Origin of the sequence: Leclercia adecarboxylata (assembly GCF_035787115.1) — a bacterium.
Taxonomy (GTDB): domain Bacteria; phylum Pseudomonadota; class Gammaproteobacteria; order Enterobacterales; family Enterobacteriaceae; genus Enterobacter; species Enterobacter adecarboxylatus_E.
The window spans coordinates 1-461373 of sequence record NZ_JALKTL010000003.1 but is presented as its reverse complement, the minus strand read 5'-3'; the positions used below and the strand labels follow the sequence as shown (position 1 = coordinate 461373).

General features: G+C 55.4%; 415 protein-coding genes, 8 tRNA genes, 1 rRNA gene, 5 pseudogenes and 1 other annotated feature (1 of these 430 only partly in view). Of the genes and pseudogenes, 215 read left to right on the top strand and 214 right to left on the bottom strand.

Annotated elements, in window-relative coordinates; all coding sequences use genetic code 11:
* The 3 genes from nhaA to dnaK form a co-directional block, all read right to left on the bottom strand.
* On the bottom strand, nt 1-141 hold the beginning of the coding sequence (gene nhaA, locus MXM41_RS13040) for a Na+/H+ antiporter NhaA (protein ID WP_325932403.1). It extends 1035 nt beyond the left edge of the window; 141 of the gene's 1176 nt are visible here — the first part of the coding sequence; the start codon lies at nt 139-141; its stop codon lies beyond the left edge, outside the window.
* 171 nt (nt 142-312) lie between these two features.
* Nucleotides 313-1446 (bottom strand): molecular chaperone DnaJ, encoded by a 1134-nt coding sequence (gene dnaJ, locus MXM41_RS13035; RefSeq protein ID WP_250587726.1) that lies wholly within the window; start codon nt 1444-1446, stop codon nt 313-315.
* An 86-nt stretch (nt 1447-1532) separates the two neighbouring features.
* Complete coding sequence (gene dnaK, locus MXM41_RS13030) at nt 1533-3452, bottom strand: molecular chaperone DnaK (protein ID WP_325932400.1); 1920 nt, start codon at nt 3450-3452, stop codon at nt 1533-1535.
* 296 nt (nt 3453-3748) lie between these two features.
* On the opposite strand from dnaK, the gene satP reads away from it, so the two are divergent.
* The 4 genes from satP (at nt 3749) to MXM41_RS13010 (ending at nt 7566) form a co-directional block, all read left to right on the top strand.
* Nucleotides 3749-4318 carry an acetate uptake transporter gene (gene satP / locus MXM41_RS13025; protein ID WP_325932399.1) on the top strand — a complete coding sequence of 190 codons (570 nt, stop codon included), beginning with the start codon at nt 3749-3751 and terminating at the stop codon, nt 4316-4318.
* 251 nt (nt 4319-4569) lie between these two features.
* Complete coding sequence (locus MXM41_RS13020; RefSeq protein ID WP_325932398.1) at nt 4570-5643, top strand: iron ABC transporter permease; 1074 nt, start codon at nt 4570-4572, stop codon at nt 5641-5643.
* Nucleotides 5640-6416 carry an ABC transporter ATP-binding protein gene (locus MXM41_RS13015; protein WP_325932397.1) on the top strand — a complete coding sequence of 259 codons (777 nt, stop codon included), beginning with the start codon at nt 5640-5642 and terminating at the stop codon, nt 6414-6416. Before MXM41_RS13020 ends, MXM41_RS13015 begins: the two co-directional genes overlap by 4 nt.
* Before the next feature lie 13 nt (nt 6417-6429).
* Nucleotides 6430-7566 (top strand): ABC transporter substrate-binding protein, encoded by a 1137-nt coding sequence (locus MXM41_RS13010; RefSeq protein ID WP_325932396.1) that lies wholly within the window; start codon nt 6430-6432, stop codon nt 7564-7566.
* A 29-nt stretch (nt 7567-7595) separates the two neighbouring features.
* Here the strand turns inward: MXM41_RS13010 and MXM41_RS13005 are convergent, their stop codons facing one another.
* The 3 genes from MXM41_RS13005 to tal form a co-directional block, all read right to left on the bottom strand.
* On the bottom strand, nt 7596-8885 hold the full coding sequence (locus tag MXM41_RS13005; RefSeq protein ID WP_325932395.1) for an MFS transporter: 1290 nt from the start codon (nt 8883-8885) through the stop codon (nt 7596-7598).
* A gap of 123 nt (nt 8886-9008) precedes the next feature.
* Nucleotides 9009-9596, bottom strand: a complete 588-nt coding sequence (gene mog, locus MXM41_RS13000) for a molybdopterin adenylyltransferase (RefSeq protein WP_325932394.1) — start codon at nt 9594-9596, stop codon at nt 9009-9011.
* Between the two features lie 110 nt (nt 9597-9706).
* Complete coding sequence (gene tal / locus MXM41_RS12995; RefSeq protein ID WP_325932393.1) at nt 9707-10660, bottom strand: transaldolase; 954 nt, start codon at nt 10658-10660, stop codon at nt 9707-9709.
* Between the two features lie 261 nt (nt 10661-10921).
* Between tal and MXM41_RS12990 the strand changes: the two genes are divergently transcribed.
* Complete coding sequence (locus MXM41_RS12990) at nt 10922-12352, top strand: sodium:alanine symporter family protein (RefSeq protein WP_325932392.1); 1431 nt, start codon at nt 10922-10924, stop codon at nt 12350-12352.
* Nucleotides 12353-12418: 66 nt separating this feature from the next.
* The gene (yaaA, locus tag MXM41_RS12985; protein WP_325932391.1) at nt 12419-13192 is read left to right on the top strand and encodes a peroxide stress protein YaaA; all 774 of its coding nucleotides are present in this window, start codon (nt 12419-12421) and stop codon (nt 13190-13192) included.
* Nucleotides 13193-13222: 30 nt separating this feature from the next.
* Here the strand turns inward: yaaA and MXM41_RS12980 are convergent, their stop codons facing one another.
* The 7 genes from MXM41_RS12980 to yjjY form a co-directional block, all read right to left on the bottom strand.
* Nucleotides 13223-13510 carry a DUF2502 domain-containing protein gene (locus MXM41_RS12980; protein WP_325932389.1) on the bottom strand — a complete coding sequence of 96 codons (288 nt, stop codon included), beginning with the start codon at nt 13508-13510 and terminating at the stop codon, nt 13223-13225.
* A 199-nt stretch (nt 13511-13709) separates the two neighbouring features.
* Nucleotides 13710-14996, bottom strand: a complete 1287-nt coding sequence (gene thrC, locus MXM41_RS12975; RefSeq protein WP_325932387.1) for a threonine synthase — start codon at nt 14994-14996, stop codon at nt 13710-13712.
* A 3-nt stretch (nt 14997-14999) separates the two neighbouring features.
* Nucleotides 15000-15929 carry a homoserine kinase gene (gene thrB / locus MXM41_RS12970; RefSeq protein ID WP_325932385.1) on the bottom strand — a complete coding sequence of 310 codons (930 nt, stop codon included), beginning with the start codon at nt 15927-15929 and terminating at the stop codon, nt 15000-15002.
* Nucleotide 15930: 1 nt separating this feature from the next.
* Nucleotides 15931-18393 carry a bifunctional aspartate kinase/homoserine dehydrogenase I gene (thrA, locus tag MXM41_RS12965; RefSeq protein ID WP_325932383.1) on the bottom strand — a complete coding sequence of 821 codons (2463 nt, stop codon included), beginning with the start codon at nt 18391-18393 and terminating at the stop codon, nt 15931-15933.
* A 25-nt stretch (nt 18394-18418) separates the two neighbouring features.
* Nucleotides 18419-18535, bottom strand: a sequence feature (Thr leader region).
* Nucleotides 18474-18542: a thr operon leader peptide gene (thrL, locus tag MXM41_RS12960; protein WP_103181027.1), complete on the bottom strand. Its 69-nt coding sequence runs from the start codon at nt 18540-18542 to the stop codon at nt 18474-18476. Its footprint overlaps the feature before it by 62 nt.
* A 212-nt stretch (nt 18543-18754) precedes the next feature.
* Nucleotides 18755-19441, bottom strand: a complete 687-nt coding sequence (locus tag MXM41_RS12955; RefSeq protein ID WP_325932381.1) for a tRNA/rRNA methyltransferase — start codon at nt 19439-19441, stop codon at nt 18755-18757.
* A gap of 399 nt (nt 19442-19840) precedes the next feature.
* Nucleotides 19841-19981, bottom strand: a complete 141-nt coding sequence (yjjY, locus tag MXM41_RS12950; RefSeq protein ID WP_001541509.1) for a protein YjjY — start codon at nt 19979-19981, stop codon at nt 19841-19843.
* Between the two features lie 95 nt (nt 19982-20076).
* Between yjjY and arcA the strand changes: the two genes are divergently transcribed.
* Nucleotides 20077-20793 carry a two-component system response regulator ArcA gene (gene arcA, locus MXM41_RS12945; protein WP_032616427.1) on the top strand — a complete coding sequence of 239 codons (717 nt, stop codon included), beginning with the start codon at nt 20077-20079 and terminating at the stop codon, nt 20791-20793.
* Between the two features lie 164 nt (nt 20794-20957).
* Here arcA and creA read toward each other — a convergent pair whose 3' ends face one another.
* Nucleotides 20958-21428 carry a protein CreA gene (gene creA / locus MXM41_RS12940; RefSeq protein ID WP_325932379.1) on the bottom strand — a complete coding sequence of 157 codons (471 nt, stop codon included), beginning with the start codon at nt 21426-21428 and terminating at the stop codon, nt 20958-20960.
* Between the two features lie 212 nt (nt 21429-21640).
* Between creA and robA the strand changes: the two genes are divergently transcribed.
* Entirely contained in the window at nt 21641-22510 is an 870-nt protein-coding gene (gene robA, locus MXM41_RS12935; protein ID WP_325932376.1) for an MDR efflux pump AcrAB transcriptional activator RobA, read from the top strand.
* Here robA and gpmB read toward each other — a convergent pair.
* Nucleotides 22507-23154, bottom strand: coding sequence for a 2,3-diphosphoglycerate-dependent phosphoglycerate mutase GpmB (gene gpmB, locus MXM41_RS12930; protein ID WP_325932375.1), 648 nt, complete (start codon nt 23152-23154; stop codon nt 22507-22509). The genes robA and gpmB overlap by 4 nt on opposite strands.
* A 49-nt stretch (nt 23155-23203) precedes the next feature.
* Here gpmB and yjjX point away from each other — a divergent pair, with 49 nt between their 5' ends.
* Nucleotides 23204-23719, top strand: coding sequence for an inosine/xanthosine triphosphatase (gene yjjX, locus MXM41_RS12925; RefSeq protein ID WP_325932374.1), 516 nt, complete (start codon nt 23204-23206; stop codon nt 23717-23719).
* Nucleotides 23720-23806: 87 nt separating this feature from the next.
* Here the strand turns inward: yjjX and trpR are convergent, their stop codons facing one another.
* On the bottom strand, nt 23807-24133 hold the full coding sequence (trpR, locus tag MXM41_RS12920; RefSeq protein ID WP_325932373.1) for a trp operon repressor: 327 nt from the start codon (nt 24131-24133) through the stop codon (nt 23807-23809).
* Between the two features lie 56 nt (nt 24134-24189).
* Nucleotides 24190-26127, bottom strand: coding sequence for a murein transglycosylase (sltY, locus tag MXM41_RS12915; protein WP_325932372.1), 1938 nt, complete (start codon nt 26125-26127; stop codon nt 24190-24192).
* A gap of 220 nt (nt 26128-26347) precedes the next feature.
* On the opposite strand from sltY, the gene ettA reads away from it, so the two are divergent.
* Nucleotides 26348-28015, top strand: coding sequence for an energy-dependent translational throttle protein EttA (gene ettA / locus MXM41_RS12910; RefSeq protein WP_325932371.1), 1668 nt, complete (start codon nt 26348-26350; stop codon nt 28013-28015).
* 154 nt (nt 28016-28169) lie between these two features.
* On the opposite strand, the gene nadR is transcribed toward ettA, so the two are convergent.
* From nadR to serB, 3 genes are all read right to left on the bottom strand, one after another.
* Nucleotides 28170-29402, bottom strand: a complete 1233-nt coding sequence (gene nadR, locus MXM41_RS12905; RefSeq protein ID WP_325932370.1) for a multifunctional transcriptional regulator/nicotinamide-nucleotide adenylyltransferase/ribosylnicotinamide kinase NadR — start codon at nt 29400-29402, stop codon at nt 28170-28172.
* Nucleotides 29403-29437: 35 nt separating this feature from the next.
* On the bottom strand, nt 29438-30823 hold the full coding sequence (gene radA / locus MXM41_RS12900) for a DNA repair protein RadA (protein ID WP_325932369.1): 1386 nt from the start codon (nt 30821-30823) through the stop codon (nt 29438-29440).
* Nucleotides 30824-30896: 73 nt separating this feature from the next.
* Complete coding sequence (gene serB / locus MXM41_RS12895) at nt 30897-31865, bottom strand: phosphoserine phosphatase (protein ID WP_325932368.1); 969 nt, start codon at nt 31863-31865, stop codon at nt 30897-30899.
* A 121-nt stretch (nt 31866-31986) separates the two neighbouring features.
* Between serB and MXM41_RS12890 the strand changes: the two genes are divergently transcribed.
* Complete coding sequence (locus tag MXM41_RS12890; RefSeq protein WP_325932367.1) at nt 31987-32634, top strand: YtjB family periplasmic protein; 648 nt, start codon at nt 31987-31989, stop codon at nt 32632-32634.
* A 35-nt stretch (nt 32635-32669) separates the two neighbouring features.
* Nucleotides 32670-33686, top strand: coding sequence for a lipoate--protein ligase LplA (gene lplA, locus MXM41_RS12885; RefSeq protein WP_325932366.1), 1017 nt, complete (start codon nt 32670-32672; stop codon nt 33684-33686).
* A gap of 59 nt (nt 33687-33745) precedes the next feature.
* Here the strand turns inward: lplA and deoD are convergent, their stop codons facing one another.
* The 4 genes from deoD to deoC all read right to left on the bottom strand — a co-directional run bounded on the left by deoD (nt 33746) and on the right by deoC (nt 38023).
* Nucleotides 33746-34465 (bottom strand): purine-nucleoside phosphorylase, encoded by a 720-nt coding sequence (deoD, locus tag MXM41_RS12880; protein ID WP_325932365.1) that lies wholly within the window; start codon nt 34463-34465, stop codon nt 33746-33748.
* Nucleotides 34466-34590: 125 nt separating this feature from the next.
* Nucleotides 34591-35814 (bottom strand): phosphopentomutase, encoded by a 1224-nt coding sequence (gene deoB, locus MXM41_RS12875; RefSeq protein WP_325932363.1) that lies wholly within the window; start codon nt 35812-35814, stop codon nt 34591-34593.
* Between the two features lie 51 nt (nt 35815-35865).
* Entirely contained in the window at nt 35866-37188 is a 1323-nt protein-coding gene (deoA, locus tag MXM41_RS12870; protein ID WP_325932361.1) for a thymidine phosphorylase, read from the bottom strand.
* 55 nt (nt 37189-37243) lie between these two features.
* Nucleotides 37244-38023: a deoxyribose-phosphate aldolase gene (deoC, locus tag MXM41_RS12865; protein ID WP_325932359.1), complete on the bottom strand. Its 780-nt coding sequence runs from the start codon at nt 38021-38023 to the stop codon at nt 37244-37246.
* A gap of 260 nt (nt 38024-38283) precedes the next feature.
* Between deoC and MXM41_RS12860 the strand changes: the two genes are divergently transcribed.
* Nucleotides 38284-39834, top strand: coding sequence for a YjjI family glycine radical enzyme (locus MXM41_RS12860; protein WP_325932357.1), 1551 nt, complete (start codon nt 38284-38286; stop codon nt 39832-39834).
* On the top strand, nt 39806-40666 hold the full coding sequence (locus MXM41_RS12855) for a YjjW family glycine radical enzyme activase (RefSeq protein WP_325932355.1): 861 nt from the start codon (nt 39806-39808) through the stop codon (nt 40664-40666). Before MXM41_RS12860 ends, MXM41_RS12855 begins: the two co-directional genes overlap by 29 nt.
* On the opposite strand, the gene MXM41_RS12850 is transcribed toward MXM41_RS12855, so the two are convergent.
* The 8 genes from MXM41_RS12850 to MXM41_RS12815 all read right to left on the bottom strand — a co-directional run bounded on the left by MXM41_RS12850 (nt 40661) and on the right by MXM41_RS12815 (nt 47073).
* Nucleotides 40661-41443: a metal-dependent hydrolase gene (locus MXM41_RS12850; RefSeq protein WP_325932353.1), complete on the bottom strand. Its 783-nt coding sequence runs from the start codon at nt 41441-41443 to the stop codon at nt 40661-40663. The two genes, MXM41_RS12855 and MXM41_RS12850, sit on opposite strands and share 6 nt — an antisense overlap.
* A complete protein-coding gene (locus MXM41_RS12845; RefSeq protein ID WP_325932351.1) occupies nt 41440-42510 on the bottom strand; it encodes a patatin family protein in 1071 nt (356 codons plus the stop codon). Before MXM41_RS12845 ends, MXM41_RS12850 begins: the two co-directional genes overlap by 4 nt.
* Nucleotides 42511-42648: 138 nt before the next feature.
* Nucleotides 42649-42810: a DUF1328 domain-containing protein gene (locus MXM41_RS12840; RefSeq protein WP_002887716.1), complete on the bottom strand. Its 162-nt coding sequence runs from the start codon at nt 42808-42810 to the stop codon at nt 42649-42651.
* 126 nt (nt 42811-42936) lie between these two features.
* Nucleotides 42937-43554 (bottom strand): molecular chaperone OsmY, encoded by a 618-nt coding sequence (gene osmY, locus MXM41_RS12835; protein ID WP_325932349.1) that lies wholly within the window; start codon nt 43552-43554, stop codon nt 42937-42939.
* Between the two features lie 317 nt (nt 43555-43871).
* Entirely contained in the window at nt 43872-45461 is a 1590-nt protein-coding gene (prfC, locus tag MXM41_RS12830; RefSeq protein WP_325932348.1) for a peptide chain release factor 3, read from the bottom strand.
* Nucleotides 45462-45551: 90 nt separating this feature from the next.
* Complete coding sequence (yjjG, locus tag MXM41_RS12825; RefSeq protein ID WP_325932346.1) at nt 45552-46229, bottom strand: pyrimidine 5'-nucleotidase; 678 nt, start codon at nt 46227-46229, stop codon at nt 45552-45554.
* Nucleotides 46230-46247: 18 nt separating this feature from the next.
* Nucleotides 46248-46691 (bottom strand): ribosomal protein S18-alanine N-acetyltransferase, encoded by a 444-nt coding sequence (gene rimI, locus MXM41_RS12820; protein WP_325932345.1) that lies wholly within the window; start codon nt 46689-46691, stop codon nt 46248-46250.
* A complete protein-coding gene (locus tag MXM41_RS12815; RefSeq protein WP_325932344.1) occupies nt 46660-47073 on the bottom strand; it encodes a DNA polymerase III subunit psi in 414 nt (137 codons plus the stop codon). Before MXM41_RS12815 ends, rimI begins: the two co-directional genes overlap by 32 nt.
* A gap of 102 nt (nt 47074-47175) precedes the next feature.
* On the opposite strand from MXM41_RS12815, the gene rsmC reads away from it, so the two are divergent.
* The 4 genes from rsmC (at nt 47176) to MXM41_RS12795 (ending at nt 48664) form a co-directional block, all read left to right on the top strand.
* Nucleotides 47176-48204 (top strand): 16S rRNA (guanine(1207)-N(2))-methyltransferase RsmC, encoded by a 1029-nt coding sequence (gene rsmC / locus MXM41_RS12810; protein ID WP_325932343.1) that lies wholly within the window; start codon nt 47176-47178, stop codon nt 48202-48204.
* 141 nt (nt 48205-48345) lie between these two features.
* Nucleotides 48346-48431: transfer RNA gene (locus tag MXM41_RS12805), tRNA-Leu, on the top strand.
* 29 nt (nt 48432-48460) lie between these two features.
* Nucleotides 48461-48547, top strand: a tRNA-Leu gene (locus MXM41_RS12800).
* 31 nt (nt 48548-48578) lie between these two features.
* A tRNA-Leu gene (locus tag MXM41_RS12795) sits at nt 48579-48664 on the top strand.
* Between the two features lie 39 nt (nt 48665-48703).
* Here MXM41_RS12795 and MXM41_RS12790 read toward each other — a convergent pair.
* Nucleotides 48704-48934: a DUF1435 domain-containing protein gene (locus MXM41_RS12790; protein ID WP_325932342.1), complete on the bottom strand. Its 231-nt coding sequence runs from the start codon at nt 48932-48934 to the stop codon at nt 48704-48706.
* 156 nt (nt 48935-49090) lie between these two features.
* Between MXM41_RS12790 and fhuF the strand changes: the two genes are divergently transcribed.
* Nucleotides 49091-49879, top strand: coding sequence for a siderophore-iron reductase FhuF (gene fhuF / locus MXM41_RS12785; RefSeq protein ID WP_325932340.1), 789 nt, complete (start codon nt 49091-49093; stop codon nt 49877-49879).
* Nucleotides 49880-49991: 112 nt separating this feature from the next.
* Here fhuF and MXM41_RS12780 read toward each other — a convergent pair whose 3' ends face one another.
* Nucleotides 49992-51335 carry a PTS sugar transporter subunit IIC gene (locus MXM41_RS12780; protein ID WP_325932339.1) on the bottom strand — a complete coding sequence of 448 codons (1344 nt, stop codon included), beginning with the start codon at nt 51333-51335 and terminating at the stop codon, nt 49992-49994.
* Nucleotides 51336-51663: 328 nt separating this feature from the next.
* Between MXM41_RS12780 and MXM41_RS12775 the strand changes: the two genes are divergently transcribed.
* The gene (locus MXM41_RS12775) at nt 51664-52122 is read left to right on the top strand and encodes a YbaK/EbsC family protein (RefSeq protein WP_325932338.1); all 459 of its coding nucleotides are present in this window, start codon (nt 51664-51666) and stop codon (nt 52120-52122) included.
* Nucleotides 52123-52164: 42 nt separating this feature from the next.
* Here MXM41_RS12775 and bglJ read toward each other — a convergent pair whose 3' ends face one another.
* Both bglJ and MXM41_RS12765 read right to left on the bottom strand, forming a co-directional pair.
* Nucleotides 52165-52800 carry a DNA-binding transcriptional activator BglJ gene (bglJ, locus tag MXM41_RS12770; protein WP_325932573.1) on the bottom strand — a complete coding sequence of 212 codons (636 nt, stop codon included), beginning with the start codon at nt 52798-52800 and terminating at the stop codon, nt 52165-52167.
* Entirely contained in the window at nt 52800-53531 is a 732-nt protein-coding gene (locus tag MXM41_RS12765; protein ID WP_325932572.1) for a response regulator transcription factor, read from the bottom strand. The genes bglJ and MXM41_RS12765 overlap by 1 nt, the downstream gene beginning before the upstream one ends.
* A gap of 445 nt (nt 53532-53976) precedes the next feature.
* Between MXM41_RS12765 and MXM41_RS12760 the strand changes: the two genes are divergently transcribed.
* The 8 genes from MXM41_RS12760 (at nt 53977) to opgB (ending at nt 60852) form a co-directional block, all read left to right on the top strand.
* Nucleotides 53977-54753, top strand: coding sequence for a threonine/serine exporter ThrE family protein (locus MXM41_RS12760; RefSeq protein WP_325932337.1), 777 nt, complete (start codon nt 53977-53979; stop codon nt 54751-54753).
* Complete coding sequence (locus tag MXM41_RS12755; RefSeq protein WP_325932336.1) at nt 54744-55217, top strand: threonine/serine exporter; 474 nt, start codon at nt 54744-54746, stop codon at nt 55215-55217. Before MXM41_RS12760 ends, MXM41_RS12755 begins: the two co-directional genes overlap by 10 nt.
* Before the next feature lie 66 nt (nt 55218-55283).
* The gene (locus MXM41_RS12750; protein ID WP_325932334.1) at nt 55284-55925 is read left to right on the top strand and encodes a TetR family transcriptional regulator; all 642 of its coding nucleotides are present in this window, start codon (nt 55284-55286) and stop codon (nt 55923-55925) included.
* A gap of 30 nt (nt 55926-55955) precedes the next feature.
* Entirely contained in the window at nt 55956-56384 is a 429-nt protein-coding gene (locus tag MXM41_RS12745; protein ID WP_223074360.1) for an organic hydroperoxide resistance protein, read from the top strand.
* Between the two features lie 105 nt (nt 56385-56489).
* Complete coding sequence (dnaT, locus tag MXM41_RS12740) at nt 56490-57035, top strand: primosomal protein DnaT (RefSeq protein WP_325932332.1); 546 nt, start codon at nt 56490-56492, stop codon at nt 57033-57035.
* Nucleotides 57032-57769, top strand: a complete 738-nt coding sequence (gene dnaC / locus MXM41_RS12735; RefSeq protein ID WP_325932331.1) for a DNA replication protein DnaC — start codon at nt 57032-57034, stop codon at nt 57767-57769. Before dnaT ends, dnaC begins: the two co-directional genes overlap by 4 nt.
* An 83-nt stretch (nt 57770-57852) precedes the next feature.
* Nucleotides 57853-58344 carry a DUF2501 domain-containing protein gene (locus MXM41_RS12730; RefSeq protein ID WP_325932330.1) on the top strand — a complete coding sequence of 164 codons (492 nt, stop codon included), beginning with the start codon at nt 57853-57855 and terminating at the stop codon, nt 58342-58344.
* A 216-nt stretch (nt 58345-58560) separates the two neighbouring features.
* Entirely contained in the window at nt 58561-60852 is a 2292-nt protein-coding gene (gene opgB / locus MXM41_RS12725) for a phosphatidylglycerol--membrane-oligosaccharide glycerophosphotransferase (protein ID WP_325932329.1), read from the top strand.
* Nucleotides 60853-60931: 79 nt separating this feature from the next.
* On the opposite strand, the gene MXM41_RS12720 is transcribed toward opgB, so the two are convergent.
* A complete protein-coding gene (locus tag MXM41_RS12720) occupies nt 60932-61954 on the bottom strand; it encodes a zinc-binding alcohol dehydrogenase family protein (RefSeq protein ID WP_325932328.1) in 1023 nt (340 codons plus the stop codon).
* A gap of 148 nt (nt 61955-62102) precedes the next feature.
* Here MXM41_RS12720 and MXM41_RS12715 point away from each other — a divergent pair, with 148 nt between their 5' ends.
* Nucleotides 62103-63017 (top strand): GntR family transcriptional regulator, encoded by a 915-nt coding sequence (locus MXM41_RS12715; protein WP_325932327.1) that lies wholly within the window; start codon nt 62103-62105, stop codon nt 63015-63017.
* A gap of 215 nt (nt 63018-63232) precedes the next feature.
* Nucleotides 63233-64594: an MFS transporter gene (locus MXM41_RS12710; RefSeq protein WP_325932326.1), complete on the top strand. Its 1362-nt coding sequence runs from the start codon at nt 63233-63235 to the stop codon at nt 64592-64594.
* 71 nt (nt 64595-64665) lie between these two features.
* Here MXM41_RS12710 and tsr read toward each other — a convergent pair whose 3' ends face one another.
* Together tsr and hpaR are read right to left on the bottom strand one after the other, a co-directional pair.
* Complete coding sequence (tsr, locus tag MXM41_RS12705) at nt 64666-66330, bottom strand: methyl-accepting chemotaxis protein (RefSeq protein WP_325932325.1); 1665 nt, start codon at nt 66328-66330, stop codon at nt 64666-64668.
* Between the two features lie 85 nt (nt 66331-66415).
* Entirely contained in the window at nt 66416-66856 is a 441-nt protein-coding gene (hpaR, locus tag MXM41_RS12700) for a homoprotocatechuate degradation operon regulator HpaR (protein WP_325932324.1), read from the bottom strand.
* A gap of 272 nt (nt 66857-67128) precedes the next feature.
* Here hpaR and hpaG point away from each other — a divergent pair, with 272 nt between their 5' ends.
* The 8 genes from hpaG to hpaA all read left to right on the top strand — a co-directional run bounded on the left by hpaG (nt 67129) and on the right by hpaA (nt 75144).
* Complete coding sequence (gene hpaG, locus MXM41_RS12695; protein ID WP_325932323.1) at nt 67129-68403, top strand: 4-hydroxyphenylacetate degradation bifunctional isomerase/decarboxylase; 1275 nt, start codon at nt 67129-67131, stop codon at nt 68401-68403.
* Nucleotides 68403-69869, top strand: coding sequence for a 5-carboxymethyl-2-hydroxymuconate semialdehyde dehydrogenase (gene hpaE, locus MXM41_RS12690; RefSeq protein ID WP_325932322.1), 1467 nt, complete (start codon nt 68403-68405; stop codon nt 69867-69869). Before hpaG ends, hpaE begins: the two co-directional genes overlap by 1 nt.
* Nucleotide 69870: 1 nt before the next feature.
* On the top strand, nt 69871-70722 hold the full coding sequence (hpaD, locus tag MXM41_RS12685) for a 3,4-dihydroxyphenylacetate 2,3-dioxygenase (RefSeq protein WP_325932321.1): 852 nt from the start codon (nt 69871-69873) through the stop codon (nt 70720-70722).
* Between the two features lie 9 nt (nt 70723-70731).
* Entirely contained in the window at nt 70732-71112 is a 381-nt protein-coding gene (locus MXM41_RS12680) for a 5-carboxymethyl-2-hydroxymuconate Delta-isomerase (protein ID WP_325932320.1), read from the top strand.
* A gap of 150 nt (nt 71113-71262) precedes the next feature.
* The gene (gene hpaH / locus MXM41_RS12675; protein ID WP_325932319.1) at nt 71263-72066 is read left to right on the top strand and encodes a 2-oxo-hept-4-ene-1,7-dioate hydratase; all 804 of its coding nucleotides are present in this window, start codon (nt 71263-71265) and stop codon (nt 72064-72066) included.
* A 10-nt stretch (nt 72067-72076) separates the two neighbouring features.
* Entirely contained in the window at nt 72077-72874 is a 798-nt protein-coding gene (hpaI, locus tag MXM41_RS12670) for a 4-hydroxy-2-oxoheptanedioate aldolase (protein ID WP_325932318.1), read from the top strand.
* 17 nt (nt 72875-72891) lie between these two features.
* Nucleotides 72892-74244, top strand: a complete 1353-nt coding sequence (gene hpaX, locus MXM41_RS12665) for a 4-hydroxyphenylacetate permease (RefSeq protein ID WP_325932317.1) — start codon at nt 72892-72894, stop codon at nt 74242-74244.
* Nucleotides 74245-74253: 9 nt separating this feature from the next.
* Entirely contained in the window at nt 74254-75144 is an 891-nt protein-coding gene (hpaA, locus tag MXM41_RS12660; RefSeq protein WP_325932316.1) for a 4-hydroxyphenylacetate catabolism regulatory protein HpaA, read from the top strand.
* Between the two features lie 106 nt (nt 75145-75250).
* On the opposite strand, the gene MXM41_RS12655 is transcribed toward hpaA, so the two are convergent.
* A complete protein-coding gene (locus MXM41_RS12655) occupies nt 75251-75706 on the bottom strand; it encodes a hypothetical protein (protein WP_325932315.1) in 456 nt (151 codons plus the stop codon).
* Nucleotides 75707-76611: 905 nt separating this feature from the next.
* On the opposite strand from MXM41_RS12655, the gene hpaB reads away from it, so the two are divergent.
* The 24 genes from hpaB to yjiA all read left to right on the top strand — a co-directional run bounded on the left by hpaB (nt 76612) and on the right by yjiA (nt 106961).
* Nucleotides 76612-78174 carry a 4-hydroxyphenylacetate 3-monooxygenase, oxygenase component gene (gene hpaB, locus MXM41_RS12650; RefSeq protein WP_325932314.1) on the top strand — a complete coding sequence of 521 codons (1563 nt, stop codon included), beginning with the start codon at nt 76612-76614 and terminating at the stop codon, nt 78172-78174.
* Nucleotides 78175-78191: 17 nt separating this feature from the next.
* Nucleotides 78192-78704 carry a 4-hydroxyphenylacetate 3-monooxygenase reductase subunit gene (locus MXM41_RS12645; RefSeq protein WP_325932313.1) on the top strand — a complete coding sequence of 171 codons (513 nt, stop codon included), beginning with the start codon at nt 78192-78194 and terminating at the stop codon, nt 78702-78704.
* Between the two features lie 585 nt (nt 78705-79289).
* Nucleotides 79290-79568, top strand: coding sequence for a hypothetical protein (locus tag MXM41_RS12640; protein WP_325932312.1), 279 nt, complete (start codon nt 79290-79292; stop codon nt 79566-79568).
* Nucleotides 79569-79585: 17 nt separating this feature from the next.
* The gene (locus MXM41_RS12635; protein WP_325932311.1) at nt 79586-81349 is read left to right on the top strand and encodes a polysaccharide biosynthesis/export family protein; all 1764 of its coding nucleotides are present in this window, start codon (nt 79586-79588) and stop codon (nt 81347-81349) included.
* A gap of 111 nt (nt 81350-81460) precedes the next feature.
* Nucleotides 81461-82204, top strand: a complete 744-nt coding sequence (locus tag MXM41_RS12630) for an ABC transporter permease (RefSeq protein ID WP_325932310.1) — start codon at nt 81461-81463, stop codon at nt 82202-82204.
* An 11-nt stretch (nt 82205-82215) separates the two neighbouring features.
* Nucleotides 82216-82866 carry an ABC transporter ATP-binding protein gene (locus MXM41_RS12625; RefSeq protein ID WP_325932309.1) on the top strand — a complete coding sequence of 217 codons (651 nt, stop codon included), beginning with the start codon at nt 82216-82218 and terminating at the stop codon, nt 82864-82866.
* 15 nt (nt 82867-82881) lie between these two features.
* Entirely contained in the window at nt 82882-84084 is a 1203-nt protein-coding gene (locus MXM41_RS12620; protein ID WP_325932308.1) for a sugar transporter, read from the top strand.
* A 140-nt stretch (nt 84085-84224) separates the two neighbouring features.
* Nucleotides 84225-85217 (top strand): CgeB family protein, encoded by a 993-nt coding sequence (locus tag MXM41_RS12615; protein WP_325932307.1) that lies wholly within the window; start codon nt 84225-84227, stop codon nt 85215-85217.
* A gap of 50 nt (nt 85218-85267) precedes the next feature.
* On the top strand, nt 85268-86443 hold the full coding sequence (gene wecB, locus MXM41_RS12610) for a non-hydrolyzing UDP-N-acetylglucosamine 2-epimerase (protein WP_325932305.1): 1176 nt from the start codon (nt 85268-85270) through the stop codon (nt 86441-86443).
* Nucleotides 86444-86512: 69 nt separating this feature from the next.
* Nucleotides 86513-87763: a UDP-N-acetyl-D-mannosamine dehydrogenase gene (wecC, locus tag MXM41_RS12605; protein ID WP_325932304.1), complete on the top strand. Its 1251-nt coding sequence runs from the start codon at nt 86513-86515 to the stop codon at nt 87761-87763.
* A 227-nt stretch (nt 87764-87990) separates the two neighbouring features.
* Nucleotides 87991-90015, top strand: a complete 2025-nt coding sequence (locus tag MXM41_RS12600; protein ID WP_325932303.1) for a CgeB family protein — start codon at nt 87991-87993, stop codon at nt 90013-90015.
* The gene (locus MXM41_RS12595) at nt 90012-92162 is read left to right on the top strand and encodes a glycosyltransferase (protein ID WP_325932302.1); all 2151 of its coding nucleotides are present in this window, start codon (nt 90012-90014) and stop codon (nt 92160-92162) included. The genes MXM41_RS12600 and MXM41_RS12595 overlap by 4 nt, the downstream gene beginning before the upstream one ends.
* Nucleotides 92163-92316: 154 nt before the next feature.
* Nucleotides 92317-93531 (top strand): hypothetical protein, encoded by a 1215-nt coding sequence (locus tag MXM41_RS12590; RefSeq protein WP_325932300.1) that lies wholly within the window; start codon nt 92317-92319, stop codon nt 93529-93531.
* A gap of 313 nt (nt 93532-93844) precedes the next feature.
* Nucleotides 93845-94900, top strand: a complete 1056-nt coding sequence (locus MXM41_RS12585; protein ID WP_325932299.1) for a galactosyltransferase-related protein — start codon at nt 93845-93847, stop codon at nt 94898-94900.
* A 202-nt stretch (nt 94901-95102) separates the two neighbouring features.
* The gene (gene rfbB / locus MXM41_RS12580) at nt 95103-96188 is read left to right on the top strand and encodes a dTDP-glucose 4,6-dehydratase (RefSeq protein ID WP_325932297.1); all 1086 of its coding nucleotides are present in this window, start codon (nt 95103-95105) and stop codon (nt 96186-96188) included.
* Nucleotides 96188-97075, top strand: coding sequence for a dTDP-4-dehydrorhamnose reductase (gene rfbD / locus MXM41_RS12575; RefSeq protein ID WP_325932295.1), 888 nt, complete (start codon nt 96188-96190; stop codon nt 97073-97075). The genes rfbB and rfbD overlap by 1 nt, the downstream gene beginning before the upstream one ends.
* Nucleotides 97076-97182: 107 nt before the next feature.
* The gene (gene rfbA / locus MXM41_RS12570) at nt 97183-98055 is read left to right on the top strand and encodes a glucose-1-phosphate thymidylyltransferase RfbA (protein ID WP_325932293.1); all 873 of its coding nucleotides are present in this window, start codon (nt 97183-97185) and stop codon (nt 98053-98055) included.
* Nucleotides 98056-98107: 52 nt separating this feature from the next.
* On the top strand, nt 98108-98656 hold the full coding sequence (gene rfbC / locus MXM41_RS12565; protein ID WP_325932292.1) for a dTDP-4-dehydrorhamnose 3,5-epimerase: 549 nt from the start codon (nt 98108-98110) through the stop codon (nt 98654-98656).
* A gap of 50 nt (nt 98657-98706) precedes the next feature.
* Nucleotides 98707-100710, top strand: coding sequence for a capsular polysaccharide biosynthesis protein (locus tag MXM41_RS12560; RefSeq protein ID WP_325932291.1), 2004 nt, complete (start codon nt 98707-98709; stop codon nt 100708-100710).
* Nucleotides 100711-100798: 88 nt separating this feature from the next.
* Nucleotides 100799-102043 (top strand): capsular biosynthesis protein, encoded by a 1245-nt coding sequence (locus MXM41_RS12555; protein WP_325932289.1) that lies wholly within the window; start codon nt 100799-100801, stop codon nt 102041-102043.
* A 204-nt stretch (nt 102044-102247) separates the two neighbouring features.
* Entirely contained in the window at nt 102248-103135 is an 888-nt protein-coding gene (locus MXM41_RS12550) for a helix-turn-helix transcriptional regulator (RefSeq protein ID WP_325932287.1), read from the top strand.
* 217 nt (nt 103136-103352) lie between these two features.
* Nucleotides 103353-105506 carry a carbon starvation CstA family protein gene (locus MXM41_RS12545; RefSeq protein WP_325932286.1) on the top strand — a complete coding sequence of 718 codons (2154 nt, stop codon included), beginning with the start codon at nt 103353-103355 and terminating at the stop codon, nt 105504-105506.
* Between the two features lie 287 nt (nt 105507-105793).
* A complete protein-coding gene (locus MXM41_RS12540) occupies nt 105794-105997 on the top strand; it encodes a YbdD/YjiX family protein (RefSeq protein WP_032616354.1) in 204 nt (67 codons plus the stop codon).
* A 10-nt stretch (nt 105998-106007) separates the two neighbouring features.
* The gene (yjiA, locus tag MXM41_RS12535; protein ID WP_325932285.1) at nt 106008-106961 is read left to right on the top strand and encodes a GTPase; all 954 of its coding nucleotides are present in this window, start codon (nt 106008-106010) and stop codon (nt 106959-106961) included.
* Nucleotides 106962-107247: 286 nt separating this feature from the next.
* On the opposite strand, the gene MXM41_RS12530 is transcribed toward yjiA, so the two are convergent.
* The 5 genes from MXM41_RS12530 to MXM41_RS12510 form a co-directional block, all read right to left on the bottom strand.
* A complete protein-coding gene (locus tag MXM41_RS12530; RefSeq protein ID WP_325932283.1) occupies nt 107248-108618 on the bottom strand; it encodes an NAD-dependent succinate-semialdehyde dehydrogenase in 1371 nt (456 codons plus the stop codon).
* A 126-nt stretch (nt 108619-108744) separates the two neighbouring features.
* A complete protein-coding gene (locus tag MXM41_RS12525) occupies nt 108745-109224 on the bottom strand; it encodes an Hcp family type VI secretion system effector (RefSeq protein ID WP_325932281.1) in 480 nt (159 codons plus the stop codon).
* 37 nt (nt 109225-109261) lie between these two features.
* Nucleotides 109262-110161: a hypothetical protein gene (locus MXM41_RS12520; RefSeq protein ID WP_325932280.1), complete on the bottom strand. Its 900-nt coding sequence runs from the start codon at nt 110159-110161 to the stop codon at nt 109262-109264.
* A 262-nt stretch (nt 110162-110423) separates the two neighbouring features.
* Nucleotides 110424-110726: a BrnA antitoxin family protein gene (locus MXM41_RS12515; protein ID WP_325932279.1), complete on the bottom strand. Its 303-nt coding sequence runs from the start codon at nt 110724-110726 to the stop codon at nt 110424-110426.
* Nucleotides 110713-111000, bottom strand: coding sequence for a BrnT family toxin (locus tag MXM41_RS12510; RefSeq protein ID WP_325932277.1), 288 nt, complete (start codon nt 110998-111000; stop codon nt 110713-110715). The genes MXM41_RS12515 and MXM41_RS12510 overlap by 14 nt, the downstream gene beginning before the upstream one ends.
* A 203-nt stretch (nt 111001-111203) precedes the next feature.
* Here MXM41_RS12510 and MXM41_RS12505 point away from each other — a divergent pair, with 203 nt between their 5' ends.
* From MXM41_RS12505 to MXM41_RS12470, 8 genes and pseudogenes are all read left to right on the top strand, one after another.
* Nucleotides 111204-111947, top strand: coding sequence for an AraC family transcriptional regulator (locus MXM41_RS12505; RefSeq protein WP_325932275.1), 744 nt, complete (start codon nt 111204-111206; stop codon nt 111945-111947).
* 47 nt (nt 111948-111994) lie between these two features.
* Entirely contained in the window at nt 111995-112639 is a 645-nt protein-coding gene (locus MXM41_RS12500) for a LysE family translocator (RefSeq protein ID WP_325932274.1), read from the top strand.
* Nucleotides 112640-112681: 42 nt separating this feature from the next.
* A pseudogene (locus MXM41_RS12495) lies at nt 112682-113223 on the top strand (restriction endonuclease); the annotation flags it as partial.
* A 233-nt stretch (nt 113224-113456) separates the two neighbouring features.
* Entirely contained in the window at nt 113457-116978 is a 3522-nt protein-coding gene (gene hsdR / locus MXM41_RS12490) for a type I restriction-modification system endonuclease (protein ID WP_325932273.1), read from the top strand.
* A 64-nt stretch (nt 116979-117042) separates the two neighbouring features.
* On the top strand, nt 117043-118662 hold the full coding sequence (locus MXM41_RS12485) for an N-6 DNA methylase (RefSeq protein WP_325932272.1): 1620 nt from the start codon (nt 117043-117045) through the stop codon (nt 118660-118662).
* Nucleotides 118659-119990 (top strand): restriction endonuclease subunit S, encoded by a 1332-nt coding sequence (locus tag MXM41_RS12480; RefSeq protein ID WP_325932271.1) that lies wholly within the window; start codon nt 118659-118661, stop codon nt 119988-119990. The genes MXM41_RS12485 and MXM41_RS12480 overlap by 4 nt, the downstream gene beginning before the upstream one ends.
* A gap of 237 nt (nt 119991-120227) precedes the next feature.
* Nucleotides 120228-120563 (top strand): SymE family type I addiction module toxin, encoded by a 336-nt coding sequence (locus MXM41_RS12475; protein ID WP_325932270.1) that lies wholly within the window; start codon nt 120228-120230, stop codon nt 120561-120563.
* Between the two features lie 335 nt (nt 120564-120898).
* Complete coding sequence (locus tag MXM41_RS12470) at nt 120899-122179, top strand: DUF445 domain-containing protein (RefSeq protein ID WP_325932269.1); 1281 nt, start codon at nt 120899-120901, stop codon at nt 122177-122179.
* Between the two features lie 5 nt (nt 122180-122184).
* On the opposite strand, the gene MXM41_RS12465 is transcribed toward MXM41_RS12470, so the two are convergent.
* From MXM41_RS12465 to MXM41_RS12430, 8 genes are all read right to left on the bottom strand, one after another.
* Nucleotides 122185-123252: a DUF2955 domain-containing protein gene (locus tag MXM41_RS12465; protein ID WP_325932268.1), complete on the bottom strand. Its 1068-nt coding sequence runs from the start codon at nt 123250-123252 to the stop codon at nt 122185-122187.
* A 2-nt stretch (nt 123253-123254) separates the two neighbouring features.
* Nucleotides 123255-124322: an HlyD family secretion protein gene (locus tag MXM41_RS12460; protein WP_325932571.1), complete on the bottom strand. Its 1068-nt coding sequence runs from the start codon at nt 124320-124322 to the stop codon at nt 123255-123257.
* Nucleotides 124322-124789, bottom strand: coding sequence for a MarR family winged helix-turn-helix transcriptional regulator (locus tag MXM41_RS12455; RefSeq protein WP_325932266.1), 468 nt, complete (start codon nt 124787-124789; stop codon nt 124322-124324). Before MXM41_RS12455 ends, MXM41_RS12460 begins: the two co-directional genes overlap by 1 nt.
* Nucleotides 124790-124885: 96 nt before the next feature.
* Nucleotides 124886-125275 (bottom strand): hypothetical protein, encoded by a 390-nt coding sequence (locus MXM41_RS12450; RefSeq protein ID WP_325932264.1) that lies wholly within the window; start codon nt 125273-125275, stop codon nt 124886-124888.
* Between the two features lie 403 nt (nt 125276-125678).
* Entirely contained in the window at nt 125679-126374 is a 696-nt protein-coding gene (locus tag MXM41_RS12445; protein WP_325932262.1) for a winged helix-turn-helix domain-containing protein, read from the bottom strand.
* Entirely contained in the window at nt 126349-126744 is a 396-nt protein-coding gene (locus MXM41_RS12440) for an amino acid-binding protein (protein ID WP_325932260.1), read from the bottom strand. The genes MXM41_RS12445 and MXM41_RS12440 overlap by 26 nt, the downstream gene beginning before the upstream one ends.
* A complete protein-coding gene (locus MXM41_RS12435; RefSeq protein ID WP_325932259.1) occupies nt 126737-127060 on the bottom strand; it encodes an antibiotic biosynthesis monooxygenase in 324 nt (107 codons plus the stop codon). Before MXM41_RS12435 ends, MXM41_RS12440 begins: the two co-directional genes overlap by 8 nt.
* 172 nt (nt 127061-127232) lie before the next feature.
* On the bottom strand, nt 127233-128648 hold the full coding sequence (locus tag MXM41_RS12430) for an aldehyde dehydrogenase family protein (RefSeq protein WP_325932258.1): 1416 nt from the start codon (nt 128646-128648) through the stop codon (nt 127233-127235).
* Between the two features lie 100 nt (nt 128649-128748).
* On the opposite strand from MXM41_RS12430, the gene MXM41_RS12425 reads away from it, so the two are divergent.
* A complete protein-coding gene (locus MXM41_RS12425) occupies nt 128749-129651 on the top strand; it encodes a LysR family transcriptional regulator (protein WP_325932257.1) in 903 nt (300 codons plus the stop codon).
* Here MXM41_RS12425 and MXM41_RS12420 read toward each other — a convergent pair.
* Nucleotides 129638-130117, bottom strand: coding sequence for a carboxymuconolactone decarboxylase family protein (locus MXM41_RS12420; protein ID WP_325932255.1), 480 nt, complete (start codon nt 130115-130117; stop codon nt 129638-129640). The genes MXM41_RS12425 and MXM41_RS12420 overlap by 14 nt on opposite strands.
* 101 nt (nt 130118-130218) lie before the next feature.
* On the opposite strand from MXM41_RS12420, the gene MXM41_RS12415 reads away from it, so the two are divergent.
* On the top strand, nt 130219-131610 hold the full coding sequence (locus MXM41_RS12415) for a PLP-dependent aminotransferase family protein (protein ID WP_325932254.1): 1392 nt from the start codon (nt 130219-130221) through the stop codon (nt 131608-131610).
* A gap of 39 nt (nt 131611-131649) precedes the next feature.
* Here MXM41_RS12415 and MXM41_RS12410 read toward each other — a convergent pair whose 3' ends face one another.
* Complete coding sequence (locus MXM41_RS12410) at nt 131650-131826, bottom strand: DUF1127 domain-containing protein (protein ID WP_325932253.1); 177 nt, start codon at nt 131824-131826, stop codon at nt 131650-131652.
* Nucleotides 131827-132001: 175 nt separating this feature from the next.
* Between MXM41_RS12410 and MXM41_RS12405 the strand changes: the two genes are divergently transcribed.
* Nucleotides 132002-133417, top strand: a complete 1416-nt coding sequence (locus tag MXM41_RS12405; RefSeq protein WP_325932251.1) for a PLP-dependent aminotransferase family protein — start codon at nt 132002-132004, stop codon at nt 133415-133417.
* Between the two features lie 398 nt (nt 133418-133815).
* Here the strand turns inward: MXM41_RS12405 and foxA are convergent, their stop codons facing one another.
* The 3 genes from foxA to MXM41_RS12390 all read right to left on the bottom strand — a co-directional run bounded on the left by foxA (nt 133816) and on the right by MXM41_RS12390 (nt 137396).
* Nucleotides 133816-135924 carry a ferrioxamine B receptor FoxA gene (foxA, locus tag MXM41_RS12400; RefSeq protein WP_325932250.1) on the bottom strand — a complete coding sequence of 703 codons (2109 nt, stop codon included), beginning with the start codon at nt 135922-135924 and terminating at the stop codon, nt 133816-133818.
* Nucleotides 135925-136044: 120 nt separating this feature from the next.
* A complete protein-coding gene (locus MXM41_RS12395; protein ID WP_325932249.1) occupies nt 136045-137025 on the bottom strand; it encodes an AraC family transcriptional regulator in 981 nt (326 codons plus the stop codon).
* A gap of 137 nt (nt 137026-137162) precedes the next feature.
* The gene (locus tag MXM41_RS12390) at nt 137163-137396 is read right to left on the bottom strand and encodes a DUF2171 domain-containing protein (protein WP_039030547.1); all 234 of its coding nucleotides are present in this window, start codon (nt 137394-137396) and stop codon (nt 137163-137165) included.
* Nucleotides 137397-137607: 211 nt separating this feature from the next.
* Between MXM41_RS12390 and MXM41_RS12385 the strand changes: the two genes are divergently transcribed.
* Nucleotides 137608-137793: a DUF2767 family protein gene (locus tag MXM41_RS12385; RefSeq protein WP_039030548.1), complete on the top strand. Its 186-nt coding sequence runs from the start codon at nt 137608-137610 to the stop codon at nt 137791-137793.
* 41 nt (nt 137794-137834) lie between these two features.
* Here MXM41_RS12385 and MXM41_RS12380 read toward each other — a convergent pair whose 3' ends face one another.
* On the bottom strand, nt 137835-138956 hold the full coding sequence (locus MXM41_RS12380) for a cupin domain-containing protein (RefSeq protein ID WP_325932247.1): 1122 nt from the start codon (nt 138954-138956) through the stop codon (nt 137835-137837).
* Nucleotides 138957-139163: 207 nt separating this feature from the next.
* Here MXM41_RS12380 and MXM41_RS12375 point away from each other — a divergent pair, with 207 nt between their 5' ends.
* Nucleotides 139164-139460 carry an SH3 domain-containing protein gene (locus MXM41_RS12375; RefSeq protein WP_325932246.1) on the top strand — a complete coding sequence of 99 codons (297 nt, stop codon included), beginning with the start codon at nt 139164-139166 and terminating at the stop codon, nt 139458-139460.
* Here the strand turns inward: MXM41_RS12375 and MXM41_RS12370 are convergent.
* Nucleotides 139457-140227, bottom strand: coding sequence for a DeoR/GlpR family DNA-binding transcription regulator (locus tag MXM41_RS12370; RefSeq protein ID WP_325932245.1), 771 nt, complete (start codon nt 140225-140227; stop codon nt 139457-139459). The genes MXM41_RS12375 and MXM41_RS12370 overlap by 4 nt on opposite strands.
* Before the next feature lie 97 nt (nt 140228-140324).
* On the opposite strand from MXM41_RS12370, the gene MXM41_RS12365 reads away from it, so the two are divergent.
* From MXM41_RS12365 to MXM41_RS12350, 4 genes are all read left to right on the top strand, one after another.
* Nucleotides 140325-140495 carry a hypothetical protein gene (locus MXM41_RS12365; protein WP_325932244.1) on the top strand — a complete coding sequence of 57 codons (171 nt, stop codon included), beginning with the start codon at nt 140325-140327 and terminating at the stop codon, nt 140493-140495.
* Nucleotides 140492-141649, top strand: a complete 1158-nt coding sequence (locus MXM41_RS12360) for an MFS transporter (RefSeq protein WP_325932243.1) — start codon at nt 140492-140494, stop codon at nt 141647-141649. Before MXM41_RS12365 ends, MXM41_RS12360 begins: the two co-directional genes overlap by 4 nt.
* Before the next feature lies 1 nt (nt 141650).
* Nucleotides 141651-142037 (top strand): VOC family protein, encoded by a 387-nt coding sequence (locus tag MXM41_RS12355; protein WP_325932241.1) that lies wholly within the window; start codon nt 141651-141653, stop codon nt 142035-142037.
* A 724-nt stretch (nt 142038-142761) separates the two neighbouring features.
* Nucleotides 142762-143379, top strand: coding sequence for a response regulator transcription factor (locus MXM41_RS12350; protein WP_325932240.1), 618 nt, complete (start codon nt 142762-142764; stop codon nt 143377-143379).
* Here MXM41_RS12350 and MXM41_RS12345 read toward each other — a convergent pair.
* The 5 genes from MXM41_RS12345 to MXM41_RS12325 are packed head-to-tail and all read right to left on the bottom strand — an operon-like array spanning nt 143371 to nt 150643.
* Nucleotides 143371-148974: a trifunctional serine/threonine-protein kinase/ATP-binding protein/sensor histidine kinase gene (locus MXM41_RS12345; RefSeq protein ID WP_325932238.1), complete on the bottom strand. Its 5604-nt coding sequence runs from the start codon at nt 148972-148974 to the stop codon at nt 143371-143373. The genes MXM41_RS12350 and MXM41_RS12345 overlap by 9 nt on opposite strands.
* Nucleotides 148975-149031: 57 nt before the next feature.
* Nucleotides 149032-149400 carry a response regulator gene (locus MXM41_RS12340; RefSeq protein WP_325932236.1) on the bottom strand — a complete coding sequence of 123 codons (369 nt, stop codon included), beginning with the start codon at nt 149398-149400 and terminating at the stop codon, nt 149032-149034.
* A gap of 26 nt (nt 149401-149426) precedes the next feature.
* A complete protein-coding gene (locus MXM41_RS12335) occupies nt 149427-149684 on the bottom strand; it encodes a DUF1427 family protein (RefSeq protein WP_325932235.1) in 258 nt (85 codons plus the stop codon).
* On the bottom strand, nt 149681-149890 hold the full coding sequence (locus MXM41_RS12330; RefSeq protein ID WP_325932234.1) for a DUF1427 family protein: 210 nt from the start codon (nt 149888-149890) through the stop codon (nt 149681-149683). Before MXM41_RS12330 ends, MXM41_RS12335 begins: the two co-directional genes overlap by 4 nt.
* 60 nt (nt 149891-149950) lie before the next feature.
* On the bottom strand, nt 149951-150643 hold the full coding sequence (locus MXM41_RS12325) for a hydrolase (protein ID WP_103823317.1): 693 nt from the start codon (nt 150641-150643) through the stop codon (nt 149951-149953).
* A 238-nt stretch (nt 150644-150881) separates the two neighbouring features.
* Between MXM41_RS12325 and MXM41_RS12320 the strand changes: the two genes are divergently transcribed.
* From MXM41_RS12320 to MXM41_RS12305, 4 genes are read left to right on the top strand one after another with little or no spacing between them, the layout of a single operon-like run.
* Nucleotides 150882-152753 carry an amidohydrolase gene (locus MXM41_RS12320; RefSeq protein WP_325932233.1) on the top strand — a complete coding sequence of 624 codons (1872 nt, stop codon included), beginning with the start codon at nt 150882-150884 and terminating at the stop codon, nt 152751-152753.
* Between the two features lie 5 nt (nt 152754-152758).
* On the top strand, nt 152759-153169 hold the full coding sequence (locus MXM41_RS12315; protein WP_325932570.1) for a DoxX family protein: 411 nt from the start codon (nt 152759-152761) through the stop codon (nt 153167-153169).
* Complete coding sequence (locus MXM41_RS12310) at nt 153166-154776, top strand: MFS transporter (RefSeq protein WP_325932232.1); 1611 nt, start codon at nt 153166-153168, stop codon at nt 154774-154776. The genes MXM41_RS12315 and MXM41_RS12310 overlap by 4 nt, the downstream gene beginning before the upstream one ends.
* 30 nt (nt 154777-154806) lie before the next feature.
* A complete protein-coding gene (locus tag MXM41_RS12305; RefSeq protein ID WP_325932231.1) occupies nt 154807-155628 on the top strand; it encodes an alpha/beta hydrolase in 822 nt (273 codons plus the stop codon).
* A gap of 85 nt (nt 155629-155713) precedes the next feature.
* On the opposite strand, the gene MXM41_RS12300 is transcribed toward MXM41_RS12305, so the two are convergent.
* From MXM41_RS12300 to MXM41_RS12290, 3 genes are read right to left on the bottom strand one after another with little or no spacing between them, the layout of a single operon-like run.
* The gene (locus MXM41_RS12300) at nt 155714-156139 is read right to left on the bottom strand and encodes a FosA8 family fosfomycin resistance glutathione transferase (RefSeq protein ID WP_325932229.1); all 426 of its coding nucleotides are present in this window, start codon (nt 156137-156139) and stop codon (nt 155714-155716) included.
* Nucleotides 156140-156144: 5 nt separating this feature from the next.
* A complete protein-coding gene (locus tag MXM41_RS12295; protein WP_325932228.1) occupies nt 156145-156573 on the bottom strand; it encodes a hypothetical protein in 429 nt (142 codons plus the stop codon).
* Nucleotides 156570-157268 carry a hypothetical protein gene (locus MXM41_RS12290; protein WP_325932227.1) on the bottom strand — a complete coding sequence of 233 codons (699 nt, stop codon included), beginning with the start codon at nt 157266-157268 and terminating at the stop codon, nt 156570-156572. Before MXM41_RS12290 ends, MXM41_RS12295 begins: the two co-directional genes overlap by 4 nt.
* Before the next feature lie 493 nt (nt 157269-157761).
* Here MXM41_RS12290 and MXM41_RS22840 point away from each other — a divergent pair.
* The 7 genes and pseudogenes from MXM41_RS22840 to symE form a co-directional block, all read left to right on the top strand.
* Nucleotides 157762-157851 (top strand): annotated as a pseudogene (locus MXM41_RS22840) (hypothetical protein); the annotation flags it as partial.
* 23 nt (nt 157852-157874) lie between these two features.
* On the top strand, nt 157875-159323 hold the full coding sequence (gene gabD / locus MXM41_RS12285) for an NADP-dependent succinate-semialdehyde dehydrogenase (RefSeq protein ID WP_325932225.1): 1449 nt from the start codon (nt 157875-157877) through the stop codon (nt 159321-159323).
* 17 nt (nt 159324-159340) lie between these two features.
* A complete protein-coding gene (gabT, locus tag MXM41_RS12280) occupies nt 159341-160624 on the top strand; it encodes a 4-aminobutyrate--2-oxoglutarate transaminase (RefSeq protein ID WP_325932224.1) in 1284 nt (427 codons plus the stop codon).
* 45 nt (nt 160625-160669) lie between these two features.
* A complete protein-coding gene (gene csiR, locus MXM41_RS12275) occupies nt 160670-161353 on the top strand; it encodes a DNA-binding transcriptional regulator CsiR (protein ID WP_325932223.1) in 684 nt (227 codons plus the stop codon).
* A gap of 298 nt (nt 161354-161651) precedes the next feature.
* The gene (locus MXM41_RS12270; RefSeq protein ID WP_325932222.1) at nt 161652-162791 is read left to right on the top strand and encodes a PAAR domain-containing protein; all 1140 of its coding nucleotides are present in this window, start codon (nt 161652-161654) and stop codon (nt 162789-162791) included.
* Nucleotides 162775-163050 carry a hypothetical protein gene (locus tag MXM41_RS12265; protein WP_325932221.1) on the top strand — a complete coding sequence of 92 codons (276 nt, stop codon included), beginning with the start codon at nt 162775-162777 and terminating at the stop codon, nt 163048-163050. Before MXM41_RS12270 ends, MXM41_RS12265 begins: the two co-directional genes overlap by 17 nt.
* A gap of 310 nt (nt 163051-163360) precedes the next feature.
* The gene (gene symE / locus MXM41_RS12260) at nt 163361-163696 is read left to right on the top strand and encodes an endoribonuclease SymE (RefSeq protein ID WP_325932220.1); all 336 of its coding nucleotides are present in this window, start codon (nt 163361-163363) and stop codon (nt 163694-163696) included.
* A 240-nt stretch (nt 163697-163936) separates the two neighbouring features.
* Here symE and MXM41_RS12255 read toward each other — a convergent pair whose 3' ends face one another.
* Nucleotides 163937-164572, bottom strand: a complete 636-nt coding sequence (locus tag MXM41_RS12255) for a hypothetical protein (RefSeq protein WP_325932219.1) — start codon at nt 164570-164572, stop codon at nt 163937-163939.
* Between the two features lie 30 nt (nt 164573-164602).
* Complete coding sequence (locus tag MXM41_RS12250) at nt 164603-165463, bottom strand: hypothetical protein (protein WP_325932218.1); 861 nt, start codon at nt 165461-165463, stop codon at nt 164603-164605.
* A 495-nt stretch (nt 165464-165958) separates the two neighbouring features.
* Here MXM41_RS12250 and MXM41_RS12245 point away from each other — a divergent pair, with 495 nt between their 5' ends.
* The 11 genes from MXM41_RS12245 to dpdD all read left to right on the top strand — a co-directional run bounded on the left by MXM41_RS12245 (nt 165959) and on the right by dpdD (nt 186241).
* Nucleotides 165959-166972: an HNH endonuclease gene (locus MXM41_RS12245; protein WP_325932216.1), complete on the top strand. Its 1014-nt coding sequence runs from the start codon at nt 165959-165961 to the stop codon at nt 166970-166972.
* Nucleotides 166972-167550, top strand: a complete 579-nt coding sequence (locus tag MXM41_RS12240) for a class I SAM-dependent methyltransferase (protein WP_325932214.1) — start codon at nt 166972-166974, stop codon at nt 167548-167550. Before MXM41_RS12245 ends, MXM41_RS12240 begins: the two co-directional genes overlap by 1 nt.
* Nucleotides 167551-167800: 250 nt before the next feature.
* Complete coding sequence (queD, locus tag MXM41_RS12235) at nt 167801-168163, top strand: 6-carboxytetrahydropterin synthase QueD (RefSeq protein ID WP_325932212.1); 363 nt, start codon at nt 167801-167803, stop codon at nt 168161-168163.
* A gap of 456 nt (nt 168164-168619) precedes the next feature.
* Nucleotides 168620-171730: a protein DpdE gene (gene dpdE, locus MXM41_RS12230; RefSeq protein WP_325932210.1), complete on the top strand. Its 3111-nt coding sequence runs from the start codon at nt 168620-168622 to the stop codon at nt 171728-171730.
* Nucleotides 171730-174210, top strand: coding sequence for a protein DpdF (gene dpdF / locus MXM41_RS12225; protein ID WP_325932208.1), 2481 nt, complete (start codon nt 171730-171732; stop codon nt 174208-174210). The genes dpdE and dpdF overlap by 1 nt, the downstream gene beginning before the upstream one ends.
* On the top strand, nt 174194-175066 hold the full coding sequence (dpdG, locus tag MXM41_RS12220) for a protein DpdG (protein ID WP_325932207.1): 873 nt from the start codon (nt 174194-174196) through the stop codon (nt 175064-175066). The genes dpdF and dpdG overlap by 17 nt, the downstream gene beginning before the upstream one ends.
* Complete coding sequence (gene dpdH / locus MXM41_RS12215) at nt 175063-178257, top strand: protein DpdH (RefSeq protein WP_325932205.1); 3195 nt, start codon at nt 175063-175065, stop codon at nt 178255-178257. Before dpdG ends, dpdH begins: the two co-directional genes overlap by 4 nt.
* Nucleotides 178254-179081 (top strand): hypothetical protein, encoded by an 828-nt coding sequence (locus MXM41_RS12210; RefSeq protein ID WP_325932203.1) that lies wholly within the window; start codon nt 178254-178256, stop codon nt 179079-179081. The genes dpdH and MXM41_RS12210 overlap by 4 nt, the downstream gene beginning before the upstream one ends.
* A gap of 4 nt (nt 179082-179085) precedes the next feature.
* Nucleotides 179086-183516: a protein DpdJ gene (dpdJ, locus tag MXM41_RS12205; protein ID WP_325932201.1), complete on the top strand. Its 4431-nt coding sequence runs from the start codon at nt 179086-179088 to the stop codon at nt 183514-183516.
* A 12-nt stretch (nt 183517-183528) separates the two neighbouring features.
* Nucleotides 183529-184059, top strand: coding sequence for a phospholipase D-like domain-containing protein DpdK (gene dpdK / locus MXM41_RS12200; RefSeq protein WP_325932199.1), 531 nt, complete (start codon nt 183529-183531; stop codon nt 184057-184059).
* A complete protein-coding gene (gene dpdD / locus MXM41_RS12195) occupies nt 184052-186241 on the top strand; it encodes a protein DpdD (protein ID WP_325932197.1) in 2190 nt (729 codons plus the stop codon). Before dpdK ends, dpdD begins: the two co-directional genes overlap by 8 nt.
* A gap of 24 nt (nt 186242-186265) precedes the next feature.
* Here the strand turns inward: dpdD and dbpB are convergent, their stop codons facing one another.
* From dbpB to rraB, 7 genes are all read right to left on the bottom strand, one after another.
* On the bottom strand, nt 186266-187393 hold the full coding sequence (gene dbpB / locus MXM41_RS12190) for a DGQHR domain-containing protein DpdB (RefSeq protein ID WP_325932196.1): 1128 nt from the start codon (nt 187391-187393) through the stop codon (nt 186266-186268).
* Nucleotides 187390-188640 (bottom strand): tRNA-guanine transglycosylase DpdA, encoded by a 1251-nt coding sequence (gene dpdA, locus MXM41_RS12185; protein ID WP_325932569.1) that lies wholly within the window; start codon nt 188638-188640, stop codon nt 187390-187392. The genes dbpB and dpdA overlap by 4 nt, the downstream gene beginning before the upstream one ends.
* Nucleotides 188641-188713: 73 nt before the next feature.
* Nucleotides 188714-189670 (bottom strand): hypothetical protein, encoded by a 957-nt coding sequence (locus tag MXM41_RS12180; RefSeq protein ID WP_325932195.1) that lies wholly within the window; start codon nt 189668-189670, stop codon nt 188714-188716.
* Nucleotides 189671-190391: 721 nt separating this feature from the next.
* Nucleotides 190392-190476, bottom strand: a tRNA-Leu gene (locus tag MXM41_RS12175).
* 104 nt (nt 190477-190580) lie between these two features.
* Nucleotides 190581-191312 (bottom strand): topoisomerase II, encoded by a 732-nt coding sequence (locus MXM41_RS12170; RefSeq protein ID WP_325932194.1) that lies wholly within the window; start codon nt 191310-191312, stop codon nt 190581-190583.
* Nucleotides 191313-191345: 33 nt separating this feature from the next.
* Nucleotides 191346-192104, bottom strand: coding sequence for a tRNA isopentenyl-2-thiomethyl-A-37 hydroxylase MiaE (gene miaE, locus MXM41_RS12165; protein WP_325932192.1), 759 nt, complete (start codon nt 192102-192104; stop codon nt 191346-191348).
* Between the two features lie 45 nt (nt 192105-192149).
* A complete protein-coding gene (gene rraB / locus MXM41_RS12160) occupies nt 192150-192572 on the bottom strand; it encodes a ribonuclease E inhibitor RraB (RefSeq protein WP_103178050.1) in 423 nt (140 codons plus the stop codon).
* Here rraB and MXM41_RS22835 point away from each other — a divergent pair.
* Both MXM41_RS22835 and argF read left to right on the top strand, forming a co-directional pair.
* Nucleotides 192462-192725 (top strand): annotated as a pseudogene (locus tag MXM41_RS22835) (hypothetical protein); the annotation flags it as partial. The gene rraB and the pseudogene MXM41_RS22835 overlap by 111 nt on opposite strands.
* 11 nt (nt 192726-192736) lie before the next feature.
* Complete coding sequence (argF, locus tag MXM41_RS12155; protein WP_325932190.1) at nt 192737-193741, top strand: ornithine carbamoyltransferase; 1005 nt, start codon at nt 192737-192739, stop codon at nt 193739-193741.
* Nucleotides 193742-193856: 115 nt separating this feature from the next.
* On the opposite strand, the gene MXM41_RS12150 is transcribed toward argF, so the two are convergent.
* Nucleotides 193857-194216 carry a hypothetical protein gene (locus tag MXM41_RS12150; RefSeq protein ID WP_325932188.1) on the bottom strand — a complete coding sequence of 120 codons (360 nt, stop codon included), beginning with the start codon at nt 194214-194216 and terminating at the stop codon, nt 193857-193859.
* Between the two features lie 242 nt (nt 194217-194458).
* Between MXM41_RS12150 and MXM41_RS12145 the strand changes: the two genes are divergently transcribed.
* Nucleotides 194459-195217 carry an IclR family transcriptional regulator gene (locus tag MXM41_RS12145; RefSeq protein WP_325932187.1) on the top strand — a complete coding sequence of 253 codons (759 nt, stop codon included), beginning with the start codon at nt 194459-194461 and terminating at the stop codon, nt 195215-195217.
* A gap of 18 nt (nt 195218-195235) precedes the next feature.
* Here the strand turns inward: MXM41_RS12145 and MXM41_RS12140 are convergent, their stop codons facing one another.
* The 3 genes from MXM41_RS12140 to MXM41_RS12130 all read right to left on the bottom strand — a co-directional run bounded on the left by MXM41_RS12140 (nt 195236) and on the right by MXM41_RS12130 (nt 198962).
* Nucleotides 195236-197203, bottom strand: coding sequence for a YjhG/YagF family D-xylonate dehydratase (locus MXM41_RS12140; protein ID WP_325932186.1), 1968 nt, complete (start codon nt 197201-197203; stop codon nt 195236-195238).
* Between the two features lie 15 nt (nt 197204-197218).
* On the bottom strand, nt 197219-198127 hold the full coding sequence (locus MXM41_RS12135) for a dihydrodipicolinate synthase family protein (RefSeq protein ID WP_325932185.1): 909 nt from the start codon (nt 198125-198127) through the stop codon (nt 197219-197221).
* 382 nt (nt 198128-198509) lie between these two features.
* The gene (locus MXM41_RS12130; protein WP_325932184.1) at nt 198510-198962 is read right to left on the bottom strand and encodes a YhcH/YjgK/YiaL family protein; all 453 of its coding nucleotides are present in this window, start codon (nt 198960-198962) and stop codon (nt 198510-198512) included.
* A gap of 176 nt (nt 198963-199138) precedes the next feature.
* On the opposite strand from MXM41_RS12130, the gene MXM41_RS12125 reads away from it, so the two are divergent.
* From MXM41_RS12125 to gbpA, 5 genes are all read left to right on the top strand, one after another.
* A complete protein-coding gene (locus tag MXM41_RS12125) occupies nt 199139-199270 on the top strand; it encodes a pyrBI operon leader peptide (protein WP_418936784.1) in 132 nt (43 codons plus the stop codon).
* Between the two features lie 34 nt (nt 199271-199304).
* Nucleotides 199305-200237, top strand: coding sequence for an aspartate carbamoyltransferase (pyrB, locus tag MXM41_RS12120; protein WP_325932181.1), 933 nt, complete (start codon nt 199305-199307; stop codon nt 200235-200237).
* 12 nt (nt 200238-200249) lie between these two features.
* On the top strand, nt 200250-200711 hold the full coding sequence (gene pyrI / locus MXM41_RS12115; protein ID WP_039030593.1) for an aspartate carbamoyltransferase regulatory subunit: 462 nt from the start codon (nt 200250-200252) through the stop codon (nt 200709-200711).
* A 72-nt stretch (nt 200712-200783) separates the two neighbouring features.
* A complete protein-coding gene (gene ridA / locus MXM41_RS12110; protein ID WP_325932180.1) occupies nt 200784-201170 on the top strand; it encodes a 2-iminobutanoate/2-iminopropanoate deaminase in 387 nt (128 codons plus the stop codon).
* A gap of 183 nt (nt 201171-201353) precedes the next feature.
* The gene (gene gbpA, locus MXM41_RS12105) at nt 201354-202817 is read left to right on the top strand and encodes an N-acetylglucosamine-binding protein GbpA (RefSeq protein WP_325932178.1); all 1464 of its coding nucleotides are present in this window, start codon (nt 201354-201356) and stop codon (nt 202815-202817) included.
* A 146-nt stretch (nt 202818-202963) separates the two neighbouring features.
* On the opposite strand, the gene MXM41_RS12100 is transcribed toward gbpA, so the two are convergent.
* On the bottom strand, nt 202964-205348 hold the full coding sequence (locus MXM41_RS12100) for a beta-N-acetylhexosaminidase (protein WP_325932176.1): 2385 nt from the start codon (nt 205346-205348) through the stop codon (nt 202964-202966).
* Between the two features lie 439 nt (nt 205349-205787).
* Nucleotides 205788-208490 (bottom strand): magnesium-translocating P-type ATPase, encoded by a 2703-nt coding sequence (mgtA, locus tag MXM41_RS12095; RefSeq protein WP_325932174.1) that lies wholly within the window; start codon nt 208488-208490, stop codon nt 205788-205790.
* A gap of 392 nt (nt 208491-208882) precedes the next feature.
* Between mgtA and treR the strand changes: the two genes are divergently transcribed.
* The 5 genes from treR (at nt 208883) to nrdG (ending at nt 216207) form a co-directional block, all read left to right on the top strand.
* Entirely contained in the window at nt 208883-209830 is a 948-nt protein-coding gene (gene treR, locus MXM41_RS12090) for a trehalose operon repressor TreR (RefSeq protein WP_325932171.1), read from the top strand.
* A 129-nt stretch (nt 209831-209959) separates the two neighbouring features.
* Nucleotides 209960-211378, top strand: a complete 1419-nt coding sequence (treB, locus tag MXM41_RS12085) for a PTS trehalose transporter subunit IIBC (RefSeq protein WP_325932169.1) — start codon at nt 209960-209962, stop codon at nt 211376-211378.
* Nucleotides 211379-211426: 48 nt separating this feature from the next.
* Nucleotides 211427-213082 (top strand): alpha,alpha-phosphotrehalase, encoded by a 1656-nt coding sequence (treC, locus tag MXM41_RS12080; protein WP_325932167.1) that lies wholly within the window; start codon nt 211427-211429, stop codon nt 213080-213082.
* Between the two features lie 370 nt (nt 213083-213452).
* Nucleotides 213453-215591 (top strand): anaerobic ribonucleoside-triphosphate reductase, encoded by a 2139-nt coding sequence (gene nrdD / locus MXM41_RS12075; protein ID WP_325932166.1) that lies wholly within the window; start codon nt 213453-213455, stop codon nt 215589-215591.
* Between the two features lie 151 nt (nt 215592-215742).
* A complete protein-coding gene (nrdG, locus tag MXM41_RS12070; RefSeq protein ID WP_325932164.1) occupies nt 215743-216207 on the top strand; it encodes an anaerobic ribonucleoside-triphosphate reductase-activating protein in 465 nt (154 codons plus the stop codon).
* A 2-nt stretch (nt 216208-216209) separates the two neighbouring features.
* Here nrdG and MXM41_RS12065 read toward each other — a convergent pair whose 3' ends face one another.
* The 11 genes and pseudogenes from MXM41_RS12065 to MXM41_RS12015 all read right to left on the bottom strand — a co-directional run bounded on the left by MXM41_RS12065 (nt 216210) and on the right by MXM41_RS12015 (nt 225110).
* Nucleotides 216210-218120, bottom strand: coding sequence for a BglG family transcription antiterminator (locus tag MXM41_RS12065; RefSeq protein ID WP_325932163.1), 1911 nt, complete (start codon nt 218118-218120; stop codon nt 216210-216212).
* A gap of 19 nt (nt 218121-218139) precedes the next feature.
* Nucleotides 218140-219276, bottom strand: a complete 1137-nt coding sequence (locus MXM41_RS12060; protein ID WP_325932161.1) for a lactonase family protein — start codon at nt 219274-219276, stop codon at nt 218140-218142.
* A gap of 124 nt (nt 219277-219400) precedes the next feature.
* Nucleotides 219401-219487 (bottom strand): annotated as a pseudogene (locus tag MXM41_RS12055) (2-dehydro-3-deoxyphosphooctonate aldolase); the annotation flags it as partial.
* 140 nt (nt 219488-219627) lie between these two features.
* A complete protein-coding gene (gene dagF, locus MXM41_RS12050) occupies nt 219628-220368 on the bottom strand; it encodes a 2-dehydro-3-deoxy-phosphogluconate aldolase (RefSeq protein WP_325932160.1) in 741 nt (246 codons plus the stop codon).
* On the bottom strand, nt 220365-221483 hold the full coding sequence (locus MXM41_RS12045) for a DgaE family pyridoxal phosphate-dependent ammonia lyase (RefSeq protein ID WP_325932159.1): 1119 nt from the start codon (nt 221481-221483) through the stop codon (nt 220365-220367). Before MXM41_RS12045 ends, dagF begins: the two co-directional genes overlap by 4 nt.
* Nucleotides 221467-222600, bottom strand: a complete 1134-nt coding sequence (locus tag MXM41_RS12040; RefSeq protein ID WP_325932158.1) for an amidohydrolase/deacetylase family metallohydrolase — start codon at nt 222598-222600, stop codon at nt 221467-221469. The genes MXM41_RS12045 and MXM41_RS12040 overlap by 17 nt, the downstream gene beginning before the upstream one ends.
* Nucleotides 222601-222642: 42 nt before the next feature.
* Nucleotides 222643-223284, bottom strand: coding sequence for a DUF4310 family protein (locus MXM41_RS12035; protein ID WP_325932157.1), 642 nt, complete (start codon nt 223282-223284; stop codon nt 222643-222645).
* 13 nt (nt 223285-223297) lie between these two features.
* Nucleotides 223298-224074, bottom strand: coding sequence for a DUF4311 domain-containing protein (locus MXM41_RS12030; protein WP_325932156.1), 777 nt, complete (start codon nt 224072-224074; stop codon nt 223298-223300).
* Between the two features lie 22 nt (nt 224075-224096).
* Entirely contained in the window at nt 224097-224396 is a 300-nt protein-coding gene (locus MXM41_RS12025; RefSeq protein WP_325932155.1) for a DUF4312 family protein, read from the bottom strand.
* A 2-nt stretch (nt 224397-224398) separates the two neighbouring features.
* Complete coding sequence (locus tag MXM41_RS12020) at nt 224399-224761, bottom strand: SFCGS family glycine-rich protein (protein ID WP_032616243.1); 363 nt, start codon at nt 224759-224761, stop codon at nt 224399-224401.
* 10 nt (nt 224762-224771) lie between these two features.
* Complete coding sequence (locus tag MXM41_RS12015; RefSeq protein ID WP_325932154.1) at nt 224772-225110, bottom strand: glycine dehydrogenase; 339 nt, start codon at nt 225108-225110, stop codon at nt 224772-224774.
* A 182-nt stretch (nt 225111-225292) separates the two neighbouring features.
* Between MXM41_RS12015 and MXM41_RS12010 the strand changes: the two genes are divergently transcribed.
* Nucleotides 225293-225688 carry a Hok/Gef family protein gene (locus MXM41_RS12010; protein ID WP_325932152.1) on the top strand — a complete coding sequence of 132 codons (396 nt, stop codon included), beginning with the start codon at nt 225293-225295 and terminating at the stop codon, nt 225686-225688.
* A 73-nt stretch (nt 225689-225761) separates the two neighbouring features.
* Here MXM41_RS12010 and cybC read toward each other — a convergent pair whose 3' ends face one another.
* Nucleotides 225762-226145: a cytochrome b562 gene (gene cybC, locus MXM41_RS12005; RefSeq protein ID WP_325932151.1), complete on the bottom strand. Its 384-nt coding sequence runs from the start codon at nt 226143-226145 to the stop codon at nt 225762-225764.
* Between the two features lie 225 nt (nt 226146-226370).
* The gene (gene pmbA / locus MXM41_RS12000) at nt 226371-227723 is read right to left on the bottom strand and encodes a metalloprotease PmbA (RefSeq protein ID WP_325932150.1); all 1353 of its coding nucleotides are present in this window, start codon (nt 227721-227723) and stop codon (nt 226371-226373) included.
* A 95-nt stretch (nt 227724-227818) separates the two neighbouring features.
* On the opposite strand from pmbA, the gene yjgA reads away from it, so the two are divergent.
* Nucleotides 227819-228370: a ribosome biogenesis factor YjgA gene (gene yjgA, locus MXM41_RS11995; protein WP_103178015.1), complete on the top strand. Its 552-nt coding sequence runs from the start codon at nt 227819-227821 to the stop codon at nt 228368-228370.
* A 95-nt stretch (nt 228371-228465) separates the two neighbouring features.
* Here the strand turns inward: yjgA and mpl are convergent, their stop codons facing one another.
* Nucleotides 228466-229839, bottom strand: a complete 1374-nt coding sequence (gene mpl / locus MXM41_RS11990) for a UDP-N-acetylmuramate:L-alanyl-gamma-D-glutamyl-meso-diaminopimelate ligase (protein ID WP_325932149.1) — start codon at nt 229837-229839, stop codon at nt 228466-228468.
* Nucleotides 229840-230018: 179 nt separating this feature from the next.
* On the opposite strand from mpl, the gene fbp reads away from it, so the two are divergent.
* The gene (fbp, locus tag MXM41_RS11985) at nt 230019-231017 is read left to right on the top strand and encodes a class 1 fructose-bisphosphatase (protein WP_325932148.1); all 999 of its coding nucleotides are present in this window, start codon (nt 230019-230021) and stop codon (nt 231015-231017) included.
* 220 nt (nt 231018-231237) lie between these two features.
* Entirely contained in the window at nt 231238-231591 is a 354-nt protein-coding gene (locus tag MXM41_RS11980) for a LysR family transcriptional regulator (protein WP_325932147.1), read from the top strand.
* Here MXM41_RS11980 and MXM41_RS11975 read toward each other — a convergent pair.
* From MXM41_RS11975 to ytfQ, 5 genes are all read right to left on the bottom strand, one after another.
* Nucleotides 231566-233134 carry a methyl-accepting chemotaxis protein gene (locus tag MXM41_RS11975; RefSeq protein WP_325932146.1) on the bottom strand — a complete coding sequence of 523 codons (1569 nt, stop codon included), beginning with the start codon at nt 233132-233134 and terminating at the stop codon, nt 231566-231568. The genes MXM41_RS11980 and MXM41_RS11975 overlap by 26 nt on opposite strands.
* A 93-nt stretch (nt 233135-233227) precedes the next feature.
* Entirely contained in the window at nt 233228-234229 is a 1002-nt protein-coding gene (gene yjfF / locus MXM41_RS11970; protein WP_325932145.1) for a galactofuranose ABC transporter, permease protein YjfF, read from the bottom strand.
* A complete protein-coding gene (gene ytfT, locus MXM41_RS11965) occupies nt 234216-235241 on the bottom strand; it encodes a galactofuranose ABC transporter, ATP-binding protein YtfT (protein WP_325932144.1) in 1026 nt (341 codons plus the stop codon). The genes yjfF and ytfT overlap by 14 nt, the downstream gene beginning before the upstream one ends.
* Nucleotides 235242-235251: 10 nt before the next feature.
* Nucleotides 235252-236754 carry a galactofuranose ABC transporter, ATP-binding protein YtfR gene (gene ytfR, locus MXM41_RS11960; RefSeq protein ID WP_325932143.1) on the bottom strand — a complete coding sequence of 501 codons (1503 nt, stop codon included), beginning with the start codon at nt 236752-236754 and terminating at the stop codon, nt 235252-235254.
* Between the two features lie 134 nt (nt 236755-236888).
* Nucleotides 236889-237845: a galactofuranose ABC transporter substrate-binding protein YtfQ gene (ytfQ, locus tag MXM41_RS11955; RefSeq protein WP_032616231.1), complete on the bottom strand. Its 957-nt coding sequence runs from the start codon at nt 237843-237845 to the stop codon at nt 236889-236891.
* A 308-nt stretch (nt 237846-238153) separates the two neighbouring features.
* On the opposite strand from ytfQ, the gene ppa reads away from it, so the two are divergent.
* Together ppa and MXM41_RS11945 are read left to right on the top strand one after the other, a co-directional pair.
* A complete protein-coding gene (gene ppa, locus MXM41_RS11950; protein WP_103178006.1) occupies nt 238154-238681 on the top strand; it encodes an inorganic diphosphatase in 528 nt (175 codons plus the stop codon).
* 219 nt (nt 238682-238900) lie between these two features.
* Entirely contained in the window at nt 238901-240484 is a 1584-nt protein-coding gene (locus tag MXM41_RS11945; protein WP_325932142.1) for a methyl-accepting chemotaxis protein, read from the top strand.
* Between the two features lie 35 nt (nt 240485-240519).
* Here the strand turns inward: MXM41_RS11945 and MXM41_RS11940 are convergent, their stop codons facing one another.
* From MXM41_RS11940 to tamA, 3 genes are read right to left on the bottom strand one after another with little or no spacing between them, the layout of a single operon-like run.
* Entirely contained in the window at nt 240520-240864 is a 345-nt protein-coding gene (locus MXM41_RS11940; RefSeq protein ID WP_325932141.1) for a gamma-glutamylcyclotransferase, read from the bottom strand.
* 2 nt (nt 240865-240866) lie between these two features.
* The gene (gene tamB, locus MXM41_RS11935) at nt 240867-244643 is read right to left on the bottom strand and encodes an autotransporter assembly complex protein TamB (protein ID WP_325932139.1); all 3777 of its coding nucleotides are present in this window, start codon (nt 244641-244643) and stop codon (nt 240867-240869) included.
* Nucleotides 244640-246373, bottom strand: coding sequence for an autotransporter assembly complex protein TamA (gene tamA / locus MXM41_RS11930; protein ID WP_325932137.1), 1734 nt, complete (start codon nt 246371-246373; stop codon nt 244640-244642). Before tamA ends, tamB begins: the two co-directional genes overlap by 4 nt.
* Before the next feature lie 223 nt (nt 246374-246596).
* Between tamA and msrA the strand changes: the two genes are divergently transcribed.
* Together msrA and MXM41_RS11920 are read left to right on the top strand one after the other, a co-directional pair.
* Nucleotides 246597-247238, top strand: coding sequence for a peptide-methionine (S)-S-oxide reductase MsrA (gene msrA, locus MXM41_RS11925; RefSeq protein WP_325932136.1), 642 nt, complete (start codon nt 246597-246599; stop codon nt 247236-247238).
* A 188-nt stretch (nt 247239-247426) separates the two neighbouring features.
* On the top strand, nt 247427-248764 hold the full coding sequence (locus tag MXM41_RS11920; RefSeq protein ID WP_325932135.1) for a hemolysin family protein: 1338 nt from the start codon (nt 247427-247429) through the stop codon (nt 248762-248764).
* Nucleotides 248765-248822: 58 nt separating this feature from the next.
* Here MXM41_RS11920 and MXM41_RS11915 read toward each other — a convergent pair whose 3' ends face one another.
* Nucleotides 248823-249029 (bottom strand): DUF1107 domain-containing protein, encoded by a 207-nt coding sequence (locus MXM41_RS11915; protein WP_003856054.1) that lies wholly within the window; start codon nt 249027-249029, stop codon nt 248823-248825.
* 323 nt (nt 249030-249352) lie between these two features.
* On the opposite strand from MXM41_RS11915, the gene MXM41_RS11910 reads away from it, so the two are divergent.
* Nucleotides 249353-249910 (top strand): YtfJ family protein, encoded by a 558-nt coding sequence (locus tag MXM41_RS11910; protein ID WP_325932134.1) that lies wholly within the window; start codon nt 249353-249355, stop codon nt 249908-249910.
* Here the strand turns inward: MXM41_RS11910 and cysQ are convergent.
* Entirely contained in the window at nt 249904-250644 is a 741-nt protein-coding gene (cysQ, locus tag MXM41_RS11905; RefSeq protein ID WP_325932133.1) for a 3'(2'),5'-bisphosphate nucleotidase CysQ, read from the bottom strand. The two genes, MXM41_RS11910 and cysQ, sit on opposite strands and share 7 nt — an antisense overlap.
* 191 nt (nt 250645-250835) lie before the next feature.
* Here cysQ and MXM41_RS11900 point away from each other — a divergent pair, with 191 nt between their 5' ends.
* Entirely contained in the window at nt 250836-252779 is a 1944-nt protein-coding gene (locus MXM41_RS11900) for a bifunctional 2',3'-cyclic-nucleotide 2'-phosphodiesterase/3'-nucleotidase (RefSeq protein ID WP_325932131.1), read from the top strand.
* 63 nt (nt 252780-252842) lie between these two features.
* Here MXM41_RS11900 and MXM41_RS11895 read toward each other — a convergent pair whose 3' ends face one another.
* Nucleotides 252843-253223: a helix-turn-helix domain-containing protein gene (locus MXM41_RS11895; protein WP_325932130.1), complete on the bottom strand. Its 381-nt coding sequence runs from the start codon at nt 253221-253223 to the stop codon at nt 252843-252845.
* Between the two features lie 89 nt (nt 253224-253312).
* On the opposite strand from MXM41_RS11895, the gene MXM41_RS11890 reads away from it, so the two are divergent.
* The 3 genes from MXM41_RS11890 to MXM41_RS11880 all read left to right on the top strand — a co-directional run bounded on the left by MXM41_RS11890 (nt 253313) and on the right by MXM41_RS11880 (nt 256108).
* Nucleotides 253313-254161 (top strand): SDR family oxidoreductase, encoded by an 849-nt coding sequence (locus MXM41_RS11890; RefSeq protein WP_325932128.1) that lies wholly within the window; start codon nt 253313-253315, stop codon nt 254159-254161.
* A gap of 81 nt (nt 254162-254242) precedes the next feature.
* A complete protein-coding gene (locus MXM41_RS11885) occupies nt 254243-255067 on the top strand; it encodes an AraC family transcriptional regulator (protein WP_325932127.1) in 825 nt (274 codons plus the stop codon).
* 75 nt (nt 255068-255142) lie between these two features.
* Nucleotides 255143-256108 (top strand): DMT family transporter, encoded by a 966-nt coding sequence (locus MXM41_RS11880; protein WP_325932568.1) that lies wholly within the window; start codon nt 255143-255145, stop codon nt 256106-256108.
* 151 nt (nt 256109-256259) lie between these two features.
* Here the strand turns inward: MXM41_RS11880 and MXM41_RS11875 are convergent, their stop codons facing one another.
* The gene (locus MXM41_RS11875) at nt 256260-257909 is read right to left on the bottom strand and encodes a methyl-accepting chemotaxis protein (protein ID WP_325932126.1); all 1650 of its coding nucleotides are present in this window, start codon (nt 257907-257909) and stop codon (nt 256260-256262) included.
* A gap of 243 nt (nt 257910-258152) precedes the next feature.
* Between MXM41_RS11875 and ytfE the strand changes: the two genes are divergently transcribed.
* A complete protein-coding gene (gene ytfE / locus MXM41_RS11870; RefSeq protein WP_325932124.1) occupies nt 258153-258815 on the top strand; it encodes an iron-sulfur cluster repair protein YtfE in 663 nt (220 codons plus the stop codon).
* A gap of 96 nt (nt 258816-258911) precedes the next feature.
* On the opposite strand, the gene cycA is transcribed toward ytfE, so the two are convergent.
* Together cycA and fklB are read right to left on the bottom strand one after the other, a co-directional pair.
* On the bottom strand, nt 258912-260321 hold the full coding sequence (cycA, locus tag MXM41_RS11865; protein ID WP_325932123.1) for a D-serine/D-alanine/glycine transporter: 1410 nt from the start codon (nt 260319-260321) through the stop codon (nt 258912-258914).
* 311 nt (nt 260322-260632) lie between these two features.
* On the bottom strand, nt 260633-261253 hold the full coding sequence (gene fklB, locus MXM41_RS11860; RefSeq protein ID WP_325932122.1) for an FKBP-type peptidyl-prolyl cis-trans isomerase: 621 nt from the start codon (nt 261251-261253) through the stop codon (nt 260633-260635).
* A 231-nt stretch (nt 261254-261484) separates the two neighbouring features.
* Here fklB and MXM41_RS11855 point away from each other — a divergent pair, with 231 nt between their 5' ends.
* Entirely contained in the window at nt 261485-262123 is a 639-nt protein-coding gene (locus MXM41_RS11855; RefSeq protein ID WP_325932120.1) for an OapA family protein, read from the top strand.
* Nucleotides 262124-262146: 23 nt separating this feature from the next.
* Here MXM41_RS11855 and MXM41_RS11850 read toward each other — a convergent pair whose 3' ends face one another.
* The 5 genes from MXM41_RS11850 to rpsF form a co-directional block, all read right to left on the bottom strand.
* Nucleotides 262147-263088, bottom strand: a complete 942-nt coding sequence (locus MXM41_RS11850) for a DMT family transporter (protein ID WP_325932119.1) — start codon at nt 263086-263088, stop codon at nt 262147-262149.
* 153 nt (nt 263089-263241) lie between these two features.
* Nucleotides 263242-263691: a 50S ribosomal protein L9 gene (rplI, locus tag MXM41_RS11845; RefSeq protein WP_103177988.1), complete on the bottom strand. Its 450-nt coding sequence runs from the start codon at nt 263689-263691 to the stop codon at nt 263242-263244.
* Nucleotides 263692-263732: 41 nt separating this feature from the next.
* Nucleotides 263733-263960: a 30S ribosomal protein S18 gene (gene rpsR / locus MXM41_RS11840; protein ID WP_000135199.1), complete on the bottom strand. Its 228-nt coding sequence runs from the start codon at nt 263958-263960 to the stop codon at nt 263733-263735.
* Between the two features lie 4 nt (nt 263961-263964).
* Nucleotides 263965-264279: a primosomal replication protein N gene (gene priB, locus MXM41_RS11835; protein ID WP_039028462.1), complete on the bottom strand. Its 315-nt coding sequence runs from the start codon at nt 264277-264279 to the stop codon at nt 263965-263967.
* Nucleotides 264280-264285: 6 nt separating this feature from the next.
* Nucleotides 264286-264681, bottom strand: a complete 396-nt coding sequence (gene rpsF / locus MXM41_RS11830; protein WP_011915632.1) for a 30S ribosomal protein S6 — start codon at nt 264679-264681, stop codon at nt 264286-264288.
* A 344-nt stretch (nt 264682-265025) separates the two neighbouring features.
* On the opposite strand from rpsF, the gene yjfY reads away from it, so the two are divergent.
* Entirely contained in the window at nt 265026-265301 is a 276-nt protein-coding gene (gene yjfY, locus MXM41_RS11825) for a DUF1471 family protein YjfY (protein ID WP_325932118.1), read from the top strand.
* A gap of 92 nt (nt 265302-265393) precedes the next feature.
* Here the strand turns inward: yjfY and MXM41_RS11820 are convergent, their stop codons facing one another.
* From MXM41_RS11820 to ulaA, 6 genes are read right to left on the bottom strand one after another with little or no spacing between them, the layout of a single operon-like run.
* Nucleotides 265394-266080: an L-ribulose-5-phosphate 4-epimerase gene (locus tag MXM41_RS11820; protein ID WP_325932117.1), complete on the bottom strand. Its 687-nt coding sequence runs from the start codon at nt 266078-266080 to the stop codon at nt 265394-265396.
* Nucleotides 266067-266933, bottom strand: coding sequence for an L-ribulose-5-phosphate 3-epimerase (locus MXM41_RS11815; protein ID WP_325932116.1), 867 nt, complete (start codon nt 266931-266933; stop codon nt 266067-266069). Before MXM41_RS11815 ends, MXM41_RS11820 begins: the two co-directional genes overlap by 14 nt.
* A gap of 9 nt (nt 266934-266942) precedes the next feature.
* Entirely contained in the window at nt 266943-267593 is a 651-nt protein-coding gene (locus tag MXM41_RS11810) for a 3-keto-L-gulonate-6-phosphate decarboxylase UlaD (RefSeq protein ID WP_325932114.1), read from the bottom strand.
* A 13-nt stretch (nt 267594-267606) separates the two neighbouring features.
* The gene (gene ulaC / locus MXM41_RS11805) at nt 267607-268074 is read right to left on the bottom strand and encodes a PTS ascorbate transporter subunit IIA (RefSeq protein WP_325932112.1); all 468 of its coding nucleotides are present in this window, start codon (nt 268072-268074) and stop codon (nt 267607-267609) included.
* Between the two features lie 10 nt (nt 268075-268084).
* Entirely contained in the window at nt 268085-268390 is a 306-nt protein-coding gene (ulaB, locus tag MXM41_RS11800; protein WP_103177980.1) for a PTS ascorbate transporter subunit IIB, read from the bottom strand.
* 12 nt (nt 268391-268402) lie between these two features.
* Nucleotides 268403-269803, bottom strand: a complete 1401-nt coding sequence (gene ulaA / locus MXM41_RS11795) for a PTS ascorbate transporter subunit IIC (protein WP_325932111.1) — start codon at nt 269801-269803, stop codon at nt 268403-268405.
* 354 nt (nt 269804-270157) lie between these two features.
* Between ulaA and ulaG the strand changes: the two genes are divergently transcribed.
* Together ulaG and ulaR are read left to right on the top strand one after the other, a co-directional pair.
* On the top strand, nt 270158-271222 hold the full coding sequence (ulaG, locus tag MXM41_RS11790) for an L-ascorbate 6-phosphate lactonase (RefSeq protein ID WP_325932110.1): 1065 nt from the start codon (nt 270158-270160) through the stop codon (nt 271220-271222).
* Nucleotides 271223-271330: 108 nt separating this feature from the next.
* Nucleotides 271331-272086: an HTH-type transcriptional regulator UlaR gene (gene ulaR / locus MXM41_RS11785; RefSeq protein ID WP_325932109.1), complete on the top strand. Its 756-nt coding sequence runs from the start codon at nt 271331-271333 to the stop codon at nt 272084-272086.
* Here the strand turns inward: ulaR and yjfP are convergent.
* Nucleotides 272083-272814 (bottom strand): esterase, encoded by a 732-nt coding sequence (yjfP, locus tag MXM41_RS11780; protein ID WP_325932108.1) that lies wholly within the window; start codon nt 272812-272814, stop codon nt 272083-272085. The genes ulaR and yjfP overlap by 4 nt on opposite strands.
* A 138-nt stretch (nt 272815-272952) precedes the next feature.
* Between yjfP and bsmA the strand changes: the two genes are divergently transcribed.
* From bsmA to MXM41_RS11765, 3 genes are all read left to right on the top strand, one after another.
* A complete protein-coding gene (bsmA, locus tag MXM41_RS11775; protein WP_325932567.1) occupies nt 272953-273282 on the top strand; it encodes a biofilm peroxide resistance protein BsmA in 330 nt (109 codons plus the stop codon).
* A gap of 136 nt (nt 273283-273418) precedes the next feature.
* Entirely contained in the window at nt 273419-273706 is a 288-nt protein-coding gene (gene yjfN, locus MXM41_RS11770; RefSeq protein WP_325932107.1) for a DUF1471 family protease activator YjfN, read from the top strand.
* Between the two features lie 172 nt (nt 273707-273878).
* Nucleotides 273879-275804 carry a methyl-accepting chemotaxis protein gene (locus MXM41_RS11765; RefSeq protein WP_325932105.1) on the top strand — a complete coding sequence of 642 codons (1926 nt, stop codon included), beginning with the start codon at nt 273879-273881 and terminating at the stop codon, nt 275802-275804.
* Between the two features lie 3 nt (nt 275805-275807).
* Here the strand turns inward: MXM41_RS11765 and MXM41_RS11760 are convergent, their stop codons facing one another.
* A complete protein-coding gene (locus MXM41_RS11760; RefSeq protein WP_325932103.1) occupies nt 275808-277430 on the bottom strand; it encodes an isovaleryl-CoA dehydrogenase in 1623 nt (540 codons plus the stop codon).
* Between the two features lie 181 nt (nt 277431-277611).
* Here MXM41_RS11760 and MXM41_RS11755 point away from each other — a divergent pair, with 181 nt between their 5' ends.
* Nucleotides 277612-278901 carry an MFS transporter gene (locus MXM41_RS11755; protein WP_325932102.1) on the top strand — a complete coding sequence of 430 codons (1290 nt, stop codon included), beginning with the start codon at nt 277612-277614 and terminating at the stop codon, nt 278899-278901.
* Nucleotides 278902-279013: 112 nt separating this feature from the next.
* Here the strand turns inward: MXM41_RS11755 and rlmB are convergent, their stop codons facing one another.
* From rlmB to MXM41_RS11735, 4 genes are all read right to left on the bottom strand, one after another.
* The gene (gene rlmB, locus MXM41_RS11750; RefSeq protein WP_325932101.1) at nt 279014-279748 is read right to left on the bottom strand and encodes a 23S rRNA (guanosine(2251)-2'-O)-methyltransferase RlmB; all 735 of its coding nucleotides are present in this window, start codon (nt 279746-279748) and stop codon (nt 279014-279016) included.
* Between the two features lie 64 nt (nt 279749-279812).
* Complete coding sequence (gene rnr / locus MXM41_RS11745) at nt 279813-282254, bottom strand: ribonuclease R (RefSeq protein ID WP_325932100.1); 2442 nt, start codon at nt 282252-282254, stop codon at nt 279813-279815.
* A 38-nt stretch (nt 282255-282292) separates the two neighbouring features.
* A complete protein-coding gene (gene nsrR / locus MXM41_RS11740) occupies nt 282293-282718 on the bottom strand; it encodes a nitric oxide-sensing transcriptional repressor NsrR (RefSeq protein WP_010427492.1) in 426 nt (141 codons plus the stop codon).
* Between the two features lie 202 nt (nt 282719-282920).
* On the bottom strand, nt 282921-284219 hold the full coding sequence (locus MXM41_RS11735; protein WP_039028486.1) for an adenylosuccinate synthase: 1299 nt from the start codon (nt 284217-284219) through the stop codon (nt 282921-282923).
* Between the two features lie 373 nt (nt 284220-284592).
* On the opposite strand from MXM41_RS11735, the gene MXM41_RS11730 reads away from it, so the two are divergent.
* Nucleotides 284593-284883: a hypothetical protein gene (locus MXM41_RS11730; RefSeq protein ID WP_325932099.1), complete on the top strand. Its 291-nt coding sequence runs from the start codon at nt 284593-284595 to the stop codon at nt 284881-284883.
* Between the two features lie 53 nt (nt 284884-284936).
* On the opposite strand, the gene hflC is transcribed toward MXM41_RS11730, so the two are convergent.
* The 9 genes from hflC to nnr form a co-directional block, all read right to left on the bottom strand.
* Complete coding sequence (gene hflC, locus MXM41_RS11725; RefSeq protein ID WP_325932098.1) at nt 284937-285938, bottom strand: protease modulator HflC; 1002 nt, start codon at nt 285936-285938, stop codon at nt 284937-284939.
* A 2-nt stretch (nt 285939-285940) separates the two neighbouring features.
* The gene (gene hflK, locus MXM41_RS11720; protein WP_325932097.1) at nt 285941-287194 is read right to left on the bottom strand and encodes an FtsH protease activity modulator HflK; all 1254 of its coding nucleotides are present in this window, start codon (nt 287192-287194) and stop codon (nt 285941-285943) included.
* 116 nt (nt 287195-287310) lie between these two features.
* Entirely contained in the window at nt 287311-288591 is a 1281-nt protein-coding gene (gene hflX / locus MXM41_RS11715; RefSeq protein WP_325932095.1) for a ribosome rescue GTPase HflX, read from the bottom strand.
* 77 nt (nt 288592-288668) lie between these two features.
* Nucleotides 288669-288977 carry an RNA chaperone Hfq gene (hfq, locus tag MXM41_RS11710; RefSeq protein WP_032616179.1) on the bottom strand — a complete coding sequence of 103 codons (309 nt, stop codon included), beginning with the start codon at nt 288975-288977 and terminating at the stop codon, nt 288669-288671.
* 85 nt (nt 288978-289062) lie between these two features.
* Complete coding sequence (gene miaA, locus MXM41_RS11705) at nt 289063-290013, bottom strand: tRNA (adenosine(37)-N6)-dimethylallyltransferase MiaA (RefSeq protein ID WP_325932093.1); 951 nt, start codon at nt 290011-290013, stop codon at nt 289063-289065.
* Entirely contained in the window at nt 290006-291853 is a 1848-nt protein-coding gene (mutL, locus tag MXM41_RS11700) for a DNA mismatch repair endonuclease MutL (protein WP_325932092.1), read from the bottom strand. Before mutL ends, miaA begins: the two co-directional genes overlap by 8 nt.
* Nucleotides 291854-291862: 9 nt before the next feature.
* Nucleotides 291863-293194 (bottom strand): N-acetylmuramoyl-L-alanine amidase AmiB, encoded by a 1332-nt coding sequence (amiB, locus tag MXM41_RS11695; RefSeq protein ID WP_325932091.1) that lies wholly within the window; start codon nt 293192-293194, stop codon nt 291863-291865.
* A 16-nt stretch (nt 293195-293210) separates the two neighbouring features.
* Nucleotides 293211-293672, bottom strand: coding sequence for a tRNA (adenosine(37)-N6)-threonylcarbamoyltransferase complex ATPase subunit type 1 TsaE (tsaE, locus tag MXM41_RS11690; protein WP_325932090.1), 462 nt, complete (start codon nt 293670-293672; stop codon nt 293211-293213).
* Nucleotides 293665-295191 carry a bifunctional ADP-dependent NAD(P)H-hydrate dehydratase/NAD(P)H-hydrate epimerase gene (gene nnr, locus MXM41_RS11685; RefSeq protein WP_325932088.1) on the bottom strand — a complete coding sequence of 509 codons (1527 nt, stop codon included), beginning with the start codon at nt 295189-295191 and terminating at the stop codon, nt 293665-293667. The genes tsaE and nnr overlap by 8 nt, the downstream gene beginning before the upstream one ends.
* Here nnr and queG point away from each other — a divergent pair.
* Nucleotides 295190-296329, top strand: coding sequence for a tRNA epoxyqueuosine(34) reductase QueG (queG, locus tag MXM41_RS11680; RefSeq protein ID WP_325932087.1), 1140 nt, complete (start codon nt 295190-295192; stop codon nt 296327-296329). The genes nnr and queG overlap by 2 nt on opposite strands.
* A 269-nt stretch (nt 296330-296598) precedes the next feature.
* Here queG and MXM41_RS11675 read toward each other — a convergent pair.
* The 4 genes from MXM41_RS11675 to orn form a co-directional block, all read right to left on the bottom strand.
* A tRNA-Gly gene (locus tag MXM41_RS11675) sits at nt 296599-296674 on the bottom strand.
* Nucleotides 296675-296706: 32 nt separating this feature from the next.
* Nucleotides 296707-296782: transfer RNA gene (locus tag MXM41_RS11670), tRNA-Gly, on the bottom strand.
* Between the two features lie 32 nt (nt 296783-296814).
* Nucleotides 296815-296890: transfer RNA gene (locus tag MXM41_RS11665), tRNA-Gly, on the bottom strand.
* 189 nt (nt 296891-297079) lie between these two features.
* Nucleotides 297080-297625 carry an oligoribonuclease gene (gene orn, locus MXM41_RS11660; protein ID WP_325932086.1) on the bottom strand — a complete coding sequence of 182 codons (546 nt, stop codon included), beginning with the start codon at nt 297623-297625 and terminating at the stop codon, nt 297080-297082.
* A gap of 107 nt (nt 297626-297732) precedes the next feature.
* Here orn and rsgA point away from each other — a divergent pair, with 107 nt between their 5' ends.
* From rsgA to mscM, 3 genes are all read left to right on the top strand, one after another.
* Nucleotides 297733-298785 carry a small ribosomal subunit biogenesis GTPase RsgA gene (rsgA, locus tag MXM41_RS11655; protein WP_325932085.1) on the top strand — a complete coding sequence of 351 codons (1053 nt, stop codon included), beginning with the start codon at nt 297733-297735 and terminating at the stop codon, nt 298783-298785.
* Nucleotides 298786-298883: 98 nt separating this feature from the next.
* On the top strand, nt 298884-299852 hold the full coding sequence (gene asd / locus MXM41_RS11650) for an archaetidylserine decarboxylase (protein WP_325932084.1): 969 nt from the start codon (nt 298884-298886) through the stop codon (nt 299850-299852).
* A 16-nt stretch (nt 299853-299868) separates the two neighbouring features.
* Nucleotides 299869-303192, top strand: coding sequence for a miniconductance mechanosensitive channel MscM (gene mscM, locus MXM41_RS11645; protein WP_325932082.1), 3324 nt, complete (start codon nt 299869-299871; stop codon nt 303190-303192).
* A 190-nt stretch (nt 303193-303382) separates the two neighbouring features.
* Here the strand turns inward: mscM and epmA are convergent, their stop codons facing one another.
* Nucleotides 303383-304360: an elongation factor P--(R)-beta-lysine ligase gene (epmA, locus tag MXM41_RS11640; protein ID WP_325932081.1), complete on the bottom strand. Its 978-nt coding sequence runs from the start codon at nt 304358-304360 to the stop codon at nt 303383-303385.
* A 308-nt stretch (nt 304361-304668) separates the two neighbouring features.
* Between epmA and frdA the strand changes: the two genes are divergently transcribed.
* From frdA to blc, 5 genes are all read left to right on the top strand, one after another.
* Complete coding sequence (gene frdA, locus MXM41_RS11635; protein WP_325932080.1) at nt 304669-306459, top strand: fumarate reductase (quinol) flavoprotein subunit; 1791 nt, start codon at nt 304669-304671, stop codon at nt 306457-306459.
* A complete protein-coding gene (locus MXM41_RS11630) occupies nt 306452-307186 on the top strand; it encodes a succinate dehydrogenase/fumarate reductase iron-sulfur subunit (protein WP_325932079.1) in 735 nt (244 codons plus the stop codon). The genes frdA and MXM41_RS11630 overlap by 8 nt, the downstream gene beginning before the upstream one ends.
* Before the next feature lie 10 nt (nt 307187-307196).
* Nucleotides 307197-307592 (top strand): fumarate reductase subunit FrdC, encoded by a 396-nt coding sequence (frdC, locus tag MXM41_RS11625; protein ID WP_106994030.1) that lies wholly within the window; start codon nt 307197-307199, stop codon nt 307590-307592.
* Between the two features lie 10 nt (nt 307593-307602).
* On the top strand, nt 307603-307962 hold the full coding sequence (gene frdD, locus MXM41_RS11620) for a fumarate reductase subunit FrdD (RefSeq protein WP_325932077.1): 360 nt from the start codon (nt 307603-307605) through the stop codon (nt 307960-307962).
* Between the two features lie 87 nt (nt 307963-308049).
* A complete protein-coding gene (blc, locus tag MXM41_RS11615; protein WP_325932076.1) occupies nt 308050-308580 on the top strand; it encodes an outer membrane lipoprotein Blc in 531 nt (176 codons plus the stop codon).
* On the opposite strand, the gene sugE is transcribed toward blc, so the two are convergent.
* Nucleotides 308577-308894 (bottom strand): quaternary ammonium compound efflux SMR transporter SugE, encoded by a 318-nt coding sequence (gene sugE, locus MXM41_RS11610; protein ID WP_006178944.1) that lies wholly within the window; start codon nt 308892-308894, stop codon nt 308577-308579. The two genes, blc and sugE, sit on opposite strands and share 4 nt — an antisense overlap.
* Nucleotides 308895-309154: 260 nt before the next feature.
* On the opposite strand from sugE, the gene MXM41_RS11605 reads away from it, so the two are divergent.
* Nucleotides 309155-309742: a LuxR C-terminal-related transcriptional regulator gene (locus tag MXM41_RS11605; protein ID WP_325932075.1), complete on the top strand. Its 588-nt coding sequence runs from the start codon at nt 309155-309157 to the stop codon at nt 309740-309742.
* 63 nt (nt 309743-309805) lie between these two features.
* On the opposite strand, the gene ecnB is transcribed toward MXM41_RS11605, so the two are convergent.
* The 3 genes from ecnB to efp form a co-directional block, all read right to left on the bottom strand.
* Nucleotides 309806-309952, bottom strand: a complete 147-nt coding sequence (ecnB, locus tag MXM41_RS11600) for a lipoprotein toxin entericidin B (protein WP_250587252.1) — start codon at nt 309950-309952, stop codon at nt 309806-309808.
* Between the two features lie 106 nt (nt 309953-310058).
* On the bottom strand, nt 310059-310160 hold the full coding sequence (locus tag MXM41_RS11595; RefSeq protein ID WP_418936787.1) for an entericidin A/B family lipoprotein: 102 nt from the start codon (nt 310158-310160) through the stop codon (nt 310059-310061).
* Nucleotides 310161-310254: 94 nt separating this feature from the next.
* The gene (efp, locus tag MXM41_RS11590; RefSeq protein ID WP_010427766.1) at nt 310255-310821 is read right to left on the bottom strand and encodes an elongation factor P; all 567 of its coding nucleotides are present in this window, start codon (nt 310819-310821) and stop codon (nt 310255-310257) included.
* Between the two features lie 40 nt (nt 310822-310861).
* On the opposite strand from efp, the gene epmB reads away from it, so the two are divergent.
* The gene (epmB, locus tag MXM41_RS11585) at nt 310862-311890 is read left to right on the top strand and encodes an EF-P beta-lysylation protein EpmB (protein ID WP_325932071.1); all 1029 of its coding nucleotides are present in this window, start codon (nt 310862-310864) and stop codon (nt 311888-311890) included.
* Between the two features lie 55 nt (nt 311891-311945).
* Here the strand turns inward: epmB and MXM41_RS11580 are convergent, their stop codons facing one another.
* Complete coding sequence (locus MXM41_RS11580) at nt 311946-312509, bottom strand: winged helix-turn-helix domain-containing protein (protein ID WP_325932070.1); 564 nt, start codon at nt 312507-312509, stop codon at nt 311946-311948.
* 799 nt (nt 312510-313308) lie between these two features.
* On the opposite strand from MXM41_RS11580, the gene MXM41_RS11575 reads away from it, so the two are divergent.
* From MXM41_RS11575 to yjeJ, 12 genes are all read left to right on the top strand, one after another.
* A complete protein-coding gene (locus MXM41_RS11575) occupies nt 313309-313869 on the top strand; it encodes a fimbrial protein (protein WP_325932069.1) in 561 nt (186 codons plus the stop codon).
* Nucleotides 313870-313926: 57 nt separating this feature from the next.
* Nucleotides 313927-314619 carry a molecular chaperone gene (locus MXM41_RS11570; RefSeq protein ID WP_325932068.1) on the top strand — a complete coding sequence of 231 codons (693 nt, stop codon included), beginning with the start codon at nt 313927-313929 and terminating at the stop codon, nt 314617-314619.
* 34 nt (nt 314620-314653) lie between these two features.
* The gene (locus MXM41_RS11565) at nt 314654-317200 is read left to right on the top strand and encodes a fimbria/pilus outer membrane usher protein (protein WP_418936786.1); all 2547 of its coding nucleotides are present in this window, start codon (nt 314654-314656) and stop codon (nt 317198-317200) included.
* A 26-nt stretch (nt 317201-317226) separates the two neighbouring features.
* Complete coding sequence (locus MXM41_RS11560) at nt 317227-318252, top strand: fimbrial protein (protein ID WP_325932067.1); 1026 nt, start codon at nt 317227-317229, stop codon at nt 318250-318252.
* 192 nt (nt 318253-318444) lie between these two features.
* On the top strand, nt 318445-318678 hold the full coding sequence (locus MXM41_RS11555) for a hypothetical protein (RefSeq protein WP_325932066.1): 234 nt from the start codon (nt 318445-318447) through the stop codon (nt 318676-318678).
* A gap of 193 nt (nt 318679-318871) precedes the next feature.
* The gene (locus MXM41_RS11550) at nt 318872-319198 is read left to right on the top strand and encodes a hypothetical protein (protein ID WP_325932065.1); all 327 of its coding nucleotides are present in this window, start codon (nt 318872-318874) and stop codon (nt 319196-319198) included.
* A 36-nt stretch (nt 319199-319234) separates the two neighbouring features.
* The gene (locus MXM41_RS11545) at nt 319235-319561 is read left to right on the top strand and encodes a hypothetical protein (protein ID WP_325932064.1); all 327 of its coding nucleotides are present in this window, start codon (nt 319235-319237) and stop codon (nt 319559-319561) included.
* A gap of 27 nt (nt 319562-319588) precedes the next feature.
* Complete coding sequence (locus MXM41_RS11540) at nt 319589-319915, top strand: hypothetical protein (protein WP_325932063.1); 327 nt, start codon at nt 319589-319591, stop codon at nt 319913-319915.
* 41 nt (nt 319916-319956) lie between these two features.
* Entirely contained in the window at nt 319957-320280 is a 324-nt protein-coding gene (locus MXM41_RS11535; protein WP_325932062.1) for a hypothetical protein, read from the top strand.
* Between the two features lie 214 nt (nt 320281-320494).
* On the top strand, nt 320495-321784 hold the full coding sequence (locus MXM41_RS11530; protein WP_325932061.1) for an HlyD family secretion protein: 1290 nt from the start codon (nt 320495-320497) through the stop codon (nt 321782-321784).
* Nucleotides 321781-323913, top strand: a complete 2133-nt coding sequence (locus tag MXM41_RS11525; protein WP_325932060.1) for a peptidase domain-containing ABC transporter — start codon at nt 321781-321783, stop codon at nt 323911-323913. Before MXM41_RS11530 ends, MXM41_RS11525 begins: the two co-directional genes overlap by 4 nt.
* Nucleotides 323914-323931: 18 nt before the next feature.
* Entirely contained in the window at nt 323932-324786 is an 855-nt protein-coding gene (gene yjeJ / locus MXM41_RS11520; RefSeq protein WP_325932059.1) for a YjeJ family protein, read from the top strand.
* A gap of 201 nt (nt 324787-324987) precedes the next feature.
* Here yjeJ and MXM41_RS11515 read toward each other — a convergent pair whose 3' ends face one another.
* The 3 genes from MXM41_RS11515 to MXM41_RS11505 all read right to left on the bottom strand — a co-directional run bounded on the left by MXM41_RS11515 (nt 324988) and on the right by MXM41_RS11505 (nt 327461).
* The gene (locus MXM41_RS11515) at nt 324988-325341 is read right to left on the bottom strand and encodes a DUF4156 domain-containing protein (protein WP_325932058.1); all 354 of its coding nucleotides are present in this window, start codon (nt 325339-325341) and stop codon (nt 324988-324990) included.
* Nucleotides 325342-325476: 135 nt separating this feature from the next.
* Nucleotides 325477-327123, bottom strand: a complete 1647-nt coding sequence (gene groL / locus MXM41_RS11510; protein WP_325932057.1) for a chaperonin GroEL — start codon at nt 327121-327123, stop codon at nt 325477-325479.
* A gap of 44 nt (nt 327124-327167) precedes the next feature.
* Nucleotides 327168-327461, bottom strand: a complete 294-nt coding sequence (locus MXM41_RS11505; protein WP_032616151.1) for a co-chaperone GroES — start codon at nt 327459-327461, stop codon at nt 327168-327170.
* A gap of 176 nt (nt 327462-327637) precedes the next feature.
* On the opposite strand from MXM41_RS11505, the gene yjeH reads away from it, so the two are divergent.
* A complete protein-coding gene (yjeH, locus tag MXM41_RS11500) occupies nt 327638-328876 on the top strand; it encodes an L-methionine/branched-chain amino acid transporter (protein ID WP_325932056.1) in 1239 nt (412 codons plus the stop codon).
* A gap of 72 nt (nt 328877-328948) precedes the next feature.
* On the opposite strand, the gene MXM41_RS11495 is transcribed toward yjeH, so the two are convergent.
* Nucleotides 328949-329419, bottom strand: a complete 471-nt coding sequence (locus tag MXM41_RS11495) for an FxsA family protein (protein WP_325932563.1) — start codon at nt 329417-329419, stop codon at nt 328949-328951.
* A gap of 335 nt (nt 329420-329754) precedes the next feature.
* Between MXM41_RS11495 and aspA the strand changes: the two genes are divergently transcribed.
* The 5 genes from aspA to MXM41_RS11470 all read left to right on the top strand — a co-directional run bounded on the left by aspA (nt 329755) and on the right by MXM41_RS11470 (nt 335346).
* Nucleotides 329755-331191 carry an aspartate ammonia-lyase gene (aspA, locus tag MXM41_RS11490; protein WP_325932055.1) on the top strand — a complete coding sequence of 479 codons (1437 nt, stop codon included), beginning with the start codon at nt 329755-329757 and terminating at the stop codon, nt 331189-331191.
* Between the two features lie 114 nt (nt 331192-331305).
* Complete coding sequence (locus MXM41_RS11485) at nt 331306-332607, top strand: anaerobic C4-dicarboxylate transporter (RefSeq protein ID WP_325932054.1); 1302 nt, start codon at nt 331306-331308, stop codon at nt 332605-332607.
* Nucleotides 332608-332720: 113 nt separating this feature from the next.
* Nucleotides 332721-333044 carry a divalent cation tolerance protein CutA gene (cutA, locus tag MXM41_RS11480; RefSeq protein ID WP_325932053.1) on the top strand — a complete coding sequence of 108 codons (324 nt, stop codon included), beginning with the start codon at nt 332721-332723 and terminating at the stop codon, nt 333042-333044.
* The gene (locus MXM41_RS11475) at nt 333020-334723 is read left to right on the top strand and encodes a protein-disulfide reductase DsbD (protein ID WP_325932052.1); all 1704 of its coding nucleotides are present in this window, start codon (nt 333020-333022) and stop codon (nt 334721-334723) included. Before cutA ends, MXM41_RS11475 begins: the two co-directional genes overlap by 25 nt.
* Nucleotides 334724-334770: 47 nt before the next feature.
* The gene (locus tag MXM41_RS11470) at nt 334771-335346 is read left to right on the top strand and encodes a transcriptional regulator (RefSeq protein WP_325932051.1); all 576 of its coding nucleotides are present in this window, start codon (nt 334771-334773) and stop codon (nt 335344-335346) included.
* Here the strand turns inward: MXM41_RS11470 and MXM41_RS11465 are convergent.
* Both MXM41_RS11465 and MXM41_RS11460 read right to left on the bottom strand, forming a co-directional pair.
* Nucleotides 335343-335933, bottom strand: a complete 591-nt coding sequence (locus tag MXM41_RS11465; RefSeq protein WP_325932050.1) for a LysE family translocator — start codon at nt 335931-335933, stop codon at nt 335343-335345. The two genes, MXM41_RS11470 and MXM41_RS11465, sit on opposite strands and share 4 nt — an antisense overlap.
* Nucleotides 335934-335969: 36 nt before the next feature.
* On the bottom strand, nt 335970-336839 hold the full coding sequence (locus tag MXM41_RS11460) for an AraC family ligand binding domain-containing protein (RefSeq protein ID WP_418936783.1): 870 nt from the start codon (nt 336837-336839) through the stop codon (nt 335970-335972).
* 143 nt (nt 336840-336982) lie between these two features.
* Here MXM41_RS11460 and MXM41_RS11455 point away from each other — a divergent pair.
* Nucleotides 336983-337058, top strand: a tRNA-Phe gene (locus tag MXM41_RS11455).
* 89 nt (nt 337059-337147) lie between these two features.
* Here the strand turns inward: MXM41_RS11455 and MXM41_RS11450 are convergent.
* Nucleotides 337148-338572, bottom strand: coding sequence for a DUF4832 domain-containing protein (locus MXM41_RS11450; protein ID WP_325932048.1), 1425 nt, complete (start codon nt 338570-338572; stop codon nt 337148-337150).
* A 229-nt stretch (nt 338573-338801) separates the two neighbouring features.
* Here MXM41_RS11450 and MXM41_RS11445 point away from each other — a divergent pair, with 229 nt between their 5' ends.
* Nucleotides 338802-339728 carry a hypothetical protein gene (locus MXM41_RS11445; RefSeq protein ID WP_418936782.1) on the top strand — a complete coding sequence of 309 codons (927 nt, stop codon included), beginning with the start codon at nt 338802-338804 and terminating at the stop codon, nt 339726-339728.
* A gap of 120 nt (nt 339729-339848) precedes the next feature.
* Entirely contained in the window at nt 339849-340865 is a 1017-nt protein-coding gene (galE, locus tag MXM41_RS11440; protein WP_325932045.1) for a UDP-glucose 4-epimerase GalE, read from the top strand.
* Nucleotides 340866-340905: 40 nt separating this feature from the next.
* Here the strand turns inward: galE and MXM41_RS11435 are convergent, their stop codons facing one another.
* The 11 genes from MXM41_RS11435 to proP all read right to left on the bottom strand — a co-directional run bounded on the left by MXM41_RS11435 (nt 340906) and on the right by proP (nt 354432).
* Nucleotides 340906-341313, bottom strand: a complete 408-nt coding sequence (locus MXM41_RS11435; protein ID WP_325932044.1) for a hypothetical protein — start codon at nt 341311-341313, stop codon at nt 340906-340908.
* Nucleotides 341314-341315: 2 nt separating this feature from the next.
* Complete coding sequence (locus MXM41_RS11430; RefSeq protein WP_325932043.1) at nt 341316-342428, bottom strand: glycosyltransferase family 4 protein; 1113 nt, start codon at nt 342426-342428, stop codon at nt 341316-341318.
* Nucleotide 342429: 1 nt separating this feature from the next.
* The gene (locus MXM41_RS11425) at nt 342430-343641 is read right to left on the bottom strand and encodes a glycosyltransferase family 4 protein (protein ID WP_325932042.1); all 1212 of its coding nucleotides are present in this window, start codon (nt 343639-343641) and stop codon (nt 342430-342432) included.
* Nucleotides 343641-344636: a glycosyltransferase gene (locus tag MXM41_RS11420; RefSeq protein WP_325932041.1), complete on the bottom strand. Its 996-nt coding sequence runs from the start codon at nt 344634-344636 to the stop codon at nt 343641-343643. Before MXM41_RS11420 ends, MXM41_RS11425 begins: the two co-directional genes overlap by 1 nt.
* Entirely contained in the window at nt 344637-346013 is a 1377-nt protein-coding gene (locus MXM41_RS11415) for a capsular biosynthesis protein (RefSeq protein ID WP_325932040.1), read from the bottom strand.
* Nucleotides 346010-347221: a lipopolysaccharide biosynthesis protein gene (locus MXM41_RS11410; protein ID WP_325932038.1), complete on the bottom strand. Its 1212-nt coding sequence runs from the start codon at nt 347219-347221 to the stop codon at nt 346010-346012. The genes MXM41_RS11415 and MXM41_RS11410 overlap by 4 nt, the downstream gene beginning before the upstream one ends.
* Nucleotides 347218-349341: a polysaccharide biosynthesis tyrosine autokinase gene (locus tag MXM41_RS11405; RefSeq protein ID WP_325932037.1), complete on the bottom strand. Its 2124-nt coding sequence runs from the start codon at nt 349339-349341 to the stop codon at nt 347218-347220. The genes MXM41_RS11410 and MXM41_RS11405 overlap by 4 nt, the downstream gene beginning before the upstream one ends.
* Before the next feature lie 2 nt (nt 349342-349343).
* Nucleotides 349344-349901: a polysaccharide biosynthesis/export family protein gene (locus MXM41_RS11400; RefSeq protein ID WP_325932035.1), complete on the bottom strand. Its 558-nt coding sequence runs from the start codon at nt 349899-349901 to the stop codon at nt 349344-349346.
* 1 nt (nt 349902) lies between these two features.
* Complete coding sequence (locus MXM41_RS11395) at nt 349903-351189, bottom strand: outer membrane beta-barrel protein (RefSeq protein ID WP_325932033.1); 1287 nt, start codon at nt 351187-351189, stop codon at nt 349903-349905.
* The gene (locus MXM41_RS11390) at nt 351179-352594 is read right to left on the bottom strand and encodes an undecaprenyl-phosphate glucose phosphotransferase (RefSeq protein WP_325932031.1); all 1416 of its coding nucleotides are present in this window, start codon (nt 352592-352594) and stop codon (nt 351179-351181) included. Before MXM41_RS11390 ends, MXM41_RS11395 begins: the two co-directional genes overlap by 11 nt.
* 335 nt (nt 352595-352929) lie before the next feature.
* Nucleotides 352930-354432 carry a glycine betaine/L-proline transporter ProP gene (proP, locus tag MXM41_RS11385; protein ID WP_325932030.1) on the bottom strand — a complete coding sequence of 501 codons (1503 nt, stop codon included), beginning with the start codon at nt 354430-354432 and terminating at the stop codon, nt 352930-352932.
* Between the two features lie 656 nt (nt 354433-355088).
* On the opposite strand from proP, the gene kdgT reads away from it, so the two are divergent.
* The gene (kdgT, locus tag MXM41_RS11380) at nt 355089-356084 is read left to right on the top strand and encodes a 2-keto-3-deoxygluconate transporter (RefSeq protein WP_325932029.1); all 996 of its coding nucleotides are present in this window, start codon (nt 355089-355091) and stop codon (nt 356082-356084) included.
* Nucleotides 356085-356521: 437 nt separating this feature from the next.
* On the opposite strand, the gene MXM41_RS11375 is transcribed toward kdgT, so the two are convergent.
* From MXM41_RS11375 to MXM41_RS11365, 3 genes are all read right to left on the bottom strand, one after another.
* On the bottom strand, nt 356522-357400 hold the full coding sequence (locus MXM41_RS11375; RefSeq protein WP_325932028.1) for a diguanylate cyclase regulator RdcB family protein: 879 nt from the start codon (nt 357398-357400) through the stop codon (nt 356522-356524).
* Entirely contained in the window at nt 357397-359754 is a 2358-nt protein-coding gene (gene crfC / locus MXM41_RS11370) for a clamp-binding protein CrfC (protein WP_325932027.1), read from the bottom strand. Before crfC ends, MXM41_RS11375 begins: the two co-directional genes overlap by 4 nt.
* Nucleotides 359755-359960: 206 nt before the next feature.
* Nucleotides 359961-360140: a hypothetical protein gene (locus MXM41_RS11365; RefSeq protein ID WP_325932026.1), complete on the bottom strand. Its 180-nt coding sequence runs from the start codon at nt 360138-360140 to the stop codon at nt 359961-359963.
* A gap of 207 nt (nt 360141-360347) precedes the next feature.
* Between MXM41_RS11365 and MXM41_RS11360 the strand changes: the two genes are divergently transcribed.
* From MXM41_RS11360 to phnP, 16 genes are all read left to right on the top strand, one after another.
* A complete protein-coding gene (locus MXM41_RS11360) occupies nt 360348-360683 on the top strand; it encodes a zinc ribbon domain-containing protein YjdM (RefSeq protein ID WP_325932025.1) in 336 nt (111 codons plus the stop codon).
* Nucleotides 360684-360793: 110 nt separating this feature from the next.
* On the top strand, nt 360794-361225 hold the full coding sequence (gene yjdN / locus MXM41_RS11355; RefSeq protein WP_325932023.1) for a VOC family metalloprotein YjdN: 432 nt from the start codon (nt 360794-360796) through the stop codon (nt 361223-361225).
* Nucleotides 361226-361360: 135 nt separating this feature from the next.
* Nucleotides 361361-362149 carry a phosphonate ABC transporter ATP-binding protein gene (phnC, locus tag MXM41_RS11350; RefSeq protein WP_325932022.1) on the top strand — a complete coding sequence of 263 codons (789 nt, stop codon included), beginning with the start codon at nt 361361-361363 and terminating at the stop codon, nt 362147-362149.
* Nucleotides 362150-362173: 24 nt separating this feature from the next.
* Nucleotides 362174-363190 (top strand): phosphonate ABC transporter substrate-binding protein, encoded by a 1017-nt coding sequence (gene phnD / locus MXM41_RS11345; protein WP_325932021.1) that lies wholly within the window; start codon nt 362174-362176, stop codon nt 363188-363190.
* 111 nt (nt 363191-363301) lie between these two features.
* Nucleotides 363302-364081 (top strand): phosphonate ABC transporter, permease protein PhnE, encoded by a 780-nt coding sequence (phnE, locus tag MXM41_RS11340; protein WP_325932019.1) that lies wholly within the window; start codon nt 363302-363304, stop codon nt 364079-364081.
* A 20-nt stretch (nt 364082-364101) separates the two neighbouring features.
* The gene (gene phnF, locus MXM41_RS11335) at nt 364102-364827 is read left to right on the top strand and encodes a phosphonate metabolism transcriptional regulator PhnF (protein WP_325932018.1); all 726 of its coding nucleotides are present in this window, start codon (nt 364102-364104) and stop codon (nt 364825-364827) included.
* Nucleotides 364828-365280, top strand: coding sequence for a phosphonate C-P lyase system protein PhnG (gene phnG / locus MXM41_RS11330; RefSeq protein ID WP_325932017.1), 453 nt, complete (start codon nt 364828-364830; stop codon nt 365278-365280).
* A complete protein-coding gene (gene phnH, locus MXM41_RS11325; protein ID WP_325932016.1) occupies nt 365277-365861 on the top strand; it encodes a phosphonate C-P lyase system protein PhnH in 585 nt (194 codons plus the stop codon). Before phnG ends, phnH begins: the two co-directional genes overlap by 4 nt.
* The gene (locus tag MXM41_RS11320) at nt 365861-366925 is read left to right on the top strand and encodes a carbon-phosphorus lyase complex subunit PhnI (RefSeq protein WP_325932015.1); all 1065 of its coding nucleotides are present in this window, start codon (nt 365861-365863) and stop codon (nt 366923-366925) included. The genes phnH and MXM41_RS11320 overlap by 1 nt, the downstream gene beginning before the upstream one ends.
* Nucleotides 366918-367763, top strand: a complete 846-nt coding sequence (gene phnJ / locus MXM41_RS11315) for an alpha-D-ribose 1-methylphosphonate 5-phosphate C-P-lyase PhnJ (protein WP_325932014.1) — start codon at nt 366918-366920, stop codon at nt 367761-367763. The genes MXM41_RS11320 and phnJ overlap by 8 nt, the downstream gene beginning before the upstream one ends.
* Nucleotides 367760-368515 (top strand): phosphonate C-P lyase system protein PhnK, encoded by a 756-nt coding sequence (gene phnK, locus MXM41_RS11310; RefSeq protein WP_325932013.1) that lies wholly within the window; start codon nt 367760-367762, stop codon nt 368513-368515. The genes phnJ and phnK overlap by 4 nt, the downstream gene beginning before the upstream one ends.
* 105 nt (nt 368516-368620) lie before the next feature.
* On the top strand, nt 368621-369301 hold the full coding sequence (gene phnL, locus MXM41_RS11305) for a phosphonate C-P lyase system protein PhnL (RefSeq protein ID WP_325932562.1): 681 nt from the start codon (nt 368621-368623) through the stop codon (nt 369299-369301).
* Nucleotides 369298-370434 carry an alpha-D-ribose 1-methylphosphonate 5-triphosphate diphosphatase gene (phnM, locus tag MXM41_RS11300; RefSeq protein WP_325932012.1) on the top strand — a complete coding sequence of 379 codons (1137 nt, stop codon included), beginning with the start codon at nt 369298-369300 and terminating at the stop codon, nt 370432-370434. Before phnL ends, phnM begins: the two co-directional genes overlap by 4 nt.
* On the top strand, nt 370431-370988 hold the full coding sequence (gene phnN / locus MXM41_RS11295) for a ribose 1,5-bisphosphokinase (protein ID WP_325932561.1): 558 nt from the start codon (nt 370431-370433) through the stop codon (nt 370986-370988). Before phnM ends, phnN begins: the two co-directional genes overlap by 4 nt.
* Nucleotides 370975-371409 carry an aminoalkylphosphonate N-acetyltransferase gene (gene phnO / locus MXM41_RS11290; RefSeq protein WP_114316128.1) on the top strand — a complete coding sequence of 145 codons (435 nt, stop codon included), beginning with the start codon at nt 370975-370977 and terminating at the stop codon, nt 371407-371409. Before phnN ends, phnO begins: the two co-directional genes overlap by 14 nt.
* Before the next feature lie 9 nt (nt 371410-371418).
* Entirely contained in the window at nt 371419-372177 is a 759-nt protein-coding gene (phnP, locus tag MXM41_RS11285; protein WP_325932010.1) for a phosphonate metabolism protein PhnP, read from the top strand.
* 143 nt (nt 372178-372320) lie between these two features.
* Here the strand turns inward: phnP and yjdP are convergent, their stop codons facing one another.
* Together yjdP and MXM41_RS11275 are read right to left on the bottom strand one after the other, a co-directional pair.
* On the bottom strand, nt 372321-372644 hold the full coding sequence (yjdP, locus tag MXM41_RS11280) for a DDRRRQL repeat protein YjdP (RefSeq protein WP_325932009.1): 324 nt from the start codon (nt 372642-372644) through the stop codon (nt 372321-372323).
* 69 nt (nt 372645-372713) lie between these two features.
* The gene (locus tag MXM41_RS11275; RefSeq protein ID WP_325932008.1) at nt 372714-374996 is read right to left on the bottom strand and encodes an ATP-binding protein; all 2283 of its coding nucleotides are present in this window, start codon (nt 374994-374996) and stop codon (nt 372714-372716) included.
* A gap of 237 nt (nt 374997-375233) precedes the next feature.
* Here MXM41_RS11275 and MXM41_RS11270 point away from each other — a divergent pair, with 237 nt between their 5' ends.
* The 6 genes from MXM41_RS11270 to MXM41_RS11245 all read left to right on the top strand — a co-directional run bounded on the left by MXM41_RS11270 (nt 375234) and on the right by MXM41_RS11245 (nt 381456).
* The gene (locus tag MXM41_RS11270; protein WP_325932007.1) at nt 375234-376754 is read left to right on the top strand and encodes a sugar ABC transporter ATP-binding protein; all 1521 of its coding nucleotides are present in this window, start codon (nt 375234-375236) and stop codon (nt 376752-376754) included.
* The gene (locus MXM41_RS11265) at nt 376751-377746 is read left to right on the top strand and encodes an ABC transporter permease subunit (protein ID WP_325932006.1); all 996 of its coding nucleotides are present in this window, start codon (nt 376751-376753) and stop codon (nt 377744-377746) included. The genes MXM41_RS11270 and MXM41_RS11265 overlap by 4 nt, the downstream gene beginning before the upstream one ends.
* Before the next feature lie 29 nt (nt 377747-377775).
* The gene (locus MXM41_RS11260; protein WP_325932005.1) at nt 377776-378717 is read left to right on the top strand and encodes an ABC transporter substrate-binding protein; all 942 of its coding nucleotides are present in this window, start codon (nt 377776-377778) and stop codon (nt 378715-378717) included.
* 129 nt (nt 378718-378846) lie between these two features.
* Complete coding sequence (locus MXM41_RS11255; protein ID WP_325932004.1) at nt 378847-379533, top strand: D-lyxose/D-mannose family sugar isomerase; 687 nt, start codon at nt 378847-378849, stop codon at nt 379531-379533.
* 10 nt (nt 379534-379543) lie between these two features.
* Complete coding sequence (locus tag MXM41_RS11250) at nt 379544-380404, top strand: ketose 1,6-bisphosphate aldolase (RefSeq protein WP_325932003.1); 861 nt, start codon at nt 379544-379546, stop codon at nt 380402-380404.
* Nucleotides 380404-381456, top strand: a complete 1053-nt coding sequence (locus tag MXM41_RS11245) for a carbohydrate kinase family protein (RefSeq protein WP_325932002.1) — start codon at nt 380404-380406, stop codon at nt 381454-381456. Before MXM41_RS11250 ends, MXM41_RS11245 begins: the two co-directional genes overlap by 1 nt.
* Here the strand turns inward: MXM41_RS11245 and MXM41_RS11240 are convergent.
* Nucleotides 381411-382145: a response regulator transcription factor gene (locus MXM41_RS11240; protein WP_325932001.1), complete on the bottom strand. Its 735-nt coding sequence runs from the start codon at nt 382143-382145 to the stop codon at nt 381411-381413. The two genes, MXM41_RS11245 and MXM41_RS11240, sit on opposite strands and share 46 nt — an antisense overlap.
* Before the next feature lie 265 nt (nt 382146-382410).
* Here MXM41_RS11240 and fdhF point away from each other — a divergent pair, with 265 nt between their 5' ends.
* From fdhF to MXM41_RS11225, 3 genes are all read left to right on the top strand, one after another.
* Nucleotides 382411-384558, top strand: a complete 2148-nt coding sequence (gene fdhF, locus MXM41_RS11235; RefSeq protein WP_325932000.1) for a formate dehydrogenase subunit alpha — start codon at nt 382411-382413, stop codon at nt 384556-384558.
* A gap of 322 nt (nt 384559-384880) precedes the next feature.
* Nucleotides 384881-385033 (top strand): Hok/Gef family protein, encoded by a 153-nt coding sequence (locus MXM41_RS11230; RefSeq protein WP_325931999.1) that lies wholly within the window; start codon nt 384881-384883, stop codon nt 385031-385033.
* 117 nt (nt 385034-385150) lie between these two features.
* The gene (locus MXM41_RS11225; protein ID WP_325931998.1) at nt 385151-385825 is read left to right on the top strand and encodes a tetratricopeptide repeat protein; all 675 of its coding nucleotides are present in this window, start codon (nt 385151-385153) and stop codon (nt 385823-385825) included.
* A gap of 40 nt (nt 385826-385865) precedes the next feature.
* Here the strand turns inward: MXM41_RS11225 and gltP are convergent, their stop codons facing one another.
* Nucleotides 385866-387179: a glutamate/aspartate:proton symporter GltP gene (gltP, locus tag MXM41_RS11220; protein WP_325931997.1), complete on the bottom strand. Its 1314-nt coding sequence runs from the start codon at nt 387177-387179 to the stop codon at nt 385866-385868.
* A gap of 420 nt (nt 387180-387599) precedes the next feature.
* Here gltP and acs point away from each other — a divergent pair, with 420 nt between their 5' ends.
* The 3 genes from acs (at nt 387600) to actP (ending at nt 391653) form a co-directional block, all read left to right on the top strand.
* Complete coding sequence (gene acs, locus MXM41_RS11215; protein ID WP_325931996.1) at nt 387600-389558, top strand: acetate--CoA ligase; 1959 nt, start codon at nt 387600-387602, stop codon at nt 389556-389558.
* A gap of 134 nt (nt 389559-389692) precedes the next feature.
* On the top strand, nt 389693-390007 hold the full coding sequence (locus tag MXM41_RS11210) for a DUF485 domain-containing protein (protein ID WP_325931994.1): 315 nt from the start codon (nt 389693-389695) through the stop codon (nt 390005-390007).
* The gene (actP, locus tag MXM41_RS11205) at nt 390004-391653 is read left to right on the top strand and encodes a cation/acetate symporter ActP (protein WP_325931992.1); all 1650 of its coding nucleotides are present in this window, start codon (nt 390004-390006) and stop codon (nt 391651-391653) included. Before MXM41_RS11210 ends, actP begins: the two co-directional genes overlap by 4 nt.
* Before the next feature lie 210 nt (nt 391654-391863).
* Here the strand turns inward: actP and MXM41_RS11200 are convergent, their stop codons facing one another.
* Nucleotides 391864-393441, bottom strand: coding sequence for a hypothetical protein (locus MXM41_RS11200; RefSeq protein ID WP_325931991.1), 1578 nt, complete (start codon nt 393439-393441; stop codon nt 391864-391866).
* A gap of 46 nt (nt 393442-393487) precedes the next feature.
* Here MXM41_RS11200 and MXM41_RS11195 point away from each other — a divergent pair, with 46 nt between their 5' ends.
* Together MXM41_RS11195 and MXM41_RS11190 are read left to right on the top strand one after the other, a co-directional pair.
* Entirely contained in the window at nt 393488-394783 is a 1296-nt protein-coding gene (locus tag MXM41_RS11195; RefSeq protein WP_325931990.1) for a Gfo/Idh/MocA family oxidoreductase, read from the top strand.
* Nucleotides 394784-394889: 106 nt separating this feature from the next.
* The gene (locus MXM41_RS11190; protein ID WP_325931989.1) at nt 394890-396167 is read left to right on the top strand and encodes an ABC transporter substrate-binding protein; all 1278 of its coding nucleotides are present in this window, start codon (nt 394890-394892) and stop codon (nt 396165-396167) included.
* A gap of 52 nt (nt 396168-396219) precedes the next feature.
* On the opposite strand, the gene MXM41_RS11185 is transcribed toward MXM41_RS11190, so the two are convergent.
* On the bottom strand, nt 396220-396909 hold the full coding sequence (locus MXM41_RS11185; protein ID WP_325931988.1) for an LrgB family protein: 690 nt from the start codon (nt 396907-396909) through the stop codon (nt 396220-396222).
* Nucleotides 396902-397312 (bottom strand): CidA/LrgA family protein, encoded by a 411-nt coding sequence (locus MXM41_RS11180; RefSeq protein WP_325931987.1) that lies wholly within the window; start codon nt 397310-397312, stop codon nt 396902-396904. The genes MXM41_RS11185 and MXM41_RS11180 overlap by 8 nt, the downstream gene beginning before the upstream one ends.
* Nucleotides 397313-397413: 101 nt before the next feature.
* Between MXM41_RS11180 and MXM41_RS11175 the strand changes: the two genes are divergently transcribed.
* A complete protein-coding gene (locus MXM41_RS11175; RefSeq protein WP_325931986.1) occupies nt 397414-398301 on the top strand; it encodes a LysR family transcriptional regulator in 888 nt (295 codons plus the stop codon).
* Between the two features lie 570 nt (nt 398302-398871).
* On the opposite strand, the gene MXM41_RS11170 is transcribed toward MXM41_RS11175, so the two are convergent.
* From MXM41_RS11170 to soxR, 4 genes are all read right to left on the bottom strand, one after another.
* Entirely contained in the window at nt 398872-400518 is a 1647-nt protein-coding gene (locus MXM41_RS11170; RefSeq protein ID WP_325931984.1) for a Na+/H+ antiporter, read from the bottom strand.
* A gap of 151 nt (nt 400519-400669) precedes the next feature.
* Nucleotides 400670-402019, bottom strand: a complete 1350-nt coding sequence (gene ghxP / locus MXM41_RS11165; protein ID WP_325931982.1) for a guanine/hypoxanthine transporter GhxP — start codon at nt 402017-402019, stop codon at nt 400670-400672.
* A gap of 297 nt (nt 402020-402316) precedes the next feature.
* Nucleotides 402317-402988: a glutathione S-transferase gene (locus MXM41_RS11160; protein WP_325931981.1), complete on the bottom strand. Its 672-nt coding sequence runs from the start codon at nt 402986-402988 to the stop codon at nt 402317-402319.
* A 275-nt stretch (nt 402989-403263) separates the two neighbouring features.
* On the bottom strand, nt 403264-403722 hold the full coding sequence (soxR, locus tag MXM41_RS11155) for a redox-sensitive transcriptional activator SoxR (RefSeq protein WP_039031952.1): 459 nt from the start codon (nt 403720-403722) through the stop codon (nt 403264-403266).
* A 98-nt stretch (nt 403723-403820) separates the two neighbouring features.
* Here soxR and soxS point away from each other — a divergent pair, with 98 nt between their 5' ends.
* Nucleotides 403821-404147, top strand: coding sequence for a superoxide response transcriptional regulator SoxS (soxS, locus tag MXM41_RS11150; RefSeq protein ID WP_039031951.1), 327 nt, complete (start codon nt 403821-403823; stop codon nt 404145-404147).
* Here soxS and MXM41_RS11145 read toward each other — a convergent pair.
* Nucleotides 404144-405730: an EAL domain-containing protein gene (locus tag MXM41_RS11145; protein WP_325931979.1), complete on the bottom strand. Its 1587-nt coding sequence runs from the start codon at nt 405728-405730 to the stop codon at nt 404144-404146. The two genes, soxS and MXM41_RS11145, sit on opposite strands and share 4 nt — an antisense overlap.
* 338 nt (nt 405731-406068) lie before the next feature.
* Entirely contained in the window at nt 406069-407472 is a 1404-nt protein-coding gene (locus MXM41_RS11140; protein ID WP_325931978.1) for a sensor domain-containing diguanylate cyclase, read from the bottom strand.
* A 546-nt stretch (nt 407473-408018) separates the two neighbouring features.
* Between MXM41_RS11140 and MXM41_RS11135 the strand changes: the two genes are divergently transcribed.
* A complete protein-coding gene (locus MXM41_RS11135) occupies nt 408019-408300 on the top strand; it encodes a YjcB family protein (RefSeq protein WP_325931977.1) in 282 nt (93 codons plus the stop codon).
* An 81-nt stretch (nt 408301-408381) separates the two neighbouring features.
* Here the strand turns inward: MXM41_RS11135 and ssb1 are convergent, their stop codons facing one another.
* The gene (ssb1, locus tag MXM41_RS11130; RefSeq protein ID WP_103177858.1) at nt 408382-408909 is read right to left on the bottom strand and encodes a single-stranded DNA-binding protein SSB1; all 528 of its coding nucleotides are present in this window, start codon (nt 408907-408909) and stop codon (nt 408382-408384) included.
* Between the two features lie 249 nt (nt 408910-409158).
* On the opposite strand from ssb1, the gene uvrA reads away from it, so the two are divergent.
* Nucleotides 409159-411984 (top strand): excinuclease ABC subunit UvrA, encoded by a 2826-nt coding sequence (gene uvrA / locus MXM41_RS11125; RefSeq protein WP_325931976.1) that lies wholly within the window; start codon nt 409159-409161, stop codon nt 411982-411984.
* Here uvrA and MXM41_RS11120 read toward each other — a convergent pair whose 3' ends face one another.
* The 5 genes from MXM41_RS11120 to dnaB all read right to left on the bottom strand — a co-directional run bounded on the left by MXM41_RS11120 (nt 411985) and on the right by dnaB (nt 417294).
* A complete protein-coding gene (locus MXM41_RS11120) occupies nt 411985-412338 on the bottom strand; it encodes an MmcQ/YjbR family DNA-binding protein (protein ID WP_103825401.1) in 354 nt (117 codons plus the stop codon). It abuts the gene before it with no gap.
* A gap of 2 nt (nt 412339-412340) precedes the next feature.
* Nucleotides 412341-412757 carry a secondary thiamine-phosphate synthase enzyme YjbQ gene (locus MXM41_RS11115; protein ID WP_325931975.1) on the bottom strand — a complete coding sequence of 139 codons (417 nt, stop codon included), beginning with the start codon at nt 412755-412757 and terminating at the stop codon, nt 412341-412343.
* Nucleotides 412758-412929: 172 nt separating this feature from the next.
* Nucleotides 412930-414123, bottom strand: coding sequence for an aromatic amino acid transaminase (gene tyrB / locus MXM41_RS11110; protein ID WP_325931973.1), 1194 nt, complete (start codon nt 414121-414123; stop codon nt 412930-412932).
* Between the two features lie 532 nt (nt 414124-414655).
* Nucleotides 414656-415735: an alanine racemase gene (gene alr / locus MXM41_RS11105; RefSeq protein WP_325931972.1), complete on the bottom strand. Its 1080-nt coding sequence runs from the start codon at nt 415733-415735 to the stop codon at nt 414656-414658.
* A 146-nt stretch (nt 415736-415881) separates the two neighbouring features.
* Nucleotides 415882-417294 (bottom strand): replicative DNA helicase, encoded by a 1413-nt coding sequence (dnaB, locus tag MXM41_RS11100; RefSeq protein ID WP_325931970.1) that lies wholly within the window; start codon nt 417292-417294, stop codon nt 415882-415884.
* Nucleotides 417295-417365: 71 nt separating this feature from the next.
* Between dnaB and MXM41_RS11095 the strand changes: the two genes are divergently transcribed.
* A complete protein-coding gene (locus MXM41_RS11095; protein WP_325931968.1) occupies nt 417366-418349 on the top strand; it encodes a quinone oxidoreductase in 984 nt (327 codons plus the stop codon).
* Nucleotides 418350-418527: 178 nt separating this feature from the next.
* On the opposite strand, the gene pspG is transcribed toward MXM41_RS11095, so the two are convergent.
* The 4 genes from pspG to MXM41_RS11075 form a co-directional block, all read right to left on the bottom strand.
* A complete protein-coding gene (gene pspG, locus MXM41_RS11090; RefSeq protein WP_325931966.1) occupies nt 418528-418770 on the bottom strand; it encodes an envelope stress response protein PspG in 243 nt (80 codons plus the stop codon).
* A 143-nt stretch (nt 418771-418913) separates the two neighbouring features.
* A complete protein-coding gene (gene dusA, locus MXM41_RS11085) occupies nt 418914-419909 on the bottom strand; it encodes a tRNA dihydrouridine(20/20a) synthase DusA (protein ID WP_325931965.1) in 996 nt (331 codons plus the stop codon).
* An 81-nt stretch (nt 419910-419990) separates the two neighbouring features.
* On the bottom strand, nt 419991-421301 hold the full coding sequence (locus MXM41_RS11080) for a conjugal transfer protein TraF (RefSeq protein WP_325931964.1): 1311 nt from the start codon (nt 421299-421301) through the stop codon (nt 419991-419993).
* 164 nt (nt 421302-421465) lie between these two features.
* A complete protein-coding gene (locus tag MXM41_RS11075; RefSeq protein WP_325931963.1) occupies nt 421466-421954 on the bottom strand; it encodes a cupin domain-containing protein in 489 nt (162 codons plus the stop codon).
* A 114-nt stretch (nt 421955-422068) separates the two neighbouring features.
* Here MXM41_RS11075 and zur point away from each other — a divergent pair, with 114 nt between their 5' ends.
* Nucleotides 422069-422584 (top strand): zinc uptake transcriptional repressor Zur, encoded by a 516-nt coding sequence (zur, locus tag MXM41_RS11070; RefSeq protein WP_325931962.1) that lies wholly within the window; start codon nt 422069-422071, stop codon nt 422582-422584.
* 68 nt (nt 422585-422652) lie between these two features.
* Here zur and MXM41_RS11065 read toward each other — a convergent pair whose 3' ends face one another.
* From MXM41_RS11065 to MXM41_RS11050, 4 genes are all read right to left on the bottom strand, one after another.
* The gene (locus MXM41_RS11065) at nt 422653-422862 is read right to left on the bottom strand and encodes a CsbD family protein (RefSeq protein WP_103177846.1); all 210 of its coding nucleotides are present in this window, start codon (nt 422860-422862) and stop codon (nt 422653-422655) included.
* Between the two features lie 141 nt (nt 422863-423003).
* Entirely contained in the window at nt 423004-424323 is a 1320-nt protein-coding gene (gene dinF / locus MXM41_RS11060; protein WP_325931961.1) for an MATE family efflux transporter DinF, read from the bottom strand.
* A gap of 63 nt (nt 424324-424386) precedes the next feature.
* Entirely contained in the window at nt 424387-424995 is a 609-nt protein-coding gene (gene lexA, locus MXM41_RS11055; RefSeq protein ID WP_032615967.1) for a transcriptional repressor LexA, read from the bottom strand.
* Nucleotides 424996-425104: 109 nt separating this feature from the next.
* On the bottom strand, nt 425105-425473 hold the full coding sequence (locus tag MXM41_RS11050) for a diacylglycerol kinase (RefSeq protein WP_142487845.1): 369 nt from the start codon (nt 425471-425473) through the stop codon (nt 425105-425107).
* A gap of 155 nt (nt 425474-425628) precedes the next feature.
* Between MXM41_RS11050 and plsB the strand changes: the two genes are divergently transcribed.
* Complete coding sequence (gene plsB, locus MXM41_RS11045) at nt 425629-428049, top strand: glycerol-3-phosphate 1-O-acyltransferase PlsB (RefSeq protein ID WP_325931954.1); 2421 nt, start codon at nt 425629-425631, stop codon at nt 428047-428049.
* Between the two features lie 115 nt (nt 428050-428164).
* Here plsB and ubiA read toward each other — a convergent pair whose 3' ends face one another.
* The 5 genes from ubiA to malK form a co-directional block, all read right to left on the bottom strand.
* Nucleotides 428165-429034, bottom strand: coding sequence for a 4-hydroxybenzoate octaprenyltransferase (gene ubiA, locus MXM41_RS11040; RefSeq protein WP_325931951.1), 870 nt, complete (start codon nt 429032-429034; stop codon nt 428165-428167).
* Between the two features lie 12 nt (nt 429035-429046).
* Nucleotides 429047-429544: a chorismate lyase gene (gene ubiC / locus MXM41_RS11035; protein WP_325931950.1), complete on the bottom strand. Its 498-nt coding sequence runs from the start codon at nt 429542-429544 to the stop codon at nt 429047-429049.
* Nucleotides 429545-429725: 181 nt separating this feature from the next.
* Nucleotides 429726-430691: a maltose operon protein MalM gene (gene malM / locus MXM41_RS11030; RefSeq protein ID WP_325931949.1), complete on the bottom strand. Its 966-nt coding sequence runs from the start codon at nt 430689-430691 to the stop codon at nt 429726-429728.
* Between the two features lie 113 nt (nt 430692-430804).
* Nucleotides 430805-432118, bottom strand: a complete 1314-nt coding sequence (locus MXM41_RS11025) for a maltoporin (protein WP_325932556.1) — start codon at nt 432116-432118, stop codon at nt 430805-430807.
* 71 nt (nt 432119-432189) lie between these two features.
* Nucleotides 432190-433299 (bottom strand): maltose/maltodextrin ABC transporter ATP-binding protein MalK, encoded by a 1110-nt coding sequence (malK, locus tag MXM41_RS11020; RefSeq protein WP_325931948.1) that lies wholly within the window; start codon nt 433297-433299, stop codon nt 432190-432192.
* Nucleotides 433300-433668: 369 nt separating this feature from the next.
* On the opposite strand from malK, the gene malE reads away from it, so the two are divergent.
* The 3 genes from malE (at nt 433669) to malG (ending at nt 437431) form a co-directional block, all read left to right on the top strand.
* Nucleotides 433669-434859, top strand: a complete 1191-nt coding sequence (gene malE / locus MXM41_RS11015) for a maltose/maltodextrin ABC transporter substrate-binding protein MalE (RefSeq protein WP_039031925.1) — start codon at nt 433669-433671, stop codon at nt 434857-434859.
* A 122-nt stretch (nt 434860-434981) separates the two neighbouring features.
* A complete protein-coding gene (gene malF / locus MXM41_RS11010; RefSeq protein WP_325931947.1) occupies nt 434982-436526 on the top strand; it encodes a maltose ABC transporter permease MalF in 1545 nt (514 codons plus the stop codon).
* Between the two features lie 14 nt (nt 436527-436540).
* Nucleotides 436541-437431, top strand: a complete 891-nt coding sequence (gene malG / locus MXM41_RS11005; RefSeq protein WP_039031923.1) for a maltose ABC transporter permease MalG — start codon at nt 436541-436543, stop codon at nt 437429-437431.
* A gap of 93 nt (nt 437432-437524) precedes the next feature.
* On the opposite strand, the gene psiE is transcribed toward malG, so the two are convergent.
* On the bottom strand, nt 437525-437935 hold the full coding sequence (gene psiE / locus MXM41_RS11000; RefSeq protein ID WP_325931946.1) for a phosphate-starvation-inducible protein PsiE: 411 nt from the start codon (nt 437933-437935) through the stop codon (nt 437525-437527).
* Nucleotides 437936-438109: 174 nt separating this feature from the next.
* On the bottom strand, nt 438110-439759 hold the full coding sequence (pgi, locus tag MXM41_RS10995) for a glucose-6-phosphate isomerase (protein ID WP_325931945.1): 1650 nt from the start codon (nt 439757-439759) through the stop codon (nt 438110-438112).
* A 304-nt stretch (nt 439760-440063) separates the two neighbouring features.
* Between pgi and lysC the strand changes: the two genes are divergently transcribed.
* Nucleotides 440064-441413 (top strand): lysine-sensitive aspartokinase 3, encoded by a 1350-nt coding sequence (lysC, locus tag MXM41_RS10990; RefSeq protein ID WP_325931944.1) that lies wholly within the window; start codon nt 440064-440066, stop codon nt 441411-441413.
* Nucleotides 441414-441446: 33 nt separating this feature from the next.
* Here lysC and MXM41_RS10985 read toward each other — a convergent pair whose 3' ends face one another.
* Entirely contained in the window at nt 441447-442235 is a 789-nt protein-coding gene (locus tag MXM41_RS10985) for a nucleotidyltransferase domain-containing protein (protein WP_325931943.1), read from the bottom strand.
* Between the two features lie 3 nt (nt 442236-442238).
* Nucleotides 442239-443465 carry an RtcB family protein gene (locus MXM41_RS10980; RefSeq protein ID WP_325931941.1) on the bottom strand — a complete coding sequence of 409 codons (1227 nt, stop codon included), beginning with the start codon at nt 443463-443465 and terminating at the stop codon, nt 442239-442241.
* Nucleotides 443466-443684: 219 nt separating this feature from the next.
* Here MXM41_RS10980 and rtcR point away from each other — a divergent pair, with 219 nt between their 5' ends.
* The 3 genes from rtcR to MXM41_RS10965 all read left to right on the top strand — a co-directional run bounded on the left by rtcR (nt 443685) and on the right by MXM41_RS10965 (nt 446650).
* The gene (rtcR, locus tag MXM41_RS10975; RefSeq protein WP_325931940.1) at nt 443685-445259 is read left to right on the top strand and encodes an RNA repair transcriptional activator RtcR; all 1575 of its coding nucleotides are present in this window, start codon (nt 443685-443687) and stop codon (nt 445257-445259) included.
* Nucleotides 445260-445369: 110 nt separating this feature from the next.
* Nucleotides 445370-446314: a ketopantoate/pantoate/pantothenate transporter PanS gene (gene panS / locus MXM41_RS10970; protein WP_325931938.1), complete on the top strand. Its 945-nt coding sequence runs from the start codon at nt 445370-445372 to the stop codon at nt 446312-446314.
* 63 nt (nt 446315-446377) lie between these two features.
* Nucleotides 446378-446650 (top strand): DUF3811 domain-containing protein, encoded by a 273-nt coding sequence (locus tag MXM41_RS10965; RefSeq protein WP_103177828.1) that lies wholly within the window; start codon nt 446378-446380, stop codon nt 446648-446650.
* Here the strand turns inward: MXM41_RS10965 and rluF are convergent, their stop codons facing one another.
* The 5 genes and pseudogenes from rluF to metH form a co-directional block, all read right to left on the bottom strand.
* Nucleotides 446651-447526: a 23S rRNA pseudouridine(2604) synthase RluF gene (rluF, locus tag MXM41_RS10960; RefSeq protein ID WP_325931935.1), complete on the bottom strand. Its 876-nt coding sequence runs from the start codon at nt 447524-447526 to the stop codon at nt 446651-446653.
* Between the two features lie 53 nt (nt 447527-447579).
* A pseudogene (locus MXM41_RS10955) lies at nt 447580-447896 on the bottom strand (CcdB family protein).
* A complete protein-coding gene (locus tag MXM41_RS10950; protein ID WP_325931934.1) occupies nt 447896-448189 on the bottom strand; it encodes a type II toxin-antitoxin system CcdA family antitoxin in 294 nt (97 codons plus the stop codon). Before MXM41_RS10950 ends, MXM41_RS10955 begins: the two are co-directional and overlap by 1 nt.
* A 95-nt stretch (nt 448190-448284) precedes the next feature.
* Entirely contained in the window at nt 448285-449916 is a 1632-nt protein-coding gene (locus MXM41_RS10945) for a Na/Pi cotransporter family protein (RefSeq protein WP_325931933.1), read from the bottom strand.
* Nucleotides 449917-450236: 320 nt separating this feature from the next.
* Entirely contained in the window at nt 450237-453920 is a 3684-nt protein-coding gene (metH, locus tag MXM41_RS10940; RefSeq protein WP_325931932.1) for a methionine synthase, read from the bottom strand.
* Nucleotides 453921-454114: 194 nt separating this feature from the next.
* Between metH and iclR the strand changes: the two genes are divergently transcribed.
* On the top strand, nt 454115-454939 hold the full coding sequence (iclR, locus tag MXM41_RS10935; RefSeq protein WP_325931931.1) for a glyoxylate bypass operon transcriptional repressor IclR: 825 nt from the start codon (nt 454115-454117) through the stop codon (nt 454937-454939).
* A 112-nt stretch (nt 454940-455051) separates the two neighbouring features.
* Here the strand turns inward: iclR and aceK are convergent, their stop codons facing one another.
* From aceK to rrf, 5 genes are all read right to left on the bottom strand, one after another.
* Nucleotides 455052-456779 (bottom strand): bifunctional isocitrate dehydrogenase kinase/phosphatase, encoded by a 1728-nt coding sequence (gene aceK, locus MXM41_RS10930; protein ID WP_325931930.1) that lies wholly within the window; start codon nt 456777-456779, stop codon nt 455052-455054.
* A 133-nt stretch (nt 456780-456912) separates the two neighbouring features.
* Complete coding sequence (aceA, locus tag MXM41_RS10925) at nt 456913-458217, bottom strand: isocitrate lyase (RefSeq protein ID WP_325931929.1); 1305 nt, start codon at nt 458215-458217, stop codon at nt 456913-456915.
* 32 nt (nt 458218-458249) lie between these two features.
* Nucleotides 458250-459851 carry a malate synthase A gene (gene aceB / locus MXM41_RS10920; protein WP_325931928.1) on the bottom strand — a complete coding sequence of 534 codons (1602 nt, stop codon included), beginning with the start codon at nt 459849-459851 and terminating at the stop codon, nt 458250-458252.
* A gap of 270 nt (nt 459852-460121) precedes the next feature.
* Nucleotides 460122-461051, bottom strand: coding sequence for a homoserine O-acetyltransferase MetA (metA, locus tag MXM41_RS10915; RefSeq protein WP_325931927.1), 930 nt, complete (start codon nt 461049-461051; stop codon nt 460122-460124).
* Between the two features lie 201 nt (nt 461052-461252).
* Nucleotides 461253-461368: ribosomal RNA gene (gene rrf, locus MXM41_RS10910) — 5S ribosomal RNA — on the bottom strand.
* Nucleotides 461369-461373 lie beyond the last annotated feature (5 nt).

Genomic DNA, 461373 nt, shown 5'->3' with positions numbered 1-461373 from the left:
CTCAACGGGGGTCTCCAGAAACGTATGATACAGGCCGCGGGTCGGGCCCAGGTTTGCCAGCAGCATAGCGATGGCTGCGGCCAGCATAAGAATGATGCCGCCAGAGGCTTCATTATGGAAAAAACGATGTAGAAGTTTCACTATTACTCTCTCTTTTTACGACAATCCTTCGTTAAAACCATCTTACTCGCGGATATTCATCGGTAAAAGCAGGTTAATATTGAGTGTACACTCAGTTTTTCCGAACCTAGTTTTCCAGCTATAAAAAAGCCCGGAAAATTTCCGGGCTTTGAGATTAGCTTCAGATAAGAGTTAGCGCGTCAAATCATCGAAGAATTTCTTCACGCCATCAAAGAAGCTTTTGGAACGCGGGCTGTTGTTCTCACCCGTCGGACCACCAAAGCTCTCCTGCAACTCTCTCAACAGCTGCTTCTGCTTTTCATTCAGGCCAACCGGGGTTTCCACCACCACGCGGCAAAGCAGGTCGCCCTGGGCACCGCCACGCACGGATTTAACGCCTTTACCACGCATACGGAACAGCTTACCGGTCTGGGTTTCGCCAGGTACTTTCAGGTTTACGCGACCGTCAAGGGTTGGTACTTCGATCTCGCCGCCCATCGCCGCCATAGCAAAGTTGATTGGCACTTCGCAGTACAGGTTGTTACCTTCGCGTTCGAAAATGGCGTGCTGCTTCACCTGAACCTGAACGTACAGATCGCCTGCCGGTGCGCCATGCTCGCCTGCTTCACCTTCGCCAGACAGACGAATACGGTCGCCGGTATCCACGCCCGCCGGGATTTTAACGGACAGGGTTTTGGTCTTCTCGACGCGACCATGACCGTGACACTTATTGCACGGATCCTTAATCAGCGTACCGCGGCCCTGACAGTGTGGACAGCTCTGCTGCACCGCGAAGAAGCCCTGGCGCATCTGCACCTGACCAGAACCGTGACAGGTTGGACAGGTCTGCGGTTTAGTACCCACTTTCGCACCGCTGCCGTGGCAGACGTCGCACTCTTCCAGCGTTGGAATGCGGATCTCTTTCGTCACGCCACGGACCGCCTCTTCCAGGGTCAGCTCCATGTTGTAACGCAGATCTGCGCCACGGGCCGCACGCTGACGGCCGCGGCCACCGCCGAAGATATCGCCGAACACGTCACCAAAGATATCGCTGAAGTCCGCGCCGCCGCCACCGAATCCGCCGCCGCCCATACCGCCCTGTTCAAATGCAGCATGGCCGTACTGATCGTAGGCTGCACGTTTCTGCGCATCGGTCAGGACTTCGTAGGCTTCTTTGATCTCTTTAAATTTGGCTTCGGCCTCTTTGTCACCCTGGTTGCGGTCCGGGTGATATTTCATGGCCAGGCGCTTATACGCCTTTTTGATTTCACGCTCTTCCGCTGTTTTGGAAACGCCTAAAATCTCGTAATAGTCTTGCTTTGCCATCTTGTTTTATCTGCCCCTAACATGCGTGCACGGGCGGAGAGGAAACCTCTTCGCCCGTGCCAGTGTATTACCCGTTCAAAGGGCGATTATTTTTTGTCTTTCACTTCTTCAAACTCTGCGTCGACAACATCGTCATCTTTCGCGTTGTTCGCAGAAGCGTCAGCGCCCGCGCCAGCCTGCTGCTGTGCGTGCTGCTGCTGCGCGATTTCCATCAGCTTCTGGGAAACCTGCGCCAGTTCCTGCATCTTCGCTTCGATGTCGGCTTTGTCTTCGCCTTTCAGGGACGCTTCCAGCGCGCTCAGTGCAGACTCGATAGCCGTTTTGTCGTCAGCTGGCAGTTTATCGCCCGCTTCTTCAACCTGCTTACGGGTGCTGTGCAGCAGATGGTCACCCTGGTTGCGGGTCTGAACCAGCTCTTCGAACTTACGGTCAGACTCGGCGTTCGCTTCAGCTTCGCGAACCATTTTCTGGATCTCTTCTTCGTTCAGACCAGAAGAGGCCTTGATGGTGATCTTCTGCTCTTTACCGCTGTTTTTGTCCTTCGCGGAAACGTGCAGGATACCGTCAGCATCGATGTCGAAGGTAACTTCGATCTGAGGCATGCCGCGCGGTGCCGGGCTGATACCATCGAGGTTAAACTGGCCCAGATCCTTGTTATCTGCGGCACGTTTACGCTCACCCTGCAGCACATGGATGGTTACCGCAGACTGGTTGTCTTCAGCGGTAGAGAACACCTGGCTGTGCTTGGTCGGGATGGTGGTATTTTTGGCGATCAGCGCCGTCATCACACCGCCCATGGTTTCGATACCCAGAGACAGCGGGGTAACGTCCAGCAGCAGTACGTCTTTGACATCACCGGTCAGTACGCCGCCCTGAACAGCAGCACCGATAGCAACGGCTTCGTCCGGGTTAACGTCTTTACGCGGCTCTTTACCAAAGAATTCAGCGACTTTCTTCTGAACCATTGGCATACGGGTCTGACCACCCACCAGGATAACATCCTGAATTTCGGATACAGACAGACCAGCATCCTGCAGAGCAACCTTCAGCGGCTCGATGGAACGGTTAACCAGATCTTCGACCAGGCTTTCCAGTTTCGCGCGAGTCACTTTGATGTTCATGTGTTTTGGACCGGTGGCGTCTGCAGTGATGTACGGCAGGTTCACATCGGTCTGCTGCGCAGAAGAGAGCTCAATTTTCGCTTTTTCTGCGGCTTCTTTCAGGCGCTGCATTGCCAGCGGATCGTTACGCAGGTCAATGCCCTGATCTTTCTTAAATTCGTCAACGAGATAGTTGATCATACGGCTATCGAAGTCTTCACCACCCAGGTGGGTATCACCGTTGGTTGCCAGAACTTCGAAGGTCTTTTCACCGTCAACTTCGTCGATTTCGATAATAGAGATATCGAAAGTACCGCCACCAAGGTCGTATACCGCGATAGTGCGGTTACCCACTTCTTTATCCAGACCGTAAGCCAGCGCTGCTGCGGTAGGTTCGTTGATGATACGTTTGACTTCCAGACCCGCGATACGGCCGGCGTCTTTAGTTGCCTGACGCTGAGCATCGTTGAAGTATGCTGGTACGGTGATAACTGCTTCCGTTACCGCTTCACCCAGGTAATCTTCAGCCGTTTTCTTCATTTTTTTCAGCACTTCAGCAGAAATCTGCGGCGGTGCCATTTTCTGACCTTTTACATCAATCCATGCATCGCCGTTTTCAGCGCCGATGATTTTGTACGGCATGATGGCTTCATCACGCTGAACTTCTTCATCCTGGAAGCGACGGCCAATCAGGCGCTTGATCGCAAACAGTGTGTTTTGCGGGTTTGTCACTGCCTGACGTTTAGCCGGCTGACCAACCAGAGTTTCACCATCCTGGGTATAGGCAATGATAGAAGGCGTGGTGCGATCGCCCTCGGCATTCTCCAGCACACGTGCAGTAGTGCCGTCCATAATCGCTACACAAGAGTTGGTAGTACCCAAGTCGATACCAATAATTTTACCCATCTAAACGTCTCCACTATAAATTCGGTCAACATGTGGTTGTGTACCTGTAATAAGGGCAGAAGGTGCTTTTTCAACTGCCCAGATTTGATTTTTTTCAGGTCCACACACTGCGGTTGACTACAAGATGGGGTCGCAACGGCATCCATCAAGGGGGACGCATAAAAAAATTTTTAATTTCACCCTGATTAGATCATAGACGGCATCGATGGCGCCCATTATGATGCCGCGCCCCGCCAGGGAGAATTGGCGTGGGATCCACTATTTCACCATATTAATGATGATTTTTTTGAGGACTTATGGGCAACACTAAGTTGGCTAATCCGGCTCCGCTGGGCCTGATGGGTTTTGGCATGACCACTATTCTGCTGAACCTGCACAACCTCGGGATGTTCCCGATGGATGGCATTATCCTGGCGATGGGCATTTTTTACGGCGGTATCGCACAGATCTTCGCGGGCCTGCTGGAATATAAGAAAGGCAACACCTTTGGTTTAACCGCGTTCACCTCTTACGGTTCATTCTGGCTGACCCTGGTCGCCATTCTGCTGATGCCGAAAATGGGTCTGACCGAGGCGGCAAATCCACAGTTCCTGGGCGTTTATCTGGGCCTGTGGGGGGTCTTCACGCTGTTCATGTTCTTCGGCACGCTGGTAGGTAACCGCGCGCTGCAGTTCGTGTTCCTGAGCCTGACCGTGCTGTTCGCCCTGCTGTCAGTGGGCCATCTGGTGGATAATGGCGAAGCCATTATCCACGTGGCGGGCTGGATTGGCCTGGTTTGCGGCGCCAGCGCCATCTATCTGGCAATGGGCGAAGTCCTGAACGAGCAGTTCGGTCGCACCGTTCTGCCGATTGGTGAAAAACACTGATCCCCTTCGTGCCCGCCCTGCGGGCACGAACTCCCCTCTCCGGTTGCGCTTTTCCTTTTTAAATCTGAATGTTTTTTGGCCGCATCAAAAACAATAAGTAAACAGAACGGCAATAATCATCTCATTTCATTGATAAGCATTATCATTGAGAATAGTGTGACCCGGCATCCCGGATAATGGATATCAGGCAGCCGCCAGAATGGAACGCGCAGGGGATAAAACGATTCTGTTGTGTTGCATAGGGTTATCTGATGAACTCCAGCCTTGCCGCCCGCGAGCAAACTGGCGAAGCCATTATCGCGTCGCATTACCGTAAAGTCCTTGTCAGGCGTTTTGCCCTGGCAGGCGTGCTGCTCTTCTTTATTATTTGTTCTCTGATCCTCGATTTCACACTCGGGCCTTCGGGCATCTCCGTTTCTACGCTCTGGCACACCCTGCTCAATGCCGCTTCAGTAGATGCCGGTACCCGCGTCATCGTCTGGGAGCTGCGGCTGCCGTTCGCGCTGATGGCTGTCGCCGTCGGCATGGCGCTGGGGCTTGCCGGGGCAGAGATGCAAACCATCCTGAATAACCCGCTCGCCAGTCCGTTTACGCTTGGCGTATCGTCTGCCGCCTCCTTCGGTGCCGCCCTGGCGATCGTGCTCGGTCTGGGCATTCCCGGCATTGCCGATAAGTGGTTTATTCCGGCAAACGCCTTTGTCTTTGCGCTGCTGGCCTGCTTTATTCTGGATGGCATCAGCCGCTGGACCCGCGTCGCCACCTCCGGCGTGGTGTTGTTCGGGATCGCGCTGGTCTTCACCTTTAACGCGCTGATCTCCATTCTGCAGTTCGTTGCCAGCGAAGATACCCTGCAGGGGCTGGTCTTCTGGACGATGGGCAGCCTGGCAAGAGCCTCCTGGGATAAACTGGCGCTTCTGGCCGTGGCGCTGTTGATTATCGTGCCGCTGTCGCTGAAAAACGCCTGGAAGCTGACGGCGCTGCGTCTGGGAGAAGATCGTGCCGTCAGCTTCGGCATTAATGTGAAAAAGCTTCGCCTGGCGACCCTGTTACGCATCAGCATTATTTCGGCGCTGACCGTCGCCTTTGTCGGGCCAGTGGGTTTTATTGGCCTGGTGGCGCCGCACATATCCCGCATGATGTTTGGTGAAGATCACCGGTTTTATCTGCCCGGCAGCATGCTGATTGGCGCCCTGGTGCTCTCGCTGGCTTCCGTATTTTCCAAGAACATCGTTCCCGGCGTCATTATTCCCGTTGGGATTGTCACCTCACTGGTTGGCGTGCCGTTCTTCCTCAGCATCATTATTCGTAACCGGGGGAACGTATGACCGACGGCCTTCTCGTCCGGGAGCTGCACACCGGCTATCGCAAGAAAAAGGTAATCAGCGGGCTAACCACCCCGCTGCTTCCTCGCGGAGAGATCACCGCCCTGCTGGGGCCGAACGGTTCCGGTAAATCGACCCTGCTGCGCGCTCTGGCCGATCTGAACCCTGCCCTGGGTGAGTTACGCCTTAATGGCGAGGACCTGATGACCCTGCCCCCGGCAAAGCGGGCGCAAAAGGTGGTTTATCTCCCGCAGTCCCTGCCCCAGGGCGTGCATCTGCATGCGCTTGAATCGGTGATTGTCGCCCGTCGTGCCAGCGGCAGCGTACAGACGCAAAACGTCGAGCAGGAAGCTTACGCCATTCTTGAAAAACTGGGCGTCGCCCATCTGGCGATGAGTTTTCTTGACCAGCTCTCCGGCGGGCAAAAGCAGCTGATTGGCCTCGCTCAGTCCCTTATCCGACAGCCCGACCTGCTGCTGCTTGACGAGCCCCTGAGCGCCCTCGACCTTAACTACCAGTTCCATGTGATGGATATCGTCGCCCGCGAAACGCGACAGCGTAATATCGTCACCCTTGTGGTGATCCATGACATCAACATTGCCCTGCGCCACGCAGACTATGCCCTGATGCTGAAAGGCGGCGAATTGATCGCCAGCGGTCTGCCGGGAGAGGTCGTCACTCCCGCCAGTCTGGCGACGGTATATGGCGTGAAGGGTCGGGTTGAATACTGTTCTCATGGACTGCCGCATGTGGTGGTCGACGGGTTAACACCATAAAAAACGGGGAAACATGACGCTAAAAAAATTTATCGCCGCCGCCGGGGGCCTGGCACTGTTTATTACGCCGCTCATCGTCCAGGCGCAGACCTGGCCGGTGACGGTCAAGGATAGGGATAACCGTACGGTCACGGTGGAACATGAACCGCAGCGCATCATTTTGCAGGACGGACGCGACATCTTCGCGCTGGCGTTGCTGGAGCGCGATGCCCCATTCTCCAGAGTGGTGGCATGGAACAATTTGCCGAAAAAGCAGGATACCGAAACCTGGAACGTGCTGAAGGGCAAATGGCCGGAAGCGGAAAAGATCCTCGACATGAAGTTTTCCGACCAGGGCAATGTGGATCTCGAAACGGTGATCTCCCGCCAGCCGGACCTGATGATCGCCCAGCTACGCGCTAAGCCCTCGCTGGTTCAATCCGGCGTCCTCACCAGGCTTGAAGCACTGCACATTCCTGTCGTCTTTGTTGATTACGAACTGCACCCTGTAGAGAACACGCTGCCGAGCATTGCCCTGCTGGGTCAGGTGCTGGGGCAGACCGACCGCGCGCAGGCCTACATCGATTTCTATCAACATCGTCTGGATAAGATCCACCAGCGTCTGGCGACCGTCAGCAAAAAACCGCTGGTTTTTATCGAACCTATTGCCGGCGTCGGCGGGCTGGATAATGGCTGCTGCTTTACCCATGCGCGTAACGGTTGGGGCGGGCTGGTAGAAGCCGCGGGTGGCATCAATATCGGATCACAGCTGCTGCCTGGAGCGAGCGGGAATGTCTCGGTGGAAAAAATTATCTCCCTGAACCCGGATTACTACCTGATGACAGGTTCTAAACGTCCGGGCAAAGGCACGGCGATTATTCCGTTTGGCTATAACGTTTCGGCTGAGGATGTCAGCGCAGCGTTCAATGCGCTTACGGCGCGTCAGGGCGTTGCCAGCATTCCGGCAGTTGCAGAGAATCACACCGGAGCGCTCTATCACCATTTTTATAACAATCCGTACAACATCGTCGCCATCGAGACGTTAAGCAAGATTTTCTATCCGGCGCTGTTTAATGACGTGGATCCGCAGGCGGATTACCACGCCATCATCACGGAATTCACCCACATCCCGGATGACAACATCATCCTGAGCTACACCCCTTCGTACTAAAAAATGCCGGGCAGAGCCCGGCATTTTCGTTAACCTGCGAGGACCGGTACTTCCACCGGTTTCTGGCGCAGCCAGATCCCCAGAGCCAGCCCCATCAGCGAGAGCGCCAGCACATACCAGGCCGGCGCCATCGGCGATACTCCCATCAGCAGGGTCACGGCAACCGGCGTCAGCCCGCCGAAAATGGCGTACGAGACGTTATAGGAGAATGAAATACCGGTGAAGCGGACTTCCGGCGGGAAGGCCCGGACCATGACGTATGGCACGGCCCCGACGACACCCACGCACAGCCCTACCACGCCATACAGCAAAAATAGCTGTTCGGGATGGCTGCCCGCAAGGTGGTAAAACGCCCAGCTCGCACCGGCCAGCAGCAGGCTGCCGATAATAAAGGTCAGACTGGACCCAAAACGGTCCACCGCCACACCGGCAATCAGGCAGCCAAAGCACAGCATGATGGTAGCGATACTGTTGGCCTGTAGCGTCACCGCCGGGGCAAAGCCGTACTGTTTTTGCAGCCAGACCGGCGACATCAAAATCACCACCACGATGCCCGCCGACAGCAGCCAGGTGAGCAGCATCGACACCACGACCGCCTTTTTATGCCGCACCACCACCGCTTTAACCGGCAGCTCCTGCGCCAGCGCTTTACGCTGCTGCATCTCCAGGAAGACCGGCGTCTCCTGCAGCCAGCGACGCAGATACATGGCGACCAGACCAAAAGCGCCGCCCAGCAGGAAAGGAATACGCCAGCCCCAGTCGTGGACCGCCTGCTGGGTCATGCTGGTATTCACCAGCGTCGCCACCACGGAACCCAGCAGAATGCCGACGGTCAGCCCTGCGGTCAGCGTCCCACAGGCAATGCCGATCCGCCGGGCCGGAACATGTTCCGCCACAAATACCCAGGCGCCCGGCACTTCACCACCGATCGCCGCCCCCTGCAGGATCCGCATCAGCAGCAGTAAGACCGGGGCAATAATGCCCATTGAGGCATAGGTGGGCAGCAGACCAATCGCCAGGGTGGGTACCGCCATCAGCAGGATGCTAAGGGTGAACATCTTCTTGCGCCCCACCAGATCGCCGAAGTGGGCCATCACGATGCCACCCAGCGGGCGCGCCAGATAGCCGGCCGCGAAGATGCCAAAGGTCTGGACCTGACGCAACCATTCGGGAATGTCTGCCGGGAAGAACAGTTCCCCCACGACAGCGGCAAAAAAGACGAAAATGATGAAGTCATAAAACTCCAGCGCGCCGCCAAGTGCGGCAAGCGTGAGGGTTTTATAATCCTGACGATTAAGGGGCCGGTTGTAATGTGACATAGCGAACCATTATGGGCTGAATTGTTGAGTTATATTTACAGCAATCGTAAAGAAAAAATTACTATACCGTAAATCATTTTGCACGCTACAGCCGTTACAGCTTATGTCACATTATTGTTAATTTCAGGAGATTATTTCACGCCTGGCGCTTTTCGGGCGAAAAGCTGCTACGACCTGCGGGTCGGTTTCGACGTAAGGCCCTTCCAGAAGCTGTACACAATACGGTACGCTGGCAAAAATCCCCGCCACCACAACATTGCCGTCAGCCTCTTTTACACCTTCCAGCGTCTCTTTAATCGACTTTGGCTGGCCAGGTAAATTGAGGATCAGCGCCTGTTTGCGGATCACCCCGACCTGACGTGACAGGATGGCCGTCGGCACAAAGTGTAGACTGATCTGGCGCATCTGTTCGCCAAAACCCGGCATTTCACGATCGGCGATCGCAAGGGTCGCATCCGGGGTCACGTCGCGTCGTGCCGGACCGGTCCCCCCCGTGGTCAACACCAGATGACAGCTCATTTCATCGACCAGTTCACAGAGCGTTTGCTCAATGATGGCCTGCTCATCGGGGATCAGGCGGGTTTGCACTTCAAACGGCGTAGTCAGGGCAGAAGCCAGCCAGGCTTCCAGCGCGGGGATGCCTTTATCTTCATAGACACCGCTGGAGGCGCGGTCTGAGACGGAAACTAAGCCAATGCGTAAGGTATTCATATCCATTCCATTCAAACAATACAGATTAAAGGAATGATACACGCAGCGGGGAGATTCAGACAGGGTACGAGAGAGGTAGCGTGACCGGAAGCCCGGTCACGCTGGCATGATTACAGCAGTTCGCCGATCATTTTTTCCAGTTTTTCCTGGTCGATGGCAAACTTACGGATTCCGTCCGCCAGTTTGTCTACCGCCATTGGATCCTGGTTGTGCTGCCACAGGAACTCAGATTCAGTGATGCGCTCTGGACGGGCTTTCACTTCGCCGCTAAAGCTCAGCTTACGCTCGATTGCGCCTTCGCTTTCTGCCAGCTCTTTCAGCAGCGCAGGGGCGATGGTCAGACGGTCACAGCCAGCCAGTTCCAGGATCTCGCCCACGTTACGGAAGCTTGCGCCCATCACCACGGTTTCATAGCCGTGCTGTTTGTAGTACTCGTAGATCTCGGTAACGGAAACTACGCCCGGATCTTCAGCTGACGCGTACTCTTTCTTATCGGTGTTGGCTTTGTACCAGTCCAGAATACGGCCCACGAATGGAGAGATAAGGTACACGCCCGCTTCTGCACATGCACGCGCCTGCGCGAAGGAGAACAGCAGAGTCAGGTTACAGTTGATACCTTCTTTTTCCAGCTGTTCTGCAGCGCGGATGCCCTGCCAGGTGGAAGCCAGTTTGATCAGGATGCGGTCGTTGCTGATACCCGCATCGTTGTACAGTTTGATCAGGCGTTTGGCTTTAGCGATGGACGCTTCAGTGTCGTAGGAGAGACGCGCATCCACTTCGGTAGAGATACGACCCGGGACCAGTTTCAGAATTTCCAGACCGATGTTAACCGCCAGTTTGTCGGTGGCATCCACAACCTGCTGTGCGCGATCGCTGCTCTGGCTTTTCGCCCAGGCAACGGCGTCATCAATCAGTTTGCGGTATTCAGGGATCTGTGCAGCGTTAAGGATCAGAGAAGGGTTCGTTGTGGCATCCTGCGGCTGGTACAACTTCATTGCCGCGATATCTCCGGTGTCAGCGACAACAGTCGTGAACTGACGAAGGGAGGTTAATTTATCCGTCATGATAGTGTTTCTCTTTAACTTGCCCTGGATAATTCGCGTTACCAGCAGGATGCCAGAAACGGAAAAATGACAGGTTTACTTGTTAGGGGGATGTAACCGGTCTGCATTGATGATAACACGACGGAATGTCAGCGCAACCGCAGACAATGCGCTTAAGGATACTGTGATAAACTCAGCAAATTCACAGATTGCTCATTCTCTGTTTGCTCAATCATTCTAAGCGATTACCTATGCACTTTGGCATCAACATGAGGGACGTTAATGCCTGATTATCTGTCGTTTTTTAATGAAGTCCTGTGGGGCTCAATGATGATTTACCTGCTTTTTGCGGCAGGTCTCTGGTTCACCGTTCGCAGCGGGTTTATTCAGTTTCGCTCCCTTCCTCAACTACGCATTAATCTGAAAAATAGCCTTACTCCCCAGCCGGGAGGTTTAACCTCGTTCCAGGCACTCTGCACCAGCCTGGCGGCCCGGGTCGGCAGCGGTAATTTAGCCGGGGTCGCGCTGGCGATCTCCGCTGGCGGTCCTGGTGCCATCTTCTGGATGTGGATGACCGCCATCATCGGCATGGCAACATCTTTTGCAGAATGTTCGCTGGCTCAACTGTATAAAGAAGCGGATAAGCAGGGGCAGTTTCGCGGTGGCCCTGCTTGGTATATGGCCCGTGGCCTCGGCATGCGCTGGATGGGCGTGCTGTTTTCGATCTTTTTACTTGTCGCCTACGGTCTTATTTTCAACACTGTCCAGGCGCATTCGGTGGCCCACGCGCTACGTTTCGCCTTCGACTGTCCGGAAGTGTTTACCGGCGGCATGCTGGCCGCGTTCACCCTTCTGGTAATTGTCACCGGCATCAAAGGCGTAGCTCGTCTGATGCAGTGGATGGTGCCAGTGATGGCGCTGCTGTGGGTGACGGCCAGCCTGATCATCTGCGCCTGGCATGTCGAACAGATACCGGCGGTCTTCAATCTGATCTTCAAAAGCGCATTTGGCTGGCGCGAAGCGGCCGCCGGGGCGCTGGGCTACACCCTGAGCCAGGCCCTGACGGCAGGTTTCCAGCGCGGCATGTTTTCCAACGAAGCGGGTATGGGCTCAAGCCCTAACGCCGCTGCGGCCGCTGCCTCGTGGCCCCCTCACCCCGCCTCCCAGGGGTTCGTACAGATGATCGGCGTGTGCGCCGATACCCTCGTCATCTGCACTGCCAGTGCCATGATCGTACTGCTGGCAGGCCCGGTAGATCTTCCGGCAGATACCGCGGGCATACAGCTGCTGCAACAGGCGCTGATAAACCTGACGGGAGGCTGGGGAGCGGGATTCGTGGGGCTTATCATCATCCTGTTCGCCTTTAGCTCAATCGTGGTGAATTACGTCTATGCCGAAAACAACCTGATCTTTTTACATCCTGATGCCCGGCGCTCGCGTTGGTTATTACGGGGTGGCGTAACCCTGATGGTGCTGCTCGGATCGCTGTTAAGTCTGCCGACGGTCTGGCAGCTGGCAGATATCATTATGGCGCTAATGGCGATCACTAACCTGACGGCCATCCTGCTGCTCTCTCCGGTGGTGAGCCTGATTGCCCGGGACTATCTGCGTCAGCGCAAACTGGGGGTTCAGCCTGTTTTCGATGTCTCGCGTTATCCTGAGATTGAAGAGCAGCTCGCCCCCGGCGCCTGGGATGATTTGCCACGTCAATAACAGCCATCGATCACTCCAGGCGGTTTTTTTGCTAAAGTCGCACTCATTCTTCTGCAAGGACTGGATATGCTGATTCTGATTTCACCTGCTAAAACGCTCGACTACCAAAGCCCACTTGCCACCGAGCGCTATACCCAGCCGGAACTGCTGGATCACTCGCAACAGCTGATCCGCGAGGCGCGTAAGCTTTCGGCCCCGCAAATTGCAACGTTGATGAGCATCAGCGACAAGCTGGCGGATCTGAATGCCACCCGTTTTCACGACTGGCAGCCGGATTTCACGCCATCAAACGCGCGTCAGGCGATTCTGGCCTTTAAAGGTGATGTCTACACCGGCCTGCAGGCAGAAACCCTTAGCGAAACGGATTTCGATTTCGCCCAGCAGCATTTGCGCATGCTCTCCGGCCTGTACGGCGTGCTGCGCCCGCTGGATCTGATGCAGCCTTACCGCCTGGAGATGGGGACCCGCCTGGAAAATGCGAAAGGGAAAGATCTCTACCAGTTCTGGGGCGAGACCATCACCCACACCCTGAACGATGCGCTGGCGGCCCAGGGTGACAACATCCTGATTAACCTCGCCTCGGATGAGTACTACAAAGCGGTTAAGCCGAAAAAACTGAATGCGGAGATCGTCAAGCCGGTCTTCCTGGACGAGAAAAACGGCAAATTTAAAGTGATCAGCTTCTACGCCAAAAAAGCGCGCGGATTGATGAGCCGCTACATCATTGAAAACCGTCTGACGAAGCCGGAGCAACTGACCGCCTTTAATAGCGAAGGGTATTTCTTTGACGAGGAAACGTCAGGGAAAGGCGAGCTGGTGTTTAAGCGCCACGAGCAGTAACGTAAAACCCCGCCGGGCGGCGGGGAGATCTTAGTGATGCTTATGGTCAGGTCCCGGACGGTGGTCATCATGACGATCGTGATGATGATTATCATGACGATCGCCATGCGGATGCCAGCGATTGTCCCGCCACTCATAATGCGATTTCCACCAGTCATGATCGCGCCAGTGGCCGCCATCCCAGTAGTGCCCCTGGTTATCCCGATCGCCAATCTGTAATTTGACCGCCGGTACCAGCGTGATTTCAGAGGCCTGAACCGCCATTGGAGCCACCAGCATCAGAGAAAGCGCGATAAGCACAGGTTTCAGTTTAGACATAGGTTACTCCTTAATGATCCTGCCCGATCTGGGCCGATGTAAGGAGATTACGTGAGGGGCGTGGAGGATGTTATTCTCTGCAATCCTATTCTGTAAGTGACCGCATTTATTGGGAATTTCTGCTTTTTCCCTGCTATTTCTCTCCTTAATTTCTCCATAAAAAACCGGGTGAGGCGAAGCCGTCACCCGGTCAAAATGCTTATCCGCGTGTCATCATCAACTGACGCAGCGCAGCAAAATCAGCCGGCAGGCTGTGCGACAGTAGCGGCAGATCGGCACGCTCCGCCAGCTCTTTCGGCAGCGGCAGAGAGTCACCCAGGATCTCGTCCACGCTCTCTTTGAACTTCGCCGGATGCGCCGTGCCGAGGAACAGGCCATACTCGCCCGGGTTCAGCTGATCGCGCAGGGCGCGATACGCCACCGCGGCATGCGGCTCAGAGGTGTAGCCCACCTGCTTCAGCTCGCGCATGGTCTCTCTGGTGGTTTCGTCAGTCACCGCAGCGTAGCCCAGCTCATTCAGACGCCAGATTTTACGGCGGAACAGCTCCTCCACACGCGGCCAGTTATTAGGCTGTGACACATCCATCGCGTTAGACAGAGTGGCCTGGGTGGCGTTTGGCGTCCACTTGCCCTCTTTCAGGAAGCGCGGAACGGTGTCGTTGGCGTTGGTGGCCGCGATAAAGCGCTTCACCGGCAGGCCGAGAGACTTCGCCAGCAGGCCTGCGGTCAGGTCGCCAAAGTTGCCGCTCGGCACCGAGATCACCAGTTGATTACGCGCTTCCTGCGGCAGCTGGGCCACCGCTTCGAAGTAGTAGCAAATCTGTGCCAGCAGGCGGCTGATGTTAATGGAGTTGGCGGAGTTCAGACCCAGCGCCAGCTTCAGCTCTTCATCATCAAAGGCCTGCTTGACCAGCGACTGGCAGGCATCGAAATCCCCGTCGATGGCGACGGTTTCAATGTTGCCGCCAAGAGTACAGAACAGTTTTTCCTGCAGCGGGCTGATTTTACCCTGCGGATAGAGGATCACCACGCGGACGTTTTTCAGGCCGTAGAAGGCATGCGCGACCGCCGCGCCGGTATCGCCGGAGGTGGCCGTCAGGATGGTAACCGGCTTATCGCCGCTGATGTGCGTCAGCATCTGCGCCATAAAGCGACCGCCGAAATCTTTAAAGGCCAGTGTCGGACCATGGAACAGCTCAAGACAACCGACGTCCGGTTCCACCTGGCTTACCGGTGCGGGGAAGGCAAAAGCAGCGCGTACGCGCTCTTCCAGCAGCTCCTGCGGGATCTCGTCGCCGATAAACGCCGAGAGAATTTTGGTGCTGCGGGTGACGAAATCCTGCTTCAGCATGTCGTCGATTTCGGTCAGACCGAATTCCGGCAGATCGTGCGGGAAGAACAGCCCCTGGTTTTTGCCCAGCCCCTGCGTCACTGCCTGTGCAAAGTTTACCTGCTCGTTGTGATCTTTAAGATTGTAGAGTTTCATCGTTTATCCCAGTACTCGTGCGCCCGCCGTATCCAGACGGCAAATATGAACAAAGCCTTCCTGATTTTGCAGGTAATTTTTACCCAGCCAGCCCGCCACCCGCTCAGCCGTGTCCGGTTTGTCGCACAGCGCAAACAGGGTCGGCCCGGAGCCAGAAATGCCGCAGGCCAGCGCGCCAATCTCCAGCGCCGCGCTGCGTGCTTCATTAAAGCCAGGCAGCAGTTTGGTGCGGTATGGCTCGGCAATAACGTCTTTCATCAGTTTCGCCGCCAGCCCAGGCTGACGGGTATAGCAGGCATGAATAAAGCCCGCCAGATGGCGACCGTGCGCGATGCAGTCCTGACGGCGATACTGCGCCGGCAAAATGGCGCGCGCTTCCGCAGTTGACACCTTAATGCCCGGATACGCCAGCACCCACAGCCACTCGTCAAAGCCCGGCACCTGCTGGCTGATGATGCCGTTCTCTTCGATCATCAGCTGCATGCCGCCCAGGAAACAGGGGGCGACGTTATCATAATGGATGCTGCCGGAGATGCGTCCTTCCAGCTCGCCCATCAGGGCCAGCAGACGGGTGTTATTCAGGGGTTTGCCGCAATGTTCGTTCATCGCCACCAGCGCGGCAACCACCGAACAGGCGCTGGAACCCAACCCGGAGCCAATCGGCATGCTTTTTTCCAGCGTCATGGCGACCGGGACGTTTTTACCGATCTCCTGACAAAAACGCTCCCAGCACTGATAGACAATATTCTCGCGCGGCTCGTCCGGCAGCTTGCTGGCGAAACGCCCGACGTTGTTCAGACTGAAGCTGTCCGCAGCCTCTACCGTAACCGTATCACCCAGCAATGCGCCATCCACCGGCGTCACCGCTGCACCCAGCACATCAAACCCGACGCTCATATTGGCGCTGGAAGCCGGGGCATAAACTTTGACCATGTTAAACTCCTAACTTCCATGACAGGGTACGCAGCAGATCGGCAAACACACCCGCCGCCGTCACATCGTTCCCCGCGCCATAGCCGCGAAGGACCAACGGCAGTGGCTGATAATAGTGGCTGTAAAACGCGAGGGCGTTTTCGCCGTTTTTCACTTTGAACAGCGGATCGTTACCGTCTACCGCCGCGACTTTTACCCGGCAGACGCCGTCTTCTTCAATGTTGCCAACATAGCGCAATACCTTGCCTTCATCACGGGCTTTTGCTACGCGAGATGCGAATGCGTCATCCAGCTGCGGCAGATTAGCCATAAAGGTCGCGACATCGCCTGCGTCGTCAAAACTTTCCGGCAGAACCGGCTCGATCACGATATCCGACAGCTCCAGCTCGCGCCCCGTTTCACGGGCGAGGATCAGCAGCTTGCGCGCCACGTCCATGCCGGAGAGATCGTCACGCGGATCGGGCTCGGTGTAGCCCAGCTCACGCGCCACTTTGGTCGCCTCCGACAGGCTCATCCCTTCGTCCAGCTTGCCGAAGATAAAGGAGAGCGAGCCGGACAGGATGCCGGAGAAACGCTGCAGTTCATCACCGGCATTAAGCAGGTTTTGCAGGTTTTCGATAACCGGCAGCCCGGCGCCGACGTTAGTGTCGTAGAGGAACTTACGGCGTGATTTCGCCGCCGCATGGCGCATCTGATGGTAGTAATCCATCGACGAGGTGTTGGCCTTTTTATTTGGCGTTACCACGTGGAAACCTTCGCGTAGGAAGTCGGCATACTGATCCGCCACCGCCTGGTGGGAAGTACAGTCGACAATCACCGGGTTGAGCAGATGGTACTCTTTCACCAGACGGATCAGGCGGCCAAGATTAAACGGCTCTTTCGCTTCCGCTAGCTCTGCCTGCCAGTTTTCCAGATTCAGTCCGTGGACGTTAGTCAGCAGCGCTTTTGAGTTAGCGATACCGCAGACGCGCAGATCGATATGCTTTTTCTTGAGCCACTCCTGCTGACGCTTCAGCTGTTCCAGTAACGCCCCACCCACGCCGCCGACGCCAATCAGGAATACTTCAATCACCTGGTCGGTATTGAACAGCATCTGGTGGGTGACGCGCACGCCGGTGGTAGCATCGTCGTTATTCACCACCACCGAGATAGAACGCTCCGATGAGCCCTGGGCAATGGCGACAATATTGATGTTCGCCCGCGCCAGTGCTGCAAAGAACTTCGCAGAGATGCCGCGCAGGGTGCGCATGCCATCACCGACCACAGAGATGATCGCCAGATGCTCCTGAATAGACATCGGTTCCAGCAGCTCTTCTTTAAGCTCCAGATAAAACTCCTCTTCCAGCGCGCGACGGGCGCGCAGGCAGTCTGTCTGCGGGACGCAGAAGCTGATGCTGTATTCAGAAGAGGACTGTGTAATTAACACCACCGAGATGCCGTTGCGCGACATGGCGGCAAACACGCGCGCTGCCATGCCAACCATGCCCTTCATGCCCGGCCCGGAGACGCTGAACATCGCCATATTATTGAGGTTGGAGATGCCTTTAACGGGCAGACCATCTTCATTACTGTTAGCGCCAATCAGCGTACCTGGCGCCTGCGGGTTACCGGTGTTTTTAATCAGACAGGGGATCTGAAACTGGGCGATGGGAGCAATGGTGCGAGGGTGAAGGACTTTGGCGCCGAAGTAGGAGAGCTCCATCGCTTCCTGATAAGACATGGACTTTAGCAGGCGGGCATCGGGCACCTGTCGCGGGTCGCAGGTATACACGCCGTCAACGTCAGTCCAGATCTCACAGCAGTCGGCCCGCAGGCAGGCGGCCAGCACGGCGGCTGAATAGTCAGACCCGTTACGGCCCAGCACCACCAGCTCCCCTTTTTCATTCCCGGCGGTGAAGCCCGCCATCAGGATCATATGGTCGGCAGGAATTTTGCCTGCCGCAATGCGACGGGTAGATTCGGCGATATCTACGGTGGATTCGAGGTAATGGCCAACAGCGAGCAGTTTTTCCACGGGATCGATCACCGTGACGTTATGGCCACGCGCTTCAAGCAGGCCCGCCATGATGGCGATAGAGAGTTTCTCGCCGCGGCAGATCAGCGCCGCGTTAATGCTGTCCGGGCACTGCCCCAACAGGCTGATACCATGCAGAACGTGTTTGATCTGAGCGAACTCTTGCTCAACGAAGGCTTTAAGCTGGGCGTGAGGAAAACCAGGCTGCGCATCCGCCAGGCCCTGCAGCAGGCTGGCAAAGATCTGTTCAGCGTCGCTGATGTTCACCAGTGCATCCTGGCCCCCGATAGTTTTCTCAATCATCGCCACCAGGTGATTGGTAATTTTAGCCGGGGCAGAGAGTACTGTCGCCACCTGCCCCTGCCTGGCATTACTCTCCAGGATATCGGCAACACGCAGAAATCGCTCTGCATTTGCCACTGATGTACCGCCGAACTTCAACACTCGCATGGTTGTTACCTCGTAATCTTTGGCCGAAAAAAAAGCCCGCACTGTTCAGGTGCGGGCTTTTTCTTTCTTTCCTGTACGCGTCAGCCCGCACCGTTACCTGTGGTAATGATGATGGTGGTGGTAATGGTGGTGATGCTGATGCGTTTCATGGATGTTGTGTACTCTGTCATTATTATCTGTCTGTGCTGTCTGACTCTATTGGTTAAAGCATACGTGCCGGTAAGTCAATGAATTTCTATTTTGATCACATTTTCCGGTGCTTTCACGTATCGCTGCCTGAGTTTTTATTTACGTCCAGATCAGATCGTCCGCAACGTACTTTTTGGAACATTAAACCATAACAAAAAAATATGACAGCGTTTTACTCTGCCAGTTTTTTTTCGATATCGTGCAGTAATCTGTGCAACATTGCCGTGTCTCGCTGTTCCAGAAGGCCTAACCGCTGTTGTAGCCACTCCGCCATTTTTTGATCGTCGGCGACATTCAGCGACGTCAAAAGACGTTCGGTGCGCGCGCGCAGAGCGGAAAGCTGGTTTTCATCCACCTCAGTTGGGGGTAAAACAGGCTGTTGCATCAAGGATGCTAATTGATAGCAGTATACCATCACGGCCTGTCCTAAATTCAGCGACGGATAATCTGCCACCATTGGCACGCCGGTCAGCACGTCCGCGAGCGCCAGCTCATCGTTCGTCAGGCCGGAATCTTCGCGGCCAAATACCAGCGCCATTTTGGGTAGCCACTGGCTTTTTTCTGTCAATAACGGCACCAGTTCAGCAGGCGTGGCGTAGTAATGAAACTTTGATCGGCTGCGTGCAGTGGTGGCAACGGTAAACGAGATATCGTGCAGTGCGTCGGCAAGCGTTTCATAAGCCTTTGAATTATCAAGGATATCTCCCGAGCCATGGGCAACACGACGCGCCGCAGGATCCTTGTGCGCCTCACTGGCGACAATACGTAAATCGGTAAACCCCATGGTCTTCATTGCCCGTGCGGCGGCACCAATATTTTCTGCTCTTGCTGGGGATACCAGTACGATAGACAAATGCATTTATGCTCTCTTTTTAGGCAGTTAGCCGATAAAAATGTGATGGGCATCATCATATTACGCATCACGAATTTACAAATTTGCAACAGAAATCACCGAAATAGCGTTTCACTACAAATTAAAAACACTAAACTATTTCATGATTGAACTTTACGCGGTAATGTTAAAGAATAACGCTTATCCTTATGTTTAATAATGATAATTGTTTCTCAGGATCAATGTTGACATTGGATTCACCTTGTTTATTAATTAACGGTCGCAACTAGTTGGTTTATTGAAAATTTGTGACAAAGGCTAGCAATCCGCTACGATGATTTCATCAAACTGTTAACGTGCTACAATTGAACTTGATATATGTCAACGAAGCGTAGTTTTATTGGGTGTCCGGTGTCACTTAGCCTGTTATGTTGCTGTTAAAATGGTTAGGATGACAGCCGTTTTTGACACTGTCGGGTCCAGAGGGAAAGTACCCACGACCAAGCTAATGATGTTGTTGACGTTGATGGAAAGTGCATCAAGAACGCAATTACGTACTTTAGTCACGTTACGCCGGTCATGTTAATTTGTGGCATGTATCAGGCAGGTCAGGGACTTTTGTACTTCCTGTTTCGATTTAGTTGGCAATTTAGGTAGCAAACATGCAGACCCCGCACATTCTTATCGTTGAAGACGAGTTGGTAACACGCAACACGTTAAAGAGCATTTTCGAAGCAGAAGGCTACGATGTCTTTGAAGCGACCGATGGCGCAGAGATGCATCAAATCCTTTCTGAAAATGATATCAACCTGGTTATCATGGACATTAACCTGCCGGGTAAAAACGGCCTTCTGCTGGCGCGCGAGCTGCGTGAGCAGGCGAACGTTGCGTTAATGTTCCTGACTGGTCGCGACAACGAAGTTGATAAAATTCTTGGCCTGGAAATCGGTGCGGATGACTATATTACCAAACCGTTTAACCCACGCGAGTTAACCATTCGTGCACGCAATCTGCTGTCCCGCACCATGAACCTGGGCACGGTCAGCGAAGAGCGTCGTAGCGTAGACAGCTACAAATTCAACGGCTGGGAACTTGATATTAATAGCCGTTCTCTGGTGAGCCCACAGGGCGATCAGTACAAACTGCCGCGCAGTGAATTCCGCGCCATGCTGCACTTCTGCGAAAATCCGGGCAAGATTCAGTCCCGTGCAGAACTGCTGAAAAAAATGACCGGCCGTGAGCTGAAGCCGCACGACCGTACCGTTGACGTCACCATCCGCCGTATTCGTAAACATTTTGAATCTACGCCGGATACCCCAGAAATCATCGCCACCATTCACGGCGAAGGCTATCGTTTCTGCGGTGACCTGCAGGAGTAATCCCGCAACCCGGCCATAAAAAAACGGCGCTTCCGCGCCGTTTTTTTATTTCCATAGTCGCAGCGAATCGTTATTCGATAACGCGGGCGACAGGGGAAGCGAGTACCCGTCAAGTGGCGTAAGCACAGAGCCAGTGCCAGCTTTCTGCATGCTGTATCTCTGAATTAATGCCACGGCATAATCGGCACCGCGCTCAGGGCGTTTTTCGGTGAACCTTCGACGACTTTATCCGAGTAGGCCAGGTAAGCCAGGGCGTTACGTTTCGCATCATAGAAACGCACCACCTGCAATTTTTTGAACACCAGCGAGGTGCGTTTCTGGAACACCACTTCGCCCTGCGCTTTACCGTTTTTGATCTTCTCGCTCAGCTCAACCGGCCCCACCTGCTGACAGGAAATCGCCGCATCGGAGGTGTCTTCCGCCAGCCCAAGGCCCCCTTTTATCCCACCTGTTTTCGCCCGGCTGATATAGCAGGTCACGTTCTTCACATCGGGATCGTCAAAGGCTTCAACAACAATTTTGTGGTCCGGCCCGAAAACCTTGAACACGGTATCGACAGAGCCAATCTCCTCTGCCTGCACGGTATGCCCCTTCAACAGGAGCAGCGTAGCAACGATCAATGTCTTGTATTTCATATTGTTACCATATTTAAAAATTGAATAGCGTAATTATTCAACAATCATCTAAAAAAAGTAGCAAGATCACAGGATTAGAATATATCTCCGCATTAAGCAGGATAAAGCGCATTTAAGCGCAAAAAAAACACTGAATGCTAAAACATCAAAAAATGCTATTATCCGCTAACCTGTTAGCAGGGTACCTGCTGTTTTAAGGATGAGGATAGTATATGGATCAGGCTGGAATTATTCGCGATCTTCTTACCTGGCTGGAAGGCCATCTGGATCAACCTTTGTCACTCGATAACGTAGCGGCAAAAGCGGGATATTCTAAGTGGCATTTACAGCGGATGTTTAAGGATGTCACTGGTCATGCCATCGGCGCCTATATCCGCGCGCGTCGACTGTCCAAATCCGCCGTGGCGCTTCGCCTGACTGCACGTCCGATTCTGGATATTGCTTTACAATACCGTTTTGATTCACAGCAGACCTTTACCCGCGCGTTCAAAAAACAGTTCTCGTTGACCCCTGCGCTCTATCGCCGCTCGCCGGACTGGAGTTCGTTCGGGATGCGCCCGCCGTTGCGTCTGGGCGAATTCACCCTGCCGAAGCATGAGTTCATTACCCTGCCAGAGACCCACCTGGTCGGCACAACGCAAAGTTACTCTTGCTCGCTGGAGCAAATCTCCGAATTCCGTCATCAAATGCGCGTCCAGTTCTGGCGCGATTTCCTCAGCCATGCGCCGGCCATTCCGCCGCTGCTGTATGGCCTGAACGAGACGCGGCCAAGTCTGGAAAAAGATGACGAGCAGGAAGTGTTCTACACCACCGCGCTTACGCCGGAAATGGCTAACGGCTACGTTCAGGGCTCGAAACCGGTTGTGCTGGAAGGAGGTGAATATGTCATGTTCACCTATGAAGGGCTGGGTACCGGCGTTCAGGACTTTATCATGACGGTGTATGGCACCTGCATGCCGATGCTGAATCTGAACCGCAGGAAGGGGCAGGATATTGAGCGTTACTACCCGCTAACGGATGTTAGACCGGAAGAACGCCCAATCGATCTGCGCTGCGAATACCTGATTCCTGTTCGCCGCTAACGCTGTAGCTCATCTAACGCAGGGGCATCCAGATGCGAGATATCCCCTGCCATCTCCACAATCCACCCTGAGGCCAGCCACGGGCTTTGCTGATAGTCGATGCGGGAAAGCGAGCAGTTGCGCAGACGCAGGCGACGTTCAGCCCATGCCGGCAGCCCGAGGATGGTACTGACCAGACATCCCAATGCCATCCCGTGACTGACAATCAGCGGTCGGCTCCCCTGCGGCAGATCCAGACAGGCCGCCAGCGCCGCGTGCATACGCTCGCTCAGCTCCTGCATCGATTCCCCCTGCGGAATGCGGCCATCTTCGCTGCCGTTAACCAGCGTACGACGCCACGCCTCTTCTTCTTCGGTCAGGGTATCGATAAGACGCTGTTCCAGCACCCCCATATCCAGCTCACGCAGGCGGGCATCCACGGTGACATCGCAGCCGCAGGCCTGCGCGATAATCTCCGCTGTGCGCCGCGTACGACCTAAATCGCTGGCGATGATATGGGTGATGCCCAGGGTTCTGGCACGTTCGCCAACCTGCCAGGCCTGTTCCTCGCCCTTGGCTGTGAGTGGACTGTCTGACTGGCCTTGAATACGTCGCTCGGCGTTCCACTGCGTTTCACCGTGGCGAACAAGGTATACCTGTAACATGCTTTTTTTCCGTTATACTGCGATGATATTTTTAGAGTTAGGCTTAATTATGCACCAGGTTGTCTCTGCTACCACTAATCCTGCCAAAATTCAGGCAATTCTAAGGGCATTTGACGAGATCTTCGGCGAAGGATCCTGCCATATTGCATCAGTCAACGTCGAGAGCGGCGTCCCGGAACAACCTTTTGGCAGTGAAGAAACACGGGCTGGCGCACGAAATCGCGTCGCTAACGCCAGGGCCGCATGCCCTCAGGCTGACTTCTGGGTAGCCATTGAAGCCGGTATCGACGAAGGCAGCACCTTCAGCTGGGTGGTGATAGAGAGCGCTGAACAGCGCGGGGAAGCGCGCTCAGCCACTCTGCCGTTACCGGAGATCATTCTGGACAGAGTTCGTGAAGGTGAACCGCTCGGGCCGGTGATGTCGAAATACACCGGCATCGATGAGATTGGGCGCAAAGAGGGAGCGATTGGGGTATTTACTGCCGGCGCGCTCACGCGTTCCAGCGTTTACCACCAGGCGGTTATTCTGGCGTTAAGCCCGTTTCATAACGCGATTTACCGGTAGATCCTGCGGCACTGCCGGATGGCGGGCTTCACCTTTTCCGGCCTACGGTACACATCGTCTTTTGCAAGCCTGATAAGCGCAGCGCTATCAGGCGTTTTTCAGCAGCACGTTCTCCAGCCACTGGCGCAATTCAACCGGCGCGGATTTCAGGCTGTTTGAGCCGCGGGTGATGGTCGCGATCCCCGCCCCTAACTCGCTTTTCAGCTCGCGCTGACTCATCTCTCCACGCAGCAATTCTTCAATGATTCGCACCCGGGTACCCAGCGCCTCGCGCTCGTCGGGAGTGAGCATCAGCTGTAGCAGAGGCAGATGCAGATCCTGTTCGTATGACTGGCGAAGCAGCTCCACAAAACGAAGCCACTCCTGATGACGTTGCTCGGCCATCGCCGATGAATAAGGGGAATGCTGGGTCATGTTATGCCGCCTTTCGTACTCTTAAACGAGTACAAGCATAACATAACCCTCACCGATCAGTAACGACGTTGCCACTCACTCTCGCTCATCAGGGTGTCTTTCTGTCCCATGAAGTAGCGATAGTAAGCATCATATGCCAGCACATTTTTCACATAGCCACGCGTTTCCGAGAACGGAATGCTCTCGACAAAGGCCACTGCGTCGATGCGTCCGGCGCTGTTGCCAAGCCAGGTGCGCACCCGGCCCGGCCCGGCGTTATAGGCCGCCGAGGCGAAGATACGGTTATCGCCAAACTGGTTGTAGACGCTCTGCAGATAGGTCGTACCAATGTTGATATTGGTCTCTGGATCCAGCAGCTGCGACGGGCTGGTGTAACCTGGAATATTAAACTTCTTCACCGTATGGCTGGCCGTCGCAGGCATCACCTGCATCAGGCCGCTGGCGCCCACCGGCGAACGCACTTTCGGGTTCCAGGCGCTCTCCTGACGGGCGATCGCCATTGCATAACTCTGCGGGATATCTTTGCCACTGGTGTAACGCTTGAACAGATCGTTATAGGCCAGCGGGAAACGCTCCTCAAGATGATCCCACAGCTTACCGGCGATCGTCGCCTGCACGCTGAGATCCCACCAGCGATTATCAAAGGCATAGCGCGCCAGCTGTGCTTTCTCCTCCACGGTACGGCTGGTGACCAGGTTCGCCCATTCGCTGCGGGCGGTGTTGTCCAGATTCCAGTACATCAGCTCGCGCACCCGCGCCATCTCCGGCCCTTGTACCAGCGCGGCGTTAACGCCGGACGGCGCTTTATCTATCTTCAGGGTATACTCTTCGCCAAGCCGCTGGGCCGCCACCATCGGATAGAAACCGCGCTGCTGCATCAGAGCGCGCAGGATCGATTTCGCTTCTTCATCACGTCCCCGCTCCAGCAGGAGATCGGCCTGCCAGTAGCGCCATTCATCTTTCTCTTTTGATTCCATCGGCAGACGCGCCAGCCAGGTATTCAGGCCACGACGATCGCCGTTGCCCAGCGCCATCCGTACGCGTCGCTCCACCAGGGAGGTGGACTGAGAACGCATGATGGCATCATCGCGCCAGCGTGCCTGTTCATCGGTTACATCGCTGCCCATCAGACGCCACGCCACGATATCGCGCAGCTCCTGGGTCTGATCTTCATTAAGCTGCTGCGCCTGGGCAAGGCCTGGGATCATCAGCCGCGCATTCTCCACGTCATCCCGCGCCACGCTGGTGAAAGCCACTGCCGCCATCTGGCGGGTAAAATCGGTGGCGCCCGTGGTTCGGGCAAAATCCATCACCGTTTTCGGATCGTTCGCCAGCTGCATCAGGGCGCTGGAGATGGTCTGATAGTCCGGCGGCATCTGGCCGGCAAGGACTGTCACCAGGCGAGTGTTGCCCGCTTTCATCGCCAGGCGGATCCGCTCCAGATAAGCCAGCGGATCCTGTTTGCCGGAAGCACGCCAGGCGCCAAACAACGAGTCGCAGGCGTTAGGCTGGCTTTTACCGGTAAGCCACAGCGCTTTGGCGCCGTTCCAGGCCTCTTCCTGCTGGCCCGTCATCCACTTCGCGTAATAGTAGTTACACTGCGCTTCGGTAGTGCCGGGTTTCTCCGGGCTAAAGGCCAGCAGGCCACGCCAGTCTTCACGCCGCGCCAGTTCGTTTACAAAGCGCGACTGCAAGGTACGCGCCGGGGGCAGCGTAGGGTTGGCCTGAATAAAGTTTTTGACGGTGATCGTCGGCTGGTTCATCAGATCGCCGGTAAGCTGACGGTATTCCAGATACGGATACAGCGGGTAGTCTTTCAACGTCGGCATCAGAGCCTGCACCGTCTCCATCTGTCGCTGATCCCATGCCTGTTTGATCTGTGCATAGCGGTTACGTTGTTCATCCAGTGAATCGGCTCGCGCCGCGCTGCTGATAGTCAGTACGCAGACGCCGGCAGCCAACAGTTGCCAGACCACTTGTTTGGCTTTTACCACACGCTCATCCTCTGTTAATCGTCGTTAAATGCAGCATCGTGCCGCGCAAAAGCGTAATTAACTTATGCTAACCAGGCATCCCCCAACGCGCCACGTTATGGACACATTTTTACCTTTCTTGCGCGTTTTAACACTCCAGACGTCGATGGCTGGGATTAGACGGGGAAAAAGGCTACACTTCGCCACTATTCTCATCACGATAAAAGAGGCGAAGTCCAACGTGGCTCAATTCGTTTATACCATGCATCGTGTCGGCAAAGTGGTACCGCCGAAACGTCATATTCTTAAAAATATCTCGCTGAGCTTCTTCCCGGGCGCAAAAATTGGTGTGCTGGGTCTCAACGGTGCCGGTAAGTCCACCTTGCTGCGCATCATGGCGGGCATCGATACTGAAATCGAAGGTGAAGCCCGTCCACAGCCTGGCCTCAAAATCGGTTACCTGCCGCAGGAACCGCAGCTGAACCCGGAGCACACCGTTCGCGAATCCGTTGAAGAAGCCGTTTCCGAAGTGGTTAACGCCCTGAAAGGTCTGGACGAGGTGTACGCGAAGTACGCAGAGCCGGATGCAGACTTTGATAAGCTCGCGGCCCAGCAGGGTAAGTATGAAGAGATCATCCAGGCACACGACGGTCACAACCTGAACGTGCAGCTGGAGCGTGCGGCCGATGCCCTGCGCCTGCCAGACTGGGATGCGAAAGTCGCGAACCTGTCCGGTGGTGAGCGCCGCCGCGTCGCGTTGTGCCGTCTGCTGCTGGAAAAACCAGACATGCTGCTGCTCGACGAACCGACTAACCACCTGGATGCGGAATCCGTCGCCTGGCTGGAACGCTTCCTGCACGACTTCGAAGGTACCGTTGTGGCGATCACCCACGACCGTTACTTCCTCGATAACGTTGCCGGCTGGATCCTGGAGCTGGACCGCGGGGAAGGTATTCCGTGGGAAGGTAACTACTCCTCCTGGCTGGAGCAGAAAGATCAGCGTCTGGCGCAGGAAGCCTCTCAGGAAGCGGCTCGTCGCAAGTCGATTGAGAAAGAGCTGGAGTGGGTTCGCCAGGGCACTAAAGGCCGTCAGTCTAAGGGCAAAGCCCGTCTGGCGCGCTTTGAAGAGCTGAACAACACCGAATACCAAAAACGCAACGAAACCAACGAACTGTTTATTCCACCTGGAGCCCGTCTGGGGGATAAAGTCGTTGAGGTAAGCAACCTGCGTAAATCCTACGGCGACCGCGTGCTGATCGACGATCTGAGCTTCTCCGTGCCGAAAGGTGCGATTGTCGGCATTATCGGTCCGAACGGTGCGGGTAAATCCACCCTGTTCCGTATGATGTCCGGTCAGGAACAGCCTGACAGCGGTACCATCACCCTCGGCGAAACCGTGAAGCTGGCCTCCGTTGATCAGTTCCGTGACGCAATGGATAACAGCAAAACCGTGTGGGAAGAGGTTTCCGGCGGTCTGGATATCATGCGTATCGGCAACACCGAAATGCCAAGCCGTGCTTATGTTGGCCGCTTTAACTTTAAAGGGGTTGATCAGGGTAAACGTGTGGGCGAGCTGTCCGGTGGTGAGCGTGGTCGTCTGCATCTGGCCAAACTGCTGCAGGTTGGCGGCAACATGTTGCTGCTCGATGAACCGACCAACGACCTGGATATCGAAACCCTGCGCGCGCTGGAAAACGCCCTGCTGGAGTTCCCGGGCTGCGCAATGGTTATCTCGCACGACCGTTGGTTCCTCGACCGTATTGCCACCCACATTCTGGATTACCAGGATGAAGGTAAAGTGGAGTTCTTCGAAGGGAACTTCACCGAGTACGAAGAGTACAAGAAACGCACGCTGGGCGCCGACGCGCTGGAGCCGAAGCGTATCAAGTACAAGCGTATCTCGAAATAAAAGCAAAACGGCAACTACGGTTGCCGTTTTTTATGTTTGCCCCCTCTCCCTGTGGGAGAGGGTTGGGGTGAGGGCATCAGGCCGCACAAGGTAAAAGCAAAACGGCAACCTCGGTTGCCGTTTTTTATGTTTGCCGGGCAATCAGATGTGCGCTCTACCCCTTCTCTCCCATCATCTCTTTTACCAGCTCCACGCAGCGCAGGAAGCGATTGTCGTAGTCTGCCTCTTCCACGTGCACAAAATCGATATTGTTCGCTTCAAGCATCTCCACCAGCATGGTCTGGAACTCTTTCCTGTCCACCGAACTGCCCAGGCTGCGCATCCCGTCCGCCACCCAGGGGGTGTTGTTCTCAAGCAGGATCACTAAGTCGAAGCGGTACTCGTCGATCAGCGCCTGAACAAAGGGGTGCTCGCGCCCTTCATATTTTTTACAGAACGCCTGGGTAGTGACGAAATCGGTATCAACAAAGGCCACTTTGTTGGCATATTTCACCGCAAAATCAATATACTGCGCGTGACCCAGAGCAATTTTGTCGTAGTCGGAATACTGCAGCGCCATCTCATCGCCGCCGAGGTGAGAGAAGACATAATCCCGACCATACTCCCAGGCGCTGGTGGTGTTGAAGATGTTCGCCAGCTTGTTGACCAGCGTGGATTTACCGCTGGATTCCCCACCGAGGATCGCCACGGTACGCACGAAGAACGGCTTCACTTCCGTTGGAATATATTCCCAGTAGCGGAACGGGTTCTCGCGGATCTGCGCGCCGCTGATGTTCATAAAGGTGCGTTTAGGGTCGATCAACACCGTTTCAGTGCCCAGATGTTCAGGGTACTGCGAGGCATCGGACTCTTCAGAGGTGTAGATCCAGTTTGGCTGGATCCCTTTCTCCTCCATAAAGGCCTTAATGCCGTTGCTCCACACGTCCCAGCCGTGGGGATACGGCTCCATGCCCTCTTCGTTAAAGGCATGAATGCGAATGTTTTTCTGGTATTTAAAGGTCTGCAATAGCCAGCGCAGACGGTCCGGGACAGTCGGCTGCTGGGACATAGCGCTCGCCTCGAACAGCTCGCGGTCACGCTTTTCATCGTAGCCCATGATGATGTGCAGTTCGTCCACCTGACTGCAGGCGCGCTGGATCAGGTAGATATGGCCGGTGTGCAGCGGATAAAACTTACCGAACACCACGCCGATGTTCTTTTGCATTCGCGGAAATTCAAGCCCCAGAAAGCGGTGCAGCGCTTCCAGCTTCTGCGCGCTGGGGCTTTTGATTTTGGCATTCAGCAGCTGGCTTAAATAGCCCTTAGTCATACCGCTGGCTTCCGCCACTTGCTGCAGGGTGCAGCCTTTCTGGCGGATTGCGGTCTTAAGATAGTCAAATGACGACATAAATTACGGTGCCTCCTGCAACAACGAATACGTAATTATAAGTCGTCAAAGACATTTAACGCATCTGCAAGTTTTTTAACGCCAAATACCTTCATTCCTTCCGGCACTTTTTTCGGCACGTTGGCGGCAGGCACAATTGCCCGGCGGAAGCCGTGTTTTGCCGCCTCGGAAATACGCTCCTGGCCACTCGGTACCGGACGGATCTCGCCGGCCAGCCCCACCTCGCCAAAGACCACCAGATCCTGCGGCAATGGACGGTCACGCAGGCTGGAGACCATCGCCAGCAGCAGCGCCAGGTCGGCGCTGGTTTCGGTCACTTTTACCCCACCTACCACGTTCACAAACACATCCTGATCCGCCATCTGCAGCCCGCCGTGACGGTGCAGCACCGCCAGCAGAATCGCCAGGCGGTTTTGCTCAAGGCCCACCGCGACGCGGCGGGGATTGCCCATCATGGAGTGATCGACCAGCGCCTGGATCTCCACCAGTAGCGGACGCGTCCCTTCCCAGACCACCATTACCGAACTGCCGGAGGTAATTTCATCGCCGCGGCTTAAAAAGATAGCCGACGGGTTGCTCACTTCACGTAGTCCCTGTTCGGTCATGGCGAACACGCCCAGCTCGTTGACGGCGCCAAAGCGGTTTTTATGGCTGCGCAGGGTCCGGAAACGGGTGTCGGCATCGCCATCCAGCATCACGGAGCAGTCGATACAGTGCTCCAGCACTTTCGGGCCAGCCAGCGCGCCATCTTTAGTGACGTGGCCGACCATGATGATCGCCACGCCGCGCGTTTTGGCAAAGCGCGTCAGGTAGGCGGCGGTTTCACGCACCTGGGCGACGCTGCCCGGCGACGACTGGATGTCCGCCATGTGCATCACCTGGATGGAGTCGATCACCATCAGCTTCGGCTGCTCTTCTTCCGCAATCATGCAGATCTGCTCGATGCTGGTTTCGGAGAGCATATTGAGGTCGTTGGTTGGTAAACCCAGCCGGTGGGCGCGCATCGCCACCTGCTGCAGCGACTCTTCCCCGGTGACGTAGAGCGTTTTCATCTGCGCCGCGAGTTTGCAAAGGGTTTGCAGCAGCAGGGTCGATTTGCCAGCGCCCGGGTTACCGCCAATCAGAATGGCGCTGCCTGGCACCACGCCGCCGCCCAGCACCCGGTCGAACTCTTTAAAACCGGTGGAGAAGCGCGGCAGAGCTTCGAGGCTGATGTCAGACAACTTCTGGACTTTCGATACCCCCGCGTTGCCCGCATAACCGCTCAGACGCTCGTTACGGGCAACGGTTGGCGAAGCGGCAATACCACGCACTTCGGTGATGGTATTCCAGGCATGACAGGCGCTGCACTGCCCCTGCCAGCGCGGATAATCCGCACCACATTCATTACAGACAAATGCGCGTTTTGGAGCTTTCGCCACGTTTTACCTCTTTATTTCTGCGCGGCCTGCCTGCCGGCTGGCGCTCTCGCCTGGCCGACAGGCAATACCTGTACTATTTCTGGTTTACGCTGCCGGAGAGAATGCAGAACACCCCCATCAGGTCAGCATGACGGATCGTCACTTCCGTCTTTTCGTTCACCGTCGGTTTGGCATGATAGGCGATGCCAAGCCCGGCGACTTTAATCATCGGCAGATCGTTCGCGCCGTCGCCAATCCCCACCGTCTGGTCAATCGGAATGTCATATTTTTCCGCCAGACGCGTCAGGGTATTGGCTTTAAACTGGGCATCGACGATATCGCCAATCACGTTCCCGGTCAGCTTGCCGTCTCTGATCTCCAGCTCGTTGGCGACAACCGCATCCAGGCGCAGCTTGTCGCGCAGGTACTCGGCAAAGAAGGTGAACCCGCCCGAGGCGATGGCCACTTTCCAGCCCAGGGTTTCCAGCTTCAGCACCAGCTGCACCAGCCCCGGCATCAACGGCAGCTTTTCACGCACCTGCATCAGAATATTCGCGTCGGCATCCTTGAGGGTCGCCACACGCTGTTTCAGGCTGGCGGTGAAGTCCAGTTCGCCGCGCATGGCGCGCTCGGTCACTTCGGCCACCATCTCCCCCGTCCCCGCCAGCTTAGCAATTTCGTCGATGCATTCGATCTGAATGGCGGTAGAATCCATGTCCATCACCAGCAATCCTGGCGTTTTCAGGTGAGGGATTTTACCCAACGGCGCGACGTCCAGGCCCGCATCGTGCGCCAGACGGGTGGCACGCTGGGTCAGGGAACCGGCCAGGCGAATCACCTGATAATCTTCCACACACCAGGCCGCCACGATCACCATCGCCGCGCCCAGCTTGCTCTGGTACTGGGTTAACTGCTGTTTATCCAGGCCGCGTCCATACAGCAGCCAGCCGCTACGGCCAGCATGGTAATCCAGTGGCATTACCTCATCACCACTTAATGAGAGCGGCAAGCCTGGCCAGAGAGAGACATCATTGGGCAGGTCGCACCAGGTAATGTTTGGCATTAAAGCTCCTGTAAAATCGTTCGCGCCGGGAATCATCCAGGGGGTGAAAATAACGCATGAGGCTACCTTGTAACCATCACTTCTGGCAACATTAACCCCGAAAATTTTCAGCAGGTGGAATATGGCTCGAGCAAAACTGAAATTCCGGCTTCATCGTGCCGTGATTGTCCTCTCCTGTCTCGCCCTGTTAGTGGCGCTGATGCAGGGTGCATCGTGGTTTAGCCAGAATCATCAACGACAGCGTAATCCGCAGCTTGAAGAGCTGGCGCATACCCTGGCGCGTCAGGTGTCGCTCAACATCGCCCCGTTGATGCGAACCGAAACGCCGGATGAAAAACGCATCACCCAGGTACTGCATGCGCTGACGGAAGAGAGCCGCATCCTGGACGCCAGCGTTTATGATGAAGAAGGCGCCCTGATTGCCCGCTCCGGCGAGCATGTCGAGGTGCGCGACCGGCTGGCGCTGGATGGTAAAAAAGCGGGCGGCTACTTTAACCAGCAGCTTGTGGAGCCGATTCAGGGTAAAAACGGCCCGCTCGGCTATCTGCGGCTAACCCTCGATACCCATACTCTGGCCACCGAGGCCAAACAGGTGGACAACACCACCAACATTCTGCGCCTGATGCTACTGCTGTCGCTGGCGATCGGCGTAGTGCTGACCCGCACGCTATTGCAGGGCAAACGCACCCGCTGGCAGCAGTCGCCATTCCTGCTCACCGCCAGTAAATCGGTACCGGAAGAGGAAGAGAGCGAAAAGAAAAGCGAGTGATTGAGTCGATAACCATTTCAGGAAAGGAAATCTGCATGTCTACATTGCGTCTGCTTATCTCAGATTCATACGATCCCTGGTTTAACCTTGCGGTGGAAGAGTGCATTTTCCGCCAGATGCCCGCCACCCAGCGCGTATTATTTCTGTGGCGCAACGCTGACACCGTGGTGATTGGCCGGGCGCAAAACCCGTGGAAAGAGTGCAACACCCGACGCATGGAAGAAGACAACGTGCGCCTGGCGCGTCGCAGCAGCGGCGGCGGTGCAGTGTTTCATGACCTCGGCAACACCTGCTTCACCTTTATGGCCGGAAAGCCAGAGTACGACAAAACCATCTCCACCAGCATTGTACTGAACGCGCTGCAGGCGCTGGGTGCCACGGCGGAAGCCTCCGGGCGCAACGATCTGGTAGTGAAAACGCCAGAAGGCGACCGGAAGGTCTCCGGCTCGGCCTATCGCGAAACCATGGATCGCGGTTTCCATCATGGCACTCTGCTGCTGAATGCCGATCTCAGCCGCCTGGCGAACTACCTCAATCCCGACCAGAAAAAGCTGCAGGCCAAAGGCATCACCTCTGTACGTGGCCGGGTTGCCAATCTGGTGGATCTGCTGCCAGGGATCACCCATGAGCGGATCTGCGACGCCATCCGGGAGGCATTTTTTGCCCATTACGGTGAGCGGGTTGAAGCCGAAGTGATCTCCCCGGACAACACGCCGGATCTGCCTAACTTTGCCGAAACCTTTGCCCGCCAGAGCAGCTGGGAATGGAACTTCGGTCAGGCGCCCGCCTTCTCGCATCTGCTGGATGAGCGTTTCACCTGGGGCGGCGTGGAGCTGCACTTTGACGTTGAGAAAGGACATATCTCGCGTACCCAGGTCTTTACCGACAGCCTGAACCCGGCGCCGTTAGAAGCGCTCGCGGCGCGTCTGCAGGGCTGTTTGTATCGGGCGGATATGCTGCAGCAGGCGTGCGATGCCCTGATCGGCGATTTCCCGGAACAGGAAAACGAGCTGCGGGAGCTGTCGGCGTGGATTGCGCGGGCGGTGAGATAAAGCGCGGCCTGTTCCCCTCACCCCGGCCCTCTCCCAAAGGGAGAGGGAGAGAGAAATAATTACTCTTTATCGCCCAGCAGAACGGATTCCAGCGCGATTTTAATCATGTCGTTGAAAGTGGTCTGACGCTCAGCGGCAGTGGTCTGCTCGTGAGTACGGATGTGGTCAGACACGGTGCAGATGGTCAGGGCTTTCGCACCAAACTCAGCAGCCACACCGTAGATGCCTGCCGCTTCCATTTCCACGCCCAGGATGCCGTATTTTTCCATCACGTCGAACATCTCGCCATCCGGGGAGTAGAACAGATCCGCAGAGAAGATGTTACCGACGCGCGCTTCAACGCCCAGCGCTTTTGCCGCGTCAACCGCGTCACGCACCATGCCGAAATCAGCGATTGCCGCGAAGTCATGGTCTTTAAAACGCATGCGGTTAACTTTGGAATCGGTGCAGGCGCCCATGCCGATAACGATGTCGCGCAGCTTAACGTCCATGCGCACCGCACCGCAGGAGCCCACGCGGATGATTTTCTTCACGCCGAAATCGGTGATCAGCTCTTTGGTGTAGATGGAGCAGGATGGGATACCCATACCGTGACCCATCACGGAGATTTTGCGGCCTTTGTAGGTACCGGTGAAGCCCAGCATGCCGCGAACGTTGTTCACTTCACGCACGTCTTCGAGGAAGGTTTCTGCAATGTGCTTCGCGCGCAGCGGGTCGCCCGGCATCAATACGACGTCAGCGAAATCACCCATCTCTGCATTAATGTGAGGAGTTGCCATCTTCAGTTCCTTTTACATTGTTGTTTTTGCCGGGTGGCGGCTGCGCCTTACCCGGTCTGGATTATGTCCTCCCTCTCCCGGTGGGAGAGGGATGGGGTGAGGGCATCAGGCCGCACCCAATATCATCAGAACATGGCCTTGCCATATTCCATATCAGACGTACCAAAGTATTTCGCAATCGTCTGGCCGATATCCGCGAAGGTTTCACGGTGTCCCAGAGAGCCAGGCTTCACTTTCGGGCCGTAAACCAGCACCGGAATGTGCTCGCGGGTGTGGTCGGTACCGGTCCAGGTTGGGTCGCAGCCGTGATCGGCGGTCAGGATCAGAATGTCATCTTCACCCACCAGTTCCATCAGCTCCGGCAGACGGCGGTCAAACAGCTCCAGACCGGCTGCATAGCCTGCGACGTCGCGACGGTGACCCCAGGAGGAGTCGAAATCAACGAAGTTGGTAAAGACGATAGTGTTATCGCCCGCCTCTTTCATCTCTTTCACGGTAGCGTCAAACAGCGCGTCCAGACCGGTGGCTTTCACTTTTTTGGTGATGCCGCAGTTGGCGTAGATATCCGCGATCTTACCCACGGAAACCACCTGGCCATCTTTCTCATCGACCAGCTTCTGCAGCACGGTAGGCGCTGGCGGCTCAACGGCCAGATCGTGACGGTTGCCGGTACGCTGGAAGTTACCCGGCTTGTCACCCACGAACGGACGCGCGATCACACGGCCGATGTTATAGCCGCCTTCGGTCAGCTCTTCGCGGGCGATTTCGCACAGTTCGTACAGGCGATCCAGACCAAAGGTCTCTTCGTGGCAGGCAATCTGGAACACGGAGTCAGCGGAGGTGTAGAAGATCGGTTTCCCGGTTTTCATGTGCTCTTCGCCGAGCTGATCGAGAATGACGGTACCGGAGGAGTGGCAGTTGCCGAGGTAACCCGGCAGGTTTGCACGCTCAACCAGTTTATCCAGCAGCGCCTGCGGGAAGCTGTTTTCGTGATCGGAGAAGTAGCCCCAGTCGAACAGCACCGGTACACCGGCGATTTCCCAGTGGCCTGACGGGGTGTCTTTCCCGGAAGAGAGCTCGTGCGCCCAGGCGTACGCGCCCACCACTTCCGCGTTTGCGTCCATACCGGCAGCAACTTTACCGGTCGAACCTTCATGGGCCTTAACCAGACCCAGACGGGTCAGGTTAGGCAGATTCAGAGGGCCCTGACGACCGTTGTTCGCTTCGCCTTTTGCACAGGCTTCTGCAATGTGACCCATGGTGTCTGCACCGGTGTCACCAAAGCGATCTGCATCTTCTGTAGCGCCGATGCCGAAAGAGTCCAGCACCATAATAAATGCACGTTTCATATGTTCTCCGTACTCAGTGCTTCATAAAAAAGCGATCAGATCAGTATACCGCTATTCGGTAATACGACGATAGACCGAAGGCGAGCTTTCTGGGGCATTATCTGCCAGGGTAATGGCCGCCTTCACGGCTTTTGCCGCGTCCTGCCAGCTGTTTTCATCTTTCGCATGGATCACCGCCAGCGGACGTTGACCGTCAACGCTGTCGCCCAGACGGGCCATATCGGTGAAGCCGACGCTGTAATCAATGCTGTCGGAAGCCTGACGGCGACCGCCGCCCATGGAGACCACCGCCATGCCCAGCGCGCGGGTATCCATCGCCGAGACAAAGCCTTCGGTATCCGCGTACACCGCTTTGCTGAGCATCGCGGTTGGCAGATATCTGGCGTAGTTTTCCACGAAGTCGGTCGGGCCTTTCTGCGCGGCAACCATGCGGCCAAAGATCTCCGCCGCTTTACCGTTATCCAGCACCGCCTGCAGTTTCGCCCGCGCTTCGGTATCGTCTTTGGCGAGCTTGCCGGAGATGAGCATCTCAACGCACAGCGCCATGGTCACCTCGAACAGACGCGGGTTACGGTGCTCACCCGTCAGGAACTGCACCGCTTCACGCACTTCGACGGCGTTACCCGCGCTGGAAGCCAGCACCTGATTCATGTCGGTGAGCAGCGCGGTGGTGCGCACGCCTGCGCCGTTGGCGACGCCAACAATCGCTTCGGCAAGGGCTTCAGAGAGTTCGTAAGTCGGCATAAAGGCGCCGCTGCCCACCTTCACGTCCATCACCAGCGCATCCAGCCCTTCAGCCAGTTTCTTGGCGAGGATCGAGGCGGTGATCAGCGGGATGGAGTCAACGGTCGCGGTAATGTCACGCGTGGCGTAAAAACGCTTGTCCGCCGGGGCAAGAGAGCTGGTCTGGCCGATAATCGCCACACCCACATCTTTAATAATGTCGCGGAAGCGGTTGTCATCCGGGAAGATATCGAAGCCCGGAATGGCTTCCAGTTTGTCGAGCGTGCCGCCGGTATGACCCAGCCCACGCCCGGAAATCATCGGAATGTAGCCGCCGCAGGCAGCCACCATTGGCCCCAGCATCAGCGAAGTGACGTCACCCACGCCGCCGGTGGAGTGCTTGTCCACGATCGGACCATTAAGGTTAAGGCTCTTCCAGTCCAGAACGGTTCCTGAATCCCGCATCGCCATGGTCAGCGATACGCGCTCCGGCATCGCCATATCGTGGAAGAAAATGGTCATCGCCAGGGCGGCAATCTGCCCTTCAGAGATGGTATTGTCGCGAATGCCGTTGATAAAGAAACGGATCTCTTCGTCGCTTAAAGCATGACCATCACGTTTTTTACGAATAATTTCTTGTGCGAGAAACACGGTAACCTCCCGAAAATAGGCCGGGCGCGCAACGCGCCACCCGGCAATTCAAATCTTAGTAGCTGCTTGCGCTCTTACCGTCGCCGTGACCCAGCGCTTTCAGCAGGCTGGCCAGCAGGCTGGAGGCGCCAAAACGGTAGTGGCGGGAATCCGCCCAGTCGGCGCCGAACAGCTCATCGGCAATCGCCAGGAACTGCTGTGCGTCTTCAGCGCTACGCACGCCGCCCGCCGGTTTGAAGCCCACGGTTTTTTCCACGCCCATATCACGGATCACTTCCATCATGATGCGTGCGCTTTCCGGAGTGGCATTCACAGGCACTTTACCAGTGGAAGTTTTAATGAAATCAGCACCCGCTTTGATGGCGATTTCAGACGCTTTGCGAATCAGCGCTTCTTCTTTCAGTTCGCCGGTTTCGATGATCACTTTCAGCAGCACGTTTGCCGCCGCACAGGCCTCTTTGCAGGCTTTCACCAGCTCAAAACCGACCTGCTCGTTACCTGCGATCAGCGCACGGTACGGGAAGACCACGTCCACTTCGTCAGCGCCATAAGCGATGGCGGCGCGGGTCTCTGCCAGCGCGATCTCGATGTCGTCGTTGCCGTGTGGGAAGTTAGTCACGGTGGCAATACGCACCTCCGGCGTGCCCTGCTCTTTAAGGGTCTTACGCGCGATCGGAATGAAGCGCGGATAGATGCAGATAGCAGCCGTGGTGCCCACCGGGGTTTTCGCCTGATGACACAGGGCGATCACTTTCTCGTTGGTGTCGTCATCATTCAGGGTGGTCAGATCCATCAGTTTTAAAGCACGCAGGCTGCTGGCGGTTAAATCGGTCATAACATTCTCCGGGCGTATAGCCGTAAAATTTCACCTTGCGGGTCTGTGAGTATTCTAACATCCACCCGCATTCTCACTTCGACATCCATCACAGTTAATGAAATATGCATACAAATTTGCATAACCGTAATGAGATCAACTTCAAATAATTTAGCTACAACTGCGGATTAAAGCGTCAGGCACCCGCGCAGGATCAAAGGCAGCCGGTGGGACTCTTTTTACACTCTCCTCTGTCCATGCAGAACAATAAGGAAGCGACAATGTCCCTGTCCACACCCGCCACCCTGCAACAACGTTGCCAGAAAATTGTGACAAGCCCGGTGTTGAGCCCCGAACAAAAACGCCACTTTCTGGCGCTGGAGGCGGAAAACAACCTGCCCTATCCCGCCCTGGATAACGATGCGCGTCTGGCCCTGGCCGGAGGATTTATCTGCGATATGTTTGAAGGCCATGCGCCTTACAAACCGCGCTACGTGTTGCCTGACTATGCGTTGTTCCTGAAACAGGGTTCAGAGTGGCTGGAACTGGCGGGGGCACAGGATCTGGATGATGCGCTGTCGCTGCTGACCATCCTTTACCATCATGTTCCATCCGTCACCGGCATGCCGGTATTTCTCGGCCATCTCGATACGCTGTTGCAGCCATATGTTAGAATTCTAACACAAGACGAAATCGATATTCGAATAAAACGTTTCTGGCGCTACCTCGATCGCACCCTGCCAGATGCCTTCGTTCATGCCAATATTGGCCCGGCAGATGGCCCGGTCACACGCGCTATTTTACGTGCTGATGCAGAGCTGAAGCAGGTTTCTCCCAACCTCACCTTTATTTATGATCCTGACATCACACCGGATGCCCTGCTGCTGGAGGTGGCGAAGAACATCTGCGAATGCAGTAAGCCGCATATCGCCAACGGGCCGGTGAATGATAAAATTTTCACAAAAAAGGGCTTTGGCGTCGTCAGCTGTTACAACTCGCTGCCGCTGGCGGGCGGGGGCAGCACTCTGGTACGCCTCAACCTGAAAGCCATTGCGGAACAGAGCGAGACCCCTGAGGATTTCTTTACCCGCACGCTGCCGCACTACTGCCAGCAGCAGATGGCCGTTATCGATGCACGCTGCGATTTTCTGTACCAGCGATCCGGCTTCTTTGAGAATAGCTTCCTGGTAAAAGAAGGGCTGATCGATCCCGACAGATTTGTGCCGATGTTTGGCATGTATGGCCTGGCCGAAGCGGTAAACGTGCTGTGTGAAAAGGCAGGGATCCCGGGGGGTTACGGCAAAGACGAGCGGGCCAATGCGCTGGGGTACCGGATCAGCGAACAGCTGGCGGCGTTTGTGGCTGCCACCCCGGTCAGACATGGCTGGAAAAAACGCGCCATGCTGCATGCCCAGTCGGGGATCAGCTCTGACGTCGACACCACGCCGGGGGCGCGTCTGCCGTATGGCGATGAGCCCGACCCGATTAGCCATCTGCTGGCGGTAGCGCCGCATCATCGTCACTATCACGCCGGGATCAGCGACATCTTAACGCTGGACGAAACCGTGAAGCGGAATCCGCAGGCGGTAGTGGAACTCTGCCTCGGTGCCTTCCACGCCGGGATGCGTGAATTCAGCGCCAATGTCGCGGGGAACGATCTGGTTCGCGTGACGGGGTATATGGTGCGACTTACCGATCTGGAAAAATACCGTGCGGAAGGTTCCCGCACCAATACCACCTGGCTCGGCGAAGAGGCCGCCCGCAACACCCGCATTCTGGAGCGCCAGCCGCGCGTGATAAGCCATGAACAACAGATGCGCTTTAATCAGTAAGGTTATCCCGTTTTCCTGCGTTGACGGGCCCGGCAGCCGCCTGGCCCTGTTTCTGCAGGGGTGTAACCTGCGCTGCAAAACCTGCCACAACCCGTGGACCATAGGGCGCTGCAACGACTGCGCCGCCTGCGTGCCGCACTGTCCGCATGATGCGCTGAACGTTCAGGCCGGGCGGGTATGGTGGGATGACGCGACCTGCCAGCAGTGCGATACCTGTCTGCAGATGTGCCCCCAGCAGGCGACGCCCATGGCGCAGCGCGTTAGCGTGGAGGAGATGGTGGCGCAGATCCGCCACGTCGCGCCCTTTATTTCCGGCATTACCGTCAGCGGCGGGGAAGCCACCACCCAGCTGCCGTTTCTGGTGGCGCTGTTTTCGGCACTGAAAGCCGATTCGCAGCTACAGCGCCTGACCTGTCTGGTGGACAGCAACGGCCTGCTAAGCGAAACCGGCTGGCAAAAACTGCTGCCAGTGTTTGATGGCGCGATGCTCGATCTTAAAGCCTGGGACAACGCGCACCACCGGTTTCTCACCGGACGCGACAACCCTGTCATCAAGCACAGCATTCGCTGGCTGGCCGCCCGCAACCGGCTGAGCGAGCTGCGCCTGCTGGTGATCCCGGATCGCTGCGATTACCTGACGCACCGCCATGAACTGGTTCACTTTATCCGCCAGTTAGGAGATGTTCCCGTCAGGATCAACGCCTTTCACACCCATGGCGTCTATGGCGAAGCCCGCCACTGGCGCAGCGCCACGGCGGAGGATGTGGAACCTCTGGCACAGCTGCTGGAACGCGAGCAGATTACCGTGATCCGCCCGGCGCTCTATTTATAGCGGCAGGTCAAACAGCGTCCGGGTGTTATCCAGCAGCGCCTGGGCGATCTCATCCGCGGGCTCCGGGCGCAGTTCACACAGGGTGGTAAACACCCTTGCCGCCTGCTCCGGGCGGTTCGGCTGGCCCTGAAAACCATTCAGCGGCATATCCGGGGCGTCGGTCTCCAGCAATAGCGCGGAGAGCGGGAGCTGCGCTATCACATCGCGTGTTTTACTGGCGCGCGGGTAGGTGATGGTGCCGCCGACGCCAATTTTATAGCCCATATCCACAAAGCGCTGCGCCTGCTGCAGACTGCCGGCAAAGCCGTGGACGACCCCGGTTCGCGGCAGATTTTGGCGCTTAAGGTGCATCGCCAGCTTGTCATGGGTGCGCCGGGAGTGAAGGATCACCGGCAGATCGTAGCGTTTCGCCAGCTTCAGCTGCGCGTCGAGGATCGCTTCCTGCTTTTCGAAATGAGGATCCTCGCGATAGAGATCGAGGCCGATCTCCCCCACCGCCACCAGCCTTTCCGGGCGCGCCGCGAGCGCCGCTTCCAGCTTTTGCAGATGCGCCTCCTGATGATCTTCGATCACAATCGGATGAAGACCGAGCGCCATATAGAGCGCCGGGTAGCGCGCCCCGAGCTCGAGCACGCGATCAATACTCGTTGCATCAATGGCCGGCACCACAATCGCCATCACGCCCGCTTCGGCGGCACGCTGGATGCTGGCGGGTTCATCGCCTGTGAAGGGGGAAAAATCAAAGTGACAGTGGGTATCAATAAAGCGATAAGTCACGCCAGATCCTCGTTATCAAACAGAGTGTCATTCGCCTGCGGGGCATTGACCAGCGGCGTAGTAACCACATCGTTGGCTACGCTTGCCGGAGGAACCACCATAGTGGCAGGCGCGATGACCCGCTGGTGGCGTCGCAGCGGCGGACGCTCGGCCAGCAGCTTACCCACCGTTGCCAGGAAATAGCGCCCACACAGGCGCCCGGTTTTATAATCGTCGCGCAGGGCTGGCACGCGGCTGCCCAGCGCCATGCTGTTGAGCGGTTTCGGCGGATAGATCTCAATGATCCTCAGTTTGCCCGGCGGCTTTTCAATAAATTGCTGGATGGCGTGATAGCTCGCCTCGTGGTGCGACACCAGATTAAGCATCGGTTGCAGGCTGCTTTCACCCAGCCAGCGCTCCATCCGCTTAAACCACTGGGGCGTATAGTACATCTGCGACGGCACGGTGCGGATCACCACGATAGTGTTGGCCCCGCGCCGGGCGGCCTCCTGCACCGGGATCGCATCGCTGACGCCGCCGTCCAGATAGCTTATCCCCTCCAGCAGCGCTCCCGTCCGGTAGAAACCGGGGATGGCGCTGGAGGCGCGAAGAATATCAAGCCAGTTCTCTTTTTGCGGTGAAAAATAGCTGGCCGAGTAGTCATCACCGCGACAGGCGCACATCCAGAGGGCTTTGCCGGTATCGAACAGACGAGAAGCATTGTCCATCGCCAGCGGCATTTTGCTGGCGGTAGCGTCCAACAGCCAGTCGAGATCGATAAGATTGCCGCCACGCACAAAACGCAGCGGATCAAAGAAGTCACGGGAGGTGGTGTAACGCATAATCACTTTGCGGGCATAGCCCGGCTGATTACAGACATAGGCCGAGAGGTTCTGTGCCCCGGCGGAGGTGCCAAAAAAGAGGTCAAACGGGTTGAATTGCGCGCGCATAAACTCATCCAGCACGCCAGCCGTGAAGATCCCCCGCTGCCCGCCGCCTTCGCAGACCAGCGCAATCTTGCCCGGTCTGAAGGGCTTAAGTGCTAACGGCGCAATATTGCCGAGCGTTACCGGAATTCGTTGGCCCACCTCTGCTTTCCTGTTTTCATTTGTTATGTCACTACACAGTAGCGCACAGCCAGTGGATTTCCCAAATATGATGGATACCGGAAATAAAAAAGCCCATGCTTAACATGGGCTTTTTCGTCAATCTAACGGTTACCTGAGCTATGGACGACGACGTCCGGTGAACAGGCTTACCAGGAACAGGATAATACCGACGACGAAGACGATTTTCGCCGCACCCGCTGCGGTACCCGCCAGTCCACCAAAACCCAGAGCGGCGGCAATTAACGCGATAACCAGAAAAATGATGCCCCAACGAAACATATGACTCTCCTTTACCATAGTTAATGTCGACCGCATGGTGAGCGCTCAGGTTGCTCACGGCGATATCTACAGGTGTAATTCTTATCTCGCCTTCTGGCCTCAGCCAGAAGGGCGAATTATTGAGTTTTATTCCACTTTCAGATCGTTTTTAACGCTTTTCACGCCATCAATGGCTTTGGCGATGCTTTCAGCACGGTCGCTTTGCGCCTCAGACTCCACGGTACCGCTCAGCTGGACCACGCCGTCGGTGGTTTCCACTTTCACCTTACGTGAAGGGACGATGTCATCGGCAAGCAGTTTGGCTTTGATTTCGCTGGTGGTTGCTGCGTCACCGGCATAGCCTTTGGCAGACTGCTCTTTACCATCACGGACATGCAGTTTGTCGCTGACAGATTTCACGCCTTCAACGCCTTTCGCCACGCTAACGGCTTTTTCTGCCTGCGCCTGGCTTTCAACGAAGCCACTCAGCGTAACTACGTTTTTATCGGTTTCTACAGAGATATCGGTGCTCTTAATGTCATCAGCGTCTACCAGCGCAGCTTTTACTTTTGCTGTGATTGAGCTGTCATCCATGAAGTTACCGACTTTATTCATCGAGTTATCGATTTTTTCCCCAGCGGTATTCGCAGTAGATTGCGCTTTATCCGTTGCAGTGGTTTCTGCCATTGCAGAACCGCATACCAGAGCGCTACCCATCATTACCGCCAGCAGAGTTTTCGAAATCTTCAGTTTTTTAGTATTCATCGATTTATTCCTGTGGTTTGCTCCGAATTCGAGCGTCAAACATCACGTGCAAACATCACGTGCAAGTAGTCTTTAGTACTACCAATCAACACTCGGGCGAGATGACAACCTTATCAACACGCATTGAATGGAGCTTTCATCTGCGCCCGGTGTTAAACACTGAGTTAAATATAGATCACTCTCGCGGAGCCGCTTTGAGAATCGATGAAAAAATGAGCAATAAACAGCAAAAGCCGTTGAATTAAGAACATTCCGCAAGGGATTAATAAGGCAGGGTTTTAAGCAGAGCACGGCGGCTGCCGTGCTCTGAGAAGGGATTAATGCTCGCGAGTTTTGCGGAACTGAATATCCGGATAACGCTCGTGCGCCAGGTTCAGGTTCACCATGGTTGGCGCGATATAGGTGAGGTTATCGCCGCCGTCCAGCGCCAGCTGGATCTCATTCTTACGCTTGAACTCTTCGAATTTCTTCACGTCAGAACACTCAACCCAGCGCGCCGTCGCCACGTTCACCGATTCGTAAATCGCCTCAACGTTGTACTCACTTTTCAGGCGGGCAACCACCACGTCAAACTGCAGCACACCGACGGCGCCGACAATCAGATCGTTATTGGCGATCGGACGGAACACCTGCACCGCGCCCTCTTCTGAGAGCTGAACCAGCCCTTTCAGCAGCTGTTTCTGCTTCAGCGGATCCTTCAGGCGGATACGACGGAACAGCTCTGGTGCGAAGTTCGGGATCCCGGTGAACTTCATCATCTCGCCCTGGGTAAAGGTGTCACCGATCTGGATGGTGCCGTGGTTATGCAGGCCAATGATATCGCCCGGATAGGCCTCTTCCACGTGGGAACGGTCACCGGCCATAAAGGTCAGCGCATCGGAAATCACCACGTCTTTACCGGTACGCACCTGGCGCAGCTTCATGCCTTTTTCATATCTGCCGGAGACCACACGCATAAACGCCACGCGGTCGCGGTGTTTCGGGTCCATGTTGGCCTGGATCTTAAAGACGAAGCCGGTGAATTTCTCTTCGCTGGCGACCACTTCACGGGCATCGGTGTTACGCGGCATCGGCTGCGGCGCCCACTCCACCAGGCCGTCAAGCATATGGTCTACGCCAAAGTTACCCAGTGCGGTACCAAAGAAGACCGGGGTAATTTCACCGCTCAGGAACAGCTCTCTGTCAAATTCGTGCGACGCCCCTTTGACCAGCTCCAGCTCTTCACGCAGCTGCTCTGCCAGCTCTGCGCCGACAGCCGCGTCCAGATCCGGGTTATCCAGCCCTTTAACGATACGCACGTCCTGGATGGTGTGACCTTTACCGCTCTGGTAGAGGTATGTTTCGTCTTTATAGAGGTGATAAACGCCTTTGAACAGCTTGCCGCAGCCAATCGGCCAGGTGATCGGCGCGCAGGCGATCTTCAGCTCACGCTCCACTTCATCCATCACTTCCATCGGATCGCGAATATCACGGTCGAGTTTGTTCATGAAGGTCAGGATCGGCGTATCGCGCAGACGGGTCACTTCCATCAGCTTACGGGTACGATCCTCAACGCCTTTTGCGGCATCGATAACCATCAGACAGCAGTCAACCGCCGTCAGGGTACGGTAAGTATCTTCGGAGAAGTCTTCGTGGCCCGGGGTATCCAGCAGGTTTACCAGGCAGTCGTGATACGGGAACTGCATCACGGAGGTGGTAATCGAGATACCACGCTGCTTTTCCATCTCCATCCAGTCAGATTTTGCATGCTGGCTGGAGCCGCGGCCTTTTACCGTACCGGCGGTCTGGATCGCCTGTCCGAACAGCAGCACCTTTTCGGTGATGGTGGTTTTACCGGCATCCGGGTGAGAGATAATGGCAAAAGTACGGCGCTTGGCCACCTCTTGCAGATAAGGAGACAACGTCATAATTAATCTTCTTAGTAAGCGCGACGAAGCGCCACGCATGATGAATACGAAAAATTGCGGCTATTTTACCCATCAACGGGGGGGAGGCAATCAGTGTTTACACAGGAGTTGCTCCAGTTCGTTCAATGACGTTACGGTCCAGGTCGGCTTTATGCCTTCAGGCAGGGTGCGGCCATGGGCATTCAGCCAGACGGTTGAGAGGCCTGCGTTCATGCCGCCCAGAATATCGGATTCCGCCGTGTCGCCCACCATCAGCACCCGTGAGCGGTCGGGATTTCCCGCCTGCTCCAGCGCGTAATCGAAAATGCGCGGATCCGGTTTAGGTACGCCTACCTGCTCTGAAATGATCAGCGCGTCGAAGTGGTCGCGCAGGCCGGTGCGCTCCAGGCGAATCTGCTGCAGCGCCGTAAAGCCGTTGGTGATGATCCCAAGCTTCGCCTTACCTTTTAGCGAATCCAGCAGGGAAACGGCACCCGGCAGCGGCGCGCAGATTTCAGCCATGGCATTCAGAAACGCCTCGTTCAGCAAACCCGGGGAGACCTTCAGTCTTTCTGCCCAGCGATCAAAACGCTGATGCTGCAGCTGTAACGCGGTGATGGCGCCGTTCTGGTAGTCCACCCATAACGGCTTGTTCACCGCCTGGTAATCCTGAAAATCCTCAGCGGTGAAGGTAATGCTGTAGTCGAGAAACATCCGCTGTAGTCCGCCAAACGAATCGAAAGTAAACAGCGTTTCGTCGGCGTCAAAGAAAATCCAGTCCCAGTTCATTGTTACAACCTTTTTGAGTTATCCAAGCGGCAGAGCCATGATGATGGCGTCTTCACGTCCTTCTGCGGTGGGGTAATAGTTACGGCGGATCGTCGCCTCGTTAAAGCCCAGGCTTTCATAGAGTGCGATGGCGGCGACGTTCGAGGCCCGTACTTCCAGCCACAGCGTGAACACGTTTCGTGCTTCCAGCTCGCGAATTAAATGTTCCAGCAGTTCTCTGCCCAGCCCACGGCGCTGGAAAGCAGGATCCACAGCGATGTTAAACAGCGTCGCTTCGTCCAGAACGACCTGCGTAATGGCAAATGCCGCCAGCTGGCTATCGACATCCAGGCGATAGTTCAGGTAACGCTCACCCTGGTTGCTGGCAAAGGTTTTTTCGCTCCACGGAAAGGCGTGGGCGCGTTTTTCGATCTCAAATGCCTGCGCTAAATCAGTCGTCGTGAGGGAAGAAATTGTGTTCATGTTCACAGATCTGTTGCCACAGCGCGCGACGTGCCGCCGGGTTTAGGTTAAGTTCGTCCAGGGTCGGCGTGGCCATGCTGGCACCCTCAAGGGCGATCTCTTCTCTTACGCCAAGCTGCCAGCTGTTGCAGCGGCTGCCTTCAGGCAGCATAGCTACGCGATCGGGCGTCAGCTGCAGCACCTGGTCGGCGCTCAGCCTCAGCGCGCGCAGGACATCGGCAATCACCGGCTCGTTCAGCGCGGGCAGGCTCTGCGCCACCATCACCAGACGGATATGCGTTGGCAGCGAAATGGCGATTTCACCCTGCAAGGCCGCCGGGCGGCGCAGCGCCCACTGGGTGATGCCCAGCTGCTGTAGTTGCCTGTCTCGTCGGGATGCCATTGCAAAAACTCCTGTTTGTCAGGCGCGCAAATATACCAAATGTGTCGAATCTGCGCCATCTACCTACTATAATCCCCGCCTGAGTTTATTGAGGAACAATTCATGTCTGCATTTACCCCGGCAAGTGAAGTCTTGCTGCGCCACAGTGATGATTTCGAACAAAGCCGTATTCTGTTTGCCGGAGATATGCAGGATGACCTGCCTGCCCGTTTCGAGTGCGCCGACAGCCGTGCACACACTCAGCAGTATCACCACTGGCAGGTACTGAGCCGCCAGATGGGCGAGCGCGTCCGTTTCAGCCTGGTGGCGGAACAGGCCGACGTAGCCGACTGCGATACGCTGATCTACTACTGGCCGAAGAATAAGCCCGAAGCCCAGTTCCAGCTGATGAATCTGCTCTCCCTGCTGCCGGTGGGTTGCGATATCTTCGTTGTCGGTGAAAACCGCAGCGGCGTCCGCAGCGCCGAGCAGATGCTGGCAGATTACTCAACCCTGAATAAAGTCGACAGCGCCCGTCGCTGCGGCCTTTATCATGGCCGACTGGACAAAAAACCGACCTTCGACGCGGAGAAATACTGGGGCGAATATCAGCTGGATGGCCTGACCATCAAAACGCTGCCGGGCGTCTTCAGCCGTGACGGTCTGGACGTGGGGAGCCAGCTGCTGCTCTCCACCTTTACGCCGCACACCAAAGGCAAAGTGCTGGACGTCGGCTGTGGCGCAGGCGTGCTCTCCGCGGTGCTCGCCAGCCACTCACCGAAGGTGCGTTTAACGCTGACGGACGTGGGCGCATCAGCCATCGAAGCCAGCCGCGCCACGCTTGCGGCCAACGGTATTGAAGGCGACGTTTTCGCCTCCAATGTTTTATCCGACGTGACCGGCCGTTTCGATATGATTATCTCTAACCCGCCGTTCCATGACGGCGTAGAAACCAGCCTCGAAGCCGCACAAACGCTGATTCGTACCGCGGTACGCCATCTGAACAGTGGCGGTGAGCTGCGTATCGTGGCGAACGCCTTCCTGCCTTATCCAAAAGTGCTGGACGAAGTCTTTGGCTTCCATGAAGTGCTGGCGCAAACCGGACGCTTTAAGATCTACCGTGCGATCATGACCCGCCAGGCGAAGAAGTAACGCCCCCAGAAGGCCTGATCTGCCCGATCAGGCCATTTTTGCAACAAATAAAACATCCAGCACAATTATCTGTTGACGAAAAGCTGAAAACATCTAGAATGCGCCTCCGTGGTTACGATACTTTAACTGTATCGATGGTCTGCGAAGGTGGCGGAATTGGTAGACGCGCTAGCTTCAGGTGTTAGTGTCCTTAGGATGTGGGGGTTCGAGTCCCCCCCCTCGCACCAATAACCATGATTGATATTGCTCGCACTGGGCGAAGGTGGCGGAATTGGTAGACGCGCTAGCTTCAGGTGTTAGTGTCCTTACGGATGTGGGGGTTCGAGTCCCCCCCCTCGCACCAACGAGGCGATATCAAAAAATAAGATGACTGTGCGAAGGTGGCGGAATTGGTAGACGCGCTAGCTTCAGGTGTTAGTGTCCTTAGGATGTGGGGGTTCGAGTCCCCCCCCTCGCACCAATTATCTTATCTCTCCTGAAATTCTCTTTTACTCTCCCGTTAGTTCAGATTCATTACCAGAACCCACATTCCTGCAATCAGCGCGACGCATGATGGCAGCAGCACGAAGTGCCGCAATTGCTTATGCCAGATCATGGCGGACGAAATCAGCAATCCCGACGCAATAATCACTTTCCAGACCGCTAATGACAGATCGGTACAGGCCAGTCCGGCAATCATCATCCCCGGCAGTATCACGCCCCATCCACTTCCCAACGCTCTGCTTAACATGGTCCATCTCTCAAATCGATAATGATAACCAATATCATATGATAGATTTTCTCATTTGTCAGCGTTGAGGCTGAATGTGTAAAAAGCCTTGCGCAAGGTTTTATCAATAGTTAGGATTGGCAATCATTATCATTTAGATTTTTATCCAGCCCAATTATGGCCACAGGTTCCGCACAAGTCGTTGAGAATATTATCTGGCAAACGCCGCTGTCGATGGGGCCTACAGGGCTTGCGGACGCGGTGCGTGAGGCTATTGCCCGGACGCGTGCGTATCTGCTGGATGTCATCAAGCTGGATGAACCCCACCCCCATCACGCCATGACCCTGGCGCAGTGGCAGCGCCCTGCCGAATTACAGTCCTTGCTGGCGACCTACTCCGATCATATCTACCGCAATCAACCCACACTGGCGCGCGAAAACAAGCCGCTGCTGTCGCTGTGGGCGCAATGGTATATCGGGCTGATGGTTCCCCCGATGATGCTGGCCCTGCTCACCCAGGACGCGGCGCTGGATCTCTCCGCTGAACATTTCCACGTCGAGTTTCACGAAACCGGACGCGCCGCCTGCTTCTGGATCGATGTTCATGAAGACAGCCGGACGACATCGCTTTCAGCGCAGCAACGCATGGACGTTCTGATTACCCGCGCGCTCATCCCGGTTGTCGAGGCGCTGGAAGCGACGGGTGAGATCAACGGCAAGCTTATCTGGAGCAATACCGGCTACTTAATTCACTGGTATCTGACCGAAATGAAAACCCTGCTGGGGGATGAGAAAGTCGACGCGCTGCGTCAGAGCTTTTTCTTTGCCCGTCAGCTGTCTGATGGCCGTGACAACCCGCTTTATCGCACCGTTGTTCCCCGCGATGGGCTGCTGGTGCGCCGGACCTGCTGTCAACGCTATCGCCTGCCGGACGTTCAGCAGTGCGGCGACTGCACGCTTAAATAGTTTACTGCGGCCTGGTTTGGTGCGGTCTGGTGCCCTCACCCTGACCCTCTCCCACAGGGAGAGGGTACGAAAATTAAAAACGGCAACCCGGGGGTTGCCGTTTTGCTTTTACCTATGCCACCTGCTGACTTGCTTCTTCTGCACGCTGAGCCTCTTCGGCCTCCTGCGCCAGCAGCTGCTTCTCATACACCTTGAAGAACGGGTAGTAAATGATGGCGGAGACCATCGCTAACAGCACGACCAGGATCGCCGCGCGGAAATCCCAGCCCAGCGCCCATGCGGCCCCCACAGGCGCAGGCGCGGTCCAGGGCACAACTGAAATCACACGGCCAATCAGATCCAGCTTCATCGCCGCCCATGCCAGCACCGCATTCACCATAGGCGCCAGCAGGAACGGGATAAAGAACACCGGGTTCATGACGATGGGCGTACCAAAGATCACCGGCTCGTTGATGTTAAAAATGCTTGGCACCACGCTCAGACGCCCTATGGAACGCAGATGCGCCGAACGGCTACGCAGATAGCAGAACACCAGCCCCATCGTCGCACCGGAGCCGCCAATGACAATAAAGAAGGTCCAGAACGCCTCCATAAAGATGTGCGGCAGCGGCGCGCTCTGCGCCAGCGCGGTCTGGTTCATCCCGAGGTTGGTGAGCCAGAACATCTGCAGCATACCGGAGACAATCGCCGCCCCGTGGATGCCTGCAAACCAGAGCAGATGACCAACCAGCACCGCCAGCAGGATCGCCGGCAGCGAATCCGCCGCCGCCACCAGCGGTTTAAAGATGGCCATGATCGCCTGCGGGATCAGCATCCCAAACTGCGACTGGATGAGCAGGCTCAGCGGATAGAGGGTTAACACTACCACCAGCACCGGGATCAGCAGATCAAAAGAGTTCTTGATCATCGGCGGCACCTGGTCGGGCAGGCGAATACCGATGTTGTGCGCTTTCAGAAAACGCATCATTTCCACGCAGTAGATCGCCACCAGAATGGCGGTGAAGATCCCGGTTCCGCCAAGGCTGTCCACCGGCAAGGCACCTTTGGTTTTTGGCGCGGCAACCAGCAGGAAGGCCATCAGCGACAGCATGGCGCACATGAACGGATCCAGCTGGTACTGCTTCACGTAGTGCTTACCCAGGTTGTAGGCGATGGCGGCGCAGATATAAAGGGACATCACGCCCATCGTCATATCGAAGGGGGTAAGGATCTGGCCTTCAAACTGTTTCGCCATATCCAGCCAGGCGCGGGCAAAGCCCCATGTGGTGTCGGGAGAAAACGGCGGGTAAGCAAAGACTAATAAGAACGAACCAACAATCATAAACGGCATGGCGGAGATAAAGCCGTCGCGGATCGCCATCACGTGACGCTGGGAAGAGATGCGTCCGGCAATGGGGCTGACATAGTTTTCGACAAAGCGGAATATCAGGTTAAACGCAGCATGGTTGGCAGACATAACGGCTCTCCTGTCAGACGATCGTTTCGGGCGCTGTCACGCCGGACGGTGTTCCATATACCACTTTCACCACCTTGCTGGTTCGTTTACCAGCGGTACTGCTCAAACGGATAGGTTTCATAATCGACTCTTATTATTGGATACAGGGGAAATGACGTAATCAGTATTAATCTCCACACCACCGTCTGCAACCGGTTACTGTAACCGGTTTCCGTGATTGTGAAGAGGATCCAGAAATCGCTGATATCAGAAGTGTGTGACTTAGGAAATATTTACAGCGCATAATTTCTTATGACAGATTACGCAGAGTATTTTTCTGGAGGAAACAATGAGTTTGCAGTCTGTGCGCCAATTTTTTGCTGACCACGCCCCGGATGTTGAAGTTATCGAGCTCGGTCAGAGTACCGCTACCGTTGCGCTGGCTGCTGAGGCCCATAACGTTGCGCCTGGTCAGATAGCAAAAACGCTGTCGCTGAAAGTTAAAGATGAGGTGATCCTCGTAGTCGCCAAAGGCGATGCCCGGCTTGATAACAAAAAGCTGAAGCAGACCTTTGGAGCAAAAGCCCGGATGCTGAGCAGCGACGAGGTGGTGACGGTAACAGGGCATCCTGTCGGTGGCGTGTGCCCGTTCGGGCTGGAAACACCGCTGGCGGTCTATTGCGATATTTCGCTCAGAGAGTATGCGGAAGTGCTTCCCGCTGCCGGTGCGATCCATAGCGCGGTGCGCATTTCCCCGGAAAGAATGGCTGAACTTACCCAGGCAACATGGGTAGATGTTTGTCTGTAAGTCCCGCGCCAGACCGATTCTGGCGCAGACTTTTAACGCGGGTTATGAGAAGTGCGCAGCAATGAAGCGCGGCGTGCGGGGATCCGGTACGGGAAAATGCGTCAGGATATCTGCCGCGTGCAGTAACCCTACGTCGGAACGTACACCGAGCTTAATCATGGCGTTAAATTTATGCGCGCGAATAGTTTTGATATTGCGATCGAGCCGGGTGGCAATTTCCGGAATGGAGAAGCCACACGACATAAATTGTAAAATGGCGCGCTCGGTCGGGCTCAGCAGCCGTCCACGATGAATATTCCAGTGGTTGTTATGACTGTCATTCACCCGTCGGTTCTCGCTCAATAATTTACTCAACTGCTCCTGCAGGTCGTCCAGCGTCTCGGATTTGAGAATGACCCCGTGCAGACGTGACGGCGAAAGCTGATTAATCAGGCTCGCTTCTGTCGCATCCGAGGCCAGAACAATTCGCTGAATCATGCCGTGAGTGGTGGCAATTTCCTTAATGCAGACCAGGCAGTTGCGCCGCTCTTCACGCTCATCAGAGAGGGAATAAATCAACGACGCGTACGGAACAAAATTAAGTGAGGACTGAAAACTGGCGATGTTATTAAAAAGATGGACTTCGTAACCCTGCAGTGAGGGGCTGGCAAAAAGATGCTTCAGCCCCATAGCACTCATCATGCACTTTTCGATGATAGCGATATGTCTTTTTGTAGCGCTCTTTTCCATTCGTCTTGCTCTCCATAGGCAGAGAATAAACTCAGCTCTTTCATTCCCTTGGTGCTGTTAATCCACGCATACATTTCGGCGTTACTCGTTAAGGCGAGTCTTCTCATGGCACTATTCTTTTGCGCGCTTACCGTTTTATTACTCTTTTTCAGTAAGGCGGCGATTTGATTAATTCCCCAGCCTTTACCAAGCAGGCGTAATACCTTGCGCTCCGAAAACGTCAACATGACATCGTCCTGATTGTCATAAAGATCTTCCGGCTCGGGTCTTAATAACGTCTGGCTAATACGTTCGGCATGTTCGCTGCCAGCCTGAATCGCCTTCACCACGCCTTCGATGGGCTCCATATCGGAAAGTAAGGTACTTTCTGGGCGCATCAGGAGTTCGACAGCAAGAGGATAAAATGCCCGAGAAACCAAAAATATCCAGTGAATATTCCGATACTGATTTTGTAATGCGTAATATTGATTGCAGATATTACGCGGATTTTGCTGCTCACCTGAAATATCAACGATTATCACAGCGGCACGACGCAACTGAAGAAGCGTGAGTTCTTCGTGAGACCGGCAATATGAACGTTCGTAGTCCGGGAAATAGCGTGACATAATACTTCCGATACCGGTTTGTATTATGGGTGATTTTCCAATTATTATTGCGCCTTTACAGCTCACTGGCGGCATTTGCGTTCCGAATCCATTCATACGGCCATTCCGTGTTTTTCATCCAGTTTAATTACCTGTTTCAATAACATGGCGACGTAAAAATGTAATGTTTTCCTTTTTCATTAGATGAGTGAAATGAAAATGCAATTTTCAACTGCATCATAAATATCACAAATTTGTACACCGCCAAAACCGATGTTAATATCGCAAAACCAGCACGAAATGTTAATGCTTTATCGCTGATCTTTTCAAAAAAAGAAAGTTAGATATTCTAAATATAAAATAAATAAATATGTAAATATTAAACCTATTGAAATTCATAATTAATTCTGGCCAATATTGTGAAACAGTATGAGACCAATCTGCCTAAACCTTGATCTGACCCAGAGCAAGCGCCACAGGGTTGTGTGCTAAAAATAGACATTCCGGCTATCCATCCGCCACTCTCTCCTCAGGGCAACAGATGCAGGCAGATCAAACCTCACAACGCGCCGTCACGCGACTGTGTATTCAGTGCGGCCTTTTTTTATTACAACACGGCGCCGAAAGCGCGCTGGTCGAGGAGCTTTCCACCCGACTGGGACTGGCTCTGGGTATGGACAGCGTGGAGAGCGCGATCTCCTCCAATGCCATTGTGCTGACCACCATTAAAGCGGGTCAGTGTCTGACCTCAACGCGTAAAAACCACGATCGTGGGATTAACATGCACGTTGTCACCGAAGTGCAGCACATTGTGATCATGGCAGAACATAAGCTGCTGGATATACAGGGTATTGAAAAACGCTTCAGCCAGATCAAGCCGTTGCGCTATCCGCGCTGGCTGGTGGTGCTGATGGTGGGTCTTTCCTGCGCCTGTTTCTGCAAGCTCAATAACGGCGGCTGGGACGGCGCTATCGTGACCTTTATCGCCAGCACCCTCGCCATGTATGTGCGCCAGGTGCTGACAGGCCGCCATTTGCACCCGCAAATTAACTTCTGCATTACCGCTTTCGTCGCCACTACCGTCTCCGGCCTGCTGCTGCGCCTGCCCGCTTTTACCATCACTCCCACTATTGCCATGGCCGCCAGCGTGCTGCTGCTGGTACCGGGCTTTCCGCTGATTAATGCCGTAGCCGATATGTTCAAAGGACACATCAATACCGGCCTTGCGCGCTGGGCGATTGCCAGCTTATTGACTCTGGCCACCTGTATTGGGGTCGTGATGGCCATGACGTTATGGGGGCTTCGCGGATGGGCATAATCGATTTTCTGTGGGCGCTGGCCCAGGACATGCTGCTGTCGGCCATTCCGGCGGTGGGTTTTGCCATGGTATTTAACGTTCCTCGCCGCGCCCTGCCGTGGTGTGCCCTGCTGGGGGGTATCGGCCACGGCTCACGCATGACGATGATGACCGTCGGGCTGAATATCGAATGGTCGACCTTTATGGCCTCAATGCTGGTCGGAAGCATTGGGATCCAGTGGTCGCGCTGGTATCTGGCTCACCCGAAGGTCTTTACCGTCGCGGCGGTTATTCCGATGTTTCCGGGCATTTCCGCCTACACCGCGATGATTTCGGCGGTGAAAATCAGTCACGTCGGCTACAGCGAAGCGCAGATGATCATGCTGCTGACCAACTTCCTGAAGGCCTCGTCAATCGTCGGCGCCCTCTCTATCGGCCTGTCGATCCCCGGCCTGTGGCTCTACCGCAAACGCCCCCGGGTTTGAGAGTTGTCTTCTCCCGCTGCCGTGGCGATAATCCTCTGTTCTCCTGTGGCTAAATAAGGAACGGACGTGTCTAACCCTGGCAGCGAAAACGCAGAAAACAGCGACGGATCCCGCCTGAAAGACAAAATCTTCCTCAGCGCCCTCTCGCTGTTCGCCGAGTACGGGCTTAACGGCGCGCGCATGGAGCAGATCGCCGAGAAAGCGGGTACCACTAAACGGATGGTGGTGTATCACTTTAAAACCAAAGAGAACCTCTACCTGCTGGTGCTGGAGTACGTCTATACCCAGATCCGCGCCAGTGAAAAGCAGCTCAGCCTTGATGCGATGCCGCCGGTGGAAGCGCTGGTGCATCTGGTGGAAACCACTTTTGACTATCACGCCGACCATCCGGACTACATCCGCATCATCTGCATGGAGAACATGCAGCGTGGCCGGTTTATGCAGCAGTCGGCATTATTGCGCCAGGTGAACCGCAGCGCGCTGGATCTGCTGGAAACCATCCTTAACCGCGGCAAGGAGAAGCAGCTGTTTAACCAGACGGTCAACGCCCGGGATCTGCACCGTCTGATCAGCAGCTTCAGCTTCCACTATGTGGCCAACAGCTACACCTTCACCCTGCTGTTTGAAGATGGTGCCGATGAACAGGCTCAGCGCCAGCACTACCGAAAAATGGCGGTTCAGGTTGCCTTGCGTTATACCTGTCCTTAGCTCACACAACCCTGAGATAAGGAACCAACTATGTCTTTAGATAAAGTTGTCTATACCGCCAAAGCCAAAGCCACCGGTGGCCGTGATGGTCGCGCCACCTCGTCCGACGGTGTTCTGGATGTCAAACTGGGCGTCCCCAAAGAGATGGGCGGCGCGGGCGGAGAGGTCACCAACCCGGAACAGCTGTTTGCCGCAGGCTACTCGGCCTGTTTTCTCGGCGCCATGAAGTTCGTTGCCGGGCGCGATAAAATCACCATGCCGCAGGACGCCTTTATTGAGGGTGAAGTGGGCATTGGGCCGCTGCCAACCGGGTTTGGTATCGAAGCGAAACTGAATATCCATCTGCCGGGGATGGACGCCGCCGAGGCGAAAAAGCTGGTCGATGCGGCGCACATTGTCTGCCCGTACTCAAACGCCACCCGCAACAATATTGATGTCACGCTGAATATTATCTCCTGACTTTTCAGGGGGTCAGGGAGCGGGTCTCAGACCCCTGCCTGCCCCCTCCTCTCTGTGCTACCATAAGCTCATATCCCGTCCGCAGTCATTCAGTAGAGAAGTGTTATGTCCTCCAGAATCCTGACCACCAGCGTCACTGGCATTGATGCCTTTATGCACGATCCCCGCGGCGTGCTGTCCAGGGCGCAAGGCGGTACTGTTGCCGTTTTTGCCGATAACGCACCGGCTTTTTACGCGATTACGCCGCAACGTCTGGCCGAGCTGCTGGAAACCGAAGCGCGCCTGTCGCGCCCGACCAGCGACGTCACTCTGGATACCCAATTCTTCGACGAACCTACCAGCGCGCCGGTTGCGGTGCCGATGGGGAAATTCGCCATGTATCAGGGCTGGCAGCCGGACCCCGATTTCCAGCGCCAGGCGGCGCTGTGGGGCATTGCCCTCACCCAGCCTGTCGCCCCGGAAGAGCTGGCCGCCTTTACCGCGTACTGGCAGGCGGAAGGGAAAGTCTTTCACCATATTCAGTGGCAGCAAAAGCTGGCGCGCAGCGTGCAGATCAACCGGGCCAGCAGCGGCGGACAGGCCAGACGCGATGTGAATACTTTTTCAGAACCGGATAAACAGATCCCCCACGGCTTCCGAGGTGCCAAATGAAAGAGTTCGGCGAACTGATGAAACGTCTGCAAAAGATCATGCCCGCTAACGTCAAACCGGCCTTTACCACCGGTGAAGAGCTGCTGGCGTGGCAAAAAGAGCAGGGCGAGATCCGCGCGGCGGCGCTGGCACGGGAGAACCGCGCCATGAAGATGCAGCGCACCTTTAACCGCTCCGGTATTCGTCCTCTGCATCAAAACTGCTCCTTCGATAACTATAAAGTGGAAAGGCAGGGGCAGCTCCAGGCTCTGCAACAGGCGCGCCAGTATGTCGAAGAGTTCGACGGCAACATCGCCAGCTTTATCTTTAGCGGCAAGCCGGGCACCGGTAAAAACCACCTGGCGGCGGCCATCTGCAACGAACTGCTGCTGCGCGGCAAATCGGTGCTGATTATCACCGTGGCCGACATCATGTCGGCGATGAAAGATACTTTCAGCAACCGGGAGACCAGCGAAGAGCAGCTGCTGAACGATCTCAGCAACGTCGATCTGCTGGTGATCGACGAGATTGGGGTCCAGACCGAATCGCGCTATGAAAAAGTGATCATCAACCAGATTGTCGATCGCCGCTCCTCCTCGAAGCGCCCTACCGGCATGCTCACCAACCATAACATTGAGGAGATGACCCGCCTGCTGGGCGAGCGGGTGATGGATCGCATGAAGCTCGGCAACAGCCTGTATGTGATTTTTGACTGGGAAAGCTATCGCAGCCGCGTCACCGGCAAAGAGTATTAGGATATTTACCCAAGTCGTGCGCTGTCGCGAGGTTTATACTGGCTGCCACTCCGCCCCGGCGGGCCATCGACAGAGTAGGTATTATGAAAACACATTTTCTTCTCAGCGCCGCAGTCAGCGCCCTGCTGGTGACGGGTGCAGCACAGGCGGCCTCCTCCTGGCAGGATACGCTTAACAGCGCCGCCAGCCAGCTCAGCGCCGGCAGCACCTCTTCTCAGAACGGCGGCCTGTCCGCCTCCGCGCTGACCGGCCTGCTGAGCAGCGGCACCCAGTCGCTCTCCGCCAGCAACATGAATAACGCAGCCGGGATCCTCGAGTACTGCGCTAAAGAGAAGCTGGCTTCAATGACCGATGCCACCACGATTAAAAATCAGGTGCTGGGTAAACTGGGGCTGGAAACCCAGGAAGAGCAGCAGCAGGACACCAACTATCTGGAAGGGATCCAGGGGCTGCTGAATGCCAACAACGGCGAGCAGCTGAATCTGGAAACCATCGGCAACTCGCCGCTGGCGAAAAAGGTTAAAGCCCAGGCCTGTGATTTTGTCCTGAAACAGGGGATGAGTTTTATCTCCTGATCCCCGACACGCCGCGACCCTTATCGCGGCGTCTGCCCCCTCTCCCCGCAAAAAGCGACGCTGTTCAAACATTCGATTTTCTAAACCAAATCCTAACAACAGCACAATTCCGTGACACTACAATTGCAGCTTGATGGCATCGCCATTACATTGGATCACCCAAAAATTAAACAGTTAATCCGCTAACCGGCGGATGCCTTTATTGAGGATAAGCTGTTGTCAGAGTTTATTTCCGTTGCCCTGTTTATCGCCTCGGTCGTTATCTATTCCCGCAAAGCGGGTCGTAACACCTGGTGGTTTGCCGCTACCCTTCTGGTGCTGGGGCTTTTTGTCGTATTGAACATTACTCTCTATGCCAGTGACTACTTTACCGGCGATGGCATTAACGATGCCGTCCTCTATACCCTGACCAACAGCCTGACCGGCGCCGGAGTTAGTAAGTACATACTTCCTGGAGTGGGCGTGGTGGTTGCGCTGGTGGTTGTTTTCGGTCTGCTGGGCTGGATCCTGCGCCGCCGTCGCCATCATCCCCACCATCTCGGCTACAGCCTGCTGGCGCTGGTGCTGGCTCTCGCCTCGGTGGATGCCAGTCCGGCGTTTCACCAGATCACCGAGCTGGTGAAATCGCAATCCCGCGATGGCGATCCTGATTTTGCGGCGTATTACAAAGAGCCGGGCAAAACGATTCCAAATCCGCAGCTCAATCTGGTCTATATCTATGGCGAAAGCCTGGAGCGGACCTATTTTAATAATGACGCTTTCCCGGATCTTGCCCCGGAACTGGGCGCCATCAAAAACGCAGGGATCGATTTCAGCCACACGGCGCAGCTGCCCGGTACCGACTATACCATCGCCGGGATGGTTGCCTCCCAGTGCGGCATTCCGCTGTTCGCGCCGTTTGAAGGCAACGCCTCGGCGTCGGTCTCCAGCTTCTTCCCGCAGAATATCTGCCTCGGCGATATTCTGAAAAATTCCGGCTACCAGAACTATTTCATGCAGGGGGCCAACCTGCGCTTTGCCGGCAAAGACGTGTTCCTCAAATCCCACGGCTTCGATCACCTGTATGGCGCTGAGGAGTTAAAAACCCTCGTTGCCGACCCGGCCTACCGCAACGACTGGGGTTTTTACGACGATACGGTGCTGGATGAAACCTGGAAAAAATTTGAGGAGCTGTCAAAGTCCGGCAAACGCTTCTCCCTGTTTGCCCTGACGGTGGACACGCACCACCCGGACGGCTTTATCTCCCGCACCTGTCAGCGCAAGAGCTATGCCATTGACGGCAAACCTAATCAGTCCTTCAGCGCGGTAGGCTGCAGCCAGGAGCATATCGCGGCGCTGATCGAAAAAATCAAAGCCTCGCCGTACTTTAAAAACACGGTGATTGTGGTCTCTTCCGACCATCTGGCAATGAAAAACACCGCCTGGGATGCGCTGAACAAGCAGGATCGCAGCAACCTGTTCTTTATCCTGCGTGGCGATAAGCCGCAGCAGGAGGTGATGGCCGTGAAGCGCAACACCATGGATAACGGCGCCACGGTGCTGGATATCCTCGGCGGGGACAACTTTATCGGCCTTGGCCGCAGCAGCCTCTCCGGGCAGTCGCTGTCCGAGGTGTTCCTCAACATAAAGGAAAAAGTGCTGGCGTGGAAACCGGACGTCATTCGTCTGTGGAACTTCCCGAAAGAGCTGAAAGACTTCACCATCGACAGCCAGAAAAACATGATCGCCTTCTCCGGCAGCCATTTCCGGCTGCCGCTGCTGCTGCGCGTCTCTGATAAGCGGGTTGAACCGCTGCCGGAAAGCGAATACTCAGCCCCGCTGCGCTACCAGCTGGCGGACTTTGCCCCGCGGGATAACTTCGTCTGGGTCGATCGCTGCTACAAAATGGGTCAGCTCTGGTCGCAGCCGCTGGCGCTCTCTACCGACTGGTGCGTTTCTCAGGGCCAACTGGGCGGCGAACAGAGCGTGCAGCATGTTGATAAAGCGCAGTGGAAGGGCAAGACGGCGTTTAAGGATACGGTGATCAGCACCGATCGCTATAAGCGCAACGTCGATATGCTGAAAGTGTCTGACAACGATATTCGCTACAAGGCCGACAGCTTTGTCTTTAACGTGGCCGGTGCGCCAGAAGAGGTGAAGCAGTTCAGCGGCATTTCCCGCCCCGAATCCTGGGGACGCTGGTCAAACGCCCAGCTGGGTAATGAGGTGAAGATCGAATATAACCAGCCGCTGCCGGCGAAATTTGACCTGGTGATCACCGCCAAAGCCTGGGGGCCGAACGTCAACAAGCCGGTTCCGGTGCGCATTGGCGATAAAGAGCAAACCCTGACGCTGGGGAAAGAAGTTACCACCACGACGCTGCATTTCGACAATCCATCGCGCAGCAGCACGCTGGTGATTGTCCCGCCTGCGCCGGAGTCCACTAACGAGGGGAATATTCTCGGCCACTCTCCGCGCCAGCTTGGGATCGGTATGGTGGAAATCAAAGTCGTTAACGCGGAAGGTTAAGTCCGGGAGAGGCCCGCCTCTCCCGCTTCGCAATAAAAAAACAGCGCCCCACCTTTCCCCGGGCGCTGCATGGCAAGACTTAAAACGCAATCACGCCTTTAATCAGACCACGATTATTAATCACCTCTGGCTCGTAAGTCTCCGCCAGCTCGCGAAAGAGATAGCGATGGGTCAGCATCATTTCCGCCGTCAGTTTTCCTTCGGCCATCAGCCGTCCGACTTTGGCAAAATCCTCCCCGGTGGCGTTGCGGCTCCCCATTATGGTGGTCTCTTTTTTATGAAACTCCGGATCGGAGAACTGCAGATTCCCCTTGTGCAGCCCGACAAAGACAATGGTGCCGCCGTGGCGGATCAGGCTGACGGTATTGTTCATCGCCTGCGGATTGCCGGTGGCATCAATCACCTTTTGCGCCAGGGCTCCGCTATATTGCGCCCGCAGCTGGTCGGTAAAATCGGCCGCCGAGGGATCGAGCGTGTGCACGCCCAGACAGCGCTGCACATGCTCTCGTCGGGCGGGGCTGGTATCGGCAACCACCACCTGGGCGCCATCTGCATGGGCAATGGCCGCCACCCCCAGTCCAATCGGCCCGGCGCCCACCACCAGCAGTTGCTCTCCCGGCTGAATGGCCGCCCGGCGTACCGCATGTGCGCTTATCGCAAACGGCTCAATGAGAGCCGCCGCCTCGGGGTCGATCCCGTCTGCGGGCAGCAGGTTGCTGACCGGCACCGACAGATACTCACTAAACCCGCCGTCCTGATGCACGCCGATCACCGAGATGGCCTCGCAGCAGTTCGTTTTACCGCTCAGGCAGGCCGGACACTGCTGGCAGGCCACGTAGGGAATAACCGCCACCTGCTGGCCCTGATGCAGCGTGCGGATATTTTTTCCTGGCCTGACAACCTCTCCGCATATTTCATGCCCAAGCACCCGGGGATAATTAAAAAAAGGCTGATTGCCGCCCCAGGCATGTATATCGGTTCCACATATGCCCACGGTTTTTATTTTTATCAGCGCTTCGTCATCCCGGGGAGATGGGATCGCCCGCGTCTCCCAAATTAATTTTTTTGGCTCCTTGCACACCAGCGTATTCATCGTCGTCATCTTTTCGCTCTCCCGTTCTTTTGTCGTTTCAGATATTGATGAAAATGGAAAATAACGGGTGGGCAATAAATGGATTTGTGAATTGCCGCGCATAAAGCCGTTTTAAATAGGGTTTTAATGCCCCCTTCTCTGCCATAAGGAATCGTACATGAGTCGTTCGCAAAATTTGCGTCATAACGTGATTAACCAGGTCATCGACGATATGGCAAGGGGCCACATCCCGTCGCCGCTGCCCTCACAAAGCGCGCTGGCGGAGATGTATAACATCAGTCGCACCACCGTGCGCCACATCCAGGCCCACCTCTGCGACTGTGGCGTGCTGACGCGGGTGAACAATGACTATGTGATTGCCCGCAAGCCCGACGCCAGTGATGGCTTTAGCTGTGAGGTCGCGCCGCTGGCGGAGCAGACCCGGCTTTTTGAGCAGAGTTTTTTAGCCATGATTAACCAGCGCATACTGCGCGCCGGGGAGGCCTTTTCCGAGCTGGAGCTGGCGCGGACGGCGGGCGTCAGCCCCGTGGTGGTGAGGGAGTACTTACTTAAATTCAGCCGCTACAACCTGATCGAGAGTGAAAAACGCGGCCAGTGGCGGATGAAGCAGTTCGACCAGTCGTGGGCCGAACAGCTGTTCGAGCTGCGCGAAATGCTGGAAACCCATGCCCTGCAGCATTTTCTCAACCTGCCTGACAGCGACCCGCGCTGGCTACGGGCCAGGACCCTGCTGGAGGAACATCGTGCCCTGCGCGACAGCATCGGCGACAGTTTCCGTCAGTTCTCGCGCCTGGATCGCGACTTCCATTCTCTGCTGCTCTCCGCCGCCAACAATATCTTTTTCAACCAGTCGCTGGAGATCATCTCGTTCATCTTCCATTTCCACTACCAGTGGGACGAGAGCGATCTCAAGCAGCGCAATATTATCGCCATCGATGAGCACATGACCATTCTCAGCGCGCTAATCTGCCGCAACGATCTGGATGCCAATCTGGCAATGCGTAATCACCTGCATACCGCCAAGCAGTCGATGATCCGCTCCATTAATCAGAGCGCGACGGTCTTTTATTAAGTACCGATTAAAAACAGCAAATCTTTAACGACAGCACGCTTCCGTAAAAAGGCCCGGGCGGGAAAATTGCGCCTGCCTATGCTCACCAGAAGTCGACTTATTGGTTGTTGTTTTTGGTGAGGAGTGATGAATGCAATTATTCCATCACTTGTCGTTATGAATATTTCTCAAATAAATACATGAGAGATTAACGTTAAATTATTCAGGAGTCCGGCGTGGAAAAAAGCAATATAACCCTCGACCCGCAGACCACCTTCGACAAAGAGCAAACGGTGGATATTTCCCTGCCGCCTGTAGGGTCTATTCAGCGCTCGGCACGTATTAAGCGCATCCAGACGACGGCAATGCTGTTATTATTTTTTGCCGCGGTGATTAATTACCTCGATCGCAGCTCGCTGTCGGTAGCGAATCTCACCATTCGCGAGGAGCTGGGTCTCAGCGCTACCGAGATTGGTGCCCTGCTGTCGGTCTTCTCGCTGGCGTATGGTATCGCCCAGCTGCCCTGCGGCCCGCTGCTGGATCGCAAAGGCCCGCGGCTGATGCTGGGGCTGGGGATGTTTGTCTGGTCGCTGTTCCAGGCGCTGTCCGGGATGGTACACAGCTTTACCCAGTTTGTGCTGGTGCGCATCGGGATGGGGATTGGCGAAGCGCCGATGAACCCCTGTGGCGTAAAGGTAATCAACGACTGGTTCAACATCAAAGAGCGTGGCCGTCCGATGGGCTTTTTTAACGCCGCTTCGACCATCGGCGTGGCTATCAGCCCGCCGCTGCTGGCGGCAATGATGCTGGTGATGGGCTGGCGCGGCATGTTTATCACCATCGGCGTGCTGGGCATTTTCCTCGCGATTGGCTGGTATATGCTCTATCGCAACCGCGAGGAGCTGGCGCTGAGCGGCGTCGAGCAGGCGTACCTGAATGCCGGCAGCGTCAACACTCGCCGCGATCCGCTGAGTTTCGCTGAATGGCGTAGTCTGTTTCGCAACCGCACCATGTGGGGGATGATGCTGGGCTTCAGCGGCATCAACTACACCGCATGGCTTTATCTGGCCTGGCTGCCGGGCTATCTGCAAACGGCCTATAGCCTGGATCTGAAAAGTACTGGCCTGATGGCGGCCATTCCGTTTCTGTTTGGTGCGGCCGGAATGCTGGTAAACGGCTTCACCACCGACGCGCTGGTCAAACGCGGGATCGCGCCAGTGCGTAGCCGTAAGCTTTGTATTATCAGCGGGATGCTCTGTTCAGCGGCCTTCACCTTTGTGGTGCCAGAGGCCACAACGGCCATGAGTGCGGTACTGCTGATTGGGATGGCGCTGTTCTGCATCCATTTTGCGGGAACGTCGTGCTGGGGGTTGATCCACGTCGCCGTGGCATCACGTATGACCGCCTCGGTGGGCAGCATTCAGAACTTCGCCAGTTTTATCTGCGCCTCGTTTGCGCCGATTGTCACCGGGTTTATCGTCGACACCACCCACTCGTTCCGCCTGGCGCTGATCATCTGCGGCTGCGTCACGGCGCTGGGGGCGCTGGCGTATATTGTGCTGGTACGGAAACCCATTGACGATCCGCGTCAGCAGTAAGTGGTATTGCCGGGTGGCGCTACGCTTACCCGGCAAAAACAGCGCCCTGCCTGAACAGGGCGCTTTTTACATCAGAAGGTTTCCCAGTTATCGCCGCTGTCGGCAACGACCGCTTTACGCGTCGTCACCGGCGACACCACGGTTTTCACCGCCGCGTGCGCACGGGCATTCTGCTGCTCCTGCTGAATACGGAACACCGCCACCGCCTGCGTCAGGCGGCTCGCCTGCTCTTCCAGCGCTGCCGCTGCCGCCGCAGATTCCTGCACCAGCGAGGCGTTCTGCTGGGTCACGCGATCCATCTCGGCCACCGCCAGACCCACCTGGTCGATACCGCGGCTCTGCTCGTCAGAGGCAGAGGCGATTTCACCCATGATGTCGGTCACACGGGTCACCGCGCTGACGATTTCGCCCATGGTCTCACCGGCGCTTTCCACCAGCGTGGAGCCCACTTCAACGCGACCGACGGAGTCTTCAATCAGGCTCTTAATTTCGCGAGCGGCCTGGGCGCTGCGCTGCGCCAGGTTACGGACTTCACCGGCTACCACCGCAAAACCACGACCCTGTTCACCGGCACGCGCCGCTTCTACCGCCGCGTTCAGCGCCAGGATGTTGGTCTGGAAGGCGATACCGTCAATCACGCTGATGATGTCGGCAATCTTCTGCGAACTGCCGGCGATGTCGCGCATGGTTTGCACCACGTTATCCACCACTTTACCGCCTTTCTGCGCGGTCTCGGACGCGCTCAGCGCCAGATGGCTCGCCTGACGGGCGTTTTCGGCGTTCTGCTTCACGGTGGCGGTCAGCTCTTCCATGCTGGCGGCGGTCTCTTCCAGCGAGGCCGCCTGCTGCTCGGTACGGGAGGAGAGATCGTTGTTACCCATGGAGATTTCGCTTGCACCGCTGTAGATGGCGTTAGCGCCGTTACGCACGTCGCCGACGGTACGCATCAGTTCAGCCTGCATATGGCGCAGCGTATCGGCCAGCTGGCCCATCTCGTTAGAGCCTTCCACCTCGATGCGTTTCACCAGGTCGCCGCCGGCGATATGGCGAATGCTGTCGGTCAGACGGTTCAGCGGAGAAATAAGCGCGTGGCGGATGCCCAGCCAGACGCCGACAATCACCACCAGCACCAGGATCAGCACGCTTAACAGGATCCAGATAGCCTGGCTGTAAGAGCTGTTGCTGTCATCCACGGCGGTCTGGTACAGATGGTCGTTCTGCTGCAGATAGTTGACGTACTCTTTTTCAAAGCTGTCCTGGTAGCTCTGGGTCGGCTGATCGAAGAACTCGTTGATCTTGCCTGCCCCCAGCAGCTGGATCAGCTCCGCCAGCGCACCGTGATAAATATCGTAGGTGCGCTTGATTTCCAGCGCGGCGCCTTCACTCTGACGCGGATCCCGCGGCAGAGCCTGGTAATCCGCCCAGTTCTTTTCCGCCTGCTTCAGGGAAGCCGCAGCAATCTGCATCAGATCGTTCACGGTCGCGCCGCTGCCGATATTGTTCTGATCCATCATGTAGCGGATACCCGCGCGGTTCAGGGTGTTACGGGTTTGCAGCAACGCTACCCAACTGCCGTTAAGCGTGGACTGTTGCTGACGAATGGTTTGCAGAACGGTGAAGTTTTCTTTGTCATGCTTCAGGGCATTAAAGAAAAGACCACCGGATGTGAGCTGTAAAAGGCCAAAAATTACTAATACCAACAATAAGCTGGTAACAATCTTGATACGATTTAACATGAGTTCTCATTCCACCAGACAGGTACAGAATTTTCGGCCTGGAAAAGGAAAACTTTACGGAAATTGTGTTGATGAATGCAGAGATCTACTCCTCTTCCTGGCTGGCAGCCTGCCCATCACCCAGCGCAATAAACGCCTGCAGCAGCGCCGTCAGCTGCTGCATTTTCTCCGGCGTGTAGCGCGCCTCAATCTGCCGATAGGCCTCTTCCACCTGCGCCTGGGCGCGTTCATACAGCGTGGTGCCCTCTCTGGTGAGGGACACGTACAGCTTGCGCTGGTCGTTGAGCGGCTTTAAGCGCAGCACCAGCCCGTCGCGCTCCATGCGCGTCAAAATCCCGGTCAGGCTCGGACGCAGAATGCAGGTGCGAAACGCCAGGTCATGAAAATCCATCGACGGATGTTCCGCCAGCACGCGCACGATCCGCCACTGCTGCTCCGTCAGATTGTGCTGCTTGATTATCGGGCGAAAAAAGGTCATCGCGGTTTCCCGCGCCTGGAGTAGTGCGATAGTTAACGAGTCGTGCATGGCGCTCCCACCTCAATATCATTAATAACAAAACAATCAATGCATAACGCTGCGTCCGCGCACCAGCAGCGCGGTAAAAAAGTCTAACAGAAATCACATAAAAAACATAATCCATTGATTTATAAAGACAACATTATTTTATTGTGAATTTATTGTTATCAATATCACAAATTATTTACTTCCGTTTGCCAAACGCATAGCGAGGGGCTAAAACCTATTCATTAACATATTAATGAACTCAAAACCCGGTATGCGGGCCAGAGGAGAAAGGAATGAAAGGTACTGTTTTCGCGGTGGCGCTCAATCACCGCAGCCAGCTCGACGCCTGGCGCGACGCATTTAACCAACCCCCTTACAACACGCCGCCAAAAACCGCCGTCTGGTTTATCAAACCACGCAATACCCTGATCCGCGCTGGCGATGCCATTCCGTACCCCGACGGGGAACAGGTGCTGAGCGGCGCGACGGTGGCGTTAATTGTCGGCAAAACCGCGACCCGCGTTCGCCCGGACGAGGCGGCAGAGTACATCGCCGGTTACGCGCTGGCCAACGAGGTCAGCCTGCCGGAAGAGAGCTTCTACCGCCCGGCGATCAAAGCCAAATGCCGGGACGGATTTTGTCCGCTGGGTGAACTCGCCACCGTCGACAACGTGGATAACCTGACCATCATCACCGAGATCAACGGTCGCGAAGCAGACCACTGGAACACCGCCGATCTCCAGCGTAACGCCGCTGAACTGCTGAGCGCCCTGAGCGAGTTTGCAACGCTTAACCCCGGCGACGCGATCCTGCTCGGCACCCCGCACTCGCGCGTGCCGCTCCAGCCTGGCGATCGCGTGCGCATTCTGGCAGAAGGTTTCCCGGCGCTGGAAAACCCGGTGGTCGAGGAACGCGACGTCGCCGTCGTTCAGGGTGCCCACCCTCACCCCACGCTCTTTGCCCTTGGCCTGAACTATGCCGATCACGCCAGCGAGCTGGACTTCAGGCCACCCACCGAACCGCTGGTCTTTATCAAAGCGCCGAACACCTTCAACGGCGACAACCAGACCTCGGTACGCCCGGACAACGTTGAATACATGCATTACGAGGCGGAGCTGGTGGTGGTCATGGGTAAAACCGCGCGTAAGGTCAGTGAAGCTGAGGCGATGGATTACGTGGCGGGCTATACGGTCTGCAATGACTACGCCATCCGCGACTACCTGGAAAACTACTACCGCCCCAACCTGCGGGTGAAAAGCCGCGACGGATTAACGCCCATTTCTCCCAACATCGTGCCGGAAGCGGCGATCCCCGATCCGCACAACCTCACCCTGCGCACCTTCGTGAACGGCGAACTGCGCCAGCAAGGGACCACGGCGGATCTGATCTTCAGCATCCCGTTCCTGATTGCGTACTTAAGCGAATTTATGACCCTGCAACCGGGAGACATGATCGCCACCGGCACGCCGAAAGGGCTGGCCGACGTGCGCCCGGGCGATGAAGTGGTGGTGGAAGTGGAAGGCGTTGGCCGTCTGGTCAACCGGATTGTCAGCGAGGAGGCAAAGTAATGAAAAAGATTAACCACTGGATCAACGGCAAAAACGTGGCGGGTAACGACTACTTCCACACCACCAACCCGGCCACCGGCGAGGTGCTGGCGGAGGTGGCCTCCGGCGGCGCAGAGGAGATCAACCAGGCGATAGAGGCGGCAAAAGCGGCGTTCCCGAAATGGGCCAACCTGCCGATGAAAGAGCGCGCGCGCCTGATGCGCCGTCTGGGCGAGCTGATTGACGAAAACGTGCCGGATATCGCCGCCATGGAGACCGCCGACACCGGTCTGCCGATCCACCAGACCAAAAACGTGCTCATTCCCCGCGCCTCGCACAACTTCGAGTTCTTTGCCGAGGTGTGCCAGCAGATGAACGGCAAGACCTACCCGGTCGACGACAAAATGCTCAACTACACCCTGGTGCAGCCGGTAGGGGTGTGCGCCCTGGTGTCGCCGTGGAACGTGCCCTTTATGACCGCCACCTGGAAGGTCGCGCCCTGCCTGGCGCTGGGCAATACCGCGGTGCTTAAGATGTCGGAGCTGTCGCCGTTAACCGCTGACCGCTTAGGCGAGCTGGCGCTGGAGGCGGGTATTCCGGCGGGCGTGCTGAACGTGGTGCAGGGCTACGGCGCCACGGCGGGCGACGCGCTGGTGCGCCATCACGACGTGCGCGCCGTGTCGTTCACCGGCGGCACCGCCACCGGGCACAACATCATGAAAAACGCCGGGCTGAAGAAGTATTCCATGGAGCTGGGCGGCAAATCCCCGGTGCTGATTTTTGAAGATGCCGATATCGAACGCGCGCTGGATGCCGCCCTGTTCACCATTTTCTCCATCAACGGCGAACGCTGCACCGCCGGCTCACGCATCTTTATTCAGCAGAGCATCTACCCGGAGTTCGTGAAGCGCTTTGCCGAGCGCGCCAACCGCCTGCGGGTGGGCGATCCGACGGATCCGAACACCCAGGTCGGGGCGCTTATCAGCCAGCAACACTGGGAGAAAGTCTCCGGCTATATCCGCCTTGGTATTGAAGAGGGCGCCACCCTGCTGGCGGGCGGCCCGGACAAACCGACCGACCTGCCTGCGCACCTGCGCGGCGGCAACTTCCTGCGCCCGACGGTGCTGGCGGATGTCGATAACCGCATGCGCGTGGCCCAGGAGGAGATCTTCGGCCCGGTGGCCTGCCTGCTGCCGTTTAAGGATGAAGCGGAAGGGCTGCGTCTGGCCAACGACGTGGAGTACGGCCTGGCGTCGTACATCTGGACCCAGGACGTCAGCAAAGTGCTGCGTCTGGCACGTGGGATCGAAGCGGGCATGGTGTTCGTGAACACCCAGAACGTGCGCGACCTGCGCCAGCCGTTTGGCGGCGTGAAGGCTTCCGGCACCGGACGCGAAGGCGGTGAGTACAGCTTTGAAGTGTTCGCCGAAATGAAAAACGTCTGTATCTCAATGGGCGACCATCCGATCCCGAAATGGGGGGTGTGAAATGGGCAAGTTAGCGTTAGCAGCAAAAATCACTCACGTTCCGTCGATGTATCTCTCTGAGATCCCCGGCAAAAACTTTGGCTGCCGTCAGGGGGCCATCGACGGTCATAAAGAGATCGGTAAGCGCTGTCGCGAGATGGGCGTCGATACCATCATCGTTTTCGATACCCACTGGCTGGTGAACAGCGCCTATCACATCAACTGTGCGGACCATTTTAAAGGCATCTACACCAGCAACGAGCTGCCGCATTTTATCCGCGACATGACCTACGACTACAACGGCAACCCCGAGCTGGGCCAGCTCATCGCCGACGAAGCGGTGGCAAAGGGCGTGCGCGCCAAAGCGCACAACATCCCGAGCCTGAAGCTGGAGTACGGCACCCTGGTGCCGATGCGCTACATGAACGCGGATAAGCACTTCAAAGTGGTGTCGATTTCCGCCTTCTGCACCGTGCATGACTTTGCCGACAGCCGCAAACTGGGCGAGGCCATCCTCAGCGCAATTGAGAAATATGACGGCACCGTGGCGGTGCTCGCCAGCGGTTCGCTGTCGCACCGCTTCATTGACGACCAGCGCGCCGAAGAGGGAATGAACAGCTACACCCGCGAGTTCGACCGCCAGATGGACGAGCGGGTGGTGAAGCTGTGGCGCGAGGGCCAGTTCAAAGAGTTTTGCAGCATGCTGCCGGAGTACGCCGACTACTGCTACGGCGAAGGCAACATGCACGACACGGTGATGCTGCTGGGCATGCTCGGCTGGGACAAATACGACGGCAGGGTGGAGTTCCTCACCGAACTGTTCCCGAGTTCCGGCACCGGTCAGGTTAACGCCGTTTTTCCTCTGCCCGCATAAGGACGCCCCATGCCGCACTTTATTGTCGAATGTACCGAGAACATCCGCGAGCAGGCGGATCTGCCGGGCCTGTTTGCCCGCGTCAACGAGGCGCTGGCCGCCACCGGGATCTTCCCCCTCGGCGGGATCCGCAGCCGCGCGCACTGGGTGGATACCTGGCAGATGGCCGACGGTAAGCATGACTACGCCTTTGTGCATATGACGCTGAAAATCGGCGCCGGCCGCAGCCTGGAGAGCCGTCAGCAGGTGGGAGAGATGCTGTTTGCGTTGATTAAAGACCATTTCGCCGGGCTGATGGCGGCGCGTTACCTGGCGCTGTCGTTTGAAATCGACGAGCTGCACCCGACGCTGAACTTCAAACAGAACAACGTGCACGCGTTATTTAAATAATACCGGCACGGCCAGTCCCCTCGCCCCTTTGGGGAGAGGGTTAGGGTGAGGGGATATCTCTGCGGCCCGATCCCCTCACCCCGGCCCTCTCCCACAGGGAGAGGGAGAAAACAAACACGACGCCTCACCCGGCAAAAACAGGATATCGCCATGCTCGATAAACACACCCATACCCTGATCGCCCATCGGCTGCATCAGGCGGAACAGACCCGGGAGCAGATCCGCGCGATCTCGCTGGATTACCCGCAGATCACCATCGACGACGCCTACGCCGTGCAGCGCGAATGGGTGAACCTGAAGATCGCCGAAGGCCGGGTGCTGAAAGGCCACAAAATCGGCCTGACCTCAAAAGCGATGCAGGCCAGCTCGCAGATCAGCGAGCCGGACTACGGCGCCCTGCTCGACGACATGTTCTTCCACGACGGCAGTGATATCCCCACCGATCGCTTTATCGTTCCGCGCATTGAAGTGGAGCTGGCCTTCGTGCTGGCCAAACCGCTGCGCGGCCCGAACTGCACGATGTTCGACGTCTATAACGCCACGGATTACGTGATCCCGGCCCTGGAGCTGATCGACGCCCGCTGCCACAACATCGATCCCGAGACCCAGCGCCCGCGCAAGGTGTTTGACACCATCTCCGATAACGCCGCCAACGCCGGGGTGATCCTCGGCGGCCGCCCGATCCGCCCGGACGAGCTGGATCTGCGCTGGATCTCCGCCCTGCTCTATCGCAACGGCGTGATCGAGGAGACCGGCGTCGCCGCAGGCGTGCTCAACCACCCGGCCAACGGCGTGGCGTGGCTGGCGAACAAGCTGGCGCCTTACGACGTGCAGCTGGAACCCGGGCAGATCATTCTTGGCGGCTCCTTTACCCGCCCGGTCCCGGCGAGCAAGGGCGACACCTTCCACGTCGATTACGGCAACATGGGCTCCATCAGCTGCCGCTTTGTGTAAGGAGACATACATGGAAAACGCATTCAAGGCGGCGCTGAAGGCAGGCCAACCGCAGATCGGCTTATGGCTGGGACTCACCAGCAGCTACAGCGCCGAGCTGCTGGCGGGCGCCGGTTTCGACTGGCTGCTGATCGACGGCGAGCATGCCCCCAACAGCGTGCAGACCGTCCTGACCCAGCTGCAGGCTATCGCCCCCTACCCCAGCCAGCCGGTGGTACGCCCGTCGTGGAACGATCCGGTGCAGATCAAACAGCTGCTGGACGTGGGGGCGCAAACCCTGCTGGTGCCGATGGTGCAGAACGCCGACGAAGCGCGGCTGGCGGTGCGCTCGACGCGCTACCCGCCTGCGGGCATTCGTGGCGTCGGCAGCGCCCTGGCCCGCGCCTCGCGCTGGAACCGCATTCCGGATTATCTGCAGCAGGCCAACGACGAAATGTGCGTGCTGGTGCAAATTGAAACCCGCGAGGCGCTGAAAAACCTGCCGCAGATCCTGGACGTTGACGGGGTGGATGGCGTGTTTATCGGCCCGGCGGATCTCAGCGCCGACATGGGGTTTGCCGGCAACCCGCAGCACCCGGAGGTGCAGGCCGCCATTGAACAGGCCATCGCGCAGATCCGGGCCGCGGGCAAAGCGCCCGGCATCCTGATGGCGAACGAACCGCTGGCAAAACGCTACCTCGAACTCGGGGCGCTGTTTGTCGCCGTCGGGGTGGACACCACCCTGCTCGCCCGCAGCGCCGAAGCGCTGGCGGCACGCTTTATCGATAAACCGGTTACGTCAGTGAATAACAATAAATCCGTCTACTGAACGATCTGGAGCGCACCATGACCCCCTCTACCCTGCACCCTGATAATAAAAAAGCGGTTGAACACCGCGTCATTAATAAGCTTTTTCGTCGTTTGATCGTGTTTCTTTTTATTCTGTTTGTCTTTTCGTTCCTCGACCGCATCAACATCGGCTTCGCCGGGCTGACGATGGGCAAGGATCTGGGCCTCACCTCTACCATGTTTGGCCTGGCCGCCACCCTGTTTTACGTCACCTACGTGCTATGCGGGATCCCCAGCAACATCATGCTGGCGAAGATCGGCGCCCGCCGCTGGATCGCCGGGATCATGGTGGTATGGGGCATCGCCTCGACCTGCACCATGTTCGCCACCAGCCCGGAGACCCTCTACGTGCTGCGCATGCTGGTGGGCATTGCCGAAGCCGGTTTCCTGCCGGGGATCCTGGTCTATCTCACCTGGTGGTTCCCCGCTTATCACCGCGCCCGCGCCAACGCGCTGTTTATGATCGCCATGCCGGTGACCATGATGCTGGGCTCGATCCTCTCCGGCTACATTCTGGCGATGGATGGCCTGTGGAACCTGAAGGGCTGGCAGTGGCTGTTCCTGCTGGAGGGGCTGCCGTCGGTGGTGCTCGGCGTGGTGACCTGGTTCTTCCTCAACGACACGCCGGATCAGGCCACCTGGCTGGATGACGAAGAGAAACAGACCCTGAAAGCGATGATCGCCCGCGAGCAGGAGAACGCCATCGCCCACGCCGCCACCCCGCGCTCGACGCTTCGCGAGGTATTAACCCCGGCGGTGCTGCTCTACACGCTAGCCTATTTCTGCCTGACCAACACGCTCAGCGCCATCAACATCTGGACCCCGCAGATCCTGCAGAGCTTTAACACCGGCAGCAGCAATATCGTGATTGGCCTGCTGGCGGCGATCCCGCAGTTTTGTACCATTCTCGGGATGATCTGGTGGAGCCGTCGCTCCGACAGGCTGAAAGAGCGAAAAAAGCACACCATCCTGCCGTACCTGTTTGCGGCGGCGGGATGGATGCTGGCCTCGGCGACCGATCACAGCCTGATCCAGCTGCTTGGCATCATTATGGCCTCAACCGGATCCTTTACCGCCATGGCGATCTTCTGGACCACCCCGGATCAGGTTATTAGCCTGCAGTCCCGCGCCGTGGCGCTGGCGGTGATCAACGCCATCGGCAACGTCGGCTCTGCCGTCAGTCCGCTGTTGATCGGCATCCTGCGCGACGCAACCGGCAGCTTCAGCTCCGGGCTGTGGTTCGTGGCCGGGCTGCTGGTGGCGGGCGCGCTGGTGCTGACGCGTATTCCGATGACCCGCCAGGAGAGCCGGGAAAGTGCGCCGGACATGGCAGCGCAGAAGATCCACTGAGGAGTTGTTATGTGCCAGAGCCCGATCGCCAATATCGACATCAGCAAAGAGTACGACGAGAGTCTGGGTACGGACGATGTGCATTACCAGTCGTTTGCCCGCATGGCGGCCTTTTTTGGCCGCGATATGCAGGCCCATCGCCACGACCACTATTTTCAGATGCACTTTCTTGATACCGGGCAGATCGAGCTCCAGCTGGACGATCACCGTTACTCGGTGCAGGCGCCGCTGTTTGTCCTCACCCCACCCTCGGTGCCGCACGCGTTTTTTACCGAATCGGACAGCGACGGCCATGTGCTGACGGTGCACGAAGATCTGATCTGGCCGCTGCTGGAGGTGCTCTACCCCGGCACCCGGGAGACCTTCGGGCTGCCGGGCATCTGCCTGTCGCTGGCCGATAAACCGGATGAGCTGGCGGCGCTCAGCCACTACTGGCAGCTGATTGAACGTGAATCCACCGCCCAGCTTGCCGGGCGGGAGCACACCCTGGCGCTGCTGGCGCAGGCGGTATTCACCCTGCTGCTGCGTAACGCCCCTCTGGACGATCATGCCGCCAACGGCATGCGCGGCGAGTTGAAACTGTTTCAGCGCTTTAACCAGCTGGTTGATGCACACTTCCACCAGCACTGGACGGTACCGGAATACGCCAGCGAGCTGCACCTCACCGAATCGCGGCTGACCGACATCTGCCGCCGCTTCGCCAACCGCCCGCCGAAACGGCTGATTTTCGATCGCCAGCTACGGGAAGCCAGGCGGCTGCTGGTCTTTTCCGACAGCGCGGTCAATGAGATTGCCTGGCAGCTGGGATTTAAGGATCCGGCCTATTTTGCGCGCTTTTTTAACCGGTTAGTGGGGTGTTCGCCGAGCCGGTATCGCGCGCAGAAGGTGCCGGTGTCGTGAGTTTCCCCTCACCCTAACCCTCTCCCCATAGGGGAGAGGGAACGGTCCGGCACACTCACGCAGACCGGGTAAGCGAAGCGCCACCCGGCAGGCAGACCGCACAGGATTAATGCACCGTCAGGTACGGCTCCCTCACATACTCCGCCAGCAGATTCACCAGATCATGCAGTAACCCCGTTAACGTTTTTGCCACCGACTGCGGCAGCGTATTGGCCAATAATGCCTGGGTCAGCGCCTGGGCATATTCCACCGGCGTGACAGTCTCCTGCCAGCAATAAGGCATGCAGGACGTCATGCTTTCACCCGCGATTAGCTGCTCGACGAGATGCGGTGGTAAATCGGCGTCACACAGATAACGAAGCTGGTTTAACGCCTGTAACAGACGTCCGCAAAGTGCATTGCGCGTTTCATCGTCGTGAGTATCGATAAGGACACAGACCAATGCGGCACACGCATCCGCCACCTCGAAAAGATCTGCCGAAGCCGGGAGAGGTTGGGTGATAAGTTGGTGGATAACGTCTTCGTCGAAGTGGGAGTAAGACGGGGCTGGAATATTATTCATAAAATAACCTTTTCGTATTGTTTATTAACACCACAAGAGTTCTCACGCTCAAGGTGGTGACGCTGACGGGGGTGAGAACCGGTCAATACGAAATCCGGCCAACCCTGAGGTTGCCCCGCCAGCGTCGCCGTGATTTTAACGACATATACGCTGATACGGTATTTAAACCGCATTATTTCGTACTTTTCAGGTTCTCACGCCCGGCTGCGGTTATCGCCGCAACACAGCCACCTTACGACTCCACATCGAGGAAAAAAAGACAAAACCCTGTGTTTCATCAGGTTACTTTGGACTTTGCGAGCCTCCTTCCAGAAGCAGCCCAATCTGAATTTTGAGAGCAGTTAATTCAGCGATTGCAACGCCACGAAAAGCAACAAATCTGAAGCCGCACCCTGGTCCGGCTGAAAATCGCTGAGTCGTTTCCTGCAGGCCGGGGCGAGGCGCAGGGACGCGCCGAGAGGGCATAGCCTGCAGGGATGCAGGCTGGTGCCCGACCCGAAAGCCGAAAGGAATAAGACGAAGGCACCGCGAAGCGGCGATTTTCTTGCCGGTAGCCCGGGTTGCCAGGGTGGTGGCGATTGAGCCACCCTGGCACGTTCACCGGTTGTGCAGTAACAGAGAAGCACGGCTCTGGAAGTGAACGGAATTACCACCTGCGCCGCATGTTTCCCCTCACCCTAACCCTCTCCCCATAGGGGAGAGGGAACAGTCCGGCAACCCTAACCCTCTCTCAAAGGGGAGAGGGAACAAACCGGCAACCCCACCCCGATCACAAATCTCACACCCGCCCGAAAAGTACCCGTCGTTGTCCCAATCGTCCCTTCACGACCCGCCTCTCTCACGCTTCAATTAAACAACAAAAACAACACATAAATTTAACAACCATCTTCCGATACGAGGTCCCTATGAAACCTGAAGATTTCCGCGCCAGCACCACCCGTCCGTTAACCGGCGAAGAGTATCTGAAAAGCCTGCAGGATGGCCGTGAGATCTACATCTACGGCGAGCGCGTAAAAGATGTGACCACCCATCCGGCGTTTCGCAATGCGGCGGCCTCGGTCGCGCAACTGTACGATGCGCTGCACAAACCCGACATGCAGGACACCCTGTGCTGGAACACCGATACCGGCAGCGGCGGGTACACCCATAAGTTCTTCCGCGTGGCGAAAAGTGCCAGCGACCTGCGCCAGCAGCGCGACGCCATCGCCGAGTGGTCGCGCCTGAGCTACGGCTGGATGGGCCGCACCCCGGACTATAAAGCCGCCTTCGGCTGTGCCCTGGGGGCTAACCCGGCGTTTTACGGTCAGTTCGAGCAGAACGCCCGCAACTGGTACACCCGCATTCAGGAAACCGGCCTCTACTTTAACCACGCTATCGTCAACCCGCCGATCGACCGCCACAAACCGGCCGACGAAGTAAAAGACGTCTACATCAAGCTGGAAAAAGAGACCGACGCCGGGATCATCGTCAGTGGCGCGAAGGTGGTGGCCACCAACTCGGCGCTGACCCACTACAACATGATCGGCTTTGGCTCGGCGCAGGTGATGGGCGATAACCCGGACTTCGCGCTGATGTTTGTCGCCCCGATGGATGCCGAAGGGGTGAAGCTGATCTCCCGCGCCTCTTACGAGCTGGTGGCAGGCGCGACCGGCTCTCCTTACGACTACCCGCTCACCAGCCGCTTCGACGAGAACGATGCGATCCTGGTGATGGACAACGTGCTGATCCCCTGGGAAAACGTGCTGATCTACCGCGACTTCGACCGCTGCCGTCGCTGGACCATGGAAGGCGGCTTCGCCCGCATGTATCCGTTGCAGGCCTGCGTGCGCCTGGCGGTGAAGCTCGACTTCATCACCGGTCTGCTGAAAAAGTCGCTGGAATGTACCGGCACCGCCGAGTTCCGCGGCGTACAGGCCGACCTCGGCGAAGTGGTGGCCTGGCGCAATATGTTCTGGGCCCTGAGTGACTCCATGTGCTCGGAAGCGACGCCCTGGGTGAACGGTGCGTACCTGCCGGATCACGCCGCGCTGCAGACCTACCGCGTGATGGCGCCAATGGCCTACGCGAAGATCAAAAACATTATCGAGCGCAACGTCACCAGCGGCCTGATCTACCTGCCGTCCAGCGCCCGGGATCTCAACAACCCACAGATCGACAAATATCTGGCCAAATACGTGCGCGGCTCCAACGGCATGGACCACGTCGAGCGCATCAAAATTTTAAAACTGATGTGGGACGCCATCGGCAGCGAGTTTGGTGGCCGTCACGAACTGTATGAGATCAACTACTCCGGTAGCCAGGACGAAATTCGCCTGCAGTGTCTGCGCCAGGCGCAGACCTCCGGCAATATGGACAAGATGATGGCGATGGTTGACCGCTGCCTGTCTGAGTACGACCAGAACGGCTGGACGGTTCCACACCTGCACAACAATACCGATATCAACCTGCTGGACAAGCTGCTGAAATAAGGCAGCGGGAGGTCAAAATGCAACCTGATGAACAACGCCTGCGTTTTCGCGACGCGATGGCCAGCCTCTCTGCGGCGGTCAATGTAATTACTACCGATGGCGAAGCCGGGCGCTGCGGCATCACCGCCACGGCGGTCTGCTCGGTCACGGATACGCCCCCCTCGGTAATGGTGTGCCTGAATGCCAACAGCGCCATGAACCCGGTTTTCCAGGGTAACGGCAAGCTGTGCATCAATGTGCTCAACCACGAACAGGAGCTGATGGCGCGCCATTTTGCCGGGATGACCGGCATGGTCATGGAGGAGCGGTTCAACCTCTCCTGCTGGCAAAAAGGGGTGCTGGCCCAGCCGGTATTAAACGGGGCGCTGGCAAGCCTGGAAGGTGAGATTAGTCAGGTGCAGACCATCGGTACCCATCTGGTCTACCTGGTGGCAATCAAACATATCCACTTAAGTGAGGACGGACACGGGCTGATTTACTTTAAGCGCAGATTTCATCCGGTGTTAATTGAACAAGAAGTAACCGCTTAATTCCCTCCCCCCGGCCAGCCGCCTCCGCGGCTGGCTATTTTTTATTCAATTTAATTTACCTTAGAAATAATTCACCGCGATACATTCACATAGTCGATAAAGAATTTTCTTGCCCCCACCAGAGTTAATAGGCTTTTGCTATTTTTGCGTGTCTGATGTCCAGTTTGAATGAAATTCAAATGACAGAATCTTCCTAATTATGTAATCTTCGACACGAAAACATTTTGGTGAATAATAAAAGACAAATTAGTTGTTGACTGAATAGTACCTCTGCGTCACCACATTAAAATCTGCACGTTTTTTAACCGGAATGGTACTTTTCCGTGCGGTAGCCTACCCTTTTTTTGGAAGTTCTTACTTAACGCCTGCGTTTTTTTGCTGCTCCTGCACCTGCAAGATTTATCAACTGCTTAGCTATTAAAAGCGGTTGTATGCCATCAACGTTTTATTTCACATTGCAGTTATTAATTTGTTGGAAAATATTGATTTATGAAGAACGTAACATGCCTTCTGGTGATTTCGCTCGCCCTCATGCTGAGTGGCTGTGCATATTCACCGAAGCAGGTTGAAGCATCCCGACCGCTTGTGAATCAGACTGCTTCGACCGACCTTCAGGCTATGGCAGCCAACCTGCAACAACCTCTGAACACACTGCCTCAGGGCGCCTCGCTCAGTGCCAATGGCAATACCTATATTCTGGGCCAGCGTTATGTCTCCGCCCTGGGGCTGGAGTGCATTGAACTGCTGCGTAACCGCAACTACAACCAGTCGCAGCACGGTGTGACCTGCAAGAACGGTGATACCTGGTATCTGGTACCGCAGCTGGAACAGGCCTCCGCCAGTAACCTGCTTGCCGTACAATAATTTTGAAGAGAAATGTTGTGAAGATAACGAAATTACGGCAATTGAGTGCCGTCCTGTTGCTGGCTTGCGTCTCCTGCGCGTCCTTTGCCGCCCCCACCCAGCAAGAAGCCCAGGCTTTTGGGATGAACACCCCGGCAGATAACGGCGATGGCCGACTGCAGCTTGGCGGCGAGCAAGCGATGAGCGGCCAGGCAAACACCTCCTCCACCACCGGTACTTTCACGCAGCAAAACCGCCAGGGCATGTTACTGCCGGGCGAGACCGATGTGCGTAAGTTACTTCCGCAGTCCGAATCCGGACTGCCCCCTCCTTACGGCGCCAACCTGTTTGCCGGTGGCTATGAAACCGAGCGCAGCGACGGGTTAAACGATAATTACCTGATCGCCCCCGGCGATAAGCTGAATATCTGGATCTGGGGCGCAGTGAATTTCTCCAACGTCGTGACCGTGGATAATCAGGGCAATATTTTCATTCCGGACGTTGGCCCGATTAATGTGCAGAATGTGGCGGCAAGTAAGGTGAATAATTTAGTCACCAGCCATATCAGCGAAGTATTCACTAATAACGTTAATGTATACGTTAATTTACTGACCGCGACGCCGGTCAGCGTATATGTCACCGGGCCGGTGATCCGCCCCGGACAATATGCCGGGCAATCTTCCGACAGCGTTTTATATTTCCTGAAACGCGCAGGGGGTATCGACTCTGACCGTGGAAGCTATCGGCATATTAAAGTGTTACGCCAGAACCGCGTCATCCAGCAGATCGACCTGTACGAGTTTATGCAGCGAGGCAAAATGCCGAAGCTGTCCCTCAAAGATCAGGACGTGATCCTGGTTGAACCCCAGGGGCCGATGATCAACGTCGCCGGTAAAGTGCGTAACCCGTTCCGCTTTGAGTTGAAGAACAGCAGCGCGCTGGGTTCTGAACTTATCGACTACGCCCTGCCCCTTGCCAAGGTAAGCCACGTGGGCGTGATTGGCGATCGCGCCAGCGGCCCGTTCTCGGTCTATATGCCGTATAAAGATTTCGACCGTATTCAGCTGAGCGACGGCGACAAAGTGCTGTTCAACGACGACATGCATGCGCAGGTGTACGACGTGCAGGTGATGGGCAGCTACCGCGGGCCGTCTTACTTCACCGTGCGTAAAGAGACCCGTCTGCACGATCTGCTGAACCACATCCCGATTGACCCGAACATGGCGGATTACGGCTCGATCTACATCATGCGTAAGAGCGTGGCCGCGCGGCAGAAAGAGATGCTGGAAGACTCCCTTAACCGCCTGGAGCGCAGCGTGTTTACCGCACCTGCCAGCTCCGACGGCGAAGCCTCCATTCGAACCAAAGAGGCCGAGCTGGTGATGCGCTTTGTGGAAAAAGCCCGCAAGGTTCAGCCGCTGGGTAAAGTGGTGGTTTCCGATAAGGGCGTGATCGCCAATATCCTGCTGGAACAGGGCGACCAGATTGTGATTCCGAACAAGACCGACCTGATTCAGGTGGGTGGCGAAGTGATGATGCCGCAGGCGGTGGTCTACAACAAAAGCGCCAGCCTGGAAGATTATGTGGCCTGGGCGGGCGGCTTTACCGACCGCGCGAACGACAGTCGCATTGCCGTGGTGCATGCCAACGGGCTGATGGAGTTTAAAGACGGCGGCGATGTCATGCCAGGCGATCAGATTCTGGTCATGCCGAAAGTGGACAGCAAAATGATGCAGTCCATCAAAGACATCACCCAGGTCATCTATCAGGTTGCCGTGGCGGCCAACGTGGTCCTGAATTAACCCCCAAAGCGGGCTCGCGCCAACGCGGGCCCGTTCTGTGATATCGGCCTTCTTATGCTTAAACCTGTTCTTAACCAGACGCCCCGCAGCTCGTTTCAGGTGCTGAGGGATGTGACGTTTGGTCTGCTTATTCGTGAACTGAAAACGAGATTTGGTCGTTACCGGCTGGGGTATGCCTGGGCGCTGCTGGATCCGTTGTTGATGATTAGCCTGTTTAGCGCGATTTTTGGGATGCGCGGGCACAGTGGATTTGGAGGGGCGCCTGCACCGCTATTCATCACTGCGGGCTATCTGCCCTTTATCTTCTTTAAGAATGTAGTGAGCAAACTGCAGTCAGCGGTCAATGCTAACAAAGGGCTGTTTTGCTACCGTCAGGTGACACCGTTCTCTACTTTTATCGCGCGGTTTATCCTTGAAACCATTGTTGGCATGATGGTCGGCGGTATTTTGATCCTGGGATTATTATGGTTTGGTTTTGATGCCGTACCTGCTGACCCGCTGCAAGTCATTCTTATCTATATGCTGTTAATGGTTTTTTCTTTTTCATTGGGCATCGTTTTTTGTATTACGGCCAACTTAGTGAACGAGGTCGAAAAATTCCTCGGCTTGATAATGATGCCGTTAATGTTTATCTCCTGCGTTGTGTACCCCCTCGCGAGCATCCCGGCACAGTATCAACACTGGTTCTTATGGAACCCGCTGGTACACGCCCTTGAACTGATTCGCTCTGGCTGGATCGCTGGCTACGTTAGCCCGAATGCCAGCTGGACTTATCTGTTTGGGGTGACACTGGTGCTGCTAACGTTTGCTATGAGCTGCTATCGTCTGAGCCATCGCCGACTGATTGCCAGCTAAAGGGGGTTAGCATGATTGTTCTTGAAAACGTCTCGAAGTATTACCCCACCAGGTTTGGCCGCAATTATGTTTTGCGTGATGTGAGTATTACGCTGCCACGCGATCGCAATATCGGAATTTTGGGTATCAACGGCGCGGGTAAATCCACCTTGCTGCGCCTGTTGGGCGGGATGGATATGCCCAACAAGGGCAAGGTGACTCGCCATTGCCGCGTCTCCTGGCCTCTCGCTTTGGGTGGGGGATTTCAGGGAAGTATGACAGGGCGGGAAAACACCCGCTTTGTTTGCCGTATACATGGTGTACGTGATACCCAGGCTATTGAAGAATGGGTGAAAGAGTTCTCGGAGATTGGACAGCATTTCGAGCTGCCGATTAAAGGTTACTCCAGCGGGATGAAATCAAAATTTTCCTTTGCCGTGAGCATGGCCTTTGATTTCGATATTTACCTGACCGACGAAATTATGTCGGTAGGGGATGCCCGCTTTAAACAGAAATGTATTGATGTTTTTAATGAGAAACGCGAGACCGCCAGCCTAATCATGGTTTCGCATGACATGAAAAACTTACGTCAACAATGCGATATGGGTATTTTGATGCGCAACAGCGCCTTAGAGATATTCGACAATATCGAAGACGCCATCCGCATTTATCAGAACTTATAATAAGCTCATACAATTATGATCCAGCCAACCCGCTCTAACAAATCTTCTGGTTTTATGCGTAAACTGCATAAATTAAAAACTAAACCTAAACATTTTATTGTCGATTCCAGCGGCTATCGCCTTGCTCATCGCTCCTGGAAACAGAGCCTCAAATTGGGCAGCTTTCTGTGGGTAGTTGCTTGTTTTGCAATAGCCGCAGTCTATTTTTGTCTTATAGCGTCAGATCGCTATGTAAGTCGTGCTGAGTTAGTTATTAAACAAGCTGATCAGATTAAAATGCTGCCTGATGCCCTATCAATGTTGGGCATCGGTGGTAGCAATCATGAAGATGTGCTCTTAATTCAAGAGTATCTAAAATCCCCGGATCTGCTCGGAAAGCTTGACAAGCAATTAGGTTTAAAAGCTCATTATCAGAACCATGATGTGGATTATTTTTCACGTCTTCCAGATGACGTTAGTCAAGAACAGTTTATTAAGTATTACCGTGATCACCTGACATTACACCTGGATGAGCTTTCTGGCGTGCTCACAATTGAATTACAAGCTTTTGATCCTGCCTATGGCCAACGCGTGGTTGGCGTAATGCTGAAAGAGTCAGAAGGCTTTATTAATAAATTAAGTCACCAGGTTGCACTGGAACAACTGGCATTCGTGGAGAAAGAGGTCAACCGCGCTTACCAACGGGTACAGGAAGAAAAAGCCAAGGTGCTGGACTTTCAGAACACACATCACTTGATCAGCCCGGAAACAACCAGCACAGCACGTCTGGGCGTAGTCAGCCAGATTGAAGCTGAGCTGGCACAGCAGCAGGCCCAGCTAAAACAGCTGCAAAGTTATATGAGGGATACGGCCCCTGCCGTGATTTCTGTCCAGGCTCGGGTTGATGCATTAACGGAACAACTGGCTCAGGAACAGAAAAGGCTCACCGGTACAGATAAAAATGCGATGAATGAAGTTACTGCCAGTTATATGGATGTGCAAACCCAGGCCACCCTTGCGGCTGATATCTACAAAACCGGGCTTATAAGCCTGGAGCAAGCCAGAGTCGAAGCGTATCGCAAACTTAAACACTTGTTGGTTATCACGCAGCCTACTCAGGCTGAAGATGCTGAATACCCGCGACGCCTCTATAACCTGGCAACCATAGGGGTTCTTCTTTGTCTGTTCTATGGTTTGATCGTGATGGGTCTGGCGACACTGCGTGAGCATCAGGACTGATTGTTATATCCCGTTAAATAATCTGAGCAAACTGATTTGATAAAGGGGGAAATTAGTCCCCCTTCTCCTGGAATAGATAGCGTTAATCACATCAGAATTAGATACCCACTGTAGTCCAATATCATTGTGAGTTAACTGTTTTGAATAATAAAAAACGGCCACGGATTGCGATTGTTGCAGATATATTCACAACATTCAGTTTGTCCCCAGATGCAGATCTTATTCAAATTACGCCATCAGACTGGCAATGGAAGCTGCGATTTTTCAGGCCCGACTTTCTGCTGGTTGAATCGGCGTGGCGTGGTTATAAAAATAGCTGGCAAGGTAAAATTGCCAGCTATGGGCATACTTCTCCCAGTAAACCTGAACTTAGCAAATTATTAGAGTTTTGCCGTAAGCGTAAAATAACAACCCTGTTCTGGAATAAAGAAGACCCCTTCCATTTCGATCGTTTTGCTGATGCAGCCGCAATGTTCGATGTGGTATATACCACGGACGCTCATTCACTGGACCGCTATCGTGCCCTACCCCATCATTCTTTCCAGCATGTTGGGGTGCTGATGTTTGCGGCACAGCCTCGCTGGTTTAATCAAACCGCTAATCATGAGCGCAAACCGGGGGTTGTCTTTCTAGGGGGTTATTACGGTAATGAACTGGCCGAACGTAGTAAAGCGCAGGAAGAGATACTGTATGCGCTGCGCAGCCATGGATTAGTTATTTTTGACAGATTCTGGCAAAAAAACAAAGTTTGCAGTTTTCCAGAAAAACTTCAGTCTTATTGCAAACCAGCCATATCACCATTATTAGTTGCGAAGGCCTATCAGCAATACCAGCTTTATCTTAACTTTAATACAATCAGTCATTCTCCAACGATGTTGTCCCGCAGAGTATTTGAATTGGCGGCCTCCGGGTGCCCTATTATCAGCACCCCCTCGCTTGCTATGGATAATATGTTTGGCGACAGTATTATTTCCGTCAAAGATGGTTCTGAGGCACGCGAATGGTGTAGTGACTTGCAGAATGACATTAAACAAAGATATCAACTGGGCCAACAGGCCAGAGATATCGTGCTTGATCAACATACGTGGCAGCACCGTCTTAAACAAATAAAAAACGATATTGGCCTAAATTAAAAAACACAGCCAATTAATAAAACTAATTAACTCATAAAGGAATAGTTTTCATGCCTATAAAAACACAGCGGGTGTTAATCGTATTTGGTACCAGACCAGAAGCGATTAAGATGGCGCCAATCGTCAAAGCTTTTCAGGCTACCCGTGACATTGATATCAGAGTCTGCGTCACCGGACAACACAGAGAGATGCTGGATCAGGTGCTCAATCTGTTTGAAATCACGCCAGAATATGATCTCAACATCATGAAACCAGGCCAGGATCTGACCGATGTCACCACTGCCATCCTGCAGGGCCTGAAACCCGTTTTTGCCGATTTCCAACCCGACCGCATTCTGGTGCATGGCGATACGGCAACCTCTTTTGCCGCTACCCTCGCAGCTTACTATCATCGCATTGCTGTCGGTCACGTCGAAGCAGGCCTGCGCACAGGCAACATCTACTCCCCATGGCCAGAAGAGGGAATGCGCCGCCTGACCGGCGGGATTGCCGACCAGCATTACACCCCGACCATCAGTTCGTTGAAGAACCTGATTATGGAAAACATCGCGCCAGAAACCATCTTTGTAACGGGTAACTCGGTTATCGATGCTTTGCTTGAAGTTTCTAAGCGCATCGACAGCAATGTAAACATGAATGCCGAACTCGCCGGGCGCTTCCCGTTCCTGGAGCAAGGCAAAAAACTAATTCTGGTTACCGGCCACCGCCGTGAAAACCATGGCGAAGGTTTCGAACGTATCTGCAAAGCCCTGGCCACTCTGGCTCAGCGTGATGACGTTCAGATTGTTTATCCGGTTCACCTCAACCCAAATGTCCAGGAGCCGGTCAATCGCAACCTCAAAGGGCTTAACAATGTGCATCTGATCGAACCGCAGGATTACCTGCCGTTTGTCTATCTGATGAAACAGAGTTACCTGATTCTGACCGATTCCGGTGGCATCCAGGAAGAAGCGCCTACGTTGGGTAAACCTGTGCTGTGTATGCGTGACACAACAGAACGCCCTGCTGCGGTACAAGCCGGTACTGTGCGACTGGTTGGTACCAGTGACGAAGCTATCGTAAGTGAAACCGTGCGGTTACTTGATGATGAACTGGCCTACAAAATGATGAGCCAGGCGAATAACCCTTATGGGGATGGCAAAACCAGTCAACGTATTGTTGATGCGGTGTTGGGTCTGAGGGGCGCCCTGTCTCAACAAATTGATAGCAGCCTGCAGGTTGCCTGAACTGCACATTAAGCGATTGTCTTTAGGGACAAAGATAAATACCTTTCTATAACTGTCGAGAGCATAAAAATGAAATTTGAAACCATCTCTGTTGTTGGGCTGGGATATATTGGTTTACCAACAGCAGCGGTGATTGCCAGCAACGGCATCCGTGTACTGGGGGTGGACGTTAATCAGCATGCCGTTGATACCATCAATCAGGGCATGATTCACATCGTTGAGCCAGGTCTTGAAGCTCTGGTTAAACGCGCCGTCAATGATGGGCATCTGACTGCCCACACTAGCCCACAAAAAGCGGATGCCTTCCTGATCGCTGTGCCGACTCCATTTAAGGGTGAAGATCACGAACCGGACCTGAAATACATCGAGAGCGCATCTCGTGCCCTGGCCCCTATGCTGGAAAAAGGCAATCTGGTGGTTCTGGAATCTACCTCCCCGGTAGGTGCAACCGAACAAATGGCCAAATGGCTGGCCGAGGAACGCAGTGATTTGACCTTCCCGCATACGGTAGCCGAAGGCCAAACCCCTGATATCTTTGTAGCGCACTGCCCAGAGCGTGTATTACCGGGTCAGGTGATCCGCGAGCTTGTTGAAAACGATCGCATTATTGGCGGTATGGACGAAGCCAGCACAGCGGCCGCGACACAGGTTTATAAGATGTTCGTGAAGAAAGGTGAGTGCATTGCGACCAGCGCGCGCACGGCCGAAATGAGCAAGCTGACCGAGAATGCCTTCCGTGACGTTAATATTGCTTTTGCGAACGAGCTATCTCTGATCTGCGACCAGCAAGGAATAAATGTATGGGAATTGATTTCTCTCGCTAACCGCCACCCGCGCGTTAATATTTTGCAGCCGGGTTGTGGTGTAGGTGGTCATTGTATCGCCGTGGATCCTTGGTTTATCGTTAACCAGAACCCGGATACGGCTAAAATGATCCGTCAGGCGCGACTGGTCAATGACTACAAACCTAAATATGTTGTTGAACAAGTTATTGATGCAGTTAAAGGTATCGAGCGCCCAACCATCGCATGTTTAGGTCTCGCCTTCAAACCAGATATTGATGATTTACGTGAGAGTCCAGCTTTGGATATCACTATCGAACTGGCTAAGCTGGGTTACAATATTTTAGCAGTTGAACCAAATATTCATGAGTTACCAAGTAAACTAAACCCGCTAGAAAACGTACAACTAACTGAATTAGACAATGCAATTAGTCAGGCCGACCTAATTGTAATACTTGTCAAACATAAAGAATTTATCGGAATGAAGCAAAAAAAATTATGTTCATATAAATTAATAGACTATGTGAATGCAAACTAACAAGCAATACTAAAGAAAATGGCTTTCGCCACAAATAAGAACTTATAGATGTAATTAGATGGGTGGAACGGAACTGTAAAAGATTTCAATAGTAGCTTTTTGATATTACTACTCCGTACCTCCTGTCTGATACGCTTCTATTTTATACATTCCCTATTAAATTCCTCGTGGAAACAGCACAGCTATTTTGATATTTGTATCAATAGCGATATCAAAACGGAATTATAATGAAAGAACATTCTAAAGATAACATTTCACTCCAGCTTAATGATTTCACTTTAGAGTATGAAAGAATTTCACACGAATTAAAATCTGCACAAATTGCCAATGATAAATTGAAGAATAGTTATTCATATAGACTTGGTAATGCTTTAATTAAATCAAAAAGCAGCCTACGTGATTTCATTCAGCTACCTAAAAAGATATTTAATATTAGAAAGGAAATGATAATTCAAAATGAAAAAATAAAATTAAAACAAATTCCCACGCAAATTCATAAAATTGGCCTTCCAATAGTCAACTTTTGCACGTTAGGGCTAAATCCGCTAATACTTGATAAAAATGTACGTTGGTATGAGTTTGAAATTGACTCACTCAAAACATTTAAAATATTGCATAGATTATTCGTCGAAAATATTGATGACATTCAAAATCACGAACAAGTAGTAATGCGGGTTGAACTATATGGGCAAAATGATAAAGTTATAACATCTAAAGAGCATAATTTATTTCACTCGAAAGCTGTAGGTTTTTATAGATATATAGATTCACGAAAGTTATATAGTGAATTCAATGTATCGAAACAAACGAAAAAGATAAGAATTGGATTCCAGTGTTGGAAAAATAAAGGTAACATCTTTATAGATGATAATGTATTCTTGTTCGATAAAACTAATTGGCTTGAAGAAAGTTCAAGTAATACACCTTATTACATTAGTAACCAGCCAGTTAAAAAATATGAACAACTTAAAATTGCTTGTATACTAGATGAATTAACATACGAATGCTTGCAACATGAAATATCAACTGTAAAATTAATGCCCCATTCATGGAAAAGTGAAATATCTCATTCTAAACCAGATTTTTTATTAGTTGAAAGTTGTTGGAAAGGAAATGACAATGCTTGGGGTACTCTGACTAAAGGTAGTGGCGGATCGAGAAAACTTGCTGATCTATTAGCTTACTGTAAAAACAATAATATACCTACTGTATTTTGGAATAAAGAAGATCCTGTTCACTATGACAAGTTTTCTGCAATTGGAGCGCTCTTTGAACATGTATTTACATCTGATATCAACATGGTCAAAAAATACAAAGAAGACTTTAATATAGATGTTGCCGTCCTACCATTTGCAGCCCAACCTAAAATTCACAACCCTAGCATCCTAAAAAATATTGAAAGAAGCAAAAAAGCAGTATTTGCAGGAAGTTATTATGTAGAAAAAACTGAAAGATGTCATGACTTTAATAATATCATGGATATACTTTCATCAGCAAATTTAGAAGTTGATATATTCGATAGATGTTTACACTTAGATGATCCGAGATTAAAGTTCCCAGAAAAATATAAAAACAACATCCGAGGCCATCTTAAGCCTGAAGAATTAACTATAGTAAACAACGGTTATTTGTTCCAAATAAATATGAACAGCGTACAACATTCTAGTACGATGTTCGCAAGACGAGTATTCGAATCTTTAGCAGCCGGAACTCCAGTAATAGGAAACTATTCAAAAGGTGTTGAGGAGTTATTTGGCGATATTGTTATCAATACTACAGATAAAAAAAATGCGCTATCAAGAATAAAACAACTTAAGGATGATGTTGATCTTTATAACGAACTTTCAAAACGAGGCGTTAGAGAGGTGATGCGACATCATACATATCGTCATAGAGTTAAATCAATTTGTGATAAAATCGGTTTGAATGTATCTTATGATAAAAAGATCCTTACAATGGTTGTTTATGCAAATAGTAAAAATGCTTACAACCATGCGTTACTTTCATTTAAAAAACAAACATTAGAAAATAAGAAACTACTTATTATCCTAGATAAGTTCGAAGGCTATACTGACTTGCTTAACCCTAAAATAAAAAATGTAGAATGTACAATGAATTTCTCTAGAGACTTTTATAGCAGTAAAGATAATTTTATAGGAAATAACTTCTATGTAGAAATAGAAAAACTTGAAAATTTAAACGACACATTCTTGGAAGACTATTATTATAGCAATTGCTGGGCAACAAAATGAATAAAAAACAACATATTTTTCTCGTATCTTGGCATTTCCCACCTTATAAATCTTCTTCAGCATTTAATCTTTTTAAGAGAATAAAAGGACTGGATAAGACTTTCGATGTCGCGCAAATTAAACGAGATGGCCCTCAAAATAATGTCTCAATGTTTGAATACTCAAATGCTATATTTAATAGATTTGAAATTGATGTTGGGGGTGAAAACTCCAGATGCGAAAGCACCAGAGATAAATACATAGATTTAACAGTTAAACTTTTTGCACAGTTAAATAAAAGAAATCACTATGAAATAATATTTTCACACTCGCATGAATTTGTTTCTCATTTAGCCGCAATGAAGCTCAAAAATGAATATCCTCATTTAAAATGGATTGCTTCTTTTGGTGATCCAATAAAATCCAACCCTTATAACAAATATTATAATTTTCCTTTAGACGATATTGATTCTCAATCTGAAGCAGAGGTTATTGCGCTTGCTGATAGAATTGTTGTGACGAATGAATATCAAAAAGATTTTATGATTCAGGCGCATGAAGCCAATCATTTTAAAGATAAATTTTCTATTTTGCATCATTGTTTTGATAGGAGGATGTATGCCTCAAGCTTCAAGAAAAATAATGTATTTACGTTCATGCATATTGGTATGCTTTATAAATTCAAGAGAACATCAGAACCATTTATTTTAGCTGCAAAACATTTATTAAAAAAACACCCAGAATATAAAGATAAATTTAAAATAGAATTCTATGGCGCAAACGATAAGTACATCAAGGATGCTGAGGTCGGTGACTTATCTGGAACTGTATCTTTTAATGGTTCGGTTTCTTATTTAGATAGTCTGAAATTAATGATGGAGGCGGATGCTTTACTATTACGGGAAGCTGATTTCGAACCTGATGGACTGCCAAATTCACCTTTTTATCCAGGAAAACTGGCTGACTACTTTGCAGCTCAAAAGCCTATGATTTCAGTAGGTATGAAAAAAGGTTTCGTTACAGATATCTTTGATAAAATCAAGATGCCGAGTTTAATAGAAAAAGACATCAAGGGAATATCACTGGCATATAAGAAAATAATTGACCGTAAAATATCCCCTGAAACAGATATTATGAATGAATTTGATGTTGAATCGAACATTGAACAAGCATCGCAAATTTTCAAATTTAACAAGAAAAAAACAATTCTTATAGCTGGCCATGATCTTAAGTTTGCCAAACATATAATTGAGTATTGTGAAAGCAACGTTGATTGCGAATTGATTTATGATTATTGGAAGGGCCATGACAAACATGATGAAGAAAAAAGTAAAATACTATTAAATCAAGCTGATATTATTTTCTGTGAATGGGGTTTAGGTAATGCTGTCTGGTATTCAAATAATAAGAAGCCTGGCCAACGATTAATTGTCAGATTACATCTGCAGGAAATTAGCACCGACTATCCTAATCATTATGACATCAATGCGATTGATGCAATTGTATGTGTATCGCCATATTGGATGGAAAAGTTCCGTTCAAAATTTCTTTTTCCAAGATCTAAAATGTGCATGATCTATAATTTAATAGACGTTAAATCCTTTGACATTGAAAAATCTGAGCAATCAAGATTTAATCTTGGTTTTATTGGCATGGTTCCTCAAAGGAAAAGATTAGATTTAGCGCTCGATGTTTTAGAATATTTATATGCAAAAGATAAAAGATTTAAACTATATGTTTTAGGTAAAAAACCTGAAGATTATCACTGGATGAATTCAAGAATAGATGAAATGGAATATTATGATAAAATCTATAAAAGAATAAAAAAAGCAGCTTGGTCTAAAAATGTAATTTTTGATGGGCACACAGATAATGTTGCTAAGTGGATGGCAAAAATAGGATGGATGCTTTCAACAAGTGATTTCGAAAGTTTTCATATGGCCCCTGCTGAAGGTATGGCCTCAGGAACGGTACCATTATTATATGAATGGCCGGGAGTAAAGACTATTTATCCTGATAATTTTGTTTTCAAAACAGCTGCGGATATAAGTAAATTCGTATCGGATAATCACGCTAGTGACTTTGAAGATGAATTGAAAGCATATGCGCAAGATAATTTTTGTTCTAAGAAAAATGCAAAGAGTATAGTGGAATTGTTTAGTTGGTAATTTCTATTATTGTTTGCCATTATAATATGGCGAACAATAATGCATCAGAATACTTATATATTAGCCTTTTACATTCATCTTTTTAAATTAGATAAAAATCAATTACCAGTCTTGATTAATTTGAATTTAATGATAGAACTTTTGGATACTTTGCATGAGTAATTTTAAGACCGTTGAAGTAAATGATATTAATGAAATTCCATCATTACAAAACGAACCAACGATTTATAAGCTCAAGATTGACAATAACTTATCTTTGTCTGGATTATTTAGCATCAAACCTAATCCAAGCAACATTTTCATTTTTTTCAATGGTGCAATCCGTGGCGAGCTTTCGTCTAAACCACATTTCATGAGATGGAGTTGGGCGTATGAGAAAGAACTATCATTTATATGTTTTGATGATCCGATTGTCTCTTGCACACGATTAACAAATATAGGTTGGTATGTTGGAACTGAACAACATGATCTACAATATTATATCAATTTAATTATATCCACCCTTATAACATCATTAAATATAACTCCTGATAAAGTCTTTTTTTATGGTTCTTCTGGTGGAGGATTTGCTTCTATCATAGCGGCTACAAGGCTAAGGGGGTCCGTTGCAATTGCATGTAACCCACAAACAAATATTTTTAACTATGATAATCATGCTGTAGATAAATTAATATCAAATTTTTTCTGCAATACAAACGTCTCGCCTGATAGTAATGTTTATTATAGATTTTCTCTTTTCCACACTATGAAAAAATATGATTACATTCCTAGTATAATATATATGCAGAACATACAAGATAAATTTCATTTAGATAACCACTTTTTACCCTTCCAAGCTTCCATACTTAAGTTATTATCATCTATTGGAGATTATCCTAATAAAATCCTTACTACCCTTTTCAATGATAATAGAGGTCACGGTGCTATTTCTGGAAAGGAGCAGTTCTTGCATGAAATCAACCAAGCAATTAATCTTGACAATAAATATTCCTTATATCCGTCAATGTTTGATATCAGTAAAACTGTATCTTTGTCAGAAAACATAACTTGGTACGAGTTACCAGATAACCATAGCAATTTCCTAGTGTCATTTGAGCTAACTAGTAATGGAAAAACAGAGGAAATAAATCCTGTTATTTTCCTGTTAGATAATCAAAACAACGATCATGACACATTAAAAAAACATGGTTTTAGTTACTCACACTCACTTAAATTCGTTTTTAAATACATTCCAACGATATCCTCAGGTAAAACTATTAAAATTAACATTGATAAATCATTAAAAGCCCGGCGCATAGGCTTTAGAAAATGGAAATGTGCAAACAAAATACAATTAAAGAATATTAAAACAGAAATTATCTATGATTAAGCATACCCCGAAACATTGGATTTGAAAAAGCTATAAATAAAATAATCGTATTCATAAAGCAAGTTTTGCATGGCCTTTATCAAATAAAATTAAGTTTCTCATTTACCCTCCTTACTTCCGTTTATGTTTTATATAAAACTCTGATAATAAGGCAAAAGCATAATAAAATAACAAACACATAAAGTAAATCATGTTGATTAGTGCAACACAGAGCCAATTAATGCGCATATTTACGACTGCTTATAACATCGATAAAATTTATTACTACTACAAACTTATCTTGAAAAAGTGGTTAACTACTTAGGTGAAATCTATGCCACTTGATGTCAATATTATAATTCCTTTCTACTTTCAACAAAGCGGGAGGGGGGACTTAGATTCGGCTAAAAAAAGGCTTGATTATTGCCTATTATCTCTGGATAACAAACCAAACATAACTATATTACTTTCAACAAATCAAATCCAATCACTAACCGGTAAATTACGTTGTCAACTAATAAATGATATGCAATCCTTACCCGTCTATTCACCGGGAGTTGCACGTAATCATGCAATAAATTTCAGTACCACTTCTTCGATTTTTCTTATGGATGCTGATTTACGGTGTCCTACTACATTAATCGAACATATAACTTTACGTAATAATAGCCTTTGTAAGGCTATCCCCAACGCCTTCGAAATGTACCCCTGTCTCTACCTAACAAAAGAAGAAACAGAGCGATTCGACGGCGATTTCCAGGGCTGTCTTGAATCTTTCCTGCGCGGCGAAAACCACCGAGTTGAAGGTATTGCCCTTGCCAGTAGCTGCCTGTTACTCAACCGCGAGTGGTTTTTGCAACTGGGCGGCTTTGATGAGCGGTTTGTTGGTCACGGCGGTGAAGATCTGGAGCTGATAGATCGGTTGTGTCAGCACTACCCTATTGGCCCGCGGCCTGCGGATTACGGTCTTAATATCAAAGCTCAGCATCCGGGGGATTATCAGGGGTTTCGGCGTTATTTCAGCTATTACGCCCTGCCCCATCTGTTCGCCGGGCGTTTCCTGGTGCACCAATGGCATCCGCGCCCGTTAACGCATCCTTACCACAAGCGCAGAGCGGGCAACGATGCGTTACTCGAGCAAATGCTGGCACAACCTGGCCCGTTGAAAGGCCCGGTAATTCCCTGTAACGATCTGAATGGGGAGCTACCAGACTTTCGGGAATGGATGATACGTCTACAGGAAGAAGCCGGTTATCCCGTCAGTGAATATCCGGGGTTACTGCGCTGGAAAGAGGGTGTAACAGTGAAGCGCCCGCTGTGGCGTAAGATGCGTAAGTTGTATTTAAATCCGAAAGCGTTTTTTAGAGATATGCTCAAATCGAAATTCTGAAAACATCTTACTCTGAGAAATTGCCTGACCTTAAAGACATAATCCGGCTAGCTCCTTCGCTCAGAATACAAAGATAAATGCCTGAATGGGCAAACTACTGGGTCGTTTTACTATCCTGATGCCCCATATGTTGCTTGCCGCCACAGCGTAAAGCTAAAATCAGTTCCGATTCCTGTTCCATCAAAATAAAAGACAATCGCTTATGAAAATCTTAGTTACCGGTGGAGCCGGTTTTATCGGTTCTGCTGTTGTTCGCCACATCATCCGTAATACTCAGGATGCGGTGATCAACCTTGATAAGCTTACCTACGCGGGCAACCTGGAGTCGCTGGCCGAGGTCGCCGCAAGCGACCGTTACGCCTTTGAGCAGGTGGATATCTGCAATCGTGCCGAGCTGGATCGGGTCTTTGCCACCCATCAGCCGGATGCCGTAATGCATCTGGCCGCCGAGAGCCATGTGGATCGCTCCATTACCGGCCCGGCCGATTTTATCGAAACCAATATCGTTGGCACCTACACGCTGCTGGAAGCGGCTCGCGCTTACTGGAGCGAGCTGGATGAATCCCGCAAGCAGGCGTTCCGCTTCCACCACATCTCCACCGACGAAGTGTATGGCGACCTGCCGCACCCGGACGAAGTGAGTGCAGGCACCGAACTGCCGCTCTTTACCGAGACCACCCCGTACGCGCCAAGCAGCCCGTACTCGGCGTCGAAAGCCTCCAGCGATCACCTGGTGCGCGCGTGGCGCCGTACCTATGGCCTGCCGACTATCGTCACCAACTGCTCCAACAACTACGGCCCGTATCACTTCCCTGAGAAGCTGATCCCGCTGGTGATCCTCAACGCGCTGGATGGCAAAGCGCTGCCCATCTACGGCAAAGGCGATCAGATCCGCGACTGGCTGTACGTGGAAGACCACGCCCGTGCCCTGTACACCGTGGTCACTACTGGCGTGGTGGGCGAGACCTACAATATCGGCGGCCATAACGAGAAGCAGAACCTGGACGTGGTTCACACCATCTGCGACCTGCTCGACGAAATCGTGCCCAAAGCCGGTTCCTACCGCGACCAGATCACCTACGTAACCGATCGTCCGGGCCACGATCGCCGCTACGCCATCGATGCCAGCAAAATGAGCCACGAGCTGAACTGGCAGCCGCAGGAGACCTTCGAGTCCGGCATCCGCAAAACCGTGCAGTGGTATCTGGATAACCAGCAGTGGGTGAACAACGTGAAAAGCGGCAGTTATCAGGACTGGATCACGAAGAACTATCAGGAGCGTAACTGATGCATATTCTGCTGTTCGGAAAAAATGGCCAGGTGGGCTGGGAACTGCAGCGCGCGCTGCTGCCTCTGGGCCGTATTACCGCGGTGGATTTTGACTCCACCGACTACTGCGGCGACTTCAGCAACCCGGAAGGCGTGGCCGAGACCGTGCGTCAGCTGAAGCCAGACGTCATCGTCAACGCCGCCGCTCATACCGCGGTGGATAAAGCCGAGAGCGAGCGCGACTTTGCCGAGCTGCTCAATGCCACAAGCGTTGCCGCCATCGCCAGAGAAGCCGAGGCACTGGGCGCCTGGCTGGTGCACTACTCCACCGATTACGTCTTCGACGGCAGCGGTGAAAAACCGTGGCTGGAAACAGACCAGACCGCGCCGCTGAACGTTTACGGCGAAACCAAGCTGGCGGGTGAGCAGGCGGCTGTGCTCTGCTCCCGTCACCTGGTGTTCCGCACCAGCTGGGTCTACGCCGCGCGTGGTGCCAACTTTGCCAAAACCATGCTGCGCTTCGGTAAAGAGCGCAGCGAGATGTCGGTGATCAACGATCAGTTTGGTGCCCCGACCGGTGCAGAGCTGCTGGCCGACTGCACGGCGCATGCCATCCGTATTGCCCAGGATAAACCGGACGTCGCCGGCCTGTATCACCTGATCGCTTCCGGCACCACCACCTGGTTCGAGTATGCCCAGCGGGTGTTCGCTACCGCACGCGCGGCAGGCGTTGAGCTGGCGGTCACTCAGGTAAATGCAGTGCCGACCAGCGCGTTCCCGACGCCGGCTAAGCGTCCGCATAACTCGCGTCTCGATACCAGCAAATTCCAGCGCACCTTCGGGATGACGCTGCCGGAATGGACCATCGGCGTCGATCGCATGCTGGCCGAAATTCTCGGAAAGTAAGCATACTAAGGTATGCTATGGCAGCCTTGAGTAATCGACATGGATTTTCGTCAGGGTGTGGCTTCGGCCTCCCTTTCCAACCGATCAAACAGAAGCAGTGAAGGATTATGAGCAAGCGTAAAGGTATTATTCTGGCCGGTGGGTCAGGGACTCGTCTTTATCCGGTCACCATGGCGGTGAGCAAACAGCTGCTGCCAATCTATGACAAACCGATGATCTACTACCCGCTCAGCACCCTGATGCTGGCCGGTATCCGCGACATTCTGATCATCAGCACCCCGCAGGATACCCCGCGCTTTGAGCAGTTGCTGGGCGACGGCAGCCAGTGGGGCCTGAACCTGCAGTACAAAGTGCAGCCAAGCCCGGACGGTCTGGCGCAGGCCTTTATCCTCGGCGAGGAGTTTATCGGCGACGACGACTGTGCGCTGGTGCTGGGTGATAACATCTTCTACGGTCATGACCTGCAAAAACAGCTGGAAGCCGCTGCGTCTAAACCGGCTGGCGCCACCGTCTTTGCCTATCACGTCCACGATCCTGAGCGTTACGGCGTGGTGGAATTCGACCGTGAAGGCACCGCCATCTCGCTCGAAGAGAAACCGCTGGAGCCGAAGAGCAACTATGCTGTAACCGGGCTCTACTTCTACGACAACCGCGTGGTTGAGATTGCCAAAAGCCTGAAACCGTCCCCGCGCGGCGAGCTGGAAATCACCGACGTGAACCGCATCTATCTTGAGCAAGGGGATCTGTCGGTCGCCATGATGGGCCGCGGTTATGCCTGGCTTGACACAGGCACCCATGAGAGCCTGATTGAGGCCAGCAACTTCATCCAGACCATCGAAACCCGTCAGGGGCTGAAGGTGGCCTGTCCTGAAGAGATTGCTTACCGTCTCAAGTTTATCGATGCCGATCAGGTGCGCAAATTAGCTGCGCCGCTGGCGAAGAACGCGTACGGGCAATACCTGCTGAAAATGCTCAAGTAGTCATTATTAACACCTGGGGCGTCACGCCCCATTTATGAATCAGGCCGTAACCATGAACGTAATTCAGACCGCAATCCCCGACGTCTTTATCTTTGAGCCAAAAGTGTTTGGCGATGACCGTGGCTTCTTCTTCGAAAGCTTTAACCACCAGCAGTTCGAAGCCGCCATTGGCCGCAGCGTAAACTTCGTGCAGGACAACCACTCCAAATCCTCAAAAGGGGTTCTGCGTGGCCTGCACTACCAGCTGGCACCGCATGCGCAGGGCAAACTGGTGCGTTGCGTGGCGGGTGAAGTGTTTGACGTGGCGGTGGATATCCGTAAAAGCTCCCCAACCTTCGGTCAGTGGGTGGGCGTGCACCTCTCTGGCGAGAACAAGCGCCAGCTGTGGATCCCGGAAGGCTTCGCCCACGGCTTTATGACCCTGAGCGACACTGCCGAGTTCCTGTATAAAACCACCAACTACTACGCGCCGGACAGCGACCGTGGCATCCGCTGGAACGATGAGACCATTGGCATCACATGGCCAGAAATCGACAGCGAGATCCTCACTTCCGCCAAAGACAGCGTTGCCAAATCCTTCCCTGACGCAGAGTACTTCTGAGTCCCACGCCCCGCAGTGACGCGGGGCGTTTTCTGATGCACAGAGCACAAATGAAATTCTATACAGGTTCTGCCGGGATCCTGGCCCGAAAAGCGCAGCTCGAGCCGATGCTGGGCCGTCCGTTACACGCCTTCAAAGCCCGCATGCCGCTGGCGCAGGACGATGTCCTGGTTGGCTGGGGCCAGAAAGCCAATACCCGCCAGATCAAACAAAAAGCTCACGATCTCGGGCTGCCGTACTGGCAGCTGGAAGATGGCTTTATCGGCTATATTGGCCATCCCGCCAGGGGAGGCAAGGCCGTCTCCCTGATCGCCGACCCGGTGGGCATTTACTACGATGCCCGCCAGCCCAGCCGCCTTGAGCAGTTGATCGCCACCCCCTGCGATGACACCCTGCTGGCGCGTGCCGAAGCACTTACAACTGACCTGCTGCGTCTCGGCATCACCAAGTACAACTGCTATGCCGCAGGCAGCGGCCTGCCCGACGCGCTGGCGGCACGCCTGCACAACGACGCGCGTCCTAAAGTGTTGCTGATTGACCAGGTGGCGGGGGATCTCTCCATCCCAGGTGCGCTGGCAAGCGAAGACGATTTTGTTGAGATGGTGGCGACGGCACGGCGTAACCATCCAGATGCCCGCCTGCTGCTGCGCACCCACCCGGATACCCGGCTGGGTAAAAAGAGCGGCGTGCTGGCGCGTCTGGCGCTGGATGACGTGGAAGTGGTGGCCGAGCACTGCCATCCCCACGCCCTGCTGAACGCGGTAGAGGCGGTTTATACCGTCTCCTCTCAGATGGGGTTTGAAGCCCTGCTGCTGGGCAAAGCGGTCTATTGCTTCGGTATGCCGTTTTACGCGGGCTGGGGGCTGACCCACGACAGCAAAACCTGTGCGCGCCGTCAGGGGCCTGTCACCCTGCCCCAGCTGGTGGCGGCAGCGCTGATCCGCTACCCGCGCTATCTGGACCCGGTTCTTGGTCAGCGCTGCGAAGTGGAACAGGTGCTTGATATCATTGCTGCCCAGCAGAGCCCTGCGCCACAGTATCGCCGCCTCTATATGGTGGGCTTCTCGCTGTGGAAGCGCGCCTTTATGCGCGCCTTCTGCCAGCCGCTGGCGGAGGAGCTGCGCTTTGTGCGCGCGCTGCCCGGAAAACTGGATGCAGACGAGCAGGTGCTGGTGTGGGGTAGCCGTCATCCTGAACTCAAAAGCGCAATCCGGGTGGAAGACGGCTTTATCCGCTCCCGGGGGCTGGGCTCGAACCTGTGCCGCCCTTCATCGCTCTCCATCGACCCGGTGGGGATTTACTTCGACAGCCGCCGTCCGAGCGGGCTGGAACAGTTGCTTAACCAGCACGAACTTACCGACCAGCAGCTGGCTCGGGGCGAAACCCTGATGGCGCTGCTCCGCCAGCACGGGGTGAGCAAATACAACGTCGGCACCGTGCAGCCCTTCACCCCGCCCGCCGATGGACGTTCGCTGGTGCTGGTGGTGGGCCAGGTGGATGGCGATGCGTCGATCCTCACCGGCAGCCCGGTCATTCGCAGCAACGAAGCGCTGCTGTGGGCGGTCCGCGCCGCCCGGCCAGAAGCGCATATCCTGTTTAAACCGCACCCGGACGTAGTGGCGGGCAACCGGGCCGGGGCCATCTCAGCTGCATGCCTGGCAAGCTGCGTCGACAGCCAGGTGCTGGATCTCGGCCTCACCAGCCTCTATCCCCATGTGGATGAGCTGCACACCATGACGTCGCTCAGCGGCTTCGAAGCGCTGGTGCAGGGGGTGAAGGTCACCACCTGGGGCCAGCCGTTCTACAGCGGCTGGGGGCTGACTGAAGACATGCATCCTGCCCCGCGCCGCCAGCGTACCCTGACGCTGGCGGCGCTGGTCTACCTGACACTGGTCGCCTATCCGCGCTATATCGACTGGCAGAGCGGGCTGTGGATGAGCCCGGAGCAGCTAATCCGCCAGCTGGCCGTGCAGGGCAACTCCTCATCGCAAAAAGCCAGCCGCTGGCAGCGCTGGCAACTCAAGCTGAGCTATCTCGCGCAGACGCTTCGCTAGCAAACTATTTATCCCAATTAACTAAAGAAAAGCGGTCATCAAGCCGTTAACACACCTGCCTCATCAACGGAACGGACTGGGAAAAGAAATGGAAGAGCAAGCTATCCGCCATTTATTAAATGGCCGCCGTTATCTGTTACTACAAGGACCAATGGGCCCCTGCTTTGCACGACTGGCGACCTGGCTGCAGCACAGTCACCGTGAAGTAAAGCAGGTCTGCTTTAACGCCGGAGACGCCTGGTATGCAGCGAAAGAAAACTCGCTGCACTACACCGGCCCGGTGAAAAACTTTGCCTTCTGGCTGCGCGATCTGCATAAAGAGTACGCCTTCGACACCATCGTCTGTTTCGGGGATTGCCGCCCGATGCATATCGAAGCGAAGAAGTGGGCGCGCAGTAAATCTATCGACTTTCTCGCGTTTGAAGAGGGGTATTTCCGTCCGTTCTACATCACTCTGGAAAAAGGCGGCGTAAACGCCTTCTCCTCGATGCCCATCGACGCGAAATATTACCGCGAACAGCCGCTGCCGGAGCTGAAAACCCCAACGCCGTGGAAGCCCAGCGCCTTTAACCGTGCCGCCCACGCCATGCTCTACTACGCCGCGGGCTGGTTTGGCCGTCATCGCTACCGCGGCTACCGCCACCACAAGTCGTTCTCCCCGTGGTATGAGATGCGCTGCTGGTTCCGCGCCGGCCGCCGTAAGCTGTGGTATCGCTGGAAGCAGCGCCACATGCTGAGCCATATCACTGAAACCCTGGACAACGCGTACTACCTGGCGATTTTGCAGGTCTACAACGACAGCCAGATCATTCACCACAGCCCGTATAAAGACGTGCGTGACTATATCGAAACCGTGATCCGCTCTTTTGCCCGCCACGCGCCGAAAGAACACCATCTGGTGTTCAAGCATCACCCGATGGATCGTGGTCACCGGTTTTATGGCGTGCTGATTAATACGCTGTGCAAAAAATACGCTATCAGCGGCCGGGTGATCTATATCCACGATCTCCCCCTGCCCGCCCTGCTGACCCACACCCGGGGGGTGATCACGGTTAACAGCACTGCAGGGCTGTCGGCGCTGATCCACAACAAGCCGCTCAAGGTGATGGGTAAAGCGCTGTATGACATCGACGGCTTAACCTGGCAGGGGCCGTTAAACCAGTTCTGGCAAGCTAATTTCGCCCCCGACAAACAGCTGTTCCAGCGTTTTCGTACCCACCTGCTCTACCAGACCCAGATCAACGCCGTGTTTTACGGTAAGTCCGACTGGCTCAACGTCCCGACCGCACTCCCTCTGCCGGATGCCCTTACCGATTCCGAACCCGAACGTTAGATCGTTCAGCGCCGGGGAAATTGCCCCGGCGGCTCCGTTATGCCCCTCGCTTTTATCCCCTCATTGTAAAAATCACTAATGTTTCTCCCTGCCCTTGCCGTTATAACCTAAGACAAATTTTTATGCTGACCCCTGCACTGACATATTTTGTCAGCCCGCACCGGCATAATTCACAGCGATGTTTTAAATAACGGGAAAGCATATATGACAATTCCGACCAGGAGTCGCTCGGCTGAAAGGTTGGTGGATATTCTGCTGGAGCTTCATTTACACGGCGTGGTTAACCGCCAGGCATTGATGCATAAATTTAATATCACTGAACGCACCGTCTATCGCGATCTGAATGCACTCTCGCCGATTGTGGAGCATACCGGAGAAGGGCAGTACCGGCTTATTCATGCCCCGCAGGGCCACGCCGGACCAGGCCTACACCATGTCATTGCTAACTTTCTGAATGTGGATGACTTTTTCCCTGACAAAGGGCGTGAATTCTGGGAAAAACTGGAGTCCCGCGCGGAGGATAACCATATTATGATCCTCGGTAACGATGCCGAGCGAAAAGAAAAATGGGATATTCATGCCCAGCTTGCGGCCTTTGAAAAGGCGATACAACACCAGCAGGTTTGCCAGATCCTGTATAAAGGAAAGTCGCGACAGGTTAATCCATATAAAGTAATTAACAAAAAGAACATATGGTATTTACAAGCCACCGAAGACGGCCGATTGAAATCGTTTTCTTTAAGTCTGATCCAGTGGCTGGATATTCGCAGTGAAACTTTCACGCCGGATAATGATACCCTCGAATTACTGGAAAAAAATCCCGATCCCTGGGTCAGCGAAGAGACATTCGAAGTGAATGTGTTTATTCCCGGCACCATTGCGCACTATTTTAAACGTCGCGATCTACTGCCCGGCCAGGAAATTCTGGCGGAAGACAAACAGGGTCTTACCCTGCGCTGCCATGCCGCACATGAAAACCAGATCCTGCCGCTGCTCTTCTACTGGCTGCCCAACATTCAGGTACTGGAACCGGCCTGGCTGAAGCAGAAGTTCGTTGCCACCCTGGAAAATTATCTGACTGACGTGGCGTGATACGCGCCTGACATCGTGATCCTCCTCACACAATGACCTCCTCTGACGGCGAGCCTGAACCACTCGCCCTCGCAGTTGACCGCTCATCCCGCCATATAACCACTCGCAGATTTACCTTCCTTTACACGCGCGAGGCTCTGGCAAGATCGCCGCAGCATCAATCAACATTTCTCACAGCGAACCCTGATCCTTTTTCATCTAAAAACCAGGTTTTATTATGGATATCAAAAAACTACTTAAGCACGTCCCCTGGCTGCTGCTGGGGATCCTCGGTGCATGTTGTCTTGCCGTCGTCGCCCTGCGCCGCGGCGAGCACATCAGCGCCCTGTGGATCGTCGTGGCCTCCGTGTCGGTCTATCTGGTGGCGTATCGCTACTACAGTCTTTACATCGCGCAGAAGGTCATGAAGCTCGACCCCTCGCGCGCCACCCCGGCGGTCATTAACAATGACGGCCTGAACTACGTGCCTACCAACCGCTACGTGCTGTTTGGCCACCACTTTGCGGCCATCGCAGGCGCAGGCCCGCTGGTCGGGCCGGTCCTGGCGGCGCAGATGGGCTACCTGCCGGGTACCCTGTGGCTGCTGGCGGGCGTGGTGCTGGCGGGAGCGGTGCAGGACTTTATGGTGCTGTTTATCTCTTCCCGTCGTAACGGCGCCTCTCTGGGCGAGATGATTAAAGAAGAGATGGGCCGCGTGCCGGGTACCATTGCCCTGTTCGGCTGCTTCCTGATTATGATCATCATCCTGGCGGTGCTGGCGCTGATCGTGGTGAAGGCGCTGGCGGAAAGTCCGTGGGGCGTGTTCACCGTCTGCTCCACCGTGCCGATTGCGCTGTTCATGGGGATCTACATGCGATTCCTGCGTCCGGGCCGCGTGGGTGAAGTGTCGGTCATCGGTATCGTGCTGCTGGTCGCCTCCATTTACTTCGGCGGCGTCATTGCCCACGACCCGTACTGGGGCCCGGCGCTGACCTTTAAAGACACCACCATCACCTTTGCCCTGGTGGGATATGCCTTTATCTCTGCCCTGCTGCCGGTATGGCTGATTCTGGCGCCGCGCGACTACCTGGCAACATTCCTGAAAATTGGCGTGATTGTCGGTCTGGCCATCGGCATCGTGATCATCAACCCTGAGCTGAAAATGCCTGCGGTGACCCAGTACGTTGACGGTACCGGTCCACTGTGGAAAGGCGCGCTGTTCCCGTTCCTGTTTATTACCATTGCCTGCGGCGCGGTCTCTGGCTTCCACGCCCTGATCGCCTCCGGCACCACGCCAAAACTGCTGGCGAACGAAACCGACGCCCGCTTTATCGGTTACGGCGCGATGCTGATGGAATCCTTCGTGGCGGTTATGGCGCTGGTGGCGGCATCCATCATCGAGCCGGGTCTCTACTTCGCAATGAACACCCCACCTGCGGGCCTGGGCATCACCATGCCGAACCTGCATGAGATGGGCGGCGACAACGCGGCGCTGATCATGGCGCAGCTGAAGGATGTGAGCGCCCACGCGGCGGCGACCGTCAGCTCCTGGGGCTTTGTGATCTCCCCTGAGCAGATCATGCAGACCGCCAAAGACATCGGCGAACCGTCTGTTCTGAACCGTGCCGGTGGCGCACCAACCCTGGCGGTCGGTATCGCTCACGTGTTCCACAAGGTGCTGCCGTGGGCGGACATGGGCTTCTGGTACCACTTCGGTATTCTGTTCGAAGCGCTGTTCATCCTTACCGCGCTGGATGCCGGTACCCGTGCGGGCCGCTTTATGCTGCAGGATCTGCTGGGTAACTTCGTGCCGTTCCTGAAGAAAACCGACTCGCTGGCGGCGGGCGTGCTGGGTACCGCGGGCTGCGTCGGCCTGTGGGGTTATCTGCTGTATCAGGGCGTGGTTGACCCACTGGGCGGCGTGAAGAGCCTGTGGCCGCTGTTCGGTATCTCTAACCAGATGCTGGCAGCCGTCGCCCTGGTGCTCGGCACCGTGGTACTGGTGAAGATGAAGCGCACCAAATACATCTGGGTGACCGTGGTGCCTGCGCTGTGGCTGCTGCTCTGCACCACCTGGGCGCTGGGTCTGAAGCTGTTCAGCACCAACCCACAGCTGGAAGGCTTCTTCTTTATGGCTAACCAGTACAAAGAGAAGATTGCCGCAGGCGGCGGTGAGCTGACGGCTCAGCAGATTGCCAACATGAACCATATCGTGGTGAACAACTACACCAACGCGGGCCTGAGCATTCTGTTCCTGGTGGTGGTCTACAGCATCATCTTCTACGGCATCAAAACCTGGATGAAGGTGCGTAACGCCGACGGTCGCACGGACAAAGAGACCCCGTACGTACCGGTGCCGGAAGGCGGCGTGAAGACCTCTTCACACCACTAATCCTTCTCCCCTCACCCTCTCCCCATAGGGGAGTGGGGACCGCACGGTGCGGTCTTTTCCCCCTCTCCCCATAGGGATGAGGGGACTGCACGGCGCGGTCTTTTCCACCTCTCCCCATAGGGGAGAGGGGACCGCACGGTGCGGTCTTTTCCCCCTTTCCCCATAGTGGTGAGGGGACTACACGGCGCGGTCTTTTCCCCCTCTCCCCTTTGGGGAGAGGGCCGGGGTGAGGGGAAACAACGCCCGGCGACTCCCCCTCGCCGGGCTTTTTCTTATCAGGATGGGTTATGTTTGGTAACTTAGGCGAAGCAAAAAAATATCTCGGTCAGGCGGCGAAGATGCTGATTGGCATTCCGGACTATGACAACTACGTTGAGCATATGAAGACCAACCATCCGGATAAGCCGTACATGACCTACAACGAATTCTTCCGCGAGCGTCAGGAAGCGCGCTACGGCGGAGGAGGCGAAGGCGGCGTACGCTGCTGCTAAAGGAGACAACATGACACCGATTGCAGTTACCCTACTCACCGGCTTTCTCGGGGCGGGCAAAACCACCCTGCTGCGCCACATCCTCAACGAACAGCACGGCTTTAAAATCGCGGTCATTGAAAACGAATTCGGTGAAGTCTCGGTGGACGACCAGCTGATTGGCGATCGCGCCACCCAGATCAAAACCCTGACCAACGGCTGCATCTGCTGCACCCGCTCGAACGAACTCGAAGACGCCCTGCTCGACCTGCTCGACAGCCGCGATCGCGGTGAGATCGACTTCGACCGCCTGGTGATTGAGTGCACCGGCATGGCCGACCCCGGCCCGATTATTCAGACCTTTTTCTCCCACGAGATCCTCTGCCAGCGCTACCTGCTGGACGGTGTCATCGCCCTGGTTGACGCGGTGCACGCCGACGATCAGATGAACCAGTTCACCATCGCCCAGTCGCAGGTGGGCTACGCCGACCGTATCCTGCTGACCAAAACCGACGTAGCGGGCGAGAGCGAAAAACTGCGCGAGCGCCTGACCCGCATTAACGCGCGGGCGCCGATCTACACCGTCACGCACGGTGATATCGACCTGACGCAGCTGTTCAATACCAACGGCTTTATGCTGGAAGAAAACGTCACCGCGAAACCGCGCTTCCACTTTATGGCCGACAAGCAGAACGACGTGTCGTCGATTGTGGTCGAGCTGGATTACCCGGTGGATATCGGCGAGGTCTCCCGGGTAATGGAGAACCTGCTGCTCTCCTTTGCCGACAAGCTGCTGCGCTATAAAGGGATGCTGTGGATCGACGGCGAGCCAAACCGCCTGCTGTTCCAGGGCGTGCAGCGGCTGTACAGCGCCGACTGGGACCGTCCCTGGGGTGATGAACAGCCGCACAGCGTGATGGTGTTTATTGGTATTGAACTGCCGGAAGAGGAGATTCGGGCGGGATTTGCGGGGCTGCGGAAGTGACGGTATAGCTCCCTTTTTTAAAGGGAGCTATTCTAGTAGAGACATATGAAAAAACCAGAAAAATCATTTAATATACATGCAGTTAAAATTTTAAAAATAAATCAGCTGTGTTGGTAACAGTCATTCACACTGGAAGAAAAGCCTGATGGCGCTGCGCTTATCAGGCCTGTGGACTGCGGGTTTGTTCCCTCTCCCCTGTGGACTGCGGGTTTGTTCCCTCTCCCCTGTGGACTGCGGGTTTGTTCCCTCTCCCCTGTGGGGAGAGGGTCAGGGTGAGGGGAAGTGCCTAGCGGCGGATCACCACCAGCTTCTGGTTCACAAACTCTTTGATCCCCAGATCCGACAGCTCACGACCGTAACCGGAACGCTTCACGCCGCCAAACGGTAGCTCTGCGGCGGTATCGGTGAGCCAGTTGATCCACACCATCCCGGTTTCGATTTTTGAGGCCATCTTTTTGGCGCGCTCGGTGTCTTTACTGAAGATCGCCCCGCCCAGCCCGTAGTGCGAGTCGTTGGCAAGTTTCACCGCCTCCTCATCGTTTTTCACCACGTAGATCTGCGCCACCGGGCCGAAGAACTCTTCAAAGTACGCCGGGTTATCGCGGGTGATATTGGTCAGGATGGTCGGCTCAAAGAAGCTGCCCTCGCGCTGCACCGGTTTGCCGCCGTAGTGCAGCGTGGCGCCGTTTTTCACCGCCTCATCAACCTGTTTCGTCAGGGTTTCCAGGGCGTCTTTCGAGGAGAGCGGCCCAAGCGTGGTACTCTCATCCAGCGGGTCGCCAACCTTCACCTGCTTAAAGGCTTCGGTGTATTTCGCCAGGAACTGCTCCGCCACTTTCTCATGGATAATAAAGCGCTTGGCGGCGGTACAGACCTGCCCGGCGTTGGCGAGGCGCGCGTTGACGCCAGTTTTCACTGCCTTCTCCAGATCGGCATCGTCCAGCACCACGAACACATCGTTACCGCCCAGCTCCAGGGTCGATTTTTTGATGTGCTTCGCTGCCTGGGCCGCCACCACGCTACCCGCCTTCTCAGACCCGGTGAGCGCTGCGCCCTGCACGCGATCATCAGCGATGATATTCGCCACCTGATCTGAAGAGATAAACAGGTTGGTCCATGCCCCGTCCGGGGCGCTGGCTTCGCGCACCAGATGGGCGAAGGTCTCGGCACAGTGCGGCACGATGCTGGCATGTTTGGCGATCACCGGGTTGCCCGCCGCCAGGTTCGGGGCCAGCACGCGCATCAGCTGGTAGTACGGGAAGTTCCACGGCTCGACGGCCATCACCACGCCGATGGGGTGATGTTCAACCCATGCCTCACCAAGCTCCGAAGGATACTTCACCGGGGCGAGGAACTGCTTCGCATTGTCGGCATAATAGCGGGCGATCTGCGCGCAGAGTTTCACCTCGCCGCGGCTCTGGGCAATGAGTTTGCCCATCTCCACGCTGGCGATTTTTGCCAGCTCTTCGGTACGGGAATCAATGAGATCCGCCAGCTTATGCAGCACCGCCAGGCGCTTGTCCATGCTGCCCTTTGACCAGTCGGAATGGTAGAGCGCATCAGCCGTTTTCAGCGCCGCTTCGACGTCAGCATCAGTATGAGAAGGATATTCTTTGATGAGTTTGTTGTTGGCAGGATTCACTGTCTGATAGGCCATTGTTGCCTCCTTTTTTACCGCTTGGGGTATTAAGGGTAGTCAAAATGGCTGGGTATGGGGGTAAAGTTAGGTATATGGAGCGCGCCACCGGGAGGTGGCGCAGGTATTTTGTTAAGCGTAAGGCACTTATGCCACACAGCGTTCGTTCCAGCTATCCTTAAAGACGATGTTTCCGTCTACATACTTCCACTGAATAGACTCGTAGCGAAGCTCAATATTTTCTAAATGAGTTCCTGTTCCAGACCCCGGATGAAGGCTGGGTGTGATACCTGTGACTTTCACTTGTTCCATAAAGATATTAAAATATTCAACTTCCCTTCCTGCATCTACTATTTGATACATTTTTATTTCTGCTGATTTGAAGGTATAGCCGCGACTAATAGCGCGATATAAAACAGGGGTTACCCGGTCAAACTCTTTTTGAAAAAATATTGGCGTATGGATACGCGTACCGGTTAACTTCCCCGTATTTGAATCTGTCGGGATAGTCATGTGATGTGACAACGACTTTATCTCGATAGAGCCTACACGCCCCAGGACGCAGCATCCTCCCACAACAGGAGAGCCATTTTCATCTGTTAACCATAAATAAGCTGGATTTGACATATTACTTCCTTGTTTTCAATTTTTCCTGCTACGATATTTATCTAATACATCGACTACTTTCGTACATATGTAGAATAAGACCAACCATAATGCAGCATAAACAAACTTCATAGGCCACGCGACAGGTAGCATGATGCACATTATTAAGCCACCTATAAATAATGCTGACTCGACGAAATTCCAGATGAAAATAATGTTTGATACAAGTGTGCGTGAAATCTTCTTGATGACTGAAGATAGAGAGACATTGATCAACATTTAATTTACTCTCGACGATCTCTATTATTTTATTAAAATAAGGCTGCCCCAGTTGGTTAGCTATATGAATCGCTTCAACAAATGGTTTTACAACCGGCTCAAAAAGAAAATAAGACAGATCGTAATCATGTGGACGAAGTAATTGATAAATTTCAGGCACTTTGATAGCAAGTTCTTCTGACACACTTATGGAACGCTCCGCCCCCCCTATAAGCAACAGCATGGTGACCTTACCGATCCAGCTGTTAGCGGACGCAGCGCCAATAAAAGAAACACATGTCAGAACTGCTGCTCCTATAGAAGAGATAATTTCCGCGGTGACTAAGCGACCTGCAACGGATGAAACAACGCCACGATAAACACTATTTTGCTGGCTTATAGTGAGATATGTATTAAATTTTGCAAAAATCATATTAACTGCGTTTGTAACGTGGTCATAATTTAAAATATCGTTATGAATTGCCTGCGCCATACGGATTCGTTCAGTTTGATGTTTAAAGCGAGAGTCTGTGTCAAAATAGCCTATGGCAAGGTATCCAAGGTCAAGAGGAACGGTAAGCGCTCCATTTATCAAGCCCAGAATTACACCCGGTGACACAAGAATATCAACTATTCGGTTAGCGATCTTTTTCACATCATCTGTAGCTATATCTCCAATAAAAATAGCAGTATCTACCATGATATCTATCTCCTTTTTATAAGCGTTAAATTTTATATCACTTCATTCTCCTTAAACAAATATTATTTGCGGACTAAAAATAATATTCATGTCATCTATAAATAAATTATATCACCAAAATTAGCCATATGCGTTTTTACTATTTTGGGAAATTAAAAGAGTTGGGTATAAAAAACTGGGTCATCCAGAAACACAAAAGCAAACCGGCACACGCTTTGTAGCCCCGGTAAGCGCAGCGCCACCGGGGGAAATACCACCGAGGTTAACTCTTGTTTTGATCGCGAAGCATTGCTTCCCGCAGGATAGCATTCAGCCGGGTCTGATAACCTTTCCCGGGACGTTTAAGCCACTCCATGACATCAGCATCAATACGCACTGAAGCCTGCGTTTTTAGTGGGCGATAAAATTTGCCACGTACTGCGTCAGACCACTGTTCATCGGTTGTTTCAGGAATGTCGCTGTAGTCGATTTCATCATCTGCCTTTTGAGCCAGCGCATTGAGTTCAGCTTCTCGCAGTGAACCTGGTTGTGCAACCTCACCGCGTTTATGTTTAATGATGCTCATAAAGATTCCTCTCTTTCAGACTTGCCTTACGGGCGCTAATAATGCGAATAATTTCAGCCCCACTTTCAAAACGAACCGTATGCACGGCAACAATCACCACAACACCCTTGATCAGACCGATTGTTTGCCACCGATACTCACCATTTACGTATCGATCCTGTCTGGATAAGTGGTAAGGATCATCAAAAACACATACCGCATCCTCAAAGCGGATCCCATGTTTATACAGATTGCTTTTCGCCTTGTTTGCATCCCATTCAAACTCCGTTGGCATAGTGTACTCCTTCACTTTTGTATATACAAAAAAGCCTATACAAACTGAATGAGGATTACTCATTAATTCTTCGAGTCGTCAGCAAATCAGGAAGCATGCTCGAAGAAAAAATGAAATGCATGCCAGCAGCTACCTGATACTATGAGGCGACTCGCATTCCCTCTCATGCTATAACCCCTTTACCCCTCCAACCGGTATTCGCCATGACCCACACCCGCCACGTCAGTCAGACCTTTATCCGCCAGCCCGGCGTGGAGTTGCGCAGCACCTGGCAAAGCACGCAGGCCTATAAACGCCACAGCCATGCCCAGCTTTCCATCGGCGCTATCCTCGAGGGACAAACCTGCTGCACCTGCAACGGCGAGCCGTTCACCCTCTACCCGGGCGATCTGATTGTTATCCCCGCCCATATGCCGCACAGCTGTAACCCCGTGGCGGGACGACCCCGCAGCTACCATATGCTTTATATTGAGACTGACCTGCAGCCCGCCATGCACGTGATCCGCAGCGAAGCGCTTTTCCGCCAGTATCTGGCTGTGGTTGACACCCTGTCGCCCGGGGCTATTAAAGCCCTGCTCTCCGGGCTGGCAGAAAACAGCGCCCCGCCTGATCCTCTTCGTCCTTCCAGCCTTGCCCTGTTGCAGACGTTACGCCACAGCCTGCAGGCACCGCCCTCGCTGGATGTATTGGCCCGACGCTTTTCGCTGCGCAAAGAGACGCTTATCAGAACCTTTAAGCAGGATACCGGCCTGACGCCTGGCACTTTCCTGAACATTTCCCGGATAGAGTTCGCTAAAGCGCGACTGCGCGCCGGGGATAACATCGCCGACGTCAGCTACCAGAGCGGCTTTGCCGATCAGAGCCACTTCCATAAAACCTTTGTCAGCTACACCGCCGCCACGCCGCGCCAGTACGCCACCGGGCGATCAATATCCGACAATAATTAGCGCGCCATTCCCTGTAGCCTGACCTCAGTTTTGTTGATGAGGTCACTATGGAACTGACTCCCGCTCTCTTCCCGCCCGCTTTTCTGGCGCTCGCGCTGGCGCACTTCGTCGCCCTGCTCAGCCCCGGTCCGGATTTCTTTTTGCTGATGGGATTCGCCGCCCGCCATCGCCTGCGCGGCAGCGCCGGGCTGTGCGTGGGGATCGCCCTGGGCAACGGGCTTTATATTCTGTTGGTGATTATTGGCTCAAGCACGCTGCGTCAGTTCACGCTGCTATTTAACGCCATTGAACTCCTGGGCACACTTTATCTGCTGTGGATCGGCTGGCATCTGATCCGCAGTCGCGCCCGCACGCTGGCGCTGGATAACGCGGAGCCGGAATGCCCCGGCTTACGCAGGCAGCTTTTGCTGGGCCTGGGGTCGGCGGTATTAAATCCGAAAAACGCGCTCTTTTATCTGGCGCTGATGACCGCCCTGCTCGGGCCAAATGTCACCCTGCTGCAGCAGTCGGTGAGCGGCATCTGGATGGTCACGGTGGTGCTGATGTGGGATCTGGCGGTGGTGACATTTATCGCCCTGCCCGCCGTTCAGCGGCGGCTGAGCGACCACATCTGGAAGATGGAGCGCGTAGCGGGGATGGTACTGAGCGCGTTTGGCGCAGGGATTTTATGGCGATTTCTCACATCACTCTGAATGTAGGGAAAACGCCTGATGGCGCTGCGCTTATCAGGCCTACAAACCTGGTCTGGAAAAGCGCTCCCTACCCGCGAAATCGATCCGCGCAAAGAGCTACTGGAAGCGGTAAAACGCTATAACCAACAGCAAAAAGAGCTGTTGCGCGAACAAATCAGCACCATGAATCCCTACAAGTTTGAGCACCTGATTGGTCAGCTTCTGGAAGCGATGGGCTACGAGCAGGTTGAAGTGACCAAAGCCTCGGGTGATAAGGGTGTGGATGTGGTGGGCAGAGTGCAGGTGGGCATCACCACCATTACCGAAGTGGTGCAGGTTAAACGTATGCAGAGCAATATCACTCGCCCCGTGATCGACCAGTTACGCGGTGCCCTACCTTATCACAGTGCGATTCGCGGCACGTTGATTACCATCGGGCGATTTGCTGGCAACTGTGAGAAAGCGGCGCTGCGCCTATCACCTTGATTGACGGCGACCGCCTGCTGGAGTTGTTGATTGAGAATAACGTCGGCATTCGTCGCAGCAATGCTGTTGAATTGTTGGATGTAGATTTACAGCTTTTTGATGAGCTGGAAATGGATTGACCCGGTAAGGTTCTTGAGGGTGAATAACCCTCTTCCACTTTTTAAAACTTTATACGCCCCCCCTTTCATTTTTGGACGTTTTTAACGTCATACAGACGACATCTTGCGCCTTTAACCCTTGATAAAAAAACACACAGCGTTATGATTTTGGAAGACATTTCGCAAAATCGAACCATTTCATCCAGGGCTATTCAGCAACTAGCTGCGGGTGATTGCTGCAAGGAGTTCAATCTTTGACAACTGCTAACCCACATCAGCCAACAAACTTTGGTTTCCTGGCAGAATACGACCCGTTATTTGTTCAAATCACCTCTACCGCCGAGCAATTATTCTCAAGCGATCCCAACACGACGCTGATGAAGCTCCGTCAGTTTGGCGAAGCGCTGGCACAGAATATTGCAGCCAGGTTAAACATTAACCGTGAAGATAATCCCTCCCAGCAAGAATTGCTCTATCGCCTGGACAGGGAGTTGCAGCTTGATCCTGCGATACGCCAGTTATTTCATACACTGAGAATCGAAGGTAACAAAGCGACACATCAATTCCAGACCCGACATCGTGAAGCGATGGATGCCCTGAAGGTCGCACGGGCGCTGGCAATATGGTTCCACCAGACATTTGGTAATGCGGGAAGTCAGTTTAGCCCGGGTCCTTTTATCCCACCGCATGATCCGAGCGAACAGCTCAATAAATCCCAATCGGCGATCGAACAGCTCAAACAAACATTACTGGCGGCCAATCAAAAGCTGGAGTCCAGCAAGCAACTTCAGGATTTACTTAAACAGCAAAAAGAAGAATATGAGCAACTGGCCCATGCGATGGATATTGAGGCCAGAGAACAAAAGCAACTGCTGGAAATTAGCCAGCAGGATCTGCAAGCCCTCCAGCAAAATTACGAAGCAAAACTCACTGCTCTGCAGAAGCAGCTTACCCAGCAAACGCAACAAGCTATCAATGCACAACGTAAAGAGTTTGGCCGTAAATCCAGCCATGCACGCAAACATATTATTACCGAAGAGCTGACCAGAATCTTAATTGATCAGCAGCTCAACGAGTGGGGCTGGCTGGCCGATACTCAGCAAATTAGCTATAAGAAAGGCTCTCGTCCGGAGAAAGGCGTCAACAAAGCCATTGCGGAATGGCCAACCTTCGCAGATGACGAGCACGGGCGAGCCGATTACGTTCTGTTCTGCGGCCTCACACCGATAGCGACCGTTGAAGCAAAAAGGAAAAACGAAAACGTCGCCGGGAAAATTCCTCAGGCAGAGCGTTACAGCAAAGGTTTCCAGTTCGATGCTTCAATGAAGCCAGCCTGGTCTGAAGAAGGCCGCACGGAGGGATGGGAAGATGGCGTAAATAGCCTTTATCAAATTCCCTTCGTTTTCTCCTGTAATGGCAGGCCTTATATCAAACAGTCCGCAGAACATTCCGGGACATGGTTCCGTGATGTCCGCTTACCGGAAAATACTCGCTATCCGCTGGAAAGCTTTATCACACCTGAAGGCCTGATGGACCGCCTGCATCGCAGTCGCGCAGCAGCGGAGGCCAAATTACATAGCGAACCGTTTGGCTATCTGGGCCTGCGTGATTATCAGGAAAAGGCCGTCAAAGCAGTAGAGTCTGCCCTGGAGAACGGAGCGCGTGAAGCCCTACTGGCAATGGCAACCGGAACGGGGAAAACGCGAACCATTATTGGTTTAATTTACCGTTTCCTGAAAACAGAGCGTTTTAAACGGATCCTGTTCCTGGTGGACCGTTCGGCGCTGGGCGAACAGGCACAGGATGCCTTCAAAGAGGCCTCCCTGGAGCAGAACCGCACGCTTTCGCAGATATACAATGTCGCAGAACTGGGCGATATGGCGGCAGAAGCCGAAACCCGCGTGCAGGTTGCAACGGTGCAATCCATGGTCGGTCGCATTTATCGCTCCGGGCATCCGCCCGCTGTGGATACTTACGACTGTATCATTATCGATGAAGCGCACCGCGGCTATACCCTGGATCAGGAGATGACCGAGGGCGAACTTTCAATCCGCGACAATGCGCAATATCTTTCCAGCTATCGACGGGTTCTGGATTACTTCGACGCGGTAAAAATTGGGTTAACGGCAACCCCTGCCAAACATACCAGTGAGATTTTTGGGCACCCGGTTTATATCTATTCTTACCGTGAGGCCGTTGCGGAAGACTGGTTGATCGATCATGAACCGCCCGTTCGCTACGAAACTCTACTCAGCAGACATGGCATCCATTTTGATGCTGGCGATACCGTGAGCGCCGTAGATGCTGAAACCGGGGAAATCGATACCAGCGAGCTTGAAGACGAACTGAATTTTGACGTCGAGGCGTTTAACCGCAGAGTGATCACCGAAGATTTTAACCGGGTGATCTGTGAAGAACTGGCGAAAGAAATTGATCCTTCCGGCGACGAAAAAACACTGATTTTCTGCGCCACAGATGCACACGCGGATATGGTTAAGCGCCTGCTGGATAAAGCAATGGGTGACGTGAATCCCGACTTTAACCAGGCTGCAATTGAGAAGATCACCGGCAAGAGCGACCAGGTCAGCAAACTTATCAAACGCTTCAAAAATGAACGCTATCCCAGCATTGGCATTACCGTAGATCTGCTGACCACGGGTATCGACGTTCCGGCCATTACCCATCTGGTGTTCCTGCGCCGGGTGAAGTCCCGCATTTTGTACGAACAGATGATCGGCCGCGCCACTCGTCGCTGCGATGAGATCGGCAAGACCGTTTTCTGGATCCATGATCCGGTGGATATCTACGCCACGCTTCAGGAAGTGAATACCATGAAGCCGCTGGTGAAAAATGCGGGCGTGAGCATTGAACAATTAGTTAAAGAATTATCGGATGAAGAAGTCCTGGAAACGGCGCTGAACCACCCAGGGAACACCCCAACGGAAACCCAGGCGGACAGTCTGCTGAATCAGCTCAGCCAGAAAATCATGCGTGTACTGCGTAAAGCAGAGAGCAAAGCCGAAAAGCGCCCGGAAGTTCGCCAGAAACTCAATGAGCTGGAAGAACTGTGGGGTATTGAACCTAAGCAACTGCATCAGCACCTGCATCAAATGGGTCCTCAGCAAGCCTCAGTATTTCTTAATCAGCACCGCAACCTTATTAAGCAGTTAAGCGATGTCGGCGCGTTGCTGGGAAGTGAATACCGTCCGGTGATTTCTGACCATGAAGATGAACTCATCGGCAAAGAGCAGACTTACGGACGCTACCAGAAGCCGGCCGATTATCTGCAAAGCTTTAATGAGTTTATCTCTACTCAGATCAACCAGTCTGCCGCGCTGTCGGTCGTCATCAATCGCCCACGCGACCTGACGCGCCAACAACTCAAAGAAATTCGTCTTATGCTGGATGAAGCAGGTTACAGCGAGGCAACCTTGCGCTCAGCGGTACGCACCCAAAGTAACCAGACTATTGCCGCAACTATCATCGGGCATATCCGTCAGGCCGCACTGGGCGAACCCCTTATCCCGTTTGAAGAGCGGGTAGATCTGGCGCTGGAAAAAATCTATGCCCGCCATAACTGGACCGCACTTCAGAAAAAGTGGCTGGACAGGCTCGGGAAGCAACTGGTGCATGAAGTGGTGCTGGATAAAAACTTCGTTAACCATTTATTCTCCAGCGACGGGGGCGCTTCAAAGCTCAATGGTTTGCTGGATAACCAGCTGGACAGCATCCTTGACGAGATGAGCGACGCGTTGTGGGCATCTAAAACAGCCTGATCGTGATACCCTTTCCCATCTTTTTTGCAGACAGGCCGGGTAACCGGCCTTAACCGGAATAGCCATGAGTAATAACGAAATCGTCCAGAAACTCTGGAACCTTTGTGACGTCCTGCGTGACGACGGGATCAACTACAGCGATTACGTCACCGAGCTGGTGTTACTGCTGTTTATCAAGATGGTGCATGAGAACACCGAAGCGGAAACGCTGGATAAACACATCCTGCCAGAAGGCTGTCGCTGGACCGATTTAAGCAGCAAATCCGGCCTAAACCTGCTTAACGACTACAAACAAATTCTGCTGAAGCTCTCTACCGGTAAAGATGCAGAAGGCAACCTGGTACATGGCGATCCGCTGATCACCGCTATTTATGCTGATGCGCAAACGCGACTGCGTGAGCCGCGCCACCTAGAGCAGTTGATCCGCTCCTTGGATCAGATCGACTGGTTTAGCGCTCAGAAAGACGGTCTCGGCGATCTGTATGAAGGATTACTGGAAAAAAACGCCGGGGAAACCAAATCCGGGGCTGGTCAGTACTTTACCCCGCGTGCGCTGATCAACAGCATGGTGCGCTGCATTAAACCTCAGCCAGGGGAAGTGATTCAGGATCCTGCGGCAGGCACGGCGGGTTTTTTGATCGCCGCCGATCAGTACATTAAATCCAATACTGACGATCTCTATGACCTGTCGGATAAAGATCGCAGCTTCCAGAAAAACAAAGCCTTTATCGGCGTTGAGCTGGTCCCGTCCACACGCCGTCTGGCGTTAATGAACTGCCTGCTGCACGGCATGGAAGGCGATGAAAAAGGCGTGGTTCATCAGGGAAATGCGCTGGGCATGGCCGGAGAAACACTGGCTAAAGCCGATATTATTTTAGCGAACCCGCCGTTTGGTACTTCTAAAGGCGGTGAAGCCAGTATTACCCGCGGCGACCTTACCCACAAAACCAGTAATAAACAGCTGGCGTTTTTGCAGCACATCTATCGCAACCTGAAACCGGGTGGCCGCGCCGCCGTCGTGTTACCGGATAACGTGCTGTTCGAAGCAGGGGTTGGGGCAGATGTTCGCCGTGACCTGATGAACAAATGCAATCTGCATACGATCCTGCGTTTACCTACCGGGATTTTCTATGCTCAGGGCGTCAAGACCAACGTGCTGTTTTTCACCAAAGGCACCGATGCCGACAAGTATCAGGAAGAAAACTGTACCGGCGATGTCTGGGTATACGACCTGCGCACCAATATGCCGAGCTTCGGCAAGCGTACGCCCTTTACCGAGCAGCACCTCAAACCGTTTGAAGAGGTTTTTGGTAAGGATCCGCGCGGCAACAGTCCACGCACGGAAGGCGAATGGAGCTTTAACGCCCATGAAACTGACGTTTCCGACAGTGAAGAGAATCAGGGCACCGATCAGCACCTCGCTACCAGCCGCTGGCGTAAGTTCAGCCGCGAATGGATCCGGGATACAAAAGGCGATTCACTGGATATCGCCTGGCTGAAAGACAAAGACAGCGTGGATGCCGACAGCCTGCCCGAGCCAGATGTGTTAGCGGCAGAGGCGATGAGCGAGCTGGTACAGGCGCTGGGTGAGCTGGATGCGTTGATGCGTGAGTTGGGCGCGGGTGATGAGGCGGATGCGCAGCGGACGTTGCTGAATGAAGTATTTGGTGAGGTGAAGGCATGAGTGGGAGAGAATTGCCGGAGGAATGGATAACCTCAAAATTTACAGAGCTGATGGACGTCCAAGGTGGTACTCAACCGCCTAAATCCGAATTTATTTCAGAAAATTTGGAAGGGTACATTCGCTTACTACAAATTAGGGATTTTGGTAACAAACCAGTTCCAACATATATTCCTGTGGCAAACAAATTAAAAACATGCCGCAAAGAGGATTTACTCATTGGTCGTTATGGTGCATCTCTTGGGAGAATATGCACCGGACAAACAGGAGCATACAATGTTGCTCTTGCGAAAGTAATTTATCCTCATGAGTTTGAAAGGTCCTTTGTTCGCTATTATCTTGAGTCAGAACTATTTCAATCCCCTTTGAGATTATTATCCCGTTCAGCGCAAAATGGATTTAACAAAGATGATCTCAGTAAGTTTAATTTTTTACTTACCTCACTTTTCGAACAAAAAATCATCGCCGAAAAACTCGATACGCTGCTGGCACAGGTAGACAGCACCAAAGCACGTCTTGAGAAAATCCCGCAAATCCTGAAACGTTTTCGTCAGGCGGTATTGAATTCAGCTATGAGTGGAAGTCTAATAAACAAAGCCTTTACAAATTCACCTAAGAAGATAGGCGCTTATGTATCAATTGATATTGGGCATGCTTTTAAAAGTACTGAATTCAGTGAAAGTGGCATTCCTTTACTAAGAGGGAAAAATATCGAGCCAGGCGCATTACGTTGGGATGAAACAAAAAAACTCCCTTTAGAGAAATTACATGATTTTGAACATTTATTCATTAAGGAGGGTGATATCATTCTGGCAATGGATCGCCCAATAATCTCAAGTGGATTGAAACTAGCAAAAGCAAAAAAATCCGATTTACCATGTGTACTTGTACAGCGAGTCGCGCGGTTTAAAAATTATCGGAATCTGTTGCCAGAATATCTATTTCTGGCATTGAGCCATTTAAATTTCGAAAACTATATTCAACCCAACCAAACGGGCAGTGATATACCGCATATTAGCGGAAAGCAGATTATGGATTTTAAATGCACTATTCCTGACCTAAAGGAACAAGCCGAAATCGTCCGCCGCGTCGAACAGCTCTTCGCCTACGCCGACACTATCGAAAAGCAGGTCAATACCGCCCTGGAGCGCGTCAACAACCTCACCCAGTCGATACTGGCGAAAGCCTTTCGCGGTGAATTAACCGCCCAGTGGCGTGCAGAAAACCCGGATCTCATCACCGGTGAAAACAGCGCCGCAGCATTACTGGAAAAAATAAAAGCCGAACGGGCAACCAGCGGCACAAAAAAAACCGCACGTAAAAAATCCTGACCCTTATTATCTACGCACCTTCGGGTGCGCTTTTTATATTATCCCGCCAGAACACTTCATTCAGAAAAAGCAAAAAATCGCACCACTAAACGCCAGTTCTTCTCTTATTTTTACCGATTATCAGCTGGACTTAATTTGATCACTGGTTATATTAGCAGGGTTATTTAGCGCCCCCGCCGCGTGCTGCAACACGCAACGGGGACTCATCACAACCCCTATTCCAGGAGAATAGAGATCATGACTGACATCGATTCTATTGCAGAACTGATTAAACCTGTAGTGTTTCCTTCCACCCTGCGCAGTTATACCGTGTCGTATGTGAGCAATTATCCAAAATACGATCGTTCCCCGGCGCTGATACTAAAAGGCCAGTGGCTGGAAAAAGCCGGTTTTCCTACCGGCAGAAAGCTGGAGGTGCGGGTAATGGAGGAGTGTATCGTCATCACCGCCAAAGCGATGGAGCCAACGCTCGAAGACACCTTCCGCCGGGTGCAGAATCTGTCTAACCGCAAACAGCAGCAGATCCTTGAGTTTATTAACCTGGTCGAGCGGAATAAAAATACCTTCCGCTAAGCGTCACCTGGCCCACGGGAACCCGGCGGTTACCGTGGGGAATATCGACTGGGTTGTCTGCGGACATACCCCTGTTTTACCGACCAACAGGATCAGAGGGAATAGCCTTAATCTTGATTATGGTCTCCCATCCAGACACCCAATGTCGGCACTGGGTATGTACGAAACGGGGACAAACTCGCTGTGGCTTTGCAACCAACAGCTTCAGGTTGCGAAGTACAACGACATATAATCCGTTCACGAACACTTTTCGTTCATGATTCGTGAACAAGTTAAATTCGTGAACATCGCCACGCTTTTGCATTTTCCCCGTTCCTGCCTCTATCCTTAACCCTATGGAAAAACTTGCTGAACTCAAACGCGCCAAGCTGCTGGCGCTGTCGCTGCTGCTGATTGCCGCCGCGACCTTTATCGCTACTCTCTTTCTGCCGCAAACTTTCTGGGTGCGCGGGGTAAAGGCCATTGCCGAAGCGGCGATGGTCGGCGCGCTGGCGGACTGGTTTGCCGTGGTGGCCCTGTTTCGCCGGGTGCCGATCCCCTTTATCTCGAAACATACGGCGATTATCCCGCGCAATAAAGACCGGATTGGCGACAATCTCGGCCAGTTCGTGCAGGAGAAGTTTCTCGATACCCAGTCGCTGGTGGCGCTTATCCGCAAACATGAACCGGCGCTGCTTATCGGCAACTGGTTCAGCAAGCCGGATAACGCCCAGCGCGTCGGGCAGCATATTATGCAGGTGATGAGCGGGTTCCTGGAGCTGACCGACGACGGGCGAATCCAGCGCATGCTCAAGCGTGCCGTACATAAGGCGCTGGATAAGGTCGATTTCAGCGAGACCAGTGCCGCGATGCTGGAGAGCATGACGAAAAACGGTCGTCATCAGGTGCTGCTGGACGCGGTCATTAATCGCCTGATTACCCTGCTACAGCGCGACAGCACCCGCGATTTTATCGCCGCGCAAATCGTCCACTGGCTGAAGACCGAGCATCCGCGCAAATCGATGGTTCTGCCCACCGAGTGGCTGGGGGATCAGAGCGCCGAGGTGGTCTCAAACGCGGTGAACGCCATTCTGGATGACGTCAGCCACGACCGCACCCATCAGATCCGTCAGGCCTTCGACCGCGCGGTGCTGAAGCTGGTGGATAACCTGAAAAACGATCCGGAAACTGCCGCTAAAGCCGAGAACATCAAAGCCTGGCTGAAGAACGACGAGGCGTTTAACCGCTATCTGGGTGAGATGTGGGCCGACCTGCGCCAGTGGCTGAAGGCCGACATGCAGCGCGACGACTCCCGCGTGAAGCAGCGCCTCGCCAACGCCGGGCTGTGGTTCGGTGAAACCCTGGTGGCGGACACCAACCTGCGCGCCTCGCTCAACGAACATCTGGAGCAGGCCGCGCACCGCGTGGCGCCCGATTTTGCCCGCTTCCTCACCCGTCACATCAGCGACACGGTCAAGAGCTGGGATGCCAAAGATATGTCCCGCCAGATTGAGCTGAACATCGGCAAGGACTTACAGTTTATCCGCGTCAACGGCACCCTGGTGGGCGGCACCATCGGGCTGATTCTGTTCCTGCTGTCGCAACTGCCCGAGGTGCTGCCCCTGCTCACCCGGTAACAGAATTACGGATTACGGATCACGTAGCGCGTCGGGGCGAAGCAGTTAAGGAACAGGTGCATCAGGAACACCATCGTCAGGGTCGCCACCAGCGCCACCGTCACCGAGACGATGCGGTAGAGATCGCTGAACACCAGGTCACCGTCCGGGTGCATGTTCTGGCCGAACATAATCCCGATGGTGGTGATGCTGGCAAAGCCCACTCCGGCGCCCACCTTCTCCATCACGTGCAGGCGGGCGCCAAACGCCAGCCCGAGGCCAATCAGCGGCATCATCAGCAGCATGTGGCTGCTGTGATCGTAGAGCACCAGCTGCACCAGCAGAATATAGAGGCAGCCGAGCAGCACCCCGACCACGCGCCACAGCGAGCTCATCACCGCCCCGCGATAGTGCATGGGGAACAGGATCAGAACTCCCGCCATCAGCGCCGACAGCGAATCGCTGAGATCGCTTATCTGGAACACCACAAAAATCAGCGTCGCCACGGTCCCGGAGAGCAGCGACTCGTGACGCACGCGAGCAGCGTCCTTCTCCAGCCGCGGCGGCGGCGTGCGCGGTTCGACATCCGGCAGCAGATAGTGCATCAGCGCGCTCAGGCACACCGCCATTACGCTGGCTTCGAGGTTAGAGAACAGCAGCGTGTGCCAGTTAGTGGTGGGATAGCTCATAAAGTTGAGCATGGTGCTCTGACACACTACCCCCATCGAGCCAAACAGGAACAGCGGCCCCTGGCTCATAAAGCGAAACCGCATCACGTAAAGCCCGAAGACCACCAGCGTCATGATGACCGGCCACTGCGCCAGATAGCCAATGATGAACACCATTTCGATGCAGTTCAGCGCCGAACTAAACACAAACTGCTTCGCCACGTGGCGGTTAAAGACCGGCACCAGCGACAGCAGCATGACTGGATAGATGACGAAAAAGACGCCGTAGCTGGTGCTGTAAAAGCTCGACACGCTCAGGGCAATCATCCCGGCAAAGACGATGCGCAGCGTCTGGCGAAAGTCATTGGCGCTATAGACGATGTTGCCGTGCGGGGTAAAGACCCGCGCCAGAGTGTTAATAGACATAATCAATACACATAGTGCAGCAGGCTGACGAGATGGATCTGCATCCCGGAGAAGAAGCGGGCAAACGGCCCTTCGCTGTTATAGAGCTGCACGGTGGCGCGCGCGCCGGTCGGCAGGTGCTTCGGCAAAGGCTCGTCCAGCGCGACGTGAATGCGCATCCGCTGCGCGTCACGCACCCAGCGGTTGGAGGTTTCCGGCTCAGAGAGCTGGCCGTTGACGGCCTCCTGCCCGGCCAGAATACCGGCGTCGCTGCTGGTGACGTGGGCGCGGAAAACCTGGCCCGGGAAGGCGTCAAATACCACTGCGGCGTCGGTGCCCTGACGGGTATGGCGCAGGCTCTTTTCCCGGAAATCGGCGACGATATCGCTCTGGTTGTTCACCAGCGCCAGCGCCGCCGCGCCGGAGGTAGCGTAAAAGCCGGGGCTCAGCTGCACGTTGCTGACCGTACCGTCCGCCTCGGCGTAGATCTTCGTCCAGCGGAGATTGAGCTCCGCCTCTTCCAGCGCGTTGCGGTATTTTTGCAGCGTCACGTTACGCGTTTCATCACGCTCGCCGCGCTCAATGCGCAGCTGATGGATGTTGGCTTCCAGATTCGCCACCGCCTGCTCGCTGCTCTGCCAGGTGGTACGCACTTTATCGAGATCCGCCTGGGAGACGTTCTGTAACGTGCTGAGCTTCTGATAGCGCTCAAAGGTCACCCTGTCGTTGCGGGCGGTAATCTGGGCGGTCTTCAGGCTCGCCTGCGCCGCGACGATTTGCGCGTCCAGCTGCTGGTTGGCGAGACGCGCCTGTTCCAGCGCGATCTGTGCCGCGTCCACCTTATTGCGGAACGGCGTCGCATCAAGCTCGAACAGCAGATCGCCCTTCTTCACCTGGCTGTTGTTATGCACGTGCACCGCCGCCACATAGCCGGAAACGCGCGCAGAAACCGGCGTCACCACGCGCATCACCGTGGAATCCGGCGTGAGCGGGATCCAGATATCCGCGATAATGAAATAGACAAACATCAGCAGGAAAGAGGCAATACTTACCCTTACCCAGCGGGCAAACTTTTGTTCAGGGGTCATGATTATTCGGTCTTATTATCTTCTTCGCGGATTGTCCGCAGGTTGCAGGCGATTTGATTGAGTGTGGCGCTGAAAACGTCGAGATGTTCCGGGGCGATATTCTGCGATACCCGCTCCTGGTACATTTCGATAACCTGAGTCAGGGTTTTCAGCACCGCATTACCCTCGGGTGTGAGCGTCAGCAGCCGGATGCGCTTGTCATAAGGCGATGTGGTGCGCAGCAGATAGCCCTGCTTTTCCAGCTGTGAAAGGGTGCGCATCAGCGGCGGCAGTTCTATACCCTGCACCTCCGCCAGTTCGCTTACCGAGACGTTATCCCCCAGCTGATTGAGCTGCATCATCACCGTCCAGCTCGACTGGGTTAAGCCGGTGTCGAGAATGGCATCGTCAATCACCGCGCGCCACTGGCGCACAATCATTGCCATCCGCATGCCTAATGGCCTGCGGCAGAACAGATCGTCTTCACGCATGGGGGATCCTCGCTTCACACGCTGAGAAGATAATAGTTATCAGGGTAAGTATCAAGAAACGAGGATGTTAAGCGCAAAAATTGCGAAACGATTGGGCTAGTTGATCACCTTATGCAGGGTGCTCTGGGAAGCGGTTTTTTCCTGGGAAAATAAGAGAAACTCCGAGGCCGAAAGGTATTGCTCAACGGCGTTCCATGCCACCACTTCCGTATAAAGTTCGGTAATCAGCGTCAGCAGAGTAAGATTTTTATTCATCCATGCTTCATGGGTAAAAGGCGGGCTTTTATTTTTATCGCTCAACAATGTCAGCAGAAGTTGAATGTCGGTAAGGGTTTTGCGCAGGGTGACCGGCAAATCGTTTTTGCCGAGACGGGAAATATAGTTTTCTGATAATGCAGCAAGGCTGTCCGGCGTGCACGGCCTGCCAGCCAACGAAATAACGCTCTGAAATAACACGCTTTCGGCGTAATTTTTTAATGTTGACATGATTACACTCGTCCCTGTTAATACATTCCATTATGAAAGCAACCCCTTATTCAGGCTGCAATTAAGAGTATCAAATTTTCATAAAGCGCGAAGTTTGGCAATCGTAATAATATTAAATTGTGACATAAGACAATTCTAATTCCATAAGTATAAATAAAGAAAATAAATTAATAATAATATATTCATAAAGCGGATGGTTTGTAGATAGTCGTGTGCGGACATGATTCAAAAACGCCCATCGCAGCGATAAAGTCACTGTACGGAAAAATACGTACAAAAGAGCAACCCTGGAGTATGGATGCGCCAGACCACCCACCGGAGCCAAACGACAGGCTTTAACACGCAGCAAAACGTCTGCAAAACATGGAGTGAGGCGTGGCGATCAAGGCCTACAGGGTGCACCTTAACGGCTGAAATACCTGTTAATGGCCCGCTGCCCGGACGCGGTCACCGTCACCTCGCGAAACCCTTCTACCCGCTGGATCCAGCCTTTGGTTTCCAGGTGAATCAGCAGCGCTGCGCCCGCCTCACCGCCCAGATGGAAGCGGCGCTCGCTCCAGTCCAGGCAAGCGCTGCAGGCTTTACGCCGGGCGTTCGCCTTAAGCGCTATCCCCAATGTCAGGAATGCCTCGCGCCCCTTCCCGGTGAGGGCCGAACCGTCCGCCATCAGCCAGCCTTCGGCCTGCATGTAATCATAGATCTGCACGGCAACCGCACCCGCCAGATGGTCGTAGCAGGTGCGGGCATGACGCATCGACGCTGGCGCGCTCGTTTCCGGCGGCGTGATACGGCTCCACGACAGGCCCATTATCTGCTCCACCAGCGCCGCGACATCGTGCCCCGCCAGGCGATAGTAGCGATGCCGGCCCTGAGAAAGACAGGCGATCAGCCTCCCCTCCACCAGCCGGGCGAGATGCCCGCTGGCGGTAGAAGCCGCGACATCCGCCACGGCGCTGAGCTCAGTGGCGGTCCACGCCCGCCCGTCCATCAGCGCGCAGAGCATTTTGACCCGCGACGGATCGGCCATCGCCGCCGCAACAGCGGCAACGGCCCGCTCCAGCGCAGCGCTATTATCAGCAGGTAAACTCGTCTTTAACATTGGCAGCCCACGGCCCGGTGATCTCTGCGGCCAGCTTATCATTATCCGTCAGCAGAATAAGGTGATTCGCATGATCGCTGTACTGCGTCAGGATGGAGACCCCCTGTGCGGCCAGCGCGGCGGCAATCTCTCCCAGCTCGCCGGGGCGTTCCTGTTTCAGCTTGCGGATCAGCGGCTTTCGCACCGCCTGCACCTTAAAACCCGCCGCAAGCAGCACGTGCCGGGCTTTTTCGCCCTCAACCACCAGAAAATGCGCTTCCACACCAAACACGCCGCCGCCCTCCAGCCCTACGCCGTTGCGCCCCAGCAGTTGACCAAAACGCGACAGCTCGCCGGGCGTGTCGGTGAAGATCACATGAACGTCATACATCGGCGTGTCCTCCGGTTTCTGAAGCGTATTCCCGTACCACCTGCGCCACGCGAATGCGGTAGTGGGTAAATATCGTCGCCCGCCCTTCGGCCTGCGCCGCCTGATGAAACAGGTTTTGCTTCCAGCGGCAAATTGCCTCTTCATCCCGCCACCAGGAGAGGGAGAGGATTTTGCCCTCGGTAGTCAGGCTCTGGAAACGTTCGATATCGATAAAACCGTCGATCTCCGCCAGCAGCGGTTTTAACTCGGCAGCCAGCTGCAGGTAACGCGCCTGGTGCGCGGGCGCCGCTTTGGCTTCAAACAGGACTGCAATCATGAGGATCTCTCCGTTATGGGGTTTAAGGAGAGAGTGCAGGAAACAAAAACGTGATGCTTCGGTGAGGAGCGAAATGTTAATGCCGGGTAACGCGTCGCGATCCCGGCCTGCGGATCGTGCATACGGCTCGCGTCTTTGTGCGCCCGGTAAGCTTGTGCCACCGGGCGTTTTTTTAGCCGAGGATCGACTTCGGCTCCATAAACGCGCTGATGCCCCACGCCCCCATCTCACGCCCCATGCCGGAGTGCTTAAATCCGCCAAACGGCGCTTTGGGCTCGTGGGTGAGCGTATTCACCAGCACGCGGCCCGCGTGGATCTGCTGCGCCACGCGCCGGGCGCGCTCAGCATCACTGCCCAACACCAGCGCGCTCAGGCCGTAATCGGTATCGTTAGCAATGGCGATGGCCTCTGCTTCATCGCGCCAGGGGATCACGCACAGCACCGGGCCAAAAATCTCCTCCCGGGCGATGGCCATCTGGTTATGCACATCGGTGAACAGCGTTGGCCGCACAAACCAGCCGTCACGGGTGCCCGCCGGCCGCCCTTCCCCACCCGCCAGCAGACGCGCTCCCTCCGCCAGCCCTTTCTGAATATACCCCTGCACCCGCTGCCACTGTTTTTCGCTCACCATCGGGCCGACAACGGTCGCCGGATCGCGCGGATCCCCCGACTGCACCGCCGCGATGGCCTGCGCCAGCGCCTGCTCTGTTTCAGCCTGACGCGACTGCGGCACCAGGATGCGCGTGCCGGCCACGCACGCCTGGCCGCTGTTCATCAGCCCGGCCTGCACCGCCAGCGGAATGGCCTGCGACAAATCGGCATCCTCCAGCACGATGGTCGGCGATTTACCGCCCAGCTCAAGGGTGACGCGGGTAAAGTTCTCCGCCGCGTTGCGCAGGATCGCCTTGCCGGTCCGGGTCGAGCCGGTAAACGAGATTTTCGCAACCAGAGGGTGACGGCTTATCGTCTCCCCCACCGTGTCGCCGCGCCCGGTTACGACGTTAAACACGCCCGGCGGCAGGTCTGCGGCGTGCAGCGCCTCGGTGACAATCTGCGTCTGCAGGGCGCTCATCTCGCTGGGCTTGATCACCGCGGTGCAGCCTGCCGCCAGCGCCGCCGCCAGCTTGCCGCAGATAAAGCCCGCATCGCTGTTCCACGGCGTGATAAGCCCGGCCACGCCGAGCGGCGTCATCTCTACCCTTGCTGCGCCGGCAGTTAACGTAAATTCAAACGCCTCCAGCGCCGCGATGGCCTGGGCAATCACCTCCGCCGGATAGCTTGCCATCCACGCCGAGCGCGACGCGGGCGCGCCGTACTCCTCAATCACCGCCTCCAGCAGATCGTCGTGGCGGGCCGCCACCGCAGCCTGCATCCTTTGCAGCGCGGCGATACGTTCCTGCTTCGTGGTTCTGGACCACGCCGGAAAAGCAGCTTTAGCAGCAGCAATGGCGCGTTCGGCATCTGCCGCGTCGGCCAGACGTACCTGTCCAGTGATGCGCGCCGTCGCCGGGTTATACAGATCGAAGCGTTCAGTGCCCTGTGGGGTGACAAATTCACCGTTGATATAAATCTGTTCGATGTAATGCATAACGACCTCCTCAGAGTGGATGAAGAGAGTCTGACACGCCTTCTCCGTTACGATAATCCACGCTATGCTGCAAAGGTTGTTTCGATTTTCAGGATAATCTATGCACCGTTCAGGACTGACAGAGCTGGAAGTGGTGATGGCCGTGGTGCGTCGCGGCAGCTTTCGCGCCGCCGCGCAGGAGCTGGGGATGTCGGCCACCGCCGCCAGCAACGCCGTTGCCGGGCTGGAAAGCCGCCTGCAAACGCGGCTGTTCAATCGCACCACCCGCAGCGTGGCCCTTACCGAAGCGGGGCAGCGCTTCGTGGCGCGCGTCGGCCCGGCGCTGTACGAGATCCGCCAGGCCAGCGTGGAGATCCACAGCGATCCCGACGAGCCCGCCGGTACCCTGCGTCTGAACGTGCCCAACAACGTGGGCACCCTGTTCCTGGACGCGCTGCTGATCGACTACATGATCCGCTACCCGAAAATGCGCGTCGAAGCGGTAAGCGAAGCGCGGATGATCGATATCGTGGCGGAAGGGTACGACGCCGGGATCCGCCTGGCGGAGTCCGTGCCGCAGGACATGATCGCCGTGCCGCTGACGCCCGATATCCGCCAGCTCATCACCGCCACGCCGGACTATTTTGCCCGTCACGGCACCCCGCTTACGCCGGACGATCTGCTGCAACATCAGGGAATTGGTATGCGCATGGCGCACGGCGGGATCTATCGCTGGGAGCTGGCGCGGCGCGGGCAGCAGATTGCCCTGGCGGTGCCGCCGCGTTTCGCCACCTCGGATCTCTTTGCCTCGATCCGGGCGGTTAAAGCCGGGCTGGGGGTCGGATTTTTACCGGAACTCTATATTCAGCAGGAGCTGAAAAGCGGGGAGCTGGTGAGCGTGCTGGATGAGTGGTCGCAGCCCTTTGCCGGGCTGCGTCTTTACTACCCAGGCCATCGCCACGTCCCGCCAGGATTGCAGGCGCTGGTGGCGATGATCCGTGAGCGCGGCCTTACTCGAGGTTAGCTTTGTTCAGGCCGTAGGCGGCATCCAGCGAGCCAGGCGCCATACGGGAGGTGATGCCTAAGCGGTTCCAGGCGTTAATTGCCACGATGGCAAAATTCAGCTCTGAAATCTCCGTTTCCGAATAGTGTTCCGCCAGGCTGCGGTAGAGCACGTCGCTCACGCCGTGCGGGCCGATCTGCGTCAGCGCCTCGGTGAAGGCCAGCGCCGCCTTTTCCCGGGCGCTGAACAGCGGGGACTCGCGCCAGGCGGTCAGGTGGTAGAGGCGCAGCTCGCGCTCACCGGCAATTTTCGCCTCTTTCGAATGCATATCCAGACAGAAGGTGCAGCCGTTGAGCTGGGAGACGCGGATGTCGATCAGGTGCTTCAGGGCCTGGTCGATGGAGGTCTGGCTCACCGCCATGCTCAGGTCGGAGAGCGCTTTAGCGAGGGCAGGTGTGGCTTTATGGTGGTTAACGCGCGTGCTCATTGTCTTACCTCTTTTTGTGCGATACAGGTCATGCGATGGGGAAAATGTACGCCGTTCATGACATAGTAAAAAGGTACAAAAAACGCTAAATGAGGTAGGACATGAAGCCGGGCTATCACCAGATATATACCCGCTACCGGGATAACATCACCCGCGGCATACTGAAGCCCGGCGACAGGGTGCCTGCCATTCGCGTGCTGGCAGAAGAGCTGAAGGTGGCGCGTAAAACGGTGGAAACGGCCTACGCCATTCTGATCGGCGAGGGCTATCTGGTGAGCCAGGGGGCGCGCGGTACCCGGGTGAACCCGGACTTAAATCTCCCCGCCGCGCCGCCGCTGCCTGAGGATCCTGTCACCGGTCAGCTTCCGGAATCCCTGGTCAGCCAGCGCGAACGGGCGGGCTTTTTGCGTCCCGGCATCCCGGCGCTGGACAGCTTCCCGTATAAAAAATGGCTGCTGCTGGCGGGCCAGGCGGTGCGGGCCATGCGCCAGGAGGAGATGCTCAACCCGCCGGTGATGGGCTGGGCTCCCCTGCGCCAGGCCATCGCCAGCTACCTGAACATTTCCCGCGGGTTGTCCTGCACGCCGGAGCAGGTGTTAATCACCAGCGGCTACAGCGGCAGCCTGCGCCTGATCCTCGACACCCTCGCCAGCCGTAACGATAAGGTGGTGTTTGAAGATCCGGGCTATTTTATGGGCCAGCAGCTACTGCGGCGCATCGTTCCGCGCCTGCATACGGTGCCGGTGGATCGCGCCGGGATGGACATCGACTACCTGCTGCGCCACCACGCCGACGCGCGGTTTGCCATCGTCACCCCCTCGCACCAGAGCCCGCTGGCGGTCACCCTCTCGCTGCCGCGCAGGCAGCAGCTGCTCGACTGGGCCACCCGTCACGAGGCGTGGATCGTTGAGGATGATTACGACGGCGAGTTTCACTACACCCGCAAGGTGCTGCCATCGCTGAAAAGCCTCGATCGTCAGGATCGGGTGATCTACATGGGCACCTTCAGTAAAACCGTGATGCCGTCGCTGCGCCTGGGCTATGTGGTGATGCCCGCCAGCACGGTGTCGGCCTTCAACGACTGCGCCGACCTGCTCGCCAGCGGCCAGCCGGTGCTGACGCAAAAGATCCTCACCGCCTTTCTTAACGACGGCCACTTTTTCCGCCATCTGAAAAAGATGCGCACCCTCTACCAGCAGCGGCGCGACTGGATGATTGCCGCCCTGCACGCGGTCTATGGGGATCGCTTCTTCACCGAACAGAACGACGGCGGAATGCATATCGTGGCGTTCTTAACTAAAGGCAGCAATGACCTGGAGATCGCCCACTGCTGGCAACAGCATCAGCTCCAGGTGAATGCCCTGTCGGCGTGGTACAGCGGGTCGGTTAAACGCTATGGGCTGGTGATGGGGTATAACAATGTGCGGTCATATCAGGAGGCGCTGGCACTGCTGGAACGGCCGAAACCGCAGACGCTCAACCTGCTGCGCTGAGGCGCGCCGGGTAGCGGCTACGCCTTACCCGGCCTGCAACTAACGGTCATAACGCGTCACGTCCAGCCGCGACAGTCCGATATCCTTTAAATGCTCATCGCTTAACCTGCTCAAAATCCGCCGCGTGCGGTTGATGCGATACCAGCGGGCGAGGGCTTTTCCCGTCCAGATAAAAATCGCAAAGGGGCGTTTCGCTCGATTTTCATAGAATTCCATGGTGCTCTCCTCAGGTTGTCTGAGGGCTATCATCACGGATCCACCGCCTTGCAATACAGATTCAAAAATTACTTTTTTTTAACATACAGATCGTCTAAAACAAGAACTGCATGGCGATTTTTGTCGCCATCTGTACTGGTTTTCTTTTCTGTATGGTGACAATAAGGGATACAGCATGACGCGCTACCAACATCTGGCCAATCTTCTGGCGGAACGCATTGAACAGGGGCTGTATCGCAGCGGGGAGCGTCTACCGTCGGTGCGCGCGTTGAGCCAGGAGCACGGCGTCAGCATCAGCACCATACAGCAGGCCTATCAGCTCCTCGAAAACCTACAGCTGATCGCACCCCAGCCGCGATCCGGCTATTTTGTCGCACCGCGTAAGGCCCAGCCGCCGGTGCCGGCGATGTCGCGTCCGGTGCAGCGTCCGGTAGAGGTGACCCAGTGGGATGAAGTGCTTACCCTGATGGAGGGGCGCACCAAAGCCGGTATTACCGCCTTTGGCGGCGGTCAGCCTGACCTGGCGCAGCCGAGCCTGAAGCCGCTGTGGAAAGAGCTGAGCCGGGTGGTGCAGCACAATGTGAAAGAGACCCTCAGCTATGACGAACTCCCCGGGCGACGGGAGCTGCGCGAGCAGATCGCCCGCCTGATGCTGGATGCCGGATCGGTGGTGACCGCTGACGATCTGATCGTCACCAGCGGCTGCCACAGCGCTCTTTCCCTGGCGCTGCTCACCATCTGTAAACCCGGCGACATTGTGGCGCTGGAATCCCCCTCCTTCTACGGCACCATGCAGATGCTACGCGGGCTGGGGATCAAGGCGATCGAGATCCCAACCGATCCGGTGACGGGGATCAGCGTGGAAGCGCTGGAGCTGGCGCTGGAGCAGTGGCCGATCAAAGGGGTGATTGTGGTGCCCAACTGCAACAACCCGCTCGGGTTTATTATGCCCGAAGCCCGCAAGCGGCAGCTGCTGGCGCTGGCCCAGCGGCACGATATCGTGATTTTTGAAGATGATATTTACGGCGAGCTGGCGTTTGAGTATCCGCGTCCTTCCACCATTCATTCCATGGACATCGATGGCCGGGTGCTGCTGTGCAACTCCTTTACCAAAACCGTCGCCCCCGGGCTGCGTGTGGGGTGGATTGCCCCCGGCCGCTATCACGACCGGATTATGCACATGAAGTATGCCGCCAGCGGCACCAACGTTCCCTCCACCCAGCTGGCGCTTGCGGCCTTTGTCGGGGAAGGTTACTACCACCGCCACGTGCGGCGGATGCGTCAGCTCTATCAGCAGAATATCGAGACTTACACCTGCTGGGTGCGGCAGTTCTTCCCCTGTGGCATCTGCGTGACCCGCCCGATGGGCGGCTACATGCTGTGGGTGGAGCTGCCTGAGCATGTGGACATGGTGTGCGTGGCGCGGGAGCTGGCGCGGTTCAACATCCAGATCGCCGCCGGATCGCTCTTTTCTGCCTCCGGGAAGTACCGAAACTGTTTGCGGATTAATTGCGCGTTGCCGCCGAACGAGAAGCACCGCGCGGCGGTGGAACAGATGGGGGAAGCGGTGAATATTGCGATGGCGGGATGATCCTGCGTATGTTTTGATAGTTCCTTGCCTTAAGATCGGCGATATCAAAATGAATATGTTAATTCGGTAGTGTTTCCGTTCACCTCACGGCCATTGCTTCTCTGTCACACCGGCAACGGTGAACGTGCCAGGGTGGCTCAATCGCCACCACCCTGGCAACCCGGGCTTCCGGCAAGAAAATCGCCGCTTCGCGGTGGCCCTCAGCTTATTCCCTCCGGCTTTCGGGTCGGGCACCAGCCTGCATCCATGCAGGCTATGCCCTCTCGGCGCGTCCATGCGCCTCGCCCCGGCCTGCGGGAAACGCTTCGGCGATTTTCAGCCGGACCCGATCATCGCTGTAACATCAGCGCGCCATGAGGCGACTGCTTTGCTTTACGATTAAATGAATAAACTATTCATCAAAACTTCCACGACACGCTGCCGACAATGCTCCGCTCCGCGCCAAAATAGCAGTACGAAAGCGAATTACAGGCCGCCACATAATCCTCATCCGTCAGGTTGTTGACGTTCAGCTGGGCGCTTACGCCGGTCAGCCCTACTTTCGACAGGTCATAGCCCACCGCCAGATCCACCAGCGTGTACGACGGCAGCGTATGGGTGTTCAGGCGGTCGCTGGTCACGCCGTTGACGTAACGCACGCCAGACCCCACCGTCAGGCCATCGAGCGGCCCGGTTTTGACGTCATAGCTCAGCCAGCCGCTGGCCATATTGCGCGGCGCATACACCGCACGCTTGCCCTCTTCCTCCGGGCTGCTCTTCTTGTAGCGGATGTCGGTATAGGTGTAGGCCGCCTGCAGGCGCAGGCTGTCGGTCAGCTGCCCCACCGCCTCCAGCTCCACCCCTTCGGATTCGATTTCGCCGATAGAGCGGTACGGATCGGTCGGCTCCTCTTTGGTGGCGATGTTTTTCTGATTGATACGGAACACCGAGGCGCTGAACTGGCTGTTCATCCCCTCCGGCTCAAACTTCACCCCCGCTTCCCACTGCTTGCCTTTCATCGGATCGAGCAGATCGCCGTTCTCATCGGCAAAGCTGGTCGGGGTAAAGGCGGTGGAGTAGCTGATGTACGGCGCAATACCGTTATCGAACAGGTATAACAGCGCCGCGCGGCTGCTGAAGTTGTTCTTGTCCAGATCGCTGCGGGTATCGTTCAGCTTGTCGATATTCGACACCTTCACCTGGTCGTAGCGCCCGCCGAGGGTCAGACGCCAGCGGTCCAGGGAGAGCTGATCCTGCAGATAGTAGCCGGTCTGGCGCAGCTTGTGCTTCTCCTGGCTGTACATGGTGATGCTCTCCGGCCCGGCACCGTAGACCGGGTTAAAGGCATCGATCGGCGGGAAGCTGCCGTAGTAGCCGGTGGTATCGTTGCTGCGATCCTGATAGTCGAGGCCAATCAGCACCCGGTGGTTCACCGCCCAGGTATCGAAGCTGCCGTCGATCTGGTTGTCGAGGGTGATGGCATCCATCTTCTCGTCAGAGCCGGAGTAACCGCGGTTGAGCTCGGTATCGTTCAGCCAGCCCGCGGCATAGACCTGGTTCAGCTCCACTTTGGTGTGCAGATAGCGCAGCTTCTGGCGCACCGACCAGCCGCTGTCGAACATGTGTTCGATGTTGTAGCCGACCATATCCTCGCGACGATCGTACTTGTCGTAATCGTCCTCGCCTTCAAAGAAAGTGTTGGAGATCGTCTTGCCGCTGTGCGGCACCACGGTGCCGTCATACGGCAGGCCGGAGTGGCTCCCGCCCTCGGGATCCCGGTGCAGGTAGGCCATCAGATCCAGGCGGGTGTTATCGGTGATGCGCCAGGTGAGGCTCGGCATCAGGGCGTAACGTTCTTCTTTCAGGGGATCGAACTGGGAGTCGGCATAGCGGGTCATACCGCTCAGACGGGCCGCCACGCGGTCGTTATCGTCCAGCGCGCCGGTGACGTCAAACATCGCCCCGCGCTGGTCGTTATTCCCGGCGAACAGCTTGATCTCACCGCCCGGATCGAACGAGGGTTTGCGCGAGGTAAGCGCCACGATCCCGCCCGGCGACGAGCGACCGTATAGCACCGAGGCCGGGCCGCGCACCACTTCGATATTCTCCAGGAACCAGGGGTCAACCACCAGCGAGCTGTGGGAGTTGGTATCGCCCATCATCTTCAGGCCGTCGAGGTAGACGTTATCCAGGCTGCCGTCGGAGAAGCCGCGCAGCACGATGTAATCGAAGCGGTTAGAGGCGCCAATCTGGTTGCTGTAGACACCCGGGGTATAGCTCACCGCCTGGCGCACGCTGGTGGCGCCCTGCTCTTCAAACTGCTCGCGGGTGACAATCGACACCGCCTGCGGGGTCTCGATATCCGGCGTCGCCAGCTTGGTGGCGCCGCTCTGCATCTGTGAGGTCACCACAACGGTTTCCGTTTTCGGCGTCTCCTGCGCCATCAGGGGGAGCGCGACGCTCCCGGTAACCCATCCTACCAGCAGTGCCAGCCGCGATTTAGCGAACATGAAAATCTCCAGAGCCATTTCTAATTGTTAATAAGAATTATTACCTTTTTCATTTAGAAGATAGCTATGCGCGCTGCCAGAGAATGTATGCGCAATGCCAAACCGCACGAATGGCGTTGGCGATCGGGAGAAAGCGGATTAGCAGCCGTTGCGGACCGCGCCGGGGCAGATGCCGTAGCGGCGGCGAAAGGCGGTGGCAAAATTGGTGGCGTGCTGATAGCCCGACATCCATGCCGCCTGCTGCACGCTGTGGCCCTCCAGCAGATAGCGGCGCGCCAGCCCGAGGCGGCAGTCGCGCAGATAGTCGAACACCGTGCAGCCGTAGGCCTGGCGGAACTTGCTGCGCAGGCTGCTGGGGCTCATCGCTGCCCGGGCCGCCAGCTGGGCGAGGGTGTAGTCCTGCTCCGGGGCATTCTCCAGCAGGTGGCGGATCTGCTCCAGACGGGCGTGTTCCCCGCCGGGGGCGCTTACCCGCGCCGCGCCTTCCTGCTCACGCAGGTGCAGGCCATGGCCCAGCAGCTGGTACATTACCCCTTCCAGCAAAAGCTGGCGCGACAGGCTGCTCCGCTCCCGCTGGCGGGCGTGCTGGATCCCGGTCAATACAAAATCCGGAACCTGCCAGACAAAGGTAGGGGCATTCAGCCTCTCCCACTGATCCAGCAGCGAGGCGAGCAGGTTTTCCCGGCGGGCATCGTCGGGGTAGACGCCAAAAGAGAGGGTTTTCAGGGCGATATCCGCATCATGGCGGGCCGACATCGCCTGCTGCTCGCTCAGCCTGGCACTGAAGGCCATCCCGGGGCGCACCGAGTAAATTTCGCCGCTGAGGGTCAGGGTTACGCAGCCTTCCAGCACCACCAGCACATACAGGGGGCTGCTGTGACGGGAAGTGGTTTCATAGGGTTGCAGAACGCGCACGTCGGAATGAGTTAACGAGATACCGGACGGCAGGGTCATCTCTTCGACATCGCCGTGAAGAACCGGGCTGGTGCTGGCGCATGACTCTGTCAGCAACGGAAAACGGTAGTCGATACCGTAGCGCTCGCCGAAGACCTTAAAGTCAGCAACGGAAAAGGTTTTTTTCGTTGTCGGGATCGGGTGAGGGAGCGTTGTGTTGGACATACCTGCGCCTGGAAAAGCATATTAAAAATAAAACAGTATCACTCCTTTAACGCGGCGGCAATGCAGGTAAATTTAATAAATATTAAGCTCCGACAGAGTGCCGGAGCTAAAATATATTTACGTCGCGGTTGCGATTATCAGGCTTCTTGCCAGCCGGCAAACACCTCTTTATGGTTTTTAGTCAGAACCACATTATTGCCGTCAATTTTATCGACCCACTCCAGCGGAATATAATGGTGTTTGCCGCCGGATTCGGAGTCATTTTTTGCCAGCTTAATGCGTTCGCCGTCAAGATGGTCAACCGTGCCGACGTGGGTACCGCAGCTAGCCATTACCTGAGCATGGTCCTTGATTTCACTCTTGTTTACCATAATTAATTCTCCTCATTAGGTTTCCACGGGTTGTCACACGAAACTAACTGTAGTCCATAAATATCGTTTTTACCGCTTCATTAGCATTTCGAAACATTATTCCCCGTCGCGTTTAAAGGATGAGTAAAATAAATAAGAATGGGCTGATAAATATTATATGGGCGGGTTTGTGCGTCATAATTACACTCACGCACTCAACACGGAGGCATATATGGTAGAAGCGAATCGCACCGAAATATCCCTGGCTCTTGGTGAAGCGGTATTAGATGTCGTACAAAAAGGCCAGGAGGTGTCGAGAGAGAATCTGGCACGGGCCATGAAAACGAAAGCGGAGCGAGAGAAAGATGACGAGCGTCTTCTGGATTACTGGAAAGCCTGTCATATCCTCGCCGCGTAAATCAGGCGGCGTGAGGTCTGTACCCCGCGCCGCCTTTGCCGTTACTCGTCAAAGAACCAGTAGCCCTGGTTAATCAGCCCGGTCAGCTCTGCCACAAACGCCGGATTTTGCAGGGCATCGCCCAGCTCCGCACGGCTCAGCTCGGTATAGCGGCTCAGCACATCTGCCGCCTGTGGGTCTACCGTCTCCAGCAGTTCGCTGTTGATAAAGATGCTGCCGCCGACATTCAGCACCCGCAGGCCGCTCAGGCGGGTCAGCGTTTCCCCGCCCATCAGCGCATCCAGCACCTCTTCCGACGTGTACTCCGGCTCGGCAGGCGCAATATCCAGCTCGTGACGCGGCGTGGAGATGAAGCTGCCAAACCACTGCTTAAAATCTTCCGGCTTGCCGATCATGTCGATCATCATCTTGCGCAGACGCTCAAGCTCATACGCCTCCACCCGGCCAGGGTGTTCGCGGCAGGTGAGATCCGGATCGCTGTAGTGCTCGCCGCCGAGATCGTTTTCCAGCGCGTAATCGGCAAAGCTGCTGATCAGATCCCGGCCATTCGGCCCGCGAAAGCCCACGGAGTAGTTGAGCGCCGCCTCATGGGTGAAGCCGTCATGCGGGAATCCAGGTGGAATGTAAAGGATATCCCCCGGGGCCAGATCTTCATCAATGATCGGCTCAAACGGATCGACATGCAGCAGCGCCGGATGCGGGCAGAACTGGCGCATCGGCAACTTGTCGCCCACGCGCCAGCGACGGCTACCCATGCCCTGGATAATAAACACATCGTACTGATCGATATGCGGACCCACGCCGCCGCCCGGCACCGAATAGGAGATCATCAGGTCGTCCAGACGCCAGTCCGGCAATACCCGGAACGGACGCACCAGCTCAGCGGCGGGCGCGTGCCAGTGGTTTACCGCCTGCGCCAGCAACGACCAGCCGGTTTCGCCTAAGCCGTCGAAGTGCTCGAACGGACCGTTACTGGCGTGCCATTTGCCCTCTTTATGGCTGACCAGGCGACTGTCCACTTCCGGCTCCATCGCAAGCCCAGCCAGCTCGTCCGGGCTGACAGGATCGATAAAATTCGGCAGTGCGTTTTTTAAGACAACGGGTTTCTTTTGCCAGTATTTTTCTAAAAATTCCGGCCAGTTCAGGTTGAGTTGATACGCCATGGTAAGCACCAGTTAAAAGACAAACGGGTGTGATTATAGGAAGAGGCGGGGCCGCGCTGCCTTGTCGTGGGTCAAGCGGGAATGAAAACCCGCCGCATTCAGCCATTCGCATGACACAGCCTGTCAGTTTCACGCTTTATCGTGAGCGCAGGTTACAGAGCGACTTATATCGTTAATCACTAAGCGCGTACTGTCATGAGGTCTGCCATGAGCCCGTTTACTGAAGTTCCGGTTTCCGCCAGCGTGAAGACCCTGATGGAGGTCTATACCCGCAAAGAGAGCCCGTCCGTTTACTCGCCGGTGGCCGGTGAGCTGCCTGAAGGTAGCGTCGTTCGTATCCAGGCGACGGTAGTAGGTGATGCGGTGCAGGGTAATCCGCACTGGTACCGCATTGATGAGGAGACCTTTATCTGGGCGGGGGCCTGCACGCCGATTACGCCCTGCCCCGCGTTTCCGCCCGTGACGCGCGTTAACTGGACCGCGGTCGTCTTTGAGGTGCGTTAGGCGCTGATAACCCGCACATCCTGCGCCGCAAATGCCGCAATCGTCTCGTTATCCAGGCTCGCCTCCACCACCAGCACGTCGATATCGCTGCTTTTCGCCACCACAAAGCGCGCCACGCCGGGGATTTTGTCGGTGGTGAGCGCGACTATGGTCTGGCTGCTCTGACGCATCACCGCTTTCTTGAACTCGCAGTCGGCAAAGTCAAACCCGGTCAGCCCCATGCCGGGATCCATCGCACAGCCGCCAATAAACGCCTGATCGAAAATAATGCCCTGAATCTGGCTGGCCGCCGTGGCGCCCACGGCCCCGCCGGAGGTGCGCTGGATCTGCCCGCCGGTGATGATCACCTCGCACAGCGGATGGCGCAGCAGCTCTGCGGCGATGGCCGGGGAGTTGGTCACCACGGTGACGGCCAGATCCGGCGGCAGCGCCTTCGCCAGCGCGAGGTTGGTGGTTCCGGTATCAATAAAAATGCAGCTGCCGGCATTAATCAGCGTTGCCGCTTTCTGCGCGATCGTGACTTTTTTTGCGTGATTTTGCTGTTCGCGGCTGAAGAAATTGCCGGCATCCGCCAGCTGCAACACCGCCCCGCCGTAGACCTTTTTACAGACGCCCGCTTTGCTAAGCTCATGTAAATCGCGACGAATGGTGTGCTCCGACACCTGCATCTGGGCAGCCAGTTCGGCGCACACCACCCGGCCATTTTCCTGCAGGATCTGGCGGATCAGATCTTGTCGTTGTTCCGGGAAAGCTGCATAATCGAGCATAAATTATCTTCTCTGGATTTGAATCGAGCAACAATGCGCATACTGTTGCATGAAGCCCTGCTCTGTCAATTCCTGTCACCACCATGGGAGCGTCACGATGAAGCGCTATGATGATTATCACCAGCAGGTGCCCGCCACCCAACCTCATGACGGCTTCCTGTTTGAACCTGTAACCTCAGGTGCTCGCGCCGGGGAAAAGGTGCAGCAAAAGCGCGCTGTCACCCCGTTACTGAAAAACGCTTTTCCACCGTATAAGGATGTTAAATGACCTCTCAGACCACCGGAGCCGTCCAGCGGCTTGCTACCCGGATCGTCTTTTTTATTGCCGGTTACGTTACCGCCACCTGGGCGGTGCTGGTGCCTTTTGCTAAAGCCAACACCGGCGTTAACGAGGCCACGCTCGGCTCGCTGCTGCTCTGTCTGGGGATGGGGGCGCTGATTGCGATGCCGCTTACCGGGATGCTCACCAGCCGCTACGGCTGCCGCCGGGTGATTATCACCGCGCTGGCGATCGTCATGCTCACCACCCCACTGCTTGCCATCATCCCGGATCCGCGCCTGCTCGCCGCCGCCCTGCTGCTGTTTGGCGTCGGGGTCGGAGTGACGGACTGCGCCATGAACATTCAGGCGATCATCGTTGAGCGCGACTCGCCAAAGCCAGTGATGTCCGGTTTCCACGGCATGTACAGCGTCGGCGGCATTGCCGGCGCCGGGGCGATGACTTTGCTGCTGACGCTTGGCGCCAGCGCCTTTGTCGCCTGCCTGATCATTATCCTGAGCGTGGTTATCATGCTGGCCTTCAGCCTGAAAGGGCTGCTGCCGTGGGCCCATCCCGCTTCGGGCCCGGCCTTCGCCGTACCGCGCGGCGTGGTGCTGCTGATTGGCGCCATCTGCTTTGCGGTATTCCTCGCCGAAGGCACGGTGCTGGACTGGAGCGCGGTGTTTCTTACCGAGGTGCGCGGCGTACCTGAGTCGCTGGGCGGGCTGGGCTTTACCTGCTTCTCGGTGGCGATGACTCTCTTCCGCCTGACCGGCGACCGGCTGATTGCCCGTACCGGCGCCCTGCGCGCGGTAGTCGGTGGTGCCATCGTGGCCGCCGCGGGGTTTGCGCTGGTGACCTTTGTTCCGCTGTGGGAGTTGTCGTTGCTGGGCTACGTGCTGGTGGGTGCCGGGTGCGCCAACATTGTACCGGTAATGTTCTCCGCCGTGGGTCGCCAGACCCGCATGCCGCAGGCGGTCGCCGTCCCGGCCATCACCACCCTGGGCTATCTCGGCGTGCTCGCCGGACCCGCGATTATCGGTTTCGTGGCGCACGCCACCTCTTTAACCCAGGCGTTTATGGTCATTATGGTGCTGATGCTGGTGGTGGCAGCACTCTCCGTGACCGTCACCGCCTCTCAACCTGCCCGCAGCGAGGGATAAGATGAATATTGCACACGTCGCACTCTGGACCCGTAACCTGGACGCTCAGGTTCACTTCTGGCAGACCGTTTTTGGCGGCCAGCGTAACGACCGCTACCTCAGCAAAAACCGGCCTGGCTTTGAATCGTACTTCATTACGCTCAGCGATGGTCCCACCATCGAGCTGATGACGGTACCGGATCTGCCCGAGCGCCCGTCGCACCCGGAGTTTGTCGGCTGGGCGCATATCGCCCTGAACGTCGGCAGCAAGGCGGATGTGGATCGGATGGCGGAGCAGGCGCGGTTGAGTAATACGCTCCTGAGCGCCCCACGGATGACCGGCGACGGCTATTATGAAGCGGTGATTGCGGACCCGGACGGGAACCGTATTGAGCTTGTGGGGGAGTAATTCGTTATCGTAAAGCAATGGAATAATCACAGGATAATAAAAAAGACTTAAAGCGGCTCCCTGGTCCGGCTGAAAATCGCTGAGGCGTTGACCGCAGGCCGGGGCGAGGCGCAGGGACGCGCCGAGAGGGCGTGACCTACATGGATGTAGGATCACGCCCGCCCCGATAGCCGGAGGGAATAAGCCGAAGACAAAATTGCCGGGAGCAATTTTGGACACGCTTGCGCTGGCACCGAAGGGGTGAGCCCCAGGGATGGGGCGAACAATCCGCGAAGCGGCGATTTTCTTTGCCGGGAGCCGGGGTTGCCAGGGGGAAGGCGGCGAGCCCCTCTGGCACGTTCACGGGTGACGTGCCTGACAGAGAAATACAGAACGTAAAGTGAACGGAACCACCACCAATAGCGGCATGCTTCCCCTCACCCTAACCCTCTCCCCCAAGGGGAGAGGGGATTGTCCGTGCAACGATTAAAAAATGGCTGTAACCCCCCTCAATTGCCGACAATTTAACCCGTTCTGACCTACGCTTACCCAGTGTGAAAAGCGGTTTTGAATACTCCCCCCTCACTTTCATACAGTTATCATATTGTTAAATGATAATGATAATTAATGTGTTAGAGTAATTGCGTTCGAAAGCTGCCGCCATAACCGCTTGAACAGTACGGAGGTGGTTTTCACGTTGAGGAAATCCTCTCATCTCTGTCAGGCTGAATCATTGGGGCTATTAATGGAACACATTGTCTACGTCGTTGATGATGATCACGCTGTCAGGCGGTCCGTGGTCGGGCTGCTGGAGTCTGCCGGGCTGAATGCCCTCGACTTTTCCTCGGCAGAAGCTTTTCTGCAACACAGCTTTGAAGACGTGCCCTCCTGCGTGATCCTCGATATGCAGATGCCCACCATCAGCGGGTTTGAGGTGGCGGACTCCCTGAAGGCCAGCGGGCGCGAGATCCCGATAATCTATCTCACCGGCCACGGCACCATTCCGATGACGGTGAAGGCGATGAAGGGCGGCGCCTACGAATTTCTCACCAAGCCGGTGGCCTCGAACGACCTGCTGAACTGCATTGGCGATGCGCTGAAGCTGGCGGAAGAGAACGCCCTGCAGCTGCGGGAGCAGTACTCCCTGAAGCAGCGCCATCTCTCGCTCACGCCGCGCGAGCAGGAGGTGCTGCAGCTGGCGATCAGCGGGATGCTGAACAAACAGATCGCCGCCGAGCTGGGGGTAAGTGAAATCACGGTCAAAGTGCACCGCCGACGGGTGATGGATAAGATGCAGGCCCGCTCGCTGGCGGATCTGGTCAGGGCCGCCGAGCGCCTGACCAGAAGCCAGCCGTCAGAGTGACGCCTCGCCTTCTGCCAGCGGCAGGGTAAAGGCAAAGACACAGCCGTGCGGCTCGCGATTGCGGGCCGTCAGCTTGCCGCGGTGACGCTCGATAATGCTGTAGCTGATGGTTAACCCCACCCCCATTCCCTGCGCTTTGGTGGAGTAGAACGAGTCAAAAATGCGCTCGCTCTGCCCCGGCGCGATGCCGGTACCGCTGTCGGCAATCTCAAATGTGATCCCCCCGCCTTCCGGGTTCGAGGTCGACAGCAACAGGATGCCGGGACGGTCCTTAATCTCCGCCATCGCCTCCACGGCGTTCATCACCAGGTTCAGCAATACCTGCTGGATCTGCACGCTATCAGCCACGATAAAACTTTTCGCCGCCGCCAGCGCATAGCTGACGCTGATGCTCCGCCGCTCCAGCTCGCTGCGCGAGAGGGTGATGATGTGCCGCACCAGATGGTGCAGATCGATGCGGGCGAAGGCCGGATCCTGCTTGCGGGTCAGGGACTGCAGGCTGCGGATGATCTCCCCTGCCCGCTCTCCCTCGGAGACAATCTCCTCCAGCCCCAGCCGGGCCTTATCCAGCCGGGCCGGATCGCGGTTCAGCCAGCGCAGGCTCGCCCCGGCGTTGGCGACAATCGACATCAGCGGCTGGTTGATCTCGTGGGCGATGGACGAGGTTAACTGGCCGACGGTGGTGGCGCGCGAGACGCGGGCCAGCTCCGCCTGCGCCACCCGCATGGCGTCTTCCGCCGTCCGCTGGGTGGTGATGTCGGTGATGATGCCGTAATACTCGTTCACCTCGCTGCCCACCCCCACCGGGTCGCCAATCCCCAGGATGGTACGCACGGCGCCGTCGGCGCGGATGATGCGGAACTCGGCGCGCATGGTCAGGCCGTCGCGCACGCTCTCGGTCACCAGGGCGCTGATGCGCGGATAATCATCCTGATGGACGAAGGTCAGAAACTCCGCCATCGAGATCATCTTCTGCTTCTCCGGCAGGCCCAGAATACGGGCGTACTCCTCTGACATAAACATCAGATCCTGCTCCAGCTCCCAGCGCCAGCTGCCGGTGTGGCTGATCTGCTCCCCCAGCATCAGCGAGGTCTGGCTGGCGCGCAGCTCTTTCTCAACCCGACGCCGCTGCTGGTTCTCCTCCAGCAGCTCGGCGTACAGCCGGGCGGTCTCCAGCGAGATGGCGGCATGGGCCCCCAGCAGGCTGACCACCCGGGAGTGTTCGACGGTAAAGACCTCCGGCATCAGGCGGTTTTCCAGATACAGCACCCCCACCAGCCGCGCCTGCTTGAACATTGGCACGCACATCACCGCCGCGCCGGAGGTCACCAGGTACGGGTCCTGGCTGAAGGGGTGAAACTCCTCCGGCTTGCCGGTGTGGATCTCCTGGCCGGTGCGGATCACCGCCGCCAGCACCGTCAGCGGCATCTCGGTGGCCATCGGCACGTCCTTGCGGATCTGCACCCGCACCCCGTCAGTGGTGGTGCTGGCGCTGGCCTCGATCTCCGGGATGTTGTTGTCATTGACCCGCAGCAAAAAGCCGCGCTGCGCCCCGGCCCGCTCCAGCAGGATAGTCATCAGGGTTTCGATCAGCCGTTCGAGGTTGATCTCTTCCGACAGGGCGCGCGACGCCTTGATCACGCTCTGCAGATCGCGGATCTCCTCGTTACGGGCAAAGGCCACCGTGTCCCAGGCGTTAGCCTGGCCGGGAGCCAGCAGATAAGGGAAATCCCGCTCCAGCTGGCGTATCTTGGACTGCGCTCCCGCCCGTCCCCAGGCGGTCATCGCCCCGCGGAAGTGAGCCTCGGCGGCGGTGGTGTAGCCGCAGGCGTGGGCGAAGCGGCCCGCCAGCTCGTGGGCCAGGGCGTTGAACGGATTAAAGCCCCCCTCGCGCGACAGGCGCACCGCCTTCTCGTACTGCTCGAGGGCGATGCTGTTCATGCCGTCGAGACGCACGATCTCGGCGTAGATTAGCGCCTCTTTATCGGCGAAGGTGCCGGGGTTGATCCGCGCCCAGAGGGCAATCTTGTCGTAATGGCGGTGGATCTGCCGGCGCAGATCGGCGGAAAACGTCTCCGGGGTCAGCTGCTGCGAAAGGGTCAGCGCGCTGTAGAGGTGGTAATCCAGCAGGTGGATATGGCCCGGCGCGGACCAGGCAAAGCGTCCGGCCTGGGCGAGGTTATCTGCCGCCTGGGGGAACTCGCCGCAGGCGAAATGGGCCATGCCGCGGTAGAGCCAGAACCAGAACAGCATGGTGGAGGTCTGCTCCGTGGCCTGCTCCGGGGTGGCGGGCAGCAGGGACTGCGGCAGCACCTCCCGGGCGCTCCACTCGCCGCTCACCGGGGTGCGCAGGTGTTCCACGTAGTGGCGCTGGATCAGCAGGATCGCCTCCACGTCCTGGAAATGGGTCTTGCGCACGAAGGCCAGCCCGCGCTCGATGCTCATCAACACCGCGTCGAGGTGATCCCCCCGGGTGAGGAAGTTGATCACCTGATGGCAGGCGGCGAAGCAGGCCACCGTCATATCCCCGTGGGTCACGGCAGAGGTAAAGCAGGCTTTCGCGCACTCGATGGTGTAACTCAGCGGCTGGGTCCAGACGCTGAGCTGATCCAGCGGCAGCAGGGTTTTCGCCTCAAAGGCGTCGTAGCCGTGACGGTTAACCAGCTCCCGCGCCAGAGTACCGTACTGGAAGCCGAGCCGGTATTCGGCGTAGCGGTGGCCAATCAGCACCCCGAACCACGCCATCGCGGTGGTGGAGGCGCCGGTAATGCCGTGATCGAGGGTCAGGTGCATCATCCGGCACAGCAGGATGAAATGCAGGCGCGAGCTGGTAAAGCTGGCGAACAGGCTGGCGCTGTTGAGCAGGTTCATCACCGCCTCGGTGTCGCCGTTTTTCATCAGCGGCAGCCGGGTAAAATGGTCCTGCGGATTATCGCCCACGCGGTTGCACAGGCTCTGCCAGGCCTCGTCGCACTCGGCGGTCTCCGGGAAGCGGCTGACGTGAATGCCAAACACCGCCAGCCAGCACAGCGCCGCCTCCAGCGCCAGCCGGTTGTCGGACTGGCGCATATAGACCTCAGACAGCAGGTTGGCCGCCAGCGCTTTCTCCGCCAGCCCGCCGGGGGAGCCGAGAATGCGGTCGCACAGCCTGCGGGTGTTGTCGAGATTGCCCAGCGCGAACTCGCAGCCCGCCGCTTCGCTGTCGAGAATAAAGTCGCTGGCGCTCTCGGGGGCGGAACCGGCGTTACCCAGCGCCCGGGCAGTCTGGATGTAGCTCAGGGCCGACAGATAATCTCCCGAGCGGCGGGCGCGACGGGCCGCCAGCAGGCTCAGCTCGCGGAACATCTGGCGCTGGGGCGCAGGCTGAATGCAGTCCAGCGCCGCCGTCACGTGGTGGACGGCGCGGAACAGGACCTCGTTGCCCGCCGCCTGACGGGCCGACTCCGCCAGCAGGCTGGCGGTGGTGAGGTGCAGACGGCTGCGCTCGGCGTCGTCCAGCAGGGCAAAGGCCGCCTCCTGAACCCGGTCGTGGGTAAAGGCGTAGCCTTCGGCGCTGAGGGTGATCAGCTGCGCCGTCACCGCCGGATGCAGGGCATAGCGGATCTCCGCCGCCGACATCGACACCACCCGGCAGACCATCTCCAGATCGCCGCTGCCGCCCAGACAGGCGATGCTGCCCAGCAGGCGGCGGGTCTCTTCCGGCATCTCCTCCAGCTGTTGCAGCACCAGGGTGACCACGTTTTCGGTGTAGTGCCGGGTGCGGATGGCGTGCAGATCGTAGTGCCACTTATCCTGATATTTATTGTGCGTCACCAGCCCGTCATCCACGATCCGGCGGAAGAACTCATGCACAAACAGCGGGTTGCCGCCGGTTTTCTCGTGGATCAGCCCGGCCAGATCCGCGGTGCTGGCGGAGCGGGTATGAAAGATGTTCGCCAGCCAGCGCGACACCGCCTTCACCGACAGCGGCTCGGGACGGAGCTCGGTGGTATTGCGCGAGGCCCGGTGCAGGCTCGCCAGCTGCTGATGCAGGGTACCGTCCAGTGCCGGGCAGGCGTCCCGGTGCGCCACCACCATCAGCAGCGGCACGTTGCTGGCGTTAGTCAGCAGGTACTCCAGAATTTGCAGGCTGGCGGCGTCGATCCAGTGAATATCGTCCAGCAGCAGCACCAGCGGGCTGCCCGCGCTGGCGAAGGTTTTCACCAGCGCCAGCACCATGTGGCTGAAGCGCGCCCGGGCGTCGATGGAGAAGGTGTCGCTGGAGAAGCGCGGCTTGTTGTCCAGCAGCAGCCGCAGCTCCGGCACCAGGCTGACGGCCAGCGCTTCATAGCCCTCCAGCTCCCGGGACAGGCGGGTCTTCCACTGCGCCACCTCCGTTGCCGACAGCCCCAGCAGGTGCAGCACCAGGGTGCGAAACGCCGAGGTCAGCGCCGCGTAGGGCAGCGTGGGGGAAAACTGATCCACCTTGCCCACCGCCAGCAGCACGTTGCGGTGCTGTAGGGCCTTCAGCGCCGAAGCAATAAGCGATGATTTACCGATCCCCGACGGACCGCCGATCGCCATGAACCCGGCGATGCCGTCGCGGCACACCCGGTCAAAAGCGTGGATCAGATCCGCCGCCTGGGGATGGGCGGTATAAAGGGTGTCGGTGAGGTGAAACGCCGGAGAGCGATCCTGCAAACCGGGGGTAAAGGCGGCGATATCCCCCTCGTCGCTCAGGGTGGCCTGACAGCGGCGGAGGTCGGCAATCAGGCCATCAATGGTCTGGTAACGGCTCTCCGGTTTTTTCGCCAGCATTTTGAGGACAATGGCCGAGATCATGGCGGGCACGCCGGGGCAGACCTCCCCCGGGGCACGCGGTTCAGAGGCGATGTGGTAGTGCGCCCACTTGCCCTGATCCTCGCCGCCCAGCTCAAAGGGCAGGCTGCCGGTGAGCAGCTCGTAAAGTACCACCCCGAGACTGTAGAGATCGCTGCGGCTGTCCACCGTGCGGTGGGTGCGGGTGGTGTGTTCCGGCGACATGTAGGCGGGCGTGCCGCCCACGATGGCCAGGCGCGTCTGCTGCAGCTCTTCCGAGATGCCGGACGACAGGCCAAAGCCCCCCAGCCGACAGCTGTTGTCCTCGTGAATAAAGATATTGCCGGGCTTGATATCCCCGTGCACCAGGTTGCGCAGATGCATCAGGCGCAGGGGCAGGCTGATGCGGATCGCCAGCTCCAGAAAGCTCTGGATGCAGGCCATCGGTGCGCCGACGAGCCGGGTTAACAGCACAAACGAAAACGGGGCATAAACCAGTGCAAAGCGCCCGTGGTACTGCGTGCTGGCGACGGGGCGGATGGCCCACTCATCGCTCAGGTACTCCCGCAGGGCAAACTCGTTGCGCAGCAGGCGCGTTGCGCTGGCCTCTTCTTCATCGCTCACCGCGGTGGCGATAATAAACGACCCGCCGGAACGCGGCAGACGGGCATTCAGCCAGCAGAGGCTCCCCTCCTGGCCCAGCGGGGTAAAAATGACGTCTTCTTTAAGCACAAAAGCCCGCCCTTCGGATAAATTTCCGGGGGCAGGCCAGCGCGCAGGCAGCGATGGGTTAGTCATCCACTTTCCTTATTTTTCTTGATTAATGGTTCTCGTGGGATAACGGTGCAGGTGTTGTCAGGTGGCGAGCGCGCGCTGAATATGCGCCAGCAGCACATCGACATTAATCGGCTTACGCAGAAAAACAACGGCGCCATTCTCGCAAGCGTAGCGCTCTATGTTGTCATCCGCATGACCGGAGATAAAAATAAGGGGCGGCGGCGAGCTGGCGATAAGGTGCAGCCTGTCGAGCATCTCCAGACCGTTCATCCCCCGCAGGCGGATGTCGGCAATCACCAGCGCCGCGTCTGTCAGCGCGGTGGGATGGCTGAGAAACCCCTCCGCCGAGTCGAAGGCCTGTGTGGCATACCCCTCCGACTGCAGCAGGTTGCTTAACCCGCTGCGAACAGACCGTTCATCATCAATGATGGCTATGCGCTGCGGCATGCTCGTGTTCCTCAAATGAATCGTGATTAACCCTCACTACCGTCGCCAGGACGGGGTGGAGGCGGAGTGCCGCTGATTTTGGGTACGCATTCGTGACGAAACCAGGTCATCGTCAGCTGGCGGCTGAACAGGCGGCGGCCAATCGGGATCAGCTGCTCCCCCACCAGCATGCCAAACAGCCCCATCAGCGCAACGACGGGCGGCGCGGGCGAGTGTACATCAATTACGGCATAAATCACCCCTGCCAGAATTCCACAGCTCAGCGAAACGACCCAGGCTTTCATGACGAGGCTCCAGTGGTGAGGGTGACGGGCGCCTTTTGCGCGGTGTCGTCAGCATGCAGAAAATGGCGGGTGGCCTGCTCGCCGGCCAGCATCCCCAGCAGACCGATCAGCGCCAGCGCGGGCGGCGCCGGAGAACGCACTTTCAGCAGCGCGTAGAGCAGGCCGATCAGCACGCCTGCCGCGAGGGAAATTAACCCAGTACTCATGGTGAACTCCAGAGAGGTCAGCGACAGGCCGGATGAGGGGCCCGGCCTGCCGCGTCGAACTTAGCGGACCGGGGCCGGAACCGGGGCCAGGGTTTCGTGCTCGCTCTTCTGGCGAGACGGCGCTTTGTGCACCATGGTGTAGGCGTAATCCACGCCCATGCCGTAAGCACCGGAGTGTTCACGCACGATATCCATTACCGCGTTGTAGGTCTCTTTACGCGCCCAGTCACGCTGCCACTCCAGCATCACCTGCTGCCAGGTTACCGGGATCACGCCGGCCTGGATCATGCGCTGCATCGCGAAGTCATGGGCCTCTTTAGAGGTGCCGCCGGAGGCATCTGCCACCATGTAGATCTCGTAGTCGCCTTCCAGCATTGCGCACAGGGCGAAGGTGTTGTTGCACACTTCGGTCCACAGGCCGGAAACCACCACTTTTTTCTTGCCGTTAGCTTCCAGGGCGTCACGCACTTTCTGGTCATCCCAGGAGTTCATGGAAGTACGCTCCAGGATCTCTTTCCCCGGGAAGACGTCCAGCAGCTCCGGGAAGGTGTTGCCGGAGAAGCTTTCGGTTTCAACGGTGGTGATGGTGGTCGGGATATTGAACACTTTGGCCGATTTCGCCAGCGCTACCACGTTATTTTTCAGCACCTGACGGTCGATAGACTGCACGCCAAACGCCATCTGCGGCTGCTGGTCGATGAAGATGATCTGACAGTTATCCGGGGTTAACACTTCGAGCTTTGAGTTAGACATAATGGTATCCATTGAGGTTAACAGGTGAAATCCGCCGCACCACGCGTTGACGATGCGTTGAGTGCATCCTATGTCTCTCTCGCCCCGGAGGTAATTATCTCTTTGTATAATTAACCTTTCGTATAGTTATACGTCGGTATAGTTATACTTTGGTATACCTATCCCTTTGTATAACTGGTTTTTTTCAGTAACCGGTTCCAATAATCCTGACCATTCCCCCTCTCAGTCAGGAGCAGTTATGACTTCCTCTGCTAAAGCAGATCTGATTCTGGTGAATGGCCAGTTTCATACCGTCGATCGTGAAAATCCCCTCGCCGAAGCGGTGGCCGTGCGTGACGGCAAATTCCTTGCGGTAGGCACCGTTGCCGAGGTAATGCAGTACCACGACGACGCCACCAGAGTGGTGGACCTGAAGGGCCACACCGCCATTCCCGGCCTCAACGACTCGCACCTGCACCTGATCCGCGGCGGGTTGAACTACAACCTCGAGCTGCGCTGGGAGGGGGTGCCCTCGCTGGCCGACGCCCTGCGGATGTTAAAAGAGCAGGCCCTGCGCACGCCGTCCCCGCAGTGGGTGCGCGTGGTGGGCGGCTGGAGCGAATTCCAGTTTGCCGAGCGCCGCATGCCGACCCTGGATGAAATTAACGAAGCCGCGCCGGATACCCCGGTCTTTATCCTGCACCTGTACGATCGCGCCCTGCTCAACCGCGCGGCGCTGAAGGTGGTGGGCTACACCAAAGAGACGCCAAACCCGCCGGGCGGCGAGATCCAGCGCGACGCCAACGGCAACCCGACCGGGATGCTGATTGCCCGTCCGAACGCCATGATCCTCTACTCCACCCTCGCCAAAGGACCCAAACTGCCGCTGGAGCAGCAGGTGAACTCCACCCGCCAGTTTATGCGCGAGCTGAACCGTCTGGGCTTAACCAGCGCCATCGACGCGGGCGGCGGTTTCCAGAACTACCCGGAAGACTACGAGGTGATTGCCGAGCTGCACGAGAAAAAGCAGATGACCATCCGCATCGCCTACAACCTCTTCACCCAGCGCCCCGGCCACGAGCTGGAGGACTTTGAGAAGTGGACCGACATGCTCAAACCGGGCCAGGGCACCGACTTCTTCCGCCATAACGGCGCGGGAGAGATGCTGGTGTTTTCCGCCGCCGACTTCGAGGATTTCCTCGAGCCGCGCCCGGATCTGGCCCCGGGGATGGAAGACGAGCTGGAGCGCGTGGTGCGCCATCTGGTGGAGCATCGCTGGCCGTTCCGCCTGCACGCCACCTACGACGAGTCTATCAGCCGGATGCTGGACGTCTTTGAGAAGGTGAACCGCGAGATCCCGTTCGACGGCCTGCACTGGTTCTTTGACCACGCCGAGACCGTCACCCAGCGCAACATCGACCGCATCAAGGCCCTGGGCGGCGGCATTGCCGTGCAGCACCGCATGGCCTTCCAGGGGGAGTACTTCGCCGAGCGTTACGGGATGGACGCGGTGCGCCACACCCCGCCGGTCACGAAGATGCTGGAGACCGGCGTGCCGGTGGGCCTGGGCACCGACGCCACCCGCGTGGCGAGCTACAACCCCTGGACCGCCCTCTACTGGCTGGTCTCCGGGCGTACCGTGGGCGGGATGCAGCTGTACGATCACAGCGCCCGCCTGGATCGCGACACCGCCCTGATGCTCTGGACCCAGGGCAGCGCGTGGTTCTCGAACGAACAGAACCAGAAGGGTCAGATCAAAAAAGGCCAGCTCGCGGATCTGGCGGTGCTGAGCAAAGACTTCTTCCGCGTGCCGGAAGAGGAGATCAAGGGCATCGAGTCGGTGCTGACGGTGGTGGATGGCGATATCGTCTACGCCGCAGGCGCCTTCGGTCCGCTGTCGCCGCCTGCCATTCCGGTGTTGCCGGAGTGGTCGCCGGTGGTCAAGGTGCCGGGCCACTACCGCAGTGCGCCACCGCAGGCTGCCCGCGTGGGGATGAACCCCGTGCACCACTGCAGCGGTCCGTGCGGCGTGCACAACCACGCCCACGACTTTGCCCGCACCGCAGAGATGCCGGTGTCTGACGATAACGCTTTCTGGGGGGCGCTGGGCTGCAGCTGCTTCGCGTTCTGATCATGATGAACTCAACCCAACAGACTCTGCCCCGGATCGATCTGGGGCTGTTTTTCCTGCGCATCACCGGCAGCCTGCTGTTGCTGTACGTGCACGGTCTGCCGAAGGTGTTTCATTTCAGTGAAGAGTTGACGCGGATCGAAGATCCCTTTGGTTTCGGGCCGTACTTCAGCCTGATCCCGGCGATCTTTGCAGAAGTTGTCTGCCCGATCCTGATCCTGTTCGGCGTAGCGACCCGGCTGGCCTGCGTGCCGATTATCGGCGTGCTGCTGGTCGCGATGCTGGCGGTGCACCCGGACTGGTCCATCGCAGAGGGGCAGTTCGGCTGGCTGCTGCTGATTATCTTCACCACCCTAGCCATCACCGGTCCCGGCGCATGGCGGGTGCGCTCGCGCTTAACGGAGAGATTCGCATGACCCAGGTGACCGACGCGCACATCGAAAACCCGCCTGCCCCGGCGATGTCGACGTGGCAGCCGCTGCACCAGCGGGTGTTCCGTATGCTGTGGATCGCCACGGTGGTGTCGAACGTCGGCTCCTGGATGAGTGACGTCGGCGTTAACTGGAGCATGCTGACGCTGAGCGCCGATCCGCTGGATATCGCCCTGGTGCAGGCCGCGAGCAGCCTGCCGATGTTCCTCTTCGCCCTGCCCTCCGGGGTGATGGCGGACATCGTCGACCGCCGCAAGTACCTGCTCTTCTCCCAGCTGTGGGTGTTTATCGCCGCGGCGGGGCTGACGGTGCTGTCGTTTACCGGACAGGTGACGCCGACGGTGCTGCTGGTGGCGGCGTTTCTGCTGAGCGTGGGCAGCGCCATGAGCTCGCCGCCGTTCCAGGCGGTGGTGCCGGATCTGGTCAGCAAGGCGGAACTCGGACCGGCGATTGCCCTCAACTCGCTGGGGGTAAACATCAGCCGCGCCATCGGCCCGGCGCTGGGCGGCTTTTTGCTCTCGCTGGCCGGGCCGTGGATGGTGTTCCTGCTCAACGCCCTGTCGGTGCTGGGGGTGGCCTGGGTGCTTTGGCGCTGGAAGCCGGCGCTCAACGTGCAGCGCCTGCCGCCGGAGCACTTCTTCTCGGCGGTGCGCGCCGGGGTGCGCTACGTTCACGCGGCCCCGGTGCTGCGTAACGTCTTAATTCGTACCGTGGCGTTCTTTGTGTTCGCCAGCGCGGGCTGGGCGCTGCTGCCGCTGGTGGCGCGCCGGGAGCTGGGTCTCGGCCCGGCGGGGTACGGCATCATGCTGGCCTGTATCGGGCTGGGGGCGATTGCCGGGGCGGTGCTGCTGCCGCGTCTGCGCCAGCGCCTGAACGCCGACCGGCTGATGGTGGCGGCAAGCCTGGTCTTTGCTATTACCATGCTGGCGCTGGCCTTTGTGCGTCACTTCTGGCTGCTGAACCTGTTTGAGTTTTTCACCGGCTTTGCGTGGATCGCGGTGCTCTCCACCCTCAACCTGGGGGCGCAACGCAGCGCCGCACGCTGGGTGAAGGCCCGGGCGCTGGCGGTCTATCTGACGGTCTTTTTCGGCTCGATGACCGCGGGCAGCGCCATCTGGGGGCAGATTGCCTCGCACTTTAACACCGCCACCTCCCTCTGCGTGGCAACGGTGGGGATGCTGCTGGCGAGCGCCACCGTACTGCGCTGGAAACTGGAGAAAGATCCCAACCTGAACCTCGACACCAGCGGGCTTATCGCCGATGACGCCCGGGAGAACATCCCCAACGAGCGTGGCCCGGTACTGGTCTCCTGCGAGTATGTTGTTGACCCCGAAGCGGTGCAGGATTTCCTGCAGGCGGTACACGAGCTGCGTCGGGTACGGCGTCGGGCGGGGGCTATGAGCTGGGCGGTGTATGAAGATATCGACCGGCCGGGCCTGTATATCGAGACCTTCCTGCTGGGCTCCTGGGTTGAACACCTGCGCCTGCAGGAGCGACACACCATGAATGACCACCTGCTGCAAAGCCGCGTGCTGGCTTTTCATCAGGGCGATGCACCCCCGGCGACCCGTTATCTGGTGGCGCCGGTTTAAAACCTAAAACAACATTTTGAGGAAGAGACTATGGCTACGATCAAAGCGAAAGACGGCACGCAGATTTATTACAAAGACTGGGGCGCGGGTAAGCCGGTGCTGTTCAGCCACGGCTGGCCGCTGGATGCCGACATGTGGGACAGCCAGCTGAACTACCTGGCCGAGCGTGGTTTCCGCGCCATCGCCTTTGACCGCCGCGGCTTTGGCCGTTCGGATCAGCCGTGGAATGGCTACGACTACGACACCTTTGCCTCCGACATCAACGACCTGATCACCGCGCTGGATCTGCGCGACGTGACGCTGGTGGGCTTCTCTATGGGCGGCGGCGACGTCAGCCGTTATATCGGCACCTACGGCACCGACCGCGTGGCTGGCCTGGCGCTGCTGGGGGCGGTAACGCCAATCTTCGGCAAGTCTGACTCCTACCCGCAGGGCGTGGATCAGTCGGTCTTCGCCGGCATTCGCGACGGGCTGCTGAAAGATCGCGCCCAGTTCATCAGCGATTTCGCCACTCCGTTCTACGGCCTTAACGCCGGGCAGAAAGTATCTGAAGGCGGCCTGACCCAGACCCTGAACATCGCCCTGCTGGCCTCGCTGAAAGGCACCCTGGACTGCGTGACCGCCTTTGCCGAAACCGACTTCCGTGCGGATATGGCGAAAGTCGACGTGCCAACGCTGGTGATCCACGGCAGCAACGACCAGATCGTCCCGTTCGAAACCACCGGCAAGCTGGCAGCGGAGCTGATTGGCAACGCGGAGCTGAAGGTGTATGACAATGCGCCGCACGGCTTTGCGCTGACGCATCAGGACCAGCTGAACGAAGACCTGCTGACGTTTGTGAAATCGCTGTAAGGGTTAAGTTTGTTGCCGGGTGGCGCTTCGCTTACCCGGCCTACATGGTTTGTAGGCCAGTGCAAGCGCAGCGCCGCCGGGCACATTACGTTTCGTCTGAGGTAAAAACCATCCCCGCGTAAGGCTTCTCCCGACACGCCGCCAGCCGCGCGGCCAGATCCCCCACGTGCAGCTCCAGCTTGTGCCCGTCCGGGTCAAGAAAATAGAACGACTCCCCTTCGCTTTTGTTCTCTTTCCAGACGGTAACGCCCGCGTCTTTTAGCTTTTGCGAGAAGGTGTCGAAATGTTCTGGCGCGATGGAGAACGCGTAGTGGGTGTAGTCGCTGTTCTGCGGCGGGATGAATTTTCGCGTGTCGTCATAAGAGAGGCAGAGCCAGAGATCGCCGCAGGTGAGATAGGCCCCGGTGTGCCATTCGGCATGCAGGCGCAGGCCGAGAAGATCGCGCCAGAACGCGATGCTGGCGGGCAGGTCGCTGACGGCGAGGGTGAGGTGGTTGAGGGCGTTGAGCATGAGGGCTAGTCCTGGATATTTGTTAATGTCACTTCTTTAGCATGTTTATCGAGGTATAAATAGAAACGGTTTTTGCACGCTTTGTTGGGCTGGCACCACACTTCCATTTCACGCTGTCTTCGCTTTTCTTTGATATAGCCTAAATCGGCGAGGTAGACCCGAAGCGGTTCGGCATTAGTCGTATCTTTGAAAATGATGGCATTCGAAGGAGGGTATCCGTCACCGGGTTGAGATTCAAAGTAGTAACTTTGGGAAATTCTCGGCGCGTTTTGAATTTCATTATAGGTGAGAGTGTAATAATGATAGCGATCGGTTTCTTTATAGACCGTCATCTCGTTTATGTCAGATGCGATGAGGTAGAGAAACAGAAAAAAGAGAATTAAGGCTGTGAGGGAAAAAACAATGAGGTATCTAATAAAGGTAAAGCGCATCATCTACCCCCTGTATATCCAAATGCTGTACCATTTTCAGTAAGAGCATTAACGATGCCAGAAGTAAAATCATCCCAGGGATACAACCATCTCATAAACATGGGCAGCTCAGCGATATAGGGCTCATGCTTAATACAAGGGTCGTCCGGATCAGGAAAAATGATGGGTTTAAAGCCACGATTTTTAAAAGAGCCAATAGCTCCATAATAATCCCATCGCCGTAGTGCAGATTCATAGCTTACAGGCTTCACCTGGGCGGCATAGAAGCCGGGTCTGATAGCACGATAGAATCCAAACAAATCAGAAACTAAATCTTCTCCGCTAAAGCCGCTATCGGTATACCAGGTAAATAGCCGAAGGCTTTGTAAATCTTCGAAATTCAACGCGGAACTCATCATCATCGCCAACATCATACTATTGATATCATGCATATCCCTGCCACGTTTGATTTTCCATCTGGCAAACCTACCAATACTCAGTCGAGAGCCAAATTTTGCTACATGCATATCCTGCCGATACATCACAGCATAATAATCCCGCCCGCTACCCTCACCCTGAATGAACTGTCTGCGAAGTTCTTCAACATCATCACCACGCGCATGGCCCATATCTACCCAACCCAGCACATCAGTATAAATAAGCCCTCTTGAGGAATGATCGAAGTCGGCACCATCCCTGATATCTTTTCTTGAGCTCACAATATATATCCTTATATAAGTAAGGCTGTGATAGTACGTACTTTATTTTATTGCTGTCTATGCCAGACTTAATCATTCGGAATTCATTGTTGTCCTGGATTGCTTAGTTGCCCCGAATCAGGAACGAGGAGAAATATTTTTGTATTTCTCATTAGCCTTCACGCCGGGTGGCGCTGCGCTTACCCGGCTTACAAAACTACAAACCGTAGGCCCGTGCAAGCGCAGCGCCGCCGGGCAATGGCTTCTTTACCGCTATATGCATATATAAACGCAAAATAATGATCCCTACAGAAGGTATATATCCTTGCCGTAGCCCAACCGCTGGCTAATAGCGGCGGTTAGATGTCCACCTGAATGCCCATTTTCCCTTCCATTTCGCCCTTTTTCATGCACTCATCACAAAACTCAAACAATCACTCCGGAACAGGTCAATTTCTCCAGAATGTAGATATTTTTAATTTATGGCACGACATGCGTGCAGTCTCCACGCCCGCTGGACACCCTGCTCGCCAGTCAGCATAACCCCGGGCGTTCGCTGCAAAGCCGTCGTGTGGAGACCTTACACGCCGCGTATACCCGTTAATCATTCTGAGACAGGAAGCCATCATGCAACTCAACGATCCCAGCTTATTCCGCCAGCAGGCTTTTATAGAAGGAAAGTGGTGCGACGCCCACAGCGCTGAGACGCTCGCCGTCACCAACCCGGCGAACGGCCAGACGCTGGGCAGCGTGCCGAAAATGGGTGCCGGTGAGACCCGCGAGGCGATTGAGGCGGCGAATCGCGCCCTGCCCGCCTGGCGCGCGCTCACAGCCAAAGCGCGCGCCACCATTCTGCGCCGCTGGTTCGATTTGATGATGGCGAACCAGGACGATCTGGCCCGGCTGATGACCCTCGAACAGGGCAAACCCCTGGCCGAAGCGAAAGGCGAGATTAGCTATGCCGCCTCCTTTATCGAGTGGTTCGCCGAAGAGGGAAAACGCGTCTACGGCGACACCATTCCGGGCCATCAGGCGGACAAGCGGTTGATTGTGATTAAGCAGCCGATTGGCGTCACCGCCGCCATCACCCCGTGGAACTTCCCGGCGGCGATGATCACCCGCAAGGCTGGCCCGGCACTGGCGGCAGGCTGCACCATGGTGCTCAAACCCGCCAGCCAGACGCCCTACTCCGCGCTGGCGCTGGCCGAACTGGCGAGCCGCGCGGGCATCCCCGATGGCGTGTTTAACGTGGTTACCGGTTCAGCGTCCGACATCGGCAACGAGCTGACCAGCAACCCGCTGGTGCGCAAGCTCTCCTTTACCGGCTCAACCGAAATCGGCCGCCAGCTGATGGCCCAGTGCGCGAAGGACATCAAAAAGGTCTCGCTGGAGCTGGGCGGCAACGCCCCCTTTATTGTCTTTGACGATGCCGACCTGGATAAAGCCGTGGAGGGGGCGCTGGCCTCCAAGTTCCGCAACGCCGGGCAGACCTGCGTGTGCGCCAACCGCCTGTACGTGCAGGACGGCGTTTACGATCGCTTTGCCGAAAAGCTCCAGCAGGCGGTGGATAACATGCAGATTGGCGATGGCCTGACCCAGGGCGTCACCATCGGGCCGCTGATCGACAGCAAGGCGGTCGATAAGGTCGAAGAACATATTGCCGACGCCGTGGATAAAGGCGCGCGCATTATCACCGGCGGATCGCAGCATAAACTGGGCGGCAACTTCTTCCAGCCGACTATTCTTGTAGATGTGCCCGGTGATGCGAAAGTGGCGAAAGAGGAGACCTTCGGCCCGCTGGCGCCGCTGTTCCGCTTTAAGGATGAGGCGGAGGTTATCGCAATGGCCAACGACACCGAGTTCGGCCTCGCCGCCTACTTCTATGCCCGCGATTTGAGCCGCGTGTTCCGCGTGGGCGAGGCGCTGGAGTACGGCATCGTCGGGATCAACACCGGCATTATCTCTAACGAAGTGGCCCCGTTCGGCGGCATCAAAGCCTCTGGCCTGGGCCGGGAAGGGTCTAAATACGGCATTGAAGACTACTTAGAAATCAAATATATGTGCATCGGCCTTTAATCTTTCAGGAGATTTCAATGAGCAGCAATAAAGCGTTAATGCAGCGTCGCAGCAATGCCATCCCCCGTGGCGTGGGCCAGATCCATCCGATCTTTGCCGCCCACGCCGAGAACTGCCGGGTGTGGGACGTCGAAGGCCGTGAGTATCTTGATTTCGCCGGGGGCATCGCGGTGCTGAACACCGGGCATCTGCATCCCGAGGTGGTCAGCGCCGTAGAAGCTCAGCTGAAAAAGCTGTCGCACACCTGCTTCCAGGTGCTGGCCTATGAACCCTATCTGGAGCTTTGCGAAACCCTGAACCAGAAAGTGCCCGGGGATTTCCCGAAAAAGACCCTGCTGGTGACCACCGGCTCCGAAGCGGTGGAGAACGCGGTGAAAATTGCCCGCGCCGCCACCAAACGCAACGGCACCATTGCCTTTACCGGGGCCTATCATGGCCGCACCCACTACACCCTGTCGCTCACCGGGAAGGTGAACCCTTACTCGGCGGGCATGGGGCTGATGCCGGGCCACGTCTATCGCGCCCTCTATCCCTGCGCCCTGCACGGCATCAGCGATGACGACGCCATCGCCAGCATCCATCGCATCTTTAAGAACGATGCCGCGCCGGAGGATATCGCCGCCATCGTGATCGAGCCCGTCCAGGGTGAAGGCGGATTCTATGCCGCCTCCCCTGCCTTTATGCAGCGCCTGCGCGACCTGTGCGACGAGCATGGCATCATGCTGATTGCCGATGAAGTGCAGAGCGGCGCAGGCCGCACCGGCACCTTCTTCGCCATGGAGCAGATGGGCGTGGCGGCGGATATCACCACCTTTGCCAAATCCATTGCCGGCGGCTTTCCGCTGGCGGGCGTCACCGGCCGCGCCGACATCATGGACGCCATCGCCCCGGGCGGGCTGGGCGGCACCTACGCCGGCAGCCCCATCGCCTGCACCGCCGCGCTGGCGGTAATGAAGGTGTTTGAGCAGGAAGATCTGCTGGGCAAAGCCAACAGGCTGGGCAACACCCTGCGCGAAGGGCTGCTGGCTATCGCTGAAAAACACCGTGAGATCGGCGACGTTCGCGGCCTGGGGGCGATGATCGCCATCGAGCTGTTCGAAGAGGGCGACCACCATAAACCGGACGCCGCCCTGACGGCGCAGATTGTCGCCCGGGCGCGGGATAAGGGGTTAATCCTCCTCTCCTGCGGCCCGTACCATAACGTGCTGCGCATCCTGGTGCCGCTAACCGTGGAAGAGGCGCAGCTTCAGCAGGGGCTGGCGATTATCGCTGAGTGTTTTGACGAGGCGAAGCAGGGCTAATCTTTATGCCCGGTGCCAACCGGGCAGTCTTCAAGGAGCAGGACCATGACCATCATTTCCCAGGCGACGGCCATCGACGGCTACCGCTGGCTGAAGAACGACATTATCCGCGGCGTCTATCACCCGGATGAGAAGCTGCGCATGAGCCTGCTGACGTCACGGTATGAGCTGGGTGTCGGCCCGCTGCGCGAAGCGCTGTCGCAGCTGGTTGCCGAGGGGCTGGTCACGGTCATTAACCAGAAAGGCTACCGGGTGGCACCCATGTCCGAACAGGAGCTGCTCGATATCTTTGACGCCCGCGCCAACATGGAGGCGATGCTGGTCCGCCTTGCCATCGAACGCGGTGGCGAAGAGTGGGAAGCGGAATTGCTCGCCCGGGCACACCTGCTGAACAAGCTGGAATCCCGCGACGCCAGCGAGACGATGCTGGACGAGTGGGACCAGCGCCATCAGGCGTTTCATACGGCGATTGTGGCGGGGTGTGGTTCACGGTATTTGATGCAGATGCGGGAACGGCTGTTTGATTTGGCGGCGCGGTACCGGTATGTGTGGCTGCGCAAGACGGTTTTGTCTGTTGCGATGTTAGAAGAGAAGCATGTGGAGCATCAGAAGTTAATGGATGCGGTGCTGGCGCGGGATGCGGATAAGGCGGGGGAACTGATGTATCAGCATTTGTTGACGCCGATTCCGATAATTCGGGGGGCGATGGGGGACAGTACATATATCTAACCTGATTATGATTTATATTTCCTGATTGATGAAAACTGCCTGATACAGTTTCACTTAAGTTTAGTGCGTATTGTTCTTATGGTTAATGCTTGTAAAATGACCATCAGGATGACATTAACAATACGCAGAGGGACTTATGCAGCACTGTATCAATAAACTTTCTTCAAATATGCTGGTCGGATTTGACCTGACTCCTTTCACTATCGCCCCCTCTTACAATCACAAGCGAAAAATTCAGGCCTCTTTGCGCTCAAATAAATGCTTACGACTCCACCGTAATAAATAAAGGAGTTCTGCGATGATAACAGTAAACAGAGGCTGTATTGTTCATGGTAAAAACGTCGGGCTTGATGGTGATAAAACGTCGACGGGCGCAACCTGTTACGCAAGCCGAACTGGGTTTTCAGTGATGGGAAAACTCCAGCTCTATATCGGAGATAAAACTTCCCCCTGCCCCAAATGTGGAAAACCAGGCGTTATTGCAGCAGGTGATGTCAGACAGTCAAATATGGGGACAGCCGTTGCCGTAGATGGTTCCCCGGTTGTCTGCGGTTGCCCTGCCGGAACAAATTTCCTGATTGCTCCAGCCACAGTTGAAGTTGATTCTCCTTCATGGGCTGATACATCTGTCGAACCGGAACAGCATGCTCAAAGGATGAAAAAGCAAAATCGATTTGCTGGCACCTGCAGGCCAGAAGATAACGCGCTGTTGAACGGCGTGTATATCTGGACTGAAACCAAAAACGCAGGTCATGCTTTCGTTTCGGTGCATGAGGATAACAATATCTACCTCTACACATACGGGCGTTACGGAAGAACCGATCCCGGAGGGTTTGCTGGGGATGGTATTCTTAACTTCCTGGGAGACGAAGACGCAAGGGTTTACTATCGTTCTGAATTGTATCAAATGGATGCCCGTGTCTTTCGCATAGACGACGCAGATCCTGCGAGGACAAGACATTTTTTTGAAGACCTGTGGAACAACAGCAAGCCTGCTATCCAAACGTCAAACATGCCTGAAACGACCAGAAGAAGAGGCCGTACTATTAACGGTTATGATGTGACAGGTAGTAACTGTACTACTCATTCGGTGGCAGGCATTAAATTTGCTGGTTCGACAGTCTTCGAGCATGGGTACATATCAACGGCGACACAACTCCCTATCGAAGCTGAGGAAGACTTCACCATTCCGGTGTCTCTGCAAAAATTCCTCATCGCAAAAGGTAGTGATATGTCCTCAATGCTTGTCGTTGAGATGACAAGCGCATTCAAAGAGCAATATCCAAACTCAGGCAACTTGCAACCCTTTCAGGAAACTCGCGGCGGTGTGATTCAGCATGTCGCAGCGGAATCCGCAGCCACTGGAGATTCATTATCTCCGTATTCAGGCGGCACAATGGGCGGCGTATTAGGTGGATCTTATGACAATGACAAGTAGAACCAAAACTCTTATCCGATGGGGCGGAATCTGCCTTGTATCGCTTTGCTACTTCTTCGGGTTGGCGCTGGCAACGTTGTCATTTTCTGCTTTCAGCGAAAATGAAAGTATGCAGTTTTCTAATCCTGTACCGTTGAATGAATACCATGCTTCTATTGATTCTATCCTGCAAGCTACTGATATAGTTTTTGATGCTGCAATTTACGGGTTTGCGATTTGCGTACCACTCATTCTGCTTATTTTTAAGAAGGTAAGATGATGTGGATGTAATGTAACGTTTCTTAATTGAGCAAACCTCTTCATATTCACTAAATAAGTTATTTTCAAAGGCTGGTAAGTACCAGCCTTTTTTATTCAAGGTCATTGACTAAGACAATGATTATTACACCAACAACCATTCACAACATTAATATTTAAAAGCAGCCAAATAACGCTTATTACGTTTTATATTAATCTGGACTTATTTTTATTTACTGGTTAGATTTACAGGTGTTATTTAACGCAATACGGGCATGCGCCAACATGCCCGTATCGCTCATCACAATCACTATTTAGAGAGAATAGTAACCATGACTGATATCGATTGTATTGCAGAATCACTGCAACCAGAAGTCTTTGCCGCTGACGACCGGGTATTTACCGTAAGTTATGCGACGCGGTATGGAGATTACACCCGCATCCCGGCGTTTATTATGAAAGGCCTATGGCTCAATGAAGCCGGGTTCAGCACCGGAACGAAGGTGGATGTGAAGGTGATGAAGGGCTGCATGATACTGACATCCCGGCAGGGAGAGCCGGAGATTGAAAAGCTGATGCGTGAAGTGAGCCAACTGTCGGACCAGAAGCAACAGCAGGTGATGGACTTTGTTGGGGTGATCTCCGGGAAGCTTCGAAAGGCTCAATAAGCGGTTGAATAATTAAGGCGCCGGTGGGCGCCTTTTTTATTGGTTGCGAAAGGCTGTCAGGTAAAACGAAAGGCTCCCTGAAAACATACCGGGTGCCCTGGATGTATTACCTTAAGGACTGAGCAACCCAGCGAAGTAATTCAATTAAGGAGTACTGCCCAAAGAGTTCTCCCTCATTTGTCACCCAGATCGGGAAAAACAGCAGCAGGCAAACAGTAAGCAGGCTGGTGAGAAGAAGGCTCACAAACCAACCGCTACGTAAAATCTTCTGATTAACCGCCCACTTAGCCAGATGCTGGCCCATTCGCCAGCGGACCCAGCCCCTGCGCCATAAATACCCCACGAAAGAGATAACAACGGCAGCGATGGCAATAAACAAGCCACAGTAACGCGCCAGTACTTCCAGGGAAGCGAGTAAATTATGCTGATTATCCCAGCGCAGGAACGGCGTAAGATAGACCCGTCCTGTCGCAATGTCGCTGAACCAGATATCGCCATAAGCGGTATAAACAGATAGATAATGACAGCGCTGAAGAGTGCCCACTTCACCACCGACCAGTTTTGCACAGCCTGCGTAACGGCTTGCAGGCTGGTCAGGGCTTCATCAATATAGGTCGTAGTCACTCCACGATTCATCGCTTCGCGGAGCATATCCCCGGATTTACCCTTGCGGTTCGCATCCAGCATCTCCTGATGGGCTTCCGATTCCATAAAGGTGGCCACCGTTTTACGGCTACACGCCGCAACAAGCGGATTCAGCAATTTCCCTCTGGTGGTTCGATAGACAAGCTCGTTAAGATCGTTTTTTAGCATCAACTCAACGACATGTCCCGCATCCAGTATCTGCGGATGACGACCGTAAACGATCCATTTCACAGGCTGTTCAGCAAGCTGGGCCTGGCGCAGCTAACTCGTAAATCGGGCAAAGGGTACGCTGGCGTTGTAGATAAAATTAACGTTACGCAAACCCTCATCAATACTGGAATCTGCCAGCTCAACGGCGCCATAACTCGCCAGTTCCGGGATGCCCGCTTTGTAGAGGCCATCTTTAATAAACGTCGGCACATCCTCACGATGATAGATCAGCTGGTAACGAGGCACGGCAATACTGGCCAGCCGGGTAATGCGGGTTGTTTCGCCTGTTCCCTCACAGGGTGAACAGCGCTGGTTTCCCGAACCGCTACAGTGGCCGCAGTTCACCTTACCGCCTGTGCAGGTGTAGCACATCCGGTAATGGCTCTCCGTGCGATACTGATTGGTGTAGTGATCGAAATGGCTACGCTGTTCCAGCACCTGCCCGCTTCCACCACAGGTGGTGCAGCTCACGCGTCCAGTACCATAGCACCAGGAGCAATTGACCTGCCCGCGTCCATTACAGTTAGTGCAGTTTTCAGTTAAACAGAGGTGCGTTGGGTGGGAATAGATTTCCTGCTCTTTTTCAAGTGCCCCGTACGGCTGGGAAAGCACCAGCGCCTGAGCTTCACGCAGTGTTTCTGCCCGGGACAAGACCGCGCTGGTTTCAGCCTGAAGCGCCTCGGCGTACTGGAAAGTACTGGTAAAAACGCGGGTGCCGCTCCCGGCGCTGACTCTTCCTACCTGCGTGTGATCTGTCGTCTCAATGCGAAAATGGAGACTTAAGTTAATCTGGTAGTCAAAATCGATTTTTTCGACCAGTTCCAGGTCAAGATTATCTGGCTGTAGCCTCGTAGAACGCTCCACGAAGTTTTGAATAGTTATAGAGCACGTATCCAGCCACGCGTCTTTCATCTTTATTACCTGAATTGAGAGTTGTTATCGGCAGAATGATATGGCTTTGCCCGGGTTAGGCAACTACTAATAAACGGAGTTGGGGAGGATAAAATGCGGGGTGTTTGGCGTATATAAAATGCAAGGTAATGAGCCTGAGGTAATTACTTGATTAGCGTTGATGGTTAATTTTTTATTTAGTGAAGCCTCTGGATGAGTTAAAAACGCCCCGTAAGTTAAATATTATTATTAATTCCTGACTGCTCCGGCTATTTAGCATGGGAACGACTGTCGGAGTGAAGATGATGAAGGTCTACCTGATTCTGATGCCCCTGAAAGCGCCGATGGTCGCCATTTAGTGATGTCAGTCAACCAGCGCACAACTTTTCATTTGCAGCCGTTCACAAATTCATCAAATCCATTGATTCACGGTTTACATCACCTTTCATTTGTTATGTGATCTCGTTACAGGTTTCGGTAGTTAGCTACCTCCCCCACCGTAACAGGATTTCATTGATGGATTTTTACCAGGCTGACCCTACGCTGGAGAACTACTGGCGCGGGGTGATTCTTTTTGGAAAGAACGTCGCATCGTACAAGTTCGCGCTTGCCCATGCCCTGTATGAGATCGATAAGACAGACAGCGACCTCATCACCCTCGATGAACTCGCCGTGCCGTTCAGCCGCCATCTTTGCGAACATCTGAAACACGCCCCAAAGCAGATCACCTCGAGCCGTAGCCAGTTCCTGGAAACCTGCGTGCAGTTTAATAACAATGAGATTTCTCATAACCAGCTGATTGAAACCACGGTGCGGCGAGGCTTTGCCAACGTGATTGATGCCTTCCACAATGTGAATGGCGGCGAGATCGAAAAACGTTTTTTCATCGATGAGCGTAAAACCCATAACGGCATCCGCCTGACGGATAATTTCTTCCATCTGGGCGAGCGTCTGCAGTATCAGAACCTGGCATTTGAAACCACTGCGCGCTGGAACCTGGTCGAACAAGCCTGGGCGATGGGCGTTTCCCACAACCTTGTTGGCGTGGAGTTCGATGAAGACAATCAGTTGCTGTTCAGTCGCGTGAATGCGCGCCGGGTTGATATCACCAGCTGTCGCGACAGTTTAAACGGCTACCAGAAAGGACGCTGCTTCTACTGTTTCAAACCTATCAGCCTCACGCCTGGCGATCCTGACCTGGCTGACGTTGACCACTTTATTCCGTGGGCGGCACGCGATGAAGTCGCCAATATCAATGGCGTGTGGAATCTGGTGCTGGCCTGCAAATGCTGCAATCGCGGCGTAGAGGGTAAATCTGCTCGCCTGCCGAGAAGTAGACTCCTGGAACGGTTAAATGCCCGCAACGAGTATTTTATCCAGAGTAAACTTCCACTGCATGAAACCATTGTCCAGCAGACCGGAAAGCAGCCTGCCACGCGGAAAAAATTTCTTGAAAATAACTGGAACGCTGCCAAAGTGAGGCTGTTCCATACCTGGGAACCGAAAGCCGAAGGCGAGGCCATATTCTAATGACGCTTAAATACTATCAGGACAATGCGCAGACCTTCTTCGACGGAACGGTAAATGTCGATATGTCCTCGCTCTACGAGACCTTTACCAAACATCTTGCTCCGGGGGCTCGTGTGCTGGATGCAGGGTGTGGTTCAGGGCGTGATGCGAAGGCGTTTCTGGAAATGGGATATCAGGTGGAAGCGTTTGATGCGTCCTCTGCGATGGTTGAGCTGGCGCGGGAGCATACAGGGTTGCCGGTTCAGGTGATGACCTTTGCGGATGTGGACTGGAAGGAAGAGTTTGACGGGATTTGGTGCTGTGCTTCGCTGTTGCATGTCCCCTCGCTTGAGCTTCTAGGGGTAATGCGGAAGCTTGTGGATGCGCTTAAGCCTGGCGGGGTTTGGTATGTGTCGTTTAAGTATGGGGCTGGGGAGCGAGAAGTTGATGGTCGGCGGTTTACGGATGTAAATGAGGTGGAATTGCGAGCTTTGGTGGTACATGTTGCGGAGCTTAAGGTAGATAAGGTTTGGATGACGCGAGATAAAAGGCCGATGCGTAATGAAGTTTGGGTTAATGCGGTATTGATGAGGGGTTAACCGACACATGGCTGGCAAGTTTCTCATGATTTGCTGATTAGCCTGTACACATCTTTCTCTTCAACAAAAGGCACTTGCAAAGATTACGGTCTGGTCCTGATTCTATGCCTGCATAGTTTGATATGTTGGGTCTTGCGCTTATAAAAGTATGTCATCTTAGTAAAAAAATCCTTTTAAACAAAAAGATAAGGGATTATAACTATGAACCTCCTAAAATCATTGTTACTATATAACAATTAATGAGGATTCCATGAAAACAACGTTATACAAAGATTTTACCTTTGAGGCAGCACATCATCTGCCATACGTACCTGAAGGTCATAAATGTGGACGCTTGCACGGGCATTCTTTTGTCGTGCGTCTTGAGATCACTGGTGAAGTCGATAAGTACACCGGTTGGATCATTGATTTTGCCGAGCTAAAAGCGATCTTTAAGCCCACATTAGAACGACTGGATCACTTTTATCTCAATGATATTCCTGGTCTAGAAAATCCAACCAGCGAAGTACTAGCCGAATGGATTTGGAATCAGGTTAAGCCACAGTTGCCGATTCTTAGTGCCGTGGTGGTAAAAGAGACATGTACCGCGGGGTGTATCTATCGGGGCGAATAACGATTCGTTTAGATAGCTAGTTGCCACCTCTCTCTGCTGTCTAAACGTTTCAATCATTGTTAAAAGATGATCTTCCTTCGAATAATGCTACAAGAATACTTCACATATTAAATTAAATAATGAAATTTAAATTTATGACGATTTTTAATTGCTTTCACTTAACCTAAGCAAAAGGATTATCATGCTAAAAAAGTTCAGTTTATAATTAAATTCATCCATTAAAAACCTTTAATATCAGTATGTTAATTTAATGCTTTTACTTATTTGTGAAATAGCTAAAAATTTTTGATCATTTTACTTGAATATGAGATTTATCTCAGTACTCTGTCCTTATCCACGTAATTTTTGCATCTCTATCTTTATCTCTTGGACAGAGAGAAATTTGCCTTTACATTCATACCTGTTCATTTTGCATGCAAAATTACATATATAAAGTATTTTTCAAGGGCTATGAGGATGAGCATACTACCCATCGGGTCGTTGGTTACTTCTGACTATTTTGACGGCATCGGCAAAATCACCAGTGTTTCTATTGACTTAAATTGTGCCTCTGTTGCATTTTTTGAGTCTCCCGCCAAGCCCTACGCTCGACATATTGATATTAACCTAGAGGCATTAACTCTAACGATTCCGCACGAAGAAGCTGTGATTTATTGTCTTGAATCACGAACCCAACGCTGGGCACGTGCACGCTTTGGTGGATCTCGGCCCAATGGGGATTTTCTGGTCATCTTCCGTGAAGAAGAGTCAGAAACTCTTCCGATCGATAGAATTTTTATCCTCAATAAAGCACCTGATGCCCCCGTTAATCCAGCGCATTTTCTTGCACATCAGGCTAATGATGCCCCATTTTTCTTCCCTCGCCGTCAATCCTTTATTAAAACGTATATCCAACAGCGAGCATCATGTAGGGGAATGGCTTCTCTCTCAAGCAGCGCAGTTGAACTTGAACCACATCAATTAGCCGTTGTAAGGCGAGTTCTACAAGATAAAACGCCGAAATACATTCTGGCGGATGAAGTAGGCCTCGGAAAAACCATTGAAGCTGGTATGGTTATTCGTGAACATGCCTTGGAAGAAGCCGGGCATGTCAGTATGCTTATTGCCGTGCCAGGCCAACTCTTGAGCCAGTGGCGAGAAGAATTAGGCGAACGTTTTCAGCTGAAACAGTTGCTTGTGGATGTCTCAACGATGCTCTCCTTGTTAAGACAAGATGGCGCTGCTCAAGGAATTGTTATTTGTAGTTATTCTGAAGCCTGCCTTCTTCTGGATAGAGGGTTCTCACCTTCCCTGATGACCATTGATGAAGTCCACCAAATTGCCGACTGGCCGTGGTCTATGGACGAAGACCAGCGTGATGATTTCAAACTGATGTCACAAGCATGCCAGAAGGCACATTACGCGTTGCTTCTCACCGGAACGCCACTGCATGGTCATGAGCGTAACTTCCTGTCGATGCTGCACTGTATCAACCCGGAAGCTTTCCAGATTAATGAAAACCACCTGCATGCATTCACCCAACTTGTGAAAAATCGTGAAAGCCTTGGCGGCGTTTTCTCTTCTCTGGTTCCATCAGTGTCTAATATTAGTCTTCGCCGTAACCTTGATGAAGTTCTGGTGCAATTTCCCGACGACCATCAGTTGGCAACGTTATGCCAGGAACTGTTTCCACTAATCGGGCGATTTTCTCAGCCAACACCTGAACGTGAAGCGGGCATTAAAGCGATACGACTGCATCTTGGCGAGCATTACCGTATTCACCACCGTCTGCTGAGAAATCGTCGTCAGGTTGCACTAAGTCAGGATGAAAGCAAAAACCTGAATCTGGATCTTCTCTTCCCAGGTCTGAATGGCGTGATGGAATCTCACTGGCAAACCGAGGGACTGACCCTGGATGAATTGCTGGAAGAGTATCGCTCCATAGCCGTACTGCCGCAAAACCAGCATTGGTCGTTAAAAGAAGCGAACTACATCGAATGGATTGACGATCTCTTTTCCAGTCCGATATGTGTTCTGCAGCGGGCAAAAGCCATTCTCACAGCGTCAAAGGGGCTGCCCCTGGATGAGCAAGCCTTACTGGAACACATTGTCTCGACGGCGAAAAATGAGCAACAGGCTATCGACAATATGTTGGCCGCCTCGCTTAATGACTGGCTACAGCAATTTCCTGATGGCAAAGCAATTGTCTTCTGCGATCGCCCTGAACTGGCGCAGCACCTGTCAGTCAAGATGAGTATTCTGCTGGACTACCCAATAGAACGCTATCAGCCAGACCAACCACTGCGGTTCACTCAAGCGCAAAGCCCCGTTCGGGTACTATTGTGTGATAGAAGCGGCGAGGATGGGCTAAATCTCCACGGTGGACGTCGTCTGGCCGTTCACTATGGTTTACCACGCTCCTGCAGTCGGATTGAGCAACGTCTGGGCCGTCTTAACCGTTATAGCGCCAACCTCCGTGGTATCAAACCGGTTCAAAGCCTGATACTAAAAAACCATGTGACCGATAGCTTACGCAATCAGTGGGCCGACATTCTGGTGAACAGCATTGGGGTGTTCAACAACACAATAGCCAGCCTGCAATTCGTGCTGGATGACTATATCGGTGATGTCTGGCGCAGGCTTTATAATGAAGGACCACAACTTCTTGAAAAAATTGCCAAAGAACTGCCCGGCGAGCAGGGCATCCTGACAAAAGAAACGAACAAAATCAACATGCAGGAAAAACTGCTAGCGATGGATGAAGATGTCGCCCAGGCCGCGCTTTTCGCACAGCAGTTAAGCAATGATGACCTTAACGCAGTGGAACAATGCAAAGCACTTACTCCCTGGATCACTCAGGGATTACGTTTCCGCCCCTCCGGAAATGCGGAAGAAGGAATGCGCTTTCGATTTGAGCTAGCCGAGCGCAGTTCCGGGACATTAGTGGATTTCAAAACATTCTTGACAACCTGCATGCTCAGCTTCGACAAGGAGGGAGGCAATCCACCATCTACCCATTTGATGAGTGCAGAACGTATCCCTGCAATTGACGGGACAACGATTTATCCTTTGCGTTACGGTCAGCCTTTCGTCGATGCGATCTGGCAGTTATTGAATCAGGACGCCCGTGGCAGTTCGGTGGCTATGCTACGTATGATTAACGCAGAACTGAATGAACCTCGCTACTTTTTCCAGATGAGTTGGCTCATTACCGGCTGTGATCCCCTAAGCCCTTATTCCACTCTTCGTCAATGCGATGAACTGGAACCACCACGCATCGTTGAGGAGTGGGTGGCTGCCGACGGTTCTCAGGTGACGAATCCACAACTGCTTGGGATGCTGAACAGCGAGTACAGTAAGACTCCTTCCGCCACAAAAAGCTATGTGGACCTCAACCTGCGGTCCACAAGATGGCAAGAAATTGAAGAGCTGATTTCCGCCGATGCATGGAAAGAACAGGTTGAGCAGGTATATGATAAAGCGCTGCAAAAACAACGAGATTTGGCTGCATCCAACTCTTATATCCAGCTTATGTCGGTAAAAGCGATCATTCTCTGTAGCAGCAATATCTTATCTGGAGTCGCCTAATGACGGAACAATGGTCACGCCTGCAGTTTGCGCTAACCACCTATTTTACCGATGACGTTACCTTCAAAGAGGGGATTGAAAACCCCTTCTTTCAGCGGTTAATGAACATCATCATCGACCCTTCTGCGGGCCTGAATGATATTTTTGCCGGCTATGCCGATGCACTTCGCACTGCACAGGCGAGCGGCATCGAAGATCCTTGGTTGCCTTCTCCACCGACTATGACGGAGAAACCAGACCCACTTTGGGGGCTGGAAAAATCCGTCGTGGGACAGACGCTGTCACTCTCTGCTGAATCGGACCTGACGAGCACCCAAGCCACTTACCAGCGCAGAACCCGACGTAACTTATTACAACCGGAAATGGATCCTGCGCTGAAAAACCTGCTGGTCGACACGCCCCATACGCACTATCGTGGCTTCGGACAGCAGGCGGCAATCCGCACTCTACTCACCTCCGATATCAACAGCACCCTGGTGGTGAATCTCCCCACCAGTTGTGGCAAGAGCCTGATCACGCAAATCCAGGCTATTAGTGCACCATTCGGTTCGTTAACGCTGGTGATTGTCCCAACGGTCGCCCTAGCAATTGAACAAGCTGATTTTATGCGGGATATGCTACGTCAGGCCGAACAGGATCACGGAGGGAGCTATGCGTGGGTTGGCGGCCAGGATCAGACGACGCGCCAGACGCTGAAGGAACGGTTGAAAAATGGCTCACAACGTGTCCTGTTTTGTTCTCCAGAGGCGGCAAAATCGTCACTGGTTCCTGTGCTGTTTGAATTAGCGAAAAATAACTTGATTGGTGCCGTCGTTATCGACGAAGCACACCTTATAGACCAATGGGGTGCTGAATTCCGCCCTGATTTTCAGTTGATTGCACCACTTATTCGTTCATTAAAAGCACAGCCAGGATGCCGCTTTCGCACCCTGCTCCTCTCTGCAACCTGGAGCCAGAACACCCGTGATATGATTGTCGAGCAGTTCCGCGCAGATGACAGCGAACTCATCGAGATTACGGCGAATTTCCTACGCCCCGAACCCGAATACTTCGTACATGCTGAGCCAAACCCTGGTGCGCACCAGCAGCGCGTGGAGCAGTTGCTGATGACGCTTCCACGCCCGCTCATTCTCTATTGCACCACTAAGGAAGAAGCGGAAAACTGGCATCAGCGACTTCAGCAAAAGCATTACCAGCGTGTTGGCCTTTTCCATGGAGACACGGAAACCCTGGCCCGCAAAAAGCTGATTTCACAATGGGCAAGCGACCAGTTGGACATCATGATTGCCACCTCGGCATTTGGCGTAGGGATGAATAAGAGCAACGTCCGTACAGTCATTCATGCCGCCATTCCGGAAAATATTGATCGCTACTACCAGGAATGTGGGCGTGCCGGACGTGATGGTAAAGCTTGTCAGGCGCATCTGGTCTGGCACAGTGCACAGATGGAGACAGCAGAAAGCCTCTCGGTTGAAAAGCTTATTAGTGTCGAAAAAGGCTACCAGCGTTGGAAGGCGATGTTTGAACAACACCAACCCAGCGACATCGCCAGTTACAGCATCTCACTGGATACCAAGCCCGATCATATCGACTATCAGGGCGATCGAAATCAAGCCTGGAATCGTAGAACCTTACTATTGATGCAGCGTACCGGGCTGATTGAGCTGGTGTTCGCAGCCCCTGAACTGCCAGAAAACCTGCGAAAAAATGAAGAAGAAAACGCTCAGGCAGTTCACGACTGGTTTTCCCGGTACTACAACACAGTGCATATACGACACTGCAACGACTCGCACCACTCTGAAGAGTACTGGAACACCTTTGTTGATAAGGCCCGCCAGGAAGAACTGGCTAAGCGCCGCGCTGCATTCACCCTATTGAAAACTTGGATCCTCGACCCTCGCCCTCCCCTATGCCACACTCTGAGAAAATTTTATATTTATCAGCAGCATGCGCCAGAAATCACCTGCGGCGGATGCCCGGGGTGCCGGGCTCAGAGTAAAGGCGCGTTCTCCCCGACAGTCGGGGCCGATGTGGAAATTTTACGAGCGACGCCGAAGAAACGAGCGCGCTTCGTTGGTGCCGTCAGGAAAGTGTATTACAGCGATGAACTGGAAATGAGAACTCTGCTGTCAGAACTCCGCGTACCGCTTCGTCAACTGATCGGCTCTGGCGATTACGATACCATCCGGGCAGATAAGGCCGATTTCAGGCATCTGGAACGCGTCCTGGATTCCGTCTCTCGCTTCTGGTGCGTGCAAAAACTTGCCGCACCCACTTCCGACAGCGCGGAAATTGTGATTGTGGCTAACACTGCCACAGCGCTACCGGACCTACCGGCCTCGCGATATGAACGTATCATCATCGCCCCGCAGCACCTGGCCGATCCGCAGCATCCTTACAGAAAATGGTGGGAAAGCGCAGGCAACGCGCAACCCCTGGACACTTTTATCAGGCAACTACAGCATGTCAATCATCAATAACGCAAACCCAGGAAGCAGCCTGGTGCTGATCCCCTTGTTTGATCGCATTGTACAAAATGCCCAGGCACCGCTTTCCTCGGAAGCGGTTGTGGCCCGCTATCGGCCCAATAACCTGCCCGCTAACGATAACGCCTGGGGAAAAATCAGAGAGAACCTCGCCTTTTGGTGTCGACTGGGACTCTGGCCGATGGAAGAAGAGAGGATCCTGCCGCAGCCCAATGAAACTCGTCCGCTCTATCAGCGCGTGCTGCAATGCACTATTGATGCCTGCAAAGAAAAAGGTATCGCTGAAGGTAAGGAATGTGAGCCATTGTGGCGAGTGCTGACCTGTTTGATGAATCTTCAACAGCACTCATTAGGCGGCAAGGAACCGCTGGCCCCGAATATTATCACTGAAAAACTGCAAAGATGGCTTCCAACCGAAACCGTTAACTCCAATACCGAAAAGCTGGTCAGGGAATATGGACGCTATCTGGGCTTTCTGGAACTGGCGCCGGACCAGAACTACTATACCGACCCAACCCGGGCGATTCAGTGCTTTTTGCCGCAGATTTTTGGCGAACAAAAGAGCCTCTCCATTAAAACATTCATGGCCAATATGGCTGAAGTGATGCCAATGATGGACGGCGGTGAATTCCGGGTAAAAATGCAGGAGATCATGAGCGAACGCAACTGGTCTGCTCCGGAAGGTAAGAATATCAGCACCAGCACATCACTTGCGCTGCGTCGTCTGGAAATCGACCAGAAAATTCAGCTGATCGTTGGGAGCGATGACGCCTCATCATTATCGCTACAATTGCCCAATGGTGAAATTCGCCCAGTCAGCCAGGTCAGTTTCAGGGAGGCCGCACAATGAGTATCATGAACTACTGGCCGTCACTTGAGAATATCGAGCAGTGCATCCGTAACGAAGCCGAAGAATTGCAGGATGATGTGCTGCTAGCGGTACATGAGCCAATGGTGCTTACCCGTCGTGATGTTAACAACGATCAGGTAGCCCTCCGCGACGAAGACCTGTTTACGCAACTGCTCACCACCGAGCGAGCTATCCCACTCATCGGCCGTTCAGGGATGGGGAAATCACATCTGGTGCGCTGGCTTGACTGTCGTCTCAAAAGCCATCTGCATGCAAAAGGCGAACTGGCACAGTGGGAAATTGTTCGTATCCCGAAAAACGCCAGCCTGCGCCAGGTTCTGCTGCTGATCCTGAAAAATCTGCACGGCGATTTTTTTGATGATGTGCGCAAAAGCGTCGACGATGTGGCTGAACAACACTCCGCTAAAGATCTCGCTGATCTGATGCTGACCATGATGTCTCATCAATTGGAAAGCATGTATAACGAGGCGATGAAGCTCGGTCAGGAATATGAATCGCAAGGGAAAGAGATTCCAACAGAGATCGGCAATCGCCTTGATGCGATCAACGAGGAAGTTAGCAATGGTATTGGTAAACTCATTACCGATCCCAAATTCAAAGAAGACATACTTCAGCCAGGGCATTGCATCTACAGACGAGCCAGTCGCATGAGCGATGGGCTTAAAGACGGCGATGAGGATCACGATAACTACGAACTTGTACCTGACGATCTCTTTTTCCAGAAAAATATCGATGATCTGTCGTCACCTGCCCGAGAGTATATTCGCCATTCCCGCATCGATGAAGAGGGGAATGAAAGAGCCCGTATTCAGGCGGTCAGCGTTCTGAATGAAGCGATGCATGCGGCGTTAAAATCGCTGTTTGCCAAACTCTTTACCTTCAACGGCGGCAACTTCCAGGAGTTGTTCCAGCAAATTCGCAGTGAGTTGCTCGCACAAGATCGCCGCCTGGTGATCCTGGTGGAAGATATGGCAGCCATTTCGGCCATTGAAGACGTGCTGATCGACAGCCTAATCCAGGAAGGTATGCGCGATGGGGTAAAAACGCTCTGCCCGGTGCACTCAGTCATTGCAGTCACCGATAACTATCCGGGCTATAAGCGCCGCCAGGAAACGCTGATGACACGCTCAGGCTATGAGTGGAGTATTGAAAGCACCGATAGAGACAACAATGAAGAGCGGATTGTGTCTCTGTGCGGTCGTTATCTGAATGCGGCACGCCATGGCGCATCAGCCCTGAAGCAGTCGCGGGCAGAAGGTTTGGCCGACTGGCCTCCAATATGGAATGATGACGGAGCGCCGGAATGGTTGGCGGACTTTGGGACGACAGACAAACAGCAGGTTCCGCTGTTCCCGTTTAACCGCAACGCTATCCGGGCGCTGGCAAATAAAAACTGCCGCGACAGCAGCGGCCAACTGGCTTTTAACCCACGAATTGTGATCAACCGTATCCTGCTGGATATTTTACGTGATTGTCGCGTTGAGGCAGAGCACGGGGCATTCCCACCGCCAAACTTTGCCGGAATAATCACGGATCCTGAAATCCAGCATAAAATCAATCAGCTAACTACCAGCAGGACGAGCAGTGCAGCCTCTCTGGCTGCATTGTGGGGATACGGCAGTCACTCTTGGGAGGAGATTTGCCAGCAATTACCATCAGGTGTCGCCGAGGCCTTTGGTTTGAGCGAGTTAGCCGATAAAATATCTGCTAATAAAGGCAAAAACATAGATAAAAACAAAGACAAAGACAAAGACAAAGACAAAGACAAAGACAAAGACAAAGACAAAGACAAAGACAAAGACAAAGACATTTTTCCGCCACCACCACCGCCGCCGGAAAAAACGAGTCTGCCTTTTGTTAAACACCTTAAAGCCTGGGTCAACGACCAGGCAATTTTACCTCAGGATGTTGCCCGCGATCTGCGCGCAGGACTTAACAATTGCTATGAACTCTATGCCCAAGTGGAATTTTTCAGTATGGCAGAGCGGCCTTCACTGATTGAGCGTAATCCTTTGATCAGTCTGCCACTGGCGGCTTCCGATCCTTCGAACGCCATTGTAAAATTCTATGACGTCAAAGATCTCAACGATCCGCTACGCAGGATAGAGATCTACAACGTGTCGCTGGCGATTTTGCGTATCCAGCATTACGCCAACATAAGCGAAGGGCTTAGCTACACTGAAGCGATGGAAGACTACGCCCACTATGAAAACTTTGTCAGTTGGTGGGTGCCGCAGGCCACGGAGATTGCAATCAATCATGCCCGGGCGCGGAAACTGAAGCCTGCGCTACGTAATCATTACCAAAAAGCGCTGCTGCTGGGCCTGTTGACTGGCAAAGAGAATCCGGCAGAGCTCATTGATGCGCTTTGCCTGACGCAGAAAGGCGTCGGTCGAACCGAGGGTAAGAATCAAGGTCGAACAATCAAAACAAGCCCATCCGACCTCTGTTTCTACGGACTCGAAGCCAACCAGAAACCACATTCCAGCATAAAAGTGGCTGAAGCCCGGCAGACAGCGCTTCAGGGGTGGGACGAAGCCCGCGACGCATGGCTTTCTCAGGTTGCCGTCCCTGAATTAAGTTTCGGGCTCACCTCAACCCGCGCACTCGAAGCCGAAGTGCTCACCTCCGCGTTGAGAGAGATCCAGAAAGAACCGCTGGGAGCGGATGTGCAACGTGCGGCCGAGACCGTCCGTAAAGAGATCGCCTCAACGATCGAAAATGCCCAACTCTTTGAAAATATAAAAAATCAGGATGACTTCATTGGCCTCCTCGATGAGTGGCAGACGTTTATCGAAGCGGTTCGCACCCAATATTACCCTCAGGAATCCGAGCAGATCAGAAACTCATCCTGGTTGCTGGGTGAAATTGAAGCGTTAAGAGTGGATGCAGAGGCCAGCCTGAACACGCTGCTCACGCTTAATTCCCTCGTCAAACAGAAAGATGCCTTCATGCTGTGGCATGACATTTCCCATCTGGATGGTGATTACGTCAGCCGTATCGGCTTCCTTCTTGCGCAATGGCAGAACATTCAATCGAAAATCATTTTTACGCTACAGCAGGTAAACAGTAAGGGCGATGCGCCGAAACTGGAAAGGGCCCGCAAGCAGGTTGAAGAGCGACTGAAAAATCTGGCAGCTGATATCAGCGCCTCTGGGGTGAATGAATGAGTACGTTACGCCAACAGCTTGCAGAGATGCAGAAGCAACTGGACTTGAGCGTCCAGGCGAGTAAAGCCACGCAGATTATTGAGAAATGCGGCATCGTTATCTCAAAAACCGACACCGTCGCCGAGCATTATGGCCGCCTTAAATACCAATACCCGGCCCTGCAATGTCTGCCATCTGAACTGAGGGTCATTTGGAGAGAAAATCAGCGAAATGAACTCAAAAATGCGGCTAACAGCGTCAATAATCTGCTGTCGCAGTGGAGCCGCTGGCTGAATAATCAGACCCTGGTCGCAGCCGCTGCCGATACGCAAGCCTCTGATGAACCGCTGGATGAAACGCTTACAACGCAGGAACGCAAGGCCTATGACATTATTCAGAATGACTCCCTGACCAACTGCGTGAGCCAGGCGCTCAGCCTGCACCGCACGCTGAGCGACCAGCTGAAAAACGCATGGGAAGAGTGGCAGCAGATCCTGTATCAGGATATTCATGTAGACAGCAAAACCCTCGATGCTCAGCAGAAACTCGAGAAACTGAAAGAGATTGCTGACGAATACCTAAGCTTGCGCGACAAGTTTGACACCCTGATCCAGCCTTTGCCTGAGAACGGCGAGAGCGTGACAAAGATCCGGGCAATGGCGGAGCACCTGAACACCCTGCGCGGAATGATGAAAACCGACTGGCCTGAAGCGGTGCAGCACTTCCTGGATCGAATCAATGGCCCGCAGCGAAGCAAACCAACGCTGAGCACATTGACGACAGAAGTGTTTGAGTGGCTGCGGGATGAAGACATGCTGGAAGACTTTGTGATTACAAGGAAATAGTGACATGACTGCTGAGGATTTAGCTCGCCTGCATGCAGCGCTGGACGTTCTTGAAGAACGCGAAGCTGAACTGCTGGTGTGGGGAGATACGGAGGGAGCCTTTACGAAGGCGGATATTGTGTCGCTGTTCACCCACCATTTCCCCTTTGATAATGGCGGGACATTGATGGAGGATCTGATCGAAGCCACGATGCTGTTTAGCATTCCGAATACCCAAGGCATGCAGCTATACCGCACTCGTATGGCGGAATCCGTCCATCTGTTTCGTCACCAGCGCCAGTGGTTTCGCGGTCAGCAACTGAGTCGTACCCGAACCCTGGTGGCCGACTATCGCTTTATCCGCCGTCCTCGTAGCTACCCGGCAAGGATACACCCGGCTGAAGAGGTACTGAGCCAGTGGAGCGACGTCGAGTGGATGAACGACACTAAACGTCAGGCTTTGCGGGCACTGATCGGCGATTTCTCCATCGCCGGTTTTCAGTCCCGGGCTACGGCACGCATTCTGCGGGCATGGGATTTTCACAGCAGTCATACCCACGTCAAAGAAGCAACCGCAACGATTGTGTGTGCCGGCACCGGCAGCGGTAAAACTCTGGCGTTCTATCTGCCGGCGCTGACATCACTCATCAATGAGTTAAAACGCGATCGTTCAGCCCGGGTCCGAACGCTGGCTCTGTATCCGCGTAAAGAACTGCTCAAAGATCAGTTCATGGAAACATGGGGAAAATGCCGTGAGGTGGACGCTCAGGCGGTTAAAATTTCCGGACGTAAACTCCGCATCGGCTCTTTCTTTGGCGATACGCCACATAGCATTCAGTATGTTGAAAAGGATAAAGATCTCCCTTTCGACTTACTGCGCTGCAGCACGCCAAAATGCCAGGGTGAAATGCGCTGGAAAGCCGAAGATATCCGCCAGGGTAAAGAGATCCTCCGTTGCACACACTGTACACACAGCGTGGGTGAAGACGAGGTAGTGCTCACCCGTGTTTCATTAATGAACAACCCACCGGATATTTTGTTCACTACCACCGAGATGCTTAGCCAGCACCTCGGAAACAACAAGGCCAACCACCTTTTTGGCGTCGGTATGAATGTGTTTGCGCCGCCAGTGGTGCTGCTTGATGAGGTGCATACCTATTCGGGCAATAGCGGAGCGCAAACCGCCTATCTGCTGCGCCGATGGATGCAACTGGCGCGCTGTCGTCCACACTTTGTTGGCCTCTCCGCAACCCTAAGTGATGCAGAGCGTTTCTTCGCAGACCTGGTGGGGGCCAATAAAAAACATGTCATGCTGATTGAGCCAGCTTTTCAGGAAATGGTGGACGAAGGGGCTGAATATCTGCTGGCACTGCGTGGAGATCCTGTTTCACAAACGGCACTACTATCTACTACTATCCAGACCAGCATGCTGGCGCGCCGAATCATGGATACCCGTAAAGGCAGATCGCAGGGTACCTGGGGACGCAAAACCTTTGTCTTTACCGACGATCTTGATATCAATAACCGCCTTTTTCACCAGCTTTGCGACGCCGAAGGATGGCGTACACGGGGACAGCAATTGGTCCCCAATGAAACCCCATTAGCCGCACAGCGTAACGAAAGCAATGGAGTCGCTGATGCACTGACTCTTGCTGGTCAGAACTGGCGAATGTCTGTCGATATTGGCCACCCTCTTGATAACTTCGATAGAGCAATCGTGGCAAGAACTTCAAGCCAGGATGCCGGGGTGAATCCCAAAGCCGAAGTGGTTGTCGCGACAGCTTCGCTGGAAGTCGGTTTTAACGATCCTTCTGTGGGGGTCGTCATTCAGCACAAAGCTCCGCGCAATGTCGCCTCTTATCTTCAGCGTAAAGGCCGTGCAGGTCGTTCCAGAACGATGCGCCCCTGGATGGTCGTAGTGCTATCGGAATTCGGCCGTGACCGCGTCGTGTATCAGCGTTATGAAGAGCTGGTGACGCCAGAAATCAAGAGCCAGTCATTGCCGCTGGGCAATATTCATATTCAGAAAATGCAGGCAGCAATGGCAACGCTGGACTGGCTGAGTCTGAAAATCACCAACAGTAATATCTGGTCACTGCTGAACAATCCACCAAAAAGCGCAGAGCAGCACGGACAACAGGAACGCATGCTCAACCTGATTTCCGCCGTGCTGGAACAAAATACCTGGAAACAAGAACTGGAGCAGTACTTATTCTATGCGCTCAAAATCAATGAGTCGCAACTCCAGCGCATCATGTGGTCACCACCGCGTTCCATCATGATGGAATTGCTACCGACGATAAAACGTCAGTTGACAACTCAGTGGTCGCTGATGGGCGTTCCAGGCGCAGACAGATCGGCGGGCAGATCTCCACTCCCTTCATTTATTCCGGCGGCCCTCTTCAGTGAACTGAACCTGCCGGAATTGAGTATCCAGCTTGAGCGTCGCTTTACAAAACATGAATATCTGCCGTTTATTCAGGGCCTAAAGGAGTTTGCGCCTGGTCGCATTTCAAAGCGCTACGCCATTTATTCCGATCTGGAAGCTGACTGGCTGGTGCCACACAATTTTGTGCCCCAGATGAATGTGGTTTCTGAGGTCGACTTCGAGATTAGCGAGGCATTTGGTGACACCTGGCAACCTGAGTGCCAGATTTCACTTGCGGATGCACCGCCGCTGAAGGTCATTCGCCCTCTGCAGGTGCTGACCCGGGCCCTTGATTTCAAACAAAACCTGACCGAAAAAAGCAATTCCCAGCTGAAGTGGGACACTCACTTTTCCACTGACTCACAGGTCGAAGCATTGACGATCCCCACGGGCCCCTGGAGCGAGTTGTTGAATTCAGCGACTTTCTATACCCATCAACATATGACTCCCCTTGAGCTCACGCGTTACGCCACGGCCGCCAGTGCGTCCTTGCGCAGCAAAAGCAAGCAGAGGGCCTGGGTGAATTTCAGATGGGTGGAGAATGGCCAGCCGGTTGCAGTGGGTGCTCGTCAGTGGGTGGATGGCATGAAGCTGAGCTTTATGCTGCCTTCAGCGCTCCATCAGCAGGTCATGAACGACGAAAAGTTATCCGCTTCGCTCAGAACACTCTTTTTCCACCACTGCATCCGCAGCGAAGCACGCTTCGAATACGATAGCTTCACCGCAGACTGGATCTATGAATGCTATCTGGCGGCGCTTACCATCGAAATCACCAACCGCAATACCGTCGCCGGGGCGATTGAAGCCCTGCGTACCCCGGAAGGCCGAACGTCGCTGGCTACCATCGCGGACTCGTTGTTCCAGGCGGAAAATAGCTTTGAAAACCATGAAGATGGAGAAAGTACTGCCGAACGCCAGGAGTTGCAACAGCAGTTGAGAAGCCTGTTCAACGAGCAAGAGCTGCTCGCAATGCTGGATACGCACAGCGTGGTGTTGACGGAAGATCTCAGCCAAAGAGCTGACTTTTGCCAGTGGCTCCAGAGCTTATTAATCACTACTTTCTCAGGTGCAGTGAAACAGACCAGTCACCTGCTGCTTCCTGATGTGGACGACAGAGGATTGCTCGTCGACGCGGTTCTGGAGGGAGAACAACTCGACATCTGGCTCACTGAATCGGAACCAGGGGGCTGTGGGATCGTGACCCGCCTCGAGGAAGCCTTTCACAACGATCCGGTCGCCCTACTGAACCTGTTTATTCGCAGTTTCGCCGCCAGCGATTACGAACAAATCGACGACGATCTCTTCGAGTTACTCTCAAGGCTCTCATCAAGCCCGTCATTGCAGCAGGCGCTCTCCGATCTGCGCATGGCAGGTAACCATCACGATCGCCGTCAGGCGAATGGACTTCTGCGCGCACAGCTAAAAAAACAAGGGTTTGCACTTACTCACAGCTTTGTGTCCGTTCTGCACACCCGCATTCTTCGCCCAGGTAGCCAGCCTTCGCACGATCAACGTCTGCTCGACTATCTGCATAGGTGGCGGGCGCTTGAAGCCAAAGCAGGCTATGAAATCAGCCTGAATATCTTCGCCCACACCCAGGCGACACAAGAACTGCCAAATGCAGACGTCACAAAAATCTTCGACCGCTTCTGCCAAATTCAGGGCATGCTCTGGCAGCGGGGTAACACGCTACGTCAGTCAATTCTCAGCTACTACAACCCCTTTGATAGCGGGCCTAAACTGACAGAAAGATTGCTGCTCAGTACCTTGTTCCAACAGCAAGCCACACAGATTAACGTGACTCACAGCGATTGGCTTCAGCAAATCCATACCGCCATTATCCATGAAGGGTTTGCAGAACTGCTGATCCCGAGGGAAGCCCGCCATAAGGTGGTAACCACCGTGTCTGCCCTGCAACTGGAGCCTGTCGATTATTTCGGCCTCCATCTCTATCCGAGGATAGGTGCCGTAGACTATCGGGGCGGCTATATCGTGCTGCGAATCGAACTGGCTGAAGCCCTGCTGTAAGGAGAGTAATGAATGGAAGAGCAACGACAAATATTTCTCCACGGACCTCTTGGACAGCGGCAACTCAAAGAAATACTGAGTGCGCAGTTCAGCGGGCTCATCCTCTATCCGGAACTCATCTGGCTGATTTCACCCTGGATGAGTGATTTTGATGTTATTGATAACCGCGGAGGACAGTGGAGTTTCCTCGATCCTTCGTGGGGAGCCAGAATGATCAGTTTTCAGGAACTGCTGGCAACCGCAGTGAGTAGCGGTTGTCCGCTCAGGATTGTCACTCGCCCGGACACGCGCAGCAAAGTGTTTGTTGAACGTCTGCTGGCCAGGCTCCCACCGGATCATGATATGCAACACCTCTACCATGAGAACCTTCATGCCAAAGGTATGTTAACGAAGCATTTTTTCCTGAAAGGTTCAATGAATTACACCTGGAGCGGCGCGAATTTGAACGATGAACATTTACTGTTCTCCACCAACAAGGCCGTTATTTCCGATGCGTTAATTGAATTCGGTGGACACTATCCCTTTGGAGACAGCCATGACTAATCTCCCAGCCTGGCTTCTTGCCTTCTTTGGCGATGGTAATTTACTTAGCCTCGAAAAACTGATGGGCGATGCGCCCGATGTTTATCCCGCAGAGCAGAAAAACGCTCTATTACCTTTAGTGGAAAGCGCTCTCGATGGTGAGTGGCCCATCATTCTACCCTGGTGTGACCGTCAAAACTGGGTCTTCTTTGCCACCGCAGAAGATGAACGTACTCTGCTGGAACTCAGTAACGTCATTAATGCCCGAATGGGCTCTGCCGATATCGAGCCGGACCGAAAAATTTTCTTGAGCCCCACAACAGGCCCAACGCTTGAGGCGGAAACTGCACTGCTAGAGCAGTGCCCAGCGGGGTTTATTCGCATTAAGTTACTGGAGAGTAAACGTGCCGATAAACTGGCAAAAAAGCGGGTCTTTGCCGCACTGAAAGAAGTCATTGCTCTTTTTCGCCAGCGTCCCTCGCTGGCCCGCAATCGTAAACGCCCATTTGGCCGTATCCTTAGCGATTTCATGCTGGCAACAAATCAGAAAGATTTCGCCGCCAGCAATGACTATTTGCAGGAACTTCGTGATAACGGCTTGCTCTCCAGGCGCAACCTGCTGCTGCTCGAACTTCAGCAGGCCGGGAAATGGCAAAAATGGGATGCTCTGCTAAATCATCAGGATCTGCCCGACCTGACCCGAGGCCGTATTCCCGCATCGTTGGTCAGAATGCTGCTCGTGGCTTATCAGCACCGTTATCTGGGGAACGATGCCCAGAGTTACATACAGCAAACGCCCTCAGCGTTACGTCCTGCTTTCCTTGCACTCCGTCCTATCTTTATGCAGGTCCCGCTATCAGGAAGCAATGAGGAGGAGCTAAGTACATGGAAAATCTGGGCAATCGGGGTCGCTCTGGCCGGTGAACAAGACTTGCTAAGTGCGCTGCCTGAGGCGTTAAAATCCGATTGGCTTGAGGAATTACAACGCTGGGCCGATCTCAAAGGCTACTGGCATGATACCCCACTGCCCGCTGCGGTCTCATTCTCCCAACCGCCAACATCACTGGAATCGCTGGCGGGTTATCTGCAGGCATCACTTACCGCAACTACCGACACGCTGGATTCCTTCGCCGAAATGCTCCGTCAGGTGGATACACAACTGCTTGAACAAGCTCAGAAAACCCCTTTGCTGAAAACGCTGATTGAGAGCATCAACCGGCTAACCACCACGAAAATTACGGGCTGGGACAGTTGGTTCTCACGCCTGTGCGAGCCAGAAACTGAAGCCAACACCCTGCTGCAGATCGTCGCACTGGAAAGCGAGCACTGGACAACGTCCACCTACAACGAAACGGCTTTTACCCACCTGCTGTCGCAGGATTTCCCGCCGCACGCATTTCCGACACTGCGCAACGCCATGCCGGCCTTTATCGAATGGCTGGAGAAAAACCAGGTGCGATTACGGAGCACAACCTGGCTCAAATGGATGGATATCCTGGCAATGGAGCAAAGCGTCAGCCAGGCCGATATCAAACTGGCGGCACTGGCGACAGAGCATTTCCTGCAAGGGTCTATCACCCTTACGGAATATCAGGAATGTATCGCGACACTGCAGTTGATTATTGAGCGCTGCGGCTCGCTAAAGAACCTGCCAACGCTGGGCTATCTGATGGAGTTGTTCCTGGATGCACCAGACCAGGATAACGCGCTGCGTAAAGCACTGTGGATGGATATTCAGACCTGTGCTTCAGGCGTCTGGCCGCGTCTCGATCATCCAACCCGCACCCTGATGCGTAACTTAGCCATCGATGTATTAGGCCGAGGAGCAGAGGCCGCGTTTCCCCAAGAGGCAACGGAAATTGATGACGGCGAACCGGAAACACTTCCCGATCTCACAGGAAAGCGCGTCGCCATATATACCCTAACGGAAGGGGCTGCACGCAGGGCCAGCAAGATGATTGAGACCCTGTTCCAGGGGATTAAAGTAGATATTAATCATGACCATACCGCGACGGACAAACTGGCTAATCTGGCAAAACAGGCCGATTACTTTATTTTTGCCGCTGGTAGTGCAAAGCATCAAGCGCTCTATGCAGTCTTCCAGAATCGCCGCGATCTGATTTACCCAAAAGGCAAAGGGAGCAGTTCCATTCTGGACGCCTTCATGACTCATATGCAGCAATCCATGACTGTTGAAACATAAAAAAAGGGGCTGTCGCCCCTTTTTTCAGGTATTGGCGTTCGCCGCCTTCATGTAGCTGGTGACCAAATAATCCGTCACCAGCGAGATATCTTTCGACAAGTTCTGCAGTTCATTCCATTTACGAACGATAGGCTGACCGTCGATATCTGTACCTAAATGCCACATGCCACCACTCCATGCGCAAAGCGGCTTTATACGATTTAGTTCCTCAACAAACCGGGAGTAGGAAGGGATCTCAGTCCAACCAGGTTCACCTTTATAGTCCTGATGTACCTGATCGATTTCATCCATCAAACTGCCAAGTGCAAGAATACCAACACCATGTAACAAACGGGAATAGCGGGGCTTTTTATCCCAGTCATCAGTAAATACAGTTTCCACAGCCGACCAGAAGTTATTCAGCAGTTTCACCATCTTCCCTTCATCCCCCAACCCGGTCGCCGGGTCACGGAAGCGATACAATGCTCCCTCACGAAGACTGGCGTCGATCATTTTGATCATTGAGTTGTCAGCAATAACCCCATCAGGATTGGTCGCCGTTTTGATCCGCCCCGCAAGTGGACCTTCGCCGAAGTTCAGTCGTTGTGTCAGCAGTGAAGGAAACTTACGCATTTGCAGATCGGATGGCAAACGACCGTGGGTATGCGGAGCCAGTTCGTATAACAACGTTTTAGGCAACGGTTTTGTGGAGTTAACCAGCATAAACTGTTCACGCTGTTCTTCCGCATCATTAGCAATAAATGCAGATACCGGCATCATAAACGAGTCGATTTCAGCATCCCGCAAAGCAGCGGTACGTTGTTGACCATCAACAATAAAACCAGGCTTCTCAAAATCCTTATCTTCGGAGAAAGGTATTACCAGGTGTCCCATGTCGCCATTATCTGTAAGCGGTTCAAAACGCACACGCTTATCAAAAGCGATAATCACCGGGTTTGGTATCATCGGATTTGCGCTCTCAATGTAGCGCTGAATTTCGCGAATATGGTTACGTACTTCTGGACGCTGATAACCAACCAAACTCTCTTCGCCGCGACGAATACGTGAAATCGCTGCAATTTTGCTGATTTGTTTACCTTCTATCGCAAGGCTATAGAGTTGCCTCTCCTCACCCTGCCGGATTCGCAGGGCGGGAACACGATATTCACTCATGATAGTTCCTCTGAGCGTAATGACAATGTGTGCTGTAAACGGTTGTACAACACCTGAATATTATGGAAACCGCGGCGACGGTTACGTTCAGCTCCGCGGAAAATGATGACATTGATACCGATGGCCTGGCAAATATTGCACTGGCATTGTTTCCAGGGACGTTCTCCCAGAGTACGCTCATAATCCGCACGGATTTTATCGGCCTCTTTTTCACCCGAATGCAGGCGTTCATAAGCCAGGACTGCATCAAGTGTCTTCTCAAGAGACAAAGCCCCATTATCGTATTCGAACAGGGCAGTCATGGCATCCTTTTCCAGATGCCGGGCAATATCCTGATCTATTACGCCAGATTTAATTTTGCGGCTCAAACTTGGATTCGCATCAAACTGAGGGACACGTACAGCGGTATAGGCAGGGCCATCAAGCGTATGATAGTTGTTTTTCCGATCTTTGAAGGCTTGCTGCAGCGGTGTTGTCGAGTCAATACTGGTCACACCAAACTTGATAAAGTCAGCGAAACTCTCTGGACGGGCAATGCCAAGCAAGTGAACACGTGTATCACTTTTCAGCAGCGGTTTAATCTCTTCGAGCGTCTCGAGGATCTGCGCCGTTTTCAACGGCACCATCCCCCCCATGGTGATATTTTTGTATCCCATGGCCAGCAGAGCCTCAACAGACTGCCGGTAGGAAGTTTTGCTCCATCCATGTGCAACGCCAAAGGCATTGAAACAGGACTTTTGAGATTTGTTTAAAAACTCTTGTGCAAGGGTCAGCGTGATATCCTGGCGTCGACGACATTCAGCCAATACTTCGCCACTGAATACTTCACCAGGTTTCTCATAGCCAAAAACGATATGGTCGAGAGAAACACCATGGTTAAAGCGGGACGTTTCGTAGAACTCAATGACCTCTTCCACTCGATATGGCGGGACATCCTGGTTGACATAGGTGAAGGCTCCGCAATCCCCCATAGTTTCCATATTTTCCGGAAGGCGAAAAAAGTGCTTCATGCCATTGCGAAAGTAACGCAAACGCTGGGCACGGGTATATTTGCTCTCACCGCCGCCCAGACCATCCACTACAGCTTTAGAAACCAGCATACCGTCGTAAGGATGAGGAAAAACCTCATGTGGATAATGATCGTCACGTTGACGCACACGATGTTCGTTACGCGTTTCGCGGAGGAAGTCGAAACTGGGATCGATAAAATCCTGACTATCAGGGAAAAAATACTTTAGCTTCGACAACATACTCTCCTGTGACGCTACTTCAAAGACTCAAAAAACGTGGGATTCTAACATGAAACCTCATCCAGTAGCATTATGGTTTGCTGCCAGAAATTGCCTTGAAAGTTGCACGAAATCGCTTCTCCTCGAACGAATTTCCAGCGTCACGAAACGCACGTAATGCCTGTGTTGCACTAATTCCTGGATGTTGCTGTATTATACTTAAGATATATTGATTAACTTCTACAGGACTACGCCTGACACCTTTCTTAACTTCACGCTCGGGTATATTTTCAAATTTTTCAGCTAGTTGCTGTGAAAGCAAGTTTAAATCATCTAATTTTCTACCTGTAAATTCATTCAAAATATATTGAGCCAATTTAATATTAAGCATCAACATATTACACTTTAAATACTGAGCCATATGCTGATTGCTTTTATATAGATAGGATCCAAGCCTACTGTTAATTTTTTTAGAGGTTATAATTAGTAATTGTTTACTTGGATCAACTAAATATTCAACGCCACTGATAACATCAAGTTCGATAGCATTGATATAATCAGGAGAACCACAAAGAATAAAAAAATCCCGACTATTTTCCTTCATTAATTCAGCAATGGAGGTAGGGTGCCGAGATTTGAAAACTGAGTGTTCATTAATTTTTTTCCACCACGTTCTATGGAAGGATTTACCAACATATTCATATGAATATGTTGGTATTGATTCTTCATACCCCGTAGAAAAAGTAGCTTTATAAGGTACCACTTTATCTTTATAATGAAGGAGTCCTATCCCAGCAGAAAGAACCCACAAATCAATAGGATAATCTCTAAGTATTGTTTTAACTGTCGCCCAATGCCCTCCCTTATAGAGGTCCTCTACGCATATGGAAGCAGAGGTTTTAATTGCCTCACTCAAAGCATTACACCAAGAATTTATAAGGATATCAGAAGGCATTCTTCCTGATGAATACTTGCTTAAACTCAATGTATTGTTACGATCACCATTCTTACCATTAGTACATGTTGTTATTAAATGAATGTTACTCATAATAGCCTCCCAAAACTTTCTGTAGCAAAGCTACAGTAGAAAAAGGGAAGTGGCAAGAAACGAATTGCCAATATTTGAAAAAACAGACACGAGTCTCAGTGAGTAATGTATATGAAATAGTCATCCTGAGAATGCAAACAACTATGACATCTCCTTAAAACCCCCTGTGTCTCCAAAGACAGACAAAAACTTCGGCATGACTCAAGGAGATCTTCTGGTCTCCCATTTTTCTGCTTTGAAAGCATCGCCCTGGCAAGAGTGTCATAGCTAAAGCCCCCAGTTGAGTAGGACACAATACTCATAGCTAGTTGGGTATCAAAAGTTTCCATAGCACACCTCTGAATAGTTGATATCGTGTTTTATAAAAAACTATTGGTTGTGATGCAAGCAACTATTTTTAGAGCTTTAAGGATAAAAGACATATAATACAGCAACTTATAAAAGAAATAAAATTAGTGACTACTTTCGTTTAGTCTCTAGAAGATCTCATGGTAACTATAGTATGTGCTCGCATGTAGCAATTTGCTCAGTTTTGAAGATAAGTTACAATTCGTCAAACTTGTTGATAGATGCAGTATCGAACTCTAAATACCAACGGCTATCGGTATATACGCTCGAATCGATTCACCTTAGGAAAGTAAATCTCGCGGTAAAATTAATAGTTATTGAATTCCAGACAAAAAAAAAGCCGCCCTTAAGCGACTTCATTTTTGCATCTTTTTGGTGCCGAAGGCCGGACTCGAACCGGCACGTATTTCTACGGTTGATTTTGAATCAACTGCGTCTACCGATTTCGCCACTTCGGCACTGAAGGGGATGCGGAAACGTTGTGGATTATACCTGTCGCACGCCGCCATGCAAGCGGCGACGCGCTAAACCGCGTTAAGTGCCCAAAAAACCAGCGCCCACGTCAATCCAGTTCCGTCACCGCCATCCGAATCACCCTCGCCGCTTTCTGCTCCGGCAGCTGCAGCACCTTCCCCCACATCGCCTGCACCATCTCGCAGGTGAGCTTCTCTTTGCCCACTGCGTTCTCCGGCATCACCAGCAGCTGGATCGCCTCCCCGTACTGGCTGGTGAGCGACTGCATAATCGGGCGCACATCCTCCACCGCGGCGGCGTGTTCTTCCGGGGTAACAGTGTGGCGATGGTTACCCCAGCCCGCGCGCATCATTTCGGCGTCGGCCTGCATGCGGCGCTGCATCATCGGTTTATCCAGCACCCGCATCGGGTTAACGCCCCCCTTCACGCCCGGAAACAGAAAACGAAAACAGGCGTCGTCACTCACCTTCTGAATGGCGGCCGTCTGTTCCATGTTGATCGTGATCCAGCCCACCGCTGTCGCGTCGGGGGCATATTGCAGGCGCGACATCTGCAGGCTAAGGATCTGCGGCTGGACCACGTCGATAATGTCCTGCTCAGAATCGCCCGCCTTGTGCATAGTGAGGATCTGCTCGCGAATACGGGTCACAAATCGGGGATCCTGCTCTTTCAGCACCTGCCAGGAGGGTATGGCGTTAAGGGTGGTATCAAGCCGGTGTTCGGGGGTATTTTGCAGGCGTTGCTTGTCGTAATAAACCCAGAAGGCTACTGCTGCGGAGATAACTGCCACTGCGACTATAGGTGTCCACGCTCTTCTCATCGTTACGCATCCTTGATCCTTTAGCTATCCGATTTACACCGGCACGCCGCTATGGAAGCGAAACTCGTTATCCGGTGTTGAGATAAGTGTGGCTTCAATTTCACCAAAAAGCTGTATGCGGGGAGAGATATCCTCGTCGCTGACCTGTTGGGCAAGGGTCAGATAGTCCTGATAATGCCGCGCTTCGGAGCGCAGCAGCGACAGATAAAATTTCTGCAAATCGTCGTCGAGGAACGGCGCCAGCGCGGCGAAGCGTTCGCAGGAGCGCGCTTCGATATAGGCCCCGCAGATGAGCTTGTCGATCAGCGTCAGCGGCTCGTGGGTGCGCACGGCTTTCAGCATCCCTTTGGCGTAGCGGCTTGCGGTGATTTTGACGTAGGGGATGTTGCGGGTCAGCATCGCCTCCCGCACCTGCCAGAAGTGGTGCAGCTCCTCTTTGATCAGCAGCACCATGCTGTCGATCAGAGACTGGCCCCAGGGGTCGTCGGTTTTGGGCATCACGCTTTTGCCAATCTGCTTGTGCAGGGCGACAAAGTCCGGTTCCGGGCCTTCGCGGAAGGTAAAAGCTTCGTAGGGCTTGAGCCACTCGAGCAGCGCGTCGGCCCCACTCTCGTCGGCGACGTATTTGCGAACTAATAACAGCGCGGTCTGGGCGGCTTTGAGCTCGCATACCATATGGTCGGTGAGCAGCAGCGGCAGGTTCGCCGGGTCGCGGGCTTTATCAATCCATGCTTGCGGGGTCGGGCACTGGAGGAAGTGTAAAACAGGGGCGAGTATCTGCGGGTAATCCATTTTTGTACCTGGAAAAGCGGTGGCAAAGGCCACCGCTAATAACACTTAGTGACGCACGCCGTCGTCATCTTCGTCGATGAAATCTTCGTCGTCTTCGTCACCCTCTTCGCCGTTCGGATCTTCGAAGTAGGTGCCCCAGCCGTCGTATTCCACTTCAAACTTCTCGGCCAGGTTCATCAGCTGTTCAACCTGGGCGTCGATCAGCTCTGCCTTCAACGCGCCTTCGCTCAGGATGTCGCAGCAGATGACGGTGTCGCCCTCTTCCACTTCCAGCTCTTCCGGCTCCGTCACTTCGTAACCCAGGCGGAACGCTTCAACCGCCAGTTTCTCCAGCGCTTCGAAGTCATCCGCAGAGAAATGATGCTCGATGGTGTACAGCGCATCCGGATCGCTGCCGTCTTCCAGCAGTTCTTCAATAATCAGTCGCGTCTCTTCGCGCTGTTCTTCCAGCAGTTCTGGGTTTGCCATGGCTCGTTCCTCTTTAAAGTGCGGCAGATACTTCTATTTTCACACACGGATGTGTTTGCCTCCACCTTTGTAAGAAAGATTTGTGCAACGGGGTTGCATGTGAATATTGATACAGATAAAGTGAATTTTAATTCAATAAGTGGCCTTTGCCATGTGAGGATAAAATGTCTGAACTTTATAAAAAGCACTTCCTTAAATTGCTCGATTTTACCCCTGCACACATCACCTCCCTGCTTGCGCTGGCGGCACAGCTTAAAGCCGATAAGAAAAAAGGCACGGAAGTACAGAAGCTTACTGGCAAAAATATCGCGCTCATCTTCGAAAAAGACTCAACCCGCACCCGATGCTCTTTCGAAGTTGCCGCATTTGACCAGGGCGCGCGCGTCACCTATTTAGGGCCGAGCGGCAGCCAGATCGGGCATAAAGAATCAATTAAAGATACCGCGCGCGTGCTGGGCCGGATGTACGACGGCATTCAGTATCGTGGTCATGGCCAGGAGGTTGTCGAAACCCTGGCGGAATTTGCCGGTGTGCCGGTGTGGAACGGGCTGACCAACGAGTTCCATCCCACCCAGCTGCTGGCGGACCTGCTCACCATGCAGGAGCATCTGCCGGGCAAAGCCTTCAACGAGATGGTGCTGGTCTATACCGGCGATGCGCGCAACAACATGGGGAACTCAATGCTGGAAGCAGCCGCCCTCACCGGGCTGGATCTGCGTCTGGTTGCGCCCAAAGCCTGCTGGCCGGAAGAGAGCCTGGTGGCAGAGTGCAGCGCGCTGGCAGAAAAGAACGGCGGCAAAATCACCCTGACGGAAGACGTGGCGGCGGGCGTGAAGGGCGCGGACTTCATCTATACCGACGTGTGGGTGTCAATGGGCGAAGCCAAAGAGAAGTGGGCGGAGCGGATTGCGCTGCTGCGTGGCTATCAGGTGAATGCCCAGATGATGGCGCTGACGGGTAACCCGGACGTGAAGTTCCTGCACTGTCTGCCGGCATTCCATGACGATCAGACTACGCTCGGCAAGCAGATGGCGAAAGAGTTCGATCTGCACGGCGGGATGGAAGTGACGGACGAGGTATTTGAATCCGCGGCAAGCGTGGTATTTGACCAGGCGGAAAACCGCATGCACACCATTAAGGCGGTGATGGTCGCCACCCTGGGGGAATAGCTTAATAGTATAAATAGAGGGAGGGTTCGACCCTCCTGATATTTATATTATCCGTTCGTATAGTCTGTTCCCTGCTCTTATTATTTACTTGCCGACAAAATAGTTCACCGGATTATTACTTTACCGTTACCCGTTCTTTGCCGTAAGGGCATTTTTTAAAAATACACTTTACCGGAGCCTCGCACCTCTCGCTTTGCGGGTCACGATGTCCGGGGCAGCTGGACATGTTGTGCATAACGCGCCACAGGGTATGGCTGTATTTGTCGATTTGCAGAATATGAATATCGCATAGTTCGTCATTCACGAATAAGCGGTTATAACGAACATTTATTTTATCGCCGGGCTTAAAGAGCTGCTCGCCGTTATACCAGAGAATATAAGTATGATTATGCTGAGTCAGAATTTTCGAAAATAACGTTCCGGTGGCCGGACTGGCAATAGTACCCAAAGTGATCCATGTCTTAGAAGCGGTCATCAAAATACCTTTAAACAAACGGTGCAAAGAACGGAAAGCCATACGGTAAATAAGTGTAAAAGAACAATGAAAATGTGGTAATAGGCACAGCCTATCCTTTTTATTATGGTCAATAAGTCTAAACTTTCACTTAAGTCAAATTCCACCGCCATGAATAATTCACCCACTTCCCGTGTCGATTGATTTTTCAGCGTAAAAAGGGTACTTTTTTGCCTTAATTCCAGCGCGGATAAGCCGATCTTATGCCTATTATTCAATCTGTTGAACGTGCCTTACAGATCCTCGATCTGTTTAACGAACAGGCGACGGAACTTAAAATCACCGACATCAGTAAACAGATGGGCCTGAGCAAAAGCACGCTTCACTCGCTGCTCAAAACCCTGCAGCTGCACGGCTATATCGATCAGAATCCGGAGAACGGCAAATATCGCCCCGGTATGAAGCTGGTCGAGCGCGGTCACTTTGTGGTAAGCACCATGGATATCCGCCAGAAAGCGAAGCATTTTCTGACGGAATTGTCGGAGCGCACCGGGCAGACCACCCATCTGGGCATTCTGGACGGGCGCGAAGGGGTTTACATCGAGAAGATTGAAGGCAAGCTGGCAGCGATCGCCTACTCGCGCATTGGCCGCCGCCTGCCGGTACATGCCACCGCCATCGGCAAAGTGCTCATCGCCTGGCTGAGCGATGCCGAGCTGAATACCCTGCTGGAAGGCTACCAGTACACCACCTTTACCCCTGCGACCCTGGCCTCCCGCGAGGCGCTGCTGGCCGCGCTGGCGCAGACCCGCGACCAGGGTTATGCCCTGGACAGCGAAGAGAACGAACAGGGAGTGCGCTGCGTGTCGGTCCCGGTGCGTAACCACGAGTCCCGGGTGATTGCCGCCCTGAGCCTCTCCACCTTAACCTCCCGGGTGGACGACGACGAACTGGCGCGCTTTCGCGAGCAGTTGCAGGAGGCCGGGTGCCAGCTCTCACGCGCGCTGGGCTATCCGGCCTGAGGCGCTCCTGCGCCCGGCCTATAAGCCGAGCGCTTTTTTGCCCGCGTTAATCACCTCGATGATCTTATCCGTGTCGTAAATACAGCCTTTCCAGGTTCCGCCGCTCACCGACTGCAATGCCGCCCACAGGCGCGTATCGTCCGGTAAAAATTCATGAGCGTGCAGTTCCGGGTGCGGCTCGCGGCGTGCCAGCTCCATCGCCCCCTCCAGCGGGGTGAGCGGTGCCAGTGACGTACCGATAAAGTTGACGCTGCCGGTCAGGGAAAGGCGGTCCACTACAATCTCGATGATGTCGTTATCGCGCAGCTTGCCAATTGGCCCGCCGGCCAGCGCTTCGGGGGCCACATGGCCAAAACAGGCCCCGGTGGAAACCCCCGAGAAGCGGGCATCGGTGATCAGCGACACCGTTTTCCCCCAGGAGACATGCTTCAGCGCCGAGGTCAGCTGGTAGGTCTCCTCCATGCCGGTGCCGGACGGTCCGCCGCCAATCACCACCATGATATCCCCCTGCTCGATCTCGCCGCTTTTGATCGCCTTAATCGCCCGGGCTTCCGAGACAAACACCCGCGCCCGGCCGGTGTGGCGGTAAACGCCATCCTCACCCACAACCGTCGGGTCGATGGCCGTAGCCTTGATCACCGAGCCTTCCGGCGCAATGTTGCCCGTCGGGAAGGCCACCGTAGAGGTGAGCCCGCGGGCTTTGGCGCGCTCTGGCGGCAGGATCACGTCGTCAGGATCGACGCCGTCCTGCTCGCGCAGACACTGGCGGAAGCGCTCCCGACGCTCAGAGGTCTGCCACCAGTCGAGATTTTCCCCCAGGGTCTGGCCGGTGACGGTCATGGCGTCCAGATGCAGCAGACCGAGATCGCGCAGATGGAGCATCACCTCCGGCACGCCGCCCGCGAGAAACGCCCGCACCGTCGGGTGGTAATCCGGCCCGTTCGGCAGAACGCTCACCAGCCGCGGCACCTTGCGGTTGATGCGCGTCCAGTGCTCCACGTCCGGAATAGTGCAGCCCGCCGCATGGGCAATGGCGGGAATGTGCAGCAGCAGGTTGGTGGAGCCACCGAACGCGGCGTGGATCACCATCGCGTTTTCAATGGCTTTGTCGGTCAGGATATCCCGCGTGGTGATCCCACGGTTATCCAGCGCGAATACCGCCCGTGCGGACTGACGGGAGATCTCCAGCCACACGTCCTGCCCGGATGGCGCCAGCGCAGAGTGCGGCAAGGCGAGACCTAAGGCTTCTGCCACCACCTGCGAGGTGCCTGCCGTGCCGAGGAACTGGCAGCCGCCCCCCGGCGAAGCGCAGGCGCGGCAGCCCAGCTCCGCGGCCTCCTGCAGTGAGAGTTCATGGTTGGCGTAACGCGCCCCGATGGTCTGCACTTTACCGGCATCTTCGCCAAAAGTCGGCGGCAGCGTGGCGCCACCCGGCACCAGAATGGTCGGCAGATTATGCATCGCGGCCAGGGCGATCATGGTGGCGGGCAGGCCTTTGTCGCAGGTGGCGACGCCAATCACCGCCCGGCGCGTGGGCAGGGAGCGGATAAGACGGCGAAACACGATCGCCGCATCGTTGCGGTATGGCAGGGAGTCAAACATCCCGTGGGTGCCCTGGGAACGGCCGTCGCAGGGATCGCTGACAAAGGCGGCAAAGGGGATCCCGCCGTTGCGGGTGATCTCTTTCGCCGCCGCCTGCATCTGCAGGCCAATCTCCCAGTGTCCGGTGTGGTAACCCAGCGCCACCGGGCGGCCATCCCCCGCCCGGATCCCGCCCTGGGTGCCGATAATCAGCACCTCTTTACCGGTGAGCTTTTTTGCATCCCAGCCCATCCCGGCGTTCTGCGTCATGCCAAACAGATTGCCGCTGGGGGATTCCATCAGCATCTGCGGGGTCAGGGGCAGCGCGCCCTGCGGCCCGGCCGCGTGGGTGATCACCGAATAGAAGGCGTCATCCTGCGGGGTAAAAATGGTTTCTATCGACATTGTGACCTTCCGGCTTCAGCAGAGCTTGAGCTGTTGCAGCAGCGTTTTCAGCTGCGCCTTGCGCGCGTCATCCAGCGGCCCGGCGGGCGGCAGCACGTGGGTAGAAACCGGCCGGACGCAGAGCGCAATCGCCTCTTTTATCACGTTCACAAAGGGCGTATCCAGCTGATACATCTGCGGAATTTGCAGCATGGTCTGATGATAGTGCGCCGCCCGGGCCAGATCGCCGTCACGGAACGCCTGCAGCAGGCCGACGGACACCTGCGGCGCAAAGTTGCCGCTGGCGGAGATCGCCCCGTCGCCCCCCAGCAGCAGAGTGTTGAACAGGTGATCGTCGTAGCCGCACAGCACCACAAACTGCGGGTGCGCCGCTTTGACGGTAAGCACCATGCTGCGCAGATGGGCCACGGAGTCCACCGTGTCTTTGATCCCGACGATATTCGCCCGCGAGTCCACCAGGGTTTTGACCAGCTGCGGGGTCAGATCCTGCCCGGTCAGTGCCGGGAAGTTATAGAGGATCACCGGCAGGGTGACGCTGTCGGCCACCTGTTCGAAGTAGCGGATCAGGTTTGCTTCAGACACTTTCCAGTAATAGGGGTTGATCACCACGATGCCGTCGGCCCCGGCCTGCTGGGCATGCTGGCTCAGCTCGATGGTTTCCCGGGCGTTGGTGCCCCCGGTGCCGATCAGCACCGGCACGCGACGGTTCACGTGGGCGAGGGCAAATTCGGCGATCGCTTTGCGCTCTGCGGTATTAAGCTGCGAAAACTCGCCGCCGCTGCCCAAAAAGAACAGACCATCGACCCCGGCGTCGATCATGCTGTCGATAAGCGCGGCACTGCCCTCTTTATCCAGCTTGCCATCGGCGGTGAAGATAGTGGAGACGGGGGGAATAATTCCCGAGAACTGTTGGGTCTGCGGCATGCGATCTCCTTGCTGATTTATTTTGTTCTACATTATAGAACAGTGTTCGTTTATTTAACGACCATACTATGACGCAGAAAAAGCGCAGGACAATGGGAGGAGAGGAGGGAGTGCGGGAAATTTAAGCTGGATCACAGATTACGGCCCCTCACCCCGGCCCTCTCCCCAAAGGGGCGAGGGGGAAAAGACCGCACCGCGCAGTCCCCTCGTCCCTATGTGGCGAGGGTCAGGGTGAGGGAAAGATTACACCCTCTCCCCTATGTGGAGAGGGCCAGGGTGAGTGAAAGATTACACCCTGACCCCTATGTGGCGAGGGCCAGGGTGAGGGAACGATTACTCCCTCTCCCCTATGGGGAGAGGGCCGGGGTGAGGGGTAAAACTTTTACCCTACCAGCATTTTAACAACCACCTTGCGCACCTGCGCCGGGTTGCCCACCGCGCACAGCGGCTTGTGGACTTCGCCCGGGTAGAAGACCACGAAATCGCCTTCGCTCAGCACCAGGGTTTTCTCTTGCTCGCCTTCCGGCAGGAAAGCGATATCTTTATCCGCCAGCCAGTCGGTGTCCGGCGTACCGTTTGGCAGGGTGCTGAAGGTCATCCCCTCCTGGCCTTTCAGCACGATCTGGATGTCCAGATAGCGGGCATGGTACTCCGCGCGGCGCTCGGCAAACGGCTGGGTCATGTCTTCGGAGACCAGATAGAACAGGTTATTGCCATCGATGTCGTGCTTACCGGTTGGGGTGGCGTCGGACACATGGGTTTTGACATGTTCGATCGCCTGACGCAGCGCTTGCGGCAGCCAGGACTGGAGGTTGTGAATGTTGCCAACGATCATGATGTAATCCTCAATATAAAACACCGTTTCATTTTAAACTTTTATACGAGAATTTTAGCTGCCATACCACTACTTTTTGACCGGGATTTGCACTGGCGCATAACCATGCACGCTCAACCGTTTTCGCTGCGTAAAGTGTGCATTATTCGCTTGATCCGCGGGTCAGGCTGCGTATAATGCCCCACAATTTGCCAGGAGGAAGCATGCTCAAACATGGTCGACAGAGTGCCCCAGCGCGTCTTAAAGCAGACGCTGGCCTGCTGTTTTTCTTCCCGTTGCAATCCCTATTCCAGAAGCCCCTCATTTGAGGGGCTTTTTTTTGCCCGGCGTCAGGAGATAAAAATGAATCCGCTTTATCAAAAACACATCATTTCCATCAACGACCTCAGCCGTGAAGAGCTGGAGCTGGTTCTGGCGACCGCGGCAAAACTGAAAGCCAATCCGCAGCCGGAGCTGCTCAGGCACAAGGTGATCGCCAGCTGCTTCTTTGAGGCCTCTACCCGCACCCGCCTGTCGTTTGAGACCTCCATCCACCGCCTGGGCGCCAGCGTGGTGGGCTTCTCCGACAGCAGCAACACCTCGCTCGGCAAAAAAGGCGAAACCCTGGCGGACACCATCTCGGTCATCAGCACCTACGTCGATGCCATCGTCATGCGTCACCCGCAGGAGGGCGCGGCCCGCCTGGCGACCGAGTTTTCCGGCGGCATCCCGGTGCTGAACGCCGGTGACGGCGCCAACCAGCATCCAACCCAGACCCTGCTGGATCTGTTCACCATTCAGGAGACCCAGGGGCGTCTGGAGAACCTGAACATCGCCATGGTCGGCGACCTGAAATATGGCCGCACCGTCCACTCTCTGACCCAGGCGCTGGCGAAGTTCAACGGTAACCGCTTCTGGTTTATCGCCCCGGACGCGCTGGCGATGCCGCAGTACATCCTCGATATGCTCGATGAGAAAGGCATCAAGTGGAGCCTGCACGCCAGCATCGAAGAGGTGATGGGCGAGGTGGATATTCTCTATATGACCCGCGTGCAGAAAGAGCGTCTGGATCCGTCGGAGTACGCCAACGTGAAGGCGCAGTTCGTGCTGCGCGCCAGCGACCTTGAGGGCGCGCGCAACAACATGAAGGTGCTGCACCCGCTGCCGCGTATCGATGAGATCACCACAGACGTGGATAAGACGCCGCACGCCTGGTACTTCCAGCAGGCCGGGAACGGCATCTTCGCCCGCCAGGCGTTACTGGCACTGGTTCTGAATCGCGATTTAGCTCTGTAAGGGGAAATGACAATGACACACGATAACAAACTCCAGGTCGAAGCCATCAAACGCGGCACCGTAATTGACCACATCCCCGCGCAGGTGGGCTTTAAGCTGCTGACCCTGTTCAAACTGACCGAAACCGACCAGCGCATCACCATCGGGCTGAACCTGCCTTCCGGCGAGATGGGCCGCAAGGACCTGATTAAAATCGAGAACACTTTCCTCACCGACGAGCAGGTTAACCAGCTGTCGTTATACGCGCCGGAAGCCACCGTTAACCGCATCGACGACTACGAAGTGGTGGGCAAATCCCGTCCGAGCCTGCCGGAGCGCATCGAGAGCGTACTGGTGTGCCCGAACAGCAACTGCATCAGCCATGCCGAGCCGGTAAACTCCAGTTTTGCAGTGAAAAAACGCGCCGATGACATCGCCCTCAAATGCAAATACTGTGAAAAAGAGTTTTCACATAATGTGGTGCTGGCCAACTAAACGCGGTGGTAATGCACTCCTGCCTCTTTATAATGGCAGGGATATTCATAACGCTGTTATTCAGGAGAAATCATGACCAAAGTACTCGCGACGGAAAATGCACCTGCAGCTATCGGCCCATATGTTCAGGGCGTTGATCTTGGCAGCATGATCATCACCTCCGGCCAGATCCCGGTGAACCCAAAAACCGGTGAAGTGCCGGAAGATGTCTCCGCTCAGGCGCGCCAGTCGCTGGAAAACGTCAAAGCGATCGTTGAATCTGCTGGCCTGAAGGTGGACGATATCGTGAAAACCACCGTTTTCGTAAAAGATCTTAACGACTTCGCTACCGTTAACGCCGCCTACGAAGCCTTTTTCACCGAGCATAACGCCAGCTTCCCGGCGCGCTCCTGCGTAGAAGTGGCGCGTCTGCCAAAAGACGTGAAAATCGAAATCGAAGCGATTGCCGTGCGCCGCTAATACCTGATTTTGATATGCTAAAGGCAGCTCAGGCTGCCTTTTTTATTGCCTGAATACACAGAGCGAAATAACCTTCAAGCATTTTCACTATTATTTTTCATCGCAGCCTGAAATGACTAATTTTTTATTCCAGACGACACTAGCCGTGCCCAAAAGCATTAATCACTTTTAATGGAATAAAAAATGAAACTGTCTAAAATTGCACTGGCACTTGCCACACTCACGGTTGCTTCATCAGCTTTTGCTCACGGTTGGGTTGAGACCCCGGCCAGCCGCGCTTATATGTGTAAGCTCGGTAAAAATATTGACTGCGGTCCCGTTCAATGGGAACCACAGAGCATCGAGCGTACGTCTGGCTTCCCGACTGGCGCACTGCCACCAGATGGACAGCTGGCCAGCGCCGGTATTTCCCAGTATTCCCAGCTGGATCGCCAGAGCCTGAATGCATGGACCAAGACCCCTATTACAGCCGGTAAAAATACCTTTACCTGGTATCACACGGCTCCGCATAAAACCGCTAACTGGCGCTGGTATATTACCAAGCAAAACTGGAATCCAAATAAACCGCTGACTCGCGATCAATTTGAATTAACCCCATTCTGTACCGTTAACGGAAATGGTCAGGCGCCTGCTGTTCGCCAGGAAATGACCTGTAATGTTCCAGAGCGTACTGGCTACCAGGTTATTTACGCGGTATGGGAAGTTGCCGATACCACAAATAGTTTCTACCAGGCGATCGACGTTGATTTCGGTAACGGCGGCAACGTTAATCCAGGCGACGATACCCCGGCCGTGGTGTCTGAATGGAATAAAACCCTGGATGGGCAGATCGGCGGTAATAATATCAATGCTGGCGACAAAGTCATTGCACGCTTCTTCGACGCTAACGGCGAAGTGGTTTCCATGCGCACCGAACTGACCGTGGCCTCTGCTTCCCAGGGCCAGGCAAGCCAGTGGGCCTTTGATCTGGCGCAGGCAATCAATGCCGCACACAGCGACGTGCGTGTGGGTATGAAAGATGAAAGCGGTGTGGTTAACCCGGTTCACGGCGCCAACAACGTCTACGTGAAAGACGGCAGCACCCTGAAATCTGTCGCCATCTCCTATGAAGAGCAGCAGGCTCAGACCAGTGAAGATATCGCGGTAACCAACGTGCAGTTCAGCAAAATTAAAAACGGCGCGGCCACCGTGACCTTCCACGTCAACACCCAGGGTAACGTTAACCTGGAAGCCCGTGTGATGAACCACGCCGGTGCTGAAAAAGGCTATGTGAAGCAGGAAATGAATAACGCCAACCAGGACGTTACCATGAACCTGTCTGACGTGACTGCCGGTCACCACATGCTGAAATACTATGCCACCAACAAAGATGGCGTGCTGTTCGCACAGGACGTAATTGACATGATGCTGGAAGGGGAAGCGTCAAATACCGATAACGGCACCACCGGTAAATATGACTATACCTATCCGCAGAATATCGCCTCCTACAAAGCGGGCACCGTGGTGCTGCAGCCGAAGAATGGCAAAACGTACCAGTGTAAGAAAGCGCCATACAACGGCTACTGCATCCAGTACGCAGCAGGTGCTAACCAGTTCGAACCAGGCTATGGCTCTCACTGGACCATGGCGTGGACGCTGAAGAAATAATACGCTCTGATGCCCGGCAAACAGGCCTGTGCGGTCTGTTTGCCGGGGGCGCTTCGCTTGCCCGGCCTACGGGTTTGTGCGGCAAACGAAACCGTACGGGTGTTGCAGGCCCGGTAAGCGTAGCGCCACCGGGCATTTTTCACCGACTACTGATTGCGCGTCGCGCGCAGCAGTTTCTCCAGCGGGTAGACCGCCGCGATCACCACCTCATCCTGAATCTGCGCTGCCTCATCCAGCTCACGCTGAATCGACGCAATCTCGGTATCATCCAGCGTCCCCTGACGCGCCACCAGATCCGTTAAGCGCAGCCCAATTGCCGCCAGTTTATCCACCGTCTGAATAACCGGCTTCAGCGCTTTCAGCTGATAGCTATTGTCAGCCAGCAGCAGCGCATCCGGGGTATTGGCCTGCCAGCGGCTGAACAGATGGCGCAGCGCCTCCGCGCTTTCGCTATCTTCGGCATCGCTCACCAGCCGCTCTGCCCAGCGGTTCATCTGCCGCACTGAGTTGCTCTCCGGCGACAGCGCATCGGCCAGGCGGTTCAGCGGCTCAAACAGATCGTAATTCCCGGCCTGGAACTTAAGATGATTACGGGTGTAATACTGCGCAGGCTCCAGCGCCTGGGCGAGGATCGTCAGCGCCATGGTGTCGGTGGTGTTACCCAGACGGGTGAACTGCTCCTGCTGACGGGCGTGCTGTTGCAGCCCCACCGACACCGTCGACCAGGTATCCATCGCCTGCAGGCGGGTATACATGTTGTCGATATCGTTCACCTCCTTCGCCGACCACAGCCGCTCCGCCACCGCAAATGCCCGCGGCCACAGCTTGATATCCAGCACCGGCGCCGCCACGTTTTCTACCCACAGCGCCGCCTCACCGCCCAGCAGATTCGCCTGCTGGCTGGCATCCGGCAGCGCCGGGGCGATCCCTTCCGGCACGGCATCCAGCCGCTGGCCACTCACCGGATAACGGCTGTTACCCAGCAGGAAATAGCCGCTGACTTTATCGTCCGCGACCGTCACCACCGGGCGGGTCTCCCCCATCCAGGTATCCACGGTGAAGCTCACCTGGTTGTCGCTGCGCCAGGCGATATCCTGCACCGCGCGCCGGGATTTGCCGTTAAAATCGATAAATCCGCGCCAGCCCGTCTCACCTTTCACCAGCGTAAAGCTGCCTTCCACCGGCTTACCCTTCAGGCGCGGCAGGGTGAATGACCAGCTCTGGGCGCTGTCGCGGTCGGTAATCACATCCACACCGTTCAGCCCCTGGGGCACGATCTCGTTGCGGTAGTGATAAGCGGTGTACTGGGGTTGATCGAGATAAAAGCCGGTGGAGAGGATCCCCTTGTAGCCCTGCTTCGCCACCTCCCCCAGCGCGTCCTGACCCTGCCAGGACTGGATCAGGATGCTTTTCGGCAGATCCGGGTGGAAGATCTCATCCCAGCCCACCATCTGACGCTGGTTATTCTCGAGGATCGTCTCCAGCTTGCGGTTGAAGTACGCCTGCAATGCGTGGCTGTCTGCCAGGTTGTTATCGCGCATAAACTGCTGGATGGCAGGGTTGTTTTTCCACTGGGTGTCATCCACCTCGTCGCCGCCAATGTGCAGGTAGGGATCCGGAAAGATCGCCGCCAGTTCAGCGATCATCGCTCCGGCAAAGGCATAGGTGGCCTCTTTGGTGGGATCCATCGTCGGTTTGAGCACGCCCCAGTGGCGCTCCATCTCATAGGGCCCCGGGGCGCTCATCAGCTCCGGATAGGCCACCGCAATGGCCGACGCGTGGCCGGGCATGTCAATTTCAGGCACCACGCGAACGCCACGCGCGGCGGCATAGCGCACCACGTCGCGCATCTGATCCTGGGTATAGAACAGTCCGTCACTGGCGAGCTGCGTTAGTTTCGGGTAGCGCTTCGAGGCAAACCGCCAGCCCTGATCGTCGGTTAAGTGCCAGTGCAGCACGTTGAGTTTCGCCGCCGCCATGCCGTCAATCTGGCGCTTGATGTCCTCCAGCGGAATAAAGTGGCGGGCCGAATCAAGCAGCAGGCCGCGCCACGGGAAGCGCGGAGCATCCTCAATGGTCACCCACGGCAGGGAGGTATTTTCGGGACCGTTCTGAATCAGCTGGAGCAGGGTTTCCATTGCCCGCAGCGCGCCGAAGCGGGTGTTGGCGGTGATATTGGCCCCGCTGGCGTCGACGGTGAGCTTATAGCTCTCGTCGCTGTCCGGTTTCGGCAGCGGCGCCACTTTGCGGGCGATGGCGATGGTGACGGTAGGCTTTTCCGGCTTATCGGCCTGGGGCTGGAGCGTCCAGCCGGTTTGCAGCGCTACGCGCTGGCGCAGACGCGTGACGGCGTCGCCGAGATCGTCCCCGGAGACGCTAACCTGGAAGTTATTGCTGATGACCAGCGTCCCCTGAGTGGCGGGACGTTCGACCTTCGCGGGCCAGGGCATCAGGGGGAGATCGCCTGCCGGGGCGGCAAACGCAGAAAAGCCGAGCATAAGCCCGGCGGGTAAGAGGCTGTACCGTAACATGAATGTTCCTTATTTGACGGGCCGAAAAAAGGCAAAACATTCTGTTAACATGTGCGCAAATTAGCGTCAAGCGCGGCGGATGATAGAGATCACAGGTTGTTGATTTTGGGAGGAAACGGAGGCCCCTCACCCCGGCCCTCTCCCCAAAGGGGCGAGGGAGAAAGACGGCTCCGTGCCCCTGTGGGCTGGTGGAGAAAGACGGCTCCGTGCAATCCCCTCTCCCCTATGGGGAGAGGGTTAAGGCGAGGGGGGGAAAACGGCTCCGTGCCCCTGTGGGCTGGTGGAGAAAGACGGCTCCGTGCAATCCCCTCTCCCCTATGGGGAGAGGGTTAGGGTGAGGGGAAAAACGGCTCCGTGCCCCTGTGGGCTGGTGGAGAAAGACGACTCCGTGCAATCCCCTCTCCCCTTTGGGGAGAGGGTTAGGGTGAGGGGCTGGGTTTTACTGCCACCCGTACCGACGGCTATAGAACCCTTTCACCAGCTGCGTCAGCATCATGTACCCGGCGAGGATCGCCACCAGCCACGGGAAGTAGCTGAGCGGCAGCGCCTGCAGCTGCAGATAACCTGCCAGCGGCGAGAACGGCAGCGCGATGCCGAGCACCATCACCAGCCCCGTCATCACCATCAGCGGCCAGGCGGCACGGCTCTGGAGGAACGGGATCCGCCGGGTGCGGATCATATGCACAATCAGCGTTTGTGACAGCAGCCCCACCACGAACCAGCCGGACTGGAACAGGGTTTGCTGTTCCGGGGTGTTGGCATGGAACACAAACCACATCAGGCAGAAGGTCAGAATGTCGAAGATGGAGCTGATCGGGCCGAAATAGAGCATGAAACGGCCCAGTTCCGCCGGGTCCCAGCGCTGCGGCTTCTGGATCTGCCCCTCATCAACGTTGTCAAAGGGGATCGCCACCTGCGAGATATCGTACATCAGGTTCTGGATCAGCAGATGCAGCGGCAGCATCGGCAGAAACGGCAGAAACGCGCTCGCCACCAGCACGCTGAAGACGTTGCCAAAGTTGGAGCTGGCGGTCATTTTGATGTACTTGAGCATATTGGCGAAGGTGCGGCGGCCCTCGATCACCCCCTCTTCCAGTACCATCAGGCTCTTCTCCAGCAGAATGATATCTGCCGCTTCCCGGGCGATATCCACCGCGCCGTCCACCGAGATCCCAATATCGGCTGCACGCAGCGCGGGCGCATCGTTGATGCCATCCCCCATAAAGCCCACCACGTGCCCTTCACGCTTGAGCAGGGTGACAATGCGCTCTTTGTGCATCGGCGTCAGGCGCGCAAACAGCGTGGTGCATTTTGCAAGTTCAGCCAACTCGTTATCCGTAAGGGCTTCAATCTCGCTGCCTGTCACCACATCGCCCGCATCCAGCCCCACTTCGCGGCACACTTTTGTCGCCACCAGCTCGCTGTCGCCGGTCAGGATTTTTACCCGGATGCCGCTCGCTTTCAGGGCTTTTAACGCGGGTGCGGTAGTCTCTTTCGGCGGATCGAGGAAGGCGATATAGCCTTCAAGGATCAGATCCGATTCATCGATGCGCTGGTAATCCCCCTCGCGTGCCGGCAGTACTTTACTGGCTACCGCTACCACCCGCAGCCCCTGACGATTGAGGTTGTCGGTCACGCGACGGATACGCCGCAGCATGGTGTCATCCAGCGGGACAATCTCGCCGTTATGCCGCACCTGGGTCGATACGTTCAGGATCTCCTGCAGCGCCCCCTTGCAGATCAGCTGATGCACATCCTGTTGCTCACTCACCACCACCGACATGCGGCGGCGTTCGAAATCAAAGGGGATCTCATCCACCTTTTGCCAGCGGGTCGACAGCCGACGGGCGGTGCCTTCATCCACCCCTTCCAGCACCGCGACGTCGAGCAGGTTCTTCAGCCCGGTCTGGTAGTGGCTGTTCAGCCACGCGGTTTCCAGCACCCGCTCGCAAATTTTGCCCGCGACGTCGGTGTGGTGCTCCAGCACGATCTTATCCTGCGTCAGGGTGCCGGTTTTATCGGTGCAGAGGATGTCCATTGCGCCAAAGTTCTGGATGGCGTCGAGGTGTTTGACGATCACCTTTTGCTTCGAGAGTTTTACCGCCCCGCGCGCCAGGGTCGAGGTGACGATCATCGGCAGCATCTCGGGGGTGAGCCCTACCGCCACCGAGAGGGCAAACAGCGCCGCTTCCCACCAGTCGCCCTTGGTGTAGCCGTTAATCAGCAGCACGACGGGAGTCATCGCCAGCATAAAGCGGATCAGCAGCATGCTGACGCGGCCAATCCCCTGCAGGAAGGCATTGGGCTCGCTCTCCTGCTCGCTGACGCGTCCGGCCAGCTGCCCAAACCAGGTGTTGCCCCCGGTGGCGATCACCATCGCCTGCGCCGTGCCGCTCACCACCGTGGTGCCCATAAAGCACAGAGTATCGCACTCCAGCGGGTTGCTCTGCTGCGGATCGCGGCTGTGGTCCACCTTCTCCACCGGCAGAGATTCCCCGGTCAGCGAGGCCTGGGCCACGAACAGATCCCGCGCCTGGAGGATGCGTAAATCTGCCGGGATCATGTCCCCGGCCGCCAGCTTAACCAGGTCCCCCGGTACCAGCTGGTCTATCGGCACCTCCTGCCAGCCGCTTTCACCTTTGTCGTTAAGGGTGCGCAATACGGTCGCGGTATTGCTGACCATCGCTTTGAGGGCATCTGCCGCGCGGGTGGAGCGCGCCTCCTGGATAAAGTTCAGCAGCGTGGAGATACCCACCATCAAGGCGATCACCCCGGCGGCAAACAGGTCTTCGGTGGCATAGGAGATCGCGCCCAGCACCGTCAGCAGCAGGTTGAAAGGGTTGCGATAGCAGGTCCACAGATGCACCCACCAGCGGGCCGGTTTTTGCGCCGGGAGGGTGTTTTCGCCGTGAAGGGCGCGGGTAGCCTGAACCTCGGCGGCAGTCAGTCCTTCCGGGTGGCTGCCAAAGGCGTGCCACAGGGCAGGCTCCTCCATCGCGGCGACCCGCAGGCAGTGGGCGGCAAGCGCGCCGGAAATAGCAGCATCCGTTTTACCGGTTGCCATTGGGGCGCGCTGCACCAGGCGACGCGGCAGGTGGCGGCTCAACCGGGTGAGCAGCAGTTGGGTGAAATTTTTGAACATAACAAGTCCCCCGCCCCCGCAAAAAAACGGGCGCAGTCTTGCCATCAGACGTGACAAAGCCACGCCTGAGCGGCGATATCAGTTATGCAGGGACGCAGAAAAACGTCACTGCCTTACGCATCCGGTAAGGCAGTGAGAACAGGCTTACCGGAGAGAAAGGGTTCTCCCTGTCGGGAGAGGGGTGGGATCGGGATCCATACAGCCTCCGGTAAGTAAAAAAAGGTCAGTCGGCGCGCAGTATAGTGTTTAAGCCATACCTTGTGTGACAATTCGGGCGGTATGATAGCGCCAGGGCATTAAACCAAACGTAAACCAGACATTGCCCATTGCACAACCGGACACCCGATTTAGGCTTAGTGATTATTTCATTGATGCATAACAGGATATAAAGCATGCAGAACCGCCTCACCATTAAAGACATTGCCCGTCTGAGCGGCGTGGGTAAATCCACCGTCTCACGGGTGCTGAATAACGAAAGTGGTGTCAGCGAGCGCACACGCGAACGCGTCGAGGCGGTAGTGAACCAGCACGGTTTTTCCCCTTCCCGCTCGGCGCGCGCCATGCGTGGACAGAGCGACAAAGTGGTGGCGATCATCGTCACCCGTCTGGATTCGCTCTCGGAAAACCTGGCCGTGCAGACCATGCTGCCCGCTTTTTACGAGCAGGGTTATGACCCCATCATGATGGAGAGCCAGTTCTCGACGCAGATGGTTGAGGAGCATCTCGGCATGCTGAAGCGGCGCAATATTGACGGCGTGGTGCTGTTTGGCTTTACCGGCATCAATGAAGCGATGCTTACCTCGTGGCAATCGTCGCTGGTGCTGCTCGCGCGCGACGCCCGCGGCTTTGCCTCGGTGTGCTATGACGATGAAGGGGCCATTCACATTCTGATGCAGCGCCTGTACGACAGCGGCCATCGCCATATCAGCTATCTGGGCGTACCGCACAGCGACGTCACTACCGGCCAGCGCCGCCATGACGCCTACCTCGCATTCTGTAAGCAGCACGCGCTGCCCGCCGTCGCCGCGCTCCCCGGCCTGGGCATGAAGCAGGGCTATGAAAAGGTGGCGGACGTACTCACCCCGCAGACCACCGCGCTGGTCTGTGCCACTGATACTCTGGCTTTGGGTGCTAGTAAGTACTTACAAGAGCAGCGCATCGACAGCCTGCAGCTGGCGAGCGTGGGCAACACGCCGCTGATGAAGTTCCTGCACCCGGAGATCATCACCGTCGATCCGGGCTACGCCGACTCCGGGCGTCAGGCCGCCGTGCAGCTGATTGAGCAGATTAACGGTCGCAGCAAACCCCGCCAGATCGTCATTCCCGCCACCCTCTCCTGAGCCTAAAAACAGGCTTTATTGTGATCCTCGCCCGGTTTCGGGAACGTTCCCATTTTCGTTAATTCATGTTCAGCGTAGTCTTGCCGCCAGTTACCTCTTCCCCCTGAACCGGAATCATGAGGATTCATGATGAGCAAAGTAAAACAATCGGATATCGACCAGCTGATCGTGCTGGTTGGCGGACGTGACAACATCGCCACGGTCAGCCACTGCATCACCCGCCTGCGTTTTGTGCTGAACGACCCGGCCAAAGCCGACCCCAAAGCCATTGAGGAGCTGTCGATGGTGAAAGGCTGCTTCACCAACGCCGGGCAGTTCCAGGTCGTCATCGGCACCGAAGTGGGCGACTACTACAAGGCGCTGCTGGCGACGACCGGCCACTCCTCGGCCGATAAAGAGCAGGCCAAAAAGGCGGCGCGTCAGAACATGAAGTGGCATGAACAGCTCATTTCACATTTCGCGGAGATTTTCTTCCCGCTGCTGCCGGCGCTGATCAGCGGGGGGTTAATCCTCGGCTTCCGTAACGTGATTGGCGATGTGCCGATGAGCGGCGGCAAAACCCTGGCCCAGATGTACCCGGCGCTGCAAAGCATCTATGACTTCCTGTGGCTGATTGGCGAAGCCATCTTCTTCTACCTGCCGGTGGGGATCTGCTGGTCGGCGGTGCGCAAAATGGGCGGTACGCCGATCCTGGGTATCGTACTGGGCGTCACGCTGGTCTCCCCACAGTTAATGAACGCTTACTTACTTGGACAGCAGGTGCCCGAGGTGTGGAACTTCGGCCTGTTTACCATTGCAAAAGTGGGCTATCAGGCGCAGGTGATCCCGGCCCTGCTCGCCGGTCTGGCGCTGGGAATGATTGAGACCCGCCTGAAGCGCATCGTGCCGGATTACCTCTATCTGGTAGTGGTGCCGGTGTGCTCGCTGATCCTCGCGGTGTTCCTCGCCCATGCCTTTATCGGTCCGTTTGGCCGCATGATTGGCGACGGCGTGGCGTACGCAGTACGTCATCTGATGACCGGCAGCTTCGCCCCGATTGGCGCCGCGCTGTTTGGCTTCCTGTATGCCCCGCTGGTGATCACCGGCGTGCATCAGACTACCCTGGCCATTGATATGCAGATGATCCAGAGCCTGGGTGGCACCCCGGTGTGGCCCATCATTGCCCTGTCTAACATTGCTCAGGCTTCGGCGGTTACCGGCATCATCATCGTCAGCCGTAAGCATAATGAACGTGAAATCTCGGTGCCGGCGGCCATCTCCGCCTACCTCGGGGTCACCGAACCGGCGATGTACGGCATCAACCTGAATTACCGCTTCCCGATGCTGTGCGCGATGATCGGCTCCGGCCTGGCCGGGCTGCTGTGCGGGCTTAACGGCGTCATGGCCAACGGCATTGGCGTAGGCGGCCTGCCGGGTATCCTCTCCATCCAGCCGAGCTACTGGCAGGTCTTTTCGCTGGCGATGGCCGTGGCGATCGTCGTGCCGATGGCGCTGACCACCGTTGTCTATCAGCGCAAGTACCGTCAGGGCACGTTGCAGGCGGTTTAATCTTCTTCGGGGCGCAGTTGCGCCCCTTCGAATTTGCAGGAACGCATTATGAATACCCTTCCTCACTGGTGGCAAAACGGCGTTATCTATCAGATCTACCCGAAGAGTTTCCAGGACACTACCGGGCGTGGCACCGGGGATCTGCGCGGCGTGACGTCGCGTCTCGACTACCTTAAAACCCTCGGCGTCGATGCCCTCTGGCTAACGCCGTTCTACATCTCTCCGCAGGTGGATAATGGGTACGATGTGGCGAACTACGTCAGCATCGATCCGGCCTACGGCACGCTGGATGATTTCGACGCGCTGGTAGCTGAGGCCCATAAACGAGGCATCCGCATCGTGCTGGATATGGTGTTTAACCATACCTCCACCCAGCACCCGTGGTTCCGGGAGGCACTTAATAAAGCCAGCCCGTACCGTGAATTCTATATCTGGCGCGACGGTACCCCGGAGCAGGCGCCCAATAACTGGCGCGCCAAGTTTGGCGGCAACGCCTGGCGCTGGCATGCCGAAAGCGAGCAGTACTATCTGCACCTGTTCGCCCCGGAACAGGCCGACCTGAACTGGGAGAACCCGCAGGTGCGCGCTGAGCTCAAAAAAGTGTGCGAATTCTGGGCCGATCGCGGCGTGGACGGCCTGCGTCTCGACGTCATTAACCTGGTGTCAAAAGATCAGGACTTCCCGGATGACGATATCGGCGATGGTCGCCGCTTCTATACCGACGGGCCGCGCATTCATGACTACCTGCAGGAGATGAGCCGGGACGTCTTTACCCCGCGCAACCTGATGACGGTGGGCGAGATGTCCTCCACCCGCCTGGAGCACTGCCAGCAGTACGCGGCGCTGGACGGGCGCGAGCTGTCGATGACCTTTAACTTCCACCATCTGAAGGTGGATTATCCCAACGGCGAAAAATGGACGCTGGCAAAGCCGGACTATGTGGCGCTGAAAAAGCTGTTCAGCCACTGGCAGCAGGGTATGCACAACCGGGCATGGAATGCGCTGTTCTGGTGTAACCACGATCAGCCGCGCATCGTCTCGCGCTTTGGCGATGAGGGAGAGCACCGCGTCCCGGCGGCAAAGATGCTGGGAATGGTGCTGCACGGGATGCAGGGCACGCCTTACATCTATCAGGGTGAAGAGATTGGCATGACCAACCCGCACTTCAGCCGCATCACCGATTACCGCGACGTCGAGAGCCACAACATGTTCGCCGAACTGCGCACTCAGGGGCGGGATGCCGATGAGCTGCTGGCGATCCTCGCAAGTAAATCCCGCGACAACAGCCGCACGCCGATGCAGTGGGATGCCTCCCCCAATGCCGGGTTCACCACCGGCGAGCCGTGGATTGCGCTGGGCCATAACGCAGAGGCGATCAACGTCGAGGCGGCGCTGGCCGATCCCGACTCGGTGTTTTATACCTACCAGGCGCTGATTAAGCTACGTAAAACCCTGCCGGTGCTGACCTGGGGGGATTACCAGGATCTGCTGGCGGATCACCCGTCGCTGTGGTGCTATCGCCGCCAGTGGCAGGGCCAGACGCTGGTGGTTATCGCTAACCTGAGCCGCGAGTGCCAGCCGTGGCAGCCGCAGGAAATGGACGGCCACTGGCAGGTGGCGATGAGCAACTATGCCGAAGTATCGCCGCAGCCAGGCGCCATGACCCTGCGCCCTTTTGAAGCGGTATGGTGGCTACAGGCATAACCGGATCCGCCGGGCGCCGCACGGTTGCCCGGCTTTCGCTTTTTTGGTGCAAAATCAACCAGATTTCCGCTTGCAGAATTTACAAATCCCGGATCGCCCGTCATCTGTACACTTCGTTTTTTACCTTGTCCTGAATCAAATAAATCGCAAACAAGTTTGATGCAAATCACTACATATAGAACTTAGAATGCTCGCCGACCCAATATGTTGTATCTGTGGTCTATTATTGCCACAAGACTACGGAAACCACGCTACTTAAAATTGTGGATAAAAAGGGTCGATATCAGGAGAAATCACGCACGCGTCGTCAGTTACGGCCTCGCCGCTTTTCCCTGCCTCTGTGGATAACCTGTTCTTAAATGGAGTGATCATGACACCGCATGTGATGAAACGAGATGGCTGTAATGTGCCTTTCAAATCAGAGCGCATCAAAGAAGCGATTCTGCGAGCAGCTAAAGCAGCGGGCGTCGATGACGCAGATTACTGCGCCACCGTCGCAGAGGTCGTCAGCCAGCAGATGCAGGGCCGCAGCAAGGTCGACATCAACGAGATCCAGACTGCAGTGGAAAACCAGCTGATGTCCGGCCCCTATAAACAGCTGGCGCGTGCTTATATTGAATACCGCCACGACCGTGACATCGAACGCGAAAAACGTGGTCGCCTGAACCAGGAGATCCGCGGCCTGGTCGAGCAGACCAACTCCGCGCTGCTCAATGAAAACGCCAATAAAGACAGCAAGGTGATCCCCACCCAGCGCGATCTGCTGGCCGGTATCGTTGCCAAGCACTACGCCCGTCAGCATCTGTTGCCGCGCGACGTGGTGCAGGCCCACGAGCGCGGGGATATTCACTATCACGATCTCGACTATTCGCCGTTCTTCCCGATGTTCAACTGCATGCTGATCGACCTGAAGGGCATGCTCACCCACGGCTTCAAGATGGGTAACGCCGAGATTGAGCCGCCAAAATCGATCTCCACCGCCACCGCGGTAACCGCGCAGATTATCGCCCAGGTCGCCAGCCATATTTATGGCGGCACCACCATCAACCGGATCGATGAAGTGCTGGCCCCGTTTGTCGCCGCCAGCTTTGCCAAGCATCGTCAGGTAGCGGAAGAGTGGCAGATCCCTGACGCGGACGGCTACGCCCGTTCCCGCACCGAGAAAGAGTGCTACGACGCCTTCCAGTCGCTGGAATATGAAGTGAACACCCTGCACACGGCCAACGGCCAGACGCCGTTCGTCACTTTTGGCTTTGGTCTGGGCATCAGCTGGGAATCGCGCCTGATCCAGCAGTCCATTCTGCGTAACCGCATCGCCGGCCTCGGCAAAAACCGTAAAACTGCGGTGTTCCCGAAGCTGGTGTTCGCCATCCGCGACGGCCTGAACCACAAGCCTGGCGATGCCAACTACGACATCAAACAGCTGGCGCTGGAGTGCGCAAGCAAGCGCATGTATCCGGACATTCTGAACTATGACCAGGTGGTGAAAGTCACGGGCTCGTTCAAAACTCCGATGGGCTGCCGCAGCTTCCTCGGCGTGTACGAAGACGAGAACGGCGAACAGATCCACGACGGACGTAACAACCTGGGAGTGATCAGCCTCAACCTGCCGCGCATCGCGCTGGAAGCCAAAGGCAACGAGGCGGCATTCTGGACGCTGCTGGACGAGCGTCTGGTGCTGGCGCGTAAGGCGCTGATGACCCGTATCGCCCGTCTGGAAGGGGTCAAAGCCCGCGTCGCCCCGATCCTCTACATGGAAGGGGCCTGCGGCGTGCGCCTGAAGGCTGACGACGATGTATCGGCGATCTTCAAAAATGGCCGCGCCTCCATTTCGCTGGGCTATATCGGCATCCACGAAACCATCAACGCCCTGTTCGGCGATAAACATATCTACGACAGCGAAGCCCTGCGCGAGAAAGGCATCGCTATTGTCCAGCGCCTGCGCGACGCGGTGGACCAGTGGAAAGACGAAACCGGCTACGGCTTCAGCCTCTACAGCACCCCGAGCGAAAACCTGTGCGACCGCTTCTGCCGCCTGGATACCGCCGAGTTTGGCGTGGTGGAGGGAGTCACCGATAAAGGCTACTACACCAACAGTTTCCACCTCGACGTCGAGAAAAAGGTAAACCCGTACGACAAGATCGACTTTGAAGCGGCCTACCCGCCGGTGGCGAGCGGCGGTTTTATCTGTTACGGCGAATACCCGAACATTCAGCACAACCTGAAGGCGCTGGAAGACGTGTGGGATTACAGCTATCAGCACGTGCCTTATTACGGCACCAACACGCCAATCGACGAGTGCTACGAGTGCGGCTTTACCGGCGAGTTCGAGTGCACCAGCAAAGGCTTTACCTGCCCGAAATGCGGTAACCACGACGCCGCCCGCGTCTCCGTCACCCGCCGCGTGTGCGGTTATCTCGGCAGCCCGGACGCCCGTCCGTTCAACGCCGGTAAACAGGAAGAGGTGAAGCGCCGGGTGAAACATTTAGGGAACGGGCAGATCGGTTAATCCCCTCACCCTGACCCTCTCCCCCCAGGGGAGAGGGGATCGATCGAGCACATCATCAAACTCCAGGCGCAGGTCTGCTGTTCCCCCTCTCTCTTTCAGGGAGAGGGCCGGGGTGAGGGTCTCAGCGCGCACGACTTTCTGGACATCTTCTATGCGATATCACCAGTACTACCCCGTCGACATCGTCAACGGCCCCGGCACCCGCTGCACCCTGTTTGTCTCCGGCTGCATTCACGAATGCCCCGGCTGCTACAACAAAAGCACCTGGCGTTTAAATTCAGGGTTGCCCTTTACCGCAGAGATGGAACAGCGGATCGTTGACGATCTCAACGACACGCGCATTAAACGCCAGGGGATTTCACTCTCCGGCGGCGATCCGCTGCACCCGCAAAACGTGCCGGATATTCTGAAGCTGGTGCAGCGCATTCGCGCCGAGTGCCCGGGCAAGGATATCTGGGTGTGGACCGGTTACAGGCTGGACGAACTGAACGTCGCCCAGATGCAGGTGGTGGATCTGATCAACGTGCTGATTGACGGCAAGTTTGTGCAGGATCTGAAAGATCCGATGCTGATCTGGCGGGGCAGCAGTAATCAGGTGGTGCATCATTTGCGTTGAGCTCAAAACCGGCTCAAACTCTCCATCGCCACGGCTTTAAACTCCGCAAAGTCGTGACAGCCGCACAGCCGGGTCATCGCCCGTTCCCGCAGGAAGGTGACGAAGATATCGTAGATGGCCATCGCCTCTTCATATTCGCTTTTGCTGATCGCCAGCAGGAAGATCACGTGTGCGGTTTCATCGCCCCACTGAATGCCCTGCGGGGCCAGCACGGTGTAAACCACGGTTTTTTGCGCCAGCAGACCCAGGGAGTGCGGCAGGGCAATGCCGTCGCCGAGCAGGGTGCTGACGATGGCCTCACGCTCCACCACCGAGTCGAGAAAGGCCGCATCCACAAACCCCTCCTCCTGCAGCTGAGCGCACAGTTCACGGAACAGCGTCTGCTGGTCGACAGGTTGATCAATCACGCGGAAATGACTGGCGTCGAAGAACTTCTCCAGCATCCACGGGCGGGTGCGGTCCACCAGCACCAGCTTGCCAATCTGCTCTAATTGATAGTCTGTCGGGAACGGGGCAATCATCACCACCGGCTTGGCTTTTTCGCCAATGCGCGCGGTGGAAATGACAAAATCTTCGCTGATGTTCTCGCACTGTTCATATTCACGTAGCGTGAGGATACGGGTGACCTCGATTTGCGGATATTTGCGCTGCAGCACCGCCTCGATCATCCGCACCATCGCATTGCCCGCGTCGCACACCAGCATCACCCGCGGCTGGCGCTGATAGCCAATGTTGTAGTGGCGCTCCAGCCCGACGCCAATATGCAGCACCAGGAAGCCAATCTCGTTTTCGCTGATCGTCCAGGGGGTGTACTTGCCCCAGCTCGAGACCGCCGCGAGGGTCATGTCCCACGCCATCGGGTAGTGCTGCTTGATGTTATCCAGCAGCGGATTAGGGATCATGATCTGGTAGCGCACGCGGGTGATCATGGTTTTTATGTGGGTCAGCAGATCCGCGTGCAGCTGGCCGTCGTCGAGCAGGTTGTAGTTATAGTGGGTGTTGATATAGCGCAGGATGTAGTTCACCAGCGCCTCTTCATCATCGGCGTTGATGGCGCTAGGGGAGACCTCCTGCACCTGGCGCGCGGCGATGTGCACCCCCAGCCAGGCCACTTCCGATGGCGAAAGGGTCTTATCCGCCAGCCGGGCGATGGCGCTGGCGATATCCCGCGCGGCATCGCGCACGTTCCCCGCCACCTCTTCGGCGTTAAATTCCGGCAGCGGGTAGCCTTCGCTGATACGGCGCACCGTCACCGCGCCGTAGAGACGCAAAAACAGCTCCCCCTCATCGGTGAGGCGGATGTGATGCCGGGTAAAGGTCTCGTGCAGGACGGCGGCGAGCTGCTCCGGTACGCCCGCGTTGAGCGCCACTTCCGTGACCAGAGGATTGAGGTTGTCCTGCTGCGCCAGCTGCCACAGCAGATCCGTCAGACAGGCGCGGATCGCCATCTCACTGCCGAACAGCTTCATGCCGTGGCGCGGACGGGTCTCCAGCGTCAGGCGATAGCGGTGAAACCACTCGCGCACCTCTGCCATATCGCTCTGCAGCGTGGCGCGGCTGACAAACCACTCGTCGGCCAGATCTTCCAGCTTGAGGGAGAAGGCCGAAGTGAGAAAACGCACCACCAGATAGTGCACCCGTTCCGGGCCGGTGCGCGGAATACGCAGCATCCGCGGGTGGGAATCCTGCAGCAGCTGATAGCGTGCCGGATCGTCGATTTTCAGCTGATAGCCGTTTCCCCGGCTGAGGATAAACTGCGCGCCGTTCTCCGCCAGCAGCGCGTTCAGCGCGGTGATATCAGCCCGGACAGTACGCGTGGACACCGACAACCGCTGCGCCAGTTCGTCCTGCGGCAGCGTTTCGTTTTGCAACATTTCAAACAGTTGCGCTAAACGTTGGTTGGGAAATCGCACGGGGTTGTCCTCTTACTGCTCAGGGTGAAATGACCATCTGGGATGGACTGCCAACCGGGATGTAATCCGGCTCAAAACTCAGCTTGCCGTCCTGCGCCACGCGAAAACGGGTGATGTTGTCGCTACGTTGATTCATGACGTACAGCCAGCGCCCCTGTTTATCCAGCGTCAGGGTGCGCGGGTAATCGCCACGCGTCCAGACATCATCCTGATGCGTCAGCGTGCCGTCCGCCGTTACGGTAAAGTGCCCAATGCTGTTATGCAAACGGTTAGCTACATACAATTGTTTGCCGTCGGCGCTTAACGCCAGCCCGGCGGCAAAACTGGTGCCTTTATAACCGGCTGGCAGCGCAGAGACCGTTTTGCCCTCTGTCAGCCTGCCGCGGTTATCCAGCGTGTAATGCGTCAGCGTAGACGCCTCTTCGTTAATCAACCACAGGGCATCGCCTTTTGGCGTAAAGACGAAATGGCGCGGCCCGGCCCCTTTTGATGAGGCGCTGATAAAGGGCGGATCGTTCGGCGTGAGTTTTCCGGCGCGATCGTCAAAACGGTATTGATAGATACGATCCAGCCCCAGATCGGTGGAAAACACGTATTTCCCGCCGGGATCGGCGGCGATCATGTGCGCATGGGGTCCATTATGATCGCTGATGGCAAAACTGCCTTCTACGGCGGCTTCGGGTTGAGGGGCACCCGGATCGCCCCGATCCTGATGGGTATCCGTGGCGTCACCCAGGCTACCGTCCGCGTTGACAGGCAGTACCGCGATCGATCCGCTGATATAGTTCGCCACCAGCAGGTGCTGGCCGTTCGGCGTCAGCGAAAGATAAACCGGCCCCGCCCCGCCGGAGGCCACCTGATTCAGTTCGCTCAACTCGCCGTTATCGTCCACGCGCAGCGCCTGCACCACGCCCTGCTCCACTTCGCTTGCCAGATAGAGCGTTTTGCCGTCACGCGAGACGGTTAACTGCGCGGCGTTCGGCAGTTTGCTGACCAGCGTTTTGTTGGCGAGCGCACCGGACTCCGGGTCGATGGTAAAGCGGTACAGCCCTTCACCGTTGGGGTTGTAGGTTCCCACCCAGGCGTAGTGCGTCTGGGCGACGGCGGTGGTGGCGAGCAGTGAGAGTGAAGCGACAAGCAGGTTGCAGGTGTGCATGGTGGCCCCTTCAGATATGTGCAGTGTTTGCCCCTCACCCTAACCCTCTCCCCAAAGGGGAGAGGGAACGATTACACCCTCTCCCCTTTGGGGAGAGGGCTGGGGTGAGGGGTTGGTTTTTATTAACCAGCTTCTTCGTCATCGCAAGCAGGGTGCGCACATCGTCCGGACGCGTGTCGCCGCTGGCTTTGTCGATGAGTGAAGCGACAAGCAGGTTGCAGGTGTGCATGGTGGCCCCTTCAGATATGTGCAGTGTTTGCCCCTCACCCTAACCCTCTCCCCAAAAGAGAGAGGGAACGATTACACCCTCTCCCCTTTGGGGAGAGGGCTGGGGTGAGGGGTTGGTTTTTATTACTTCACCAGCTTCTTCGTCATTTCAAGCAGGGTGCGCACATCGTCCGGACGCGTATCGCCGCTGGCTTTGTCGATAATTGAGCTGTAGATATGCGGGATTATCTTGCTCACGCCCGCATCGAGGGCGATCTGCAGGATCGTTTCATAGTTTTCCAGATCGATACCGCCGGTCGGCTCCAGCCAGAAGTCATGACGGGCGCAGGCTTCCGCCACCGCCTGGTACTCGTCACGGCACTTCAGGCCGCCCATCGGGAAGTATTTGATCGAGCTGCCGCCAAAATCTTTCAGCAGGGCAATCGCCGTTTCTACCGGGACGATGCCGTCCGGTGCCGCGCTGCTCAGCGGGCCGGTGGAGATTTTGACCATGCCAACGGTGCCGGTCGGGGAGACCAGACCGTTGACCACAGATTCGCTCTGCCCCAGCAGCGCGCGGCTGGTCGCCACGCCGGTAAAGACCTGGTTCACGTGCTGCGGTTGCACCTGGCGCGAGATCTCGCTCACCATCGCCGACTGGTTCGGATCGCCCGCCCCCAGGCCCACAGAGAGAGCGTTATCGATCAGCGCCGCATACTCACGCATATCGGCCACGGCGCTCGCCACGTCCGGGTAGTTTTTGGAGAGCACGCCCACCAGCACATGGCCCTCTGCCGCTTCATAGATGGCGCTGGCGTTGGCCTTTGAACCCGCCAGCACGTTCAGGCACACGCGGTCGCGGTAAAAATTGGGGGTCAGTTTCATGCCTTTTTCTCCTGTCCTAATACTTCGCTGATGCGGCGATAAACAATGTTCAGCTGATCGGCGCTGACGCTACGCACGTCCGCTTCGATAATCCCTTCGTTGGCTTTATAGCCACGGAAGTAAATGGCGTACTCGCCCTGCTTCAGCGCGTGCACCAGTTCGCCTGTGCCGACGCCGGTAGTGGCTTCGTCGAACTTAATTTCGGTACGGGCGATATCGCGACCGGCGCTGTCCCAGACCACCCGGGCGGTCACGCCGTTCAGGGTGTTGAGCGCATCGATAAAGGGGGTCATCTTCGCCACCATCTCCGCCCCGCTCTCTTTGGTCGCCGTCAGGTAGTGTTCGATGGCGCAGGTGAGGCCCAGAATGCCATCTTTGCCTACCTTCATTGCCCGACCAATGCCCGCCGTCTGGCGTTTAACCCACTCCACGTACTGGGTTTTGCCGATCACCAGGCCGCTGGTTGGCCCTTCAATGGCTTTGGCACCGCTGTAGATAACAAGAGAAGCGCCGGCGCGGTAGTACACGTGCAGATCCTCTTCCGCCGCGGCATCGACGATCAGGGGCAGATCGTGCTTACGCGCCACCACCGCCGCCTGCTCCACGCTGAGCATGCTTTTCTGCACGCAGTGGTGCGATTTGATGTAGAGGATCGCCGCAGTGCGCGGAGTGATCGCCGCCGCCAGCTGATCGGCGGAGCATTCGTTGGCGTAGCCCGCTTCCACCAGCCTGCCGCCGCCCAGCGCCACCATGGTACCGACCGGGGCGCCAAAGTTGACGTTGTGGCCTTTCGGCAGGACGATCTCGTTATTCTCAATCGGCGTGACGTGCAGGTTTTCCAGCAGCCAGTCGCTCTCTTTCACCAGCACCGCCGCTACCGACTGGGCGATGCCCGCCGAGGCGCAGGAGACGACGGTCGCCCCTTCCACATCCAGCAGTTTCGCGATGTATTCGCCGGTTTTGTTCACCAGATCCTTCATTTCGAAGTACTGGTTCATGCCGTCCATCGCCGCCTGCACCACTTCCGGGCGTGGGGTAGAGACGCCGAGCGCGGTCATGCGCCCCGAGGCATTAATCACCTGTTTTAAATCGTATTTCTCAAAAATTGAAGGCATGTTCCGTGCTCCCTTGTTCGGTCATGTGGCCCTTGCCCGCGCGAATAGCGGCAAGCGGCACCAGAATATGTTCAGCCTGCAGGCTGTCGTTTTCCGCATCCACCAGCAGCGTCGGCTGGCGTTTAATCGTGAACAGCGTCAGGTCGGCATCCAGACCTGGCTGAATGCGGCCTTTATGGGTCAGACGCAGGCCGTCCGCGGCGTTGGCGGTCACGCAGTCGATCACCTGCGGCAGCGACATGCCAATCGCGAGGAATTTTGACATCACGCTGGCAAGGGATCCCACCGGGCCGTTAAGACGGTTACGGCAGTAGATATCCGAGCTGATGGTGTGCGGCAGAATGCCCATCGCGATGGCGCGTTTCGCCACTTCAAAGCTGAAGCTTGCCGTCCCGTGGCCCACGTCCAGGCGCACGCCGCGCTTCAGGGCGGAGGTGATGGAGGCGCGCAGTTCACCGGATGGCGTCAGAATGCGGTTCGGTTTGCCGTTATAGCAGTGGGTAATGATGTCGCCGGCACTCAGCAGCTCGGCGATTTCGTCGAGGTTCGGCGGGTTGTTGCCGATGTGCACCATCAGCGGCAGGTCGCCGTTCTCTTTCTGGATGGTTTTGGCGCGCTCCAGCGGCGTAATGCCGTTCTCGCCCACCACGCTGCTGCTCATACGCGCTTTCAGGCCAACGATAAAATCAGGGTGACGTTTTACCGCCTGCTTCACGGCGTCGGCGTCGATATTCGCCATGTTCGCCAGTTCGTTCTGGGCAATCAGCCCCACGCGGGAGATGTTCAGCAGGGCAAAGACCTCGGTGGAGGCTTTGCGGGTAATGTTGTAGAAATCATCCACGTCATCCGCCCCGGTGCTGCCCGCATCCACCACGGTGGTGACGCCGGTGGCGATGCCGACGCTGTCCGGCTCATCGTGATAAATCGGTGAGTTTGGGTAGCAGTGAACGTGGGAGTCGATCCAGCCTGCGCTGACGTAAATGTCACCGTTTAACTCAAGGGTTTGCTGTGCGGGATCGGTGATGTCACCCACCGCCGCGATTTTCCCGTCCTGAATGGCGATATCGGTCAGGGTATCGTCGGTGAGGCGCGCACGGCGCAGGAGCAAATCAAACATGGGGTTCTCCTGATAAGGCGGGCGCCGGAGCGCCCGCGGGTATTAAAGGGCGACCGGGAACAGCCAGCCTAAAAGCATTGCGCCGAGGATGGCGCCACCGGTGATCGGCTTCTGCCAGATATAGAACAGCAGTGCGCCCAACAGTGAACCGATACCGATTGGAATCGACGCGGTCATCGCGCTGAGGATAATCAGCGGCCCGAGGAAGCGGCCAGAGGCGTTACCGGCCCCCATCATCACGTCCGCCCCGTAGGTGGAGTTGCTCTGATTGATGGTGAACTTACGCGCCAGAATGATGACGTAGCCAATTGCCAGGCCAATCACCAGGCCGGTGACCAGCGAGGCAATAAAGTTAGTCACCGGGAACATAATGCCCGCGCCCAGCAGCAGCGCCGGTACGCCGAGCCCGACCCCGGTCTGGATCGCGCCGCCGATATCGAGGATCCCCACCAGGGAGCCTTCGATAATACGGGCAAACAGGAAGCTGGCGCCGAATGCCGCCACCGCGCCGTAGACGCCGGTATCAATACCCGCTTTCAGCATCGCCACGAAGGCCACTTCGTTAAAGGCACCGATGCCGTAGAGGTAGTACATGTGCGTCCCGGCGAACACGCCGGAAGAGAGCAGGCCAACGAAGATCGGGAACGACCAGTCGGCATACCAAAAACCTTTATTCTGTTCCATTTAGAGGCTCCTGTTATTTGCCGCTGAGCGAGTTGTGGATCATGTCGAGCCAGTTCGGCACGGTCAGATGGAAGGATTCAATCATCTTCATGTCGAAGCCGCGGAAGAAGCCGCTCAGGACAAACAGCGCCACGATGGCGACCATCATCACTTTGGTGACGTGGTTCCAGCCGCTCTCTTCCACACCTTTACCAATCAGGATACCCAGCACCAGACCCGGTACGGCGTTCCCCATAATCAGCTGCGCCGCGCCGCCAAAGACGGTGGCCCAGAAGCCCGATTTTTTGCCCGCATCGATAGCCGCCAGCCAGAAGATCACCGGCATCACAGTGTTGACCAGCAGGTTCGCGGCTGGCACCAGCACCTTAACGGCGGTGACCTGCAGCGCGGCCGGAACGGACGAGGCGGTGAGGTTAAGGAAGGTGACGACAATCATGCCGATCACGCCGCAGGCAATCGCCATGCGCTTAGGATCGTGCAGCGTCTCGCCGACGTTGCGGTTTTTGATCATCAGCGCCGCGGCACCCCAGTTAGGGATGATGCGGTGGTCAACGTCCTGGGTGAAGGAACCCGCCGCAACCGACGAGGCCCAGGCGTTGAAGAAGAAGCCTAACCCAAAGGAGAAGTGGGACGCCGGATCCCCTTCACACGAGTTCAGTTCCCCCAACGTACGAAACGCGCCCATACCCTGTGTGGTAGGCGCATGAAACATGCGTGCAGCCCCGGCACCAACGCCGACGCCCACCAGGCCGCCGATGATGAGCGATTTTATTAAAATTATCAGGAACATTCGTCTGCCCTATTAGTAAGAATCAGCGTTGCGTGACAAAGTCCACCCGGTCCAGATTGATGGCAGTCACGTTGACGGTCACGTCCAGCTCCACGCTGTAGGTGCGTCTCTCCCGGCGCAAAAAGAAGAACAGAAACGCCTCTTTACGCACCGCTTCTTGCGCCTGAACAACCTGCACGTCCTGTGGCTCAATACGCAGTAAGATATGCGGCGATGCTTTCATCACCGCGGCCTGAACCTGGTTCAGCGCGTCGGCAAAGGCGCGCGCTTTGGCGTCACCTTTGCCTTTCACTCTCACCGTGGTGGTGAATTGTTCTTTCATGCTCAGGCGCCGTGCTTCTTCTGCCACGCCTGTACCAGACGCTCGCCCAGCTCTTCTTTATCCATAAAGCCAAAGCCGAGCACGTTGCAGCCTTCGTTGATGGCGGTGACGCCCTCTTCCACGGAACGCATGCCGTACTTCGCTTTGTAGCCATATTTGGTCTGAGCGGTGATGGCGCCTGCGCCGCCGCTGCCGCAGAAGGAGATGCCGAAGGTGGCATTTTCCGCTTTCATCACGTCGCCGAGCTTCATATCTGCCGCCATGCCGGGCACCACGACCGCGCGGCCACCCGCTTTCTCAACACCTGCTGCAACCTTCTGGCCTTTACCCAGGCGATCGCCGATAACGACTGTAATTTGTTCCATGATGTGCTCCTTAAAGGTTGTCTTTTGCGACTTCAAAGTGAACGGAGAGCAGCCAGGCTTCTTCATCAGGAAGATTGCCAAACTGCGCCACCACTTCACGGGCAAGCCGCATGGATTCGGGTGAAATTTCGTCAAACAGGTCTGCCTCGACCTCCGGCAGCGGCTCGCCGGTTACCGACCGGTGCGCCATGGCGCGAACGTGGGAGGTCAGCATCTGCTCCTGAACGGCATTGGGGATAATGTGGTGATGACTAAGCAGGGCGAAAGTCTGCTTGAGCATGCTGTCGGCGAGCTGTTCAGTTTGTGCCGCCTGGTCTCCAGTGCCGTTTATTACCGTTCCGTTAATCACTCGTCTTACCCCGTTATTGGCTCTGGGATAAAACTAACGCCGGGTGTCAGGGGTTTGTAGCGAGTTGTTTTCCACTTCAAAGTGGAAAGGAGAGCGGCGCCAGTGATCTGTGCCACATAATTGCGCTGAATAACGATTTTTCGCTGGCCTAACGTGATGAATATCACGCTTCTGAACGGCAAATGCGGCGTACCGGGAGTGAAAAAGTTTACGAGCAGACTCGTAGAAGTGTGAGCGGGATAAGGTTTTCTTATGTGGATTACGTAAAGTGGCCGTGGGTGCTTGAGACTGACCGTCTCATGCATGTGACGGGAAGTGGAAAGCCCCGCCTGACGAAAAATCAGGGCGGGGGCTCGAAACGACACGTCCGAACACGTGAAGTTCGCTGCCTCGCCCGCTTAAGAAGCAAGGAGGCATCCATGAAACGCACAAGACTTATTATCAGAGTAACAACGATTGCCGCAATAACAGCAATCCTGCTCACACTGATAAACCGGCGAAACCTTTGTGAAATTAGCTATCGCAAAGGTTCACTGGAGGTGACTGCCCGACTGGATTGCAACTCTGGCAAGGAGTAGAGCGAGTATGCAGGGGGAGCACAATTCCCCTGCATTTAATAAGTGTATCAAGGACGTGCGGCTCAGGCACCCATTAACGGTATTTTTTGTGATAAGTATTGCGCGTGGTGACAAAGCCATCGGCTGCCGCCTGGGCCTCTTTCACTTTGCCTTCGTTAGCCAGCTTCAGCGCGCCGTCAATCTGGCCCACCAGCGTCTCCAGACCGTGACGGAAATCTTTCATCTCCGGGCTGTCTTCTGCTTTGCCTTCCAGCTTCGGCGGTGCCTCTTTTTGCGCGTCTACCGCCGCGGTGCGCATTTTGGTTAACGCCGCTTTCATCTCTGCCGCGTTATCGGTTTTTTGCACCACTTTCAGGTTTTCGCTGAGGGTGTCCATATTGTCTTCCAGGTCGGCAAAGACCGACGTACTCATTACCAGCGTTGACGCTGCGAGGATAGCCAACAGAGTTTTACGCATTGCTCACTTCCTTTTTTATTATTAAAAAAACCGACTAATACCCTAAATAATTTGCGTTGCAGGACAAGGCACTTGTGCCTTGAACAGCGCTGGCACTGGCCCCAAAGGGGCGAGCCATAGGCCGAGTAACGCGGCAAGCGCGTGAATCCCCGGGAGCTTACATAAGTAAGTGACCGGGGTGAGCGCGCGCAGCCAACGCATCTGCAGCGTGAAGTATGACGGGTATTACTGACCGGCGATTTTCATTTCCGGTAGCAGAACGGAACCGCACTGGATATTGCTGCGCGTCTCGATATCGTTGCCCACGGTCACGATATTACGCCACATATCTTTCAGGTTGCCGGCGATAGTAATTTCGCTCACCGGATACTGAATCTCACCATTTTCAACCCAGAAGCCGGAGGCCCCGCGCGAGTAGTCGCCGGTAACGCCGCTGACGCCCTGTCCCATCAGCTCGGTCACGACCAGGCCGGTGCCCATCTCTTTCAGCATCTGCTCAAAGCTCAGGCCGCGTCCCGGAATGCGCCAGTTATGGATCCCGCCCGCGTGGCCGGTGCTCTTAAGCCCCAGCTTGCGTGCGGAGTAGCTGGTGAGCAGCCACTGGGTCAGGATGCCATCTTTGATAATATCGCGACGCTCCGTGCGAACGCCTTCGCTGTCGAACGGCGTGGAGGCCAGCCCTTTCAGCAGATGCGGGTGCTCTTCAATGGTCAGCCACTCCGGCAGGATCTGCGTACCCAGCGCGTCGAGCAGGAAGGTGGATTTGCGGTACACCGCGCCACCCGCAATCGCTCCGACCAGGTGACCGAACAGCCCGGTCGCCACTTCATTGGCGAAGATCACCGGTGCTTTCATGGTAGACAGTTTTCGTGGAGCGAGGCGGGATAATGTGCGTTTTGCGCACTCCGCCCCAACCCACTCCGGCGACTGCAGATCGCCCATCGCGCGGCCAATGGTATAGGCGTAGTCGCGCTCCATGTCGCCGTTCTCTTCGGCGATCACGCAGCTGGAAAGGGAGTGGCGGGTTGAGCTGTAGCCCTGCAGCATGCCGTGGCTGTTGCCAAAGACCTTAATGCCGTAGTGGCTGTTAAAGCTGCCGCCTTCGGTGTTGGTGATGCGTTTATCGGCGTTAAGGGAGGCCTGTTCCGCGCGCGCCGCGAACTCAATGGCTTCGTCCGGGGTCACTTCTGCGGGATGGAACAGATCCAGATCCGGGGCTTCAAAGGCCAGCAGCTCTTTATCCGCCACGCCGGCGTAGGGGTCCGCAGAGGTGTAGGCGGCGATATCCAGCGCAGCCTGTACGGTGCGGGCAATGGCGTCCGGACTTAAATCGGTAGAGGAGGCGCTGCCTTTACGGTTCTGGTGATAAACAGTAATCCCTAACGCGCCATCGCTATTAAATTCAACGGTTTCCACTTCACCATAGCGGGTGCTGACGCTCAGGCCGGTGGTTTTGCTGACGGCGACTTCTGCCCCGTCCGATTTCGCTGACGCCAGCTCCAGGGCCATGGAGACGGCCTCTTCCAGTGCTTTACGCTGCGCTGCAACTTGTGAGATCACTTTCATCGTAAATGCCATAATGTAAGGTGTAGTTAGCTGAAGTCTAACAGAGAACCGTTTCTCAGTACGCGTCTTAACTGGTAACATTAGCCTCTTTTTTTAAGGAGCCTGACATGACTAAGCAGCCCGAAGACTGGCTCGACGACGTTCCCGGTGATGACATCGAAGACGAAGATGATGAGATCATCTGGGTCAGTAAAAGTGAAATTAAACGCGACGCCGAAGAGTTAAAACAGCTTGGTGCGGAAATGGTAGAGCTGGGTAAAAACGCGCTGGATAAAATCCCGCTCGATCCCGATCTGCGTGCCGCCATCGAACTGGCACAACGCATCAAGAAAGAGGGCCGTCGCCGCCAGCTTCAGTTGATTGGTAAATTACTGCGCCAGCGCGATGTTGAACCTATCCGCCAGGCGCTGGATAAGCTCAAAAACCGCCACAACCAGCAGGTTGCGCTGTTCCATAAGCTGGAGCAGATCCGCGATCGCCTGATTGAACAGGGCGATGACGCCGTACCGGAAGTGCTGAACCTGTGGCCGGACGCCGACCGCCAGCAGCTGCGTTCGCTTATCCGTAATGCGAAAAAAGAGAAAGAGGCGAACAAGCCGCCGAAGTCTGCTCGTCTGATCTTCCAGTATCTGCGCGAGCTGGCGGAAGCGGAAGGTTAAGCACCGGGTCGTTTGTTTCTCCCCTCACCCCGGCCCTCTCCCCAAAGGGGCGAGGGGGAAACTGTTCCCTCTCCCTTTCAGGGAGAGGGTTAGCGTTACTCTGCCGCTTCCGCTTTCTTCGCCAGACCGTCCAGCAGCTTCTGATGGATCCCACCAAACCCGCCGTTGCTCATCACCAGAATGTGATCGCCCGGCTGAGCGGTTTTCACCACCATCTCCGCTAACGTATCCACATCGGCACTCCAGTGCGCAGGCTGGACGCAGGCTTCGGCCACTTCCGCTACCTGCCACGGGATATGCTGCGGCTGCAGCAGGAAGACCTCATCCGCACGGCCTAAGGACGGCGCCAGGTCGTCTTTGCAGATGCCCATTTTCATGGTGTTGGAGCGCGGTTCCAGCACGGCCAGGATGCGCGCCGTGCCGCCCACTTTGCCGCGCAGGGCAGCCAGGGTCGCCAGGATCGCGGTCGGGTGATGGGCAAAATCGTCATACACCGTCACGCCATGGGCTTCGCCGCGCAGCTCAAGACGGCGACGGGCGTTGATAAAGGAGCCCAGCGCATTAGCCGCATCGGCAGGCAGCACGCCCACATGACGGGCAGCGGCAATCGCCATCAGGCCGTTATGCATGTTGTGTTCGCCCACCAGCGCCCAGTGCACTTCCCCGACCTTTTCGCCATCCAGCAGCACTTCCCACTGGGAGGCATCGTTGGTGAGCTTTTTCGCCTGCCAGTGGCCCTGCTCGCCCACCAGCTCCTGCTCGCTCCAGCAGCCCATCGCCATGGTCTGCTTTAGATTCATGTCGTTTTCCGGCAGGATGATTCGCCCCTGGCCCGGCACGATGCGCACCAGGTGGTGGAACTGCTTCTGAATCGCTTTCAGGTCGTCGAAAATGTCCGCGTGATCGAACTCAAGGTTGTTGAGGATCAGCGTGCGCGGGCAGTAGTGGACAAATTTGGAGCGCTTATCAAAGAACGCGCAGTCGTATTCGTCCGCTTCAATCACAAAGAACGGGCTCTCGCCCAGGCGGGCAGAGACGTCGAAATTCCCCGGTACGCCGCCGATCACAAAGCCCGGCTTATAGCCGCAGGCTTCGAGGATCCAGGTCGCCATTCCGGCGGTAGTGGTTTTACCGTGGGTACCCGCAACCGCCAGCACCCAGCGATCGCGCAGCACAAAATCATGCAGCCACTGTGGGCCTGACATGTAGGGAATATTCCGTTCCAGCACAGCTTCTACGCAGGGATTACCCCGGGTCATGGCGTTACCGATAATCACCAGATCCGGCTGCGGCTCCAGCTGGCTGGCGTCGTAACCCTGAATCAGATCGATGCCCTGGTTTTCCAGCAGCGTGCTCATCGGCGGATACACATTGGCGTCCGAACCCGTCACTTCATGGCCAAGAGCGCGCGCCAGCATAGCCAGGCCGCCCATGAAAGTGCCACAAATCCCCAATATATGAATGCGCATACGTCACTATCCTTTTTTAATGTGGCGCACATTTTACGCATATGTCTGCGGCAGAGAAATGCATTTCAGGAAAATCTGTACGCTGCTGGCGCGATTCACCTCTGCGCCATTATTTGAAAGTTTGTTAAGATTGTTGGGCATCAACAACTTTACTCAACATCCAATGCAGGGAAAGTGTTATGAAAACGTTAGGTGAATTTATTGTCGAAAAGCAGCACGAGTTCTCGCATGCTACCGGTGAACTTACTGCTTTGTTGTCGGCAATAAAGCTGGGCGCCAAGATCATCCATCGCGATATTAACAAGGCCGGTCTGGTCGATATCCTGGGTGCCAGCGGTGCTGAAAACGTGCAGGGCGAAGTTCAACAGAAACTCGATCTGTTCGCGAACGAAAAACTCAAAGCTGCACTGCGCGCACGCGACATCGTTGCGGGTATCGCCTCCGAAGAAGAGGACGAAATCGTTGTCTTCGAAGGGTGTGAACACGCCAAATATGTCGTTCTGATGGATCCGCTGGATGGCTCCTCCAACATCGACGTTAACGTCTCTGTCGGCACAATTTTCTCCATTTACCGTCGCGTCACCCCTGTCGGCACGCCGGTCACCGAAGAAGATTTCCTGCAACCGGGCAATAAGCAGGTCGCGGCGGGCTATGTGGTATACGGCTCCTCCACCATGTTGGTGTACACCACCGGCTGCGGCGTGCATGCCTTTACTTACGATCCGTCTCTGGGCGTGTTCTGCCTGTGCCAGGAGCGCATGCGCTTCCCGCAGAAAGGCAGCACTTACTCCATCAACGAAGGGAACTACATTAAATTCCCGGCAGGGGTGAAGAAGTACATCAAATTCTGCCAGGAAGAGGATAAATCCACCCAGCGCCCTTATACCTCACGCTATATCGGCTCGCTGGTAGCGGATTTCCACCGCAACCTGCTGAAGGGCGGTATCTACCTCTACCCGAGCACCGCCAGCCACCCGGAAGGCAAGCTGCGCCTGCTGTATGAGTGCAACCCAATGGCCTTCCTTGCCGAGCAGGCGGGCGGTAAAGCCAGCGACGGTAAAGAGCGGATTATGGATATCGTTCCTGAAAGTCTGCATCAGCGTCGCTCGTTCTTCGTCGGCAACGATCATATGGTTGAAGACGTCGAGCGTTTTATCCGTGAATTTCCGGACGCCTGATTAGACCGTTGAGCAAAAGGGGCCGGTTGGCCCCTTTTGTTTTTCCGGACGCCTGTACCTTTGTCGGTATAGTTGACCAAAAGGGGCCGTCCGGCCCCTTTTGTTTTCTAAATATTTATATCTTTGTGGGTATAAAACTATATAAAAATGCTGCTGTAACCCGCTGAATCATTACGTCATCATGATGGCGTTCAAATAGTGTTCAACGGAATCAGCAGCAATGAAAAACTTTTCTCGCGCATCCACCGGCATCGATCTCAATCTGATCCCGGTTTTTATTGAAGTTGTCAGGTGCGGCAGTATGGCCAAAGCCTCACTGCGTCTTGATATGTCACGACCGGCCGTGAGCCTGGCGCTGAAACGCTTTGGAATGCTGTTTAATGAACCGCTGTTTACCCGCAAGGGTCTGTTCCTTGAGCCGACACCGCATGCGCTGCAGCTCACCGCCGAACTGGAAAAGCTGCTGGGCTCCATTCACGACAACATTGCCGGTACCCCGGCTGGCGCGCAAAGCATCCCGACGCCAGCGGCGCCGGAATGCGGTAACGCTACGCCTGTTGCAACGACAGTTTAAACGATGACATCGCCGCGATGAGCTCGCGCGACTGCTCTTCCAGCGAGCGCGTCGCGGCGGAAGATTGCTGGACCAGCGCCGCGTTTTGCTGCGCGGTTTCGTCCATCTGATTGACGGCAATATTCACCTGCTCAATACCACGACTCTGCTCATGGGACGCATTGGCGATCTCACGCATCAGGCGGGTCATGCGCATCACCTCGGTGGCGATCTCATCCATGGTTTCGCCCGCCTGCTGGGCCAGTTCACTGCCTTCGCTGACGTGCGCCTGTGAATCGCTGATCAGGGTGCGGATCTCTTTTGCCGCGTCGGCGCTGCGGCTGGCGAGGATACGCACCTCCCCGGCCACCACCGCAAAGCCACGACCCTGCTCGCCCGCGCGGGCGGCCTCGACCGAGGCGTTCAGCGCCAGGATATTGGTCTGGAAGGCAATGCCGTCAATAACGCTAAGAATATCGGCGATGCGGTCGGCGCTGCCGGAGATGTCGCGCATCTTCTCAATCACGTAGCACACCATTTCGCTGCCGCGATCGGCAGTGTCAGACATGGTCTGCGCCACCTGATGCGCCTGCTCGGCGTTGTGGGCGTTCTGTTTCACCGTAGCGGTGATCTCTTCCATGCTGGCGGCGGTCTGCTCAAGAGAGGTGGCGGTGGATTCTGTACGCTGGGCAAGGTGCATGTTGCCTGCGGTCAACTCCCGGCTGCCGGTGTCGATTTGCGAACTGGCGTCACGCACCCGCAGCACCGAGCCCATCAGCGACTGGCGCATCTCCTCGATAGCGGCGTTCAGACGGTTAAACTCCTGGCTTGCAGGGGCAGTCAGGGCATGGGTTAGATCCCCGGCGGCCACGTGTTCAAGCTGGGCGATTGAGGTGGAAAGCGGCTTAAGCAGCATATGGCGCAATGCCAGCCACGCCAGCACTATGATGCCCGCGGTCAGCAGCGCGGCGACAACGATCAGCAGCATCACACGGTCTTTACTCGCCTGCACTGCCGCCACTTCGGCTTTGCCGCGGCTGTCGCTCCAGGCCTGGAAGGCCTGCATATCATTATCAAACTGACGCGCCACCGGCATCAGACGGTTCTCCAGCAGATCGTAATAGTCATCGGCGCTCTGCGCATTCAGCGCGTTCTGCATCGGCACGATCCCCTGCGCGTTATAGGCCGCCAGGCTTGCAGCAACCTTCTTCAACAGCTGCTCCCCTTCCGGATCCTGTACCCCGCTATCGATGACGTTTTTCAACGTGCTTTGCGCCAGCGTAATTTCGTCATTGATGTTTTTCACCGATTTGGCGGCGTCATCCAGCAGCCCCACCTCCATCATGCGGACAGCCTGTCCCGCCTCGTTGCGCGCGCGCAGGATCAGGGTGTAGCCCGAATTGAGCTGCACCAGCTGTTCACCCTGAAGATGATTAATGCGCTGCAGGGAAGAGGAACTCTGGGTGAGGGCATAAATGCCGATACCGCTGACGAGCAGCAGCAGGAGGGTCATGACGGCCAGTAACGAAAGCAAGCCGGTACGAATCGATAGCGTTTTAAGCATGATGTAATTTCCGGTAGCGAGATAAATCTGGACAGAATTAAGGGTTATCGGCCGCTACCGGAAAAGATTTAGACTTTACGCAAATTCAGGGAGTTAGAGCTTGCTGGTTGTGGTGCTCACCCGGGTAACAGGCGAGCTCTGGCGGTTCTCCCAGATGACCGTCAGGCCGCGCTGAAGCGCGATAAAGATAAACAGCAGAATGCCAATCGCAATTTTGGTCCACCACGAGCTGAGGGTGCCGTCGAAGTTAATGTAGGTCTGGATCAGCCCCTGGATGGCCACGCCAAACAGCGTGCCCAGCACCGTGCCCACCCCGCCGCTGAGCAGCGTGCCGCCAATCACCACTGAAGCAATGGCGTCCAGCTCCACGCCTACCCCCGCCAGCGCATAGCCGGCCTGGGTGTAGATCGAGAAGACGATCCCCGCCAGCGTCGCCAGCCCGGTAGAGAGCATATAGATACGAATGGTGGTGCTGCGGGTGGAGATCCCCATCAGGTTCGCCGAGGTGGCGTTGCCGCCAATAGCGTACACTTCATTACCGAAGCGGGTGCGGTGCGCGAGGAAAATCCCAATCACCACCACCCCCAGCATCACTAACCCGAGAATACTCAGACGGCCGCCGCCGGGGATTTTCCACGCCAGGCTTGAGAGGGTGTCGTACACCGGATGGTTAATCGGAATCGACTCCTCCGACACCAGATAGCTGACGCCGCGCAGGAAGAACATCCCGGCAAGGGTAATAATGAAGGCCGGAATTTTCAGGGCGTCGATCAAAAGCCCCATAAAGGCGCCAAACGCACAGCCCATCGCCAGCACCAGCGGGAAGGCCAGCAGCGGTGAGATCCCCCAGTAGCCGATCGCTTTCGCCAGGAAGACGCCGGTAAAGGCGATCACCGACCCGACGGAGAGGTCGATCCCGCCGGAGAGGATCACAAAGGTCATGCCGACGGCAATGATCCCGAGGAAGGCGTTATCGGTCAGGATGTTGCAGATCACCCGCGTTGAGGCAAAACCGGGGAACTGCGTCAGGCAGTAGAGATACCCCAGCACAAACACGCCCAGGGTTATCATGAGCGGTAAATTACGTTTTATCATGACCACGCATCCCCTTAATGAGACTGATAAAGCGCGGCGACTGCACGATGAGCACGCAGAGCACCACCACCGCTTTCACCACCTGGTTGAGTTCCGGCGGGAAGCCAGACAGCAGGATCCCGGTATTCATCCCCTGGATGATCAGCGCGCCAATCACCGACAGCAGCAGGTTGAAGCGACCGCCCATCAGCGATCCGCCGCCAATGACCACCGCGAGGATCGCATCCAGCTCCAGCCACAGCCCGGCGTTGTTGGCATCCGCTCCGCGTATATCTGCCGCGACAATCACCCCGGCAATGGCGGCGCACACCCCGCTTAACACGTAGGTCAGCATCACCATCAGGCGGGTGCTGACCCCGGCGTTTTTCGCGGCGCGAATGTTGATCCCTACCGCTTCAATAAACATCCCCAGCGCGGTTTTGCGGGTGAAGAGCCAGAAGGCGATCAGGGTGACCACCACGATAATCACCGGCGTCGGGAAGAACAGCAGCGAGCCGCTGCCGATCCACGCCAGATTAGGGGCGTTAAAGGTGACAATCTGCCCGGAGGTGATCAGCTGCGCCACCCCGCGTCCGGCGACCATCAAAATCAGGGTCGCAACGAAGGGCTGTATCTTGAGGATCGCCACCAGAATGCCGTTCCATAACCCCGCCAGCACCCCGGTGCCGAGGGTCGCCAGCAGCACCACCGGCAGGCTGTGTCCGGCCACGGTCATCGATGCCGCCGTCGCGCCCGCAATCGCCATCACCGCGCCGACCGACAGGTCGATACCGCCGGTGGCAATTACCAGCGTCATACCAATCGCCAGCAGGGCGACCGGCGCGGCGCGGTTTAAAATATCAATCGGACTGCCGAACAGGCGGCCATCCTGGAGGATAATCTGATAAAAATGGGGCGACACGAGGCTGTCCACCAGCAACACCAGCAACAGCGCAATGATTTGCGGCGTGCCGGTGGGCCAGCTGAAACGGCGCTTCGGCTCGCCGGTCTGAGAAAGTGAACGTGGCATCACGATCTACTCCTTATGCCGCAATGGCGTTCATGATGGCCGGAACGGAGAGCGCGTCCAGCGGGATCTCGGCCACCTGCTGACGGTCGCGCATGATGATCACCCGATCGGCGTAACCCACCAGCTCCTCCAGCTCCGAGGAGATGACCAGCAGCGCCAGACCGTCGGCACAGAGGGATTCGATCAGGCGGATGATCTCCGCATGGGCCCCCACGTCGATTCCGCGGGTTGGCTCGTCGAGGATCAGGAACTGCGGTTTGGTCAACAGCCAGCGCGACAGCAGCACCTTCTGCTGATTGCCGCCGGAGAGAAACTCGATCGGCTGCTCCGCGCTCGGGGTGCGGATCCCCAGCTGGCGAATAAAGCGTTCGGCAATAGCGTTTTGCTCTTTGCGGGGAATGGGCCGCAGCCAGCCGCGCTGGGCCTGCAGCGCCAGAATAATGTTCTCGCGTACCGAGGCGGCGGCGATAATGCCGTCGGTTTTCCTGTCTTCCGGGCAGAAACCGATCCCAAGGCTGGAGGCCTGATGCGGGGAGCGTAGCGTCTGAGGTTTACCTTTGATCAGCGCGGTGCCGCTATCGGCAGGTTTGATCCCGAAGATCACCTCGGCGGTTTCGGTGCGGCCTGAGCCTAACAGTCCCGCCAGACCAACGATTTCGCCCGGGCGCACCTCCAGGTCAAATGGCGCAATGGTGCCTTTCTTACCGTACTCTTTGAACGCCGCCACCGGCTTCTCGCTGAGCAGCGTCCGCCCCGCACGCTGTAGGGCATTGCTCTCCAGCTCGCGGCCAAGCATCATTTTTACCAGCTCGATTTGCGGCAGTTCGCGCGTTTCGCGACAGCCGACAAAGCCACCGTTACGCAGGACGGTAATGCGGTCGCTCACCTCATACACCTGATCGAGGAAGTGGGTAACGAAAATCAGGCTCACCCCCTGATCGCGCAGCTGGCGCATCAGAGTGAAAAGCATCTCCACCTCCTGGGTATCCAGACTGGCGGTGGGTTCATCCAGGATCAGCACTTTGGCGGAGAGATCGATGGCGCGGCAGATGGCGACAATCTGCTGCATCGCCACCGAATAACGGTTCAGCGGCTCGCGGACGTCGAGGGAGAAGCCATACGACTCCATCAGTTTAGTGGCGCGGGCCTCCATCTCTTTACGACGCAGCAGGCCAAAGCGCCGCGGCTCGCGGCCGATAAACAGATTGTCGGCCACCGACATGTTCGGCAGCAGGTTCACTTCCTGATAGACCGTCCCGATGCCCAGGTGCTGGGCATGGGCGGTATTTTTTGGGGAGATGGCGTGGCCTTCCAGCCAGATGGTGCCGCGATCGGCGTGGTAGACGCCGGTCAGGGCTTTGATCAGGGTTGATTTCCCGGCGCCGTTCTCGCCCAACAGGGCCATGATCTCACCGCGGCGCAGGCTGAAATCGACGCTATCCAGCGCTTTTACGCCGGGGAAAAATTTACTCAATCCTTCTGTGCGGAGGATTTCCTGGTGTTGGTCTGTGGTCATGGTGTTATCCCCCTCACCCTACCCCTCTCCCCGGAGGGGAGAGGGGACTATTCGTGCCAGTCTTTAATTTTCTGCCCAACCCGCCCTTTTCCCTCTCCCCTCCGGGGAGAGGGCCAGGGTGAGGGGCGAAGGCCTTAGTAGCCCATATTTTTCTTCTTCTCTAACTCTTCTTTAGCGGTATCAGGCAGATAGAGCGTAGATTTGGTGATGGTGACTTTTTCTGGCATGGTGCCGTCTTTCTTGAATTTTTCCAGCGCGTCAAAGGCCGGGCCGGCCATGTTTGGCGTCAGCTCAACGCTGGCGTTGGCCTCTTTGTCGATCATCGCTTTATAGATATCCGGCACGCCGTCGATGGAGCCGGTCAGGATGTCGGTGCCCGGCTTCAGACCCGCCTCTTTGATCGCCTGGATGGCGCCGATCACCATATCGTCGTTATGGGCGTAAACCATGCAGATGTTCTTGCCGTTGTTCTCGGCTTTGATAAAGCTTTCCATCACCTCTTTACCTTTACTGCGGGTAAAGTCACCGGACTGAGAACGGATGATCTTGATGTTTGACGCTTTCGAAATGGCATCAGCAAAACCTTTCTTACGATCGATGGCCACGCTGGCGCCCACGGTGCCCTGCAGCTCAACCACGTTACACGGCTTGCCATCCACCTGCTTCACCAGCCATTCGCCAATCAATTTGCCCTCAAGCACGTTGTCGGCGGTGACGGTGGTCATATAGAGAGATTTGTCTTTTACATCGATGGAACGATCGAGCAGGAAGACCGGAATTTCGGCATCTTTCGCTTCTTTCAATACCGGTTCCCAGCCTGTCGCCACAACCGGGGCAATGAAGATGGCATCAACGCCCTGAGCGATAAAGGAGCGCACCGCTTTGATCTGGTTTTCCTGTTTTTGCTGACCATCGGCGATTTTCAGCGTGATGCCGCGCTTTTCGGCCTCACTCTTCGCAACGTTGGTTTCAGCGGCGCGCCAGCCGGACTCTGAGCCGACCTGCGCAAATCCTACGGTTAAAGGGGCGGCCATCGCCATAGACGACATGGCTGCCGAAACTGCTGTGACAAGAAGTAAGCGCTTCCACATAAGTACGTCCTCGTAGGGTAGTTTATTGTTGGGTAAAAGATGTTCTGCGAAAAAACTATAGACAATGCGAGATGTAACGGAGTGTGTTACATCACACTTCGGAAAAGTGAATAAAACGTTAATCACAAGTTTGTAATCGCTTTCACTCACCCATGAAAAATGCGGCTGAGTTTATGGATAATCTTGTCATGAGAAAGTGCTGATAGTGGCGGGCGAGCAGAGGGAATGGCGAAAACAGGCGGAGACATTCAGCGCCAGTTGGCTATAATACTCGCCACTTGATTACCAATCATTTAAAGGACACAGACATGAGCTTACTCAACGTCCCAGCGGGTAAAGAACTGCCGGAAGACATCTATGTAGTTATCGAAATCCCGGCGAACGCTGATCCTATCAAATACGAAATCGACAAAGACACCGGCGCACTGTTCGTTGACCGTTTCATGTCTACCGCGATGTTCTACCCGTGCAACTACGGTTACATCAACCACACCCTGTCTCTGGACGGTGACCCGGTAGACGTGCTGGTCCCGACGCCGTACCCACTGCAGCCAGGCTCCGTGATCCGCTGCCGTCCGGTTGGCGTACTGAAAATGACCGACGAAGCCGGTGAAGATGCGAAGCTGGTTGCGGTTCCGCACACCAAGCTGAGCAAAGAGTACGATCACATCAAAGATGTGAACGACCTGCCAGAACTGCTGAAAGCACAGATCGCCCACTTCTTCGAGCACTACAAAGATCTCGAGAAAGGCAAATGGGTGAAAGTGGAAGGCTGGGACAACGCAGAAGCCGCTAAAGCTGAAATCGTTGCCTCCTTCGAGCGCGCTAAGAAGTAATTCTTAACGCATGAAAAGCCCCGACGCGTCGGGGCTTTTTTGTGCCCGTCAATTGTCACGAAACTGTCACACAGCTGTTTTCTCCTGATGTATTAGTTAGATAGCGTATTTCCCCTGCCTTACCCCCCTTTGGCTCGCTTAAAGTCTGCCTGCCGTCGGTCGATACCTTCGTTACGTGATCACGATCGCTTTATTTCACCAGGGAAATACCTGCTACAGATGAAACTCAACACCCTTACCATTGGTCAGCGGCTGGGGCTGCTGGCCGCACTGCTGCTGCTCGCAACGCTCTTTACCGGCCTGCGCGGGCTGGCGATTAACAACAACAGCCTGACGCAGCAGGAACAGATTATGACGATGGAGCAGTCCATCACCGAAAGCATCGACACCGCGCGCAGCGCCCAGGTACAGTTCAAAATCCAGGTTCAGGAGTGGAAGAACACGCTGCTGCGCGGAGCCCAGGGACAGGAAGCCTTCGATAAATACAAAAGCGCGTTTAGCCGCGAGAGCCAGGCCACCCAGGCGCTGCTCACTCACCTGAGCGAACTGCTGCCCAAAATCGGCATGGACAACCGCGAGGTGCTGGCAACCCGTGAGATCCATGCCGGGCTGGAGCAACAGTATCTGAAGGCGCTGGCAGATTATCAGGTTGGGGATGTGGCCAGCGCCCAGCGGGTGGATAAGCAGGTCACCGGCATCGACCGCGAACCCACGAAGATGATCGATGAGGTGGTGGCAAAAACGCTGCAGCATGCAAAAGCGCTCCACCAGCAGATCGCTGAACAGAATCAGGCGCGCTGGCAGCAGACCCACTGGATGCTGGTGCTGACGATGACGTTAACGCTTGGCGCCGGGATGCTGGTGACCTGGTGGTTAATTCGCAGCATCACCCGGCCGCTGGCCCAGGCCGTCAGCATCGCCCGTACCGTGGCCGCAGGGGATTTACAGTCCCGCTTTACGGTCGCCGGACGCGATGAGACAGCCGAGCTGATGCAGGCTCTGCAGGAGATGAACGTCAACCTGACCCGCATCGTCTCCGGCGTGCGTAGCGGAACGGAGACCATCGCCACCGCCTCGGCGCAGATCGCCAGCGGGAGCCATGAGCTCTCGTCCCGAAACGAAGCCCAGGCCAGCGCCCTGGAGCAGACCGCGGCGTCAATGGAAGAGCTGACCTCGGTAGTAAAAAGCAACGCTGAGCATTCACGTACAGCCAGCGATCTTGCCCGCAATGCTCGTCAGGTGGCGCGCCAGGGGGAGGAAGCGGTGGATCGTGCCATGCAGACCATGAATGAAATCCATAACTTCTCTAGCGAAATCAACAGTATTATCAGCATGATCGACAGCATTGCCTTCCAGACGAATATTCTCGCCCTGAACGCCGCGGTTGAAGCCGCCCGGGCGGGAACCGAAGGCCGCGGATTCGCGGTGGTGGCAGCGGAAGTCCGCGCCCTTGCCCAGCGTTCCGCCTCTGCCGCCAAAGAGATCCGGGTCCTGATCGATCGCTCCGTTAACCGCATCGATGAAGGTAACGGTCAGGTCAAAGAGGCAGGCGCGGCTATGGCAGATATCCTGCACAGCGTCAGCAAGGTGAGTGAACTGATTGAGGCGATTTCGTTAGCCAGCCACGAGCAGAGCACCGGTATCGATCAGGTGAACGTAGCCGTCACCCATATGGACGCCGCCACCCAGCAAAATGCGACGCTTTCGCAGGAATCATCCGCCGCCGCACAGGCGATGCATCGCCAGGCAGAACAGTTGCTGGAAACGGTGCAGATTTTCAAGCTGCGCCAGGAAGGGGTATAAAAAAACAACGCCACCCGAAGGTGGCGTTATTCATATCAGTACTGGTCTCTGTCTAACCAGTTACCGCTTTCAATCAGCGTCAGACCCTCGACCGAACGTTGGTACACGTACATCCATGCACTGCCGTAAGGCGTCTGGATCAACTGGCGAGCATATTCCCCGCCTCTTGTGCGCAAGGCATCAAGTTCGGCAAGCGTGGCATTATCAATACGATAAACCTCACCCTGTACTGCTCCTTTCCCCGGAACGGCGCCTGGATAGTGGCCCAGGCTGTACAACTGGTAGTTCTCGATACTGTAATCCCCCAGCAACTGGGCGTTAGTCATCCAGTGGCTGTTACCTTGCTTCGTTCTTAAACTGCCGTAGACAAATATTCGCATTGCTAAAACTCAAACTGATAGAGCAAATCGAGTGCCTGGTCTACGCCAGACACGGCTTCCAGATATAGCTTAGGCATCAGGCGATAGCGTAACGTGAGCGTCGCCAGTGAGTCAAAGATCCCCACACCATATTTCACCTGCAGACCCGGCAGTACATAGCCGCTGACCACCACCTGAGAGGAGTCACCGACCCCCTGGGTGTCCAGCGCCAGATTGCTTACGCCAAACGTCTCGCCGATTTTACCCACAACCTGACCACTTTGTGCAACCCCCAGACCGACTAACATTGAGGTCATCGCCGCGCTGTCGCTCTGATTGCTGTCCAGCCCTTGTCCGCGCAGCAGGTAGGAGAGCGCTTCCTGCTGGGACATGGCCGGGTCGGAGAAGATTTCTGCTTTCGGTTCATCCGCGGTACCCGTTACGCGCACCCCGGCAATCACGTCATCTTCTGTGGCTTCCGGGTTACGGATCGCTTCGATATTCAGCAGCGGCTGATCCGGCGGACCGGAGAACAGCAACTCACCTTTACGCACCATCAAATCCTGACCGTAGGCGTGGAAACGCCCTTCCGGAATATTGATCTGCCCGTTCAGGCCCAGGCCCTGTTTATCCTGCGCGACTTTCAGATCGCCGGTCAGTCTGGCCTTCAGCCCAAAGGCATCCAGGCGTACGTTGTTGCCCACGTGCACGATCAGATTGCTGTTGATTGGGATAGAGGCGCTCTGTGGCTCCTCCGGCTGCAGGTTGTTGTTGAGCATCACCTCATCGCTGGAGACGCCCACCGCGCTTTCCGGCAGCTCATGCACCACGATACGGGCCCAGGGAACATCGACGCGGCCATCGAGGGTGAACAGCTGCGGCGTGGCTTCAAAGACCACATCCGGCGAGACGTCTAAACGCACCATCGGCGGCACGGTGATCCGCACCTTACTGCCTTTAGCCGCCACGCGCGCGCGCCAGTTATCAAGCTGGCTCCAGTCCGCATCGCCGCTGAGGTTGATCTGCCCCTGCTGCGTGCGCACGGTCCCTGTAAGCGTCGAACTCATGCCGTTGAAGTTCATCGCCAGCTGGCTCGGCAGCATATCGAACGGCATAAAGTTACCGTCGATATCCACCCCGTTCAGTTGCATCTGGCCGAACAGCTGCGGGCTTTGGGCGCTGCCCGCCAGCCGCAGGTTAGCGTTCAGCATGCCTGCCGCCTTCTCGCCGCGGGAGAAGATGGCATTCGCCATCGCCAGGTTGAGGTTGCGGATATTGACATTGCCGCCGAGATTGCGCTGGCCCTGCGGATCGGTCACCTGAATCTGGCCATCTAACTGACCATTATTGGCGAGGCGGATCAGCCAGCCCAGCTCGGCGCGGTTATTATGCAGATCGGCGGTGAGATTCAGGGTGGTGAACGCCAGCGGCAGCGGGGCGTCATTCACCACCTGGGTCACCTTCACGTTACGTCCGGCCAGGGTGACGTTACCCTCCGGCAGCCCGGGTTTGGTGGCATCCCAGGAGACATCCGCCTTGCCGCTGAAGATGCCGCTGGCCTGGGTGGTGTCCGGCATAAACGGCTTGAGCATCGCCAGATCGAAGCGGTTGAGATTAACGACCGCCCGCCCTTCAGCGCCCGCATCAATGGTCTGGGGCACGCACAGCTCGGCGTTCGGGTTGGTCCAGCAGTGCGGTCCGATACTGATTTTCTGCTCCGCGTTGCGGTAATCCAGAGCAATGGAGCGGGTTAACGACCACGGCCCCACCGGGGTGGCGAAGCGGGTGTTATCCAGGGTGCCTTTCCAGCGGGTCTCTTCGCGGTCAAAACTGCCCGCCAGATGGAGCTGGCCGGAGACCGGCTCACCCTGAATACGCAGCTGAAGGTCGTGCTGCTTTTCGCTGCCTTTCGCTTCCAGGGTCACCTGATTGAGGTTGAGACCCGGCTGGGAGATGCGATCGACCCGCAGGTTCAGGTGCCCCGCAATCTGATCGGTGGATTTCACGTCGCCGTCCACCCGCACGCGGGCGATGGTGAGCTCCTGCCAGCGCAGGCCGTTGGCGGTGATATCCGCCAGCAGCTGCGGCGCTTCGACGGTGCCGCGCACCTTAACCAGCCCTTTCGCGGTTCCGCCCAGCCCCGGCAGGGCATTGTCGAGATTCGGCGCGTCGATGGTGGCATCCAGATCGAGATCTTTCACCCCCAGCTCGCCCTTGATATCGGCGGTATTACGGCCCAGCGCCACGTGCAGGCCCGGGATAACCCATTGCAGGTAGCTGTTGCCCTTCAGCGAGCCGCTCACGTCCACTTTATTCTGCTTCACGTTGCCGGTGATTTTCAGCGCCGGCACCTCCATCTGCCAGCTGCCGCCGTACAGACTGCCGCGCGTTTTAATCAGACCGTCGAGCTTCGAGGGCCAGTCCGGTACCTCTCTGGCGGTGTTGATCCCGGTGAGTTTCAGCTCCCCGCGCCAGCTGATCGCCTTCTGCCAGTCGAGCAGCGCCGTCAGCTCGGTTTTGCCCTCCAGCGCCGCGACCGTCAGCTTATCAAGGTTGATCTGCTGTTCGTTGCCCTTCGCGTCCAGCGTGATGTCCGCAGGCGGCAGCCCCTCCCCTTTCACCGCCGTGCGGAACGACAGGGTGTAGTCGGTCATCTTGCCGGTGAGCTTCAGCTTCACGTCATCGGCCTGGTACTGTTTCTCTCCGGTAAAGGGCCAGTACAGCTGTTCGCTCACCACCTCAAGATTGAGCGGCAGGCCTGCCTCTGCAAGCCGCGTCTGGCCGCGCAACACCACGTCCACCGGGCCGGAGAGATTAACGCCAAACTCCAGCTGCTCGCGCAGGGCGCCACCCACCTTCAGCTTCACCTTCTCGCCTTTGATCGGGTCGATGTTCAAAGTGCTGTTGAGGGTGATATTCACCGGCCAGTTATCCTGCAACAGCGCATTACCGGTGGCGTTGACGCTGCCCTGGTTGGTATCGATATCCAGCGCGTCGAGCTTCATGTTGCCGTCGATGCTGCTCACTTTCAGCAGCAGGTTAAAGACCGTCAGATCGGTATCGCCGGTCAGGCGCAGCTGCTCGCCCTTAAACTCTTCGATATTAAGGTTCAGCGGCAGATGTACGTCGGTCATCTCCGGCAGCACTGGTTTCGAGAAAAGATCCTTCAGGGTTTCACCCAACGGTTTTTCTTCCGGCTGCGGGTTCTGAATTTTGGGCTCGACGATCTCTTCCTGCGCCACTTCCGCCACTTTTGGCAGGGCAATCAGCAGCCCCTGCAGGCTGGTCGGGGTTAAGGTCAGGTTTTTCTCCTGCCAGCGCAGGCCGGAGGTGAAATCCATCACCGACACGGTGGTGTCGTCGATTTTGACGTTGACGTTATTCAGCGCCACCCGGTAGAGGGCTATAGGGTATGGCGTGGAAAGATCCAGCGGCCCGCTCTCCTCTTCTGCGACCGGTTCCGACTGCGGCATTTTTTTGGAATCTATCGTCACGAAGACATCTTTTAACGACAGATCGTTAATGCAAAGGCTGCTGTCACGCAGGCAGCCGAGCTTGACCGCAAGATGCAGATCCCCGGCGTTGACCGCTACGCCAGGCTGGTCGTAGCGGACGTTTTTCAGATGCAAGTCGCGCCAGCCGCCGGTGACCTGGCCAATTTCCAGCCCCGGAACCCAGCGGTCTGCCGCCTTAAACAGCAGATGCAGCCCGCTGGTGGTCCCCACCAGAAAGGCAACGGTGCCCAGCAGCAGCAGGATAAATACCAGTACGCCGAGGCTGATTTTCTTCCATAAACTCATAATTCAGGCCCCAGACCGATGTAAAACTGCAAACCGTGTTCATCTTTGTCGCCTACCGGCACGGCGAAATCGAGCTTGATCGGCCCGACCGGTGACTCCCAGCGCACCCCGACGCCTGCGCCGGTTTTAAAGTCGCTACGGCGGATGTCGCTTACCGCTTCCCCGCTGTCGATAAAGGTCGCCCCCCACCATTTCCCGGTGACGTTGTACTGATATTCCAGCGAGCCGGTGGCCAGCTTCGAGGCTCCGATCAGCTTACCGTCGTCATCTTTAGGCGCGATGGATTTGTATTTATAGCCACGAATGCTGCGATCGCCCCCGGCGAAGAAGCGCAGATCCGGCGGCACTTTTTCAAAATCGCCGGTTTCAATCCAGCCCAGATTGCCGCGCACCACAAAGCGATGGCGGTCATAGAAGGTGCGGATCCAGACGTTCTGCGCCTGAACCACGGAGAAATCCACATCCGAGCCCCAGGCAGTATTGGAATAGTCGATGGAATAGCGCTGGGAATCTCCCCAGTCCGGCATCAACCCGCCGCGGGAACGGGTCCGGCTGATCATCACCCCCGGATAGAACAGCATAGTGGTATTGGTGACATTGGCCTGGGTAAAGTGGTCGAGGCTCCAGCGCAGGTTAATGGCGCGCTGCCAGCCGCTTGAGAGATCCCAGTAGCGTGATACGGCGAGGGTGGTGGAATCCGCTTCGGTATCGTTCAGATCGGTGCGTTTAAAGCCCCCCTGCACCAGGTAATACTGCTCAAGCGGATTCTTCAGCAGCGGCATTTTATAGCTGAAATCGAGCTGCTGCTCAGGGGCAGAGAGACTGACGTTGGAGGTCAGGCTGTGGCCGTAAGAGTTCATCCACGGTTTTTTCCACGTCGCTTTTACCCGCGGGCCGACGTCGGTGGAGTAGCCTACCCCGGTCTCAATGGTGTTCTCGGTACGGGGCGATACCACGCCGTGCAGCGGCAGCACTTTTGTCTGTCGCGCTTGATCAAACTCCGGCGCCACCACCACCGAGTTAAACCAGCCGGTGGCAGACAGGCGGCGGTTAAGCTCGGCCAGATCTTTCGACTGGTAATAGTCGCCCTCTTTAAAGGGGATCAGGTTCTGCAGGTATTCGTCACGGATCTGCGAGCCTTCAAAGGTGACGGCACCAAAGCGGTAGCGTTCGCCGCTATCGTAGTCGATATCCCAGAAAGCCTGGTGCCTGTCGAGGGCGATACCCAGCTGGTTTTTATTGAACTGACTGTCGAAATAGCCCTTGTGCAGCGCAACTTTGGTCAGATCTTTTTTAAAGCCATCATAGTCGCTGTGATTCAGCACGGTGCCGATTTTTGGCCGCGTATTCAGCAGTTCAAGGTAGTCATTATCCGTGCGCGCGCCGCCGCGCAGCACCACGTCCGTACCGCCGATGAGCACGGGCACCCCGGGCTTGACGCGGGCGATCAATACCTGCCGTCCTTTAGCCGGAGGCGGACGCAAATCGAAGTCGATGGTCGGTTCGTAGTAGCCGAGCGCTTTTAAACCGCCGCGGATGGCGTCGTCCACGCGAGCGCGAAAGCGACGGTCTGGCGTGACCTCATCGCTCTGGATCGTAGAGAGCTGTGCGCGTACGTTTTTTTCCAGCGCCCCGGATAGCCCCTCAACCTGCAAACGAACATTCGCCGCGCTGGCGACTCCGCTTGTCAGCAAGACACTGACTAAACATAACTGGCGGATTTTTGGCACGTTTTCTCCTGAATATCCTTGTTTCCACCCCTGGAAGCATATGAAGTGCCGCTCCGCAGCAAATCACGGCAAAAGCCCAAAACCCGTTTGACGGGTTGAAAAATGGTTAAACGACCTAATATTTCTTATGTTTAAATCTAGACTCATTCACCGCATTTATTGTGTTCAATTAAACGCGTCGTGACAACCTTAACCCAAACATCACCTACCCGGAGGCCACACCGTGAGTTTATTTGATAAAAAACACCTTGTTGCTCAGGCGGATGCATTACCGGGACGTAACACCCCTATGCCAGTCGCCACCCTGCACGCGGTTAACAACCACTCCATGACCAACGTCCCGGACGGTATGGCGGTGGCCCTGTTCGCGATGGGCTGCTTCTGGGGCGTAGAGCGCCTGTTCTGGCAGCTGCCGGGCGTCTACAGCACCGCGGCAGGCTACACCGGCGGCTATACCCCTAACCCCACCTACCGTGAAGTCTGCTCCGGTGAAACCGGCCATGCCGAAGCGGTACGCATAGTGTATGACCCGAAGATTATCAGCTACGAACAGCTGCTGCAGGTGTTCTGGGAAAACCATGACCCGGCGCAGGGTATGCGTCAGGGCAATGACCACGGTACCCAGTACCGCTCGGCGATCTATCCGCTCACGCCGGAACAGGACGCTGCGGCCCGTGACAGCCTGGCGCGCTTCCAGCAGGCGATGCATGCCGCTGGCGACGAACGCCCTGTGACCACCGAAATCACCAGCGCCTTACCCTTCTATTACGCGGAAGATGACCACCAGCAGTACCTGCATAAAAATCCGTACGGCTACTGCGGTATCGGCGGCATCGGCGTCTGCCTGCCTCCACAGCTGGCATAACAGTAAGCCGGTTTTGCCTTTTTATGTGCAAAACCGGCTCAAAAAGTGATCTCTGGCGGCTTTACAGTCATTTACGCTATACTAGCCGCTGAAATAACCGGCCTACCGCTTCGGACCGGTGTTCAAAATCTCTACACACCTGTATGACCAACTTCCCTCCGAGGATCTGGCGAGAAGCCGGATAAGATATGTTAAACAGTATTTTAGTAATACTTTGTCTCATCGCTGTCAGTGCATTTTTCTCAATTTCAGAAATCTCTCTGGCCGCCTCACGTAAAATCAAACTTAAACTGCTCGCCGATGATGGCGATCTTAATGCACAACGCGTCCTGAAAATGCAGGAAAACCCGGGAATGTTCTTCACCGTGGTGCAAATCGGCCTCAATGCGGTCGCCATTCTTGGCGGTATCGTGGGTGATGCCGCCTTCTCGCCCGTCTTTCACAGCCTCTTCTCAAGATACTTCTCCCCTGAGCTTTCCGAGCAGCTGAGCTTTATTCTCTCCTTCTCGCTGGTGACGGGCCTGTTTATTCTGTTTGCCGATTTGACCCCGAAACGCATCGGTATGATTGCGCCAGAAGCCGTGGCTTTGCGCATCATCAACCCGATGCGCTTCTGTCTCTTCGTGTTCCGCCCGCTGGTGTGGTTCTTTAACGGGCTGGCTAATACCATTTTCCGCCTGTTTAAGCTGCCAATGGTGCGCAAAGATGACATCACCTCTGATGATGTCTACGCGGTGTTCGAAGCCGGTGCGCTGGCGGGGGTACTGCGTAAACAGGAGCATGAGCTGATCGAGAACGTATTTGAGCTGGAATCCCGTACCGTGCCGTCATCCATGACGGGGCGTGAGAACGTGATCTGGTTCGATCTGCACGAAGACGAGCAGAGCCTTAAGACCAAGGTGGCGGAACATCCGCACTCCAAATTCCTGGTCTGTAATGAAGATATCGATCATATCATCGGCTATGTTGACTCCAAAGACCTGCTGAACCGCGTGCTGGCGAACCAGAGCCTGACGCTGAACAGCGGCGTGCAGATCCGCAATACGCTGATTGTCCCGGACACCCTGACGCTCTCCGAAGCGCTGGAAAGTTTCAAAACTGCCGGAGAAGACTTTGCGGTGATCATGAACGAGTACGCGCTGGTGGTGGGTATTATCACTCTGAACGACGTGATGACCACCCTGATGGGCGATCTGGTGGGCCAGGGTCTGGAAGAGCAGATTGTGGCGCGCGATGAGAACTCGTGGCTGGTGGATGGCGGTACGCCCATCGACGACGTTATGCGCGTGCTGGACATTGACGAGTTCCCACAGTCGGGCAACTACGAGACCATTGGCGGCTTTATGATGTTTATGCTGCGTAAGATCCCGAAACGCACCGACTCGGTGAAGTTTTCCGGCTATAAGTTCGAGGTGGTGGATATCGACAACTACCGCATCGATCAGCTGCTGGTGACGCGTATCGACAACAAACCGACGGTGTTAGTGCCAAAACTGCCGGACGCCGAAGAGAACGCCTCGGCCTAAGCCAGAAACATCAACGGCTCCCATCGGGAGCCGTTTTTTTTACTGCATAGCACGTTGGTTAAGCCATCTCAGTTTGCAGACGCATAACCTGACGGTTGACTTCGGACATCACAGACAAGTGCTGCTTATCCTTCACTTTCGGGATAAGGATCTTGCCCTTATCAAATTCAAAAGCGCCAACATCCTTGATATACAACCGTCCACGGAACAGGATTTTTACGTATTTCGCTACCTGAAGCGGATTGTAGCGTTGGAAAATTTTCATTCTATTATCTCCTGCGAATCATACGCTCTTGCGGCACCACAATCGGGCCGACCCTCTGGAGCGCAAATTTATTGCCCAATGACTATAGTCCAGAAAAACAGTGATACCCAGTGTGCATAAGTTTATTTACCTTTTGATGACAAATAATCAGAATATTCTTTGCAATGGTAACTAACGGGCAGTATATGCCATCGTTTTTGCGCAGTTATGTGCGTTCCCCCGCAATCTGGCACCGGGATTGCGGGTAAACCGCCGCAATCGCACTTATGATTAAAACGTCAGACCAAGTGGTCGGATCACCTGCTAAAAACAAGGAAAACACCATGACCTTACGTACCATTCTGGCAACGGCCTGCCTGATACTGCCATTGATGGCTTCCGCACAAAATTTTGAGAAAGGACAACGTGTGCCGCCGGTGGGCATTGCCGACCGGGGAGAATTGATCCTCGACAATAATGAGTTTAGCTACAAAACCTGGAATAGCGCGCAGCTTCCTGGGAAAGTGCGAGTGGTGCTACATATTGCCGGTCGCACCTCGGCAAAAGAGAAAAACGCAACCCTGATTGAAGCGATCAAATCGGCACATTTACCAAAAGATACTTATCAGACCACTACCGTGGTGAACACCGATGATGCGATACCGGGCTCGGGAATGTTCGTGCGCAGCAGCCTGGAGAGCAATAAAAAGCTCTATCCGTGGTCACAGTTCATCGTCGACAGCAACGGCGCGGCGCGTGGTGCCTGGCAGCTGAAAGAAGAGAGTTCTGCGGTCGTCGTACTGGATAAAGACGGTAAAGTGCAGTGGGCGAAAGACGGCGCGCTGACCCAGGAAGAGGTGCAGCAGGTGGTTGCCCTGCTGCACAAGCTGCTCGGTCAGTAAAGCGAGACCCGGAAGCCCGGATTAAGGAAGGATTCACGCGGGGTGTAGTCGAGCGGCTTGCCCTGCCAGTCGTGAACATGAGCCCCGGCCGCGGCGGCAACGGCATGGCCCGCCGCTGTATCCCAGACGTTGGTCGGCCCAAAACGGGGATAGAGCTGCGCCTGCCCTTCTGCTACCAGACAGAACTTCAGCGATGAACCGATCGACGTCGTCTGGTGTTCACCCAGCTGATGCAGATACTCTTCAAGTTCGTTATCCGAGTGTGAGCGGCTGATCACCACCAGCGGCGGCCGGGCGTCACGCACCTGAATCTGCTTACGCACCCCACACTCCTCTTTCCAGGCTTTCCCTTCGGCGGCGCTGTACATCACCTTCAGTACCGGGGCATACACCACGCCCAGCACCGCTTTGCCTTTATCAATCAGGGCAATATTCACCGTGAATTCACCGTTACGTTTGATGAACTCTTTGGTGCCGTCCAGCGGGTCAACCAGCCAGTAACGCTGCCAGTGCTGACGCGCGTCCCAGGGCTGCGGATCTTCTTCGGAAAGCACCGGGATATCGGGCGTCAACGCCTGTAAGCCCCGCAGGATTACCCCGTGTGCCGCGAGATCGGCTGCGGTCACCGGGGAGTCGTCAATTTTACGGATCGTGTCCATTGGGATCTTGCCATCGTAGACCTGCATAATGGCCTCGCCCGCTTCCCGTGCGAGCTGACAAATTTTATCTAACATTCTCCACCTCTTTGTTATCACAGTGGGTATAACTCGTTGTTTTATTTATATCGCATTGTGAATAAATCCGCTATCTGTGAAGCAATTCCGGTTTCAGGGCACCTTTTTCTGGCAGGATTCACAATTCTGTAAGCAAAAAAATATAGATACATATTCTTTTGTGGTCTGGATCGAATAAAAGGACTCCTCTGATGATTAAGTTTAGCGCAACGCTCCTGGCGACGCTGATTGCGGCGAGCGTGCAGGCAGCAACGGTAGATCTCCGTATTCTGGAAACGACCGACCTGCACAGCAATATGATGGACTTCGACTACTACAAAGACGCCCCAACGGAAAAATTTGGTCTGGTACGCACCGCAAGCCTGATTCATGCTGCCCGTAGCGAAGTGAAAAACAGCGTGCTGGTCGATAACGGCGACTTAATTCAGGGTAGTCCGCTTGGCGATTATATGGCGGCGAAGGGTCTGAAAAAGGGCGATGTGCACCCGGTTTACAAAGCGCTGAACACGCTGGATTACGCGGTGGGCAACCTGGGGAACCACGAATTTAACTACGGGCTGGACTATCTGCATATGGCGCTGTCAGGGGCCAAATTCCCGTACGTTAACGCCAACATCATCGACGTTAAGACCCAAAAGCCGCTGTTTACCCCCTACCTGATTAAAGAGACGTCGGTGGTGGATCAGGACGGGAAACCGCAGACCCTGAAGATCGGCTATATCGGTTTTGTGCCGCCGCAGATCATGACCTGGGATAAGGCCAACCTGAGCGGGAAAGTGACGGTCAACGACATTACCGAAACCGCACGCAAGTATGTGCCGGAGATGCGCGCAAACGGTGCCGATCTGGTGGTGGTAGTGGCCCATTCGGGCCTCTCTGCCGACCCTTACCAGGCCATGGCTGAAAATTCGGTCTACTACCTCAGCGAAGTAAAAGGGGTGGATGCCATTCTCTTCGGCCACGCTCATGCGGTATTCCCGGGCAAAGATTTTGCCAGCATTAAAGGGGTCGATATTGCTAAAGGAACCCTGAACGGCGTGCCCGCAGTGATGCCGGGCATGTGGGGCGATCACCTCGGGGTGGTTGATCTGGTACTGAATAATGACGGCGGCAAATGGCAGGTCACGCAATCGAAGGCCGAAGCCCGACCGATTTACGATCTGGCGGCCAAAAAAGCGCTGGTGGGCGAGGATAAAAACATCGTCGGGGTGCTGAAGCACGATCACGACGCCACCCGCGAGTTCGTCAGCAAACCGATCGGTAAATCCGCCGACAACATGTACAGCTACCTGTCGCTGGTGCAGGACGATCCTACCGTGCAGGTGGTCAATATGGCGCAAAAAGCCTACGTGGAGCGCTATATTCAGGGCGACCCGGACCTGGCGAAACTGCCGGTGCTCTCTGCCGCCGCGCCGTTTAAAGTGGGGGGGCGTAAAAACGATCCGGCCAGCTACGTCGAAGTGGAAAAAGGCCAGCTGACCTTCCGCAACGCCGCCGATCTCTATCTCTATCCGAACACCCTGGTGGTGGTGAAAGCCACGGGTCAGGAGGTGAAAGAGTGGCTGGAGTGTTCAGCCGGACAGTTCAACCAGATCGACCCGACCAGCGCCAGACCGCAATCGCTGATTAACTGGGACGGTTTCCGCACCTATAACTTCGACGTGATCGACGGGGTGGAATACCAGATTGACGTCTCGCAGCCGGCGAAATATGACGGCGAATGCCAGGTGGTGAATGCAGAGGCGGAGCGCATTAAAAACCTGACCTTTAACGGGAAGCCGATTGATCCGAAAGCGACATTCCTGGTCGCGACCAATAACTATCGCGCCTACGGCGGAAAGTTTGCCGGGACCGGCGACAGCCATATCGCCTTCGCCTCACCGGATGAGAACCGCTCGGTGCTGGCGGCGTGGATTGGCGAGCAGTCGAAGAAGAGCGGCGAAATCCATCCGGCAGCGGACAACAACTGGCGTCTGGCCCCCATCCACAGCGATGTGAAGCTGGATATTCGCTTTGAGACCGCGCCATCGGAAAAAGCGGCGGCGTTTATTAAAGAGAAAGCACGGTACCCGATGCAGCAGGTCGCCACCGATGAGATCGGCTTTGCGATTTATCAGGTGGATTTAAGCAGGTAAAAGCACGCTGTCGTTTTTAGTGTTTGTACCCTCTCCCTGTGGGAGAGGGTCAGGGTGAGGGCATCAGGCCGCAGAGTCTCCCCTGTTGCTCATCACCTGCGGCAAATTCAGCTCGATCCAGTCGGCCAGCGCCGCCACCTTCTCGCTCACCTCTTCCCCCAGTGGCGTCAGGCTGTACTCCACGTGCGGAGGCACCACCGGATACGACACCCGATTGATAAAACCATCCTGCTCCAGCGCCTGCAGCGACTGGGCGAGCATCTTCTCGCTGACCCCGCCCATCTTGCGCCGCAGATCGCTGAAGCGATGCGTTCCCTGACGTAGCGCCACCAGAATCAGCACGCCCCAGCGGCTGGTCACATGCTTGAGTACATCCCGGGAAGGGCACTGCTCGGCGAAAAGATTGCCGTCGCGCAGCTGCTCGCTGAGGGTTGGGCTGGTCATTTCATACTTACCTTTTTGTACGTACTTACTAAAAGTTAGCTTGAGTGATAGTGTGCCACAACAGTCACCCGATACGAAGGATATTCATCATGATCGCAATCACCGGCGCGACCGGCCAGCTTGGCCAACTCGTTATTGAACAGCTGCTGAAAACCGTTCCGGCCAGTCAGCTGGTCGCCATAGTCCGTAACCCGTCAAAGGCTGAGGCACTGAGCCAGCGGGGCGTGAGCGTCCGTCAGGCCGACTATACCGACCAGGCGGCCTTCACTACCGCGCTTGCGGGCGTGGACAAACTGCTGCTGATCTCCTCCAGCGAAGTGGGTCAGCGCGCGCCGCAGCACCAGAACGTCATTAACGCCGCAAAGGCGGCCGGGGTGAAATTTATCGCCTATACCAGCCTGCTGCACGCCGACACCTCGCCGCTGGGCCTGCACGTGGAGCACGTCGCCACCGAAAGTGCGCTGGCCGCATCGGGCATTCCTTACGCCCTGCTGCGTAACGGCTGGTACACCGAAAACTATCTTGCCAGCGTCCCGCCTGCGCTGGAACACGGCGTGTTTATTGGTGCCGCCGGCGAAGGCAAAATCGCCTCCGCCACCCGGGCTGACTATGCCGCCGCCGCCGCCCGCGTCATCAGCGAAGAGGGGCATGCCGGTAAAGTATATGAGCTGGCAGGCGACCATGCGTGGACATTAGGACAACTGGCAGCCGAACTCAGCCGCCAGAGCGGTAAAAACGTGGTCTATCAGAATCTGAGCGAAGCCGATTTTGCCGCCGCGCTGAAGGGGGCTGGTTTACCAGCGGGTCTGGCAGATATGCTGGCTGACTCCGACACTGGCGCCTCGAAAGGGGGTCTGTTTGATGACAACCGCGCCCTGAGCGCGCTGCTGGGCCGCCCGACGACTTCACTTGCAGAGAGCGTGAAGCGCATCCTGTAATTGTTAAAATGTGGTTAATTAATGTGGCATCCCCGCGGGTCATCTCTGATAATGACACTCTGACCCGCGAGGAGGCTCACCGTGCAAGGCGTACCCGAACAGTTCTTTGATGAGAGAGACAGCGCGCGCTTTCGCCATCTGGCGCAGGTGCCGGGTGTAGAGCTGTACCACGCGCATATCTCCCGTTACGCCTTTGAGCCACATACTCACGAAGCCTTTGGGATCGGTGCCATCGAAGCCGGTGCCGAACGCTTTCGCTACCGTGGGACGCAGTACGTCGCCCCGGTGCACTCCGTCGTCACCATGAATCCTGATGAGCTACACACCGGGGAGGCCGAAACCGCTGACGGCTGGCGCTACCGGATGATCTATCTCGAACCGGATCTGCTTGAGGAGGTGACAGGCATCCGTCACTGGTGGTTCAGCGACGTCACCCGCCACGATCCCGGCCGTTCGCAGCAGATTTGTCAGCTGATCTATGGCCTGTGGCACACCGACGATCCGCTGGCGCAAAAAGGCTTACTGCTGGATCTGATTGATACGTTCCAGCCGCTTGCGCGGCATGCGCCGGTTCTGCGCGAAGGGGCGCATCGCTTTGAGCGCGTGCGCGACTATCTGCATGACAACTATATGCATGCCCTGACCCTTGATGAGCTGGCGCAGGTGGTGTCGCTCAGTCCGTACCATTTTCAGCGTCAGTTCAAAGCCCATTTTCACGTCACGCCGCACCAGATGCTGATGGCCATCCGCCTGTGGCGCGCCAAAGCCTTTCTCACCCAGGGTCTTCCGGCGGCAGAGGTGGCCGCCGCGACGGGCCTGACCGATCAGTCGCATCTTACCCGGTCGTTTACCCGTCGCTATGGCATTACGCCGGTGCGCTACCAGAAACAGGTGACGCAGCGCTAATGCGCAATCTCATACAATACGCCTCCCCTTTGCCTTTCTACACTGCCAGCAGGTTAAGAGAAGATGGATGGAAAAATGATTAGCGGCGTATTGTATGCCCTGCTTGCGGGGTTAATGTGGGGGCTGATTTTTGTCGGCCCGCTGATTGTGCCGGAATACCCGGCGGCACTGCAGTCGATGGGGCGCTATCTGGCGCTGGGGCTGATCGCCCTGCCTATCGCCTGGCTGGGCCGCGCCCGGTTACGCCAGCTTAAGCGTCAGGACTGGCTGACCGCGCTGTCGCTGACCATGATGGGCAACCTGATCTATTACGTCTGCCTGGCAAGCGCCATCCAGCGCACCGGGGCCCCCGTTTCGACGATGATCATCGGCACCCTGCCGGTGGTGATCCCGGTGTTTGCCAATCTGCTCTACAGCCAGCGCGATGGCAAGCTGGCGTGGTCAAAGATGGTGCCTGGCCTGGCGGCGATTACCCTGGGGCTGGTGTGCGTGAATATTGCCGAGCTGCGTCACGGCATGGCCGGGGTCAGCGGCTGGCGCTATGTCTCCGGGATCCTGCTGGCGTCCGTTTCAGTGATCTGCTGGGCATGGTATGCCCTGCGCAATGCCCGCTGGCTGCGGGAGAATCCCGACAAGCATCCGATGATGTGGGCCACCGCCCAGGCGCTGGTGACGCTGCCGGTCTCCGTGCTGGGATATCTCGCCGCCTGCGCATGGCTGAACGTGCAGCAGCCGGACTTTTCCCTGCCGCTGGGTCCACGTCCGTGGGTCTTTCTCGGGCTGATGGTGGCGATTGCCGTCTGCTGCTCGTGGGTGGGAGCGCTGTGCTGGAACGTCGCCAGCCAGAAACTGCCGACGGTAATTTTAGGGCCGCTGATTGTCTTCGAAACCCTGGCCGGTCTGCTCTATACCTTCCTGATGCGTCAGAGCCTGCCGCCACTGCTTACCGGTACGGGGATTGTGTTGCTGGTAGTGGGGGTGGTGATTGCGGTGAGCGCGAAACCGGAAAAACCGAGGGTAATTCCGGTATCACAACCGTGAAAATGCCCGGCGGCGAGGTAAAAGCAAAACGGCAACCCCAGGGTTGCCGTTTTTAATGTGTGCTCCCTCTCCCGGTGGGAGAGGGTTGGGGTGAGGGCAACAGGCCGCATGCTTCCCGGGCCGGGTAAGCGTTAGCGCCACCCGGCATCTGTCAGAAGGTCTCCCAGTTAGCGTCCGTCGTCGCCTGCACCGGCTTCGCTTTTGCGGTATAAGTTTTCACCGGCGCGGCCTTAGCGGCCTGGCCCTTCGTAATCTTAAATACCGCCACCGCCTCGTTCAGGCGTGCCGCCTGCTCTTCCAGCGCTGCCGCGGCTGCCGCAGACTCCTCAACCAGCGAGGCGTTCTGCTGGGTCACGCGATCCATCTCGGCCACCGCCTGACCCACCTGATCGATCCCACGGCTTTGCTCATCAGAGGCGGAAGCGATTTCGCCCATAATGTCGGTGACGCGGGTGACGGCGCTGACAATTTCCGCCATCGTCTCTCCAGCCTCATTCACCAGCGCGGAACCGGCGCTGACGCGGGCGCCAGAGTCATCAATCAGCCCTTTAATCTCTTTCGCCGCCTGGGCGCTGCGCTGGGCCAGGGTACGCACTTCCCCTGCCACTACTGCAAACCCGCGACCCTGCTCCCCGGCACGCGCCGCTTCTACCGCCGCGTTCAGTGCCAGAATGTTGGTCTGGAAGGCGATGCCGTCAATCACATTGGTGATTTGGGCGATTTTGCTGGAGCTGTTGGCGATCTCGTCCATAGTGCGCACCACGCCTTCAACCACGTTTCCGCCTTTTTTCGCGGTACTTGAAGCATCCAGCGCCAGGCGCGACGCCTGACGGGCATTATCGGCGTTCTGCTTCACGGTGGCGGTCAGCTGTTCCATGCTGGCGGCGGTCTCTTCCAGAGAGGCCGCCTGCTGCTCGGTGCGGGAAGAGAGATCGTTGCTGCCTGCGGAGATTTCGCCCGCGCCGGTATAAATGGTGTCGGAGCCCTCGCGCACCACGCCTACGGTGTTCGACAGTGCCTTTTGCATCTCCTGCACGTTATGCGCCAGCAGCGCCATTTCGTTTTTGCCCTGGGCATCGATAGGCTGCGTCAGGTCGCCTGCGGCGATAGCGCGGATATGAGCAATGACCTCCTGCAGCGGCAGCAGCAGTACCCGGCGCATAGCGATCCAGCTGGAGACAATCACGGCGATCACCAGAAGCATCATCCCGGAAAGGATCCACAGGATACGTTTGTAGTCGCTTTCGTTATCTTGAATACCTTTATCGGTAAGGGCTGCCTGAGCCTGGCGCCACTCACGATAGACTTTCTGCATTGCGGTCTGCTTCTGCTCGGCGTTCTGCTTAAACATATCTTCCAGATTGCCCTGGGAGAGCAGAAGGTTCATCTGGGTCAGGGTGGCGGAATAGATGCGGTACTGCTCTTCCAGCTGGCTGGAGAGTTTTTCGTCCAGACCCGGCGTTTCCGGCAGCGCGTAATATTTGTCGTAATGGGCCTGGGCGTCTGCCAGCAGATTTTTCGCCGTGGTAACCAGCTCGTTCAGCTGACCGCCGTTGATCTGCGAAGCCATGCTGCTTTGCAGGCGCAGCATGCCGCGGTTCAGGGTGACACGTGCCTGGTTAAGGCTGATCCATGCGTCGGTGAATTCGGCCACGTTCTGGCTGGAGACCTGAGAAACGGTAAAGTTCTCTTTGTCGTTATTAAGCGCGTTGATGAAAATGCCGGCGGAGATCAGTTGCATGATCCCGAGCGCCAGCAGCACCGAAATCAGAAGGGTTATCACTTTTATACGTTTAAACATGCTTTGCCTTTTTTATATGCAGGTATTGTCTGACCTGTATCTATCGGCAGGCATGGCGGGTTGTTTACCGTATCTCCGCCTTTAAAAAGTTTCTAAACCCGTTTTTTAAATCCATTCATAGGGTTAAATCAGCTTTTTTTTGTGATCTGCTTCGCTTTTTTACCCCTGCCTATAAAGGGTTATAGCCTTGCCTTAAAGATGCATTTAAAATGCATCTTATCAAATAACGATGAGGTAACGACCATGGCCTTCCGCGACCAACCTTTAGGCGAGCTGGCGCTCTCCATCCCACGCGCTTCGGCGCTGTTTCGTAAATACGATATGGATTACTGCTGCGGCGGTAAGCAAACCCTGGCGCGTGCCGCATCGCGTAAGGAGCTGGATCTGGACCTCATCGAAGCTGAACTGACGAAACTGGCCGAGCAGCCGCTGGAAAAAGACTGGCGCAGCGTGGCGCTGGCAGAGATCATCGACCACATTATTGTGCGCTTCCATGACCGCCACCGCGAACAGCTGCCGGAGCTGATCCTGCAGGCCACCAAAGTTGAACGCGTCCATGCCCAGAAAGCCTCTGTTCCGCGCGGCCTGGCGAAAAACCTGACCCTGCTGCATGAAGAGCTCTCCAGCCACATGATGAAAGAAGAGCAGATCCTGTTCCCGATGATCAAGCAGGGAATGGGCAGTCAGGCGATGGGGCCTATCAGCGTGATGGAGAGCGAGCACGACGACGCCGGTGAACTGGTCGAAGTCATCAAACACATTACCCATAACGTCACCCCGCCAGCGGATGCCTGCACCACCTGGCGCGCCATGTACAACGGCATTAACGAGATGATCGACGATTTGATGGAACACATCAGTCTGGAGAATAATGTGCTGTTCCCGCGGGCGCTGGCCGGGGAATAAAAAAAGCCGAAGCGACCTGATGCCCTCACCCCGGCCCTCTCCTACAGGGGGAGGGTGCAAAAACTAAAAACGGCAACCGAAGTTGCCGTTTTGCTTTTACCTTACGCCTGCCATTCTTTTCTTACCGATAAACAGCCAGCCCAGCCCCAGTGCGATGAACCACAGCGGCGTAACGATGAGCGCCTGACGGGTATCCTCTTCCAGCGTCAGCAGTACCAGCACAAAGACAAAGAACGCCATGCAGACCCAGCACATCAGCTTGCCCAGCGGCATCTTGTAGATGGATTTTTCATGCAGGTGTGGACGCTGTTTGCGGTACACCAGGTACGAGCACAGGATGATGGTCCAGACGAACATAAACAGGATCGCAGAGACCGTGGTGATCATGGTGAACGCGCCAATCACGCTCGGGTTCACGTAGAGCATCACCACCCCGCCCAGCAGGCAGATGCAGGAGAAGGTCAGCCCTTTCGCCGGTACCGCACGTTTAGAGAGCTTAGCGAATGCGCCCGGCGCCACGCCTTCCTGGGCCAGACCATAGAGCATCCGGCTGGTCGAGAAGACCCCGCTGTTGGCCGAAGAGGCCGCTGAGGTCAGCACCACGAAGTTGATCAGGCTCGCCGCCGCCGGTAAACCGACCAGCACAAACAGCTCAACGAACGGGCTTTTGCTTGGCACGACGGAGCTCCACGGCGTGACCGACATAATGATGATCAGCGCAAAGACGTAAAACATGATGATACGCACGGGAATCGAGTTAATCGCCCGCGGCAGAGATTTCTCTGGATCTTTGGTTTCTGCGGCCGTGGTGCCTACCAGCTCAATCCCTACGAAGGCAAAGACCGCGATCTGGAAGCCGGCAAAGAACCCGCTCAGCCCTTTCGGGAACCAGCCGCCGTCGTTCCACAGATGGGTGAACGAGGCCTGCACGCCGCTCGGGGAGGTAAAGTGCGTCATTACCATCACCAGGCCGACCACGATCAGGCCCACGATGGCAACAATTTTGATCATCGCGAACCAGAACTCCATCTCACCGAACATTTTCACGGTGGCGAGGTTCAGGCTCAGCAGCAGAATGATGACAGCCAGCGAGGCCACCCAGTCGGACAGCCCCGGGAACCAGAACTGCGCATAGGCGGTAATGGCGACGACGTCGGCCATTCCGGTAACTACCCAGCAGAACCAGTAGGTCCAGCCGGTAAAGTAGCCCGCCCACGGCCCGAGAAGGTCGGAGGCAAAGTCGCTGAAGGATTTGTATTCGAGATTCGAGAGCAGCAACTCTCCCATTGCCCGCATCACGAAAAAGAGCATAAAGCCGATGATCATATAGACAAAAATGATCGACGGCCCGGCAAGACTGATGGTTTTGCCTGACCCCATAAACAGCCCGGTGCCGATAGCACCCCCGATTGCGATAAGCTGAATATGACGGTTTGTGAGATTACGCCGTAGCGACTGTTCAGCCGGTGCCTCTTCGTCGGCAACGACTTTTACCTGATCTACCATGTGATGTTTTCCTGTTGTTACTGCCTGTGTTGTTTAGGCTCTTCTGGCCCTTTATTACGTCGAAAAGCGACGGTCCCCGATTAAGGACTCATCGATATTAGGTAAGAATCGGCGGGATGAATACTATGATTTAAATATTATGTTAACAAGACGTTAAAACTGAGTGCTAAATCACTTAAGCTACGCAAAACAGCTCACAAAAATACACTGACTGTGTCCTTTTGCAAGATAATCTGTTGATTGGCACGTAACTATAGGTTTATTAACTGTTTTTCCTCTCCCCGGGAGGGGAGAGGGGTACGACCGGTCGCTTACAGGATTTCCAGCAACTCGACTTCGAAGACCAGGGTGCTGAATGGCGGAATAGACGCGCCAGCGCCACGCTCGCCATAGGCCAGGTTCTGCGGGATAGTCAGTTCCCATTTAGAACCGACCGGCATCAGGGTCAGGGCTTCGATCCAGCCTGGGATCACGCCGTTTACCGGGAATTCTGCCGGTTCGCCGCGGGCGACAGAGCTGTCGAACACGGTACCGTCGATCAGTTTACCGGTATAGTGCACGCGAACGTGGTCGGTGCGGGCCGGGATAGCGCCTTCACCCTGAGTAAGCACGCGGAACTGCAGGCCAGTTTCGGTACTGTTCACGCCTTCACGCTCACGGTTCTCTTCGAGGAATTTCTCGCCTGCTGCAGCCATCTCTTCGAAACGCGCACGACGTACAGCGTCAGCACGTTCGTGGATTTCACGCAGCGCGCGGTGAACCACATCTACCGGAACAGCTGGCTGCTTACCTTCCAGCGCATCGGCGATTCCCGCCACCAGCGCTTCAGGTAACAGACCCTGCAGACCTGATTCGCTCAGCTGCTGTCCTACCTGCAAACCAATGCCATAGCTTGCCTGCGCTTCGATTGTGTCAAAAGTCGGGGTGGTCATGGGATTTCCTTCCATCACATTTAAAGTAGCGGGCAGCATAACAGCCACCTCCCATCCGGTAAAACTTTGTCTTATGGAAAGATGACAAATTGCGACGAAACGGAAACAATAGAGACTATCTGGATTTTTCCCGAATGCGTGTCACGGAAGCCGGCTTTGTTACGCTCATCAGGCAGTTAGCAAACTATACTTCTCGGGACAGGAAAAAAGACGCGGAGCAGGAGGAGAGCCATGCCCGGGCCATTTGAACTAAAACCTACCCTGATGAAAATCTGGCATGCGCCGGACCACTTTCGCTTCATGGATCCCCTGCCGCCCCTGCACCGCAGAGGCATTATTATCGGCGCGCTGCTGGTGATTATCGGTTTTCTGCTGCCTGGCGCTGACGACAGCGCGACAACGCCCGTTCGTCGCGATGCCGAGCTGGACTTCCGTTCGCAGACGCAGCCGCAGCCAGATACGCAGCCAATGCAGACGCAGCTGGTGTCACCCTCAAACGATCCCGGCCAGGTCGCCCCTGTTGAGCCGGAGCCGATTCAGGAAGAGCAACCGCAGGAGCAGGCTGCCGCGCCGGTGCAATCCCAGCAGTCCCCTCCCGGTATTGAGCAGCAGTGGCGTACTTACCGGGTAGAGCCGGGTAAAACCCTGGCGCAGCTGTTCCGCGATCACAACCTGCCTGCCACCGATGTCTATGCGATGGCGCAGGTTGAGGGGGCAGGCAAGCCGCTGAGCAATCTGCAAAACGGCCAGATGGTGCAAATTCGCCAGAATGCGAGCGGCGTGGTGACAGGGCTGACCATTGACAGCGGAAATGGTCAGCAGGTGCTGTTTACCCGCCAGTCTGACGGCAGCTTCGTCCGCGCGAAATAGCTGTGTGCCCGGTGGCGTTTTGCTTACCGGGCCGGTTTTTCACTGACTTTGTTAACCCACCAGATCCCCGAGCAGACCAGCACCAGCGCCACGGCATATTTTATCTCCAGGATATTCTCACCCAGGAAAATGGCAGAGAGCACGGTTCCGGCAACCGGTACTAAAAAGTTGAAGGGTGCGATCATGCTGACGCGATTATGTTTCAGCAGCAAACTCCACAGCGCAAATGCCACCGAGGAGAGCAGGGTCAGATAGCCAAGGATTGCCACTGCTTTAACGCTGGGTACGGCCAGCGTCCCGCCGGTAATATAGCCCCCTGCCACCAGCAGCACTCCGCCAATCGCCAGCTGCCAGCCGGTCATCACCATCGGATCCACCGTCTGAGAAATGCGTTTTCCGTACAGCGTGGCGGCCGAAAGAATAAACGCCGCCAGCACCACAAAACCGTCTCCGTTCCAGACGAAGTGGAAGTCCTGCAAGCCGCTGTTAAAGTTCACGATCATCACCCCGGCAAAACCGAGGATACAGCCGAGTGCCTTGTTATAGCTTATCCTGTCGTTCTGATAGATAAAGTGCGCCAGCATGACGCTGAAGAAGGTGGCGGTCGCGTTCATAATCGACCCTTTAGCGCCCGTTGTGTACGCGAGTCCAATATAGAAAAACGTGTACTGAATCGTGGTTTGCGTCAGGCCTAGTATCGTCAGCTGCCCGAACTGCCGTGGGCTGAGCCGACCAATCGGTTTACGCTGGGCCAGGGCAAGCAGCAGTAATAGCAGGCCAGCAAACACAAAGCGATAACCCGCAAAGACCACTTTTGACGGAATATCGTTGGTGGCGATGTGAAAAAGTTCGTAGCCGCTTTTAATGGCGGGATAGGAGCTACCCCATAACAGACAGCACAGCGTCGCGCTGGCGAACACGATATTTTTGCGAGAGAAAAGCGGTGCAGGCAGAGCGGAGTCCATGACAAATCCCAAAGATAAAATAGTGTTTCATTTTATTATCGGGGAATGCGCAAGGAATAGCCACCATACAAGTCACAAAGAAGGCAAGAGGTGACTTTAAAAAGCAAAACGCCGGCACAAGGCCGGCGTCTCGACGTGGTGATGAGTAATTACTTACTCAGCAACAACGTTAACAACCAGTTTCGCGAAGACTTCGCTGTGAACCTGGAAGTCCACTTCGTGCTCACCGGTGGTACGCAGAACGCCGTTCGGCAGACGAACTTCGCTCTTAGCAACGTCAACGCCAGCTGCAGTTACAGCGTCAGCGATGTCGCGAGTACCGATGGAACCGAACAGTTTACCTTCGTCGCCAGATTTAGACGCGATGGTAACGGTGCCCAGTGCGTTGATTTTCTCAGCGCGAGCGTTAGCAGCCGCCAGAACGTCAGCCAGTTTGGCTTCCAGTTCAGCACGACGTGCTTCGAAAAACTCTACGTTTTTCTTGGTAGCAGGAACAGCTTTACCCTGTGGAACCAGGAAGTTACGAGCGTAGCCCGCTTTAACGTTTACCTGATCACCCAGGCTGCCCAGGTTTGCTACTTTATCAAGCAGAATAACTTGCATTACCTTATCCTCTTAAAGTCGTATTAATGGACCGTGCCCGATTACTGATGACGATCAGTGTACGGCAGCAGAGACAGGTAGCGAGCGCGTTTGATAGCGCGAGCCAGCTGACGCTGGTATTTTGCACGAGTACCGGTGATACGGCTTGGGACAATCTTACCGCTTTCGGTGATGTAGTTTTTCAGCGTTGCGATATCTTTATAGTCGATCTCTTGAACGCCTTCCGCGGTGAAACGGCAGAACTTGCGACGACGGAAATAACGTGCCATTTGGCTAGTCTCCAGAATCTATCAAATCAATCTGCTCGGCATGCAGAACAAGTTTGCTCAGGCCGTTCTTTGCCTTGTGGCAAGAGATGAACCCCTGAACCGTTACTGCGCTACCGACCGTTATACTGTGAGTAATGGCCTGGTTTTCGTGTCCGCTAATAATAACGGGCATTTGGCACCACGCCTGCCGGTGAAACCCGGCTTCCTCCTGCACTGAACGATGCTCAAGCACGAACTGGCAGTGAGGAATTCCTGATGGGCTGACCTTGCGAAGTGGGGTCCTGCACACGGTACCGGACAACACCAGACGGTTGGTCATCAGAAATTACTCTTCAGAATCCCCAGCATCAGAATCATCTGCGGTTTCGTTTGCGAAATCATCGCGACGCTCACGGCGCTCGTCTTTCGCTTTAACCATCGGAGATGCTTCAGTAACTGCGTTTTTGGTACGCATTACCATGCTACGGATAACGGCATCGTTGAAGCGGAAGTTAGTTTCCAGCTCATCGATCGCTTCCTGCGGCGCTTCAACGTTCAGCAGAACGTAGTGAGCTTTGTGCAGTTTGTTGATCGGATAAGCCAGCTGACGACGGCCCCAGTCTTCCAGACGGTGGATCGTGCCTTCTGCTGCAGTGATTGCACCAGTGTAGCGCTCGATCATGCCCGGAACCTGTTCGCTCTGGTCAGGATGGACCATAAAAACGATTTCGTAATGACGCATCGAATTGCTCCTTACGGATTATTCAGCCTCCTGTCTGGGTCAGCCGAGGCCCGGGGAGGCAAGGAACGTGTTAAAGGTCGGCTGAAAAATTGACGCGTCATAATACTTGCGCCCCCTTCGAAACTCAAGCTGATTGCGCAAATAATTCGCACAAAGCGCAAAGCTGGTCTAAGTGGGTGATTTACCATTACTCACGGGCGATCGCGGCGATTTTTTGAACAACAGCATCAGAAATGGTCGCCATAGCCTGTGAGATTCGTGCTTACACTTTAATCAGACCCTATCTGAGGACGAAATAAAGCAGTGATTATCGTCGCACCGTAGTTTGTCGTGGAGCGCATATCATGAAAAAAATCACCATTGCCTTTCTGGCTGCGCTTTTGCTGAGTGCAAACGCGACAGCAGCCATTCAGGTTGACGGCCGACAGGCCAGAAATATGGATGATGTGCAAAGTCTGGGCGTCATTTATATCAACCATAACTTCGCGACGGAAAGTGAAGCGACTGAAGCCATTAATGCAGAAGCCGATGCGCGGGATGCCCGCTATTATCACGTCATGCTCACCCGTGAACCGGGCAGCAACGGCAATATGCACGTCAGCGCAGATATCTATCGGTAATGCTTTGACGCTAGCACCAGGAAAGCCAACAACGAAAAAATTGTCATAGTATGATTAGCCCCCTGCCCGGGGGCTTTTTTTTATTTCTTCTTTTACTTCTGCCCGTAATAAGCATCGGCACCATGCTTGCGCATAAAATGTTTGTTCATCAGATAGCTGTCAACGGGCTTCAGGTGGGGATTTATGCCCTGGGCAATCCACGCCATTTTCGCCACCTCTTCCATGACCACGGCATTGTGCACGGCATCGTGAGTATCACTTCCCCAGGCAAAGGGACCATGCTGATACACCACAATTCCCGGTCTGTGCAGCGGTTCAGCGTCCCCCAGCGTTTCAATGATTACCTTACCGGTATTGTGCTCGTACTCCTCCTGCACCTCTGCTTCGGTTAAGGCCCGGGTACAGGGGATATCACCCAAAAAGTAATCTGCATGAGTGGTGCCGAGCGCGGGGATCGCCCGCCCTGCCTGCGCCCAGGCGGTAGCATGAGTCGAATGGGTATGCACTATGCCACCAAGGGAAGGGTAACGGCGGTACAGCGCCAGGTGGGTTGCGGTATCGGACGAAGGGCGCCACTGCCCCTCCACCACGTTGCCGTTGAGATCCACCATCACCACGTCATCCACGCGCAGGCTCTCGTAGGCCACCCCGCTGGGTTTGATCGCCACCAGCCCACGCCTCCGGTCGATAGCGCTGACGTTTCCCCAGGTGAAGGTGACAAGCCCGTAGCGCGGCAAACTCATGTTTGCCTCAAATACCTGCTGTTTAAGCTGCTGCATGATGTTCTTCTCCGAGTCCGGCTCGCGCCATCCGCTCAAGCACCCAGTCGCGCGCCTGCGCCACTTCACGCGCCGGATCCTCTGCCGTTTCGCTCCACATCTCAATCAGATAAGGCCCGCAATAGCCACTCTGTTTAAGCGTCCGGAAACAGCGTTCAAAATCCACGACACCGCTGCCAAAGGGGACGTTTTTGAATACCCCAGGACGGGTGTCTTTCACATGTACCGCCACGATATGTCCGATACCCGCCTGCAGCTCCATCTGCACGTCGTTATCCCACGCGGACAGGTTGCCGATATCGGGATAGAGCTGGAACCACGGGTTATTCAGGTAATGGGCATAACCCAGTGCCTTACTGATGGAGTTCATCAGCGGGTAATCCATGATCTCCATCGCCAGCGTGACCTGCGCACGGCTGGCCATTTCAACGCTCGCTTTCAGCCCCTCACGGAAACGACGGCGCGTTTCGTTGTTGGCCTGCTGATAGTAAACGTCATATCCGGCAAGCTGGATAACGCGGATGCCAACGTCCTGGGCGAAGCGAATCGCTTTACGCATGATCGCAAGCCCCTGCGCGCGCGCGGCGTCATCTTCACTGCCGAGCGGAAAACGACGGTGGGCGCTCAGGCACATCGAGGGCACGCGCACGCCGGTCTCGGCAATGGCGCTCACCAGTGCCAGGCGCTGTTCGCGGTCCCAGTCGAGGCGGGAAAGGCGTTCATCCGTCTCATCCACCGACATTTCGACGAAATCGAACCCCAGCGATTGCGCCAGCTTCAGCCGCTCGAGCCAGCACTCCCCGGTGGGGAGCGCTTTTTCATAAATGCCAAGCGGCACCTGTTTGCTTAACATAGCCGCTCCTTATCCCCATAGCTGGGCGATGGAACGTTTAAACTGGCGCGCAGCTTCCACCGGCGAGGCGGCATCGCGAATGCTACGGCCGGCGATAAAGACGTGAATCGGAATATCCGCGAACAGCGGTAAATCCTCCAGCGCCAGCCCGCCCGTCACTGTTACTTTGAACCCCATATCCGCCAGACGCTTAACGGCGCTGATATCCGCCTCGCCCCACGCAACGCCCGCGGCCTGCGCATCGCGGCTGCGGTGATAGACCACCTGCTGGATACCTGCAGCACGCCACGCTTCTGCCTGCTCCCATGTCCAGAAGCCGGTGAGTTCGATCTGGACGTCACCGTTAAATTCTTTCGCGACTTCCAGCGCGCCTTTGGCGGTGTTGATGTCTGCGCAGCAGATCACCGTGACCCAGTCGGCGTTAGCTTCGAAACACATCCGCGACAGGATTTTGCCGGCATCGGCAATTTTGGCGTCGGCCAGCACGATTTTATGCGGATAGAGAGCCTTCAGGTCACGCACGGCGCGCACGCCCTCCCCTACACACAGAATGGTGCCTACTTCGATGATGTCCACCTCTTCGGCGATCAGACGGGTGGTTTCGTAAGCGTGGGCCAGGGTCTGGTTATCCAGCGCAACCTGCAACATAGGTAATGACATTTTAAAATCCCTCTTAAGCTGCCGCCGCAGTGGCGTTGTCGATTAAATTCAGCACGTCCTGCGCGGTACGGCAGGCGCGTAAACGGTCAAAATTGGCTTCATCTTCAAACAGATTGACGATCTGCATAATGCCTACTTCCTGGTGGGTGTTGGCATCAACGGCCGACATAGTGATCAGAATGTCAACCGGATCGTTGTCGTCGTGGTTAAATACCAGCGGCTTTTTTAGGGTAACCAGTGCAAAACCGGTTTTTTTAACTCCCTCTTCCGGTCGGCCATGCGGCATCGCCAGGCCCGGCGCAATCACAAAGTACGGCCCGAACTGCGCAACCCCATCAAGAATGGCCTGGTAATAGCGCGGCTCGACCACATCGGCCTTTACCAGCAGATTCACGCCCAGCTTTACCGCCTCCTGCCAGGTACTGGCCTCGGCCTGAAGAAGGATGGCGTTGTTCTCAGCCAGAGAATCACGTAGCTTCACAGGAGCCTCCTTATTTCACGTCTTGTGGGAAGTGCGCTTTGATCACTTCCAGCAGTTTCGGCCCAAAGTCCGCAGGTGACAGCATGTTGCGCACTCCCACCACGTATTTATTACCTGCGACGCTGATCTCACCGGCAATGTGAGTAGAGGCGATGATAATGTCCGCGCCGTTCAGTTCACTTTTGTATTCACCCACCGCGCAGCTGTTCACCGTGTGGTCAATGTTTGACTGGGTTAAAAACTGGTCCACTTTCATCTTCATGATCATGGAGCTCCCTTGCCCATTGCCACACACAGCCAGGATACGTACGGTCATAATCGAAACTCCTTAGTGAGCAGAAACTTCTGCTGTTTGTTTTTCCGCATCTTCTTCAGCCCGCAGCGAACGGCCTGCGAAGAACATATAAGCCAGCGCTATCAGGATGATGACGCCCATAAAGACGAGGCCGACAGAGGCGAAGCCCTGCATCATCGGCGGTGCCAGAATTGACCAGTCCGCCATCCCCATCCAGGCGCTCATACCGGTGAGCTTGACCGCCCACACGCAGCCGAAAATTTCAATCATGCCCATCATCAGGCAGATCTTGAGCGCCGCGCGCCAGCCGCCAAAGTGGTTAGCAAAAACGCCGATAGTGGCGTTAGAGAAGAACATTGGAATAAAGCCAGGAATGATCAGAATGGACGAGCCGCATCCCACCAGGATGCCCACCGCAATCAGCTGGCCGATGGTGCCCCACATAAAGCCCCACACCACCGCATTCGGGGCAAAGCTATAAATTGCCGCGCAGTCAATCGCTAACACCGCGCCGGGGATCAGGCGCTGAGAGATGCCATTGAAGGCCTCAGACAATTCGGCAACAAACATGCGCACGCCCTGGGTGATGATGAAAATCGCCACAGCGAAGGAGAAGCCGGTTTGCAGGATATAGATGGTCCAGTGGGTTTTACCCGCCATGGTCTGGATGACGTCAATCCCGAAGGAGAGCAGGATGGCGCCGAAGAAAAGGGTCATTACGATCGCCGTTGAGACGATATTGTCGTGGAAGATATTCAACCAGCCGGGCAGCTTAAGATCTTCAACGCTCTCCTCTTTTTTACCCAGATACGGGGCGACTTTATAGGCAATCCATGAGGCAAACTGCTGCTGGTGACCAATAGAGAAACCGCAGCCGTCGGTCACTTCCTGCGTCGGTTTGAACATCATATTGGAGGTGATTCCCCAATAGAGTGAGACCAGGATCGCCGTACAGATAATGGTGGTCCACATCGGGTAGCCGAAGATATAGAGAGAAACCGCAATCAACCCGGCCTGCTGGAACATGATGTGCCCGGTCAGCATGATGGTGCGGATGCCAGTGACCCGACGCAGCAGAACGTAAATGATATTTAGCGCCAGTGCGAGCAGCACGGCGTACCCCACCCAGCTATAGGCATCACCCATGCGTTCGATGGTGGCCATCATTGAGGCGTAGGTATCTGATATTGCGCCGTTAATGCCATAAACCTCCGACATTTTAGCGACAACGGGCTTAAAGGTGCTGGTTAAAATGCCTGAACCTGCCTGAAGCAACATAAAACCGATAATGGTTTTGATCGTGCCTTTGATGATTACGCTCACGCTTTTACGCAGCAGGATATAACCCAGGCACGTCACGATACCCAGCAGTAGCGGGGCATTGGTCATTACCTGATTAAAAAAGACGGTAAAGACGCTGTAGAGGATCTCCATAACACTCTCCGGTATAGGCAGTACGATGCGTCATGCTCGTACAACAGACCCACACTCTAGTAATCACAAATAATCACAACAAGATTCATTTTGATTATTTGTGACCTATCACGCAAATTATTTCCCCACAAAAAGAAATGGCTTTAATTCAGCCAAACGCACTTCATTAATGTGGTTAAATTTCAATAAGTTAAACAAATAACAGCGGCAAAGCCATAGATGATGATGTCCATTGAGACCGCTTTTGATAGCTCTGTTATCGCAAAAACGACATTGCATTGCTGATTTAACAGTGACATTATCAGTCAAATTGAATCATATTTTGATTACTTGTGAGAAAGAGGGAGTCTGACAATGAGTAAAGTGAATGCCATTACCCGCGAATCGTGGATCCTGAGCACCTTTCCAGAATGGGGAAGCTGGCTGAATGAAGAGATCGAGCAGGAGAAAGTCGCACCGGGCACATTCGCGATGTGGTGGCTGGGCTGTACGGGAATCTGGCTGAAATCTCAGGGCGGCACCAATATTTGCGTCGATTTCTGGTGCGGCACCGGCAAGCAAAGCCATAGCAACCCGCTGATGAAAAAAGGGCATCAGATGCAGCGTATGGCAGGGGTCGAGAAATTACAGCCAAACCTGCGGACTACGCCGTTTGTTCTCGATCCCTTTGCGATTCGTCAGATCGATGCCGTGCTGGCCACCCACGATCACAACGATCATATCGATGTGAATGTCGCTGCGGCGGTTATGCAAAACTGTGCGCAAGATGTGCCGTTTATCGGCCCGCAAACCTGCGTGGATATCTGGATCGGCTGGGGCGTGCCGGAAGCGCGTTGCATCGTGGTCAAACCGGGCGATGTGGTAAAGATCAAAGACATTGAAATCCATGCCCTCGATGCGTTTGACCGTACGGCACTCATTACTCTGCCTGCCGATCAGAAGGCGGCTGGCGTATTACCAGACGGCATGGACCAGCGTGCGGTGAACTATCTGTTCAAAACCCCGGGCGGCACGCTTTACCACAGCGGTGACTCCCACTACTCAAACTACTATGCCAAACATGGTAACGAGCACCATATCGACGTTGCGCTGGGGTCGTATGGTGAGAACCCACGCGGTATCACCGATAAGATGACCAGTGCCGATATTCTGCGCATGGCTGAGGCGCTGAATACCCAGGTAGTGATCCCGTTCCATCATGATATCTGGTCAAACTTCCAGGCCGATCCGCAGGAGATCCGCGTGCTGTGGGAGATGAAAAAAGATCGGCTGAAATATGGCTTTAAGCCGTTCATCTGGCAGGTTGGCGGCAAATTTATCTGGCCGCTGGATAAGGATAATTTTGAGTATCACTACCCGCGTGGCTTTGATGATTGCTTTACGATTGAGCCCGATCTGCCATTCAAATCATTCCTGTAAGTGGCTTCTCACCGCCAGGCACAGCGCCTGGCGGTTCCCACTTTTGCTTAGTAATTTCAGGCTATTTCAAATATCATCTTTTAAAATCAATTTATTTCGGAATAGCTCATGACAGAAGCACAACGTCATCAAATTTTACTGGAACTCCTGGCGCAAACGGGCTTTGTCACTGTTGAACAGGTGATTGCCCGATTAGGCGTTTCTCCCGCCACGGCGCGCCGGGATATCAACAAACTTGATGAAAGCGGTAAGCTGAAAAAAGTCCGTAACGGTGCCGAGGGCATCAGCCAGCAGCGCCCACGCTGGTCGCCGATGAATATTCATCAGGCGCAGAATCATGATGAGAAAGTGCGTATTGCCAGAGCCGCCTCCCAGCTGGTCAATCCAGGCGAAAGCGTGGTGATTAACTGCGGTTCAACCGCCTTTCTGCTGGGCCGTGAGATATGCGGCAAACCGGTGCAAATCATCACCAACTACCTGCCGTTGGCCAACTATCTGATCGATCAGGAACATGAAAGCGTGGTGATCATGGGCGGGCAGTACAACAAGAGCCAGTCCATCACCTTAAGCCCGCAGGATAGCGAAAACACCTTGTATGCCGGGCACTGGATGTTTACCAGCGGCAAAGGGCTTACCGCCGAAGGGCTGTATAAAACCGACATGCTGACGGCGATGGCAGAGCAGAAAATGCTGAACGTGGTCGGCAAGCTGGTGGTGCTGGTCGACAGCAGCAAGGTCGGTGAGCGCGCAGGCATGCTGTTCAGCCGTGCCGGGCAGATAGACCTGGTGATCACCGGTAAAAATGCTGACCCACAGATCCTCCAGAAACTGGAAGATCAGGGCGTTAAAATCCTGCGCGTTTAAAGGTGCTGGCGGAAAAACGTCACCGTGGCGTCGAGCGCGGTCGGCGTAATGCGGTGTTTTACTCCCGCCTCCCACAGACAGGTCAGGTTTTTATCCAGCCCCTCCTGCTGCAACGCCTGCTGCAGACGGAACGTCTCTCCGGCAGGCACCACATCATCCTCCTCACCATGCCACAGCAGCAGCGGACGGTCGGCCAGACGCGGTAGCGCGGTTGTAACTTCCCAGTCGGCAAGCGGAGAGACCATCGCCGTAAATGCCTCGGGTTGCTGCGGCGGAAACAGCGTGCGGGCCAGCGAGGTAAAGTAGCCTGACCCCATCAGGCTTGCTACACATTTGACCTCCGGATGACGCGCCATAATGCCCAGCGCGGTCATGCCCCCCATCGAGGCTCCGGCCACCGCAAGCCGTTCATCGGCCACCAGACCTGCCTGATACAGCGCATCCCGCAGGGCGGTAAACTCGGTGAGGTTGCCGTGCAGGATCGGCCAGAACTGACCCAGACGAGCCTGTTCATCCCCCGTAAAACGCGCCCCGTGGTCGGGTGCATCCGGCATCACCACCCGGAAACCTGCCTGCGCCAGCGCCACCGCAAAATAGCTGTAAACCAGTTTTGATGAAGTAAAACCATGATAAAAAATAACAACCGGCAAGGGATCAGACATATTTCCCGCCGGAGCGGCATGTACAATCTCATGGTCGCCAAGCTGCCGTACTTCAATTTCAATCATTATTGGGCCTCATACTTTTGGGTGAATCATAATGTTGAGAACTGGCTTACGCTTTCACACAATTTTCATTCGAAAATTACGCCACAGATAACAATTTGGGAACATTCCCCCAATGTCAAATCAACAGAGATCTACACTATGGCTATCAGGAAACGAGACAGGATTATGCGAAGGGTTGCTGCTTTAACGCTGATGTTGCTGTTGGCCGGATGTAGCGCGTTGCAAGGTACGCCACAGCCCGCCCCACCGGTTGCCGATCACCCCCAGGAAATACGTCGTAATCAGACGGAAGGATTACAGCGAATGGGTACCGTGACCGCACTTGAGCGCGGCTCTCCCGATGATGTGGAAGATGCCATTAAAGCAAAAGCCGTCGCCGCGAAAGCAGATTATTACGTCATTGTCCTTATCGATGAAACCATCGTAACAGGACAATGGTATTCGCAGGCCATTTTATACCGTAAATAACGCGCGGTATTTAAACGACATTTACACTGCTTTGCGTCCATAGACGTTTTCCTGTCCACAATAAACTCCATGCCTGTGACAATGGAAGTGGGTTTATTAGCGAAGGATTGCCCGGCGGATACCGGGGACACGTAAAATGGAGCTGACGATGAAACGATCTCTTGCTTTGACCTCACTGTTACTCTCAGCCGGTCTGGTGAGTACGGCTGCACAGTCAGCTGAATTTGCCAGCGCTGACTGTGTTACGGGTTTAAATGAAATTGGATTGATCTCCGTGAGTGATATCTCAGGGAGCCCGCAGGATGTAGAGCGCATGATTGCGTTAAAAGCTGATGAACAGGGCGCCTCATGGTATCGCATCATTAAAATGCAGGAAGATAGCCATGTGGATCGCTGGCGGGCACAAGCCATTCTTTATGTCTGAAAATTACGGTTAAAAAGCCACTAAAAAAGAGTGGCTTTTTAATATTTACAATTCTATTATCCTTGCCGTTACCACTCCGAGACATTCTAGTAACATTTTGTTACATAAACTGAATAAATGTTATCCCCGCTCTGCCGTTGAAAAGCGATACCTTTTTAACAATGAGCAATTTATGATCAATTTTTTCCGCCGTGCAGGTCTGGGCACAAAGCTTTCGCTGCTTACCGGCTTGAGTGTCGCTACACTCTTTCTGCTTTTCACTTTTCTTCTGAGCTACAACACCAGCCAAAAACTTGAATCGCTGGCTATAGAAGATCTGCACAACCAGTCCACCGGCGTGGTGGATATGGTCCAGATGTTCAATACCAGCCTCACCGAAGAGGTTGAAAGTTACACCCGCCTGTTCACCACATTTTTACCGCAGCCGCTGAACGTGGACGCAAGCCAGACCCGCACCATTAATGGTCAGAACGTCCCGCTGCTGAAAGGTGGCGATACGGAACTTCATGAGAACAACACCACGCCCGATGATTTTCTGAATCGCACCGGCGCTATCTCGACGCTGTTTGTCCGTAGCGGCGACGACTTTGTCCGCGTGGCCACCTCACTGCGTAAAGAGAACGGCGATCGGGCCATAGGTACGGTACTGGACCCTGCCAGCCCGGCATGGGCGATGGTCACCAAAGGTGAGGTGTATCGCGGTCTCGCCCTGCTGTTCGGCAAACGCTATATCACCCAGTATCAGCCGGTCAAAGATGCGGGCGGACAGGTGATCGCCATCATCTTCGTCGGCGTCGACATTACCCACTCCTGGAACGTCATGCGCGAGAAGATCCTCAGTCGCCGTCTGGGTGAGAGCGGTCATTTCTTTGTGCTGGACCGCAGCAACGGCAAAAATCACGGCCAGTACCTGTTCCATAACGCAGAAGAGGGGCAACTGCCGAAATGGGATAACACCGTTCAGCAACAGCTGCTGGGAGAACAATCCGGCACCCTGGAGCGCCAGAGCACCGATGGCCGCACGCTGATTATGGCCTGGACGCCGCTTCCGGGCTGGAACTGGACCATAGTGGGTGAGGTAGATAAAACCGTGCTGCTGGCCGATGTGACCAGCCTGCGCGATCGCTTCCTGCTGGCTGGCGTGGCGCTCTCCGCCCTCTTTGCCATGCTGTTTGTGTTTATCATCCGCCGCTGGCTTTCACGCCCGCTACGCGATGTGATTGGTCTTGCAGAGCAGTATGCCGCAGGCGATCTGCGTGCCACGCTTCCTGCCACCCGTCAGGATGAGGTTGGCAAGCTGATCAATGCCATTAACGGCATTGGCGGCGGGCTGCAGAAAATTGTAATGCAGGTGCGTGAAGCCGCCGGGGATATCCATCTGGGGACTAACGCCCTGGCGGCAGATACCGGCGAGATTTCAGAGCAGATCAACAAGCAGGCCAGCAGCGTGGAAGAGACCTCCGCCAGCATGGAGCAGCTGGCGGCCACTGTGCAGCAGAATGCGGCCAATATGGAGCAGACCCAGCAGCTGGTTGGCGAAACCTCCCGGGCGGTGCATCAGGGTGGGGAGACCGTCAGCAATGCAGTCTCCACCATGGATGATATTCGCGAAGCATCGAAACGTATCGAAGCCATCACCCGGGTGATTGAGAGTATCGCGTTCCAGACCAATATTCTGGCGCTGAATGCCGCCGTAGAAGCCGCCCGGGCAGGTGAGCACGGTAAAGGCTTCGCCGTGGTGGCTCAGGAAGTCCGCGCCCTGGCGGCGCGCAGCGCCAACGCCGTGAAGGAGATTGAACAGCTGATTGGCGATACGCTCAGTAAGGTGAGCGAGGGCCACGCCCTGTCGGAGCAGACCCGTCAGGCGATGGAGAGCATCATCGAGCATATCGACAATATCAAGGCGCTGGTCACAGAGATTAACCATGCCTCTCGCGAACAGTCGGCAGGTATCGGTCAGGTGAATCTGGCGATGACGCATATCGGCGAAGCGTCGCATATCAACGCCGATCGCGTCTCACGCAGTGAACAGACGGCGCAGACTCTGCGGGAGAAAGGGTCACACCTGACCGATCTGGTCAGCCTGTTCCGCCTGTAAGGTTCAGGCCACGCCGCCCGTGGCGCGCAGCAGCAGGTCGTCCTGAACCTGCTCGCTGAGCGGCGATCGTCCACGGGCGTCGAGCATTTCACGGCACCAGGCCTGCGCCAGCGGCGGAGACGCATGGCGCAACATCTGCGCCCCCGCCCCCAGCAGGTAAATCTGCCGGGCGATCTCCCTGCCCTGCGCCTCCTGCGGTTTACGCAGTTTTTGCTGGAGCTGGCGCCAACTGCGATCGAAATGGCGATCCTGGCCTTTAACCTCGGCAAAATCAGCCGCAAGCAGATCGACAACGCCTGGCTGCTTCGCCAGCACCCGCAGCACGTCCAGCCCCATAATGTTGCCGGAGCCTTCCCAGATGCTGTTGACCGGCATCTCGCGGTACAGGCGCGGCAGCTCACTCTCTTCGCAATAGCCGCTCCCCCCGAGAACCTCCATCGCTTCCGCCACAAAGGGGATGCCCGCTTTACAGATCGCCAGCTTCGCGGCTGGGGTAAACAGCCGCGCCCACAGCGCTTCCTGTTCGTTATCGCGACGATCCCAGGCTCGCGCCAGGCGGAACAGGAACGCCGTCTGGCCCTCCAGCTGCAGCGCCATACGACTTAACACATCACGCATCAGCGGCTGATCGATCAGGTTTTTGCCAAAGGTCTGCCGCTGGTGGGCATGATACAAGGCCACAGACAACGCCCGACGCATCAGGCCGTGGCTGCCAAGGGCGCAGTCGAACCGGGTGAGACCGCCCATCTTCAGGATCTGGCGCACCCCTTCGCCCTCTTCACCCAGCAGCCAGCCTGTGGCGTCGAGAAACTCGGCTTCGCTGCTGGCATTCGAGCGGTTGCCCAGCTTGTCTTTCAGACGCTCCAGATGCACGGCATTGCGCAGGCCGTCGGGCAGAAAACGGGGAACGAAGAAGCACGACAGGCCGCCTTGAGCCTGTGCCAGCACCAGATGTGCATCGCTTTGGGGTACCGAGAAAAACCATTTATGGCCCACCAGCCGGTAGCTGCCGTCGCTGCAGCGTTCTGCCCGGGTGGTGTTGCTCAGGACATCCGATCCCCCCTGCTTTTCCGTCATCCCCATTCCGATTAACAGACCGCGCTTCTGGTTGCCTGGCGCCAGGTGCGAGTCATACCGGTCGCTCAGCAACGGCGCCAGCCAGTCGCGAAATGCACGGGGTAGCGCCTGCTGAAGCAGCGGCGTGGCGGCAAAGGTCATGGTGATGGGACAAAGCGTGCCGGCCTCAACCTGTGCATGCAGGATAAAACGCGCCGCCCGGGCTACGAATGCCCCTTTTCGCGCCTCCTCTTCCCATGCCAGGTTATGTACCCGATTGGCACAGAGCCCCTGCATCAGCAGGTGCCACGCAGGGTGGAAGCGTACATCATCCAGCCGGGTTCCGCTGGCATCATAGCGCAGCAGTTCAGGCGGATTGACGTTGGCCAGGCGGCCAAGCTCCAGGGACTCTGCCGTACCCAGCTGTTGACCGATGCTGGCGAGCAGCTCGGCATCCCAGTCGGCACCTTCACGATTGACCGCTTCACACAAGGCGCGATCGGAAAGAAACAGGTTACTGTTGGTGAGTGGCGCAGGCTGATTAAAAACAGTGTGCGTCTGCCAGTGCATAACGTATCCCTCCTTCTATGGCAATGAAGTAAGTATGGACAGACCGGGCACGTGCTGCACAGAAGCGGGCGCACAATATCGCCACGCTCAAGCGTGAATCTGGTCACACAATGAGCGAATATTAAATTTCTTAGTGGTTGTTATGGTGAATAATTTATTCTCAACGCATGGAGAGAATACGATGCATACTACTCAACGGGCGCCGGATGCCCATAAGCGCGCTTTAATTGCTGGCTCGATTGGTAACTTCATTGAATGGTACGAATTTGCGGTTTACGGTTTTCTGGCCACCGTGATTGCGAAAAATTTCTTTCAGCTCAGCGGTGAAGCGGGGCTGACCAGCCTGATCCTCACCTACGCCTCTTTCGCCATCGCCTTTTTCTTTCGCCCACTGGGCGCCATCGTATTTGGCCGGATTGGCGATCGTATCGGACGCAAACCTACGCTCATTATCGTGCTGGTGATGATGACGCTGGCAACGGCGGCGATCGGCATCGTGCCGGTGTATGCCAGCATCGGCATTGCCGCACCGCTGATTGTCACCGGCCTGCGGATCCTGCAGGGGCTCTTCGCAGGTGGTGAATATGGCGGCGCGGTGTCGCTGATGACCGAGTTCGCCCCGCGCGGTAAACGCGGGCTGTACGGCGCCTGGCAGTCCTTTACCGTTGCGCTGGGGCTGCTGGCTGGCGCGGGTATCGTGGCGCTGCTCTCTACCCTGCTGACGCCAGAGGCCCTGCATGACTGGGGCTGGCGTATCCCATTCTTTATCGCCCTGCCGATGGGGGCAGTGGCCCTGTGGCTGCGGGTAAGCATGGAAGAGACGCCAAGCTTTGTGAAGCAGCAAACCATGCCGGTGGCCGTGAAGGCGCAAACCACCGACACGCTTAAGGCGATAGGGATGGGCATTGGCCGGGTGATGGTGTGGTCTGCCGCCGGATATACCTACCTGGTGATCATGCCCGCCTATCTGCAGTCGGCCCTGCATACCGGCTTTAACCAGGCGCTGCTGATTGCGGTGATCTCCAATATCGGTTTTGCGCTGACCATCATCCCTTCCGGGATCCTCAGCGACCGTATTGGGCGCCGCACGGTAATGGTTATCGCCGCCGCGCTGCTGCTGATCCTTGCCCTGCCGCTGCTAAAAATTTTGCAGGCGGAGTCCAGCACGCTGGCGGTAAAAGCGATTGTGGTACTCATTGCCGGGGGGCTGGTGGGTATGCTGGCAGGGCCGGGGCCGGCCATGCTGTCAGAGATGTTCCCGACGCGGGTGCGCTATACCGGGCTGGGGCTGGCCTATTCGCTGTCGAACGCAGTCTTTTCGGGCTGCGCAGGGTTAATCATTACCGGGCTGATAAAAGAGACGGGGAATCTGGATATTCCGGCCTATTACGTGATGGCTACGGCGGTAGTGAGTATCCTGGCGCTGATGACGCTTAAGAAGGATGACCATTTGCGGTCGCTGGAGGAGTGAGGCCTGCGGCGGGTGGTGCTGTTACCAGGCCTGAATAATCACCGTCTGATGTCCCCCTCTCCGACAGGAAGAGGGAGAAAACACTAAAGGCCTTCTTTGAAGGCCTTACTGTTTATTGCCCACGCTGGCGAACCGCTTCGAACAAGCAGATGCCGGTTGCCACAGAAACGTTCAGGGACGACACGCTGCCTGCCATCGGAATGCTGATCAGCTCGTCGCAGTGTTCGCGCGTCAGACGACGCATGCCTTCACCTTCCGCACCCATCACCAGCGCCAGGCGGCCGGTCATTTTGCTCTGGAACAGGGTATGATCCGCTTCACCTGCGGTGCCAACGATCCAAATGTTCTCTTCCTGCAGCTGACGCATGGTGCGCGCCAGGTTGGTCACGCGGATCAGCGGCACGTTCTCCGCCGCGCCACAGGCCACTTTCTTGGCCGTCGCGTTGAGCTGCGCGGAGCGGTCTTTCGGCACGATCACCGCATGGACGCCCGCCGCATCGGCGCTACGCAGGCAGGCACCGAGGTTGTGCGGATCGGTTACGCCGTCGAGGATCAGGAAGAATGGATTATCCAGCGCAGCAATGAGATCCGGCAGATCGTTCTCCTGATACTGGCGACCCGGCTTCACGCGGGCGATGATCCCCTGGTGCACCGCGCCTTCGCTTTTCTCATCCAGATACTGACGGTTTGCCAGCTGGATCACTACGCCCTGCGCTTCCAGCGCGTGGATCAGCGGCATCAGGCGTTTATCTTCACGCCCTTTCAGAATAAACACTTCCTGAAAACGCTCCGGTGCGCGCTCCAGCAGGGCCTGCACCGCGTGGATGCCGTAAATCATTTCACTCATTGATGGTTCTCATTAATTACTGTTCACCTCTCCCTGTCGGGAGAGGATCAAGGTCAGGGGAGAGTTACTCCGCCACTTTTTTCTTCGCAGCCCGCTTTGCTTTGGTGGCGGCAGCGATTTTCTGGGTTTTAGCCGACGGCTTTTTCGCCGCTCTGGCTTCTTTCTTCGCGGCCTTCGGCTTCTGTTTTTTCTCGCCACGGAACGCACTATCCGGCTCGAAGTTTACTCTCTTACCGGCCTGACGGCGTTTGCCGCTGGTTTTGCCGGCAGCCCCTTTCTTCGCTTTCTCGCGCTCGGTTTTACCCACGTTACGTGGCGCACGTTCGCTGGAGATCAGGCTGAAATCAATCTTACGCTCGTCCATGTTGACGGCTTCAACCTTCACCTCAACCCGATCGCCCAGGCGGTAGGTCTGGCCGCTGGATTCGCCGGTCAGACGTTGCCCCACCTGATCGTAACGGTAGTAGTCATTATCGAGAGATGAAACATGAACCAGACCATCAATAAAGAGTTCATCAAGGCGAACAAAGAAGCCAAAGCCGGTGACGCTGGCAATCACACCTTTAAACACGTTACCAACCTGATCCAACATGAAGTCACACTTCAGCCAGTCAGCAACGTCGCGCGTCGCTTCATCAGCACGGCGTTCGGCCATCGAGCAGTGCTGGCCCAGCTGCAGCATCTCTTCCATGGAGTAATGGTAGCCACCGGTCTCCGTGGTGTTGCCCTTATGTCCCTGTTCCTGTGCCAGCAGATACTTAATGGCACGGTGCAGGGAAAGGTCCGGATAGCGGCGAATCGGCGAGGTGAAATGTGCATAAGACTGCAGCGCCAGACCAAAGTGACCGCGGTTTTCAGGATCGTAAATCGCCTGCTTCATAGAACGCAGCAGCATGGTTTGCAGCATTTCCGCGTCCGGGCGATCGGCGATAGATTCCAGCAGCTCGGCGTAATCGCGCGGCTCCGGCTTGTTGCCGCCCGGCAGCTCAAGGCCCAGTTCCGCCAGCACGGTGCGGAAAGAGGTGATGGCTTCAGTGGTCGGTTTATCGTGGATACGGAACAGCGCAGGCTCTTTGGCTTTCTCAACAAAGCGTGCCGCAGAGATGTTCGCCAGGATCATGCACTCTTCAATCAGCTTGTGAGCATCGTTACGCTGGGTCTGCTCGATACGCTCAATACGACGCTCGGCGTTAAAGATGAACTTCGCCTCTTCACTCTCAAATGAGATCCCGCCGCGCTCTTCACGTGCTTGATCCAGCACCTTATAGAGGTTGTGCAGCTCTTCAATGTGCTTCACCAGAGGAGCGTACTGTTCACGCAGATCCTGGTCACCCTGCAGCATACGCCACACTTTGGCGTAAGTCAGGCGAGCATGTGAACTCATCACCGCTTCATAGAATTTGTAACCGGTTAAACGCCCTTTGCTCGAGATGGTCATTTCACAAACCATGCAAAGACGGTCAACCTGCGGGTTGAGCGAGCACAGGCCGTTAGAGAGCACTTCCGGCAGCATCGGCACAACCTGGGATGGGAAATAGACGGAGGTGCCGCGGTTGCGCGCTTCACCATCCAGCGGGGTACCCGTCCGGACGTAATAGCTCACATCGGCAATCGCCACCCACAGACGCCAGCCGCCACCGCGCTTTTTCTCGCAGTACACGGCGTCATCGAAGTCACGGGCGTCTTCGCCATCAATGGTAACCAGCGGCAGGCTGCGCAGATCCACGCGGCCCGCTTTTGCCGACTCCGGCACCTGCTCTTTCAGACCTTCAACCTGCTCTTCAACCGCTTTTGGCCAGACGTGTGGGATTTCATGGGTGCGCAGCGCCATATCCACGGCCATGCCGGTACCCATGTTATCGCCCAGCACTTCGACAATCTTACCGACAGCCTTGGTACGGCGGGTTGGACGCTGGGTCAGCTCAACCACTACCACAAAGCCCATCCGCGCGCCCATCACCTCTTCAGGCGGGATGAGGATGTCAAAGCTCAGCCGGCTGTCGTCCGGCACCACAAAACCAACACCAGCATCGGTGAAGTAGCGGCCCACAATCTGGCTGGTTTTTGGCACCAGCACGCGCACGACGCGCGCTTCACGACGCCCTTTGCGGTCTGCACCCAGCGGCTGGGCCAGTATCTGGTCGCCGTGAATGCACATCTTCATCTGTTCAGAAGAGAGATACAGGTCGTCCTTGCGGCCTTCGACGCGCAGGAAACCGTAACCGTCACGGTGGCCAATCACCATGCCTTTCAGCAGATCGAGACGTTCTGGCAGGGCATAGCATTGACGGCGGGTAAAGACGAGTTGTCCGTCGCGCTCCATCGCACGCAGACGACGGCGAAGGGCTTCAGTTTGCTCTTCGCCTTCAATGTTTAATTCAACGGCAAGTTCTTCACGATTGGCAGGTTTTTCGCGTTTTGTTAAGTGTTCAATGATGAACTCGCGGCTGGGAATAGGATTCGCGTATTTTTCGGCTTCGCGTTCCTGGAATGGATCTTGTGACATATCGGTTCCTCCGTTGTCATCTCCGGTGGAAATTTTCTTCATTCCACCAGCAATAATTTATACAGCGGTTGATTCTCTTCAACCAAATCGGCCAGCGTGTAGTTATCCAGCTCCATGAGAAAACTTTGCACGGCCTTAGAAAGCGCCTGTTTCAGACGACAGGCAGGCGTAATGTGGCAAAACTCGCTGCTGCAATTCACCAGAGACAGCGGCTCCAGTTCGCGCACCACATCGCCGACACGAATACTCTGTGCCGGTTTACCGAGGCGGATGCCGCCATTTTTCCCGCGGACGGCAGCAACGTATCCGGCACGGCTAAGTTGATTGATTATTTTGACCATATGATTACGGGACACGCCGTACACCTCTGTCACCTCAGAGATACTGGTCATTTTCCCATCGGGCAACGACGCCATGTAGATCAGCGCGCGTAATCCGTAATCGGTGAAACTTGTTAACTGCACATCAACCTCAGGAAAAGGGTAAAACGCGGTATATCCGCAGAGATATTCACTAATGATGATAAACCAGCCAGATAGTCAACGGCGAATTTATTTAAACTGAAGGGATGAAATGAGGAAGTAAAAAGCCGGATGCGTATGGCTTTCCGGCCTGTGACAGGTGTTATAGGCCCGGCAAGCGTAGCGCCGCCGGGCTAAACCATCATTATGCGTCGAACGGGTCGCGCAGGATCATCGTTTCAGAACGGTCCGGACCGGTAGAGATAATATCAATCGGCACGCCGGTCAGTTCTTCAATACGCTGGATGTAATCCAGGGCTGCCTGCGGCAGACCGCTACGCTCTTTCACGCCGAAGGTGGTTTCAGACCAGCCCGGCATGGTTTCGTAGATCGGCTCAATGCCCTGCCAGTCGTCGGCTGCCAGCGGCGTGGTGGTCACTTCGCGGCCATCCGGCATACGGTAGGCAACGCAGATTTTCACCTCTTTCAGGCCATCCAGTACGTCCAGCTTGGTCAGGCAGAAGCCAGACAGAGAGTTGATCTGCACCGCACGGCGCACCGCAACCGCATCCAGCCAGCCGGTACGACGACGACGACCAGTGGTCGCACCAAACTCGTTACCCTGCTTGCACAGGAACTCACCGGTTTCATCAAACAGCTCGGTCGGGAATGGACCAGCACCCACACGCGTGGAGTAAGCTTTGATGATACCCAGAACGTAATCCACATAACGTGGGCCCAGACCAGAGCCGGTTGCCACGCCACCCGCGGTGGTGTTAGAGGAGGTTACGTACGGATAGGTACCATGGTCGATATCCAGCAGAGTACCCTGCGCACCTTCGAACATGACGAAATCGCCACGCTTGCGCGCCTGGTCCAGCAGATCGGACACATCAACAACCATACCGGTCAGGATGTCGGCAATTGCCATGACATCGTCCAGCACTTTCTGGTAGTCAACCGCGTCAACTTTGTAGAAGTTCACCAGCTGGAAGTTGTGATATTCCATCACTTCTTTCAGTTTCTCAGCAAAGGTAGCTTTATCGAACAGGTCACCAACGCGCAGGCCGCGACGGGCAACTTTATCTTCGTAAGCCGGGCCGATACCACGACCGGTAGTGCCGATCGCTTTCGCGCCGCGCGCTTTTTCGCGAGCCAGGTCCAGCGCAACGTGGTAGTCGAGGATCAGCGGGCAAGCTTCGGAGAGCAGCAGGCGTTCACGAACCGGGATACCACGGTCTTCCAGGCCTTTCATCTCTTTCATCAGCGCAGCAGGAGACAGCACAACACCGTTACCGATGATGCTGGTCACATTGTCACGAAGAATACCTGATGGAATAAGATGGAGGACGGTTTTTTCACCGTTGATTACGAGAGTATGGCCTGCGTTATGACCACCCTGATAACGTACAACAAATTTAGCACGTTCAGTCAGAAGATCGACGATCTTCCCTTTACCTTCGTCACCCCATTGGGTGCCCAGTACGACGACGTTGTTACCCATTTTTCAAAATCACCGATTGCTTAAAAATGGATTCTACCATCGGTTTTGATGATGTTCAGCTTTTTTTGTATACAAATTTCGTCGAAATTGATGGCTTCATCAGCAGTTAAACGATTACCTCAATATCTTGTGTGGCGAGACAAATCTCATCACAAGCGGTGTGGTGCAGATGAAAAATGACCATGTTGTAATAGCCACAACGCCTGGTTCATCTTTCATAACACTACAGTATGGCGTTATGCGTTCAGATGATTTGAGAAGATGAGATAAAATTCACAACCCTATGGTATTGCTGACTATTTTAAAGGTTGTCAGGATGGCTTCGCGTCACCAGGAGGTGATGCTAAACAATAAAATTATTAGGATGATTATAATGAAAGAATTGACAGCCTTTGAAATTGAATGTGTCAGTGGTGCTGGCTGGCTGCAGGATGGCCTGACGTCTTTAGGCAGCAAGCTAGGGAGCGCTGCATGGTCAATGGGTAGCGATCTGCTGAGTCTTGATCTGCCGTTGATTGGTACCGTTAATCTTTCAACTATTGCCCCGGATCTGGGAGAAAAGCTGGGGACAAGCATTGGTTCTAACGTGGGTGGACTGATTGAATCTACCCTGGCAGGCCTGCCAGTTATCGGCGGTCTGCTGAATAAACTGCTGGGCAACTGATCGACATGTTTCTGCAGTAAAAAATGGCGCCTCTCTGAGGCGCCATTTTAATATCAGCGATTGGTTACCGGTGATTTCATATAGCGGAAGAAATCGCTATCCGGGCTGAGTACCATCACATCCTGATTGCTCTGGAAGCTGCTTTCATACGCACGCAGGCTACGGATAAAGGCGTAGAAGTCCGGGTCCTGGCTGAACGCATCGGCGAACAGCTTCGCGGCTTCAGCATCGCCTTCACCACGCAGGATACGACCCTGACGTTCAGCTTCTGCCAGCGTCTTGGTCACTTCATAGTCCGCGGTTGCACGCAGCTTTTCAGCCTCTTCCTGCCCCTGCGAGCGGTGGCGACGCGCTACCGCTTCACGCTCGGCGCGCATACGGTTGTAGATCGCTTCAGACACTTCAGTCGGCAGATTGATCTGCTTGATACGCACATCGACGACTTCAATACCCAGCGCAGCCATACTGTTCGGGTTGATTACCGCCACTTTGCCCTTGGTTTCAGCCTGAACGCGCTCAGCGGCTTTGGCAATCGCATCGTCTGCTGCAGGCGTTGTGACTTCATCTTCAGTTCCTGCAGAACCGGAGTTCAGGGCATCGCGCACTTCTGAGGTCAGGCGACCACGAGAGTCGGTTACGATATCCCGTACGTCCAGACGACCGATCTCAGAACGCAGACGGTCAGAGAACTTACGTTTCAGCAGAACTTCTGCCTGGGAGACGTCACCGCCGCCGGTCGCCAGATAGTAGCGGCTGAAATCACTGATACGCCATTTGATGTAAGAGTCGACGATCAGGTCTTTTTTCTCTTTGGTCACGAAACGGTCGGCCTGGTTATCCATGGTCTGGATACGAGCATCGAGCGTTTTCACCGATTCAATTAACGGGATCTTAAAGTGCAGACCCGGTTCATAAACCAGCGGCTTTTCTTCGCTATCACGCAGAACTTTGCCAAAACGCAGGGTAATGCCGCGCTCGCCCTCTTTTACAACAAAAATAGAGGTATAAAGCACAACCAGCACGATGATAATGATCGCAATTACTGACTTACGCATCGTTATTCCCCCTGACGCTGGTAGTCGTTACGCTGCGCGTTGGCGCGGCGTTGGTCCATGATGTCACCCTCGTTGTTTGAGGTGGTGTTCGCGCTGGAGTTGCTACTGGATGATGGCGGCAACCGCAGCAGGTTATTCGCCCCGCTGTTGTCGCTCTTTGCGCCTGCGGCGTTACCGCCTTTCAGCATCTGATCCAGCGGCAGAACCATCAGGTTGCCATTTTTGCTGTCGTTAACCAGCACTTTGCGAGTATGGCTCAGCACTTTCTCCATGGTCTCAATATAGAGACGCTCGCGAGTGATTTCCGGCGCGGCTTTATATTCCGGCAGGATCTTCGCAAAGCGAGCCACCTCACCCTGGGCTTCCAGCACGGTCTGGGTCTTATAGGCTCGCGCCTCTTCCAGAATACGCTGGGCCTGACCGTTCGCACGCGGCTGAACTTCGTTGGTGTAGGCTTCGGCCTCACGGATGTACTGCTGCTCGTTTTCACGGGCGGCAATCGCATCGTCAAAGGACGCTTTTACCTCTTCCGGCGGACGCGCAGCCTGGAAGTTAACGTCCAGCAGGGTGATACCCATGTTGTAAGGACGAATGGTCTCTTCCAGCTCACGCTGAGTATCGCTACGAATAACGGTACGACCTTCGGTCAGAATACGGTCCATGGTGTATTTACCGATTACGCCGCGCAGGGCGCTGTCGGTAGCCTGACGCAGACTGTCATCCGCGCTGGTCACGCTAAACAGATAGTGCTGTGGATCGGTGACGCGGTACTGCACGTTCATTTCCACACGCACGACGTTTTCATCAGAGGTCAGCATCACACCGGATGCTGCCAGTTCACGTACCGATTCAACGTTCACCGCCGTGACGTCATCGATAAAGGTTGGCTTCCAGTTCAGGCCAGGCTCAACCAGATGGCTGAACTTACCAAAACGGGTCACAACGCCGCGCTCTGCTTCTTTGATGGTGTAGAACCCGCTCGCAGCCCAGATAATCACTGCGGCAGCCGCAACAATGCCCACAACGCGACCGCCCATATGAGGACGCGGCCCCTGGCCAGTACCGCCGCCAGTGCCTTTACCACCGCCAAGACCGCCCAGCTTCTTACTCAGCTTGCGGAAGATATCATCCAGATCGGGTGGCCCCTGCTCGCGCCCACCTTTGTTGCCATTTCCCCCGGAGTTGCCGCCTTGATTATTGCTGCTCCCCCACGGGTCGCGGTCTTGTCCGTTATTACCGGGCTGATTCCACGCCATGTATGTGCTCCATATTTGTTATGCGGTGATATACCCTCAAACGCCTGGCATGCCGGAGCATCCGCAGCGGTTCGGGTATCCCAAAGGGCAAAATCCTTCAGGCATCTCCTTTCCGGTCAGACGACATAGTCGACCAGCGCAGGTTCTTGTTTACAGAGGCGACGCCAGTCAACGATTGGCATACGTACCTGCAACCCCACGCTGCCGTCATCCTCCATCCACTCTTTTTCTATCGCCTGAAGCTGATAAAAACGGCTGCGCAGTCGGCCTTCCTCGGGAGGGAGACGCAGCGTGTGCTGAGCCACTTCACCGGAAAGGCGTTCTGTTAAGGCCTGGAAAAGCAGTGGTACACCGACACCGGTCTGAGCAGAAAGCCAGACCCGAATCGGTATGTTCTCTTCATCCCTGTCGATACGCGGCTCGAAGTTGTCCAGCATATCGATCTTGTTCATTACCAGCAGCGTCGGGATCTCGTGGGCCTCAATCTCTTCCAGCACGATATTCACTGCATCAATGTTTTCCTGCACGCGGACATCCGCGGCGTCAATAACGTGCAACAGCAACGTCGCCTGACGGGTCTCCTGCAGGGTGGCTTTAAACGCGGCCACCAGATCGTGCGGCAGATGGCGGATAAACCCTACGGTATCCGCCAGCACGGTTTCACCAACATCCGTCACGTTGATGCGGCGCAGCGTCGGATCCAGGGTCGCAAACAGCTGGTCTGCGGCATATACCTGGGCCTCGGTTATCTGGTTAAACAGGGTGGATTTACCGGCGTTGGTATAACCGACAAGCGACACCGTCGGGATGTCTGCTTTCTGTCGGGAGCGGCGCCCCTGCTCGCGTTGCTTCTCAACTCTTTCCAGTCGGGAGAGAATCTGGGTAATACGGCCACGCAGCAAGCGACGGTCGGTTTCGAGCTGGGTTTCACCCGGGCCACGCAAACCAATCCCGCCCTTTTGTCGTTCAAGGTGTGTCCAGCCACGCACCAGACGCGTCGCCAGATGGCGCAACTGCGCCAGTTCAACCTGCAGTTTCCCTTCATGAGTACGTGCACGTTGAGCAAAAATGTCTAAAATCAAACCCGTCCGATCGATAACACGGCATTCGCACAGACGTTCCAGGTTGCGTTCCTGAGCCGGTGTCAGGGCGTGATCAAATAGCACGACTGATGCACCAGTCGCTTTAACGGCATCCGCAATCTCAACTGCTTTACCTTCACCAACAAAATACTTTGGGTGCGGCGCTTTACGGCTACCGGTAATCACCTGCATTGCTTCGACACCGGCGGAAGAGACCAGAGATTCAAACTCCTGGAGATCTTCCATATCTTTGTCTTGCGAAAAATAGATGTGTACCAGCACCGCCTGCTCACCGGCATCGTAACGGTCAAACAAGCGTAAACCCCTCAAAAAAGATCAGCGGGGAACACAGAAAATCTGGCTCCCCGATATGGAAATAACAGCCAGTAACCTTATTCGGTTTCTTCACTGTCCTGCGCAGGCGCAGAAGAGCCCTGCGCGTTGCTGCCATGATGGTAGTTACTGGAGCCGCCGCCTGCGTTATTGCTGTGATGAGATACCGGGCGAGACGGAACAACAGTAGAAATCGCGTGCTTGTAGACCATCTGGCTGACCGTGTTTTTCAACAGGATCACGAACTGATCAAAAGACTCAATCTGACCTTGCAGCTTAATACCATTCACCAAATAAATAGAAACTGGAACACGTTCACGACGCAGTGCGTTCAAGAACGGATCTTGTAAAGATTGCCCCTTAGCCATTCTATCTTTTCCTTATATGCTTGTTTTGTACTTAGAACCTTGCGATTCTGAAAAATTGCGCACGATACGGCTTAATTGTACACATTCAGTCTGCGATATCACCAACAACCTGTAAGACATCGTTTAACGCCTGTTGCGGTTTTTCACTGTCTAACCAGTGAACACCGTCCCAGCCGCGCAACCAGGTTATCTGGCGTTTCGCCAACTGTCTCGTGGCGCAAATACCTCGATAAACCATTTCATCATGTGAAATTTCACCTTCAATGTATGACCACATCTGGCGATAACCCACACAACGAATGGAAGGCATATCCGTATGCAAATCTCCACGGGCAAATAGCGCCCGCACTTCTGCTTCAAAATCTGAAGCTAACATCTGATGAAAACGCTGCTCAATTCGCTGATGGAGCAGTTCACGGCTCGCCGGGGCGATGGCGAACTGATGCACCTGATACGGCAGAGCCTCTCCTGACGTTTGCGTCAGTTCCGTTAAAGTTTTACCCGAAATGAAAAAAACTTCCAGTGCCCGGGAAAGCCTTTGCGGATCATTTGGATGAATACGTGCTGCTGCAACCGGATCTATCTCTGCCAGTTGTTCATGCAGCGCACCCCATCCCTGCTCTGCCGCCTGTTGCTCAATTTTTGCTCTTACCGCCGGATCTGCCGAAGGTAATGGCGACAGTCCTTCCAGTAAGGCTTTGAAATACAGCATTGTTCCGCCCACCAGCAACGGGATACGTCCTGCTGCTGTGATCTCCGCCATCTGCGTCAGCGCGTCACGACGAAAATCAGCCGCCGAATAAGCCTCCGACGGGTCGAGAATATCCAGCAATCGGTGCGGCGCCGCGCGTAACTCTTCTGCGTTAGGCTTTGCCGTACCAATATCCATCCCCTGATAAATAAGGGCGGAATCAACGCTAATCAACTCTACTGGCAAAACTTTACGTAACTCAATAGCTAACGCGGTTTTACCCGAGGCCGTTGGCCCCATCAAAAATATCGCCTTTGGCAGGCTGGTATTGCTTAAATCACTCATTTTTCAGGGCGGTCTTAGCCGTTTGTAAGTCGACAAGTTGTAATAAACCCCCCGGCGGGGCCTTCACCAGCTGAGGGCAGAGGCGTTCAACCTCCGCCAGTACGGTGATAGCCTGCGCCATACTCCACGTCGGGTGATCGCTGGCCAGCTGGCGGGAAATCCACTGCGCGGTGTTGGCGGCATCAAACGTTGTCTGCTGCGCCAGGTAGCCTATCAGTTCAGGAATCAAGTTTTGTAAATTTTGTTGGCGTAAGGGTAAAGGCACCGCCCTAAGCGTGACATGATGCGCCTCAAGTACCATTTCGATGCCCATTTCAGCCAGCGCAGCCTGATGACGCTGCACAGTCTGCGTCTCCTGCGGCGAGATTTTTATCCGTACCGGGATCAGTAGCGGCTGCGCGCAGGCCTGATGTGGACCAGGCGCCAGCTGCGCCTGCTTTAACCAGCGTTCGGCGACCGGCAGAGATAACAGCGCCAGCTGGCCTTCACGTTCAAGCAGCGCGGCATCAGGAGCGATAATGGTCAGCACCCGGCCAAAACTCTGGTTATGTGCCGTCAGCGCAGGTGCCACAGGTGCGGCCTCATCGGCTTTTTGTGCCGGAGTTGGGGTATCCAATAATGTGCGATACACCGCGCCCGCCTGCTTCTGGTAGCCCGGCTGGGCATGAGGGTAGTTGGCACCCGATGTCCTGGGCGCTGAACCGCCGGATGAGAAACGCGGTGCGGCCGGTTCTCGCGCTACAGCGGGTTCAGCAAACTGGTTTCTGCCCGCCGCCACGCGGTTTTCCGGAATCTGACGCGGAGCTGGTACCTCTTCGTTCAACGGCAGGTCCGGATCGGCCTGCTGCTGTAACACGCTCAGCACGCCCTGGTAAATGAAGTCATGTACCAGCCGCGATTGATGAAAACGCACTTCATGCTTCGCCGGATGGACGTTAACGTCCACCTGATGCGGGTCAATCTCCAGATAGAGCACAAACGCGGGTTGTTCGCCGGCACCAAGGTTATCCTCGCACGCCTGACGGATTGCGTGGTTGATGAGGCGGTCTCGCATCATGCGCCCGTTCACGTAGCAATACTGGATCTCTGCAAAGGCCGCACTGGTTGCTTTCGGATCGGCCACCCAGCCGCGCAGGGTCAGATCGCCATGCTGCCATTCAATGGCCAGCGCCTGCTCCAGGAAGGCGGTGCCGCAAATGGCGCCCAGCCGACGCTCTTTCTGTCCACCCTGCGCGACGGCACGGTACTGACGCATCATCTTGCCGTTGTGGCTCAGGTTGATGGTGACATCAAAGCGCGCCAGGGCGATACGGCGAATGATCTCGTCGATATGGCCAAATTCGGTTTTCTCGGTGCGCATAAACTTGCGCCGCGCGGGGGTGTTATAAAAGAGATCCAGCACTTCCAGCGTGGTGCCCACCGGATGCGCGGCAGGTTTGACCGTCACGTCCATGTCCCGCCCTTCGGCATAAGCCTGCCAGGCTTCCTGCTGCTCAGCCGTGCGGGAGGTGAGCGTTAAGCGAGAGACTGAGCTGATACTGGCCAGCGCTTCGCCGCGAAAACCGAGACTGATAATGGCTTCGAGATCGTCGAGGGAGGCAATTTTGCTGGTCGCGTGACGAGCCAGCGCCAGCGCCAGCTCCTCTTTTTTGATGCCGCAGCCGTTATCACGGATGCGAATGAGCTTCGCACCGCCGCGTTCAATATCAATGTCAATGCGGGTAGCGCCCGCATCGAGACTGTTTTCCACCAGCTCTTTCACCACCGACGCAGGACGTTCTACCACCTCACCGGCGGCGATTTGGTTCGCAAGCTGCGGCGGCAGAACCTGAATCGGCATGATAGCTCCTTAATTGGTCGAGGTTGACTCGCCCGGTAACACGGCGCTGGCGGTCTGCCCTGCGCCACCCTGCGGTGCAGACTGAAGCGGGTGCGCATCAAAATACTTACGCAGGCCTTTGTAAATCGCTTCGGCAATCTGCTGCTGGTAGTTGTCGCTGGCCAGCAGGCGCTCTTCACCGTTATTACTGATAAAGCCTGTTTCCACCAGAATGGACGGAATATCCGGCGAGCGCAGCACGCCCAGGCTGGCATGTTCCGGGCGGCGCTTATGCAGGGAACCCACGCTTTGCAGCTGGCTCAGGACGTTAGTCGCCACATCATACCCGACGCGCTGGGAATGGCCGAACTGTAAATCCAGCACCGCCTGGCTCAGGTAGGGATCTGACTGGCTGTTCGCCAGCACGTCACCTGCCCCGCCTAACAGCTCGGACTGCTTTTCATGTTCTTCAAGCCAGTTTGCCATTTCGCTGTTGGCGCGGCGGTTGGAGAGCACCCATACGGATGCCCCCGTCGCATTGCGGTTGGGGGCCGCATCGGCATGTACAGAGACCAGGAAATTAGCATTCTGCTGGCGCGCCACGTCAGAGCGCCCCATAACAGAGATGAAATAGTCGCCGTCGCGGGTCAGAACCCCTTTAAACATGGGGTCGTCGTTCAGCAGTGTTCGAAGTTTACGGGCAATAGCGATGGTCACATTTTTCTCACGCGTACCGCCCGGCCCGATTGCGCCAGGATCTTGTCCGCCATGTCCGGCATCGATGGCGATAATAACCTTTTCGCCGTTCGAGGGACGCGCCTGCGCCGCCGGGCGTGTCACCGTGTTGCTGCTGGTAACGCTGGTCATACGATCGCTGCCGGATTTAAACGGATTTCGTGCCGGCTCCGAGGGGCGCGGCGCAGCGACAGGCTGCTCTACCCGCTTTACCACTGCTGGTGGTGGCGGCGGCGGCGGCGCATCGGCGTTGATAGTAAACACCACCAGGTAGTTCGCTCCGTTTTGTTGCTTCACCGCCCGGGTCTTGCCGTTTTGCGTTAAATCGACCACCAGCCGCAGAGACTGGGCGTCTTTCGGCGTACCGGAACGGATACTGCGCACCAGGTTGTTACCGCTGAACTGTAGCGGTAGCCCCCTGATGACGCCGGTCTGTTTGATATCCAGCGCGACGCTGCGTTTATCGTCCTGCGAAAACGCATATTCAGGATCGCCCATAAAGCTGAAGGTGATCCGGGCCTGATTGTCTCCATTGGAAACCTGAATATCTGACAACGTTGCCGCCCCGGCCTGCGCACAAAACAGCACCGTAGCCGCTATCAACCAATTTTTAACGCGATTAATCATCCCGTTATCTCTTAACTTAACCGGCTAAGCGCGCCAGTATCGAATTTCCTGATGTGGAGACAGCAGTAACGCGGGCCTCACGCCCTTGCGCCTGATACTCCAGGTGAATTTCAACATCGGGTTCAGGTAAAACACCGGAACCCTGCTGCGGCCATTCGACCAGGCAAATGGCATCGTTGGCGAAATAGTCACGGATCCCCATAAATTCCAGCTCTTCAGGGTCTGCCAGGCGATAGAGATCGAAGTGGTATACCATCAGGTTTTCCAGGGTGTAAGGCTCAACCAGCGTATAGGTCGGGCTTTTCACATTCCCCTGATGCCCCAGCGCCTGTAAAAAGCCCCGGCTAAAGGTGGTTTTACCCGCGCCAAGATCGCCATACAAATAGATGACTGTTGCGCCCTCACAAGCCTGCGCCACACGCTGGCCGAGATCTAAAGTTGCTTGTTCGTCGGGTAAAGGGATCACGCGATTAATCATTTTCTACGTCAATTATTTTCGGGTTAACGACACGCCGCAGCGTGTCAAAAAGATCGGTTGCCAGCATGCCGCGCGTGCCATAGTGTTCAGCAAGCCGATCGGCGGCTGCACCATGCGCGACGCAGCCTGCGCAGGCGGCATCATAAAGCGCCAGTTTTTGTCCAAGCAACGCGCCGATAATACCGGAAAGCACGTCGCCCATTCCGCCACTCGCCATGCCGGCATTGCCGACATCCACGATGCCTGCCATGCCGCTCTCGCTGGCGACGACAGTACCGGCGCCTTTAAGAACCACAACACCACCGTAACGTTTTACCAGACGTTGGGCAGAATGTAAGCGATCGCTTTCAATTTCTGCAACGCTGCAGTTAAGCAGCCGCGCGGCCTCGCCGGGATGCGGCGTCAGGATGCGATTGTGACGTTTATCCGGTTTGATTGCCAGCAGGTTCAGTGCGTCAGCATCCCACAGCATCGCATGCCGAAAATTCTCAACCTTACGTAATGCCTCTTTTCCCCAGGGCTCTTGCCCAAGACCCGGACCAATCACCACCACATCGGCCCACTGCAGACTGTCGTCCAGGGACTTCGGCGTCAGTTCATGCGTCATTAACTCAGGCCGGGCGGTAACAATCGGCGCAATATTTTCGCTACGCGTCAGCACGCGCACCAGTCCGGCCCCCGTACGTAAGGCCGCTTCGCCGGTCATGCGAATGGCGCCTGCGGTGCCGTGATCACCGCCGATGATCACAAGCCGGCCATGATCGCCCTTATGGGATGTTGGGCGGCGTGGAGGAAACCACTGCGCCAGATGAGAAGCATCAAAGCGGGTAATCTCCGTCTCCTGCCCGGCGAGCCAGCCTTCCAGCCCAAGAGCGTTGTGGTGCAATACCCCGACTACATCGCGCGCTTTACCCGTCAGCAAGCCGGGCTTTAAGGCAATGAACGTCACCGTATGGTCGGCATGGATAACCGCGCCAGGCGTGGTGCCCGTCCGGGCAACCAGCCCGGAGGGTATATCCAGCGCAACGATGGGTGCCGCATGCTGATTAGCATGGGCGATCAAAGCTGCGGCTTCATCACGGGGAGCGCTACGCAAGCCGGTCCCCAGCAGCCCATCGACAATCAGGTCAACCCCTTCTGGCCAGGCGGTATCCGCAGCGTGGATAACCCCCGCCGCATCCAGCCAGGCTTGCCGCGCATTTGTTGCTTCCTCCGGAAGCGGTTTTTCGCTCTCCAGGGCCAGCAGCGTGACGGTAATACCCGCGGCAAGCGCCAGGCGAGCAACCACGTAGCCATCACCGCCGTTATTACCATGGCCACACAGGATCAGCCAGTGGCGGGTTTGCGGGTAAGCTGCGCGGGCAACGGTGAAGGCCGCCTCACCCGCGCGCTGCATTAGTTCATAAAGGGTTATGCCGAGACTGTCTGCTGCCTCTTTTTCGGCTCGCCGCAGGTCATCCGCGGCCCAGACAGAGTGTGGTATACTTGCGGGGTTTTTCTTCACAGTATGGTCCGTCATGTCACAGCCCCTCGATCTCAATCAGTTAGCGCAAAACATTAAGCAATGGGGCGCTGAGCTTGGTTTTCAACACGTGGGTATCACCGATACCGATCTCTCCGCCAGCGAGCCAAAACTGCAGGCATGGCTCGATAATCAATATCACGGCGAGATGGAGTGGATGGCGCGCCACGGCATGATGCGTGCCCGACCGCATGAACTGTTGCCGGGAACCCTGCGCGTGATCAGCGTGCGTATGAACTACCTTCCCACCGGAGCCGCTTTTGCCAGTACGCTGAAGAACCCCTCACTGGGATATGTCAGCCGTTATGCTCTGGGGCGTGACTATCATAAATTATTGCGTAACCGACTCAAAAAGCTTGGGGAAAAGATTCAGGAGCAGTGCGCCACGCTGAATTTTAGACCTTTTGTCGATTCTGCGCCTGTTCTTGAGCGCCCGCTGGCAGAAAAAGCCGGGCTTGGCTGGACAGGTAAGCACTCACTTATCCTTAGCCGTGACGCCGGGTCCTTCTTCTTCCTTGGGGAGCTGCTGGTTGATATCCCGTTACCGGTGGATAAGCCGGTCGAAGAAGGCTGTGGTCGATGCGTGGCCTGTATGACTATCTGCCCCACCGGTGCCATTGTCGAGCCTTATACCGTTGATGCCCGCCGCTGTATCTCCTACCTGACCATTGAACTGGAAGGAGCAATCCCGGAAGAGTTTCGTCCGTTAATCGGCAATCGCATTTATGGCTGTGATGATTGCCAGCTGATCTGTCCGTGGAATCGTTATTCACAGTTAACGGAAGAGGACGACTTCAGTCCCCGCAAGGCGTTGCATGCTCCGCCGCTTATTGAACTGTTTGCCTGGAGCGAAGCCTGGTTCCTGAAAGTGACAGAAGGTTCGGCGATTCGCCGCATCGGTCACCTGCGCTGGCTGCGTAATATCGCCGTTGCGCTGGGAAATGCTCCCTGGGATGAAGCCAATATCACGGCGCTGGAAAGTCGCCGAGGTGAGCACCCACTTCTCGATGAACACATCGAGTGGGCGGTTGCGCAGCAAATAGCCAGGCGAAACGCCTGCGTGGTGGAAGTGCAATTACCGCAGAAAAACAGGCTGGTGCGGGTGATCGAAAAAGGGCTCCCGCGCGATGCATGATGTTTCCACAGCCTGTGAATAAAAATTAAAAGCCAGAGAGAGTCTGGTTCAGGCTATTGGTCAAGTGATCGAGCTAACATTTTGAAATGAAATTTTATCTATAAATTTCAATAGATTACAATGTTATTATTCATCAGGCGAAGTTTTGCGACTTTCGTTAAAAAGAGATTAACCTGTGGATAAGTCTGTTAAGAAGAGTTTGTCAGAAATGAAATAAATCGTCCCTGGCGGGGCTTTCCGCTGTGGATATCTGAAGGAGGAGAAAAATTTGGAGCGGGAAACGAGACTCGAACTCGCGACCCCGACCTTGGCAAGGTCGTGCTCTACCAACTGAGCTATTCCCGCTTGGGTGGTGTTACTTCTTTGCTAACAAATTTTGGAGCGGGAAACGAGACTCGAACTCGCGACCCCGACCTTGGCAAGGTCGTGCTCTACCAACTGAGCTATTCCCGCTTGGGTGGTGCTACTTCTCAGCGAACAAATTCTGGAGCGGGAAACGAGACTCGAACTCGCGACCCCGACCTTGGCAAGGTCGTGCTCTACCAACTGAGCTATTCCCGCAAATTTATTGCTGTCGTAACGGTTAATTCTCTGTCGTTACGGGAGGCGCATTATACGAGAAAACTTTCCTCCTGCAACCCCCCTAAAAGCGTTTTTTTATAAATTCAGTTCAAGTGCTGCAATATTCATCACATTGCGCACATTTAAAGCGTTATACCCCGGCAGGCGCAGCGTTGCCGGGAATACGACTTATAAATTAATAAAGTGTTCGCGGTAATACGCCAGCTCTGCCACCGACTCACGGATATCGTCCATGGCCTGGTGGGTGCCCTGCTTCTTAAAACCATCAAGTATTTCTGGTTTCCAGCGGCGCGCCAGCTCCTTCAGGGTGCTGACATCAAGATAACGGTAGTGGAAATAGGCCTCCAGCTCCGGCATGTACTTAAACAGGAAACGGCGATCCTGGCCGATGCTGTTGCCACAGATCGGTGATTTGCCTTGCGGGACCCACTGCTTCAGAAATGCGATAGTCGCAAGCTCAGCTTCGCGATCGTCCAGGGTACTGGCTTTAACGCGATCCACCAGCCCGCTGCCGGTGTGGGTGCGCACGTTCCAGTCATCCATCAGCGCCAGCTGGGCGTCGGCCTGATGCACGGCAATGGTTGGCCCTTCCGCCAGAATATTCAGGTTCGCATCGGTCACCAGCGTGGCGATCTCAATAATGCGATCGCGCTCGGGATCAAGCCCGGTCATCTCCAGATCGATCCAAATCAGATTGTTTTCATCTGCACTCATGTTATTTTCCACCCTTCTCGCATAACCGGCCGTGGCAGGTTAACTAGTATTAATTAGTGTGTATCATAGAGGTTTTGCCCAATATGGGCGACCAGGAGCCAGCACGATTGAGTAAAAATAAACTCTCCAAAGGGCAGCAGCGCCGCGTTAAAGCGAATCATCAGCGCCGCCTTAAAACCACTTCGGAGAAGGTCGACTACGACGACAACCTGTTTGGTGAGCCCGCGGAAGGCATCGTGATTAGCCGCTTCGGTATGCATGCCGATGTGGAGTCTGCCGATGGCGTCGTTCACCGCTGCAATATTCGCCGCACCATCCGCTCGCTGGTGACCGGTGACCGCGTGGTATGGCGTCCCGGTAAGGCCGCGGCTGAAGGCGTAACGGTGAAAGGCATCGTCGAAGCCGTGCATGAGCGCTCGTCGGTCTTAACCCGCCCCGACTTCTACGACGGCGTAAAACCCATTGCCGCCAATATCGATCAGATCGTGATTGTCTCAGCCATTCTGCCCGAACTGTCGCTGAACATTATCGACCGTTATCTCGTCGCGTGCGAAACCCTGCAGGTTGAGCCGCTGATCGTCCTGAACAAAATTGACTTGCTCGACGAGGAAGGCACCGCATTCGTCAACGAGCAAATGGACATTTATCGCCAGATTGGTTATCGCGTGCTGATGGTCTCAAGCCGCACGCAGGATGGCCTGAAGCCGCTTGAAGAAGCGTTGACCGATCGCATCAGCATTTTCGCTGGCCAGTCCGGGGTGGGCAAATCCAGTCTGCTGAATAATTTGCTCGGCTTGCCACAGGAGATCCTGACCAACGATGTCTCCGACACCTCGGGTCTGGGGCAGCATACGACTACCGCCTCACGCCTCTATCACTTCCCGCACGGCGGCGATGTGATCGACTCCCCAGGGGTGCGTGAGTTTGGTCTGTGGCACCTTGAGCCGGAACAAATCTTCAACGGCTTTGTCGAATTTCACGACTACTTAGGCGCGTGTAAATATCGCGACTGTAAACATGACAACGACCCGGGCTGCGCCATTCGTGAAGCGGTCGAAAACGGTGAAATTGCGGAAACCCGTTTTGAAAACTATCACCGCATTCTCGAAAGCATGGCTCAGGTAAAAACGCGTAAAAGCTTTTCTGAATCTGATGACTGACAACTAAGCTAAGCGTCGCTAAAATCGTCCCCTTTTTTCAGGTTCCGGCTGTTTAACGGCCGGATCAGGAACGACAAAACAATGGCCTGGAGGCTACCTTGTTAAACTCATTTAAACTTTCGCTTCAATATATTCTGCCGAAACTGTGGCTCACTCGCCTGGCGGGCTGGGGCGCGAGCAAACGAGCGGGCTGGCTGACAAAGCTGGTAATCGATCTGTTCGTGAAATATTACAAGGTCGATATGCAAGAAGCGCAGAAGCCGGATACGGCCAGCTACCGCACCTTCAATGATTTCTTTGTGCGCCCACTGCGCGATGAAGTGCGTCCGCTGAATACTGACCCGAACGTGCTGGTGATGCCCGCCGACGGCGTCATCAGCCAGCTGGGCGCTATCGAAAACGATAAGATTTTGCAGGCCAAAGGCCACAACTACAGCCTTGAAGCCCTGCTGGCTGGTAACTACCTGATGGCAGATCTGTTCCGCAACGGTACTTTTGCCACCACCTATCTGTCCCCGCGCGACTACCACCGTGTGCATATGCCGTGCAATGGCATCCTGCGGGAGATGATCTACGTGCCGGGCGATCTGTTCTCGGTTAACCACCTGACCGCACAAAACGTACCGAACCTGTTCGCCCGTAACGAGCGCGTTATTTGCCTGTTCGACACTGAGTTTGGCCCGATGGCGCAAATTCTGGTGGGTGCAACCATTGTCGGCAGCATTGAAACGGTCTGGGCTGGCACCATTACGCCGCCGCGTGAAGGGGTGATTAAACGCTGGACCTGGCCTGCGGGTGAAAGCGAAGGTTCCATAGCACTACTGAAAGGACAGGAGATGGGCCGCTTTAAGCTCGGCTCTACCGTTATCAATCTGTTTGCACCGGGTAAAGTGAAGCTGGCAGAGCAGCTCGAAAGCCTGTCAGTCACCAAACTCGGCCAGCCGCTGGCCGTTTCGACGGAGCCCTTCGTGACAACGGATGCAGAGCCTGCCCCGCTGTCAGAAGAAGAGATCGCCGCCGAACTCGAAGCCAGCCCACTGGTTGACGACAAAAAAGACGCAAGCTAAGCAAAAGGTAACTGACGTGCGCCTGATTATCACTTTTCTGATGGCCTGGTGCCTCAGTATGGGGGCGTACGCAGCGACGGCCCCTGATACCAAACAAATCACGCAAGAACTGGAGCAGGCAAAGGCGGCAAAACCCGCCCAGCCGGAAACCGTAGAGGCGCTCCAGGCTGCGCTGAACGCCCTTGAGGAGCGGAAAGGCTCCCTTGAGCGTGCCACGCAGTATCAACAAGTTATCGATAACTTCCCCAAGCTTTCACAAACCCTGCGCACGCAGCTGAGCGATATTCGTGAAGAGCCGCGTCAGGTACCCGCGGGCCTGACCTCTGACGCCCTTAGCCAGGAGATCCTGCAGGTCAGCAGCCAGTTGCTGGAAAAAACGCGCCTGGCGCAGCAGGAGCAGGAACGCGCACGTGATATCGCCGACTCGCTGAGCCAACTGCCGCAGCAGCAAACCGATGCCCGCCGTCAGCTAAATGAGGTTGAACGTCGGGCCGGGGCGCAAACCGGCAATACGCCCCTTAATCAGGCACAGAATCTTGGTATACAGGCGGAATCCGCCAGGCTAAAAGCGCTGGTGGACGAGCTGGAACTGGCGCAACTCTCGGCCAACAATCGTCAGGAGCTGGCGCGTATGCGCTCTGAACTGGCGAAAAAGCAGGGCGAGCAGCTTGATGCTTATCTCCAGGCGCTGCGCAATCAGCTGAACAGTCAGCGCCAGCGCGAAGCTGAACGGGCGCTGGAAAGCACCGAGCTGCTGGCGGAAAATAGCGAAAACCTGCCGGCCGGCATCATTGAACAGTTCAAGGTCAACCGTGAACTTTCGGCCGCGCTCAACCAGCAGGCGCAGCGTATGGATCTGGTGGCCTCCCAGCAACGTCAGGCGACCAATCAAACCCTGCAGGTGCGCCAGGCGCTAAATACTCTGCGCGAACAGTCCCAGTGGCTGGGCTCATCGAATTTGCTGGGCGAAGCCCTGCGCGCTCAGGTAGCCCGTCTGCCTGAAATGCCCAAGCCGCAGCAGCTCGACACTGAAATGGCGCAGCTGCGCGTCCAGCGTCTGCGCTTTGAAGATCAGCTGAACAAGCAGCCGCAGCTGCGTCAGATCCACCAGCCGGACGGCAAACCACTAACCGCCGAGCAAAACCGGATCCTGGAAGCCCAGCTGAGAACCCAGCGCGAGCTGTTGAACTCCCTGTTGCAGGGTGGCGATACGCTGCTGCTCGAGCTGACCAAACTGAAAGTGTCTAACAGCCAGCTGGAAGATGCGTTAAAAGAGGTCAACGAGGCCACGCACCGCTATCTGTTCTGGACTTCGGACGTGCGGCCGGTCTCCTTCTCGTGGCCGATTGATATCGTTCAGGATCTGCGGCGTTTGATTTCGCTGGATACCTTCAGCCAGCTCGGCAAAGCCAGCATTATGATGCTCACCAGCAAGGAGACGATCTTCCCGTTGCTGGGGGCGCTTATTCTGGTCGGGTTCAGCATTTACTCGCGCCGCCACTTTACCCGCTTTCTTGACCGCTCCAGCGCGCGCGTCGGCAAAGTAACGCAGGATCATTTCTGGCTCACGCTGCGCACGGTCTTCTGGTCGATTCTGGTCGCCTCACCGCTGCCGGTACTGTGGATGACGCTGGGCTACGGCCTGCGCGAAGCCTGGCCTTATCCGTTGGCGGTCGCCATTGGCGCCGGGGTGACGGCCACCGTGCCGCTGCTGTGGGTGGTGATGATCTGCGCCACCTTTGCCCGACCAAATGGGCTGTTTGTCGCGCACTTTGGCTGGCCGCGTAATCGCGTGGCGCGGGCCATGCGCTACTACCTGATGAGCATCGGGCTTATCGTGCCGCTGATTATGGCGCTGATCATGTTTGATAACCTCAACGATCGCGAATTCTCCGGCTCGCTGGGTCGCCTGTGCTTTATGCTGATTTGCGGTGCGCTGGCGGTGGTGACGCTGAGCCTGAAAAAGGCTGGGATCCCGCTCTATCTCGATAAAGAGGGCAGCGGCGATAACATGGTTAACCGCATGCTGTGGAATTTGCTGCTCAGCGCCCCGCTGGCGGCCATTCTCGCAGCGGCCGTTGGCTATCTGGCTACGGCCCAGGCGCTGCTGGCGCGTCTCGAAACCTCAGTGGCAATCTGGTTCTTGCTGCTGGTGGTCTATCACATTATTCGCCGCTGGATGCTGATCCAGCGCCGTCGCCTGGCCTTCGACCGGGCAAAGAACCGCCGCGCCGAAATTCTCGCTCAGCGTGCGCGCGGTGAGGAAGAACCACCTCACATGCTCAGCACCGAAGGAGCAATAGAGGTCGATGAAACCGAGCTGGATCTGGATGCTATCAGTACCCAGTCATTACGCCTGGTGCGATCCATTCTGATGCTGATTGCGCTGCTGTCCGTTATCGTTCTGTGGTCTGAAATTCACTCGGCGTTTGGCTTCCTGGAGAACATCACCCTCTGGGATGTGACCTCGACGGTACAGGGTGTGGAGAGCCTGGAGCCAATTACGCTCGGGGCGGTGCTGATTGCCATTCTGGTATTCATCATCACCACCCAGCTGATCCGTAACTTCCCGGCGCTACTGGAGCTGGCCCTGTTGCAGCATCTTGATTTAACCCCGGGGACCGGATACGCGATTACCACCATTACTAAATACCTGCTGATGCTGTTTGGCGGGCTGGTGGGCTTCTCAATGATCGGGATTGAGTGGTCGAAGCTGCAGTGGCTGGTTGCCGCATTGGGTGTCGGACTCGGGTTTGGATTACAGGAGATCTTCGCCAACTTTATCTCTGGCCTGATTATCCTGTTTGAGAAGCCGATCCGTATTGGCGATACCGTGACGATCCGCGATCTGACCGGGAGTATTTCCAAGATCAACACCCGAGCCACAACCATTAGTGACTGGGACCGTAAAGAGATCATTGTCCCCAACAAGGCCTTTATTACCGAACAGTTTATCAACTGGTCGCTGTCGGATTCCGTAACGCGCGTGGTACTGACCGTGCCGGCGCCGTCAGATGCCAACAGTGAAGAGGTGACGCAAATTCTCTATACGGCGGCCGAGCGCTGCTCACTGGTCATCAGCACGCCAGAGCCGGAAGTGTTCCTTGTGGATTTACAGCAGGGGATCCAGATTTTCGAGTTGCGTATTTACGCGGCGGAGATGGGCCATCGTATGCCGCTGCGCCACGAAATCCACCAGCTGATTCTGGCAGGCTTCCGTGAACACGGTATTGATATGCCGTTCCCACCGTTCCAGATGCGTCTGGAAACGCTGGACGGGCGTAAAACGGGAAGAACGTTAACGTCGGCGGCGAAAACGCGCCCGGCAGGAAGTTTGTAATTAACAAATACCGGTCATGTACAAATCCCTTTGCCAAGGAATAATGATTGACAGGAATTTATAAATCTATTTTTTATTTTCAACAATTAAAATAAAGAGAGAGTTTTTTCCGTTTTGGCTCATCTTTATAGCAGGTATAAAAATAAGCGTTGAGGCTGAACGGGCAACTTATCAGCTGCCCGTTCAGAAATCAGGCGCGATCTACCGTAAACGCAATCACATCGCCCAGCTGTTCCGCGCCCAGCGCCAGCATCACCAGACGATCGACACCCAGCGCCACGCCGGAGCAGTCCGGCAGGCCGGCTTTTAATGCACCAAGTAAATTATGGTCGATGGGCTGTTGTGGCAGGCCGCGGGCGGCACGCTTGCGGTTATCCTGATCGAAACGTTGCTGCTGTTCGCGGGCGTCGGTCAACTCATGGAAACCATTCGCCAGTTCAATACCTTTAAAGTAAACCTCGAAGCGCTCCGCCACGCGGTGATCTTCCGTGCTGATCTGCGCCAGTGACGCCTGGCTTGCCGGGAAGTGATAGACGAAGGTCGGGCGATCTTTACCAATCTGCGGCTCAACGCCAAAGGTAAAGAGCATCGTCAGCAGCGTGTCGCGATCCTCTTCGGCATCGGCAATATTGCTGAGATCCAGCTTTGCTGCCGCTTCACGCAGTTGCGTTTTGTCAGCAGAGAGCGGATCAATCTCCAGATGACGCTGGAAAGCTTGCTGATACGAGAGCGTTTCGGCTTCCGGACACTCCAGCACCTGCTGCAGCAGATCGTCCACCTCGTTCATCAGGCGATACATATCATAATGTGGGCGGTACCACTCCAGCATGGTGAATTCCGGATTGTGGTGACGCCCCATCTCTTCATTGCGGAAACTGCGGCACAGCTGATACACCGGACCACATCCCGCCGCTAACAGGCGCTTCATGTGGTATTCCGGGCTGGTCATCAGGTAGAGATTCATCCCCTGGGAGTGGCCAGGCCCAACAAAACGGGTTTCAAACGGCACCAGATGAATATCCGTCACCGTCGCCTGACTCATGCAGGGCGTTTCCACCTCCAGCACTCCGCGATCGGCAAAGAAGCGGCGGATCTCCGCCATAATTGCTGCGCGTTTTAACAGATTGGGGATGGATGCGCTCGGCTGCCAGGTGGCCGTTTCGCTCATGAGAATTTCTCCGATTTCAGACAAGGGGACGAAGTCTACTCGTAACCCATGACAGAGACAAATTTTGCCCAGTGAATTTTGGGGTTTTTATAACTTCCAATAATTACGTGATGCAATTCATCAATTGCAATGATAAATCGGGGGAAATAACCGCAAAAAAATCGAACACGTCAAATTTCCCTTCATTCCCTACGGCTATACTGCGTTACCCATAAAGGAGCAGTGGAATCGCTTTCGCATTTGCCCCCGGGGCTTGCACTACCTCAGGGTAGTCGCGATGCGAAAAATCAAAAATCTGGAGGAATGTCGTGCATACCTTTCAAGCCGATCTTGCCATTATTGGCGCTGGCGGAGCGGGATTACGCGCAGCAATAGCTGCAGCCCAGGCTAATCCGAACGCTAAAATCGCCCTGATTTCAAAAGTATACCCAATGCGCAGCCATACGGTCGCCGCTGAGGGCGGATCCGCCGCCGTCGCGCAGGATCATGACAGCTTTGATTATCACTTCCACGACACGGTGGCCGGGGGCGACTGGCTATGCGAACAGGATGTCGTTGATTATTTCGTTCATCATTGCCCGACGGAAATGACCCAGCTGGAGCAGTGGGGTTGTCCGTGGAGCCGCCGGGATGACGGCAGCGTCAACGTACGTCGCTTTGGCGGAATGAAAATTGAGCGTACCTGGTTTGCCGCCGATAAGACTGGCTTCCATATGCTCCATACCCTGTTCCAGACGTCACTTCAGTTCCCCCAGATCCAACGCTTCGACGAACACTTCGTCCTCGATATCCTTGTTGATGACGGCCAGGCTCGCGGCCTGGTGGCGATGAACATGATGGAAGGCACCCTGGTGCAGATCCGCGCCAATGCCGTGGTGATGGCAACTGGCGGAGCCGGACGCGTCTACCGCTACAATACGAATGGCGGCATTGTGACCGGCGACGGGATGGGTATGGCGCTGCAACACGGCGTTCCGCTGCGCGATATGGAGTTCGTCCAGTATCACCCTACCGGCCTGCCGGGCTCCGGGATCCTGATGACCGAAGGCTGCCGCGGCGAAGGCGGTATTCTGGTCAATAAAAACGGTTATCGCTATCTGCAGGATTACGGCATGGGCCCGGAAACGCCGCTGGGTGAGCCGAAGAACAAATATATGGAGCTTGGCCCGCGCGATAAAGTGTCTCAGGCTTTCTGGCACGAGTGGCGCAAAGGCAACACCATTCCTGGGCCACGTGGCGATGTGGTCTACCTCGATCTGCGCCACCTGGGTGAGAAAAAACTGCTGGAACGTCTGCCGTTCATCTGTGAGCTGTCGAAAGCCTATGTTGGCGTCGACCCGGTTAAAGACCCGATCCCGGTACGTCCAACCGCGCACTACACCATGGGCGGCATTGAAACCGATCGGCAGTGTGAAACCCGAATTCAGGGACTCTTTGCGGTGGGCGAATGTTCTTCCGTTGGCCTGCACGGGGCTAACCGCCTGGGGTCAAACTCGCTGGCTGAACTGGTGGTGTTTGGCCGTCTGGCGGGCGAACAGGCCATGGCGCGTGCCGCGACGGCCGGAAACGTAAACAGCGCCGCTCTCGATGCGCAAACCGCCGATATCGAGCAGCGCCTGAAAAAGCTGGTTAATCAGGAAGGCAGTGAGAACTGGGCGAAGATCCGCGATGAAATGGGGCTTTCCATGGAAGAAGGCTGCGGGATTTACCGTACGCCGGAGCTGATGCAGAAGACCATCGATAAGCTGGCGGAGCTGCAGGAGCGCTTCAAACGCGTGCGGGTGACCGACACCTCCAGCGTGTTCAACACCGACCTGCTCTACACCATTGAGCTTGGCCACGGTCTGAATGTTGCCGAATGTATGGCGCATTCCGCCATGGCGCGGAAAGAGTCACGCGGTGCACATCAGCGTCTGGACGAAGGTTGTACGGAGCGTGACGACGTCAACTTCCTCAAGCATACCCTCGCTTATCGCGACGCAGACGGCTCTACCCGTCTGGACTATAGCGACGTGAAAATCACCACGCTGCCACCAGCGAAACGCGTTTACGGTGCAGAAGCGGAAGCAGCCGATAAGAAGGAGACGGCGAATGGCTGAAATGCAAACCCTGAAAGTCGAAGTGGTACGCTACAACCCGGAAGTGGACAGCGCGCCGCACAGTGCTTTCTATGAAGTTCCTTATGATGAACAGACCTCCCTGCTGGATGCGCTGGGCTACATCAAAGACAATCTGGCGCCGGACCTGAGCTACCGCTGGTCCTGCCGGATGGCAATTTGCGGCTCCTGCGGCATGATGGTCAACAAAGTACCTAAACTGGCCTGCAAAACCTTCCTGCGCGAATACCCGAAGGGGCTAAAAGTCGAAGCCCTGGCGAACTTCCCGATTGAGCGCGATCTGGTGGTCGACATGACCCACTTTATCGAAAGCCTTGAAGCCATTAAGCCGTACATCATTGGAAACCCGCGTACGCCGGATCAGGGGCCTAACAGACAGACTCCGGCGCAGATGGCCAAATATCACCAGTTCTCCGGCTGCATTAACTGCGGCTTGTGCTATGCCGCCTGCCCGCAGTTTGGTCTGAACCCAGAGTTTATCGGGCCGGCGGCCATTACGCTGGCACATCGCTACAACGAAGACAGCCGCGATCGCGGTAAAAAAGAACGTATGGCGCAGCTGAATAGTCAGAACGGCGTCTGGACCTGTACCTTTGTCGGCTACTGCTCGGAAGTCTGTCCGAAGCATGTCGATCCGGCCGCCGCGATCCAACAGGGTAAAGTAGAAAGTTCAAAAGACTTTCTTATCGCCACCCTGAAACCACGCTAAGGAGTGCATGATGACGACTAAACGCAAAGCCTATGTACGGCCGATGCCATCTACCTGGTGGAAAAATCTGCCGTTTTATCGCTTCTATATGCTGCGTGAAGGTACGGCAGTGCCAGCGGTATGGTTCAGTATTGAGCTGATGTACGGCCTGTTTGCTCTTAAACACGGCCCGGAAACCTGGGCCGGTTTTGTCGGGTTCCTGCAGAACCCGATTGTGGTGATCCTGAATATTATCGTGCTGGCGGCGGCACTCTTACATACTAAAACCTGGTTTGAACTGGCGCCAAAAGCAGCAAATATCATCGTTAAAAATGAAAAACTGGGACCAGAGCCAATCATTAAAGGGCTCTGGGCGGTGACTGCGGTAGTAACCGTGGTGATACTTGGCGTAGCCCTGTTCTGGTAAGGAGACCACCGTGATTAATCCAAATCCAAAACGTTCTGATGAGCCCGTCTTTTGGGGTCTCTTTGGCGCTGGCGGCATGTGGTGCGCTATTATCGCGCCGGTCATTATTCTGTTGGTGGGCATTATGCTGCCGCTGGGACTCTATCCTGGCGATGCGCTGAGCTACGAGCGGGTGCTGGCTTTTGCCCATAGCTTTATTGGCCGGATCTTCATCTTCCTGATGATTGTCCTGCCGCTATGGTGTGGTCTGCACCGTATTCACCACGCCATGCATGATCTGAAAATCCACGTTCCTAACGGTAAATGGGTGTTCTACGGCCTGGCGGCCATTCTGAGCGTGGTTACGCTGGTAGCTGTCGTCTTTATGTGATGCCGCTCCGCTCTCCCACCCGTGGGTGGGAGAGCAAAATTCCTGACAGGTTCTACACTTAACAAAAATCCTGTAAGGGACGCTGCTATGCGCATCCTGCCTGTTATTGCCGTCGTTGCCGCTGCATTTCTGGTTGTTGCCTGTAGCTCTCCCACGCCGCCCCGGGGCGTTACCGTCGTCAGCCCCTTCGATGCCCAGCGATTTATGGGCACCTGGTATGAGATTGCCCGCTTTGATCATCGTTTTGAGCGTGGTCTGCAAAAAGTGACTGCTCACTACAGCCTGATGAGCGACGGCGGCATTCAGATTATCAACCGGGGCTATAACCCCGAACGCGATATGTGGCAAAAAGTGACAGGGAAAGCGTACTTTACCGGCGCGTCTGACACCGGCGCGCTGAAAGTCTCCTTCATTGGCCCCTTTTATGGCGGCTATAACGTGATTGCGCTGGATAACGATTATCAGCATGCGCTGGTGTGCGGGCCAGATCGCGACTACCTGTGGATACTCGCTCGCACACCAACGATTTCAGATGAAATAAAACAAAAGCTAATCGATTCTGCAACCCGTCAGGGATTTGATGTCGGTAAGCTCATCTGGGTTGAACAGCCCCATTAATGGGTGCTGAGCTTCAGCCCGATGATACCGGCAACAATCAGTGCGAGGCTGGCAATACGCGCCAGGCTCGCAGACTCGCCCAGCAACAGAATGCCGGTAATGGCCGCGCCTACTGCACCAATTCCCGTCCACACAGCATAAGCCGTTCCCACCGGAAGCGAACGCATAGCCCACGAGAGCAGCACAATACTCACAATCATGGCGGTAACGGTAATCACACTGGGGGTGAGGCGCGTAAACCCGTGCGTATATTTCAGGCCGATGGCCCATACGACTTCGAGTAAACCGGCAATAAAAAGAATAATCCAGGACATAGAGGCTCCTTAACGTAAATAACAGTCTGGGGCCGTCCCCGATGAGAGAAACGCTTACAGGTCGTCCTGCAAGGTGAATGAATTTCATATTGTGAAGAGCATGAATTCATTTTTCAACTCGTTTGTTTCGTGTGATTGAAGGCAAGAAATAGACGCATTTCGCAGCGAAATTCCGCCATTTATGACTCATCCGACTTCTTTATGATGGAACACTTCCTGATATCAGGAAGCGACTACACTTTGCCGATTGCGAAACAAAAATGTTTAAAATTCTTTTGATTGACCGGTGTCATTACACCCGTATGGGCCTGGAAATGTGGATCAATCATTCAGGGCTGTTCTCTTCACCTGTGATGGTGACGGGCCTTAACAATCTCTTTCTTGCCCGGGAGCATATCCTGCAGTGGAAACCGACGCTGGTGATTGCGGACCTGCAGGGATTCACAACGGATAGTCACCACGTTCATCAGCTCTCCTCCCTGATGAGCGCCAGTAAAACCGTGCCTTTTATTATGCTCCATTCTGAGGAATCCCCTGAAATGTCGTCATTTATGGGCACCTTTCCCTTGTGGGCATCGCTGGATAAAACAACCCCGCTTGATGAGCTGTCGAAGGTAATTAATGAAGCGTTAGCCTCGCAGGAGGTCAGCCAGCCAGCATCTGTCGCAACATCGTTGCTTACGCGTCAGGAAGAGAAAGTGTTGACGCTATGGATGGAGGGAGCCAGCAATCAGAAGATTGCCACTAAACTGAGTATTCACGGAAAGACGGTTTACACCTACAAGCGCAATATTCGAATGAAACTGCATATGGATACGCGATATTCGCCGTTCCTGTCGCTCTCGTAAAGAAAACTGAGGGTACGGCGATTCGATATTCAGCACCGTACCGCCCAAAATTACGCCTGTGCTTTAGTTCTGTGCTTTAGTTGCTGCGCCAGAGATTGCGCTGCCGCCTTGAGAGATATCCTCACCAACACCACGAGTGGTATTACAGGCGGTTAAAACTGATGAAAGCACCAGGACAGAAAAGATCGCTACACATGTTTTCTTAAGCATAATGTCTTCCTTTTTTAGGCAAAGTTATTGTGTACAGCAACATAAGCATAGCCAGGATCCCGGCGAGTGACGGAAAAGGAACTATTTTTAGGAAAACTAGAGAGTATCAGGAGGCAGCGTGAGAAATCGCATTACCCAGGCTTTTGATATCTTCCCCGACGCCGCGAGCCGTGTTGCAGCCGGAAAGCAGAGTGCTGGCGATAACCATCAACAATATAATTTTGAGTGTTCGCAGCATCGTCCATGATCCTTCTTTAAGGATAAGGCGCAGCAGATTGCTGCGCCCTGCATCCCGGAATGAATTACTTCACGCGAGAAACGTATTCGCCAGAGCGGGTATCTACTTTGATGACTTCGCCAGTCTGTACGAACAGTGGAACTTTAACCACTGCACCGGTAGAGAGCTTGGCTGGCTTGCCGCCAGTACCTGCGGTATCGCCTTTCAGACCTGGATCGGTTTCAACGATTTCCAGCTCAACGAAGTTTGGTGGGGTTACAGCGATAGGCTGGCCGTTCCACAGGGTCACGATGCACTCCGCCTGATCCAGCAGCCATTTAGCGCTGTCACCAACGGCTTTCTCGTCAGCTGACAGCTGCTCGAAAGTAGAATTGTTCATGAAGTGGTAGAATTCACCGTCGTTGTAGAGGTAGGTCAGGTTCATATCAACAACGTCTGCGCCTTCAGCGGAGTCGGTGGATTTGAATGTTTTCTCTACACGGGTACCGGTCAGCAGGCGGCGCAGCTTAACGCGTGCGAATGCCTGGCCTTTACCTGGTTTAACGAATTCGCTGGCTTCAACCGCGTACGGTTCGCCGTCCATCATGATTTTAAGACCGGCACGAAAATCGTTGCTATAGTAAGTCGCCATAAGGCCCTCTGAAATTGTTAACTGGTAGCTAAGCCACAAAATGGCGCATATTGTAACCCTAAATACCCCGTCCAGAGAAGATTGGTTATCGCAACTTGCTGATGTAATCACCAGTCCCGATGAACTGCTGCGTCTGTTAGAGCTGGATGCTAACGAGCATCTTCGCGCCGGGCGTGAAGCGAAACGTCTGTTCCCACTTCGCGTTCCCCGAGCTTTTGTGGCGCGTATGGAAAAAGGAAATCCAGACGATCCTCTTCTAAAACAAGTGCTTACCAACCAGGATGAGTTTCTTTCCGCGCCCGGTTTTAGCACCGACCCGCTTGAGGAACAAAATAGCGTTGTCCCGGGCTTGCTGCATAAATATCGCAATCGTGCGCTGCTGCTGGTTAAAGGCGGCTGCGCGGTAAATTGCCGCTATTGCTTCCGGCGCCATTTTCCCTATGCGGATAACCAGGGCAATAAGCGCAACTGGCAAGTGGCACTCGATTACGTTGCTTCCCATCCAGAACTGGATGAGATCATCTTTTCCGGCGGTGATCCCCTGATGGCGAAGGATCACGAGCTGGACTGGTTAATTACGCAGCTGGAAGCAATTCCCCACATGAAGCGGTTACGCATTCATAGCCGTTTACCGATTGTCATTCCGGCACGCATCACTACAGAACTGACCGATCGGCTGGGTCGTTCGCCGTTGCAGATCCTGTTAGTGAACCACATAAATCATGCCAATGAGATCGACGACAGCTTCCGCCACGCGATGTCTCAGCTGCGCCAGGCCGGGGTAACGTTGCTTAACCAGAGCGTACTGCTGCGCGGCGTAAACGATAATGCTCATGCGCTTGCCCGGCTGAGCAATGCTTTATTCGACGCTGGCGTTATGCCCTACTATATTCATGTGCTTGATCGAGTGCAGGGTGCTGCGCATTTTATGGTGAGCGACGACGAAGCCCGGGCGATTGTGCGTGAGCTATTAACGCTGGTATCAGGTTATATGGTACCAAAGCTGGCGCGTGAGATAGGCGGGGAGCCAAGTAAGACGCCACTGGATTTGGGATTGAAGCAACGCTAAGCATACTTGCCTGACTTAATACGTACAGGCAAGCTATCTCTTTGTTTATCTGATGTTAGTTGCCAATCGTAAAAAGGGCGATTTCCAGCACAATCAAAAAAATAACCAGTAATACAAGCCAGCGCGCGACTTTCAACAAGCTCTCCGAAGATGCTGGGTTAATATTGGTTACCTGATTGCCCGTCGTATCGCTCAATGATGAGGATGTCGCCTTTGTTGGATGTGCAGCCACTGACGAGGCGCCAACAGCAGTTAATGCGTCTCTTGTTACATCTTCATAGGGTTGCAAAATCGTATTCGGCGCGAGTGTAAATCCCTTACGACGTACGGTAATAATGATGTCTTCTGTGAGTCCACTGTTCTTTAACGATTTGCGTAATAAAGAAATGTTCTGATAAAACGTATTTTGTGAAACCACAATGCCACGAGCTAACCAGACCTGCTCCAGAAAGTCATCCCTTGATACCACCTCATTTTTTTGTTCAATTAAAAGTTGTAAACAGCGTGAAGTCGGTGCATTGAGTACAACGACTTCACCGACACTGTTAATCGGCTTTAACTCAAATGAATCAGCATCAAAAATTATTTCGTTATTTATGATAAATTGATTGAATGTCATTTTATGAATTTCCTTATTCGCTTAGACAGTTAAAGATCACAGTCTATCCGAGACTGCATGAAGAACACACTTCAGCTTATAAATAGCGTACGCATAAAAATAAAATTTCTTTGGCATGAAGACTAACACAGTCGATTACAATTTAGAAAATTTCTTAGCAGAACTGAAAAAGCAGCTCAGGATCAATGAAACCCTTCAATTTAATCTTAAATGATAATATATTCACACTTAAAGCATTACTTGAAAAGATGATGCAATCATAATCATTTCACTGTTACCTCACAGTAACCATTTTCTGTAACTGAACCTCGTAATTACTTGAGAAATATGGAGATTAACTTCCAATTCACTCATGGTTTCATCATCTCTATCCTTGAAGCAAGGATGCACTATTAACGGGACCAAACCCGGCAATACCCGATATGCACGCAGACTATTTGACCACATATAAATTTTATGAAAACAACAGAATAAGCAATAAATATTGATAATAATATACATGTAAAATAACTCACCACCAAATACTATAATCCCAACAAATATAATCCCCACCGAAAAAAAGCGTGATATTTATTTCAAAAAAAATTCACATGCGGCTCCTGATGAAAGCGAATAGATTACTCCTCGCCTCAGTACGCCGGGCCCGCCTATATCAGCCGGGCTAGTACGTCAAGTTTGATACTGGCCTGCCCCCAATCGGCAAAGCCGCGTATAAGAGGGAGAAAAATAGAATCGCCAGATAACCAAGGAAATTCTATTTAATACAGAAATGGTTATTCGTAAAACATGGATTAAGTAAATGAAAAAAAATATTATTGCTGTTATGGTTGCTGCTGCTGCAGTTCTGAGCGCTCAGGCTTTCGCTGCAGGTAACACTGCTCAAATCGTTATTCACGGTACCGTAACTGATACTGATGAGTCCTGTAATATCACCCCGTATGGCTCCATCACTGGTGGCACAGTTGTGCTGGACGATATTAAAGTGTCTGCATTAGAAGCTTTGGATGTTAATACCCCGTCCCTGGCTTCTGCTAAAGACATCACTTACAAAGTTACTGATTGTAAAAAAGACGGTAAAGATTTCGCTGGTAACCTGAGCGTTAACGTTTCAGGTGAATATATTTCTGGTACTCCAGATATTCTGAGCAACCAGGCTGCAAACCCGGCTAAGAATGCTGGCCTGGCTTTGATCAACAGCGATTCAACTCGCGTTCAGTTTGATGGCAGCAAGCCTAAAACTGTTGCATATGCTTCAGATACACCAACTCTGCTGACATACAAAGCTGCGTACGTTAAAACCGCTGCTGGCGTTGAAGCAGGTGAAGTAAAAGGTGTTGCAACCTTTACTATCACTTACTAATACCTTTACGGAGTCTGCCTCTGGCAGGCTCCGTTTTTTTAATTCAGGGAATGAATTATGCGTAAGACGATGTGTCAGCTTATTGCTTTAGCCACGCTGGCAATGTGCAATATTGCTAATAGTGGTGTCGTAATTGAGTCAACGCGTTATCTCTATAAAGAAGGGAATCGCGAAATTAGTGCCCAAATGGAAAATAAGGACGATAGTCCTTTTCTCATGAAATCATGGATTGAGGCAGCCGATGGTGAGAATAACTCATATTTCATGGTCACTCCTCCACTTTTCCGTCTGGAAGCCAAACAGAAAAATACTGTGCGTATTTTTCCAAACGCTTACATCTCCAAAGCACCAAAAGATCGTGACAGCGTTTATTTTTTCAATGTGATGTCTATTCCGCCTACGGATAACAGCATTGAAAGTGATAATAAACTGCAACTTGCTGTTCGTCATCGAATGCGGCTTATCTATCGCCCTAAAGCTATCCAGAATCTAAATATCGATACTGAAGCTAATAAACTTGAGTGGCGAAAAACACAAAATAAATTAGCAGTAAAAAACCCCACACCTTTCTTTATCTATTTTAAATCCGTTCTGATTAACGGGAAAGAATTGAAAGAGACTGTTGCTCATATCGATCCATTTACAACGAAAGAAGTGGCGCTCCCGACAGGCACTGATGGTCATCAGATTACCTGGAAAGTTGCTACTGAAAATGGTGGATCAGGATCAACACATACATCATCGCTTTGATGATGATTGTTTTCAGACCAACCAGGGTGAAAATATGTCTGCATCTATAAAAAAATGGGATAGCTTTCTTGCTGTAGTATCTTCAAAATTTTCCGTACTGGTGCCAGCTATAATTGTTGGTCTCTGTAACGAAGCATCGGCTCGTGACTTTTTTGACCCTGCATTCATTAGCTCAGTTGGTCAAAAAAATACCTCTGCGATACCTGATCTCACTATCTTTTCCTCCAGAGATGCACAGTCTCCGGGGGAGTATCGTGTTGAAATATTGCTGAACAGCGATTACAAAGAAATAGCAACCATCTTGTTTGTTGAAAAAAAAGTTAACAATGATCAAGGGAAAACTGTACTTGTACCTTGCTTAAGTCTTGAAAGACTTAAACGTTACGGGTTACGCATAAGCGCTTTCCCTGGTCTTAAAGAAGATATTACAGGTTGTACTAATACAGATATTATTCCTGATTTTAAAAGTGAGTTCAACTTTAATAAACAACAACTTTCAATTTCAATCCCGCAAGCGGCACTGGACAATACCGCGCAGGGTTACATTCCTGCCGAAGAATTTGATGAAGGGATCAATGCCTTATTCGCTAATTATCAATTCAATGGCAGTAAAGATTTCCAGATTGAAAACGAAAATTACGGACTTAATCTTCAGTCAGGCCTGAATGTCGGGGCATGGCGTTTACGAAATTTGAGCACTTGGAATAAAACCAATACTGATAATGGGAAATGGGATTCAGTCTATCTCTATGCTCAACGCAACATAGTTCCCTTGAACAGTACGCTTGTTGTGGGTGAAAGTTCTTCGCTATCCAGCATTTTTGACAGCGTTCCGTTTACTGGCGTTCAGCTTGCGACCGATGTCGATATGCTACCAGATAGCCTGCGCGGCTATGCTCCGGTTGTACGAGGTATCGCCAAAACAAATGCCCGTGTAGTAATAAAACAGAACGGCTATCAAATTTATCAGGCATTTGTCGCGCCTGGAGCATTTGAAATTACGGATATCTATGCCACAGGCGGTAATGGCGATCTCTATGTCACTATAGAAGAGTCTGATGGTACGAAACAGAATTACATCGTGCCTTATGCTTCACTGCCCTTGATGCTTCGTCAGGGACAGACTGAGTATGAGATTACCAGCGGTAAATACCGTTCGTACAATAATAATACGGATGAAACACCTTTTACCCAGGCTACGATAAGTCGTGGTGTACTTAGTAATATGACGCTTTATAGCGGTTTGCAGGCTGCTTCTAAGTACCAGGCTCTGGCTTTCGGCATTGGACATAATCTCGGCAGTCTCGGAGCGCTTTCCGCAGACATCACGCAGGCATGGTCCAAAATCAAAAATGAGGGTAAAAAATCAGGCCAGTCATGGCGTTTACGTTACGGTAAAAACATTCTCGAAACCGGCACAAATATAACTGTTGCGGGTTATCGTTATTCAACGAAGGGGTTTAATACACTCACTGACGTCCTTGAATCTTATAATAATGACGTTGGCACTTATTCTCCTCGTTCGTTACGTAACAGAACGAATCTGACCGTCAATCAAAACATTGGTGACGGACTTGGCAGCATCTCAGTCTCAGCTCTCTTCGAAGATTACTGGGATAGCAAACGCCGTAATAAATCGCTAAGCATCGGCTACAACGGTGGTTGGGGTCGGATTAACTACTACTTAGGCTACAACTACAGTCGTTATACATGGAAAAACAGTAACTCAGATCGCGCTAAGGAAGATGATCATCTGTTCTCACTGAGCATCTCGGTACCTCTCAGCCAGTGGTTACCTAATGCTTACGCGTCCTATCAGGTCAACAATAGTAATCCAGGCTCTACTGAACATTACGTCTCGTTAAGCGGGGTTGCCCTTGAAAACAATAATCTCGACTGGAACGTGCAGCAAGGATATAGCAACAGAGACAGTACAAGCGGCGGTGTGTACGGTACCTATCGTGGCTCACAAGGAACCGCTACTGGTAATTACAGCTATAACAAGCATAGCCAGTTGATTAATTACGGGCTAAGCGGCTCTATTATGGCTCACGCCGATGGAATTACGCTCGGCCAGGAAATGTCAGACACAGCGGGCCTGATTAAAGCACCAGGGCTGAGCGGCGTACGTATAGAGAATGATCAAACAATCGAAACGGATTATCGCGGTTATGCCATTTATCCTTACTTGAGTCCTTACCGCCGCAATACGCTAACACTGGATAGCACAACTCTGGGTGATGAGATGGAACTACCTGAAACCAGTAAAAAATCGGTTCCAACGCGGGGTGCTATTACACGTCTTAATTTTAAAGGGAATATTGGCCGCCGCGCATTTATTAAGTTGCTAACTTCGAATGGCAATGCTGTTCCATTTGGTGCCACTGTTGTACCTGCATCAAAACTGGATGCGCCTGCGAGTATTGTGAGCGACGGGGGAATGGTTTATCTGTCAGGCTTGCAAGATAGTGGAGAACTTGCCGTTCAGTGGGGAAAAAATTCCGATCAGCAATGTAAGGCAACATATAACCTGTCCGATACAAACGAACAATTACGCCAGACAACAGCCGTATGCCGCTAAAAGGATAACGGGGCAAAAGGAACGTTATGAAAAGACACGTATTATTTATCATCAGTCTGCTGTTTTTCAGTACGCAGAGTATCGCCGACTGCAAATATTTAGGTAACACAGGTGGCGTTGGCCTTACGCTGAACCCCAGGCTTCTATCAGATAATAGTTTACCCGTAGGAAGTATACTGTATGCGAAAACCATAGGTATCTCCAGCATGAAAACTTTCTATGGTTGCGATATCACATCCGCCGATCCGGATCTTTATCGAATTGATATCGGTTCGCTCGCTCAAGTCCCGGGCGTAACGGGAATGGGCGGCAAGGCCGTCTATGAAACGGGTATAGATGGTATTGGATTTCAAGTATCAGATGCTTTATCAGGTGAACCTGGTCGGCCTGTGGTTGCAAAGATCGGTACTTATCCTTTAACAGCAAAAGCAACTTCAGGTATTAAACAATGGACTGTCTGGTTAATAAAAACGAAACCTATTATTGATACTTCGACGACGACGGCTCCTGCTATTGTTATCAGATATGCAGCAGGTAGGTCAGGACAGGTTAATTCTTTAACTGCAAACACGCTCCTCCTTCGGGTTACCTTGAATATGGGTGCAGTCAAGTACCGAGAAACTTCATGTAATTTAACGCCCAGGGGGGGAAATATGGTCAAACTTGACCCTATAGAAGCGGCCGATCTGAAAAAAATATCACCTTCCAATGCTACAGGTAAAGGTAAGGAAGTGATTTTAGATATGACCTGTCCTGGAGATGCTCAAAAGTTAAATTATAACTACTGGTTTAACCCTATATCTGGTACCGAAAGTAAAGCTGGCGTCTTGTCAAACACAACAAGCTTCGCTGCTGGCGGGGCCAAGGATGTTGCTTTAATCGTGAAGCAAGGTGTAACTCCTGTAAATTTTTATGACTATGATGACTACCAAATAAATAACACCAAAGCGACACAACAAATTAAGTTCAATGTTGATTATTATCGATTATCCACGGATATCTCCCCAGGCAATGTTACCGGGTTGTTGGAAATAGTACTGCAAGAGAAATAACCTCGCTTAAATTAAAAATAAGGCATACTAATCTATGCCTTATTTTTTATATAAGAACATCTTAAATCATCAATTAATTAAGCCCGTCATGTTGACTTGGTTATTATATTAATGCAACAATTTGCTTGTCGGTGATATCAAGGCCGACTTTATTTCAATGAATATTTAAATTACATAGGATAAATTGAAATTATGAGAGTTTTATCCAATCACGAAATGCAACATGTTGATGGTGCAGGACCTATTCTGGATAGTTTAGGCTCACTTCTCTATCGCATTACAAACCCTAAAAACTCTGATCCTGTAGTTGATCCTTTCATGGACAACATGAAAAAAATGTTTGGGGCCTCAGCAGGAAGAGATTTAGCTAAGATCGTCCAAAAAATTGGTTTAGTCGATGTTGTAAATTCCATTTTTGGTTGGTAACGATCGGTCCGAAGGGTTTGCATTTTCAATAAACTATGATGAAGCTGTTTCTGGTCTTTCATGGCTAGCATACAGCGATTTATTAACAAATAACTTACCGCCGGAGGTAAACACGATTATAAAGATCTTATCGTTCTAACATATTGAAGTTATTTAATTTCAATATATGTATTGTCATAAACAGGAATTTATCATGAAAGAACTCAGCGTTCTTGAAATGGAACAGATTTCCGCTGGAACAATCGATACTCTGGCTTCACGTTTAGCTGCAACAGTAGTGGGAGCAGTAACCTGGGGAGTTTGGGGCACTTTGATTGGCGGTACGCAAGGCGGAGCAAACGGCGGTCTGCTCGGTTTTGGGTTAATTGGTAATATTGTCGGTATGTTTTGGGGGCTTGCCTGGGGTGCTGTACTTGGCGGCGTATCAGCCTTTGTTCACGGCTGGGATAAAACTTTAGCACTCTCAGAAAAAACGTTTAATAACACCGCTGATGGCCAATATACTCCTTGGTCGCAATAAAAATATATATCATTCAATTAATAAAGGAATATTAGTATGAAAGAACTTAACGTTTTCGAAATGGAACAAATTGCTGCTGGCGTTCAGGATAATATATTCACCCGTATCGCCGCAGCTGCTTTAGGCGCAGCGACCTGGGGAGTTTGGGGTACTTTAATCGGTGGAACCCAGTCCGGCGCTAACGGTGGCCTGCTTGGTTTCGGTGGTTTTGGTAACCTTGTTGGCATGTTCTGGGGTCTTGCTACTGGCGCCATTGGCGGTGGACTTTCAGCTTTTGCACAAGGTTGGGATAAAACTGTGGCCCTGACAGAAAAAACCTTCAATAACCTGCTTGATGGTCAGTTTGTTCCATGGTCTCAGTAATTTCGTTTAAACTTAAAGGATAATTCTATGAAAGAGCTAACCACATTTGAAATGGAACACGTTGCAGCTGGCACCTTAGGTGGCCTGATTGACCGTATCGGCGGCGCAGCTCTGGGCGCACTCACCGCTGCCGTCTGGGGTACGCTCATTGGCGGAACGCAATCCGGCGCCAACGGCGGGCTGCTCGGTTTTGGTCTGCTTTCTAACCTTGTTGGCATGTTCTGGGGCCTTGCAATGGGGGCTGTTACCGGGGCAGTAGGTGGGTTTGCTGTGGGCTGGGATGCGGTCCTGGCGTTGAATGAAAAATCACTCAATAATATCGCGGATGGCCAGTTTGTGCCGTGGGCGCATTAATTAATAATTGTGCCATGACAATTAAATAAGGGAATATTATTGTGAAAGAACTTAACAGTTTTGAAATGGAGCACATTGCTGCTGGCACCCCAGGCCTGATTGACCGTCTGGGCGGCGCAGCACTGGGCGCTGTCACCGCTGCCGTCTGGGGTACGCTCATTGGCGGAACTCAATCCGGTGCCAACGGTGGGCTTCTCGGTTTTGGCCTGCTTTCTAACCTTGTTGGCATGTTCTGGGGCCTTGCAATGGGGGCTGTTACCGGGGCTGTAGGTGGGTTTGCTGTAGGCTGGGATTCCGTTCTGGCGTTAAATGAAAAATCACTCAATAATATCGCGGATGGCCAGTTTGTGCCGTGGGCGCATTAATACCCAAGCATAAAAACAGAAAAGACCCTAATGGGTCTTTTCTTTGTCCATCATTTATCAGCCTTAAAATATCAATTAAGCTTATATAAATTTCATTTCATCTCAATACCCTATTAATATGTACCATTAAAATAGCATAAAGGATTATTGTTTCATTCTAAAAATATATGTCTTGAACGCTTTATAAACCATTCGACAGGTAAAATGAATACCAATGAAAAAAAGCATATATCGCAAGGAAGCGATTGAGTATAAAAAATACTATTGGAAAGGGAAAGTTTTATTACTCGCAGGGATGCCTGCGTGGTTAATATCCTTGCTCTCACTCGCATTTCTTACAGTACTCATACTCACTTTATTCTTATGTAACTATACGCAGCGTATTGATGTTAGAGGTGAAGTGATAACGCTGCCCCACTCTATTAATGTTTTCTCTTCGCAACAAGGATACGTGATAAAGCAGTATGTAAAACCTGGCGATCTTGTTGAAAAAGGAACGCCGCTGTACGAGATAGATGTATCACGTAGCACCAGTACGGGCAATGTTTCGGATTTCATGAGCAAAGCCATTGCAGATAAAATTGCAAATGCTGAAGAAATCATCAAAAAAATCACTAAAAACAAACATGAAACATTAAACGCCCTCAATGAACAGGTGAGTCAATTCAACAGTGCACTGGTAGAAACAGAATCCATGCTGAAAAATACCAAGATTGGCCTCAACGAAATGCGCAAAAATTTGAAGAGCTATGATAATTACTTACGTAAAGGTTTAATTACGAAGGATCAGTATAATTATCAGCACTCTTTGTATTTCCAGCAGCAAAGTGCTTATCAATCTTTAACCAGCCAAAGAATGCAGCAAGAGTCTCAGCTAACACAGCTGAAAAGCGATATTGTCACCAAAGCAGCGGACTTTGACAACCAAATTACCGGTCAGCGCAACAATATTAATGACTTTAAAAATCAGATGGTTGAATCCAATGCTAATGGCAATATGGTCATTAAAGCTACGGCCAGTGGCAAAATTGAGTCAATCTCTGTCACCGTTGGTCAAATGGTTGATAAGGGAAGCAGTCTCGTACAGATAAAACCTACCGGCAACGTAAAATATTATTTAGTTTTATGGCTACCGAATAATAGCATTCCTTATGTTAAACCCGGGGATACGGTGAATATACGCTATGACGCTTTCCCCTCTGATAAATTTGGGCAATTTCCTGGTAAAATCGCAACGATTTCATCAGTGCCAGCATCTCGTCAGGAAATGGCTGAATATACAAACGTTAATAACGTGAATGCAATGAATCAACAAGAACTCGCTCTTTATAAAACCTTAGTTGAGATAAATGACAAGTCATTCAAATATAATGATAAAGAATTATCTCTTTCTAATGGGTTAAAAGCACAGGCGATTGTTTTCCTTGAAGAACGACCACTTTACATGTGGATGTTTACGCCGTTTTATAAAATTTCACAAAGTATTAGTGGGCCGATCCAATGACAAATGAATTATTTACATCAATTCTTTCTAAGCTGAATTTTTCTCTGCGTAAAAAAACGCCGGTGATATTGCAGGCAGAAACCTCAGAATGTGGTATAGCATGTTTGTCTATGGTTTCCGGTTATCATGGTCTGGAAATTGATTTATTTAATTTTCGCCAACGTTTTGGAAGTTCATCCCATGGCGTAAACCTTCTTGAATTAAGCAAAATTGCAGAACATGCAGGGCTGAAAAACCGTGCGCTCTCTCTGGATTTGGATGAAATAAGGCAACTGAAGCTTCCATGTATTTTGCACTGGAGTATGAATCATTACGTCGTCCTGACTAAGGTCAAGCGTTCAACATTTGTTGTCCACGATCCTGCGTTAGGGAAGCGTATTATTGGCGTTCAGGAAATGTCTAATCATTTTACTGGCGTAGCCATGGAGCTCTGGCCTGGTAACAACTTTCAGCAAGAGAAAGCAAAAAGTCGTTTGCGCCTCGTTGATTTGATGAAAAATATCAACGGGCTTAAACCTGCACTGGTCAAAATATTTGCGCTATCGGTAGTGGTCGAGGCTATCAACCTGTTGATGCCAATTGGCACACAGCTCGTAACAGACCATGTGATTATCGCCCATGACCATAGCCTGCTATCTGTGATCTGTATCGGTTTAGTGGTCTTTACGTTATTCCGCACCTTTGTCAGCATGATTCGCGCATGGACTTCACTCACCCTGAATACGCTGACAGATATCCAGTGGAAAACAACCTTGTTTGATCACCTGAGTAGTCTACCGCTGAGTTTTTTCGAGAAGCGTCATCTCGGTGATATTCAGTCGCGTTTTTCTTCTCTGGATGTTATTCGCTCAACTTTTACGAACAGCATCGTCACCGGTATCATTGATGTCATCATGACCGTCGGCCTGCTGGTCATGATGTTCCTGTACGGGGGCTGGCTGGTATGGGTCGTTCTTGGATTTACGTTATGCTATGCGCTGATGCGATTTGGAACCTACAACTTCTATCGCCGTATATCAGAAGAACAAGTCATCAAAAGTGCGCGTTCCGGTTCGCATTTTATGGAATCCCTGTACGGCATCTCCACTATCAAAGCTCTTAATCTTAAGGAGCGGCGTTCAAAGCACTGGCTAAACATCAACATTGAAGCTTGCAATGCGGGTATCAAACAAACCCGTTTTGACATGATGTTTGGCGGCTTTAATGCCTTTATTAACAGTATCGATCAAGTGGCGATCTTATGGATAGGTGCCGTAATGGTCATTGATAATAATATGACGCTCGGTATGTTCATGGCATTTAACGCCTACCGCGGTCAGTTTGCTCAGCGTGCATCCAGCCTTATCGACCTGATTATGCAGATGCGAATGCTCTCCCTGCACAACGAACGTCTTTCGGAAATTGTGTTCAGTGAACCGGAAGCTGAAATGCCCCAGCGTCGTGTATTTGAACCTAATAAAGGTGTTGTGCTGGAAGTTAAAGATTTAACCTATCAGTACGATCCTTTCTCACGGCCCATTTTTAGCGATCTTAATCTTACAATTCAACCCGGTGAATCTGTCGCGATTATTGGTCCTTCAGGGGTAGGTAAAACAACGTTACTTAAAGTCATGTGCGGATTATTGCTGCCTACCAGTGGCACCGTAATGGCTGATGAACTTGATATTTCAAAAATTGGGTTAAATAACTATCGAATGAGTACAGCCTGTGTGCTGCAAGAAGATCGCCTATTCTCCGGATCCATTGCGGATAATATCTGTAGTTTTGAGGACAATCCGGATCAGGAACGTATTGTTGCCTGTGCGCAATACTGTAATATCCATGATGAGATAATGCGTATGCCCATGGCGTATGAGTCTATTGTCGGTGAGTTGGGCCTGGGTATTTCTGGCGGACAAAAGCAACGTATTCTTATTGCTCGTGCACTTTATCGCCAGCCGAGCATTCTCTTTATGGATGAGGCTACCAGCCACCTCGATTTGGCAAACGAATCGTTTATTAATAATTCAATTTCAAGCCTAAAAATTACCCGTGTTATCGTCGCACATAGACCTTCCACTATCGCATCAGCAGACCGTGTGATTGATTTATCTCAATATGGTAAGCACACCCATTCAATTCAGGCATAATGTATATAAGGGACTAATATGATTAATTATCTCAAAGGATTAAACACCGGCATTCTCATGCATGAACAAGGTTTCATGGCAATGGCACTCAAGATTAAAACAAGCCATGACCAGACTCATATGTTCTATTTGCAGGGACAAGAACTTCGAGATCTGATGATGATTCTGCAGAACAGATTAGTGTCTCTGCAAACTGGTGTCGTAAACAACCAGCAAGAGATGACAACCTCTGTTGAAAGCACAAATCAAGAGCTGGTGAATCATATACCGGTAATTGAGCAGCAAGAGGTAGAGCAACCGAACGCAGACTACCTGGTAAGTTCCTTATCTGTAAGCTTTACTGAGCATGAATTTAAGCTTGTTTTAATATTAAAAAATGAGACCTTGCATCACATCACAATTTCTGATTTACAGATTCACTTTATGATGCTTGCGATTGCCAGAGCTTTAGGTAATGTCAAAAGTGATAATCTGGTAGCCCTGTTCTCTGCTGGACTAAATTACTCACCCATTTACGACGCCGAGTTTAATCAAAATGGTACGATTGATTACAGTCTGATTGAAAATGAACAGTGGAAGCTTGATTTATTCAGTCAGTTTTACCTCATCATTTATGGCCTCGAAAATAAAGATGGACTTGAATTAAAACTTGGTGCAGTCGTTAAAGCTCATGCTGCGATAAATGAACAAGAAATGAATGAAATAGCAAGGAACTTTGCCTCGAAAAGCAAAAGGCTGATGCCGTATTGTAATCAGTTAGCCATGATTAAGAGCACCCCTCTGGCTTTTGAAAAATATGGTCTGCCCTCCCCAAATGAAGCGCTTCAACCTCTCGCAGAGTTTCATAAAGCCCTGCGGATGCATAAAGCTTAATAAAGTAACCAGTACTCTTACAAGGATGTGGGTACATAAAGAACAAAGTAGCAGAAGCGACTTTATTCTTTATTTAATGCAGAAGCTCGTTGTTTGCATTTCTCATTGCTGGGTAAAGAACGAGAAAGTTCTATCTTTTGACAAGTATTACCCTCATTTTGGCCTCGATGAAGCTATTCTCCGAGGCCTTTTTTTACATTTTTAATTCGGACACTTATAAACCTGGCCCTGCATTTCGCTGGCGGTAGGCACAAAGCTGGACAGCATTCCCTGCGTCGGGCTGCTCACGCCATAGATCACATTACCGCCCATTGCAGCCGCCTGGTTCCGCAAGGCATTGGCTGCGCCACGCATTGAGCCACCCTCTTCCCCATGCTGACCAGACAGCCAGTTACTCTGTTTACCGGTGGCGGTGCCAACCAGCTGGCATTCGCTGCCAGGTTTATCTTCAACAAAGCGAACGCTCTGCCCGCCAGCTGTTAATTCATTACCAGAACTGCAACCCGCCAGCAGCAACGCTGCCCCTACGATCCCTGCCCAGACTTTTACGCGCATGTTATTCCTCAAATTCATAAGATGGACAACTGCTGTCCTGTCTGAACCTTATACTAAAAAGATGACCAAAAGAAAAACCCCCGATCATTTCTGACCGGGGGTTTGTTCATTTCTGCGAGGTGCAGAACAACATGATTACATCATGCCGCCCATTCCACCCATGCCACCCATGCCGCCAGCAGCACCTAAGTCAGGCGCGTCGCTTTTCGGCAGGTCGGTGACCATGCACTCGGTGGTGATCATCAGGCCAGCAACGGAAGCCGCGTACTGCAGCGCAGAACGAGTTACTTTAGTTGGGTCCAGGATACCGAAGTCGATCATGTTGCCGTACTCTTCGGTCGCTGCGTTGTAACCGTAGTTACCTTCGCCTGCTTTCACATTGTTTGTTACAACAGACGGCTCTTCACCGGCGTTGGAAACGATCTGACGCAGAGGTGCTTCCATTGCGCGCAGCGCAACTTTGATACCCACGTTCTGATCTTCGTTCTGAGCGGTCAGGCCAGACAGTTTAGCTGCAACGCGAACCAGCGCAACACCACCACCCGCAACCACGCCTTCTTCTACCGCAGCACGGGTCGCGTGCAGGGCGTCATCAACGCGTGCTTTCTTCTCTTTCATCTCAACTTCGGTGGCTGCACCGACTTTGATTACTGCTACACCGCCTGCCAGTTTCGCTACGCGCTCCTGCAGTTTTTCACGATCGTAGTCAGAGGTCGCTTCTTCGATCTGCTTACGGATCTGAGTCACGCGGCCCTGAATTGCATCTTCTTCACCCACGCCATCAATGATGGTGGTGGTGTCTTTGTTGATCACAACGCGTTTCGCCTGGCCAAGATCTTCCAGCGTCGCTTTTTCCAGCTCCATACCGATCTCTTCAGAGATGACGGTACCGCCAGTCAGGGTAGCGATATCCTGCAGCATCGCTTTACGACGATCGCCGAAGCCCGGAGCTTTAACGGCAGCAACTTTCACGATACCACGCATGGTGTTAACCACCAGGGTCGCCAGCGCTTCGCCTTCAACGTCTTCAGCGATGATAACCAGCGGCTTGCCTGCTTTCGCAACGGCTTCCAGCACTGGCAGCATTTCGCGGATGTTAGAGATTTTCTTATCAGCCAGCAGGATGAACGGGCTTTCCAGCTCAACAGCGCCAGTTTCTGGTTTGTTGATGAAGTATGGGGACAGGTAACCGCGGTCAAACTGCATACCTTCAACCACGTCCAGTTCGTCTTCCAGGCCGGTACCGTCTTCAACGGTGATCACGCCTTCTTTACCGACTTTATCCATCGCTTCTGCGATCAGTTTACCTACGGTTTCGTCGGAGTTAGCGGAGATAGTACCAACCTGAGCAATGGCTTTAGAGTCAGAGCACGGTACGGACAGCGCTTTCAGCTCTTCAACAGCGGAAGCGACAGCTTTGTCGATACCACGTTTCAGATCCATCGGGTTCATACCCGCAGCAACGGCTTTCAGACCTTCAGTGATGATAGCCTGCGCCAGTACAGTTGCGGTGGTGGTGCCGTCACCTGCAGCGTCGTTCGCTTTAGAGGCAACTTCTTTCACCATCTGGGCACCCATGTTTTCGAACTTGTCTTCCAGCTCGATTTCACGCGCTACGGAAACGCCATCTTTGGTGATGGTCGGCGCGCCGAAGGATTTGTCCAGAACCACGTTACGGCCTTTCGGGCCCAGGGTCACTTTAACTGCATCTGCCAGTACGTTTACGCCGCGCAGCATTTTCACACGAGCGTCGTTACCGAATTTTACGTCTTTAGCTGCCATTTTAATCTTTCCCTTAAATTCGTATGTTCAGTGTCGTTCGCGGATTACGCTTCAACAATTGCCAGAATGTCGCTTTCGGACATGATCAGTACTTCTTCATTATCGATCTTCTCGGACTTCACACCGTAGCCATCGTTGAAAATGACGATGTCACCAACTTTAACGTCCAGCGGCTGCACATTTCCGTTTTCCAGAATGCGACCCTTACCGACAGCGATGATTTCGCCACGAGTTGATTTTGCTGCTGCAGAACCGGTCAGAACGATGCCGCCCGCAGATTTGGTTTCAACTTCTTTACGTTTGACGATCACACGATCATGTAACGGACGAATACTCATTGATAGCTCTCCTTTGAGAAAGTCATTATCAGTTATGGGTGACGCCGGGCCGTAAGCGGTTTTCCGGCTAGTGCCCTGAGAGATGGGGATGGGGTTTTACCCCTTCAAGGGGTAGTCGAAAAAAAATTTGTGAAAGTGTTACCATCCCCTCTCTTTTATGGCGGCAGGACAACGGAATGAGTGGACTCAAACAGGAGCTGGGACTCGCGCAGGGTGTTGGCTTACTTTCAACCTCTTTATTAGGTACAGGCGTGTTTGCCGTACCGGCGCTGGCGGCCCTGGTTGCGGGTGATAACAGCCTGTGGGCCTGGCCGGTACTCATTGTGCTGGTGTTCCCGGTAGCGGTTGTCTTTGCCATTCTCGGGCGACACTTTCCGAGCGCGGGTGGGGTGGCCCATTTTGTCGGCATGGCGTTTGGCCCGCGCCTGGAGCGCGTCACCGGCTGGCTCTTCCTCTCCGTCATTCCCGTAGGCCTACCTGCCGCCCTGCATATCGCGACGGGTTTTGGCCAGGCGCTGTTTGGCTGGCATGACGCGCAACTGCTGCTGGCTGAACTGGGTACGTTGGCCATCGTCTGGTGGGTCGGCTCTCGCGGGGCCAGTTCCAGCGCCAACCTGCAAACCCTGGTTGCTGTCCTGATTGTGGCACTGATTGCCGCCATCTGGTGGGCGGGAGATATTCACGTCACCGCCATCCCCTTTCCTGCGTTAACCGATATCGACCAGTCTCAGCTTTTTGCCGCGCTTTCCGTCATGTTCTGGTGTTTCGTCGGCCTCGAAGCCTTCGCGCATCTGGCCTCAGAGTTTAAGCAGCCGGAACGTGATTTCCCGCGCGCCCTGATGATCGGTTTGCTACTGGCGGGCTCGGTTTACTGGGCCTGTACGGTACTGGTGCTCCACTTCACCGCCTATGGCGCGGATATGGCCGCGGCGGCCTCGCTACCGTCCATTGTGGTGCAGCTTTTTGGCGTGAAGGCGCTGTGGATCGCCTGCGTGATAGGCTACCTCGCCTGCTTCGCCAGTCTGAATATCTACATCCAGAGCTTTGCCCGGCTGGTGTGGTCTCAGGCGCTGTATAAGCCGGAAAGCCGTCTCGCACGGCTGTCTAAACGCCAGCTTCCCCTGAACGCACTGAATACAGTGCTGGGCTGTTGCGTGTTAAGCACGCTGGCGATCTACTGGCTGGACATCAACCTCGACGCGCTTATCGTCTATGCCAACGGCATCTTCATTATGATCTATCTGCTGTGCATGCTGGCGGGATGTCGACTGCTGAAAGGTCGGTATAAAGCGCTGGCTGTTATCGGTGGGTTGCTCTGTTTACTGCTGCTGGCGATGGTGGGATGGAAGAGCCTCTACGCCATTGTGATGCTGGCAGGGTTGTGGCTGTTTTTGCCGAAGCGGGGTGTTGTGTAGCCCGGTGGCGCTTCGCTTACAGGGCCTACAGGCTCCGTAAGCCAGATAAGCGCAGCGCCATCCGGCAAACAATCAACGGTCGTCTTTATGATCCAGGCGATCGTGCTGCTCGTCTTTGCGGTGATACTCCCCGTCAAAGGTTTCTCCCCCGCCCGTTCCGGCGCTAAACCCGCCGCCCGGCATGCGGTTGAAACGTAAATGCGGCATCAGCTTCAGGGTCAGGTGTTTTTGCACTGGCGGCAACAGCAGCAGCAGACCAAGGAAATCGGTAAAGAAACCCGGCAACAGCAGCAGCAGACCGGCGATAATCAGCGACACGCTTTTGACCATCTCCGCCGCCGGACTTTCGCCTGCGGCCATCTTCTGCTGCATTAACAGGAAGTTTTTGAAACCCTGATTACGCACCAGCGACATGCCAATCACCGATGTGAAAATGACCAGAATCAGCGTCAACAGGACGCCAAACACATGGGCGACCTGAATAAAAATAGAAATCTCTATGTAAACATAGAGAAAGATTGCAGCTAACGGTATCCAGCGCACTGGCTTCTCCTGTGTGGCAGACGCCATTAAGGCCTCTGTCGGTATGAATTTGCGGTTCGCGTCAGTCAGAAATGAGGGCGTTTAGTCAAAATTCAATCGGTTTGCACGGATATTTTTTCTGGAAATATTAAAGCGGTGATTCATTTCACAGATTAATAAATATCATGCCATCGGGTCCATAATAAGTGATCCAGGTTACGGCAATTCGCTATCATCAGCATATCATTCCGGGTATCTGGTCGATTCAGGGGATAATCGTCGGTCAGAAAATAGACATAACCACATATGTACTGTGTGTTTAGTACATCAATCGGCAGCTTGAAAAGAAGGTTCACATGTTAAACAACATTCGTATCGAAGAAGATTTGTTGGGTACCAGGGAAGTTCCAGCGGATGCCTACTATGGTGTTCACACTCTGAGAGCGATTGAAAACTTCTACATCAGCAACAGCAAAATCAGCGATATCCCTGAATTTGTACGCGGCATGGTGATGGTGAAGAAAGCGGCAGCCATGGCTAACAAAGAGCTGCAAACTATCCCTAAAAACATCGCCAATACCATTATCGCCGCCTGCGATGAAGTGCTGAACAACGGCAAGTGCATGGATCAGTTCCCGGTCGACGTCTATCAGGGCGGCGCGGGTACATCGGTGAACATGAATACCAACGAGGTGCTGGCAAACATCGGTCTCGAACTGATGGGCCACCAGAAGGGTGAGTACCAGTACCTGAACCCGAACGATCACGTCAATAAATGTCAGTCCACCAACGACGCCTACCCGACCGGTTTCCGTATCGCCGTATACGCCTCTGTTGTGAAGCTGGTTGATGCGATTAACCAACTGGGCGAAGGGTTCCAGAACAAGGCCGTCGAATTCCAGGACATCCTGAAAATGGGTCGTACCCAGCTGCAGGACGCCGTGCCGATGACCCTCGGTCAGGAGTTCCACGCGTTTAACGTGCTGCTGAACGAAGAAACGAAAAACCTGATGCGCACTTCTGAACTGCTGCTGGAGGTGAACCTCGGCGCAACGGCCATCGGTACGCGTCTGAATACGCCGGACGGCTATCAGCAGCTGGCAGTGCAGAAGCTGGCCGAAGTCTCCAACCTGGCGGTTGTTCCGGCAGAAGACCTGATTGAAGCGACCTCCGACTGCGGCGCCTACGTGATGGTGCACAGCGCGCTGAAACGCCTGGCGGTGAAACTGTCCAAAATCTGTAACGACCTGCGCCTGCTCTCTTCCGGGCCTCGTGCCGGTCTGAACGAAATCAACCTGCCGGAACTGCAGGCGGGTTCTTCCATCATGCCAGCTAAAGTGAACCCGGTCGTACCTGAAGTGGTAAATCAGGTATGCTTCAAAGTCATCGGCAATGACATTACCGTCACCATGGCTTCTGAAGCTGGCCAGCTGCAGCTGAACGTGATGGAGCCGGTGATTGGCCAGGCGATGTTCGAATCCATTCACATTCTGACCAACGCCTGCTACAACCTGCTGGAAAAATGCATCAACGGTATCACCGCTAACAAAGCGGTATGTGAAAGCTACGTTTATAACTCCATCGGCATCGTGACCTACCTTAACCCGTTCATCGGTCACCACAACGGCGACATCGTCGGTAAGATCTGTGCCGAAACCGGTAAAAGCGTACGAGAGGTCGTACTTGAGCGTGGCCTGCTGACAGAAGCCGAGTTGGATGATATCTTCTCGGCGCAAAACTTAATGCACCCGGCCTATAAAGCAAAAAGATATACGGATGAAAGTGAACAATAACAGTTCAGGTTAAACTTCATGAAGGCACGTCAAATGACGTGCCTTTTTTCTTTTTAGGCGTTACCAAAACACAACAATTTAATATCAACTTGTTAATAAACAAGGCAGGCACTTATGTTTGGAGCAGAACTCGTCATCGTCCTGTTGGCGATATACTTAGGCGCAAGACTTGGGGGGATCGGCATCGGTTTTGCCGGTGGTCTCGGCGTTCTTGTCCTTACTCTCTTTTTTCAAATTAAACCAGGCGCTATCCCGTTCGACGTTATTGAGATCATCATGGCGGTTATCGCCGCTATCGCAGCCATGCAGGTGGCAGGCGGTATGGACTACCTGGTCAGTCTGGCGGAGCGTATGCTGCGCCGTCACCCTAAATACATCACCTTCCTTGCGCCGCTGGTCACCTGGTTTATGACCATTCTGGCCGGTACCGGCCATACCGCGTTCTCCACCCTGCCGGTGATTACCGAAGTGGCGAAAGAGCAGGGCATCCGTCCGTCTCGTCCGCTCTCCATTGCCGTTGTCGCGTCGCAGATTGCCATCACCGCCTCGCCAATTTCCGCCGCCGTGGTGTTCTTTGCCGGTATCCTGGAGCCGCTGGGGGTGAGCTACCTGACCCTGCTGGCGATCTGTATTCCGGTAACCCTGATTGCCGTGATGATCACCGCCGTGTTCTGTAACTTCCTTGGTGCTGAGCTGAAAGACGATCCGGTCTATCAGGAACGTCTGGCAAAAGGTGAAGTGAAGCTGCGCGGCAGCCAGGCGTTTGTCCTGAAGCCGCACGCTAAACGTTCCGTATTACTCTTCCTGATCGGGATTGTCGCGGTGATGTTCTACGCCACCGCTATCAGCGATACCGTTGGGCTGATCCAGAACCCGGTCCTGCCGCGTAACGAAGCGATCGTGGTGTTTATGCTCACCATCGCCACCCTGATTAGCATCACCTGCAAAATCGACACCAGCGAAGTGCTTAACGCCAGCACCTTCAAATCTGGTATGAGCGCCTGCGTGTGCGTACTGGGCGTGGCGTGGCTGGGTGATACCTTCGTGAAAGCCCACATCAACGATATCCAGACAGTGGCGGGCGACCTGCTGCACAACTACCCGTGGTTGCTGGCGGTGGTGCTGTTCTTTGCCGCTACCCTGCTCTACTCTCAGGCCGCCACCACTAAGGCGCTGATGCCAGCGGCACTGATGCTGGGCGTCTCTCCGCTGACCGCCATTGCCTCTTTTGCTGCCGTTTCCGCCCTGTTTGTCCTGCCAACCTACCCGACGCTGCTGGCCGCCGTCGAAATGGATGACACCGGCTCAACCCGCATCGGTAAATACGTCTTTAACCACGCCTTCCTGATCCCGGGCGTGATTGCCATTAGCCTCTGTGTGATCCTCGGCTTCATCATTGGCGGGATTGTGCTGTAAACCCCTTTTGGTTGTAAAAAGAGTTAAAGTCGGGCCGCTTAGCGGCCCGATTCATTAATGAGCACCGGCCCGTCGTGGTATAGTGATTTTTTTCGCGATAACGAGGTCGACCTGTGAACATGCCTGACACTGTTGTTGTACTCTGTACCGCCCCCGATGAAGCTACCGCTCAGGATCTGGCTGCCAAAGCCCTGGCAGACAAGCTCGCCGCCTGCGTGACCATCCTCCCCGGCGCCACCTCCCTCTACTACTGGGAAGGCAAACTGGAGCAGGAGTATGAAGTGCAGATGCTGCTCAAATCCAGCGTGGCCAATCAGCAAGCGCTCCTCGACTGTCTCAAATCGCATCATCCTTACCAGACCCCGGAACTGCTGGTACTGCCAGTGCTCCACGGTGATAACGACTATCTCTCATGGCTCAACGCTTCCTTACGCTGATTCTGCTGCTGTGCAGTACATCTGTTTTTGCCGGGTTGTTTGATGCACCCGGCCGCTCTAACTTCACGCCTGCCGATCGGGCTTTTGTATTCGATTTTCAGCAAAACCAACATGAACTGAATCTCAACTGGAATGTGAAGGAGGGATACTACCTCTACCGCAAGCAGATCAGCATTACCCCCGCTCAGGCGCAGGTCGGCGCACTCCAGTTGCCCGCCGGCGTTGCGCACGAAGATGAATTCTACGGTAAAAGTGAAATCTACCGGGGTCAGTTGTCTGTTCCCGTAACGGTAGCTCAGGCTGCTAAAGGTGCCACCCTGACGGTCACTTATCAGGGCTGTGCTGATGCGGGTTTATGCTACCCACCAGAAACTAAAGTGGTGCCGCTGAGCGAAGTAAAAGCGGCCGCAGCACCCGCTCCCGCAGCGCCTGAAAAAAAAGAAACTGCCCCACAGCAGGCTGGCGATGAACTGCCCTTCTCCGCTCTCTGGGCCTTATTAATCGGCATCGGCATTGCTTTTACGCCGTGCGTATTGCCTATGTACCCGCTCATCTCCGGCATCGTTCTTGGGGGTAAGCAGCGACTCTCTACCGCCCGCGCGCTGTTGCTGACGTTTATCTATGTGCAGGGGATGGCGCTCACCTATACCGCCCTCGGTCTTATCGTCGCAGCCGCCGGGCTCCAGTTCCAGGCGGCACTCCAGCATCCGTGGGTACTGATCGGCCTGTCAATCGTCTTTATCCTGCTGGCGCTTTCAATGTTTGGCCTCTTTAGCCTGCAGCTGCCCTCTTCCCTGCAAACCCGCTTAACGCTGATAAGCAATCGCCAGCAGGGCGGCTCCGCGGGCGGCGTATTTGCGATGGGTGCCATCGCCGGGCTGATCTGCTCGCCCTGCACCACCGCACCGCTCAGCGCCATCCTGCTCTATATCGCTCAGAGCGGTAATATGTGGCTCGGCGGCGGCACGCTCTACCTCTACGCGCTGGGAATGGGTCTGCCCCTGATTGTGGTGACGGTATTCGGTAACCGTCTGCTGCCGAAAAGCGGCCCGTGGATGGAGACGGTTAAAACCGCGTTTGGCTTCGTCATTCTGGCGTTGCCGGTGTTCCTGCTTGAGCGGGTGATCGGTGAGGTCTGGGGCCTGCGCCTGTGGGCCATGCTGGGTGTGGCATTCTTTAGCTGGGCGTTTATCAACAGCCTTAATGCCCGCAAGCCGTGGGTTCGTATTGTACAAATCCTGCTGCTGGCCGCCGCACTGGTGAGCGTGCGCCCGTTACAGGACTGGGCGTTTGGCACCCCCACCACGCAAAGCCAGGCGCACCTGACGTTTACCCCGGTTGAAAACATCGATGCATTACATCGCGCCCTGGCGCAGGCAGAGGGTAAACCGGTAATGCTCGACCTCTACGCCGACTGGTGCGTCGCCTGCAAAGAGTTTGAAAAATACACCTTTAGCGACCCGCTGGTGCAAAACGCCCTGAAAGATACCGTCCTTCTGCAGGCCAACGTTACGGCGAACAGCCCGGAGGATAAGACCTTGCTGAAGGAGCTTAACGTGCTCGGTCTGCCCACCATCTTGTTTTTCAATGCACAAGGTGAAGAGCAGCCCGCGCAACGGGTAACGGGCTTTATGGATGCCGCATCGTTCAGTGCGCATTTGCGCGATCGCCAACCGTAAGCGACACTTTAAGCGGGAAAGTACGAAAGTAGACGGAGGAGAATACCGTGCAACGTGAAGATGTTCTGGGCGCAACCCTACAATTACTTGAAATTCAAGGGATAGCCAGCACCTCGCTGGAAATGGTCGCTGAACGTGTTAATTATCCTCTGGATGAACTCCGTCGTTACTGGCCCGATAAAGAGGCACTGCTGTACGATGCCCTGCGCTACCTCAGTCAGCAGGTGGATAACTGGCGCAGGCAGCTGATGCTCAACAGCGAACTCTCTGCGGAGCAAAAGCTGATGTCGCGCTATACGGCGCTCACCGAATGCGTGCGAAATCACCGCTATCCCGGCTGCCTGTTTATTGCCGCCTGTACCTTTTTCCCGGATCCAGGTCACCCGATCCACCAGCTTGCCGAGCAGCAAAAACGCGCCTCCCATGATTTTACTCATGAACTGCTGACCACCCTGGAAGTGGACGATCCGGCGATGGTGGCAAAGCAGATGGATCTGATTCTGGAAGGCTGTCTCAGCCGGATGCTGGTGAACCGCAGCCAGGCTGATGTGGACACGGCCCAGCGGCTGGCGGAAGATATTCTGCACTTTGCGCAATGTCGTAAAGGTGGGGCGCTGACCTAAGCCAGCATTCCTGCCCAGGCGGAAATAAAGAGACAGAGCGCCATCAGGCGCTGAAAACGCACCATTGCCCTGGTGGTGCGAAACAGCCTGTTCACCGCCTGCCCCAGCCAGGCCCAGCACAGCAGGCAGGCCACTGAGATCGTTAAAAACCAGAGTGCCATCAGCGCGATATCCCGTAACGCATGTTCTCCCGCGGGCGCAAACAGGCTAACAACCGCCAGCGCCATCATCCAGGTTTTGGGATTGATCACCTGCAACAGCGCCGCCGCGCGGGCGGTAAAACGGGTATGCATAGCACCCGATAAGCTGGTTGCTGGCGCACAAAACAGCTGCCAGCTCATCCAGCTTAACCACAGCACCCCGGCCCAGCTCATCACCTGACGCACCAGCGGGTACTGATGCAGTAACTCACCCGCTCCGGCACCCGAAATCAACACAATCGCGCTGGCTGCCGCACAGGCGCTCACCAGCGCAGGCAGAGTCGCCTTAACGCCGTAATGCTGGCTGTTGGTCAAAATCAGGATATTGGTGGGCCCCGGCGTTATCGAGGCGACAAAAGCAAACAGCAGAAACGGGGTCAGATTCACAGGTGGCTCCTTTTTATAAGAGCCCTGACATTGACGCTATTTTCTGGAAACGTCTGGAAGGTTTGTGCACAAACGACGGTAGTGGGCAGGCGTAATGCGATAGGCGCGCTGGAACCAGCGTCCTAAATGACTTTGATCGGCAAACCCCAGCGCCGCCGCTACATTCACGGGCTGATCCCCGCGTGCCAGCAACTGCCGTGCTTTTGCCAGCCGCAGCTGAATAAGCCAGGCATGGGGCGCCAGGTGAAATTCGCGCTTAAAGCAGCGGGTGAGCGTGAAGCGATCGGTACCGGTCTCCCGGGCAAGATCGGAGAGGCCGATATTGTCACCCAGGTGGGCATAAAGATAATCCCGCGCACGGTGCGCCACCGCCGCGCTCTGTCGTTGGCAGGGTAACTTTTTGCGCCAGTGGCAATGTGACGTGAGCTGCGCGAGCAGATTATCCATCGTGCTTTGCTGGACTATCTTCATCTCGTCATTGTGCAGCGCGGCAAAGGTATCGCCGATGGTGCGCACCAGCTGCGGCTCGCGGGTCAGCGTTTGGGTGAAATGCAGGGAGTAACTGCCGGGAGTGGATTCATACAGGCCATGCAGGGCATCGGTCAGCCAGCGCTCATCCAGGTAGAATGTCAGATAGGTAAAGCCGCCTGAGACGGGTGCGTCACCGTCGTGAATTTCGCCCGGTTCAAGCAAAAATGCATCTCCCGGATGACTACGATGGCGCTCACGGCGGCAATGGAACTGCTGGGTACCATTGAGGGTGATGCCTACCAGATAACTGTCGTGCCAGTGCGGATCGTAGGCGTGGCCTTCAAAGTGCGCCTTGATCGTCTCTATTCCCGTATCCGCATGCTGTCGCAGCTCAAGCCAGTCGTTCAAAGTCGCCCCCTTTTTCGCTATCAGCATTGCCCGAGATTATGTTTCTATCTGGAATATTTGTGCAAAATCGACGCGCAAACGGACAGATTGCCGCAATCTTAAGCAGTTGAACAGCATTTCCCGAAATAAGGTTGACGACCCTACGCGATTACGGTTTAATGCGCCTCGTTGCCCGGATAGCTCAGTCGGTAGAGCAGGGGATTGAAAATCCCCGTGTCCTTGGTTCGATTCCGAGTCCGGGCACCACTATTCAGAGAACCCAGCCTTATGGCTGGGTTTTTGCTTTCTGAAGAGCGCACGTTCCATCGAACTACTTTTGCGTTTCAACATACCTGTCACTTAATCATCACCGACGACAGTCGATACCAGCCATCACTTAACTTTCCCTGATTAGCCAGCTGGATACGCGCCTTGCTGTTTCTGTCCACCAGCGCCACGTCCAGATGATAGCGTCCTGCCGCAAGGCCAGGCTGAGTAGCCAGCTGATAAGCAGAGCTGTGCCCGCCCGGCAGCCACTGACGAATGTCGTCCCCGGCGCTGCCCTGGGCTACCGTATGTTTACCCCTATCCTGGAGCCGCCAGGCCAGGGTATAACGCAGATAGATCGGCGCCACGCCATCGTTGGACCATTGGCTAGTGAGCGATACGACCTGCCCCGCACGCACGCTCGCCGGATGGGTCAGCGACACCACCCGGAAGCGGTAGCCTATTTTTGTCAGCGCCTTGTCCACAATGTCGCGATACACCCTGGGTATGTCAGTGGATTTAATGTTCAGGGTGCTGGCATGCTGCGCCAGCGCCCAGTCAAAGGTGGCCTGGACCTCTTCGCGCGTATACTTTTGCGTGGTTAGCCATTCCGCCATATGGCCGCAGATCTCAAGGCTGACTGGCGCCTTTTTCCACGCTTCATTGAATCCCGGCCAGGCCGCCTGTGCCGCCGCGATACGCTCCGGATAATCATTGGCCATGTGGCTCCAGGATGGGCTAAAGTTGCGCCAGTCTCCCCAGCAGTCCGCCCGCCAGCCCGCCCCTTTTTTGGCTGCATAGGCCACGGAATCATAGCCGTTAATTAGCATGACTTTGGGCGTGTCAGGGAAGGCGCTAAAATGCATGTCAACGTAGCGGTTGAGCAGCGCGGCGGAATAGCGTTCCTGCAACGGCCGCAGGCCCGGGAAGTTGCTGTTATGCCACTCTCCCCATGCCCCGACCATCCCGATGTCGATGAACGCCAGCTCCGGGTTATTGTTATACCGCGCGCCAAACGCCTGCAGAAGTCGCTGGGCATACGCCAGGTAGAGAGGATCGTCCAGATCGGGGGCAAAGGTTTTATGATCCGCCGTCCAGGTGCCTTTGATCCCTTTATCGATAAGCCATTGGGGGATCTCTGAGCCTGACTCCGGCCCATCAAGGATCATAAACCGCAGGCCGACGTTCATGGCTGGCTGGTGCGCGGCCGCAGCAGCAAACCCCTCATCTACCAGCGCAAAATTGTACTGCCCTTCGCGCGGTTCTACTTCACTCCAGTAATAACGTCGGTACTCGAGGCCCGTCTCCGGATAGTCTGCAATGCTTAAGTCCCGCTCCTGAAAACGGGCAACGCCGTTCCCCGGGTTTACCAGAGGGCCACTGAAAGCGGGTGGATTCACCGTTTGTAAGGTTTCCACGCTCTGCGACCAGGCCCAACCTGAAAAGAATATCAGCACCCCGGTGGCAAGTCGTAACAATCCTTTTTTACCGCATGGCAGATCGTCTAAGCGCATTAAATACCCCTTTCCCCAGTGTTTCACGTCCACTGAGGACATTTTATTTCACAGGATATATCCCCGGACTCACCCAATATTACTATTTCCTTGCGCAAACGCTGGGCTAATGTTGATATGTCACTTCGCGGGAAGAGTGAGTGTCATGATTCACCTTTCATACCTCTGGGCCAAAAGACACCGCTTATTTCTGGATTTATTCATATTTACTCATGAGTAGCATGGTAAAATGTTCAATAAAAATAACAGAATAATCAAAAAACTGTTTTTCCATGAGTCCTGGGACATCATGGTCATTAACAGTCACGGCCAGCATATTTTCCCGGAAAACACGCTGGATATCCTCTGCAACGCAAAAGCACGGCGGCTTGATAAAAAATATATCTTCCAGGCCGATCCTTTTATTATAGATAAAGGCGATCGACTGTATGTTTTTTATGAAGCATTCTCTTTTTTAAACTCAAAAGGCGTGCTGCGCTGCCGCATCCTCAATAAACACCTTGAGGAGATGGACGACGTTAAGCTTGAAGGGTTTGACGATTTAAAATGTCATCTCTCCTTCCCTTTCCTGTTTGAACTCGATGGCAAACTGTTCATGATCCCGGAATCGGCAGAGCGGAAAGAGGTTATTCTGTTCCAGTCAGTCGATTTTCCCGCGCGTTGGGAAAAGGTCAAAGTGCTGGTTTCAGACATGGCCGTAACGGATAACGTGATTTTTGAGCTCAATGGCGTCAATTACCTGGTCTCCACAACAATGGACAATGAGCTGGTGATCCACACCGCCGAGGGCATTTTTGGCGACTGGCAGCAAATTTCTCCTGCCCTGGATATCTGTAATGTGCATTTCAGAGGTGCCGGCAAACCATACTCCATTAATGACAAAACGTACCTTTTTACTCAGGAGTGCAATCCTGATGCCTATGGAAAATCCATATTCATCAAGGAATTGACCAACCTGACTTCGCATAAATATGAAGATAAGCTGGTAGGAAAAATAAGTTCGTCGATTAATAACAGTGACGGTATCCACACGTTAAACTTTACCGATAACTATATTGTCTACGATACAAAACATCTCACTTTTAGCCTGCTTTCAACCCTTAAAAAGCTGACGTATAAAATTATGGTTAATCATCGTAAGCGTCTTTTTAACTAAGTGACAATAATGGTTAAGAGAACTAACCTAACCATAGTGACAGGATAAAACGCTGCATAAAAGCCTCCCTTTTCCGCCACGTCCGTGTGCGGGCGAATGCTGGCTTTTTTGGGGGTGGATATGGCAATTCTGGTTACGGGCGGTGCAGGCTATATTGGTTCACATACAGTTCTGACATTACTGGAGCGAGGAGAAGAGGTCGTTGTTATTGATAACCTTTCTAATGCCTCGCAGGAGTCATTAATTCGGGTCGCACAATTAACGGGTAAGCAGCCGACGGTCTGTATCGCTGACATTCTGGACCGCGAGGCCTTAAAAACCCTTTTTTCGCAATACACCATTACCGACGTCATCCATTTCGCTGGCCTGAAATCTGTTTCAGAGTCTATTGCCCTGCCTCTGGCCTATTATGAAAATAATGTGGTCGGGACGATGGTACTTTTGGATGAAATGCAGCAGGCAGGCGTAACCAGTCTTATTTTCAGCTCATCGGCCACGGTTTATGGCAATCCCGATACCGTCCCCTTAAGCGAGAAGTCGCGAACCGGTGGGACAACGAATCCGTACGGCACCTCCAAGCTGATGGTTGAACACATTTTGCGGGATTTCGCGGCGGCGCAACCGCAATTTAAAATCACCTGTCTGCGCTATTTCAATCCCGTGGGGGCGCACTCCTCAGGACGACTGGGAGAAGATCCTAACGGTATTCCCAATAATCTCGTGCCCTATATTTCTCAGGTTGCCATCGGCAAGCTGGCGTGCCTGACCGTCTTTGGTAATGATTATCCCACACCTGACGGGACCGGCATTCGTGATTACATCCATGTGATGGATCTCGCCCACGGCCATCTGGCCGCGCTGGATCATAAAGATGAAGGGGATGCCTTTAAGGTTATCAACCTCGGTACCGGGATCGGTTATTCGGTAATTGATCTGATTAAGGCATTCGAAAAAGCGGCGCAGACCAGAATCAACTACCGCATCGTCGGCAGGCGATCCGGAGATGTGGCGGAGTGCTGGTCGGACTCCTCGCTGGCACGCCAGCTACTGGGATGGCAGGCCACACGCAACCTTGATGAGATGATGCGCGACGCCTGGAACTGGCAGAAGAACAATCCCGGCGGCTACAACGCCTGAGCATCAGCAAGGTAATGCGGTGCCATAAGGCACCGCTTATCTACTCATACTTCAGGTTGAGCCACCAGTCCCAGATCCCGACGTGGAAGTGCTGGAATACATCTATCCCCAGCGCCGACTTAATCATATACAGCGTCAGCAGCACGCAGCACAGCAGGAACAGCGAGGCAAACAGAATGAGGAAGGTCACCAGGATACGCGACAGCTTTGACTCGGGCCGCGTGCGAGCACGAAGATCCCGCCCCAGTAAGAACACCATATAGAGGCGTTTGCCGAAAAAAGGGAAACTTTTACGAATATCAATCCGATGCCGCGAGGCCAGAGTCACCGAGACGATCGCGTTCTCAATTTCCTCTTTTTGTTCAGGGGTCAGCTGAGCGGTAACGTTCTTATCAAGTACTTCGTAAAAACGATCGATCACTATCGGGTTTCTGGACTTACTGGTCAATTTTAACCTATTGATTTATCTAATCTATGGTAAATGGAGACGGTTTTCCGGGCGATTTCATCCCAGTTGTAACGCTTCAGAAAATCACCGTAATCGATGCGCGGCGAGGTCGCCTGGCTTGCCATTTTCGCGGCTAAATCAGCGGTGTTTCCAAGCTTAAAACTGGTCTCATCCGGCAAGCCAACCTCCAGATTCGGCAGAATATCGCTGACCACCACCGGCAGCGAGTAGGACATCGCCTCCAGCAGCGCAATGGGCAGCCCCTCATGGTACGACGGCATGACAAAAAGTGAAGCCTGCGAGAAGACAACCTGCAGCGCCTCCCCCTTCAAAAACCCCGTCATCACCACGCCAGGCGTCTCAAACGCGAGCTGTTTCAGACGCAAACTGTATTCCGAGGGATGATCCGCATCCCCGACCAGCACCAACGGCAGCGTCAGGCCCGACTGTTGATACGCGGCGATGGCGTCATGCATCCCCTTCTCTTCAACAAAACGCCCGACCATCACGATATAACGTCCCGGCTGCAAATCATACCGCCCGAGGATTTTGTCGATCGTCGCGTCCTCCAGCGGTGCTGGCACGTTAACACCGTTATAAACCAGATGCGCATCATAGCGGTGGTACTTCTGCTGGACCAGCTGGTTGATCACCTCAGAAATCACAATCACTTCACTGGCGTACTTCACCGCCACTTTCTCACCCAGCATCAGGATTTTTTTCGCCATCCTGCCCCATTTCTGGCGCTCGTAATCCGGCCCGTGATGGGTAAAGACCACGCGTTTGCCCAGCAGGCGTAACAGCGGCACCACGAGGCCAGGACCGATGGCGTGAACATGAACAATATCGGATCGATCGACGAATGTCCTCAACGCAGCAATAACGGAGTGCACAATGGCCTCCAGACTGCGTTTTTTGGGCGCCCACAGCGCCAGCGTCTCAACGTTTTTGTAGCGTGAGCGCCGGTAGGGAACATAGGGTGACCGGGCAATGACGCAAATTTCCACGTCATACTGCTGGCGGATAGCCGGGTACAGATTCTGACAATGGGTTTCGACGCCGCCTAATACATCGGGGATCCCGCGGGTACCCAACACCGTGATTTTTTTCGCCATGTTATCGCCCGTCGAGCAGCTCGCGGTACAGCGACTGCAACGTTTCCATGTGCTTGCGCAGTGAGTATTTCTGGCAAAGACGTTCGCGGCCTTTCTGCCCCATCTCCCGGGCCTGCTGCGGGTTTTCCGCCATCTCATCCAGCGCATCGGCCAGATCCTGAGCGTTGCCAGGTTCAAACAGCAATCCTTCCATCCCGTGTCGTATCTGCTCCGGGATGCCGCCAATGCGGGCCCCCACCACGGGCCGGGCGAACGACATCGCCTCCAGCACGGCCATGGAGCAGTTCTCATAACATTCAGAGGGCAGTACCACCGCCCGGGCGTTTTTGATTAGCGCATCCAGCGCCGGACCCTGCTGTACATAGCCCAGGAACTCCGCATGAGGAAATGTCTTCACCATGTCGTCATACAGCGGCCCGTGACCAACCACTTTTAACGGTATGTTGTTGCGCATGAGCTGATGCGCCCGGGTCAGCGTCGGCACCCCTTTTTCGCGGCTCAGGCGCCCAACGTAGAGCAGATAGCCCTCATCAGGGCCCTCTTCCGGCTGCTGACCATCGTCGATACCATTCACGATCACGTCGATACGGGAGTCCGGCAGCGAGCGTTTCAGCTCGTTACGCAGAAACTCACTTGGAGAGACAATCACATCCAGCGCCTGATAATTTTGCGCGATGTACTGCCAGGTCGCCTCTAACGACAGCAGCAGACTCTTCGCCGCCGATCCCTCCTGGCAGCGATAGCGAAACGCATTAAATACGCTGCCGGTTACGCAGGCATCGCACACCTTGCCGTCGCGCAGCATGGAGTACGAGGGACACATAATCTTATAGTCGTGGGCGGTTAATACCGTTTTACAGCCGAAATCCCGGGCGACCTTGATCAGCGCCGGCGTCAGCTGATGATAGATATTATGGAAATGGACAATCTCCGGGCGCGTCTGCTGCAGCAGCGCCAGCATTTTTTTGCAGGCTTCCCGGTTGTGAATAAAGTTGATGGCGGTTTTTGCCCCCGCCAGCAGACCGCCCTCTTTATGGTAATCCACGTTAGTAACGAAGTAGTCCGCATAGTCAGAAGGAAAATTGTTCTCATGCTGCATGGAGAAGTCGATCACCTCCACACCGGCCTCTTTCAGCATGTTGCGTTCCTGAAAATAGACCGTTTCAGCTCCTCCTTTGATAAAGAAGAACTTATTCACCAGTAAGACTTTCATTACTCTACCTGCTCATGAATAACTTTATTGCCCGGCGGTACCCTGGGATCGCGAAGAGGACGGAGAAGACCCTTGACCAGCCCGGCAGAGAGCACCGCCAGATTGATCACGCTGTTAAGGCCATTTTTTAATGAGCGGTTACGAATGGTTTTAAGCAGAATGAAGGCCAGCAGCGGCAGTAGCGCAATGTCGATCAGGCTGACGTCGAAGGTGAAAAACACAATCACAACGATGAAGATGTAACTTGCGAAGATCACTTCGTTTTTTACCAGCCTGAGCGCATCCCGGAACCAGGGTTTGCCCCACGCGCTGCGCAGCAGTTCGCCTGGCGCCTGATGAAAACCGCTCTTCCAGCGATAGCGCAGCATTGTGAAGGTTGGCATCGTATAGGAGGTATGGCGGAAATAGGGCACGCTCAGCCGATGCAGTTTGTAACCCGCAGTCAGCAAACGAATACCCAGCTCCGCCTCTTCATAGGCGTGCAGGCTGCGGTTTGTCAGGTAGCCGATATCGTTAATCGCCGACAGGCGGTAGAGCCCGCCGCCGCCTAAATGGTCGCAGTCGCCCAGCGGGTAGATTTTATCGATGCGCTGCTTGCGGGAGGTGAATTCGTAGTTTGAGGCCTCGTCCATCTCCACCGTACCGGCCACGCCCGCATACCCGGGATTTTCCTGTAAAAAGGCCACCGCCCGATCGATAAAACCCGCCTCCAGCTCCATATCACCATCCATCAGCAGGATGAACTCACCTTCGCTGTAAAGGTAGCCCAGCTGATGCCCGACGCCGCAGCAGCGGTCTGCCGGTTCGGTTAACGACACCACCATCACCCCTTTATCGCTGGCCAGCTGCTGGGTGTTATCCGTAGAAAGACTATCGGCAACAATAATTTTATGCGGATACTCAACGATCTGACTGCGAATACTGTCGATGGTTTTCTCTATACACTCGGCTTCGTTAAACGTTTTAATACTTACGGTAATAAAAGGTTTGTACATCTAATATTGCCCCGTATAACGGCGTACGGTCCGGCGAATGATCAAACTGGAACCTAACGACATATAAAACAAGAACTGCAGCATCGGCGTGATCATCAGGATCTGGCTGTAAGGCAGACTGAGCAGACAGGCGATGGCGAAGACGTTAAAAGCCGGGGCAAAGCTCAGGAGCTGGATATCCGGCTTATCAAGCTGCTCAACCGACAGCAGCGGTGTGGGCTGGGTGGCTTTCAGAATATAAATAAACAGCCCCACAAAAATCACGGTGCCCACCACGCCCACCTCCCACAACAACATACTCAGGGAGGTACTATCGAGATAGAGATTGTAGTACTGATGCAGGAAGCCTGGAGAGACGGCGCTGCCGCTGTTGGTGGCGTTCAGACCGTAGCCGAACAGTATGCCTGGCAACCCCGACAGGTCGTTATGCTGTAACCAGAACAGCAGGGAGGTAAAGCGGCCGACTTCCCCGCCGGGGGTAATAAAGTCGGGATCGAAGATGTAGCTCATGGAGCCAAGGAAGAGTAAGAAGGGGTTATCCACCGTATCGCCGCCATAGGCCGCCGTATAGGTACCCGCCAGGACGAAGACCGCCAGCCCGATCAGCAGCACCATGCCGATCAGAATCGACAGCAGCACGGCAAAATTCACTTTACTTGCCTCTTTGACCCAGGACGGCATCAGCCAGACCCAGCCCAGCAGCAGCGGCGACAGCAGGATCACGAATTTGACCTCGCCGATGATACACATCACAAACCCCAGCACGATGTGCAACGCCATGGATTTAAAGCTGGCCAGCCCGTGCTTATATTCCGAAACTTTCAGCAGCATAATCAGCAGACAGAACAGCCCCATCGCGGCCGTGTTGCCGCCCCCCATCGGGTCACCACCAAACGTGCCCACCACGGAGTCCCATTTTTCCGCTTCGCCACGCAGTGCCACGCGCTCCGGCAGCACAAAAATAAGCTGATAAATGGCTACCGGGAACTGGGCGTAAAAGACCCAGTACAGCGCGCGCGTCACCTGATAAATTTGCGACTCCCGGCAGAAGCCGAGCAGCAGACAGACCATCACCAGCGACAGGGCAATTTCGTTCTTAAAGCCGACAAGGGTAATCAGCGCCCCGCCCTGAAACAGGGTGGAAATGCCTGACAGCACGATAAATACGCCATACAGCGTCAGAATAACGGCCTCTTGCGCATCCAGCCGCAGGGGTTCATCCCGGGTCTGCAGCACCAGAAAAGCGGCCATCAGCAGCGTCATGAAAAAGGGCAGCCATAGCACCGCCAGTTCGCCGGTAAAATACTGCACCAGCCCGCAGAAAATCAGGGTAAACAGCGCGAAGGTCTGTAAGTAATGTCCGGTATTTAGATTCATGATGCCACTGACCCGTTTTTCAGAATATCGGCGCGCTTATTCACCTTCAGATAAATAAAGGCGTAGCGAATAAACGTCAGAATCGAAAATAAGATGATGGAGGTCGCATAGTCGTTGTAGAAGTACGGGACAACAACAAACGCTATCGCCACGATCGCCAGTTGTTCAAGCTGGATCCGCAGGAAGTAGCGGTGCGAGCCGAAAATCAGCTCAATCACCGTCAGCGGACAGACCGCCAGCGCCGGGAACAGGTACGGCAGCATATAACGCGAGGTCGGCACGGAGTCGATCCACTCCTGGCTGAATCCCAGGTTCATCACAATCGGATAGAAAACAAACACGCCCAGGGTACAGATAACGCCGAGCACCAGCAGCAGCATGCGGACCTTCGTATACTCCTGGTAGTTAAAGACGTTGTTTCTGAAATCAATCGACCATTTCGAGAAAATGGTGTTACGCACCGCATTGCCGACAATCACTACCGGCGCCAGACAGAAGCGGCTGACCACCGAAAAGTAGCCCGCCGTTAACGCCGAAAACCAGAAGTTGATCAGCATGATGGGCAGGTTGTTGTTTGCCATCGCCAGCACTTCGGCGCTGCCGACTTTGGTGACGTGGTGGATATTTTTTTTGAGAAAATCCAGGTTACTGGAGAGACTCAGGTGATGAAGGGTAATGGTACGCAGATCAAATGCCAGCACAATGCAGGTGCTGGTCAGCACCATCATCAGAATGGCCCACATCCAGTAAAACGCCATCACATGGCTGGTGAGCAGAACCGACACCACCACCACCACCGAGACGGAGACGCGCTGGATGATCAGAAACTGGAAATTACCCGTGCGCAGCGACAGGTTTTCCGCCACCAGCACCCACGCATTGGCGAGGGTAAGCAGGTAGAGAAAGAGGATACTCTGATCGAACAGCCAGGCCGCCAGCAGGGCATAAGGTACGGCAATGACCAGGCTCTGCAGGAGACAAAACACCACATTCTGGGTCAGGCCCTCATCCGGTTGCCGGGGGATCAACAGCTGCGAGGCAAAGGTGCAGACCTGGGCGCCAATCAGGGCAATACTGTAGTTGAGCGCATAGAGCCCCACCTCGCCAAGGTCGTACTTATGCGAAATGAGCCAGATCGACAGGGCACCAATCAGTTGTGAAATGACGGATGACCCTGCGATCGTGGAGGCGCTCTTAAGGAGACTCATGCCCGGCCTGTGTTATTCATCAGTTCGTGCGTATGGTAATTCAGCGAACGCAGCCCCTCTTTGCTCTCCAGATTTTTATCCACGACCTGATTCAGTACACCGCCGATCGCCACGCAGCGATCGTTGGTGGCTTTATCAATGGCATGTCCGATGGTGTCGGCAGACGCCAGACCCGCTTTCAGCACGAAGACCAGACCATCTGCCACCTGGCTGACCAGCTGCACTTCCTGGCTCTGGTTCACCGCCGCCACATCGATGATGATACGCTGGTAGCGACTGCGCAGCGTCTCAATCAACGGCTGCAAACGTTCAGGGGACAACAGCAGCAGCGCAGAGACCGGCGTATTGCCGCGCGGCAGGAAGTCGAGCTTATCATTCACTTTGACCACCGCGCTGTCCGTCACGCTGTCGCCGCGCAATACTTCCGCTACACCCGGCGCCTTCGGAGAGCCCAGCTCGCCCGACAAACCGTCCTGGTTAAAGAAATCCATATCAATCAGCAGCGTTTTCTGGTCAAAGCTGAATGAGTTCGCCAGCAGATTCGCCAGCAGCGTGCGCCCCTCCCCGCCTTCGGTCGAGGTGACGGCTATCACCTGCAGCGGATGGCTGCTCAGCATGATGTGCGTGCGCATGCTGTGAATAATGTCGGCATTAAGCGGATCGCTGGCGATAAGATCGCGGATTTTGCCCCGTCCTCCCACGCCCTTGAAGCGGCGGATTTCACCCAGCGGCATCAGGTTCAGCCGTTTTTGCATCTGGCTGAGGGTATTTACCGACCTGTCCGTCGCCGCTTTCACAATGACGTACATGGCGTAGAAGAGCATCACCAGCAGCACAACCATCAACATCAGCAGCGGCTTGTTGGGCTTCACAGGACGCGCGGCAGGAACGGCGGGATCGTAGATCTCCGCATCGGCGTTGGTGTAGGTACCCGGCAGCGTCAGCTCCTGCGTACGCTGATAGATCACTTTGTACATCTCTTCCGTCTTATCCAGTGCCAGCTTCAGCTCGTTGTAGCCTTCACGCTTCATAGAGAGTTTCTGGAAGTTCTCTCGCTGTTCATCCAGCTGTTTCTGGTAATTTTTTTCGTCCGCCAGCGCCGCCTCGTAGTTCTGACGCAGGCCGATCTCCTGCTCCCGTAACGCCATCGCCGTTTGATCCTGAATCGCCTTCACGCGCTGCTGCGCCTGGATGACCTTGTCATGCTGCGGCCCATAGGACTGGCGCAGCTCATAGAGCGCGCTGTTGGCCTGAATAAGCGCGATACGCAAATCCTGGATCTGGGCATGGCCCGACACCGACGGCAGCGAAACGATAGAACGTCCACCGCGGTTATGAACTTCATTGTAAAGCGATTCGGCGGCCACCCGGCGCTCGGTCGCGTTCGCCAGACGGTTAGTGACAATGCCCATCTGCTCGGTTTCAAAACCGTCCACGCCGCGGAAGGTCAGTAACCCAGCCTTCGCCAGATAGTTATCCAGCGCCGTTTTTTGCTGGATCATCTGCTGCTTGAGCTGCTGGAGCTTGTGCTGGGTATCTTCGCTGGCCTGCCGCGTTTTCTCCTGCTTAAGCCCTAAGGTGTAGCTGATAAACGATTCGGCCACCCCGTTGGCAATGTCTGCCGACAGCTGCGGAGAGGTGGATTCATACGAGACGGTGGCCAGATGGGTGGTGCGCACGCCATTGATGGTGAGGTTTTTACTCATCGTCTTCAGCGCATTTTCAACCCGCTGCTGTTCGCTCTCTTTACCCGCTGCGCCCTCGGTTCTCTCGCCGTTGAAGTCCGGGTTTTGATCCAGCTTCAGGGAGCGAACCGCCTGCTCAAGCACCACGCGCGACTGCATCAGCGCGTTTTGTGTTTCGTAGTACCCGTTACGGGTAGAGTCATACCCTTCCACCTGCTGGAAGGGGGTAACATTATCGGGCTGGGCTTTTAACAGCACCGTTGCTGTAGAGACATATTTTGACGGCATCAAACTCATTAGTGGCCAGGCAATCGCCCCGGCAACGATGCCGGAGAGAAGGATTTTCCAGGAGTTCTTTTTAATTTCACTGGCAAATCTGGAGATATCGATAGCGCTTTCTCGCTTTTTGCCATTTTCCACTATTGATAGTTTCATGGTCAGAAGAACCCTATGCCAATAATTACGAGATCACCGGGGAGCACGGAGTGAGTCACATCAACATTTTCGAGTAACTCGCCAGTGGATGATTGTCGAATACTGAGATCGCTACGGTCTGCACGGTCGGTAAATCCCCCTCCTAAGGCGATAGCTTTTTCCACGGTCAGCCCCGGTTCATAGGCATAACCATTCGGGTTCTCGATTTCACCCGAGATATAGAATTTGCGGAATTCGGCAATATTCACGGTCACCATCGGATTAAGCACAAAGCCTTTGCGCAGGCGTTGAGTTATCTCCGCATCAACCTGAGCCGCGGTTTTGCCCTTTAATACCAGCTTGCCGATATAGGGGTAATTAATAGCCGCACTATTATCAAGTACTACTTTCATGGTCAGGTCGGGTTGCCCGGCAACGTTAATGTTGACGGTATCACCGGCACCTAATAAATAATTTTCTGAATCAACAACACTATTATCCATTAACGTCGGCTGCGGTGCTTTGCAGCCAGCGAAAAGGACACTGAGGAGTAGAAACGCGCACAGTTTCATTATTTTCATTTTAAATCTGCACCTTAGCTGTAAGCATAATCAAAGATTGATCATAGCCCAACGTTTCAGTAACTACGCGATCGTCGTTGGGGCCGATGGTAAAGGTATCTGTATCTTTATTAGACTTAAGCGTATCAAGATGATATTCCACACCAAAGTTAATCGATGGTGTGAGGTCATAGCCTACGATAAACGAAAACACGCCATTCTTATCGTGACGATCCCTGTTCTGATCTTTGTAATCTTCCGTAATGTATGCGTAATCAAGCAACGTCGTTAATCGATCGTTCATCCACAGATGTTTGTAAGAAACGCCGTACTCCGTGACTAAATTATATCCTCCCGCTTCGGAAGGATCCTTAATACTTTGGGATGTTCTTAACGTAAAAAGTGACTGCTGGAGCGGTCTCCATTCCCCCAGAATATCCCAGTTAATCCCATTGAAATCCTTCGACCCGGGGTTATTTTCAAAAGTTTTATAGAGCCATGACACGTTCGCATCGACGTTTGTTTTGCCCGTTATCTGCGACTGAATGCCGTAACGCAAATAATATTCATTACTGTCTTTTTCTGGCGCATGGCCGTAACGAAACTGGTTAGTAATAAAACTATAGCGAAAACGCGTCTTAGATGTGTACTGATCGAAAATTTCTGCGATCAGCGTATTTTCGTCCCACTCCTGCTCACGAATATATTGTGCGAAGTCCTCGTCTTTACTTTCAGCCTGACCGGTGTTGCCAAAGCTCCACTTGCGGTGCATCAACGCCAGGTCTGCCCTTCCACGTCCGTCAGGCGCACCATAACTATAGCGCAGCTCGCTGTTGAACAGATTGGTGGTTAACGGTGACGAGATACCAAACTGCCGGAATTGTTCCGGCACGAACCCCTCCGTCACACCGCGCCCGCGCTCTTCATGCCCGAGCGAATCTTCAAGAGCCAGGCTCAGGCCATGCATCTGACCAAAGCGCCAGTCGCCTTTGAAGCGGAAAAAGTGATCGTCATAATCATCCGCAGAGTCGCTGGAGTAGTGGCGATAATCCCCAGAGTACATCAGCAGATACTTATCCTGGCCGCGCTCCCCGTTCAGGCTTATAACGGGCCTGAGGGCCTGAAAGTCAGAGCCCCTGGCGTCGCTATCGTGATGCTGGTAAGTCACGTTATCGTTATGCCCGTAGTCCACCGCAACGTTGCTCTGGAAGTCTATACCCGCAAAGCCGATGTGCGATTTTGGCGTTAATTCTGCCCAGGCGACCGGAGACGCCATAATCCCAGCGATAATAATAATTTTAGTATGCATTCTTACCGACAAATCCCTTAAAAATGGTTTTAATGATGATTTTTATATCTAACCAAAAGGACCAGTTCTGAATATATTCAATATCGTACTGGACTCGCTTTTCCATTTTATATAGCGCATCAATTTCGCCACGATAGCCATTTATTTGCGCTAAACCTGTGATCCCAGGCTTTACTTTATGGCGAATCATGTAGTTTTCGACTTGCTTACGGTAAAGCTCGTTGTGCGCCACAGCATGGGGCCGTGGGCCGACAATCGACATATTTCCTTGAATAACATTGATGAACTGCGGCAGTTCATCCAGAGACGTCCGACGTAAGAATGCTCCAAAGCGCGTGACCCGGGGGTCATCTCGTGTCGCCTGTCTCACCGTGTCGGTATTTTCCATGACTTTCATGGTCCGGAACTTCCAGACTTTGATCTTCTGCCCGCTCAACCCGTAGCGATCCTGTTTGAAGAAAACCGGGCCGCGGGAGGTGAGCTTGATGCCGATGGCAATGACGATCATTAACGAGACAATCATTAGCATAATCACGCTGCCCAGCACCAGATCTTCTGCGCGTTTAATAAACGAACCACTGCCGTCCAGTGGCGAGGTAAAAATACCGATAGTTTGTAAGTTATGGATGGAACGTATCTGCGACGTATTGGTGCTGTAAGCGTAAAAGTCCGGCACGATGTACGTGTTTACCGTGGTGTCGGACATCACGGCCAGAAAGTGGCGTATGCGCTCCAGCGCCACCATCGGCAGGGCGATGTAGATCTCATCGACTCTGCCCGCCTTCGCTTCCTCCACCAGCTTGATCACCGGCCCGTTGTAAGGGCTGGTAATTCTCGTCGCCAGTTCGCCCAGCCGCTCCGGACCGCGTTCATCGTAGAAGGCCAGTTCAAGCTGCACGTCCGCATATTCCAGACGCAGGGCCTTTTCCGCCGCCAGGCCGTTGTCAGTAATACCAATAATCGCCACCCGGATACGTTTTTTCGCCGACAATTTAAAAATAATCAGTCGAACGACGTAGAGAAAAACGACCGGCGAGGCATACCACATCGGCATAGCAGGGATATTACGCACATCGATAAAACTGACGTAACCATGAGAATATAATTGTACGATTAAAATTCGCACCATACCGATAAACAGAATGGCTAAAAACGCCGTCAGAAAAAGGCGCCTTTGATTGCGCAACTTGTTGTTTTTTGGTCGATACAGATAGCACTGTGTGTATTCACCAAACAGTAAAAAAGCGGTGGAGTACAATAAGCTGATCAAAACCACAGTGTCGAAAGACGCCATTTTCAACCACCAACCGCTGAGCATCAGAATTAAATTAATTGAGAAGAAATCAATTAATTTAATGAATACTGAGTATCCTCCATGAGTGATCTTCTGCGAATTTCTCAGCATGCCCTACCTACTTATAATTAAGCTAAGGTATCATTATTATTTGTACTATTAGCACAGATTTATTTTTAAAAAATAAAACGCCTTTTCACCTGGCCATAAGCCATAGCAAAATATCAGCAACTTAGATCGTGACCGCGTTTATAACTATGTTGGCGTAAAACTCAACATACTGACCCCTTACAGAGCAGAAAAGATCGGATTTTGAGAGACATCCTTTTATATCAAGCGTAAGCACTAACCTATAAAAGTGCCAATAAACTTTCGTTGTATTCCATGGGGTATGAGGAGCGATAGAGCGGGGAAAAAAAAGACCCGACCGAAGTCGGGTCTTCCTATTACTCGTTAATTCTGGGGTGCTGGTCGACTAACCGGGAACGTTTAGCCTGGAGTTCCGCAATTTCAGCATCGATATCTTCTATCTTCTGCTCAATGTTGTCGTGATGTTCACGCAGGATCTCTTTGGCTTCCTGCAGGTCAGACGCGGCAGGGGTTGCCCCTTTCAGCGGCAGGTTCGCCGTCTCTTTCATATAAATGCCGGTTATCAGACCGATGACCGCAATCACCATCAGATAATACGCTGGCATCATCAGGTTCTGAGTACTCTCAACCAGCGAGGCCGCCAGAGTCGGTGTCAGACCGGCAATCAGCACCGAGATGTTAAACGCTGCCGCCAGCGCACTGTAACGAATGTGCGTCGGGAACATCGCCGGCAGGGTCGAGGCCATCACGCCGATAAAGCAGTTCAGGATCACCGCCAGCATCAGCAGACCGGCAAAGATCAGGCTGAGCATATTGCTGTTAATCAGAATAAAGGCCGGGATCGCCAGCAGGAACAACGCCACGCTGCCAAAGATAACGAACGGACGGCGGCCAAAGCGGTCGCTCAGCAGGCCCATAATCGGCTGTACAAACAGCATACCCACCATGATGGCGATAATAATCAGCACACCGTGATCTTCTGAGTAGTGCAGGTTATGCGACAGATAGCTCGGCATGTAGGTCAGCAGCATGTAGTAGGTCACGTTGGTGGAGATCACCAGACCGATACAGGTCAGCAGACTGCGCCAGTGACGCGTGGCGATCTCTCTGAACGAGACTTTTGGTCCTTCCTGCAGGCCTTCGCGGTCACCCTGCTCCAGCTTATCGACATGCTGCTGGAACGCCGGGGTCTCTTCCAGCGCGTGACGGAGGTAAAGACCAATGATGCCCAGCGGCAGTGCCATAAAGAACGGAATACGCCAGCCCCAGTCGAGGAAGTTCGCTTCACCCACGACAGCGGAAATCAGCACCACCACGCCCGCGCCCAGCACAAACCCGGCAATGGAGCCAAAGTCGAGCCAGCTGCCCATAAAGCCGCGCTTACGGTCCGGGGAGTACTCGGCAACGAAAATCGATGCCCCGGTGTACTCGCCCCCGACCGAGAAGCCCTGCGCCATTTTACACAGCAGCAGCAGTATCGGCGCCCAGATGCCGATACTGGCATAGGACGGAATCAAACCGATACAGAAGGTACTGACCGACATGATCACAATGGTGATCGCGAGGATTCTCTGGCGGCCATATTTGTCCCCCAGCATCCCGAAGAACAGACCACCCAGCGGACGGATAAGGAAAGGAACAGAGAACGTCCCGAGCGCGGCAATCATCTGCAGGCTGGGATCGGCACCGGGGAAGAAGACTTTACCTAGCGCATAGGCCACGAAGCCATACACACCAAAATCGAACCACTCCATCGCATTACCGAGCGAGGCGGCGGTGATCGCTTTGCGCAATTTACCGTCGTCAATAATGGTGACGTCGCGCAGGGTGATCGGTTTAACTTTTTTCCTTTTAAGCATTGCTATCCTCGTGAACTGGGCCCAGTGCTCTCCACAGCGCTCAAAATGCGCTCTGTGGAACCCGGGAAGCGCCTCATGCGCATTCTCCTCTCTCAAGCGTAGCAGGTTTACTTACACTGACCTTGCGGACCGGTACAACCGAACCTGTTGACGCCTGTCTGGGCTGTTAATGACAGCCTTTTACCCTACCAGCGTTTATATGTGTGATCAACTTCACAAATATTTTTCTGTTTATCACCAGAAGTGTCAAAACTGTAAATACCTGTCTGTCAGTTGTTCCTTATGTCAATGTCTCTAAATATCCTTTCAGACGTTATTATTTGCTGCGAAATTAAAAAACAGCGACATTCTTTTACAATGCTTTTACAGCCCTTTTAATAATCAAGAAGGCGGGATCGAGTTTCCTTAAAATATGTGATGCAGATAACTAAAACAGTGTTTTATTTTGATTGAATCACAATTCCAACGATCGCATCATAAGTCCGTCACAACGAGTCTGGCGGCCTTCAGATGAAGGTTAGAAAAACCAAACTGGTTATATCTGCTGTATGAATAACGAATCGCCTGACGTCTCCGTGTCGCAATTCGTTGTATTCATTAGATTATTAATTATGACTTGTCCGCCGGCGATGCGTGATGAGCTGTGAGGGTTGATGATGAAGATTAAAGCCGCGATTGAACGCATTCCCGGTGGGATGATGCTGGTTCCGCTGGTACTGGGCGCAATTCTGAATACCTTAGCACCTAATACCGGAGCCTATTTTGGTGGATTCACCAAAGGGATGATTACCGGCACAGTCCCTATTCTTGCGGTGTGGTTCTTCTGTATTGGCGCCTCCATTAATTTACGTGCAACGGGCACGGTATTACGTAAATCCGGTACGCTGGTTATTACCAAAATTGCCGTAGCGTGGATTGTGGCGATGATTTGCGCCATGTTTATTCCGGAAAATGGCATTCAGACCGGCTTCTTCGCAGGCCTCTCCGTGCTGGCGATTGTCTCTGCAATGGACATGACCAACGGCGGCCTGTACGCCAGCCTGATGAACCAGTACGGCACCAAAGAGGAGTCCGGCGCCTTCGTTCTGATGTCCCTGGAATCCGGCCCGCTGATGACCATGCTGATCCTCGGCTCCGCCGGTCTGGCATCCTTTGAACCACACCACTTTGTTGGCGCCGTTCTGCCGTTCCTGATCGGTTTTGCCCTCGGCAACCTGGACCACGATCTGCGCGACTTCTTCAGCAAGGCCACCCCGGTTCTGATCCCGTTCTTCGGCTTCGCGCTGGGTAACACCATCAACCTGAACGTGATCCTCGATACGGGTCTGCTGGGTATCGTGCTGGGCGTGGCGGTTATCGTTATCACCGGTATTCCGCTGATTATTGCCGACCGTGTGATCGGCGGCGGGAACGGTACTGCGGGTGTGGCCGCCTCTTCAGCCGCAGGCGCTGCGGTGGCAAACCCGGTCATTATCGCCCAGATTAACCCGGCGTTCGAACCGGTGGCCGCTTCCGCTACCGCGCTGGTTGCGGCAAGCGTCATCGTCACCGCGATTCTGGTGCCGATTATTACCGCGCTGTACGCCAGACGCTTTGGCAACGTCCCGGAGAATACCGAGGAGCAGCGCCAGGTTGAATCACTGCACCATTAATCCCCCAACCCTCCCCACCGGGAGGGTTTTTTATTTAAAGCAATGAAGTAACTTAATGAAAGCTCGGGACTTACAGCAGCTCCCTGATCCGGCTGAAAATCGCTGAGGCGTTGACCGCAGGCCGGGGCGAGGCGCAGGGACGCGCCGAGAGGGCGTGACCTACAGGGATGTAGGATCACGCCCGACCCGATAGCCGAAGGGAGAAAGCCGAAGACAAAATTGCCGGGAGCAATTTTGGACAGCGCTTGCGCTGGCCCCGAAGGGGTGAGCCCCAGGGATGGGGCGAACAATCCGCGAAGCGGCGATTTTCTTGCCGGGAGCCGGGGTCGCCAGGGTGGTGGCGATTGAGCCACCCTGGCACGTTCACCGGTTCGGATGTATCAGAGAAGCAAGGAACGTGAGGTGAACGGAACCACCACCTGAGCCACATATTCCCCCTACTCCCCAAACACCTCCTCCACCATCGCTTTCGCCAGCCTCGCCGCCGAACACAACCTCGGCATCCCCAGCGCCACGTTCTGCCAGCTTTGCGTCACCGACCAGCACACCGGATGCCTGTCAGCATCACACCAGTCACCCAGCCAGCCAAGCATATCCTTATGATCGATAATGCCGGGGGTTACAGGCGTGGTCAGCCACTGGTGATAGAAATGGCGGGTGTTGGGCGCGGCGTTGATCCCCTGCGCCAGATAGTTGGCCACCATGCTGCACAGGTTATCTTTCAGCATGGCGCTGACGCCCGCATTCGCCAGTCGACAGGCGTCGCCAAAGGCCCCCCAGCGCAGCTCCTCCAGCACCACATAGCCGCGCCCGGCCAGCGACCAGCCGTCGTAGTGCCCGGCTCGCCAGCGGGTAAAAATCTGCTCGCTGTGAACGCCAGCCTGCACCGTTAACCCGCGCTGGGATAACGCCTTCTCTTTAAACTGCGCACGTTGCTGAAAATGGGCGGAAAGGGTTTCGTACTGATGTACCACGCCGATGGGCGGCTGATTACGCAGGCTGGCCTGCTGGCGCAGCGTGGTCAGGATCTGCGTCATGCGGGTCAGCGCCAGATGGCCGGGGTCAAACATGCCCGCCAGCTTCTCTGCCAGCCCGAGTCGCAGCACAGCATTTTCGCTGAACATTCCCCCCATAGCCCACTGGCGAAGCTGAGTCTGCGCCATGATCTCCTGGGTTAAACGTTCACGAAAGTGCTGCTGTTGCGACACTACAGAGGTGTGACGCTGCGCGTCAGCCCCCTGCACCAGGTCGACCATAAATTTAGGATGGATGCATTCCAGCGTCCGCCCCGGACCGTCCAGTAGTTGTTTTGTCATGGTTGCTCTGCCGCGAATAACGTTTGAATATCATCGCGTAACAGTCGGGTATCTTCCTGAATCCACGTCGCAGTCGTAATGCATTGCTGCAGCAGCTGGCTGAGCGTCCGTGTGGCATGCTCATTTTGCTGACGCACTGCGAGGCTATCACGCAAGCTTTCCTGTAACCCTGCAAGGCATAACGAGAATTCCGCAAAGAATGTCGCCATACCTGCTGTAACAGAGACATCGACCTGCGCAGCCAAAGCTTTACGAATTTGTTCACAAAAGTGATCTATGTGCTGTTTAAATTTTTCATGAAGCTGTGACACGTTGATAACATAGCGCGTCCGCGTCATCACATAATCTTCCCAGCCCCAGCCCGGATTGTTCAGCCAGCGAGAGACCGTCTCGCGCAGCGCACTGCTGGCCCCCTGCGACTGGCTGGCAGGCAGACTCTCCTGAGCGATAGCATCGCTGAACAGACTACGGGTATTGAAGTTAAGCTGGTTGGCCTGAAATGCCGGGAAGCTGATCCGCGCCCGGAAACCGGCATGGCTTAACTCTTCTTTAATACGCGTTTCAATTGGCCGCATGGCATCGTTCAGGGAGCGGGCCAGCGTAGTTTCAAGCTGGTCAAAACGCAGCGCCAGTTCACGACCAATTTTTGCCTGCGCATCCAGCATGATCATTTCACAGGAGGAGCGGATTTTGCTCAACAGGATCTGCGCCTGGCCTTCATCATCCAGCACCAGCTGCCCGGGGGTGGCTAACGCCTCGTCACGCAGCTTCTGCGGATTAAACCCCGCCAGATCGAGCAAATTTTCCGGGTTGAAGATGTGCGCTACCGCAATTTTGATATCGCTCTGCTGGGTGCTGATAAACAGATCGGTTGCCGACAGCGCCTGGCTGACCTCATGTCTCACCTCATCGCTCACCGACGCCTGACGCGACTGCAGCAGCGCCATATCCTCTTCCAGACGGGCAATATTGAGCTCCAGCTCGTCGAAGGCGACCGTCAGTCCCTGGTAGCGAAAATCCAGATACTCCCGGGCGTTCTGCGCGTAGTTCAACAACTTATGCGAGGCCGATCGTAACGCGTACAGCGAGGCGTTGGCGTAGGCGGCATAAATCAGCTTGCGGATCGGCTGCTCGAAGAGGGAGTCTTCCCACAGCAGATCGGCGGAGTGGCGGACATGTTCAATGTCGTCCAGATCGGCAGTCCGCCAGCGGCGGCCCAGCGCGGCTTCGGCAAAATCCTGCACCCAGCGCTGCTCCTGATGATCCGGCAGCCTGCCGTGCTGCGTCAGCTCATGACGCGCGCGGTTCGCCAGGTATCCCCACATCGAGGAGACCGGGAAGATCTGGCCCGGGGAGATATGGCCTTTCATCAGAGTGCCGGCGATCATCGCCCGCACCTGCTCTTCATCATCACTGTTGCGATCTTTCTGATCGAATTTATTGACCAGCGCGTAGAGCGGCACCGATTTGCTGACGGCAGCAATGGCCAGCCGCACTTCGGCATCGGAGATCGACTTCAGCTGGGTATAGTCCATCACCGCCAGCACCGCCGAGGCGCGGGCGAGCTGCTCGGTGAGCATTTTTTGCAGATGCGGTTGCCCGGCCTCGTTCGGCCCAGGCGTATCCAGCAGGGTTAATTGCCCCAGATGAACGTCCAGCCCGGCCAGATGCACGAATTCAACCTCAATGACCGGGATATTCTCAATCGCCGCATAAGCAGAAAAAGGAAAATCCGTTCCCAGCGCCTGAGATAACCGCACTAAATCATTCAGGTTTTTTAAACAGTTAAATATCGGCTGTGCGCCCAAATAATGTTTTTCAAACGCTTCACCGTTTTCAATGCGTCCCAGCAACGCATTCATATCTTTATCCATTTCAAGTTGCTGGGCCAGCTTGCCGCGATCGTAATTGGCCAGCTTCTTTTGCATCTGTTTTATTAATGTATCGATCGGTGCCACGTGAGAAAAATGCAGTACCGGCTCTTTCTGGCCAGGCGTATGCCGGATAAGCGTCGGCAACGCGGTCATCGGACGGTTGCGATTGGGCAACACCTCCGTGCCCACGATGGCATTGATCGTGGTGGACTTACCGGCTTTCATGGTGCCCACGATCGCCAGCACCATCTCCAGACGAGTGATTTTGCGCAGTTCATTGTTCAGCATTGACTGCTGCGCTTCTAAACCACGGGCACTAAAATGCAGAGGTAATACATTGCTTGTTTCGCCGGTAATCGCCGACGTCGCGTTGTCCAGCATCGCAACGGGCATGGCACTCAGCGACTCGAGGTTCTGCAACGCGAGTTGCAGCAGTCTTTCAGCTTCCTGGCTTAACTCAAATATTGTTTGTGTGTGCATAGTTAAAAAGCCTTCCCTTAACACAAATTTTATATAACCGAATTATTTTAAGAATGAAGGATCGGCTTATATGATTCCGTGTAGCAAATATGTTCGACGCAATATAATTGTCTGATGACAGTGAAAATATATTCTTTAAGCGCTTAAAGCAGCGGAGCGCGCTCCTTCGGCCAGGGAAACCGAAAGATTAAGAGCGTAGCTCATAATTAAGAAATTTCAGGATAAAGCATGTTTAATCGCCCACCAAAAATGAGGGGGTAATTCATCCCTGCCAGACCGGGGATGGCTATAAAAAAATTTACGGTGAATATCATTAGCACCTTAACCTTATCCGAAATGACACGGCGTATCAATTTGCCGCCATAAATATTGTTGCCTTCATCCACAATACGTTTCTCTTCTCTACCTGGCGCTTATCATGTCCTGAGTGACTGACAGGCAATGTCACCCGAAACGCGTTTTTAGCCAAAAGTGAAAAATAATGTCACCGACAACAGTAAGGACATGCGCTATACTTGCCGCCTTTTTCGACAACCTGTCGATTTTTGGCGGGCCTTGTTGCCGCCGGTTCGCACTATTTTGAGGAGAACACCATGCAGCTTCCACACTGTCCAAAATGCAACTCTGAATACACCTACGAAGACAACGGTATGTTCATCTGTCCGGAATGCGCTTACGAATGGAACAACGCAGAACCCGCAGATGAGAGCGATGCGCTGATAGTTAAAGATGCCAACGGCAATCTGCTGGCGGATGGCGACAATGTCACCGTCATTAAAGATCTGAAGGTTAAAGGCAGTTCGTCGATGCTGAAGATTGGCACCAAAGTGAAGGGCATCCGTCTGGTCGAAGGCGATCATAACATTGACTGCAAAATCGACGGCTTTGGCCCGATGAAGCTTAAATCCGAGTTCGTGAAAAAGAACTGATTTTAGGCCGGATAAGCACCGCGCATCCGGCAAAAGCGCCCGGTGGAGCTTCGCTTACCGGGCCTGCACAGACTAAACTTAACGGGCTTCTCTTACCTGAGGTAACGATTATGCCGTTAAGTCCCTATATCTCTTTCGCCGGCAACTGCGCAGAGGCCACCGCCTTCTACCAGCAGGCCGTTGGCGCAGAACTCCTCTATAAAATCACCTTCGGCGAAATGCCCAAAGACGACAGCAGCGAAGATGGCTGTCCTTCTGGCATGTCATTTCCGGATTCCGCTATCGCCCACTCCAACGTGCGCATCGCAGGAAGCGATATCATGATGAGCGACGGCATGCTCAGCGGCAATGCCCGCTACGCCGGGTTTACCCTTGTGCTCGACACCCAGGACGTGGCCGAGGGCAAACGCTGGTTCGATAACCTCGCCGCAGGCGGCAATATTGAAATGGCCTGGCAGGAGACCTTCTGGGCGCACGGTTTCGGTAAAGTGACCGATAAATATGGCGTGCCCTGGATGATCAACGTCGTTAAACAGCATTAACCCGGACGGCGGGAGCATCCGCTCTCGCCTGTCATCGTTTTCACCTCAACTCTTCAAACTCCCGAAATCAACACTTAACCCAAATGTCACATTGATCCGCCAGCATGAGGCCACATTTGAATTGAGGCCTTACCCATGCACACTGTCATCCGCGTCGAGAAACTGAGCAAGACCTTCCATCAAAATAAGGCTCTGCATGCCGTTGATCTGACCGTCCATCACGGCGAAATGGTAGCGCTGCTGGGGCCTTCCGGTTCAGGTAAATCCACTCTTCTGCGCCACTTAAGCGGCCTTATCACCTGCGATAAAACCTCAGAAAGCCACGTTGAGCTGCTGGGCAATACCGTGCAGCGTGCGGGGCGTCTGGCGAGTGATATCCGTAAAAGCCGCGCGCAGACCGGCTACATCTTTCAGCAGTTCAACCTGGTGAATCGCCTGACGGTGCTGGAGAACGTGCTGATTGGCGCGCTCGGCAGCACCCCGTTCTGGCGCACCTGTCTGCGCTGGTTTTCCCCTGCGCAGAAGCAGGAGGCGCTGCAGGCGCTGACCCGCGTCGGTATGGCCCATTTCGCCCACCAGCGCGTCTCCACCCTGTCCGGTGGACAGCAGCAGCGCGTGGCGATTGCCCGGGCGCTGATGCAGAAAGCCAAAATCATTCTCGCCGATGAGCCGATCGCCTCGCTGGACCCGGAGTCGGCCCGCATCGTTATGGACACCCTGCGCGACATTAACCGCAAGGACGGCATCACCGTGGTCGTCACGCTGCATCAGGTGGATTACGCCCTGCGCTACTGCGAGCGCATCGTCGCCCTGCGTCAGGGGCACGTCTTCTTTGATGGCGCCAGCCACCAGTTTGATAACGAACGTTTTGACCATCTCTACCGCAGCATTAATCGCGTCGAAGAGAGCGCGCAGGCTGCTTAACTAAACCCGATCCGAGGAAAGTCCATGAGTTACAAAGCCGTTGCCGCGCTGGCCTTCACCAGCATGTTCAGCCTCAGTACCCTGGTCAGCCCGGCCTTTGCGCAGGAGCAGGAAAAAGCGCTGAATTTCGGCATTATTTCGACGGAATCACAGCAGAACCTGAAGCCTCAGTGGGAACCCTTCCTGAAAGATATGGAAACCAAACTGGGGATCAAAGTGAACGCCTTCTTCGCCCCGGACTACGCGGGCATCATCCAGGGGATGCGCTTTAACAAAGTGGACATCGCCTGGTACGGCAACCTCTCGGCGATGGAAGCGGTGGATCGCGCAAACGGTCAGGTCTTTGCGCAAACCGTGGCCGCCGATGGCTCTCCGGGTTACTGGAGCGTGCTGATCGTCAACAAAGACAGCCCGATTAACAACCTCCAGGAGATGCTCGCCAAACGTAAAGAGCTCACCTTCGGCAACGGCGATCCCAACTCCACATCCGGCTTCCTGGTGCCGGGCTATTACGTCTTCGCCAAAAACAACGTCTCCACCAATGAATTCAAACGGACGGTCAACGCCGGGCATGAAACCAACGCCCTGGCCGTTGCCAACAAGCAGGTGGATGTTGCCACCAACAACACCGAAAACCTCGACAAGCTGAAGACCTCCGCCCCGGACAAGCTGAAAGAGCTGAAGGTGATCTGGAAATCCCCGCTGATCCCGGGCGACCCGATTGTGTGGCGTAAAAACCTCTCTGAAAGCACCAAGGACAAGGTGTACGACTTCTTTATGAACTACGGCAAAACCGCAGAAGAGAAGACCGTGCTGGAACGTCTGGGCTGGGCGCCATTCCGCGCCTCCAGCGATCTGCAGCTGGTCCCCATCCGCCAGCTGGCGCTGTTCAAACAGATCCAGGGCGTGAAGGACAACAAGGGTCTGAAGGAGGAAGAGAAGAACAGCAAGATGTCTGAAATTCAGGCGCAGCTGGACGATCTCGACCGCCTGACCGCGGCGCTTGGCGCCATGACCAGCGTAACGAAAGCGGTGCAGTAAAAACCCTGCCCCTCACCCCAGCCCTCTCCCCACAGGGGAGAGGGTGTAATCGTTCCCTCTCCCCTGTGGGGAGAGGGTTAGGGTGAGGGGACATAAACCAACGGAGTCAACATGCAAACCATCACTCTCCCACCCCCAAAGCGCAGCTGGTTCTCGCTGATTAGCTGGGCTGTGCTGCTGGCGGTACTCGTCGTCTCCTGGAAGGGCGCGGAAATGGCTCCGCTTACTCTCGTTCGGGACGCCGGCAACATGGCGACCTTCGCCGCCGACTTCTTCCCGCCGGACTTCAGCCAGTGGCAGGACTACCTCGGCGAAATGGCCGTCACCCTGCAAATTGCCGTCTGGGGCACCGCCCTGGCCGTGGTGCTCTCCATCCCCTTCGGCCTGATGAGCGCCGATAACATCGTGCCCTGGTGGATATACCAGCCGGTGCGTCGCCTGATGGATGCATGCCGCGCCATCAACGAAATGGTCTTTGCGATGCTGTTCGTGGTCGCCGTCGGTCTCGGTCCCTTCGCCGGGGTGCTGGCGCTTTTTATTCACACCACCGGCGTGCTCTCTAAACTGCTTTCCGAAGCGGTGGAAGCCATCGAACCCGGCCCGGTGGAAGGCATTCGCGCCACCGGCGCCAACAAGCTGGAAGAGATCCTCTACGGCGTACTGCCGCAGGTGATGCCGCTGCTCATCTCCTACTCCCTCTACCGCTTTGAGTCCAACGTTCGCTCGGCGACGGTGGTTGGCATGGTGGGCGCAGGCGGGATTGGCGTCACCCTGTGGGAAGCGATTCGCGGTTTCCAGTTCCAGCAAACCTGCGCCCTGATGGTGCTCATCATCATCACCGTCAGCCTGCTGGACTTCCTCTCTCAACGTTTGCGTAAGCACTTCATCTGAGAAGCGAGGCTTTGATTTGTATGCACTTATCCAGACATCCGACCAGTTACCCCACCCGCTGGCAAGAGATTGCGGCGAAGCTCGAAGTGGAGCTGCGCACCCATTACCGCTGCGGGGATTATCTGCCTGCGGAACAGCAGCTTGCCGACCGCTATGAAGTCAACCGTCACACCCTGCGCCGCGCCATCGACCAGCTGGTAGAGCGCGGCTGGGTGCAGCGCCGTCAGGGCGTCGGCGTGCTGGTGTTGATGCGCCCGTTTGACTACCCGCTTAACGCCCAGGCGCGCTTCAGCCAGAACCTGCTGGACCAGGGCAGCCACCCCACCAGCGAAAAACTGCTCTCGGTGCTGCGCCCGGCCTCCAGCCACGTGGCGGATGCGCTGGGGATCCAGGAGGGCGATAACGTCATCCACCTGCGCACGCTGCGTCGGGTTAACGGTGTGGCGGTATGCCAGATCGATCACTACTTCGCGGATCTGGCCCTCTGGCCGGTGCTGCAACAATTCGCCAGCGGCTCGCTGCATGACTTTCTGTTCGGGGCGACCGGCATCGCCCTGAAGCGTACCCAGACGCGCATCAGCGCCCGCCGTGCGCAGGCCAAAGAGAGCAAGGTGCTGGAAATTCCCAACATGGCGCCCCTGCTCTGCGTGCGCACCCTTAACCACCGTGACGACGAGGTGAACGCGACGGAGTACTCCGTCAGCCTGACCCGCGCCGACATGATTGAATTCACCATGGAGCACTGAATGCATTTCGATACCTCCACCCGCCAGCACTGGATGGCCGTGCTCGCCCACAGCCAGCCTGCGGCACTTGCAGCGCGGATGTCGGCGCTGAGCCTGACCCCGGTTTATGAACTGATTCGCGCCCCGGAGAGCGGGCTGGTGCAGATCCAGGCGCGGATGGGCGGCACCGGGGCACGCTATTTTGCCGGCGATGCCACCCTGACCCGCGCCGTGGTGCGCCTCGCCAGCGGCACGCTTGGCTACAGCTATCTGCTCGGGCGCAATAAACGCCACGCCGAGCAGTGCGCCGTGGTTGACGCCCTGCTGCAGGAAGCCCCCCATTTTCAGGCCTTAATGGAAACCGTTATTGCTCCGCTGGAAGCCGATCGCGCTGCACGCCTTGCCGCCCGTCAGGCCGAAGTGAACACCAGCCGGGTCGACTTCTTTACGCTCGTTCGCGGAGACAACGCATGACACTTCAACCCGCTTTTACCCTCGCCGTGCAGGATGCCCAGCACAGTTTCCGTCGTCTGCTAAAAGCGATGAGCGAACCGGGCGTCATCGTCTCGCTGCATCAGCTAAAGCATGGCTGGCAGCCGCTGAACCTCGCCACCACCAGCGTGCTGCTGACCCTCGCCGATAACGACACGCCGGTGTGGCTGTCAGGCTCCGTGGGCAACGATATCGTCAGCAGCAACCTGCGTTTTCATACCAGCGCGCCGCTGGTGGATCAGCCCCAGCAGGCGGTGTTCGCCGTCGCCGACGAGCACATCAGCCACGCGCAGCTCAACGCCCTGAGCGAAGGCACCGCCGTGGCGCCGGAGACCAGCGCCACGCTGATTCTGCAGGTTTCCAGCCTGAGCGGCGGACGCATGCTGCGCCTGACCGGGGCCGGCATCGCCGACGAACGGATGGTCGCTCCGCAGCTGCCAGAGTGCATTATCCATGAGCTGACCGAGCGCCCGCACCCGTTCCCGCTGGGGATCGACCTGCTGCTGACCTGCGGCGAACGCCTGCTGGCGATCCCGCGAACCACCCATGTGGAGGTGTGCTGATGTACGTTGCCGTTAAAGGGGGCGAGAAGGCGATCGCCGCCGCCCACGCGTTGCAGGCGCACCGACGCCGGGGCGATGAGCAGATATCCGAGCTGAGCGTGGCCCAGATTGAACAGCAGTTGAACCTGGCCGTCGACCGGGTGATGACCGAAGGCGGCATTGCCGACCGCGAGCTGGCGGCGCTGGCGCTGAAACAGGCCAGCGGCGACAACGTGGAAGCCATCTTTCTGCTGCGCGCTTACCGCACCACCCTGGCAAAGCTGGCGGTGAGCGAGCCCATCAACACCGCAGAGATGCGCCTCGAACGCCGCATTTCGGCGGTCTACAAGGATATTCCCGGCGGCCAGCTGCTCGGCCCGACCTACGACTACACCCATCGCCTGCTCGATTTCACCCTGCTGGCCAACGGCGAAGCCCCTCGCCTGACCCCTTCAGATGCCGCGCAGGATGCCGCTCCGCACGTCTTTAGCCTGTTGGCTAACCAGGGGCTGGCGAAAGCGGAAGAGGATTCGGGCGCACAGCCGGACGACATCACCCGCACCCCGCCTGTTTACCCCTGCTCCCGCGCCTCGCGCCTGCAACAGCTGATGCGTGGCGACGAAGGCTACCTGCTGGCGCTCGCCTACTCCACCCAGCGTGGCTACGGGCGTAACCACCCGTTCGCGGGTGAAATTCGTAGCGGCTATCTCGACATCAATATTGTGCCGGAAGAGCTGGGATTTACAGTGAACGTCGGTGAATTGCTGATGACCGAGTGCGAAATGGTCAACGGCTTTGTTACCCCGGATAACGACGCGCCGCACTTCACCCGCGGCTATGGCCTGGTGTTTGGCATGGGCGAGCGCAAGGCGATGGCGATGGCGCTAGTGGATCGCGCTCTCCAGGCCCCGGACTACAACGAGAATATTGCTGGCCCGGCGCAGGATGAGGAGTTTGTGCTGGCCCACGCGGATAACGTCGAGGCCGCCGGGTTTGTCTCACACCTCAAACTGCCGCACTACGTCGATTTCCAGGCTGAACTGGAGCTGCTTAAACGTCTGCAACAGGAGCGCGCAAATGGCTAACCTCAGCGGCTACAACTTTGCTTATCTGGATGAGCAAACCAAACGCATGATCCGCCGCGCCATTTTAAAAGCGGTGGCTATCCCCGGCTATCAGGTGCCCTTCGGTGGCCGTGAAATGCCGATGCCCTACGGCTGGGGCACCGGCGGGATCCAGTTAACCGCCAGCGTGATTGGCGAAGCGGACGTGCTGAAGGTCATCGACCAGGGGGCAGACGACACCACCAACGCGGTGTCTATCCGCCAGTTCTTCAGGCGCGTCACCGGGGTGAACACCACCGAGCGCACCGAAGACGCCACCCTGATCCAGACCCGCCACCGTATCCCGGAGACACCGCTCGCGGAAGATCAGATCCTGATTTTCCAGGTGCCGATCCCGGAGCCGCTGCGCTTTATCGAGCCGCGCGAAACCGAGACCCGCACCATGCACGCCCTGGAAGAGTACGGCGTGATGCAGGTGAAGCTCTACGAGGATATCGCCCGCTTCGGCCACATCGCCACCACCTACGCCTATCCGGTGAAGGTTAACGGACGCTACGTGATGGACCCGTCGCCGATCCCGAAATTCGATAACCCGAAGATGGACATGATGCCCGCCCTGCAACTCTTTGGCGCCGGGCGCGAGAAGCGCATCTACGCCGTGCCGCCTTACACCCGTGTGGAGAGCCTCGATTTCGACGATCACCCCTTTACGGTGCAGGAGTGGGATGAGCCGTGCGCCATCTGCGGCTCGAAGCACAGCTATCTCGACGAAGTGGTGCTGGATGACACCGGCAAGCGGATGTTTGTCTGCTCCGACACCGATTTTTGCCGCCAACAGAGCGAGGCCAACAGCCAATGAAACCGCTGCTTTCGGTCAATAACCTGACCCACCTTTATGCGCCGGGCAAAGGCTTCAGCGACGTGTCGTTCGACCTGTGGCCGGGCGAAGTGCTGGGGATTGTCGGCGAGTCCGGCTCCGGCAAAACCACCCTGCTGAAATCCCTCTCGGCGCGACTCACGCCGCAGAACGGCGACATTCTCTATAACGGCGACTCGCTGTATGGCATGAGCGAGGCCGGGCGCCGCCGCCTGCTGCGCACCGAGTGGGGCGTGGTGCATCAGCACCCGATGGACGGCCTGCGCCGCCAGGTGTCGGCGGGAGGCAACATCGGCGAACGGCTGATGGCCACCGGCGCGCGTCATTACGGCGAGATCCGCGCGACGGCGAAACACTGGCTGGAGGAGGTGGAGATCCCGGCGTCGCGTATCGACGACCTGCCAACCACCTTCTCCGGCGGGATGCAGCAGCGCCTGCAGATCGCCCGCAATCTGGTTACCCATCCGAAGCTGGTGTTTATGGATGAACCCACCGGCGGGCTGGACGTCTCGGTGCAGGCCCGCCTGCTGGATCTGCTCCGCGGTCTGGTGGTGGAGCTGAACCTGGCGGTGGTGATTGTCACCCACGATCTGGGGGTTGCCCGTCTGCTGGCGGACCGTCTGCTGGTCATGAAAAGCGGCGAAGTGGTGGAAAGTGGGCTGACCGACCGGGTGCTCGACGATCCGCATCACCCCTACACCCAGCTGCTGGTGTCGTCCGTTTTGCAGAATTGAGGTTGCTGTTGCCCGGCGGCGCTTCGCTTGCACGGGCCAACGAACAGCACACCTGTAGGCCGGGTAAGCGAAGCGCCACCCGGCATCCCGAACCACGAGGCCAACATGATCCGCGTTGAAAATGTCAGCAAAACCTTTGTGCTCCACCAGCAAAACGGCGTGCGTCTGCCGGTGCTGAAAAACGCCTCCCTTGAGGTGAAAAATGGCGAATGCGTGGTGCTGCACGGCCACTCCGGCAGCGGCAAATCGACCCTGCTGCGCTCCCTGTACGCCAACTATCTGCCGGATGAAGGTCACATCCATGTGCGTCACGGCGACGAATGGGTCGATCTGGTGCAGGCACCCGCGCGCAAAGTGCGGGACGTGCGTCGCACCACTATCGGCTGGGTCAGCCAGTTTTTACGGGTCATTCCGCGCGTCCCGGCGCTGGAGGTGGTGATGCAGCCGCTGCTGGATCTGGGCGTGCCGCGCGACACCTGCGCCGCCAAAGCCGCCAGCCTGCTGACGCGCCTCAACGTGCCGGAGCGCCTGTGGCATCTTGCCCCCTCTACCTTCTCCGGCGGGGAACAGCAGCGGGTGAATATCGCCCGGGGCTTTATCGTTGATTACCCGATTTTACTGCTCGACGAACCGACCGCCTCGCTGGATGCCAAAAACAGCGCGGCGGTTATTGAACTGATCGAAGAGGCCAAAGCGCGCGGCGCGGCGATCGTCGGGATCTTCCACGACGACGCGGTGCGGGATCGCGTGGCGGATCGTCTGCACCCGATGGGGATCACCGCATGATCGTGAACAACGTAAAACTGGTGCTGGAAAACGAGGTCGTTGACGGCTCCATCGACATTCAGGACGGCATTATCCGCGCCTTTGCCGAAACCCGCAGCCACCTGCCAGAGGCGATGGACGGCGAAGGCGGCTGGCTGCTGCCGGGGCTGATTGAGCTGCACACCGACAACATGGACAAGTTCTTCACCCCGCGCCCCAAAGTTGACTGGCCCGCCCATTCGGCAATGCGCAGCCACGACGGGATGATGGTGGCCAGCGGCATCACCACGGTGCTGGACGCGGTGGCGATTGGCGACGTGCGCGACGGCGGCGACCGTCTGGAGAACCTGGAGAAGATGATCAACGCCGTGGAAGAGACGCAGAAGCGCGGCCTCAACCGCGCCGAGCACCGTCTGCACCTGCGCTGCGAGCTGCCGCATCACACCACCCTGCCGCTGTTCGAGAAGCTGGTGGGCCGCGAGCCGGTGAGCCTGGTGTCGCTGATGGATCACTCCCCGGGCCAGCGCCAGTTCGCCAATATTGAAAAGTATCGCGAATACTACCAGGGTAAGTACTCCCTTAATGATGAGCAGATGGCGCGCTACGAAGAGGAGCAGCTGGCGCTTGCCGCCCGCTGGTCGCAGCCCAATCGTCAGGCGATTGCCGCGCAGTGCCGGGCGCGCAATATTGCGCTGGCCAGCCACGACGATGCTACCGCCGGACATGTGGTCGAATCCCATCAGCTTGGCAGCGTAATCGCCGAATTTCCCACTACCTTCGAAGCCGCAGAGGCATCCCGCCAGCACGGCATGAGCGTGCTGATGGGGGCGCCCAACATCGTGCGCGGCGGATCGCACTCCGGCAACGTGGCGGCCAGTAAACTGGCCTCCCTCGGCCTGCTGGATATTCTCTCCTCCGATTACTACCCCGCCAGCCTGCTGGATGCGGCGTTCCGGGTGGCGGACGACGAAGGCAACAGCTTTACCCTGCCGCAGGCCATCCGCCTGGTGACCCGAAACCCGGCGCAGGCGCTGAACCTGCACGACCGCGGGGTGATTGGCGAAGGCAAGCGGGCCGACCTGGTGCTGGCGCACCGTAAAGACGAGCACATTCATATCGACCACGTCTGGCGTCAGGGAAAACGGGTGTTCTGATGGGAAGAGTGATCTGGTTAATGGGGCCTTCGGGCTCCGGAAAGGACAGCCTGCTGGCGGCGTTGCGCCAGCAGTCACAGCCGCAGCTGCTGGTGGCGCACCGCTACATTACCCGCCCCGCCAGCGCCGGGAGCGAAAACCATATTGCGCTTAGCGAGCCTGAGTTTTTTACCCGTGCCGGGCAGCAACTGTTCGCCCTGAGCTGGCACGCCAACGGCTATTATTATGGGGTGGGTCTGGAGATCGACCTGTGGCTGCACGCCGGGTTTGACGTGGTAGTGAACGGCTCACGCGCCCATCTGCCCCAGGCGCAGGCGCGCTATGCCCAGGCGTTATTGCCCGTCTGTTTGCAGGTCTCGCCTGATATTTTGCGCCAGCGGCTGCAGGCCCGTGGACGAGAGAACGCCAGCGAGATCGAGCAGCGGCTGGCGCGCGCCGCCCGTTACACACCGTCCGGTTGTCCGATCCTTAACAACGACGGGAGTTTGCACCAGTCTGTCGATAACCTGCTGTCACTCATTCACCAGAAGGAGAAAAACCATGCCCGAGTGTGAGTTGCGCCCTGCCACCGCAGAGGACGTCGATGCCGTCTATGGCCTGATCTGTGAGTTAAAACAGGCGGAGCTTGACCGGTCGGCGTTTCATGCCGGGTTCGCGGCCAATCTGCAGGATCACAATATGCGTTACCAGCTGGCCGAGCAGGATGGACACATTATCGGGATGATCGGCCTGCACATGCAGTTTCACCTGCATCACGCCAACTGGATCGGCGAGATCCAGGAGCTGGTGGTGATGCCGCAGGCGCGCGGCCTGAAGGTCGGCAGCCAACTGCTGGCCTGGGCGGAAGAAGAGGCCCGCCATGCCGGGGCGGAGATGACCGAGCTCTCCACCAGCGTGAAGCGCCTTGATGCCCACCGCTTTTATCTTCGTGAAGGGTATACCCAGAGCCATTTCCGCTTCACTAAACCTCTGTAAGGAGGCGCCATGAGTCTGACGATTACGTTAACGGGAACCGGTGGCGCCCAGCTGGTGCCCGCCTTTGGCTGCGACTGCCCCGCCTGCCGCCGGGCGCGTTTGCAGGACGCGTATCGCCGTCGCCCCTGTAGCGCGGTGGTCAAATTCAATGATGCGGTGACGCTGCTGGATGCCGGGATCCCGCACCTGATGGACGACTGGCCTGCGGGCAGTTTTCAGCAGTTTTTGCTCACCCACTACCATATGGATCACGTCCAGGGGCTGTTCCCACTGCGCTGGGGCGTGGGGGCGACCATTCCGGTATACGGCCCGCCGGATGAGGCCGGGTGCGACGATCTGTTTAAGCATCCCGGTATTCTCGATTTTAGCCATACCCTGGAGCCCTTTGTGGTGTTTGAACTGCAGGGCCTGCGGGTGACGCCGCTGCCGCTCAACCATTCGAAGCTGACCTTTGGCTATCTGCTGGAGAGCGCCCATAGCCGCGTGGCCTGGCTGTCCGATACCGCCGGGCTGCCGGACAAAACGGTGAAGTTTTTACTCAACAACCAGCCGCAGGCCATCGTGATTGACTGTAGCCATGAACCGCGGGCAGAGACGCCGGGCAACCATTGCGATCTGAACACGGTTATCGCCCTGAATCAGATCATTGGCTGCCCGCAGGTGATCCTGACCCATATCAGCCATGAGTTTGACGTGTGGATGATGGACAACCCGCTACCGGAAGGGTTCGAGGCGGGGTATGACGGGATGGTGCTGGTGCTGGATTAGCGACTTTCTCCCTCTCCCTGTGGGCTGAGGGATCCCCACAAAAAAATATACGCATGAACGATCCCCTCTCCCCTCTGAGGAGAGGGTTAGGGTGAGGGGAACATGTGGCTCAGGCGGTGGTTCCGGTCACCTCACGCTCCTTGTTACCGCCGATCGTAATCCTCTTCCAGCCTGCGCTCGTCATCTTCTAAACGGCGCCGGTCTTCATCCAGCTGTCGCTGGCGCTCATCTAAACGCTGGCGGCGGTCCTCAAGCTGTCTGCGACGGTCTTCATACTGCCGGCTGTCGCTTTGACGACGCCGATCGTAACGGTCATCGTCATCGTTATTGCGGTCGCTGTTAGGGTTGTAGGCGTCGTTAATGGCCTGCTGAATGTTGCCGATGGTGTCGTCAACCAGATCGGCGTGGGCCAGATGGCTGGTTAAAGAGAGCAGGCCCAATAGCAGGGCGGTAGAGTATTGTTTCATAAAGCCAGTCTCGCAGGTGAGCTGGCTTTACGGTAATGAACGGCGGGTGGGGCGAGTAGCGGAGGAATCTCAAATATGGGCCACTTTCCTTAGCGCCTGCGCCAGCTGCCCACGGGTAAAGGGCTTGCGCAGCAGCTCCACGTCGGGTAGCTGTGGGTTGTGTGCCGGGCGCAGATCCTGGCCGCTCATCAATAACACCGGCAGATGCGGGAACTGCTGGCGAACCTGCTGGATCACCTCCGCGCCACTCAGGGTACCGGGGAGCATTAAGTCACTGATAAAGATTTCGATATCCGCCGAGGCGCCGAGCATCTGTAGTGCCTGCTCGCCGGTTTCCGCCTCCAGCGTCAGATAGCCCAGCTGGTGCAGCTGTTCGCAGAGCGTCTGGCGGACATCACTTTGATCGTCCAGCACCAGCACCAGCCGGTCGCTTTGTGCCGCTGCGGCTGCCGTCGGCGTCTCCGGCTGGGGAAGCGCCTGCTGCGTAGCGCGCGGCAGATGCAGCCGCACGGTGGTGCCCTGCCCGGGCGCGCTTTCAATCTCTACCCGTCCGCCGGACTGACGCACAAAGCCATACACCATCGACAGCCCCAGCCCGCTGCCGCTGCCGGTCTGCTTGGTGGTGAAGAAGGGTTCAAACACCTGGGATTTGATCGCCTGCGACATGCCGCATCCGTGGTCGATCACCTCCAGCGCCACCATATCCTGCCTGCGGCCGTCGCTGCGGGTGACACGCTGGTTCCAGGTGCGAATTTTGATAGCACCTGCGTGCCCTTCCATCGCATCGCGGGCGTTCATCACCAGATTGATGATGGCGTTTTCCAGCTGGCTGACGTCAATCCACGCCGGCCACGCCGGGGTTTGCGCTTCGATCTCCAGGGTAACGGTGGCGGGCAGGGAGTGGCGCATCAGTTCGGCCAGGTTTTCCAAAAGCGGCTTCATCTCCACCGCGTGCGGATTCAGGGACTGCTTACGGGAGAAGGCCAGCAGGCGCTGGGTCAACAGCGCCCCGCGCTCGGCGGCCTTCAGCGCGCGGCTGATGCGCGCCGCATCCGGCGAATGGGGATCGGCCAGCTCCAGGCTGCCGATGATCACCGCCAGCAGATTATTAAAATCATGCGCCAGCCCGCCCGTCAGCTGTCCCACCGCCTTCATCTTCTGGCTGTGCAGCAGCGCCTCTTCCAGGCCCTGGCGTTCAATGCGGGCCACCTCCATCTGCGAGGTCCTCTCTTTTAATAACCGGGTGGTGTGCTCCAGCGACGCGGTATTGCGGGCAAAGACGTTGAACGCCCGCGCCAGCTCACCCAGTTCATCCCGGCGCTGCAACGCGGGCACCGAGACATCCTGCTCGCCGTGGGCCAGCCGCGACATCGCCCGGGAGATGGCGGTCAGGTTGGTGCCCAGGTTGCGGTAGATATACCAGCAGGCAAAGGCGGTAATGATCAGCGCCAGCACGGCGAAAACGGTGATAAAGACGCTGATGGAGCGCAGCTCCTGATGGCTTTCGGCGGTGCGCAGCTGCGAGGCCTGTGCCACCTGCTCCACGTACTGATTAATATCGCTGTTTAAGATCGCCACCAGCGCCTTGATATGGAACATATACCAGCTGATGGAGAGATCGCTCTCTTCCAGCTGCCCGGAGAGCGGGCCGAGTGTATTCAGCCCTGCGTTTAAGTCAGGCAGTACAAAGCTCACCACCGGCTGGGCGGCGCGTTGGGGCAGCATTGCCGTCACCGTCTCCAGCTGCTGAAGGGTGGCGCGCGGCGAGGGCGTCTCAATGGCGGCCACGATGAGACGATCCATCTCGCTGAGCAGGCGGGCGTCAGGCACGTTGCTGGCGTAGCGGCGGTTGATGTCCTGCAAATGGCGCAGGTAGCTCTGGTTCTGGTAGAGGGCGCTGAGCAGGGCGTTACGCTCCAGATGGCGTCGCTGCCCGCGCTCCAGCATCCCGGTTACGCTTCGCTGTAGCTCATTGCTGCGCCGGATGATCCGCGCCACCAGCGCGGGCTCCTGTTGTGCCAGTGGGGCATCGGCAAGCTGCGCCAGCGCATGGCCCAGCGCCGTCTGGGTCTGCTTCAGCCGGTTGGCTTCATCTTTATATTCCAGCGCCCCCACCACCTGCGACAGCCGCACCGCCGCCGTCGCCACGTTGGCGGTTTCCCGCGCCAGGTTCATGCTGCCGGTCATGTCATCCAGCGTCTGCTGCTGCACCTGCTCCTGGATCTGGCTGGCATGGCGAAAGCCCAGCACCGCCACGCCGCTGACCATTAACGTCACCGCCACCACCAGCAGATTAAAGATCAGCAGGCGGCCACGGGCGCTGGCGAAAAAAGGGGGACGGCGTGAGGGCATTGATGTTGGCTCCGGTGCTGTGTGTATCCCCTCACCCTAACCCTCTCCCCAAAGGGGAGAGGGAACAATTACACCCTCTCCCCTTTGGGGAGAGGGCCGGGGTGAGGGGTAATAACTATCGTTAACTGTGATCCACATTAACTATTCATAACTATGACAAATATGAACGACTTCTGACATTTTGCATTTACCGGGCTGTGATGAAGTGCGGATATCGAACGTCACAGGAGATCCGCCATGAGCAGAACCCCGGTTTTAGAGATGCGCAACATTGCCAAAACCTTTGGCAGCTTTCACGCGCTGAAGGGTGTGGATCTGACGGTTTTTCCCGGGGAGATCCACGCGCTGATGGGCGAAAACGGCGCCGGAAAAAGCACGCTGATGAAAATCCTCGCCGGGGCCTACACCGCCACCAGCGGTGAGATCCTGATCGACGGCAAGCCGTTTCATATCAAAGGCCCGAAAGACGCGCTGGCCGCGGGTATCACCCTGATTTACCAGGAGATGCAGCTGGCGCCAAATCTCACCGTGGCCGAAAATATCTTCCTCGGCAGCGAACTGTCCCGCGGCGGTCTGGTGCAGCGCAAAGAGATGGCGGCCCAGGCTCAGGCGGTGATCGACCGGCTCGGCGCCAACTTTAAGGCCACCGACCTGGTGATGAAGCTGACCATCGCCGAACAGCAGCAGGTGGAAATTGCCCGCGCCCTGCACCGCAACAGCCGCATTCTGGTGATGGATGAACCCACCGCCGCCCTCTCCTCCCGCGAAACCCATCGCCTGTTTGAACTGATTTTGCGTCTGCGCGACGAAGGGATGGCAATTATCTACATCAGCCACCGCATGGCGGAGGTGTATGAGCTGTCGGACCGCGTCAGCGTGCTGCGTGACGGCCAGTACGTCGGCAGTCTGACCAGCGACAGGCTCAACGCCGCTGAGCTGGTGCGCATGATGGTGGGACGGCCCTTAAGCGATCTGTTCAACAAAGAGCGCGATATCCCTCTCGGCAGCCCGCGCCTTAACGTCCACCACCTGACCGACGGCGGCAAAGTGCAGCCCTGTAGCCTGCTGGTGCGTTCCGGCGAAATCGTCGGTCTGGCGGGGCTGGTGGGTGCCGGGCGTTCGGAGCTGGCCCAGTTGATTTTCGGCGTGCGCAAGGCCACCGGCGGCATGATTGAGGTGGATGGCGAGCCGGTGGTGATCCACTCCCCGCGCGCCGCCATCGATCACGGCATCGGCTTTTTAACCGAGAACCGCAAGGAACAGGGGCTGTTTCTCGAGCTGGCGGCACAGGAGAACATCACCATGGCGACGCTGGAGCGGGACGCCACCTTCGGCTGGCTTAACCGCAAAAAAGCGCAGTCGATCTCCGATGACGCCATCGCCCTGCTCAATATCCGCGTGCCGCACTCCCAGGTGCGGGCGGGCGGGCTCTCCGGCGGCAACCAGCAAAAGCTGCTGATCTCCCGCTGGGTGGCCATTGGCCCGCGTATTCTGATCCTTGATGAACCGACCCGCGGCGTGGACGTCGGCGCCAAAAGCGAGATCTACCGGATCATGAACCAGATGGCGCGCAAAGGGGTGGCGATCCTGATGATCTCCAGCGAACTGCCGGAAGTGGTCGGCATGAGCGATCGCGTCTATGTAATGCGCGAAGGGAGCATCGCCGGGGAGCTGCACCGACGCGATATCTCTCAGGAAAACATTATGACGCTGGCAACCGGCGTGAACGACTCTCATCACCAGGCGGTAAAATCATGAGCCAACAAAATACTCCGCAACAGGTGGCCAAAGCGGCCTCCGCAAAAAAAATGCTGATGGGCGATCTGATGCAAACCATCGGTATCCTGCCGATATTGATCCTGATTGTCGCGGTCTTTGGCTTTATCGCGCCCAACTTCTTTACCGAAAGCAATCTGCTGAACATTACCCGTCAGGCGTCGATCAACATCGTACTGGCGGCAGGGATGACCTTCATCATTTTAACCGGCGGCATCGACCTTTCGGTGGGCTCGATTCTGGGCACCACGGCGGTGGCGGCGATGGTGGTGTCGCTGATGCCGGAGCTGTCGATGCTCTCGGTGCCGGCGGCGCTGATGCTCGGTATGGTGCTCGGGTTGTTCAACGGGGCGCTGGTGGCCTTTGCCGGACTGCCCCCCTTTATCGTCACGCTGGGCACCTATACGGCGCTGCGCGGGGCGGCCTATCTGCTGGCCGACGGCACGACGGTGATCAACTCCAGCATTAGCTTCGAGTGGATCGGGAATAACTACCTCGGGCCGGTGCCGTGGCTGGTGGTGATCGCCCTGGCGGTGATCGCTATCTGCTGGTTTATCCTGCGCCGCACCACCCTCGGGGTACATATTTACGCGGTGGGCGGCAACATGCAGGCGGCGCGCTTAACCGGTATCAAGGTCTGGATGGTGCTGCTGTTTGTCTACGGCATGAGCGGCCTGCTTTCGGGTCTCGGCGGGGTGATGAGCGCCTCGCGCCTCTACAGCGCCAACGGCAATTTAGGTACCGGCTATGAGCTGGACGCCATCGCCGCGGTGATCCTCGGCGGCACCAGCTTTGTCGGCGGCATCGGCACTATCACCGGTACGCTGGTGGGGGCGCTGATTATCGCCACCCTTAACAACGGCATGACGCTGATGGGGGTCTCCTACTTCTGGCAACTGGTGATCAAAGGGGCGGTGATCATCATTGCGGTGCTGATCGACAAATACCGTACCCGACACCATCAAAGTGCATAACAACAACATCTTACTTCGAGGAATAGAGCATGAAATTGAAGCCCTTAGTTACCGCGCTCTGTGCTGGCGCACTGCTTGCAGCAAGCCCGTTTGTCCAGGCAAAAGAGCTGAAGTCCATCGGGGTGACGGTGGGCGATCTGGCGAACCCGTTCTTTGTGCAGATCACCAAAGGGGCGGAGCTGGAGGCGCGCAAGCTGGCGGGTGATAACGTGAAAGTGACGCTGGTCTCCAGCGGCTACGATCTCGGCCAGCAGGTTTCTCAGATTGATAATTTTATCGCGGCGAAAGTCGATATGATCATTCTCAACGCCGCGGATTCAAAAGGGATCGGCCCGGCGGTGAAGCGTGCGAAAGACGCGGGTATCGTGGTGGTGGCGGTTGACGTGGCGGCAGAAGGCGCCGATGCCACCATCACCTCCAACAACACCCAGGCGGGTGAAATTGCCTGTAAGTTGATCACCGATCGTCTGAAAGGCAAAGGCAACGTGGTGATCATCAACGGACCACCGGTCTCTGCGGTGCAGAACCGCGTGGAAGGCTGTAAGACCGAATTCAAAAAACATCCGGATATCAAAGTGCTCTCGGATAACCAGAACGCCAAAGGCAGCCGTGAAGGCGGGCTGGAGGTGATGACCTCGCTGCTGGCGGCCAATCCGAAGATCGACGGCGTGTTTGCGATCAACGATCCCACGGCGATCGGCGCCGATCTGGCGGCAAAACAGGCGCAGCGTAGCGAGTTCTTTATCGTTGGTGTGGATGGCTCCCCGGATGCCGAAGAGGCCCTGAAGCGTGAAAACTCGCTGTTTATCGCGACCCCGGCCCAGGATCCGCAGGTGATGGCGGCAAAAGCGGTGGAGATCGGCTATGACATTCTGCAGGGCAAACCTGCGCCAACAGAGCCTGTCCTGATCCCGGTGACGATGATCGATAAGAGCAACGTCGGCAATTATAAGGGCTGGACGGTTAAGTAAGCATTGTGTGGCCTGTGCCTCTCACCCTAACCCTCTGTCCAAAGGGGAGAGGGGACGATTACACCCTCTCCCCTTTGGGGAGAGGGCCGGGGTGAGGGGTAATATGTGCACATCACTTAAGGAGTCCTCATGAAACGCTCCGACATCAACGAAATCCTCGGCCACACGCGGCAGTTTTTCTCCATGCACGATGTGCATCTGCCCCCTTTTGCCAGCTTTCCCCCTGCCCGCTGGCAGCAGCTCAACGCTGACGCCTGGCGCGAAGTGTTCGATCTCCGCCTCGGCTGGGACGTGACCGCCTTCGGCGGCGATAACTTTGCGGCGCAAGGCCTGACCCTTTTTACCCTGCGCAATGGCTCTCCCGGCGGCAAGCCGTGGGCCAGATGCTATGCAGAAAAGATCATGCACGTGCGCGACGGACAGGTCACGCCCCTGCACTTCCACTGGCGCAAACGCGAGGACATCATCAACCGCGGCGGCGGCAACCTGATTCTGGAGCTGTGGAACGCCGATGAGAATGAGCAGAAAGAGGACGGCGATATCACCGTCTCCATTGACGGCTGCCAGCAGACCCATGTGGCAGGCAGCCATATCCGTCTTACGCCGGGAGAGAGCATCTGTCTGCCGCCCGGTTTGTATCACAGCTTCTGGGGTGAGGCGGGCTTTGGTGACGTGCTGGTCGGGGAGGTCTCTTCGGTGAATGATGACGACACCGACAACCACTTCCTGCAACCCACCGCCCGCTATAACAACATTGTTGAAGACGAACCGGCCATGCTGGTGTTGTGCAACGAGTACAGCCTGTTTCGCCTGTAAGGAGTGCTTTATGCCGCTTATCTCTCTCGCCGACGGGCTGGCGCATGCCCGGGAACATCGTTACGCGCTGGGGGCGTTTAACGTCCTCGACTCTCACTTCCTGCGCGCGCTTTTTGCTGCGGCCCGCCAGGAAAGTTCGCCGTTTATCATCAACATTGCCGAAGTGCATTTTAAGTATGTCTCCCTCGACTCCCTGATGGAGGCGGTGAAGTTCGAAGCCGCCCGGCATGACATCCCGGTGGTGGTGAATCTCGATCACGGTCTGCATTTTGAGGCGGTGGTGCGGGCGCTGCGCTTAGGGTTCAGCTCGGTGATGTTCGATGGCTCAACGCTCAGCTACGACGAGAACATTCGCCAGACGCGGGAGGTGGTGAAGATGTGCCACGCGGTTGGCGTGTCGGTGGAAGCGGAGCTGGGGGCGGTGGGAGGAGATGAAGGCGGTGCCCTGTACGGCCACGCCGACGAAGCCTTTTTCACCGACCCTGCCCTTGCGCGGGAGTTTGTCGACCAGACCGGCATTGATGCGCTGGCGGTGGCCATCGGCAATGCCCACGGCAAGTACAAGGGCGAGCCAAAGCTCGATTTTGCGCGCCTTGACGCCATCCGCCAGCAAACCGGCCTGCCGCTGGTGCTGCACGGCGGGTCCGGAATCAGCGATGCCGATTTTCGCCGCGCCATTGAGCTTGGGATCCACAAAATTAACTTTTATACCGGCATGTCCCAGGCCGCGCTGGGGGCGGTGGAGCAGCGAATGGCCAACCGCCAGCCGCTGTATGATGAGTTTGCTGAGCTGCTGCTGGGCATCGAAGAGGCGATTACCGACACCGTCGCCGCGCAGATGCGTACCTTCGGCAGCGCGGGGCAAGCGTAATGGAACGCCGGGGCATTATCGCGGCGGGCAATATGCTGGTGGATCATGTCCACCAGATTGTGCAGTGGCCGGAGCGCGGCTGGCTGGCGGAGATCACCCACAGCGAGCGCGCCACCGGCGGCGCGCCGCTCAACGTGCTGTTAACCCTGGCGAAGATGCATGCCGGGATCCCGCTGCAGGCGGTCGGGCTGGTGGGGGATGACCACGACGGGGATTACATTCTCGCCATGCTCGACCAGTATCACGTCAACCGCCAGCGGGTGCAGCGCACCACCTTTGCCCCCACCTCCATGTCGCAGGTGATGACCGATCCCAGCGGCCAGCGCACCTTTTTCCACTCGCCGGGGGCGAACCGGCTGCTGGATCTGCCCGCCTTTGACCGGCTCGATCCCAGTATGAAGATCTTCCATCTGGGCTATTTACTGCTGCTCGACAGCCTGGATATGCCGGACGAAGAGTACGGCACCCGCAGCGCGCGGCTGCTGGCGCAGATGCGCGAGCGGGGGTTTAAAACCTCCCTCGATCTGGTGTCGCGTAAGGGCGATCCGCGCTATCAGCCGCTGGTGCTCCCTGCCCTGCGCCATCTCGACTATCTGGTGATCAACGAGCTGGAGGCGGGTGAATTTAGCGGCCTGCCGATGCGCGATGAGCAGGATGCGCCGGTCATCGCCCATATCGCCAGCGCCGCGGCGCAGCTGCTGGCGGCAGGGGTTAACAAACGTGTGGTGATCCACTGTCCGGAGGGGGCATGGGGCCAGGAGCCCGATCGGGAGGGGGGCTGGATCCCCTCGTGGCGGCTTACGCGGGAGGAGATTGTCGGCAGCGTCGGGGCGGGTGATGCCTTCTGCGCCGGCTTTTTGTATGGCTGTCACGAATCGCTGTCGCTGACGGAGAGTATTCAGATGGCCCACGCCTGCGCGCGGGCCAGCCTGCTGGCCGCCAATGCCATCGACGGGGCAAAAACCCTGTCGGAGTTACAGCTGTTTATTCAGGAGAATCCCCTGCCTCAGGCGGCCCTGTCGCCGTGCTGCACGTCGGCGGCAAAGACGTAACCCAGCCCGCGAATGGTTTTAATCAGCAGCGGCTGATGGGGGTTAATTTCGATTTTGCGCCGCAGACGCATGATCAGCACGTCAATGGTGCGGTCAAACACCTCCGCGCTTTCGCTGTGGGTCAGCTCCAGCAACTGTTCGCGGCTCAGCACCCGCCGGGCATTTTGCGTCAGCGCCAGCAGCAAACCGTATTCGCCCTGGGTCAGGGAGACCACGCTGCGCGCGGCGTCAATCAGTTCACACCGGGCCGTATCCAGCGTCCAGCCGTTAAAGCTGATCCCGCCTGTCCGCGCCACTACCGCAGGTTCCGCCGCCAGCGCGCCGGTGCGGCGCAGCACCGCCTTAACGCGGGCTACCACCACCCGGGGGTTGAAGGGTTTGCCGATATAATCGTCCGCCCCCATCTCCAGGCCCACAACCACATCTGACTCGCTGCCAAGGCCGGTAAGCATAATCACCGGCAGTTCAGGGCGCTGCTTTTGCAGCTGCTGTAACACCTGCAAGCCGTTGATATCCGGCAGCATCATATCCAGCAACACCAGCGCAATATCCGGTACCTGCCGGGCCAGACGCAGGGCATCCTGGCCGTTGTGGCATACATGGACGTTAAAGACGTGCTCGTTGAGAACGTCCTGCAACAGTTCACAGACCGCGGTGTCGTCATCGACCACCAGAATTGCTGGTTTCATCACGGGATCCCATTGAGAAGATAACGATCAGTCTGGCCCATTCTGTGCAAGGCTCCAGCCCAAACGCCCTTTCCGTCACGAATCTTCAACCGCCGTCACATCCCCGTCGCTTCTGCTGCGGCAATTTTTGCGGCTGGCCTGCTTTTCGTCAGGGTTTTGCCCAGGATTCACCCGTAAAGTCAGGTAAAATCCACAACAAGATTGTGGCTTACAGGCTGCATACTCAACTGACCTGTCAGCATCATATGAAACTGGAGCAAGAGCGATGAAAAACGTCATCACGGTTTGCCCCTATTGCGCCTCAGGTTGCAAGATCAACCTGGTGGTCGATAACGGCAAGATCGTCCGGGCAGAGGCTGCCGACGGCAAAACCAATCAGGGCACGCTGTGCCTGAAGGGCTACTTCGGCTGGGATTTTATCAACGATACGCAAATCCTCACCCCACGTCTGAAAACCCCGATGATCCGCAGAAAACGCGGCGGCAAACTGGAGAGTGTTTCCTGGGATGAGGCGCTGGATTATGTCGCCCGTCGCCTCAGCGCCATCAAGGAAAAGCACGGTCCGGATGCGATCCAGACCACCGGCTCCTCGCGCGGCACCGGGAATGAAACCAACTACCTGATGCAGAAGTTTGCGCGTGCCGTTATTGGCACCAACAACATCGACTGCTGCGCACGCGTCTGACACGGCCCCTCGGTTGCAGGTCTGCACCAGTCGGTCGGGAATGGCGCCATGAGCAATGCCATCAACGAGATTGATCACACCGATCTGGTGTTTATTTTCGGCTATAACCCGGCGGATTCTCACCCGATTGTCGCCAGCCATATCCTGCGTGCGAAACAGAACGGGGCAAAAATCATCGTCTGCGATCCGCGGCGCATCGAAACCGCGCGTATTGCAGATATGCATATCGCCTTGCGCAACGGCTCGAACATCGCCCTGCTGAATGCCATCGGGCAGGTGATTATTGCGGAGGATCTCTACGATCGCGCTTTCGTCGCCACCCGCACGGAAGGCTTCGATGAGTATCGTAAAATCGTTGAACGCTATACCCCGGAGTCGGTGGAAGCCATTACCGGCGTGAGCGCACAGGCGATCCGTCAGGCTGCGCGTCTGTATGCCGGGGCCAAAACCGCCACCCTGCTGTGGGGGATGGGCGTCACCCAGTTCTGGCAGGGGGTGGAGACCGTGCGCGCCCTCACCAGCCTCGCCATGCTGACCGGCAACCTCGGCAAAGCCCACGTCGGGGTCAACCCGGTGCGTGGGCAGAATAACGTACAGGGCGCCTGCGACATGGGGGCGCTGCCGGATACCTACCCCGGCTATCAGTACGTTAAGGTTCCTGAAAACCGTGAAAAATTCGCCAGGGCCTGGGGCGTGGAGAGCCTGCCGGCGCACACCGGCTACCGCATCAGCGAGCTGCCGCACCGCGCGGCCCACGGTGAAGTACGGGCGGCGTACATTATGGGAGAAGATCCGCTCCAGACCGATGCCGAACTTTCGGCGGTGCGTAAAGCCTTTGACGATCTGGAGCTGGTGATTGTCCAGGACATTTTCATGACCAAAACCGCGGCGGCGGCGGACGTGATTTTGCCGTCCACTTCCTGGGGCGAACATGAAGGGGTCTATACGGCGGCCGATCGCGGCTTCCAGCGCTTCTTTAAAGCGGTAGAGCCGAAGTGGGATCTGAAAACCGACTGGCAGATTATCAGCGAGATCGCGACCCGGATGGGCTATCCGATGCACTACGACAACACCCAGCAGATCTGGGACGAGCTGCGCCAGCTGTGTCCGGCCTTTAAGGGCGCCACCTATGAGAAGATGGGCGAGCTGGGCTACATCCAGTGGCCGTGCCGGGACGAGTCCCCGGCGGATCAGGGCACCTCGTACCTGTTCGCAGAGAAATTTGATACCCCGAACGGGCTGGCGCAGTTCTTCACCTGCGACTGGATGGCGCCAATGGATAAGCTCTCGCCAGAATATCCGATGGTACTCTCCACCGTGCGCGAGGTAGGCCACTACTCCTGCCGCTCCATGACCGGCAACTGTGCGGCGCTTTCGGCGCTGGCCGATGAGCCTGGCTATGTGCAAATCAACACTAAAGATGCCGACCGGCTGGGCATTGAGGATGAGACCCTGGTGTGGGTCAACTCCCGCAAGGGGCGGGTGATCGCCCGGGCGCAGGTAAGCGATCGGCCCAACGTCGGGGCGGTATATATGACCTACCAGTGGTGGATTGGCGCCTGCAACGAACTGGTAACGGAAAACCTGAGTCCGATAACCAAAACGCCGGAATATAAATATTGTGCCGTGCGCGTCGAGCCGATAGCGGCTCAGGCTGTCGCCGAGCAATATGTTATCGATGAATATAACAAGATAAAAAACCATTTACGGGAAACCGCCATGGGCTGACGTAATTAAAGGAACGCGTAATAAAACGGAGTGAAATATTCACTCCGTTTTTATTTGCATAATAAAAACGAAATATGGCGAATATTATTTTGCGAGCGTGATTCCAGACAAATGTAATTTCGCCCAGAACGAATTACATCTTTTCTTTCTGGTTCATAGGGATAAGATTATCGGCGGGTGCTTAAGGCTTTCTGTCTTAAGCATGATTGAGGGACAGGAAGTGAAAAACCCCGGAAATGTTTCCATTAACCGGGGCTATCCCTCAACTACCCAACAAGTTGAGAATAGCCCCTTCTTCTTTTCTTAGCAAGGAGTAAAGGGCATGACGCCATTAATAGCAGCGTTAGGCATAATAATTATTATTTGCCTGACCATCGTGATATTCACCTTTATTAATCGCGGTAAGTTATGCGAACTCACAATAAAGACGAAGCAACACGAAGTGGCGGCTAAATTAGCCTGCGCGGCAGGCTAACTTCAGCGGGCAGGGAGACCCGCCCGGCTTGTGGGGAGTGGAGGTCGTAATGCACCCATTTTTTTCTTCACATCGCCCGCTTATACTGCCCGCTATGTACCCCTAAGACTATAAAACATGAAACCTCTTTATCTGTTGTTAATCCTTTTTACTTCCCTGGCAGGCGCCGAAGAGATTGGCGGCCCGTACCTGAAGCAGGCGGAGGCAGGCGACAGCCGCGCCCAGTATTATCTTGCCGAAACGTACTACAGTTCGGGTGATGATAAGCAGGCTGAAATCTGGGCTGAGAAAGCGGCAAAAGGCGGTGATGTGGATGCCATGGCGCTGCTGTCGCAAATCAAGGTTAAGCACGGCGATCTGGCGCAGGCAAAGGGGCTGGCGCAGCAGGCCACCGTGGCCGGCAGTTCGCCGGGAGCCGTCATGCTGGCACGGCTGCTGGTGAATACCCGGGCCGGGAAAACGGACTACCCGCAGGCGCTCAGCCTGCTGCAAAACGTCGCTGAGAATACCGAAGATGACGCCGCCGTGGATGCCCGGCAGCTGCTGGGGCTAATCTACGCTAACGGCGTGGAGGTGGCGCAGGATGACGTGCAGGCCGCGCAGTGGTTTAAGCAGAGCTCCACTCTTTCACGCACAGGCTATGCGGAATACTGGGCGGGCCAGGTGTTTAAGCAGGGCGAGGACGGATTTATCACCCCCAATAAACAGAAGGCGCTGTACTGGTTGAATCTGAGCTGTAGCGAAGGGTTTGATACCGGATGTGAAGAGTTTGATGCCTTAAGCGGGGAGTAATATTTTTACCCTCTCCCCAAAGGGAGAGGGTATGTATGATTTACTGGTCAGCCGTCTTATCAAAACGACCCAGCACTTCGCGCTCATACGCCAGCGCTTTCTTACGGTCGAATTTGTGTTCCCACTTGGAAATCACCAGCACCGCCAGGGCGTTACCCACCACGTTCAGCGCGGTACGCGCCATGTCGAGGATACGATCAACACCGGCGATAAACGCCAGCCCTTCCAGCGGAATGCCCACGCTTCCCAGAGTAGCCAGCAGCACCACAAACGACACGCCCGGCACGCCGGCGATCCCTTTCGAGGTCACCATCAGGGTCAGCACCAGCACGATCTCCTGCCACAGGGAGAGGTCGATACCGTACAGCTGGGCAATAAAGATGGCGGCGATACTCTGGTACAGCGTTGAACCGTCGAGGTTAAAAGAGTATCCGGTCGGCACCACGAAGCTGGTGATCGACGCAGGCGCCCCGTAGGCTTCCATCTTCTCGATAATACGCGGCAGCACGCTCTCGGAGCTGGCGGTGGAGTACGCCAGAATCAGCTCGTCTTTCAGGATGCGGATCAGGATCCAGATGCTCAGGCCGCACATCCGCGCCACCAGCCCCAGCACCACCAGGGCGAAGAAGATAATCGCGAAATGGACCAGGATCACCAGCTTCGCCAGCGGCCACAGAGAGGCAAAACCGAAGTTCGCCACCGTAACGGAGATCAGGGCAAACACACCCACCGGCGCATAGCGCATCACCATATGGGTGACTTTGAACATGGTTTCAGAGATGGAGCGGAACACGGTCACCAGCGGCTCGCGGTGAGCGGACGGCAGCGACGCCAGCCCCAGGCCGAACAGCACCGAGAAGAAGATAATCGGCAGCATTTCGCCCTTCGCCATCGAGGCCACGATATTGGTCGGCACCAGCGACAGGATTGTTCCCATCAGGCCATGAGCGTGGCTTTGCACATCGGCGGTTGTGCTCTGGTATTTCGAAATATCCACCGTCGCCAGCTGCGACATATCAATGCCCGCGCCAGGCTGGAACACATTCGCCAGCGTGATACCGAGAATGATGGCTACCGTAGTGATCACTTCGAAATAGAGAATGGTTTTCGCGCCGATTCGGCCCAGCTGTTTCGCATCACCCACCCCGGCAATCCCCACCACCAGCGTCGAGATCACAATTGGCACCACAATCATCTTAATCAGATGAATAAAGATATCACCGGCAGGCGACAGGAGATTGGCAATCAGCCATTCGCGGCTGTCGCTGTGATAATGCAGATAACTACCCAGCAAGATACCCAGCACAAGGGCCAGCAAAATTTGCCAGGCCAGGCTGACTTTCAAATTTTTCATGACAAGAAACTTCCTCAATGAAGTGTTCGTACTCGTAAAACGGAGGGGACGACACATACTGAAAGGGTATGAATTGTGTTGCGTTCATTTATGGGGTTTTTTAACGCGCGGTATCAGTACCATTTGCATGGCATGCTGCGCAAGCCTTTAAGAACAAGGCATTTGACTGACAAAAGAGGTTATTACGCTAATTTATATTGATGATGATAAATAACCTTTTGTTATAAAAACGCTTTTTTATCTATAAAAGCAAATAATCCTGATGAGCAATTATTTTCTTTAAAAGTGTCATTTGCTCGTATTTTGTACTCTTTAACATTTGCGTGATCTGTCGCCCAAATAGTAAACAAAGCTGGCAAAGCCCCTACAATTAACGTTTTTGCGACATATTATTAACATCCTACAAGGAGAACAAAAACCATGAGCCAAGTCCATAAACACGACATTCCCGCAACGATTGCGGACCGCTGCCTGATTAACCCGGAGCAGTACCAGGAGAAGTATCAGCACTCCATCACCAATCCTGACGCCTTTTGGGGCGAACAGGGCAAAATCCTTGACTGGATCACCCCGTATCAGACGGTCAAGAACACCTCTTTTGCCCCAGGCAACGTCTCTATTAAATGGTATGAAGACGGCACGCTGAATCTGGCCGCCAACTGCCTGGATCGCCACCTCGCCGAGCGTGGGGATCAGACGGCAATCATCTGGGAAGGCGACGACGCCTCGCAGAGCAAAAATATTACCTACCGCGAACTGCACCGCGATGTCTGCCGCTTTGCTAATGTGCTGCTGGCTCAGGGCATCAAAAAAGGCGACGTGGTGGCTATCTATATGCCGATGGTGCCGGAAGCGGCCGTGGCGATGCTGGCCTGTGCCCGCATCGGTGCCGTGCACTCCGTTATCTTTGGCGGGTTCTCGCCGGAAGCGGTGGCCGGGCGCATTATCGACTCCAGCTCAAAACTGGTGATCACCGCCGACGAAGGCGTACGTGCTGGCCGTGCCGTTCCGCTGAAAAAGAACGTCGATGACGCGCTGAAAAACCCGAATGTGAACAGCGTAAACAGCGTGATTGTGCTGAAGCGCACCGGCAATGCCATTGAATGGCATGAAGGCCGCGACCTGTGGTGGAGCGACCTCATTGAGCAGGCCAGCGACCAGCACCAACCGGAAGCGATGAACGCGGAAGATCCGCTGTTTATCCTTTATACCTCCGGTTCCACCGGCAAGCCGAAGGGGGTGCTGCACACCACCGGCGGCTATCTGGTCTATGCCGCGACCACCTTCAAGTATGTCTTTGATTATCATCAGGGTGATATCTACTGGTGTACCGCCGACGTGGGCTGGGTCACCGGTCACAGCTACCTGCTGTACGGCCCTCTGGCCTGCGGCGCCACCACGCTGATGTTCGAAGGCGTGCCAAACTGGCCGACCCCGGCGCGCATGAGCCAGGTGGTGGATAAGCATCAGGTCAACATTCTCTACACCGCGCCGACCGCGATCCGCGCCCTGATGGCAGAAGGCGACAAGGCGATCGAAGGCACCGACCGCTCCTCCCTGCGCATTCTGGGTTCCGTGGGCGAGCCCATCAACCCGGAAGCCTGGGAGTGGTACTGGAAGAAAATTGGTAACGAGAAGTGCCCGGTGGTCGACACCTGGTGGCAGACCGAAACCGGCGGGTTCATGATCACCCCGCTGCCAGGCGCCACCCAGCTGAAAGCCGGCTCCGCGACCCGTCCGTTCTTTGGCGTCCAGCCCGCGCTGGTGGATAACGAAGGCACGCCGCTGGAAGGGGCCACCGAGGGCAATCTGGTGATTACCGACTCTTGGCCTGGCCAGGCGCGCACCCTGTTTGGCGATCACGATCGCTTCGAGCAGACCTACTTCTCCACCTTCAAAAATATGTACTTCAGCGGCGACGGCGCGCGTCGCGATGAAGATGGTTACTACTGGATCACCGGCCGCGTGGACGATGTGCTGAACGTCTCCGGGCACCGTCTGGGCACCGCAGAGATTGAATCCGCGCTGGTATCACATCCGAAGATTGCCGAAGCGGCCGTAGTGGGTATACCGCACAACATCAAAGGCCAGGCGATCTATGCCTACGTCACGCTGAACCACGGCGAAGAGCCGTCACCTGAGCTGTATACCGAAGTGCGTAACTGGGTGCGTAAAGAGATTGGCCCGCTTGCCACCCCGGACGTGCTGCACTGGACCGACTCGCTGCCGAAAACCCGCTCCGGCAAAATCATGCGCCGTATTCTGCGCAAGATTGCGGCGGGCGATACCAGCAATTTAGGCGACACCTCAACGCTCGCCGATCCTGGCGTGGTGGATAAACTGCTCGAAGAGAAGCAGACCATCGCAATGCCATCGTAATTTTTTCTCCCTCTCCCTGTGGGAGAGGGCCGGGGTGAGGGCATCAGACCGCACCTTCCCCCTCACCCTAACCCTCTCCCTCAAGGGAGAGGGAATAAAAAAACCTCCCCTACAAATACTTCTGGAGAACTCTGATGAATGACAATATTTGTCAGCAGATAGAGAACAGTGCGCACTACAGGGAACTGGTAGATAAGCGGCAACGGTTTGCCTTCATTCTCTCTATTATCATGCTGATCATCTACGTGGGCTTTATTCTGCTGATTGCCTTTGCCCCACACTGGCTCGGCACCCCGCTGCATGCAGGCACCAGCGTTACGCGCGGCATCCCTATCGGCATCGGGGTGATCGTCATTTCGTTTGTCCTGACCGGCGTGTACGTCTGGCGGGCAAACGGCGAGTTTGATCGCCTCAATAAGGCGGTGCTGCGCGAGGTAAAAGTATCATGAAGCGAATTCTGACGGCGCTGGCCGCCACCCTTCCCTTCGCGGCAAATGCCGCCGATGCCATTAGCGGCGCAGTTGAACGCCAGCCGACCAACTGGCAGGCGATTGTGATGTTCCTGATCTTCGTGGTGCTGACGCTCTACATCACTTACTGGGCGTCGAAACGCGTGCGCTCGCGTAACGATTACTACACCGCGGGCGGCAACATTACCGGCTTCCAGAACGGGCTGGCTATCGCCGGGGACTTTATGTCGGCGGCCTCCTTCCTCGGCATCTCGGCGTTGGTGTATACCTCCGGTTATGACGGGCTGATCTACTCCCTGGGCTTCCTCGTCGGCTGGCCGATCATTCTGTTCCTGATCGCCGAACGCCTGCGTAACCTCGGGCGTTACACCTTTGCCGATGTGGCCTCATACCGCCTGAAGCAGGGACCGATTCGTACCCTCTCCGCCTGCGGCTCGCTGGTGGTGGTGGCGCTGTACCTCATCGCCCAGATGGTGGGCGCGGGCAAACTGATCCAGCTGCTGTTCGGCCTGAATTACCACGTCGCGGTGGTGCTGGTGGGTGTGCTGATGGTGATGTACGTTCTGTTCGGCGGCATGCTCGCTACCACCTGGGTACAGATCATCAAAGCGGTACTGCTGCTGTTTGGCGCCAGCTTTATGGCCTTTATGGTGATGAAGCACGTCGGCTTTAGCTTTAATAACCTCTTCACCGAAGCGATGGCGGTACACCCGAAAGGGGAAGCGATCATGAGCCCGGGCGGGCTGGTGAAAGATCCGATATCGGCGCTGTCGTTAGGGCTGGGGCTGATGTTCGGTACCGCGGGTCTGCCGCACATCCTGATGCGTTTCTTCACCGTGTCCGATGCGCGTGAAGCGCGTAAGAGCGTCTTCTACGCCACCGGCTTTATGGGTTATTTCTATATCCTCACCTTTATCATCGGCTTCGGCGCCATCATGCTGGTAGGGGCAAATCCGGCGTTTAAAGACGCGGCAGGGGCGCTGATCGGCGGTAATAACATGGCGGCGGTGCATCTGGCTGACGCCGTGGGCGGTAACCTGTTCCTCGGCTTTATCTCCGCCGTGGCCTTCGCCACGATCCTGGCGGTGGTCGCCGGCCTGACGCTGGCGGGCGCCTCTGCGGTCTCCCACGACCTCTATGCCAACGTCTGGCGTAAAGGCGCCTCTGAGCGCGACGAACTGAAGGTCTCTAAAATCACCGTGCTGGTGCTGGGTGTGGTGGCGATCCTGCTGGGGATCCTGTTTGAGAACCAGAACATCGCCTTTATGGTGGGGCTGGCCTTCTCGATTGCGGCAAGCTGTAACTTCCCGATCATTCTGCTCTCTATGTACTGGTCGAAGCTGACCACCCGGGGGGCAATGATCGGCGGCTGGCTCGGCCTGCTGACGGCGGTGATCCTGATGATCCTCGGCCCAACCATCTGGGTGCAGATCCTCGGTCACGAAAGCGCCATTTTCCCGTATGAGTACCCGGCGCTGTTCTCCATCGCCGTGGCCTTTATCGGTATCTGGGTCTTCTCGGCCACCGATAACTCGCCGGAAGGCAACCTGGAGCGCGAGAAGTTCCGTGCCCAGTTTATCCGTTCCCAAACCGGCCTGGGTGTCGAACAGGGCCGCGCGCACTAAAATCCCCTCCCCGGCCGCTGGTCGGGGATCACCTTTTTTCCCCCTTCAGGTGACGTTTATCACGTCGCCTGAAGGAAAAAAGCCGATCCGCATCACAGGCTTTATCTGCAATCCGCAACCTCCATCACACTTTTCCCGATTTCACGCCGTTCCCCGGCTTTCCCGCCGCGCTGAATACAGACAACCCCGGGCGCAGTTTTTATTCTTTAGTTACAGCGGCTCACCGAGGCTTCTGGCAAAGCGCTCAAGACGCGCCGGGCTCAGCAGCAGCGGCAGGAACAGCGGCCCGCTGGCAGGCGGGTTCGCCAGCCAGCGATCGAGGGTGTCGGTGTAGTGCAGCAGCCGCTGCTGGTGCGTCTGCAGCGTGTCGGCGGGCAGGCTGTCCGGGCCGTAATGGTCGAGCCACAGCACGTCGGTTACGGCGGCGGCGACCTGAGCGAACATCTGGCTGTAAATCTCCGCGCTGCGCCAGGCGGCCAGCAGGATCGCCAAAGTGTCGTCCGGGCAGGTTATCCGCGGCATCAGCTCGCGCAGGTTGTGCAGCGTGCGTGACGCCAGGAAGCAGGCGGCCTCTTTTTCCAGCGCCACCCGCTCGCGCTGCTCTTTGCCAGGGGCGGGATCGTCGGCGGGCATCAGCGGCTGCCAGGCGTGCATCCAGTTGGCGCTGCGGGTGTCCATATGCAGCAGCTGCTGGGCCTGGGCAATACTCTCCGGGATCTGGCTCTGATAGTGCAGCCGCCGCCCGAGAAAGTTTGGCGTTTTACACAGCCAGTCATAGCTGGCGTGGACGATGGCCGAAAGCTGATGCTTGTCCTGCAGGGAGCGAAAACCGAGCTGATGGTGTTCAGCCCAGCGATCGAAGGTGCCGGGCAGCGCCGCCCCGGCGGCCTGATTCGCGGCAGAAAGACCAAACAGGTTGATGGCGTTAACGGAGTCCATCACCCGGCTGTCGGGGAGCCACTGCCAGCTCACGCGGGAGGTAATGGCTTCGATTTCGTTTTCTGCGGCGCTGAGCGCCCAGCTTAAGCGACCGCCGATCTCATCGGCCAGATAGCACGGTAGCGCGGTCCAGCCGTAGCCGGTGCCAAAAAGGTCGTATTCGATCCACTTTTTATGTCCCGGCAGGGTGGCGATGTGCGGATGGTTAGCAAAGCCGGGGTGGTAATCCAGCTCGGTGGCTTTTACCGAGGCGCGCACGTCGTCCGGGAGCGTCGCCAGCATGTTCGGGAGCTGCTGTCGCGGCCAGCTGTTGTCGATAAAGTCGCGCAGGATGAGCTTCTTGCCCCGGGCGCGCAGCAGGCTCCAGACATCGTGCAGACTTTGCTGCCAGCGGCGGGTCTGAAACTCCGGCGTCGTCAGGCTGAGAATAAGGCCACCGAGGTGGGGCAGCGCCGCTAATAGCGGATGCAGTATCGCGGCATAAAAATGGTGCCAGAAATCAGGCGCGCTTTTTTCGTCGAACGTCAGTTCCGGAAATTTACGCTTAATAATGTCGTCATTGGGCGCGGCTTCGCCCTGAAGCCAGAACGATAAATTATTTTCCGCCAGATAACTGTCGACACGTTTTAAATAGTGCAGGGCGTAATGTTGCTGATGAATAAGGTTCTCGACGTTGAGTTTCTGGCTCAACGGCGAGGGCGTCGCAAGTACTGAAAGCAGTTCCTGTTGGTGCAGGATGATGCCAGTGAAACCGTGCTGTTTAGCGCTTTTAACCCCCTGAATAAACCAGGGCCAGTGCCAGATAAAGGTGCTGTTCAGCTCCATCAGTTGATGGGGAATACGTTTCATTGCGTCACCTTGCTGATAGTCATTTTGTTATTTAATCGAGGATGCCATGAAAAAATATGCTCTGGTCGGGACCGGCGGTCGCGCGGGTTTATATATTTCCGCCATCGGTGGAGCCTGGCGGGAAAATGCCAGACTTGTCGCGTTCTGTGATACTAACAAGACGCGTATGCAATACGCCAACCAGTTATTAAAAAACGAAGGGGCGACGCCGGTCTCCACCTGGCAGGCGGCGCAGTTTGAAGAGATGATCCGCGAGACGCGTCCCGATATTGTCATTGTCACCACCATGGACCGCACCCACGACGACTATATCGTGCGCGCGCTGCACGCCGGCTGCGATGTGATCACTGAAAAGCCGATGACCATCGACGAACAGCGCGCTCTGCGCATTCTCGACGCCATTGAAGAGACTGGCCGCACCGTGCGCGTGGCGTTCAACTACCGCTACGCCCCGCACCACAGCAAAGTGCGCGAACTACTGATGCAGGGGGTAATTGGCAAGGTGACCTCGGTGCACTTTGAGTGGCTACTCAACACCGAACACGGCGCGGATTACTTCCGCCGCTGGCACCGGGAAAAACGCAACAGCGGCGGCCTGCTGGTGCATAAATCCACCCACCATTTCGACCTGATGAACTTCTGGCTGGGCAGCTATCCGGAACGGGTCTACGCCGAAGGCAGCCTGCAGTTCTACGGCAAGGAGAACGCGGAGAAGCGCGGCGTTATGCAGTTCTATCCCCGCGCCCACGGCTTTGCCGGGGCGAAAGACGATCCCTTTGCGCTGCATATGGCAGAGAACGCGCAGCTCAAAGCGCTCTATCTGGACGCCGAGCACGAAGATAACTACTTCCGCGACCAGAGCGTGTTCAGCGACGGGATCACCATCGAAGACACGATGTCGGTGCTGGTGAAATACCAGAACCAGGTTCAGCTCACCTACTCCCTCAACGCCTATCTGCCGTGGGAAGGATTGAACGTGGTCTTTAACGGCACCGAAGGGCGCCTGGAGATGAAAATCGTCGAGAAGTCTTACGTCAACGCCGGGGGCGAACGTGAAAACGAGGGCAGCCTGGAGCAGTGCGAGCTGACCGTCTTCCCGATGTTTGCCGAGCCGTGGAAAGCGGAATTCAGCCTCGGTGAAGGGGGCCACGGCGGCGGCGATAACGCGATGCTGGCCGATCTGTTTGGCACGCCGGGAGAAGATCCGCTGCAGCGGGCGGCAGACCATCGCGCCGGAGCTATGTCCATCCTCACCGGCATTGCGGGCAATATCTCCATGCAGCAGCAGCGTCCGGTGAACTTTAAGGAGTTTGAGCTGGTTTCCCGTCTGACGAAACGTTAAGCGTCTCACGCCGGCGCGGGGACTGCCGCGCCGGAACCGCCGGTAGTATTATGCAGTTACTCACCTGTTTAATAACAATATTTATGCCTCTGTTCCGGAGACAATAATGAAAAAACGCGTTTCAGGTGTCATCGCATCGCTGTTATTTTCCTGTACCTCTGCCTGGGCGCAGCCGCCCGTTGAATTACGCATGTCGTGGTGGGGTGGCAACAGCCGTCACCAGGCCACGCTGAAGGCGCTGGACGCCTTTGAGAAGGCCCATCCGGAGATTAAGGTGAAGGCCGAATATACCGGCTGGGACGGACATCTTTCGCGCCTGACCACCCAGATGGCGAGCGGCACCGAGCCGGATGTCATGCAGACCAACTGGCCGTGGCTGATTATTTTTTCCAAAAACGGCGACGGTTATTACGACCTGGATAAGCTGAAAGCGGAACTCGATTTGAGCCAGTACCAGGCGCAGGATCTGCAATCGACTACCGTTAAAGGCAAGCTCAACGGCCTGCCGATTTCGGTCAATGCCCCGGTCTTTTACTACAACAACGTTACCTGGCAGAAAGCCGGGCTGACTTACCCGAAAACCTGGGACGACTTTTTTGCCGCCGGGAAGATCTTCCAGCAGAAACTGGGTAATAACTACTACCCCTACGCCATGGTCGATCAGGATGTGATTCTGCTGCTCAATGCGTACATGATGCAGACCCACCAGCAGCCGATGTTCAACAGCGACGGTACCTTCGCCTGGAACGAGGCGCAGTGGGTCGAGGCCTTCGGCTTTGTGAAGCGCCTGAGCGACGATCGCATCCTGCCCTCGCCTAAAACGCTCTCTTCCTACGGCAAAGGCAACCTCTATGAGATGAAGCCGTGGATTAACGGCGAGTGGGGCGGACTGTTCACCTGGAATATCACCATTCGCATGTTTGCCAATAACCTGACACCGCCTGCGAAGCTGGTGCTGGGCGACTACGTGATGCAGCCCGGCACGCAGGAGTCCGGGGTGTACTTCAAAACAGCGCAGATGCTGTCGGTGGCAAAATCCACCAGACACCCGAAAGAGGCGGCAATCCTGGTGAACTACCTGCTCAACGATCCGCAGTCGGTGGAGGCCCTGGGGCTGGAGCGCGGGATACCGCTCAACAAGGCGGCGGAAACACGGTTATCGGAGAAAGGGGTTATCGATCCGAACGATCCGGTGATTGCCGGGCTGCGCCAGGCGCAGTCGCTGCATACCACGGTCGTCGCCACGCCCTATATTGAAGATTTGCAGGTGATTGACCAGTTTACCTCGGCGCGGGAAAAGCTGGAGCAGGGCCAGCAGCCCGCTCAGGTCGCGGCAGATTTCCGCCAGAAGGTGGAGCGCATTGTGCGGCGTTTGAACCGTTAGCGCCGCATACAGAATCTGTAGGCCGGGTAAGCGCAGCGCCACCCGGCATTTATCAGAACATCACCCACGCCACCAGCGGGGCGGCCAGCACCATCACCACGCCGGAGAGCATCATCACCAGGCTTGCCACCACACCCTCCTGCGGGCCCAGCTCATAGGAGCGGGCGGTGCCCGCGCCGTGAGACGCCGCGCCAAAGCCAGCCCCTTTCGCCATCCCTTCGCGAATAGAGAGGCGCAGAAACAGCATATCCCCTACCGCCATCCCAAATACCCCGGTGACCACCACGAACAGCGCCACCAGATCCGGCTGTCCGCCGAGCGGTTTTGCCGCCGCCAGCGCAAACGGCGTGGTAACGGAACGCACCGCCAGGCTGCGCTGGATCTCATCCGACAGGGTAAATAACCGCGCCAGCCAGACAGAGCTGGTCACGGCCACCACCGTGGCGGTGATCACCCCGGCCGAGAGCGACATCCAGTGGCGCTTAATCACCGCCAGGTTATCGTACACCGGCACCGCAAAGGCGATGGTCGCCGGGCCCAGCAGCCACAGCAGCCAGTGCGCTTCACCGATATAGTTCTGCCAGGAGATATGGCCCCACACCAGCATCATCACCAGCAGGATGGGGGTGAAAACCAGCGGCATCAGCAGCAGTTTGCGAAAGCGGCGGTAGAGGCGCTTGTTGGCGAAGTAGATCGCCAGCGTCACCACCAGACAGAGCACGCTGACCTGAAAATTAGTCATGTTTCTGCCTGCTGATTTCAAAGCGGTACACTTTATCCACCACCCATGCTGTCGCGCCCAGCACCATCAGGGTGCTCAGGGCGATCACCGCAAAGATGCGCCAGCCATCCACCACCAGCAGCTGGACGTAGTTGACCACCGCTACCACCGCCGGCACGAAAAACAGCAGCATCTCCGCCAGCAGCCAGCGCGAGCCCGCCCGCACCCAGCGCAGAGGAATAATGCGACAGAGGATCAGGCTGAACATCAGCACCATCCCGACCAGGTTGGCCGGCAGCGGCAGATGGAGCCAGCCGACGAGGTATTCAGCGAAGACAAACAGACCCGCGTAAAGCAGTACCTGAACCGGGACCTGGAGTCGTTGCACGACGGCAGGCGTAACGCGACCTAACGCCACGGTCATGGAGGATTTCCTAAAAATGAGAGGGAGCGTCAGTATAGTCAGCGCCCGTAATTCACTGAAATGAATTAAAATCATCAAAGGTATAGTTTCGAGGAATAGTCATGGACATACGCACGCTGCGTTACTTTGTCGAAGTGGTCCGCCAGCAGAGTTTTACCCGCGCCGCGGAGAAGCTCTTTGTCACCCAGCCCACCATCAGCAAGATGCTGAAGAACCTCGAAGATGAACTGAACTGTACCCTGCTGATCCGCGACGGGCGCAAGCTGCTGTTAACCGACACCGGCCGCGTGGTGTTTGAGCGCGGGCTGGCGATCCTGGCGGAGTTTCGCCAGCTGGAGGCCGAGCTTGGCGACATCCACCACCTGAACAGGGGCATACTGCGCCTCGGCATTCCGCCAATGGTGGGGATGATGATGGCCGGACCCATTGGCCTGTTTCGCCAGCGTTACCCCGGCGTAGAGCTGAAAATTTCTGAATTTGGCGGCTTAACCGTCCAGCAGGCGGTGATCAACGGCGAGCTGGACCTGGCGATGACCGCCCTGCCGGTGGAGGAGGACAGCGGTTTGACTGCCCTACCGCTGTTCAGCCATCCGCTGTGCGTGCTGGTGCCGCGCTCCGGCAGCTGGATGACGCTTGATGCGATCAACCCTGAACTTCTGGCCGAGCATCCTTTGCTTATCTACAACGAAGATTTTGCCCTCAGCCGCCAGCTGATGCAGCTGTTTAACCAGCACGGCGTTAAGCCGCGCATTGCGGTGCGCAGCGGACAGTGGGATTTTCTGGCCGCGATGGTGCAGGCGGGGGTGGGGATCGCCATTCTGCCGCAGCCCATCTGCGAACGGCTGGATAAAAACACGCTGCGCTGGATCCCGCTGAACAGCGATCTGCACTGGCAGCTGGGGATGATCTGGCGGGAAGGGGTCTATCTGTCGCACAGCGCCCAGGCGTGGCTGAAGTGCTGTGAAGGATTTTGGGGCCCCTCACCCTAGCCCTCTCCCCATAGGGGAGAGGGAAAAAAGCCGCACCGTGCCCGATTATTCCCCTGAGATCGTAAAGCCGCACCGTGCCCGATTATTCCCCTGAGATCGTAAAGCCGCACCGTGCCCGATTATTCCCCTGAGATCGTAAAGCCGCACCGTGCCCGATTATCCCCCTGAGATCGTAAAGCCGCACCGTGCACGATTATTCCCCTGAGATCGTAACGCCGCACCGTGCCCGATTATTCCCCTGAGATCGTAACGCCGCACCGTGCCCGATTATTCCCCTGAGATCGTAAAGCCGCACCGTGCCCGATTATCCCCCTGGGATCGTAAAGCCGCACCGTGCACGATTATTCCCCTGAGATCGTAAAGCCGCACCGTGCCCGATTATTCCCCTGAGATCGTAAAGCCGCACCGTGCCCGATTATTCCCCTGAGATCGTAACGCTGCACCGTGCCCGATTATTCCCCTGAGATCGTAACGCCGCACCGTGCCCGATTATTCCCCTGAGATCGTAACGCCGCACCGTGCCCGATTATCCCCTCTCCCCTTTGGGGAGAGGGTCAGGGTGAGGGGCAGCTACGGCTTCTCAACCAACAGCGCTTCCATCAGGTCGAGATCGTGCAGCAGTTTTTGCAGCGTCTCGTTGCTGATCTCCCGGGTGGCGCGCAGGTGGTAGAGCTCCGCGCGTTCAGCGCGCAGTGCGGCCAGGCGGAAGCGGCGCTCAAGGTTCTCTTCCTGCAGCGAGCTCTCCACGTCATTGCGGCCATCCGCGCGGCGGCGCAGGTTACCAATGACTCGTGAACTCACCTCTTTCAGCAGCTGGGTGTCAAGGTTCTCCTCGGTATCGGCCGCCAGGCGCTCTTCCATCTTCTGAATAGTGACAATCGCCACTTCAGCGGTGGCCGCCCGGGCGATACGCGCCTCTTTATGCTGCTGGACGTGATCGCCCACCTCCATGTGTTGCAGCAGAATCGGCAGCATCACCACGCCGACAAACAGCGAGAACAGGATCACGCCAGCCGCCAGGAACACCAGCTCGTAGCGCGCCGGGAAGACGTCCCCGGTCGGCAGCAGCAGCGGAATGGAGAGCACACCGGCCAGGGTGATCGCCCCGCGTACCCCGGCGAAGGTCGAAATCAGCAGCTCACGGGTGGTCCAGGAGCCAAACTCCATCGGTTTGTTTTTCAAAAAACGCACGCTGAATTTTTTCATCGTCCACAGCCAGCCGAAGCGCACCAGCATCAGCGCGGCGTAAATCAGCACGATATCGGTAAACAGCATCCAGGTTTCGACGTTCGGGTCGGCCTCTGCCGCCACCAGCGACGATTCGAGAATGCCCGGCAGCTGCAGGCCCAACAGCAGGAAGACCATGCCGTTAAAGACAAACTCCAGCATTGCCCAGGTGCTGTTGGCGCGCAGACGCATCGCCAGCGGCGCGGTACGCATCACCCCGGAACGGGTGATGGTCATGCCTGCCGCCACCGCCGCCAGAATGCCCGATACGCCAATGTGCTCCGCGATCAGGTAGGAGGCGAAAGGCAGCAGGAACAGCAGCACGATCTGCGTGGCGGGTTCATCGCCACCCCAGCGGCTGAGGAAGCGCAGCGAACGGCCATACAGCCAGCTCACCACGAACCCGGCGAGGATGCCGCCAATCGCCACTTTGAAGAACTCTACGGTGGCGCCGCCGATGGTAAAGATCATGGTGCCCATCGCCACGGCGACGGCAAATTTCAGCGCCACCAGGCCGGAGGCGTCGTTCATCAGCGCCTCGCCCTGCAGAATACCCATGATTTTTTTCGGCATGCGGCCCTCCCCGACGATGCCGGACAGCGCCACGGCATCGGTGGGTGACAGCACCGCCGCCAGCGCAAAAGCGGGTATCAGCGGGATCCCCGGCACTATCCAGTAGATGAGGAAGCCGATCCCCACCACGGTGACGACCACCAGCGCCAGCGCCAGACCCAGGATCTCGCGCCCGTGTTCGAGAAACTCCCGCGTGGGCGTTTTCCAGCCGTCGGCAAACAGCAGAGGCGGAATAAACAGCACCAGAAACAGTTCGGGATCGAACTCGACATGCAATCCGAACGTCGGCCACGCCAGTAGAGCACCAATAGCGATCTGCATGAGCGGCAGCGGTAGCTGAAAGGGCAGTACGCGGGTAACTACCCCGGAAAGGGAGACCAGAAGGGTCATAATGAGTATTGTGAAGAAGATTTCCATGCGTTCCCTGTTTGCGATGATTCTGTTCGTTGAGGCCACTGGCATCGTGCCTTAGTCTATCTTTCCCAGAGTAACGCATATGACAACGAGATGTGTTCTGAAAATAAAAACGGGCGGCCTGAGCCACCCGTTTTTATACGCCGTTGACCGCTTAGATAGCCCAGCCGCCCGCGTAGAACACCACCAGCGCGACGGCAATCACCACCGTGCCGATGTTCAGCTTACGCCATTCGCCAGAGACGATACGGCCGATCACCAGGGAGGCAAAACCAATCATGATGCCGGTTACGATGTTACAGGTCAGCACGATAAACACCGCGGTGATAAGTCCGGCCATCGCATCGACGAAATCGGCAAAATCAATCTTCGCCACGTTGCTCAGCATCAGCAGGCCCACATACATCAGCGCAGGGGCGGTGGCGTATGCCGGCACCAGATAGGAGAGCGGCGCGAGGAACAGGATCAGCAGGAACAGCACCCCGATGGTAATCGCCGTCAGGCCGGTTTTACCGCCTGCCGCGGTACCCGCCGCAGATTCGATGTATACCGCTGCCGGAGCGGCGCCTACCAGACCCGAGAAGACGCTGCTCAGGGAGTCGGTGGTCAGCGCTTTGCCGCCATCGATAATCTGCCCGTCTTTATCCAGCAGGTTAGCCTGACCGGCCACCGCGCGGATGGTTCCGGTGGCATCGAAGACCGCGGTCATCACCAGCGCCAGCACGCTTGGCAGAACAACCGGGTTCAACGCCCCCATGATATCCAGGCTGCCAATCAGCGAGTTGCCGTTTTCATCACTCAGGGATGGCATGGCGAACACGCCGGAGAAGTGCACGGCAGGATCGAAAATCAGGCCGACAATAGAGACGCCAATGATGGTCAGCAGGATGCCGCCCGGCACCTTCAGCTTTTCCAGACCGATAATCACCGCCAGGCCAATCAGGGACATGATCACCGGGAAGCTGGCGAAATTACCCAGCGCAACCGGCAGACCATCCAGCGGGTTCTTGATGACCAGGCCCACGCCGTTGGCGGCAATCAGCAGCAGGAACAGCCCGATGCCGATCCCCGTGCCGTGCGCAATACCCTGCGGCAGATTGCGCAGGATCCAGCTACGGATACCGGTGGCAGAGATGATGGTAAACAGCACACCCATCAGGAACACGGCGCCCAGCGCCACCGGCACGCTGATCTGCTGACCCAGCACCAGGCTGAAAGCGGTAAAGGCGGTGAGCGAGATAGCGCAACCAATCGCCAGCGGCAGGTTAGCCCAAAGACCCATTACGATAGAACCGACGCCGGCAACCAGACAGGTGGCGACAAAGACCGCCGCCGGCGGGAAACCGGCTTTACCCAGCATGCCCGGCACCACGATCACCGAGTAGACCATGGCCAGGAAGGTCGTCAGACCGGCAACGATTTCCTGACGCGCGGTGCTGCCGCGGGCAGAAATTTTAAAAAAGGCGTCGAGTGAACCGCCGGTACGCGCAGATGGCGTAGACATAGAAAACATCCCCTGAAAATGATAATTGTCGCCTGTCAGCGTGACGGACACTCCACGACCAGCAAAACGTCATATCCTTGTGCTGCGTTTATGACAAAGAGGGGCGTCATAAAAAAGCAAACGTTTAGCTTCGCGCTGACAAAACGGGTATTGAAATGAAGGCAAACGATTATCCGGCTTAAACACGGGCATTTTCAACTTAACTTTGACGTTTTCTGCCAAATTACCTGCGAGGCGGTGAAGAAGTGAACAGAGTATGCGCAAACGTTATCGTGAATGCGCAATTTGATAACATTTTCAGGAGCCGCCGGGGATCTCGAACGGTCCCCCTTGCTGGATCGCCCGCTGCCAGGCCGGGCGCATTTCGACGTTTTTCTTCCACGCCTGCAGGCGAGGAAGATCGTCCATGCCGCCGCGTTCAAGGAGGGCCAATACCGGGAAGCTCATCTGCACGTCCGCCATGCTGACATGATCCCCGGCAAACCAGCGATGATCCTTCAGCGAAGACTCCAGAAAACGGGCGTGCGTTTCCAGCTGGCGGTTGAGATAGGCCTTCTGCACCCCCTGCCCCAGCGTTTTGCCCAGCGTTCGCAGGCCAAAGGGGATGGGCGGTTTACCGAGACTTGAGAAGACCAGTTTCATCAGCAGCAGCGGCATCAATGAGCCTTCCGCGTAATGGAGCCAGAAACGGTAATGCAGCTTCAGCTCGCGATCCTGCGGCTTTAACTGAGATCCGGGATCGTATGTTTCCTGCAAATATTCGAGGATAGCGCCCGATTCCGCCAGGATCAGGCCATTGTCCTCCAGCACCGGGGATTTACCCAGCGGGTGGACTTTGCGCAGCGCCGCGGGAGCCATCATGGTCTTATCCCGCTCATAACGAACGATCTGATAAGGCAGAGAAAGCTCTTCCAGCGCCCAGAGCACGCGCTGCGATCGGGACTGATTGAGGTGGTGGACCTTAATCATGGTCATCTCCAGTGTGAGGTATTCACTAACTATAGAAAATTGCACAACCTGACGAAAAAATTTTGCCGAGTTTTCGCGCGAACAGGCTGGTAAACCTGAGGCCGCGGCCTAGACTTAAAGTGTCAGCACAAACCGGAACCTCCACCAGATGCTCGACTGAGGGGTGTTGATGTCGGGGGAAACCCTCCTGTGAACCAGCGGGATAGAGAGAAAGACAAAGACCGGGAATAAACTAAAGCGCTCTGTTGTGGCGCTTTAGTTTTTTATGCGTCGGGCTAATCCTCTTCCAGCAGCCGCGCGCCGGTTCCCTGCTCGCCCAGCTTATCCCCGGGGTTACGCAGCGGGCAGTCGCTGCGCGACAGACATCCACAACCAATGCACCCGTCCAGCTCATCGCGCAGCGCCACCAGGGTATGAATGCGCCGATCCAGTTCATCACGCCACTGGGAGGAGAGCGCTTTCCACTCTTTCGCGCTCAGAGTATGGCCTTCCGGCAGGATGCCGAATGCTTCGCCAATGGTGGCCAACGGGATCCCAATGCGCTGGGCAATCTTAATGATGGCCACATAGCGCAGCACGTCGCGAGTATAGCGGCGCTGATTTCCAGTGTTGCGGATGCTCTTAATTAACCCTTTGCTTTCATAGAAATGCAGCGCAGACACCGCCACGCCGCTCCGCCTTGCTACCTCGCCTGGAGACAGCAGCGGTTTAATCCGCGGTAATTTCTTTTCCATAAAACCCCTTTACCTCAAGTTAACTTGAGGAATTATACTCACCCGCAGACCAAACGACGAATCAAACGATACAGATGTATCCAGAGAGAGGCTGCTCTATGTCGCATCAACAAATTATTCAGACACTTATTGAATGGATGGACGACCATATCGATCAACCTTTGAGTATCGATGTGGTGGCTAAAAAGTCGGGTTATTCAAAATGGTATTTACAGAGAATGTTCCGCGCCGTCATGCACCAGACGCTGGGCGAATACATTCGTCAACGCAGATTACTGCTGGCCGCACAGGCGTTACGCACCACCCAACGGCCTATTTTTGATATCGCCATGGATTTGGGATATGTCTCCCAGCAGACGTTTTCCCGCGTCTTCCGCCGCGAGTTTGATCGTACTCCCAGCGACTATCGCCACCAGCTCAATTAGTGGCTATGGACAAGGGACGGCGCAACGGGCTGATGTTGCCAGGTCATGAAATCCTGTGGTGACATCGCCCTGGCAAAGTGCCAGCCCTGGCAATACTGAACGCCGCGCTTGTTTAACCACATCACCTGTTCCGCTGTCTCCACCCCTTCCGCGATGGTTTTCAGGCGCAGGCTTTGGGCCATTTCGATAATGTGCTCGACGATAAGATGGCTGGTGCTGTTGGTGGTCAGCGTATCGATGAAGGTCTTATCGATTTTCAGGATATCCACGTTCAGCGAGTAAAGGTTGTGCAGATTGGAATAGCCGGTACCAAAATCGTCAATCGCCACTTCATAACCTGCCTGGCGGAAAGCCTGAATCACCGGCGTGGTTCTGGGTACGTCAATGAAGCCGCGCTCCGTCACTTCGATTTTTATCTGCTGGGCGCGGACGCTGTAGTGCCGGGCTTTATCGGTAATCATCGCAATCAGGCGTGAAGAGTGAAAATCCGTTGCCGAGAGGTTAATGGAGATATAGAGATGTGGGTTACAGGCCAGGAAATGACCCAGATCGCTGAAGACTTCTTCTACCACATAATCGGTGATCCGTTCGCTCATGCCCTCTTTTTCTGCCAGCGGGATAAACTCTACCGGACTCATGACCGGGCCGTTAAAACCAGGCCAACGCAACAGCGCCTCTGCGCCTACACATTCATTTGTTTTAATATCGATAATCGGCTGGTAATGCAGACACAGCTGTCTTTTATTTAATGCCCGATGCAATAAGCGCCCCGGTGAATTGAATTCGCGTCGCGTTCTCGACCACATCAGTAAAATAATAATGCTGCTGATCATCCCCAACGGCAGGGTTAATGTTGCCTGATGATAGAGAACTTCATAAAACCGCTGGCTGGTTGTTGAAACAATGGCGGCAATCGGGCGTTTATCCGAGCGAACAATAGTGTAAAAACGGCCTTCGTTCTGGAAAATAGCTTCATTATCACCAGTCAGCCTTTTTAATTCATTTTCTTTTGCCTGTTCGCTGATGGAGAAAAAGTCGTTATTTACCGTGTCAAATACGCCCCATGCCAGGGAGCGATCGGCAGACATCACTTCGCTATAGGTTAGGGGATTGACCACCACCACATAATTACCGACCTGCATATAGGTCATTTTATATCCCGCATAAAACGGCGTGTCGCGGTAATAATAGATAAAGACGTCAGGAGCGCGTTGGTAATTGGCAGCAGAAATCGTATACGGGTTTTCGGGAGTGTTGGTCGTTGAGCAGAGAAAGTGTTTGCCTTCGGCGTAAAGGAGATCAGCAATGTAGAGTCGGCCCCGGACAATATTTAACATATATTGCCGATGTTCCGGCGTACAAATATCACCCGAGTATTTTTCGGCAGCGTGACGAGCCAGCTCAACCTGCTGAATAACCAGTTCAGTTTTGTCTAAAGCGAGTGCAGCAAAGGAGCGAAGTTGGCTGCTTGTTTCGTTGACCGCGCGTTGCTGAGCAAACCATAGCGCAAGCATCACAGGTAGCAAAACTACCATGATAACCCCGACTATCCTCAGCACCTTGTCCCGTGCGTTACGATTCATTTCCGCCCTATTATCCCTGCTTTTTATGTGCCTGTAGTCATGAAGGCCGGATGCTTTGCTAAACAGGTGATTACGTTGCATGAATCATGCGAAGTTAGCAACTGACTTTTAACGCCAATAACCTAATATTTAGTTATGCCGATAATATTTGTCCGTAAGCCAAACTGAAAGTATTCGTTTCGTGTTAATTAAGTTAAATAATTACCGGTCCAGCAAGCCCGGCTTCCGGATAACGCAACAGAAAATCGTCGATTAAGCCAAACTCCCCCTGGAGTAAAAAAAGCGCAACTCCACCGTGAAATCTTATGCTATTTATCCATGGGAATGATTAAAGTGATTTATAAATAATCAACCGCGACGATTGTTTTTCCCCTTCCACCGCGCTTGGCATCGTACAGTGCCTTATCTGCGCTAATGAGTAGCGATGAGGTATCGCGCGGTTTTCCGCTCACCTCTACTACGCCCGCGCTGAAGGAGAGCGTTAAGGTTCGGCTGCCGACCTTAAGCGGCGTGAAAGAGAGCGCCTGGCGGAGCGCCGTTGAGAGTTGCACCGCCGCGTCGCTGCGAGTTTTAGGCAGCAGCAGTAAAAACTCCTCTCCACCTACCCGCCCCAGCGCCGAACCCGGCGGGATTAGCGCCCGCAGGCAGTCGCAAAAATGCACCAGCGCGGCATCGCCCACCAGATGGCCCCACTTATCATTAATTTGCTTAAAGAAATCCAGGTCGAGCATCATGACAGAGAAGTGGCTGTCGGCCTCCTCGCGCCGGCTGGCCTCCAGCGCAGCACCAATCTGCTGCAGTATGGCAAAGCGATTCAGACAGCGCGTCAGATCGTCGGTGGTGGCCTTCATCTCCAGCTGCTGCTCTGCTTTTTTACGCGCGGTAATATCAAGCCCGATATTGAGGATCGAGCCGTCCGGCAGGGAGATGTTCGACCACAAAATCGTCAGCTGGACGCCGTCCCGCCGCATTGGATGCCATTCATACATATCGTTCAGGGGGGCGGTATTAACCGACTCGCGCACCCGTCGCCGCACCTCCGGGTCAGGATAAAAGAGCGCCAGCGGATCGGGATGGGTGTTGATCTCCGCCATCGTCCAGCCAAATACCTTTTCACACTCAACATTCCACAATACGCAGCGGCTATGCCGGTCGAACGAGTTCATCAGTACCGGTGCCCGCTCAAACAGCGTTTTATACTGGGTGATCACCCGCTGCATCTCTTTTGCTGTGCGTTCACGGGCAACGAGACCGGTCACATAATCTTTCAGTTTTTCAACCAGGATCACCACCACCTCTTTCAGCACGGTGATGCTGCTAAGGGATTGCGTAAAGCCGAGGAAGAAGTAGCCGTTGCAGGGATCCTGTTGCGGGGAGAGTTTATACAGCACGCCACACTGTAATTGCGTATAGCCCGGATGCGCACAAGGAAATAAAAGCGTACCAGCATTCTCTTTCCAGCAGATCACTCGCCATGCACGATGATGACGTTGCAATAACCCGCTGGCGAGAAAGGTTTTAATTTCCGACGGTTGGCACGTTAATTCACCGACACTGACAAACTGCTGCTGACCCGCATCATCCTCTATCATCATCCAACACAGTTGGGCGCCAAAGGTATGATTAATCGTCTGCAGGAGATCCGTTAAGGTTCGCTGCGACGATAATTTTGGCATTAATTTAGCTAATGCGTGCAGGGCCCGTGTACTGTCATTTATATTTTCTCGATTTGTTTGCTTCATCGTTTTATTCGTAGCTCATTAACGAGATAAAAATGTCGCAACGAATAGATCAGGCATGAAGGGACAGGCAGTCAGCATCTATTAATGCGGCTGTCTCACCCTGTCGAAAAAGAACGCGTGTGTAAAAGTAAAAGTACAGAAAATAATAACCAGTTAAAGCCTGATTTATTTATTACGGGCAAATTAGGTAACCGGTTGAAGCATAATCCATAGCCCTGAGGCTGTAAATATTGTACATCGGCGCTTTACCTGTACATGTTTTCTTATCTCAATGAATTATCAATAAAGTTATCGCAACCAGGGCGGTTAGCAGACTAAAGATATATTCCTAAGACTTATAACCACAATAAATAAAAGGTTAAAAAACGCCATTTTCATGCGTTTGCCCACTGGCGAATAAAAGAACAAGTGTGATATAGTTCACACATCTTATGTAACGCAAAACATTGTTTCATTTTGTGAGTCTGAGCTTGCCGATAGCCAGTTTGCCACGTCCGGGCAACGTCGTGCTATACCCGGCGGCGGTTATCTTTGAGGATCGGTCTTATGGCAGCTATTACCACCGGCGTTGTCTTTGCACGCTGGGAGTTATTGAGCGCGGTGCTGATGTTCCTGGCCAGCACATTGAATATTAAGTTTAAGAAATCGGATTATGCGGTACTTGCGGTGTTCAGCACTTTTCTTGGGCTGGCTGCGGCATGCTGGTTTGCTACCGGCCTGCTGGGCATCACCCTGCTGGATATGGCTGCCGTCTGGAGTAACGTCAAAGCGATCATGGTTGAAGCGATGAGCCATACGCCGCCGGACTGGCCAATGATGTACACCTGATGCCCGCTGGCATTTCCGCAGCAAACAAAAAACCCAGACAGCTGTCTGGGTTTTTTTTTTGCGAATCGCAGGTTCTGGTTATCAGAACGGGATATCGTCATCGAAATCCATTGGCGGTTCGTTGGACTGCGCCGGTGCAGACGGCTGCTGCGGACGAGACTGTGCGCCACCGCTGAACTGGTTGCCGCCCTGCGGCTGCTGCGGCTGACCCCAACCACCCTGCTGCTGCTGGCCGCCACCTGCCGGTGCGCCACCGCCCTGACGGCCACCCAGCATCTGCATGGTGCCGCCGACGTTCACCACCACTTCGGTAGTGTATTTTTCCTGACCGGATTGATCGGTCCATTTGCGGGTACGCAGCTGGCCTTCAATATAGACCTGAGAACCTTTACGCAGATACTCACCGGCTACCTCAGCCAGTTTGCCAAACAGCACAACGCGGTGCCACTCGGTCTGCTCTTTCATCTCACCGGTCGCTTTATCACGCCAGGATTCGGAGGTAGCCAGCGTAATGTTGGCCACTGCACCACCACTTGGCATATAGCGTACTTCCGGGTCCTGGCCCAGATTACCGACGAGAATCACCTTGTTTACGCCTCTGCTGGCCATGATCGTGTCTCCTGAAAACATTTCTGAATAGTGTAAGCGCGCGAGTGTACCATTTCCACGTGGTCTTCCGATAGTTTCGAAGCATCTTCCAGAGTTCTCACGAACTGTACATTGTTGCACACTTAATCAGAATTTGCATTCCAATACTGTATATCCAGACAGGTTAATTTGTGTCATAATTAGCCGTTTCTGCCGGTTGTCCTTCAAACAAACCAGGCATTCCGTGTATCTACCTACCGGGAAAGGTGAATGGATAAGATCGAAGTACGGGGCGCCCGCACCCACAATCTCAAGAATATCAACCTCGTCATCCCTCGCGACAAACTGATTGTCGTCACCGGGCTGTCGGGCTCAGGCAAATCCTCTCTGGCTTTCGACACCCTGTATGCCGAAGGACAGCGTCGTTACGTTGAATCGCTCTCTGCTTATGCGCGTCAGTTCCTGTCGCTGATGGAAAAACCGGACGTCGACCATATCGAAGGGTTGTCGCCTGCCATCTCCATTGAGCAGAAGTCTACCTCACATAACCCGCGTTCCACCGTCGGGACCATCACCGAAATCCATGACTACCTGCGTCTGCTGTATGCCCGCGTAGGCGAGCCGCGCTGCCCGGACCACGATGTGCCGCTGGCGGCGCAAACCGTCAGCCAGATGGTGGATAACGTGCTGGCGCAGCCGGAAGGCAGACGCCTGATGCTGCTGGCGCCGATCATAAAAGAGCGCAAGGGTGAGCACACCAAAACCCTGGAGAACCTCGCAAGCCAGGGCTATATCCGCGCCCGTATCGACGGCGAAGTGTGCGATCTCTCCGATCCGCCAAAGCTGGAGCTACAGAAGAAACACACTATCGAGGTGGTGATCGACCGCTTTAAGGTGCGTGACGACATGACCCAGCGCCTGGCGGAGTCGTTCGAAACCGCGCTGGATCTCTCCGGCGGTACGGCGGTGGTCGCCGATATGGACGACCCGAAAGCGGATGAGCTGCTCTTCTCCGCCAACTTCGCCTGCCCGGTGTGCGGCTACAGCATGCGCGAGCTGGAACCACGTTTGTTCTCGTTCAACAACCCGGCGGGCGCCTGCCCGACCTGCGATGGTCTGGGCGTACAGCAGTATTTCGATCCGGAGCGCGTGATCCAGAATCCGGAACTGTCGCTGGCTGGCGGTGCCATTCGCGGCTGGGATAAGCGTAACTTCTACTATTTCCAGATGCTGAAGTCGCTGGCAGAGCACTATAAATTCGACGTTGAAGCGCCGTGGGGCAGCCTCAGCCCAACCGTGCACAAAGTGATCCTGTTCGGTTCCGGCAAAGAGAACATCGAGTTTAAGTACATGAACGATCGCGGCGATACCTCGGTGCGTCGTCATCCGTTCGAAGGCGTGCTGCACAACATGGAGCGCCGCTACAAAGAGACCGAATCCAGCGCCGTGCGTGAAGAGCTGGCGAAGTTCATCAGCAATCGCTCCTGCGCCACCTGTGACGGTACCCGCCTGCGCCGCGAAGCGCGCCACGTGTATGTGGAAAACACGCCGCTGCCGACCATCTCGGACATGAGCATTGGCCATGCGATGGACTTCTTCAACAACCTGAAGCTCTCCGGCCAGCGGGCGAAAATCGCCGAAAAAGTGCTGAAAGAGATTGGCGATCGCCTGAAGTTCCTGGTAAACGTCGGCCTGAACTACCTGACGCTTTCCCGCTCCGCAGAGACGCTCTCCGGCGGCGAGGCCCAGCGTATCCGTCTGGCGAGCCAGATTGGTGCGGGTCTGGTGGGGGTGATGTATGTGCTCGATGAGCCCTCCATCGGGCTGCACCAGCGCGACAACGAACGTCTGCTCGGCACCCTTATCCATCTGCGGAATCTTGGCAACACGGTGATTGTGGTTGAGCACGATGAAGATGCCATCCGCGCGGCAGACCACGTGATCGACATCGGTCCAGGCGCAGGCGTACACGGTGGCCAGGTGGTAGCCGAAGGGCCACTGGAGGCGATCATGGCGGTGCCGGAATCCTTAACCGGCCAGTACATGAGCGGTAAGCGGCAGATTGCCGTACCGGAAAAACGCGTCCAGGCCGACCCGGAAAAAGTGCTGAAGCTCACCGGCGCCCGTGGCAACAACCTGAAAGACGTCACGCTGACCCTGCCGGTCGGCCTGTTCACCTGCATCACCGGGGTATCGGGTTCCGGTAAATCGACGCTGATTAACGATACTCTGTTCCCGATAGCCCAGACGGCGCTGAACGGTGCGACGCTGGCTGAACCGGCGCCGTATCGCGATATCCACGGTCTGGAGCACTTCGACAAGGTGATCGATATTGATCAGAGCCCGATTGGACGTACTCCGCGCTCCAACCCGGCGACCTATACCGGCGTGTTTACGCCGGTGCGTGAACTCTTTGCCGGCGTGCCGGAATCGCGTTCCCGTGGTTATACGCCGGGCCGCTTTAGTTTTAACGTGCGCGGCGGTCGCTGCGAAGCCTGCCAGGGCGATGGAGTAATCAAAGTTGAGATGCACTTCCTGCCGGATATTTACGTGCCGTGCGACCAGTGCAAAGGTAAGCGCTATAACCGCGAAACGCTGGAGATTAAGTACAAAGGCAAGACCATCCACGAAGTGCTGGATATGACTATCGAAGAGGCGCGAGAGTTCTTTGATGCCGTTCCGGCGCTGGCGCGTAAGCTCCAGACCCTGATGGATGTCGGTCTGACCTACATTCGTCTGGGCCAGTCGGCTACCACTCTTTCCGGTGGAGAAGCGCAGCGCGTGAAGCTGGCGCGTGAGCTCTCCAAACGCGGTACCGGGCAGACGCTGTACATTCTGGATGAGCCGACCACCGGTCTGCACTTTGCCGATATCCAGCAGCTACTGGACGTGCTGCACCAGCTCCGGGATCAGGGCAATACCATCGTGGTGATTGAGCATAACCTGGACGTGATTAAAACCGCGGACTGGATTGTCGATCTCGGCCCGGAAGGCGGCAGCGGCGGCGGCGAAATCCTGGTCTCCGGCACCCCGGAAACCGTCGCAGAGTGCGAAGCCTCGCACACCGCCCGCTTCCTTAAACCTCTTCTGAAGTAGTCACACTGAAAGCTGCTGCCGGGTCATCTCCGGCAGCAGTTCAACCGCCTGCTTGTAAGAGGCATCCACCAGATAGTAAATCTGCGAATCCGGAATCGACCCGTCCAGATAGACCGTGCTCCAGTGCGCTTTATTCAGGTGCTTGCTGGGACGCACGTCGTTGTGCTGCTGGCGCAACAGTTCCGCCAGTTCAGGGCTGGTTTTAAGCGAGGCTGCCGGACGCCCCTCCACATCTTTCACCATCGCAAACAGCACGTCGGCGACCTTGATCTGGGTGGCCTTCCAGTCGCTGTGTACGCTTTGCTCCGCACCCGGCTTGTTCATGCAGTACTGAAGTATCTCCGAAATTGTCATCATTATTCCCCTTGTAGCGTGGCGATGATGTTACGCGAACCGCCATGGATACGGTGTTCTCCCAGCCAGATCCCCTGCCAGGTGCCCAGCTGCACGCGCCCGTGATTCACCGGCAGCAGCAAAGAGACGCCCAGCAAGGAGGATTTAATATGGGAAGGCATGTCGTCTGGCCCCTCGTCATCATGTTCCCAGCGGGCGTTGTCAGGAACGGATTTGAGAAAATGCTGCTCCATATCGGAACGGACGGTGGGATCGCAGTTCTCGTTAAGGGTGAGAGAGGCTGACGTGTGTTGCAGCAACAGATGCAGTAAACCAATGTTGATGCGGGGAAGATCGCGGATTTGCCCAATGACCTCGTCCGTCACCAGATGAAAACCGCGAGACCTGGCGCGCAGGGTCAGGGTTTGCTGATACCACATGTGCTGCTCCGTTTTACAGGATAATCCTTCTAAGTGTGCAGCAATACGACGAAAGGTAAAACCCGTTGCGGGTAAATTTGTTTAAAAAGCGTGCTTTCCTGGGCCGGCTACCAGTGTGGTGTCACCCCTTTACGGCCCCCTTCGCTAAGGGAAAGAGGCCGCGAGTAAGTGCTTACATTACAGCAGCAAAGGCCTTCGCCACGCGCTGTACGTTGCCGCTGTTCAGGCCGGCGACGCACATTCTCCCGCTGGCAATCAGGTAGACGCCAAACTCCTCGCGCAGGCGATCCACCTGCTGCGCGCTAAAGCCGGTATAGCTGAACATGCCGCGCTGCAGCAGCAGATAGTCAAAATTGTGCCCCGGAACGGCCTCCTTCAGCACATCTACCAGCGTCTGACGCATGGCCAGAATGCGGGTACGCATCGCTTCCACCTCTGCCAGCCACTCGGCTTTGAGTTCATCATCGCCCAGTACGGTCGCCACCACCTGCGCACCAAAGTTGGGTGGGCTGGAATAGATGCGACGCACGGTCGCCTTCAGCTGGCCCAGCACGCGCCCTGCTGCGTCCTGATCTTCGCAGACCACGGACAGGCCGCCGACACGTTCGCCATACAGCGAAAAGATTTTGGAGAAGGAGTTGCTGACCAGCGCCGGCAGGCCTGCGCTGGCTATGGCGCGAATGGCGTAAGCGTCCTCTTCCATCCCGGCGCCAAAGCCCTGATAGGCGATGTCGAGGAATGGGATCAGGTTGCGGGCTTTGAGTACCTCGATCACCGCGTCCCACTGATCGTTCGTCAGATCGGCGCCGGTCGGGTTATGGCAGCACGGATGCAGCAGCACAATACTGCGTTCCGGCAGGGTGCTCAGTTTTTCCAGCAGCGCGCCAACGCGCACGCCGTTGGTCTGGTCGTCGAACCACGGGTAGGTGTTAACGGTAAAACCCGCGCCTTCGAAGATGGCGACATGGTTTTCCCAGGTCGGATCGCTCACCCAGACGCCCGATTCCGGGAAATATTTATGCAGGAAGTCGGCACCGACTTTCAGCGCACCGGAGCCACCCAGAGTCTGGATAGTCGCAACACGTTTCTCCACCAGCACCGGATGGTCTGCGCCAAACAGCAGCGGGGCGATGGTGTGACGGTAGCTGTTGAGCCCTTCCATCGGCAGATAGAGCGATGCACCGTGCGGCGTGGCATTGAGGCGCGCTTCGGCTTTTGCCACCGCCTGCAGCTGCGGAATGATGCCCGCTTCGTTGTAATAAAGACCGATACTGAGGTTAACTTTATCGTCGCGGGGATCTTCTTTGAAACGCTCCATTAAGGAGAGGATAGGGTCGCCAGCATAGGCGTCGACTTTCTGGAACACGCGATGGTTCTCCGGATAATAATGAGGCAGGGAATTCCACAATAAACCGGAAGCAGCAGAAGATCGAGAGGATGTTAAGGAAGATGGGGTGTGAACGACAGAACCTGCTTTACTCCTTCTCCCATCATGAGTGAGGGATGCCCAGTAATTTTCGCAATGAACTGATTACAGGATAATAAACGGCCTACAGCGGCTCCCTGGTCCGGCTGAAAAGCGCCGAAGCGTTGACCGCAGGCCGGGGCGAGGCGCATGGATACGCCGAGAGGGCGTGACCTACATGGATGTAGGATCACGCCCGACCCGATAGCCGGAGGGAATAAGCTGAGGGTACCGCGAAGCGGCGATTTTCTTTGCCGGGAGCCGGGATTGTGAAGGGGGTGGCGGCGAGCCCCCTTCACACGTTCACGGGTGATGCGCCTGACAGAGACCACCACTACAACCGCATGTTCCCCCTCGCCCCAGCCCTCTCCCTCAAGGGAGAGGGGGCCGACCGTGCGGATTTCCATTCCAGCAGGGGAAAGGAAAATCGATATCAGTCGAGATAGTGCATCGCCACCCGCGACGTCAGTCGCGTGATAAGTTCGTAAGCACTCACATTGGTAATCTCAGCAATCCGCTCCACGGGCAAACCTTCACCCCATAAAGTCACCGGATCCCCCGCTTTCTCCTGCGCCTCTGGCCCAAGGTCGACACAGATCATGTCCATCGCCACGCGTCCGACGATAGTCACTTCGCGACCGTTCACCAGCACCGGGGTACCGGACGGTGCCGCGCGCGGATAGCCATCGCCGTAGCCCATCGCCACTACCCCCAGACGCGTGTCGCGCTCGCTGATCCAGGTCCCGCCGTAGCCGACCGGTTCACCGGCTTTGTGCTCGCGCACCGCAATCAGGCTGGAGGTGAGCGACATCACCGGCTGAAAACCGAAGTCCGTCCCCCAGGGTTTGCCCTCCAGCGGCGAGACGCCGTAGAGGATGATGCCCGGACGCACCCAGTCGAAGTGAGACTGCGGCCAGAGCAAAATGCCGCCGGATGCTGCGATAGAGCGCATGCCCGGCTTGCCTTCGCAGAAGGTGCTGAAGATATCGAGCTGCTGTTCGGTGGCGCCGCACTCGGGCTCATCGGCGCGGGCAAAATGGCTGACGATATTGACCGGTTGACGCACGTTGTGGCACTTGCTCAAGCGCTGGTAAAACGCCTGAGCCTGTTCCGGGCGCACGCCCAGACGGTGCATGCCGGTATCGAGCTTCATCCACACGGTGACGGGCTCGCTGAGCGCGGCGTTTTCCAGCGCCTCGAGCTGCTCCAGATTGTGCACGGCGGTATGCAGCTTTTGAGCGGCAATGGTCGGCAGATCGGCGGCGTTGAAAAAGCCTTCCAGCAGCAGAATCGGCTGGGCGATCCCCCCTTCGCGCAGGCGCAGGGCTTCTTCGAGACGGGCGACGCCAAAGGCGTCGGCATCGGGGAGCGTTCGCGCGGTCTCGATGAGACCGTGTCCGTAAGCGTTCGCTTTCACGACTGCAACCAGTTTGCTGGCAGGGGCCAGTTCACGCAGGCGTTGCAGGTTGTGTCGCAGAGCGCGGCGGTTAATAACTACAGTTGCCGCTTGCATTTGAATTCCTTAATAAAAAGTCTCTCCAGAATCATTCCCGTTGCAGGAAGGCGACGGGCCCGTGAATCCCCGGGAGCTTAGTAAACCAAGTGACCGGGGTGCGCGGGCGCAGTCAACGCCCCTGCGGCGTGAAGGATGATGGAGCGTTATTCGTCGTCGTATTGCGGGCCAGCATAGTTATCAAAACGCGACCACTGGCCGTTAAAGGTAAGACGTACCGTCCCGATTGGGCCGTTACGCTGCTTGCCGATAATGATCTCCGCGATGCCTTTCAGGTCGCTGTTCTCGTGATAGACCTCATCACGGTAGATGAACATGATTAAGTCGGCGTCCTGCTCGATGGAGCCGGATTCACGCAGGTCGGAGTTGACCGGGCGCTTGTCGGCGCGCTGTTCCAGGGAGCGGTTGAGCTGCGACAGCGCCACCACCGGCACCTGCAGCTCTTTCGCCAGCGCTTTCAGCGAGCGCGAGATCTCGGCGATCTCAAGCGTTCGGTTATCAGACAGCGACGGGACGCGCATCAGCTGGAGGTAGTCGATCATGATAAGGCCAATGCCACCGTGCTCGCGGGCGATACGGCGCGCGCGGGAGCGCACTTCCGTCGGCGTCAGGCCGGAGGAGTCATCAATATAGATATTGCGTTTTTCGAGCAGAATGCCCATGGTGCCGGAGATCCGCGCCCAGTCCTCGTCGTCGAGCTGGCCGGTACGAATGCGGGTCTGATCCACGCGCGACAGCGAGGCCAGGGAACGCATCATGATCTGCTCGGAGGGCATCTCCAGACTGAAGATTAAAACCGGTTTATCCTGCAACATCGCCGCGTTTTCAACGAGGTTCATCGCAAAAGTCGTTTTACCCATCGACGGACGCGCAGCAACGATAATCAGGTCCGACGGCTGCAACCCGGCGGTCTTTTTATTCAGATCGTCGTAGCCGGTGTTAACCCCGGTGACACCGTCGTGCGGCTGCTGGAACAGCTGCTCGATACGCGACACGGTGGCATCGAGCACGTCAGCGATGTTCTTTGGGCCTTCGTCCTTATTGGCGCGGCTTTCGGCGATTTTAAACACCCGCGATTCGGCCAGATCGAGCAGTTCGTCGCTGTTTCGCCCCTGGGGATCAAACCCGGCTTCGGCAATTTCGTTAGCCACGGAGATCATATCGCGTACTACCGCACGTTCGCGCACGATATCGGCATAAGCGCTGATATTCGCCGCACTTGGCGTATTCTTCGACAGCTCGGCAAGATAGGCGAAGCCGCCTACTGTCTCCAGCTGCCCCTGGCGCTCCAGCGACTCCGCGAGGGTGATCAGGTCGATGGGGCTGCCGGACTCCTGCAAGCGCGCCATTTCGGTAAAGATATGGCGGTGCGGACGGGTATAGAAATCGTCAGTGACAACGCGCTCGGCGACGTCGTCCCAGCGTTCGTTATCCAGCATTAAACCGCCCAACACCGACTGTTCCGCTTCGATCGAGTGAGGCGGAACCTTTAACCCGGCTAACTGCGGATCGCGTTCGCGGGGTTCAGTCTGTTTGTTGAAGGGTTTGTTTCCTGCCATAGTGAATGGAGTTACCGAGATAGAGAGTGGGTCGAAAGATTACCATATTTTCTAATTCTAATGGAGGGAGCATGGCAACGCGTATTGAATTTCACAAGCACGGCGGCCCGGACGTTCTCAGGGCGGTAGACTTCACTCCCGCCGCGCCTGGCGATAATGAAGTCCAGGTCGAAAACAAAGCCATTGGCATTAACTACATCGACACCTATATCCGCAGCGGCCTCTATCCGCCACCCGCGCTGCCAAGCGGCCTGGGGACCGAGGCCGCGGGCGTGGTGGTGAAAGTCGGCAGCGCGGTGAAACATATTAAAGAGGGCGATCGCGTGGTGTATGCACAATCGGCTCTCGGTGCCTACAGCACCGTTCACAACGTTCCGGCAGATAAAGCCGCCATCCTGCCCGGTGCCATCTCGTATGAGCAGGCTGCTGCCTCCTTCCTGAAGGGGCTGACGGTCTACTATCTGTTGCGCAAAACCTATGAAATCAAACCTGACGAGCAATTTTTGTTTCATGCTGCCGCTGGCGGCGTGGGCCTGATCGCCTGCCAGTGGGCAAAAGCGCTGGGGGCTAAACTCATCGGCACGGTCGGCAACGCGCAAAAGGCGCAGCGTGCGCTGCAGGCGGGGGCCTGGCAGGTGATTAACTATCGCGAAGAGAGCATTGTCGAGCGGGTGAAAGAGATCACCGGCGGCAAAAAGGTGCGCGTGGTGTATGACTCGGTGGGTAAAGATACCTGGGAAGCCTCGCTGGACTGCCTGCAACGCCGCGGACTGATGGTCAGCTTCGGCAATGCCTCTGGCCCGGTGACCGGTGTGAACCTTGGGATCCTCAACCAGAAGGGGTCACTGTTCGCTACCCGCCCTTCGCTGCAGGGCTACATCACCAACCACGACGAACTGGTTGAGGCCAGCAATGAGCTGTTCTCGTTGATTGCCAGCGGGGTCATTAAGGTGGATGTGGCCGAGGCGCAGAAGTATCCGCTGAGTGACGCGCAACGCGCGCATGAAGTGCTGGAGAGTCGGGCGACGCAGGGATCCAGTTTACTGATCCCCTAATAAAGAAATTGGGCTTCCCGTAGGAAGCCCTTTTCTTTTTTTGTTCGGCTGTATGTAGGGTACAGCGCGATGAATTCTTTAACGGCAGTCATAGTGACAGATTCGATAACTAAATCCTATTCTGTTCTAAGTAAGGATGCCGTAAAAGTTGCAAGGATGTGACGAACCGCTCAATACCTTAGTAACGAAAACGGTTATTGCGCTGATAGCGTGGGATTTTTGGCGATTTAATCACCCGTATCGCCCACACCACCGCCACGGCTAACAGCAGCCACGGCAACAGTTTTAGCATCAGAGCAAACAGTCCCCCGATAAACATCACCACTGTCGCGACCACCAGTGCGGCAACGATCCCCAGCAGCGAGACGCCGGTCACCAGCAGCATGACAAAAAATCCAATCACAAAAAGTAGTTCCAGCATGGCTCTCTCCCAAAATGCATCACAACGATACGCTGCTATTACTATTTACAAGATCCATGCCAAAAATAACGTATTGATATTGAAACAAAACGCCCGACAATGCGGTGCCGGGCGTGGTCAATTTGACGAAGTTTTGGTGAAAATTATCGTTTGTCTGCCACCAGACGCAGCGCCTGCTCCAGCACTTCAATATCGGCACCCGCTTTATGGGCATTTTCACTCAGGTAACGACGCCACTGGCGCGCACCCGGGATCCCCTGGAACAGCCCCAGCATATGGCGAGTAATGTGGCCCAGATAGGTCCCCTTGCTCAGCTCCGCCTCGATGTAAGGGTACATTGCGCGCACCACCGCCACCGGGTCGCGATCGGCAACGTCCACGCCAAAGATTTCACGGTCCACCGCCGCCAGCACGCCCGGGTTCTGGTACGCCTCACGGCCGACCATTACGCCATCCATATGCTGGAGATGCGTTTTGGCCTCTTCAAGGGACTTAATGCCACCGTTGATAGACATCGTCAGCTGCGGGAAATCGCGCTTCAGCTGATACACGCGCGGGTAGTCCAGAGGCGGGATCTCACGGTTCTCCTTCGGGCTCAGACCAGAGAGCCAGGCTTTGCGGGCATGGATGATAAACATCTCACACTCACCCTTTCCGGCCACCGTGCCAATGAAATCACAGAGAAATTCGTAGCTGTCCTGATCGTCGATGCCGATACGGGTTTTAACCGTCACCGGAATAGAGACCACATCGCGCATCGCCTTAACGCAGTCGGCCACCAGCTGCGCATTGCCCATCAGGCAGGCGCCAAACATGCCGTTTTGTACGCGATCGGAAGGACAGCCGACGTTGAGGTTAATCTCATCATAGCCCCGTTCCTCTGCCAGCTTCGCGCAGTGCGCCAGCGCAGCCGGATCGCTGCCGCCCAGCTGCAACGCCACCGGATGCTCCTCTTCGCTATAGGCGAGATAGTCGCCCTTGCCATGAACGATCGCGCCGGTGGTCACCATCTCGGTATAGAGCAAGGTGTTGCGCGACAGCAGGCGCAGGAAGTAACGGCAATGCCTGTCTGTCCAGTCGAGCATCGGCGCGATGGAAAAACGGTGGGCAGGAGAGATGGACGATTTTTCTGACGACATGGCGAAGTTTTAAGCATCTGGTGAAAAGGGGGCGCTACTATAGCACATATTCGCCGGAGGCAGAGCGCCTCCGGACCCCTGTCAGAACGTCATGCTGAACTGGGCCCCGGCGCCCCAGGTTTCATCTTCCCCGTAAATGCCGGTCAAATCGATATGCACGGTGTTAAAGGGCGCAAAGCCCAGGCCGCCCGTAAAGACGTTGCTGTCGTTGCCCTTCACGTCACCGCGAAAACCCCCGCGCACCGCCAGCCAGCTAAGCGGGGTGACTTCCGCCCCTACGCCGACATACTGCGAGTTTTCTTCACTTTTGAAGCCCCGGGTTTGGGTCAGATCGCCGTCGGCGCTAAGGGTGAGCAGGCTGGTATGCCAGGCCACACCTGCGGTGACCAGCGGGCGGATCTGGTAAGTATCCTGATAACTGACCTCCTGCCCGGTACGCCCGTTGAGAATGCGGATATCGTTGGTGTCAATGTCGCGTGAGAAGAGGTTTTGCCCGCTCAGGCCCACCGTCCAGTTTTCACCGACGTCCACCGCGACGCCGACATCGACGTTGAAACTGGTATCGTCGTTACGGTAGCGGCTGCTGTTAAAGTCGCCGCTGTCGTAGGTATAGATGGAGGTGGTGTAGTTATAGAGCCAGGTTTGCTGCAGTTTTGGCGTCACCCCTACTGAAACCGGCAGGTCGTTGAACGTAAATTGACGGGCAATTGCTACGCCGTAGTCGGAGACAATCGCCCCCCTGCCCATGGCGACAGAGTTGAGGTTGCGGGTAATCACGTCACTGCCGTTGCGCGCCGCTCCCAGCGCCATCTGGTTGGTCATTCCCGGGCTGCCCTGCAACCTGCGCAGAAAATCGATATCCTGCGGATCGATCTCCGAGCTGATGCGGGCATGGGCATTGGCTTTGGCGACAAACGCCAGCGACAGCCCGGAGCCCGGTATGCTCACGGCTATTCCTCCGCCAGCGTTGGCGTGCGCGGTTTTGCCGTCGAGGAATTCCAGCTGATCGGCCAGGTTACCTGCGGCGCCCTGCAACGCGCTGAGCGTGCCCTGCGGATCGGCCATGATCCCCGCCACGGTCAGATCGTCGATCATATCCCGATCGTCGCTGATCTCATCGCTGATTTCGTCGATCTTATCCTGCAGGTTATCTTTATCGCTTATTTGGGCCCCCACAGAGGGAAAAATAATGGCGATGTCGTCATCTTCTTTCGATTTTGCCAGCAGGGCCGGATTAATTAATACTCCGCTGCCATAATGCGCCGACGCAACGCCTGTCCCGCCCATTGCATCACCGCGTGCTTCCGTCCAGGTATTGGCTGCTCCAGCCTGATTAGCCAATAGAAAAGCGGTGGCAATTCCCGCCACAGAAAATTTGAGTTTTATTTTCACAGGACACCTGACTTATTTTGGGTGAATTAACCCCGGCGGCTATACGCCGCGCAGGGGCATACGTCCTCTGTGAAAAAAGTATTAGGAGCCGAAAATACCTTAAACTTTCGTATTAGATAAGCTGTTGATTTCCTTATAGCTTTAAGTAGGTATAGAACAAGAATTCAGTTTCGCCCTGGTTTTCCATCATGAGGACCAAAAAATTGTGGCGGGTGATCGATCCAGCGATCTTCTCGGGTAACGGCATATACCGCATTCAGTGGATAATAAATGCGGTTATATTTTTTATTAGCTTCGCCCACCACTAATAACCGCACATCTTCCGCGGTATTATTAATAAAGGTGTGGCAGACGCCTGTCCCGGCCGGAAATCCAACGCTGTCCCCCGGCTCCAGCTTCCATAAATATCCGTTGATCCACGCTTCCGGATATCCCTCCAGCACAAAGATAAATTCTTCTTCATCGCTTTCCGCATGTGGATAAGAGGTGCGACGCCCGGGCGGCAGACGTTCATGGTGAATACCGAGGCGACTCAGCCCCAGCGCACGGGCCAGCGGCGCACCGATGGCAAAACGCTCAGGACTGTCGGGATAGGTGGAGTTGTCTGGGCCTTCTACGTCGCGCCAGTGTCGAATGCAGTCCGGTCTTTTCATGGTGTTATTCTCCTGCGGGTTTTCGTCAGGTATAGCATACCCGGCGGATCTCGGCGTTTGCGCCAGAACATGGTAAAGTGTGGGTTTGTTCTCCCACGTTATTCGAGGTGCAAAATGGAAACGACCACAATGCAGGCACTGTTAGCGCAAGCCGAAAAGCTCTGTGCACAACGCAATGTGCGCCTGACTCCGCAGCGCCTTGAAGTGTTGCGCCTGCTCAGCCTGCAAAACGGGGCCATCAGCGCCTACGATCTGCTCGATCTGCTGCGCGAAAGCGAGCCACAGGCAAAGCCCCCTACCGTTTACCGGGCGCTCGATTTTTTACTTGAACAGGGCTTTGTACACAAAGTGGAATCGACTAACAGCTATGTGCTGTGTCATCTGTTCGATCAGCCGACCCACACCTCGGCGATGTTTATCTGCGATCGCTGCGGCAGCGTAAAGGAAGAAGGCGCGGAAGGGGTAGAGGATATTATGCACGCCCTGGCGGCGAAAATGGGATTTGCCCTGCGCCATAACGTTATCGAAGCGCACGGCCTGTGCCGCAACTGCGTTGAAGTCGAGGCCTGCCGTCATCAGGAAAATTGCCAGCACGATCACTCTGTTCAACTGAAAAGAAAGCCGCGCTAAGCACAAAAAAAGGGGCGACCTGAGGGCCGCCCTGGGTGTACATCCATGTAACTGCGGGTAGTGCTTAATTACCAGCGGTAGTTGTTACGGGTTTCCCAGTCACCAACTTCTTTCTCCGCCTGGTCTTTCTCATAACCATAGCGTTCCTGAATTTTACCCACCAGCTGGTCACGTTTACCTTCGATAACGGTCATATCATCGTCAGTCAGGTCACCCCACTGTTCTTTTACTTTACCTTTGATCTGCTTCCAGTTACCGCCGACTTGGTCTTTATTCATCATCGATTCCTCTTCGCTCGGTCGTTAAGGGTAAGGTCGTCCTGAAATACATTTCGTGCTGGACGTGATAATAATTATAGATAAGCCTGCGGCGTTGGGTTTGTTATTCGGAATCTTTTACCATTCTGAGGGGCAGAGCCATTACTGAAACCAGGTGCCGTTGCGCCAGTGGCGCCGCCAGATCCAGCCAAGCGACAGGCCCCGTAGCGCGAGAAACACGCTTAAAGCCAGCCACAGGCCGTGATTACCCAGCCACGGCAGGGTCAGCAGCGTCAGGCCAAACCCGGCAGCGGCGACGGCCATACTGTTGCGCATCTCTGCCCCCCGGGTTGCGCCGATAAACATGCCATCCAGCAAATAGCACCAGACGCCCACGACCGGCAAAATCACCTGCCAGATGAGGTAATGGTTCGCCAGTGCACGCAGCTCGGGCAGCGAGGTGAGGAGCGCCACGATCCGATCGCCCGCCAGGGCATAGACAAGCGCGAATGCCAGCGCCACCATGCCGGACTGGCGGCAGGCTGCCCGCCATACGTCACGGAGCTGGCCGCTTTCACGCGCGCCATAGGCCTGCCCGGAGTGCGCCTCAACCGCATAGGCAAAGCCATCCAGCGCGTAGGCGGTGAAGGTCAGCAGGGTCATCAGAACGGCGTTAACGGCGATAATCTCGGGCCCCAGCCGCGCGCCCAGTACCGTCAGCGCGCCGAAACAGAGTTGCAGCAGCAGCGAGCGCAGCATGATGTCGCGGTTCAGCGCCAGCAGCTTGCGAATGTTGCCGCGCCAGCTCGCTTTCAGCAGCGCCAGTGAAATGCCGCGCAGGGCCAGAACCCGCCACACCATCCATAAGCCAATCAATAACGTGGCGTACTCGGCGACAGCGGTCGCCAGGGCCGCGCCCTGCACGTTCATTTTCAGCCCGATCACCAGCCACAGATCCAGCACGATATTAAGCAGGTTACCCACCACCAGCAGGATCACTGGTGCTCGGGCATACTGCACCCCCAACAGCCAGCCGAGCAGCACCAGATTGGCCAGCGATGCCGGCGCGCTGAGCCAGCGGATCTCGAGAAACCGCCGTGCCTGATGCAGGACATCCTCGCTGCCGCCCACAATATGCAGCGCCAGATCGATAAGCGGTGTACGCAACAGCGCAATCAGCAACCCGGCTCCCAGCGCCAGGATCAGCGGCTGCACCAGCGCACGGGCCAGACGCTGCGGATCTTTCGCGCCATAAGCCTGGGCGGTGAGGCCGGTAGTGCTCATGCGCAAAAAGAGCAGCAGCATAAACAGGAAGCTGGTTGCCGTCGCGCCGATGGCGACACCGCCCAGATAGACGGGGGAATCAAGATGGCCGATAACGGCGGTGTCCACCAGCCCCAGCAGAGGGACGCTGATATTGGAGACGATCATCGGGAGGGCAAGACGCCACAACGCCTTATCTGAAGCATTCAGCAGAGACATGTGTAAGACCGGGAAAAACAGGATAAGCAGACTGCGACATGGCCGCAGTCTGTCAGAAAGGGATTATAACCACTCACCGTTACGGATGACGCCAACCGCCAGCCCTTCGATGGAAAAGTTATTTTCACGCAGATCGACAACAATCGGGGAAAACTCGCTGTTTTCTGGCAGCAGCTGCACGGTGTTGCCCTGCTTCTTCAGGCGCTTCACGGTGACTTCGTCATCAATACGCGCCACAACGACCTGGCCGTTGCGCACGTCCTGCGTTTTATGTACTGCAAGCAGATCGCCGTCCAGGATACCGATATCCTTCATCGACATTCCGCTAACGCGCAGCAAAAAGTCCGCGCTCGGTTTAAACATGCCGGGATCGACCTGATAGTGACCTTCAATATGCTGTTGCGCCAGCAGCGGTTCCCCGGCGGCGACGCGACCAACAAGCGGAAGCCCCTCTTCTGCTTCAACCAGCAGACGAATACCACGAGACGCGCCGGAGACAATCTCAAGCACACCCTTGCGCGCCAGTGCCTTAAGGTGCTCTTCAGCGGCGTTTGGAGAACGGAAGCCCAGACGCTGCGCGATCTCTGCACGCGTCGGCGGCATACCCGTCTGGCCGATATGATCCCGAATGAGATCAAACACCTCTTGCTGCCTGGTCGTTAACGCTTTCATTCCGCCCCCTGGGTGTATATACAGTTATGCTGTGAGTATATACAGCTAAAGGTGATTTTGGAACCACAAACCGCATAAAAAACCAGAGACTTGTTCGGTTTCTGAAAGCTTATCGCAAATGTCCCCAAAGCAGCGTGACCCAGGTAAACAGGGCAACGATAATCGCCATCAGCACAGCGGCAGAGCCCATATCTTTTGCCCGGCCCGAGAGCTCATGAAAGTCGGTACCAATGCGGTCGACCACCGCCTCGATCGCACTGTTCAGAATTTCGACTATCATCACCAACATCACCGAGCCAATCAGGAGTACGCGGGTAATGGGATCAACGTCCAGCCAGCAGGCAATAATAATCGCCGCGACGACAGCCACCCCTTCCTGGCGAAAAGCAGCTTCATTGATCCAGGCAGCACGGATGCCTTTCCATGAATAGCCGGCAGCTTTGATGATTCGGGTTAACCCAGTGGTATTGTTGGCCATTAAAAGAAACCTTTCTTCGAAAATAGCGTCAGAAACGGTGGCTTAAGCGCGCTGCGCTGCCCCCGGAAGTATGACGGGTAACAACAGAAATTTTGCGCGCTTTCTGTTATCCTTGCGCCGCAATTGCATTTTTAACCAGAGGCTTTACATCGTTTATGTCTGGCTGGCCACGAATTTACTACAAATTACTTAATTTACCATTAAGCGTCCTGGTAAAAAGCAAGTCTATTCCGGCGGTTCCTACGCTGGAGTTGGGACTCGATACCTCGCGTCCTATTATGTACGTTTTGCCTTATAACTCGAAGGCCGACTTGCTGACGCTGCGCGCCCAGTGCCTGGCGCACGATCTCCCGGATCCGCTGGAGCCGCTCGAGATCGACGGCACCCAGCTGCCACGCTACATCTTTATCCACGGTGGCCCTCGCGTGTTCACCTGGTACACCCCAAAAGAAGAGTCGATCAAGCTGTTCCATGACTACCTCGACCTGCACCGCAGCAACCCGCTGCTGGACGTACAGATGGTGCCGGTGTCGGTGATGTTTGGTCGTCGTCCGGGGCGCGATAAGGGCGAAGAGAATCCGCCGTTGCGCATGCTCAACGGGGTACAGAAGTTTTTCGCCGTCAACTGGCTGGGCCGCGACAGCTTTGTCCGTTTTTCACCGTCCGTCTCCCTGCGCCGCATGGCCGATGAGCACGGCACGGATAAAACCATCGCCCAGAAACTGGCCCGCGTGGCACGTATGCACTTTGCCCGCCAGCGCCTTGCCGCGGTCGGCCCGCGCCTGCCTGCCCGACAGGATCTGTTTAACAAGCTGCTGGCGTCAAAAGCCATCGCCCGTGCTGTCGAAGACGAAGCGCGCAGCAAAAAGATCTCCCATGAGAAGGCGCAGCAAAACGCCATCGCCCTGATGGAAGAGATTGCCGCCAACTTCTCTTACGAGATGATCCGCCTTAGCGACCGTATCCTGAGCTTCACCTGGAACCGTCTCTATCAGGGGATTAACGTGCACAATGCCGAGCGTGTACGCCAGCTCGCCCATGACGGCCATGAGATTGTTTACGTGCCCTGCCACCGCAGCCACATGGACTATCTGCTGCTCTCATACGTGCTCTATCACCAGGGGCTGGTGCCGCCGCACATCGCTGCAGGTATCAACCTCAACTTCTGGCCGGCAGGCCCGATCTTCCGTCGTCTGGGTGCGTTCTTTATTCGCCGTACCTTCAAAGGCAACAAGCTCTACTCCACCGTGTTCCGTGAATACCTTGGCGAGCTGTTCAGCCGCGGCTATTCCGTCGAGTATTTCGTCGAGGGCGGCCGTTCCCGTACCGGGCGTCTGCTCGATCCGAAGACCGGCACCCTGTCGATGACCATCCAGGCGATGCTGCGCGGCGGTACCCGTCCGATCACCCTGGTGCCGATCTACATCGGTTACGAGCACGTAATGGAAGTGGGCACTTACGCCAAAGAGCTGCGCGGGGCCACCAAAGAGAAAGAGAGCCTGCTGCAGATGCTGCGCGGCTTAAGCAAGCTGCGTAACCTCGGTCAGGGGTACGTTAACTTCGGCGAACCGATGCCGCTGATGACCTACCTTAACCACCGTGTACCGGAATGGCGCGAGTCTATCGATCCCATCGAAGCGGTGCGTCCGGCCTGGCTGACGCCGACGGTTAACGCTATTGCCGCCGATCTGATGGTGCGCATCAATAACGCCGGGGCGGCCAACGCTATGAACCTGTGCTGTACCGCCCTGCTGGCCTCGCGCCAGCGCTCGCTCACCCGCGAGCAGCTGACAGAGCAGATCGACTGCTACCTGAACCTGATGCGCAACGTGCCGTACGCCGCCGATGCTACGGTACCGACTGCCAGCGCCAGCGAACTCATCGACCACGCGCTGCAGATGAACAAGTTCGAGGTCGAGAAAGACACCATTGGCGATATCATCATTCTGCCGCGCGAGCAGGCGGTACTGATGACCTACTATCGCAACAACATTGCGCATATGCTGATGCTGCCTTCCCTGATGGCCGCCATCATTACTCAGCACCGCCAGATCACCCGTCAGGCGCTGCTGGAGCATGTCACCGCTCTCTACCCGATGCTGAAAGCCGAGCTGTTCCTGCGCTGGAGTAACGACGAGCTGGCAGAGGTGCTGGATAAGCAGATTGAAGAGCTGGCCCGCCAGGGACTGATTTCGCAGAAAGATGACCTGCTGGTAATCAATCCGTCCCGCTCACGCACGCTGCAGCTTCTGGCGGCGGGCGCACGCGAAACCGTGCAGCGCTACGCCATTACCTTCTGGCTGCTGAGCGCTAACCCGTCGATCAACCGCGGGACGCTGGAGAAAGAGAGCCGCACCCTGGCCCAGCGCCTGTCGATGCTGCACGGCATCAACGCGCCGGAGTTCTTCGACAAGGCGGTCTTCAGTTCGCTGGTGTTGACGCTGCGTGATGAGGGTTATATCAGTGACAGCGGCGATGCCGAGCCGGAAGAGACAATGAAGGTATACCAGATGCTGGCGGACCTGATTACCTCTGACGTGCGCTTAACGATTGAGAGCGCGACGCAGGGCGAGTAAATCCGTGCGGCCTGATACCCTCACCCCGGCACTCTCCTTTAGTCCGGGGGAGAAAACATAAAAAATGGCAGCCGAAAGGCTGCCATTTTACTTTTACCTCGCTACCCGGCTTTTTTTATGCCCAGTAACTCACCGCCAGCCCCAGAAACAACACCAGGCCAACGTAGTTATTGTTCAAAAACGCTTTAAAGCAGGCTTCGCGCTCGCGGTTGGCGATAAGCTTTTGCTGGTAGATAAACAGCACGCCCGCCGCCGCGACCGCCGCGTAAAATGCGCCGTTCAACTGGTTCAGGTAGCCAATCGCCACCATCAGCCCCAGCACCGCAATCTGCAAAATGCCGATGATTAGCTTGTCCTGACGGCCAAACAGAATGGCGGTCGATTTGATGCCAATCTTCAGATCGTCGTCGCGATCCACCATCGCGTACTGGGTGTCGTAGGCCACCGCCCAGAGGATATTGGCCAGGAACATCAGCCAGCAGCTCAGCGGCACGCTTTCGCTGACGGCGGCGAAGGCCATGGGAATCGACCAGCCAAAGGCGGCGCCAAGCACCACCTGCGGCAGATGGGTGTAGCGCTTCATGAACGGGTAGACCCAGGCCAGGGCCAGTGCCGCCACGGAGAGCAGAATGGTCATGGTGTTGAGGGTCAGCACCAGCAGGAACGAGAGCAGGATCAGCACCACAAACAGCGTGCGCGCCTCTTTCTCGGTGACATCGCCGCTCGGCAGCGGACGGTTGGCCGTGCGTTTCACGTGGCCATCAAATTTACGATCGGCATAGTCGTTCACCACACAGCCTGCGGCACGCATCAGCCAGACACCCGCCACGAATACCGCCAGGATCCACAGCGGCGGCAGGCCGGGGGTGGCCACCCACAGCGCCCACAGGGTCGGCCACAGCAGCAGCAGCGCACCGATCGGCTTATCCGTTCGCATCAGGCGGTGGTACGCCAGCAGCTTGTTCTGCGTCAGACTCCACTCCATTATCTCTTCCTCTTAGTACAACGGCGATGCCGGTAAAAACAGCTCGGTGAGCAGCAGGGGTTTACCGCTTAGGCGCAGGCGGGAACGGCGTCCCCACAGCCCGGCATCGCGACCTATTTCAATAAAATCACGGGTCAGCTCGGAGGAGGTGAACAGATAGCGCCCCAGCGGGGTTTTGCCCATCTGCTGCAGCGCCATCTCCGGCCCGGTAAGGGTGGACTCTGGCACCACGGTGCGCCCGGCCAGCCACGGCTCGCCGTCGGCACAGAGCAGGATCTCCCGCAGCCAGTAGCGCGCCTCTTTCGGCAATAACGGCAGTTCATCCGCGACCGCATCAGGCGTGACAAATCCCTCCTGAATAAGGGTGACGGTGACCTTCTTGCCCTGCTGCTCAAAACGTTTGGTCATGGAATCTTCCAGCAGCAGCCAGTCGAGCTGTTCCGGTTCCAGCGCGGGAATTTCGTCAAAATAGCGCAGCGCACGCAGTTGCGTTAGCGCGGGGTGTGACATGCCAGTCTCTCCGATACATAACGTAAAGCTATTGTATCGCAGAAACGCGCAATGGGGGCGGGCAAACGCGAGTTAGCGATCATTATCGCAACAGAGATGCAACAGCTGTATTAATCGCAAAAAAAGTGCGCCCGGAGGGGCGCACCAAACTACTGACAAAATCAGCATTGTGGGGAGACGGTCACCCCTTGCCTTTTACACTGCTGATAAAGGTGGAACGGGCAGTGGTCGAGCCTAAACGCTCTGCTTCATCCAGCAGTTTCAGCGCCTTGTCGACATCGCCTTTAGCTACTGCCTGTTTAATGGCCTGATTGAAATAGGTTTCGGTATCAGTGAGTACCGGCTCGCTCTTCTTCGCCGGGGCCGGGGCTACGGCTGGCGCAGCGGCCGGTGCTGCAGCTGCCGCCGCTGGTGCAGCGTAGACCGGTGCCGGTGCCGCGGTATTACCGACGGTGACCGGACCAGGGCCGGAGGAGCCAAACAGCGGGCCAACCAGCACGCTGGAGGCGTTATTGGTGGAGACTTTCAGCTTCAGCTCCCCGTCCGTCACGTGACGGGCAATCGGGTCCGGGATATCCGGCACGGCGTTGCCGGTGCCTTTGGCGTAGGCTTTGGCCGGATCGATCAGTTTGGTGGTTTGCTGCAGATCTTTATCGGTAGTAAATACCAGCACGTACAGTTTCTGCTGACCCAGCGCTGGCGTCAGGCGCATGACGCCTTCCAGGCGATCGGCGCTCATGACGCCCGGCTCCTGGTAGGCAAAGTATTCGCTCGGGAAGTAGGCTGATGGCGTCAGATTCTGGTCCAGAATCAGCACATTCGGCGCAAAAACGCTGGTCTGTTTATTTACAACACTGGTCAGCGTCAGGGTGATTTCGCCGATGTTAGCCGGCACGCTGTACGCAGCCACCGGACCGGCGATGCCCGCCACGTTTAAGGTCTGGCCGCCGGTAGAAAGTTGAGTGGTCTGGGTTTTGGACTGGTCAACAGGCGTCCAGACCAGTTGCTGGAGCGCGGCACCCGGGATCGCAGGCGCAGCGCTGGTGTTTTGCGGAACAAAATTGACGCTGGCGAGGGTAACGGCTGGAGCACTTGCCAGCAGCCCTGCACAGAGGCACAGCGCGACGAGACTTTTTTTCATTTTCATTGTTATTACCTCAGATTGCGTTAGCACTGCGTTGGCCAGGCAATAGCGCGCAGTACCCTAAGAAGAGAGGGGCTCGCGCCCCTCTTTTAGGTCAATACATCAGGTGTTACGACTTACCACCAGATTTCCATCTGGGCGCCGAAGGTCCACTCATCGTTGTCGCCACGGCTGAAGGTGCGTGCAGATGTGTCGTTATACGCTACGCCAGAGGTGTAGCCTGCATCAGTATCGCCATTGTTCGCGTAGCCCCACTTCTCATCCCACTTCGCGTAGGTTGCGAATACGCGGATAGCCGGACGAGACCAGATGCTGTCGCCTGCCTGCCACTGTTGCGCCAGGGTGATTTTGTACTGGCTGTTGGTGTCGTCAGTTTTCTGAGATTTGACGTTGTCGTAGCCCACTTCCAGCAAGGTGGACATGATTGGGGTCCATTTGAACATTGGACGAACACCCACGGTCCACCACTCGGTACCGTTGTTGTTGTCCAGATCGATGTTCTGGTACATACCGACGTACATCAGATCCCACTGGTCGGCCAGGGTGATAGCACCGTGGTCAAGAACGCGGATCATGGAGCCGTCGTTGTTCAGGCTCGCACCCTGCGGAATGCCTTTACCGTTGGAGGTCATGGAGTCCGTTGCGTACTGAACCACAAACTTGTTAAAGCCTTTCAGCATGCTCTGGGTATGTTCAGCGGTGAACATCCAGCCATCTTTAGAGGCGCCAGGCTGCAGGTAGTAGTCGTCAGGAATGTTGGTGTGACCGTAGTCAACGCCCAGCTCCAGAGTACCGCCTGGGTTGATTTCCATACCGGCTAAACGGACGTCGAAGACGTCGTTTGGCACGATGTTGTCATAAATGCGGTCGCCATCGGCATCGAAATCTGCAAACGCGGAAGAGCCGCCGGATTCAGAAGAACGGGTTGCGGCCAGGGAGAGTTTACCGAAGCCCAGGTCGATGTTTTCGATACCTGCACCAGGACCGGAGATATCCCAGTAGTAGAAGTCGATCATGTGAACGTCATGACGCTGATAGAAACGCTTACCGGCCCAGATGGTGGAGCCTGGCAGCCATTCGATCAGGTTTTTACCCTGCACGTTAGCTTCACGGAAGGCAGGGCTGGTAGATTCCCAGTCGTTCTGTTGAGAAACAGAGTAGGCTACGTTGGTGTCGAAGTAGAAGCTCTTGTCGCCCTCTTTCCACACTTCCTGACCCAGTTTCAGTTCGGCATAGGTTTCACATTCGTTACCAAGACGGTATTTACTTTGTGCACCTGTTGCCTGGAAACACTGTTGTTCGCCACCACTCCCGGTCCAGCCGATGCCGGAACGAGCATAACCTTTGAAGTCTACAGCGCCGGCCTGGGCAGACATGATGCCTGCCGCAATGGCGAGTGCCAGAGGGACTTTGCGCAGAGTAATCATTATTCTATCTCCTGAGATCATTGCTTTTCTTTGAACACTTCACCTGATGGTTTCGTGCTTATTATTGGGATTGCTTAAACGCCGGGCTCCTGATGCAGCCGACGACATGCGGTACCATCCTCACGGAACAGATGGCAGCGCTCTGGCGGCAAGCCGATAGCGAATGTGGCACCCTCTTTTACCAACACCACGTCGTTCTGGCGGTAGACCAGGTTTTGACGAATGGCGGGGATCTGGATATGAATCTGTGTTTCGTGACCTAACTGCTCAACCACCTGAACCTCGCCCTCCAGCGTCACATCGGCGATGTGGCTTGGCAGCAGATGTTCAGGACGGATCCCGAGGGACATGTTGGCCCCTGGCTGGACGTTCGCGCTGTCTACCGGCAACCACACCTGCTGGCGGTTCGGCAGTTCAACCTGAACCTGATCGATAGCGGTGGCGGTGACTTTTACCGGCAGGAAGTTCATCTTTGGCGAGCCAATAAAGCCTGCAACAAAGCGGTCTGCCGGGTAGTGATAGAGCTCCAGCGGTTTACCCACCTGCGCCACGCGCCCGGCATCCAGCACCACGATCTTGTCGGCGAGGGTCATCGCTTCGACCTGATCGTGGGTGACGTAAATCATGGTCCGACCCAGGCGCTTATGCAGACGGGAAATTTCAATACGCATCTGCACGCGCAGCGCGGCGTCGAGGTTCGACAGCGGCTCATCGAGCAGGAACACGCGCGGCTCTGCCACCAGCGTACGGCCAATCGCTACACGCTGACGCTGACCACCGGAAAGGGCCTTTGGCTTACGCTCCAGCAGGTGCGCCAGCTGTAACACTTCCGCGACCTGGGTCACGCGCTGGTTAATGACCTCTTTTTTGGCGCCCGCCAGCTTGAGGCCGAACGACATGTTTTCGGCAACGGAGAGGTGGGGATAAAGCGCATAGGACTGGAATACCATCCCGACGCCGCGCTCCGCAGGCGGGATATCGTTCATGCGGGTATCGCCAATCATCAGATCGCCGCTGGTGATGGTTTCCAGACCGGCAATCATACGCAGCAGCGTGGATTTCCCACAGCCTGACGGGCCAACAAAAACCACGAATTCACCTTCCTGGATATCGAGATTGATATCTTTCGATACCACCACGTCACCCCAGGCTTTCGTTACGTTACGCAGTTCTACGCTCGCCATGCCCTACTCCCTTGTTACAGCCTGTCATCAACAGAAACATTCAATATGGGCTGACTATGCGGTATCGGGGCGCCTCGCGAATCCTCCACCCCCTGCCTTTTTTATGGGGGAGGAGGCGGGAGGATGAGAGAGTGGAGTCAGCCAGCGCGCCCCGGGGGCTGAGGCTAAATTCGTGATGTCACTGGCAAAATTCACCGCTCTTTTGTGTGCGCCAGGACACATAACTCAATTTTATGCAACGCAGATCACATAAAGAGGGGGTGGGGCGTAGGGGACAGGAGGATGGAAAGAGGATGTCAAATAAGGAGACTGATCGACGTTGAACCACCTCAATGTATCCACAGCACATCACCAAAAAGGATGGCAGATATGAATATCAAGACTGGCGCACGCGTTTTCGCATTGTCCGCCCTTGCAGCAATGATGATTTCCGCACCTGCGCTCGCCAAAATTGAAGAAGGTAAGCTGGTAATCTGGATTAACGGCGACAAAGGCTATAACGGCCTGGCCGAAGTGGGTAAAAAATTCGAGAAAGATACCGGCATCAAAGTCACCGTTGAACACCCGGACAAACTGGAAGAGAAATTCCCGCAGGTTGCGGCGACCGGCGACGGCCCGGACATTATCTTCTGGGCGCATGACCGTTTCGGCGGCTACGCGCAGTCTGGCCTGCTGGCAGAAGTCTCTCCGGATAAAGCCTTCCAGGACAAGCTGTTCCCGTTCACCTGGGACGCCGTGCGTTACAACGGCAAGCTGATTGCTTACCCGGTCGCGGTTGAATCGCTCTCCCTGATCTACAACAAAGACCTCGTACCGAACCCGCCAAAAACCTGGGAAGAGATCCCGGCTCTGGATAAAGAGCTGAAGGCGAAAGGTAAGAGCGCGCTGATGTTCAACCTGCAAGAGCCGTACTTCACCTGGCCGCTGATCGCTGCCGACGGTGGTTACGCGTTCAAGTTTGAAAACGGCAAATACGACGTGAAAGACGTCGGCGTGGACAGCGCAGGCGCGAAAGCGGGTCTGACCTTCCTGGTTGACCTTATCAAGAACAAACAGATGAACGCGGACACCGACTACTCCATCGCAGAAGCGGCGTTCAACAAGGGCGAAACCGCGATGACCATCAACGGTCCGTGGGCGTGGTCCAACATCGACAAGAGCAAAATCAACTACGGCGTCGCGGTGCTGCCAACCTTCAAAGGCAAGCCGTCTAAACCGTTCGTTGGCGTGCTGAGTGCCGGTATCAACGCCGCCAGCCCGAACAAAGAGCTGGCGAAAGAGTTCCTCGAAAACTACCTGCTGACCGATCAGGGTCTGGAAGAAGTGAATAAGGACAAACCGCTGGGCGCCGTGGCGCTGAAATCCTTCCAGGAAACGCTGGCGAAAGATCCACGTATCGCGGCAACCATGAGCAACGCCGAGAAGGGCGAAATCATGCCGAACATCCCGCAGATGGCGGCCTTCTGGTACGCCACTCGTACTGCGGTGATTAACGCAGCCAGCGGTCGTCAGACCGTTGATGCCGCGCTGAAAGATGCACAGGGCCGTATTACCAAGTAATGCCATTATCCCCTCTCCCTTTTAGGGAGAGGGTTAGGGTGAGGGTTGCATGAATCCCCTCACCCCGGCCCTCTCCCCTGAGGGGAGAGGGAGGACAGAATTTGTTGTAGAGGAAGATCCCCATGGATGTCGTTAAAAAGAAACACTGGTGGCAAAGCGACACGCTGAAATGGTCAGTGATTGGTCTGCTGGGTCTGCTGGTGGGTTACCTTATTGTTTTGATGTACGCCCAGGGGGAGTACCTGTTTGCCGCCATGACGCTGATCTTAAGCTCGGTCGGCCTTTATATTTTTGCTAACCGCAAAGCCTACGCCTGGCGCTATGTCTATCCAGGTGTCGCCGGGATGGGGCTGTTTGTTCTGTTCCCACTCATCTGCACCATCGCCATCGCGTTTACCAACTACAGCAGCACCAACCAGCTCGCCCAGGAGCGCGCCCAGCAGGTGCTGATGGATCGTTCCTATCAGGCCGGTAAGAGCTTCAACTTTGGTCTCTACCCCGCGGGTGACGAGTGGAAGCTGGCGCTGACCGACGATGCCGCAGGCAAATATTACGTCTCCGACGCCTTTAAATTTGGCGGCGAGCAGAAACTGACCCTGAAGGAGGCTGACGCCCTGCCGGAAGGGGAACGCGCCAACCTGCGCGTCATCACCCAGAACCGCCAGGCGCTGACCCAACTGACCGCCGAGCTACCGGACGAAAGCAAAGTCATTATGAGCTCGCTGCGCCAGTTCTCCGGCACCCGCCCGCTCTACACGCTGGGCGATGACAGCACGCTCACCAACAACCAGACCGGCGTGAAATACCGTCCGAATAACGAGATTGGCTTCTACCAGTCCGTGAATGCTGACGGCAACTGGGGTGACGATAAACTCAGCCCGGGCTATACCGTGACTATCGGCTGGGACAACTTTACCCGCGTCTTTACCGATGAAGGCATTCAGAAACCGTTCTTCGCCATTTTTGTCTGGACCGTGGTCTTCTCGGTGCTGACCGTACTTCTGACCGTGGCGGTGGGCATGGTGCTGGCCTGCCTGGTGCAGTGGGAAGCCCTGAAAGGGAAAGCGATTTACCGCGTGCTGCTGATCCTGCCGTATGCGGTGCCCTCGTTCATCTCGATTCTGATTTTCAAAGGGTTGTTCAACCAGAGCTTTGGTGAGATCAACATGATGCTGAGCAGCCTGTTTGGCATCAAGCCGGCGTGGTTCAGCGACCCGACCACCGCCCGCAGTATGATCATCATCGTCAACACCTGGCTCGGCTACCCGTACATGATGATCCTGTGCATGGGGCTGCTGAAGGCAATCCCGGATGACCTGTACGAAGCCTCGGCGATGGATGGTGCCACCCCGTTCCAGAACTTCTTTAAGATTACGCTCCCGCTGCTGATCAAGCCGCTGACGCCGCTGATGATCGCCAGCTTCGCCTTTAACTTTAATAACTTCGTGCTGATTCAGCTGTTGACCAACGGTGGCCCGGACCGTCTCGGCACCACCACGCCCGCAGGCTATACCGACCTGCTCGTGAGCTACACCTACCGTATCGCCTTCGAAGGCGGCGGCGGCCAGGACTTTGGTCTGGCGGCAGCGATTGCCACCCTGATCTTCCTGCTGGTGGGCGCGCTGGCCATCGTGAACCTGAAAGCAACCCGCATGAAGTTTGACTAAGGAGGGTACTGAAAATGGCTATGGTCCAACCCAAATCACAGAAACTACGTTTACTGGTCACCCACCTGGGGCTGCTGATCTTTATCGCGGCCATCATGTTCCCGCTGCTGATGGTTATCGCCATCTCCCTGCGTTCGGGTAACTTCGCCACCGGCAGCCTGATCCCGGATGAGATCTCTTGGGAGCACTGGAAACTGGCGCTGGGCTTCAGCGTGGAGCACGCCGATGGCCGCGTTACCCCGCCGCCGTTCCCGGTGCTGCTGTGGCTGTGGAACTCGGTGAAAGTCGCTACCATTACCGCCATCGGTATCGTGACGCTTTCCACCACCTGTGCTTACGCCTTTGCCCGTATGCGTTTCCCGGGTAAAGCGACGCTGCTGAAAGGGATGCTGATTTTCCAGATGTTCCCGGCGGTACTGTCGCTGGTCGCCCTGTATGCGTTGTTTGACCGCCTCGGCCAGTACGTGCCCTTTATCGGCCTGAACACCCACGGCGGGGTGATCTTCGCCTATCTCGGCGGTATCGCGCTGCACGTCTGGACCATCAAAGGCTATTTCGAAACTATCGACAATTCGCTGGAAGAGGCCGCGTCGCTGGATGGCGCGACGCCGTGGCAGGCGTTCCGTCTGGTGCTGCTGCCGCTCTCCGTACCGATTCTGGCGGTGGTGTTTATTCTGTCGTTTATCGCCGCCATCACTGAAGTGCCGGTCGCGTCACTGCTGCTGCGTGATGTGAACAGCTACACCCTGGCGGTAGGCATGCAGCAATACCTCAACCCGCAAAACTACCTGTGGGGCGACTTTGCCGCAGCCGCTGTGCTCTCTGCTATCCCGATTACCGTGGTGTTCCTGCTGGCCCAGCGCTGGCTGGTCAACGGCCTGACCGCAGGGGGCGTAAAAGGTTAATCATCATTGTTATTCCACTGCAACCCTCAACTTTGCCTTGCTGTATTAATCCAGACTTGTGACTGTTTTCGGCGGCCCTCGGGCCGCCCTTTTTTATTCCCGTTTCAGACGCTTCGAGTTGCACAGCCAGAGTGTCACCACCAGCAGCAGAATGGCCGCCGAATAGAGCAACACGTCGAGAGGCGATTTGTGATCGACAATGATCAATCGCACAATCGCGGTGATGCCAATGTAGATAAAGTAACGCAGCGGGAAGTGAAAGCCAGACTGAAAGTACTTCACGATCAGGGCGATAAATTCAAAGTAGAGGAAGTAAACCACCAGCCCTTCAACCAGCTCGTATTTGCTGGATTGCTCAGGGGCAAAAAGCACATCAGCCAGATGTACCGTCTCTTTACCGAGGAAGATGACCAGGATCAGGCCAAGGCTCAGCAGACCCAGGTTGAGCACAGTCTGCAGAATGGTTGAGATAAACTCAACGCGCGGGCGAGTCAGGGATGTCATACAGCACCTCATTCTCCGGGGCGAGGTTCCTGTATAACGCAAAATTGTGACGGGGATCTATATTTTTTGTTTATATTTTGTTCAGTACGCCCGGCAGCGCTGCGCTTACCGGGCCTACGTAACCTGTAGGCCGGGCAAACGCAGTGCCGCCCGGCATTTTTCACAACGGCAAAATTATGCGCGCCAGTCTTTATAACGGTTAATCAGACCGTTAGTAGAGCTGTCGTGGCTGCTAATCTCCTGGCTGTCACCCAGCTCCGGCAGAATGCGGTTAGCCAGCTGTTTGCCCAGCTCCACGCCCCACTGGTCAAAGGTAAAGATGTTCAGGATAGCGCCCTGGGTGAAGATCTTGTGCTCATACAGGGCAATCAGCGCGCCCAGGCTGAACGGGGTAATTTCACGCAGCAGGATGGAGTTGGTCGGACGGTTGCCTTCGAACACTTTGAACGGCACAACGTGGTCCAGTGTAGCCGGATCTTTACCCTGGTCGCGATACTCCTGCTCAACCACATCACGCGCTTTCCCGAACGCCAGCGCTTCGGTTTGCGCGAAGAAGTTCGACAGAAGCTTCGGATGGTGGTCAGACAGCGGGTTATGGGTAATGGCCGGGGCGATGAAATCGCACGGTACCATTTTGGTGCCCTGGTGGATCAGCTGGTAGAACGCGTGCTGGCCGTTGGTGCCTGGCTCGCCCCAGATGATCGGGCCGGTCTGGTAATCCACGGCGTTGCCGTTACGGTCAACGTATTTACCGTTGGATTCCATATTGCCCTGCTGGAAGTAGGCCGCGAAACGGTGCATGTACTGGTCGTAAGGCAGGATCGCTTCGGTTTCAGCACCGAAGAAGTTGTTGTACCAGATGCCGATCAGCGCCAGCAGTACCGGCAGGTTTTTCTCGGGCGCGGTAGTTGAGAAGTGTTTATCCATCGCGTGTGCGCCGGAGAGCAGCTCAACGAAGTTGTCGTAGCCCACGGAGAGGATGATAGACAGACCGATAGCGGACCACAGGGAGTAACGACCGCCAACCCAGTCCCAGAATTCAAACATATTGGCGGTGTCGATACCGAACTCGCCAACCGCTTTGGCGTTAGTGGAGAGCGCCGCGAAGTGTTTCGCCACGTGCTGCTCGTCACCGGCCGTTTTCAGGAACCAGTCGCGCGCGCTGTGGGCGTTGGTCATGGTTTCCTGAGTGGTGAAGGTCTTGGACGCTACCAGGAACAGGGTGCTTTCCGGGTTTACTTTTTTCAGCACTTCGGCAATGTGAGTACCATCGACGTTAGAGACAAAGTGCATGTTGAGGTGGTTTTTGTAAGGGCGCAGCGCTTCGGTCACCATGAACGGGCCGAGGTCGGAGCCGCCGATACCGATGTTTACCACGTCGGTGATCGCTTTGCCGGTATAGCCTTTCCACTGACCTGAGATGATTGCTTCAGAGAAGGTTTTCATCTTTTCCAGCACGGAGTTGACTTCCGGCATCACGTCTTTGCCGTCAACGATAATTGGGGTATTGCTACGGTTACGCAGTGCAACATGCAGCACGGCGCGATCTTCGGTGCGGTTAATCTTCTCGCCGGAGAACATGGACTTGATAGCGCCGCTCAGATCGGTCTCTTTCGCCAGATCCTGCAGTTTTGCCAGCGTCTCTTCGGTGATGCGGTTTTTGGAAAAATCCACCAGCATCCGATCGTCGAAGGTCGCGGAGAACTTATTGAAACGATCGCCGTCTTTCGCGAACAGCTCCGCGATAGTAACGTCTTTCATCTCATCAAAGTGTTTCTGTAATGCCTGCCAGGCTGCAGTCTGCGTTGGATTGATATTTTTCATAGCAATACTCTTCTGAATTGAGAATTGTGACCTCGGTCGATTGTAGCCTCTGTCGCTAAAAATTGTGATGGTTTTTATGCCATTGCCCTGGCCTGCATCAAGTGCGGTGCAAAAGCACCAAAAACAGAGCTGTTATAAGTCCTGTTTCTCATATGGAATGCAGCATGAAAAATCCGCATAATCCCAGCGTTGACAGGATCCTTCACACATTTTATTTATACACACGGTATTTGCGCCTGCACCGATAAAACTATTTTGTCCTTGTGCCATGGTCGCTTTTTTCCTTCCCTGACACGAGGTTGTTATGACGAGTTTTGTTGTCGCCAAATTTGGCGGTACCAGCGTGGCCGATTTTGATGCCATGAACCGCAGCGCCGATGTGGTGCTGGCCGATCCTGATACCCGGCTGGTGGTGTTGTCCGCTTCGGCTGGCGTTACTAATCTGCTGGTTGCCCTGGCAGAGGGGCTGGAAGCCAGCGAGCGCCAGGCAAAGCTGGAAGCGCTGCACAAAATTCAGTTCGATATCCTTAGCCGTCTGCGCGATCCAAGCGTGATCAGCGAAGAGATTGAGCGCCTGCTGGAAAATATCATCACTCTGGCCGAAGCTGCCTCTCTGGCAACCTCCACTGCCCTGACTGACGAGCTGGTAAGCCATGGCGAGCTGATGTCGACGCTGCTGTTTGTTGAAGTGCTGCGTGAGCGTAACGTTCAGGCGCAGTGGTTCGACGTGCGTAAAGTGCTGCGCACCAGCGACCGTTTTGGCCGCGCCGAGCCGGAAATCGCTACCATCGCCGAACTGACCGCCCAGCAGCTGGCACCGCGTCTGGCTGAAGGGATTGTAATTACCCAGGGCTTTATCGGTAGCGAAGCCAAAGGCCGCACCACCACGCTTGGCCGTGGCGGCAGCGATTACACGGCGGCACTGCTGGGCGAAGCCCTGAGCGCTTCCCGCGTGGATATCTGGACGGACGTACCGGGCATCTACACTACCGATCCACGCGTGGTGCCTGCGGCAAAACGTATTGATGTCATCGCCTTTGAAGAAGCCGCCGAGATGGCAACCTTCGGCGCCAAAGTTCTGCATCCGGCGACCCTGCTGCCTGCGGTGCGCAGCGACATCCCGGTGTTCGTGGGCTCCAGCAAAGATCCGAAAGCGGGCGGCACCATGGTGTGCAACACCACTGAAAACCCACCGCTGTTCCGCGCCATCGCCCTGCGTCGCAAACAGACCCTGCTGACCCTGCACAGCCTGAGCATGCTGCACTCCCGCGGCTTCCTGGCAGACGTGTTTAGCATTCTGGCGCGCCACAGTATCTCGGTGGATCTGGTCACCACCTCAGAAGTGAACATCGCCCTGACGCTGGACACTACCGGCTCGACCTCTACCGGCGACACCCTGCTGACGCAGTCCCTGCTGATGGAGCTTTCCGAGCTGTGCCGCGTTGAGGTAGAAGAAGATCTCGCCCTGGTGGCAATCATCGGTAACGAGCTGTCCCGCGCCTGTGGTGTAGGCAAAGAGGTGTTTGGCGTGATGGAACCGTTCAACATCCGCATGATTTGCTACGGCGCATCCAGCTACAACCTGTGCTTCCTGGTGCCGGGCGCCGAAGCCGAGCAGGTCGTTCAGAAGCTGCATCATAATCTGTTTGAATGACAGAAAAATGGCCCGGATATCCGGGCCATTTTTTTATCCTGCCAGCACCGTTCTCATCAGCAACGCATCCAGCGAGGTGATATCACCGTCCCGGCTGTCGGGCAGCGTAGGCGGGTTTTCGCCTCGCGCCAGTTCCTGGGTAATGAAGGCATGCAGCAAAGGACGTCTGGGGCCGTATTGTGCTTCTCCGGCACGCTGTTTTATCGCCAGTAGGGCATCGATTTCCTGACGTAACGGCGCATCAAGCTCGCTTCCCGCCAGCAGTTCGGCAAAACGCATCGGCGGCACACCTTTTCCGGCTTCTACCCACCGCACCGCTAACAGCGGACGTAAGACGTAAAAATACTTCTTCAGCCGCACCTCTGTTCCCTGTAAGTAACCGCGGAAATTTTTACGCGCCATAGCGTAGTAGTGCCAGCGTGCACGCAGGGGGGAAAACCATGCAGGCACCTGCGCGCGTAATTGCGTGATCGCCGTGTCGTTCTGCTGATAGACAACCGGCGAATCCAGCCACTCAATCAGCGTGGGGTTGGCCGCTTTCAGCAAGCCAAGCGCCTTGCGCCACTCCCAGCCGCTCACATCAAGTTCGTCATCTATCGGCAGTTCGATCACGTCCCGCTGCGGCTCTACGCGCAAATACCAGTCAGGTTTATGCACATACAGGAAGCGCACGTCATAATCGCTATCCGGTGACGCAAAGCCCCAGCCCCGGCTGCCCGATTCACAGGCATACAACACGGCAACGTTGAAGCGTTGTTCTATATCGTTGAGTTGCTGCCGCACACGCTCGCGCATGGCGGCATCTACACCGTTATCAGCCATTTTTTATCCTTTTACACATACCACCTGGCGCAAGGTATGGACGATTTCCACCAGTGAAGCTTGCGCCGCCATCACGGCGTCGATGTTTTTATAGGCCATCGGGATCTCATCGATAACCTCGCTGTCTTTTCTGCACTCGACGTGTGCGGTGGCGCGAACCTGATCCGCCACGGTGAAGCGTTTTTTGGCCGCGGTACGGCTCATCACTCGCCCTGCGCCGTGACTGCAGGAGCAGAAGCTCTCTTCATTGCCCAGACCGCGAACGATAAAGCTCTTTGCACCCATCGAGCCGGGGATAATCCCCATCTCGCCCTTCTGTGCCGACACAGCGCCTTTGCGCGTCACCAGCACGTCTTCACCAAAATGACGCTCTTTCTGCACATAGTTGTGATGACAATTCACCGCCTCCTGCTGGGTCAGGAAAGGCTTTGGCACAATGCGCGAGAGCGCGGCCAGCACGCGAGACATCATTACCTCGCGGTTATGACGCGCAAAATCCTGCGCCCACTCCACGGCTTCGATGTAATCGTTATAGTGACGACTCCCCTCCTGGAAATAGGCCAGATTCCTGTCAGGAAGATTGGCGATATGCTGCTGCATATCCTGCTGGGCCAGGGTGATAAATACATTGCCGATAGCATTGCCGACCCCACGCGAGCCGCTGTGCAGCATCACCCAGACGCGATCCTGCTCATCCAGGCAGATCTCGATAAAGTGGTTCCCGGTGCCCAGCGTCCCCAGATGCTGATGGTTATTGGTTTTCAACAGTTGCGGATATTTATCCGTCAGCCGTTTAAAACGCGGCGCCAGGTGTGCCCAGTGGCTATCGACTTCGTCCGGCGTTTTTTCCCACGCCCCCTTATCGCGACGGGAGCGGGTACTGGTGCGCCCATGCGGCACCGCCTGTTCAATGGCGCTACGCAGCCCGTGGAGGTTATCCGGCAGGTCGCCTGCCAGAAGCGATGTCCGCACGGCAATCATCCCGCAGCCGATATCCACTCCCACCGCCGCCGGAATGATGGCCCCTTTGGTGGGGATCACGCTGCCAATGGTGGACCCTTTTCCGAGATGCACATCCGGCATCACCGCAAGATGTTTAAAAATAAACGGCATCTTTGCGGTATTCAGCAGCTGCTCACGCGCTTCGGGTTCAACGGGCACCCCGTGCGTCCACATTTTTACCGGTGCGCTGTGCTGCGCCGTTAACACATCAAAATCATTCTGTTTCATTGGGCTCATCCTCAGGGCGGTCTGAATCGTTCGCGACCACCCTTTACATTGTCTGTTACGGGAAAGTATTGCCAGAAGCGTGCCAGAACATTCAGCCTGCGCATAAAAAACATATCTATTTGATTAAAATTACTTTTATTTTCACCCTTTCTCCAGATATTGCTTAACCCGGAGAATGTTTTTATCTTTTGGTATCGACATTTATCTTTCAGGATAAACATGAACAAGCGGCGGGTAGTTATTGGGGTACTGGGAACGGTGATGGACAAACGCGGTAAGCGGGCCAATCGCTTACGCAAATGGCGCCCAACGGTCGGGCTTTGCCAGCAGCCCGATCTCCCCGTCGATCGGCTTGAGCTGCTTTACCAGCCTCAGGATCGCGGGATGGCGGAACAGATAGTGGAAGATATCAGGCTGCTTTCACCCCATACCACTGTACGCCCGTGTCCCGTCACCATTATCGATCCCTGGGATTTTGAAGAGGTCTACGCCGCCTTTCTCGACTTCGCCACCCACTACAAGTTTGACACCGAACATGAAGAGTACCTGGTGCATATCACCACCGGCACCCACGTGGCGCAGATCTGCTGGTTTTTGTTAACCGAAGCGCGGTATCTCCCCGCCAGCCTGATCCAGACTGGCCCCGCCAGCAGGGATGCGCCAGAAGAGGCAGTCCCCGTCGGACGCTACTCGATCATCGACCTGGATTTAAGCCGCTATGCCACATTAACCAGCCGCTTTCAGCGTGAACAGCAGGAATCCGTTTCGTTTCTGAAAGCCGGAATTGATACCCGCAACGCGACATTCAACGCCCTGATCGACCAGATTGAACGTGTGGCGCTGCGCTCGACTGCCCCGCTTCTGCTGACTGGCCCAACGGGGGCCGGAAAATCGTTTCTCGCCAACCGCATCTATCAGCTGAAGCAATCCCGCCATCAGCTGACAGGCAGGCTGGTAGCGATAAACTGCGCCACGCTGCGGGGTGATAACGCCATGTCGACCCTTTTCGGCCATGTCAAAGGGGCGTTTACCGGGGCCGCCACGGCCCGCGCCGGACTGCTGCGCGAGGCCGATGGCGGCGTGTTGTTTTTAGATGAGATCGCTGAACTTGGCCTCGACGAACAGGCCATGCTGTTGAAAGCAATCGAAGAAAAAACCTTCTTCCCGTTTGGCTCCGATAAAGAGGTCAGAAGCGATTTTCAGCTGATAGCTGGTACGCACCGGGATATGCGGCAGTGGGTGGCGGAAGGGCGCTTCCGGGAAGATCTGTATGCGCGTATCAATATGTGGAGTTTTGCCCTGCCCGGCCTGGCGCAGCGCCGGGAAGATATCGCCCCTAACGTGGAGTACGAGCTGCAACGCTTTGCGGCCGAAACGCAGTCTCAGGTTCGCTTCGACAAAGAGGCACGCGAGCACTATCTGCGTTTTGCTGACTCGCCTCAGGCATTATGGCGCGGAAACTTTCGTGAACTGGGCTCCTCTGTGGCACGGATGGCCACGCTTGCGGATCAAGGGCGCATCACCTTCGCGCTTGTTGAGGAAGAGATCCTCAGGCTGCAGGAGAGCTGGCAAACCGCCACATCATCAACTGCCATGGAACTCGATCTCTTCGACCAGCGGCAGCTGGAAACCGTGCTGGAGGTATGCCGTCGTAGCGCCTCATTATCCGAGGCCGGGCGCGAACTCTTTGCAGTCTCCCGGCTGAAAAAGGTCAATCCTAACGATGCTGACCGGCTGCGCAAATATCTTGCCCGCTTTGGGCTGAGCTGGGAAAGCCTCCACCCGGGATCATGAAGAAAATTTGGTTGAATAAAATTCATTAGCAGGATAAACACTATCTCTAAGCCGGGCTCGATCCCGGCTTTTTTATAACTACATGACACAACAAATCGCAAGGAATCCGTATGTTATCCGCCATCACCCGGCTGTTCCCTTTATGGGCGCTGCTGCTCTCTGTTTTAGCCTATTACACCCCAACCACCTTTACCGCTATCGGCCCGTGGGTCACTACGCTGCTGATGCTGATCATGTTCGGCATGGGCGTGCACCTGAAACTCGACGATTTTAAACGCGTGCTGTCACGTCCGGCTCCGGTCGCGGCGGGGATCTTCCTGCATTACCTGGTGATGCCGCTGGCGGCATGGGCGCTGGCGATTGTCTTTAAGATGCCGCCGGATCTCTCCGCCGGAATGGTGCTGGTTGGCAGCGTGGCCAGCGGTACGGCCTCCAACGTGATGATCTATCTGGCGAAAGGAGATGTGGCGCTGTCGGTGACCATCTCCTCCGTCTCTACGCTGGTGGGCGTGGTGGCGACCCCGCTGCTGACGCGTCTGTACGTAGATGCCCACATCCAGGTGGATGTAATGGGGATGCTGCTGAGCATTCTGCAAATCGTGGTGATCCCGATTGCGCTGGGGCTGGTTATCCATCATCTGTTCCCACGCGTGGTGAAAGCCGTTGAACCATACCTGCCGGCATTTTCGATGGTCTGTATTCTGGCGATCATCAGCGCGGTGGTGGCTGGCTCTGCCGCCCACATCGCCTCGGTCGGCTTTGTGGTCATTATTGCGGTGATCCTGCATAACGCTATCGGCCTGATGGGCGGTTACTGGGGCGGGAAGCTGTTCGGCTTTGACGAATCCACCTGCCGCACGCTGGCAATTGAAGTGGGAATGCAGAACTCCGGTCTCGCCGCCGCGCTCGGCAAAATTTACTTCTCGCCGCTGGCGGCTCTGCCTGGCGCGCTGTTCTCGGTATGGCATAACCTTTCCGGCTCGCTGCTGGCAGGTTACTGGTCAGGTAAGCCTGTTGATGAACCCGCGAAAAGCGATGTGCTGAAAGAAGGTTAATTCAGCTTCGCCGCAGCGAAGGCATGCTTTACACTGAAGCCTCTTTCACAGGAGGCTTCAGGTATGTCCACACCAAGATTGACCCAGAAAGAGATGACAGAAAGCGAGCAGCGCGAACTCAAAACCCTGCTTGACCGCGCGCGTATCGCCCATGGCCGTCTGTTGACCAACGCCGAAACCAATCACCTCAAAAAAGAGTACATCGACAAACTGATGGCGCAGCGTGAGCTGGACGCCAAAAAAGCCCGCAAGCTGAGAAAAGAGCAGGCTTATAAGGTGGATAAAGAGGCGACATTTTCCTGGTCGGCCAATACCCCAACCCGTGGAAGGCGCTAATCAGCGCCCTTTCTTTTTGCGCCCGGGCTGAGTAAAGCGTTTTCCGTTTCCGGCCGGTTTTGCACGGCTTTTCTCTTCCGCTTGCGGGGCCTTGACCACCGGGCGTTTGATCCCCTGGGTTTTCGGCTTCGCTTTGGCTTTTGGCTTCGCTTCTGAGGACGAATTCTCAATAAGCTTAAACAGCTCGATCAGCTCATCGTCGGTAAGATCGCGCCACTCACCCAGCGGGATGCCGGAGAGGCTGACGTTCATGATGCGCGTGCGTTCCAGCTTCGTCACTTCAAAACCGAAATGTTCACACATGCGGCGGATCTGCCGGTTTAACCCCTGAACCAGGGTAATACGAAACGCGAACGGTGCTTCTTTCTTCACCTTGCACTTTTTCGTGACCGTACCGAGGATCGGGACGCCCGCCCCCATGCCGCGAATGAACTCGTCGGTCACCGGTTTGTTGACCGTGACGATGTACTCTTTCTCGTGGTCGTTACCGGCACGCAGGATCTTGTTGACCAGGTCGCCGTGGTTGGTGAGGAAAATCAGCCCCTGGGAGTCTTTATCCAGGCGGCCAATCGGGAAGATGCGGCTGCTGTGGTTGACGAAATCCACGATGTTGTCGCGCTCGCCATCTTCCGTGGTACTGACAATGCCAACCGGTTTATTCAGCGCGATAAATACCAGGTCTTCTGCATTACGGGGCTCAATCGCCTGACCATTCACTTTAACCACGTCGCCCGGGACGACCTGATCGCCAATAGTGGCGCGTTTACCGTTGATAAACACGTTGCCCTGTTCGATGTAACGGTCAGCCTCGCGGCGCGAGCAGATCCCGCTCTCGCTAATGTATTTGTTTAATCGGGTGGATTGTGTTGGCAGCATAATTTCTCCTGTAGAGGCGAAATATACCTTAGGTTGCGGGCAACAAAAATGGGTTAGTACCCATTGATGAGAAAATCGAGAGCATCCCGTAATGCCGTTCTTTCATGGTTAAATCAGCAATACGCTCGCCAACCTCTTTTGCCGGGATCCCCGCTATCATATGCGTCATCACCACATGTGACGTTCCGGCTATGTCGACCACCGGGCAAATTTTGGCAGGCGGCTTACTGCCCGACAGTTGAGATAATTCGATCGCTGGCGCCACCAGCACATGCTTTAACACACTGGCAACCGGATGCTGAAGATTAACCAGATAAGGATAAACGCCTTTTCCGGGCCCTCTATTCTGATAAGCAAAGAACTGCTTCATCAGAACGGCCGCTGAAAATCACTGAATGAGCCGTTTTCTTCTACCCACGGGTTTACCGCTTCAATGGAAGAGGCGTTATCCCGCAGCCACTCCGCCCGTTTATTTTCACGAAATTTTTCCATCAATGCCTCAGTCAAAACAGCTGACAGATTGATGTTAAGTTGACGTGCCTGTTCCAGCACCTCTGCCGACAGAGAGACATTCACCGATTTTTTTATGCCTGGCCTGGTGCGCATGAGGCCCCCCGTAGCAATGCGCATGATGTGTTGCAGCGTAGCGTAGTAAATGAGCATTTTCTATAACCTCCGGGAAAATGAGGGCTTCACGGTAGCGCGCCAGAAGAGTATCGTCACGCCCCGCCGTTTAGTTCTGCGAGGCGTTATCCAGATTAATACTCATCCCGGCCATCATCCTCATCCGGCTGCTCCATCACGCTGTAGGCCACCGCGCAGAACAGAGAGTTCAGACGTTTCATATCACCCAGCAACCCCAGGTGCAGGGAGCTGGTCTCGATACTTTGCACGTTCTGCTGGTGCAGTCGGTCAACGTGCGCGTGGGAATAGCGGCGGTTGAGGATGCGGAACCGGTGCTTGTTACGACGCAGACGGCGTGCGCTGGGCACATCCCCGGAGAAAAAGACCGACATTGCCAGCTTCAGGTTGCTCAGGAGCTGATCGTGCAGCGCATCCAGCTCCTGGATCCCTTCCAGGGAGAACGCTCTGCGGGCCGCCAGTGATTTGTCGGCGATTTCACTGCCCATGCGCTCGACGATATCGGAAGCCTGCTCGAGGTTGAGGGACATCTCGATGATCTCCGCCCAGCGGCGGGACTCCTCTTCCGCCAGCTCATCTTTTGGCATTCGCGCCAGGTAGAGTTTGATGGCGGTATAAAGCACGTTGATATCGTCGGCGAGTTTACGCAGCGCTTTCTCCTCCCGCGGCTCGCCGTGCACCACCTTTTTCAGCCCCTCCAGCATCAGCTCCATCGCATCGCCCATGCGCAGCGTTTCACGGGCGGCGTTGGCCAGCGCCAGCGCCGGGGTATCCAGCGCGGTAGTATCCAGATGCTTCGGTTTCAGACGGGTGTCGAGCTCCGGTTCATCGCGGATGATACGTTCACAGAAGCGCGCCATGGGGCCTGCAAAAGGTACCATCGCCACGCAGCGCACCAGGTTGTAGAAAACATGGAAGTAGATCACCATTTCCGATTCCGGCAGCGACAGGTTATCCATCAGGTTCGCCAGCGGGTTAACGAACGGCAGAATAATCAGGCTTCCCACCAGCTTAAACAGCAGGCTGCCGAGCGCCACGCGACGGGCCGCGGCGTTGGCGGCGCTGTTGTTAAGTACCGCCAGCAGGCCGGAGCCAAGGTTGGCGCCAATCACCAGACACAGGGCCACCGGGAAGGAGATAATCCCTGCCGCGGTAAGAGTGGCGGTTAACAGCACCGCCGCCAGGCTGGAGTAGCTGATAAGCGCAAACACCGCGCCAATCAACGCATCCAGCATGATATCCCCGGTCAGCGAGGCGAAAATAACCTGAACGCCACTCGCCTGGGTAATGGGGGTGACGGCCTGAACGATCAGCTCCAGCGCCTGCAAAATCAGTCCAAGTCCAATCCCCACGCGCCCCAGCTGTCCGGCGCGGGTCTGCTTACGTCCAAGGAAAAATATCACGCCGATGAAGATCAGCAGCGGCGACAGCCAGGAGAGATCGAAAGTTAACACCCGCGCCATCAGCGCGGTCCCGACGTCGGCACCAAGAACGATGACCAGCGCGGGCGTCAGCGCCACCAGGTCCTGGGCCACAAACGAAGTGACCAGCATGGTGGTGGCATTGCTGCTTTGCACCAGCGCCGTTACGCCAATGCCTGCACAGAACGCGAGCGGTTTTTTCTCAACGCTGCGGCTAAGAACGGTACGTAAACGGGCGCCAAAAACGCGCATCACGCCGGTACGGACGATATGGGTGCCCCAGACCAGCAACGCCACGGCAGAAAGCAGATGTAGCAGAGTCAGCACGGATACAGGTTCTCCTTTTCGTAATACGTTTTCCTGCGGTTCGTTGCGCGCGGTAGTACCGGATGGCGGCTACGCCTTATCCGGCCAACGTTGTGGCGCGGATCGCTGAACCTTATTCCAGTATAAGGGCTTAAATGTAATAAAGAGACAGGGCACCCATTGGGTGCCCTGTTTGTTGTAAGGAAACGTGACGTGAGCCGGACCCTGACCGTCGGCGGCGCAGTCAGATTGCACACGGACTGCCCGCAGTGAGGGGAACGTACACAGAGTACGTGACCCGGGTGAGGACAGCCCTGGTGCACGCTGGCAAGTAAGCCAGGTCAGTCGGCATCGTAGCCGAGATTTGGCGCTAACCAGCGCTCCACTTCTGCCACGCTCATGCCTTTACGCAGGGCATAATCTTCCACCTGATCGCGCTGGACCTGTGCCACGGCGTAGTACTTGCTGTCAGGATGACTGAAATACCAGCCGGAAACCGACGCCCCCGGCCACATGGCGAAAGACTCGGTGAGCTTCATGCCGGTATGGGCTTCGACATCCAGAAGCTGCCAGATGGTGCCTTTCTCGGTATGTTCCGGGCAGGCCGGGTAGCCTGGCGCCGGGCGAATCCCCTGGTAGTTCTCGCGGATCAGCTCCTCATTGCTGAGGTTTTCATTAGCCGCATAGCCCCAGTGCACCTTACGCACCCGCTCATGCAGATATTCAGCAAAGGCCTCTGCCAGACGGTCGGCAATCGCCTTGATCATGATTTTGTTGTAATCATCGTGCTGCGCTTCAAAGGCCTCCGCCAGCGCGTCCTCCTCCAGCCCGCCGGTCACGGCAAACGCGCCAATGTAGTCCGCTTTACCACTCAGCTTCGGCGCGACAAAATCGGCCAGACAGTAGTTAGCAAAACCGATTTTCTCGGTCTGCTGGCGCAGATGGTGGCTGACCGCCAGCACGTGGGTGCGGGTTTCATCGCGATAGATTTCGATGTCATCCCCCACGCGGTTCGCCGGGAACAGCCCCACCACGCCGCGCGGGTTAAGGGTTTTCTCCGCGCTGAGCTTGTCCAGCAGGTCGTTAGCATCTTTGAACAGGCGCTGCGCCTCTTCACCCACCACTTCATCTTCGAGAATGCGCGGGTATTTTCCGGCCAGCGACCAGGTCATAAAGAACGGGGTCCAGTCGATGTAGTTACGCAGGGTTTCGATGCTGGCCGTCACCGTCTGAACACCCAGGCGATGGGCAACCGGCGGCGTATAGCTCGACCAGTCAAAGGCCAGGTCGTTATCCCGCGCCGCAGCCAGCGTTACCGGCGGCGTGCGTGGCTTTTTGCGCCCGTGCTGAATGCGCACCGTTTCATACTCTTTGCGGGTTCTGGCGACAAAGTCGTCGCGCTGGGTCGCGGACAGCAGCGCCGATACCACGCCAACCGTGCGCGAGGCGTTCTGCACGTACACCGTCGGTCCGCTGTAGTTCTGCTCGATCTTCACCGCCGTGTGCGCCTTCGAGGTGGTGGCGCCGCCAATCAGCAGCGGCAGGGTAAAGCCCTGGCGCTCCATCTCTTTCGCCACGTTCACCATCTCATCCAGCGACGGGGTAATCAGTCCGGAGAGGCCAATCAGATCGGCATTCACTTCGCGCGCGGTTTTGAGGATTTTCTCCGCCGGCACCATCACGCCAAGATCGATAATCTCGTAGTTATTACACTGCAGCACCACGCCGACGATGTTTTTGCCGATGTCGTGCACGTCGCCTTTCACCGTGGCGATCACCATTTTGCCGTTACTGGAGCCTTTCTCTTTGCTGGCCTCAATATAGGGTTCCAGATAAGCTACCGCCTGCTTCATCACGCGGGCCGATTTCACCACCTGCGGCAGGAACATTTTGCCCTCGCCAAACAGGTCGCCGACCACATTCATGCCGTCCATCAGCGGCCCTTCGATCACTTCAATCGGACGTTCGGCCTGCTGGCGCGCCTCTTCGGTATCCAGTTCGATAAACTCGGTGATGCCTTTTACCAGCGAGTATTCGAGACGCTTTTTCACGTCCCATGAGCGCCACTCCGCCTGCTGGACGTTAGCGCCGTCATCGGCTTTGCTGCCGCGATATTTTTCGGCCAGCTCCAGCATGCGCTCCGTGGCGTCGTCACGGCGGTTGAGGATCACATCTTCAACCGCGTCGCGCAGCTCCGCCGGCAGGTCGTCATAAATGGCCAGCTGACCGGCGTTGACGATCCCCATATCCATCCCGTTACGGATGGCGTAATAGAGGAACACCGCGTGGATCGCCTCACGCACCGGGTCGTTGCCGCGGAACGAGAACGACACGTTGGAGACACCGCCGGAGATCAGCGCGTGCGGCAGTTCACGCTTGATGTCTTCACAGGCGCCGATAAAGTCCTGCGCATAGTTGTTATGCTCGTCAATCCCGGTTGCGACGGCAAAGATGTTCGGGTCAAAGATGATGTCTTCCGGTGGGAAGCCGACCTCTTCGGTCAAAATCTGGTACGCGCGGCGGCAAATTTCAATTTTGCGCTCGCGGGTATCCGCCTGGCCCACTTCATCAAAGGCCATCACCACCACGGCGGCACCGTAGCGACGCACCATTTTCGCGTGATGGATGAAAGGCTCAATCCCCTCTTTCATCGAGATGGAGTTAACGATGCCTTTACCCTGAATGCACTTCAGCCCCTTTTCGATCACTTCCCATTTCGAGGAGTCGATCATAATCGGCACGCGGGCAATGTCCGGTTCACCTGCGATCAGGTTGAGAAAACGCACCATCGCCGCTTCGGCGTCGAGCATCCCCTCATCCATGTTGATATCAATGATCTGCGCGCCGTTTTCTACCTGCTGGCGGGCAACGTCCAGCGCTTCGCTGTATTTCTCTTCTTTGATCAGGCGCTTGAACTTTGCGGAACCGGTAACGTTGGTACGTTCGCCCACGTTCACAAACAGGCTGTCATCGCCAATATTCAGCGGCTCAAGACCGGAAAGTCGGCAGGCCACCGGCAGCCCGGGCAGCTTACGTGGCGCCAGGCCCGCCACCGCATTGCTCATGGCGGCAATGTGCTCCGGCGTAGTACCACAGCAGCCGCCGACGATATTCAGGAACCCGGCTTCGGCCCACTCGCGGATCTGCGCCGCCATGGTCGCAGCGTCGAGATCATACTCGCCAAAGGCGTTTGGCAGGCCGGCGTTCGGGTGGGCAGTGACGTAGCACTCCGCAATGCGCGACAGCTCCTGCACATACTGGCGCAGTTCGTCCGGCCCCAGAGCACAGTTCAGACCAAAGCTCAGGGCATCGGCATGACGCAGGGAGTTATAAAACGCTTCGGTCGTCTGCCCGGAGAGGGTACGGCCGGAGGCATCGGTGATGGTGCCGGAGATCATGATCGGCAGATCCACGCCCAGCGCTTCGAACTCCTCTTTCACCGCATAGATGGCGGCTTTGGCGTTAAGGGTATCGAAGACCGTTTCAATCATAATCAGATCGACACCGCCTTCCACCAGCGCTTTGGTGGACTCGCGATACGCGGTTACCAGCTGGTCAAAGGTGATGTTACGGAAAGCCGGATCGTTCACATCCGGCGAGATAGAGGCGGTGCGGTTAGTCGGGCCAAGTACGCCCGCCACATAGCGCGGTTTCTCTGGCGTGCGGGCCGTCCATTCATCGGCGCAGGCTCGCGCCAGCTTCGCCGCCTCGTAGTTGATCTCCGCCGACAGGGATTCCATCTCATAATCCGCCATGGCGATGGTTGTCGAGTTAAAGGTGTTGGTCTCAACGATATCCGCACCCGCCTCGAAATAGGCGTAATGAATGGCGGCGATAACCTCTGGCTTGCTGAGCACCAGCAGGTCATTGTTACCTTTCAGATCGCAGGGCCAGTCGGCGAAGCGGTCGCCGCGAAAGTCGTCTTCACTCAGACGATAGCTCTGGATCATGGTGCCCATACCGCCATCCAGTACCAGAATGCGTTCATTTAACTGCGCACGCAGTTGATCTACTTTGCTGCTCACACTTGCTCCCGACAACGCTCAACCAGGCCAAAAGGCCAGCAGACCATACTGGCATAATCTTGCAAAGGGGAAAAGTCACACCGCGGTAACATGAGACATGTTCACATAACTCATCCGATCAGTATGGATAACGGTTGCAAAACACCCAAATAAAACGAAAATGATTTCCACGATACAGAAAAAAGGAGCCTGCCATGGTCGCCACCGTTCCCGCTAAACGCGGCAGAAAACCCGCCGCCGCGACCGCCCAGGCGGGCGGTCAAGTCCAGTCCCTGACCCGCGGTTTAAAGCTCCTCGAATGGATAGCCGAGTCGCACAGCAGCGTGGCGCTGACGGAGCTGGCCCAGCAGGCCGGGCTGCCAAACTCCACCACCCATCGCCTGTTGACCACCATGCAGCAGCTGGGCTTTGTCCGCCAGGTGGGCGAGCTGGGCCACTGGTCCGTTGGTGCACACGCGTTTATTGTCGGCAGCAGCTTTTTGCAGAGCCGTAACCTGCTCGCTATCGTCCATCCGATCCTGCGCAAGCTGATGGAGGATTCCGGCGAGACGGTCAACCTGGCGGTACTGGATCAGAGCGACCACCAGGCCATTATTATCGACCAGGTACAGTGTACCCAGCTGATGCGCATGTCTGCGCCGATTGGTGGCAAACTGCCAATGCACGCCTCCGGGGCGGGAAAAGCGTTTTTATCCCAGCTCAGCGAGGAGCAGGTTACGGGTCTGCTGCACCGCAAAGGCCTGCACGCCTATACCCATGCGACGCTGGTTTCACCGGTGCATCTGAAAGAGGATTTAGCCCTGACGCGCAAGCGCGGCTACTCCTTTGATGACGAAGAGCATGCGCTCGGTCTGCGCTGTATTGCCGCCTGCATTTATGACGAGCATCGCGAACCCTTTGCCGCCATCTCCATCTCCGGGCCTGTCTCGCGCGTGACCGATGACCGCGTGACGGAGCTGGGGGCGCTGGTGATTAAGGCCGCCAAAGAGGTAACGCTGGCGTATGGTGGGAATCGTTAAGTCTTTCATGCCCGGCTGCGGGATAAATGCAAAACGGCAACCTTGTTGCCGTTTTTAGTTTTGTTCCCTCTCCCCATGGGAGAGGGACAGGGTGAGGGCATCAGACCGCACCTTACACCGCAAATCTGACGCTAAACCGCTGCTTACGCCGGTAGGCATAGACATCTTCCACATGGCCATGCTTAATGCGCGTCTGCAGGCCACGCCAGTAATCGGCACGAAACAGATCGGCGTGCATCTCTTCAAACAGCGTTCCGATGCGCGGGTCAGCGCAGAGCCAGTGACGGAATTCCTCCGGGAAAACATCCCCCGGCGAGACGCTGTACCACGGCTCGCTGGCGAGCTCATCTTCCGGATAACGGGGCGGCGGGATCTCACGGAAATTCACTTCCGTCATGTAGCAGATTTCGTCGTAGTCGTAGAACACCACCCGTCCGTGCCGGGTGACGCCAAAGTTTTTAAACAGCATGTCGCCCGGGAAGATATTGGCTGCCGCCAGCTGACGGATGGCGTTGCCGTACTCTTCAATCGCATCGTGTAACGCCTGCCCCTCCGACTGCTCCAGCCAGATATTGAGCGGTACCATCCGCCGCTCAATGTAGAGATGGCTGATGATGATTTTGTCCCCCAGGTCGCTGATTTTTTCTGGCGCTTCCTGGAGCAACAGCGCCATCAGTTCTGGCGCGATCTGCCGCTTATCGAGAACAAAGTTTTCAAACTCCTGGGTATCCGCCATTCGCCCGACGCGATCGTGCTCTTTAACCAGCTGATAGCAGGCGCGTACGTGGGCGGCAGACATCTCTTTCTGCGGGGCGAATTTATCCTTAATCACCTTAAATACCCTGTCAAAGCCCGGCAGGGTAAAGACCAGCATCACCATGCCACGAATACCTGGCGCTTCAATAAACTGCTCATCGGCATGGGAAACATAGTGCAGATATTCCCGATAGCTCTCGGTCTTAGCGTGTTTCTGACAGCCTATCGCCATATAGAGCTCAGCGGTGGTTTTACCGGGCAGGATCTCACGCAGCCACTCTACCAGCGCGCCAGGCAGGGGGGCATAAACCATAAAATAGGAACGTGCGAAGCCAAAAACGATGCTGGCTTCGGCGCTGGTCGTCAGGCAGGTATCGACCGCCAGTTCACCGTCATCGCTGCGATGAATAGGCAGTAAAAACGGTAGCGTGACGTCCGGGGTAATCAGCTTACCCACCAGCCAGGCGGCTTTGTTGCGGTAGAACAACTCATTCGCCACCTGCAAATGGCAGTCTGGCAGCCTGTCCGCACCGAGCGTTTCGGACAGATGGGCGATGATATACCCCACATCACGTGGACGATTTTGCCACGGCAGACGCAGGGGCAAATCGGCTAACACTTTCGTTAATAACGCCTCCCAGCCCTGTTCGGGATAGAAATCTTTCGCCAGCGGACGCGGCAGGGTGCGAAAACGCTGCCCGGGCTGAGAGCTGAAAATAAAGAGCCGCTCCGGTGACAGCGCGCGGTGGTCAAACAGCCGGCAATAGACGGAGTTGAAAAAGCTTTCCGCAATCTCATAGCGCGGATAATCCGGCAGCAGCTGGGTGTAATGGCTTTTCACGCGTAGCAAAAAAGCGGCGTCAATACTGATGCTGCCGGTGATGCAGCGCAGCTGCTCCACCACCAGGCCCACGTGATGATCATACAGGTGAATACGCTGTTTCATGGCCTGCTGTACGGCATGCCAGTCGGCCTGCTCGAAGCGCTGCTGCGCCCCGCCCGTCACTTCCAGAAAACGACCATACTGGGCATCAAAGCCCTGCAGTATGGTCTGTGCAATCAGTAACTCCAGGCCACGCGACATAGATTCCCTTACCCCTCACCCTACCCCTCTCCCCATAGGGGAGAGGGAATAGACTGGAGCGGGTTGTTAAATTTGGCACAATACCGCTTTGCTCCCTCTCCCCTGTGGGGAGAGGGCTGGGGTGAGGGGTGTGTTAGAACTGCGCTTCTTCGGTCGACCCGGTCAGGGCAGTCACAGAGGAGGCGCCGCCCTGAATGATGGTGGTTACTCTGTCGAAGTAGCCTGTTCCCACCTCCTGCTGGTGCGAGGCGAAGGTGTAGCCCTGTTGACTTGCCGCGAACTCCGGCTGCTGGACTTTCTCGACATAGTGCTTCATCCCTTCGCCCTGGGCGTAAGCGTGCGCCAGGTCGAACATGTTGAACCACATGCTGTGAATGCCCGCGAGAGTAATGAACTGATATTTGTAGCCCATGTCCGACAGCTCCTGCTGGAAGCTGGCAATCGTTTGATCGTCCAGATTTTTCTGCCAGTTGAAGGACGGCGAACAGTTGTAGGCCAGCAGTTTACCCGGATATTTGGCATGGATGGCATCAGCAAAGCGTTTCGCCAGCGCCAGATCCGGGGTGGAGGTTTCACACCACACCAGGTCGGCATAGGGGGCATACGCCAGACCGCGGCTGATGGCCTGCTCAATGCCGGCATGGGTGCGATAGAACCCTTCGCTGGTGCGTTCGCCGGTAATAAACTGGCTGTCGTATGGATCGCAATCGGAGGTGATCAGGTCTGCGGCATCAGCATCGGTACGGGCAATCACCAGCGTCGGGACGCCCAGCACGTCAGCAGCCAGACGGGCAGCCACCAGTTTCTGGATCGCCTCCTGAGTCGGCACCAGCACTTTACCGCCCATATGCCCGCATTTCTTCACGGACGCCAGCTGATCTTCGAAGTGTACGGCCGCTGCACCGGCTTCAATCATCGATTTCATCAGCTCAAAGGCATTCAGCACCCCGCCAAAGCCCGCCTCGGCGTCGGCAACAATCGGCAGGAAGTAATCCACAAAGCGCGGATCCTTTGGCTCAATGCCGGACGCCCACTGGATCTGATCCGCGCGACGGAAGGTGTTATTGATCCGCTCTACCACCGCCGGGACAGAGTTTGCCGGATAGAGCGACTGATCCGGGTACATGCTGGCGGCGAGGTTGGCGTCTGCCGCCACCTGCCAGCCCGATAAATAGATCGCTTCAATGCCCGCTTTCGCCTGCTGCAACGCCTGGCCGCCCGTCAGAGCGCCGAGGCTGTTGATGTAGCCTTTCTTCGACTCGCCGTGCAGCAGTCGCCACATTCTGGCGGCACCCAGCTGCGCGAGGGTACATTCCGGGTTAACCGAACCGCGTAACTTCACCACATCCTCAGCGCTATACGGGCGCTCAATGCCTTCCCAGCGCGGTTGAGTCCACTCATTTTGTAATGCTTCGATCTGTTGGGTACGGGTTTTCATGTGCAGATGCTCCATATTGTTATGTGGTGAAATCAGGCCAGCAGGCGGTAGCCTGGCAGCGTCAGGAAGTCGATTAAGTCATCTGAGGTAGTGATCTGTTCCATCAGGCGCGCGGCAGCGTCGAAGCGGCCGCTGCTGAAGCGGTGCTCGCCCAGCTCTTCCTGAATGTTAAGCATCTCTTCCGACAGCATCTGGCGGAACAGGGCTTTGGTGACGGGCTTGCCGTTGCTGAGCGTTTTCTGATGATGGATCCACTGCCAGATAGAGGTTCGGGAAATCTCGGCGGTGGCGGCATCCTCCATCAGACCGTAAATCGGTACGCAGCCGTTGCCGGAGATCCACGCCTCAATGTACTGCACGGCCACGCGGATATTGGCGCGCATTCCCTCTTCGGTGCGATCGCCTTCGCACGGCTCAAGGAGCTGCGCGGCGGTGACGGGGGCATCATCTTCGCGGGTTATATGCAGCTGGTTTTTGTTATTGCCCAGGATGCGGTTGAATACCTCCATGGCGGTATCCGCCAGTCCGGGATGCGCCACCCACGTACCGTCATGGCCGTTGCTGGCTTCCAGCTCTTTATCGGCCTTCACTTTGTTCAGTACCTGAGTGTTGCGTTCGCTGTCTTTACTGGGAATAAACGCCGCCATACCGCCCATCGCGAAGGCGCCGCGCTTGTGGCAGGTTTTGATCAGCAGACGCGAATAGGCATTCAGGAAGGATTTATCCATCGTCACCACCTGACGATCCGGCAGGACGCGATCGGGGTGATTCTTCAGGGTTTTGATGTAGCTGAAGATGTAATCCCAGCGGCCGCAGTTCAGGCCAACGATATGGTCACGCAGGGCATGCAGAATCTCATCCATCTGGAAAACCGCCGGCAGGGTTTCAATCAGCAGCGTGGCCTTGATGGTGCCGCGCGGCAGTTCAAAACGATCCTCGGTGTAACTGAAGACGTCACTCCACCAGGCCGCTTCCTGCCAGGACTGGGTTTTTGGCAGGTAGAAGTAGGGCCCGCTGCCTTTAGCCAGCAGATTTTTATGGTTATGGAAAAAGTACAGCGCAAAGTCGAACAGGCTGCCGGGGATCGCTTCACCGTTCCAGGTGACATGCTTTTCCGGTAAATGCAGACCACGCACGCGGCAAACCAGTACCGCCGGGTTGGGTTTAAGCTGATAGATTTTGCCAGCTTCATTGGTGTGACTGATGGTACCGTCAACCGCATCGCGCAGGTTGATCTGGCCATCAATCACTTTGTTCCAGTCTGGCGCCAGTGAATCTTCAAAATCGGCCATAAAGACCTTCACGTTGGCATTCAGCGCGTTAATCACCATTTTGCGCTCTACCGGGCCGGTGATCTCGACGCGTCGGTCCTGCAAATCCTGCGGGATACCGCGGATCGTCCAGTTACCTTCACGAATGGAAGCGGTTTCCGAAATAAAATCAGGTAGCTTTCCGTTATCAATGTCTTGCTGCTGTTGGAGGCGTGCCGCCAGTAATTTATTACGTTTCGGCGTAAAACGGGTTACCATCTCGGTCAGGAACTCAACGGCATCGGCAGTGAGGATCTGCTTTTCCTGCTCGCCATACGGTTGGGTAAAGGCCAGTTCATCGATAATGGTTGCCTGTTGATTCATTGCACTGCTCCTCGTCATTGATCCGAATTCATTTCCCCCACGCGAACGAAAGATCGTTGAGTAGTTTTCGTTCAGCAGAATTAAGACTATCTCGCCTTTGATTAAAATCAAAAACAATTTCCATTTTTAATTCAAAAAACCATTAAGTAACTGATATCAATAAAAATAAAAATACTCGTACAGACGGGGTGTATTTCGGAAATAAAAAAGGCACCCGAAGGTGCCTTAACTGGAGAGCTGAAACGCTACAGGATGAGGATCGTCAGAGGATTAATCCAGCGTCGGATTCATGTGGCGCAGATCGTATGGTGTGATCTGGTAGACGTAGTAGTTGAGCCAGTTCGTAAACAGCAGATTGCCATGGCTGCGCCAGGTGGCACGAGGTTTGTTCTTAGGATCGTTTTGCGGGAAATAGTTATACGGCACGTCCGGATTTAAACCCGCTTCCACATCACGGAAAAATTCACTGGCCAGCGTATCCGGATCATATTCCGGGTGGCCGGTGACGAAGGCTATGCGCTTGTCTTTACTGGCAAAGAGATAAGCATCACCCTCTTCGGTTTCCGCCAGAATCTCGAGATCGGTGTAGTCACGAATCAATGCAGCCGGAAAATCAGCGTAGCGCGAGTGAGGCGCCAGGAAAGAATCATCAAACCCGCGGGTCAGCAGTGCATGAGGATGCAGAATATGATGCTCATAGACGCCAGAGAGTTTCTCGGTGCGGGTTTGCTTAGGGATACCATACAGGATGTTGAGTGCCGCCTGCACCGCCCAACAGACGAACAGTGTAGAAGTGACATGATCCTTAGCCCACTCCAGCACCTGCTTGATTTGCGGCCAGTAGGCAACGTCGTTGAATTCCACCAGGCCCAGCGGCGCACCGGTAACGATCAAGCCATCGAAGTTCTCGTCGCGGATGTCTTCAAAGTTGCAGTAGAAGTTATTGAGATGCTCTGAGGGCGTGTTACGGGACTCGCGTGCATCAATACGCAGTAACTGAATATCGACCTGCAGCGGGGAGTTCGATAGCAAGCGGAGGAACTGATTTTCCGTCTCGATTTTCTTTGGCATCAGGTTAAGGATAAGCACCTTCAACGGGCGAATTTCCTGACCTGTAGCGCGTGAAGCTGTCATGACAAAGACATTTTCTTCACGCAAGAAATTGACGGCTGGTAGCTCGTCCTGCACCCGAATCGGCATAACCTTATATCCTCACAGCATACGTATAAACGTTTAGACATCCAGATAGCTGACAATAACCAGGAATCGCGCAAATGTCGAGTGCGCAGGAAGAAGGTGAGAAAGTTTCAAGGAAGATGGGTCTGTAGAGTGCCCGGCGCGCTTTCCGGCGCCGCAACGCAAAAAGCCCGTCCTTGCGGGCGGGCTTTCGGCTTGTTTGATGCCTGGCAGTTCCCTACTCTCGCATGGGGAGACCCCACACTACCATCGGCGCTACGGCGTTTCACTTCTGAGTTCGGCATGGGGTCAGGTGGGACCACCGCGCTACAGCCGCCAGGCAAAT

Bases quoted from the DNA above. Each gene is read 5' to 3' on its own strand.
- MXM41_RS11890 (WP_325932128.1), top strand. From the start codon at position 253,313: ATGATCGCAATCACCGGCGCGACCGGCCAGCTTGGCCAACTCGTTATT.
- alr (WP_325931972.1), bottom strand. From the start codon at position 415,735: ATGCAAGCGGCAACTGTAGTTATTAACCGCCGCGCTCTGCGACACAAC.
- MXM41_RS11140 (WP_325931978.1), bottom strand. From the start codon at position 407,472: ATGAAGCAAACAAATCGAGAAAATATAAATGACAGTACACGGGCCCTG.
- MXM41_RS11445 (WP_418936782.1), top strand. From the start codon at position 338,802: ATGTTCAATAAAAATAACAGAATAATCAAAAAACTGTTTTTCCATGAG.
- MXM41_RS12040 (WP_325932158.1), bottom strand. From the start codon at position 222,600: ATGTTTGATTTGCTCCTGCGCCGTGCGCGCCTCACCGACGATACCCTG.
- rfbA (WP_325932293.1), top strand. From the start codon at position 97,183: ATGAGCAAGCGTAAAGGTATTATTCTGGCCGGTGGGTCAGGGACTCGT.
- yjdN (WP_325932023.1), top strand. From the start codon at position 360,794: ATGCCGTTAAGTCCCTATATCTCTTTCGCCGGCAACTGCGCAGAGGCC.
- MXM41_RS12515 (WP_325932279.1), bottom strand. From the start codon at position 110,726: ATGAGCATCATTAAACATAAACGCGGTGAGGTTGCACAACCAGGTTCA.
- thrB (WP_325932385.1), bottom strand. From the start codon at position 15,929: ATGGTCAAAGTTTATGCCCCGGCTTCCAGCGCCAATATGAGCGTCGGG.
- MXM41_RS12475 (WP_325932270.1), top strand. From the start codon at position 120,228: ATGACTGACATCGATTCTATTGCAGAACTGATTAAACCTGTAGTGTTT.
- MXM41_RS11415 (WP_325932040.1), bottom strand. From the start codon at position 346,013: ATGAATCTAAATACCGGACATTACTTACAGACCTTCGCGCTGTTTACC.
- MXM41_RS12955 (WP_325932381.1), bottom strand. From the start codon at position 19,441: ATGCATTTGTCTATCGTACTGGTATCCCCAGCAAGAGCAGAAAATATT.
- MXM41_RS12625 (WP_325932309.1), top strand. From the start codon at position 82,216: ATGATTGTTCTTGAAAACGTCTCGAAGTATTACCCCACCAGGTTTGGC.
- MXM41_RS11050 (WP_142487845.1), bottom strand. From the start codon at position 425,473: ATGGCCAACAATACCACTGGGTTAACCCGAATCATCAAAGCTGCCGGC.
- MXM41_RS12560 (WP_325932291.1), top strand. From the start codon at position 98,707: ATGAAATTCTATACAGGTTCTGCCGGGATCCTGGCCCGAAAAGCGCAG.
- rlmB (WP_325932101.1), bottom strand. From the start codon at position 279,748: ATGAGTGAAATGATTTACGGCATCCACGCGGTGCAGGCCCTGCTGGAG.
- yjfP (WP_325932108.1), bottom strand. From the start codon at position 272,814: ATGATTGAAATTGAAGTACGGCAGCTTGGCGACCATGAGATTGTACAT.
- lplA (WP_325932366.1), top strand. From the start codon at position 32,670: ATGTCTACATTGCGTCTGCTTATCTCAGATTCATACGATCCCTGGTTT.
- MXM41_RS12340 (WP_325932236.1), bottom strand. From the start codon at position 149,400: ATGCCGCAGCGCATAGCCATCATTGATGATGAACGGTCTGTTCGCAGC.
- MXM41_RS11275 (WP_325932008.1), bottom strand. From the start codon at position 374,996: ATGCCCTCACGCCGTCCCCCTTTTTTCGCCAGCGCCCGTGGCCGCCTG.
- rluF (WP_325931935.1), bottom strand. From the start codon at position 447,526: ATGCTGCCAACACAATCCACCCGATTAAACAAATACATTAGCGAGAGC.
- epmB (WP_325932071.1), top strand. From the start codon at position 310,862: ATGGCGCATATTGTAACCCTAAATACCCCGTCCAGAGAAGATTGGTTA.
- MXM41_RS12135 (WP_325932185.1), bottom strand. From the start codon at position 198,127: ATGCCGCAGACCCAACAGTTCTCGGGAATTATTCCCCCCGTCTCCACT.
- MXM41_RS12585 (WP_325932299.1), top strand. From the start codon at position 93,845: ATGCCACTTGATGTCAATATTATAATTCCTTTCTACTTTCAACAAAGC.
- rnr (WP_325932100.1), bottom strand. From the start codon at position 282,254: ATGTCACAAGATCCATTCCAGGAACGCGAAGCCGAAAAATACGCGAAT.
- tal (WP_325932393.1), bottom strand. From the start codon at position 10,660: ATGACGGATAAATTAACCTCCCTTCGTCAGTTCACGACTGTTGTCGCT.
- MXM41_RS12320 (WP_325932233.1), top strand. From the start codon at position 150,882: ATGACTTCCTCTGCTAAAGCAGATCTGATTCTGGTGAATGGCCAGTTT.
- MXM41_RS12010 (WP_325932152.1), top strand. From the start codon at position 225,293: ATGCGGCGTACCGGGAGTGAAAAAGTTTACGAGCAGACTCGTAGAAGT.
- hpaH (WP_325932319.1), top strand. From the start codon at position 71,263: ATGCTCGATAAACACACCCATACCCTGATCGCCCATCGGCTGCATCAG.
- MXM41_RS11760 (WP_325932103.1), bottom strand. From the start codon at position 277,430: ATGCACTGGCAGACGCACACTGTTTTTAATCAGCCTGCGCCACTCACC.
- MXM41_RS12775 (WP_325932338.1), top strand. From the start codon at position 51,664: ATGAGTTTGCAGTCTGTGCGCCAATTTTTTGCTGACCACGCCCCGGAT.
- MXM41_RS11810 (WP_325932114.1), bottom strand. From the start codon at position 267,593: ATGTCATTACCTATGTTGCAGGTTGCGCTGGATAACCAGACCCTGGCC.
- nadR (WP_325932370.1), bottom strand. From the start codon at position 29,402: ATGTCGTCATTTGACTATCTTAAGACCGCAATCCGCCAGAAAGGCTGC.
- MXM41_RS12450 (WP_325932264.1), bottom strand. From the start codon at position 125,275: ATGTCAACATTAAAAAATTACGCCGAAAGCGTGTTATTTCAGAGCGTT.
- aceB (WP_325931928.1), bottom strand. From the start codon at position 459,851: ATGAATCAACAGGCAACCATTATCGATGAACTGGCCTTTACCCAACCG.
- rtcR (WP_325931940.1), top strand. From the start codon at position 443,685: ATGAACAAGCGGCGGGTAGTTATTGGGGTACTGGGAACGGTGATGGAC.
- satP (WP_325932399.1), top strand. From the start codon at position 3,749: ATGGGCAACACTAAGTTGGCTAATCCGGCTCCGCTGGGCCTGATGGGT.
- kdgT (WP_325932029.1), top strand. From the start codon at position 355,089: ATGAAGATTAAAGCCGCGATTGAACGCATTCCCGGTGGGATGATGCTG.
- MXM41_RS12375 (WP_325932246.1), top strand. From the start codon at position 139,164: ATGAGCCCGTTTACTGAAGTTCCGGTTTCCGCCAGCGTGAAGACCCTG.
- MXM41_RS12150 (WP_325932188.1), bottom strand. From the start codon at position 194,216: ATGACCGCTTCTAAGACATGGATCACTTTGGGTACTATTGCCAGTCCG.
- MXM41_RS12760 (WP_325932337.1), top strand. From the start codon at position 53,977: ATGCAGGCAGATCAAACCTCACAACGCGCCGTCACGCGACTGTGTATT.
- MXM41_RS10985 (WP_325931943.1), bottom strand. From the start codon at position 442,235: ATGGCTGATAACGGTGTAGATGCCGCCATGCGCGAGCGTGTGCGGCAG.
- yjfN (WP_325932107.1), top strand. From the start codon at position 273,419: ATGGAGCTGACGATGAAACGATCTCTTGCTTTGACCTCACTGTTACTC.
- MXM41_RS11390 (WP_325932031.1), bottom strand. From the start codon at position 352,594: ATGCTGAGAAATTCGCAGAAGATCACTCATGGAGGATACTCAGTATTC.
- mog (WP_325932394.1), bottom strand. From the start codon at position 9,596: ATGAATACCTTACGCATTGGCTTAGTTTCCGTCTCAGACCGCGCCTCC.
- phnK (WP_325932013.1), top strand. From the start codon at position 367,760: ATGAAACCGCTGCTTTCGGTCAATAACCTGACCCACCTTTATGCGCCG.
- ulaB (WP_103177980.1), bottom strand. From the start codon at position 268,390: ATGACCGTACGTATCCTGGCTGTGTGTGGCAATGGGCAAGGGAGCTCC.
- MXM41_RS11185 (WP_325931988.1), bottom strand. From the start codon at position 396,909: ATGACTAATTTTCAGGTCAGCGTGCTCTGTCTGGTGGTGACGCTGGCG.
- MXM41_RS11530 (WP_325932061.1), top strand. From the start codon at position 320,495: ATGAAAAAAAGCATATATCGCAAGGAAGCGATTGAGTATAAAAAATAC.
- MXM41_RS11630 (WP_325932079.1), top strand. From the start codon at position 306,452: ATGGCTGAAATGCAAACCCTGAAAGTCGAAGTGGTACGCTACAACCCG.
- ytfR (WP_325932143.1), bottom strand. From the start codon at position 236,754: ATGACCACAGACCAACACCAGGAAATCCTCCGCACAGAAGGATTGAGT.
- MXM41_RS12310 (WP_325932232.1), top strand. From the start codon at position 153,166: ATGACCCAGGTGACCGACGCGCACATCGAAAACCCGCCTGCCCCGGCG.
- MXM41_RS12365 (WP_325932244.1), top strand. From the start codon at position 140,325: ATGAAGCGCTATGATGATTATCACCAGCAGGTGCCCGCCACCCAACCT.
- dnaC (WP_325932331.1), top strand. From the start codon at position 57,032: ATGAAAGAGTTCGGCGAACTGATGAAACGTCTGCAAAAGATCATGCCC.
- MXM41_RS12525 (WP_325932281.1), bottom strand. From the start codon at position 109,224: ATGTCAAATCCAGCTTATTTATGGTTAACAGATGAAAATGGCTCTCCT.
- gbpA (WP_325932178.1), top strand. From the start codon at position 201,354: ATGAAACTGTCTAAAATTGCACTGGCACTTGCCACACTCACGGTTGCT.
- ubiC (WP_325931950.1), bottom strand. From the start codon at position 429,544: ATGTCACACCCCGCGCTAACGCAACTGCGTGCGCTGCGCTATTTTGAC.
- actP (WP_325931992.1), top strand. From the start codon at position 390,004: ATGAAGCGAATTCTGACGGCGCTGGCCGCCACCCTTCCCTTCGCGGCA.
- MXM41_RS11135 (WP_325931977.1), top strand. From the start codon at position 408,019: ATGGCAGCTATTACCACCGGCGTTGTCTTTGCACGCTGGGAGTTATTG.
- MXM41_RS12300 (WP_325932229.1), bottom strand. From the start codon at position 156,139: ATGCTCAACGCCCTCAACCACCTCACCCTCGCCGTCAGCGACCTGCCC.
- fbp (WP_325932148.1), top strand. From the start codon at position 230,019: ATGAAAACGTTAGGTGAATTTATTGTCGAAAAGCAGCACGAGTTCTCG.
- MXM41_RS11175 (WP_325931986.1), top strand. From the start codon at position 397,414: ATGGACATACGCACGCTGCGTTACTTTGTCGAAGTGGTCCGCCAGCAG.
- MXM41_RS11240 (WP_325932001.1), bottom strand. From the start codon at position 382,145: ATGAAACCAGCAATTCTGGTGGTCGATGACGACACCGCGGTCTGTGAA.
- epmA (WP_325932081.1), bottom strand. From the start codon at position 304,360: ATGAGCGAAACGGCCACCTGGCAGCCGAGCGCATCCATCCCCAATCTG.
- MXM41_RS11570 (WP_325932068.1), top strand. From the start codon at position 313,927: ATGCGTAAGACGATGTGTCAGCTTATTGCTTTAGCCACGCTGGCAATG.
- MXM41_RS12730 (WP_325932330.1), top strand. From the start codon at position 57,853: ATGAAAACACATTTTCTTCTCAGCGCCGCAGTCAGCGCCCTGCTGGTG.
- robA (WP_325932376.1), top strand. From the start codon at position 21,641: ATGGATCAGGCTGGAATTATTCGCGATCTTCTTACCTGGCTGGAAGGC.
- MXM41_RS11250 (WP_325932003.1), top strand. From the start codon at position 379,544: ATGCCGCTTATCTCTCTCGCCGACGGGCTGGCGCATGCCCGGGAACAT.
- gpmB (WP_325932375.1), bottom strand. From the start codon at position 23,154: ATGTTACAGGTATACCTTGTTCGCCACGGTGAAACGCAGTGGAACGCC.
- MXM41_RS13015 (WP_325932397.1), top strand. From the start codon at position 5,640: ATGACCGACGGCCTTCTCGTCCGGGAGCTGCACACCGGCTATCGCAAG.
- cycA (WP_325932123.1), bottom strand. From the start codon at position 260,321: ATGGTAGATCAGGTAAAAGTCGTTGCCGACGAAGAGGCACCGGCTGAA.
- MXM41_RS12505 (WP_325932275.1), top strand. From the start codon at position 111,204: ATGACCCACACCCGCCACGTCAGTCAGACCTTTATCCGCCAGCCCGGC.
- MXM41_RS12555 (WP_325932289.1), top strand. From the start codon at position 100,799: ATGGAAGAGCAAGCTATCCGCCATTTATTAAATGGCCGCCGTTATCTG.
- ssb1 (WP_103177858.1), bottom strand. From the start codon at position 408,909: ATGGCCAGCAGAGGCGTAAACAAGGTGATTCTCGTCGGTAATCTGGGC.
- MXM41_RS12270 (WP_325932222.1), top strand. From the start codon at position 161,652: ATGATAACAGTAAACAGAGGCTGTATTGTTCATGGTAAAAACGTCGGG.
- dusA (WP_325931965.1), bottom strand. From the start codon at position 419,909: ATGTCGTCAGAAAAATCGTCCATCTCTCCTGCCCACCGTTTTTCCATC.
- frdC (WP_106994030.1), top strand. From the start codon at position 307,197: ATGACGACTAAACGCAAAGCCTATGTACGGCCGATGCCATCTACCTGG.
- symE (WP_325932220.1), top strand. From the start codon at position 163,361: ATGACTGATATCGATTGTATTGCAGAATCACTGCAACCAGAAGTCTTT.
- MXM41_RS11850 (WP_325932119.1), bottom strand. From the start codon at position 263,088: ATGGACTCCGCTCTGCCTGCACCGCTTTTCTCTCGCAAAAATATCGTG.
- MXM41_RS12265 (WP_325932221.1), top strand. From the start codon at position 162,775: ATGACAATGACAAGTAGAACCAAAACTCTTATCCGATGGGGCGGAATC.
- MXM41_RS12595 (WP_325932302.1), top strand. From the start codon at position 90,012: ATGAATAAAAAACAACATATTTTTCTCGTATCTTGGCATTTCCCACCT.
- argF (WP_325932190.1), top strand. From the start codon at position 192,737: ATGTCTGAACTTTATAAAAAGCACTTCCTTAAATTGCTCGATTTTACC.
- MXM41_RS12045 (WP_325932159.1), bottom strand. From the start codon at position 221,483: ATGCCTTCAATTTTTGAGAAATACGATTTAAAACAGGTGATTAATGCC.
- MXM41_RS12715 (WP_325932327.1), top strand. From the start codon at position 62,103: ATGAGTCGTTCGCAAAATTTGCGTCATAACGTGATTAACCAGGTCATC.
- MXM41_RS12600 (WP_325932303.1), top strand. From the start codon at position 87,991: ATGAAAGAACATTCTAAAGATAACATTTCACTCCAGCTTAATGATTTC.
- MXM41_RS11580 (WP_325932070.1), bottom strand. From the start codon at position 312,509: ATGACATTCAATCAATTTATCATAAATAACGAAATAATTTTTGATGCT.
- MXM41_RS12360 (WP_325932243.1), top strand. From the start codon at position 140,492: ATGACCTCTCAGACCACCGGAGCCGTCCAGCGGCTTGCTACCCGGATC.
- groL (WP_325932057.1), bottom strand. From the start codon at position 327,123: ATGGCAGCTAAAGACGTAAAATTCGGTAACGACGCTCGTGTGAAAATG.
- MXM41_RS11400 (WP_325932035.1), bottom strand. From the start codon at position 349,901: ATGAAAATAATGAAACTGTGCGCGTTTCTACTCCTCAGTGTCCTTTTC.
- foxA (WP_325932250.1), bottom strand. From the start codon at position 135,924: ATGGCTCTGGAGATTTTCATGTTCGCTAAATCGCGGCTGGCACTGCTG.
- MXM41_RS12780 (WP_325932339.1), bottom strand. From the start codon at position 51,335: ATGTCTGCCAACCATGCTGCGTTTAACCTGATATTCCGCTTTGTCGAA.
- MXM41_RS11855 (WP_325932120.1), top strand. From the start codon at position 261,485: ATGCCCGGGCCATTTGAACTAAAACCTACCCTGATGAAAATCTGGCAT.
- MXM41_RS11425 (WP_325932042.1), bottom strand. From the start codon at position 343,641: ATGAAAGTCTTACTGGTGAATAAGTTCTTCTTTATCAAAGGAGGAGCT.
- MXM41_RS12645 (WP_325932313.1), top strand. From the start codon at position 78,192: ATGCAACCTGATGAACAACGCCTGCGTTTTCGCGACGCGATGGCCAGC.
- phnO (WP_114316128.1), top strand. From the start codon at position 370,975: ATGCCCGAGTGTGAGTTGCGCCCTGCCACCGCAGAGGACGTCGATGCC.
- plsB (WP_325931954.1), top strand. From the start codon at position 425,629: ATGTCTGGCTGGCCACGAATTTACTACAAATTACTTAATTTACCATTA.
- deoB (WP_325932363.1), bottom strand. From the start codon at position 35,814: ATGAAACGTGCATTTATTATGGTGCTGGACTCTTTCGGCATCGGCGCT.
- MXM41_RS12355 (WP_325932241.1), top strand. From the start codon at position 141,651: ATGAATATTGCACACGTCGCACTCTGGACCCGTAACCTGGACGCTCAG.
- wecB (WP_325932305.1), top strand. From the start codon at position 85,268: ATGCCTATAAAAACACAGCGGGTGTTAATCGTATTTGGTACCAGACCA.
- miaE (WP_325932192.1), bottom strand. From the start codon at position 192,104: ATGGATTACCCGCAGATACTCGCCCCTGTTTTACACTTCCTCCAGTGC.
- thrA (WP_325932383.1), bottom strand. From the start codon at position 18,393: ATGCGAGTGTTGAAGTTCGGCGGTACATCAGTGGCAAATGCAGAGCGA.
- arcA (WP_032616427.1), top strand. From the start codon at position 20,077: ATGCAGACCCCGCACATTCTTATCGTTGAAGACGAGTTGGTAACACGC.
- MXM41_RS10950 (WP_325931934.1), bottom strand. From the start codon at position 448,189: ATGCTCATTTACTACGCTACGCTGCAACACATCATGCGCATTGCTACG.
- malG (WP_039031923.1), top strand. From the start codon at position 436,541: ATGGCTATGGTCCAACCCAAATCACAGAAACTACGTTTACTGGTCACC.
- MXM41_RS12180 (WP_325932195.1), bottom strand. From the start codon at position 189,670: ATGAGTAACATTCATTTAATAACAACATGTACTAATGGTAAGAATGGT.
- MXM41_RS11065 (WP_103177846.1), bottom strand. From the start codon at position 422,862: ATGAATAAAGACCAAGTCGGCGGTAACTGGAAGCAGATCAAAGGTAAA.
- MXM41_RS11540 (WP_325932063.1), top strand. From the start codon at position 319,589: ATGAAAGAGCTAACCACATTTGAAATGGAACACGTTGCAGCTGGCACC.
- MXM41_RS12485 (WP_325932272.1), top strand. From the start codon at position 117,043: ATGAGTAATAACGAAATCGTCCAGAAACTCTGGAACCTTTGTGACGTC.
- malE (WP_039031925.1), top strand. From the start codon at position 433,669: ATGAATATCAAGACTGGCGCACGCGTTTTCGCATTGTCCGCCCTTGCA.
- MXM41_RS12455 (WP_325932266.1), bottom strand. From the start codon at position 124,789: ATGCGTGAAGACGATCTGTTCTGCCGCAGGCCATTAGGCATGCGGATG.
- MXM41_RS11555 (WP_325932066.1), top strand. From the start codon at position 318,445: ATGAGAGTTTTATCCAATCACGAAATGCAACATGTTGATGGTGCAGGA.
- MXM41_RS12680 (WP_325932320.1), top strand. From the start codon at position 70,732: ATGCCGCACTTTATTGTCGAATGTACCGAGAACATCCGCGAGCAGGCG.
- hpaA (WP_325932316.1), top strand. From the start codon at position 74,254: ATGTGCCAGAGCCCGATCGCCAATATCGACATCAGCAAAGAGTACGAC.
- MXM41_RS12465 (WP_325932268.1), bottom strand. From the start codon at position 123,252: ATGTCTATTAACACTCTGGCGCGGGTCTTTACCCCGCACGGCAACATC.
- pyrI (WP_039030593.1), top strand. From the start codon at position 200,250: ATGACACACGATAACAAACTCCAGGTCGAAGCCATCAAACGCGGCACC.
- ridA (WP_325932180.1), top strand. From the start codon at position 200,784: ATGACCAAAGTACTCGCGACGGAAAATGCACCTGCAGCTATCGGCCCA.
- MXM41_RS12330 (WP_325932234.1), bottom strand. From the start codon at position 149,890: ATGAGTACTGGGTTAATTTCCCTCGCGGCAGGCGTGCTGATCGGCCTG.
- MXM41_RS11200 (WP_325931991.1), bottom strand. From the start codon at position 393,441: ATGAAACGTATTCCCCATCAACTGATGGAGCTGAACAGCACCTTTATC.
- MXM41_RS12520 (WP_325932280.1), bottom strand. From the start codon at position 110,161: ATGGTAGATACTGCTATTTTTATTGGAGATATAGCTACAGATGATGTG.
- dpdJ (WP_325932201.1), top strand. From the start codon at position 179,086: ATGACTGCTGAGGATTTAGCTCGCCTGCATGCAGCGCTGGACGTTCTT.
- MXM41_RS12345 (WP_325932238.1), bottom strand. From the start codon at position 148,974: ATGACTAACCCATCGCTGCCTGCGCGCTGGCCTGCCCCCGGAAATTTA.
- rplI (WP_103177988.1), bottom strand. From the start codon at position 263,691: ATGCAAGTTATTCTGCTTGATAAAGTAGCAAACCTGGGCAGCCTGGGT.
- MXM41_RS11505 (WP_032616151.1), bottom strand. From the start codon at position 327,461: ATGAGTATTCGTCCGTTACATGATCGTGTGATCGTCAAACGTAAAGAA.
- MXM41_RS11515 (WP_325932058.1), bottom strand. From the start codon at position 325,341: ATGCGCGTAAAAGTCTGGGCAGGGATCGTAGGGGCAGCGTTGCTGCTG.
- MXM41_RS11145 (WP_325931979.1), bottom strand. From the start codon at position 405,730: ATGAATCGTAACGCACGGGACAAGGTGCTGAGGATAGTCGGGGTTATC.
- yjdP (WP_325932009.1), bottom strand. From the start codon at position 372,644: ATGAAACAATACTCTACCGCCCTGCTATTGGGCCTGCTCTCTTTAACC.
- MXM41_RS11940 (WP_325932141.1), bottom strand. From the start codon at position 240,864: ATGCGAATATTTGTCTACGGCAGTTTAAGAACGAAGCAAGGTAACAGC.
- hpaB (WP_325932314.1), top strand. From the start codon at position 76,612: ATGAAACCTGAAGATTTCCGCGCCAGCACCACCCGTCCGTTAACCGGC.
- uvrA (WP_325931976.1), top strand. From the start codon at position 409,159: ATGGATAAGATCGAAGTACGGGGCGCCCGCACCCACAATCTCAAGAAT.
- MXM41_RS11815 (WP_325932116.1), bottom strand. From the start codon at position 266,933: ATGTTAAGCAAACAGGTGCCGCTTGGCATTTATGAAAAAGCGCTCCCC.
- MXM41_RS12170 (WP_325932194.1), bottom strand. From the start codon at position 191,312: ATGAGAAGAGCGTGGACACCTATAGTCGCAGTGGCAGTTATCTCCGCA.
- MXM41_RS11255 (WP_325932004.1), top strand. From the start codon at position 378,847: ATGAAACGCTCCGACATCAACGAAATCCTCGGCCACACGCGGCAGTTT.
- bglJ (WP_325932573.1), bottom strand. From the start codon at position 52,800: ATGAGTGCTATGGGGCTGAAGCATCTTTTTGCCAGCCCCTCACTGCAG.
- ulaG (WP_325932110.1), top strand. From the start codon at position 270,158: ATGAGTAAAGTGAATGCCATTACCCGCGAATCGTGGATCCTGAGCACC.
- mutL (WP_325932092.1), bottom strand. From the start codon at position 291,853: ATGCCGATTCAGGTTCTGCCGCCGCAGCTTGCGAACCAAATCGCCGCC.
- yjjX (WP_325932374.1), top strand. From the start codon at position 23,204: ATGCACCAGGTTGTCTCTGCTACCACTAATCCTGCCAAAATTCAGGCA.
- queD (WP_325932212.1), top strand. From the start codon at position 167,801: ATGAAAACAACGTTATACAAAGATTTTACCTTTGAGGCAGCACATCAT.
- deoD (WP_325932365.1), bottom strand. From the start codon at position 34,465: ATGGCAACTCCTCACATTAATGCAGAGATGGGTGATTTCGCTGACGTC.
- MXM41_RS12035 (WP_325932157.1), bottom strand. From the start codon at position 223,284: ATGGAACAGAATAAAGGTTTTTGGTATGCCGACTGGTCGTTCCCGATC.
- dagF (WP_325932160.1), bottom strand. From the start codon at position 220,368: ATGAAACTGACCCCCAATTTTTACCGCGACCGCGTGTGCCTGAACGTG.
- yjjG (WP_325932346.1), bottom strand. From the start codon at position 46,229: ATGAACTGGGACTGGATTTTCTTTGACGCCGACGAAACGCTGTTTACT.
- MXM41_RS12430 (WP_325932258.1), bottom strand. From the start codon at position 128,648: ATGCATTACATCGAACAGATTTATATCAACGGTGAATTTGTCACCCCA.
- cysQ (WP_325932133.1), bottom strand. From the start codon at position 250,644: ATGTTAGATAAAATTTGTCAGCTCGCACGGGAAGCGGGCGAGGCCATT.
- ulaA (WP_325932111.1), bottom strand. From the start codon at position 269,803: ATGGAGATCCTCTACAGCGTCTTTACCGTCTTTTTTAATCAGGTAATG.
- MXM41_RS11210 (WP_325931994.1), top strand. From the start codon at position 389,693: ATGAATGACAATATTTGTCAGCAGATAGAGAACAGTGCGCACTACAGG.
- rfbC (WP_325932292.1), top strand. From the start codon at position 98,108: ATGAACGTAATTCAGACCGCAATCCCCGACGTCTTTATCTTTGAGCCA.
- galE (WP_325932045.1), top strand. From the start codon at position 339,849: ATGGCAATTCTGGTTACGGGCGGTGCAGGCTATATTGGTTCACATACA.
- MXM41_RS11560 (WP_325932067.1), top strand. From the start codon at position 317,227: ATGAAAAGACACGTATTATTTATCATCAGTCTGCTGTTTTTCAGTACG.
- mgtA (WP_325932174.1), bottom strand. From the start codon at position 208,490: ATGTTCAAAAATTTCACCCAACTGCTGCTCACCCGGTTGAGCCGCCAC.
- gltP (WP_325931997.1), bottom strand. From the start codon at position 387,179: ATGAAAAATTTGAAAGTCAGCCTGGCCTGGCAAATTTTGCTGGCCCTT.
- nnr (WP_325932088.1), bottom strand. From the start codon at position 295,191: ATGACGGACCATACTGTGAAGAAAAACCCCGCAAGTATACCACACTCT.
- MXM41_RS13010 (WP_325932396.1), top strand. From the start codon at position 6,430: ATGACGCTAAAAAAATTTATCGCCGCCGCCGGGGGCCTGGCACTGTTT.
- MXM41_RS12445 (WP_325932262.1), bottom strand. From the start codon at position 126,374: ATGTTAAAGACGAGTTTACCTGCTGATAATAGCGCTGCGCTGGAGCGG.
- crfC (WP_325932027.1), bottom strand. From the start codon at position 359,754: ATGCACACACAAACAATATTTGAGTTAAGCCAGGAAGCTGAAAGACTG.
- MXM41_RS11375 (WP_325932028.1), bottom strand. From the start codon at position 357,400: ATGACAAAACAACTACTGGACGGTCCGGGGCGGACGCTGGAATGCATC.
- dnaT (WP_325932332.1), top strand. From the start codon at position 56,490: ATGTCCTCCAGAATCCTGACCACCAGCGTCACTGGCATTGATGCCTTT.
- MXM41_RS12030 (WP_325932156.1), bottom strand. From the start codon at position 224,074: ATGTTCCTGATAATTTTAATAAAATCGCTCATCATCGGCGGCCTGGTG.
- gabT (WP_325932224.1), top strand. From the start codon at position 159,341: ATGAGCAGCAATAAAGCGTTAATGCAGCGTCGCAGCAATGCCATCCCC.
- MXM41_RS11915 (WP_003856054.1), bottom strand. From the start codon at position 249,029: ATGAAAATTTTCCAACGCTACAATCCGCTTCAGGTAGCGAAATACGTA.
- MXM41_RS12295 (WP_325932228.1), bottom strand. From the start codon at position 156,573: ATGATGCGCTTTACCTTTATTAGATACCTCATTGTTTTTTCCCTCACA.
- MXM41_RS11730 (WP_325932099.1), top strand. From the start codon at position 284,593: ATGAAAGAATTGACAGCCTTTGAAATTGAATGTGTCAGTGGTGCTGGC.
- MXM41_RS12545 (WP_325932286.1), top strand. From the start codon at position 103,353: ATGGATATCAAAAAACTACTTAAGCACGTCCCCTGGCTGCTGCTGGGG.
- phnD (WP_325932021.1), top strand. From the start codon at position 362,174: ATGAGTTACAAAGCCGTTGCCGCGCTGGCCTTCACCAGCATGTTCAGC.
- MXM41_RS12420 (WP_325932255.1), bottom strand. From the start codon at position 130,117: ATGAGCACGCGCGTTAACCACCATAAAGCCACACCTGCCCTCGCTAAA.
- rpsR (WP_000135199.1), bottom strand. From the start codon at position 263,960: ATGGCACGTTATTTCCGTCGTCGCAAGTTCTGCCGTTTCACCGCGGAA.
- phnF (WP_325932018.1), top strand. From the start codon at position 364,102: ATGCACTTATCCAGACATCCGACCAGTTACCCCACCCGCTGGCAAGAG.
- MXM41_RS12815 (WP_325932344.1), bottom strand. From the start codon at position 47,073: ATGGCATCCCGACGAGACAGGCAACTACAGCAGCTGGGCATCACCCAG.
- MXM41_RS12840 (WP_002887716.1), bottom strand. From the start codon at position 42,810: ATGTTTCGTTGGGGCATCATTTTTCTGGTTATCGCGTTAATTGCCGCC.
- acs (WP_325931996.1), top strand. From the start codon at position 387,600: ATGAGCCAAGTCCATAAACACGACATTCCCGCAACGATTGCGGACCGC.
- cybC (WP_325932151.1), bottom strand. From the start codon at position 226,145: ATGCGTAAAACTCTGTTGGCTATCCTCGCAGCGTCAACGCTGGTAATG.
- MXM41_RS11120 (WP_103825401.1), bottom strand. From the start codon at position 412,338: ATGACAATTTCGGAGATACTTCAGTACTGCATGAACAAGCCGGGTGCG.
- aceK (WP_325931930.1), bottom strand. From the start codon at position 456,779: ATGTCGCGTGGCCTGGAGTTACTGATTGCACAGACCATACTGCAGGGC.
- nrdG (WP_325932164.1), top strand. From the start codon at position 215,743: ATGCGATATCACCAGTACTACCCCGTCGACATCGTCAACGGCCCCGGC.
- treC (WP_325932167.1), top strand. From the start codon at position 211,427: ATGAATACCCTTCCTCACTGGTGGCAAAACGGCGTTATCTATCAGATC.
- MXM41_RS12140 (WP_325932186.1), bottom strand. From the start codon at position 197,203: ATGTCGATAGAAACCATTTTTACCCCGCAGGATGACGCCTTCTATTCG.
- rimI (WP_325932345.1), bottom strand. From the start codon at position 46,691: ATGAACACAATTTCTTCCCTCACGACGACTGATTTAGCGCAGGCATTT.
- MXM41_RS12550 (WP_325932287.1), top strand. From the start codon at position 102,248: ATGACAATTCCGACCAGGAGTCGCTCGGCTGAAAGGTTGGTGGATATT.
- dpdG (WP_325932207.1), top strand. From the start codon at position 174,194: ATGTCAATCATCAATAACGCAAACCCAGGAAGCAGCCTGGTGCTGATC.
- creA (WP_325932379.1), bottom strand. From the start codon at position 21,428: ATGAAATACAAGACATTGATCGTTGCTACGCTGCTCCTGTTGAAGGGG.
- rpsF (WP_011915632.1), bottom strand. From the start codon at position 264,681: ATGCGTCATTACGAAATCGTTTTTATGGTCCATCCTGACCAGAGCGAA.
- MXM41_RS11475 (WP_325932052.1), top strand. From the start codon at position 333,020: ATGGCTCAACGCTTCCTTACGCTGATTCTGCTGCTGTGCAGTACATCT.
- MXM41_RS12765 (WP_325932572.1), bottom strand. From the start codon at position 53,531: ATGCCGCCAGTGAGCTGTAAAGGCGCAATAATAATTGGAAAATCACCC.
- MXM41_RS11190 (WP_325931989.1), top strand. From the start codon at position 394,890: ATGAAAAAACGCGTTTCAGGTGTCATCGCATCGCTGTTATTTTCCTGT.
- serB (WP_325932368.1), bottom strand. From the start codon at position 31,865: ATGCCAAACATTACCTGGTGCGACCTGCCCAATGATGTCTCTCTCTGG.
- MXM41_RS11820 (WP_325932117.1), bottom strand. From the start codon at position 266,080: ATGCAGCAGCTTAAACAGCAGGTATTTGAGGCAAACATGAGTTTGCCG.
- MXM41_RS12990 (WP_325932392.1), top strand. From the start codon at position 10,922: ATGCCTGATTATCTGTCGTTTTTTAATGAAGTCCTGTGGGGCTCAATG.
- MXM41_RS12130 (WP_325932184.1), bottom strand. From the start codon at position 198,962: ATGATCGTTGGCAACATTCACAACCTCCAGTCCTGGCTGCCGCAAGCG.
- phnP (WP_325932010.1), top strand. From the start codon at position 371,419: ATGAGTCTGACGATTACGTTAACGGGAACCGGTGGCGCCCAGCTGGTG.
- dpdD (WP_325932197.1), top strand. From the start codon at position 184,052: ATGACTAATCTCCCAGCCTGGCTTCTTGCCTTCTTTGGCGATGGTAAT.
- priB (WP_039028462.1), bottom strand. From the start codon at position 264,279: ATGACCAACCGTCTGGTGTTGTCCGGTACCGTGTGCAGGACCCCACTT.
- malM (WP_325931949.1), bottom strand. From the start codon at position 430,691: ATGAAAATGAAAAAAAGTCTCGTCGCGCTGTGCCTCTGTGCAGGGCTG.
- rsmC (WP_325932343.1), top strand. From the start codon at position 47,176: ATGTCTGCATTTACCCCGGCAAGTGAAGTCTTGCTGCGCCACAGTGAT.
- MXM41_RS12240 (WP_325932214.1), top strand. From the start codon at position 166,972: ATGACGCTTAAATACTATCAGGACAATGCGCAGACCTTCTTCGACGGA.
- MXM41_RS11575 (WP_325932069.1), top strand. From the start codon at position 313,309: ATGAAAAAAAATATTATTGCTGTTATGGTTGCTGCTGCTGCAGTTCTG.
- rraB (WP_103178050.1), bottom strand. From the start codon at position 192,572: ATGGCAAACCCAGAACTGCTGGAAGAACAGCGCGAAGAGACGCGACTG.
- sugE (WP_006178944.1), bottom strand. From the start codon at position 308,894: ATGTCCTGGATTATTCTTTTTATTGCCGGTTTACTCGAAGTCGTATGG.
- MXM41_RS12480 (WP_325932271.1), top strand. From the start codon at position 118,659: ATGAGTGGGAGAGAATTGCCGGAGGAATGGATAACCTCAAAATTTACA.
- amiB (WP_325932091.1), bottom strand. From the start codon at position 293,194: ATGATTAATCGCGTTAAAAATTGGTTGATAGCGGCTACGGTGCTGTTT.
- tsaE (WP_325932090.1), bottom strand. From the start codon at position 293,672: ATGATTAATCGCGTGATCCCTTTACCCGACGAACAAGCAACTTTAGAT.
- MXM41_RS11605 (WP_325932075.1), top strand. From the start codon at position 309,155: ATGTTTAAAATTCTTTTGATTGACCGGTGTCATTACACCCGTATGGGC.
- dpdE (WP_325932210.1), top strand. From the start codon at position 168,620: ATGAGCATACTACCCATCGGGTCGTTGGTTACTTCTGACTATTTTGAC.
- MXM41_RS11180 (WP_325931987.1), bottom strand. From the start codon at position 397,312: ATGACCGTGGCGTTAGGTCGCGTTACGCCTGCCGTCGTGCAACGACTC.
- panS (WP_325931938.1), top strand. From the start codon at position 445,370: ATGTTATCCGCCATCACCCGGCTGTTCCCTTTATGGGCGCTGCTGCTC.
- osmY (WP_325932349.1), bottom strand. From the start codon at position 43,554: ATGAATACTAAAAAACTGAAGATTTCGAAAACTCTGCTGGCGGTAATG.
- MXM41_RS12435 (WP_325932259.1), bottom strand. From the start codon at position 127,060: ATGATTGCAGTCCTGTTTGAAGCCAAAGCGGCGCCCGCGCACCAGGCG.
- aspA (WP_325932055.1), top strand. From the start codon at position 329,755: ATGTTAAACAACATTCGTATCGAAGAAGATTTGTTGGGTACCAGGGAA.
- hflK (WP_325932097.1), bottom strand. From the start codon at position 287,194: ATGGCGTGGAATCAGCCCGGTAATAACGGACAAGACCGCGACCCGTGG.
- yjgA (WP_103178015.1), top strand. From the start codon at position 227,819: ATGACTAAGCAGCCCGAAGACTGGCTCGACGACGTTCCCGGTGATGAC.
- MXM41_RS11360 (WP_325932025.1), top strand. From the start codon at position 360,348: ATGCAGCTTCCACACTGTCCAAAATGCAACTCTGAATACACCTACGAA.
- MXM41_RS12655 (WP_325932315.1), bottom strand. From the start codon at position 75,706: ATGAATAATATTCCAGCCCCGTCTTACTCCCACTTCGACGAAGACGTT.
- csiR (WP_325932223.1), top strand. From the start codon at position 160,670: ATGACCATCATTTCCCAGGCGACGGCCATCGACGGCTACCGCTGGCTG.
- MXM41_RS12145 (WP_325932187.1), top strand. From the start codon at position 194,459: ATGCCTATTATTCAATCTGTTGAACGTGCCTTACAGATCCTCGATCTG.
- MXM41_RS11405 (WP_325932037.1), bottom strand. From the start codon at position 349,341: ATGAAACTATCAATAGTGGAAAATGGCAAAAAGCGAGAAAGCGCTATC.
- MXM41_RS12350 (WP_325932240.1), top strand. From the start codon at position 142,762: ATGGAACACATTGTCTACGTCGTTGATGATGATCACGCTGTCAGGCGG.
- treB (WP_325932169.1), top strand. From the start codon at position 209,960: ATGAGCAAAGTAAAACAATCGGATATCGACCAGCTGATCGTGCTGGTT.
- MXM41_RS11430 (WP_325932043.1), bottom strand. From the start codon at position 342,428: ATGGCGAAAAAAATCACGGTGTTGGGTACCCGCGGGATCCCCGATGTA.
- phnG (WP_325932017.1), top strand. From the start codon at position 364,828: ATGCATTTCGATACCTCCACCCGCCAGCACTGGATGGCCGTGCTCGCC.
- MXM41_RS11115 (WP_325931975.1), bottom strand. From the start codon at position 412,757: ATGTGGTATCAGCAAACCCTGACCCTGCGCGCCAGGTCTCGCGGTTTT.
- ghxP (WP_325931982.1), bottom strand. From the start codon at position 402,019: ATGTCTACGCCATCTGCGCGTACCGGCGGTTCACTCGACGCCTTTTTT.
- MXM41_RS11550 (WP_325932065.1), top strand. From the start codon at position 318,872: ATGAAAGAACTCAGCGTTCTTGAAATGGAACAGATTTCCGCTGGAACA.
- MXM41_RS12335 (WP_325932235.1), bottom strand. From the start codon at position 149,684: ATGAAAGCCTGGGTCGTTTCGCTGAGCTGTGGAATTCTGGCAGGGGTG.
- blc (WP_325932076.1), top strand. From the start codon at position 308,050: ATGCGCATCCTGCCTGTTATTGCCGTCGTTGCCGCTGCATTTCTGGTT.
- MXM41_RS12405 (WP_325932251.1), top strand. From the start codon at position 132,002: ATGACGCGCTACCAACATCTGGCCAATCTTCTGGCGGAACGCATTGAA.
- psiE (WP_325931946.1), bottom strand. From the start codon at position 437,935: ATGACATCCCTGACTCGCCCGCGCGTTGAGTTTATCTCAACCATTCTG.
- fklB (WP_325932122.1), bottom strand. From the start codon at position 261,253: ATGACCACCCCGACTTTTGACACAATCGAAGCGCAGGCAAGCTATGGC.
- MXM41_RS12020 (WP_032616243.1), bottom strand. From the start codon at position 224,761: ATGGAACAAATTACAGTCGTTATCGGCGATCGCCTGGGTAAAGGCCAG.
- MXM41_RS11880 (WP_325932568.1), top strand. From the start codon at position 255,143: ATGATTAGCGGCGTATTGTATGCCCTGCTTGCGGGGTTAATGTGGGGG.
- MXM41_RS12860 (WP_325932357.1), top strand. From the start codon at position 38,284: ATGTCCCTGTCCACACCCGCCACCCTGCAACAACGTTGCCAGAAAATT.
- yjfY (WP_325932118.1), top strand. From the start codon at position 265,026: ATGAAAAAAATCACCATTGCCTTTCTGGCTGCGCTTTTGCTGAGTGCA.
- miaA (WP_325932093.1), bottom strand. From the start codon at position 290,013: ATGAGTGATTTAAGCAATACCAGCCTGCCAAAGGCGATATTTTTGATG.
- pyrB (WP_325932181.1), top strand. From the start codon at position 199,305: ATGAATCCGCTTTATCAAAAACACATCATTTCCATCAACGACCTCAGC.
- MXM41_RS11420 (WP_325932041.1), bottom strand. From the start codon at position 344,636: ATGTACAAACCTTTTATTACCGTAAGTATTAAAACGTTTAACGAAGCC.
- dnaJ (WP_250587726.1), bottom strand. From the start codon at position 1,446: ATGGCAAAGCAAGACTATTACGAGATTTTAGGCGTTTCCAAAACAGCG.
- MXM41_RS11980 (WP_325932147.1), top strand. From the start codon at position 231,238: ATGAAAAACTTTTCTCGCGCATCCACCGGCATCGATCTCAATCTGATC.
- MXM41_RS11260 (WP_325932005.1), top strand. From the start codon at position 377,776: ATGAAATTGAAGCCCTTAGTTACCGCGCTCTGTGCTGGCGCACTGCTT.
- MXM41_RS11460 (WP_418936783.1), bottom strand. From the start codon at position 336,839: ATGCTGATAGCGAAAAAGGGGGCGACTTTGAACGACTGGCTTGAGCTG.
- yjfF (WP_325932145.1), bottom strand. From the start codon at position 234,229: ATGATAAAACGTAATTTACCGCTCATGATAACCCTGGGCGTGTTTGTG.
- MXM41_RS12425 (WP_325932257.1), top strand. From the start codon at position 128,749: ATGCACCGTTCAGGACTGACAGAGCTGGAAGTGGTGATGGCCGTGGTG.
- dpdH (WP_325932205.1), top strand. From the start codon at position 175,063: ATGAGTATCATGAACTACTGGCCGTCACTTGAGAATATCGAGCAGTGC.
- MXM41_RS13020 (WP_325932398.1), top strand. From the start codon at position 4,570: ATGAACTCCAGCCTTGCCGCCCGCGAGCAAACTGGCGAAGCCATTATC.
- MXM41_RS11975 (WP_325932146.1), bottom strand. From the start codon at position 233,134: ATGCTTAAAACGCTATCGATTCGTACCGGCTTGCTTTCGTTACTGGCC.
- MXM41_RS12305 (WP_325932231.1), top strand. From the start codon at position 154,807: ATGGCTACGATCAAAGCGAAAGACGGCACGCAGATTTATTACAAAGAC.
- MXM41_RS11320 (WP_325932015.1), top strand. From the start codon at position 365,861: ATGTACGTTGCCGTTAAAGGGGGCGAGAAGGCGATCGCCGCCGCCCAC.
- MXM41_RS11735 (WP_039028486.1), bottom strand. From the start codon at position 284,219: ATGGGTAACAACGTCGTCGTACTGGGCACCCAATGGGGTGACGAAGGT.
- proP (WP_325932030.1), bottom strand. From the start codon at position 354,432: ATGCTTAAAAGGAAAAAAGTTAAACCGATCACCCTGCGCGACGTCACC.
- rfbB (WP_325932297.1), top strand. From the start codon at position 95,103: ATGAAAATCTTAGTTACCGGTGGAGCCGGTTTTATCGGTTCTGCTGTT.
- dpdK (WP_325932199.1), top strand. From the start codon at position 183,529: ATGGAAGAGCAACGACAAATATTTCTCCACGGACCTCTTGGACAGCGG.
- yjeH (WP_325932056.1), top strand. From the start codon at position 327,638: ATGAGTGGACTCAAACAGGAGCTGGGACTCGCGCAGGGTGTTGGCTTA.
- ulaR (WP_325932109.1), top strand. From the start codon at position 271,331: ATGACAGAAGCACAACGTCATCAAATTTTACTGGAACTCCTGGCGCAA.
- lexA (WP_032615967.1), bottom strand. From the start codon at position 424,995: ATGAAAGCGTTAACGACCAGGCAGCAAGAGGTGTTTGATCTCATTCGG.
- soxS (WP_039031951.1), top strand. From the start codon at position 403,821: ATGTCGCATCAACAAATTATTCAGACACTTATTGAATGGATGGACGAC.
- MXM41_RS12385 (WP_039030548.1), top strand. From the start codon at position 137,608: ATGGTAGAAGCGAATCGCACCGAAATATCCCTGGCTCTTGGTGAAGCG.
- dpdF (WP_325932208.1), top strand. From the start codon at position 171,730: ATGACGGAACAATGGTCACGCCTGCAGTTTGCGCTAACCACCTATTTT.
- thrC (WP_325932387.1), bottom strand. From the start codon at position 14,996: ATGAAACTCTACAATCTTAAAGATCACAACGAGCAGGTAAACTTTGCA.
- MXM41_RS12025 (WP_325932155.1), bottom strand. From the start codon at position 224,396: ATGAAAGAACAATTCACCACCACGGTGAGAGTGAAAGGCAAAGGTGAC.
- mpl (WP_325932149.1), bottom strand. From the start codon at position 229,839: ATGCGCATTCATATATTGGGGATTTGTGGCACTTTCATGGGCGGCCTG.
- iclR (WP_325931931.1), top strand. From the start codon at position 454,115: ATGGTCGCCACCGTTCCCGCTAAACGCGGCAGAAAACCCGCCGCCGCG.
- MXM41_RS12745 (WP_223074360.1), top strand. From the start codon at position 55,956: ATGTCTTTAGATAAAGTTGTCTATACCGCCAAAGCCAAAGCCACCGGT.
- MXM41_RS12540 (WP_032616354.1), top strand. From the start codon at position 105,794: ATGTTTGGTAACTTAGGCGAAGCAAAAAAATATCTCGGTCAGGCGGCG.
- MXM41_RS12250 (WP_325932218.1), bottom strand. From the start codon at position 165,463: ATGAAAGACGCGTGGCTGGATACGTGCTCTATAACTATTCAAAACTTC.
- hpaR (WP_325932324.1), bottom strand. From the start codon at position 66,856: ATGCACGACTCGTTAACTATCGCACTACTCCAGGCGCGGGAAACCGCG.
- deoC (WP_325932359.1), bottom strand. From the start codon at position 38,023: ATGACCGATTTAACCGCCAGCAGCCTGCGTGCTTTAAAACTGATGGAT.
- hpaX (WP_325932317.1), top strand. From the start codon at position 72,892: ATGACCCCCTCTACCCTGCACCCTGATAATAAAAAAGCGGTTGAACAC.
- pgi (WP_325931945.1), bottom strand. From the start codon at position 439,759: ATGAAAAATATCAATCCAACGCAGACTGCAGCCTGGCAGGCATTACAG.
- MXM41_RS12325 (WP_103823317.1), bottom strand. From the start codon at position 150,643: ATGTCTAACTCAAAGCTCGAAGTGTTAACCCCGGATAACTGTCAGATC.
- MXM41_RS12720 (WP_325932328.1), bottom strand. From the start codon at position 61,954: ATGACGACGATGAATACGCTGGTGTGCAAGGAGCCAAAAAAATTAATT.
- prfC (WP_325932348.1), bottom strand. From the start codon at position 45,461: ATGACGTTGTCTCCTTATCTGCAAGAGGTGGCCAAGCGCCGTACTTTT.
- pspG (WP_325931966.1), bottom strand. From the start codon at position 418,770: ATGCTGGAACTACTTTTTGTGATTGGATTTTTTGTCATGCTGCTGGTG.
- phnJ (WP_325932014.1), top strand. From the start codon at position 366,918: ATGGCTAACCTCAGCGGCTACAACTTTGCTTATCTGGATGAGCAAACC.
- MXM41_RS12125 (WP_418936784.1), top strand. From the start codon at position 199,139: ATGCCCCACAATTTGCCAGGAGGAAGCATGCTCAAACATGGTCGACAG.
- MXM41_RS11920 (WP_325932135.1), top strand. From the start codon at position 247,427: ATGTTAAACAGTATTTTAGTAATACTTTGTCTCATCGCTGTCAGTGCA.
- MXM41_RS12380 (WP_325932247.1), bottom strand. From the start codon at position 138,956: ATGGCGTATCAACTCAACCTGAACTGGCCGGAATTTTTAGAAAAATAC.
- dbpB (WP_325932196.1), bottom strand. From the start codon at position 187,393: ATGAGTGAATATCGTGTTCCCGCCCTGCGAATCCGGCAGGGTGAGGAG.
- malK (WP_325931948.1), bottom strand. From the start codon at position 433,299: ATGGCGAGCGTAGAACTGCGTAACGTAACGAAAGCCTGGGGTGACGTG.
- nrdD (WP_325932166.1), top strand. From the start codon at position 213,453: ATGACACCGCATGTGATGAAACGAGATGGCTGTAATGTGCCTTTCAAA.
- gabD (WP_325932225.1), top strand. From the start codon at position 157,875: ATGCAACTCAACGATCCCAGCTTATTCCGCCAGCAGGCTTTTATAGAA.
- MXM41_RS11225 (WP_325931998.1), top strand. From the start codon at position 385,151: ATGAAACCTCTTTATCTGTTGTTAATCCTTTTTACTTCCCTGGCAGGC.
- phnM (WP_325932012.1), top strand. From the start codon at position 369,298: ATGATCGTGAACAACGTAAAACTGGTGCTGGAAAACGAGGTCGTTGAC.
- MXM41_RS11270 (WP_325932007.1), top strand. From the start codon at position 375,234: ATGAGCAGAACCCCGGTTTTAGAGATGCGCAACATTGCCAAAACCTTT.
- MXM41_RS12755 (WP_325932336.1), top strand. From the start codon at position 54,744: ATGGGCATAATCGATTTTCTGTGGGCGCTGGCCCAGGACATGCTGCTG.
- MXM41_RS11595 (WP_418936787.1), bottom strand. From the start codon at position 310,160: ATGGTTATCGCCAGCACTCTGCTTTCCGGCTGCAACACGGCTCGCGGC.
- MXM41_RS11485 (WP_325932054.1), top strand. From the start codon at position 331,306: ATGTTTGGAGCAGAACTCGTCATCGTCCTGTTGGCGATATACTTAGGC.
- yaaA (WP_325932391.1), top strand. From the start codon at position 12,419: ATGCTGATTCTGATTTCACCTGCTAAAACGCTCGACTACCAAAGCCCA.
- trpR (WP_325932373.1), bottom strand. From the start codon at position 24,133: ATGACCCAGCATTCCCCTTATTCATCGGCGATGGCCGAGCAACGTCAT.
- hpaG (WP_325932323.1), top strand. From the start codon at position 67,129: ATGAAAGGTACTGTTTTCGCGGTGGCGCTCAATCACCGCAGCCAGCTC.
- MXM41_RS11160 (WP_325931981.1), bottom strand. From the start codon at position 402,988: ATGATTAAGGTCCACCACCTCAATCAGTCCCGATCGCAGCGCGTGCTC.
- MXM41_RS12590 (WP_325932300.1), top strand. From the start codon at position 92,317: ATGAGTAATTTTAAGACCGTTGAAGTAAATGATATTAATGAAATTCCA.
- hpaD (WP_325932321.1), top strand. From the start codon at position 69,871: ATGGGCAAGTTAGCGTTAGCAGCAAAAATCACTCACGTTCCGTCGATG.
- MXM41_RS12530 (WP_325932283.1), bottom strand. From the start codon at position 108,618: ATGGCCTATCAGACAGTGAATCCTGCCAACAACAAACTCATCAAAGAA.
- MXM41_RS11765 (WP_325932105.1), top strand. From the start codon at position 273,879: ATGATCAATTTTTTCCGCCGTGCAGGTCTGGGCACAAAGCTTTCGCTG.
- MXM41_RS11545 (WP_325932064.1), top strand. From the start codon at position 319,235: ATGAAAGAACTTAACGTTTTCGAAATGGAACAAATTGCTGCTGGCGTT.
- MXM41_RS11195 (WP_325931990.1), top strand. From the start codon at position 393,488: ATGAAAAAATATGCTCTGGTCGGGACCGGCGGTCGCGCGGGTTTATAT.
- hpaI (WP_325932318.1), top strand. From the start codon at position 72,077: ATGGAAAACGCATTCAAGGCGGCGCTGAAGGCAGGCCAACCGCAGATC.
- phnE (WP_325932019.1), top strand. From the start codon at position 363,302: ATGCAAACCATCACTCTCCCACCCCCAAAGCGCAGCTGGTTCTCGCTG.
- MXM41_RS12060 (WP_325932161.1), bottom strand. From the start codon at position 219,276: ATGCACACCTGCAACCTGCTTGTCGCTTCACTCTCACTGCTCGCCACC.
- MXM41_RS12395 (WP_325932249.1), bottom strand. From the start codon at position 137,025: ATGTCCAACACAACGCTCCCTCACCCGATCCCGACAACGAAAAAAACC.
- fhuF (WP_325932340.1), top strand. From the start codon at position 49,091: ATGGCCACAGGTTCCGCACAAGTCGTTGAGAATATTATCTGGCAAACG.
- MXM41_RS12620 (WP_325932308.1), top strand. From the start codon at position 82,882: ATGATCCAGCCAACCCGCTCTAACAAATCTTCTGGTTTTATGCGTAAA.
- malF (WP_325931947.1), top strand. From the start codon at position 434,982: ATGGATGTCGTTAAAAAGAAACACTGGTGGCAAAGCGACACGCTGAAA.
- MXM41_RS12440 (WP_325932260.1), bottom strand. From the start codon at position 126,744: ATGTATGACGTTCATGTGATCTTCACCGACACGCCCGGCGAGCTGTCG.
- MXM41_RS11410 (WP_325932038.1), bottom strand. From the start codon at position 347,221: ATGAGTCTCCTTAAGAGCGCCTCCACGATCGCAGGGTCATCCGTCATT.
- MXM41_RS11900 (WP_325932131.1), top strand. From the start codon at position 250,836: ATGATTAAGTTTAGCGCAACGCTCCTGGCGACGCTGATTGCGGCGAGC.
- MXM41_RS12980 (WP_325932389.1), bottom strand. From the start codon at position 13,510: ATGTCTAAACTGAAACCTGTGCTTATCGCGCTTTCTCTGATGCTGGTG.
- efp (WP_010427766.1), bottom strand. From the start codon at position 310,821: ATGGCGACTTACTATAGCAACGATTTTCGTGCCGGTCTTAAAATCATG.
- bsmA (WP_325932567.1), top strand. From the start codon at position 272,953: ATGGCTATCAGGAAACGAGACAGGATTATGCGAAGGGTTGCTGCTTTA.
- tamB (WP_325932139.1), bottom strand. From the start codon at position 244,643: ATGAGTTTATGGAAGAAAATCAGCCTCGGCGTACTGGTATTTATCCTG.
- MXM41_RS11450 (WP_325932048.1), bottom strand. From the start codon at position 338,572: ATGCGCTTAGACGATCTGCCATGCGGTAAAAAAGGATTGTTACGACTT.
- hfq (WP_032616179.1), bottom strand. From the start codon at position 288,977: ATGGCTAAGGGGCAATCTTTACAAGATCCGTTCTTGAACGCACTGCGT.
- ytfQ (WP_032616231.1), bottom strand. From the start codon at position 237,845: ATGTGGAAGCGCTTACTTCTTGTCACAGCAGTTTCGGCAGCCATGTCG.
- MXM41_RS11875 (WP_325932126.1), bottom strand. From the start codon at position 257,909: ATGTTTAAACGTATAAAAGTGATAACCCTTCTGATTTCGGTGCTGCTG.
- rfbD (WP_325932295.1), top strand. From the start codon at position 96,188: ATGCATATTCTGCTGTTCGGAAAAAATGGCCAGGTGGGCTGGGAACTG.
- hpaE (WP_325932322.1), top strand. From the start codon at position 68,403: ATGAAAAAGATTAACCACTGGATCAACGGCAAAAACGTGGCGGGTAAC.
- MXM41_RS12410 (WP_325932253.1), bottom strand. From the start codon at position 131,826: ATGGAATTCTATGAAAATCGAGCGAAACGCCCCTTTGCGATTTTTATC.
- treR (WP_325932171.1), top strand. From the start codon at position 208,883: ATGCAGAACCGCCTCACCATTAAAGACATTGCCCGTCTGAGCGGCGTG.
- MXM41_RS12370 (WP_325932245.1), bottom strand. From the start codon at position 140,227: ATGCTCGATTATGCAGCTTTCCCGGAACAACGACAAGATCTGATCCGC.
- queG (WP_325932087.1), top strand. From the start codon at position 295,190: ATGTCACAGCCCCTCGATCTCAATCAGTTAGCGCAAAACATTAAGCAA.
- metA (WP_325931927.1), bottom strand. From the start codon at position 461,051: ATGCCGATTCGGGTGCAGGACGAGCTACCAGCCGTCAATTTCTTGCGT.
- MXM41_RS11230 (WP_325931999.1), top strand. From the start codon at position 384,881: ATGACGCCATTAATAGCAGCGTTAGGCATAATAATTATTATTTGCCTG.
- MXM41_RS12890 (WP_325932367.1), top strand. From the start codon at position 31,987: ATGGCTCGAGCAAAACTGAAATTCCGGCTTCATCGTGCCGTGATTGTC.
- MXM41_RS12315 (WP_325932570.1), top strand. From the start codon at position 152,759: ATGAACTCAACCCAACAGACTCTGCCCCGGATCGATCTGGGGCTGTTT.
- MXM41_RS12415 (WP_325932254.1), top strand. From the start codon at position 130,219: ATGAAGCCGGGCTATCACCAGATATATACCCGCTACCGGGATAACATC.
- MXM41_RS11525 (WP_325932060.1), top strand. From the start codon at position 321,781: ATGACAAATGAATTATTTACATCAATTCTTTCTAAGCTGAATTTTTCT.
- wecC (WP_325932304.1), top strand. From the start codon at position 86,513: ATGAAATTTGAAACCATCTCTGTTGTTGGGCTGGGATATATTGGTTTA.
- MXM41_RS12390 (WP_039030547.1), bottom strand. From the start codon at position 137,396: ATGGTAAACAAGAGTGAAATCAAGGACCATGCTCAGGTAATGGCTAGC.
- MXM41_RS11755 (WP_325932102.1), top strand. From the start codon at position 277,612: ATGCATACTACTCAACGGGCGCCGGATGCCCATAAGCGCGCTTTAATT.
- orn (WP_325932086.1), bottom strand. From the start codon at position 297,625: ATGAGTGCAGATGAAAACAATCTGATTTGGATCGATCTGGAGATGACC.
- MXM41_RS11945 (WP_325932142.1), top strand. From the start codon at position 238,901: ATGAAACTCAACACCCTTACCATTGGTCAGCGGCTGGGGCTGCTGGCC.
- MXM41_RS10980 (WP_325931941.1), bottom strand. From the start codon at position 443,465: ATGAAACAGAATGATTTTGATGTGTTAACGGCGCAGCACAGCGCACCG.
- MXM41_RS11170 (WP_325931984.1), bottom strand. From the start codon at position 400,518: ATGGAAATCTTCTTCACAATACTCATTATGACCCTTCTGGTCTCCCTT.
- MXM41_RS12510 (WP_325932277.1), bottom strand. From the start codon at position 111,000: ATGCCAACGGAGTTTGAATGGGATGCAAACAAGGCGAAAAGCAATCTG.
- MXM41_RS11395 (WP_325932033.1), bottom strand. From the start codon at position 351,189: ATGCATACTAAAATTATTATTATCGCTGGGATTATGGCGTCTCCGGTC.
- MXM41_RS11245 (WP_325932002.1), top strand. From the start codon at position 380,404: ATGGAACGCCGGGGCATTATCGCGGCGGGCAATATGCTGGTGGATCAT.
- pmbA (WP_325932150.1), bottom strand. From the start codon at position 227,723: ATGGCATTTACGATGAAAGTGATCTCACAAGTTGCAGCGCAGCGTAAA.
- zur (WP_325931962.1), top strand. From the start codon at position 422,069: ATGGAAACGACCACAATGCAGGCACTGTTAGCGCAAGCCGAAAAGCTC.
- MXM41_RS11895 (WP_325932130.1), bottom strand. From the start codon at position 253,223: ATGACCAGCCCAACCCTCAGCGAGCAGCTGCGCGACGGCAATCTTTTC.
- hflC (WP_325932098.1), bottom strand. From the start codon at position 285,938: ATGCGTAAGTCAGTAATTGCGATCATTATCATCGTGCTGGTTGTGCTT.
- ubiA (WP_325931951.1), bottom strand. From the start codon at position 429,034: ATGGAGTGGAGTCTGACGCAGAACAAGCTGCTGGCGTACCACCGCCTG.
- MXM41_RS11565 (WP_418936786.1), top strand. From the start codon at position 314,654: ATGTCTGCATCTATAAAAAAATGGGATAGCTTTCTTGCTGTAGTATCT.
- MXM41_RS12210 (WP_325932203.1), top strand. From the start codon at position 178,254: ATGAGTACGTTACGCCAACAGCTTGCAGAGATGCAGAAGCAACTGGAC.
- MXM41_RS12245 (WP_325932216.1), top strand. From the start codon at position 165,959: ATGGATTTTTACCAGGCTGACCCTACGCTGGAGAACTACTGGCGCGGG.
- MXM41_RS12790 (WP_325932342.1), bottom strand. From the start codon at position 48,934: ATGTTAAGCAGAGCGTTGGGAAGTGGATGGGGCGTGATACTGCCGGGG.
- yjiA (WP_325932285.1), top strand. From the start codon at position 106,008: ATGACACCGATTGCAGTTACCCTACTCACCGGCTTTCTCGGGGCGGGC.
- MXM41_RS11095 (WP_325931968.1), top strand. From the start codon at position 417,366: ATGGCAACGCGTATTGAATTTCACAAGCACGGCGGCCCGGACGTTCTC.
- phnH (WP_325932016.1), top strand. From the start codon at position 365,277: ATGACACTTCAACCCGCTTTTACCCTCGCCGTGCAGGATGCCCAGCAC.
- MXM41_RS11075 (WP_325931963.1), bottom strand. From the start codon at position 421,954: ATGAAAAGACCGGACTGCATTCGACACTGGCGCGACGTAGAAGGCCCA.
- soxR (WP_039031952.1), bottom strand. From the start codon at position 403,722: ATGGAAAAGAAATTACCGCGGATTAAACCGCTGCTGTCTCCAGGCGAG.
- MXM41_RS12855 (WP_325932355.1), top strand. From the start codon at position 39,806: ATGAACAACAGATGCGCTTTAATCAGTAAGGTTATCCCGTTTTCCTGC.
- MXM41_RS10965 (WP_103177828.1), top strand. From the start codon at position 446,378: ATGTCCACACCAAGATTGACCCAGAAAGAGATGACAGAAAGCGAGCAG.
- aceA (WP_325931929.1), bottom strand. From the start codon at position 458,217: ATGAAAACCCGTACCCAACAGATCGAAGCATTACAAAATGAGTGGACT.
- dinF (WP_325931961.1), bottom strand. From the start codon at position 424,323: ATGTCTCTGCTGAATGCTTCAGATAAGGCGTTGTGGCGTCTTGCCCTC.
- ytfE (WP_325932124.1), top strand. From the start codon at position 258,153: ATGGCCTTCCGCGACCAACCTTTAGGCGAGCTGGCGCTCTCCATCCCA.
- MXM41_RS12100 (WP_325932176.1), bottom strand. From the start codon at position 205,348: ATGTTACGGTACAGCCTCTTACCCGCCGGGCTTATGCTCGGCTTTTCT.
- dnaB (WP_325931970.1), bottom strand. From the start codon at position 417,294: ATGGCAGGAAACAAACCCTTCAACAAACAGACTGAACCCCGCGAACGC.
- ppa (WP_103178006.1), top strand. From the start codon at position 238,154: ATGAGCTTACTCAACGTCCCAGCGGGTAAAGAACTGCCGGAAGACATC.
- phnL (WP_325932562.1), top strand. From the start codon at position 368,621: ATGATCCGCGTTGAAAATGTCAGCAAAACCTTTGTGCTCCACCAGCAA.
- ecnB (WP_250587252.1), bottom strand. From the start codon at position 309,952: ATGCTTAAGAAAACATGTGTAGCGATCTTTTCTGTCCTGGTGCTTTCA.
- lysC (WP_325931944.1), top strand. From the start codon at position 440,064: ATGACGAGTTTTGTTGTCGCCAAATTTGGCGGTACCAGCGTGGCCGAT.
- MXM41_RS11265 (WP_325932006.1), top strand. From the start codon at position 376,751: ATGAGCCAACAAAATACTCCGCAACAGGTGGCCAAAGCGGCCTCCGCA.
- MXM41_RS12470 (WP_325932269.1), top strand. From the start codon at position 120,899: ATGGAAAAACTTGCTGAACTCAAACGCGCCAAGCTGCTGGCGCTGTCG.
- yjeJ (WP_325932059.1), top strand. From the start codon at position 323,932: ATGATTAATTATCTCAAAGGATTAAACACCGGCATTCTCATGCATGAA.
- MXM41_RS12500 (WP_325932274.1), top strand. From the start codon at position 111,995: ATGGAACTGACTCCCGCTCTCTTCCCGCCCGCTTTTCTGGCGCTCGCG.
- phnC (WP_325932022.1), top strand. From the start codon at position 361,361: ATGCACACTGTCATCCGCGTCGAGAAACTGAGCAAGACCTTCCATCAA.
- MXM41_RS11910 (WP_325932134.1), top strand. From the start codon at position 249,353: ATGACCTTACGTACCATTCTGGCAACGGCCTGCCTGATACTGCCATTG.
- MXM41_RS13005 (WP_325932395.1), bottom strand. From the start codon at position 8,885: ATGTCACATTACAACCGGCCCCTTAATCGTCAGGATTATAAAACCCTC.
- tsr (WP_325932325.1), bottom strand. From the start codon at position 66,330: ATGTTAAATCGTATCAAGATTGTTACCAGCTTATTGTTGGTATTAGTA.
- dnaK (WP_325932400.1), bottom strand. From the start codon at position 3,452: ATGGGTAAAATTATTGGTATCGACTTGGGTACTACCAACTCTTGTGTA.